Raw genomic sequence first — 404,450 nt, forward strand, 5'->3', positions numbered from 1 at the left:
GTCCTCGGGGGATGGGGACGGTCAGATGGGGGGTGGATCTACTCCAGCCTCCGGCCGGACCACCCGGATCCTAGATTAGCCGGTGCGCCGAGGGCGGGCTGGACGACATGGCTATCACCTTTGCAGTGCTGGCCCTACAGTAGGTGTGAACTGCAGCACGACAGGCGCTCCGGACGGGGTGCCCGAAGGGACGGCGCCGCCATGGCAGAAAACCCGGCCGAGAAGAACGCCGAACTCGAAACACCCAAGAAGTGGAAGGTCATCGGACCGGGGCTGATCGTGGCCGCCACCGGCGTGGGGGCCGCCGATATGGTCGCCACCCTGGTGGCCGGTTCCAAATTCGGTTATGGGCTGTTGTGGGCGCTGGTCGTCGGCGTCATCCTGAAGATCGTCCTGGTGGAGGGGGCCGGACGTTATTCCTTGGCCTCGGGCAAGACGATCTTCGAGGGCTGGCGTTCACTGGGGCGGTGGCCCGTCTGGTATTTCGGTCCCTACATCATCATTTGGGGATTCATCTATGGCGCCTCGGCCATGGCCTCAACGGCGCTGCCGTTGGCCGCGCTGTTCCCCGGAGTGCCACAAATCGTCTTCGCCATCGGCACCGGCCTGGCAGGTTTGCTCTTGGTGTGGTTCAACAGGTATTCGGTCTTCGAGAAGATCACTGCCGTCCTGGTCGGACTGATGTTCGTCACGATCGTCGGGCTGGCCATCATCGCGGTTCCAGACGTTCCGGCCATGCTCGCCGGGCTGGTTCCGCGTCTGCCCCCGGGGTCGGTGCTCTACACGCTCGCGCTCGCCGGTGGAGTCGGTGGCACGATCACCTTGGCGGCCTACGGTTACTGGTTGCGTGAGAAGGGCTGGGTCAAGCCCGGATGGATGCGGGTGATGCGGCTGGATAACACCATGGCCTATGTCATCACCGGGATTTTCGTGATCGCCATGATGATCGTCGGCGCCGAGGTCGTTGCTGCTGCAGGAGTGACCCTCGATGCCAATGACAAGGGCCTGCTGGACCTGAGCGATGTGCTCAAGGATAAGTACGGGGATTTCATCGGCGCCGCCTTCTTGGTGGGCTTTTTCGCAGCGGCCTTCTCCTCGGTCATGGGTGTCTGGAACGGCGTCTCACTGATGTTCGCCGATTTCTGGGGCAATATCCGCGGGAAGGGATCCGACCACCCCGATTCCCAAGCCCACGGAAAGTACTTCCGTTTCTACCTGTTGTGGCTGACCTTCCCGCCGATGCTCCTGCTGCTGATCGGCAAGCCGATCGCCCTGGTGCTGGCCTATGGTGTTCTGGGCTCGATGTTCATGCCCTTCCTGGCCATCACCTTGTTGCCGCTGCTGAACACCCACCGGGTGCCCAAGGAATGGCGCAACCGGTGGCACACCAACACCGCCCTGGTGATATGTGCCGTGCTGTTCATCTGGCTCGGCGGCTACCAATTGATCACCACGATCATGGACTTCTTCTAGGGTCTGGACCCGCAGGGACTCCCAGGCCATCCCAGCCAAAAAAGCAAGGCCTTATCAGCCGCGCCTCACGGGGGTAGGCTCTGGTCATGGGAGTGGATTGGACGGCTTTGGAAGAGGCAATCCGGCGATCGGCATTGCGACAGGCACGGGACGTGATCGAGCATCACCCGGACCACGTGTTCTATGCCCTAGCGCTTTCGGGGGTCTCCACCGATCCTGCCGAGCCCATCGAGCTGCCGGTGCTGGCCCTGAACTCCGAACAGGCGTTGGACCGCGACGGCGACTCCGTCGAGGAGGACTTCGGTGGCGGCGACGAGCCCGAGGAAGTGGAAGAGGACGGGGACGGTCCCGACCCCCTCAACATCGGCGATGACCCGTCCGACGACGCGCAGGATTCCACCGATGACTCGGAAGAGGATACCGAGAACGACGACGATGCCGACGGGTTCGACGTCGACGGGGAACTAGCCCAGCTTGAGGCGGAGGGCGAAGCCGCCGAATCCGGGGCCAGCTACTATTCGGCACGGTGGAATCCGCCCGAATGGCACTGGTGCTCGATGGAACTCTTTGACGAGTCAGCTGCCGAGCTATGGCGCGAGGCGCTGACCCGGGTCGCCGAATCAAACGGCTGGGAAGAGACGATCCGACGGTATTACGAGCTGCTGCTCGCGGTCATCGACGACCTGCGGGTGGAACTGGCCCACGGACCCAACGCCGATATCGTCGCCTACGTCGCCGATGACGATCATGCTGACGCGCTGCTGCGCAGGAGCCTGACGCCCGAGCAGCTTTCGCGTCATTTCCCCGACCTCGTCTCCTAAAGCCAGGCCGCGGGCCGGTAGGGTTGGAAGCGCCCCAACCCATGATTCCCGGGAGTTCCTTGTGAGCCAGACCGTCCTTGACCGTGTTCCTCTTCGCCGTGCACTGATTTCCGTCTACGACAAGACGGGACTCGAAGACCTCGCCCGTGGCCTCCATGCCGCGGGCGTTTCCCTCGTGTCCACCGGCTCGACCGCGAAGAAGATCGCTGCCGCCGGTGTCCCGGTGACGGAGGTATCGGAGGTCACCGGATTCCAGGAATGCTTGGACGGGCGGGTGAAGACCCTGCACCCACGGGTGCACGCAGGCATCCTGGCCGACCGCCGTCTGCCCGAGCATATGGATCAGCTGACCGATATGGGCATCGAACCCTTCGACCTGGTCGTGGTGAACCTCTACCCGTTCGTGGACACCGTCGCCTCCGGCGCCGGTCAGGACGACGTCGTGGAACAGATCGACATCGGTGGCCCCTCCATGGTCCGTGCCGCAGCGAAGAACCACCCCTCCGTCGCCGTCGTCGTGGATCCTTCGAGCTACGGAGACGTCGTCTCGGCAGCCCAAGGAGGAGGCTTCGACCTGAAAACCCGCCGGCGCCTGGCCGCACTGGCCTTCGCCCATACTGCCGCCTACGATAACGCCGTCGCCAGCTGGACGGCAGCCCAGTTTGGCGATGACGAAGCCCCGGCCAAATTCCCTCCCTACGCCGGAGTCGCCCTGGAACGGGCGGAGAGCCTGCGTTACGGGGAGAACCCCCACCAGGCTGCTGCCCTCTATGTCGACACGGCAGCCCCGGCCGGCATCGCCCAGGCAGAACAGCTGCACGGCAAGGCCATGAGCTACAACAACTTCACTGACGCCGACGCTGCCCTGCGGGCGGCCTTCGACTTCGCCGAGCCGGCGGTGGCCGTGGTCAAGCACGCCAACCCCTGCGGCGTCGCCGTGGCCTCCGCCAACGCCGCCGACCCGATCGCCGATGCGCATCGCAAGGCCCACTCCTGCGACCCGGTCTCCGCGTACGGGGGAGTCATCGCCGCGAACCGAACCGTCACGGCAGGGATGGCCCAAACCATCAAGTCCATTTTCACCGAGGTCGTTATTGCCCCCGGATTCGAGCCCGAAGCGTTGGAGATCCTCAGCGCCAAGAAGAACATCCGGCTGCTGCAGTTGCCGGCCGGGTACGAACGGGACGACGTCGAGTACCAGCAGATTTCGGGCGGCATGCTCCTGCAGGCCTCGGATCGGATCGACGCGGCCGGCGACGACCCGGCGAACTGGACACTGGCTGCCGGCCCCGCAGCCGACACGGCCACGCTGGCCGATCTGAACTTCGCCTGGAGAGCCATCCGCGCCGCGAAGTCCAACGCCATCCTGCTCGCCAGTGGCGGGGCCACCGTCGGTGTCGGCATGGGCCAGGTCAACCGGGTGGACTCCTGCAAGTTGGCCGTGGAACGCGCGAACACCCTGGGGGTGGCCGTCGAATCGGATGTCGATGCCGCCGGAGGTGCCTCGGGAACTGCCGCCGGCGCCCTGTCACCCGAACGGGCTCGCGGGGCCGTGGCCGCCTCCGACGCCTTCTTCCCCTTCGCCGATGGGTTGCAGATCCTGCTCGACGCCGGGGTCAAGGCAGTCGTTCATCCCGGCGGTTCAATCCGTGACGAGGAAGTCGTCGCTGCGGCCAATGCCGCGGGGATCACCATGTACTTCACCGGGGCCCGGCACTTCTTCCACTAGGAACCGCAGCAACACCGTCAGCAGATCGCCAGCGGCCGGCCCCTCGAGCCAGGGGACCGGCCGCTGCCGTATCCGGGGAGGTATCCCGCCCGAAATCATCCTCGATGGGGGTGCCCCGTTCGCTCCTGAGACGTACGCTGAAATGAACGCAGATCCGAAGGGGGCGTCATGTTCAGCATCACTGCAGCAGGATGAGCAGCAGCAGAAGCGAGCGGAAACGACACGGGCAATCTCATCGTCGGACTAGTGGTCGGGGCCATCATCGTCCTGTGCGCCGCCGGATGGTTTCTGCGACGCTACCTGGTGGCACGCCGCCCAGCAGCCAGCCGTGAAGAACACGAGAGGCTCCGTGAAATGAACGGGGTCCGCCCCGAACAGAAGGTCGTCAACGACCAGACGACCGTGCGGCCGGTCCGCCGCGGGGGCATCTAGCCAGGTCCGGAAGGGCCGGCGCAACAACAGCTGGGGGGAAGATGTTCATCACTATTGCCAGTGGCCTGCTGGCTGCTGCAGAAACCACCGGAGAAGAGTCAGCGAACTTGGCCCTGGGCCTGCTCATTGGTGCTGTGGGTCTGGTCGGCGGCATCTGGTGGGTCGTGCACCGTTTCCGGGCCGCACGGCGTCCTGCGGCCAGTCGTGCCGAGCACGAGATGCTGCGTGAGATCAACGCGGTGCGGCCGGAGCAAAGAGCCGTCCAGCGGGAGCGCCCCCGGGTACGCCTGCGCCGGAGCGGATTCTAGCTCCGGGCCGTCAACACCTGGTGCGCCAGCGCCGAATCCGGGGTGAGGAACGGCAGCAGTGCGGCCCCCTGAAGTGAGGTGGCCGCCGGCTCGCGCACCTGCAGATGCGGCCACAGCCCGGCCAGTCGGGAAATGAGTTGGCTGCGGACCCGTTCCCCCCGAAGGACCCCACCCAAAAAGCAGACGGCAGGGGACTCGGCCTGGTCCTCGCCCACCCGGCGCAGCCCGGTGGCCACCGCCAAGGCCAATTCCTGGGCCGCATCATCACAAATACGGCGGGCCACCGCGTCGCTCTCGGCCAGCCGGGCCACCGCGGCGGCGTAGGCGGCGGTGCGGCTGATGCGGTCCGGGTCGCGTTGGAGTTCAACGTAGGCCTGGGGCAGATCAGGGAAGTCGGCACGCACGACCTCGGTGAGTGCCGTGGCGGGGCCACGGCCGTCGAAGTCACGCATCACCGCGTCGAAGGCCGCTCGGCCCATCCAATACCCGCTTCCGGCGTCACCCATGATGTAGCCCCAACCATCGATGCGCACGACGTCGGTGGCGCCGACGGCCAAGGTGACGGCTCCGGTCCCGGAGGCGACGACGGCGCCGGGGGAGTCACCCAAAGCGCCGAGGTAGGAACTGACCGAGTCGTGGGTGATGTAGACCGAGGTCACACCGTATCCGGTGGTGGCTTCCAGCAGGGCCGGAGCCAGGCCTTCGCCATCGGTGAGCCCCGATAAACCTGCGGAGACCGTCAGGAAATCGTGGCCCGAGGCTTCATGGGCCCGGGCGACCACATCGGCGATTTGGGGGGCCAACGGCCGGTCGGTGAGGATGCCCCTGAATTCCAGAACCTGGTGGTCGGGACGGGCCATGCCATCTGCCTGGACTATTTGGGCACGGATGCCCGTTTGCCCGCCATCAATCGCCAATGCCGCCTCGGGCATGTATGCCGTCCTTCGTTCGTTGGTGCCTCGAAGAAGACCCGAGGACTGGAACATCATACCGACTGCTGTGAGCTCGGACACGGAGGAGTCGTGGAAACCGCGGAATGTGGCACATCCCACAACTGGTGGCCTGAGGCAACGGGATATGGTGGCGGTGACGGACGCCACGGCGCCCGTCGGCAACGACCATCACCACTTCTGGAGTCATCGCATATGAAGTTCCCCCACGTCCTGGGCGCCGGTATCGCCGTCGCTGCAGCTTCCCTGGCCTTGGCCGGCTGCGCCGCCGGTGAACCGGCAGCCGATTCGTCCTCCGCCGCCTCCTCGACCGAGGCGGCGATCCCGGCGCCGGAGACCAACGAGCAGATGAAGGCCGAAGGCGCCGACGGACTCTCGGCGACGACGTACTACTACTACGAGGCCATGTCCTACGCCCTGCAGACCGGCAAAACCGATGACATGCTCGCGGTCACGCAGGACTGCGCCGAATGCGAGAAGGCCGCCGGGGCCATCGCCCACGTCTACGACGACGAAGGCACGATCGAGGGCGGGCAGCCCAAGCCGCAGGACGTGGTCGCCGTGGGCAAGGCCGACCAGGACGGCCAGCTCAGCGCCGTGGTGCCCTATATGGAAGACGCCAAAAAGGTCCTGGACAAGGACGGCGAGGTCGTCGAAGAAACCGAATGGGATGCCGAAGGCACCACCTACACGGTGACCGGCACGTACGACGACGGCGCCTGGAAGATCACCTCGCTGAAGCACACCCCTGACGCGAGCGCACCAGAGGAAGAGTAGTACCCGGGCGGTCCGGTCCTTCCCGGACCGGGAACGGCGTCGCCACCCCGGTTGGAGCGGGATGCCGGCGCCGTCGTTCGCCTCCGAGGAATATGGGCTCACGGGCCCTCTCGGGTAAGTTGGATACGTTGAGATCATCACGTTGATCTCCCCAAACCGTTGACCTTCAGGGAGATGCCTCACCCATGGCAAAGATTATCTACACCCACACCGACGAAGCGCCGATGCTGGCCACCTATTCCTTCCTGCCCGTCGTCGAAGCCTTCGCCTCGACCGCCGGCGTCGAAATCGAAACCCGCGATATTTCGCTGGCCGGCCGCATCATCGCCCTCTTCGGTGACTTCCTGACCGAGGACCAGCGCCAAAGTGATGCGTTGGCCGAACTCGGTGCCTTGGCCCAGACGCCCGAGGCGAACATCATCAAGCTGCCCAATATCAGCGCCTCCATGCCGCAGCTCAAGGCGGCCATCGCCGAACTGCAGTCGCAGGGATACGCCCTGCCCGACTACCCGAACAACCCGTCCTCCGATGAGGAAACCGATATCCGTTCACGCTACGACCGCATCAAGGGTTCCGCGGTGAACCCGGTACTGCGTGAGGGCAACTCGGACCGCCGGGCCCCGCTGTCGGTGAAGAACTACGCCCGTAAATACCCGCACTCCATGGGCGCCTGGTCCGCGGAGTCGAAGACCAACGTCGCCACCATGGACGGCGGGGACTTCCGGGCCAACGAGAAATCGGTGGTCATGGAGGCCGACGACCAGATCGAGATCCGCTTCACCGCCGAAGACGGAACCGTGAAGGTCCTGAAGAAGGCCTTCGGAGTCCTCAAAGGCGAGGTCATCGACGGAACCTTCATGTCGGCAGCGCAACTCGATACCTTCCTGGCCGAGCAGGTAGCCCGCGCCAAGGAAGAAGGCGTGCTCTTCTCCGCCCACCTGAAGGCCACCATGATGAAGGTCTCCGACCCCATCATCTTCGGCCACGTCGTCAAGGCGTTCTTCCCCGACCTCTTCGCCACCTACGGTGAGGACCTCGAAGCGGCAGGCCTGAGCCCCAACAACGGCCTGGCAGCCATCCTCGGCGGACTCGACGACCTCTCCGAGACGGTGCGCGACGGCGTCAAGGCCGACATCGAGGACGGGCTGGCCAACGGTCCGGGAATCGCCATGGTCGATTCGACCCAGGGCATCACCAACCTGCACGTCCCCTCGGACGTCATCGTCGACGCCTCCATGCCGGCCATGATCCGCACCTCGGGCCATATGTGGGGAGCGGACGACGGCGAACACGACACCCTGGCAGTGCTCCCGGACAGCTCCTACGCCGGCGTCTACCAGACGGTCGTCGAGGATTGCCGTGCCAACGGCGCCTACGACCCGACCACCATGGGCACCGTCCCCAACGTCGGGCTCATGGCCCAGGCGGCCGAAGAATACGGCAGCCACGACAAGACCTTCGAAATCACCGGAGCCGGCACCGTGCAGGTCGTGAACTCCGCAGGCCGGGTCATCATCGAGCACCAGGTCGAACAGGGCGATATCTGGCGCGCCTGCCAGACCAAGGACCTCCCGATCCGCGACTGGGTCAAGCTGGCCGTCACGCGCGCCCGCGCCTCCGAGACCCCGGCGATCTTCTGGCTCGACGAGACCCGTGCCCACGACCGCAACCTCATCGCCAAGGTCAACGACTACCTGGCCGATCATGACACCGAGGGTCTGACGCTGAAGATCATGGCCCCGATCGAGGCCACCGCCTACACCCTGGAACGTTTGCGTCGGGGCGAGGACACCATTTCGGTGTCGGGCAACGTGTTGCGCGACTACCTGACCGACCTGTTCCCGATCCTCGAGCTGGGCACCAGTGCGAAAATGCTGTCGGTGGTCCCGCTCATCAACGGTGGCGGCCTGTTCGAAACCGGCGCCGGCGGCTCGGCACCCAAGCACGTGGTGCAGCTGCTGCAGGAAAACCACCTGCGCTGGGACTCGCTCGGAGAATTCCTGGCCCTGGCCGAATCCTTCGCCCACCTCTCCACCTCCACGTCCAACGCCCGCGCCCAGGTGCTGGCCGACACCCTGGACGCGGCCACCGGGACCTTCCTGCTCCAGGACAAGTCGCCCAAGCGCAAGGTCGGGGAACTCGACAACCGGGGCAGCCACTTCTACCTGGCCATGTACTGGGCCCAGGAACTGGCCCGGCAGGAAGAGGACGCCGAGCTGGCCGCGGCTTTCGCCGAGATCGCGAAGGACTTCGCGACCCACGAGGATGACATCAACGCCGAACTCCTCGGCGTCCAGGGCTCGCCCGTGGAACTGGGCGGCTACTACCGTCCTTCCGATGAGAAGGCCCAGACGGCCATGCGCCCCTCGGCCACGCTGAACCGGGTCCTGGAGTCACTGGTCTCCAAGCTCGGCTGACGCGGTCGCCACCGGCCCTGCCGATGGCCCCCGGCAAGACCACGACGGCGCGTGGCCCGATGCACATCATCGGGCCACGCGCCGTTTGTGGTGCCGGGGGCCCCGCGACTGCTGCCGAGGCCGACCGGGCAGCGGTGGCCTAGCTGGTGCGCAACGTGGGCGAGGCCGCCAAAAGGGCCCGCGTATAGGGGTCCTGCGGGTTGGCGAAGATCTCCTCGGTGCCCCCGGCTTCGACGATCCTGCCGTGATGCATCACCGCCAACCGGTCGCTGACATGCCTGACGACGGCCAAATCGTGGGAGATGAACAGATACCCCAGCCCGAACCTGGCCTGCAGGTCATCGAGCAGGTCAAGGATCCTGGCCTGCACCGAGACGTCCAAGGAGGACACCGGCTCATCGCAGATCAGTACCCGCGGCCCCGGAGCCAAGGCCCTGGCGATCGCGACGCGTTGGCGTTGCCCGCCGGAAAGCGTTCCCGGATGCCTTCGGGCCAGTGCCGGCTCAAGCCCGACCAGCTCCAGCAAGGAGGCCGGATCCTCGGCGCCCCAACCGACAGCGGCGGACCTGGCGGAGAGGGCATCGGCCAAGATGGCACCGACCTTGCGGCGTGGATCAAAGGAACTCAACGGGTCCTGGTACACGGCCCCGAGCAGCGGTCGACGGGGCCTGCGGCCGGCTTCCTTCCCCGGCACCCAGGGCTCACCGAAAAGCTCGACACTCCCGTCCTCGGGCTCCTCCAACCCCAACAGGATCCTCGCCGTCGTACTCTTGCCCGAACCGGAGGCGCCCACCAGCCCCAGCGTCCGCCCGGGCTCCACCCGCAGACTGATATCGTCGACGGCCCTGAACTTTTCGCCGCCCTTCAGGGTGAAGGATTTTGAAAGGTTCCGTGCCTCCAACACCGGTGGCAACACTGCCGGCACCTCCGGCGGCGACAGCTTCGTTGACGCGGTGGTGGCGGCCGGTTCCTCCACCGCCACCGAAAGCCGGGTGCCGCGGGGACGACCTGCGGGGACGGCGCGCAGGAGCATTTTGGTGTACTCGTGCTCCGGCTGGGAGAGGACCTTGGAGGTGGGCCCCTGCTCAACCATCCTGCCCTGACGCATGACGGCCACCCGGTCAGCCACCGAGGAGACCACCGCCAGATCGTGGCTGATCAGCAGCAGCGACGAACCCCCGGCCCGTAATCCGCCCAACACCTCAAGGACCTGGGCTTGGGATTCGGCGTCGAGGGCGGTGGTGGGTTCGTCGGCGATGAGCAGATCCGGATCCAACGCCATGGCTGAGGCCATGAGCGCGCGCTGGCGCATGCCGCCGGAGAGTTCCCCGGCCCGCCGCCCGGCATCGTCGGTGTGCAGCCCCATCGATTCCAATAATTCGGCGACCCGACGGCCCCGGGCCGCGACCGACAAGGAAGTGTGGAGGCGCAGGGAGTCGTCGATTTCCCGGCCGATCGTCCGCAAGGGGTCCAGCGAGACCAGCGCATCCTGCAGGACCAGCCCGATCCGGGGTCCGCGTAGGCGGCGCCACTGCCGGCTGTTGGCGGCGGGCAGTGCCGTGCCGTCGAACTCCATCCGGTGGGCTCTCACCCGGGAGGCGCCGCCGGTCAGGCCCAGCAGGGCCCGGGCGGTCACGGATTTCCCCGAACCTGATTCTCCCACCAGGGCCAGGCATTCGCCCCGCCGCACCTCCAGATCGACGTCGTGCACCACCTGTGTGCCGCCGAATCCGACCTGGAGTCCCTCGACCCGCAGGACTGGTGGCCCGCTCATGCGCCCACCGCCCGGCGTTGAAGGGATCTGCCCAGGACGGTGCTGGCCGCCGCCGTGGCGACAATGGCCAGGCCCGGGAAGAAGGTCATCCACCAGGCAGAGCCCAGGTAGGTGCGTCCGGCGGCGAGCATGGCCCCCCATTCGGGGGCAGGCGGTGCCTCACCGAGGCCGAGGAAGCTCAAGGCCGAAGCCCAGATCACCGCTTGGCCGACGCCCAAGGTGGCCAGCACCAGAACAGGCCCGAGCGCGTTGGGCAGCAGATGCCGCACCAGGATCCGGGCCGGATGGTGGCCCAGAACCCGGGCCGCCTCGATCATGGCCGAACCGCGCAGGGATCTGGCTTGGGAGCGGATGATGCGGGCATAGCCGGGAGCCGTGGTCAGTCCGACGGCGATGATCGTGGTGGACACTCCCGGCCCGGCGAGGGCGATGAACACCAGGGCCAGGAGCAGTCCGGGCAGGGCGAGCATCACCTCGACGATGCGCCCGATTCCTGCGTCGAGCCAGCGTCCGCCCAGACCCGAGGCCAGACCCAGCACCAGCGCCAACCCCAAGCCCAAACCGGTGGCTGCGGCCCCGATGAGCAGCGAGGGCCTGGCCCCGTGCACGATGCGCGAATAAATGTCCCGACCCGATTCGTCGGTGCCCAACCAGTGGGAGAGAGAGGGGCTGGAGAAGGCGGCACCCGGGTCGATGGCCAACGGGTCGGTGGGAGCCAACCACCAGGGCACGAGCGCGGCGAGGACCAGGAAGAACGCGGTGGCCGCGGCGATGACCGGCAGCAGGAGACCCGGGCGCAGCCCGCGGCGCAGGGCAGCACCCCGCGGGGTCGTGGTGGAGGACGGCATGGCGCTCACCTCGTCCGGATCCGCGGGTCGATGGCCCGTTCGGCCAGATCCGACAGGGCCATGACCACCACGTAGGCCAGTGCCGAAACCAAGGCGACCCCGGTGACCAGCGGGACATCGCGCAGGGTGACTGCCTCGAGCAGGGTGCGCCCCAACCCGGGGCGGGCGAAAATCGATTCCACCACGACGGCTCCGGAGACCAGGGACCCCAACGCCCAGCCGGAGAGCGCCACCCCGGGCAGCGCGGCATGGCGCAGGGCATGACGGAGGACGACGCCGGCCTCGGACTCTCCGCGGGCGCGGGCCGAGAGCGCGAAGGGGGAGTTCAGCGCGGTCGCCATCGACTCACGCATGACCTGGCCCAAAAAACCCGCCAGGGGCAGCGCCAGGGTGACGATCGGCATGATGAGCCCGGCGGCCGTACCGTTGCTGACCGGTGGCAGCCACCGCCACGCGCTGGAGAGGAGCAGCACCAGGACCGATCCGAGCCAGAAGTGAGGTACCGAGGCCGCAGCGATTTCCAGGGCCGAGCCGACGGCGGCCGCGCCCCGGCCGCCCAACCCCGAATAGAGGGCGAGCCCCAACGCGATGAGCCACGCCACGATCCAGGCGCCGGCGGCCAAGCCCAGCGTTCCGGGCAGTTGGGCGGTCAAAACGTCGATGACCGGGACCTTCAGCGAATACGAGGTCCCCAGGTTCCCGGTGGCCAGATGCCCCAAGAGGGTCAGGTATTGAACCCCCACGGGCCGGTCGAGTCCGTATTCGGTGCGGGCTGCTTCGAGGGCTTCGGCGGAGGCCTGCGAACCCGGCCCACCCATGATCGCCTCCGCCGAGTCGCCGGGGATGAGGCGGATGGCGACGAAGATCAGTGTGGCCACCGCCCAGAGCACGAAGACCGCTGAACCGGCACGGCGAGCCAGCCAGAGACCAGCGGGGCGCCACCAGGTCGCGGCGCCCCGGCTGGGGCGTCCGGCGAATGTGGAGTCCGCTATCATCTGCCCGGCCATCCTCCGGCGTCGTTCCTAGTTCGCTAACCAGGCGTCGTGGAACGTCGGGGAAGCCACCGCGGTCATCGCCCCGACGTCGTGCAGATCCGTGCTGTACAGGAAGTGGTTCTGCTGGTCATACAGGGGCAGGATGTAGTGGCCTTCCAGGACGATCTTTTGCGCTTCGGTGTACTTGGCCTGGCGCTGGTCGGCGTCGGTGGTGGCGCTGGCCTCCTCCAACAGGGCATCGAGCTGCTGGTCCTTGATCTGGGCATGGTTGGCGAAATAGCCCGACGGGGCAGGGACCGTATTGGAGGAATGGAAGAGGATGGACAGCACGTCGGGGCCGACCTTCGTATACGGGGCGCTGACCAGGTCGTAGTGATTTTCGCCCAGGACGTCGTACCAGCTGGAGAGGTCCAGCAGGTCGAGTTTGACCTCGAAGCCGACCTCCTTCGCCGTGGCCTGCAATTGCTGGAAAAGTGACTGTTCGGCCGGAACCGACTGGTTGGTGCTCACCGGGAAAGTCAGTGACAGGCGTTGGCCATCCTTGCTGCGGTACCCCTGCCCGTCGCGGTCGGTCCAGCCGGCCTCATCGAGCAGCCGGTTGGCGTGTTCGGGATCCTGCGTGAAGGCGGATTCATCCGAGTAGCCCATCGGTTCGACGCTGGACAGCGCCGAAAAGGAGCGCTCTGCCGTGTCAAAGAACAACGAGGAGAGCCCGTCCTCGACGTCCACCGCGCGGATGAAGGCCTCGCGAACCTTCTCGTCGTTGAACGGGGCCCGGGAAGAGTTCAGCTCGATGCGGTTCGAGGCGCCCGGGCGCGGGGCATCGAGGTGACCGATGGTATCGGCGTCCTCGGCGGCCTTGATGGTATCGGGCTGGGCATTGTCGATCATGTCCACCGTGCCCGATTGGAGGGCGGCATAACGGGTGGCGGCCTCGGGGATGAACTTCCAGGTGATGGCCTCCAGATGGGCTGGCCCCGCATGCTCGGCGGTATCCACCGGGACCTGGTAGTCCTCGTTGCGGGTCAGCTCGACGGAGTCCTGCTTGGTCCACTTCTTCACGGTGAAGGGACCGGTGCCCACGGGGGAGGCACAATTATCGGCCTGGCTGCGCTTCAGCGCCTTCCCGGATTCGATGGCGACCCAGGGCATGGAGAACGATTCCAACAGGGCCGAATCCGGGGCTGAAAGGTGCAACTTCAGGGTTGAGTCATCCACGACGTCCATGGTCTTGATTTTCGCCACCGCCAAATAACCGGTGGAGGAAGCGGTGTCGGGGTCCTGCAGATGTTCGATATTGGCCTTCACCGTGGCAGCGTCCAGTGCGGTCCCGTCGGTGAATTTGATGCCCTCGCGCAGTGAAAGAGTCCACGTCAGTCCGTCCTGGGAAGGTTCGGCCCCGGAGGCCAGCCACGGGACGATCTTTCCGTCGTCGTCCTTGGTGTAGAGGGTTTCGAGGTACTGGCCGGCCAATAAGGCCTGCGGATAGTTCCCACCCACATGCGGGTCCAGGCAGGTTGGTTCGGCGTCGCCCGAGGCATACACCAAGGTCCCACCCTCGACCGGGGTGTCATCGGCGGCCGAACCTCCGGGATCACCCGAACCGGCGCAACCGGTCAGGACGAGAAGGGTGGCGAGCAGGGACGCGGCGATCGATGCCGGCCGTGCGGGACGGGGGACTACGGGCATGGGTGGGACTTCCTCGACAGGTGCTGGGGCACCGGCACCCGGTGATGGCGGGAGCGCGGCGGACCACGCTGATGCGCGGGATGCCCCACCAGCCTAAAGCAGGGGAGCCCTGCCCTGCGGTGGCGTGGGACACACTGGCCACCCCAAGTCATAATTATCGGGCTCGGGAGGAGGTTTGGAACGATGGTTTCCATGTCAAGCACACCTGAAGGACCCCACGGGCCGCATGCACGGTCAACGACGACGATCGAGCCTGCGGGGACGGCGAACCCCGCCGAAGAACGCAGTGCCCGGATCGCGGTCACCCTGTTCCCCCTGTTGATTCTCGCGGGTGGGGCGGTGGCCCTGTTCTTCCCGGCCCCCTTCACCGGGCTGGCTCCGCTGATCAACCCGGGGCTGATGCTCATCATGTTCGGAATGGGCCTGACCCTGACCCTGCCCGACTTCTCCCTGGTGGTGCGCCAACCGTTGCCGGTGCTGTTGGGGGTGATCGCCCAATACGTGATCATGCCGCTACTCGGGCTGGGGGTCGCCACGCTGCTGGGGCTGCCGCCGGCGCTCGCGGCGGGGGTCATCCTGGTGGGTTGCGCCCCGGGAGGGACCTCGTCGAACGTGGTCACCTATCTCGCCAAGGGCGATGTTGCCCTATCGGTGACGATGACCAGCGTGTCGACGCTGATCGCCCCGATCTTCACCCCGCTGCTGACCCTCTGGCTGGCCGGACAGTACCTTCCCGTCGCCGCCGGGTCGATGGCCGTCTCGATCGTGCAGATCGTTTTGATCCCGGTGGTGCTGGGCCTGATCGTGCGCACCTTCGCCCCGCGGTGGGTGGCCGCCATCCTGCCGGCACTGCCCTGGGTCTCGGTCTTGGCGATCACCTTTGTGGTCATCGCCGTCGTCGCCGGTAGCGCGGAGGCCATCTTCAGCGCCGGGCTGCTCATCCTGGCGGCTGTCATCCTGCACAACGGGCTGGGCTACCTGGTCGGCTACGGCGCCGCACGGCTCTTCGGGTTGCCGATCCCTTCCCGCCGAACCATGGCCATCGAGGTGGGGATGCAGAACTCGGGGCTGGCCGCCGGCCTGGCCAAGACCTATTTCGCGCCCGAAGCAGCCCTGCCCGGCGCCGTGTTCTCCGTCTGGCATAACGTCTCGGGAGCGATCTTGGCGGCGATCTGGCGGCGCAGCAGCTCCCGTTCGCACTAGAGATCGCCCCAGCACCCCTTCAACAGGGGAAGGGAGGACGACGACGGGTGCCGTCGTCGTCCTCCCTGTGTTTCAGCGGGGGTCCGCTACTTCGTGAGCGGGCCCAGCACCGGATCGTTCACGTAGGCTTCCTTGACGTTCTTCTGGGTGACGATCTGCGGCTTGAGCAGGTACGCCGGGACGACCTTGGTCCCGTTGTCGTAGGAGTCGGGGTCGTTGACCTCGACCTCCTTGCCCTGCTGCAGGTCCTGGACCATGGTGACCGAATGCTCCACCAGGGCACGGGTGTCCTTGTTGATGGTGGAGTACTGCACGCCCTTCATGATGGACTTCACCGATTCGACCTCGGAGTCCTGCCCGGTCACCACGGGAACGTCCTTGCCGGCCGCCTTGACCGAGGTCAGGGCGGCGCGGGCCAGGGTGTCATTGGGGGAGAGGACCCCGTCGAGGGTCTTGGAGCCGGTGTAGGTGCCGGTGAGCAGGGTGTCCATGCGCTTCTGTGCGTTTTCCGCTTTCCAGCCCTGGGTCACTGCCTGCTCGAACTTCTGCTGCCCCGAGGCCACGGTGACCGTCTTGTCCTTGATGGCCGGCTTCAGCACGTCCATGGCACCGTCGAAGAAGACCTGGGCGTTGGCATCGTCGGGGGAGCCGGCGAGCAGCTCGATGTTGTAGGGGGCCTTGCCCTTCTTCTCCTTCAACCCGTCCAACAGGGCCTGGCCCTGCAGCTGGCCGACCTTGAAGTTGTCGTAGGCGACGTAGTAGTCGACGTCCTGGGTGTTCAGCAGCAACCGGTCGTAGGCGATGATGGTGGCCCCGGCTTCCTTGGCGGCCTTGAGCTGGTTGCCCAGCTGGGCTCCGTCGATGGCACCGACGATGATGACCTTCGCGCCCTTGGAGATCATGGCGTTGATCTGGTTCTGCTGTTCGGCGACGCCGCTGTTGGCGAACTGTACGTCGGGCTTGAAGCCCTTGTCCTTGAGGTCCTTATTGAACAGGTTCTCGGCCAGGACCCAGTTCTCACTGGTCTTCTGCGGCAGGGCGACACCGATGGTGGCTCCCTCGTCGAAGCCGGAGGCGGATTCCCCGGCGGCGTCGGCCCCGGCATCCTGCCGGCCGCAACCGGTCAATGCCAGCGCGGCGATCGCCGTCACCGCGGCGAACTTGGTTGCTTTGCCCATGATCTTCATTGGTTTCTCTTTCTGATGGTGCGGGTGGAGCCGGATGGAAGGTGTCAGGCAGAGGTCGAGACCTTCTCCGGAGTGGAGGGGAGCTCATCGTCCGCGGGACGGTTGCGGGAGGACAGCCCCCGGGTCAGCAGACCCGTGATGGAGGGCTTGCCCTGGGATTTGTTGTAGACATCGAAGGCGACGGCCGCCAGCAGCACCAGACCCTTGATGATCTGGGTGGCATCGGCGCCGACACCGAGCAGCTGCAGGCCGTTGTTCAGCACGGCCATGACCAGGCCGCCGATGATCGAACCGACCACGGTCCCGACACCGCCGGTCACTGCCGCACCGCCGATGAAGACCGCGGCGATCGCGTCCAGCTCCCACATGTTGCCATCCGAGGGACCCGAAGCGGTGGAGCGGGCGACGAAGATCATGCCGGCCAGACCGGCGAGGACCGCCATGTTCATCATGACCAGGAAGTTGACCTTCTTGGAGCGGACGCCGGAGAGCTCGGCTGCATGGCGGTTGCCGCCGACGGCGTAGATATGGCGGCCGAAGACCGTGCGTGAGGAGATGAAGCCGTAGATGATCACCAGGCCGATCAGGATGATGCCCGGAATCGGCAACGAGGTCCCCGGCCTGCCGGTGGCAAAGAGATACGTGGCGTAGAGGATGGCGGCGCTGATCAGGGTCAGCTTGGTGACCTGCACCCACAAGGGCGGCACCAGGGCGCCGAGTCGGAGGGCCTTGGCACGACCACGTAGCGACATGATGACGACCAGGGCGACGGTGGACAGGCCGAGGAGGAGGGTGAGGTTGTTATAGCCGGTGTTGGGCCCGATCTCCTTGAGGTAGCCGGCACCGATGTACTGGAAGTCTTCGGGGACAGGGATCGTGTTGGATTTGCCCACGAACTGGTTCAGCCCGCGGAAGAGCATCATGCCCGCCAGGGTCACGATGAAAGCGGGGATCCCGACATAGGCGACCCAGAAGCCCTGCCACGCCCCGATCACCACGCCCAGGGCCAGGCCCAACAGGATCCCTGCCCAGGCGGGAAGCCCCCAGTCGCGGATCGCTATGGCGACGGTGACGCCCACGAAGGCGGCGATCGAACCCACCGAGAGGTCGATGTGCCCGGCGATGATGACCAGCACCATGCCAATGGCCAGGATGAGGATATAGGCGTTGCCGTTGAGTAGGTTCATCAGGTTGCCGGAGGTCAGGGTCACGCCTTCGGTCATGATCTGGAAGAAGACCACCAGGGCCACCAGGGCAAAGATCATGCCGAATTGGCGGGTGTTTCCGCCAAAGAGCTGCTTGATCGCGTTCATGTTGTGTTCCTTGGTTCGCGGGTGCGGGTAAGTGAGGAGAAGGGGCGGAGGGATCAGGCCGGTTGACGGGCCGAGGTCATCAGGCGCATCAGGTTCTCGGGGGTGGCTTCCTCGCGGTCCACCACCCCGGTGATGGCTCCTTCGAAGATCGTGTAGATCCTGTCGGAGAGACCGAGTAGTTCGGGCAGTTCGGAGGAGATCACGATGACTCCCTTGCCGGCCTTCGCCAGTTGTTGGATGATCCCGTAGATCTCGAATTTGGCTCCCACATCGATGCCACGGGTGGGTTCGTCGAGGATGAGCAGGTCGGGCTCGGTGAACATCCATTTGGCCAGGACGACCTTTTGTTGGTTGCCGCCGGAGAGCTTGCTGACGCCTTCCTGCACCGAGGGGGTCTTGATGCGCAGGGCCTTGCGGTAGTACTCGGCGACCTCGAATTCCCGGTCCCGGTCCACCACCTGGTGCTTGCTGATCTTGGCCAGGTTCGCCGAGACGGTGGTTTCCTGGATGTCGTCCAGCAGGTTCAACCCGAGGCTCTTGCGGTCCTCGGTCACATAGCCGAGGCCCGCACGGATGGCCTGGGCGACAGTGCGCAATTCAAGGTGTTGGCCGTTCATCGTCAGGGTCCCGGATTGGTAGCGTCCGTAGGAACGACCGAAGATCGAGCGGGCCAGTTCGGTGCGCCCGGCACCCATGAGCCCGGCGAAACCGACGATCTCACCCCGCTTGACGAAGAAGCTGGAGTCCTTGCAGACCATCCGGTCCTGGATCTGGGGGTGGCCGACGTTCCAGTGGGAGACCTCAAAGAAGGTCTCCCCGACTTCTGCACTGTGCTCGGGGAACCGTGATTCCAGGGTCCGACCGACCATCCCCTTGATGATGCGGTCCTCGTTGACCCCGTCGGCCTGGACGTCCAGGGTTTCGATGGTGCGTCCATCACGAATGATCGTGATGGAATCAGCCACCTGTTCGATCTCGTTGAGCTTATGCGAAATGATGATCGAGGTGATGCCCCTGCCCTTGAGCCCGCGGATCAGATCCAGCAGGTGCTGGGAGTCGGATTCGTTCAACGCGGCCGTCGGCTCATCAAGGATGAGCAGTTTCACCGATTTATTCAGTGCCTTCGCGATCTCCACCAGTTGTTGTTTGCCGACGCCGATCTCCTTGATGGGGGTGTCGGGATCATCGCTCAATCCCACCCTGGCCAGCAGATCCATCGACCGCAGACGCGCCGCGGACCAGTCGATCATCCCGAAACGGGTGGGCTCGTTACCCAGGAAAATGTTCTCCATGATGCTCAGCTCGGGGATCAGGGCGAGTTCCTGGTGGATGATCACGATGCCGGCCTCTTCGCTGGCATTGATGGTGCGGAAGGCCTGGACTTTTCCCTGATAGTGGATGTCCCCGGTGTAGGTTCCGTGTGGGTAGACCCCGGAGAGGACCTTCATCAGCGTCGATTTCCCGGCGCCGTTCTCCCCACAGACCGCGTGGATCTCTCCGACGCGCACGTTCAGACTGACGGCGTCCAGGGCCTTGACGCCCGGGAACTCCTTGGTGATCGAACGCATTTCCAGCAGATTCGGGGCGTGCTGCCCGGCAGGTGGTGTGTGCATGGTGCCCAGGGGCCTTCCAGTGGATAGTCGAGAGGATTCTTTGAGGCTCGCCGGTCGCTGACCGCCGAGGAGTCCAGGGGGCGCGGATCCCCACATGCTGGAAGGCCAATGCCGCGGCTCCCAGGGATTCTGCCCGTTCACTCAGTGATGACATGACGACGGTGGTGCTGTCTCCGACGATCGGGACGGCGTGGCGGTGCAGACCGCGTCTGATCGGTTCCAGCAAGAGATCGCCCAGACCGGTCAAGGGGCCGCCCACGACGATGACTTCGGGGTTGAGCAGGTTGGCGATATTGGCCAGTTCCTGCCCGACCGCCATGCCGGCGTCGTCCAGGACGCGGAGAACCGCCGAACCGCCGCCGCGTCCCTGCGCGACGATGTCTTCGGCCGTCTGGGGGGGATGTTCGGCCCCGGCCAGCAGGGTCGACATGATGGTGGTGGAGGCGACGGTTTCCAAGCAGCCGCGGTTACCGCAACGGCAGATCGAGCCGTGTTGCTGCACGGTCGCATGGCCGATTTCCCCGGTGATGCCGATATTTCCGTAGTAGGGGGAGCCGTTGATGATCAAACCGGCGCCGATGCCTGAACCGATTTTGATGAAGACGAGGTTATCCACCCCGTTATGCGGACCCCAGGTCACTTCGGCCAAGGCCCCGAGGTTGGCGTCGTTATCGACGATGACGGGGACGTCGAGGACTTCTTCGATACGTTCCTGCAGGTTCAGTCCCACCCATTCGGGCAGGATGGCTCCCTGGGCGACCGTTCCGCTGCGGCGGTCGATGGGGCCGGGGATGCCCACGCCGGCACCGATCAGGGTGCTGCGGTGGAGGTTGTTCTCGGCCAGCAGTTCGGTGACGAGCCGAGCTGCTGCGGCGATGCCTTCTTCGCCCTGGTGCCCGAGGGGGAGAATGATCGTTCTCTCGGCGATGATGTGGTAATTCAGCGAGGCGAAGACCACGCGCAGGTGGCGACGGCCGAAGTCGATGCCGACCCCGATGGCCCCGTCGTTGAGGAGTCGCACGTTCAGGGCTCGGCGTCCCGAACTGGTGGTGGGCTCGGTGTCGACGAGGCCGGAGGCCTGCATGAACTTCACGATATTGGAGACGGTGGCCGTGGACAGCCCGGTCTGCCGGGAGAGTTCGGCCTGGGTGGCGGGGCCGGCGAGCAGGCAATCGATCAGACGTTGCTGGTTCAGATGGCGCAGCGCGGACTGCGACCCGGGACTCCTTCGACCCGCTTGTGATCCAGCTCTCGTTTCTTGCATGGAGAAAAGTCTGCAATACGGAATCGTTGCCGTCAAGAAGTAAACGCAAAAAATGGAAAACAGATCATCTGTGTACGGAGGGTTACGTCAAGAAGGGTGGGGCTACCCTTCCTTAAGGCAACGGCCATTCATGGACCGGACCCGAATGATGCATATGGTCCCAATACAGGCGGGTCATCTCCACCAGGGCATGGCGACGATCCAGTCCGCGCTCTTCGAGTCGTTCGAGGCTCTGTATCTGCCACAGTGCGCCGTTCTGCTCGGTACGGGCGCGTTCACGCAGCACGTCGAGATAGCGGGCCGCCACGGCATCCTCGACACCCAGATCTGCCAAGCCCTCGGCGGCCAGCGGGATGAGGTGGCGCACGATGAGTTCGGATACCGGGATCTCCCCGACCCCGGGCCAGTAGACGGTGGCATGGAGCCCATCGCGGGCGCAGGCCAGGAAGTTTTCCGTTGCCGTGCCAAAGGCCATCCGGGACCATAACGGGCGTTGGGAGGTGCGCAGTCGGCGCACCAACCCGAAGAAGAACGCGGCATTGGCCACCGTGTCCAGGACGGAAGGGCCTGCCGGGAGCAACCGATTTTCCAACCTGAGGTTAGGGATCTCGACACCCGGGTCGTAGATGGGGCGGTTCCAGCGGTAAACGGTCCCATTATGCAGTCTGAGCTCGTGCAGATAGGGGGCCCCGGCCTTCGTCTTTTGGGGACGGCGTCCAGCAAGTTCGGGCAGCAGCGCCGGAAAATAGCGCACATTTTCCTCGAAGAGGTCGAAGATCGAGGTGATCCACCGATCGCCGAACCAGACGCGGGGCCGGACGCCCTGGGCCCGCATTTCCGGGGCCCGGGTGTCGATCGACTGCTTGAATAATTCGATACGGGTCTCATGCCACAACACCCGTTCCAGGAACACCGGGGAGTTGGCGGCCAGGGCGATCTGCGGTCCGGCAATAATCTGGGCGGCATTCCACGCCGGAGCGAATTCGGCTGGGCTCAATTGGACATGCAATTGGACCGAGGTGCAGGCGGCCTCCGGGGCGATCGTGGGGGCATAGAACCTGAGGCGTTCTTGGCCGGAGATGTCAATCAGGACATCCTCACCACGGGCCTGCAGCACCGAGGTGTTCAGGGCGGCGTACCGTTTGCCGGTACTCATCCAGTCGGGGTCCTGCAACTGCTCCGGACGCAGGGTGGGCAGGATGCCGGTCATCAACAAATCTGCCCCGACCTCGTCGGCCCTCGCGTCGGCATGGTTGAGCTGGGCTCGGAGGCCTTCCTCCAGTTCGCGGAGTCCACGTCCGGACACATCCAAGGCCGGATGGTTCAGTTCGATGTTGAAGGCACCGATCTCGGTTTGGAAGGCCTCGTCGGCAATCGATTCCAACACCTGCGTGTTGCGCATGGCCGGGGTGAAATCCTCGTTGGCGAGGTTCAGTTCCAGTTCGACGCCGATGGTCCCCGAGGCGGCAAAATGCCCGTTCGAGAGGAAGTCCTCGAAGGTCTCGAGGTTTTCGTTCAGGCGTTCACGGTACCGGGTTCGTTGCGCCCGGGTGAAGGTCTTCTTCCTGACTTCTGCTCCCATGGCCTGAGCGTACTGGGGCATTGGTCATCTGTATACGGATGCATGCCTGCCCGCACGGACCCACTGCTGGTTGGCCTAGCGTCCACGGTCGTTGAGGTAGCTGACCCCCAGCTGGTTGCGCACCCCGTCGAAGAGGCGCAGGGTGTCCACCGAATCCGCCCAGCACATCGTCGGGCTCTCGGTCAGCCCCTGCTGGATGCAACGCGTGGCCTCACGGAGTTCATAGACGTAGTTGCCGCCCACCGTTTCGAAAGTCTCGGTCCGTGGCTCCGCGTCGAGGGGGTGGACCTCGAAAGAGGCTGGGTTGTTCAGCGGGCCGGCAATGCGCAGGAAACCCGTGCTGCCCGAGATGACCGCCTCGCGGGGACCGGCGCCGTTCAACGAACAGAGCAGTTGGGCCTGGGCGCCCGAACCATAGGTGAGGGTCAGCGACTCCTGGGTGTCCACCCCGTCGTCGTTCAGCGTCCCCACCGCCTGGACCGACTGGGGGAAGCCCAGGGCTCCGAGCGCCCAGGTCAGCGGATAGACCGCCAGATCCAGCAGCGCACCGCCACCTGCTTCCGGGTCGAACAGGCGCCATGTCTTGTCGTAGTTCGCCGGGAAGCCGAGGTCGGCGCGGATCCAGGCGATGTCTCCGATTTCGCCGGCGTCGATGAGGTCCAGGGCCCGGTGGACGGACGGCAGGAAGCGGGTCCACACAGCTTCCATCAGGAACAGGCCGCGGGTCCTGGCCAACGCCACCAACTCGGCGGCCTCCGAGGCGTTGATGGTCAGCGCCTTCTCGCACAGCACATGCTTGCCGGCCCGCAAGGCGTCCCGGGCGATGGCGAAGTGCTGGGCATGCGGGGTGGCGATATAGACGGCCTCAACGGCAGGGTCGGCGAACAGTCGTTCGTGGCCCGAGAGCCCGTCGTGGGGCCCATAGCCGTCCACGAAACCGTGCCGGGTGGCGAAAGCGGCAGCCTGGTCGCCATCACGGGAACTGACCGCCTGCAAGGTCGCGTCCTCCAGCAGGGCCAAATCGGCGACCACCGTCTCGGCGATCCGCCCCGTCGAGACCACCCCCCAGGAAATGGGGCGGCCCGTTGCCAGCAGCGGTGATCCGGCGTCGGGCTCTGCGCAGGGAGGGGTGGGGAAACGGTGGCTCATGCCACCAGCTTGGCATGATGCTCATGGCCCGGCAATCGGCTCATGCCACCAGCATCAGCCGGCGTTGGCAATACGGTGCTTCTCGGCCAGCACCAGGTAGTGCTCGGCGTTGGTGCGCAGCGAGTCGACCTCTTCGTCACTGAGTTCGCGGCGGACCTTGGCCGGAACTCCGGCCACCAAAGAACGCGGCGGAACGACGGTGCCCTCGAGCACCAGGGCGCCGGCAGCCACGAGGGACTGTTCACCGATGTGGGCGCCGTTCATGACGGTGGCACTCATGCCGACCAGACATCCGTTGTCGATCGTGCAGCCGTGGATGACGGCGGAGTGGCCGACGGAGACCCCGGTGCCCACCGTGGTGGGGAAACCCGTGTCGGCATGGACGACGACGTTGTCCTGCAGATTGGTGTCGTCTCCGATACGGATCGGCGCTGAATCCCCGCGCACCGAAACGCCGTAGAAGGCACTGGCGCGCTCGCCGAGGACCACGTCCCCGCTCAGTGTGGCCGTGGGGGCGGTGAAGGCCGTCGCGGAGACCTGGGGGGTGTTGGAATCAATCGTGATGATGTGTGTCATGGCCCGAGTCTACAAAGCCCGGGGCCGGCGCGCGCTAGTTGAAGACCACGGTTCGGCGCCCGTCGAGCAGGATCCGCCGTTGGGCGGCCCACTGCACGGCCTGCGTCAGCGTGCTTCCCTCGACGTTGCGTCCCATGGCAACGAATTGGCCGGGGGTCTGGGAATGGTTGACCCGGATGACCTGCTGTTCGATGATCGGCCCCTCGTCGAGGTCGGCGGTAACGAAGTGCGCCGTGGCCCCGATCATCTTCACGCCCCGGGCATGGGCCTGATGGTAGGGCCTGGCCCCCTTGAAGGAGGGCAGGAACGAATGGTGGATGTTGATCGCCCGTCCGGCCAACCCGCGGCACAGGTCATCGGAGAGGATCTGCATGTAACGGGCCAAAACCACCAATTCGATGTCGTGTTCGGCCACCAGCTCCAGCAACCGGGCTTCGGCCTCGGCCTTGGTGCCGGGGGTGACCGGCAGGTGGAGGAACCCCACCCCGTAGAACTCCGCCATCGGGGCCAGTTCCCGGTGGTTGGAGACGATGAGGGGGACCTCGATGGGCAGGGAGCCGGCGCGCTGCTGATACAGCAAGTCGTTCAAGGCGTGGCCCGCTGTAGAACACATGATCAGGGTGCGCAGCGGCTGGGCTTCGGGGTGGACGGAGAGTTCCATGGCGAAACGAGAGGCCACGGCGGCCAGGGGCGCCTTGACCTCGTCCAGCCCGGCACCGGTGGACACGGCAACGCGCATGAAGAAGGACCCCGATTCGGGGCTTTCGAATTGCTGGGATTCGGTGATGTTGCAGCCGGCCTCCAAGAGGGCGCCGGAAACGGCATGCACGATGCCCGGCTGGTCGGCGCAGGAGAGAGTCACGATGTATTGCTGGCTGGTCATCACCGAAGTTTATCGGTGCCCGATGACGCCAAGAAAACGTTGTCCCATCGACGTCATGGAACTCCCGAGGACAACAGGCTATGACTAGGGCATGGTGATTCTTCGTTTGTTGAGGCGGTACCCGCTAGCTGGGGCCACCATCGGGTTCGGATTGCTGACCGTCGGGCTGAACATCACAGGCCTCGATGGGCCGGCGCGCCTCGTCGCGTCCGTGTTCGCCCTGGTCGTGGCCGCAACGGTTTTCGTGGACATGGTCAAGGACCTGATGCGTGGACACTGGGGGATCGATGTGCTCGCCCTGACGGCGATCGTGGCCACCGTGAGCGTCGGTGAATACCACGCAGCACTGGTGATCTGCCTGATGTTGACCGGGGGAGAGGGGCTGGAGGACGCCGCCCAGCACCGCTCGCAACGCGAACTGACCGGTCTGCTGGACCGGGTACCGCGCACCGCCCAGCTACTGTCCCCCGACGGGACCGTCTCCGCTGTCCCCCTCGAGGACATCGCCGCCGGAGACGTGGTGCTGCTGCGCCCGTCCACCGTCGTTCCGGTGGACGGGACCCTGGTGGAGGGGGCCGCCGATTTCGACGAATCCGCGGTGACCGGCGAATCCCTGCCGGTGACCCGGGCAGCGGGTGAACCGGTGCCCTCGGGTGCCGTCAATGGCACGGTGGCGGTTGCACTGCGGGCCACCGCCACCGCCGCGGACTCGCAATACGCCCGGATCGTTGCCCTCGTCCAGGGGGCTGCGGAATCCCGGGCGCCCCTGGTACGTCTGGCCGACAGGTATGCGGTCCCCTTCACACTCTTTGCCTACCTGGTGGGCGGGCTGGCCTGGTGGCTTTCCGGAGATCCGGTGCGCTTCGCCGAGGTCCTGGTCGTGGCCACCCCCTGTCCGCTGTTGATCGCCGCCCCGGTGGCCCTGATGGGCGGGATGAGCCAGGCGGCGCGCCAGGGGGCGATCGTGAAGGACGGCGGCACCCTGGAACGCCTCGCCCGGGTGAAGACCGCTGCATTCGACAAGACCGGGACCCTGACCACCGGCACTCCGCGCCTGGTGCGCGTCGCCGTCGTACCGGATCTCGCATCGGGGCTCGACGCCGACCGGTTGCTGGAACTGGCGGCCTCGCTGGAGGCCTATTCCACCCACGCCTTCGCCCCGGCCATCACGCAGGCCGCCCGCCACCGGGGGATGGCCCTGCACCCGGTGCAGGACGCCACCGAAATGGCGACCGAAGGCATCAGCGGCACCGTCGCCGGACACCGGGTGCTGGTGGGAAAACCGCGGTGGATCGCCGAAAAGAGCACCGGATTCGCCCCCGGGGCCATCCACGCGGGAGAAGCTGGTGTCTATCTGGCCGTCGACGGCGTCCACGCCGGGATGCTCGTGATGAGCGACCCGTTGCGCCAGGAGGCAGCGCAGATGATGGTGCGGCTGGAACGGGCAGGAGTCACGGAGCGGGTCATGCTCACCGGCGACGTTGCCGCGACAGCGCAGGACGTGGCACGACGCGTGGGATTGACCGACGTTTGGGCCGAACTGCACCCGGGACAGAAAGTCGACCTTGTCGGGCAGCTACCGCACCGACCGGTGATGATGGTCGGCGACGGAATCAACGACGCCCCCGTCCTGGCTGCCGCCGACGTCGGGATCGCGATGGGTGTGAACGGGGCCACCGCTGCCTCCGAAAGCGCCGACGTCGTCATCATGATTGATGACGTCTCGGTCGCCGCCACGGCGGTGGAGATCGGCCAGCGCACCGTGAAGGTGGCACTGCAATCCATTTGGATCGGGATCCTGCTCTCCGTGGGACTGATGCTTTATGCCGCCACCGGTGCCCTTCCTGCCTTATTCGGGGCCCTGGCGCAGGAGGTCGTGGACGTGTTGGCCATCGCCAACGCCCTGCGGACACTGGGTGGTCCGGCCACGTCACGGCGGGACCGGAAAACTGCGGAGGCAGACTCCATCCAGTAGCATGAAAGACGTCGTGACTGGCGCTGGTGGATGACCACAAGGGAGCGGCAACAGCAGGAACCAAACGGATCGCGCGCCTGGGCCCGGGGGTCTCCGCAGTGGCGTCTGTCGCCGGGGTGGCCCTTTCGCAGACCATTCCCGCAGCAGGAGAAGATTTCGTGAGCACACCACATCCCGTCACCAACCAACCGCTGTCCGAAGTGGACCCGGAGATCGCCGCGGTGCTGACCGCCGAGCTCGGCCGTCAACGCAACACCCTGGAAATGATCGCCTCGGAGAACTTCGCGCCCCGCGCGGTCCTTCAGGCGCAGGGCTCGGTGCTGACCAATAAATACGCAGAAGGCTACCCGGGCCGCCGCTACTACGGAGGCTGCGAACACGTCGACGTGGCCGAGAACCTGGCGCGGGACCGCGTCAAGACGCTGTTCGGCGCGAAATACGCCAATGTCCAGCCGCATTCGGGGGCGACGGCCAACGCCGCGGCACTGGCGGCCATGATCAACCCAGGGGACAAGATCCTGGGGCTCTCGCTGGCCCACGGAGGACACCTGACCCATGGGATGAAGCTGAATTTCTCCGGCAAGCTATACGCGGTCGCCGCCTATGAGGTCGAGCCCGAGACCTTCACCATCGATATGGACAAGCTGCGTGCTCAAGCCATTGCCGAGAAGCCCCAGGTGATCATCGCCGGCTGGTCCGCCTACCCGCGCCAGCTGGACTTCGCAGCCTTCCGCTCGATCGCCGATGAGGTCGGCGCGCTCCTGTGGGTCGATATGGCCCACTTCGCTGGACTCGTCGCCGCCGGCCTGCACCCGAACCCCGTGGAATACGCAGACGTCGTGACCTCCACGGTGCATAAGACCCTGGCCGGGCCGCGCTCGGGATTGATCCTGACCAACGATCTGGAACTGTATAAGAAGATCAACTCCAACGTCTTCCCCGGCCAACAGGGTGGACCCCTGATGCATGCCATCGCCGGCAAGGCAGTGGCCTTCAAGATCGCTGCGGGGGAGGAATTCCGCGAACGTCAGGAGCGCACCCTCGAAGGGGCCCGCCTGCTCGCCGAACGGCTCACGGCAGAGGACGTCACATCCGCAGGAATCTCGGTGCTGACCGGGGGAACCGACGTCCACCTGGTCCTCGTGGATCTGCGGGACTCCGCCTTGGACGGCCAACAGGCAGAGGACCTGCTGCACTCCATCGGGATCACCGTGAACCGCAACGCGGTTCCCTTCGACCCCCGGCCACCCATGACCACCTCGGGGCTGCGCATCGGTACCCCCGCGTTGGCCACCCGCGGCTTCGGGAAAGCCGAATTCACCGAGGTCGCAGACATTATTGCCACCGCACTCCGCGAGGGGGAAGCGGCCGAGACCGCCAGCCTGATCGCCCGGGTGGAAAAACTGGCAGCCGACTTCCCCCTCTACGCCGAACTGGAGCAGTGGTGACCATGACACAGCGTGCACAAATCCTGGATGGCAAAGCCACAGCAAAAACGATCAAGGCAGAACTCACCGAACGGGTTGCTGCCCTGAAGGAGCGGGGCATCACCCCGGGACTCGGAACCATTCTGGTGGGGGATGACCCGGGATCGACGTGGTATGTCGGCGGCAAGCATAAGGACTGTGCCGAGGTGGGGATTACTTCGATCCGCGTCGACCTTCCCGCAGACACGAGCCAGGAGGACCTGCTGGCCGCCGTCCACGACCTGAACGACAACCCCGAATGCACCGGATACATCGTCCAGCTCCCCCTTCCTGACCATATTGATCAGGATGTCGTTCTGGAAGCCATGGATCCGGCCAAGGACGCCGATGGCCTGCACCCGATGAACTTGGGACGGCTCGTGGCCAACGTGAACCGACCGATGATTTCGCCGTTGCCCTGCACTCCCAAGGGCTGCGTCGAGCTGCTGGCCCGGCACGGTATTGATCTGAACGGCAAAAATGTCCTCGTCGTGGGCCGTGGTGTGACCATCGGGCGACCGATTGGCCTCCTGCTGACCCGGCGCCAGGTCAACGCCACGGTCACCCTGGCCCACACGGGCACCACCGATCTTGCCGCGCACCTCTCCCGCGCCGACGTCGTCATCGCCGCAGCCGGGAAGGCACATATGATCAAGGCCGCCGATCTCAAACCCGGGGCCATCGTTCTTGATGTCGGTGTCAGCCGGGTCGATGACGGTCACGGCAAGGCAGTCGTCACCGGAGACGTGGAACCGGCAGCCTACGAGGTCGCTTCCTGGATCTCTCCGAATCCCGGGGGAGTGGGGCCGATGACCCGCGCCATGCTCCTCGATAATGTCGTGGATAGCGCCGAACGCCAGACCGACTGATTCCGAAACGAACGGGTACCCGGGAACCTGAGGGGGCCCGGGTACCTGTGCGTGGCTCAACGGGGCGCGTCCTGATAGTTCCGGCGCTGAAATTTCGGGGCAAACATGCTTTGATCACGCGGAGTGGGATGGTAGACATGCGGTGTAAGGTCCCGAAGTTTTCCACCCAGCCAAGGGGTTTGATCGTATGGATACCTCACAGATCGTTTGGATTGTTGTCGCCGTTGTCGTGGTGCTGATCATCATCGGCGTCATCGCTCGTGTGGCCGGCCGGAAGAAGGCCGAGCGTAACCGGGAAGAAGCCGGTCGGATTCGTGCCGAAGAGCAGGAAAGCCAACTGCAGGCACGTGAACGGGCGAACGCCGCACAGCGGACGAAGGCCGACGCGGATGCCGCAGAACTGAAGTCGAAGGAACGGGAAATCGAAGCCCAGCGGCTGCAGGCCGAGGCCAAGGACGCCGAGATTGCCGCCGAACGCAAGCGCATGGATGCCGATCAGCAGGCCGCAGCGGCGAACGAGCAGCAGCAGGCCTCCGAAGCGCGGTTGCGCCATGCCGACCGGCTGGATCCGGACGCCGGCAAGGACGTCCCACGGGATGCCGGCAATGGTGGCACGGGGCGCCGTGCCGATGCTGCCGTAGCCGGAGGACCGGCGGAGACCGGGCATCGTCGGCATCCTGTGGACCCGGTGGACTCCGAGCGTCGTGAAGATGCTGCTCCGGTGGCGGGTGCAGCGCGTGCCGAGGATGGAGGCGACGCCCATCACGGCCGGAACCGCCAGGAGCGTGTCGGGGATCCGGCCGACGATCGCGGCCAGGATCACCGTCGTCAGCGTGCGGGAGCAGCCGGTGAGTCGGTTGCCGGAGACCAGAGTGATGTGCAGGGTGAGCGGAGTCGCGGGGAGCGTGTCGGGGATCCGGCGGAATCCGAGCGTCGGCAGGATGGGACTCCGGTGGTCGGCGACCCGCTGGCCACGGACCGTCCCGATGCCTATGGTGACGCCGCCGCGCAGCGAAAAGACCGCGGCGCAGGAGAGGACGACGATTTCCTGGACGATGTCGACGCTGCTGACCTCGACGCGAAGGACCGTGATCAGACGGGGCGTCACGGGGACGTCCCCAAGCATCGCGACTAGGGCTGAATAGCTCGGCCCTCCTCGCCCACCGCCCCGCCCCGCCGTTCAGGCGCGGCGGGGCGGCGTCGTTTGAGCCTGTTTCGTTGCGCCCGCTCAGCCGTTACACAGCCCACATGGGTATAGTGATGATTCAGGGATCATGAGGTTTTCAGTTCCTGCGGCCGAGAGGCCAGGAACTACACTCCGAAGGAGTGACCATGAGCGCTCAGACGCCCTCCATCCTGACCAAAGATTCGCCGGCGGTTGCCCCGAAACGGCGCAACGCCGGGGCCCGGAACTTCAGCCTGCTCAAGAATCGGGTTCTTGACGCGGGGCTGATGCGCCGGCGTCGAGGTTATTATCTCGGCGTCGTGATGCTGCTGTCGCTCCTGCTTGCCGCCGCAGTCACCGGGTTCACGTTGCTGGGGGACAGCTGGTTCCAGCTCTTCGTCGCCGCTGCCTTGGGAATCATCCTCACGCAGTTCGCTTTTCTGGCTCATGAGGCCTCCCACGGGCAGGTCCTGAAATCAGGTCCGGCCAATGACCGGGCCGGTCGGATCCTGGCCAATGCCGTCGTGGGCATGAGCTACGGCTGGTGGATGAATAAGCACACCCGTCACCACGCCAAGCCGAACACCATTGGCAAGGATCCTGACATCGAGCAGGACACCGTCTCGTTCCTTCCCGAGGACGCCGCGGCCCGCACCGGCTTCTTGGCCTGGCTGACCCGGCGGCAGGGATACCTGTTCTTCCCGCTTCTGACGATGGAGGGGTTCAACCTGCACTTCCACTCGTTCAGGTACCTCTTCTCGCGGCGGCCCGTGAAACAGCGCACCCGGGAGATTTCCATGGTCGCCCTGCGCCTGTCGATCTACCTGGCGGTCCTGTACATTTTCCTGCCCTGGGGAATTGCCAGCGCTTTCCTGGGCGTCCAGATGGCCGTCTTCGGCGTCTACATGGGTGCCTCATTCGCCCCGAACCACAAGGGCATGCCGCTCATCCCCAAGACCTCCACCATTGACTTCTTCAGCCGCCAGGTCCTGACCTCGCGCAATATCGTGGGACGGACGTCCTTCGGGACCCGCGTTCTCACCGCTGTTTACGGTGGCCTGAATTACCAGGTTGAACACCACCTGTTCCCCAGCATGCCGCGCCCGCACCTGCGCCAGGTCAGCGTCATGGTCCGCGAATACTGCCAGGAACTGAAGGTGCCCTACACGGTCGCTTCGGTCGGTGAATCCTACGGCCAGGTCGTGAAGTACCTGAACACGGTGGGGCTCAACGCCCGCGACCCGTTCGACTGCCCGATGGTGCAGGAATACCGCCCACACTAAGTAAAGATCATCTCGATGATTGGCTGGTGCCAATCACTCGTTCACAGTAGAGTGCGGTTGTGCCCCAGAACTCATCACGCCCTCCGGTGATCGTCGCCGACCAGCTGACCAAACGCTACGGTGACTTCACCGCTGTCGACGCGATTTCCTTCGAGGTCCCTGCCGGGGAGTCCTTCGGATTGCTGGGGCCCAATGGTGCCGGGAAATCCACCACCATGCGCATGATCGGCGGGGTGTCCCAGCGCAGCGGGGGGACCCTGAGCATCATGGGACTGGACCCGGAGCAGCAGGGGCCCGAGGTCAGGGCCCATTTGGGAGTCGTCCCGCAGGAGGACAACCTCGACCAGGAACTGAAGGTCAGAGACAACCTGATCATCTATGGGCGCTACTTCGGTCTGCCGCTGAGCTACCTGCGCCCCAAGGCCGACGAACTCCTGGACTTCGCCCAACTCACCGAGAAGGCCTCGGCCCGCGTCGATGACCTCTCAGGAGGCATGAAACGCCGGCTGACCATCGCCCGATCGCTCATCAACGATCCTCGCGTCCTGCTGTTGGACGAGCCAACGACCGGGCTGGACCCGCAGGCCCGCCATATCCTCTGGGACCGGCTGTTCCGGCTCAAGGAGCGTGGCGTCACGCTCATCCTCACCACCCACTACATGGACGAAGCCGAACAGCTCTGCGACCGGCTGATCGTGGTGGACCAGGGCCGGATCATGGCCGAGGGCTCCCCGTCGGCGCTCATCCGCGAATATTCCACCCGTGAAGTTCTAGAACTGCGTTTCGGCGCCGAGCGCAATGCCGGGGCAGCCGATGCCGTCGCGGGGATCGGGGAGCGGATCGAGGTCCTGCCCGATCGGTTGCTGATTTATGCCCACGACGGCGAAGCAGCGCTCGACGCCGTGTCAGCCCGGGGCCTGACCCCGCTGACCTCGCTGGTGCGCCGTTCATCATTGGAGGACGTGTTCCTCCGGCTGACCGGTCGGAGCCTCATTGAATAACCACGAAACGCCACCTGCGACCCGCGTCGGCCGCCGGGCGGTGTCGTTGTCGCCGCTGGTTCCGCATCCGCCGGCCACCAGCGCCCGCAAGGCGCGCAGCTTCGGCACCTGGTATGTCGCTGAGCAGTATCTGCGGGCGATGAAGGGCTACCTCGATATCGTCATCGCCTACTCCGTGGGCAACCCGCTGGTTTATCTGTTCGCCATGGGGGTCGGATTGGCCTCACTGGTTGATGCGAACTCCGGGGGAGCGGCCTTCGATGGTGCCAGCTACCTGCAGTTCATCGCCCCGGCACTGCTGGCTTCCGCGGCGATGATGACCGCATCGGGGGAGTTCACCTATGGGGTGATGTCCGGGTTCAAATGGTGGAAGACCTATTACGGGCCACTGGCGACCCCACTCACCCCGCAACAGATCTGCCAGGGGCATGCGTTGGCCGTGGCCATCCGCATTCTGGGCCAAAGCATCGTTTATCTGGTGATCGTGCTCTTCTTTGGTGCTGCCACCAGCGGATGGGCAGTCCTGTCGATCCTCACGGCCTCGCTGGCCGGTTTGGCCTTCGGGCTGCCGCTGATGGCGTATTCGGCCTCGGTCAAAGACGATAAGGGCCAATTCGCGCTCGTCGAGCGATTTATCGTCATGCCGCTCTTTTTGTTCTCCGGCACCTTGTTCCCGCTATCGACGCTGCCCTGGTTCCTGCAGTGGATCGGGTGGATCTCCCCGGTCTGGCATGCCACCGAAATCGGAAGGGTCCTCTCCTACGGGTATAGCGAACCACTTTGGCTCTCCATCGTGCACGTGCTTTACCTGCTGGCTCTGGTCTGCGGGGGACTGCTGCTCGCCCGTCGCGTCTACGCCCGACGATTGGACGGCTGATATGAGCCTGATCCGTGATGCCGACCTTGTCTTGATGCCCGACCGTCGCCCGTTCGCCGCACTCTATTCGCGCAATATCCGTGCCGTGATCGAACGCGGTCTCATGGCCACCAGGACCTCCAACGCAGCAATCATGATTTCCGGATTCGTTGAACCCGTGCTGTACCTGCTCTCGATGGGGATCGGACTCGGCGCCCTCATTGGTACCGTTCAGGGTCCCGCAGGCACCCCGATTAGTTACGCCGCCTACATTGCTCCGGCCCTGCTGACGGTGTCGGCGATGAACGGGGCGCTTTACGACTCAACCATCAATGTGTTCTTCAAGATGAACTACGGCAAGCTCTACCAGAACATGCTCTACACTTCGCTCGGGCCGCTGGACGTTGCCCTGGGTGAAATCTTCCTGGCCCTGCTCCGTGGATTCCTCTATGCCACCGGCTTCACGATCGTCATGGCTGCCATGGGCCTGATCACCACGTGGTGGGCCCTGCTGATGGTTCCGGCTTCGGTGCTGATCGCCTTCGGCTTCGCCTCGATCGGCATGGGGATCACCTCCTACATCCGCACGTTCCAACAGTTGGACTGGGTCACGTTCATCATGTTGCCGATGTTCTTGTTCTCGGCAACGTTCTACCCCTTGGACGTCTACCCGCAAGCCATTCAGTGGATGATTCAAATCTTGCCGCTCTGGCACGGCGTGGAGCTGCTGCGCCAGCTCTCGGTGGGAGCCTTCGGGATCATGACCGTGGTCCATGTCCTTTACTATGTCCTCATGATTGCCGGCGGAATGGCACTGACCACCAACCGCCTGAAGGCCTTGTTCCTGAAGTGAGATGGGTTTCAGGGGCGTCGTGCAGGTAGTCTAGTGCGGACCAGAACCCAAGGAGGCGCCGTGATCGGCAGTTGGCATGCGGTCGTCATCGACTGCGAAGACACGGAAATCATGGCAGATTTCTACGAGAAAGCTCTCGGCATGGTGCGAGTGCAGCACGACGACGACGGATGGATCACCATCGGGGATGCCCCCGACCGGCCCGCTATCGCCTTTCAGCGGGTGGAAAACTACCAGCCCCCCGAATGGCCGGGCCAGACCCACCCGCAGCAAGCCCACCTCGATATCCGCGTCGACGATTTGGACGTGGCCGAGGAGGCCGTGCTCAAACTCGGTGCCACGTCGATGAACACCGGCGGGCAGAACTACCGCGTCTACCTGGACCCCCAGCGCCACCCCTTCTGCCTCGTGTCCTGGTGACCCCGGCACCACAACAGGGCCAACGACGCCGTGCTGTCGTCCTCGGAGGTACCGGCCTGCTGGGACGGGCCACGGCCGCCCGCCTGGCTGCCGGCGGATGGCAGGTGGACGTCACCGGACGCAACCGGCACCACCTGCCGGCCGAACTCACCGACCTGGGAGTGCGGTTCCTCGCCGCTGATCGCTACGATGCGTCGGCCCTGGCAGCGGTCATCGGCCAGGGCGCCGACCTGATCGTGGACACGCTCAGCTACACCGCCGACCACGCGCGCAGCTTGCTCGCGCTGCGGCAGGACGTCGGACGCATGGTGATGCTCTCCAGCAAGGCCGTCTATGTCGACGCTGAGGGTCGCCATATGAATTCCGTCGAGCCACCGCACTTCGCCGGCCCGATCACCGAGCACCAGCCGACCTTGGCCCCCGGGAACATGCCGTTCGCCTCCGCCGAGGGGTACGGCCCCAATAAGGTGGCCGCCGAGCAGACCCTGCTGGACTCCGGTGCCGACGCCACGGTCATCCGTGCCTCAAAAGTCCACGGTGTCGGTGCCGCACCGCCCCGTGAATGGGCGTTCGTTCGCCGGATCCTTGACCACCGCCGAGTGCTGCTCCTGGCCGGACGGGGGGCCGGGGGTGACCATACGACGGCCGCAGCAAACACGGCTGCCCTGATCGAATGTGTCGCCGATACCCCCGCGGGCGCCCGGGTGCTCAACAGTGCCGACCCCGACGCGCCGAACGGCTTGGAGATCGCCCGTACCGTCGCCGCGCACTTCGGTCATGACTGGCAAGAGATCCTGCTGGACGAGGACGCCCCGCCGGGCCTGGGTGCCCACCCATGGGACGGCCGGCCCGCCATCATGCTGGACACCACCGCGTCCCGGGACCTGGGCTACACCCCGGTGGGAACCTATGCACAAACCGTCGCCGCCGAACTGGACTGGCTGGCAGGACTGCCGCGGGAGAGTTTCGATGACAACCCTCACTTCGGCAACTTTGCGCAGGACTACGCCGCCGAAGACCTGTATCTGGACCGGTTCCCCGGGCTCCTGAGACGCAGCTGAACCGTCGTCGGCGCCTTCGGTGCTGTTCGCCCACGGGAAACCTGTCCCGGACAGTGCCCCCGGTTTGGGATACTGGGGGTATGGAACCCATCGGCACGGACCGCCCCCGCTCGGAAAAGAAGATCACCCTTAAGGCCAGCACCCTGTCGCTGGCCGTCATGGTCACCGTCTTTTTAGTGGCGGTCGTCTTCGCCGCCAACCAAAACGATGTGATCGGTTGGATCGTCGCGGTGATCTCGCTGGGCTGGTTGCTCTTGGCAGCCTTCCTCGTTTTCGGCCTGCGCCGTGGCGCCCGCAAGGTCAGCAGCCAGTTGCAAAACGCCTCCGCCTCCATGGCAGCCCGCGCCCGCCAGCCGGAGGCCTCCGAAACCGTCGTGGTGGATGAGGGGTCGCGAACCCGTGACCTGAAACTGGAGCACTCGTTCAAAATCGTCCAGGTCCAAGCGGGAGTCATCAAGGAGCACCTGGATGCCAGCGGTGCCGAAGCCCGCGGCATGGTGGACCGGGCCGTGGAAACCATCGAAATCACCGCGCATAATGCACGCGAGATGATGAAGCCCGCAGGCGGAAGCGATCCACTCTCCGGAGAGGTCATCGACTAGGAATTCTTCGGTAAGCTGGATCAGGTGAGTACAGCAGAGGAACAAAACCAGGCCAAGAACCCGGGCGCCGTTCGCGTCGCCTCCGTCAATCTCAACGGCATCCGCGCCTCATACCGGCGCGGGATGGCTGATTGGCTGAAGGACCGGGACATCGACATCCTGACCATGCAGGAAGTGCGTGCACCGGACGAGATCGTGCGCGAACTGCTGGGGGATGACTGGCATATCCTGCACGCCGAGGCAGAAGCCAAGGGCCGCGCCGGGGTGGCCATCGCCTCACGGCAGGCCCCCCAGGCCACCCGCGAGCATATCGGCGAAGACTACTTCAAGACCTCCGGCCGCTGGGTCGAAGCCGACTTCGACATCAACGGGGAGCAAGTCACCGTCGTGAGCGCTTACGTTCACTCCGGGGAGGTCAACAGCCCCAAACAGGACGATAAATACCGTTTCCTTGAGGTGATGACCACCAAGCTGCCGGAACTGAAAGCGACGTCGAAGCATGTGCTGGTGACCGGCGACCTGAACGTCGGACACACCGAACGAGATATCAAGAACTGGAAGGGCAACGTCAAGAACTCTGGTTTCCTGCCGGAGGAGCGCGCCTACTTCGACCGCTTCTTCGGTGAAGAAATCGGGTTTAAGGATGTGGCCCGTGAACTGGCAGGCGACGTTGACGGCCCGTACACCTGGTGGTCCTACCGCGGGAAGGCCTTCGACAACGACACCGGTTGGCGTATCGACTACCAGATGGCGACCCCGGACCTTGCCGCACTGGCATCCAACGCCGTCGTCGACCGCGCGCCAACCTACGACACGCGCTTCTCCGACCATGCACCACTGGTCATCGACTACCAGTTCTAGGAAGACCTCACCATGACTGACAACGCTGTACCGGCCGACCGCCGACCGCGCGTCCTTTCGGGGATGCAACCCTCCGCCGACTCACTTCACCTCGGCAACTACCTCGGGGCACTCGTCAACTGGGTCAAGGCACTGGATGACTACGACGCCTTTTTCTTCGTCCCCGACATGCATGCGATCACCGTCGGACACGACCCGGCATCACTGCGTGAACGAACCCGGACCACCGCAGCCCAGTACATTGCCGGGGGCATCGATCAGGACGCGGCCACCTTGTTCGTCCAGTCCCACGTTCCCGAACACGCCCAACTGGCCTGGGTGCTCAACTGCATCACCGGGTTCGGCGAGGCCTCGCGGATGACCCAATTCAAGGACAAATCGGCCAAGGGTGGTCAGGATGCCGTCAGTGTTGGCCTGTTCACCTACCCGGTGCTCATGGCAGCGGATATTCTGCTCTACCAGCCGCACGCCATCCCGGTGGGTGACGACCAGCGCCAGCACGTGGAACTCGCCAGGGATCTGGCCCAGCGATTCAACCACCGCTTCGGGGAGACGTTCAGGGTTCCCGAAGCCATGATCCAGAAGGAAGGTGCCCGGATCTACGACCTGCAAGATCCGACGTCGAAGATGTCCAAGTCCGCGTCGAGCCCCAACGGTCTGATCAATATCCTTGATGACCCGAAGCTCATCACCAAGCGGATCAAATCAGCGGTCACCGATAATGACACCGTGATTGCCTTCGACCGGGCGGAAAAGCCGGGGGTATCCAACCTGCTGGAAATCCTTTCGACGATCACCGGCAAATCGGTGGACGGACTGGTCGAAGAGTACGACGGCAAAATGTATGGACACTTGAAGGTCGACGTGGCCGAGGCAGTCGTCTCCCGGGTCGAGCCGATCCGCCGCAAGACCCTGGAGCTGTTGGATGATTCGGCCGAACTGGATCGCCAGCTGGCCATCGGAGCGGCCCGGGCCCGCGAAGTCGCTTCCAACACCCTGGACGCTGTCTACTCGAACATCGGGTTCCTACCGGCGCGCGCGGAGACGCCGTTCGACGCCGCGGGAGCCGACGATGGTCAGAGCCTGCGATAAACGATGACCCTCCCTGAGTCGGGTACCGAGATCCCCGGGGCCACCGGCCCCGGGGAGGAGGGGGTCAGTGTGGGTATCGTCATCCCACTGCCCGAACCCTACCGCTCGGAGTTGAGGCAGCAACGGTTGTCCTTCGGGGACCCCGTAGCCCGCAGCATCCCGCCTCATATCACGCTGATCACCGGCGCCTGGGCCACCGACTGGATGGCAGCACTTGCCCATGTGCGGCGTGTCGCCGCGAACACGCAGCCCTTCCGCCTCAGACTCCGCGGGACCGCCACCTTCCGTCCCATCTCCCAGGTGGTCTTCCTAAAGGTCGCCGCCGGCTTCGAGGAATGCGTGTCGCTGAACCATGAACTGCAGTCCGGACCGCTGGAAACGCGCACCGAATTCCCCTTCCACCCACATCTGACCTTGGCCCACGACCTGACGGAAGAACAGATGGGGCGCGCGTTGACCGGCTTGGCAGACTACGATGTCACTTTCGCCGTGGATAGAATCGGGTTATTCGAATACGATGCCGGAGGCCTCTGGGCTCTGCAGGAGGAACTGACACTTGGCCAAGACGGCGCGCATCCCGATCCAGCGTAAGAAAGGCCGCCTTCCGGCCAGCGCCATCGTCTATAGCGACCCCGCCCGCTCCGAGACGGATCTCGGCACGCGCACCTCCCCGCTAGACCGGGCAGCCTTACATACCAACGCCATGCACCAGCGTGCTGCCCTGGGTCGTGCCCGCCGGGAAAAGGCCGGACTGCCCAAGATCGCCATCGCCGGTTTCGGTTCGCTCATGGCACGTCTGAATTCATGGAAACCCCTGCGCGTCTTCAGCCTCTACGGGCAGCGACATGGATCAGTCATGGCGGCAGGGGCCGCCTATAAGATGTTCTTCTCCATCGCAGCAATCCTGGTCGTCGGATTCTCTATCCTGGGCATCCTCGCCAGCGGAAATCAGCAACTTCAAGACCTTGTGGTTGAGGGCGTCGCCAAAACGACCCCCGGGCTGATCAATACCGGGGACGGGGGACTGGCAACTCCTCAACAGCTCTTCCACAGCCGGAGCTTCGGCTGGGCACTCGTGATTTCCACCGCCGTCTCCCTCCTGACCTCGCTCCGCTGGATCGCCGGCTTGCGAGAGGGCATGCGGGGGGTCTTCGGCCTGCTCAAAATGCAATCCAATATCGTGATGGCCAAGATCAAAGACCTGGGCGTGCTGCTTCTGCTGGGAATCAGCTTGATCCTCACGACGGGGCTGGGGGTCATCGCCAGCACGGCTCTCCACAGCATTATTGAATTCCTTGACCTGGAGTCCACCTTCTCGGTGATGCTCACCAGGGTGGCGAGTCTGGTGGTGATGCTCCTGCTGGATTCGGTGGTCGCGGTGATCCTCTTTCGGCTCGCATCGGGGATCACCATGCCCCGTGTGGCCTTGCTGGAATCCGCGTTCATCGCCGGGGCAGGATCCACGACCCTGCGCTACTTTTCTTCACTACTGCTCGGCAGCGCCAGCAGTAACCCGATCCTGGCGCCCTTCGCCGTGATCCTGGGGCTGTTTGTCTGGTTCTACCTGTTGAGCCAGATCTACCTTCTGGCAACCTCCTGGGGCGCGGTGACCACCGCCGATATCGTCGCCGCCGCACGACGGGGCAACCCGAAGGGCTTGCGGTCCCGATCCGCCCAGATGCGTGCCCCGGCGTCGACCGAGAGTGCACCGGTGAGCTGGCTGCAGGACAGGTCCTAGGCACGAAGAAGGCGTCTCCCCGCAGTTGTGGGGAGACGCCTTCTTCGTGCTTCGAGAGCGGTCGACTCTAGACCGAGCGGGCCAGAATGGCCTGCTTGACCTCGGAAATAGCCTTGGTGACCTGGATGCCACGGGGGCAGGCTTCGGTGCAGTTGAAGGTCGTACGGCAACGCCACACGCCTTCCTTGTCGTTGAGGATCTCGAGGCGCATATCGCCACCTTCGTCACGTGAGTCGAAGATGAAACGGTGTGCGTTCACGATCGCCGCCGGGCCGAAATACTGCCCATCGGTCCAGAAGACCGGGCACGAGGAGGTGCACGCAGCGCACAGGATGCACTTGGTGGTGTCGTCGTAGCGTTCGCGCTCTTCGGGGGACTGGTAGTGCTCAGCCGTCGGGGAATGTCCCTTGGTGATCATGAAGGGCATGATTTCACGGTAGGACTGGAAGAAGGGTTCCATGTCCACGATGAGGTCCTTCTCGACCGGCAGCCCCTTGATGGCCTCCACGGTGATGGGCTTCTCGGTGTCCAAGTCCTTCAACAGGGTCTTGCATGCCAGCCGGTTACGGCCGTTGATGCGCATGGCATCGGAGCCGCAGACGCCATGGGCGCAGGAACGGCGGAACGACAGCGAGCCGTCGATCTCCCATTTGACCTTATGCAGGGCGTCCAGCACACGGTCGGTGCCGAACATCGTCAACTGGAAATCCTCCCAGGTCACGTCTTCGGAGAATTCCGGTTGGTATCGGCGCACCCGCAGGGTGATGTCGAACTTCGGGATCTCCCCGCCGCCGCCGACACCGGGGGCCAGGTCGACCTTGGATGCTGGTTCGGGAATCTCGCTGCTCATTAGTACTTACGCTCCATCGGCTGGTAACGGGTGAAGATGACGGGCTTGGTGTCGAACCGGATGCCCTCGATGCCCTCCATCTGCGCGGTGTCGTCCTTGTAGACCATCGAGTGCTTCATGAAGTTCTCGTCGTCGCGGTCCGGGAAGTCCTCGCGGAAGTGGCCGCCACGGGATTCGTGACGGTGGAGTGCGGAAACGGACATGACCTCGGCCAAGTCCAGCAGGAAGCCCAGTTCCACGGCTTCGAGCAGATCCAGATTGAAGCGCTTGCCCTTGTCCTGGATGCTGATGTTTGCATAACGCTCACGGAAGCCCTTGACGTCGGCCAGGGCCTTCATGATGGTGTCCTTGGTGCGGAACACCTGCATGTTGGCGTCCATCGTGTCTTGGAGGTCCTTGCGGATGGCGGCGATCCGTTCGGTACCGGATGCCTGTCGGACCACGTCGAGCAGTGCCTCGGTGTCGGCGCCCGGGTTCTCCGGCAAGTCGACCCAATCGGCCGTCTTGGAGTATTCGGCGGCTGCGATACCCGCACGCTTGCCGAACACGTTGATGTCCAGCAGCGAGTTGGTGCCCAGGCGGTTTGAGCCGTGGACGGAGACACAGGCGACCTCACCGGCGGCGTAGAGGCCGGGGATGGTGAACTCGTTGTCCTGGAAGACTTCGCCCTTGATGTTGGTGGGGACCCCACCCATGACGTAGTGCGCGGTCGGGAAGACCGGCACCGGCTCCGTGTAGGGCTCCACACCGAGATAGGTACGGGCGAACTCGGTGATGTCCGGCAGCTTGGCATCGATATGTGCCGGCTCCAAGTGCGTCAGGTCCAGCAGGACGTAGTCCTTATTCGGCCCACAACCGCGGCCTTCACGAACCTCGTTGGCCATCGACCGGGCGACAATATCGCGCGGGGCCAGATCCTTGATGGTGGGTGCGTAGCGCTCCATGAACCGCTCGCCCTCGGAGTTGCGCAGGATGGCACCTTCACCGCGGGCGGCTTCGGAAAGGAGGATCCCCAACCCGGCCAGGCCGGTTGGGTGGAACTGCACGAACTCCATGTCCTCCAGCGGGATGCCCTTGCGGAAGGCGATGCCCATGCCGTCACCGGTCAGGGTGTGCGCGTTGGAGGTGGTCTTGAAGACCTTGCCGGCACCGCCGGTGGCGAAGATGACCGACTTGGCCTGGAAAACATGGATCTCGCCGGTGGCCAGGTCGTAGGAGACGACTCCGGCAACACGGGTCTGCAGGTAGGTGGTGCCATCCTCGCGGGTGGCTTCCTCCTGGACGGTGAGCAGGTCCAGGACGTAGTACTCGTTGTAGAACTCGACGTTGTGCTTCACGCAGTTCTGGTAGAGCGTCTGCAGGATCATGTGGCCGGTGCGGTCCGCCGCGTAGCAGGACCGGCGAACCGGGGCCTTGCCGTGATCGCGGGTGTGGCCCCCGAAGCGACGCTGGTCGATCTTGCCTTCGGGGGTGCGGTTGAACGGCAGACCCATCTTTTCCAGGTCCAGCACCGCCTCGATGGCTTCCTTGGCCATGACCTCGGCGGCATCCTGATCAACCAGATAGTCGCCACCCTTGACGGTGTCGAAGGTGTGCCACTCCCAGTTGTCTTCCTCGACGTTGGCCAGGGCGGCACACATGCCGCCCTGCGCGGCTCCCGTATGTGAACGGGTGGGGTAGAGCTTGGTCAACACAGCCGTATGGGCCTGCTGGCCGGATTCAATGGCAGCGCGCATGCCAGCGCCACCGGCGCCGACAATGACGACGTCGTACTTATGTACCTGCATACCGGATGTTCCCTCTTCTTTGAATCTTGGTTTCGGCGACGTGTGCCGGAACTACTGGCAGACCGCGAGCGTGGAGCCCGGGATGCACGGATCGAAGGTGAAGATCACCAGCGTGCCGAGAATGACGATGGCCGCCGAGCACAACACCAGGACCAGCTGGAGCCAGAACCGCGGACGGTTCTTTTCGACGTAGTCGTTGATGATGGTGCGAACGCCGTTGGTGCCGTGCAGCATGGCCAACCACAGCATGGTCAGGTCCCAGAACTGCCACAGCGGGTTGGCCCACTTGCCGGCGACAAAGCCGAAGTCGATGGCATGCACGCCGTCACCGACCAGCAGGTTAACGAAGAGGTGGCCGAAGATCAGGATGACCAGCAGGACGCCGGAGATACGCATGAAGAGCCACGCGAGCATCTCGAAGTTGCCGTTTTTGGACTTGCCACGCATGTACTTCGGATCAATCCGAGTCGAGCGCGGTGCAACGAATTCCGTGGGAGCCATGGCTTAGTAACCTCCGAAGGCGAGCGACAGGTGACGGATGGCGAAACCGATCATGACAACGACCCAGACGATCAGCACGCCCCAGAGCAGCTGACGGTGGTACTTGGGTCCGGACTTCCAGAAGTCAACCAGGACCAGACGCAGACCGTTGAAGGCGTGGAAGACGATCGCGGCGACGAGACCGAGCTCTCCGACGGCCATCAGCGGGTTCTTATACGTGCCGATCACGGCGTCGTAGGCGCCGGGGTCAACCCGGACCAGGGCCGTATCAAGCACGTGCACCAAAAGAAACAAGAAAATGACGACACCGGTGACCCGATGCCCTACCCAGGACCACATGCCTTCGTGGCCGCGGTAGAGGGTGCCTGACGATGTCTTCGACACTGAATTTACCTCCATGCATGCAAGGGCGTTCGTGTGGCGTGCACACAAAAGATTGGCGCCGGTGCGTAAGCGTTCCTAGCCTGATCCTAGACCACGGGGCCCGTCAGGCTTCGTCTCCACCCTACCTGTGTGGCGAGCCTCACGGCGACCGCCGTGACGAGGGGGAATACGCGGATTCACGCGGAAAATACGTGACATTTTCGTGTCCTAAATCGAGCCCGTCCTCCAGCGAAACGCTTCGGTGATCGCCTACTGTGGGATCCATGAATGAAGACCTCCTCGCGCGCTTCCACGGCGTCATCCCCGCCGGCGGCGTGGGAACGCGGTTGTGGCCGCTCTCCCGAGCGGCCGCCCCCAAGTTCCTGCACGACCTCACCGGATCGGGAACCACGTTGATCCGCGCGACCTATGAGCGGCTCGTTCCCCTGGCCGACCACCGCATCATGGTGGTCACCGGGCAGGCCCACCGCGAGGCCGTCCAATCGCAGTTGCCCGAATTGAGCGAAACGAACCTCGTGCTCGAATCCGAGCCGAAGGATTCCGCGGCGGCGATCGGCCTGGCGGCAGCCATCCTGCACCGCAGGAATCCGGACATCATCATGGGTTCCTTTGCCGCGGACCAGGTCATCGGGCCCGTCGAGGTCTTCCAGGAGGCGGTCCGCGAAGCCATCCTGACCGCGGCCACGGGAAAAATCGTCACCATCGGCATCAAGCCTGCTTCGCCGTCGACGGCTTTTGGCTACATCCGTGCCGGCGAAGCCCTCGCTGTTGAAGGGGCGCCCAGTGCGACGTCGGTGCTCGAATTCGTGGAGAAACCGGATGAGGAGGTGGCCCAGCGTTATGTCGCTAGCGGTGACTACCTGTGGAATGCCGGGATGTTCGTTGCCCCCGTGGCCCTGATGCTCGAGCACCTTGAACGCAACGAACCTGAACTGCACGCAGGGTTGATGGAGATCGCCGATGCCTGGGACACCGATGAGCGTGATGCCGTGAAAAAGCGTATTTGGCCGACCTTGCCGAAGATCGCGATCGATTATGCGGTGGCCGAACCGGCAGCTGAGCACGGCGACGTCGCGATGATCCCCGGCGAATTCACCTGGGATGACGTGGGCGACTTCGCGGCCATCGGCCGCTTGAACCCCGCCAGCGAGGCCACCAACCTCACCGTGCTGGGGGATGGGGCCCGGGTCTACGCCGACGATGCCTCCGGTGTCGTCGTCTCCGACACCAAACGGATGATCGCCCTGATCGGAATCAAGGACGTGGTCGTCGTCGACACCGGGGATGCCCTCCTGGTCACTACCAGCGACCACGCCCAGTCCGTGAAGAAGGCCGTTGAAGCCCTCAAGGCCTCGGGCGACCTCGACGTGCTCTAGCCAGGTCGGTGGCCGCCGGTAATGCGGGCGAAATGATGCGTTGCAAACTCGGTGGTTGCCCCGACTTCGTCGTAAGGTCGCTTCTGTGACTTACGATTCCTCAAGGCAGACGACCTACCCCGCGATCGGTCCCTGGGCCGAGCCGTTGCTGCCCCAACTGGTGGGCTTCCGCCGGGACCTGCATGCGAACCCCGAACTGTCCTTCGAGGAGACGCGGACGACGGCACGCATCCTGCAGGAACTCACGGATGCCGGACTGGAGCCGAAGGCCCTCGAGGGGACCGGGCTCTATGTGGACATCGGCGAGGGCGAAATTGCCCTGGGGCTACGTGCAGATATCGATGCCCTGCCGATCCTGGAAGAAACCGGGTTGGACTACGCCTCGAACCGCGAAGGCGTCTGCCATGCCTGCGGGCATGACATTCACACCACGGTCATGCTCGGAGTGGCCCTGACGCTGGCGCGCCTGCACGAAGCCGGCGAGCTGGGGGGAAGGATCCGGGTCATCTTCCAGCCGGCCGAGGAGACCATGCCCGGCGGGGCGCTATCGGTCATTGCCCAGGGAGTCCTCGAAGGGGTTCCGCGCATCCTGGCCCTGCATTGTGAACCTCGCGTCGACGCCGGAACGATCGGGACCCGCATCGGCGCGATCACCAGTGCCAGCGACACCATCAAGATCGAATTATCGGGCCGCGGCGGGCACACCTCACGGCCGCATCTGACCGAGGATCTGGTCTTCGCCCTCGCCGAGATCGCCGTCGGCGTCCCGGCGGTACTCAACCGGCGGATCGACGTGCGTAGCGCAGTGTCGGTGGTCTGGGGTCAAATCCATGCGGGCTCGGCCCCGAATGCCATTCCGGCGTCTGGCTATCTGGCCGGAACCATGCGCTGCCTGGACGGCGAGGCCTGGGAATCGGCGGGTGTCTTATTGGATGAGGTGGTCCGTCAGGTCGCCGTTCCCTACGGTGTCGACGTGAAGCTCGAACACACCCGGGGCGTCCCCCCGGTGGTTAACGCCGAAGCGGAAACGGATTTGATCGAGCGGGCGGCGCGCGCCGAGATCGGTTCGAAGTCCATCGTGCTCATCCCGCAATCCATGGGTGGGGAAGATTTTGCGTGGATGACCCACACCATTCCCGGAGCCATGATGCGTCTGGGGACGCGCACCCCGGGAGGGGAAACCTACGATCTGCACCGTGGCGACTACATTCCTGACGAGACGGCGATCGAAACCGGGATTCGGGTCATGGCCGCTGCCGCCCTGCGAGCCATTAATCCTGGACAAAGTGTCTGATCGTTCTACCAGTAGGTAACAAAAGGTCAACGATATTGTCTTGTCAACTATTTGTGGTGGCAGGTCGGTCTTCGTGGGGCATACTGTATTCTCCGTCACGTCTTCCTGCCATGGGAGGTCGGAGGCGGTCGGCACCCACACGGGACAGGTAGGTCACCTGGCCTGTTCTGTTATGGGGTGGCCCCGAAGCATCACTCGTCACTGGAGGAACCTTGAAGAAGTCACCGCGCACCCTGAAGCGCTCTACCGGCCAGCTTGCCGCCGTCCTGGGCGTTTCCGCCCTCGTTCTGACCGCCTGCGGGGCGGCACCGGATTCCGGTGGCGATGACTCGAACGCTTCGAGCCACCCCGGCGCCGCCGACTACACCGGCTGCATTGTTTCCGACTCCGGTGGCTTCGATGACCGGTCGTTCAACCAGTCCTCCTACGAGGGGCTCATGAAGGCCAAGAAGGATTTGGGCATCAAGACCAAGAAGGCCGAGTCGCAGGCGGCCACCGACTTCGAGCCCAACCTCAGCTCGATGGTCAAGGGCGGCTGCAATCTCACCGTCACCGTCGGCTTCCTGCTGGCGGACGCCACGAAGAAGATGGCCGAAGCCAACCCGGACTCCCACTTCGCGATCATCGATGATGATTCGATCAAGGCCGATAACGTCAAGCCGATCATCTATGACACGGCTCAGGCTGCCTTCCTGGCCGGTTACCTCGCCGCCGGGACAACGGAGACGGGCAAGGTCGCCACCTACGGCGGCATCAACCTGCCCACCGTCTCGATCTTCATGGACGGCTTCGATGAAGGCGTGAAGTACTTCAACGAGAAGAACGACAAGAAGGTCAAGGTTCTGGGCTGGAACTCCGATAAGCAGAACGGCACGTTCACCGGAGACTTCGAGAACCAGGGCAAGGGCAAGACCACCACGACGAACTTCATCAACGAAGGCGCTGATATCGTCATGCCCGTCGCCGGCCCGGTGGGACTGGGCACCATCGACGCCGTCAAGGAAGCCAACTCCAACGGTAAGGATGTCAAGGTCGTCTGGGTCGACTCCGACGGCTACAAGACCCTTCCCTCGGGCAAGGAATTCGTACTCACCTCGGTCATGAAGCTGATGGGCGAGGCAGTGGAGAACGTGGTGACCGAGGATCTCGACGAGAAGTTCGACAACGCCCCGTATGTCGGGACGCTGGAAAACAAGGGTGTCGGTCTGGCGCCGTTCCACGACTTCGACGCCGACGTCTCCGATGACATGAAGTCGCAGTTGGACGAGATCAAGGCAGATATCGTTTCGGGTGACATCAAGGTCAAGTCGCCTTCCAGCCCGAAGGAATAACCCACGGGCTGTCCCGAGCCATCCAGAGGATCGGCAGGGACCGCCAAGAACGGCACGCGCCGTCCGTAGTTCGGGGTCACCCCGTTCTCGGGCGGCGCGTGCTCGCTCACCACCACACGTTCGCGGCTACGCTAGGGTCGACGGCGCACGGGTCCCATGGCCACACCATGGCCCCGGCGCCGGATGAGAAGGGAACACGGTACAGCACGTGAAATTGGAACTTCGCGGAATCACGAAGAAATTCGGTTCATTCACGGCCAACGACAACATCGATGTCGTCGTCGAGGACGGGCAGGTCCACTCGCTGCTCGGGGAGAACGGCGCGGGCAAGTCCACCCTGATGAATGTCCTCTTCGGCCTGTACGAGGCAACGTCCGGCCAGGTGCTCATCGATGACCAGCCCGTCAGCTTCAGCGGCCCGGGCGATGCCATGAAGGCAGGCATCGGGATGGTCCACCAACACTTCATGCTCGTCCCCGTCTTCACCGTGGCCGAGAACGTGGCGCTCGGTGACGAAAACACCCGCGCTGCGGGTATCCTCGATCTGGACGCCACTCGTCGGAAGATCCGGGAGATCTCCGACCAGTTCGGTTTCCATGTGGACCCCGACGCCGTCATCGAGGACCTACCGGTCGGTGTCCAACAACGGGTGGAAATCATCAAGGCGCTCGTCCGTGACGCCAAGATCCTGATCCTTGACGAACCCACCGCGGTGCTCACCCCCCAGGAAACCGACGAGTTGCTGAACATCATCAGGCAACTGCGCGATACCGGAACCTCGATCGTCTTCATTTCGCATAAATTGCGTGAGGTCAAAGCGATTTCCGACGTCATCACCGTCATCCGCCGCGGCAAGGTCGTGGGCAACGCAGATCCCAGCGCCCCGGCGACCGAATTGGCCTCACTGATGGTCGGGCGCGCCGTGAACCTGGCTACCGATAAGGAACCGGCAAAGCCGGGCAAACCCACGTTCAGTGTGCAGAACCTGACGGTTCTTGCCCCCAGTGGGCAGGTCATGCTCGACGACGTCAGCTTCGAGATCTCCGAAGGCGAGATCCTCGCGGTCGCCGGTGTCCAAGGCAACGGCCAGACCGAATTGGCCGAGGCGATCATGGGGCTGGAAGACCACGCCACGGGAAAGATCATGTTGCAGGGGGAAAACCTGCTGGGCCGTACGGTGAAGTCCATCATCAACTCGGGTGTCGGATTCGTCCCCGAGGACCGCAGCACCGACGGACTGGTCTCCTCCTTCACGGTCGCGGAGAACCTCGTACTCAACCAGTACGACAGGCCTCCCTTCGCCCGCGGACTCAACATGCTCCCCACGGTGATCAACCGCAACGCCGACGAGAAGATCGAAGAGTACGACATCCGTACCCAGGGCGGGCAGTCCAACGCCGGAACACTCTCCGGAGGCAACCAACAGAAGGTCGTCATGGCCCGGGAACTCTCCCGGCCCCTGAAACTATTCATCGCCTCGCAACCCACCCGCGGCGTCGATGTGGGTTCCATCGAATTCCTGCACCGACGGATCGTCGCCGAACGCGATGGCGGAACACCGGTCATGATCATTTCCACCGAACTCGACGAAGTTGCCGAGCTCGCCGACAGAATTGCCGTCCTCTATAAGGGACGGCTGGTGGGCATCGTCCCGGGGGATACCCCGCGCGACGTGCTGGGCCTGATGATGGCCGGCGCCTCAGCCGACGACGCCGGCGCGACGACCCCGGGCAGCGCCCGGACCCCGAACCACGAAGAGGAGTCCGGGAATGAATGATCCCGCCGACCTGACACCCCAGGACCCCGCAGCAGGAGGTCCCCCCGCATCACCAGAGGGTGGCGGATCCGTTCCCGGAGGGGCCGCCGCAGGAAACACTCCCGCCCAGCTGGCCGAGGCCGGCCCACCGGAGCCCGGTGCCACGTTGCTGCAACGCATCACCCAGGGCAGCGGTCTGGTATCGGTGCTGGCGATCGTCCTGTCACTGATCGTCGGTGCCATCTTGATCGCCGCGACCGACGAGCGGGTCACCGAAGCGGCGAGCTACTTCTTCGCCCGCCCCCTCGACATGCTGACCGCCGTCTGGGCGTCGGTCTCCGAGGCCTACGGCGCACTGTTCCGCAGCTCGGTTTTCAACACGCAGGCCGACGGCTTCGCCAATGCGATCTATCCGCTGACCGAAACGTTGACCGTCTCCACACCATTGATCCTGGCGGGACTCGGCGTGGCCTTGGCCTTCCGGGTCGGCCTCTTCAACATCGGTGGTCAGGGACAGATCATCGTCGGCGCCATGCTGGCCGGCTGGGTCGGTTTCACCTTGGAGCTGCCGGCCGGTATCCACCTGCTGCTGGCCGTCGTCGCCGGAGTCATCGGTGGCGCCATCTGGGGCGGCATCGCCGGGATCCTGAAGGCCAGACGGGGCGCGCACGAGGTGATCGTGACGATCATGCTCAACTACATCGCTCTGTACCTGCTGCTCTATGTGCTGACCACCACCGCCTTCCAGCGCCCCGGATCCAATAACCCCATCAGCCCCGCAGTCCACGATTCGGCGACGTACCCGCTGATCTTTGGTTCGGGGTTCCGGCTGCACTACGGATTCGTGGTGGCCCTGCTGGCCGTCGGATTCGTCTGGTGGCTGCTGAACCGTTCGACCTCCGGATTCGAACTACGAGCCGTCGGCGCCAACCCCCTGGCCGCACGCACCGCGGGCATCAACGTCCCACGGGCCTACACCCTGGTGATGGTCATCGCCGGTGCCCTCGCGGGACTGGCAGGCACAGCACAGATCTCCGGCACCGAACACTCCTTATCGGGTGATATTGCCGCCAGCTTCGGCTTCGACGCCATCACGGTCGCCCTGCTGGGGCGTTCCAAACCGATCGGCACCTTCTTTGCCGGGCTCCTCTTCGGCGCCCTGCGGGCCGGTGGCGTCGGCATGCAAGCCAATACCGGCATCCCCATCGACATCGTGCTGGTGGTGCAGTCCTTCATCGTGCTGTTCATCGCCGCTCCGCCGCTGGTGCGCACGATCTTCGGGATCACCGCCGGCAAGAAAAAGAAGTCCACCCAGGCGGCATCCGCCGCCCAGGCCGGAGGAGCAGCGTGAGCACCGCAACCACCACACCCCCGTCCCGCGTGGCGGCCATGGCCCCGGCGATCCGCAACTGGGGCGCACCGGTCACCCTGGCCGTCCTGGCCCTGCTGGCGCTGGTCGGGTTCGCCATCGGCAGCCCACATGCCACCGCCCGCTTCCGGATCTCCGCCAAGGCCGACGCAATCCAGGTTCCCGACGTGCAACTAGGCACCACCCTCGTGGGGTGGGCCGCCGCCGTCGTCCTGCTGTTGCTAGCCGGATATGCCTTCAGGTCCACCGCCCGCGCCGAGGCCCTGCCCCGTTGGATCGTCCCGGTCTTCGCCTCGGTCTGGGTCATCGCTTTCCTGGTCTGGGTCATCGGCAGTGCGAACAACCCCAACGTCTACTTCTCCGGTCTGATCGCCGGATCGTTCACTCTCGCCATCCCACTGATCTTCGGTTCGCTCTCGGGGGTGCTGTGTGAACGTTCGGGCGTGATCAACATTGCCATCGAAGGTCAGCTGCTGGCCGGCGCCTTCGGTGCTGCCATCGTCGGTTCCATCACCCAGTCCCTGATCGCCGGCGTCCTGGCCGCCGTGGTGGCCAGCGTGATCGTCTCGATGGTGCTGGCGGTCTTCAGCATCAAGTACCTGGTCAACCAGGTCATCGTCGGCGTCGTGCTCAACGTCCTGGTCGCGGGGCTGACCAGTTTCCTGTTCTCCACGGTCATGAAGGAGAACTCGGCGCTGTTCAACTCCCCGCCGTCGTTCCACAACATCAGGATCCCCGGCCTGGCGGACATTCCCGTCTTCGGCCCGATCTTCTTCAACCAGACGATCCTGGGCTACGGCATGTACGTCGCCGTCTTCCTGGTCTGGTTCGGTCTGTTCAAGACCCGCTGGGGTCTGCGCGTACGGGCCGTGGGCGAGCACCCGAAGGCCGCCGATACGGTGGGCATCCGGGTCAACGCCATCCGCTTCTCCAATGTGGCCCTGGCCGGCGTGGTCGCCGGTGTCGGAGGTGCCTTCTTCACCCTGGTGACCTCCTCGTCCTTCAGCAAGGAAATGACCGCAGGACAAGGCTTCATCGCCCTGGCAGCCATGATCTTCGGACGCTGGAACCCCATTGGCGCCTTCTTCGCTTCCCTGCTGTTCGGCTTCTCGCTGAACCTCTCCTTCGTGCTGAGCATCCTGGGCACCCCGGTGCCCAACCAGTTCATGCAGATGCTGCCCTATATCGTGACGATCTTCGCCGTCGCCGGGCTGGCCGGGAAATCACGGCCTCCGGCCTCCAACGGCGTCCCATACGTGAAGGAGTAGGCGCGTGGCCGAGGAAACGACGACGCCGCTGGATGCCGCCGGTTGGGAGAGCCTGCGGGCCGCGGCGACCGCGGCGATGGAACACGCCTATGCCCCCTATTCGAAGTTCCCGGTCGGGGCGGCAGCCCTGACCGAGGACGGACGGATCATCAGCGGTTGCAATGTCGAGAACGCCGCCTACGGGGTGGTCCTCTGCGCCGAATGCACCATGATCGGACAACTCCATATGGGCGGGGGCGGCCGGCTACGAGCGTTCTACTGCGTCGATAGGAACGGCAACATCCTCATGCCCTGCGGGCGCTGCCGCCAACTGCTGCACGAACACCGTGGACCCGATATGGAACTGATGACCGTGCGTGGCATCGCCACCATGGAACAGGTCCTGCCTGACGCGTTCGGACCCGAAACCCTCCTGCACTAGCCCCGGCCGCCCGGCCGGGAACCGACGAAAGGCCCAGCATGAGCACCGAGAAATTCGACGCCGTCGACATCATCGGCATCAAACGCGATCGGGGGACGCTGAGTCCCGAACAGATCGACTGGACCATCGACGCCTATACCCGCGGGGTCATTGCCGAGGAGCAGATGGCCGCCCTGAACATGGCGATTCTGCTCAATGGGATGGACCGGGCAGAAATTTCCCGCTGGACGACGGCCATGATCAACTCGGGTGAACGCATGGACTTCTCGACACTGCGCAGCCCGTCGGGGGTGGCCAAGCCGACGGCGGATAAACACTCCACCGGTGGGGTGGGGGACAAGATCACCCTGCCGCTGGCCCCGCTGGTGGCCGTTTTCGGGGTAGCCGTACCCCAGCTGTCCGGCCGTGGCCTCGGACATACAGGTGGCACCCTGGATAAGCTCGAGTCCATCCCCGGATGGCAGGCCTCGCTATCCAACGAGGCGATGATGGACCAGCTTGCCGGCTGCGGGGCGGTCATCTGTGCGGCAGGAACCGGCTTGGCCCCTGCGGATAAAAAACTCTACGCCCTGCGTGACGTGACCGGAACGGTCGAAGCCATCCCCCTGATCGCCTCCTCGATCATGTCCAAGAAAATCGCTGAAGGGACCGGGACACTGGTCCTGGACGTCAAAGTCGGCTCCGGGGCGTTCATGAAGGACGAGGACGATGCCCGCGAACTGGCGCGGACCATGGTGGGGTTGGGCACCGACGCCGGAGTGAAAACGGTGGCCCTGCTGACCAATATGGCCACCCCGTTGGGGCTCACCGCCGGCAACGCGATCGAGGTCCAAGAATCCGTGGACGTTCTCGCCGGGGGCGGACCGGCAGATGTGGTGGACCTGACCGTGAAACTGGCCGAGGAAATGCTTGCCGGCGCCGGAGTGCACGACGCCGACCCTGCTGCCGCCCTGGCCGATGGTCGGGCCATGGACGTCTGGCGGCTGATGATCTCCGCCCAGGGAGGTGACCCCGCAGCCGCGCTGCCGGTCGCCCGCGAATCGGAGACCGTGTACGCCCAGGCCGATGGGGTGCTGACCGAACTCGATGCCCTCAGCGTGGGTATTGCCGCCTGGCGGTTGGGCGCCGGGCGGGCCCGCCGGGAGGATGAGGTTCAAGCCGGGGCAGGGGTGCGTTTGCACGCCAAACCCGGGGACGTGGTTCGCCGCGGTCAACCGCTCATGACCTTATTGACCGACACCCCCGAGAAGTTCGGCAGGGCGCTGGAGGCGCTGGAATCGGCAGCCACGATCAGCGCTGAAGGGAGCAGAAGCGGCCAACGCCTGATCCTGGATCGGATCGCCCAGTAGCGGCCCCGCTGGCCTCAGGGATGACCCGGATTGAACCCTGAATCATCCCTGGGAGGGACGGCAAGCCCGGTGTTCATGGACCAGACTGGAAGCATCGCCCGGCCCAGTCCGCCCGTGGCCGTCGTCGTCCACTCGACGATTGACTCATTCCAGCTGAGGGAACCTGCTTCATGGATGTCATCAACGAAGTGATCCTCTACGCTTCGACGGCGTGGTGGATCCTGCCGTTGCTGTTCCTGTTCTGCCTGATCGACGGTTTGCTGCCCGTGGTGCCCAGCGAATCGTTGATTGTGGCCCTGGCGAGCGTGGCCGTGGCCTCCGGCGCACCGCCGCTGCTCCTGCTCGGACTCGTGGGGGCCGCCGGGGCCATTGCCGGGGACCACTTCGCCTACCGGTTCGGGCGGCGCATCGGCCTGGATCGTTTCCGCTGGATGCGCCGACGGCGGGCGCGCAAGACTTTTGCCGTGGCCCGCCGCGAACTCGAACGACGTGGCGCCCTGCTGATCTTCACGGCCCGTTATATTCCCATCGGACGCGTGGCAGTGAACTTCACCGCGGGGGCCACCCGGTTCTCCCTCCGCCGCTTCACACTGCTCGACACCCTGGGCTGCCTGACCTGGAGCGCCTATTCCACCACCATCGGCGCGGTGGGCGGCCACTGGATGAAAGACAACCCGCTGCTGGGCATCGGACTGTCGATCTCGATCGCCATGGTGTTCGGCTTCATCGTGGACCGGGTTCTCAATGTTCTGCGTCGTCGACTGGGAATCGACCCGCAGTCCCCGGACGCGCAGCCAACCCCCCAACTGCTTGAAGTGCCCGCGGACCGGAGGCGCTGAGCCTCGGGCAACGAGGGGAGCCCATCCTCGAGCGGGAATGGTTCCGTTGCGTCGGCACGCCCAGTACGCTGGGGTGCGTGAGTGAAGAGCTGATCCATACCGCCTATGACCCCGAATTCGACTTCCGCAGCCTGCCGAAGGTCTCGCTGCACGACCACCTCGATGGTGGCCTGCGACCGTCCACCATCATTGAACTTGCCGCAGCGGCACACCATGAACTGCCGTCCACCGATGCGGTGGCCCTCGGCGAATGGTTCCGGCAATCGGCGAACTCCGGTTCGCTGCCCCGCTATCTGGAAACCTTCGAACATACCGTCGCGGTGATGCAGACCCACGAGAACCTGATCCGGGTTGCCCGCGAATTCGTGGAGGACCTCGCCGACGACGGCGTCGTCTACGGCGAAGTGCGCTGGGCACCCGAACAACATCTCGCCGGTGGACTGAGTCTGGACGAGGCCGTCCAAGCCGTCCAGCAAGGCCTGGACGAAGGGGTCGAAGCCGTGGCCGAGAGTGGAAGGCCCATCCAGGTCGGGCAGCTCATTACCGCGATGCGCCATGCCGACCGCGGCGTGGAAATCGCCGAATTGGCGTTGCGTCACCGTGGTAACGGTGCCGTCGGCTTCGACATCGCCGGCGCCGAGGACGGTTTCCCGCCCTCCCGGATGACCGAGGCCTTCGACCTGCTGGCCAAGAACTTCTTCCCCACCACCGTCCACGCTGGCGAAGCAGCGGGAGTGGACTCGATCGTCGACGCCCTCCTGACGGGGAGGGCCGAGCGGCTGGGCCACGGTGTGCGCATCGCCGAGGACATCGACATCCAGTTCGGAGGCACCGACGATGATGGCTCGGAGGTCGAGGAAGACACCGGGCTGGTCACCCTGGGGCCGGTCGCCAATTGGGTGCGCGATCGGGGTATTCCGCTGGAGATCTGCCCGTCCTCGAACCTGCAGACCGGGGCCACCACGGGCTTCGGTGAGGGCATCGAATCCCATCCCATCGACCTGCTCTACCAGACGGGCTTCACCGTCACCATCAGCCCGGACAACCGCCTGATGTCGGATACGAGCCTCTCGAGCGAATTCGAGTTGCTGGTCGAAGCCTTCGACTACGACCTCGATGACCTGCTCGAGCTCACGCTCAACGCCGCCGAGGCTGCCTTCCTGCCGTTGGAGGAACGCGAAGCCCTGGTCGAATACATCAACGCCGAATATGCCGGGCTGACCGGCGACGGCGATGACCAGGACGATGACCAGGTGTGAGCCGAGGATGAGTGAGGCCCGACCCGGGGGGAGCCTGGGTTCGGCGGGGGAGCCGCAACGCCTGTTGGGCATCATTGCGGACCTCCGCCGGCACTGCCGCTGGACCGCCGAACTGACCCACGCCTCGCTGGTGGAATACCTCGTCGAGGAGTCCTATGAACTGCTCGAGGCCATCGAAACCGGCCAGGATGATGACGAACTGCGCGGGGAACTGGCCGACGTGCTTCTGCAACTGGTTCTGCACGCCGAAATCGCCGCCGAACGCGGGGCCTTCGATTTTTCAGATATCGCCGCCCACCTGAGTGAAAAGATGATCCGCCGCAACACGCACGTCTTCCACCCGGATGGCAGCCTCCGCGGGAGCTACCCCGAGAGCATCCAGGAGATCATCGGGTCCTGGGATGCTGCCAAACGCGCCGAGGACCCCTCCCGCACCGACCCGTTCTCCTCGCTCCCGCGTCATCTTCCGGCCCTCGCCTTGGCGGATAAGACGATCGGCCGGGCCCGCCGTTGGGCCGGCGCCACCCCGGCGCCGGACACCCCGAAGGCCCCGGAATCCGTGGTGGTGGACACCGAAGACGAGCTGGGTGACCTGCTGCTGGGGATCGTCGCCGACGCGCATGAGCGTGGGCTGGACGCGGAACGCTCGCTGCGCACCGCCGTCGCACGTTACATGACTCATGCGCAACCAACTTCCTCCTCCACAGCCGGCACAGGCTAGGCTGGGAGGCGAGGCAACGTGCCCGCGTATCCAATGCTGTGTACGGCCCCCAAACCCACCCACGAAGGAGTACCTTCCATGGCCTTGATCGATGCCATCCACGCTCGCGAGATCCTCGATTCGCGTGGCAACCCGACCGTAGAAGCCGAAGTCCTGCTCTCCGATGGCTCATTGGGCCGCGCGGCAGTGCCCTCCGGCGCTTCCACCGGAGCCTTCGAAGCCGTTGAGCTGCGCGACGGTGATAAGTCCCGCTACCTGGGCAAGGGCGTCTCCAAGGCCGTTGACGCGGTCATCGACACGATCCAGCCGGCCCTCATCGGCCAGGACGCCACCGACCAGCGGGCCATCGACCAGATCATGATCGACCTGGACGGCACCGCCAATAAGTCGACCCTGGGCGCCAACGCCATCCTGGGTGTCTCGCTGGCCGTGGCCTCCGCCGCTGCCGAGTCCTCCAACCTGCCGCTCTACCGCTACCTGGGTGGCCCCAACGCCCACGTTCTACCGGTACCGCTGATGAACATCCTCAACGGGGGTTCACACGCAGACTCCGACGTCGACATCCAGGAGTTCATGGTCGTCCCCGTGGGCGCCTCCACCTTCTCCGAGGCACTGCGCTGGGGCGTCGAGGTCTACCACGCGCTGAAGTCGGTCCTGCAGGAACGCGGGCTGGCCACCGGGCTGGGGGACGAGGGCGGTTTTGCGCCGAACCTGGAAAGCAACCGTGCTGCCCTGGAACTGATCATCGAAGCCATCAAGAAGGCCGGTCTGATCCCCGGCGAGGACATCGCCCTGGCCCTGGACGTCGCCTCCTCCGAGTTCTTCGAGAACGGGACCTACCAGTTCGAAGGTGGCTCACGCACCGCCGCCGAGATGAGCGACTACTACGCCCAGCTCGTCGAGGACTTCCCGCTGGTTTCCCTCGAGGACCCGCTGGACGAAGACGACTGGGACGGGTGGAAGACCCTCACCGACGCCATCGGTTCGAAGGTCCAGATCGTCGGCGACGACCTCTTCGTCACCAACCCCGAGCGCCTGCAGAAGGGCATCGATTCGGCCACGGCGAACTCGCTGCTGGTCAAGGTGAACCAGATCGGCTCACTGACCGAGACCCTGGATGCCGTGTCGCTGGCCCAGCGGGCCGGTTACACCACCGTCACCTCGCACCGCTCCGGCGAAACCGAGGACACGACGATCGCCGATATCGCCGTCGCCACCAATGCCGGCCAGATCAAGACCGGTGCCCCGGCCCGCTCCGAGCGTGTCGCGAAGTACAACCAGTTGCTGCGGATCGAGGAAGAGCTCGGCGACGCCGCGTTCTACGCAGGAAAGGCGACCTTCCCGCGTTTCACCGCCTAACGTCGCACCGCAACGCGTAAAGTGCTGAGGGGAGCCGCCGGACACCGGTGGTTCCCCTCACGCCTTTGAAACGTGTGCCCAGCCCACCCCAGAGACCACCGAACAGACCGGTAGGAGACCCATGGCAACCCGACGTCCCAACATGCCTCGGGTCCGGCCTGCCGATCAGGGGCACGGTGCTACAGCAGCCAACGAGGGCGAAAACGCGGCAGCCCCTGCCGCGAACACCCCGGCGGCCCCCCGCACACCGACAGCGGTCAACCGGCAGAAAGTCGTCCCGATGGGTGCGGCCCCGGCGCACGAGGAGGCGCCCCGGGCCGCCTCTTCGCGTCCCGAAGCGGCCAGCGCATCGGCGGCAGGTAAACCGGCCACCAAGAAACCAGCTGCCAAGAAACCGGCCAGTCAACCAGCTGCCAAGAAACCGGCGGCAGGCAAACCGGCGGCCCGTACCTCCACGGCGAAGAAGCAGCCAGGCACACCGCCCACCAAAAAACCGAATCAGCCCGGTAAACGTCCCGGGCCCCGGCAGGGCGGCCCCCGGGAGAAGCGACTGCGCGAACGTGCAGAACTTTCCGGGGCGATCCGCTCCGGCAGTGGACACCGCAAGCCCGAGGCCGCACAGACTCCCGCGGAAGGTGGCGCGCCGGTCCCGGCCCGGGCCTTCTCCGGGCGCCTGCTGACCCTGGCGGTCATCTTGGCCGTGGTCACGGTCCTGCTGCTGCCCAGTGTGGGAACCTATATGGACCAGCGGGCCGAGGTCGCCGAAGTTCAGGCGTCGATCGCCCAGAAGCAGCAGGAACAGGACGAGCTCGTCACACAGATCTCCCGTTGGGACGACCCGGCCTACGTCAAGGCACAGGCCCGTAACCGGATCAACCTGGTGATGCCCGGCGAGAAGAAGTACATGGTGGTCGGAGCAACCGGTGAGGAATCCGCAGCCGGCCCACAAAGCGTGGGCGATGTCCGGACCGACCTGCCATGGGTCGACTCCCTCTGGGACACCGTTGTACGCTCGGCCACCGACTGATCATTTCCCGAAGGAGAACACGTGGAGCATCCCGCCACAGCACCGCGCCATGAAGCGCTGGACGCCGAACAGCGGGTCCCCACCCCTGAGGACCTGGACACGCTGAGCCGTCAGCTCGGCCGCCCGGCCCGCGATGTGGTGGAGATCGGGGCGCGTTGCCTCTGCGGCAACCCACTGGTGGCCACCACCGCCCCGCGGCTGGCCTCGGGCATCCCCTTCCCGACAACGTTCTACCTCACCCACCCCGTCATCACCTCGGCCGTTTCCCGGCTCGAGGCCGCCGGGCTGATGGCGACGATGACCGAACGGCTGGGACAGGATGAAGCCCTGGCCGCCACCTACACGGCGGCCCACCACGACTACCTCGCAGCCCGTGATGCCATCGGGCAACGTACCGGAATCGGTGCGGTCCCGGAAATCGACGGGGTCTCCGCCGGCGGGATGCCGACCCGGGTGAAATGCCTGCACGTGTTGGTGGGGCATTCGCTCTCAGCCGGCGCCGGGGTCAACCCGTTGGGAGACGAAGCCATCGCCGGTATTGCCGAATGGTGGACCGCTGAGCGCTGCCATTGCCACGGCGCGTGGGATACCGAGGCACCAGTGCCCGCACAAGACCGCAGCCGCCACGTCAAAACACAGGCCGAGGATCCTGCCGTGAAGAAGGCCCGGCGCAGTGCAGCCAGGCAGGCGCGCGAACACGCCGAAACGACCGGGCAGCAGCCCGAAGGACACGACACAGGAGACCAAGCATGAGGGTTGCCGCCATCGATTGCGGGACGAATTCCATCCGGTTGCTCATCGCCGACGTCATCGAGGACGAGGAAGGGCAGACCCGACTGCTCGACGTGTCCCGCCAGATGCGTATTGTGCGTTTGGGCCAAGGGGTCGACGCCACCGGAAACTTCGTGCCCGAGGCCCTGGAGCGCACCTTCACCGCCGTGGATGAATACGCCGCGCTCATCGGCAAGCATGGGGCCCAACACGTCAGGTTCGTCGCCACCTCGGCTACCCGCGACGCCGGCAACCGCAACGAATTCATGGAAGGAGTCCGCACCCGCTTGGGGGTCACCCCGGAGGTGATCGAGGGCTCGGAGGAAGCAGCTTTGAGCTTCGCTGGTGCAGTGTCCGTGAGGCCTCCAGCGGATACGGAGAATGTCCTGGTCGTTGATCTGGGCGGAGGATCCACGGAATTCGTGGTGGGTACCAGCGACGGCGTGCGGGCAGCAATCAGCATGGATATGGGGTGCGTGCGCTACGCCGAACGCTTCCTCACCGACGACCCGCCGACGGCCGAACAAATCGCAGCAGCGGAAGCAGAAGCCAACCGGCAGATCGACACGGTTCTTCAGACGGTTCCGCTACACGAGGTGGACCGGGTGGTCGGCGTGGCAGGGACCATCACCACCGTGACCGCCCATGTGCTGGATCTCCACAGCTACCAGCCCGAGAAGATCGACGGTTCCGAACTGCCCATCGGTGTCATCGAGGCAGCAGCCAGCGAATTCCTGGGTTTCTCACGCCGCCGCCGGGAACAACTTCCCTACATGCACCCGGGCCGCGTCGACGTGATCGCCGCCGGGGCACTGATCTATCGGACCATTCTGTTGAGGATGGCCGAGCTGACCGGAAACCGGGTGCGCACGGCGGTCGCCAGCGAACACGATATTCTGGACGGCATCGCCCTCGGGTTGGCACGCCAATAAGCTGTCCTCTCGCCGTCGTCCCCGACCTTGGAAGGAACCGCCCGTGAGGCCCCGTCCACTCCGTGCCACCGCCGGCCTTTTGGCGACCCTGTTAGCCGCGGCAACCCTGCTGGTGGCGGCCCCCGCCGCTCAGGCAGACCAAATCCGTGACAGCGAATATTGGCTCAAGGACTATGGCATCAAGCAGGCGTGGAAGGTCTCCAAGGGGGAAGGAGTCACCGTTGCGGTCATTGACACCGGCATCGCCGACTCGCACCCCGACCTGAGCGGAACCGTCGTCGGTGGCAGTGACTTCTCACAGGCAGGGAACAAGGACGGAACCAAGCCCCTGGGCGCCTTGCCCGAGCACGGAACGCTCGTGGGAACCCTGCTGGCCGGACACGGGAACAATGAAGAGGCCATCGCCAAGGCCACAGCGGAAGACGAAAAGCAGACCATTGCCTGGAAGCGTGCCGTCAAGGACGCGAAGAAGGACGACGAAGACCCGCCCAAGAAACCTGATCCGGTAAAAATCCCCAAATCCGGCCCCGGGCCGGACGGCGTCATCGGGGTCGCTCCCAAGGCCGAACTGCTCTCCGGTTCCCTGTGGTTGGGTTCGGAAAACCCCGGCGGGGTACCCATCAGCGAACAAGTCCCGCATGCGGTGAAATGGGCCGTCGACCAGGGGGCCGACGTGATCAATATGTCGCTGGGATCCACGACGCCGAGTTGGCCCACCAGCTGGGATGAGGCCTTCAAGTACGCCGAGGAGCACGACGTCGTCATCGTCGCCGCCGCCGGGAACCGTGCCGGGGGAATGGAACAAGTCGGGGCCCCGGCGACCATCCCCGGAGTGTTGACCGTGGCCGGTGTCGATAAGAAGGGCAAGGCCAGTTGGGATTCCTCGACGCAAGGAATCAGCATCGGCGTTGCCGCCCCCGCGGACCCGCTGGTGGGTGGGCTGCCCGATGGTGGTTACGCCGACTGGTCAGGAACCTCGGGCGCGGCCCCGTTGGTTTCCGGTGTCGCCGCACTCATCCGCTCGAAGTACCCGGATATGAAGGCCCACGATGTCATCCAACGGATTTTAGCCACGGCGGAGGACGCCGGGAAACCAGGCGTGGACAACCTGTACGGCTACGGATTATTGGATGCCGAGGCGGCGCTGACTACCGATGTTCCCTCGGTGGATAAGAACCCCCTGGGGACGATCGCCGAATGGATCCATGTGCATCGGCGGGGCCAAGTCGTCCGTCCCACCCCCTCCAAGCCCAAGGCCAAACCCCAACAGGAATCCTCCGTTCCGCCGGTGGCCGCCCCCCAGGCCATCGCCCCGGAAGATCCTGCCGGCGCACTGCCGGCAGTATTGGTCATCGGTTTCGGCGCGCTGACACTGATCATCATCGTGGGCGGGGGAGCGCACGTGGTCAACACCCGGCGCCGGAACCGGGCCACGTTGGCAGCGGAAGCAGGTACCGTGGCGGACGCCGAATGGACCGCTTCGGAAGCCGACCGGGACCCCTTCGACGATCTTCCGGAAAGTCGTTAGTGAAGACTTTCACATAGCCGATGTTCGCGTTAGGATGGGCCTATGGCAAACACTCCTGAACTTTCCGATCGCCCACGTATCCTCGTCGTTGGCGGTGGATACGTCGGCTTGTACGTCGCAATGAAGCTGCAGAATAAGGTCAAGGCCCACGGCGGCGTCGTCACGGTCGTTGATCCGCTGCCCTACATGACCTACCAGCCCTTCCTTCCCGAGGTCGCCGGTGGCAAAATCGAACCCCGCCACGTGACCGTCTCGCACCGCACCCACCTGGATAACGCGGAACTGATCACCGGACGAGTGAGCGCCGTGGATCACGCCAACCGCAAGGCAGTCGTCGTCCCGACCGACGGGGAGCCCTTCGAACTGGGCTACACCGACGTCGTCATGGCCGCCGGCTCCATCACCAAGACCTTCCCGATCCCCGGCCTCGCCGACGAGGGCATCGGACTCAAGTCCATCGAAGAGGCCGTTGCCCTGCGCAATAAGGTCCTCGAGCGGGTTGAGACCGCATCGATGATGAGCGATCCGGCAGCCCGGCGTCGTGCCCTGACCTTCGTGGTCGTCGGTGGCGGCTTCGCCGGCATCGAGACCATCACCGAACTCGAAGACCTGGTACGCGCCGCAGTGGCCAAGACCAGCCGTGTTGAGCAGGACGAGATCCGCTTTGTCATGGTCGAAGCCATGGGCCGCATCATGCCCGAGGTCACCGAAGAGCAGGCCGTCTGGGTCGTGGAGCACATGCGCTCACGCGGCATCGAGGTCCTGCTGAACACGTCGCTGGGCAAGGCCGAAAACGGCAAGCTTGAACTGACGAACATGCCGGAGAAGACCCCCGGCGAGACCTTCGAGACCGACACCTTGGTCTGGACTGCCGGTGTGCAGGCCAACCCGATGGTCCACTCCACCGATTTCCCGATCGAACCGCGTGGCCGCGTGCGCGTCGGAACCGACCTGCGCATCACCGGCGACGACGGACCCATTGAGGGCGCCTGGGCCGCCGGCGATGTCGCCGCCGTTCCGGACGTCACCGGTGGCCTGCCCGACGGAACCTGCGTACCCAACGCGCAGCACGCCGTCCGCCAGGCCAAGCTGCTGGCCTCGAACATCTACGCCACCCGTTACGGAGTCGGCCAGGTGGGCGAGTACGAGCACAAGAACTTGGGCGCCGTCGCCGGATTCGGTACCGGCAAGGGCGTGGCCAAGGTCCTCGGCGTGCAGCTCAAGGGCCTGCCGGCCTGGGTTGCCCACCGTGGGTACCACGGCATGGCCATGCCGACGTTCGAGCGCAAGTTCCGCGTGGCCGGCGACTGGTTCGCCAACCTGCTGTTCAAGCGCGACATCACTCAGATCGCCGATCTGGAGACCCCGCGCCGCGGGTTCGTGGAGGCAGCCACCCCGAAGCCCAAGGCCGCAGCCAAGTAGTCTTCGGTACCGCCGAAACCCGTAGCAGCCATGGCGCCGCGTCCACCCGGAATCCCGGGAGGACGCGGCGCCGTGTTGTGATCGCGGGACGGCGCACTCTTGTAGGATTTATGGATGGGCCCCCATAGCCCAATTGGTAGAGGCGGGAGACTTAAAATCTCTGTGTTGTCGGTTCGAATCCGACTGGGGGTACTGATGCCGGCGCTGAAGAGGCGCTACCTCGGCTGTTGCCCTCTGGCGAAACTGAAGGGCTCGCGGGACGAATCATCTGTCCAATCGCCGTCGGCTACTCGGTCTCGGCGGCGATCTCGGCTTCCGATGGGGCCGAAAAATCCATGTCCACCCAGGGCACGACCCTGCTTTTGGTGACCCAACGGTGGATGATCCAGAGCCCCAAGAAGAGGGGGATGCCGATATAGGAGGAGAGGACTTCCAGCCCTCGTCCGGCAACGACGGCCTCATAGTTTTGTCCGGCAATCACCAGCAGCAATACCGTGAAGGCCAATAGCGGACCGATGGGGAAGAAGGCAGCCCGATACGGCAGTTCGCTGACGTCATGGCCCTGGGCCAGAAAGCCGCGGCGGAATCGGTAGTGGGAGACGGCAATCCCCGTCCACACCAGAAAGCCGGAAAGGCCCGAGACATTCACCAACCAGGCGTAAGCCGAGCCCTGACCTAATAATGCGCTGAGGAAACCGAACAGGCCGACGGCTGCGGTGGCCAACAGCGCCGGGAGGGGAACGCCGCGTGTGTTCACCCTTCCGAAGATCGCCGGGGCCTGACCGTCTCGAGCCAGGGCGTAGAGCATGCGGGTCGAGGCATAGAGCCCCGAATTGCCGGCCGAGAGGATGGCGGTGAGGATGACGGCGTTCATCAAGGCCGCAGCGAAAGCGATCCCCGCTCTTTCGAAGACCAGGGTGAAAGGGGAGGCGGCCACATCGGCCTCCCCGGAGGCCAAGAGGCTCGGGTCGGTGAAGGGAATGAGGCAGCCGATGATGAAGATGGCTCCAATATAAAAGAGCATGATGCGCCAGAAGACCGAGCGGATGGCCCGGGGGATCTCCCGCCGTGGGTTCTTCGCCTCGCCGGCAGCCACCCCTACCAGTTCGGTGCCCTGGAAGGAGAACCCGGCGATCATGAAGACGGAAATGATCGACACCCAGCCGCCGTTGAAGACTTCGCCGGGGTTCTGCCAATGGCTCAGACCGGGGGAGTTCTGTCCCAATATGCCGAGGATCATGAAGACTCCGGCCACCAAAAAGATCACGACGGCCAGGACCTTGATCAGGGCCAGCCAAAATTCGCTTTCGCCAAAGGCCCGGGACGAGAGGGCGTTCAAACCCGTGAGTACTGTCAGGAAGAGGCCGGCCCAGACCCAGCCGGGAACGTCGGGCAGCCAGAAGGACATCACAATTCCTGCAGCAACCAGCTCGGCTGCCACGGTGATCGCCCAGTTGAACCAGTAGTTCCACCCGATGGCGAATCCGAATGAGGGCGAGACGAAACGGGTGGCGAAGGTTTGAAAAGAGCCGGCTACCGGAAGCTTGGCCGACATCTCCCCGAGCGACTGCATCAGCAGGAACACCATCAGGCCGACTGCTGCGTAGGCGACCAGCGCACCTCCCGGGCCGGCCTGGGCGATCGTACCGCCCGAGGCGACGAACAGCCCGGTGCCGATGGAACCGCCGATGGCGATCATCTGCAGGTGACGGCTGCTCAATCCGCGTTTGAGCTCGCGGTCGGGGGAGTACCCCGTGGCTGGCCCGGCCCCGGAACCATCCGGTGCTGGTTGCTGATCGGTCAGCACGGGATCCCGGCTCATGGGCGCACCGGACTCGGGTGCCGTCCTACCGGTGTCTGCTGGTGCACCGGGGCGGGTGCCGTCGGGTGGTCGGCCGCACCGGCCGAGACCGGATCGAGGCCGCAGAGATTCTGCTGCATGGGTGGCTTTCCTGCTGTGGGAGGTGCCGGGAATGAACCTGTCGTGGAGGCAGCGGCCCGGAGCTATGGAGCGCCGGGGAACCAGTCCGATCCGTGACGGAAGGGCAGTCCGTTCAAACGGCCAGATCCATTATGGCGCGTTCAGACGGTCTGGGGAGAATCGGTGATTTTGCGTGGTGGCCGGCGTTTCTTCTCGGGGCAGAGCCCCCAGGTCACGAAGCCCCACCCGGTGGGAGCGGCGCTGATAGGCTAGGCCGGTGACTTATGAGATTGAGATCGGCCGGGCAAAACGTGGCGTGCGCGCCTACTCACTGGATGACGTCGCCGTCGTCCCCACCCGCCGCACCCGTGATCCGCAGGACGTGTCAGTGAACTGGCAGATCGACGCCTACCAGTTCAGCAGCCCCATCATCGGTGCCCCGATGGACTCGGTGATGAGCCCGGCCATGGCCATCTCCCTGGGCAGGTTCGGCGGCCTCGGGGTCCTGAACCTCGAGGGGCTGTGGACCCGGTACGAGGATCCGGAACCGGTGTTGGAGGAGATTGCCTCGCTCGAGTCCAAGGTCGAGGACGATAGGACCCTGGGCGAACACGTCAACCCTGCCGTCACGGCCCGGCTGCAGGAGCTCTACCAGGCGCCGATCCAAGCCGAACTGATCACCTCGCGGCTGGCGGAAATCCGCGATGCCGGGGTCACGGTGGCCGGCTCCCTGACCCCGCAGCGGACCCAGGAGTACTACCGGACGGTGATCGACGCCGGGGTGGACATCTTCGTCATCCGCGGCACCACCGTCTCGGCCGAACACGTGTCGCAGAACCAAGAACCGCTGAACCTCAAACAGTTCATCTACGAGCTCGACGTCCCGGTCATCGTCGGCGGCGCCGCCGGATACACCCCGGCCCTGCACCTGATGCGTACCGGTGCCGCCGGCGTCCTGGTCGGTTTCGGGGGAGGGGCCACCGCCACGACCCGCCGGGCCCTGGGCATCCATGCTCCGATGGCCACCGCCATCTCCGATGTGGCCGCCGCACGCCGCGACTACCTGGACGAATCCGGGGGACGCTACGTCCATGTCATCGCCGATGGCGGCCTGGGGACCAGCGGCGATATCGTCAAGGCCATTGCCATGGGCGCCGACGCCGTCATGCTCGGCAGTGCGCTGGCCCGGGCCGAAGAGGCTCCGGGGCGTGGCTGGCATTGGGGAGTCGAAGCCCACCACGACAACAGCCCCCGCGGGGATAGGGTTCGCGTGGGAACCGTTGGGCCGCTCGAGGAAGTCCTGCTCGGGCCCTCGCGCCACACCAACGGCACCTCGAACCTGATTGGCGCCTTGCGTCGGGCCATGGCAACCACCGGGTATTCGGATCTGAAGGAATTCCAACGCGTTGACGTCGTCGTCTCCCCGTACGAAGCTGGGTAGCATGACACCACGGATGCAGCACGGAGAACCGGGCGCCACATCAACCCGGGGGGTTCTTGACCCGGCCTTCCGCGCCGCCTCACTCGAGACGATGCGGGCGACCAGTGCCGACCCCGAAGCCGAACTGGACCTGCTGATCATCGGTGGGGGAGTCGTCGGTGCCGGAGCCGCCCTCGATGCAGCAACCCGGGGGTTGAAGGTCGCCATCGTCGAGGCCCGCGACTGGGCCGCAGGGACCTCTTCGCGTTCTTCCAAGCTCATCCACGGTGGGCTGCGCTATCTGGAAATGTTGGACTTCGCGCTGGTGCGCGAGGCCCTGCAGGAGCGGGGACTCCTCATTGACCGGATCGCCCCGCATCTGGTCCGGCCCGTCCCGTTCCTCTACCCGCTGACCAAGCGCTTCATCGAACGTCCCTACGTCGGGGCGGGCATTGCCCTCTACGACGGGATGTCGCTGGCCTCCGGGCATAGCCGTGGGGTGCCCTTCCACCGGCACCTGAGCCGGAAGGCGACACTACGCAGCGCACCGAGCCTCAAGGACGAGGCCTTCGTCGGTTCGATCCGCTATTACGATGCACAGGTCGACGACGCGCGTCTGGTCATGGACCTGGTCCGAACGGCAGCAAATTACGGCGCTGTGGCGGCCAACCGGGTCAAGGTCGTGGACTTCGTCCGCGAGGCAGGACGTGTGGTCGGTGCCCAGCTCGCGGACCAGGAGAGCGGAGAAGATTTCACTGTCAGGGCCAAACAGATTGTCAACGCCACCGGCGTCTGGACCGACGAAACCCAGGATCTGGTGACCGATCGGGGACAGCTGCGGGTCAAGGCCTCGAAGGGCGTGCACCTGGTGGTCCCGCGCGACCGCTTCCAATCGACGGTCGGATTGATCCTGCGCACCGAAAAATCGGTACTCTTCGTCATCCCCTGGGGGCGGCATTGGATCATCGGGACCACCGATACCGCCTGGACCTTGGACAAGGCCCACCCGGCGGCGTCCAGCGAGGACATCGACTACATCCTCGACCATGTGAACAAGGTGCTGAAGCGTCCGTTGACCCGCGAGGACGTCGAAGGCGTGTATGCGGGGCTGCGCCCATTACTGGCCGGAGAATCCGATTCCACGGCCAAGCTCTCCCGTGAACACGTCGTGACCCACCCGGTCCCGGGGCTGGTGGTCGTGGCCGGGGGTAAATACACCACCTACCGGGTCATGGCCCGCGACGCGATCGACGAGGCGGTGCGTTCAATGGACCTGAACGCCCCGGTTTCCTGCACCGAAACGATTCCGTTGTTGGGGGCCGAGGGCTACCAGGCGGCATGGAACAGCCGGCATCGTCTGGCCAGAACCTCCGGACTGCATGTTTCCCGGATCGAACACCTGCTGGGCCGTTACGGTTCGCTGGCCCGTGATGTGCTGGCCCTGGCCACCTCAGACCCTGAGTTGGCCCGCCCGCTGCCCGGGGCCGACGACTACCTGGCCGCGGAAGTCGTTTATGCGACCACCCATGAAGGGGCACGGCACGTCGAAGACGTGTTGACGCGCCGGACCAGGGTCTCCATCGAGTCCTGGGACCGGGGAGTGGCTGCTGCCCCGGTCGTCGCCGGAATCATGGCTCCGCTGCTGGGCTGGAGCCAGGCACAATGCGAACGCGAAGTGGCGTTCTATGAAGCCCGGGTGGCTGCCGAACGCGCCAGCCAGGAACAACCCGACGACGAGTCCGCCGATGAAACACGACTGAATGTGGAAGACATTGTCCCCGTCCGCGATTGAACAGCACGATGAACTCACGACCCCTGAATTGGTGGTCCTCGAAATGGAGGCGGCCGATCGGCAGGAGGCCGTCCGGTTGCTGGCCGGCAAACTGTTCGACGCCGGTCGGATCGCTGACTTGGAGGGGTTCGTGGGGGAGGTCAACTCCCGCGAACACCAACTCGCTACCGGCCTGCCCGGGGGGATCGGCATGCCCCATGCCCGGACCGTTCACGCCGACAAGGTGTCCATTGCCGTGGGGATCACGGCCTTCGGGCACTCTTTGGACTTCGGTTCGGTGGACGGGCCGGCCACGGTCGTCCTGCTGCTGGCGACCCCCGCGGGAAGCTATTCACTGCATCTGCAGGTCTTGGCGACCCTGGCCCGCAGCCTGGTCAAGCCGTCCTTCCGCGAATCCCTGCGGCGCGCCTACGACGCCGAGGTCATTGCCGACCTGATCAATTCCACGGTCGACTTCACCGACGTCTAGTCGTTCCACGGTGCGGCAGTTGCTGCCGGCCAGGTTCAGCCCGCCGGCGGCGTGAACCCCGGATCGGTGATCAGCAGACCGGCGACCTTGCCGGAGCGGTCCACTGCCGCCCGCCCCTCGAGGAGGCCGTCGGCAAAGACCAGCGAACAGTGCACGAAGCGCGTGGAACCATTGCGCCGTACCGTGGCCGCAGTCAGGCGGTCGAAGGGACCCAGGGAGTCGACGGCATCGGCCCAGAGTGCCCTCACGGTGGATGGGGGGACCTGGGCCAGCATGCGCGGGGTGAATTCGGTGCCGATCCGATCGATGTCACCAGAATCGATGGCCGCGAAAAGCTCCCTGATCTGTTGGACGAGCTCGCGGTCTTCTCGCCGTCGTCCGTCGTCGGCCGAGCTACCGGAAGCGAATCGCTGATAAGCGGCCTGCCGCGAGATGCCCAGCTGGTTGCCGATGTCCTGCCAGCTCAGACCGGCATCATGGGCGCGGGATGCCGCGGCGGTCAGGAGGTCACCGGCCAGGTATTTCAACTCCTCGGCCTGCCGGAGGGCGGTCACGGCCCCGTCCGCTTCGAGAGGGTCCGCGAGCCGGGCCGCCAGCTTCTCAGCACGGCGAGCCCGAGCCGTCGTCTCGGCCGGGTCGTCAGCGGAGGAATCCATATGACACCACTACCAGAAGCGCGCCATTGATTACGAGCGACACGACGGTGCGGATCCTCCGTTCAGCGGCGCCGCTACGGACCAGGACCGGCCAGCGGACGCTGAGGGCAATGGCGCCCACGCCCACGGCCACAGCGGTGGGATACCAGGACCACAACGGGACGATGCCGGCCCGGAGGACCACCGCTCCCAAAGCTGCGAGGGCCGTCATGCCCGTCAACTGAGTGATGCGGTTCAGCGCCGGTTCCGCGTTCGTCGTGCGCAGCATTCGCAGGCACCAGGGGGTCGTCAAGGCCAGCAGGATGAAGGGAACCGCGTAGCTGATCACGGTGCTCATTGGCTGCCTCCGTTTAAGAGATCGAGTCCTGCTTCGTCCACGCCGAGGGCCGTGCCCGAGAGTACGACGACGGCGCGGTCCGCGTCTGGTTGCAGACCCAGGTAGGTGGCGAAGCCGCCGGTCATCCCGTTGTGCCAGATGACTTCGTGGTCATCCGATGATTGGCCGGTTCCGGAAGTGATCATCCAGGCCAGCCCCACCTTCCCGTCGGTTGCGTTGTCAGCAACCGGGTCCAGGCTCGTTCTGCCGGGGACGGTCCCATCGAGTACTGCTTGAGCCAACAGCACCAGGTCCTCTGCCGTGGAATGGATTCCGCCGGCCGGTGCGAACCCATCCATGGGCCAGGCGGCGGCAACATGTCCGGAAGCCAAATGCCCGGTGGCCATCGGCGTTGGCAACCGTGGTGCTGAGCCCTGCGTGGCAGAGCTGGTGCCGGCATCCACCGGCTGAACCCAGGTGCGGTCCATCCCCAGCGGACCGGTGATCCGCTCCTTGACGAGTTGGGGATAACTGGTTCCCGCGACCTGGGCCAGTGCCTGCCCCAGCAAGGCCGCTCCGAAGTTCGAATAGGCGAAGCCGGGATCCTCATCCGGGTGGGAGTTGCGTCCCAGCTTGATCACTTCGTCGACGGACTGGGCGCTGGAATTCGTGTTGGCGAACTGTGCAAGGAAGCCTCCGACGAAAAAGGGTACCGATCTCGGCATGCGGGGCAGGCCGGAGGTGTGGGTCGCGAGTTGTTGGAGGGTGATGGCCCCGGAACCGTCGGTGGGATAGCCGAAGACCTCTCCCAGCGTCGTGTTGGCGGTGACCTCTTCGCGGTCAATGGCATCGGCCAGCAGCATCCCGCCGAAGACCTTGCTGATCGAACCGACCTCGAAGGCCGTGTGCTCGTCGGCCCCGCGCCCGGCGAAGTCCACCGTGCCGTCGTGGATGACGGCGGCAGCAAAGTCTCCCGAAGGTGCCCCGGGGCCTTCGGTAATTCGGGTGGCCAACCCGTGGTCGCCGGTGGGTGCCTCCGCGGGCAGGGCGCGCGGTGCGGCGACCACCAACACGGCGATCGTGGCTGCCGCGATGACCCAGGGAATCCTCCGGTTCGTCTTCCGTGGGTGACGGTCGGTGGAGGGAGAAGAAAGCATGGCGTCAATATTTCCTTGACACTGACGTGGTGTCAATATGTTCTTGACATATTTTTTTGTGGGCTATGCCGCCGGTGCATTCGCTCTTCTACAAGCAATCGAAGTACGGTTGGGTGTGTGTTGAAGACTGCCCTGAAGCCCAAATGGATCCTCGCTCTGCTGGGGGCCCTTTTGTTGGCGAGCGGCTTCGTGCTGCTGAGCCAGTGGCAGTTCTCCAGATCCCAGGATGCGCCGCCGCCGCCGGTATCCACCACCGAATCATCGGTGCCGTTGACCGACCACTTCGAGCCCGAAACGGTGATGTTCGAATCGGTTGCTGACCAAGTCGTGACAGCCAAGGGGCGCTTTCTGAAGGATAAGGAAGTCCTGGTGAGAGGCCGCGTCCAAGACGGAACCCAGGGATTCTGGGTCGTCTCTGCCTTCGCCGTCGACGGTGTACCGGATAAGAACACGATCCCCGTTGTCCGGGGCTGGCAGCCCGAATCGACGACGCCGCCGGCCGCTCCGGCCGGCGAGCTGGAAGTCACCGGTCGGCTGCTTCCCACCGAAGCGCCGATCGACCAGAAGCCCGATGGCGATCCGGCATTGCGCTCCCTCTCGGTCGCCGAACTCATCAACATCTGGGACGTGCCTTCCTATAGCGGCTTCATCGTCGCCTCCCAGGTCACCGGCCCCGATGGGGCGGACGCTGGTGCGACGTCCGTCGGGTTGGACGAGGTCACTGTTGGACCCCAACCCCAAGAACAGCCGCTGAACTGGCTGAATATCTTCTACGGCATCGAATGGGTCGTCTTCGCAGGCTTTGCCGTCTTCCTCTGGTGGCGTCTGGTCGTCGACGACTACCGGCGTCAACAAGAAGACATCGAAGACGCTCTGGCCGAAGCCCAGGCAGCAACCAACCCCCCGACTCATGAGGACCAGCAGTGACCCAGCAACCCAGTCCAGCACCCCGCAAGCGCCGCTTCGCCGGAACGCCAGCACAAATCCGCACGGCAGCAACCTTCTATCGCGTGCTCGCCTACGCCACCGGCGTGATGTTGCTCTTGCTCTGCGTGGAGATGATCGCCAAATATGCCTTCAGCTTCGAGGCCTACCTCGGCTCGCTGAACCTCTCCACCACGGTGTTGATCGTCCACGGCTGGATGTACGTGATTTACCTGCTGGCCGATTTCAACCTGTGGTCCAAAATGCGCTGGCCCTTCAGCCGGTTCATCACGATCGCCCTGGGCGGGGTCGTGCCGTTGCTCTCGTTCTACATGGAAAAAAAGGTCCACGGGGAGGTCGAACGGGAGCTGCGTGAACACCCCGAGGCGGCCAAACGCTACTGAGGAAAAACGCGGTCCCGAGGGTGAAGGTGCGGTCGACGCCCGCTGGCGACTAAGCTGGAGCGCGTGAGCAACCCAGCACCCACCCCAGAGCACCAGCCGGTTCTGGTCGTCGACTACGGAGCCCAGTACGCGCAGCTGATCGCACGCCGCGTCCGTGAGGCCAATGTGTATTCGGAGATCGTTCCGCACACCTTTACGACCGAGCAGATCTTGGCCAAGAATCCAGCGGCCATCATCCTCTCCGGCGGGCCCTCCAGCGTTTACGCTGACGGTGCCCCGAGCGTCGGCTCAGACCTCTTCGAGGCCGGTGTGCCGGTCTTGGGCATCTGTTACGGCTTCCAAGCGATGGCCAACGCCCTGGGCGGAAAAGTCGCCCAGACCGGCCTGCGGGAATACGGGTCCACCGATGCCACCTCCACCGGGGTCTCACGCTCCCTGCTGGCCGGACTGCCGGAGGACCAGCAGGTCTGGATGAGCCACGGCGACTCGGTGCACGAAGCACCGGAAGGCTTCGACGTCCTGGCCTCCACCGAAGGCGCCCCCGTGGCGGCCTTCGCCAACGAAGACAAACGACTCTTCGGCGTCCAATGGCACCCCGAGGTCAAGCACTCGGTCTATGGGCAGCGGGTTCTGGAGAACTTCCTGTTCAACGGTGCCGGCCTGGAACCGAGCTGGAACACCGGGAACATCCTTGAGGAGCAGGTCGCCCGCATCCGCGGGCAGGTCGGTTCCGGCCGGGCGATCTGCGGTCTGTCCGGCGGTGTTGATTCGGCCGTCGCGGCAGCGCTGGTCCAGGAAGCCATCGGCGACCAACTGACCTGTGTTTTCGTCAACCACGGACTACTGCGCGAAGGCGAAGCCGAACAGGTTGAACGCGATTTCGTCGCGGCCACCGGCGCCAAGCTGCATGTCGCGGACGAACGTGAACGCTTCCTGAGCGCGTTGAAGGACGTCACCGACCCCGAAACCAAACGTAAGATCATCGGCCGCGAATTTATCCGCGCGTTCGAAGCCGCCGAGGCAGCGATCATGTCCGAAGCAGCAGATACCGGCGAACCGGTGCGCTTCCTGGTCCAAGGCACCCTCTACCCCGACGTCGTCGAATCCGGGGGCGGCGAAGGTGCTGCAAACATCAAGAGCCACCACAACGTCGGTGGTCTGCCCGAGGACCTGCAGTTCGAGCTCGTCGAACCACTCCGCGAACTGTTCAAGGATGAGGTTCGTGCCGTCGGAGCCCAATTGGGCCTGCCAGCCGAAATCGTGCAGCGTCAGCCCTTCCCCGGCCCGGGGCTGGGCATCCGCATCATCGGCTCGGTGGATGAGGAACGGCTGGAGCTGCTGCGCAAGGCCGATGCCATCGCCCGCGCGGAACTGACCAACGCCGGGCTTGATCAGGAGGTCTGGCAGATGCCCGTCGTCCTGTTGGCCGACGTGCGTTCGGTCGGCGTTCAAGGCGACGGCCGCACCTACGGGCATCCGATCGTTTTGCGTCCGGTGTCCTCCGAGGACGCCATGACCGCGGACTGGTCACGGCTGCCCTACGATCTGCTCGCGCGGATCTCCAACCGGATCACCAACGAGGTCGATGGGGTCAACCGGGTGGTCTTGGACGTCACCAGCAAGCCCCCGGGAACCATCGAATGGGAGTAGGCCCACGGCCCCGTCGGGGCCTGAGCTGAGGTGAAGGGAGGGCATCAGGCCCTCTCTTCGCTGGCTTAACCCGTCGTGGACGTGTTGCGATCAAGCACCGAGGTGCCGGGGTCGCGTACCTTAAGTAGTGGCGTGCGCTGAGGATTGCGTACTGGCCGATCTCCATCACCCCGCGCTGGGCGGGTTCTGACGGGGGACCAAATGTGAGGAAGGTGGTGTTCCGGTGGTAGGGACGCAACAAGGCGAGGCAGCATTGACCGATTGGCTAGAGAAGCTCGGTCCGGGTGCGGGAACCGATACCCTGCTGCGCTTTGCCGGTTCGACGTCCAACTGCATCGACATCACCCACGCCCACCCCTCGGGGTTGGCACAGTTCCTGGCCGGCCGGCGCACCCGCCTGTCCATGCTCCTGCGTGACGTCGACGCCTATAACCAGGGCCGCCGCACCGCACGGGCATTGCGCGCGAAGATCCGCGAACTCTCCGAGGACCGCGGCATCGATGTGGGATACCTCGCTTCCGGCGTGGCGACCTGGCGGGCTGTCCAAGATGGTCGTTCCGAACAGTTCAGCGCCCCGATCATGCTCGGGCGGATTTCGTTGACCCAGCGGGAAGGACAGGAAGAAGACGAAGTCCAGCTGGCCGGGCGAGCCCAGGTGAACCCGGCGCTGGTGCGCTACTTCCAGGAGCAGCAAGGACTGGACATCGACGTGGAGGCCCTCGAAGGCGCCGCGTATATGACCGCCCGGTTCGATCCGCGCCGCGCGTTGGACACCCTGCGGGAGCAGGTGGCTTCCCTGCCGGGAACCGTCATCGAACACCGTTTGCTCGTATCGACCTTCGCTGATTTGGCAGATCCCGCCGACCCCTCGCGCATCGACGTCACCCACCCGGTGATTTCCCGCCTGCTGGACGAGGACGCCGGCGAGGAAGTCGTCGTGCAGGAACCCGAGGTCACCGTCCTGAGCAGCGACGAACGTCATCCCGCGGACGAGGCCCTGGTCCTGGACGCGGATGCCAGCCAGCAGGAGGTCCTCGACCTGGTCGATGCCGGGGAATCCGTCGTCGTCTCCAGCCCACCCGGAACCGGGCAGACCCAAACGGCCGTCAACGCCGCGGCGATCTTGGCCGGCCAAGGCAAACGGGTGCTCATCGTGGCCGAACGCCGGGAAACCGCGCGGAGCCTGACCGAAAAATTGGCCGAACTTGATCTGGCGTCCATGGCCCTGCGCCTGTCGCCAGAGGTCGGGCCCGAGGAACTGCGCGACCAGCTAACCCAGGCGATCCTGCGGAACGAACGTGCCGCCGAACCACAGCTGGGTCAGCTCCACCAGCGTCTGACCGAGCACCGCCATGCCCTCCTGGACCACGTGAACTCCCTCCACGATGTGCGCAGCCGTTGGGGATGTTCGCCCTACCAGGCGATGCAGGAACTGGCCCGCCTCACCTCCATGGACCCGGCACCGGCCACCTCGGTTCGGCTCAAACGCTCCGTATTGGACAGCATCAGCGACCGCGAAGAAACAGCGGTGCGACTGCGCCGGGCTGCCGAAGTCGGCAGTTTCACCGCCTCCACCACGGCCAGCCCCTGGTACGGGGCGCGCCTACGCAATCGTCGGGAGACCGATGACGCCTTGGAGATTGCCAGCTCATTGGCAGAAGACCTGCCCAAACTGCACGCCCAGATGCTCAAGGTCGCCGAACACTCAGAAATCACCCTGGGGGAGACCTTCGTGGAATGGGGTGCCCAGCTGGACCTGCTGGTGGCTGTCCGCGGGTCCCTGGACAAATTCGAACCGGATATCTTCGACCGTTCGGTCGAGGACCTCATCAGCGCCACCGCCAGCTCCTCGTGGCGCCGAGAACGCGGTATCGAGATGAGCTCCATCACCCGTTCGCGGCTTCGCCGTGTGGCCAAGGAATACGTGCGCCCCGGTGTACATATCTCCGATCTGCACACCTCCATCATCGAGGTCCAGCAGCAGCGCGAAATGTGGAATAGCTATGCCACGAGCCAGCGGCATCCCAAGGTTCCCACCGGACTCATCGAACTGAATAAGGCCTACCTCGACGCCGCAGCGCGGATTGCCCGACTCGATGAGGCCCTGGCCCCCGTGGACGCCGATGACGAACTGCAGCACCTGCCGCTGGAGGAGCTGGTGACCCGGCTGAAGGACCTCGTTGACGACGAGAACGCCTTGCACGTCTTGCCCGAACGCACCCTGGTCCTGGAGCAACTGCGTGAACAGGGACTCGGTGAACTGCTCGAGGATCTGGCCGAACGCGAAGTCGACGCCGATGAGGTGGCTGCCGAGCTGGATCTGGCCTGGTGGCAGTCGGCCTTGGAGGCCATGATCTCCGGTGACGAATACCTGGCCATGTCCGACGGCGCGAGCCTGCGCCGACTTGAGGCCGAATACCGCCTGGCCGACAACGCCCATATCGCTTCGGGCGCCTCACGCCTGAGGTGGCAACTGGCCCAACGGTGGAAGGCAGCTTTGGCCGACCACCGGGCCGCCTCCCGTGAACTGCGTTCCCTGCTCAAGAACGGCGAGCCCACCTTGGAGGACGTCGCCGGTCTGGGGGTCGGACTGGTCAACGCCCTGGTCCCTGTCTGGATCGGTTCCCCGCTACTGATCCCCGCCGTCGTCCCCGAAGATGTCGAATTCGACGCAGTGATCCTGCTCGATGCTGATGCCCTGTCGCTCCGTTCGGCGGTGGGCTCCATCAGCCGTTCGGGACAGGTCATCGCCTTCGGCGACGCCATGCTGGGCAAACCGCGTGGCTTCAACGTCTCGGTCGATCCCACCGCCTCGGCCCGTGCACCCCACGAACCAGCCAGCACCTTCGAGGAACTCTCCACCGTGCTGCCCCTGCGGCGCTTGCGCACCGTGTACCGGGGCGTCGATGAGGGACTGACCGAAGCCTTGGGGCGTGCCTACTATTCGGGATCGCTGCACCGGCTGCCGGCCGCCCGGGCGATGTCCGGGGGAACCCCCTCGCTGTCGGTGGACTATGTTCCGGACGGAACAGGGATGCCCGGTTCGGGCGGGGAATCGGTGGAGACGACCGTCGCTGAAGTCAACCGGGTCGTGGATCTGGTCTTTAGCCATATCCGCCGCCGGCCGCACCGTTCCCTGGCAGTGATCGCCGCGAACCAGCGTCACGCCGCCAGGATCGCCGAGGCCATTTCCCTGCAGCTGCCCAACCATCCGGGGGCGCAGCCCTTCTTCAAGGAACGCGTGGAAGCCTTCCAGGTTTCTTCGGTGGAACGTGCCCACGGGTTGGTCCGTGATGCCGTGATCTTCTCGCTCGGCTACGGGCGGACCCCGCATGGCAAGAGCCTGCACGATTTCGGTGCACTGTCCTCGGAACGTGGCGACGAGCTCTTCGTGACCGGGGTGACACGTTCACGCGACCTGCTGCATCTGGTCAGCGCCGTGGCACCCGAGGACATGGATATGGACCGGGTGACCGGCGGGGCCCGACAATTCATCGAGTTGGTGGGCCGTGTGCTCTCCGGCGAATCAGGTGTCACCGGTGATGGGCACCCCTTGGAGGACCCGCTGGTAGCGGATCTGAAGGAGCGGCTCGAAGCCGCCGGGGCCATCGTGAAGGAACGCTACCGTGGTGTGCTGGATCTTGCCGCCCAGGCAGCGGATACGAGCGAAGGGGCCGAGCTGCCGTTGGCCGTCGTCTCCGATGGGACCGAAGAGTACCGGAACATGACCGTGCGTGAACGCAGCCGTCTGCGCCCGCAACTCCTGGAGACCATGGGATGGCGCTATATCCCCTTGTGGACGATCGACGTGTTCTCGGACCCGGCCAGCATCGCCTCCACTATGGCACGTTACCTGGGTCTGGGTGACCCGGCAGATACCCACCACCATCGGGAGGATGACATGGGAGCCGACGAGCAGGATCAGAGCCGGGCCGGCCAGGATGAAACGTCCACCGCCGGCCGTCACGCCGCCGATCTAGGTGCCGGTGCTCCAGCAGATCGCACCGCAGGACAGGGATCCGACCCGGTGCTCCCGACCCGGGCCGGTGACGATGACCCGCGGGGCTGGGGCGATAGCGAGGGAAACCACGACCAGTGGTTGCGCGAACAGCGTCCTCCGCACTGGGGCTAGGGGACACCGGGGCCGACGAGGACCAGGAAGATCCGTCCGCGGGCGGCAGCCCCCGCCAGTGCAGCCGAATCCTCTTGTGATGCGGCGACGACGACCATGCCCGCAGCCTGTCCCGAATCGAGCCAGGTGTCGGCCGAACCGGTGGGCACCCACAACACCGGGACCTTGCGGGCAATGACCTTGGAGTCAACGGCCCGTTCATAGCCATTGCCTTGGCTGAGGACGACGTCGACGAGTTGGCCGGGGGAGAGCAGCCCAATGGTTTCGGGATCGCTGGGCCTGACGGGGACGGCGACGGTCCCGGAAGCTGTTCCCGTCAGGAGCCCCGGTCCGACCAGCATGGCCGAAGCCACCGGAGAGCCCGAGGCCGCAGGAAAAGCCAATTGTTGCCCGAGAACGGCTTCGACGTCATCGAGGATGCCGGGCGGCAGGGCCTCACGCGCCAAATGGGCGACCCGTACCGACGAGGCATCCAGCACGGCTCCCGAGGGAAGATCCCGGGTAGCAACGACGACGGCAGACGTCTCGGTGTGCTCGGGGGCCACGGCCGAGAGGGCAACGGCCACCGTCAACGCGGCCAAGGCAGCAACCAGCGGGCGGCGATAACGGGCCAGTACTTCACGCCAGGAGCGCCGGTACCCGGTGCTTCGGCCGCTGGCTGCCATCCGGCGTTCTCTGCTTCTCATGCTTCCAGTGGAAGCTCAACGGGCCGTAGTGTCCGCCCAGTAGATGCCGGTTGTGGATGAGGGCGCCGCCGATGGAAGCCCAGTCCACCTGTGGGGTGCCGGTCAGGAGTTCGAGGAGACCTTTTGCCCCGCGGAGGAGGCGGAGGAGGAATCCGAGGACGCGGCCGCCGAGGAACTCGACGAGGAGCTGGAGGAAGAATCCGCGGTGGAGGAAGAATCCGATCCGCTGGTCTTGGACCCGGAGGATGACTCCGTGCTCGCCGGGGCGGAACCGTTGGAACTATTCCGTGAATCCGTCCGGTAGAAGCCCGACCCCTTGAAGACAACACCGACGCTGTTGAACTTCTTACGCAGCAATCCTTGGCACTCGGGGCATTCGGTCAGCGAATCCTCGCTGAAGGACTGCACGGTGTCGAAGGTGTGGCCGCAATCCTTGCAGGCGTAGGCATATGTAGGCATGATCTTCCTTCGTTGCACTGGTCTCGGCGGAGGGCCTGTGCGGTCCATCGAGGCCTTTTTGGCACTCACATCCGTCGAGTGCCAATTCTACCTCATACGGTGCGCTGAGGACCGATCCAGCTGATTCCCGCGGCGGTGATGACCCCGTCCACCGGTTGGTCCAGCTCTCCGACCTCGAAGCTCCCCTCCGGGACCAGCTCATGTTGGTAAACCATCGCCAAGAGCACCGGACGGGTCGGGCGGGTGGCCAGCGAAGCGATGAAGCGGTCGTAATACCCGCCGCCCTGGCCCAACCGCCCGCCAGCGGGATCCACGACCTGTGCGGGGACCAGGACGACATCGACGTCGTCCATCACCTCCACCCCGTGACGTTCCCCGACGGGTTCATCGATTGGTGCCACCGTAGCCCGGGCCATGGGAACCGCAGGGTACCAGTCGGCCCAGGAGAGCTGTCGCCCGGGCTCACAGATGGGGACCAGGATCCGGTGGCCAAGACCATGCAACGTCTCCAAAAGCGCTGCCGTGTCAGGTTCGGTGCCGAAAGACAAAACAGAGGTCAGGGTGCGCTTCCGCTCCTCACCCAACCAGCTGAGCAGAACCGAGGTGATGCCGAGAGCTTCCTGCCGGCGTCGTTCAGGATCCATTTCGGCACGCAGGGCCCTGAAATGCGTACGGGCCGCCGCCTTCGACATCGTCTCCACCCTTCGATGGTAAGGCAGTGGCTACACGAAGCCGAGGATGAAGCCGCTACCCGGCTGAAGTGACGCGGCGCCGCGGCCTCGGAACTGCGGTGCTGCGGATAAGCTAACAGCATGGGATTCGGGACCGGTTCGTGGCCGGTGGCATTGGAAAGCGGTGATCTGGTGTTGCGGCCGCTGCGCTACCGGGATAAGGCCGAATGGATGGCGCTGAAACGTCGCAATGCCGAATGGCTACAACCGTGGGAAGCCACCTCCCCGCGTCCCGAGGGGCCGTTGCCGAGCTACCGTGACATGGTTGCGTCACTGAACCGTCAGGCCCGGGCCGGTCTGACCCTTCCGTGGGCGATCGGCCTGCGTACCAGCGACCGACGTGAACCGACCATGGTCGGCCAGCTCACCGTATCGGGCATTCTTTGGGGATCGGCGCTGAGCGCATCGCTGGGGTATTGGGTGGATGGCCGCCGCGCTGGCCGGGGAATCACCCCGCATGCCGTCGCCTTGGCCACCGACTACTGTTTTTCGACGCTGGGGCTGCACCGGATGGAGATCAATATTCGGCCCGAAAACGCCTCCAGTCTGCGCGTGGTGCAGAAGCTGGGGTTCCGTGATGAAGGCCTGCGCGAACGCTTCCTGCATATTGACGGTGCCTGGAGCGACCACCGAGCCTTCGCGCTGACCGCCGAAGAGGTGCCCGAAGGATTGCTCCACCGCTGGCTCGGGGACGCCGCCACACACTGAACCGCAGGTCACCGCGGGGTCAAAGACCGACTTCAGGCCGGACACACCGGGGTCAATGCCGACACCTGCACGGTGGGCCACGTAACGTCGAGGTGTGGACATCCAAGTCGAAAGTTCAGTGGTTCTGGCGGCCATGATCGCCGTGCTGCTCGCCTTCATCGTCCCCTCACTCATCCGTCGCGGTCGGCGCACCGGCGAGCCCGCCCTCGTCCTCGCCTCGACCCTCGACGAAGCCTTCACATCAGCGCCCGGCCAAGCGGAGGAAACCGTGGAAAGGGTCGGCCCCGATCCGGCCGATCTGCAGCCGGCACCGGCCCCCAAGAACACCCGAACCCACGACACCGAACGTCCCCGGAGGAACACCATGGCAACGCCCGCACGGACCCGGTCCGCCGCACCGACCACGGCAGTCTTCCGGATCCGATACGGCCGACTGGCCATCGCCCTGACGGGCGTGCTGGCTGCGCTCGCCCTGGTCGTCGGGGGCCTGCTGGCCCCGTTCGGAATCCTCTCGGGATTCGTCCCGCTCGTCGGGCTGATCGTGCTCGTCGGATCCTTCATGGGGTTGAGGGCCCTCGCGGTGCGGGACCGTCGGCGGAAGGTTCTGGCCCGCATGGACGCGATCTTCCATGAAGCCATGGACACCCAGCCTGCCGAGCCAGTGATCCGGCGTCAGGCAACCAAGGTCTTCGACGCCCGTGAGCAGGAGACCGCAGCGGCCCAAGCCCCCGAAGCAAACGGGAGCGTCCGGCACCATGCCCCGCTGGCTGCCGCCACCGCCCCCGCAACATGGGAACCGGTCGCCGTACCGAAACCGACCTACGTTGGGGCCGCCAAGGCCGAACGCCCGGCCCCGGAGCCACTGCCGGCCGGCGAGGAAAAGAAGCCGCAGAAGGCCACCAGCATCCTGGCGCAGACCCGCATCGCCGAACAGGAAGCCCAACTGGCCGAACAGGCGGAACGGGCCGAGCGCGGCGAAGAGGTCCGGGCCGTCCCCGAAGCTCCGCGCCATCGCCCCACAGCGCAGAGCAGTGGCATGAATCTCGACGCCGTCCTGCAACGCCGCAGGGCCTGAACCGGCGGTAGCCGAAACAGCGGTCCCCACCCATGCAGCCCGGATGGTCCGACGCCGAACAGGCAGAGGCCCTGGGCCGCCACGCAGAAACACTGATGGCCCAGATCTGGGCGGACCGCTTCGAAGCCCGCGTGGTCGACACGGCCCGTCAGGTCCAGTTTCAGCTGCGTCCCGGCGCCGGAGCCAGCGGCGTCTACTCGCTTCGCCGCGGCACGACAGAACAGTTCGTGGGCCTGAGCACCGAACCGCTGGAAGCGACGCCCGGGCTGCGTCAATCCCACCTGCCAGCCCCCCAGGACACTGCCGAAGCCAAGAGTCCGCTTCGCATCTCCAGCTGGCTCCACCCGCAGGACCCCCGGTTGCCCGGACTGGCCCGGGCCGGGGTCGCTGCCGAAGCCCAGCGGCTCTGGGGTCAGGGCGATCGGCTGACGGGCCTGCGGACCATGACCTACCGTCCCTTGCGCCGGGCCGTTTTCCGCGCCGACTTCTCGACCCCCGGACCGGTGGTGGCAACCCGCAGGCTGTATCTGAAGGTTCTCCGTCCCGGCCAGGCAGAACCGTTGGCGCTGCGCCATCGGCTGCTCGCCGATGCCGGCCTGCCCGTGGCCGACGTCATCAGCCCGGTGGCCCACTCGGTCGTGGCCACGGCAGGGCTTCCCGGCGAACCGCTCGGTGCTGCACTGCGTCTGGACGGAGCAGGAGGCCTGGAGCCGGCCACACTGGTATCCCTGCTGGATCGACTCCCCGCGGCAGTGCTCGAGCTTCCCCGCCGCCCGTCCTGGACGGACCGGTTGGCCCGCTACGCCCACGCGGCCGGCTGCGCCCTGCCGGAGGACGTCCAGCAGATCGCCGCGTTATCCCGACACCTTCGAGAGGTGATCGACGCCCAGGACCCCGGGCCGGTCGTTCCGGTGCACGGTGACTTCTATGAAGCCAACGTCTTGATGGAGGGCCGAACGGTCAGTGGGCTGCTGGATCTGGACTCGGTGGGACCGGGACACCGGGTCGATGACCTCGCCTGCCTGCTGGGACACCTGGGCATGATTCCTGCGCTGGGGGGCCGAAACCGGCAGCGTGAGTCGGCCATCTGGTCCACGCTGGAAGTCTGGGGAGCCGAATTCTCCCGGGAGGTCGACGCCCGCTGCCTGTATGCACGGGCCGCTGCGGTGGCCGTTTCCCTGATTGCCGGCGCCAGAAGGCCGGGGATGCGGACCTGGGACCGGGAAGCGCGAGCCCGGCTGGAGGTGGCCCGCCGGCTGGCCGAGCTGGCCGGCTAGGCGCGGGCAGCTAACCCTGCTCCGGATCCTCAGGAAGGTTCTTTGGCTCGGCATCCTCGACGGGATCCGCTGGGTCGGCAGTCTCGGGCAGGGCTTCCTCGTTCTCCGGAGCTTCCCCCTCCGGGTCCTCATCGTCGCGGGCGTAGGTCTCCTGTGCCTCCACGAGAGCCCGGTTGGCTAGATCGGCCGCCTCCTTGGCCTGAACCGGCAATTCCATGGTGGTGAGTGCCTCGGAGAGACCACGTTGGGCCGCATAGAAGTGCGCTACGCTCTGGCGATGCTCGGCGGCGATCAGACGGTATAACTGGACGGCCTCATCCCCGCGGTCCGTCTGGGACAGCACATGGGCGGCAAAAAGTTCGGCATTGCCGGCCCCATCGGTGTCCTCGGCCACCCGGAACAGGTCGGCGGCCTCCAGCGCGGCGGCCACGGCCTCGGTGGGGTAGTTCAGGGCCCAGAGAGAGCGGGCGCGGGTATCCCGGAAATCGGCCTGATGCCAATCCGCCCCATCCTCGTCCGCGAGTTTGATCGCCTCGGCGAGGATCACCAGACCGGCAGGATCCCCGCTTTCGGAGAGGGCATGGCCGTAAGCATGCAGGGCGACCGGGAGCACGGTCGGATCATCTTCGCAAGCACGTGCCAGTTCGGTGGCCCGGGAGAAATGCCCCAGGCAGGCACCGGGATCCTCGGCGTCTGATAGGAGCGTGCCGGCGCTGAGATGGGCGCGGGCGGCATCCCCGGCCAGACCCGACGCCTCGAACCCGGCGGCGGCCTTTTCCCAGGCCTGCAGGGCATCGACCTCGCGGTCCTGGTGACGCAGGCAGTGCCCGAGGGACATCAACGTCCGGGCCGCGTCGTCTTCTCGCCCACGGGCCTGCAAGAGATGGGCGAGCGATTCGAGAACTTCTTCGGCGAGCAGGAACTCCTCGGCTTCCAATAACTGGTTGCCCAAGGCGAGGCGGATGGCCCAGGTTTCCTCGAATTCGCCGCGTTCGGCTTGTTCGACGGCGATCCGCCAGGCGGTGATCGCTGCGTCCTGGTCCAGATCCGCCGAGGCAAAATTGGCCACCAAGGCGGCGGCGGAGATCGCCCCGCGGCGGACCCCAGTCACCGAATACAGTTCCAACGCCTCAACGGCGCAGCCTTCGGCCTCCACCGGATGCCCCAGCTCGTGGTGGCAGGAGGCCTTGACCATCCAGATCGCTGCCCGCATCGCCAGGTTCGTCTGGAGGGCCAGTAAACGGTCGGCCGCTTCAATGGCTTCTGGCTGCCGACCGTGTTTGGCGAATCCGTGGGCTAGATACAGCAGGGCCCCTGCCTCACTTTCGGGGCGGCCGCCATCACGGTAGTCGTCGGCGCAACGCTGCAGTTCCTCCAACGCCGATTCGTCGCCTCCTTCGAAACGCACCACGGCCAGGGGCAGCCGGGCATCGGCTAGGACATCGGCGCTGGCGCCCGAAGCCGCATGGGTGGCCAGAGCGGCCTGCAGGATGGCGGTTTCCTCCGGGAGGGGTTCCCGGAAGAGGAGTCCTCCCAGATGTTCTTCGAGGTCTGCCTGATGGGTCCGTTGGGCCGCGCGCAACAGGACGATGCGACGGGCGGCGGCCTCTTCGGCATCGGAGAGGTTTCCGTCGAGCTGCTGGACCGAGGCCAGGACCCCGAGCAACGACAACGCCGTTTCGAGGGCGGGGGACTCGCCGGCGGGGATGGGGCCCACCTCGGGGGCAGGAGCCGCCGGGGAACCGGTCAACAGGGGGCGGAGGATGTCCAGTCCCGCGGCCGCCGCGCGCGCGGCACCGGGATGGTCTTCCGAGTAGGCGCGGTCGTAGGCCAGCTCAAGCCAGCCATGGGCCGTGGCGGGCGAGGCCAGTGGGTCCGGCTGCGGCATGCCGGAAATCTCCTGCAACCGCTGTGTCAATGCCGACAAGTACCTGATGCTCCCACGTTCTGCGTTGTCTTTGATCCCGGGTCCGGACGTCTTCCAGCTTAGTGCCTGCCGGCTCCCGCGAGGTGCCGCAGCAGCGGTTCGGCCCGGTAGGGAATATGTTCGCTCAAGGCCAGGGAGGTTTCCGTACGGATCACCCCACGCATGCGCAGGATCGAGCGCAGCAGGCTTTGAAGGTGGTGGGTGTCCCGGGCGACGACGCGGCACCACACGTCACCGCGCCCGGAGATCTCATGGACCTCCAGGACCTGTTCCTGGGTCCTCAGGGCAGCGATGACGGCGTCGAGTTCGCGGTGGGAGACCTCGATGGTGATGAACGCCAGCACGTCGAAACCCAGCGCCGCCACATCGACCTCTCGTCCGCCGTGGCGCAACACCCCGGTCCTATCGAGTCGCTTAAGTCGTGACTGCACGGTGTTCCGGGCCACCCCCAACGTGGTGGAGAGGTCCCCGATCTGCGCCCGGGGTTCTTCGAGCAGGGCGAGGACCAAACGCAATTCGAGTTCATCAAAAGTAGCCATGATGCATCCCAGTAGATCACATTCACGTCGAATTTTGATCGAAATCATCAATTAGTGCTCTCGAGGTGAAATATTTGGGGCCATCCTCACCCAGAATGATTACTCGAAGGTCAAAACGGGACATCCACCGTGGAGACCACCGCCGCCGAACCCCACCCTGCGAGGCCTTGTGACCGTCATCAGCGAACTGCGTATGCGCGCCCACCCCACGGCACCGAACCGCGGTTGGGATGCCTCGGTGAAGGCCCGCCTGTTGCTGACCTTCGCTGCCATGACGCTTCTGCTCATCGGCGCGAACCTGGCCACCCCGCTGTATCCGCTCCTGCAGGAGCAGCTCGGGTTGGGGCCGTTCGCCGTGACCCTGGCCTTCGCCTCCTATGTGTTGGCGCTGATCGCCGGGTTGGTGCTCTACGGTCATTGGTCCGATCACATCGGCCGCCGGGCCGCCCTGGTCCTCGCGGTCCTCGTGGGCCTGGCCGGAGCGGTGGTCTTCGGTCTGGCCACCGGGCTCGGGGGACTGATCTTCGGACGCATCCTGCAGGGGGCGGCCGTCGCCCTCTGCACGGGCGCCAGTAGCGCCGCCCTGCGTGAACTCCTGCCCCGCAACCCCGAGTGGGCCAGTCGGCTGACCCTGTTGGCTTCGGCGTCGGGGGTGGCTGCGGGCCCTCTGTTGGGCGGTGCGCTGGGCGTCCTGCCCCGGCCCGACCTGACCCCGTTCCTCCTGTTGGGCTTCGCCTTGCTACTCGTGTTGGTGCCGTTGTGGGTGCTGCACGCCCGCCCCGCCCTGGCCCCTGCCCCCGGAGCCGCTGCGGTGAAGGCCCTGCGGCCACGCCGGCTGGGCCCCGTAGCCGATGCCCGCGTGCAGTTCCGCCGGGCGGCTTCCATCGGGTTCCTCAGCTTCGCCCTCTTCGGATTCGGGCTCTCGCTGGCCCCGCGCTATTTCGCCGACCTGTTCGGGATCACCTCGATGCTGGGCATCGGAGCATTGGCCGCCCTGACCCTGATCGCTTCGGCCGCCGCCCAACTGCTGGGGCGTTCGCACCGCAAGCTGCTGCCGGTGGCACTGATGGTCATGGCCGCCGGGATCGTCCTGATTGCCGTGGCAGGGTCGGTACGCAGCCTGCCATTGCTCATCGCCGCCAGCCTGCTCGCCGGTGCCGGACAAGGCACCGCCTTCCGCACGGCCTTCAACGACGTCGCCCTGGCGGTGGAACCCGCCCGACACTCCCAGGTGATCAGCACCGTGTATGTGGTGACCTATCTGGGCAGCGCCGTCCCGGTCCTGTGCCTCGGCCTGGTCGCCGGAGTGATCGGCTTACCGTCAGCGGTGGCCTGGTTCGCCGGAGTGATTGCCGCAGGATGCCTGGCGGTGGCGATCAGCGTGCTGGCCCACCGGCAGCCCGACGCTGTCTAGGGGCATCAGCCAGCTCTTCAGAGCGGGCCGGCCTGGCCCTGGACGTGATCGAAGACCAGCGTCGTCTCGGTATGGCCGACGGCCTCATCGGTCGCCAGGTTGTCCAGCACCCAATCACGCAGTGCCTCCGTTGAAGGAACCGCCACATGGAGCAGGTAGTCGGTGCCGCCGGAGACATGGAACATCGACAGGACTTCGGGCAACTGCGGAACCCCACCGGTGAACCTGTCGATCTGAACGCGGTCGTGGATGCGCAACTTCACGGCAATCAACGCCTGGACGCTACGGCCGACCGCCGGTAGATGCAGTCGAGCGTGATAGCCCTCGATGATCCCGCGTTCGACCAACTGGCGGGTGCGCAGCAGGGCCGTCGACGGAGCGATCCCCGCCCGCTGGGCCAACGCGGCATTGCTGATGCGGGCATCGGCGAGCAGTTCGGAGATCAGCACACGGTCAACCTCGTCCAACGAGGTGCTTCCTGAGGGCTTCTTGGCGGCAGACATGCCAATATTCCACCACATGCGGCCCGGTTCGCGGAGCGGGAGGCCGACCGGCGCAGTACGCTGGGGCCATGAGCACTGCGCCCCGGGAGCCGGACACAGGTTTCGATACACGGCTGGCCGCCTATTGTGTGGTGGTCCGTCACTCCAAAATCTTGCTGGCCCTGTGGGACATGCGTTCCAGATGGCCGGGCTTCACCCCCCGATGGACGCTGCCCGGGGGAGGCGTTGAACTTGGAGAGGCCATCGAAGACGGAGCCGTCAGAGAGGTCTCGGAGGAAACCGGCTACGACGTGCGCCTGACAGGACTGTTGGACGTGGACGCCGGACATATACCTGCCGAATCCAGATTTCACCCGACCGATAAACCACTGCAAAACGTGGCGGTGCTCTACTCGGCAGAAATCACCGGTGGTGAGCTGGAATTCGAAGTTGACGGCACCACCTCACAGGCAGGTTGGTTCGACCTCGAGGAGCTGTCCCGGTTGGAGCGGACCTCACGGGTCGACTGGGCAGTGAAAGCACACCACCACCACGTTGACGGGGGCCGTCCATGATCCGCTTTGAGAACGTCAATAAACAGTACGACGGCGGTGCTCCGGCAGTCTCCGATCTCAACCTGGAGATCCCGGAGGGCTCCATCACCGTCTTCGTGGGTCCTTCCGGCTGCGGGAAGACCACCTCCTTGAGGATGATCAACCGCATGGTGGATCCGACCTCGGGCACCATCGAGGTCGATGGCCGCAATATCGCCGACGTCGCCCCCTATCAACTGCGCCGTTCCATGGGGTATGTCATGCAGGCCGGGGGCCTGATGCCGCACCGCACGATTGCCGAGAACATCGCGACGGTGCCCCGACTCATCGGTACCGCGAAGGCCGACTACCGTCGCCGGGTGAAGGAACTGCTCGACACGGTGGGGCTCGACGCAGAGCTCGCCGGCAGGTATCCGGCCCAACTCTCCGGAGGCCAGCAGCAACGTGTGGGGGTGGCCCGGGCCCTGGCCGCGGACCCCCCCGTGCTCCTCATGGACGAACCCTTCAGCGCCGTGGACCCGGTGGTCCGCGGAGAGCTGCAAAGCGAACTGCTGCGCCTGCAAGGCCAGCTCTCCAAGACGATCGTTTTCGTCACCCACGATATTGACGAGGCGGTTCTGCTGGGAGACCACGTCGCCGTGATGGGTAACGGGGGAGTGCTGCAACAGTTCAGCCCACCCGACGAACTACTCCGGGCCCCAGCCAATGACTTCGTCGCCCACTTCATCGGCCGCGACCGCGGTTTCAGGGCGCTGTCCTTCCGCCCCGCCACCGAGCTGCACTGGAAGCCGATGGCCGGGCATACCGACGACGATGTGGCACACGCCGTCCGGATCCCACGATCGTCCACCGTCCGTGCCGCCTTGGATGCCGCCCTGACGTCGCTCTCCGGGCTGGCGCTCGCCGTGGACGAGGACGGAACCGAAACCGGACTTCTGGACGCCGCGGAAATTGGCCGTCAGATCGGTGGGAGAGACCACGATGAAGTGGCTTGAAGGTCATTGGCAGGAGATCCTGAGCCTGGCCGGTAGCCACCTCATTCAATCCATCCTGCCGCTGCTGCTCGCTGCCCTGATCTCCATTCCCGTGGCCCGGCTGATCCGCATCAATGGAACCCGGCGCCGTCGTACCGTGAGGTGGGGCGTCGTCCAGCTCAGCGCCCTGCTCTACACGATTCCCTCACTGGCCTTATTCGTGGTGCTGCCGTCCATCCTGGGCACCCAGATCCTGGACCCGCTGAACATCATCGTCGCCTTGACCATGTATGCCATCGCCCTGCTGGTCCGTAGCGCGGCCGACGCCCTGGAATCGGTGGATCCCGCGGTACTACGTGCCGCCGATGCCATGGGCTACCGGCCCGTGCGTCGGTTCTTCTCGGTGGACTTGCCGTTATCGCTGCCGGTCCTCTTCCCCGCATTGCGCGTGGTATCGGTCAGCAACATCTCGTTGGTCAGCGTGGGGGCACTGATCGGCATCGACAACCTGGGAACCTTGTTCATGGACGGACTGCGGCGCAGCTTCACCTTCGAAGTCGGGGTGGGCATCGTCGCCACCCTGGTGCTGGCCCTGTTGATGGACCTGATCCTGGTGCTGGCCCAACGGATGCTCACCCCCTGGGAGCGCGCCCGGACGGCACCCCGACCGACACGGTGGGTGGCAGCATGAGTGCCTCCACTGCCGCGATCGCCCTGCTGCCCGCTGCCGTGCCCACTGCCAGCCCACTGGGCGGACTCGCCGAATGGTTTTCCCGCCCCGGGACGCTCTCGGGTCCCGGAGGCATACCGACCCGTCTGGTCGAGCATCTGGCCTATACGGGTCTCACCTTGGCCATCGCCTTGGTCATCGCCGTGCCGATCGGCCTCTACGTTGGGCACACGGGCCGGGGCCGGGTCGCCGTCATTGCCGGATCCGGCATGCTGCGTGCCCTGCCGACGTTGGGCATGGTCACCTTGTTCATCCTGCTCTCGGGGACCCTGGGGATCATGCCGCCGATCTGGGCGCTGGTGCTGTTGGCGGTGCCACCACTGCTGGCCGGCATCGCCGCCGGCATCTCGGCCGTCAACCCGGGAGTCGTCGATGGGGCCCGGGCCATGGGTCTGACGGAATCGCAGGTGCTTTTCACCGTCGAGGTCCCCAACGCGTTGCCCGTCCTCATGGGCGCCCTGCGTCTGGCTGTCTTGCAGGTTATTGCCACCGTCGCCATCGTTTCGATCATCAATCTCGGAGGTCTGGGCCGCTATCTCATTGACGGCATTGCCGTCCGTGACTACCCCCAGGTCTTCGGCGGGGCCGTCATCATTGCAGCATTGGCTATTGTGGTTGATGCGGTGCTGGCGATGGTCCAACGGATTGCCGTCTCGCCCGGCTTGAGAACCAACACAGGAGGCACCCCATGAACCACATCAACACCTCTGGAGCCCGTCCAGTCCGCCGCGTGCGGCTGATGGCAGCGCTCGGAATCGTCGCAGCCCTGGGCCTGTCGGCCTGTAGTGGCTCCGACCCGCTCGCCGGAGATAGCCCACAGGCTTCGGGATCGGCCTTGGATCGACCACTGGTCATCGGCAGCGCCGATTTCCCCGAATCCCAGATCATCGCCGAGCTCTATGCCGGAGCCTTGGAAGGCGCCGGCATCGAAGCCACCACCAAACCGGGCATCGGGGCCCGCGAGGCCTATGTCGGCGCCGTGAAGGACGGGTCGGCCGACGTCGTCCCCGACTATTCGGGAAACCTGCTGCTGTTCTTCGATAAGGACGCCAAGGCCGTCTCCGATACGGAGATTACCGAGGCGCTCAAGAAGGCCGTGCCCGAAGGGCTGGGCGTGCTCAAGGCCTCAGCGGCGGAAGACAAGGACTCGATGGTCGTCACCTCGGCGACGGCCGAGAAATATGACCTCAAGACCGTGTCGGATCTGGCGAAGGTCTGCGACAAACTCGTCCTGGGCGCTCCGCCGGAATTCAAAACGCGGGCCTACGGGCTGCCCGGACTGAAGAAGGCCTACGACTGTGTTCCCAAATCCTTCGAACCCATCGCCGATGGCGGAGGCCCGCTGACCGTCAAGGCGCTGATCTCCGATCAGGTCCAGATCGCGGACATCTTCACCACCAGCCCGGCGATCGAAGACAACGGACTGGTCTCCTTGGAGGACCCGAAGGACAACTTCATCGCCCAGCAGGTCCTTCCGCTGATCAACTCCGGCGTCGTCAGCCAGGACGCGGCTGCGGTGCTGAATAAGGTCTCCAGCGAATTGACTACCGATGACCTGGTTGAACTGAACCGTTCGGTCTCCGGCGACGCGAAACTGGACCCCGCCGATGCCGCAGCCGAGTGGCTGAAGGACAAGGGGCTGGACGGCAAGTAGGCCGGCACCCCACAGAACAGATGCCGCAGCGCCGGGTCGTCCTTCCACGACGACCCGGCGCTGCTGTCATATGCTGGGACAATGCCCGAGTTCAAGCAGTCCAATAAGCTCCACAACGTCCTGTACGACATCCGCGGCCCGCTCCTCGAGCACGCCCAACGGATGGAATCCGAGGGGCACAGGATTCTGAAGCTGAACATCGGCAACCCGGCACCCTTTGGTTTCGACGCCCCCGATTCGATTCTGGTGGATATCATCCGCAACCTGCCCCAGGCCCAGGGCTACTCGGATTCCCGCGGGATCTTTTCCGCCCGGACAGCCGTCTCGCAGTATTACCAGACCCGCGGCATCCAGACGATCGGCGTTGATGACGTCTACCTGGGCAACGGGGTTTCCGAACTGATCACCCTGAGCCTGAACGCCCTGTTGAATAACGGTGACGAAATCCTCATCCCGGCGCCGGACTACCCGCTGTGGACCGCATCGGTTTCACTGGCCGGGGGCACCCCGGTGCACTACCTCAATATCGAGGAGGAAGGGTGGCTACCGGATCTTGAGGACATCGAAGCGAAGATCACCCCGCGGACCAAGGGCCTGGTGATCATCAACCCGAACAACCCCACGGGCGCGGTCTACCCCAAGCACATCCTGGAGGGCATGCTCGAGCTGGCCCGCAAACATTCCTTGATCGTCTTCTCCGACGAGATCTACGAGAAGATCCTCTACGACGATGCCGTGCACTACAACACGGCGGCCCTGGCCGACGACGTGCTGATCATGACGTTCTCCGGGCTCTCCAAGGCCTACCGGGTCTGCGGTTTCCGGGCCGGCTGGATGGCGATCTCCGGGCCCCGGCATCAGGCTGCGGACTACATCGAGGGCATCAACCTGCTGACGAATATGCGTCTCTGCGCCAACGTCCCGGCGCAACACGCGATCCAGACGGCCCTGGGTGGATACCAATCGATCAACGACCTCCTGCTGCCCGGCGGCCGGCTCAAGGAGCAGCGGGACACCGCTTACCGGTTGCTCAACGATATCGACGGCGTTTCGGTCCAGCAGGCGCAGGGGGCGATGTACCTGTTCCCGAAACTGGACCGGGAGGTCTTCCGTTTCGATAACGATGAACAGTTCGCCCTGGACCTGCTCAAACAGCAGAAGATCCTCATCTCCCACGGGCGGGCCTTCAACTGGATCACCTCAGACCATTTCCGGTTGGTGACCCTGCCCTCGGTACCCGACCTGGAGGAAGCCATCGGACGGATCGCCGAGTTCCTGGACGATATCCGCCGCTGAACCATTCCCTTCCATCCGGGGACGCTCCGGCGCTATCGGGGGAGTGCCCCGGATGGCATAGTGGATCGCACGGTGGAGGTGCCGCCGGGCGAAGCAACGGCAAAGGGGCCTCAGATGGGCACAAAGCACAAGAAATCCCAGGACTTTCCCGGGGCATCCTTCGGAGTCACCCACCCGCTATCGTCCCTGTTGCGGGCCGGTCGGGGTTTCTCCTTGCAGGATGCCGACCCGGGAGCGAAGCCCGGCTTCCCCGGAGGCAAGAAGGACGGCAGGAAGGCGTTGGCTGCCGCCGACGAACGCCTCGATGACCTCCAGGAGCGCCTCTACGCGCAGGCGATCGGGGGCGACGCCACCGAAAGGGTGTTGTTGGTTCTGCAGGCCATGGACACCGCCGGCAAGGGAGGCATCGTGCGCCACGTCATCGGGTCCGTGGACCCGCAGGGGGTGGAGCTGCAATCGTTCAAGGCACCGACGACGGCCGAGAAGCGCCACGACTTCCTCTGGAGAGTCGAACGCCGTCTGCCGCATGCGGGCATGATCGGGGTCTTTGACAGATCGCATTACGAGGACGTGCTCATCGGCCGGGTGAGGTCTCTGGCCGCCGACCAGGAAATCGAACGACGCTACGGGGCGATCCGCGAGTTCGAGCAGCGCATCGCAGACGAAGGCACGCGCATCATCAAGGTCATGCTCCATATTTCCCCGCAGGAGCAGTATCAACGACTTTCCGAACGGCTGGATCGCAAGGACAAATACTGGAAGTTCGCCCCCGACGACATTGATGATCGGCTTCTCTGGGAGGAGTACATGCAGGCCTACCAGCGGGTCATCGAAGAAACCGACGCCGAGCACGCCCCATGGTACGTCGTCCCGGCCAACCGCAAATGGTATGCCCGGGTGGCCGTCCAGCATTTGCTGCTCGAAACCTTGACCGGGATCCACCCGCAATGGCCGGCCGCCCGGTTCGATGTGGAAGCCGAACGCCGCCGGCTCAAGGAAGCGAAGGACGTTGGCTGAACCGTTCAGCTGACCGGAGGATCCTCGGTGTCGCCGCGACCGGCACGGTTGCGTGCCGCATCCAGACGTTCCCGGGCTCCTTCGAGCCAGGCTTCGCAGCGGGCTGCCAGCGCCTCGCCACGTTCCCAGAGGGCCAGCGACTGCTCGAGACTGGCACCTCCTGCTTCGAGCTGGGCCACGACGGCCACGAGCTCCTCGCGGGCCTGCTCGTAGCTCAGCGCGGTGATATCTGCTGTGGAGTCCGTTTCGGTCATGCTGATGCCTTTCTATCGTGTGCTGCCTCGTGTGGGTCGTCATGCCCCGATAAGACGACGGCGGTGAGCTTTCCACGGGCCAGCCGGATGGCCAGCTCGGTATCGGTGGGGGCCTCGGCGGGGGAGCGGACCACCGTACCTTCGCTCGTTTGCACCACCGCATACCCCCGGTCCAGGGTCTGTTGTGGTGAAAGTGCCCGGACCTGGGCCCGCAGGTGCGCCACGGCGTCGTGCCCGCGACGGACCAACATATCGATGGACCGATGGGATCTCTCGCGCAGCCGCTCCAGGTCTTCGCTTCTGACCTGCACCATGCCTTCCGGATGGGCCAGGACTGGTCGAGTGCGCAGGGCGTCAAGTTGTTGGGAGGCACGGTCCAAGAAGAGGACCACCGAACGGTCCAGCCGCCGCCGGGCCTGGTCGATACCCTGCAGTTCCTCGGTGAGGTCAGGGACGATCCGCTTGGCGGCATCAGTGGGGGTGGAAGCCCGCACATCGGCCACGTCGTCCAGAATCGGCCGATCGGCTTCGTGGCCGATCGCGCTGACCACAGGTGTTTTAGCTGCGGCGACCGCACGTACGAGTTCCTCGGCGCTGAACGGCAGCAGGTCCTCCAGGGCGCCACCACCTCGGGCGATGACAATGAGATCGACCGTAGGATCGGCATCGAGCTCCCGGAGTGCGGCCATGACTTCCGGAACGGCATTGACCCCCTGCACTGCGGTACTACGGACCGCGAATTCCACCGCGGGCCAGCGCAGTGTGGCATTGCGGATGACGTCCTTTTCGGCGTCCGAGTCACGCCCGGTGATCAAACCAATGCGTTGCGGCAGGAGCGGAAGGCGAAGTTTCCGAGAAGGATCGAACAGCCCTTCCTCGGCCAGCGCATGGCGCAACCGTTCGAGCCGGGCGAGTAGATCACCGAGCCCCACCGGCCTCAAATCCGAGGCGATCATGGAGAGTCGGCCGGTCTTCAAATACAGGTTGGGTGCCACGCGGGCCACCACCCGGGAACCGACCTCTGGTTTGGTGTCCAGCCGACGCATCACCGAGGACCAGACGTTGACCGACAGCGAATATTCGACATCAACATCGCGCATGGTGAGGTAGGCGTGGCCGTTGCGGACATTGGCTTCGAGTAGTTGGCCTTCGATCCAGGCCGCCGGCGCCCTTTCGACATGCTGCTTGAGCTTTTCGGAGAAGACTCGGAGCGGCCAGGGGGAGTCGGGGCTCGTGTCACCGGCCATTGGTGGCAAGGTGGCCCCACCTTCGGGCTGTCGGCCCGCTGCGGCGGACGGGTTCGGGTTCTCCACGGCTCTTGCTCCCCGGTCTCGTTGCGGCTCCGGCAGTCGTCCGGGCCCATGTACATGCATACCAGTAGGCTGGGATAATTGGCGCACGCCCGGCCGGGCGTGCCGATGGAAACGACCCGTAAAGGGGAGGCCGTGCGCTCTATAGGACCCGTGGTGCTCATGATCTTGTCGGCGCTACTAGCCTGCGGGGCCGTGACGGGATCTTCTGTCGACCGTTTGGCGCACACCGCAGAACCCGCCCGCCAGATCGCTGGAGCGCTCCCCGCAGACCAGGATATTCGCGCCGAATTGCCCCAGGTCATGATCGATGGCATCCGCGATGCCCTCCCCGGCAGCATCGAATTGCCGGAGGCGTTGGCTGAGCCGTTGAACCGAGCCAGTGCACGGGCCGTGGATGTGGTGTTGGACAGTGACGGATTCCAACCGGCCTGGCTTGAAAGTATTGACGAATCCCGCGAAATCTTCGTGGATCGACTCTCGACTGTCAGGGATGGATCCGCCAAGACGGCGCCGGCCACCCTAGAACTTGGCCCGGTAGTGGACTTGGGGATCGGCGGGCTCAAGGATGCTAGCCCCGGAGTGGGCCTGGGGCTGGTCATCGATTCCCTGGGCCAGGACATCAAGACCTCCGTGCCCCTTGATCTACCGTCTTCCGATCCAGCGGTAGCGCAACGAGTCGCCACGACGGTCTGGTTGGCAGGCTTCTGGGGTTGGGTAGCCCTCGGCTCAGGGCTCTTGGCGCTGGGCGCCGTAGTCCTGGCTCGCCCGTGGTCGCGGGGAGGAGTGGTGGCCGTGGGAGGGATCGTCGTTTGCCTGTGGTCGGCAGCCCTGTTGGTCTTGGCGACGCGCATCGCCCCGGAAGGTGCTGTTCAGGCGTCCGCGGGGCTGGGCGCATTGGCGGGATCCAAGATCATGAACGGGCTATCGGAGCAGGTGCATGGCGTCGGGGTGTCCTCACTCGTTGGTGGGGCAGCGGTCCTGGTTGCCGGGGTTGTGATCCGGCTCCTCGTGGGGCGTCGCAGGAACGGATAGCATGGATGGCATGTCCATCAGTTCTGCCGCCCCGGTTTCCGTGCCCATGCCACAGGTGCCCCGTCGTCGTCGTTCGCCCGAGGAAGTAGCCGCCGTTGCCCCCGTGGCCGGACCCAAACGTGTCCTCTTGGCTGCCCCGCGAGGTTATTGCGCCGGTGTTGACCGCGCGGTGATTGCGGTGGAAAAGGCCTTGGAGCACTACGGGGCCCCGGTCTATGTCCGGAAGCAAATCGTGCACAACGTCCACGTCGTCTCCACGTTGGAGGAACGCGGAGCGATCTTCGTGGAGGAAACCGATGAGGTCCCCGAAGGCGCGCTCGTCGTCTTCTCGGCTCACGGGGTCAGTCCCGCCGTCGTCCAGTCAGCAGAAGATCGCAATTTGCGCACCATCGACGCGACCTGTCCCCTGGTCACGAAGGTGCACCGGGAAGCCGTGAGGTTTGCCAAGGCCAAGAATCACATCCTGCTCATTGGACACGCAGACCACGAAGAGGTCGAAGGCACCTACGGGGAAGCCCCGGAAAGCATCACGATCGTGAACAACCCCGCGGAGGCCCGCACCGTCGAGGTCGAGGATCCGGAGCACCTGATCTGGCTGTCACAGACCACGTTGTCGGTCGACGAGACGCTGGAAATGGTGGATATCCTGCGCGAACGGTTCCCGAAGCTTCAGGACCCGCCCAGTGACGATATTTGCTATGCCACCTCAAACCGCCAGACAGCGATCAAGAAGATTGCCCCCGAGGCGGAACTGGTGATCGTCGTTGGATCGTCGAACTCCTCCAACTCGGTGCGCCTGGTGGAGGTTGCCCTGGAATACGGGGCGAAGTACGCCCACAGAGTTGATTTCGCGCATGAGATCGACGAGACGTGGTTCGAAGGTATTTCCAGTGTGGGCGTGTCCTCGGGTGCCTCGGTTCCTGAAGTCCTCGTCTACGAGGTGTTGGAACTACTCGCCGATTACGGGTTCGGCCCGGTCGAAGAGATCGTCACCGCACAGGAGGACATTATCTTCTCGCTGCCCAAGGAACTGCGGGCCAAGCTCAAGGAAGCCGGCGATACGTCAACGGGGCTCGGCGGGCACGGAACAGCAAACTAGGCGCTCTCTCCGCTAGGCGGTTCCACCATCTGTTCTTGGGCCGGCATCTCCGCTTGCAGGAGCTCGCTGGCACTGAGAACCCGAGGCGTGGACTCCAGCGGTGGGACGGACAATCCCGCGCCATCGACGGAGGAGAGGTCATGTCCCGGATCCAAATTCTGGATCCTGCGTACCGAGGGCAGAACCCTGGACTCAAGGGTCCCCACGAACGAGTTATAACGTTCGACGCTTGATTTCAGCGACGAGCCCAATTTCGTCACATGGGATCCCAGCGTGCCCAAACGGCTGTATAACTCCTTGGACTCGTCGAAGAGGGCCCGGGCGTTATCCGTGAGCAGTTCTTGACGCCAAGCAAAGGACAAACCCTTGAGGATCGAGAGCAGCGTGGCCGGTGCCGCCAGGGCGACATTCCTCGAAAACGCATGGTCGAGGAGCTCCGGATCGCTGGTGACGGCTGCGGCGAGGAAGGACTCCGCCGGCAGGAAGCAGACCACCAACTCGGGACTAGCTGCCAGGGAATCCCAATAAGTCTTCGAACCCAGATCGTCGACATGCGCCCGCAGGGCCTTGGCGTGGGCTTCGAGCAACGTCCGTCGCTCGGCCTCCCGTGACGGCTCCGCCAGGAGGTCAATCTCTTGGGCCAACAGGTAGGAATTGAGCGGGACCTTCGAGTCGACGACGACGGATTTGCCGCCGGGCAGGGTGATGACCATGTCAGGACGCTTGCCGTTGGACGTGGTGACCTGTTCGTTGAAATCCACGCGGGACAGCATGCCCGCTGCTTCCACGACCCGCCGCAGCTGAACTTCACCCCAGGTGCCCCGTGCCGAGGTGTTCCGTAATGCTCCGGCGAGTGACGACGTCGTTCTCAGAATGGCAGCATCCTGTTCGGCCGCCATGTTCAACTGCTGGCTGAGTTGACCGTATTGCTCGACCCGGTCGCGTTCGAGGACCGTCACCTGCTGTTGGACCTGTTGGAGCTTCTCCGCCACGGGAGCCAACACCTGCAGGACCTTCCGATCGTCAGCGTCGCGTTGACGTTCAGCGTCTTGCCGGGACTGGAGGGAATCAACATGCTCCCGTGCCGCCGCCAGAGCAGATTCGGCGGTGGCGAGTTCCTGGGTGGTCCTTCGGTTCTCGTGGTTGAGCACGGAAAAGCGGTCCTTGAGTCCGAGCATCCAGAGACCGAAAGCCCCGAGAACCAAGCCCAATAACAACGTGAGAGTCGACACAACCCATGCAAAAGCGTCCATGGGTCCACTGTGCCAGTCCGCGCCGACACATTGCGGCAGGTAGAGTTGTCTCCCGTGGCACTTACTATCGGAATCGTCGGACTGCCCAATGTCGGCAAGTCAACCATGTTCAATGCACTGACCCGCGCGCAGGTTCTCGCGGCGAACTACCCGTTCGCCACGATCGAGCCCAACGTCGGCGTCGTTCCGCTACCGGATGAGCGGCTGAAGGTCCTGGCCGGGATCTTTGGATCCGAGCGAATCCTGCCGGCGACGGTGTCGTTCGTGGACATCGCAGGAATCGTCAAGGGTGCCTCCGAGGGGGAAGGGCTGGGCAATAAGTTCCTGGCCAATATCCGCGAAGCAGATGCCATCTGCCAGGTCACCCGGGCCTTTGCCGACCCAGACGTGGTCCACGTCAACGGAGAGATCGACCCCGCAGGTGACATCGACACCGTCGCCACTGAGCTGATCCTCGCCGACCTGCAGACGATCGAAAATCAGTTGCCGCGACTGGAGAAGGAAGTCAAGGCCAAGAAGGCCGACGCCTCGTTGCTGACAGCCATCAAGACGGCGCAGGAGGTCTTGGAAACGGGCACCACGCTGTACGCCGGTGCCGCAGCGGCCAAGCTCGACCTTGCCGAGATCGCTTCGTTGCAGCTCATGACCACCAAACCATTCATCTACGTCTTCAACATGGACGAAGAGGCCCTTGCCGATGAGGCCCTGCGCACCCGCCTGAGCGAGCTCGTGGCTCCGGCCGAGGCGATCTTCCTGGATGCCCAGTTCGAATCGGACCTCGTCGAACTCGAAGAGGACGAAGCCGCCGAGATGCTGGCCGACGCCGGCTATGAGGAGTCCGGTCTGGATCAGCTGGCCCGCGTCGGGTTCAACACCCTGGGGTTGCAGACTTATTTGACGGCCGGCCCGAAGGAATCACGTGCCTGGACGATCCCGCAGGGGGCAACCGCACCCCAGGCAGCCGGAGTCATCCACACCGACTTCCAGCGTGGATTCATCAAGGCGGAAATCATTGGTTTCGAAGACCTGGTTGCTGCCGGGTCAACCGCCGCTGCCAAGGCCGCCGGCAAGGCGCGCATCGAAGGCAAGGAATACATCATGAAGGACGGCGACGTCGTGGAGTTTAGGTTTTCAATCTAGCCTCTGGCGTGGGGACGAGCAATTTCATGTATCGGCAAGCAACCTGTCGAAGAAGTTGGAGCTGCTCACACCACCATTGTCCCCGGTGGGCTGTCAGACGGGCGAAGGCCAAGCAGGCCGCTCCTGAGACGGACAAGAACCTCGGCGGCATCGTTGCCAAGGTCTTGGCGACGGTGGGTGTTGGAGAGCGTCTCAGCGCGGTTGAATGATCACTGGTTGGCGATCCTTGGCGACGCAGACGTTGTTCTGGACGATGTACATCTCGACGTAGTGGCTCCCCACAAACGCCGTGCTCTCGTATCGGGTGTCCCCGCCCACTATGACGTCACCACGTGGCTGGCCTGCCTGGACAGCTTCCGAACCGTGGTTCTTCACTTTCCAATAGACCTCGTAAGGTCCTGTGACATCTAGGTCTCGCAATTCGAAGTCGATTGTTCGATCCTTCTGCACTCGGTCTTCGCGGCGGGGTAGGTCGTACGCTCGTACAACTCCGGCGCGGCGGACCCTTCCGAACAAGGTGACGCGATTCTCCAATCGGATCGGAATGCGGAGCATTGTGTCGATGAACTGCTCGGCGGGCAACGACTTCTGCGCAGCCTCGACAGCCGGCTTATTGAACGACGGTCCGAAGGCGTCCTGCCAGGCTGCCACGGAGTCGTTGATAGTCTCAGCGTCGTACGCCTCCCGCATCTTCGTGGCGTAGTGGAGAATCTGGGCCCGGAAGTTCGAGCATCCATCCTGGTCCCATCGTTCCCGGAAATCTCGGCCGGTGCTTGCCGGATCGTAAATCGACGGCATCGTCGGGTTGGACTGAAGGTAGTCGTTGAGGTCTTCGATGACGTGCACGAGCGCTGTCGCGATGTCGCCGTATTACTCCGGATCGTCCGCGGAGCGCCAGCTCTCGATGGAGTTACCGACTAGGATTGTGAGTAGCACGGACTTGATGGAGAACGTCGTTTTCGTATCGCGCAGGTACTTCAGTAGTCGCAGTGCTGCCTCAAGGCGACCTCCACCAACGATGCGGGGGCTGGCCTAGGGTGGGCGCCATGGCGAAGCCCCTCGCCCGCATCGCGGGCGACCTCCTCGACGAGCACGGCACCACCTACGCCCAGCAGGCCAGCATCGATCTGGCCGATCGCCCCGCGCCCCTCTTCCAGCTGCTCGTGCTCGCCAACCTCCTGGCCGCGCGGATCGGGGCGGACATCGCGGTGGCCGCAGCGCGTGAGCTGTGGGACGCCGGCCTCACCACCCCGCGCACATGCGCGCCTCGACGCACTGCCAGCGCGTCGCCGCGCCGGCTACCGCCGCTACGACGAGAGCACTGCCACCCGCCTGGGCCGCATGTCCGAGCAGCTGCTCGCGGACTACGGCGGTGACCTGCGCCGGCTGCGCGCAGCGGGGCACGCGGAGCCCGCGGCCCTGAGCCGCCTGCTGCGCCCCTTTCCCGAAATCGGGTCCGCCGGGGCGCAGATCTTCCTGGGCGAGGTCCAGGGGATCTGGTCCCTCCCGCCGGTCTTCGATTCTTCGATGCCAAGGCGCTCGAGGGCGCGCGCCGGGCGGGGCTGCCAGCCGAGCCCGAGGCGCTTGCCGGGCTGGTCGCGCCCGCCGACCGGGCGCGGTTCGCCGCCGCGCGCTGCGGAAGTAGCCCCGGACGCTAGGGGAGCGGGCGCCGGGCCGCGCCCTTGCCGAGCGCGGAAAAATGAGTACACTCAAAAATAGGCGCGCAGGTTGCGCGGCTGCCGCCCCCGGCGGCCCATCGAGGAGGAACACCATGAGCGACATCGCCCGCGTCACCGTGCTGGGCGCCGGAGTGCTCGGCGCCCAGATCGCCTACCAGACCGCCTACTCCGGCTTCGACGTCACCGTCTACGACATCGGCGACGAGGCCCTGAGCGCCGGCCGCAAGCGCCTGGACGCGCTCGTCACCGCCTACCGGGCTGAGGTCGAGGGCGCCACCGAGGCCAGCACACAGGCAGCGCTCGAGCGCCTGGCGATGACGACGGACCTCGCGCGGGCCGCGGGGAATGCCGATCTCATCATCGAGGCCGTCCCGGAGCGCCTCGACATCAAGCGCGAGACCTACGAGAAGCTCGCGGCGCTCGCCCCCGAGCACACGATCTTCGCGACGAACTCCTCGACCCTGCTGCCCAGCGACATGAAGGACTTCACCGGGCGGCCCGACCGCTTCCTCGCCCTGCACTTCGCCAACCAGATCTGGAAGTTCAACACCGCCGAGGTCATGGGCACGGCGGAGACGAGCCCCGCGGTCTTCGACACGGTCGTGGAGTTCGCCCGCGCCATCGGCATGGTGCCCATCCCCGTGCTCAAGGAGCGCCCCGGCTACGTGCTCAACTCGCTGCTCGTGCCCTTCCTCAATGCGGCCCTCGACCTGCCGGCGGGCGGCTACGCACAGCCAGAGGACGTCGACAACGTCTGGCGGATCGCCACGGGCGCGCCCATGGGACCGTTCCAGATCTACGACGTCGTGGGCCTCGGCACCGCCTACAACATCCTGTCGAGCGGCGATGAACACAGCCAGCGCCTCGCCGCCTGGCTCAAGGAGCACTACATCGACCGCGGCCGCATGGGCGCCGGCGCGGGCGGCGGCTTCTACGACGACCCGCAGGGCTGAGTCCCGCCCGCTCTGTGGTGGAGGTGGGCCGCGCTCGGTAGGCTCGACCTGCCGCGCCACGGTGCGGCGGGCGCGCCGCCGGGCGGCCCGGTCGCGAGGAGGTTCGTGTGGGTGCAGCGCTGAGGGACGGCGATACCGAGGCGGGCCCGGCCCGCCGGGAGACCGCCGCCGACCGCCGCGCATGGGCGGCCATGTGCCGCCACGCCCGCGTGCCCACTATGTGGGGCATCCCCCTGCGCCTCTTCCTGCTCGCCCTCGCACTCGGCGCCGTGCTGCTTGCCCCCGACCGCGCGCTCGCGCCGCCGCTTCACTACCCGCAGCTCGACGCGGGGGGCGTGGGCTCGCTGCTGGGCATCACCTTCGGGGCCATGGTCACCTTGGCCGGCCTCGTCTTCAGCGCGCTGACGGCCGCCATGAGCCTGGGCGTCACCGCCCTGTCGGTGCGCATCTCGCCGGTATTCCAGGCCGGTCGCGTCATGCAGTGGGGGCTGGGCTGCTTCGTGGGCACGTTCGCCTATGCGTTCCTCATCGCGCTCTCGATCGCGGTGGGCGGGGACGCCTATCGCCCCTGGGCCTCGACCGTCGGCGCGGTGGCCATCACCGTGGGCTGAGGCGTCATGTTCATCGCGGTCGCCGTGCGCGTGTGCCGGCTGCTCGACCCCGGCGCGCTGCTGCGCCACCTCGCCGCCGAGGGCCGCGATTCCACCCGCTACGACCCGGCCCGCTTCCACACCCGCGCCGCGGAGCTCGCCACCGGCACCGCCGCCGGCGGCCGCCCGGTTTGCCGGCGCCGCCGCGCCCCGCGGGGGAAGTCGTGCTCGCCGTCAACATCCCGCGCCTGCTCGACTGCGAGGACACGTGGGGCATGCGCATCAGCTGGGCGGCGCGCGCCGTGGTCCGTCCCACGAGGTTGGCGATCCCGATCCCGCGCTCGGCCAGCAGGCGCTCGTCGTCCGGGCTCAGCCCCCGCGAGGCATCGACGGTGCGGGGGAGGATGACGGCCGCAGCGAGCGAGGGCCAGAAGCGGTTGCCCGGGCGCGCGAAGGGGGCGTTGACCGCGGTCGTCCACGGGCTCGGGTTGATGCCCACGATGAGCAGGCGCACCAGGCCCGCGGACTCGGCATCGCCGGGCAGCGGCAGCACGTCGTCGCGAGCCGGGCCGTCCGCCGCCGCGGCGAGCTGGGCCGGCGTGGGCCGCGCACCGGCCAGCGGCGAGGGCCGGCGCCAGGGGCGCCAGGCGGCGGGCAGGCGGGATTCGGAGCCGAGGGGAGCGGTGGGCGACATGAGACCAGCCTAGGCGCGCCTCGGGACCGGGCCCGAGGCGCACCCGCGGTGGGCGGGGCTCAGATGAGGCCGTGCTCCTCGAGGAGCTGGCCGATCTCCCCGTGCTCGAGCCTGCCGCGCAGGTAGCCGCGCAGCGCGGCCGGGCCGGGCATCTCCACCTTCTTGCCGTCGCGCATGCGCGCCGAGGCCTCGAGCAGGTCGCGCACATCGTACGTGGAGCCCCAGGTCTCCGGCACGCCGCGCTCCACGTCGAGGAGTTCGTAGACGGCCTCCATGCCGGTGCGCACCGAGTACTCGGTCGTGAAGATCGTGTCGCGGCCGGTCTCCGCGAACTGCCCGAGGAACGCGAAGTTCGTCGCCCCCTCCGGCACGACCTGCGGCCGGTCACCCGCGCGGCGGGGCATGAAGAAGCTCGTCACGTAGGGCATCATGACCGGCACGCACCGGGCGCCGGTCGCCGCGAGCTCGGGGATCTCCTCGACGGGCACGCCCAGGTGGTAGAGCCACTCCTGGGTGATCTCCTCGCCGGTGCACTGCGCCAGGGGCTTCTTCACGTAGTCGCCGTCGACGTCGACGAACAGGCCGTAGACCCAGACGACGATTTGATCCTTCGGCTGCTTCTTGAAGTGCGGCTGGCGGTTGACCGTCCAGCTCAGCAGCCAGGAGGAGTCCTCGGCGGTGACGATGCCGCCAGTGACCACGCGGCCGCTGAACGGATCGCGCTGGGCGATGCGCTCGATATAGGCCGGGATGCGCTGATCGAGCGTGGTGACGGTGGCCGACTCCCACTTCGTCTCCTCGATCGAGGAGCAGAAGACCTCTGGACGCCCGAACGACGGGTCCTTCTTCGCGATGCGCTTCCACAGGTCCCAGGCCGGGGCCGGGGCCTCGTTGAGCACGGCGGCCGTGTGGTGGTCGCCGTCATCGGAGTTGTCCACCAGCGAGCCGATCGTCATCAGCGCGAGGTCGTGCTCACCGAGCTCGATGGTCTCCTCGGCGCCGTCGCGGCGGCAGTGGATCGCGGTGGCGCGGATCTCGCCGTTGCGGTGGGCGAAGTCCACATCGAGGACCTCGGTGCCGGAGCGGAAGACGACGCCGTGCTCGGTGAGGTAGTGCATGAGCGGCAGGACGAAGGACTCGTACTGGTTGTACTTCGTGAACTTCAGCGCCGTGAAGTCGGGCAGTCCGCCGATGTGATGGACGAACCTGTGGAGATAGAGCTTGAACTCAAGCGCGGAGTGCCACTCCTCGAAGGCGAACATCGTCCGCCAGTACATCCAGAACGGCGAGTCGAGGAACTCACGGCCCATCACCTCGTCGATGCGCTTGCCCTCCATCTCCGCACGCTCGGCGAGGAAGATCCTGAGCAGATCCTTCTGGGCCCGCTTCGGCAGGTCGAAGCGGCCCTCGTGGCCCGCATCCTCGCCCCGGCGCACGGTGGCCCGACGCAGCGAGTAGTTGGGGTCATCCTTGTTGAGCCAGTAGAACTCGTCGAGCACGGAGGCGCCCTCGAGCTCGAGGGAGGGGATGGAGCGCATCATGTCCCACAGGCACTCCATGTGGTTCTCCAGCTCCCGGCCGCCGCGGATGACGAAGCCCTTCTCCGGGACGTCGAGGCCGTCGAGCGCACCACCGGCGATGTCGTCCTTCTCGAGGATCGTAACGTTGGCACCGGGGACCCCGGCGTCGCGGATGAGGAAGACGGCCGCCGCGAGTCCGGCCAGCCCGCTGCCGACGATGTAGGCCTTCGTCTCCCGCGCGTGCTGTGCGGGGCGGGGACGCGCGAACGCCTCGTAGTTACCTGCCGTGTGCTGCATGATCCATCCTTCCTGAAGCGTGCCGGATGCCGATCACCCGGCGTCGATATTGAGTCTACTCAGAATTGAGTCGACTACAATGTCCGCATGGGAACTCGGGATGACACGGAGCTGGCGCCCTCGGCGATGCTGGGCAGGCGCGAGCGGGCGAAGGCGGAGAAGCGCGCCCGCATCCTCGCCGCGGCGCGCGCGCTGTTCGAGGAGCGCGGTTTTGAGCGGACCTCGATGAGCGAGGTCGCGCGCGCGGCAGATGTGGCCGAGGGCACTGTCTTCCAGCACGCGGCGACGAAGGTCGAACTGCTCATGATGGTCGTCGATGCGCTCTGGGGAGCCCACGAGCGCGCGACGACCACCACTTCGCTCTCTGCGTTCGCCGCGCCCGGCACCGCGACGGCGGGCGGGGAGACCGCGGAACGGATCGCGGAGCTGATCTCGCCGCTCGTCACCGCGATGCGGCGCTGGTCCGAGCTTGCGACGTGGGTCGCGCGCGAGATCCTCTTCGGTGCGGACATGCCGCATCGCCGGCGGGTCCTCGACCGCGTCGATCGCCTCGAAGAGCAGATCGCCGCGCGCCTGAAGGACGGCCGGGCCGACGCTTCCGGTGCGATCGGAGCTGCGCGGGACGGTGCGACAGGCACTGCCGTCGAGGAGCCCGGTGCGGCGGCCGGCGCCCGCCTCATCGTCGCCGGGGTGCTGGCCGAGCTCAACCGCTCCCGGCAGAGACGGATCGACGGCGAGGACGTCGATGTGGTGCTCCGCCGGCTCATCGACCTCGTGGTGGCGGGGGCGGGCGCCGCCCGGTGACCCGGAAGCCGTCCGGGCCGGTCGGGCAGCCGTTGGCACCGGCCGCCGCCGCCGCGATTGCCCACCGCGCGGCCGGCAGGCGCGTGCCCGCCCCCGGTCGTGTAGGCCCCCACGGTCAGGTCCTCGCCCAGCAGGGCGGGGGAGATGGCGCCATCGGAGAACTCCACTGCCGGAGATGTCGTTGTCCTCGTAGACCCCTGCTGGAGTCCATCCTCTAGCCTTGATGAGCGCCTCGGCGTCCTCCCTGTGGCGGTCCACACCCAGGCGACGGTTCTCGCGATCCTGAGAGATCCGCAGGTAGACGGCGGCCCGCCGAGGCTCAGCACTCATGGAGTCAATCTACGTCAAAGGTTATTCGGCTACCGAACGTGGTCGACTTCCGGTTTAACGTCTAGCGTTATTGACGCGACGCGTTATACACTGGACGTGTGATCAGGTCGTTCGGTAGCAAGGACACTGAGCGAATCTGGCACGAGCAGTTCGTCAAGGGCGTTGACCGCCGCGTGCAGCGGGCGACTCTGCGGAAGCTCGAGCTGATCCACGCCGCGAAGGACGTGGAGGATCTCCGGATCCCGCCGGGGAACCGCCTGGAGCGGCTCGTCGGTGATCGTCGAGGGCAGCACAGCATCCGCGCCAACGCGCAATGGCGTCTCTGCTTCGTCTGGAGAGAGGGAGGTGCGGATGATGTCGAACTCGTCGACTACCACTGAGAACGAGATGATCGAGCCGATCCACCCTGGGGAGATCCTCATGGAGGACTTCATCGAGGGCTTCGGGATCACACAGAACAAGCTCGCCGTGTCCATCGGTGTGCCGCCACGCCGGATCAACGAGATCGTGCACGGCAAGCGTCGCATCACGGCAGATACGGCGATCCGGCTCGCACGGTACTTCGGGACGTCCGAGGAGCTCTGGATGAGTCTGCAGTCCAACTACGAGCTGCGGCTCGAGCGGCGGGCGCTGCGAGACAAGGTTGCCGCGATCACGCCGCTGGCGGTCGCGTGACCGGTCGCCTCCTCGTGCTCTCCGGCCTCCCCGGGGTTGGAAAGACGAGCATCGCCGGGGTCGTCGCTGCGCGCACGGGGTCGGTCCACCTGTCCGTCGACGAGGTGGAAGAGTCGATCCTTGCCTGCGGTCTGCCACCAGGGTGGCAAGTCGGCGTTGCCGCTTATGAGGCAACGCGTGCGATGGCAGAACAGAATCTGCGGCTCGGTCACGATGTCGTTGTCGATGCTGTCAACGACAGTGAAGAGGCTCGGCAGACCTGGCGCACTGCGGCCTCGCGAACAGGTTCACATGTCGACTTCGTGTACCTCGGGATCTCCGATGTGCATGAGCACGAGCGGCGGCTCAGCGGCAGAGATCGCGGTCTCGCCCATGTCGGCGAGCCGTCTTGGTCGGACGTGCAGCGCCGGCGCGCTGACTATGCGGCGTGGTCTGATGCAGTCTTGGAGTTCGACACGACATCGCAGTCTGCGGACGAGGTTGCAGCCGCGATCACCGCGTGCCTCGACTCGACATGAGACGACGTCGTCGCTGATGGTTCTCCGTGCCGGAACTCGGTCGACTTCCGCTTCAACGTCTAGGTTCCGGTCTGCCTGAAACCTATGTTCTTGACGGCGGCCCCCTGCTTATTGCCACCCGTGTCACGACGAAATAATGCCGTGCTCATTGTGGGGCCTCACTTCCGGGGGACTCAGCTTGCGGAGCCAGTGGGGCGCCTTAGAAAAGGGGCCAAGGCACCGCAGACATCTCACCGCGTGGGGCCGGAAACCTGCCCTCTGAGAGCAGCTGTGTGCAACGTGTAGCGAGAGATGCGAGTTCCTCGACGCTGAGCAAGTCCGCCAGTTCTTGGCCCAGCCCGCCCTGAAGCCCCTCGCTGACGCAACCTATGCCGTCGCGTTCATCGTCGGTGAGGGCTTCTCCCAGCCACCCCCACAGCACCGTCCGCAGTTTGTGGTCGCTGTGGAAGGTGAGCCCATGGTCCACACCGTGTCGACGACCGCCAGCCATCGCAAGAATGTGGTCCCCTTTGCGGTCGGCATTGTTGACGATGATGTCGAATACCGCCATGCGCCTCAGCGCCGGCGAGTCTTCGTGAACGAGCGCGACCTTCCGTCCGTTTTCATCGCGCCCCTCAAGAACGTGTTTCCAGCCTGTCTCGGGAACCTCGTCCGTGGTGACCAGGTCGACAGCGTTTTGGGATCGGTCCCGCTCCTGCCAGAGCTGCACCATTCCTTCGCCCATCGGCCCATCGCGCAGCCAAGTGCGCGGCACGATGTCCCCGCCGAGAGCCTGCGAGACCAGATATGCGGCCACTTCCCGATGAGCCAAGAGCCCCTGCGGAAAATCCCAGAGCGGAGTTTCTCCAGCTATCGGCTTATAGACAACCACCACATCGCCGATGGTGCCGAGGAACGTAGCGTTGGACGCCGTCGTGATGCGACCGGTGAGAGTCAGCTCGGCTGTCGCGAGGTCCGGCGTCGCCATCAGACCTCGGGAGTGGGACAGCTGTGCCCGTCAGCGTCTACGGGATAACCACAGAACGGGCATATCGGACGACCAGCCCCCACGATCTCGCGGGTGCGCTTGGTGAACGCGCGGGCGGTGCCGACCGGCATTCGCACCCGAAGCATTTCCGGGTCGTCAGTGTCATCCTCGACAAGCCATTCACCGTTGCCATCAGCATCAGTGATGGGGTAAGCCTCCATGACGATTTGGGCCGTGGTCGGGTCCCAACCTAAGCCCACAGCTCCGGTACGAAACTGCTCCTGGACGGCCTCGAGCTGGTCATTGTCGACTAATTCAACGGGAGTGTTCGTGGGAACACTGAAGGGGTTGCCCTCGATGGTGATGAGCTGGTCGAGAATTTCGTCGATCTTCTCCGCGAGCAGAGCAGACTGCTGCTTCTCGAGGGCGATGCTGACGATCTGCGCTCCCGCGCGCACCTGCAGGTAGAAAGTACGCGCCCCCGGAAGGCCAAGGGTGCCAACGACGACCCGATCGGGCCAGTCGAACTCGTGAACACGTGTAGCCATGTCAGTATTCTAGGCGCATGTGGTTCATGGCGCCTTTTGTCCTGCACCGCCGCCCACCGGGGCATCGCCAGAAAGAGTGGTGGTAGTCAGCCACGATAGATCGCCCGCGTGGGTATTGGTCGCGTAGACGTTCGGCCGACTCGTCCCGTAGTGCACGATCGATACAGAGGCGGGGCCGACGTTAATACGCTGGAACAGGTCAAGGTGCATGCCAAGCGCATCGGCAAGGATTGACTTGATGATGTCACCGTGGCTGACAGCAACCCATACGGCTTCTGGGCCGTACTCGGCTTCGAATCCTGCATCATGACGTCGAATTGCTGCCACTGACCGGGCCTGCATCTCTGCCATTGATTCGCCGTCGGGGAAGACGACGGCGGACGGTTGGGTCTGTACCAACGGCCACAAATCCTCGGTCGCTAGATCGCTGAGTGCACGGCCCTGCCATTGGCCATAATCGCACTCTGTCAGGGCCGGATCGACCAATGTCTTCAGCGCGCCCGTCTGGCGCTCGAGGATGTACGCGGCTGTCTGCTGACAACGCTCAAGTGGGCTCGATACCACCCCGGCTATAGGCACGGGCGCGATCCGGTCCCCGGTCAGAGCGGCCTGGTCACGCCCGACCGAGTCCAGGCTGACACCGGCGGCTCGGCCGGCTAGCAGGCCAGTGGCATTAGCTGTGGTGCGGCCGTGCCGCACGAGAAGAACTGTCGCCATCCACCCAGCCTAGTCACCCGTTAGATGAGGGGTGTGAACCGGGCGGGGACACGAGTTGACAGTTCATGCGATGGACGGGATGACCAGAGGGGGTGGCCCGTGACGTATCGGGGTCGACTTCCTCCCTGGCGTCGGGCATACATTGGCTGACCTCGTACCGCAGTGGCGAGGAACCCAGGGCTTGTCATCTTCGGCCGGCCGTTGGAACTTTCCCTCGTTCTGTTGGATGGTTGGCTGAAGGGCCAATTTCAGGTCCATTCGACATTTATGAAGGAGCATCCAACCATGACTTTTTCCGTCTATCTTTCCGGTGAGATTCACTCCGACTGGCGTGACGAGATCCAGCGTGGTGCACAGGCTCTCGGGCTCGACGTGGAATTTACCTCGCCGGTGACCGACCACCCTGCCAGCGACGCCGCGGGTGACCACCTCGGGGAGACCTCCAGCCAGTTCTGGCGTGATCACCAGTCCTCCAAGGTCAACTCCATTCGTACGCGCACGTTGATTGAACAGAGTGATTTGGTGGTGGTGCGCTTCGGGGATAAGTACAAACAGTGGAATGCAGCCTTCGATGCCGGCTACTGCGCCGCGCTGGGTAAGCCATACATGACGTTGCACGACGAAGATATCGTCCATCCACTCAAGGAGGTCGACGCCGAAGCCCAGGCTTGGTGCAAGACCACCGATCAGGTGGTACAGACACTGCAGTACGTACTCAAGGCATAAGCCAGCGGTTGCTTGGTGCGGTAACGCGGTCGACTTCCAGCTTCAGCGTATCGCCGCGTTCCGGTTCAACCTTTGAAACTGGGCTGGCATCGGACCGTGATGCATGAACTTTGTGCTGCTGTTGCGTGCACGCCGGATCGACCGGGTTATTGGAGTGCTTCGAAGGCGTCGGCCAACGTGGCGATGGACTGACGCCCACAAAGCTCGCTGGTCGCGCCGCTCCGTAGCTGCGCTTCGACGTCCCTCATGTTCTGGCGCACCTCATCCTGCTGTGCACTCGTGCGCCGAAACGGGCTGTTCGTCCTCCTGGCGATACGTTCGATGAGAGCCTCGACCTGAGTACTCAGCAGCACCACGTGGTCGAACCGATCATAGAACCCACTCTGGTTCTCGACTCGTCCCAGATACTTCCCGGCAGCTGCCAGTTGTCCTAGTCCGTAGCACCGGTGAGGTGTCTCCGAATGGCAAGCGCTGCGAGCAACGTCGACTTCCCGGGCCCGGACATGCCCGGGGCCTGGACTCGAGGTCTGTAGCCCCCTGGGGCTTCTTCGGGCCGGATCCCGGACGACTTCCGCTTCAACGTCTAATTCGGGGAGGGCAGTCGGATGCATCCTCTGGCCGGCGGTGCGAGCCGTCAGGGCAGATCACCTCGGATGAGAGGAGTCGGTTTTGAAGATGCGGACGTTGTGGAAAGCACCTTTGAAGCTGCGGTCACAGTGCTGGTGCAGACCTTGCCAGCCGTGCGCTACTGCCCTAAAAACGGTACATATGCCGAGGGACGACGGCCGTCCTAGAGCCTTGTTGTAGCGTGGTCGATGTGGAGAATTCAAGGGCGTTCATTCGGGCACTGGAAGAGCTGCAGACCACTGAGGCAGTGACGATGGCGGGAAAGCCCGCCGGCTGGTCGACGGCGAGACGATGGTTGTTCTTGGTACTCATCGGGCTCGTGAGTCTGGTCGGCTTGGGTATGGCCATCGCTTTGGGCGTGGTTCTGCCTGCCGAGAGTCTCCGGGTCACGGGGATGACCATTTTCGGCATCATCTCGGTTTACGCCATGCTCTTCGGAGGGCTGGCCCTACTGATTACGACGTATCGGCGGCAACTCGAGTTCGCTGATCTTGAACGCGAAGAGGTCAGGCTTGAAGCTCGTGGAATGACGCTGCGCGGTATTGGTCCGATTCCCTGGCAGGATTTCGTGCCAGCCAGGAGCATGATGGTGCGCGCCGAACATAGCGGTAATTACACCCTTCGCGCCGTGATGCCGTTGACGCAGCCGGGATTCGTCAATGTGAATCAACGGATGCCTCGGCAATTGCGCGGGCGTATCTCACCAGCCGTGGGACCGTTCTGGAACCGCCGCCACCGCTGGATCTATGTCCCCGGAGTGGAAGGGATGTCAGAGGGAGCGGTGATGGAACTGATCAACACGGCACACTGGATGTTTGGCCAAGCTGTTCACGCTCAACCATGAGCTGGCAGCGGGTCAACGTAAGGCCGGATCCCGCGCGTTCTTCGGCATGCGTCCTGGTCTGTTCAATAGAGCCGGGTCGATTGCATGACGCTGCGATGAGCATAGCCGCGAATTAACAACCTCCGATGACATTCATAGGGAGGATCCGTCACTAGGTGCCATGGGCCGCACGCACCGGAGGAGGCGCGATGACTAACGATCTCGTGACGGGCATGCTTCCGGTGTTCGGAAGATCCTTGGAGCCAAGATTCAATGTCTTCGACGTGATGCATCACGGATTCCACGAGAAGCAGATCTCCAATGTGTCCAGGTGGCTTCTGGAACCTGACGGTTCGCACCGCCTCGGTGGCACCTTCATGAAGATCCTCATCGACGAGGTTAATTCTCAGAAGACCGGTGGAGAACCGCTTCCAGACAGCGGCTACTGGGTCCGGCACGAAGTGAACACCGCGGCGGTGGACGAGCCGGAGGACATTGCCGATCTGGTGCTCGAGAGCGATGCCACGGTGCTCGTTGTTGAGAACTACTTCACCTCCGATGGCCCTGGCCATAGCTACGATGGATACTTGGCCTACGGCCTACGGCCTACGGCCTACGGCCGACGCGACGGGCGTAGAGGCGTTGTCGTGCTCCTCTGCCGCGACGGTGATGAAGCGCTGCAGAGCAAGGCTGGGAGAACGCGCCAGTCCTCACTTACAGCGTGTTGATCGAGCGGCTTCGCGAAGTTATTGATCATGACACCGCATACCGGCGGCGAAGCCCGGACGCCTATTCGCTCATTGACCAAATGCATCAGAGGTTTTCGGTCGGGAGGGGACCCGTGGACGAGCAAGATGTGATCGGTTTCGTCGTCGCGATGTGCGCGACGGGCGAAGCGCGAAGATACCAGGCGAAACGGCAGGACGTCGCGGCAGAAAAGTTCGCGAACGACCTGGCTGTTCAAGCGCGTGAGCGTTTCGGTGAGAGTCCGCTGCAGCTCAAATTCGGCCCCTCTGCATGGTTTGCCAATGAGCAGGACCCAAACTGGAGGCAGACGGTACCTGAGGTGTCAGTCGACTACTCACATATTTTTGTCACTCGCGCGCAGACCCGTGAAGTTCGGCAGAGCAACGTCATCATCAGTGAGGTGCTCGACGGGCTTGAGAATTCCGATACGAGACGTCATGACGAGATTGTGAGTCTCAGGGGGAGCGATCAAAATCTGCCTTCCTCGCAGGAGTAATCGATGCCCGGGTGGACTCGGCGGCTACGTCGCAGTTTAGATTCGGGTGCCTGACACTTCCGGGATGTCCGGGCGGTTTCCCAGCTCGGGGCCCAGCGTTGTGCCTCGTTCTCGAACTGATACCAAATGTTGCTGGTCGGACATCGGAGAGATTGGTCTACTAGGAAACCTGGTGTTCCACCGTAGTGAATACACGTTTGGAGCGGAGAAATGAGCATGGTCCCGATTCCTCCCACAGCATTGGTTGCGGGCCTGAGCGGGCAATATCTACTGTCTCGTCACCGGAAGGTGTCGCCGATATCTGTGGTGTTCGCTGGTGCCGTTTCTCTGGCGTCGGGATCGCTCGCCGTGGGGAGTCTGCGCGAATTCCTGCGTCAGCGCACGAGCTTCGACCCGGTCGATGTCGAAGCCCCCACGTCCCTCATCGTGAGCGGCCCGAACCGGCTGAGTAGGAATCCTATGTACGTCGGCATGGCTGGTCTGCTGGTGTCCCAAGCGATCCTGCGTAGATCCACCATCGCTGTGCTGCCCGTGGCCGCTTTCGTTCTGGTGATCGATCGGTTGCAGATCCCCGCCGAAGAATCCGCGTTGGGCGCGAAGTTCGGGGCCGACTACAGCCGCTACCGTCGCTCGGTGCCCCGTTGGCTGGGCCGAAGTTCGTTGAAGGGGTTTGGGCGGGAGGCTTCCTGATCCGGGGGTCGGTCTGGTTATAGGTCTGAACCTAGCGCATGGCACGGTCACCGACCCGCCCGCCTACATACTCTCTCCGCACGGCTACTTCGCCACCTCTTCCTCGGCTGTCGGCTCTTCGGCAACGGCCGTGTCTTGACGGGAGGGCCAGAGGGACATTCGATGCAAGAGCTTGTCCCGCAGAACGAGGGTGTGGAGCAGGACGGCACACATATGGGCGGTGAAAGCTGCGAACAGCAGGTATGCCAGAATCGTGTGTGTCTGCCGCAGGATCGTAAACACCAGGGGGCTGTGCGGGGCCATCGCCGGCAACTGGAATTGCCCGAAGAGGACGATCGGATCCCCGGCGGCCGAGAGCATGGCCCAGCCCACGACGGGTTGGATGAGCAGCAGCGCATACATCAATAATTCGGAATACTTTGCCGCCTGGCGTTCCACGGGCCCCATGGAACTCATGAACGGAGGGGCCCGGTGCAAGATCCTGTAGACGAGGCGGATCAGCACCAGGGCCAGGATGGTGATGCCTAGCGGTTTATGGATGGCCAATAGGAGTGGTCGGTAGACGAGGGAAGCCATCATGACGGCGGCGATGAAGAGCTGGGCCACCACCAGGATGGCCATGGTCCAGTGAAGCAGCCGGGAGGGGAGGGCGAAACGTTCGGGTGGATAGTTTGTCTTAGTGCTCATCGAGGACCTCTTCCACCTTGATCTTGCTCGGCTGTTTCGACTCGCTGGTGCGTCGGGCGAAGGACCGCGCATAGACGGAGGAGCGTGCGTTGAGCAGGGGATCGTCTAGAGCCGTGATGCCCTCTGGCAGGATGAGTGGATCGAAATTGATGTCTCGGGCATTGCCCCGGTCTTCGGTCTGCACGGAGTCGAGGGTCAAGGTGCCCACATCTTTTGTTTTCCGGTCATCTGGCCAAGGTTTGGTCGCATCGTTTGTCTGGTCCTCGGGTTCGCCGATGGTGAGGATCAGACGCCATTGCAAGGGGGTGTCCGCCGTGGCACGGATGAGTGATTCGAAAAGGTAGTCCTGGCCCGATGGCTGCGGCGGGGTTGCTGGTTTCACGGGTTGTTCGGGCAGCATTTTCCACCGAACCGGAACCGTTTTGCCGGCCTCGTTGGTGAAACCGAAGGCGTTGAGTCCGTGGAACGTGCTGTTCTCGAACCCGGAAGTAGGTGGCTGCTGGTGGACGATCTTCATGGCAGCAACGGTTTCGGGGTGGTCTGACAAATACTCCTTCAGCTTCCGGGGGTCCGGTTTCCCGGTCTCCGGGTCGGGTTTGGAAACGAGGAGCCGATCGACGAAGTTTTGTGGGGTGCTGTCCAGGAACACGGGAATGTTGACCATGGCGGTACGCCATTGCTCACCGTTGGGAAGGCTGAAGAGCAGAGCCATTCCTCGGACGACGGCGTCGCCATCCGGTGCACAGGGTAGACCGCCGGAGAGTGAGAACCGACCGGTCACAGGAATTCTGCCGGGGCTGAAGACCGCCGCTGTGGACACGGCCGCGCCGGCTCCGTTGCTCGTGAAGTACCCGGAAGCGCTGAGTCCTTTCGCATGATTTCGCCGGAAACCGTCATGTTGACCGAACACCGTCTCGAACCGATCAGCAAAGCGTGAAGACGTCAGCTGTTGGGGCGTGAGTACACCGCGTGCGTAGCCGTATCCGCCGACCGTTACCGCACCGATCCCGCCAACCGCTGAAAGTCCTAGGAGGACCTGGCGGCGGCTAACGGCCCGGGATAAGGGAGAGTGGGTGGGACTTCGTTCATCGTTCATCGTTGATCTGCTCCATTCGTGACTTGGTCTAGCTGCGGCGCCTAATAGGCGGATTGGTGAACGCGAGCTCGCCGGGCGTCTGCGTAGAAAATGCTGATGAATCCGCTTTCCCAGTTGCGTGCCACGGCGTGGAGCACCCAGAGGGTGCCACCCAGGATGCGGGCGCCCAAATGATCGTCTGCGATCTGGATGAGCTGGTCCGGTGGGGAGGCGATAGGGGAGGGGCGGGTCAGCTTTAACTGTCGAGGCGGGCTGCCCGCAGATGGTTCTTCTTCCGGTCCGGCTCTGGGGGCGTCGGCCAGAACATTTCGGGGACGTGCGTGGTTGGGTAACCACCGTGGCGGTCGTCTGGGATGAAGGTCATTTGTCGATACGGGTGGCGGAGAGACAGCGGATTTCCTGAACCTCTGTGATGGTCAATGACCACAAAACGTAAGTGTCAATTACAGATCTTATTCTTGATTTGATTAAATTAAACTGTAATGTCAGAGAAGGAGGGTGTCAACGATCCGGCGTGGTGCAGCTGTCGGCCCGCTATGCGGAGGGGCGGTCCTCGAGCCGGGCCAGATAGTCTGCCAGCGCACGACTGGCTTCGCGTACATGCGCGCGGGTGGCGTTCTCGGCGTCCTGCGGCGATCCAGCTTTGAGGGCCTTGATGATGGCGGCATGTTCTTCGAGGGCGATTTGAACACGTCCGGGAACGCGGGAGGACACGTTGTTCCCGATGCGGACCTGGCCCAAAAGGTTTTCAGCCAAGGACAATAAGCGATGGTTCCCCGAGCTTTGCCAGATGGCTTTATGAAATGCCAGATCGAGGTCTCGATAGGCCGAGATGTCGCCCTCTGACACGGCGTGGCGTTGTTGTACCAGTAGTTCTTCCAACGCGGCGACGATATCGCTGCGGGATTCCAGCTCGGCGACGCGGCGGGAAGCCACGCTATCGATGACCTCCCGGATCTCGTAGATCTCGAGAATATCTTTACGTCCCAGCTTGGGGACGAAGTAGCCGCGGTGCTCCTGGGCAACCAAGAGTCCTTGCCGTTCGAGGGCGGCCAATGCAGTGCGAATCGGTGTGGGGGACAGGCCCAACGATTCGGTCAGCGGCTGGACGGTGACACGATTGCCGGGGGCCAGCTCGCCGGAGAGGATGAGTCGACGAAGGTGCTCGTAGGCAATCTCGACGTAGCTATTGCCGCGTACCGGCAACGCGTCCTCGATCACCATGGTCGATCTCCTCTGAATATTCCCTGAGGCCACGAGCGGCCCGAGGTGTTCTCGTACTCACACCGTAGGGAGATTGTATTAGAAATCTAAATCGGCTGGGTCTGTAACCGGTCATGGTCTTGCCCCGCCGCGGTTATGGCTGGCCCCTGGTTCCGCCCCGATCGCTATCTTCCGGGCGTTTCCCCACGGGGGATCAGGCATTGAGCCGCGTCGTCTGGTCCTACGCGGACGGGCGCTGCGCATATTCGACCGCATGACGCAGCGGCACTTGCTGGGACGAGCAACTTCGATCAGCCCGGCAGCCCTGAACATCTGCGCCGTGCCGACATGGAGGTCCACCGTGATGGCCTCAGCGGTGATCCGTGGGTAGGCCTCGATGGTTCTTGCCCCCCAACGTCGGGCGTGTGCCACGGCTGCAATGGCCAGCGAACTGGCAATACCCTGTTGGCGATATCCCGCCCGGGTCCAGAAGCAGCTGATTGCCCAGACGGAGGTGTCCTCAGGCTGTTCGTGACGGCCCCGCCACGCGGTGTGGTTGGGATTGCGCAGAAGAGCGGAATAGGAGGGGCGCGGGGCTACTGCGCACCAGCCCACGGGTTCCTGATTCATGAAGGCCAATAGACCTGGTGGTGGCTCCCTGTGGCTCTGGTCGTGTAGGCGAAGACAGAGCTCATCGGCAGGCACTGTGTCGAGGGACTCGCCGGGCTCGAGTTTGTAGCGTTGGCACTGGCAGCGCGAGGCCATGCCGCGATCCCCGAACACGGTTTGCACCTCGTCCCACGAAGCGACGTCGGTTGACATGATCCTCAACTCCACATTCAAAAGTCCAGGACTCCTGGCGCGTAGCGGATAGGGATGAAGGAATAACCAGAGGCTCAAGACGTTGTGCCCAGTGGAAGCCGCCACCGGACCCCGAACAGAGGCGCGGGTGGTGGACGCTCTCGGCGCCAAAGCGGCGCAATCGGAGGTACGTGTGTCTACAGCAGAAAAAGGCCGTGTCGTTATTCTGGGCGGTCATGGCAAGATCGCCCTTCTGGCAGCCCCCAAACTCAAGGACGCCGGCTACGCCGTTGAATCCGTGATCCGCTCAGAGGCTCAGTCCAGCGATATCGAAGCCGCTGGAGCCAGCCCGGTAGTTCTGGACCTGGAAAATGCCGACGCCGAGGCCCTGAAGCAGGCGTTTTCCGGTGCACAGGCAGTGGTCTTCTCGGCTGGGGCCGGCGGAGGCAGCCCGGAGCGGACCCGTTCCGTCGATTTTGAGGCCGCGGCGCGCACCATGGACGCTGCTGAAGCGGCCGGGGTCAAGCGATACGTCATGGTCTCCTATGCGGGCGCCGGCGTTGACGTCGACCGGCTCGACCCCGAGGACGCGTTCTATCCTTATGCGCAGGCAAAGCACGACGCCGATGCACATCTGAGGCAGTCAGGTCTCGATTTCACGATTCTTGGCCCCGGACGGCTCACCCTTGAGCCAGCCAGCGGCAAGATCGTGCTCGCAGATTTCGACGGCACCATGAGCGGCCATGCGCCCTCGGGCGACCAAGCAGTGACCTCACGGGAAAACGTCGCCGAGGTCCTGACACAGGTGCTGTCGGCCAACTCGGCAATCCGCCAGACGGTGAATTTCTACGATGGCGATACCCCTGTTCCTCAGGCCATCGGCTAAGCCCGACGGCTAAAGAAGCGGCGCCCGGCCCCGAGTTGGGCGCCGCCGGTTACCGGTATCCTCATCAGCATGGCCACCACGCGAGATCCACAATTGACGGGCTCGTCCTGGCACCTGGATTCCTTTGATATCGATGCCTACCTCTCCGCGGTCGGCGTCGAGCGGGAGAAGCCGGGACTGGAGTTCCTGGAACGGCTGATCTGCGCGCATCTGGAAACTTTCCCCTTCGCCAACATCGATATATTGCTTGGCAGCCATCCAGGCGTCGAACCGGTCAACGTCCAACGGCAAATCGTGGACCGTCGACGCGGAGGATACTGCTTTGAACACGCCCAAATATTTGCCGCCGTCGCCGCAGACCTCGGTTACCGCGTCCGCCGGCAACTGGGTCGGGTGCACTCGCCATACAACACGCGGACCCATATGACCGTGGCCGTCCTGACCGAAGAGGCCTGGTTCCTGACAGATCCCGGATTCGGCTTCAGCATCCGTGGGCCGCTTTCCTTGCAACACGGTGCACACAGGAACGACGGCGGACGCGTCTTCAGCATCAGCCATGATAGCCAAGACGGAGTGGATCGCTGGTCGCTCCACCGCGACGGCGGACTGCAGCACGTGACGGATGGTTTGAAGGTCCAACCGGCAGATGTGCGTTCCGGGCACCTTGTCACGTCGACCAGTACCACCGCCGGGCCATTCACCCGGGCATTGATCGCGTCCCGATTCACCGCCGACGGGCATGTCACGGTCACCTCCGGTACCCGGACCGTCCGACGCAACAGCCAGCCCACGCGCCAGGAAACGATCACTACCGCCGAAGCCGTGGACGGCGTCCGGGAGCTCGGGGTCTCATTAACCAGCGACGAACAAAACAGGCTGCTGCGGGTCCTTGAGGGGTGGGCACCATGAGAGGGGCTGCGGCACCGGATGCCGTGGAACCAGCACGTAGTGACGGGGCAATCACGAACCCGAAACCCTGGATCCAGCGTCGAGGCACCGGAACTCCGCTCGTGATAATTCACGGCAATGGGGTCGACCACCGGCTGCTTCTGCCACTGGATCCCTGCCTGGCTACACCGGGTGACTGGGAGAGGATCTACCTTGACCTCCCCGGATTCGGGAAAACAGCTGCGCTGGAAGAACCGGGAGGACTGCCCGAACTCCTCCACTGGCTCCGCGGGACGATCTCCGACCTGGTGGGTCATGAAGAATTCGCCCTCCTGGGGAATTCGCTCGGTGGACTTCTCGCCGGCCGCATCGCTTCGATGTTCGGGGGACAGGTGCTCGGATTGGCCTTGCTGGCTCCCGTGGTTCACCCTAGGCAGCGGGACCGCAGGGTGCCGCTGCGGAGCATCCTGCACCGTGATCCTGGGTTTCTGCAGTCGCTCGACCCGTCGGATGCCCATGAATTCGAACAGATGACGGTGTATCAATCCGCCGAATCGTGGGCGGCTTTCCGTGACACCGCACTGCCGGGAATCCGCACCGCAGACACAGCGGCGGGGATTCGCCTGGCCCGTGGATATCGGCTCGATGACGAGGTCGGGCCCGATACGCCGCCACTGACGTGTCCGACGCTGATCCTCACCGGACGCCAGGACCATATCGTGGGATTCGAAGACCAGATCGGCCTCCTGCAGAGATACCCCCACGCAACCTACATGGCCCTCGACGGCGCTGGACATAACGTGCATCTGGACCAGCCTGGCCCGGTCGACATCCTCCTCAAGGACTGGATCCGACGAATCCGTCAAGCGGCGTTCTAAGGGACTTCGCGCTTGGAGACTTATCTCCTAGATTTTTTCCGAGGAACGATCGGCTCGTCGAGACTCGTTGAGGCGGGACTGTACCGGTCGTGCAATGACCCGGTGTGCCGCCAGGAATATCCGGGCCGTTCCCAGAGTTGGGTGCCATATGCGAGCAATGACCTATAGCAAGTACGGAAGCAACGACGTTTTGGAGCTCACCGAACTGGACCTGCCCAAGGTCGGTCCCGGGGAGGTGCGCATCCGCGTGACTCACGCCTCGGTCAACCCTGTTGATTGGAAGATCATGTCAGGGGGCCTTGATGGACTCATGGATGCATATTTTCCTGTCATTCCCGGATGGGACGTGGCGGGAGTAGTCGACACCGTGGGACCCGACGTCCCGGAATTCACCAGCGGTGACCGGGTCGCCGCCTATGCGCGAAAGCAGGTGGTCTCCGGTGGAACCTTCGCTGAATACGTGACGGTCTTCGCCGCGGATGTTGCCGCGATCCCGGCAGGCGTGCCAAATGCTACTGCGGCCGCACTGCCCCTGGCGGGGCTCACGGCACAGCGGAGTCTCGAAGCGCTCGACCTACGCCCGGGTGAACGACTGTTGGTTCACGCAGCCTCCGGGGGCGTCGGTACCTTGGCGGCCCAACTGGCCATCTCCGCCGGGGCGGAAGTGGTCGGCACCGCATCCGCGGCGAACCATGAGAAGCTGTCCGCGCTGGGTGTCACCCCAGTTAGCTACGGAGACGGGTTGAGCCAGAGGCTGCGCGAAATGGCCCCCGAAGGTTTCGATAAGGTCGCCGACTATGCGGGAGGAGTCCTTGAAACGACGCTGTCGGTGCTGAAAGAAGGCGGCCGCCACGTGTCGATCGCCGATCCGACCGTCACCGAACATGGTGGTCGCTGGCTATGGGTCCGCCCCGACGGTCCACGGTTGGGTGAGCTGCTGGCCCGTGTGGCAGCAGGGACTCTCGACGTCGCGATCGGTGGGGTCTACGGACTCGAAGAGACCGCTGCTGCCTTTAGTGCCTCTCAACAAGGAACGGCCCGCGGGAAGCTCGTTCTGCACATCGCGGACTAATCCGGTCACACCCCGAAGCGAGGCCGCGTCCAGGGGCGCGGCCTCGCGTGGATTTCGCTTCCGGACCAGAGGGCTCGTATCACCGCACCACCGCTCATGCAAAGATTAAATTCGACGTCACCGATATGGGGTTCGGAGACCGACGATCGGGTGTCGCGTCAAATGGGCAGCGAGACACGCCGTCATTGATTGGGAAGCTTTACAAAATCTTCGAGGATCCGCTTGATGGCGGGGACAAGTAGTTGACAATCCCCAATCTGAAGCAGACCCTTGATTTCTCGCGGGAGGATCGATGTTGTCGCGACCCTTCGAATGAATGTGACCATCGTCTCGCAAAGTTGCGACTCCATAACAACAGAATCTGAAGCGAGATTTTTATATCCAAGGGGCCCCTCCGCAGTCTATGGTTTCTCTATGTGAGACAGGCCACTCCTCGTGGTCTGTCGCAGTCAAGTGGATCGCTCGGCTGGAGAACACACCTAACTCAAGGAGGCGGAATGCGTTTCACACGTATTTCCAAGGCAGTCGCGATTGGTGCGACCGCCGCCCTGGCGCTGAGCGCATGCGCGGCCAGCACGGGCAGCAACGACTCGTCGTCCGGGGCCGCTGAAGGCGAAGGCAACGGTGGCGAGATTCGTGTCGTCGAAGTGAACGCATTCAGCTCGTTCAACGACAACACAGCCAAGGGCAATGTGGATATCAACTCCAAGATTGCCTACACCACCCAGTCGCAGTTCAACTACATCGACAATGACCTGAAGGTGCAGAAGAACGAGAAGTTCGGCAAGTACGAGGTCGAGTCCGAGGATCCGCTGACCGTGAAGTACACCATCAACGAGGGTGTCAAGTGGTCGGATGGGGAGCCGGTGAACGCCGATGACATGATGTTGGCATGGGCCATCCAGTCGGGTCACTTCAATGATGCGAAGACCGACGACGCGGGCGAAGTCACCGCCGGGACCAACTACTTCGACTACGCCGGCGACACCTCCGGACTGGCGCTGACCGACGTCCCGGAAATCGGAGACGACAACCGGTCGATCACCTTGAAGTACTCCGAGCCCTTCGCCGACTGGGAAACCAGCTTCGGCATGATGGGCGCTGCTCATGTCGTAGCCGAAAAGTCCGGCATGAAGACCGAGGAACTCACGGATCTCATCAAGACCGCACCCAAGGGCGATCCGGCCAAACCCGCCAAGAAGCCGAATGCGAAGCTGAAGAAGGCCGCCGACTTCTGGAACACGGGCTTCGACACCAAGTCGCTGCCCTCCGACGAGTCGCTCTACCTCTCGGATGGTCCCTTCATCGTCGACAAGATCGTCGCTGACCAGTCCATGACGCTGGTACGGAATAAGGACTACGACTGGGGACCGGAGCCGAAGGTCGACTCGATCGTCGTCCGGTACATCGGTGAATCACCGGCCCAGGTCCAGGCGCTGAAAAACCAGGAAGTCGATATCATCGCTCCGCAGGCCTCGGCCGATACGTTGGAGTCGCTTGAGGCCCTGGGTGATCAGGTGGTCGTGGATAAGGGAGACCAGCTCTCCTATGACCACATCGACCTGAACTACAACGGCGTCTTCAAGGACGAGGACGTCCGCAAGGCGTTCATGCACACGATTCCGCGTGAGCAGATCGTCGACACGATCATCAAGAAGCTGAACCCGGATGCGAAGCCGCTGGACTCCCAGCTCTTCGTCCCCGATAACGACGGCTACGAGGAATCGGCGAAGAACAACGGTTCAGCCGACTACCAAGAAGCCGACATCGAGAAGGCCAAGAAGCTGCTTGACGGTAAGAAGCCGAAGGTCCGCATCATGTACAGCAAGGACAACCCGAACCGTGCTGATGCTTACTCGCTGATCGCCGCATCGGCGAAGAAGGCGGGCTTCAAGGTCGTCGATGGTGGTCTGGGAGCTTCCGAGTGGGGCAGTGCCCTGGGCGGTGGCACCTATGATGCCACCATCTTCGGCTGGATTTCATCGGGCGTCGGCGTCACCGGTGTCCCGCAGATCTTCGGCACGGGCTCGGCATCGAACTTCAACAAGTTCTCCAGCAAGGAAGCCGATTCGCTCATGGACAAGCTCATCGTCACCACCGATGAGAAGGAACAGACCGACCTGCAGGTCAAGATCGACAAGTTGATCTGGGACTCGGGATACGGGCTGCCGCTCTTCCAGTCGGTCGGCGTTGACGCCTATGACTCGAAGGTTGAAGGCGTGAAGTACATGTCCAACCAGACCGGTGTCTGGTGGAACTTCTGGGATTGGAACCTGAAGAAGTAGCTACGTCGGGTAACCGGATATAAGTGCCGCTGAGGCGCCGGGACCATGATTCACGGTCCCGGCGTCTCAGTGTGCCGCTACAAACTCCGGTGGAAGGGATTCCACCGATTGGTCGGGCAGATAGCCCGCCCCGTAGTTCCTTGACCGGGCCACGAGAAGTGATTGGGTTTTCCCTCCTTCCCGAGTGCTGTGAGGTGAACTACACTTCAGCAAAAGTACTGCCGGGTGATCCCCGGTATCTTCTACCAAGAGGCTATATTTCATGGTGACCTACATCATCCGGCGGCTCGTCACTGCCGTGCTCATCCTCCTGGGCGCCTCATTCGTCGTCTACCAACTCACGGCCGCGGCGGGCGACCCGTTGGGTGACCTGCGAGAGAGCAACGCGCCGAATAAGGACCAGCTGATCCAGCAACGCGTTGCCTTGCTGGACCTGGGCACGCCCGCCCCGTTGCGCTACTTCAAATGGCTCGGAGGGGCCGCCCAATGCGTGGTTCCCCTCGTCGGCAAATGCGATCTGGGTCAGGCCATCAACGGCGAACCCGTCGTGAATGCGCTCGGCCGCGCCGCCGGCCAAACGATCCTGCTGATCACCGCGGCGACCGTCCTGGCCATTGTCATCGGCATCGGCTTGGGCATCATCACCGCCCTGCGCCAGTACAGCACCCTTGACTACTCGGTGACGTTCATGGCGTTCCTGTTCTTCTCCCTGCCGATCTTCTGGATTGCCGTCCTGTTGAAGGAATTCGGCGCCATCGGGTTCAACGACTTCCTCAGGGACCCCGTCTTTAGTCCGATGTCGATCCTGATCACCTCCATATGTCTGGGCATCGTCGTCGTGTTGTTCATGAGTGGGAACTACTTGCAGCGGAGCATCGGCTTCGTCATCGGCGCCGCTGCCACCGCTGGCCTGATGTATGCCCTGTCGGTGACGGGTTGGTTCAGGTCCCCGGGTCTGGGGCCGATCCTGATCGCCCTCTTCGGGGTGGGCGTCGCCTACCTGGCAACCCAACTGACCGCCGGAGTGAAAAACCGCAAGGCGTTGTACTCCTCGTTGCTCATGGTCCTGGCCGGGTTGATCGCCTATTACGCGCTGAACCCGTTGTTCTCGGGTATTTCCGGTTGGGGCGTCCTGGGGCTCTTCGCCGCGACCATCGTGGTTGGTTGCGTCGTTGGCTGGTTCATGGGCGGATACGACCGCGGGCAGTCCATGCGCGCCGCCGCCCTGAGCGCCTTCTTCATTGCTGGGCTCGTGATGCTGGATCGCTTCATGGTGGAATGGCCGAGCTACTTTTCCAACGGCCGCGTCAGGGGACGTCCCATCGCCACCATCGGCTCCTCGACGCCAAACCTCGAGGGCAACTGGTGGATCCAGAACCTTGACCTCTTCACCCACTTGCTGCTGCCGACCGTGGCGTTGCTCCTCGTGTCGCTGGCCAGCTACTCGCGTTACTCCAGGGCGTCCATGCTCGAGATCATGCAGATGGACTACATCCGAACCGCCCGTGCCAAGGGTCTTCCGGAGCGGACAGTGGTCATGCGTCACGCCTTCCGCAACGCGTTGATCCCGTTGGCGACGTTGGTGGCTTTCGATATTGGTGGACTGATCGGCGGTGCGGTCATCACTGAACGGGTCTTCGCCTTCACCGGTATGGGCAACCTCTTCGTGGCTTCCCTCTTGCCGATACCCGACCCGAACCCGGTCATGGGCGTCTTCCTGGTGACCGGTCTCCTGGCTCTGGTCTTCAACTTGATCGCCGACCTGGCCTATTCCGTACTCGATCCGCGCGTAAGGGTAAAAGCATGAGCAGGCCGAATCCAGAAACCCCGTCAGGGCAGATGCCCGAGGACCTCGAGGCTCCTGTTGCGCCCGAAGAAGTCCAGGGACTGTCCCAGAACGCCATTGTCCGCAAACGGTTCATGGGAAATACGCCGGCCCTCGTATCGATCGTGGTCTTCGTGGCTATCGTCGTGATGGCCTTCTCATCCATTGGCTTCGTCGGTATCCCGGGCTGGTGGCATTACAACTACGAGCAATTCAGCACCCAGATCAACGGCGGTCGCCCGACCTTCGCGAACCTGCTCAATTGGGGGGACCACCCCTTCGGGCAGGACCGCATCGGGCGGGACTATTTCGCCATGACGATGCGCGGAACCCAGCAGTCGATCATGATCATGTTCGTCATCGGTGCCGTAGGCGGATTCATCGGCGTGGTCGTGGGGGCACTCTCCGGCTACTTCCGGGGATGGATCGAAGCGGTCCTCATGCGCATCGTGGATATCATCATCATCATTCCGCTGCTGATCCTGGCTGCAGTCCTCGGACGGATCTCCGGTTCGGCGGTCAGCGGGAACTTGGCCACCGTGGCCCTGGGCTTGTTCATCGGAGTCATCATCTGGACGGGGCTCTCCCGTCTGGTCCGCGGCGAATTCCTGACCTTGCGCGAACGTGAGTTCGTCGATGCCGCCCATATCGCCGGCGCATCCAATACGCGCATTATGTTCAAGCACATCCTGCCGAATGCGGTGGGTGTCATCATCGTGAACGTCACGTTGCTGATGGCCGCAGCGATCCTGCTCGAGACGGCGTTGTCGTATCTGGGACTCGGGGTGAAATCTCCCGATGTCTCGCTGGGTTCGTTGATTTCGGATAACCAGGAAGCGTTCAGTACACGCCCATGGCTGTTCTGGTTCCCCGGGTTGTTTATCGTGGCGATCTGCCTGTCGATCAACTTCATTGGTGACGGACTTCGCGACGCCTTCGACCCGCGGCAGCGGAAATTCAAAGCCAAGAAGGCCAAGGAACGTGGAGTCCACGGGTCGGCAGTGAATGATTCGGTTTCAGCAGCCGCCATCGCCCGAAGGACCGAGGGCGGGGAGGATTCGGGACGTCATGGAACTTCTGATCCCGATGATGATGGCCCGGCCCACCGGGCCTAGCCGGGGTCGTGTCGGGATGACAGATCCCGGCACGGTCTCAAGACATCACGGCAGGCAACGTCAGGCTCAGAACAACCAGGATCAGGAGGACAGCAAGATGGGTCCAATGGATGCTTCGTTGGGTCTTCAAGGATTCCGTCGACTCAACGTCGAGGGTTCCGTCCTCGGCCATGCGAGCCAGCCGGCGCCTGACGATGTTGGCGACGACACCGGAATCACTGGACCGCTGGTCACCCGGACGAATGCTCGTATAGCTGGCGCCGGACTGGTCGCGAGACTCCGACCTGGCCGAGCGTCGAGAGTCCCGCAGCGCAGACATGACGCCGGGCGCGGGAGCAGCCCACGCAGTGAAGCGCCCCTTGGGTGTCACCAGGGCGAGCGCGTATTTGGTATCCACCAAAATGATCGTCGCCCACGGGACCTCCAAGGTCTGCAGCGGATTAATCAAGGTGACACCGGCGTCGTTCACTTCCACCCGGGGCAACCAGAAGACGATCCATGCGGAATACCCCACCAGCAGCACGGGCAGGACGGCTGGCGCCGAATACCAGCTTCCCGTCACCAGGATCGCGATGGAACCGGCGGCAGCGAGCACGATGAGCGCCATCGCCAGGATGCGAGGCCCACGGGGCCTAAAGGTGAAGTCCCGGGTCGTGCTTTCAGCAGAAGTCATAACTCCCATAGTTTCAGGATTATCGGCAGCCATGTAATCGGCGCCACACAACACCCCCGGCCGCCAGCCCACCCGGGCCGCCGCCGGAAGGAAATGAGGACCAGATGAGCCAGCAGAACCCCTCCTATCCAGAGGAAACGCCGGGCGGCGAACAGCCCGTCCTGCAGGTCAGCCACCTCTCCGTGGACTTCGGAGTGGACAAGGAATGGGTACCAGCTGCCATTGACTTGAACTACCACGTGAACGCCGGTGAGGTGCTGGCTATCGTGGGGGAGTCCGGTTCAGGCAAGTCGGCCAGTTCGATGGCCTTGCTTGGACTGCTCCCAACGAACGCCAGGGTCCGTGGCGAAGTGAAGCTCAACGGGCAGTCGCTGCTCGGGCTCTCCGGTTCGAAGATGCGCCAGGTACGCGGCAATGACGTCGCGGTGATCTTCCAGGAGCCGATGACCGCCTTGAACCCGGTCTACACCATCGGATTCCAGATCATGGAGACGCTGCGACTCCATAACCCGATTTCCCCGGCGCAAGCCCAGAAGCGGGCCCTGGAAATGCTCGAACTCGTCGAACTTCCGGATCCGATGAAGGCGTTCAAGTCGTATTCGCACCAACTCTCCGGTGGCCAGCGTCAGCGTGCCATGATCGCCCAGTCCCTGTCCTGTGACCCGAAGCTGCTCCTCGCCGACGAACCGACCACAGCGCTGGACGTCACGGTTCAGGCCGAAATCCTGGACCTCATGCGCAACCTGCGCAATAAGTTGAATTCGGCCATCGTGCTGATCACCCACGACATGGGCGTGGTTGCCGACCTGGCAGACCGCATCGCCGTCATGCGGCAGGGGCGCATCGTCGAACACGGAACCGCCCATGAGATCTTCAACGAACCGCAGCACCCCTACACGCAGGCGCTACTTGCTGCCGTGCCGAAACTGGGGACCGGGGGTGACTCGCTCGGCAGCGTGGACGTCGATGCCGCCGTGGCGGCAGCTTCAGGAACCGAGCTGGATTCCGACACGGATGAGTCCTTGGAGATTCGTGAACGCAAACTCCTCGACGAGGCCCAGGAAGCCCGGCGCGGGGCTGCGAAGATCGAAGACCGTCCGGTAGTGCTTGAGCTCAAGGACGTCGCCATCGAGTACCCGAAACAGGGGCGCGTCCCTGCCTTCCGGGCCGTTGAGGACGCGAACCTCACCGTCCACCAGGGCCAGGTCGTCGGTCTGGTCGGCGAATCGGGTTCGGGAAAGACGACCATCGGACGGGCTGCGGTTGGTCTGCTGCCCGTGGCCGAGGGGTCCTTGAAGGTCAACGGGGCGGAACTCTTCGGGCTCAAGCCCACCTCCAAGGAACTGTTCAACATCCGCCGACAGATCGGCATGGTCTTCCAGGACCCGTCGAGTTCGCTGAACCCGCGTCTTCCGATCGGGGAGTCCATCGGGGAACCGATGCTGTTGGCCAAGGTCGCCAAGGGGGTCGAACTACAAAAGAAGATCGAGACCCTGCTGGACCAGGTGGAGCTTCCGCGCAACTACCGCAACAGGTACCCCCACGAACTCTCCGGCGGCCAGAAACAACGCGTGGGCATCGCCCGGGCCCTGAGCCTGGAACCTCAATTGATGGTCGCCGACGAACCGACGTCGGCCTTGGACGTATCGGTGCAAGCGAAGGTCTTGGAGCTGTTCCAGGATCTACAAGCCCAGATGGGGTTCGCCTGCCTCTTCGTCACGCACGACCTCGGGGTGATCGACGTTCTCGCCGACCACATCGTGGTGATGCGCAACGGGCAGATCGTTGAACAAGGAAGTCGCGACGATGTCCTGCGTCGGCCCAAGGACCTCTACACGCAGCGCCTCATGGCCGCCGTCCCGGTTCCTGATCCTGACGCCCAGCGAGAACGCCGCGAACTGCGCGCCCGCCTGCTGGCCGATTCCGAAGCCTCCTGACCTACCGGTAGGGCGCGAACTGTTCAGGCCCGCCGGCACCAGATGGTGTTGGCGGGCACCATCGGCAGATCTTCACTGTGATTTGCCTCTCAACTGCAGGCCGCGTAGCTCTAGGGATTTCCTGCCGAGCGGCCCCCGTGGTGGCGGCGCCCAGAACGCCGCCGGTTCGGGCAACTTTTCACGAAGGTCTAGACTGGTCTATTGGGTCAGCCGTGGCCCCACGTCTTCGACCCAAAAAACATCAACTTGAAGCGAGCCTTTACGCATGTCAGATCTTTCCCCGGGAACCACTAGCGCTACTCGCGAGGATCTTCGCAACGTCGCCATCGTCGCCCACGTCGACCATGGAAAGACCACGATGGTCGATGCCATGTTGTCGCAGACCGGCGCCTTCTCCTCGCATGGCGACACCACGGAACGCGTGATGGACTCCGGCGAGCTCGAACGCGAGAAGGGCATCACCATCTTGGCCAAGAACACCACGGTGTTCTACTCCGGCCCCGCCGCCAACGGCCACGACGTCACCATCAACGTGATCGACACCCCCGGCCACGCCGACTTCGGTGGCGAGGTCGAGCGTGGACTGTCCATGGTCGACGGTGTCGTCCTGCTCGTGGATGCCTCGGAAGGCCCGCTGCCCCAGACGCGTTTCGTGCTGCGTAAGGCCCTGACGGCAAAGCTTCCGGTCATCCTGGTCGTGAACAAGACCGACCGTCCCGACGCCCGGATCGACGGTGTCGTCTCCGACTCCATGGACCTGCTGCTGGGCCTGGCCTCGGACCTCGCTGAGGAAGTTCCGGATCTGGATCTCGACTCCGTGTTGAACGTGCCCGTCGTCTACGCCTCAGGCAAGGCAGGCCGTGCCTCGAAGATCCAGCCAGAAGACGGATCCTTGCCGGACAGCGAAGACCTCGAGCCGCTGTTCGCCACCATCATGGAACACGTTCCGGCCCCGACGTACACCCCCGGTGAAGTCCTGCAGGCCCACGTCACCAACCTCGACGCCTCGCCGTTCCTTGGACGTCTGGCCCTGATGCGCGTCTTCAACGGCACCTTGCGCAAGGGCGACCATGTTGCCTGGGCCCGCCAGGACGGCCAGCTGAAGACCGTGAAGATCACCGAACTGCTGGCCACCAAGGGCCTCGGCCGTGTGGCCGCAGCAGAAGCCGGACCGGGCGAGATCGTCGCCGTCGCCGGCATCGAGGACATCATGATCGGCGAGACGCTCACCGACGTGGAGAACCCCAAGCCGCTGCCGTTGATCACCATCGACGATCCCGCGATCTCCATGACCATCGGCATCAACACCTCGCCGTTGGCCGGAAAGGTCAAGGGGGCCAAGGTCACCGCCCGCCAGGTCAAGGACCGTCTGGATAAGGAACTCGTTGGCAACGTGTCGCTCAAGGTTCTGCCGACCGCACGTCCGGACTCCTGGGAGGTTCAGGGCCGTGGCGAACTCGCTCTGGCGATTCTGGTCGAGCAGATGCGCCGCGAAGGCTTCGAACTAACGGTTGGCAAGCCGCAGGTCGTCACTCGGACCGTGGATGGCAAGATCCACGAGCCGATGGAACTGATGACCATCGACGTCCCCGAGGAATACCTGGGCAACGTCACCCAGCTCCTGGCCGGCCGTAAGGGCCGCATGATCAACATGGCCAACCACGGAACCGGCTGGGTCCGGTTGGAATTCACCGTTCCCGCCCGTGGCCTGATCGGCTTCCGCACCCGGTTCATGACCGATACCCGTGGTGCAGGCATCGCCTCATCCATGGCCGACGGCTACGAGGCCTGGACCGGCGATATCGAATACCGGAACAACGGCTCGATGATCGCTGACCGTGCAGGCGTCGTGACCCCGTTCGCGATGATCAACTTGCAGGAGCGTGGCTCGTTCTTCGTCCAGCCGACCTCTGAGGTCTACGAAGGCATGATCGTCGGAGAGAACTCCCGCGCCGATGACATGGAGGTGAACATCACGAAGGAAAAGAAGCTCACCAATATGCGTGCCGCTTCCTCGGACTCCTTCGAAAACCTCACACCGCCACGCCACCTGACGCTGGAGGAGTCGCTCGAGTTCGCCCGCGAAGACGAGTGTGTTGAGGTCACCCCGGATGCCATCCGTATCCGCAAGGTCATCCTCAACTCCAGCGAGCGCGGTAAGGCTTCCCGCTCACGTGCCCGCGCCTGATCAAACGACACGCCGGTTCACGCCGGTGATCACCGGCACCCTCGTCGCCATTGTGGCGGGGGTGCTGGCTGCTGTCTTCGGCACGCTGCTGCACGGGCAGATCTACTATGCGGGGGAGACACCCCTGCCGTGGGGTGCTGTGCTGGCACTACTTCTGGCGGGAAGCCTCGCCACCGTTGCCGGACTGTATGCCGAAAAAATTTGGGCTGCAGCAGTCTGCGGGCTGATCACCTATGGGCTGGTTGCCTGGGCCAGTCTGGATGCACATAACCACCTGCTGATCGGGTGGTCCAGCCACGAAACGCTGCCAGGGCCTGCCCTGGCCGCAGCGATATGGACCTATGGGATCGCAGCCTCCACGGTGGTTGCGCTGCTGATCACCGCCGGCGGGCTGAGCGCCCGGCGTCGCTAGGCAGCCGGCGGGACACCGAGCTCGGGCCGCGGCATTGAATCAGTTGGCGGTCTGGTCCAAATGGTGGGCGACGAAGAGAGACGTCGCCACGCCCTCATCGTCGGAGGGGCGCAGCGCGTAATCGGAAATAACATCCTTGATCCGTGAGAGTAGCTCGCGCTGATCGGCCTCCGTCAATTTCAGCCCCACCCGCATCACCTGGATTTCGTCGGGAGCCAGGCCGTTGATCTCCTGGAGAAACGTCTCGAGGAGCACGGGAGCGGCGTCGGGCAATTTCGTGCCCCAAGACATCCGGGTGCTGCGATACGGCACTTCCTTTGCCCCGCGCTTGCCCCGACGGGGCTCTTCGGATTCGAGGAACCCGGTCCCCAACAACGTCCGCACATGGTGCAACGAGGTCGCCGGATTAATCTCCAAAAGGTCGGCGATTTCCTTATTCGTTCGGGACTTATGTAGACATAAACGCAGGATTCTCAGGCGGATCGGGGAGCTCAACGCCCTCGCCCGTGCTTGCAGCTCTTCATCTGATGCCATATGTTCAGCATACGATAAATAACTGCACTGATTGACATCATCAAATCACATAGCAAGGTTTTTATGACCTCTCCTGGGCCCCAGTCTCATTCGGCTCCGGACGGTAATCAACAGGCCAGTGGGGTGGCCGACCCGTCCAATATCCAACCTCCGCCACCGCCCCAGACGCCTTTGCGTCGGGAAGGGAACTTCTTGGTGTTCTGGCTCGGCCAGACATTGAGCCAGTTCGGCGCACAACTCGGCACGGTCGCCATGCCGGTGCTTGCCGTCACGCTGCTGCACGCTTCCGAATGGGAAGTCGGCGTCCTCAATGCGGCGAACACTGCCGCCTTCCTGATCGTTGGCCTCCCGGTCGGTGCCTGGGTCGACCGGTTCTTCAAACGACGGATCATGGTCCGCGCCGACCTCGTCCGGGCCGCTGCCATGCTGGCCATTCCACTGCTGTGGTACCCCGGACTGCTACATATCTGGCATCTGTGGGTCATTGCCGCAATCATCGGGATAGCCAACGTCTTCTTTGACGTTTCCTACCAGTCCTATATCCCGGCACTGGTCCACCGTGATCAGATCTCCGAGGCCAACGCCAAATTAGAGATCAGCGGTCAGATCTCCCGGTTGGCCGGCCCGGCGGCCGGAGGCGCTTTATTGGCAGTGCTGACCGCACCCCTGCTTTTCGTCGGACAAGCCATCGGTTATCTGGTGTCGGCGCTCTGCCTCTGGCGGGTCCGCGACGATGAACGGCCCGCGGTGCGCCACCCCGATGCCCGACTGGTCACCGAAATCAAGGAGGGCCTGGGCTATGTTGTCCGGCACCGGCTGATCGGCCCGATTGCCGCGACCACCGGGATCATGAACTTCTTCAGCACCATCATCTTTACGCTGCTGCCGATCCTGGTCCTGCGTACGTTGAGTCTGAACACGGTCGAGCTCGGGTTGATCTATTCGGCGGGTGCCGTTGGCGGGCTGCTGGCGGCTTCACTGACGCCCTGGGTGGCAGCCAAGGCGGGGGAGGGCCCGTCGCTTGTGATTGGTACGCTGCTGACGGCTGTGGGCATGTCGGGATTCCCGTTGTCCATTCTCGCCGGCGGCCTCCGCCCGTCGTTCGCGATCCTGGCCTGCTCGATGTTTGTTCTGACGGCCGGTGTGCTCGTCTATAACATCATTCAGGTCAGTATGCGGCAGAAGATTTGCCCACCACGCTTGCTGGGGCGTATGAACGCTTCGATCCGCTTCATCGTTTGGGGGATCATGCCGATTGCCTCGTTGCTGGCCGGCTTATTCGGTGAAGTACTCGGCATCTCGGCTGCCCTCTGGATCGGGGTTGGAGGCAGCGCCCTGGCCACCCTGCCGTTGGTGCTCTCCCCGCTGCCGCGCATGCGCCAACTGCCCGCCGAGCAGGAGGACGACGGCGTGCGTTAGACCCGCCGGCCGCCGCGGCGCTGAGGTGCCGGGGGAACGCGCTTGGCATGGGTGACCGTGGAATGTTCCACCGTGACCGGCCCGGTCCGGGTTCGTACGGTCAACCAACCGTCTTCCAGCGACACGAAGTCACCGATTGAGTCGCTGTGTTGCGGCCCGTCGGGGGTGGGGGCAGCGGCTGGGTCTTCGTCCGGCGAAGCGGCCCGCCCCGTGATCCGGTACCTGATGACGATGCGTTCACCAGGGGCCAAGGTGTCGAAAAAGTCGGCGGTCATGGCCTCATCGTAATCTCGAATGCTGGCCTCGCCTTCGATCCGAGAGGTCAGGGGGACTAAGCTGGAAGCCGGTGGTGCCTGCGGGCGCCCCGCGGAGTCGAGGCGAACAGCAAAGGAAGGCCCTAGGTACAGTGACCTACATCATCGCTCAGCCGTGTGTAGACGTGAAGGACAAAGCCTGCGTTGAGGAATGTCCAGTCGATTGCATCTACGAGGGGGAACGCTCGCTCTACATCCACCCGGATGAGTGTGTGGACTGTGGCGCCTGCGAACCGGTGTGTCCCGTGGAAGCGATCTACTACGAGGACGACACCCCGGAAGAATGGGCCGAGTATTACAAGGCCAACGTCGAATTTTTCGACGAGTTGGGGTCCCCGGGTGGAGCCGCCAAGGTCGGCAACACGCACACCGACCACCCCATCATCGCCGCCCTGCCCCCGCAGCCCGGTATCTGAACCCGTGCTGATCCTCCCTGACTACCCGTGGGACTCGCTGGCCCCCTACAAAGAGCGGGCTCTTCAGCACCCCGAAGGCATCGTGAACCTCTCGATCGGCACCCCGGTGGATCCCACCCCCGGGCTCGTCCAACAGGCGTTGGCCGAAGCCGCTGACGCTCCCGGGTATCCGACCACCCACGGAACCGAAGGCCTGCGTCAGGCGATCGCCGATTGGTATGCCCGGCGTCGGAACACCACCGGGCTGGACCCGTCCAACATCATGCCCACTGTCGGCTCCAAGGAACTGGTGGCTTGGCTGCCGCTGTTGTTGGGGCTGGGTGCGGGAGACGTCGTCGTCCGCCCCACCGTGGCTTACCCGACCTATGACATCGGTGCCCAGCTAGCTGGAGCCGAAGCCGTCACAGCCGATGACCTGGACACCTTGGACCCCGCGGTGCGCTCCCGGGTGAAGCTCGTCTGGGTGAACTCGCCCGGGAATCCGACGGGGATCGTGCGCAGCGTCGATTCGCTGGCCGGGTTGGTGGCCCAGGCCCGCGCCCTCGGCGCTGTCGTCGCTTCGGACGAGTGCTACGCGGAACTGGGGTGGGGAGCCTGGGACGGAATCTGCATCCCGGGCGTTCTCGACGACCGGGTCAGTGGCGGAGATCATCGCGGTTTGTTGTCGGTGTATTCGTTGTCTAAACAGTCCAACCTGGCTGGCTACCGGGCGGCTTTCGTCGCCGGTGCACCAGAACTCATGCCGCATCTGATCAACTCACGCAAACATGCCGGAATGATCGTGCCGCATCCGGTGCAGGAAGCGATGCGAGTTGCCCTCGGGGACGACGCCCATGTGGGCGAGCAAAAGGAGCGCTACCGTCACCGCCGGCAGCTTCTCGTGCCTGCTCTAGAGTCGTTCGGGTTGAGGATCGAGCACTCCGAAGCGGGACTCTACCTGTGGGGCACTGCGGGGCAGGACACCTGGACCACGATCGGACGACTGGCGGATCTGGGGATCCTCGCAGGACCCGGAACGTTCTACGGCGAAGCCGGCAACGGTTACGTGCGGATCGCGCTGACGGCCAGCGACGAGAGGGTCCGTGCCGCCGCAAACCGGCTGAACGCGGCCGCGGGTTCGCGCTCAGCCCCTCTTGATTAGTTTCCGGTACCTCCGGAGCGGTAGCGTGAGACCTGATTACTGCTTGTTAGTACAACTATGTACTCCGGTTAAGGAGAAACCATGACGGATAATAACTCCGCTCGCTTGGCGTTTGCCGGACATGACCTCGAGCTCCCGGTGGTGCCAGCCTCCGAGGGCAACGACGGATTCGATGTCGCCAAGCTCCTCAAGGACACCGGGAACGTCACCTATGATCCCGGTTTCATGAACACGGCGGCTACCAAGTCCGCCATCACCTACATTGACGGCGACGCGGGGATCTTGCGGTACCGCGGATACCCGATCGAGCAGCTCGCCCAGCAGTCCAGCTTCCTCGAGACGTCGTACCTGTTGATCTACGGCAACCTGCCCTCGGCCAGCGAGTTGGAAGAGTTCGACCAGAAAATCCGTCGCCATACGATGCTGCACGAGGAGCTCAAGGGCTTCTTTGGTGGTTTCCCCCGTGATGCCCACCCGATGCCGGTGCTCTCATCTGCCGTTTCAGCATTGTCGACCTGGTACCAGGATTCGCTGGACCCCTTTGACGAGGACCAGGTCGAGCTCTCCACCATCCGCCTGTTGGCCAAGGTCCCGGTCATCGCCGCGTACGCCCATAAGAAGTCGGTTGGCCAGGCGCTGTTGTACCCGGATAACTCCATGAACCTCGTGGAGAACTTCATGCGGCTGAACTTCGGCATCGCCGCCGAACCATACGATCTGGATCCTGACCTGGTCAAGGCGCTGGACCAGTTGCTGATCCTGCATGCCGACCACGAGCAGAACTGCTCGACCTCCACGGTCCGCCTGGTCGGGTCCTCGAACGCGAACATGTTCGCTTCCATCTCAGCCGGTATCAACGCCCTCTTCGGCCCGGCACATGGCGGGGCGAACGAGGCAGTGCTGAAGATGCTGCGTGGCATCCAGGCCGAGGGCATCAAGCCCGAGGACTACATGGAGAAGGTCAAGAACAAGGAAGACGGGGTCCGGCTGATGGGCTTCGGACACCGTGTCTACAAGAACTACGACCCGCGCGCGAAGATCATCAAGTCCACCGCACACGACATCCTGAACAAGCTCGGCGGCAACGACGAGCTCTTGGACATTGCGATGCGCTTGGAGGAGCGGGCCCTCGAAGACGACTACTTCATCGAGCGCAAGCTCTACCCGAACGTCGACTTCTACACGGGTCTGATCTACAAGGCCATGGGTTTCCCGGAGAAGATGTTCACCGTGCTCTTCGCGATCGGCCGGCTGCCCGGTTGGATCGCCCAGTGGCGCGAAATGATCCAGGAGCCAGGCCTGAAGATCGGGCGCCCGCGCCAGCTCTATGTGGGCGAAGGCGAGCGCAACTACCCGGCTTTCTAGCCCGGACAGTTCGAATCGTCGAGGCGGTCGCTTCCCTACTGGGGGAGCGGCCGCTTTTTGCTTCGGATGCTACCGGGAATCTTGACACAGGCCTATTCTGGAAGGGGGTTCGCTGAGTAAGGACGACCGGCATGTATGAGTACCGTGGGGACGGGTGGCAGGTCACGGCGCAAAGCCATGGGCAGATGCTGCTGGCCTTGTATTTTCGTGATTTGGCGGGCATCGAACACCCGGGCCCACCGGATATCGCTCCGCTGGCCCCTCGCGTCAAAGCCACAGCGGCAGCGGAGGTCTCCGGTCCGCCGGCAGCAGAGCTGCGGCAGGAATGGCATGACTGGTGGCGTCGGGTTCTTCTGCACGACCCGGATGACGACGAATTGTTTTGCCCACCACTGTTTCCAGGTTTCGCCGATTCCCCGACCCTTCAGCACCTGTTGCAGGCACACTATGGTGCCGCACTCAGCTGGAGCCGCGCCCGGATGGACGAATACCGCGAGGTCAGTTCCGATCATCATGCCAGCGGTCGCCGGAGCCTGTTGGAGGAAATGATCATCGACCGGGCGAGAAAACTACCACGACGGCCGAAGCCGATGGAGCTCAAACTGGTGGAACTACCCTTGTCAGAACAACGAGCCTGGTTCGTGGACCCGGACACCGTGATCCTCAACCAGGATCTGGCACGCGACGCCGAGCTCTACCGCAGTTTCCTGGAGCCGGTGATCCGTTTCCTGCTCTGAACCGATGAGGGGACGACAGCCTAGGGTGCGGCGTCGGCGAAGGTAATGACCACCTGTGATTTTCCGGTGGTGCCAGGAACCCATTGGTGTTCGGCGCGATTCCATAACAACCCCGAATTGCTGACCGAGATGATCTGGTGTTCAGAGGCGTTGGCGACCGCCCATTGGGCCACCGCCCAGCCGCGTTCCTGGGCGGCCGAAACAGTCAAACTATGGGCGCCTGCCGAGACGGGGAGGTCCCCGAAGGCTGCGGTGAGCTGCGCCGAAGTAGCCGCCACATCCCCTGCCGCGGTGGGGCGACGTAGAACGCAGTTCAACGCAGCGGGGGAATGCCCGGTCAGAGCCGAGGCGTAGGCCCTGCCCTCGGGCTCATGGTCGGCATAGGCTTGCGGAAAGGCACTGCGTTGGACCTTCTGTGCGGCCTCGGTCACCGGCAGCGAGCGATAATCGAACGTCTCCAGCTCCTGGTAGAACCGGTTAGCGGAGTAGAGCGGATCCATGATCTGTTCCTCGGTGCCCCAGCCCTGCGATGGGCGTTGTTGGAACAGCCCCCGTGAGTCGGGGCCTGCCTGGTCGCCGTAGTCGATATTGCGTAATTTCGATTCCTGAACCGACGTGGCAATACCGATGGTGGCGGCACGGGCCGGCATGCCGCGCCGTACGGCCACCGCGGAAATCAGTGCTGCATTACGGGCCTGTTCGGGGTCGAGCCGATGTTGGTCCGGCCCGACGGCTGCTGTGCAGTGTGGCCGAATCAGGGTTTCCTGTTGATCGAGGAAACGTGAGGCGACATAGACGCCTCCGGAGACCACACCGACCCCCAACACGATGGCCATGAAGGCGCGCAGCCCCCGATGACGACGCTGCTGGGGCCCGGAGCCCTTATGGGGCCCCGGGGACTGGGTGGACAGCGAGAAGACGCTGTCCGTGAGGTCAGTTGGCATGGAGCGCGGAATTCAATTCCACGCTCTGGCCTTCACGGGCCAGGACTTCGACCGCACCGCTGGTGGAATTACGGCGGAAAAGCAGGTTCGGAACGCCGGAGAGTTCGCGGGCCTTGACGTTCTTACCGTCCAGGAGCACCCGGGTGCCGGCGGTGACGTAGAGTCCGGCCTCGACGACGCAGTCGTCACCGACGGAAATCCCGACACCCGAGTTGGCGCCGAGGAGCACACGTTCTCCGATGGTGATCCTCTCCTTGCCGCCGCCGGAAAGGGTCCCCATGATGGAGGCGCCTCCTCCAACATCGGAGCCGTTGCCGACCACCACGGAGGCGGAAATGCGGCCCTCGACCATGGAGGAACCCAGGGTGCCGGCATTGAAGTTGACGAAACCCTCGTGCATGACCGTGGTTCCTTCGGCCAGGTGGGCCCCGAGACGGACTCGATCCGCGTCGGCAATCCGCACACCGGAGGGAAGGACGTAGTCCACCATGCGGGGGAACTTATCCACGCCCTGCACGATGACCGCCCCGCGGCGGCGCAGACGCAAGCGGATGCTCTCGAAGTCCTCCACCGGGCACGGGCCGAAGTTCGTCCACACAACGTTGGCCAGGAAGCCGAAGATCCCGTCCAGGTTGATGCTGTTCGGAGCTGCCAGACGGTGGGAGATCAGGTGCAGTCGCAACCACACATCGGCAGTATCGGCAGGAGCAACGTCGAGGTTGATCTCCAGTTCCACAACTTCCTGCCTGGTACCACGATCGGCGTCCTCGGTCGCCACGGCGGCCAGTTCCCCGGAGAGACGAGGTGCCTTCTCCAAAGCGGTCAAGGTGGGGGCGGGGAACCAAACGTCCAGCACGGTGCCGTCGGATGCGATGGTGGCTAGGCCTGACCCGGAAGCGATGCGTACCGGGGCGGCGGAGTCGTTCAGGGCAGAACCGGGCTGGGCCGTAGTAGAAGTCATGCCACCCATCGTAGCCGGGAGGACAGGCTATAGGCTGGATCCGTGAGTGAACATAACGCCGTGCCTGCCCCAGCAACCTCCTCCGCACCTTTGCCTGACGGCTCAGACGTGGCCCTGCTGACGCAGGCGCTGATGGACATCGAGTCCGTATCGGGAAATGAACGGGCGATCGCCGACGCCGTGGAAGATTACTTGCGCGCCCTGGGCCATCTCAGTGTCCACCGCGACGGGGACTCTCTTGTGGCCCGCACGGAGCTGGGCCGCGCCGAACGGGTCGTCCTGGCCGGACACCTGGATACCGTCCCGTTGCCCACCACACCGGGCTCCCGCGGAACGGTGCCTGCCCAATGGGACGGGAACATCTTGTTCGGACGTGGTGCCACCGATATGAAAGGTGGGGTGGCGGTCCAACTGGCGATCGCCGCACAACTGATCGAACCGAATCGGGACATTACCTTTATCTTCTACGACCATGAAGAGGTCGAAGCCTCCAAATCGGGGCTGGGTCGTCTGCTGCGAAATGCGCCGCACTTACTCGAAGCCGACTTCGCGATCCTGCTGGAACCGACGAACGGCACGGTGGAAGGCGGCTGCAACGGCACAACGCGTTTCCTCCTGCGCACCCGCGGCACCGCGGCCCATTCGGCGCGCGCGTGGATGGGGCATAACGCCATTCATGACCTCGCCGACGTGCTGTCCCGCTTGCAGGAGTACCAGCCGGCCACCGTGGACGTCGATGGGCTGGCCTTCCGCGAATCACTGAATGCGGTGAGGATCACCGGTGGTGTTGCGGGAAACGTTATCCCCGATGCCGCCGAAGTCGAGATCAACTATCGTTTCGCCCCGGATAAGGGCATCGCTGAGGCGGAAGCCCATGTCCGTGAACTCCTTGAGGGTTACGAAATCGAACGCACCGACGGCGCCCCGGGAGCCAAGCCCGGGTTGAACCATCCTGCCGCGGCCGCTTTCGTGGCCACCGTGGGTGCCGAACCGAAGCCGAAGTATGGGTGGACGGACGTCGCACGGTTCTCCGAATTGGGGATTCCAGCAGTGAACTTCGGGCCGGGCGACGCGCTGCTGGCCCATTCCGATGACGAACATGTCACCGGGCAAGCCATCCGCGACTGCCATGAGGCACTACTCCGGTGGCTGAGCTCCTAGATCTGCCGCGTAAAGGGCCGACGTTTTCCTCAAAGACGAACGGCCCCGGACACCAGTGAAGGTGTCCGGGGCCGTTCGTCTTTCGCCGCTTCCACGGCTATGAGGTCAGGGTTTGGTTGGCTTCGCCGCAGCGCCACCGGCCTCAACGTTCTCCAGCCCTGCCGGACCGCCGACCAGGGCCGTGGCTCCGGGCTTGGTCTTCGATTCGCCGCGGCTGGAGAGCCTGCGGGAAACGATCGTGGCGATCTTGGAAAGCGTGAAGTTGATGACGATGAAGACGGCAGCAACCACGATCAGGGCCTGGAGGACGTTGCCGTTGGGCGAGGAATAGGTCCTGCCGTAGAAGAGCAGCTCGTTGAAGCTGATGATGTAGCCCAGGGCGGAGTCCTTCAAGATGACCACGAACTGGCCGATCAGCGCCGGGAGCATGGCCACCAACGCCTGGGGGATCTCCACGATGCGCAGGCACTGTCCTGCCGTGAGGCCAATCGCGGTGCCGGCTTCACGCTGCCCCTTGGGCAGGTTGTGGACGCCGGAGCGGATCAGCTCGGCGACCACCGAACCGTTGTAGAACACCAGTGCCGCGACCACGGCCCACAGGGCGCTGTCATTCATCTGCAGGGTACGTGAGAAGAAGATGTTGAAGAACAGGATCATCAGCAGCACGGGAACCGCGCGGAAGAACTCCACGATAATGGAGCAGAACACATTGATCAGCGGGTTCTTCGAGATCCGTCCGATGCCAAAGAGTAGGCCGAAGACCACCGAACCGACGATCGCGAGGGCCGCTGCTTTCAGCGTGTTGGCCAGACCGGGAAGCAGATAGTCCATCCAGGTATTGGCTTCGAGGAAATCATCCCATTTATCGGGGGCCATCTGCCCCTTGGACGCCAGACCTGAAATCATCCACCACAGAAGCGCCAGGATGGCGAGGGCACCGATGATGTTGATGATGAGAATGTTGCGCCGAGACTTGGGGCCCGGCGCGTCGAACAGTACGGATGCGCTCATTGGGACACCGCCAGTTTCTTGGAGAGCCAGGTGGTTAGCAGGCCGACAGGGATCACGATGATCACGAAGCCGGCTGCGAAGGTCAGGAAGACCGGGATGACGATGTCGGCCCGGACGTCGAGGATGGCGTTCATGGTCGCGGAGGCCTCAATGGACACCGAACCGACGGCGGCGACGGTGGAGTTCTTGATCAGGGCAATCAACACGTTGCCCAAGGGGACAATTGCCCCGCGGAAGGCCTGCGGCAGGATGACCATACGGGCCGCGGGCATGAAGCCCAACCCGATGGCTCTGGCCGCCTCGGCCTGCCCCTGCGGGACGGTGTTCACGCCCGAGCGGATCGCCTCGCAGACGAAGGCTGCGTGGTAGATCGCCAGGCTCATGATCGCCAGGCGGAAGAAGTTCTCCTGGAACCCTCCACCGAGGTCAAGGCCCAGCTGCCCGTTCAGCGCCAAAACCCCGAACAGGATGATGATCGTCAGCGGGGTATTACGGATGACGTTGACATAGGAGGTGCCGATTGCCGCGAAGCTGGCCACGGGGGAGATCCGCATCATGGCCAGAAGGGTGCCCAGGATCAGGGAACCGATCGCTGCGAAGAAGGTCAACTCAATGTTGACCCACAGCGCGCCGGGGATGTTGTACTCCGTGAAAATTGAAAGGTAATTATCCACTGTCTGCCTCTATCTGGGTTGCCGCGGAGGTGCGGCACCGTGGGGCGGGCTACCGGGTGGGGCCGTGGGCCCCACCCGGTATGGGGGGATGTTCCGGTAGGAACCGGAAGGGTGTCCCCGGGAGCTGCTAGGAGCAGTGATCCGGCGTCGGCGGGTTCAGCTTGGCGTTGGGCTCGTAGCCGGTGCCCTCCGTGTTCGCATCCAGTGCCTTCTTCCAGTCACCGGAATCGATCATCTTGGAGATCGCCTTGTTGATGTCCTCGCACTTATCCGAACCCTTGGGGATGCCGACACCGTACTTCTCTTCGGTGAAGGGCTTACCCACGATTTCGAACTTGCCCTGGTACGCCGGCTGGGCGGCCAGGCCGGCGAGGATGATGTCATCGGTGGTCACCGCGTCGATCGTGCCGCCTTCCATCTGGGTCACGCATTCCGCGTAACCCGGAAGTTCCTGAAGGTTGACCTTCTTGGCGTACTTGTCTTTCACCTTCCGTGCCGAGGTGGATCCGGTGACAGAGCACAGGTTCTTGCCGTTGAGGTCTTCGGGGGAGGTGATCCCGCTGTCCTTCTTCACCAGCAGGTCCTGGCCGGCGATGAAGTACGGTCCCGCGAAGTCGACGACCTTCTCCCGCTCATCGGTGATGGAATAGGTGGCGACAATCATGTCGACCTGGTTGTTCTGCAGCATGGTTTCGCGGTTCGCCGAGGGTGCCGAGACGAACTCGATGTTCTTCTCGTCGTAGCCCAGCTCGTTGGCGACATACTTGGCGACATCGACGTCGAAGCCCTTGTAATCGTTGCCGTCCTTGAAGCCCAGACCCGGCTGGTCGAACTTGATGCCGATCTTGACCTTGTCGCCGTCTCCGCCGTCGTCTCCCGAGCCGCCGCCGCATGCGGTCAGGGTCAGGGCCGCTGCGGCGGCCATGGCGGCCATCGCGTAGTGGGTCTTGCGCATGTGCTTCTCCTTGTGTTGTGACCGGGGCAGTGATGTCCGATCGCGAGTGATCCGGTCCCCCTCGGGGCCGGGCTAGTTGTTGGTAATGAGCTTTCCGAGGAAATCCTTCGCCCGGTCGCTTTGCGGGTTGGTAAAGAATTCCGTGGGGGTGGCTTGTTCCACGATCTGTCCATCGGCCATGAAGACCACCCGATCGGCCGCCTTGCGGGCGAAGCCCATCTCGTGGGTCACCACGATCATGGTCATGCCCTCTTTAGCAAGGCCGACCATCGTGTCGAGCACCTCCTGGATCATTTCCGGGTCCAGCGCCGACGTCGGCTCATCAAAGAGCATGACCTTCGGACGCATGGCCAATGCCCGGGCAATCGCCACACGCTGCTGCTGTCCGCCCGAGAGCTGTGCCGGTAGCTTGTCCTTCTGGTTGGCCACCCCCACGCGTTCGAGAAGTTCCATGGCCCGGGTGACGGCTTCGGATTTCTTCATGCCCCTGACCTTGATCGGGCCCAGGGTGACGTTTTCTAGAATGGATTTATGGGCGAAGAGGTTGAAGGACTGAAAGACCATGCCGACGTCGGCGCGGAGCTGGGCCAGGGTCCTTCCCTCTTCGGGAAGCTTCTTGCCGTCGATGAAGATGGCGCCGTCGTCAATGGTCTCGAGTCGGTTGATGGTTCGGCAGAGCGTTGACTTGCCGGAACCGGAGGGGCCCAGGACGACCACGACCTCGCCGCGCGCGACTTCGAGATCGATGTCCTGCAGGACATGGAGGGCGCCATAGTGCTTATTGACCTGGTCGAGCCTGACGACCGGGGAGCTGGAGGCGGCCTCGGTGCCAGTGCGGGATGAATTGCTCATGCCATGACAGTAGCCGATGTAACGCAGCACACCATGGGTAGTCGCCACCTTGGTGACCGAATCTTTACAAAACTCACCGGCACTCGCCTGCCATCACGTATCGACGACGATAGGCTGGACCCATGCCAGACTCTTCAAACCCACGTCAGACGATCAATGCACTGCGGGAAATCGCTCGTCGAAAAGGGGCAGTGGTCTTGCGGCGAGACCAGGCCAACGTCGACCAATCCGACCGGATGCTGCTTGAATCCAAGCCGTCGGGGGAGGACTTCACCCATACCGATCCCTGGCGCGTTTTGCGCATCCAGAGTGAGTTCGTCGAAGGTTTCGGCACCTTGGCCCAACTCGGCCCGGCGATCAGTGTCTTCGGCTCGGCGCGCACACCGCGGGACTCGGAGCGATACCAGCAAGGTGTGGACGCGGGACGCCTGCTGGGAGAGGCGGGTTACGCCGTGATCACCGGGGGAGGCCCCGGGGCCATGGAGGCCGCCAATAAGGGGGCCTGTGAAGCCGGGGCTGTGTCCGTCGGCCTCGGGATCGAATTGCCGTTCGAGACCGGGATGAATGAATGGGTCGATCTGGGGGTGAACTTCAGGTACTTCTTCGTTCGCAAGACCATGTTCGTCAAATACTCGCAGGGGTTCGTCGTGCTTCCCGGTGGATTCGGGACCCTGGACGAACTCTTCGAAGCACTGACCCTGGTCCAGACACAAAAGGTGACCAGCTTCCCGATCGTGCTGGTCGGCACCGCCTACTGGGGCCCGCTGGTCGACTGGCTGCGCGACACCGTCGCCGAGGAAGGGGCCATCGGGGCCTCCGACCTGGACCTCATCCACCTGACAGACGACGTGGAAGACGCGGTTCGACGGGTCGTTGGCGGCGGACACCCGCCGGTAGGCAAGGCCTAGAGATGCAATATCTTCTGGTGTTCGTCGGTGTCCTCCTCATCGGAGCGACGATCTTCTTCACGGTGGGCACCCGGCGTGGATTGGCGGGGTCGGAACCGGCACGGACCGACGGGATCCTGGGGCTGACCGAACCGGTCCCATCCCTTCCACCGGTCCTGCTTCCCGATCGCCCCGGGCCGCAGGATATCGCCCGCATGCGGTTGGGGGTGGGGCTGCGCGGTTACCGGTGCGACCAGGTCGACGAGGTGATCGGAGTGCTCTCCGAGGAAATCGGTCGACTCCAGGAAGAACTCGATGCGACACGGCAGGGACCTGTGATTAGCGCCACGGGACAATCTCCTGAATAATATGAAATGCAGGTTGAACAAGAACGGGGTGGTGTTTGCCGTCCTCGTCAGAGACGATCCGCGGGCCCGGTGGGACCGTGACATGCAGGAAGGAAGTCAGCATTAATGGCTGCGATGAAACCGCGTACCGGGGATGGCCCCATGGAGGTTACCAAGGAGGGTCGTAGCCTCATCATGCGGGTTCCGATTGACGGCGGAGGACGCCTGGTAGTGGAACTCAATGCCGAGGAGGCTGCCGAACTGAAGGCCTGTCTCGTCGGTGTCACTGAGTAGTTCCCGCACGATACTTCCACCAGAAAGGCAGGAACGGCATGCGCCGTGTTCCTGCCTTTTTGCCGCCCTAGGACCTTTTTGTCGCCCCGGGGCCCCTGCCCGGTTCCATGGTTCCCGTTTAGCTGGTGCGCACGGCCAAAAGCAGTCCGCTACCGGTGGGGACGGTGCTGACCACCAGATGCTCGTTATCGCGGAGCATCCGCCCAACGTTCCGCGCTGCGACGGTGCTGCGGTCGCGCACGGCCGGCTGCGGGACACGGTCACCGTCGAGCGCGTCGTTGATGATCAGCATCCCGCCCGTACGCAATAGGCGGACCCCATGCTCGGCGTACTCCACAAGATTCTGCTTATCGGCATCGATGAACACCATATCGTAGGCGCCATCGGTCAGCCGGGGGAGTACATCGCGGGCCCGCCCTCCGATGGTGCGGGTCCGGTTGGCCGGGATACCTGCATCCAAATAAGCTTGGCGTGCCGCATTGAGATGGTCGACGTCGATGTCGATCGTGGTGAACACCGCCTGCGGGGAGAGCCCACGCAGCAGGCTGAGGCCCGAAACGCCGGCACCGGCTCCAACCTCGACGACCGTGCGGGCCTTCGAGTTGGCAGCCAGGACCTGCAACAAAGAGGCGATGCCGGGACCCACGGGATCCACCCCCAGTTCGTAGGCGCGTTCCCGGGCACGGGTGATCACGTCGTCCTCGACGGGCAGTGCTTCGGTATAGGACCAGCTACTGTGCTTGTCGGAGCTCATGGGGTGCGATGTTCCTCGGTTCGTGGTTGCGCGGCGGGGACCGGACGGCCCCGGACCATCTTAGCGCCGCCACCGGATCCATGTTGTGGTGGCATATGCTCAGAGCTTGTTCAGCCTGCTCACAGGATCATCGGGAAGAATTGACACCGTGATTGTCAAACGAAGCATAGAAGACGGAGCCTTAGCCTCGCGTGCCGAGCAGGAGTTGGAAGTGCCGTCGTGGGACGAAATAGTCCAGAACCACTCCGCTAAGGTCTTCCGGCTGGCTTACCGCCTGACGGGCAACCGGTTCGATGCCGAGGATCTCACCCAAGAGACGTTCGTGCGTGTCTTCCGCTCGCTGCACAACTTCACCCCCGGGACGATCGACGGATGGCTTCACCGGATCACCACCAACCTCTTCCTCGATCAGGCCCGTCGCCGGAACCGCATCCGTTTCGACGCCCTCGCCGAAGACGCCGAAACCCGGCTTCCGGGTCGGGACCCCGGCCCGGAGCGGACCTTCGAGTTCAACAACCTGGATGTCGACATTCACCTGGCCCTCGATGAGCTGGCCCCCGAATTCCGTGCCGCCGTCGTGCTGTGCGATCTGGAGGGGCTCTCCTATGAAGAGGTAGCCGAAACCTTGGGCATCAAACTGGGCACTGTCCGTTCACGAATCCACCGTGGCCGGTCGCAACTGCGCGTCAAGCTGGCTCACCGTGCCCCCACACCTGCCGCAACCCAGAACCGACCCAAGGTGGGGCCCGCGGTATCCGAGGCCAGCTGACGATGCACCGACACGCCAAACGCATCGACGGATATCTCGACGGGGAGCTCAACGAACGCCAGCGGGCGGCGTTGGAGCAACACGTTGGGCTCTGTGCCGACTGCCGGCTGCAGCTGGAGGATCGCCGCCGACTCAAACGTCGGCTGCAGTCGCTCAATACAGCGGCCGAGGAAACCATGCCCGACGCAGCGCTGATGGGGCGGTTGCGAGAGAGCCCGTGGGCAGCGGGGGGCCCGACGGGATTCGCCGAGGCCTCTCACGACGCCGACGGACACGGCTCGCGGCTGCGCGCCCTCGCCCCGGCATTGGCGGCGACTGCTGTGGCCGCCATGCTGACCGCTGTGGTGTGTGCCGCCTGGGTGCTCGGTGGGGCCGTCCAGAACGCGACCGACAGCCACGGACCGATAGCTGCCTCGTGGTCGGGGACAGAAACTGAATTGAGCCGGTCAGACCTCGGTGCGTTGCGGGCTGCGGGCTGGAATTGTCCGAATATGGCACCCGCGGGCCTGGAACTGGTGAAGGCCAGCGGCAGCCGGACCGGGATGATCGATCATGTGACGCTCGAGTTCTCCGGCACTCAGGGTGAAGTGGTCCTGACCGAGTCGCGGAACCGAAATACCGAACTGTTGAAATCATCGCTGTTCCAGCCAGCCGCCGCGCCGAAGCGGACCAGCACCCACGCCGCGGGTTCGGCAACATCCCACCTGCAGAGCATCGACGGTGAAACCGTCTCGGTGGTCACCGTTGATGGCGGGATGGAAATGGATATGCAGAATGCCACCTATGCGCTGCGATCCTCCATGGATGGGCCAAGCATCGACGCGGTGAAGCATCGGATCGTAGCCACCGAACATGCCCGCCTGGCCCCGCATGCCGAGGGGACCGAGAGAATGCTGACCCGGTTAGGTCGCGGAATGTCGCGGCTTCTGGTCCTGGATACCGATTACTGATGTCGTTCGTGAACGTCAACGTTGCGCCGCAACACCAGCAGACGGGGCCGTGGAGTTCGGGACAGCGGCTTCGACCGGGTAATCTCTAGACGTGTTCGGAATTAACGGTGGCGAGTTCCTCATTCTCGTGGTGTTGGCGGTCTTCGTGCTGGGCCCCGACAAACTCCCGGTTTATGCGCAACAGCTGGCGCGCCTGGTCAAGGAAGTGCGCAAGATGGCCACCGGCGCCAAAGAGCAGCTCCGGGAAGAAGTCGGTGATGAGATCGCCGATATTGACTGGCGCAAACTCGATCCCCGGCAGTACGATCCCCGCAAGATCATCAAGGATGCCTTGCTCGACGACGCAGATGACGTCGTGGCTGCCGCCCGCGAACCCCTACCCGCTGCCCGGCCCCACAAGGCTCTGGCAGCTTCCGGTCCCGAACGGACCGGCGGAGAAGACCTCCCAACCAACGAACCGGCCCCCTTCGACCTCGAGGCGACCTGAGCTCACGGCAGCTGCCGCCGCGACGGCCGGGGGCATAGCAGCCGCCCGCATCCGTTGTGCCACTTACCCCTCGCGCGGAGTGACATCCAGTTTCAAACCCGAAAGCCCCCGGGGGCGATGCGCCAGCTTCCGGGCAATGGCCGTCATCTCGCGGGCCGCAGCGGAATCCGGATCGGCCACGACGATGGGTGTCCCCGCATCGGCGGACTCGCGCAGACTCTGATCCAGCGGTACCTCGCCCAGCAAGGGAACTTCCGTTTCCAGCGATCCGGCGAGCCGTTCGGCCAACAGTTTGCCGCCGCCGGAGCCGAAAGGGTAAGCCCGGGTTCCATCGGGCAGTTCGAACCATGACATGTTTTCCACGACGCCGATGACCTGCTGACCGGTTTGGCTGGCCAGGGCGCCGGCCCGTTCGGCGATCGAAGCCGCCGAAGCCTGGGGCGTGGTGGTCACCAGGATCGAAGAACCGGGCAGCAGTTGGCCGACCGAAATCGCTACGTCTCCGGTGCCCGGAGGCAGGTCCAGGAGCAACACGTCCAGATCGCCGAAGTGCACGTCGGTGAGGAACTGTTCCAGGGCTCGGTGGAGCATGGGGCCACGCCAGATGACCGGCTGATTGCCCTCGATGAACATGCCGATGGAGATGACCTTCACCCCGTGCGCCACCGGTGGCAGGATCATCTCGTCCATCCGGGTCGGCGGCTGGGTAATACCCATGAGCCCCGGCACCGAAAAACCATGGACATCGGCATCGATGATCCCCACCCGTAGCCCGGCGGCCGCCATCGAGCAGGCGAGGTTCACGGTCAGACTCGATTTGCCGACCCCGCCCTTGCCGCTGGCCACCGCGATGACCCGGGTCAAGGACCCGGGTTCACTAAACGGGATGGTGTGACGTTTCAAACCGCTCTTCAAGGCGCCGCGCTGCTCGGGGGACATGACCCCCAATTCGACCTGTGCTTCGGTGATCCCCGGCACCGATCGGACCGCCTCCGCCGTGTCTTCCATGATCGTCTGGCGCAGGGGGCAGCCGGAGATGGTCAACAGGACGCGCACGTGGGCGGCGCCTGCCTCGTCGACCCGTACGGAGTCGACCATGCCAAGCTCGGTGATCGGACGACGAAGTTCGGGGTCCTGGACCCCGGCAAGAGCCTCGAGGACTGCTGCCTCTTGTGGACCTGTGGTGCTGGGTTGGGTCAAACTACTCGATGTTCCCTTCTCTGTCGCTCTCGACCTCGTCGGTGGACGTGCGCTCGGGACGCGGTCCCCGCACGCGCGGCAACGTGGTGGTTGCCTCGGAGACCTTTTCCTTGCGCTTGGGGGCCTTGCCCCGAAGGCGGATGTCTTCACCCTCGTTGGATTCCACAAGCTCTTCAAGCGCGGAACGCAATTCGCTGCGCACGTAGTCGCGGGTGGCCACATCCCGCAAGGCGATCCGCAGCGCTGCCAGCTCACGGGTGAGGTACTCGGTGTCGTAGAGGTTGCGTTCGGCCCGGTTGCGGTCCTCCGTCAGCGAGACCTTATCCCGGTCGTCCTGACGGTTCTGGGCCAACAGCAGCAGCGGGGCAGCATAGGAAGCCTGGAGGGAGAGCATCAGCGTCAGCGCGGTGAAGCCCAGGGCCGCGGAGTCGAAGCGCAAGGAATCCGGGCCCCACGTGTTCCAGGCCAACCAGACGATGCAGAAGATCGACATGTAGACCAGGAACGCCGGGGTGCCCATGAAGCGGGCAAAACCCTCGGTGGCCTTGCCGAAAGCATCGGGGTTCGGGGAGACCCGGGGCCAGAGCCTGGCCCGGGCGCCGAGAGGAGTGTCCAGTCCCGAACTGTTCTTGAGTTGTTCAGCCATGGCTGCTGACTCCCTTCGGCTGGATCTTCTCATCATGGGTGCGCCAGTCCTCGGGCAGGATATGGTCCAGCACGTCGTCGACGGTGACCGCCCCGACCAGCCGGCCTTCCCTGTTGACCACCGGCATCGAGGTCAGGTTGTAGGCGGCCAACATCCGGGAGACTTCGCTGACATCGGTGGTATCCAGGACCGGTTCCAGATCGTTGTCCAGGATGTTTCCCACCGGCTCCGGCGGTGGATAGCGCAAGAGCGCCTGGATATGGACCATACCCAAGTATTTGCCCGTCGGGGTTTCCAGGGGCGGGCGGCAGACATACACGCTCGAGGCGAGCGCCTGGCTGATCTCTTCCCGCCGGACATTGGCCAGGGCTTCGGCGACGGTGGCTTCGGGGGGCAACACGATCGGCACCGGGGTCATCATCGACCCAGCGGTGTTCTCCTCGTATTCCAGCAGGCGGCGCACATCGTCGGCCTCTTCGGGTTCCATCAGCTGCAGCAACGCCTCTTGCTGGACCTCCTCCAACTCATGGAGGAGGTCGGCGGCATCATCGGGGTCCATTTCCTCCAGCACGACGGCGGCCCGTTCCATATCGAGGGAGGAAAGGATCTGCACCTGCTCCTCATCGGGAAGTTCCTGGAGGACATCGGCCAACCGGTCGTCCTGTAGTTCGACGGCCACTTCAAGTCGGCGCTTCGTGCTCATCTCATGCAGGGCCTCGGCGAAGTCCGCCGGTTTGAGTTCCTCATGGGCCGCGACGAACTGGGTAGCAGCCTGGGGGTCGTCCCGGTTGCCGTGCAGGATCTCGTTCCAGGACACCAGCAGGCGGTGACCGCGGGAGAGTCGGCGCAGGGCACGGAACCCGCTGGCCGGATCCGAACCGCGGCGAACATAGTAGTCGGACAGGCCCCAATCGCCATTGCGCAGCTGCTGCAGCCCGATATCCTCCACCACGGCGGTACCCGAGCCGTCGGTGAAGGAGACCACCCGGTCGAAAAGTTCGGCGACCACCAGCGTTTCGGCGCCGCGTTGCTGGAAGCGGCGCAGGTTGACCAGTCCCGAACAGATGATCTGTTGGGACTCCATGGCCTGCACACGCGTCATCGGCACGAACACACGCTTCTTGCCCGGAACTTCCACGACGAGACCGACGCTCAAGACCTGTTTGCGGGGACCGCGATCGAGCACCACGACATCACGCAGCCGGCCCAGACGGTCACCCAGCGGGTCGAAGACATCGAGGCCGAGCAAGCGGGCAATGAATACCTTATTTGATGAGCTGCTCACCCTGCTAGGTTACCGGCTGGACCACCCGTACGTCAGGGAGCGGCCAGGATGCGACGCACCGGTTCACCGGGAGCGATAACACCCCACCAACGACCGTGGAGGGGGCAGAATGGAACCATGAGTCCACAAACCGGCGCCAACCGGAACGCCTCCGCCCAACTGGGACCTCCCCGCGGGGAGATTCTGGGCCGTTACGATTCCTATCTGGATGCCCAGAAGGTCGTCGATTACCTGGCCGACCACGACTTCCCCGTTGCCGGGGTGAGCATTATCGGCAACGACTTGATGACCGTCGAACGGGTCACCGCGAAACTGAGCTACCCGAAGGTGGCCCTGGCAGGGGCTGCACAAGGTGCCATGTTCGGGATCTTCGTGGGCCTGATTCTGAGTATTTTTGGCCCCGAAGGCGGACTGACCCAGATCCTGTCCTCGGTTGGACTAGGAATGGCCATCTGGATGATCGTCGGAGTGGTCAGCTATTCGTTCCGCAAGGGCAAGCGCGATTTCTCCTCCTCCAGCCAGGTGATGGCCACCAGCTACGACGTCGTCGTCGCGTTCGAGCATGCCGCGGCGGCCCGCCAACTGGCCGCGAAACTTCCGATGAGCCGGGTCGAGGCCCAACAGGTCACTCCCGCGTGGGCACCCCCACGCCAGCATGGTGCTGCCGGGAGCCCCGGACATGAAGCACCCTCCACCTCAGCGGGGGCGGCACCAGAGCCCACGGCCGGGGAACCCCGTCACGACGAGGGACACGGGACGCCGGAGACCGGGAAGGCGCCCGGCGCCGACGCGCCGACGCGCCCATCGTCGGCGTCATACTCAGATCTCCCGGACGGGCGCCCGCAATACGGTGTCCGGGTCACCCCGGAGCACGAACCGACTCCGGAGGCAGAGTCGACCGCGCAGGCCGACCAGCAGCCTGCCGAAGGCACCCGCCCTGGGGAGGGCGAAGAGCGGACCGGCGGGACGGACCCCCTGCCGTAGGCGACCGCCCGCGGCTCTGGCCAGTGCATCGGTCCGCGCCGGCCGAGAGGCAGCCACACATCAAAGAAGGCTGGTTCCTCCCCGAGGGGAGGAACCAGCCTTTTCTTTTCGGCTGGGGCGACTACTTGGTGTTCGCCGCGTAGATGCCGGCCATCCAGGATTCGATCTCCTCGGCGGTGCGCGGCAAGGCGGCACTGAGGTTCTCGCAACCATCGGCGGTCACCAGGACGTCGTCCTCGAGACGCACACCGATGCCCCGGTATTCGGCCGGCACGGCCAGGTCCTCGGACTTGAAGTACAGGCCGGGCTCGATGGTGAAGACCATGCCGGGCTCCAATACCGCATCCAGGTACAGGTCACGTTTGGCCTGGGCACAGTCGTGCACATCCAAGCCGAGGTGGTGGCTGGTGCCGTGCGGCATCCACCGGCGGTGGTGCTGGCCTTCGGGGGACAGGGCCTCCTCCAGCGACACCGGCAGCAGACCCCAGGCGTCCAGGTTTTCTGCCAGGACCTTCAGGGCGGCCTCATGCAGCTCACGGAATTTGCGGCCGGGGCGGGCCACCTCGAAGGCGGCGTCGGCGGCGTCAAGGACTGCCTGATAGATGCGGCGCTGCACGTCTGAGTACTTGCCGTTGACCGGCAGGGTCCGGGTGATATCCGCGGTGTAGAGCGAATCGGCCTCGACCCCGGCGTCGAGCAGCAGCAGATCCCCGGTATTGACCTGTCCGGAGTTGCGGATCCAGTGCAGGACCGTGGCGTTGTTGCCGGAGGCGGCAATGGTGTCGTAGCCCAGGTCGTTGCCTTCCTCCCGGGCCCGGGCGAAGAAGGCGCCCTCGACGACCCGCTCGCCACGCTTATGCTCGATGGCGCGCGGAAGTTCGCCGACGACATCGTGGAACCCGTTGACGGTGGCTTCCACGGCGGAGCGCATCTGCTCGATTTCCCAGTCGTCCTTGACCAGACGCAGTTCGGAGAGGGCTTCGGAAAGTTCCCCGTCGAGGCGGTCCGAAGCTTCCAGATCGACCCCGGTGTTGATCCGGGAGGTGTCCACCAGGGCGTCGCAGTTCAGATCCACATCGCGCAGCAGGCGGATCCGCATGCCACCGATTTCCGTGGCGCCAGCACCTGCGGTGATGGCTTCCTCCAGCTCGACATCAATATGGGCGGTGGGAATCTCCAGTCGGGCCTTCAAGACATCCAGGGTCGGACGGGTGCCGATCCAGAATTCACCGGAGCGGGCATCCGAGTAGAATTCCTCGCTATCCCGACCGGCCATGGGACGGAAATAGAGGGTCGCCAGGTGGTTTCCGCCGTCGTCCCCGGCACCCTCCTCGGTGGGTTCCAAAAGCAGGACGGCATCGGGTTCGTGGTCGACGCCCAGACCGGTGAGGTGGGCGAAGCCGGAGTGCGGGCGGAAACGGTAGTCGGTGTCGTTGGAACGGACCTTCAACGGTCCGGCCGGGATGACGAGGCGTTCGCCGGGGAATTTAGCTGAAAGGGCGCGGCGGCGGGCTGCAGCGTAGGGTGCAACGGCGTCGGGGCCGGGAGAGGTGGCTTCGGTGGAAGGGGCCCATTGGGAACCCATGAAGTCCTTGAAGGCCTGCGAGGACGGGCGCTGTGAACGGTTGTTCACGCGTTCCTCGAGGGGTTGATCGCTGCCGGGGGTGTTGTTCGCTTGAGTCATCACCGTCCCATGTTCTCAAAGCCGGGGCGATACACCAAGGCGCCGGTAGGCTGGGGGAATGCTGATCGACCTGCATGCGCACTCGAACGTCTCGGACGGGACCGAATCCCCGTCACAGTTGATGGCCGCTGCGGCCGCCGCCGGCCTGGACGTCGTGGCGCTGACCGACCATGACCAGACCTCCGGATGGGCCGAAGCCGCCACCGCAGCCCTCGAAACCGGTGTGGGGCTGGTTCCGGGAATGGAGATCTCCTGCAAGACGGCTCGCGGGGTGAGCGTGCACCTGTTGTCCTACCTGCATGACCCCACACAGCAGGCCCTGCTCGCGGAAATCGACAAGGCCCGCGACGCGCGGGTCCACCGGGCGCGGAAGATGGTTGAACTGATCTCCGAGGATTACCCGATCACCTGGGATTTGGTGGGCCAACAGTCAGCTCCCGGAGCGACGTTGGGCAGGCCGCATATTGCCGATGCGCTGGTGGCTGCCGGAGTGGTGTCCAGTCGCAGTGAAGCCTTCGCCACGGTCCTGACATCGCAGTCACGCTATTACGTGGGCCATTATGCGGTGGACCCCGTGAGCGCCGTGGAACTGGTGCGGGCCGCCGGTGGAGTTCCGGTCTTCGCCCACCCCATGGCGGAGCTGCGTGGCCGGGTGGTTGAGCCGGAGGTCTTCGATGACATGATCGAGGCCGGCCTGCTCGGGCTGGAAATCGACCATCGAGATAATTCGGCCAGCGGCCGCAGGTTCCTCCAGTCTTTAGCCAGCCGGCATGATCTGATCGTGACCGGCTCCAGTGACTACCACGGCACAGGAAAACCCAACCGGCTCGGCGAGAACTCCACGAGCGTGGAGATGCTTCGCCGCATCCTCGAGGCCGGGACTGGAACTGCTGCCGTGGGAGTACCCAAAATATAACCTGCCAGTAACTTAGATTTCCGCCTGCCGGGAAGATCCTCCGTCATCTGATAGTGTCGCCGACGTAGGGGGTTGCTTGAGGCAACTTGTCGAGCATTCATCCGATTGCCTGATCGACCCCTGGTTCCACCGGAGGTAGAACAAGAACCTCCACCGTTTGAGTGGCCATGACCCGAAAGCCGGGTAGCCGCACGCGCCGCGTCAACAGCGGCCCTGCAGGTCCGGTTGAGTCCGGGTGGAATGCGCGCCTTGAATGCGTCCGCACCGGACAATGCCCGCCTCACGGTGGCCTGGCAATAGCGCCCGAATTCCCGGGCCGGCGCGCTGCGACAAGGGGAGGCATCCGGTTGGCCGACCCGCGAGAAGAGGAGCAGCATGGCACCGAACGGTGTAGAGCTCCAGCAGTTGAGCGGATGGTTAGTCATCGGCCTGTTGGTGTTTTTTTACGGTGGGACATTCCTGATGACCCTCGGGATTGGTAAGAAGAAGGAAAACGCGGACGGCTACATGACCGCGGGCAACAACATCGGCTTCGGCATCTCCGCGGCGAGCATGACGGCAACGTGGATCTGGGCCTCGTCGATGTACGCCTCGGCAACCTCCGGCTACACCTACGGCATCTCCGGCCCCATCCACTACGGGCTCTGGGGCGCCTTGATGATCCTGTTCATCTACCCCTTCGGCAAACGCATCCGCTCCGTGGCCCCCCGGGCGCACACCCTGGCCGAAGTCATGCACGCCCGGCACGGCCGCGGCAGCCAGCTCATGCTCGCCGGCTCCAACGTGGTGGGCAGCCTGATTAGCCTGACCAGTAACTTCATCGCCGGCGGCGCACTGATCGGCCTGCTGTCGCCCTTCAGCTTCCAGCAGGGGATCCTCACCGTCGCGGCCGGCACCCTGCTGTACTCGCTGTGGTCGGGTTTCCGTGCCTCCGTGTTGACCGACTTCGCGCAGGTGCTGGCCATGCTCGGCGCCGTCGTGGTCATCATCCCGGTGGTGTTCTTCGCCGCGGGCGGGACGAACATGTTCGTCGAGGGGGTCTCGAACGTGACCCCCCAGCAGGCGAACTTCTTCTCCTCAGAGGCCTTCATGAACCAGGGCGCGCCGTACATCGCGGCGGTGCTGGCCTACGCCATCGGCAACCAGACCATTGCGCAGCGGCTCTTCGCCGTCCGTGAGGATCTGATCAAAAAGACGTTCGTCACCGCTACCGTTGGCTATGGGGCCACCATCATCGGCGTCGGCATGCTCGGCGTCATGGCCCTGTACCTGGGCATCACGCCCACCGGCGGGGACCTGAACAACCTGATCCCCGAAATGGCAGCCACCTACCTTGGACCGGTGTTGTTGTGCCTGTTCCTGGTGATGATCATCGGGGCGTTGTCCTCGACGGCCGACTCCGATCTCAGCGCCCTGTCCTCGATCATGATGGCCGATATCTACGGGCAGAACGTGGCCAAAAAGGGTGAAGTCAACCCGAAGACCATGCTCCTGGTCGGCCGTATCTCCATGGTCGTCGCCACCGGTGCCGGGCTCTACTTCGCCAGTGGGGCGCTGAACATCCTGGACCTCCTGGTCTTCGTCGGGGCCCTGTGGGGTTGCCTGGTCTTCCCCGTGATTTCCAGCTTCTACTGGAAGAAGGTCACTAATATGGCCTTCGTGACGTCGGTGATCGTCGCCCTGGCGATCTTCATCCCCGTACGTTTCTCCTGGATCCCCGTCGACGGGCTCTGGGGTTACACGGTCGACGTCTTGTCGATCGTCGGGGTCGGTGTGGTGCTCGGGCTGATGCTCTTCGGCTTCTTCGGTGGCCGGGTGGCACGGATCGGTGGCGTCATCGCGACCCTGGCCGTTGCGCCCTTCGCCTTCGGGCACCTGCATGACTACGCGGTCCTCAGCGGCTCCCTCGTCGCCTACGCGGTCTCCACGGTGCTGTGCTATGTGATGTCAGCCCGGTCCTCGATGGAATTCGACTTCGAGACCATCAAGGACAAGGTGGGCGATTTCGACCCCTCGGATCGCGCGACAGCAGCCCGGCCCGACACCGCAGAAACGCATTCCTGATCCTGTAGGAGGAGACAATATGGAACCGATGATCTTGACCGCATATGTGCTCATCTGGCCGGTGATCGTTGCCGGAACACTTTTCGTCATCACCCGGGCCTTCCTGCGTGAATGGCGCCAGGCGCGTCGGGACGAGCGCACGATGGTCTAATCGTCCGCGTGGACCGACCGCTCCGGCACCCTGCCAGGTGACGGAGCAGACGGCCGTTGCACCACCGGTTCGGTAGGGGTGCAACGGCCGTCTTGTCGTCAAGGAGGAGTGCCGGTGGGAAGAGAACGACGACGTTGTCCCCTGCCCACCGGCTGCCGTGCCGGCTGGACGGTCACCTGTGTTGGAAAACAGTATGCTCCGGAAGGCGCTCACGCATGGTCTCGATGGCTGCTGGATTCGCGTCCACGCAGACGAACCGCCGATCCAACTGGGTTGCGGCAGCGCCGGTAGTGCCTGAACCGGCGAAGAAGTCCAACACCCAGTCTCCCGGACGGCTGCTGGCGGCGATGATTCGACGCAGGATCCCTAGCGGTTTCTGCGTGGGATAGCCGGTCTTCTCCTTGCCGGTGGGCGAGACGATGGTATGCCACCAGACATCGGTGGGTAGCTTGCCACGGGCCGCCTTCTCGGCGGTGACCAGCCCGGGGGCCATATAGGGTTCCCGGTCGACTTCGACGGAATCGAAGTGGTAGGTGGACGGGTTCTTGACATACACCAGGATGTTGTCGTGTTTAGCCGGCCACCGGCTCTTGGACCGGGCACCGTAGTCATAGGACCAGATGATCTCGTTGAGGAAGCACTCCCGGCCGAAGATCGCGTCCAGCATCACTTTGGCGTAGTGGACCTCCCGGAAATCCAGGTGGAGGTATAACGTGCCGTCGTCAGCTAGCAGCCTCCACGCCTCCAGGAGGCGCGGCTCCAGGAAAGCCCAGTAGTCATCGAAGGCATCATCGTAGCTGTGCAGGGTTCCGCGGATGGTCGAGTAGCTGGCGCCCTTGAAACCTACCCGGTCACCTGAACCGTCGATATTGCGGACCATCGTCGTCGCCTGCCGCGATTGCTGGCGACCGGTGTTGAACGGCGGGTCGATGTAGACGAGAGTGAACGAACCATCGGGCAAGGTGGGCAGGAAATCGGCGTTATCGGCCTGGACGACGAGGTCGGGCCCATCGGGGGACCAGCTGTTCGCGGACCCCACCCGGGTGGGGACCCCGGCCGGGTGGCCGGGCTCCCCACCGGATGCCGGCATGGTTGCACCCACAGGTGCTACTCGGACTCGTTGCGGTTGACGACCTCGCCGTGGTGCCGGCGCGTCCGCGAGCGGCGACGACGTGCCGGACGAGCTGCCTCGTCGCTGGTGGGACCGGTCTCGGCGGGCTGGCGGTTCGCCTCGCCGGTTGCCTCGCGGTTGGGGCGATCGGATCGGCCGTGGCCGCGACCACGACGGCCGGCACCATCTCCGCCTGATTCCGAGTCGCGACCGCGTCCGCGACCTGCATCGCGCCCCGAACGGGACCCTGATCCACGGCCCTTCTCACGTTCGGCCGGACGCTTGCCGGTTTCGCCGAGATCCTCGAGCTTCTCGCCCGACAGGCCCTGGAGCTTGCGTTGGTTGCGCGGCAGCCGACCCTTGGTCCCGGCCGGGATATCCAGATCGGTGTAGAGATGGGGTGAGGAGGAATAGGTCTCCACCGGTTCTGCCTGATCCAGTCCCAGCGCCTTGTTGATCAGGCCCCAGCGGGGGACATCGGACCAGTCAACGAACGTGATCGCCGTACCCTTTTTCCCGGCACGACCGGTGCGACCGATCCGGTGAAGGTAGGTCTTCTCGTCCTCGGGGCACTGTAGGTTGATCACGTGGGTGACGTCCTCCACATCGATGCCGCGGGCGGCCACCTCGGTGGCGACCAACACGTCGACCTTGTGGTTGCGGAAGGCCCGCAGTGCCTGCTCACGGGCACCCTGACCGAGATCCCCGTGGATCGCACCGGCGGCGAATCCGCGGTCGATCAGTTCCTCGGACAGTTTGGCTGCCGAGCGCTTGGTCTTGGTGAAGATGATGGTGCGTCCGCGACCTTCGGCCTGCAGGACGCGGGCGACCACTTCGTCCTTATCCAGCTGGTGGGCTCGATAGACGACCTGGCGGATGTCCTTCTTCGTGATGCCGTCGTCCTCGGGGTCCGCGGCACGGATATGCGTGGGGCGGGACATGTAGCGGCGAGCCATCGACACGACGGCGCCGGGCATGGTGGCCGAGAACAGCATGGTCTGGTGCACGGCAGGAATCGCGGCGAGCAGGGTCTCGACGTCGGGCAGGAAACCCAGGTCGAGCATCTCGTCGGCTTCATCCAGGACCACGATGCGGATGTTCTTGAGGTTCAGGTGCTTCTGCTTATGCAGGTCGATCAGACGCCCCGGGGTGCCGACCACCAGTTCGACACCGGCCGTCAGCTGTTCGATCTGCGGCTCGTAGGCCCGGCCGCCGTAGATCGTGGCGATGCGTGCGTTGCGCTTGGTCGCTGCCTTCTGGATGTCGGCGGAGACCTGGTTGGCCAGTTCACGGGTCGGGGCCACGATGAGAGCCTGCGGGGCGCCGGGGCTGGGCAGCTTGTCATAGTCGGGATCATCCCGGCCGATGACGCGTTGCAGGGCAGGAATACCGAAACCGAAAGTTTTGCCGGTACCGGTTTTAGCCTGTCCGATGATGTCGTGGCCGGCCAGGGCGACCGGCAAGGTCATCGCCTGAATCGGGAAGGGGTGGATGATGCCGGCATCGGCCAGGGACTCAACGATGTCCTCCCGGACACCGAAATCGGCGAAGGTCTGTTCGGGCAGTTCGTGCGGGGCATCCTCGGAGGCGAGGAGACCGTCGACCGGAAGCTCGATGGTTCCGGTGTCGTCGGTCAGTTGTTGCTCAGTTTTCAATGAAATCTCATTCGTTTAGGCGCCGGGGCTCGGTGTGCTCGACGTCCTCTGAAAACGGAGAGCGGAGTCCACCGCAGCAGCGGCGCGTCCAGCGGAGCCGATCGCGGGCTAACCAGCGCGAATGAACGCGCAAAAGGTGCAGGTTCGCTGGGAATTCCTGCCAAGTAAATGCGTCTGGTACGACCGGGCATCCTTGTCTACCCCCTCAGTCTAACGTGCCGCGACATAAACACCGCCCCGGGACCTGGCCGCGCGTGGTGTGAGTTACGCTGGAGCCGAACCACGGGAGCCCGCAGACGGGCTGAGAGGGTGCTGCCGCCGTAGAACGGCTCCGAGCGCCGACCGAGAGACCTGATCCGGATCATGCCGGCGGAGGGAAGGTAGCGAAGCATGCATTGTGCCGTCATCGGTGCCGGGATCATCGGCTTGTCGATTGGCTGGGAACTGGCCCGCAGCGGATACCAGGTCACCGTGATCGACCCGGCCCCCGCAACGGGGGCCACCCACGCCGCGGCCGGAATGCTCGCCGCCGTCACCGAATTTCATTATCAGGAACGCGAATTGCTCCACCTCTCGGTTCCTGCTGCCGCAGCCTGGCCACAGTGGGCCCAAGCTGTGGAAGCAGCCAGCGGACGGTCCACCGGCTTCGAGGCCTGCGGCACGCTGGTGGTCGCCGCCGATGCGGCCGACCGTGCCGACCTTTCGGCGCTGGCCGAAGCCCAACACGCCGTCGGACTGGGAATCGGGGAGCTGGGAACTGCTGCGGCCCGCGAAATCGAGCCCCTGCTGGCCCCCCGGTTGGCCGGCGCCTTCCACGCCCCCGCGGATGCCAGGACCGACCCGCGTCGCACCGCCGAAGCCCTGGTGGCCGCCCTCGAGTCCGAACCCGGGGTGGCCTTTTACCGCCAGCGGGCGACCGCCGTCGTCCAGGGGGAGCGCGGGCCCACGGTGCAGACCGTCAGCGCCGACGGAGAACGGGCCGAAATCGAAGCCGATGAAGTCATCGTGGCCACCGGAACAGGAAGGATCGGCGAGCACGGGGCGCCGGGGGAGGGCCTGACCGGATTGCCAGCGATCCTGCGGCTTCCGGTCCGCCCGGTATTCGGCGACGTCCTCAGGTTGCGGCCCACCGCCACGGCCCCCCGTCCGGCAGGTTCCACGGTGCGTGCGCTGGTCTCCGGACAGCGGGTCTACATCCTGCCGCGTCGCGACGGTGAAGTCATCGTGGGCGCCACCGAACGCGAAGATGACCAGGCCGGAGTCAGCGTGGAGGGGGTGCACCGGTTGCTGCGTGATGCGCTGCGTGTCATGCCTGCCCTGGCCCACTACGAATTGGTGGAACTGACGGCTCGCGCCCGTCCCTCGACTCCCGATCACTTGCCGTTGCTCGGACGCATTGGCCCCGGATTGATCGCCGCCACGGGATTCCACCGCCATGGTGTCCTGCTCAGTGTGGCGGCTGCGGCGGCAGTCAGCATGCTGCTCGCCCCGGCGCCCGAGGCCACCGCGCCACGTTCTCCCCCGACCATCCTTGACCCGACCCATCTGGCATCCTTCGACCCCTGGAGATTCTCATGAACGACACCAAGGCCCCACTAATCCTCAACGGACAGGCCGAGGCCCATGCCGAACTCAGCGTGCTGGAGCTGATCCGGCGCGAGACCGGTCTGGCGCTGGGCGCCGATGGCCGCACCGCTGAGGGGACGAGTCCTGGTCTAGCGGCAGCGGTCAACGACGAGGTCGTCCCTCGCTCGGCGTGGGCCGGAACCCCGTTGCAGCCAGGCGATCGCATCGAGCTGCTCTCGGCGGTGCAAGGTGGCTGAAGTAGCCCACACCGATGACCTGGTCGTGGACGGAACCCGGTTCAGCTCACGATTGATTACCGGCACCGGCGGCGCCCCCGGCCAGGACGTCCTTGAAGCGGCACTGATTGCCGCAGGAACCGAACTCACCACGGTGTCGATGCGCCGCCATGCGGTGGTCCCGGGCCGCGAATCCATTTTCGCGTTGCTGAGCCGCCTGGGGATCCGCTTACTGCCCAATACGGCGGGATGCCATACGGCACGTGAAGCAATCCTGACCGCCAAAATGAGCCGCGAAGCGGTGGATACCGACTGGGTCAAACTCGAGGTCATCGCCGACGACGAATCATTGCTGCCCGATATTCCCGAACTGCTCAGCGCTACCGAGGAACTGGTCGCCGACGGTTTCAAGGTCTTCGCCTACACCAACGACGACCCGGTGGCAGCCCAGCGGCTCGAGGACCTGGGGTGCACGGCCGTGATGCCGTTGGGCGCGCCCATTGGCACCGGGCAGGGGATCCTGAACCCGCATAACATCGAATACATTGCCTCACGGTTGACGGTCCCCGTCGTGCTTGACGCCGGCATCGGTACCGCCTCTGACGCGGCCCTGGCCATGGAGCTGGGTTGCGACGCCGTCCTGTTGGCCACCGCCGTCACCCGGGCGCAAGAGCCGGCGTTGATGGCCGAGGCGTTCAGGCATGCGGTACGTGCCGGTCGACTGGCCCACCGGGGTGGACGAATCCCCCGCCGACCCATGGCCCACGCCTCATCGAGCATGCAGGGGCGGGCGGAGTTCCTCCTGGGCTGAGCGGCCCCTCACGGGAGCCGATGGCGGGATCAGGGAATCGTGAACAACACCGTGTGCTTTTCGATATCGGCCTGGACGAGTTCGGCCTGAACGCGCTCGCCGGCTTCGGCCCGGCCCAGGAACCGGGCATTGACCGCCGGGTCGAGGATCTGCAGACGCCCCCCAGGGGCGTCACCGTTCTCGTGGGCCTTGGCGGCTTGTTCGGGGGACGTGCCATTAAGCGTGATCGCTTCGAAGGTCTCCCCGATCCGGTCCGAGAGCAGGGCAGCCTCGACGGTATCGATGGCTGCCCGCTCGGCAGTTCCCGCCACCTGGTTGGAGGACTGCATCAGCTCCGGCAACAGCGGGAGCGCCCGACGGATCCCTTCGGGAACCTCGACGCCCCGGACCAGATGCTCGCAGACGACGAGACTGAAACGATCCACCAGCCGGCGCAACGGCGCCGTGGTGTGCGCATAGGGGGCCGCGATGGCCGCCTGGCTGCGTTCAGCGGGCAGTTCGCCATCGAAGGCCGTGTAGCCGGCACCGCGGAATAAAGAGGTGGCCGCATGCATGATGGCCAACTGACGTGGTTCGGTGACGTCGAGGGAGCGCAGGAACTCGCCGTAGGGTACCCCCTGCTGCCAGGGGGTACCCAGTGAGGCAGCCTCCCGCCGGAAGGCCCTGGAACCGTGCTCATCGGGGGCGGGCATGGTCCGCAGAATTCCGATCCCGCCCTCGAGCATGATCCGTGCCGCTTCCATCCCGGTGAGCAAGGAGATCTGTGCATTCCAGTCCTCCACGGGCAGGGCGGCCCGGGTCGCGAGGAAGGGGACCCCGTCGTCGTCCACCTCGACTTCCTGCTCGGGAATGCGCAGGCTCGCGCCACCGCGTTCACGTTCGGCTTCGATCCGTTTGAGCCCGACCTCCTTCAGCAGGGCCAGTGATTCGGAGGCGCTGCCGTCGTCGATGTCGGCTTGGACGCCGGCGTAGTCGAGCTTCTGTCGGCTACACACGGTGGCGCGGGTGAGGTCGGTGTCGATCACCAGCGCGTTGGCGTCAAGACGGAAGGTCCAGACGTAGGCGCCGCGGCGTTGGCCCGGCAACAGCGAGCCGGCATCCTCGCTGATGATCTCCGGATGCAGGGGCACCCGGTGGCCTGGCAAATATAGGGTCTGCCCGCGGCGCCTGGTCTCGGTGTCCAGGGCGCCGCCTTCTGTGATGAAGGCCGGCACATCGGCGATGGCATAGCTGACCACATAGCCGTCCCCCTCGCGGGCGAGATGGACTGCTTGGTCCAAATCGGTGGAAGCAGCCGGGTCGATGGTGACAAATTCGATGTCGGTAAGGTCGTGTTCGGGCAAAACCAAGGTATCGATCGCTGCTTGGGCCTCGGCCAGTGCTTCGGGCGGATACTGCCCGGGCAGCTCCATCGCGGACACCAACGACTCCAGTGCCGCCGCAAGCCGTGTCTGGCGGGCACCGGTTTTCAGGTCAATGAGTTTGCGCACCACAGGTTCAGCCTAACCACATCAGTGGGGGAAACGTGCGCCCGACCCGGGGAGGGAGCGGGGCCGGAGGTAAGCTGGCCTGCATGACCGAGCTGCCACCGCCGACCCTTGACGATGCGACCCGAAACCGGGCCGAACTGGCCCTGTGTGGGCTCATGGCCTACCGGGAACTGACCGCATTCGAACGACTATCCTCCGATGCACGGTTCTCTCCGACCATCATCGACCGGGTGGCACTGGCCCGACTGGCCGTCCATGAGTTCGGCCATTATGAGCGAGTGGTGGAAGTCATCACCGCCCGAGGGGCCGAGCCAGCGGATTCCATGGAACCTTTTGTGGCCTCCATCGATGCCCTGCACGATCGCACCCGCCCCGGGGACTGGTATGAATCCTTGATGAAGGCCCATGTCATCGACTCGGTCTCGGGGGATTTCTATGTCGCGATCTCCCGCGGTTTGGACCCCGATATCCGTCGACTCGTCCAAGAGGTACAGGCACTGGATGAGCAGAATAAATGGCTCCACGAACGCCTCCAAGAAGCCCTGCAGGAAGATCCTCGGCTGGCCTCCCGGTTGGCGCTGTGGGGCCGGCGCCTGCTGGGGGAGGCCCTCACCCAGGCCCGCAGGATCGCCGAAAGTGGTCTTTTCAACGATGCGCTGATCACCCCGGACGGGGAAGAACCCCTGAGCGTCCTGTTTTCCGAACTCGTGGAAAACCATTCGCGCCGGATGGCTGCCCTGGGGTTGACTGCCTGAGCCAACGGCACGAGCATGGGCCCAGGGAGCGAAAGGAGAGATCATGACCGATCCATCCACCGAACCGGCAGACACCGTGCTGACGGGGACCCGACTCAATGAAGCCCTGACCGGGCTGCCCGATTGGCGGTACCGTTTGGGCGCCCTCGTGACGGCCTACTCCTTCGCCAGCTCAGCGTCGGCCATCGACTTCATCGCCGGCGTGGGGGCGATTGCCGAGGACCTCAATCACCACCCAGACCTGGACTGGCGGTATGACACCGTCTTCTTGACGGTTTCCTCCCATGAGGCAGGAGGTGAGGTCACCGGTCAGGACATGGAATTCGCCGAGGCAGTGTCCAGGGTTGCGACGCGGGCCGGGGGGACCGCCGAACCGCGTCGTCACACCACCGTGGAGTTGGGCATCGATACCGAGGACCCCTCACGGATCGCCGAATTCTGGACCAGTGCACTGGGATATCAGTTGGCGGATAACGGCGATGTCGTCGATCCGGAAGGACGCAACCCGAATATCTGGTTCCAAGTGACCGATACGCCGGCGAACAACAGGATCCACCTGGACCGGCACGTTGCGCTGAGCACCCTGGAACTCGAGCGGGAAAATCTTCGCCCGGTGGCCGGTGAGGGAGACGGGACACGGCACCCTGCGTTCAGGGTCTATGCCGACCCCGACGGAAACCGGGTCTGCCTCTGCACCGAAATCGGCCATATGCCCGCCGACTGAGGTGGCCAGAGAAAAACTGCCGGCCCCGACACGTGGTTTCTGCGTGTCGGGGCCGGCAGTTTTCTGCGGGGTGTTTCGTTAGGCCTGGGCGGCGAAACCGACGCGGCGCTGTTCCTCGGCGCCAACCTCCACATAGCCGATGACACCGGCCGGGACGATGATCTGGCGGCCCTTGGAATCGCTGAGCACCAGATCGGTGGAGCCGCTGATGGCGTCGCGGACGGTCTGACTGACCTGTTCCGCGGTCTCGGCAGATTCGATGACAACCTCGCGGGCAACATTCTGGATTCCGATGCGCACGTCCATGGTGGCTCCTCTTAAGTCGGGGTGGGCGCCTCGAGCGACGCCCCTATGCTTCAGGGTCAAATCTACGTCAGGATTCCTTCGGGAACCGAGCAATTCCGCGCCAAGCTAAACGCGAGACCAGGTCGCTGGCCTCGTCGAGATCAACCTCGCCCTCCAGCTCGAGCCAGTAACGGGCCGCGACCTGGGCCATACCTGACATCGCCCGGCCCAAGAGCACCGCTTGGGCCTGGCTGAGACCGGTGTCCTCGGCGATCACCCCGGCAATGGCATCGGCGAAATTCGCGTTGAAGGCCTCCAGCCGGGAACTCACCGCCGCGTCATTCATCAGATCCGATTCAAAGACCAGGCGGTGGGCCTGACTGTCACCGGCGATGAAACCGAAGAACTCACGGATGGTGGCCCTGACCCGCTGCTTATTATCGGTGGTGGAGGCGATGGCCAGGAGCAGCCGGTGGGAGAGGGCCTCCAGATGTTCGTCGAGCAGCGCGAGGTAGAGCTCGCGTTTGCCCGGGAAATGCTGGTACAGCACCGGTTTACTGACCATCGCGACGTCGGCGATCTCGTCCATGGCAGCGCCATGGTAGCCATGGGCCACAAAGACCTGATGCGCGGCCTGCAGCAATTGCCGCCGCCGCTGGTCCCGCGGCATCCGAGGGGTCCGCTGAGAATTTTCTGGACTGCGCTCCACTGCCTGCCTCTCCTCCGTAACGTCGTCGTCGTTACAGATGGAGTCATTCTACCCATGGGTAATCCACGGCTGGGACTAAGCTGGGAAAATGCAGGATGCGATACGAACAGCCCCCGGCCCCCTCGTTGAACCAGCCGTCGAGCTGGGTCCGGAAGAACTGAAGCGCTATTCACGCCATATCATCATCCCCGAGGTCGGCCTGGAGGGGCAGCGGCGGCTGAAGAACTCCCGCGTTCTCGTGATGGGTGCCGGTGGGCTGGGTTCCCCGGCACTGCTCTACCTGGCTGCCGCCGGCGTCGGGAGAATCGGTATCGTCGAAGACGACACCGTGGAAGTCTCCAACCTGCAACGTCAGATCATCCATGGCATGTCCAATGTGGGGCAGGGCAAAGGTGAGTCGGCGCGGCAGAGCATTGCCGAGATCAACCCGTTCACCGACGTCGTCCTGCACGACGTGCACCTGGACAGCACCAACGCGTTGGAAATTTTCGCCGACTACGACCTCATCCTGGACGGGACCGATAACTTCGCCACCCGCTACCTCGTCAACGATGCGGCGGCGATCTTGAATAAACCCTATGTCTGGGGGTCGATCCTGCGCTTTGACGGCCAGGTCAGTGTCTTCTGGAACGGTCAGGGCCCCACCTATCGGGACCTGTACCCCGAGGCGCCGCCGGCCGGAAGCGTTCCCTCCTGCGCCGAGGGCGGCGTCTTTGGGGTGCTATGCGCACAGATTGGGGCAGTGATGGCCGCCGAGGCCATTAAGCTCATCACCGGGATCGGCGAATCCTTGCTGGGCCGGGTGCTCATCCTCGACGCACTGGCCATGAACTGGCGGGAAATCCGTTTGCGTCCCGACCCGGAAACGGTCCAACCGGCCGAATTGCTGGAAGACTACCCGGCGTTCTGCGGGATGACCCCTGCGGGAGAACCGGCCCAGGAACTACCGACCATCGATCCGCTGGGCCTGCGTGAGCTGTTGGCAGCACGTGCCGCCGGGCGCAAGGACTTTGTCCTGATCGATGTCAGGGAAGCGGGCGAGGCCGAGATCGTGTCCATCGACGGTGCCGAATTGGCTCCGCGCGCCCAAGTGCTGGGAGGGGACATCAGTCTGCCGCGGGATCGTGAGGTGGTCCTGCACTGCAAATCAGGTGGACGCTCCGGCGAGGTGCTCGAGTACCTGATCGACCAGGGCTATGACAACGTGCGGCATTTGGCCGGAGGCATCGCCGCCTGGGTCGAACAAATCGAACCCGAAAAATCAATGTACTAGGGGCTGTCAGCAGCGGGGTGGAGCACCGGCGTGCACGCTAGGATTCGCGGCGTTCGGGGCAGGGCGGGCCGTCGGTACCCGTAGCGGGCAACGCCGGCGGGCCGGTGGTTGGTTCCTCGGCGCGGATCCCGGGCGCGGCCTGGTGGCCGGTGGCTGCCGGGGATTCTTCGAGCTCGATGCCGAAGAGGGTGGTGAGGGCATCCTCGACATCGCCGTGCCGTCCTTCTGCGGCCAGATCCCTAGCCCTCACGGTGGGGACATGGAGGAGTTGGCGCATCATGCGGCGCATGGCGAATTCGACTTCTTCGGCAGCCGCGGTGCAACCATGCTGGGCCCTGACCCGCTGCACTTCGGTCTCGAGGACCTTCTGGGTGTGCTTGCGGAGCGCGACGATCGCGGTATCTGCGCTGCGCTGGCGCTGCTGCCCGGCGAATTTCTCGGCAGCGTCGGTGACGATGACCCGGGCCTGGGCCACGGCTTCTGACTGTTCGGCGGGAGCAGCCATGCGCACTGACTCCAGCGTGATCAATTCGACGCCGTCCAGATCCGAGACATCGGGGTCCACATCGTGGGTCAGTGCCAGGTCAATGGCCACCAGGGGCCGCCCGTTGCGGTCCAACGACTGCAATTCGGCGGCATCGATACGCACCCCGCCGCCGCTGCAACCGATCAGCACGTCGGCCTCACGCAAGACGGTCGGCAGAGCCTCATCGTCGATGGCCGTTCCGCCGCGGGACGCGACGAAGGCATCGGCCCGGCCCGAAGCCGAGTAGACGGAAACGTTGGCGGCCCCGCGTTCCTTCAGCCGGGCCATGGTGGCGCCGGCATAGGCGCCGGTACCGAAGATGACGACATTGAGCTCCGACCAGGACGCCGCGACCGAGAGGTCCTCGGAAAGATCGAGGGCCACCGAGACGATGGACAGGCCCCGGCCGCCCAACGCGGTGCGGGTCCCCACATCCTTGGCGGTCCGTGAGGCGCTCTGGAAAAGCCTCACGAGGGGACCGGAAGCCGTACCGGTGGCCTGCGCCTCGATGAGGGCCCGCTTCACCTGGCCAGCAATCTCACGTTCACCGATGACTGCCGAATCGAGTCCTGCCCCGACAGCGAAAAGGTGGGAGACGGCGTCGTCCGCTGTCTTGGTTTCCAAGGCCTGGGAGACCTGATCCTCGGCCAGCCCGGAGGCGGCAGAGATCTGTTCGATCACTGCCTGACGAGCCGCGGGTACCTCGGTCTCGCCGGGGGCTTCGCAATAGACCTCGTAGCGGTTGCACGTGGACAAGACGACAGCGCCGGAGACCGGGGTCGTGCCATCGAGCACGGCAGAAGCGACCCCGTCGGAAGCGGCGCTCAGCCGGGCCACCGTTTCAAGGTCGATATCAGAATGGGATGCGACAAGTGCTAGGAAAACCACAATGTCCAACATCGTACCGCTAGAGTGCCCATCGGGACATGCAGGCTGCCCTAACCTGAGGGCCTGGATCCCCCGGAATGACGGGCCAGAATAGGATTTTTACGAGACGTAGAACGTGTCGTTGGCCACGAAGGGTCTTCGCAGGTGGCAAGGATTAGCGGTTCAGTGGGTGGACTTGGCAGAATCGGAGCATGACCTTGAGCGCTAGCCACCCGTTGATGGATGGGCGTACGTCCTCATCCGATCTCATCACGACCTACCGAGGCGGGGTGCCCAACCGGCGCCCCGTATGGTTCATGCGCCAGGCAGGACGTTCGCTGCCTGAGTATCGCAAGCTCCGCGAAGGCGGAAACATGCTCGATTCCTGCCTGAACCCGGAGATGGCCTCGGAAATCACCTTGCAGCCGGTACGCCGTCACGGGGTGGACGCGGGAATCTTCTTCTCGGATATCGTCATCCCGCTCAAACTCGCAGGGGTCGGCGTGGACATCGTTCCCGGCGTCGGCCCGGTTCTGGACGAACCGGTACGCACGGCAGCCGATGTGGCCCGCTTGCCCGAACTCACCGATGCCTCACTGGACCCCATCCGTGAGGCGGTGGCCCTGACGGTCGCCGAACTCGGCAGCACTCCGCTGGTCGGCTTTGCCGGGGCCCCGTTCACCGTTGCCGCCTACATGGTCGAAGGCAAACCGTCCCGGGACCACCTGGGCCCGCGCCGGATGATGCACAACGACCCGGATACCTGGAACGCCCTGGCCGAATGGGCTGCCGAGGCCTCGGGTGCGTTCCTGCGCGCCCAGCTGGAAGCAGGTGCCAGTGCCGGCCAGCTCTTCGACTCCTGGGCCGGAAGCCTGTCGCTGGCCGATTACGAGCAGTTCGCCGCGCCGGCCTCCACCCTGGCCTTCTCCCGGGTCAAGGACCTGGGCGTGCCGCTCGTGCATTTCGGGACCGGGACCGGTGAACTCCTGACGGCGATGCGTGACTGCGGTGCCGACGTGGTGGGGGTGGATTACCGACTGGAGTTGGCCGAGGCCAACCGACGCCTCGGCGGACAGAGTGTCCTGCAAGGCAATATCGATCCGGCCTTGCTGACCGCCCCCTGGGAAGTCCTCGAGGCCCACGTCCGTGACGTCCTGGCCTCGGGCGCGCACGCTCCCGGCCATGTGGTCAACCTCGGACATGGGGTTCCCCCGGATACCGAACCCGAGGTCCTGACCCGGGTGGTGGAACTCATCCACTCGATCCCCCCGACCGCAGGCTGACATCTCGTGCACACCTGATCATCAGGACACGGGGCGATAATGGTGGGGACCCTTCGTGGGTCTCCAGCGCGGAAAGGACGTAGGGATGACGCAGGCCGAGAAGATCGTCGGCACTCCGGGCCATGCTTCGGCGCCCCGCGCGATCGTGGTCGGCGGAGGGATCGCCGGGCTCGTGGCGGCCCGCGAACTCTCGCTCACAGGACACCACGTTGACGTCTTTGACGCTTCCTCACGCTTCGGTGGAAGCGTGGCATCCCATGAGGTGGCTGGGCTGAAACTCGACGCGGGCGCCGAATCCTTCGCCGTCCGTTCCACCGCCGTCGCCGAGCTGGCCACCGAACTGGGCTTGGAGGCGTCGATCCAGACGCCGAATCCTGCAGGTTCCTGGCTGTACCACGCAGCCGATCACGCCAAACGGGGTGGCCCCCGGGCCCTCCGGATGCCGGCCACCGCCCTCCTGGGCATCCCCGCGGATCCTTGGGCCGAGGACGTTAAAGCGGTGATCGGTGCGGCAGGCTGTGTTCGGGCTGCCACCGATCTGGCCATGCCGGTGACCCGACGCCAGGCCAAGGAACCCATCAGTTTGGGCGAACTCGTTCAGGCCCGAATGGGCCAAGCAGTCCTGGACGGACTGGTGACCCCCATCGTTGCCGGAGTGCATTCGGCCGATCCGACCACCCTGGACGTCGATACGGTCGCCCCCGGGCTACGCGCCGCCATGGTGAAACACCATTCCTTGGCTCGAGGCGTCGCCGCACTGCGGGCTTCGGCCCCGGCAGGTTCGGCCGTCGCCGGGCTGGCCGGTGGCATGCACCGACTGATCGAGGCACTGCTGGACGAGCTGAAAACCGCGGGTACCGGACTGCAGGTGGGATCCACAGTCCTGTCCCTGGCTCGGAAGGCGCCCACCGAAGGATTTTCCGAGGGCGACTGGGAGGTCACCGTCGAAGGCCAGGCGGCCCCCGAAACCGCCGAACGGGTCATCATCGCCACCCCCGGGCCGGTCGCCGTGGATCTACTGGCCGGCCTCCTGCCCGATGCCGCCGCCCTGCGACCGAAGACCGGACACGGCATCGCGCTGGTGACGCTGGTCGTGGACCAGCCGGAGCTCGACGCGGCACCACGCGGCACCGGTCTGCTGGTTGCTCCCGGAACCCCCGGTGTCACGGCAAAGGCCCTGACCCATGCCACGGCCAAATGGGGGTGGCTCGCCGACGAGGCAGGACCGGGAACCCATGTGCTTCGGCTGTCCTACGGACGCCTCTCCGACGGCCCCGACACGATCCCCGCAGACGACTCCGTCCTGGGCGATATCGCCATCTCCGACGCTTCGACCCTGATGGGTGTCCGGCTCTCGGCAGCCGATGTGGTCGGGTGGGACGTGGTCCGCTATGACGCAGCCCTGCCTTTCGCCACCACCGGCCACCGGGACCGGGTCGATGCCTTCCGTGCCGCCCTGGCCGAACAACCGGGGCTCGACGTCGTCGGCGCCTGGCTGGCCGGCACCGGTTTGGCCTCGGTCGTCGCCGACACGAGGGCCCGCACCTCCATCACCGCCAGTTGACTGCGGCCAACCGGCCGCCAAGACCCCACCGAAATATCCAGCAGCAGAAAGTTGAGGCCACACCGTGAGCCAAGCACCTTCCACCACCGAAACCGGCACGTCCGAGGCCCCGGAGGAAGAGCTCTTCTATACCCTGTGGACCGTGTTCAAACGCGATTCCGACCTGGACCGCAGCGAAGGCGTCGCAGCCTTTGACGCCCTGGTCACCGAGCTGGCCACGGCCGGCGTCGTCCTGCGCGGCACCTACGACGTCTCGGGGATGCGTAACGACGCCGACATCATGGTGTGGTTGCATGGCCCGAAACCCGATGGCCTGCAGGAGGCCGTGCGCAAGATCCGGCGCACTTACCTCTTTGCCGAAACCACCCTGGTCTTCTCCGCCATGGGAGTACACCGGGATGCGGAATTCACCAGGAACCATTCACCATCCTTCGCCCTGGGCAAGGAACCGCAGAAGTGGCTGTGCTTCTACCCCTTCGTCCGCTCCTACGAGTGGTACCTGCTCGAGGGTGAACAGCGCGGCAAGATGCTGCGGGACCACGGCATGCTCGGCAAGGATTTCCCCCAGGTCCAGGCCAATACCGTCGCCTCGTTCGCGCTCGGCGACTGGGAGTGGCTGCTGGGCCTGGAAGCCCCCGAACTGATCGATCTCGTCGACCTCATGCGCCACCTGCGCTACACCGAGGCACGGAACCATGTCCGCGAGGAGATCCCCTTCTACACCGGCAAACGCATCAGCACCGCCGAGGTTGCCGAGGTGCTGCGATGAGCCAGCCCGAGCAGTCCTTCGACCCGCGGACCGGCTACGACGACGCAGGGCGGATGGAACCCAAACCCTATGACGCCATCCTGCTCGCCTCCTTCGGCGGCCCCGAAGGCCAGGAAGACGTCATCCCGTTCCTGCGCAACGTCACGCGCGGCCGCGGTATCCCCGATGAGCGTCTCGAAGAGGTCGCCACCCACTACCGGGCCAACGGTGGCATCAGCCCGATCAACGCCCAGAACCGGGCGCTGAAATCGGCGATGGAAGCCGAACTGGCCTCCCGCGGGATCGACATCCCCGTCTACTGGGGCAACCGCAACTGGGACCCCTACATCCCCGAGACGCTCAAGGCCCTGCACGAGGACGGCCACCGGAAGGTGCTGATGTTCTCCACCAGCGCCTACTCCTGCTACTCCAGCTGCCGCCAGTACCGCGAAGACCTGGGCGTGGCCCTGCGCGAAACCGGGCTCGAGGGCATCCTCGAGGTCGATAAGGTCCGCCAGTACTTCGACCACCCGGGCTTCGTGGACCCCTTCGCTGAAGGTGTGGCCGCCGGTTTGGCCGACGTGCGCTCCCAGCTCGCCGCTGCCGGCACGCCCGAGGCGCCGGTACGGATTGTCTTCGTCACCCACTCCATCCCGCTCTCCGACGCCGAAGCCGCCGGCCCACGGGATCTGGCGCCCACACTGGACACCGATGTGTACTCGGCCCAGCACCTGGCCGTCGGCGAGGCTATCCTGGCCCAGGTTCCCGAGGCCACGGGCCTCGAACACTCACTGGTCTTCCAGTCCCGTTCGGGTTCCCCGGCCACCCCGTGGTTGGAACCGGATATCAACGACGCGCTGGCCGACTATCACGCGTCGGGCACCGGAGGCGTGGTCGTGGTACCGATCGGCTTCGTCTCGGATCATATGGAGGTCCTCTGGGACCTGGATACCGAAGCCAAGGAGACCTGCGAGGAACTGGGATTGGCCTTCAACCGGGCAGCCACCCCGGGCACGCACGAAAAGTTTGTCCGCGGCATCGTGGACCTGGTCTCCGAACGGATCGCCGGACCCGACGGTTCGGCACTGCTTGCAGGCCGGCAGAGCGAGGTCGAGCTCGGCCCCTGGTTCGATGTCTGCCGTCCCAACTGCTGCTCCAAGATCATGCGTGACGGCACGATCAAGCCGACCATCGCCGCCGTGGACTCCGAGGTGGGGGTGCCCGCATCATGAGCGAGGAAATGACCGGACAGGGAACGACGACGGAGCCCGGCTTCCGTGTGGGGACGCGTGGTTCGGCGCTGGCCATGACCCAGACAACCACGGTGGCCGAAGCCCTGAGCGCGGCTTCCGGGCAGGGGCATGAGCTCATCCGGGTCAAAACCGAGGGCGACGTCACCTCCGGCCCGTTATCCCAGCTCGGCGGCACCGGGGTGTTCGCCGCCGCGCTGCGGATGTCGCTGCTTGAGGGCGGCTGCGATGTGGCGATCCATTCGCTCAAGGACCTGCCCACGGCCCAACCAGAAGACCTCGTCATTGCGGCCACGCCGGTCCGGGTCGACGTCCGTGATGCGCTCTGCGCCCGGGACGGGCTGAGGCTGGATCAGCTTCCACCGGGCTCCAGAATCGGCACCGGATCCCCGCGCCGGGGCGCCCAACTGAAGGCTGCCCGGCCCGATCTGCAGATCGTGGGCATCCGCGGGAACGTCGGTACCCGGCTGGGCCGGGTCGCCGGTTCGGCCACACCGGAGGACGACGGCGGGGTGGGCCGCGGTGTCCAGGGTGACTTGGACGCCGTCGTGCTGGCCGCTGCAGGACTCGAACGGTTGGGCCTGGGCGAACACATCACCGAGTACCTGGATCCCGAGATCATGCTCCCGGCGCCCGGGCAGGGGTCGTTGGCCGTGGAGGTCCGTGCCGGTGGCACCGGCAACTCCGAGGTCGACGCAGCACTGAAGGTCCTGGATGACCCCGAAACCCGGATGACCATCACCGCAGAGCGGGCCCTGCTGGGCCGACTCGAGGCCGGTTGCTCGGCACCGATCGGCGCCCTGGCGAGGATCGTCGACGGTGAATTGCGGTTAGACAGCGTTGCCTGCGCCCCGGATGGTAGTGACTGGATCCGACGTAGCGCCACCACCGAACGCCTCGACATCGAGGGCGCCCAGGCCGTGGGGATCGCTCTGGCCGAGGAACTACTCGACGCCGGGGCCGCCCGGATGGCGGGCCTTTAGGTGCCCGATCGCCGATGGTTGGCCGGACGGTCGGCGCTGCTCTTGCGCAGCGCTGACCGGTCCGCTCCCACCGTGGCCGAACTGGCAGCCCGTGGCGCGACAACCCTGCTGTGCCCGCTGATCGACTTTGAACTCCCGGAGGACACCACCGGGATCGACGACGGGATCCGTCGCCTGGCCGACGGCGGATTCGACTGGCTCCTGCTCACCTCGCGCACCACGGTGCTGGCCTTGCAGCAGCGCTCCGCCGCACTGGGCGTGGTTGGAGCGGGATCGGCTGGCAGAGAACCCAGCGGAATCCCGGCCACCGGAAGCGGGATACCCGTTCCGGAACCGACCCGAATCGCCGTTGTCGGCGAGGCAACGGCCCGGGCGGCCACGGCAGCTGGCCTGCCCGTGGAATTTGCTCCGGAGACCGACCACTCGGCGCGTGGCATGTTGGCCGAATGGCCCGCCATCTCCCGCCCGGGGCCCGGCAGCACCGTCTTCATGCCCCAAGCCGATATCGCCTCTTCCACACTGGCCGACGGCATGCGCCACTGGGGTGCCGACGCCTTCGTCGTCACCGCCTACCGCACCGTTGATGCCCCCGCCGAACCATCGCGTCGTCTGCGCGCACCGGAAGCCGAACCGGCACCTGCCCCCCTGGTGGAACCCGCAGTGTTGACCCGGAACGGAGGTGTCCCGGAGTCAGTGGACGCCGTGTTCTTCACCTCCCCGAGCATCGTCAGGCGCTACCTGGCCCTGGTCGGCACGCCACCGGACACGGTAGCTGCCATCGCCATCGGCGACTCCACCGCCGAGGAGTTGCGCCGCAACGGCTGGGAACCTGCTGCCATCGCCTCCACGCCCACCCCGGCCGGGCTGGCCGACGCTTGGGAGTTCGCGGTGCACGATCCGTCGCCACCGGGTGAACCCGCCACCACCGACCACCCAGACTGAACCCACGAACCCCCGACCACGAACGCCCCGCATGCCACCCGGGGCAGAGAGCTGAAGGCCACGATGTCTTTCCCCGCCCACCGGCCCCGCCGGCTGCGTACCACCCCCGCCATGCGTCGGCTTGTCGCCGAAGTCGATCTGGCCCCGCGCCAGCTCATCCTTCCCACGTTCATCCGTGAGGACCTCACCGAACCACAACCGATCACCTCCATGCCCGGCGTCGTGCAACACACCACCGATTCGCTCAAACGCGCAGCCGTCGAGGCCGTGGAACTGGGGCTCGGTGGGTTCATGATGTTCGGTATCCCGGCCCACCGTGATGCCACCGGCAGCGCCGGGATCGACCCCGAGGGGGTGCTGAACCGGGCCATCGCCGACGTCAGGGCAGAAGTCGGCGACGATATTGTCATCATGTCCGACCTCTGCCTGGATGAATTCACCGACCACGGGCACTGCGGAGTCCTGGACGAGGAGGGCCGCGTGGATAACGACGCCACCCTGGCGATCTACGCGCAAATGGCCGTCGTCCAGGCCGAGGCGGGCGCCCATATGGTCGCCCCCTCGGGGATGATGGACGGCCAGGTCGCCGTCATCCGGCAGGCCCTGGATGCCGCCGGGCTGGCCGACACGTCGGTGCTGGCCTACGCCGCGAAATACGCCTCCGCGTTCTACGGGCCCTTCCGTGAGGCCGTGGATTCGCAGCTGAGCGGGGACCGGCGCACCTACCAGATGGATGCCTCCAACCGCCGCGAGGCCATCCATGAGGTTGAACTGGATCTGGCCGAGGGAGCGGATCTGGTCATGGTCAAACCGGCCATGAGCTACCTGGACGTCCTGGCCGACGTTGCCGCCATGTCACCGGTCCCGGTCTCGGCCTACCAGATCTCCGGTGAGTACGCGATGATCGAAGCCGCCGCAGCCAACGGGTGGATCGACCGCCGCGCCGCCGTCACCGAATCCGTGCTGTCCATCCGCCGTGCCGGCGCCGACACCGTCTTGACCTACTGGGCCGCCGAACTCGCGGGCTGGCTGAAGGAAGGAAAATAACCATGACCACCTCACAGGAACTTTTCGACACCGCCCGGACCCTGATGCCCGGGGGAGTGAACTCGCCGGTCCGCGCCTTTGGCTCGGTCGGCGGCGTGCCCCCGTTCATGGTGGCCGCCGATGGTGCCCACCTCACCGACGCCGACGGGAACGACTACGTCGACCTGGTCTGCTCCTGGGGTCCGGCGCTGCTGGGCCATCGGCACCCGGCAGTCCAGGAAGCCGTTCACGCCGCGGTGGACCGTGGGTTGTCCTTCGGAGCCTCGACCCCCGATGAGGCCGGGCTGGCCCGACTCGTGAGCGACCGGGTTCCGGCCGTTGAACGCCTGCGCATGGTTTCCACCGGCACCGAGGCCACGATGACCGCCGTGAGGCTGGCCCGTGGATATACCGGACGCGACCTGATCGTGAAGTTCGCTGGTTGCTACCACGGACACCTGGACGGACTGTTGGCAGCAGCCGGTTCCGGTCTGGCCACGTTGGCCCTGCCCGGATCCGCAGGGGTCACCGCGGCCACCGCCGCCGAAACACTGGTGCTGCCGTATAACGACGTCGCAGCCGTCGAGGCTGCCTTCGCCGAACACGGCGAGCGGATCGCCGCCGTGATCACCGAGGCCGCCCCGGCCAATATGGGGGTCGTGACCCCGGCCGAGGGATTCAATGCAGCCCTCTCGCGGATCACCACAGCCCACGGTTCGTTGCTGATCCTGGACGAGGTCCTCACCGGGTTCCGCACCGGGCCCGGCGGCTACTGGGGCCTCACCGGGGCCTCCGACGGTTGGACGCCCGACCTGTTCACCTTCGGCAAGGTCATTGGCGGCGGCTTGCCGACCGCAGCCTTGGGTGGCCGCGCCGAGGTCATGGACTACCTGTCCCCACTGGGACCCGTCTACCAGGCAGGAACCCTCTCGGGGAACCCGGTGGCCATGGCCGCCGGCATCGCAACGTTGACCCACGCGACCGAGGAGGTCTACGCCCACGTGGATGCCCGCAGTAGGGAACTGCAGGCCGCCGTGCGGCAGGCCTTCGATGGCGCCGGGCTGGACTACTCCATCCAAACCGCCGGGAACCTCTTTTCCGTGGCCTTCGGAACCTCCGAGCACGGGGTGCACGATTACGAGCAGGCGCAGGGCCAGCAGGTCTACCGCTATGCCCCGTTCTTCCACTCCATGCTGGACTCCGGGGTCTACTTGCCCCCGAGCGTCTTCGAGGCGTGGTTCCTCTCGGCGGCGCACGACGATTCTGCCATGGAACGCATCATCGGAGCCTTGCCGGCTGCCGCCCGTGCAGCAGCCGCAGCGGTGCCGCAGGCCTAGCGGCGCAGCAGCTACTGGCTGCGCTGGCGCTGTGGGCTGCGCTGCCGGAAACAGGAACAGGCGGCGTTCGATTCCCCCAGCGGGGGAAAGATCGCCGCCTGTTCTGCGCCGGTAGTGATCAGCGGTGCATCATGCGCTTGGCCAGATGGTTGCCCAGCAGTTGGGCGAGCTGAACGATCACGACGATCACTCCCACGGCCAGCAGGGTGACCGCGTAGTTGAACTGTTGGTAGCCGTAGGTGATGGCCAAATCGCCCAAGCCGCCGCCACCGATGTACCCGGCCACGGCAGACATGTCCACGACACCGATGAAGATGAACGTATAGCCCAGCACCAGTGGCGCGATCGACTCGCGGAGGACGACGTCGAAAAGCACCCGGCTGCGGCTGGAACCCATGGCGCGGGCTGCTTCAACGACCCCGGGATCGACGCCGACGAGGTTCTGTTCCACGATCCGCCCCAAAACGACCGCTGTCATCAGCGTCATCGGGAAGATGGCGGCATTGGTGCCGATGGAGGTGCCGATGACCTGCAAGGTCCACGGGCCGACGAGCGAGATGAAGATGATGAACGGGATCGGCCGGACGAGGTTGATCACGAAGTTCAGCACATTGAACACCACGGTATTAGCCAAGATGTTGCCGGGCCGGGTGGCATAGAGCAGCATGCCGATCAGCAGCCCGAGGATCCCCCCGAGGATCATCGTGATGATGACCATGTAGAGGGTCTGTTCGATGGATGAGAACAGCAACGGGCCCATCGTGGTCCAGTCGATCATGGCTTCGCTCCTTCGACGTCGGAACCGGCAGCTGCCATCGGGGGCCATTGCTGCACGGTGGTGATCTTCGCCAGCCCCTCGATGACGGCGTCGACGTCGGCTTCGGGGCCTTCGAGGACGTAGGTGAGCGAGCCGAAGGGGCGTTGGGCGATTTCGGTGACGGAACCGTAGACCACCGAATCGTGGACCGCCGGGTAGGACGCCAGCAGCGACGAGATTTCCCGCTGATTGGTTCCGGCCCGGGCCCCGGGCGCTTCGGAGATCGTCATGCTGACCAACCGGCCCGGATGCAGGACCTGCAGGCGGGCCACGGTATCGGCGCTCGGCCGATCGGCGATGGTGCTGCTGATGAATTTCTGGGTCGCAGGGTTCTGCGGGAAGGCGAAGACGTCGTAGACGGGGCCGTGTTCGAGCAAGGCGCCCTGCTCCATCACAGCCACGTGATCGCAGATCGATCGCACGACGTGCATTTCGTGGGTAATCACCACGATCGTGGTCCCAAACGCCTGATTGACCCGCTTCAGCAGTGCCAGCACCTCGGTCGTCGTCTCGGGGTCCAGGGCGCTGGTGGCCTCGTCAGCCAGCAGGATTTCGGGGTTCGTCGCGAGGGCGCGGGCAATACCCACCCGTTGCTTTTGGCCGCCGGAAAGTTGGCTGGGGAACTGCTTGGCCTTTTCGGAGATCCCCACGAAATCCAACAACTCGGCGACACGGGCAGCCCGCTGATCTTTCGTCCAGCCGGCGACGATGAGCGGGTACTCGACATTTTTGGCCACCGAGCGCGAATTGAAGAGGTTGAACTGCTGGAAGATCATGCCGATACCACCACGCAACCCCCGCAGGTCCTTCTCGCCCATTCCGGTGAGCTCGGATCCATTGACGGTCAGGCTGCCTGCCGTGGGTAGTTCGAGAGCGTTGATCAGGCGGACCAGGGTGCTCTTGCCGGCCCCGGAGTAGCCGATGACCCCGGTGATGGAGCCCTTCTGGATGTCGAAGGTGACGTCTCGGAGCGCATGTACGGGGGTGCCCTTGGTGGCTCCGCGGCCCGGATAGGCCTTGGAGATTTTGCGGAAACTGACGATGGATGTCACCGCAGGTCCTTTCTCGCGACGGAAGATGAATGGCCCATGAAAGCCGCTATGGCTCCGGCTCCGGGGTGTCCGGTGCAGGAGCCACAGCAGGTTTCGGTGGCGGGGCCCCGGGGTATTACTTGGAGCCGGCCTTCATGTTCTCTTCAATGGTCGACAGGGCTGACTGGAGGTCCTCGGCACTGTTCTCCTTGAAGACGCCCCCGGTGCCTAGATCCTTCTTGATCGCTTTGACGACCTCGGGGTCGTGGTACAGCTTGGCGATCTTGATCAGGGTGGGATTCGACTTATCGGCATCACGGGCGACGAAGGCGTTGATGTACGGTTTCGTCGAATCCGCCTCGGGATCGTCCTGGGCGATGATGTCGTCGTCGCTCAGGTCCGCAGCCGTGGCGAAGTTGTTGTTCACGATGGCACCGGCGAGTGAATCCAGGTTCTGGGCGGTCATCTTGGCGTCCACGGTCACCACCTTGACCTTCGAAGCGGCGGTGTCCACGTCGGCCGGGGTCGACGTGGAATCGGCGCCGCCATTGATCTCCACCAGTCCTGCCGACTCCAACACGATCAGCGAACGCGCCAAATTCGTCGGGTCATTGGGGATGGCAATCTCTGACCCTTGGGGGATCTCTTCGGCCGAAGAATATTTGGTGGAGTACAGCGGCAACGGGTAGACCGCCGTGCCCGCGATGGGCTGCAGATCCTTGTCGTTCTTCGTGTTGTAGGTGGCCAGGTACTGCAGGTGCTGGAACTCATTGAGATCAAGTTGCTTCTGGTCCAGGGCCGGGTTGGGCTGGTTGTAGTCGGAGAAGTTCTTGAAGGAGACGTCGACGCCCGTCTCCTCCTTCACCACCTTCTTATAGACCTGCCAGTACGACTCGGCGCCGTCGGCAACGCCGATGGTCACCGACGTCATGTCCTCGGGAAGGGCGGAAGATGCTTCGGAGCTCCCGCCGCAGGCGCTGAGACCCAGGGTGGTCACCGCCGCAAGCGCTGCGAACTTGGCAAAGGACAACTGGAGTTTTGACATACTGGGGTTCTTTCCGGCTGGAAGTGAACGGTGCCTCAAAGTGGACACCAATAATCGAATGAATCCATTTGATCAACCACAATGGACTTCACGAAATCGAATTCACGTGCCGAAATGTCGAGTCCGGACGAATAATCTTCGTAACGAAGAAGTTGCCGGCCGCCCGCTGTGCGATGCCGCCCCGGGGCGCCCTAAGAACGCGCCCATTCGGGGGATCATCACTGAGCGCAAGAAGCTACGTGACATGTCTCACGTTTGACGGTTTCGCGGGATACCCAGCCGTCGATTCGATCAGCGGACCGGCCAGGTGCCGTCCACGACCGCCGTCGGATCCTTGCGACGGAAGAACTCCTGCAGGCTTGCCGCCTGCTCGGCAGCCCAACTGATCTGCAAACGGTGGAGTTCGGCAGGATCCACGGCCAGGACCTGTGCGTACTTTGCGACCTGGGCATCGGCCACCCCGACGGTCGCTGCCGCATCCGCGGCAGAAGAGTGGGCATTATTCAGCGGGATGCCATAGTGCTCGCACATTGCCGTCAGCGTGCGCTTGCCCCGACGGTACTTGTCCACGTGCTTATCGATGATGAACGGGTCGATCACCGGGACCGGTTCCAGGGCAGGAACCCCGTGGCGTTCCGACTCCCGGGCCAGGACGGTGAAGTCATATCCGGCGTTGAAAGCCAGGACCGGCATGGTGTGGAACAAATCGCGCAAATGAGCGGAAATCTCGGCGACGGCAGTGGCGGGATCCTGCCCGGAGGCGACCGCCTGCTCGGTGCTGACCCCATGCACGGCGGCGGCTTCCTCGGGGATCGGTACCCCGGGGTTCACGAGCCACTCCCGGTGGTTGATGATTTCCTGCCGGCCATTGACGATCACGACGGAGGCGGTCACGATGCGGGCCTCCTGCGGATCCTTGCCGGTGGTCTCGAGGTCGAATGCTGCGCGGGGGAGCTCATGCCAGTTATCCATGCCCCCACGGTATCGTCAGCTGCCGACGATATGGCGCCGGCCCGCCTAAACTGGAACCATGTCAGCCGATTATGCCCTGGCCGTCCATCGGCTGGCCCGCCACATCCCTGCGGGGTCGGTGCTGACCTACGGGGACATCGCCGAACTTTTGGGCCTCGGTGGCCCCCGTCAGGTCGGTGCCGCGATGGCGCGATCGGACGGCGCGCTGCCCTGGTGGCGTGTGCTGCGCGCCGACGGAACCCTGCCGGCCGATCTGCAGGCCCGGGCCACCCCGCATTGGGTCGAAGAATCGATACCGCTCCGTCACGGCCGCGTCAGGGTCCCGGCGGCCCGCTGGCAGCCCGACGAGGAGGCCTTCGCAATCCTCGACGAGCTCGCCTCGACCCTGGCCTCCCCGGTGGTCGTCGAGGAGACCGCACCAAAACGACGGGGGCGCATGCTCTGATGGAATCCATGGAAACCGTTGAGGACACCGCTGGAAGCTCCGGGGCACGTCTCCGTGAGCTGGGCCCCGGCCACGGCCCGGTGCTCGTCCTGGGAGCACCGGGGACCGGGAAGAGCGCGGCGTTGCTCGACGTCGTCGTGCATCGGCTCGCCGGCGGGCACCGGCCCGAACAATTACTGGTCATCGCCCCGTCCCGGACAGCGGCAGCCGATCTACGTGATCGACTCTCCGCGTCGACCGACACGACTTTTTCGGAACCTGCCGTACGCACCTGGGCGGCTTACGCCTTCGATCTCATCCGCAGGGCCCGGCTGCTCGGTTTCCTGCCCGCCGTCGAGCGCCCGCCCCGGCTGCTTTCCGGCCCCGAACAGGACACCCTGATCGCCCAGCTGCTGGCGGGGCATGCCGACGGCATCACCGCGGGACCAGCCTGGCCGGACTCTTTGGGGGAAGCCATCGGGACCCGCGGATTCCGCAAGGAGATCCGTGAGCTCTTCGACCGGCTGTCCGAGTACGGGGTGGAAGCAGGAGACCTGGAGGAACTGGGGGAGCGTTGCCTGCGGCCCGAATGGACCGCCTCGGCGGCGCTCTACCAGGAATACCGTGACCTGCTCGATCTCGGTTCCAGCGAAGCATTCGACCCCGCTGGGCTGATCACTGCCGCCGCTGATCTACTCGAGGACCATGAGGAGCTCCTCGAGGAAGAATGCCAGCGGCTGTCCTTGGTCATCGTCGACGACCTCCAAGAAGCCAACCCTGCCCAGCACCGATTGCTGCGCCTGCTGGCCTCCGGCCGCGACCTGCTGGCCTTCGCAGCCCCCGATAACGCCGTTTTGGGTTTCCGAGGTGCGCGCCCCGATCTGCTGGGCAGGTTCGAAGAGTATTACGGAACCGACAGGAACCCGGCAACGCTCCTCGAGCTGGAGACCTCGTGGCGGATGAACCCGAGGATTGCCGAAGCCTGGACCCGGGTGGCAGGTCGCATCCCGGTCACCACGGGCCACTCGGGACGCCGACTCGTGGAGCGCCCGCAGGCGCCGACCGGCGACGACGTGGCGGAACCGGTGGAAGTGCATCTGGTCGAATCTCCCATCCATGAGCTTCGGCTGGTGACCCAGCGGCTCTTGGAAGAGCACCTGATGCGCGGAAGAGGCTTCGACTCGATGGCCGTCATCGTTCGCAATGGTGGACTGGTGGCCGAACTATCCCGCCATCTGGCGGGTCAGGGTATTGCCGTGGACGTCCCGCAGGCCGAGGTGCCGCTGCGTGATGAGCCGGCGGTACGCCCGTTGCTGACCCTCATGCGGCTGGCCTTGGATACTCCGGCGGATCCTGCCGGGGGAGCGGGGACCGAGGCGCACGACCAGGAACCGGCGGCGCACCTTCCGGAGGCAGGAGCCGTCGAGGCCCTGCTCTCCTCGCGCTACGGGGCCTCTACGGCCTTGGATATCCGCAGACTCCGGCAGGTCCTGCGCCGCCGCGAACGTGTTGCCGGAGGACGTCGCTCCAGCACCGAACTGCTTCGTGGCATCTTCAACGACTCTGGGTCGTTTGGCGGGCTGGGGCGGGAGGGACGGGGCGCCGAACGTCTCGGACGTATGCTCACCGCGCTATCCACCGAACTTGCCGTGCCGACGGCCAATGCCGAAACCGCTTTGTGGGCACTCTGGTCGGCCTCCGGCATGGAAACCAGCTGGCGTCAGGCAGCCCTGGAGGGTGGCGCCGCGGGGGCACGGGCCGATCATGACCTCGATGCCCTGATGGCCTTGTTCCAAGCGGCGGAACGCTTCGTGGACCAGCTTCCCGGGTCGACAGTCAGCCAGTTCGCCGATCATGTGCTCAGCCAGGAATTGCCGATGGATACGCTCGCCTCCCGCGGAGGCCATGCTGCCTCCGTGGCGGTGACCACTCCTGCCGGTGCTGTCGGCCACGAATGGGATCTGGTGTTGGTACCAGGAATGCAGGAGGGGATCTGGCCTAATACGCGCCTTCGCGGGGAACTGCTGGGCAGCAGCGCACTGGCCGACGTTATCGAACACGGCCCCGTGATCCTGCGCCACCGTGACCCTGCCACCCGGCTGAAGGCCACCCGGGCCGATGAGCTACGCACCTTTGCCAGTGCGATCTCCCGCGCCCGTGAACGCCTCGTGTGCATCGGGGTTGCCTCCGAGGACCAGCAACCGTCCCAGTTCCTGGATGTGGTCCTGCCCTGGACCGACCAGGAGACCCCGCGACCGATCACCGCGGTGCCGCGTGAACGCACGTTGGCTTCCCTGGTGGCCCTGCTGCGTCAGCGCATTGAAGCCGGCAGCACGGAGCCGGAAGGCGGACAGACGGCCGTCGATGCGGCGGCCGTGCTGGCACGTTTGGCAGATCAACCCGAGCACGTGCGGGGAGCTGCCCCGGCCGAATGGTGGGGGCTTTTGCCGGCCAGTACCGACGGGCCGGTGAACCCCGAAGGGGAGCCGGTTCGGGTTTCACCCTCGCGGGTCCAAGCCGCCCTGGAATCGCCTCTTGACTGGTTCGTCCAGGCGGCGGGTGGGGAGCCCGCGACGGATCTGGCCCGCAGTCTGGGGACCCTGGTGCATGCCATCGCCGAGGACCTGCCGGCAGCCACCGGGAACGAATATCTGGAGGAACTGGATCGGCGGTGGCCTGACCTTGATCTGCCGTCGAACTGGGAAACCGCCAAGGACCATGAGCGCGCCGAAACGATGCTGCGCAAATTGGCCCAATACGCGATTCTCATGCGTAGCCACGACCGCACACTTCTGGCCAGGGAACAAGCCTTTGACGTCGAAATAACCGATGCAGACATCACGGTCAGACTGCGCGGGGTCATCGACCGGCTGGAAATCGACGCGGCGGGCCGTGCGTATGTGATCGACCTTAAGACCGGAAAATCGGCGCCGACGAAGGCCGACGTTGAACGCAACCCCCAGCTGGGCAGCTACCAGGCAGCCGTGCTGGCGGGGGGACTGGGAGCAGATCTGCCGCAGCAGCCCGGAGGCGCAGCGCTCGTCCAATTGGGTACCACGACGAAGAGCCCCGGAGAGCAGGCCCAGGAACCCGTCGGCGACGAGGACTGGGCCACACCGCTGGTGCTGACCGCTGCCCGATTGATGGCCGGCAACGAATTCCACACTCGGCATGATCCCTCGAAGGCAGGTCGCAGTGGCAGCGGCTGCCGGTTGCCGTCGGTGTGCCCCTTATGCGCTGAAGGACGGCAGGTGACCGAATGAACCACGAGCACGAACCGGCATATCCGGAGGAGAGCTCCGTTGTGGATCACCGCTACACACCGGAGGAGCTGGCCGATCTGCTGGGCCAGCACCAGCCCACCGCTGAGCAGTCGGCCATCATTTCCTCAGAGCTGGCACCCATGCTCGTCATTGCCGGCGCCGGATCGGGTAAAACGGCCACCATGGCCGACCGGGTGGTCTGGCTCGTAGCCAACGGTCAGGTCAGACCAGATCAGATCCTCGGGGTCACCTTCACCCGCAAGGCTGCCGGTGAGCTGGCGCAACGCATCCGGGCGCAGTTGGTCCGCCTGGCCGAAAGCGGGATCCTTCCCGAGGGCGAAGACGACGCCCTGCTGGAACCTGAGGTCTCGACCTACCATTCCTATGCCAACACGCTGGTGCAAGATCATGGTTTGCGGATTGGCGTCGAATCGGACACCACCTTGCTCGGTAGCGCCCAGGCCTGGCAGCTGTCCTTGAAGGTCGTTCAGGAATACGACGGCGAATACGAGCATCTGCGGGTGGCTAAGTCCACGCTGGTGGACGCCGTCGTGCAGTTCGCCGGCGAATGCGCCGAACACCTCGTGGACCCCCTCGAAGCCCGCGAGCATGTGCTCGCCGAAGTCGAACACTTTTCCGCGCTGCCCTACCGGGTGGGCAAGGAGGCCAAACCCTCGCAACCTGCGCTCAAGCTCGTGGATAAGCTCAGGACCCGGGCGACGGTGGCCGACCTTGCCGTGCGCTACGCCCGGGCGAAGGCCGAACGCAATGTGCTCGATTACGGAGACCTGGTGGCCCTGGCAGCCCGCATCGCCAGAACCGTGCCCACTGCCGGGGAGATCGAACGTGAACGGTTCAAGGTGGTGTTGCTTGACGAATTCCAGGACACCTCCCACGCCCAGATGGTCCTCTTTTCCCAACTATTCGCCGGGGGCCATGCGGTGACGGCGGTCGGGGACCCCAACCAGTCCATCTACGGTTTCCGGGGGGCCTCGGCCGGCCAACTCTTCCGTTTCCCCCAGGAGTTCCCGGCCACCGGCCCCGACGGCGGGCTCACTCCCTCGGCCGTCGCGTTCCTGACCACCGCCTGGCGCAACTCGGTCAATGTTCTCGAAGCCGCCAATGCCGTCTCGGCGCCCCTGAATCGCGAGGACCCGAACCGGGCCTCCCCTTCGATAGCCGTCCCTGCTCTGGTCCACAGTCCCTTCGCAGGAACCGGCAGGGTTGAACTCGCCCGCTTCGCCACCAGCGCCGACGAAGCGGCAGCCCTCGCCAACAGGCTGCTGACCGAACGCGGGGCCTTCACCTCCGCCCAGGGGCGGCATCCGACCATGGCGGTACTCTGCCGAACCCGCGCCGCACTCGCGGGCATCGCCGAGGCCTTGGCCCACCGCAATATCCCCTACGAGATTGTCGGGTTGGGCGGGTTGCTGGCCATGCCAGAGGTCGTCGACCTCGTGTCGACCCTCCGCGTCCTGGTCGACCCGCTGCGCTCCGATGCCCTGTTGCGGTTGCTGGCCGGTGCCCGGTGGAGGCTGGGCCCGGCTGATCTGATGGCCTTCGCTGACTGGTCCCGGTTCCTGGCCCGACGTCGTGAAGCAGCCATCCGCCAGGCCCGTGAGATTGATACCGTCACCGCAGACAGCGCTGCGGTGGACAGCCAGACCGAGGCACGCAGCGAGCTGGCAGAGGAGGCCAGCCTCATCGAAGCACTGGACCGGCTGCCCCCACCCGAGTGGACGTCTTCGGCCGGCAGGACGCTGACCACCACCGCTTTGAATCGCCTGTACGCGCTCCAAGCAGAGATCCGTTATTTGCGCAGCTTCGCCGACGACGACTTGCCGACCCTGCTCCACGAGGTTGAACGCACGTTGTTGCTCGACATCGAAGTCGCCGCGAAACCCGGGGTCGGCATCCACACGGCCCGGCGGCACCTTGACGCTTTTGCCGACGTCGCCGCCGGATACTCCGATACCGACCTCGGTGCCGATCTGGCTGGATTCCTGGTCTGGCTGGATGCCGCGGCGGCCAAGGAAGGCGGGCTGGAGATCGTCCAGCAGGAAGCCAGCAGCGAAGCCGTCCAACTGTTGACCATCCACGCTTCCAAGGGCCTGGAATGGGATGTCGTGGCGATACCGGGGATGAACGAGGGGATCTTCCCCTCGTCGACGGATTCCCGCTGGACCAAGGAAGACGGCTCCCTGCCCTGGCCGCTGCGGGGAGACCGAAACGACCTGCCCCAGTGGGATACCGATCAGCCCAGCCTCTTCGAGGCCGTCGCCGCCGAGGGGACCTTTCGCGATGACGTTCTAGCGCACGGGGAAAACGAGGAACGACGATTGGCCTATGTCGCCCTGACCCGGGCGAAGGATCTGCTGTTGTGCTCGGCCACGGTGTGGACCGGATCGCGGTCCAAACCGACCCAACCCTCGGTGTTCCTGAACGAACTGCTCCCCTTGGCCCAGGGGCCGACCCCGCGAGCTACCAGGATCGACTGGTGCGAGGACGACCAGGCGCCCGAGGCAAACCCCTTCCGGGAGGAACCACTCGAATCCAGCTGGCCCTACGACCCGCTCGAAGGCCCCGAGGTGTTCCGGGCCGGGGAGGCCCAAGCTAAATCACCGGGCCGCCGCGGGCCGCTCGAGGCAGCAGCGGCGCGAGTCCTTGAACAGCTCGAACTCCGGGGCGGGATCGGGCATGACGACGATGCCCCGGTGACCACCGACGTCGGCCAGGCATGGAACCACGAAGCCTCGTTATTGTTGGCAGCACGTCGAGAACGTGAGGCATCGCGGGAGGCCGCGGCGGTCCCCGAACACGTCCGTGCCTCGCTTTTCGTGGATCTGGCCACCGATGCCGGACAGGTCTTGGGCCAATTGCGCCGACCGGTCCCGCGGCGTCCCGGCGTTGCCGCTCGAAAGGGCACCGCTTTCCACGCCTGGGTCGAGGAGCATTACGGCTCCACCGGGATGCTTGATTTGGGGGAGTTCCCGGGGGCAGCCGATGCCTATGTGGAGGACATGTACGGGCTGGAGGACATGAAGGCCGAATTCCTGGCCTCCGAATGGGCTTCCCGACAGCCGGCCTTCGTTGAGGTCCCGTTGGAGACCCGGGTCGGACCGGTGAGCGTCCGCGGGCGGATCGACGCGGTGTTCAAGGACACCAACGCCGACGGGCGAACCGTGTGGACGCTGGTGGATTGGAAGACCGGGCGAGTGCCCACCGGAAGGGATCTGGAGGTCAAGTCCCTCCAGCTGGCGGTCTACCGTTTGGGATGGTCTCGACTGCATGATCTGCCCTTGGAAGATGTCGAGGCGGCGTTCTACTATGTCGGCCAGGGACGGACGATCCGGCCCGCAAGGTTGGCCGATGCCGACGAGCTCGAAGAACTGATCACGACCTCCATGGCCGGACCAGGCTCGAACTGAGAATTACTTCGACTCCCCGGAAGGCCCTGCCTCGTCCAAGGACTCGATGACGATCATCGGCATCGCATCGGTCTCGGGGCCGGAGGCCAAGGAGCCCGACGGCGACCCGTCCTCCGCCCCGGCGGCTGAGCCGTCGGTCCCGGATGATTGCTCATCGTCGAAGTCACTGTCGCGCAGGAAAGCCGGTTCCTCATCATCGGCTGCCGCTGAACCCTCATTCTCTGCTGCTTCGTGGGGATCAGCACCGGGTACGGTGTCGGAATCCTCGGGGTCCATGGCGTCCGTGGTGGACGATGCCTCCCCGTCCGCGGTCGCGGCGTCGTCGGCGTCTTCGTCGCCGGTCGGCCTCCCCGGCGATACGGGGGCGACCTGTGGCTTCGGCGGCACTACCGGGTGGGGAGGTGCATCCGCGACACGCTCTTCGGAGGCTGTTTGCGAATGATCTCCGAGATTTTCGTCGTGGCCGGGCTCTGCAACTTCCGACGCATCGGTCGCCGCTGGGGCTTCGTCGTCCGTGGGGACCGGCTGCCCATGGATATCCATGCGGGGAGGTTCCACGATGCTGATCGGCTGGCCCCCGTACTCGGAGATGTCCTCGTCGAGGTCGCGGAGCATCTGCTCGCCTTCGGCAATGCGTTCGGCGTCGTTGGTCGCCAGGCCGCGCGAAAGCCACTGGGCCAGCGCGAATTCCGCGGCCAGGGCGGCACGGCGCATGATGTGCGGGTCGGCCAACTCTCCGCGTGCAGCGGTATAAGCCTCGATCACCGTGTCGGTGAAGGACTGCTCGTGGGCGGCAGCGAGCCAAGCGAAATCGTCGGCCGGGTCACCGATACGGACATCGGTCCACCCAATGACCGCTGCCACCTTGCCATGTTCGATCAGCAGGTTCTCCTCATGAAGATCACCATGCACCACGCGGGGGTTGAACCGCCACAGGGCCACATCCTCCAAGGCATGCTCCCAACGACGCAGCAGACGCGGAGGAATGCGGCCCGTCATGGCCGCCTGATCCAGCTCGTTGAGTTTCCGCTGGCGGAATTCGTCGGCCGTGTAGACGGGCAGGTCGGCTCGATCGACCAGTTCCTCGGGCAGCGCATGGATGGCGGCGATGATGCGACCGATATCGGCCGCAGTGGAACCACCGGCGGCCACCAGTTCGTCGAGGTCCATCACCTGCCCGGGGAGGTGGTTGTAGACGAAGGTACGCAGGCTGCCCTGACGAACGGTCCCGGCCACGGAGGGCAGCCGGAAGGGCAGGGATGCGCGAATGCCGGGAGTGAAGGACCGCAGCGCTGTCAGCTCGGTTTCCAGCCGCATGCTGGATTCCTCGTGCCGAGGAGAACGCACTCTCCAGCGGTTCTTTTGTGCGTCGATGATCAACGCGGAATCAAAATCATCGGGATCATCCGGGATGCCGGCGACGCGAGCAGGGGTCAACCCGGGCACCGCTGCGGTCGCGATGGCGGCCAGTTCCATGGGAGATCGTTTCACGTACACAACCGTATGCCGCGAAGTGCCTTGCGGCCACGCCTCCCGGGCGGCGAGTCGCCCGAATGACGGGCAGTGCACAGGTAATACACAACCAATGTGCAGGCGCAGGGTTCGGGGTGCCCTCCGTTCGACTCCCGGAGGGAGCAGGACGTCCACAGGGGTGACCTGCGGATATGCGGGCCGGGGGTCAACCTCAGTACGGTAGGAGCATGACTTCTTCCCCGGATCCCGTTGCCGCTGCCGCTACTGATCTCCCGCTCCTGGGTCGCCTGCCCTTGGCCCGGACCGAGGTGGACCGGGGATGCGAGCGTCGACAGGACGAGGGATGGCTTGCTTCCCTGCTGGGCGACGTCGAAACCCGGGTCCTGCTGCTGGTGAAGGGGCGTACTCCTGTCCGTGACGGTGAGTTGGCCCTCGTCGGGACCGATGGGCTGCCGGCTGACTGCCGCTTGGTGTATCTGGGACGCTCGGGCGAACGTGAGATCGTGTTGGCCGACCTCGCCACAGCTCCTGAGAAGGGGCTCGCGGAGGGCGACTGGCTGGGACTGCGCGACGTCGCAGCCGGGCTGGGCGCCCGGGACGCCGGTTTATTCGTCGAGGCGGTCGCCATTGCCAACTGGCATGCCAGCCACACGCATTGCCCGCGGTGTGGAACGCCGACCGACGTCGTGCACAGCGGGTGGGTCAGGGTGTGCCCGAAGGATGGGTCTCAACACTTTCCGCGCACCGATCCTGCGGTGATCGTGGCCATTACCGATGCCGAGGACCGGCTGCTCCTCGGTGCCAACGCCCAATGGGGTGGGCGGCGGTACTCGACTCTGGCTGGTTTTGTGGAGCCGGGGGAGTCCCTGGAGGAAGCGGTCGAACGCGAGATCGGGGAGGAGGCCGACGTGAGGGTTCATTCCATCCGTTACGCCGGGTCGCAACCTTGGCCGTTCCCGTGTTCGCTCATGCTCGGCTTTACGGCGAAAGCGGAAACCCCCCAGGTAGCCCCCGACGGCGAAGAGATCATTGATCTGCGCTGGTTCACCCGGGAGGAATTGGCCCGAGAAGTCACCGACGGCACGATCGGCGTCCCCTCGGGAGTTTCGATCTCCAGCGCCCTCATCGAACATTGGTACGGTGGGCCGCTGCCCGAACCGCGCCGGATGGAGAACTAAACGCATGCCCACCTTGGAAGAGCGGATCCTCGCTGGCCTCGACGAGGAGCAGCGGACCGTGGCCACCACGCTCAACGGGCCTCTCTGTGTCCTGGCCGGTGCCGGAACGGGCAAGACCCGCGCCATCACCCACCGCATCGCCTACGGTGTGCACACCTCCGTGTATAAACCCAACCAGGTTCTGGCCGTGACCTTCACGTCCCGGGCTGCCAGTGAAATGCGCACCCGGCTGCGTGATCTGGAGGCCGGTGGCGTCCAGGCACGCACGTTCCACGCGGCGGCCTTGCGCCAACTACAGTACTTTTGGCCGCAGGCCATCGGCGGACAGCTGCCCTCGATTGTGGGGCACAAAGCCCAACTCGTCGCCGAGGCAGCCCGCCGACTGCGGATCTCCACCGACCGGGCCTCCATCCGGGATATGGCAGCCGAAATCGAATGGGCCAAAGTCTCGATGCACACCCCTGAGGGGTATGTTGCGGCGGCCTCGGGCCGAGCCGAAGCGGCCGGGCTGGACCCCCGGACCGTGGCCCGGCTCTTCCAGTCCTATGAGGACGTGAAATCCGATCGCCACGTGATCGACTTCGAGGACGTGCTGCTGTTGACCGTGGGCATCCTGGACGAGGACCCTCGGGTGGCTGCATCGGTACGCGAGCAATACCGGCATTTCGTCGTCGATGAGTACCAGGACGTCTCCCCGCTGCAACAGCGGCTGCTCAAACTCTGGCTCGGCGGACGTGACGAACTCTGTGTGGTCGGAGACGCCAGCCAGACCATCTACTCATTCACCGGCGCCACCCCGGCCCATCTGCTCGACTTCACCCTCGAATATCCACAAGCCCCCGTGGTCCGCCTGATCCGCGATTACCGCTCCACCCCCCAGGTCGTGAGCCTGGCCAACAACCTCCTCGCTTCGCGCCGCCTCGAACAGGGTGTCGCCGGTCGCGACGTGCAGTGGGCTGCACCCCTCGAGCTGCTCGCCCAGCGTGATCCGGGGCCCGAACCCGACTTCACCGAATGCAGCGATGACGAGGCGGAGGCCGCCCATGTGGCCCGAAGCATCGGCACACTGATCCAGGAGGGGGTGGAACCGGCACAGATCGCTGTGCTCTTCCGGACGAATGGACAATCCGAGGCCTTCGAGCAGGCCCTCTCGGGCGCGGGAATCGGCTACCAGTTGCGCGGTGGGGAACGCTTCTTCCAACGCCGCGAAGTCCGTGACGCAGTCCTGGCCCTGCGGGCTGCCTCCCGTCAGCCGGCGGACGACGCCGTCCCGCAGCTGTGCCGCGATGTCCTCGCCTCCTTGGGCTACTCTGCGCAAGCCCCCACCAGTGGAGGGGCGGTGCGTGAACGTTGGGAATCCCTCTCGGCCCTCGTGGCGCTCGCCGACGAACTCTCCGCAGCACGGGCCGACCGGGAAACACCGTTCACGTTGCTGGAATTCGTGGCCGAACTCGACGAGCGGGCGTCCACCCAACATGCACCGACGGTCCAAGGCGTCACCCTGGCTTCTTTGCACTCGGCTAAGGGGCTGGAATGGGACGCAGTGTTCCTGGTCGGGCTCAGTGAAGGTCTGATGCCCATCTCCTTCGCCGAGGACCAGGGAGACTACGACGAGGAACGCCGGTTGCTCTATGTGGGGATCACCCGGGCCCGAAAGCATTTGTCGCTGACCTGGTCCACGGCGCGGACGCCGGGTGGCCGCGCCAGCCGGCGGCCCTCACGCTTCCTGGACGGATTGCGTCCGGCCTCGTCCTCGCGGACCACGGCCCGGCCCGCGGGCGGCAGTTCCAAACGGCGCAAGGCCGCCACCCCGCCAACCTGCCGGGTGTGTGGAACCCTGCTGGGCAGTCCCGCCGAACGTAAACTCGGTCGTTGCCTCGACTGCCCCTCAAGCTATGACGAAGCCGTCTATGAGGCTTTGCGTGAATGGAGGCTGAAAACCTCCAAGGAGGCAGAAGTGCCGGCGTTCGTTGTCTTTACCGACGCAACACTGATGGCCATTGCCGAAGCCATGCCGGGAGACCCTTCGGCCTTGTCGAAAGTCTCCGGCGTCGGTTCGGCCAAGCTGGAACGCTACGGGCAGGACGTCCTGGACATCCTGGGCGCCGGCACGGCCCCGGCCTGAGCGAACCCGTCAGGCGGCGGGAACCATGCACGTGCAGTCCGATCGCGGCTGGACCGGGACCCGCCGCACACCACCGGTCGCCAAGTCGATCATCAGCACGGCATCGGCGGTGGAGGGCACGTTGATACCGTCGAGCAGCATCAAGATTTGTACGGTGGCCAGCCCGGCAGCTGCACAGGAGAGAGCCAGCTCGGCGGTCGAGCTGTCCGGCCGGGGTGTGCCCACGGCGCGGGGGCCTTCTCTCGGGGCACCTGGAGGCGGTTGAGCACAATCCAGGCAGGTCGTCAGGCCCGGGATGACCAGCGGGCCGACGCGCGCCCAGGCAGGCCCGAACACCACCGGTAGGTGAGGCATGCGGCTTCCCGCCAGGCGGGCGGCCCACGCTTCGGACAGGGCATCGCAAGCGGTGACGACGGTCAGTTGGGCTCCGACCCCGGAGGCGTCGGTGCCGGGCGTCCACCCGGAGAGGCGCGTACGCGGCCATTGCTGACCCAGCCGGTGGGCCAGGGCCACCGTCCGGGATTTGCCCAGATCAGCCATCCGTAGCGGGCCGGTACCGACATCTCCGGCATGGACCGGATGCTGATCGTTCAGGTACAGGGCGCCGATTCCGCTGGCTGCGAGCAGGGAGGCGATCATCTGACCGCAACGCCCTAGCCCATGGATTCTCACGGAAGAACGGGAGCGGTTGCGGATCAGCGGGCCGGCAGACGAGGTGTAGGCCACCGAATAGGCGTTGACGTCGGGGACCAGGCTCGCCCCCAGGGCGCCGGGCAGCCGAGAGGAGTCCTCCAAAACCGGTGCCAGCAACCCGAAGAGTTCTCGGCGTCGACGCGGACCAGGATCGGCGCTGGCTGAATCTGGCGGTGGGGCCGCGAGGGTGGTCCCTTCTTCGGTGGCGAGCCACTGGATGTACTTCTGGTCGGCAGCGGTCAACCCGTCCATCCACAGGCCGCTGCCGGGGGGTCCAATGCGTAGCGATGTCTCGGTTAAGCTGACGATCTGAAGTCCGGGAATGATGTGCATCTTTGCCTCCAGCGATTCCTCCGGAAGGGTTCCGGTGGGGATATCCTGACAGGTCCGATGAGCTGGAATCCGGGTTTCCACAGCTTCCGGTGGGCGAGTGCCCTTCGTGATGTACGACGACGAGGAATGAGGAACCACCATGGTCCAGCGACCTTCCGAACGCGAACTCGTCACCGACGATGGGGTGAATGTGCGTGTGCTGCGCTCGGTGCGACGACGCCGGACGGTCTCTGGCGTCTGGAAGGACGGGGCCGCGGTGATTTCCGTACCGGCGACCATGAGCCTGCGTCAGGAAAACGAATGGGTCGACCGGATGGTCCCCGATATCTTGGCTCGTCGGGCCAAGGCTCTGGGACGGTATGGCGAAAACGCTGACTCGGAACTGATGCAACGAGCCCTCCGGCTGAATCGGAAGTACTTCGATTCACGGGCGGAACCGTTGTCGGTGAAATGGGTGAGAAACCAGAGGACCAGATGGGGATCCACCTCGACCGGGTCAGGGGCGATTCGGCTGAATCATCGGTTGCAGCAGATGCCCTCCTGGGTTCAGGACTACATTCTTGTCCACGAACTGGCCCATCTGATCGCCGAGGACGGCCATGGCCCTCAGTTCAAGGCCCTTGAAGACCGATTTGAGCGCAAGGCCGAGGCCAAGGCCTACCTTTCGGGCGTCAGTTTCGGCATGGGGCAGGGGTCGGAAGATACCGGGTGGTGGGACGAGGACCCGGCCGATGGCTGGACCGACTAAAACGGCCGGTGGCACCCGCAGGTGTCACCGGCCGTTTAAGTCTGCCTCTGCCGCGGACCGCGAGCCCGGGGGAGTGGTAGTGGAGGAAGGGAGGAAACTCAGCGAGGCGCGTCGGGGCCCTCGTCGGGATCAGCGCCGTCATCGGAGGGATCTTGCTTTCCGTCGTCGGACTCTCCATCGGCGGGGGCATTCTCATCGGTGGACGTGACGTCCTCGTCTGGTTCGTCATATCCGCCATCGAGCAGACGGTTCAGCGCCTCGTCCATTTCACCTTCGGAGGCCTCGGCGAGGGCTCGACGTGAAGAGAAGCCCTCGGGGTCATCGAGGTCCTCGGCGGCCGGCATCAGATCCGGATGTTGCCAAACGGCGTCCCGGCCTTCCAGACCGCGTTCCTCCTTGAGGATCGACCACAGCTTGGCGGCATCGCGGAGCCGGCGGGGGCGCAACTCGAGACCAACCAGGGAGGCAAAAGCCTGCTCGGCTGGTCCACCAGTCGCCCGGCGGCGCCTCACCGTTTCACGTAATGCGGCTGCCGAAGGAAGGTTGGCGGCCGCTTCGGCCACGACCTCATCGACCCAGCCCTCGATCAGTGCCAGCGCCGTTTCGAGCTTGGCCAGCGCCGTTTCCTGGGCACCGGTGCGTTGGGGCATGAAGAGCCCCTCGGTGACGGCACCTTGGATGGATTCGGGATTTGAGGGGTCGATGTCGCGGAGGGCTTCCTCGATCCGGGACATATCGATATGGATGCCGCGGGCATAATCTTCGATGGCGCCCAGTACATGGGCCTGCAACCACGGGACCCGCTGGAAGAGGCGGGCATGGGCGGATTCGCGGAGCGCGGCAAAGAGCATGACCTCTTGTTCGGGGATGTCTAGCCCCTCGCCGAAGGCCGCAACGTTGGCGGGGACCAGAGCTGGTGCATCCGTGGTCAGCGGAATGCCGATATCGGTGGATCCGAGCACGTCCTTGGCGAGACCGCCGACGGCGGTCCCGAGCTGCATGCCGAACATGGCGCCGCCGAGATTCTGGAACATGCCTTGGGCGGAGCCGAGCATGGATTTCATTTCTTCAGGTACCTGGTCGCGCATGGCGGTGCTGATGGCCTGCGAAACGCTGATCGCTACCGGCTCGGTGAGCTTCTTCCACCGCGGCAGCGTCTTCTCGACCCATTGGGCCCGTGAGTAGGAGGAGAAGCCCGAGGCGGAGGACTCGAAGGTGGTGGCCTGGTCAAGCCATAAGTCGGCGAGCCGCCCTGCCTCGGTGATGGCCGCGGCGCGTGCAGTGGTCACGCTGGGGTCGTCCCCGGAGGCCGCCTGGCGGGCGGTGTCTTGAGCTAATTTCCAGTTCACGGGGCTTCCATCCCCGGAAGACATGGCGCCCATCATGGCCTGCATCTGGGCCATCATGGCCTGCATGGCGGCCGGATCCGAGGGCATGCCCATGGCGCCGAACTGCTTTTGCAGGTCTGCGGGGTCCATACCTGGGGGGAGTTGACCACCGAAAAGGTTGGAGAGCATCTCCGAGAATGGGTCGTTGCTTCCGGAATCGTCCGGGTCGTCGGAGCCGTCGGGGCGGTTGTTCGGGGGGTTCTCAGCCATGCATCCACGCTACCCCCGCACCGGGGAAGGCCACGAGGGATGAAACGGGAGGTTCGCTGTCGGCACAGCGGAAACAAGGACTCAGCTTGTACCCTAGGGGAGATCTAATGCGCACCGGCCTGCGGGTCGGCGAAAAGCCGGAAGGAAAGACAACCACGGTGACCCAGCCGCAGGACCCCCAGGAGCGCCCCGCCCACGAGCCGGCCTCTGACAACGAATCGTCGTCCCTTCGCCCGCGCCGGACCCAGCGGAGGCTGATCACGGCGACGTGTATCGCCGTCGTGCTCGCGTTTGTCGCGCTGGCTCTGCCCACGCCGTATGTGGTGGAGGCGCCAGGTCCTGCCATCAACACGTTGGGCAAGGACAGCGGAAAACAACTCATCGAAGTGACCGGCCATAAGACCTACCCAACCCGGGGCTCCCTGGACATGACGACCGTCTTCGTCTTGGGAGGGGCCCAGGGCAAGATCTCGTTCTTTAGGGTGCTTCAGGCGTGGGCGGACCCGCATGAGGACGTCTACCCGGAAGAGGCCATGTATCCGCGCACCGCCACGAGCGAGCAGATCAGTGATACGAACGCCGCCGAAATGGACGATTCTCAGCAAAGTTCAGTCGCTGCGGCTTTGGGAGACCTGGGTATCGACTACCAGCAGGAACTCACCGTCGCCGGGCTGGCGAACGACACGAATAAAGGTCTGCTGCAGACCGACGACGTTCTGCGGCAGATCGACGGGAAACCCATTAGCGATGTGGAGATGCTCCGGTCTGCACTGCAGGAGAGCACCGACGGGAAACCGCGGATGAAACTCGAACGCGCGGGTCAGGAAAAGCAGATCACCGCAAAAACCACGCTCTCCAAAGAAGGTAAGCATCAGCTCGGCGTCTATCTCGGAACCCGGTATACCTTTCCGTTCGACGTGAAGTTCACGCTGTCAGATGTCGGTGGTCCGAGTGCCGGCATGATGTTTGCTCTGGGAATCATCGACACGCTGACCCCCGGGGACCTCACCGGAGGTAAAAACATTGCAGGAACAGGAACCATCGACGCCGACGGGAAAGTTGGTCCCATCGGCGGTATCGCCCAGAAGCTCGTGGGCGCCCGGCGTGGAGGCGCCGACTATTTTCTGGCCCCGGCGGATAACTGTGACGATGTAGTCGGGCGCGTCCCCGAGGGACTGACCGTGATCAAGGTCGCGACCCTTGAACAGGCCCGCCAGGCTGTTGAACAGGTGGCCTCGGGGACGGACCCGAAAACGCTAGCTGGCTGTGGATCATGAATGATTCTGCTGTGAAACCCACGCAACACCGCACGGGGGTTAGCGACTTCACCTGACTCAAGGCAGAATGGCAGAGTGTGCTCCTGCCTACTGTGGGTGCGCGGTAGCTCGTACCAACGATGAGGTTCAATAAGTGAGTTTTGGTCCTGACAACCCGTTCGGCCGACGACCCCAGGGTTCCGGCGATGACGAAGGCGGTGGCCAACAGCGCCCCGCGCCCACCAATAAAAAGCCATCCCCGCTGGTGCCCACCATCGTGGCCATCGGGATTTTGGTGGCCGCATTCATTTTCTTCGCGAATATTTATGCGGATGTCCTCTGGTATAACCAGACAGGATATGGGCAGGTCTTCTGGACCGAACTGCTCACGAAGGTGGCCATTTTCATCGTCGCCTTCCTGATCATGGCCGCAGCCATCAGGGCCAGCCTGCAGGTTGCTTTCAAGACGCGTCCGGTCTACGCCCCGGATATGCAGATGCAAGACAATATCTCGCGCTATCAGGCGCAGCTGGAACCGATCCGCCGGCTCCTGATGTGGGGGATCCCGCTGGTCATCGGTGCCTTTGCGGCGACGGCGCTCGCCTCGCAGTGGCAGACCGTGCTGCTGTATATCAACCAGGTCCCGTACGGGGAGGTGGACCCGCAGTTCAACCGGGACCTTTCGTTCTACATGAACTCGCTGCCCTTCTACGGGCTACTGGTCGGCTTCTTGATCAGTGTTGTGCTGATCGCCGGAATTGCCGGCTTGCTGACCCACTACCTCTACGGCGGCATTCGCATCCAGGAGCGCGGCGGGGTGACCATCTCCCGTCCGGCTCGGCTGCATGTGAGTATCGCCGCGGCCTTGTTCCTCTTGCTCCAAGGAGCCAACTTCTGGCTTGACCGGTACGCCACCTTGGAGAATCAGGGTGGACGCGTCGCCGGTGCCCTCTACACCGATGTGCATGCCGTCATTCCGACCAAGACGATTCTCGTCGTCGCCGCTGTCCTGGTGGCCGTGCTGTTCGTGGTCGGGGCCATCATGGGGCGGTGGAAGCTGCCGCTGATTGGTACGGCGATGCTCGTGGTGACCGCATTGGTTGCCGGTGGTGTGTACCCGATGCTGGTTCAGCAATTCCAGGTCGTTCCCTCCGAGAAGACCCTTGAACAGCCTTACATCAAGAAGAACATCGAGATGACCCGCAAGGCCTACGGCCTGGACGCTGTCCAAGCGACGCCCTATAAGGCGACCATCGACACGGCCAAGAACGCGCTGTCAAAGGACAAGGCCACCACCACCAACATTCGTTTGTTGGACCCGGACCTGGTGTCCGATTCCTTTGCTCAGCTCCAACAGTTCCGTACGTACTACAAATTTGCGCCCACCTTGAATGTCGACCGCTATCAAGTGGACGGAAAGACGGAAGACACCGTCATCGCTGTCCGCGAGCTTGATGTGGATCCCAGCGATAGCTGGGTCAACCAGCACGTGACGTATACCCACGGCTACGGTGCCGTGGCGGCCTACGGTGCCAAGGTCGCCGCCGGTGGACGTCCCGACTTCATGCTCGAAGGCATCCCCACTTCAGGGGTGCTTGGCAATGACTCCACGTATGAGCCACGGATCTACTTCGGCGAGTACTCCCCGGAGTACTCGGTGGTCGGGGGGCCCGAGGACTGGGATCCCCGCGAACTGGACCACCCCTCGGATAAGTCAGGAGAGGGAGATGCCAAGACCACGTTTGAAGGTGATGGCGGTCCCATCGTCGGTAACTTCTTCAACCGTCTCGTCTACTCGTTGAAGTTCAGTTCAACCGACCTGTTGCTCTCGGATGCCATCAACGAAGAGTCACAGATCCTCTACGACCGTGCTCCGAAGGATCGCGTGCAGAAGGTCGCTCCGTACCTGACCACTGACTCCAACGCGTACCCGGCCATCGTGGATGGTCGCGTGAAATGGATCGTTGACGCCTACACCACCAATAGTTCGTTCCCTTACTCCACCGAACAGCAGCTCGACACGGCCGTCCGGGATTCGCTGACCGGCGAAAACCGCACTGCCGCGCTGTCCGGGAAGGTGAACTACATCCGTAACTCGGTCAAGGCCACCGTTGATGCTTACGACGGCACGGTCGACCTGTATGCCTGGGATCCCGACGAGCCGCTGCTGAAGGCCTGGCAGAAGGTCTTCCCGTCTACGGTGAAGCCGATTTCGGAGATCTCCGGTGACCTGATGAGCCATGTGAGGTACCCGGAGGACCTGTTCAAGGTGCAGCGGACGCTCCTGGGCAATTACCACGTGACCGACCCGGATGACTTCTACGAATCCAACGATGCCTGGTCGGTCCCCAACGACCCGACCAGTCCGGATACCCCGGTTCCGCAGCCGCCGTACTACCTGTCGCTGCGCATGCCGGATCAGAAGAAGGAGACCTTCTCCCTGACGGGCACGTTCATCCCCAAGACCAGCGAAGGCGGCCAACAGCGCAACGTACTGTACGGGTTCCTCGCGGCGGAGGCAGATGCCGGGAGCAAGGCAGGGAAGAAATCCGATGGCTACGGGACACTGCGGCTGCTGGAGTTGCCGCGTTCCACCGTTGTTCCCGGCCCGGGCCAGGCACAGCAGAACTTCGACTCCAACACCACGGTCTCGACCCAGCTGAACCTGCTGCGCTCCGGTGCCTCGAAGGTCATCAACGGCAACCTGCTCTCGCTGCCTGTCGGTGGTGGCGTGCTGTACGTGCAGCCGGTCTACGTCCAGTCCACCGGTGAGACCTCATACCCGACGCTGCGTAAGGTGCTGGTTTCCTTCGGCGATAAGGTCGGCTACGCCGATACCTTGTCGGAGGCTCTTGACCAGCTCTTCGATGGCTCCTCAGGGGCCGAGACAAGTGAGGGTGACGGCAGCAAGTCGCCGGACGATGAAGGCGGAAAGGGCGACGAATCGGCACCGGCCAGCGAGCAGCAGCAGCTGAAGGAAGCGTTGGCGGACGCCAGCGCGGCCATCAAGGCCGGTCAGAACGCCCTGGGCGACGGCGACTTCGCCAAGTACGGCAATGAGCAGAAGAAGCTCAACGATGCCCTGGACAAGGCCCTTGAACTCGAAGGCAAGATCTCGGGCGAGCCGGTCAAGTCCGAAAAGGATAAGTCCTCGGACAACCCGATTCCGGGCCAGGATGAGTCGGCACCGGCTGACGAGTCGAAAGGCTAGTCGGTTTAGCCGGGCATTGGTGAACCGAAAGTTCGGCCACTGATAGCCCGACCTCACCGAAGGCGGTGGTGGCGCGTAGTGATCTACGTGACACCACCGCCTTTCGATTTGAGGTTTAGGGGCCGAAGATGGGATGCTTAAAGCACGCCGCGGGGTGGAGCAGTTCGGTAGCTCGCCGGGCTCATAACCCGGAGGTCGCAAGTTCAAATCTTGCCCCCGCAACGGACTAAAGGTCCCGGTCGATGGAAACATCGTCCGGGACCTTTTTTGTGTGTCCTAAAACCCACAAAAATGCTTTGACCTCCTACTAAATAGTTGCAAGACCTAGTATCATCGAGTCCAGCAAACCGCGCCGAGAGGATTAATTGGTGAATCAGGAAGCCCGCACATCTTCAGCCGTGACCCGAAACCGATGGGGGCGCTTCGGTATCTATGCCGGGGGGGCCATCGTCTTCTTGGCGCTGATCGTCTTGGGGGCCAGGTGGTTGACCGGCACCGGACCGGTTTCTGACTTCATGACCGACTACCCGGGGCAGGTTCCGCTGCCGGCTGTGGCACCCGTGGGGCTGCCGGCCTGGCTGGGGTGGCAGCATTTCCTCAACGCCTTCTTCATCGTCTTGTTGGTCTTGACCGGATGGAGGGTTCGGACCACTCAACGGCCCGCAGCCCATTGGGTGCGGAATAACAAGGGGCTGATCAAGACCAAGAAGGCTCCCAAGCGCATCAGTCTGGACCTCTGGATGCACCTGAGTCTGGACGTGTTGTGGATCCTCAATGGCATCGTCTTCATCGTGTTGCTCTTTTCGACCGGCCAGTGGAGGCGCATCGTCCCCACGAGCTGGGATATCATCCCCAATGCCCTCTCGGCCGGCCTGCAATACGTTTCACTGAACTGGCCGTTGGACGACGGGTGGGTGAACTACAACAGCCTGCAACTGTTGACCTACTTCCTGACGGTCTTCGTCGCTGCTCCGTTGGCCATCATCACCGGTCTGCGGATGTCGTCCATCTGGCCGACGCAGGCGAAGAAACTCAGTCGCCTCTATCCGATCGAAGCGGCCCGGGCGCTGCACTTCCCGGTCATGCTCTACTTCGTGCTGTTCGTCGTCGTGCACGTGACCCTGGTGTTGAGCACCGGGGCACTGCGCAACCTGAACCATATGTTCGCTGCACGTGACGACGGAGGCTGGCTCGGATTCATTTTCTTCGCCATTTCACTCGTCGTTATTATTGGCGCAGCGCTACTGGCGCGACCGATCTTCATCGGCCCGATTGCCTCACTGATGGGCAAGGTAAGCCGCTGACCACCCGGCCGGCGCCGGTAGCGCCGGACGACTCCATCTGGCCTACTGGCCGAAAGGATAATCATGTTCGAGCTCAATGATGAGCAGCAGGCAATGGTCGAAATGGTGCGCGACTTCGCGACCGAACAGATCGCACCGTACGCCGATACCTGGGACCAGGAACACCACTTTCCCGTCGACGTCCTGCGACAAGCTGGGGACCTGGGCATGGGCGCCATCTATGCCGATGAGGAGTACGGCGGATCGGGGCTCACCCGTAGCGATGCCGTACTGATCTTCGAAGAACTGGCCCGCGCCTGCCCGACCATCTCCGCCTACATCTCCATTCACAATATGGTGGCGTGGATGATCGATCAGTTCGGAACTGCCGAACAACGGGCCGCGTGGATCCCCGGCATGGCGACGATGGAAGAACTCGGCAGCTACTGCTTGACCGAACCCGGCGCAGGATCGGACGCCGCTGCCTTGCGGACCAGCGCCGTCCGCGACGGGGATGAATATGTCCTCAACGGGGTCAAGCAGTTCATCTCCGGCGCCGGGGCTGCGACCTATTATCTGGTGATGGCCCGCACCGCTGATACCGGGAGCCGGGGGATCTCAGCGATCGTTGTTCCCGCCGAAACCGAGGGGCTGGGGTTCGGCGCGCTGGAGAAGAAGATGGGCTGGAATGCCCAACCGACTCGCCAAGTCATTTTTAATAATGTCAGGGTTCCGGTGGGCAACAGGCTGGGAGAGGAAGGCGACGGGTTCGGCATCGCGATGAAGGGCCTCAACGGAGGCCGGCTCAATATCGGTGCGTGCTCGCTGGGCGGGGGACAGGCGGCGCTGGAGAAGTCGGCAGCATATCTGAAGGAACGGCAGGCGTTCGGCGGACCGCTGATCAAACAGCAAGCACTGCTGTTTGAACTGGCCGATATGGAAACGAAGATCTTCACCGCCAGGACCTTGCTGTGGCGTGCAGCCGCGGCATTGGACGCTGGCGCCGACGATGCGCTGAAACTCTGTGCGATGGCCAAGCGCGTTGCCACGGATGCCGGTTTCGAAACTGCGAACGCCGCCATTCAACTCCATGGTGGATACGGCTACCTGAGTGAATATGGTCTGGAGAAAATCGCTCGTGACTTGCGCGTTCATCAGATCCTTGAGGGGAGCAACGAGATAATGCGTCTGATTATCGGTCGGATGATCGCGGAAAAATAGGTCCTCCGGCACCCGATTTTGGGTGGTCTCCATTTTCGTGTAGAGTCATATCTCGCAGCGCGGGGTGGAGCAGTTCGGTAGCTCGCCGGGCTCATAACCCGGAGGTCGCAAGTTCAAATCTTGCCCCCGCAACAAAAAGAAGAACCCCGATCCAGCAACACACTGGATCGGGGTTCTTTTCTTGTTGGTGGTGGTCCGTGACCGACCGGCCACGGACCACCATCTGGGTCGGCAGTTACTGCTGACCTCCTCTCGCGCCTAGTTCAACTCGGGCGAGGTGCTGCCACCGGCCTTCAAGGCAGCCAACCGTGCCTCCACCTCGGTCTGCTCGCCGAGATCCTCCAGGGATTCGAACTGCGCGTCGAGGCTGGAAGCGGAAAGCTCGGCGGCCCCCTGGACGCGGGCTTCCTCGCGCCTGACCTTTTCCTCGAAGCGCGAGACCTCGCTGTTGGGGTCCATGATGTCGATGCTCTTCAGGGCATCCTGGACCTGGGATTGGGCCTGCGTGGACTTCGCCCGGGCGACGAGCGAATCGCGTTTGGCAACCAATTCCTGACGTTTGGTATTCATTGCATTCAGGCCACTTTTGAGCTTCTCGACGATCTCTTCCTGCGAAGCGATGGTCGGCTCGACAGATTTTGCTTCGTCCTCGGACTGCATCTGACGCTGGATCGCGACCTTGGCCAAATTGTCGAACTTCTTCGCATTCTCGTCCTTGCCGGCAGCCCGGAACTCATCGGCCTTCCGCGAGGCAGCCAGAGCCTTATTGCCCCAGTCGCGGGCATTCTCCTGGTCCTCCTGATGATCTTGCTGGAGCATACGGAGGTTGCCGATGGTCTGGGCCACAGCCGTCTCCGCCTCGGCAATGTTGTTGGTGTAGTCACGCACCATCTGGTCCAGCATCTTCTGCGGGTCCTCGGCCGAATCGATCATGGAATTGATATTGGCCTTGGCCAGTTGGGCGATGCGCCCAAAGATTGACTGCTTGATCACGATGTCACCTTCCACTGGGGTTTTAACTGGTCTGGTCCTACAACCGGCGGTCGAACCGCCGGAATCCTGTCGGATATTCTCGCGTCGGCTCAGAAGTTACCTCCGCCGCCTCCACCGCCGAAGCCGCCTCCTCCGAAGCCACCCCCACCGCCTCCGCCGCCGAATCCGCCGCCTCCGAACATGCCGCCGCCACCGCGGCCACCGCCTCCGCCGCGGAGGATCGAATCGATGAGGATGCCACCGAGGATGGCCCCGCCCATGCCGTTGCCGCGACCGTAACCACCGCGCCCGCCACCGAAACCGCCGCCGAAACCATCGACGTCGGACTCTGCCTGGCGAGCCGCTTGATCTGCAAGCGAGGAGGCTTGCTGGGCGCTTTGTAGCGCCTTGACGGGATCCTGCTCGGCCAATTGGAGGGCCTCATTGAGATAGCGCTGGGCCTCTGCCAGTCGGGTCCTTGCCGTGGAGCCGACGCCTCCCCGGCGGGCACGGATGAAATCGTCGGTGCCGTCGATCTTTCCGCGTGCTGTCTGCAGTGCCGACTGCAACGAGGCCACCGCCCGTTGGGTTTGTTGCCGACGGTCCCGTATAGCGCCCAGCGGGGCGTCCAGTCCTTCACGGGCTCGGGCCAGCTGAGAGAGCAAAGCGCCAGGATCGACCCGGCTATTTTGGCGAGCCTGCTCAATCCGACCGACCACATCGTGCAAAACGGCGGTGGGGGCAGCCAGCTCCGGGTGCTGCCCTGCGGCAGCGAGCGATTCGGCCTGAGTCAGGTCCTGGTGTGCTTCGGCCAGTTGTGAATCTACGTCAGCGCTGGTCTGGCCCAGTACGGTGGCCGTCTTGCCGATGGCTGCGATGAGGACACGGGTCTGGTCCACGGCTTCCTCCCCGGCACGGACTGCCACGGCTGCTTCGGCGTCCGAGGAATCCCCGGAGGCATCGGCAGCGGTCTTCAGGGAGTCCTCGATGAAATCAATACGTTCGTCGGCTTGTTCGACATTGTCCCTGACCTGGACCAACGCCGAATCCTCGTACCGCTCCGCTAGGCCAGTCAACGAGGACTTCGCTGTTTCGAGCTCCATCCGCAATCCTGCCAGCTGACTCTGCAAGGCAGCCGACGCCTTCGGGAGATTGCGTTCGAGCTCCCGCAGGGAGGCGAAGTCTTCACGGTGTTCCTCGAGGGAATCGTTGACTGCCTGACACCGACGGATAATTTGTCCCAACCACTTGCGCTGATCGGCTTCGGAATCGGGGATTGAATCGTCGAGTTGCTGCTGCAGCTTAAAGGACTCGCGCAAATGTTCTTTGGCCTTGGCTAGATCCGCGGAGAACGGCTTGATGGCTTCCTCACCGAATTCTGCCATCGCGAAATTCAATTCCTGCTCACTGGAACGGATCGCGTCATCAGCGGCGATGAGTAGTGGGCCAGCCTGCTGCCGGAGCTCTTCGACGCTCAGTGAGGCCAAGGGGTCCTCGGGGCCCGCTCCGGCCGGACGGGGGAGAGACCTGTTGGATGGCGGACCGGACTTCTTCCGTCGTCCCAGGATCCAGAGGGTGCCGCCGCCGATCACGATGACTCCACCGATGATCCATGGCGCGGCCGAGCTGCCGGATGAGGCGGGCTGCCCGCTCCCTGACGTGTTGCCGAGTTCACCTGAGGCCGCGGCTTCAATGCCGGTGACGGCGTTTTCGGCAGCAGATGCCCAGTCATCGGCGGTGAGGGTACTTGAGCGCAACTCAGGGGTGATGTAGTCGGTCACGATATCGGCATCGTGAGCCGCGATCTTACCGCTGTCATTGGATTTCAAACGCAGCTGCCTGTCGCCGGTGGCGATGGCCAGGACGCTGTCCGTGGTGCCCATGCCCTTCTTCTCGGCCACAGCTTGGACCCAGCCGTCCATATCGGAGGGGTCGGTGAACTTGTCGACATAGATGACATAAAGGTTCAGTCCCTCGCTGTCCTGCAGCTGGGTGACTGCTTCGTCCACACGGCCAGCTTCCGAGCCCAGCACTCCTGCTTCGTCCACCACGTATTGGCCCGGCGGGATCGTCACCGGTGGTTCGGCGGACGCTGGGCCTGCCAAAAGCAGGATGGACAACAGCGCAAATCCGGCGGCCGCCGGAACGCGTCTGGAAATGGATCGCATGGATCACCCTTCGACGTCGGTGACGGCCGGCCAGTACCTTGGGGCGTGCCGGAAGGTTGCTCCCGGTGAACGATGACCTTCGACCGTCGCCTTTGAGTCTATTGGTATGATTTGGGACCGTCCACAGGGACGCGGCGGCGATGGAAGGCTCACGGGAACCCGTCCGCGTTCTCACAGGTATCGCTCAGGTAAAGCTTCACCTGGACACAGCGCACGTTGTCATAGTTGGAGTCAAGGAACCCCCAGAAAGGACCCCACGTCATGAGCGAGGAACGGAACACCTTCTCCCAAGGAGCGGCAGGCGAGCCCGAGGACGGAACCGGAGTGTCCAGCGGCAACCCAGTTGTCCCACCTCGCCCGCAGACCCCGCCTCAGGTGGCGGGGGAGCCCAGCACCGAGCAGCACCGCCCAGTGGACGGTGGCCCCCGGACCGCGACGTTCCCGGCAGCCGGAACCAACGGGGCTGCGCCTCCACCCACCGGTGGTGGCTACTACCCCCCGGGATCCGCCTTTTCCCCCGCGCCGCGTCGGCAACCAAAACGTTTCGGAACCGCAACCCTGATTTCCGGGATGGTCATTGCCGCACTCATCGGAGGTGGTAGCGCCGTGGGCGCCAACTACCTCATCAACGGTTCGGAGCAACCGGCGGCCTCCTCCTCGCAGAAGAGCGACGCCGTGGTCATCAACAACCCGGAGAACGTCACCGCCGTCAGCGCCGCGGCGGCCAAGGCTTCACCCAGCGTCGTCACCATCGAGGTAGATGGACAGAAGCAGGGAGGCTCCGGATCGGGCATCATCTTGGACACCAAAGGGCATATCCTGACCAACACCCACGTGGTCACGCTCGGCGGAACCGTTTCGGATCCTAAGATTACTGTCCGGACCAGCGACGGTCAGGTCCATCGGGCCACCGTGGTTGGCACCGATCCCATGTCGGATCTTGCGGTGATCAAGGTCGAGGCCAAAGGTCTGCAGCCGGCGAAGCTCGGCGAGTCCTCGAAATTGAATGTCGGTGATTCGGCGATCGCCATCGGCGCCCCGCTGGGCTTGAGTGGCACGGTCACCGATGGCATCATCTCCACACTCAATCGGACCATCAGTGTGGCGTCGTCGGCAGTGCCCGATAACTCCGAGCAGAAGGACTCTTCCGATGAGGGGAACCAGTTCAACTTCGAATTCCCCGGGGAAAAGCAGCAGCAGAGCTCGGGGAGCGGATCGATCTACGTCAACGTCATCCAAACGGATGCGGCCATCAACCATGGCAACTCTGGTGGCGCCCTGGTGAACACCAAGGGAGAAATCGTCGGCGTGAACGTCGCGATCGCCTCGGCTGGTGGTTCGGGAACCACAGGAAGTGACGATAGTGGGTCGATCGGTGTCGGATTCGCCATCCCGATGGACTACGCCCACCGGATCGCCAACGACATCATCGACAACGGCAGCGCCACCCATGGTCTGCTAGGTGTCACCGTCAAAGCCAAGCAAGCCGATTCGGGAACCCAATTCAGTGTCGGAGCCGAAGTCCAGGAGGTGACCTCCGGGTCGCCCGCTGAAAAGGCCGGGCTGAAATCTGGTGATGTCATCACCCGGGTGGGCGAACGCCAGATTTCCGATAGCCAATCCCTGACAGCAGCCATCCGCGAATACGCCAAGGGGACCACGGCGAAGATCTCCTTCTCCCGCGGCGACAGCGAAAAAACTGTAGACGCCAACGTCGGCGCACTGCCCGCCGAATAATCGCAGCCAAAACGGTCACTGCCGCCTGCGGTCCTCTCACAAGGGCCGGAGGCGGCACTGGGCGTTGAGGGCAGGGTTACGCTGGTAGCCGGGCCGAGTCGTCACCTGCTGGCGGCACGGCCCCTGTGACGATACTCTTTGTTAATACCCATTAACTGGAATTCGCGGGTTGTTCCCGTGAAATCGACGGTACCGGCCGCCTTCGGCCGGACGAGTCAAGCGAAAGGCAATCATGAGCGTGACAAGCGGGGCACCACTGAAGGTGCTCGTCCTGGTCAAGCACGTCCCGGACGCGCAGTTCGACCGCCACCTGACCGGTTCCGACCATGTCATTGACCGGTCTGAGAGCATCCTGTCCGAGCTGGACGAATACGCCATCGAATCAGCATTGCAGTTGGTGGAGGCCCGGGGAGGCGTCAAGGCCGGTCACACCGTGACGGCGCTGACGATGGGGCCGGAGCGGGCGTCGGGCGCCGTGAAGAAATCCCTGCAGATGGGCGCCACCGACGGCGTGCACATCAACGATCCGGCACTGGCCGGTTCCGATGCTGCTGCCACCTCACTGGTCCTGGCCTCAGCGGTGAACCATCTGGGCGGCTTCGACGTCATCATCACCGGCATGGCCTCCACCGACGGTGAAACCTCCATCGTCCCGGCACAGTTGGCCGAACGCCTCGGACTGCCACAACTGACGATGGTCTCCTCGTTGGAACTGGGGGAAGACGGCGTGCTGACCGCTCGTCGAGATTCCGACACGACCTCCAAGACCCTGCAGGCCGCGGCCCCGGCACTGGTGTCGGTGACCGACCAGGGCGAGGAAGCGCGCTACCCGAACTTCAAGGGGATTATGGGCGCCAAAAAGAAAAAGACGGTGTCCCTGTCCCTCTCCGATCTCGGGCTCGAAGCCTCACAGGTCGGTTTCACCGGGTCCTGGACGAAGGTCGACGACGCCAGCCCACGTCCGCCGCGGGAAGCTGGAACGATGATCACCGACTCCGGTAACGCCGGCGTTGAACTGGTCGACTTCCTGGCAGACAAGAAACTTCTTTAGGAGCAGAGGCGAACAGATGACTAATATTCTCGTTTTCATCGATACACCCACAGCGCAGCCGGGCAAGGCCCAGCGCGAACTGCTCACCTTGGGCCATCGGCTCGGTGAGCCGGTGGTTGCCCTCGGCGCACCGGCCAGCGACGAAACCGTCGCCGCGTACGCACACCTGGGAGCAACCGCCGTCTACGCCCCAGCAGGTGCACTGGATGGCACCCTCATCGCTGGTGAAGCGGCTTTCGTGGCTGAGGCATCCCAAGCCTGCTCGGCAGCTGCGGTCCTGCTTCCCAACTCGGCAGATGGCAAAGAAATCGCCGCTCGGGTGGGTATCAAGCTCTCCGCCGGTGTTATCACCGACGCGGTGGACGTCACCGCCGACCTGTCCGTGACCAAGTCGGTACTGGCCGGCGGCTACACCGTGACTGCCCGGGCCAACCAAGGCAGCCCGGTCATCACCGTCAAACCCAATAGCGTCGAGCCCACCGAAGCGATCCCGACGAGCCCGGAAGTCACGACCCTCGAGGTAACCGACGCCGGTCCTGCCGCCAGGGTCACGAACACCGTCGAGAAAGCAGTCTCGGCACGGCCCGAGCTCCAAGATGCACGCATCGTGGTCTCCGGAGGACGCGGACTCGATGGTGACTTCACCCCGGTGGAACAGCTGGCCGATGCCCTCGGAGCCGCGGTAGGTGCTTCCCGTGCGGCCACCGACGCCGGCTGGATCGAGCACTCCTACCAGGTCGGCCAGACCGGCAAGACGATTTCCCCGCAGCTCTACATCTGTGCCGGCATCTCCGGAGCCATCCAGCACAAGGCGGGGATGCAGACCTCCCAGGTCATTGTCGCGATCAACAGCGACGAAGATGCGCCGATCTTCGAGATCGCCGACTTCGGCATCGTCGGCGACGCAACGACCGTCCTGCCACAGGCTGCCGCAGAGATCCAGCGTCGGAAGGGCTGAGACCACCATGTTCGACTCCGGACGTGAGACCGTCCGCCGAGTCCTGTGCTTCGGCGCGCATCCGGACGACCTCGACTTCGGGGCGTCCGGATCCGTCGCGGCCTGGACGAACTCCGGCGTCGAGGTCCATTACTGCATCATGACCGACGGCGATGCCGGAGGCTTCGACCCGGCCCACCGCGAGGAGATCGTGGCCATGCGTCATGCCGAACAGCAAGAGGCTGCCCGCAGCGTCGGCGTCCACGACGTGCACTTTTTAGGTGAAGCCGACGGATTCCTCGAGCCCTCGTTCGCAGTGCAACGCAAGATCGTCGAGATCACGCGCACCGTCCGCCCCGACGTCGTGCTGGCCCAACACCCCGAACGGGATTTCACGCGTCTACAGCGATCCCATCCCGATCACCTGGCCTGCGGTGAAGCGGTCACCCGTGCCATGTACCCGGCGGTGGAGAACCCCTATGCCTTCCCGGAATTACAGGCAGCAGGGCTGGAAGCGTTCAAGCTGCGCTGGCTGTGGCTCTATGGGGGCCCCGAAGCCCGCGAGAATCATGCCGTGGATATCACCGAGACCTTCGAAACGAAACTTCAGGCGCTGAGGGCTCACCTGAGCCAGCACCCCGACGTGTCGAAGATGGAGCGGTTCGTCCGGGCCAACGGAGAGTTGTTAGCCGAACGCCACGGGCTCGGCGAAGGCCGGATCGCTGAGGGATTCCACGTGGTGGAGGTCAACGCTGCAGATACCATCGCCGGATTCTGACCCTGCGGCCCCGCATCGGGCCACCAGCTCGTCAGATCAGTGCGGCAGGTCGATCTCGAGGACCTTGGCATCGCTGGGTTCGTTGGAACCATCGACGGGTTCGGTGGTGACCAGAACGGATTCGATGTCGTCCAGGGACTTGAAACCGACGGTTGCCTTGGTTTTTTTGGGGTCCAAGACCTCCAGGGAACTCACCGATTCGCCACCGATGGACTCCACCCAGACCTGGTAGGTCTGCTGGGCGGGCGCTCCGGGCAGATCATTGAGCTCCAGTGAACCCGCATCCAGGGACGTCGAAAGGCGAAGGACCGCCTGACCGCCTCCGTCGACGTCAACCGTTTTCTCGGTGACATCCGGGGCATCGGCGACCTCGCCGGCAACATTACGGGGCATCAAGGCGATCACCAGGGCGGTGATGCCGATGATGACCACGAGGGCGGCTCCGACGACGAGCATCCACTTCTTGACCGGCGCCGTCCGAGGACGCACCGTCTCCTGCGAGGCGTCGTCGACCAGTCCCAGGCCAAGATCATCCGTGGCGTCTTCGGGCTTCCCATAACGGAAATCCTCGGGCTCTTCGTGCTGCATGATCCTCATCCCTGGATGGTCTGACGTTTTCTCCCCTCCCAGCTTAGGGCAGGTATTTGCCGGGCTCCGGGATGGCAACGCTGGCAGGGCGCGTCAGGAGCCTGCGAAGCCCTGTTGGCGCCACGCCTCATACAGGACGATTGACGCCGAATTGGCGAGGTTCAGTGAGCGTCGGGACGCCAACATGGGCAGCCGGACCCGGGCCGTGACATGGGGGTCGGTCTTGACCTCGGCGGGCAGCCCCACGGATTCGCGACCAAACATCAGGACGTCTGAGGGACGGAATTCAAGGTCGGTGTAGGTCACCTCGCCTTCCGCCGTGAAGGCGAAAACCCGATCGGGTGCCAAGGCCTCCCACGCCGAGTCGAGATCGGGGTGGATATGGACGTCGGCGAGGTCGTGGTAATCGAGGCCCGCCCGGCGAAGCTTTGCATCCGAAAGATCGAAACCGAGGGGTTCGACCAGGTGGAGCTCGGCGCCGGTGACGGCGGCCAGGCGGATGGCGTTGCCGGTATTGCCGGGGATTTCTGGGGTGACGAAGAGTATGCGAAACACCGTTAGATCCTATGCCCGGTCGAGGGTGGAGAAGTACAGGTCAGTACATTCCGCCGATGAGTCGGGCCAGTAACGGAACATCGACGACATTCGGACTGGGGCCAGTGCCCAGGAACATCTTGAGTTCTCTGACCAGGTTCGCGGCATTGACGATATGCGTCAGCGAGGCGGAGGCAGGGTCGGTGCCGCGGGCGTAGTCGATGACCGGTTCGTGGAGGTTGTCGTCGGGGGAATGGACCACCGTCCAGCCGGTGACGTTCAGCTCCGGGAAGGCCTCCTGCATTCCACGGACCAGGTGTTCCATCCGTGGTGGGTCGATCGCCTTCCCAGCATGGCGCAATGCCGTGCCGTCCCATCGGTAGACACCGCGTGGCAGCACCATGGAATTGATGAGCGCTAATCGGTAGCCGGAGAGCACCACGTGGTCGATGAACCCTCGGTCCGCCGGAGAATGCAGGCCGTTGACCAGCCGGGCCGCCGGAAGGTGAGGCAGGATCTTGCTCGAGATCAATCTGACGGTCGCTGCTTCGCGGGCCAGCCGTGATTGCGGGGTGAACAAACCGCGTTTACGTGGTGCCCCCTGGATTTGCCGAGAGGCCACGGTCTCGGTGAGGACCGGGTTGGAGGTTGCTGAGAACGGCGGAACGTAACGTAAGGGATCGGTGGGGGTCGGCCGGCGACCACCAGCAGGTTCCGCTCTGGTCGCGGTTCGCCCGGCGGCCCGGTCATCGGCGGTGGAGGGCTGGTACGCCGAGGTCGTGCCGTAGCTGCGATCGTAGGCGGCACGCGCGACGGGGTCACGTAGGGTCTGGTAGGCCAGTGAGACGACCCGGAAGGATGCCGCGTCTCCTCCCTGATCGGGGTGCGTCGTGCGGGCCGCCCGACGATAGGCGGTCTTCACCTCGGCCAATGAAGCATCGCGGTTGATGCCCAGGACCTCATAGTGGGTTCTTGCCGGGGACACGCCTGACCTTTCCGTGGGCGCCGACTGGCTGCCTGATGGGTGTATCTGTTGTGCCGAACGAACGGCAGCTGGAGCTGGTTCCGGACGAACCAGCCGGGTCACTCGTTGCCGTGAGCGGGAACCCTCCGGTATTCGGTGAACAACGCTCCGGCTTCCTCCAGCAGAAGGGCCAGTTCGACCGGCTGGTTTCCGGAGGTGGGACCGGTGGCGATGCGTTGGCCTTCGCCGCCGGCCAACACCGGAGAGACGGTCAGGCAGAGACTGTCGACCGCGTCGGCCCGTTGGAAGGAAGCAAAGAGGGTGGGGCCACCCTCGGCATGCACCATCTGGTGACCACGCTCGCGTAATTCCGACAGGATCCGCCGGGGTTCGGCGTCGTCCTGGCCCGCGTTGATGACCTCGGCCACCGCGGCGAGAGCCTGCCGCCGGGCCGGATCCGCGGAGCTGGTCGTGAACACCAAAACCGGCACCGGGGCCGTGGTGAAGAAATCGGATTGTGGGTCCAAATTCAAGGACCCCGAGACGACGGCGATAACCGGATGGGTCGTCATGCCGCGCTCGCGACGCCAGGACTGGGCGTCTGCGTCAATGAGTTCACCGGCGTAGCCCTCGGCGCGGATGGTTCCTGCACCGACCAAGACGACGTCGGCGTGGCGACGTTGTAGGGCGAAGATGCGCTGATCGGCGGCTGTGCCCAGCCCGCCCGAGGTGCCTGCGGTGGTGGCCGCCCCGTCGGCGGAAGCTACGAAGTTGAAACGCACCACGGCATCGGCTGCCGGCGCATAGAGCCCCAGAAGCTGCTCATCGGTCAGATCGGAGGCGCCGTCACCGGGGTGCGGAGGAATCAGTTGCTGGACCATGGGACCAATCTATCGTCCCGGCAGGTGTGCTGGCTCGTTGACGTCTGCCATGTTGTGTCGCAAATAGGCCGGTTCGCGCCAACCGGCAGTGGCTTCGAAGAGTCGGGCCGCCGAGACGGCCTCGGGAATGTTGTGCATGCGCAGGACCCGGGCGCCGTTCATCAGGCAGATCACTGCCGCGCTCAGGGATCCGGCCAGTCGTTCGGATTTGGGCTGGTCCAAGGTCTCACCAATGAAGTCCTTATTCGATACCGCTGCCAGCAGTGGATAGCCCAATGCCGCCACCTCATCCAGCCTGCGGGTCACTTCCAAAGTGTGTCGGGTGTTCTTATTCAGATCGTGTCCGGGATCGATGATGATCTTTTCCCCGGGGACGCCCAAACTCCGGGCCAACTCGACCTTGCGCTGCAAAAAACCGGTGATATCGCCGACCACGTCCTCATAATGGGGGCGCGGGTAGACAGTGCGCGGTTTGGCCAGTGAATGCGTGATGACCAGATGCACCCCGGCGTTGGCGACCACCCGGGCCAGATCCGGGTTGGAGATCCCGGTGGTGTCGTTGATAACGTCGGCGCCGGCGGCAATGGCCGCCTCGGCGACCCGCGGTTGGAAAGTGTCGGCGGAGATGATCGCATCGGTTCGCTCGCGGATGGACCTGATGACCGGGACCACCCGTTCGGCCTCTTCCTGCCAGTGAAGTTCCGGCCCCGGAGCAAACGGCACCCCGCCGATATCCAGCCACTGCGCTCCAGTGTGAACGGCAGCCAGCGACGCATCGACAGCGGCGTCGAGGGCAAAGGTCGCCCCGCCGTCGTAGAAACTATCGGGGGTCCGGTTGATGATCGCCATCACCGCGACCTGCTGCGAAAAGTCGATTCGACGATGCGCGAAGTCGTGGACTGGATGAACGAGATGGGGTAGATACATGCTCACGGGGTCAGGCTCCTCGGGACGGGTCCCCTCAGTTCTACCAGCCCCCGGACTTGTAGGGTGGAGGCATGGCCATGACGTTCGCCGGGGCAGAGCCCGGACAGTGGATCGCCCACGCACTCCAAAAGGTCCTCTCGACCCGACCGCCGGCGACAACGGTAGCCGCGCAGATCCCCGCAGGATTCGACGCCTATGCCCGGATCTTCCACCCGGCTGCCGATGAGGACGGAAACCCTGTGCGCTGGTCCGATATCGCCCTCCAACGCGGAACCGTTCTGCATGCGGGCGCCCAGTTCTCCGCGGTCTCCGGCATCGACGACACCGGGATGGCCTGGACCGAAGACGCTTGGGACGGTGAAGCGCCCACCGGTGACGGCCTGCCGGTCGCCGACCTGGCCGCGGTGGCCGAGCTCATTTCCCGTCATGCGGGGCCCGAGGCTTATCTGGGGTTGTGGGACGGCTATGCCTTCATCCGTGGTGGGGACGCTGTCGAGGTGCTCGGCACCGACGAGCCGCCGACGGACCCCGACATAGCCCAGCGCGAGGCACTGCTCCGTGAACAGCTCAAACGCCCGGCCTTCTCCGCCGACGTGCTTGAGGGCGGGAAACTCGAGATCGGGCCCGAGGGCTACCGCTCCTATTACCTCTTCTTCGGCAGCCTCGAGGATGTGGCCTCCCCGCTGTGGAAAGCGGGGCAGGGCTTTGCCGAACGGCAGGCACCAAACCTGGCGTGGGGGACCGACCGCTCCTGGATGTTCTCCACCGAGCTCTACGAGGACTCGACCATCGTCGGTGGCCCAGCGGATCTCATCCACGAGCTCTGCCACGACCAGCGTCTCGAAGCCCGCGCCATCACCCTCGACACCGATTTGGGGATCAATGGTGACCGGATCAACCCTGCTCCGGAGCATGACGGGTACTGACATCCGCCGCTCCGGCGGTAGAATCGAGCGGTGTCCGCCACCCAGCCCGTGTATTTCGATCACGCGGCGACCACGCCCATGACGGCGTCCGCGCTCGCCGTGCTGACCCAGGAATTGAGCCGTACAGGGAACCCATCCTCCCTGCACGGTGCAGGTCGTCGTGCCCATACCGTTGTCGAGGAAGCCCGCGAGAGCCTTGCCGCGGCCGCCGGGGCACATTCCTCGGAGGTCATCTTTACCTCCGGTGGTACGGAATCGGACAACCTGGCGGTCAAGGGGCTCTACTGGGCCCGTACCGCGGCAGAACCGGCACGCCGGAGAATCCTGTGTAGCACCGTGGAACACCATGCCGTGCTGGACACCGTGGAATGGCTGGCCGCCCATGAAGGGGCAGAAATACGTTGGATCGGCGTCGATGAGACAGGGCGGATCCGGCTCGATGAATTCGAGGCCGAAATTGCCCGGGACCCCGGCACGGTGGCGCTGGCGACCCTGATGTGGGCGAACAACGAAGTCGGTACCGTCCAGCCGGTCGCCGAAGCGGCCTCCATCGCGGCGGCCTACGGCATTCCGCTGCACTCCGACGCCGTCCAGGCGTTTACTTCCCTCGAGGTGAATTTCCGGGCCTCCGGCCTGGCCACGATGGCCATCAGCGCCCATAAGATCGGCGGCCCCGTCGGCATCGGGGCACTGCTGGTCCGTCGCGATATTGTCCTCACCGCAGTACAACACGGCGGCGGCCACGAAAGAGCCTTGCGCTCGGGGACCTTGAATACTGCCGCAGCGGCCTCCTTTGCCGCGGCAGCCAGCGAGGCAGTCGGCCATCTCGCGGCCGAATCCCAACGGCTGGCGGGACTGCGGGACTCCCTGATTGCCGGCGTCCGCCAGGCGGTACCCGATGCCGAACTCTCCGGGCCAGCCGTTGAAGGCGCCACCGGGGACCGGTTGCCGGGCAACGCCCATTTCACCTTTCCCGGCTGCGAAGGGGACTCGTTGCTCTTCGTGCTGGACATGCTCGGCGTGCAATCCTCCACCGGCTCTGCCTGCACGGCAGGGGTACCACGGCCCAGCCACGTGTTGCTGGCCATGGGGCGCACGGAGGAGGCGGCCCGTGGGGCCCAACGGTTCACGATCGGGCACACCACCACGGCCGCCGACGTCCAAGCCCTGGTCGCGGCCCTGCCCGAAGCGCATCAGCGGGCGAAACAGGCAGGAATGGCTGCCAAGAAAAGCAGGATCCAAACAGCAGGAACAGGATTAAAAGTATGAAGGTATTGGCAGCAATGAGCGGCGGGGTCGACTCCGCAGTGGCGGCGGCGCGTGCCGTGGACGCCGGGCACGACGTCGTGGGCGTGCACCTGGCGCTGTCCCGTATGCCGGGAACCCTGCGCACCGGCAGCCGGGGCTGCTGCACCGTGGAGGATTCCAATGACGCCTGGCGGGCTTGTGACAAGCTGGACATCCCCTACTACGTCTGGGACTTCTCTGAGCGCTTCAAGGAAGACGTCGTCGACGATTTCATCGCCGAATACGCGGCAGGACGCACCCCCAACCCGTGCATGCGCTGCAACGAACGCATCAAGTTCGCAGCCCTGCTCGAGAAGGCGCTCGCCCTGGGCTTCGACGCCGTGTGCACCGGCCATTACGCCAAGGTCATCACCGATGCCGAGGGAAACCCGGAACTACACCGCGCAGCCGATTGGGCCAAGGACCAGTCCTACGTGCTCGGGGTGTTGACCCATGAGCAGCTCGGCCACTCACTGTTTCCGTTGGCTGACACACCCTCCAAGGCCGAGGTGCGCGCCGAAGCCGAGCAGCGCGGCCTATCGGTCGCCAAAAAGCCGGACAGCCACGACATTTGCTTCATCCCCGATGGTGACACCCGTGGCTGGCTCGAGGAACGCATCGAACTCAAGGAGGGGGAGATCCTGGATCATGAAGGCAACTCCGTGGGCAGCCATCCTGGAGCCAACGCCTTCACCGTCGGCCAGCGCAAGGGGCTGAAGATCGGCCGTCCCGCTTCCGACGGGAAACCGCGCTTCGTGTTGGAGATCCGCCCCAAGGACAACCAGGTCGTGGTCGGCCCCAAGGAGCTGCTCTCGGTCGATCGACTGCGGGGAATCAAAGTCAGTTGGGCGGGCCTGCCGCTGAAGGAAGCGATGGCCGGGGAACGCTTCGACTGCATGGTCCAGGTGCGTGCCCACGCCGACCCCGTCGAAGCCATTGGTTGGCTTGAGGAAGCAACGGGGGAGGACGGCGAATCGGTTCGCGAACTCGTCGTCGATGTCAGCGACCCGCTCCAGGGAGTCTCACCGGGACAGACCATGGTGATCTACCAGGGCACACGCGTGCTCGGTCAGGCGACCATCGACACGGCACGCAGCCTGTCCTGGGACCCTGCCAGCATTTCCTCGTAGAAGATCCTGGCGGGGTGCGGCAGGGAATTAGCTGGCGGCCTCGTCGACGACCCCGGTCAGCCGGCCAGCGACCTGCTCGTACTCACAGCGCACGCGTCCGGCAGGGACCGCGGACAGTTCGCTGGGGGAATGGGTGTCACAGAACACGAAATCAAAGTCGGGCCACCACTTCTTCGGGCGGGCCGCCTCGGCACGCCCGCAGACCGTGCAGACCAGATGAACCCAGACGGGGCGCTTCCCCTGCCGGTTCTGCCGTGACTGGATGAGCCATTGCGGCGGGTCGGCCTGCAGCGCGGCGAGGTGGGATTCTTCGAGCCGGCTGGGGATCCCATGTCGGGTGGCCATCTCGAGGGGGATGTCCAGGGCAATCGCGGCGTCTCGTCTAGTCATCATGGCCCTTCCACTCTAGGCCATCGGCGCCCGGACCCCCGCGCTGGCATTAGGGTGGAACCGGCCTTCCCATCGACCTCCGAGGTGCTCGCCCATGCGATCGATCAGACTGAAACCCATCGTCTACTATGTCGTGATCGCCTATGCGTTGGCGTGGCTCGTGGCACTGCCGCTCTGGCTCGGAGGCCAGGGGCTGGGGGACCCGCTTTTCACGCTCTACGCCTTGGTCATGATGCTCACCCCGACCGTGGCGGCCCTCGTGGTCACCCGCTTCGCCGAACCGACGGACCAGCGCCCCGGTGGCCCCGGAATCGCCCGGAGCCTGGGTCTGTGGCCGCTCAAACCCGTGGGGCCATTGCTCGCCTTTGTGGCCGCCGGATGGCTGCTGCCGATGCTCTTGGTCATGGGAGGGCTGCTGCTGGGGGCCGTTCTGGGCCTCTACCCGGCAGATTTCGCCCAGTTGCCGGTGCTGCGGGGGCTGATGGCCCAGCAGGCCCCGCAAGCGGCCGAGCAGATCATGTCCATGCCAGCCGCGCTGCTCATTGCCTCGCAGCTGTTCAACGTCCTGCTCGGTTCGATCATCAATCTGGTTCCGGCACTGGGCGAAGAGATCGGTTGGCGTGGCTGGCTGGTTTCCCGGCTGGAACCGTGCGGAAAAACGGCGACCGTGCTCATCTCCGGCATCATCTGGGGGCTCTGGCATGCCCCGTTGATCCTGCTGGGCTACAACTATCCGGGTGTTCCTGGCTGGTTGAGCTTGCTGGCCATGTGCGGGATGACGATCAGCTTCGGTGCCGTATTCGCCTGGTTGCGCCTGGCATCCCGAAGCGTCTGGCCGGCAGCCCTGGCCCATGGTTCCCTCAACGCTGCTGCCGGGCTGTTTTTGGTTTTCGCATCCACCTCGGATCTTGACATGCTCGTCATTGCACCGCTGGGCTGGACCGGATGGATCCTCCCGCTGATCCTGGCCGGCCTGCTGCTGTGGAAACTGCCGGTGAAGCGGCAGCGCACCGCGTAATACCACCGGGTATCGGGCCCGCTCCCAACTAGGATGGGAACCATGAGCAATGAGCCGCACGCCCAGCCCGCCACGGGTGAGGACTACGACCCCACCGCCTCCTCCCTGGCCGGGAGCGTGGACCCCGAAGTCATGGAGGAATTATTGTCCGTGCGCGGAAGCATCGACAATATCGACGCCACCTTGATCTATTTGCTGGCCGAGCGTTTCAAGGCCACGCAAAAGGTCGGTCATCTCAAGGCGGAGCACCAGCTGCCTCCTGCGGATCCGAACCGCGAGGTCGCCCAGATCGCCCGGTTACGCAGGTTGGCGTCCGAAGCACATCTGGACCCTGCCTTTGCCGAAAAGTTCCTGAATTTCGTGATCGACGAGGTTATCCGCCATCACCAGGCCATTTCGGCCTCGCGGGCCCCCGAGGGAGGCGAAGAGAGCTGAGCAGTGTCCGCGCTACCGGTCAGGGGCCGTTGCCCGGGACCGACCCGCTCGAATCCACCCGCATCATCCGTGGTGAGCTCGGCGCACCCCATCTTCCGCATCTGATCCAGTTGCCCGATCGGGGGGTCGGATCAGATGCCCTGGGCCGCACCGCCAGCCTTTTGACCGAGCTGTACGTCGACGTCCAACCCCATGGTTGGCGTCTAACCGACCGGCCCGGCCGGGACTACCGTCGCGCCGTATCGGCCCTGGGCACCGATCTGGGCGTATTGGGCGATGTCATTGGAACCGCAGGAAACGCTCCGGGCGCCCTGAAGGTCCAGCTGCGGGGTCCCCTCTCCCTCTCCGCGGGAATCTCTTTGCACCACGGGGAAAAAATCCTTTCCGACGTCGGCGCCCGACGAGACCTGGCCGATTCCTTGGCCGACGGGGCAGTAAAACATGTCCATGACGTCCAGCGGGTCACCGGTGCCACCCCGCTGACCGTGGTCGTGGAAGAGCCGGAAGCCGCCGCGGTCCTCGGCGGTGCGGTCCCCACCGCCAGCGGGTATAGGAACCTGCGGGCCGTGGACCGGCAGGAAGCAGCCAAACACTGGAAGGGCCTCGTCCAAGGACTGCGCGAGGCCGGGGCGGAAACCGTGGTCCTGGCCCCGGGGACCGGATTCCCCGCGGGAGGCCCCTCCTGGCCCGAACTGATCACCGACTCCCTCGCCGCGGGTTTTGACACCGTCTGCCTCGACGGGCAACGCGCCGAGCTGGCCGCCTGGGAACGCTGCGCGGAACTCGTGGACCAGGGCGGCCAGCTCTGGCTCGAAACCCTGAACCCTGAGCAGGAACTGCTGGGAGTGAAGGCAGCAGTGCAGGCGGTCCACCGACGCTTCCGCATGCTGGGACTGCCGGATGCCCTGCTCGGCGCGGTGACCCTCATGCCGGCGCCCGGCTTGGAAACGACCACTCCCGAGACCACCCGGCGGGTGCTGCGCCGGATCACGCAGACGGCCGAGGCCCTGGACCAGGTCCGGCTGGGCGGTTGAGCCCCACAGGTGAAGGAAAGCGTGGACACCGGATGCTAGCGAGCCTCAGCCTTCCGAGCACTCTTCGGGCCCCCGGGGGCGTCCTGACCCTACGCCGCGCGCAGATGGAAGATGTACCGGCTCTCATGGAGCTCTTGGCCGATGACGGGCTCAGCGCCTCCCGGGGTGATGGGGGCCGCGGCCACGACCCGACGCCCTACAGGGTGGCGTTGCAGGCCATCATGGAGGACCCCGGCAACGACGTCATCCTCGCCGAGGACCCGGAGGGCAGTGCCGTGGCAACCATGCAGCTCACCCGGACCCCGGGCCTGGCCCGCCGCGGCAGCACCCGGCTGCTCGTGGAGGCGGTGCGGGTGGACAGCGGGCATCGGTCCGCGGGTATCGGTTCCGCGATGATGCACTGGGTCATCGAGACGGCCGCTCCCGCCCTGGGTGCCTCCCTGGTCCAGTTGACCTCAGACGCCTCCCGGGCAGAAGCCCACCGGTTCTATGAACGGTTGGGATTCGTCGGTTCGCATATCGGTTTCAAATACCGGCTGTCCTAGGCCTGATCGTGGCTGCCGAACCTCAGGGCCAGCAGTTCCAGCGTCTGGAGGGCACAGAGCTGTTGGTGGCTGCGCAGGTTCGGGCTGGTGGGCAGTGGCTCACGGGTGCCCGTGGCCGCGTAGTAGATGAACAGAGCGGATAACCACGTGTCGAGGTCAGCGGCGTCGGCTGTGGACGTCAGCTCCCAGGAGGCGATCTCCTGAAGGTCCATACCGCCGTCGTGCATCTGGGGCCAGAGGACCACCCAATCGGCCCAGCCCGGGCCGCTGGCCAGGAAGTTCCAATCACAAATCCACGCGGTGCCCGCGGGGAAACCGCAGGACGGTGCACTGGAGATGAGCACGTTATCGGCGCGCAGGTCGTTGTTCAGCGGGACGGGACCGTGCAGTGCGGTCTCGATGCGGGAGGCGGCCTGCAGGATGGACCTGGCCAGTTCGTCACCGGATGGCCCAGTGAACCAGGAGGGCAGATAGTCGGGGCGCCTGCCGATATCCAGGACCAGATGACCCCCGTCTAGTTCGGAGATTCCGGCGGCCCATTGCTCTTCGAGGAGTTCAAGGGCGGGCAACGCTCCGGCAGCGTTCTCCAGCAGCCGGTTGGTGAGCAGACAACTGTCATGGATGGCCCGGGCATCGGAGAGGGTCCACGGTGCGCCGGGCATCCACCCGTCCAGAGCCGTGGTGGCGAAAACCCGCCACCCGGCCAGGACATCATCTTCGACGAGCTGCGGGATCGGGGCCCCCGGGGGGAGTGCCGCCAGCACCTCGACCTCGCGGGCATAGGCCGGGGCGATGTGCGGATCATCCACCGGGATGGCCTTCGCGAAGAGCGGACGCGGGCCACGCAGTACGGCGGCAAACCCGTGGGTGAAACCACCGCCAGCGATTTCGACGGCATCGATGCGTCCACCGACCCAGTCGCTCAGCAAGTCCCTGACGGGAGCGGGAAGGTCCAGCCAGCCGGGACGGCGGGCCGTAGAGGTGTAATCCAGCCCCGCTGCCGGGGCGGAAACCTTGTCATTGCGCATCCATTCCACCATTCTGGGATCGGGTCCACGGGCCCGCCGACACACCGTATACCGCTTCGGGAGGCACCACCATGGCCGACGTCGTTCTATTCCACCACGCATTGGGGCTGACCCCCGGCATCGAGGGGTTCGCCGAACTCCTGCGGGCCGGGGGACATACAGTACACACCCCGGACCTCTTCGACGGACACAGCTTTGACACCATCGACGAGGGAGTGGCCCACGCTTCGAAGATCGGCTTCGGGGAACTGGTGGGCCGCGGTACCCGGGCGGCGGAGGAGCTCGGACCCGAACTGGTCTACGCGGGATTCTCCTGGGGTGTCCTCCCGGCCCAGAAACTAGCGCAGACGCGTCCCGGGGCGGCCGGGGCTCTCTTCTTCTCCTCCTGTGTACCCGTCACCGAGTTCTCGCCCAGCTGGCCCGCAGCGGTCCCGGTACAAATCCATGCCGCAGAAGAGGACCCGTATTTCATCGACGGCGGCGATCTCGAAGCAGCCCGCGACCTGCTCGCCCACGCTCCGGTAGCCGAGATGTTCCTCTACCCGGGAGGTGGCCACCTGTTCACCGACTCCTCCACTGCCGAGTACGACGCCGGGGCGACGGATACGCTGCTGGCCCGGGTCTTGCAGTTCCTTGGCTCCCACTGATCCCGGAGGCTGTTGTGGCCCCACCGGCCCACCCGATACCGGCCGGGTGGTTCAAAGTCGCCCGGTGGCCTTGAGCCGGATGTAGGTGTCGGCCAGCAGGGGAGGGAGTTCCCACGGGGTGGCGTCAACGATTTCGGCGCCCACGGCACGCAGCTGGGTTTTCAACGCCTCCCGCTGCTGCAGGGTCCTGGCCGCGGCGGCCGCCCGGTAGACGGCACCAGCATCCGAGACATCGGCGGAACGTTCGTCCAGCACCGGGTCGCGCACGGCGGCGATCACCACCACATGTTGGGAGGTGAGCGCCGGCAAAACGGGCAGCAGTCCCTCCTCCACGGCCCCGGAGTCCAACGCGGTCAGCAACACCAGTAGCGAGCGGTGCGTGGAGATGGCCCGAACTTGTGCCGGCAGACCAGAAAAATCGGCTTCGATGAGTTCTGGCTCCAAGGGGGCCATCGCCTCGACCAACTGGTTGAGCATGACGGCCTTGGAGGCCGATTCGACCCTGGCCCGTGGCCTGCGGTCATAGGCCAGGAAGTCGACCCGGTCCCCACCGCGTTCGGCCAGCACTGCCAACAGGAGGGAAGCCTCGATTCCGGTGTCCAGACGTGGCTCGTCGGCCACCCGGGCCGCCGAGGTGCGGGAGGTATCCAGAACGATGACCACCCGACGGTCCCGTTCGGGACGCCACGTCCGCACCACGACGTTCTGCCGGCGCGCGGTGGCCCGCCAGTCGATGGAGCGCACGTCGTCGCCGCGGACGTAGTCGCGAAGCGAATCGAATTCGGTGCCGGCACCCCTGACCTGGATGGCCGCTCGCCCATCCAATTCGCGCAGGCGCTGGAGTTTGGAGGGCAAATGGCGTTTGGCGTGGAAGGGAGGCAACACCCGCAGGGTGCCTTCGCTGGAATGGGTGAGCTGACGGGCCGCCAGACCCATCGGCCCCGAGGACCTGACGGTGGTGTGGTGCACCGACAGATCGCCGCGGCGTACCGGTTGCAGGCCGATCGCGAAGGCCCGGCGCTCGCCGGCCGGCAAATCAACAACACGCCGGGTGTTCCTGGCCCCGGCGGAGGGCTGCCAGCCGTCGCGGACGAAACCCCGCAAGCGGCGTGCTCCGGCATTGCGCAGAAAGAGCTGGGCGGTGGCCGGCTCACCCAGGCGCACACTGCGCGGGATGGCCCGCTCAATGATCACCGACCGGGGTGAGGCGGCCAGCGAGATATCGAGTCCGGCCAGTGCCACCAGCACGCACAGGGTCACCACGATCGTCAGGACTCCGGGCCAGAGGATGACGGGCACCAACCCCGCCAGGGCCAGCCACACGAAACGGCGGTATAGGGCCATGCCGTGCCCTAGCGGGGGACCGGCACGGTGGCCAGGATGGACTGCAGGACATCATCCGCTCCGACACCGTCCATCTGGGCCTCGGGCCGCAGGGAGACCCGGTGACGCAGGCAGGGAAGGGTGAGGACCTTGACGTCGTCGGGGGCCACGAAATCACGGCCGGAGAGCCAGGCCCAGGCCCGCGAGGTGTTCAACAGGGCGGTCGCCCCACGCGGGGAGACGCCCAGCTGGAAGCTGGGGGCATTGCGGGTAGCCCGGGCGATATCGACGATATAGCCGATGACCTCCGGTGACACCGTCACCTGCGCCACGGCCCGGCGGGCTGCCGCCAGATCATCGGCACTGGCCACCGCACGGACCCCGGCTGCCGCCAGATCACGGGGGTCGAAACCGGCGCCGTGACGGCGGATGATCTCAATTTCGTCCTCGCGTTCGGGAAGATCCATGGTCAGTTTGAGCAGGAACCGGTCCAACTGGGCCTCGGGAAGCGGGTAGGTGCCCTCGTATTCGACGGGGTTCTGCGTCGCCGCCACAATAAACGGCTCGGGCAACAGGCGGCTGATCCCGTCCACGCTGACTTGACGCTCTTCCATGGCCTCCAGCAACGAGGCCTGCGTCTTGGGCGGGGTCCTGTTGATCTCGTCCGCGAGCATGATGTTGGTGAACACCGGGCCTTCGCGGAAGCTGAAATCGGCGGTGTTCGCGTCGTAGACCAGCGAACCGGTGACATCGCCAGGCATCAAATCGGGTGTGAACTGCACCCGTTTGGTATCCAGGTCGAGTGCTGCCGAGAGGGTGCGCACCATCAGGGTCTTCGCGACGCCGGGAACCCCTTCCAGGAGCACATGGCCCTGGGCCAGCAGGGCGATGAGGAGCCCGGTGACCGTGGCATCTTGTCCCACGACGGCCTTGGACACCTCGTGACGTACGTCCAATAGTGCTTGGCGGACCGTATCTGCCTCTTTGACTTGTTCGCTCACGGGATCCCGATCTCCTTTTCGACGGTATGCAATTCTTGGGCCCATTCGACCAGGCCGGCGTCGCCGGTGATCCGATCGGGGAAGTAGAGGCGGCGCAGGCGGGAGCCGGGGATCCCCGATTCCTTGGCGGCCGTGGCGACGATGTCATCGGCGCTGGAGACGTGTCCAAGCCGTAGATACCCGGCCAGGCGGTCCAAGGAGGCGGAACGCAGGGCGGCGACGGCAGCGTCGATGGCCTGCCCGTCCCGGTAGAGGCGCGCCCTGCCCTCGGCGGTCTCCGAAGCAGGGACGACGACGGGAAGCGGCTCGGTCACCAGTGGCCCGTCGCGGCGGGCCCTCCAGAGGATCGCGATGACTCCCACGAGCATCAGCCATCCGGTGGCAGGGGTGACCCAACCGGGCAGTAGTTCGAAGGGGTTTGCTGCCGGACCGGTGAACACCTGATCGGCAGCTGTGGGCTGATACCAGATCAGGTTCGGCTCGGCACCCAGGGTGCGCAAAGCCAGCGGGGCATGGCCGAAGTCCAGCACATGGCCGTTGTCCAGAACAGCGGGATTCCCCAGAACCGTCGTCGTACCCTCCACGACGTAACCATAAGCATCCTGGCCGGAGGTCCCGTAGGAGAAGCACCCGTGGGCGGCCCGGTACATTTTCCCGCCGGCGGCGGCCTCACGGGTTTCGTCGGCGGCCGGCACGGCACAGTGCGTGGCCACCGGAGAGTCGGTATCGGTCGGGACGACCCCTGCGGGCCGGACCGACGGGGCAAAGACACGAAGCTCCGCGAAACCCGGTTCCACCAGCACCGCCTTCCCGGCGGCCTCATCCAGTTCGGTGAGCTGCTCCTGATTCAGGAACCCGCCCGCGTCGTGGAGTAACAACGTGGAAGCCCCGTCCCCTGCCCGTAAGGCTGCCAGGGCGTCATCGAATCCTTCTGGTTGTTCCACGGTGATGTCATGGTTCGCCAGGACTCGTGCCACGGCCTTCCCGCCGTCGGGTGCTGCATTTTGCGGACTCAGGACACGGGTGTCGTTCGGTCCATTGGCCACGGCATAGTAGATGGCCGCGAGCACGGCGAGGAGGGCAATGACGATCCAGAGTCGCCAGGTCCGCCAGCGGCCCAGCCACACCGAACGGGCGGACTCCGGGCGCGGGGCCGTCAAGAGGCGTTCGCCGTCGTTCATTCGCGTCATCGTGGCACCACCAACCCCGGCGTTGTCGGGGCGGCACCGGGGGTGGCGGTGGAGAGCTGCTCCTCGAGTTCGGCCAGCCAGCGGACGTCTTCGGCGGTGGGCTCATGATGGCCGTAATGCACCGTGTTGAAGAGCGTCGCTGCCGCGTGCAGCGCCGATGCCATCTCGCCGAAGGCCAGCCCGAGTGACGTGGAGACCTCGCTGGCGGTGCGTCCGGGTTGGGGGTCCAGCAGGGTGCGTTCCTCGGCCCGGGCCAGCAGGGCGCGGAAGCGTTCGAGTACGGCGGTGGCATAGTCGGCAGCGAGGAAGGCACGATCTGCCCGACGCCGGTAGTCCTGGGCGCTGAGCGAAGCATCCAGGTCCACGGCTGCACCTGCCGTTTGCGCCCGACGGGCCCGGCGTTGCAGGCGGGGACGGGCGAAGAGGATGATCAGCGTGATGACGATCGCCAGGGCGAGCAGGACCACCAGCCACCCCAGATTCGGGGTCAGCGCATTCAACGACTCCACCCATTGGAGGAAGTCGCCCCACACCTGTTTCAGGAAGACCACGATGGGGTTCGGCAACGCCCGGGCATACTCCTGCCGGGCCAGCTCCTGGATCAGGTCGCCGGTGGCTTCGTCCCGATCAGGAAAATAGGTCAGGGCCTGCAGGTGGCTGGGGAGTAGCGGGGACATCGGGTCAGTTGCCCGCCGGGTATCCGGGGTTATATCCGCTTGTGGCGACGCTCGGCAGCCCGGGGATCGGGGCATCGACGCCGCTATCGAATTCCCGCAGCAAGGTCATATCGAAGCCGTGACGACGGATCCGCAGATCGGTGTAGAGCAGCGTGGTGACCGAACATTCGTAGGCGAAGCCCAGCCCCGTGGCGATGGCCGTGAGAATCGTGGTGACGAAGCTGATCTTCACCAATAGGCCGACAGCCGCCGCAGGATCGTCGGGGGCCAGGAATCCTCCCAGCATCCCGGCGATCATGCTCAGCGGGGAGGTGATGAGGCTGGCGATGATCCCCACGATGATGCCGGTCAGCAGCAGGATCCCCAAGCACCTCCACCAGGAGGACTTCACGAGGCTGAAGGATCTGGCCATGGCCGCCAGGGGCCGCAGATCCTCCGCCACGAGGGCATGGACGGTGAACGTCAGCTTGATCGACACCCAGATCGCCGTGGGGATGGCCACGACCAGAACGATGGCGGCGGTGGTGAAGGTGGCTGCCGTGCTGGCATTGAAAGCCACCACGGCGACGATGCCGGCGCAGAGGGCCAGGGCAGCGATTCCGGCGATCAGGAACAGCAGGGCGACGAGCAGGATCCTGCCGATGGAGGGGCGCAAGATCCTGAGGGCCTGACCAAACCGGGTCTTGCGGTTCAGCGTTGCGCGCAGCACGGGAATGGTGATCGCACCTTGGACAATGAGCAGGAGGAAAACCGAGAGGAGTCCAGCCGCCAAACTGCCGCCGACCATGGTGACCAATGACCCCGTCAGTGCGGTGAAATCGGGTTCGGCACTTTCCACGAAGGAGGGGTCGGCGATGGCGGAGAACAGCGGAATGGCCACGAGTGCGCTGATGGTCCCGACGAAGAGTTGAACGATCACCGATAAGCCCAAGGTGGATCCTGCATTACGGCGGATGGCCTGGAAAGCGCCGTCGAGCATGTCCCCAAAGCCGAGCGGGCGTAGCGGGACGACCCCCGGTTTCGGCGGGGGGACATAACCGTACGGGCCCGCCGGAGGCATTCCTTGTCCGGGCGGGGGCATCCCCGGACCGGGGGCCGCTTGGCCTCCCCAGGAACCGGTAGCCGATCCGCCCCACCCCTGGCCTGGAGGGGCACCCCAACCCTGTCGTGGCGGGTTCTGCCAGCTGGGAGCCACCGGCGGTTCGAAACCCCCGGGGGCCGCGGGATGGGCGGCAGCATCCGGTTCTCCCGCGTCGCGACCGGTCTCGGAACCGGGGCGCTCGTCGGGATTGGGTGGGTTTTCAGTCATGGCGTTGGTGCCCCTAGCATCGCGTCAGTGTCGGGACCAGCCTAACGGGATGCGGTGCGCCGCTGCAGGGGGCGCACCGCTGACCCCTATAGTGGGGGGCAGGTTCAAAGAGACACCAGTGAGACGTTCAGACGGAAAAGGGGTGCCATGAAGGCCCGAGTTTTAGTGGTCGACGATGACGAGGCGCTGGCCGAGATGATCGGTATTGTGCTGCGCAACGACGACTTCGACCCGGTCTTCTGTTATGACGGGGCGCAAGCATTGGACACGTTCAGAGAGGTCAAACCGGACCTGGTCCTGCTGGATCTGATGTTGCCCGGGATGGATGGCATCGAGGTCTGCCGGTTGATCCGTGCCGAAGCCGATGTCCCGATCGTCATGCTGACCGCGAAATCCGATACGGCCGACGTTGTCCGTGGACTGGAATCGGGGGCTGACGACTACGTTCCGAAACCCTTCAAACCGGCAGAGCTCATTGCCCGGGTGCGGGCACGGATGCGCCCGGGGGAGAAGCACGCCCCGGAGACACTGAAAATCGCGGACTTGGTCATCGACGTGGCCGGCCACTCGGTGACCCGGGCCGGGGAACCGATCTCCTTGACGCCGCTGGAATTTGATTTGCTGGTGGCGTTGGCGAGGAAGCCGTGGCAGGTCTTCACCCGTGAACTGCTCCTCGAGCAGGTCTGGGGCTACCGGCATGCCGCCGATACCCGGTTGGTCAATGTCCATGTACAGCGTTTGCGTTCCAAGGTCGAAACCGATCCGGAGAACCCGGAAGTCGTCCTGACCGTGCGCGGGGTCGGATATAAGGCCGGACAGGGCTGAGCATGGACACTTCCGCCGCGGACACCCCGGCGGCGGAACCCGGCGACGGGGAACCGCCGGTCTCCCAGGCTTTTTTCCGGCGCCCGCGGGCCACCCTTGAAGGCTCCCGGTGGAAACGCATGGTCACCGCGTGGCGACGTTCGCTGCAGTTGCGGGCCGTGGCCACCACCGTGCTGCTCTCTGCCCTGGCCATGCTCGGGGCCGGCATTTTCCTGTCGAACCAGATCGCCGACGGCCTGTTCCAGGAACGCTTCAACCAGGTCCAGGAAGAATCGGTCCGTGGCCTGAACCAGGTCAAATCCAATTTTGAATCCGCAGCCACCACCGACCGGTCCAGCACCGTCGCCTTCGTCAACGACACGTTGAAACTGGTCGAAGGTGATGGTGCCAGCGTCCAACGTGACTTCATCCTGACCCCGCTACCCAGTTCGGAAAACATCTATGTCACCAATACGGCCAGTGGCGGACTGACCACTGCCGTCATTCCCGACACCCTGGCCTCGACGGTCAAGGACAGCCCCGGGGTTTATTGGGAATCGATTAGTTTCCCGCACGCCAGCTACGACACCCCTGGTCTGGCGTTCGGGACGACGGTCCAGTTGCCGCCGGGACGCGACTACGCCCTGTATCTGGTGTACGACCTCGATTCGGTCCAGCAGACCCTGGACTTCATCCACCGGGTGCTGGCCATCGGCGGGGTTCTGCTGCTCTTCGTCACCGGCGGGATCGCCTGGTACACCACGCGTCTGGTCGTTCGCCCGGTCTCCACAGCAGCCTTGGCTTCGGAGAAACTGGCTGCCGGTCAGCTGCAGGAACGTCTAGAGGTCCACGGTGAAGATGAAATCGCCCGGCTGGGGACCTCCTTCAACCGGATGGCTACCAACCTGCAGGACCAGATCACCCAGTTGGCCACGCTGTCGCAGATGCAACAGCGCTTCGTCTCGGACGTCTCTCACGAATTGCGGACCCCACTGACGACGGTCCGCATGGCCGCCGAAGTACTTCACGACGCCCGCGAGGACTTCGACCCGATCAACCGGCGCTCCGCCGAACTGCTGTACAACCAAGTCGAGCGCTTCCAGACCCTGCTCAACGATCTCTTGGAAATTTCCCGGTTCGATGCCGGTGCCGCACTGCTGGATGCGGAGGTCCTTGACCTGGTACCGGTGGTTCGCCGGGTCGTGGATACCGCGAGCCTGCATGCCGAGAACCTCGGATCCGAATTACGGGTCCACCTCCCCGAGGAGGGGTGCGCCGTGGAAATGGACCCACGCCGCATCGAAAGGATCATCCGCAACCTGGTGATGAACGCCGTCGAACACGGCGAAGGAAATCCCATCGACATCACGGTAGGCCAGGACGAATACGCGGTCGCCGTCACCGTGCGCGACCATGGCATCGGCATGGACCCCGAGGAAGCCTCGCGGGTGTTCGACAGGTTCTGGCGGGGTGATCCGGCCCGGGCCCGAACCACGGGAGGCAGCGGGCTGGGACTATCCATCGCCACCGAAGACACCCGACTGCACGGCGGTTGGTTGCAGGCCTGGGGCGAAAAGGGTGAAGGAGCCTGCTTCCGGCTGACCCTGCCCCGGCATCTGGGTGACCTGCTCGGATCCTCCCCGCTGCCACTGATGCCCCATACCCAACTAGCGCTGGGCCAATCGCTGGGCACGGGGGAGTCAGCCCCCTATACGGCGTCCTTGCCCACCCTTCCCACGGGGAATCTTGCGTTGCCCGGCTCCATCCTTCGGGCCGTCCCGCCCTCCGAACGGGCCACACACGAACCCCCTGCCCCGGAAGCCGCCCGGGCCGATGGCCGGGTTTCTTCTGCGGGCCGTGAGGACGATGATTCGGACGATCTTGCCGATGATGAACCAGACACAGGAAGACCGGGAGGACCCCATGCGTAGGCACGGGACCAGATACGACGGGCGGGCCCGGGCCTCTATGGTGCTCAGCGCCCTCGTCGCCGTCCTGCTGGTGCTCACCGGATGTGCCTCGATTCCTACGTCCGGGCCCGTCGGAACGAGCGCGCCCGAAGCTGCCGGACAGTCCGACTTCGACTACGCCTTCGACCCTCCAGGACCAACGGAGGATGCTTCCCCACAGCAGATCATCGAAGGTTTCCTGCGGGCAGGCATTGCCCCACAAGACGACTACAGTGTGGCCCGCGAATACCTGGCCGCTGAACTCTCGAGGGAGTGGCGGGCAGCAGACCAGACAACCGTCTACGCTTCGGAACCCAATATCGTGGAGAACGTCGAAAAGGGTAGCTACACGGTAGAGGTCTCCGAAACCTCAAGTATCGACGAATACGGCCTGCTCACCCGCAAGGAGAAACAGACCACGAAGTCCGTGGATTTCGAGCTGACCAAGGAAGACGGCCAATGGAGGCTCTCCAAGGTGCCCAACGGCACGATGATGGAGGAGGGAAGCTTCGCGATCGTGTTCTCGGCGTACCCGCTGTACTTCTATGATTCCACCAATACGTATGCCGTGGCCGACTACCGGTGGTTCGCCACACGTCAGGGCCTGTCCGCCACCGTGACGGCAGCCCTGCTCGCTGGCCCTGCCCCGTACCTGCGCAATGCCGTCGGCAGTGCCTTCCCCGAAGGCAGCGAACTGGCGCGCGCCTCGGTCCCGGTGGAATCCAAACGAGCCACGGTGGACCTGAACGAGGCGACGTTCACCGACGCGACCGAGCTGCAGCGCCAACTGATGCAACAGCAGATCCAGCTGACACTGAGCCAGATCCAGAACGTCAACACGGTCACGATGACCGTCGCCCAGCGGGCCGTCAGCCTGGGCAGCGTAGCCGAGGGGTTCACGAAAGCCATCGTCGATGCTTCGGTCCCGAACACCCAGATCGCGATCGCCAATAAATCCTTGGTCTTCTACCAGGGCAACGGGGTCGTGCGGGTGGGAGGGGTCCAAGACATCTCCGCCTATAAGCCCCGCGACCCCGCCATGTCCCCGGCGGATAACCGCTTCGCCTTCCTGAACGGCAAACGCACCCAACTTTTCACTGTTGATGAATCAGGGGTGGCCCACGAGGCGACGAGCGGCCAGAATCTCCTGCGTCCGAGCATCGATGTGCACGGCTGGACCTGGACGGTCGGCAACGACGGACGAACCCGGGTGCGGGCGACGCCGTCGGATACCAAAAAGGACGGACCTTCCCGCCAAGTCAACGCCGGGTGGATGTCCAACGCCGATGTGACCTCCCTCCGGGTTTCACCCGATGGGGCCCGAGCGCTCGTGATCGCTAAAATCAAGGGGAAGACGGGGGTCTACATCACCGGCATCATCCGCGACAGCGAAGGGGTGCCTCGCGGGTTCACCGACCCGCTGGAGCTCGACGCCTCGGTCCCGGCAGAACAGGGAGTATGGAACTCCTCGAATTCCGTGGTCGTGATGAAACCCAGCAAAACCAAGGCAGTCCAAGCCGAGGAGATCTCCTTGGACGGAACCACCAAGGAATTGGAGCCGCTGTTGGGGATGACCAATATTTCCGCGGGCCCCGGGGATCAACGAACGGTTTACGCCGAGACACCCGACGGGGTCTACTCGCAGGTGTTTTCCACCTGGAAGAAGCGTGAAGGCAAGGCCAGCCAGCTCGCCTACCCGGGATAACACGGAGGCCGTCCACAACCGACCTGCCGGGACTTCCCCCGCGGTGGCTCCGCAGGGAGCATGGCGGCATGGAATACCCGCAGCTACCCGAATCCTGGGCCCGCGGACTGGACTCGCTGGTCTTCTCCGCAACGGTCCAGGGGCCGCTGACGGCGTTGGCTGAGCTCGGTTCGGTGGCCGCGCCCAGCGACTGCGTTTACTGCCGCAGCCCCGACGCCGTGATGTGCCGAACCTGCCGAGGGGCGTTCCGCGCAGCGACCGTGCGCCCCTTTGAAGCGCAGGAAGGAGCCGAATCCTTGCCACTGGACCCGGGGGGAGAGCCTTTGCCCGTGATGGCCGCCGGGATCTATTCTCGCGAAGTCTCAGCCGCCGTTCTGGCGTTCAAGAACCGTCAACGAGTGTCCCTGGCAGGGGTTTTGGGGCCAGCCCTGGCAGGGGCCCTCCGGCTGGCAGTAGATCGTTTCGATAGTAGCGTTCTGCTCGTCCCGATCCCCTCGACCCGCCTCGCACGAGCCCACCGTGGATACGCTCCGGTGGATGTGCTGCTGGCCTGGATCCAGCGACGGGCCCTGCTGCCGCCGTCCACCACCAGCGCCCGGCTCCTGCGGGTCCGCCCCGGGCCGCCGTGGGCGGGGGCAGCACAGAAGAGTAAGGGACGCAGGGCCCGCGCGGGCAGTGCCGTGAAAATGGTCCTGCTCCCGCATCCACGAATCCCCGACCGCCCGGTGCTTCTGGTGGACGATGTCCTCACCACCGGTGCGACGCTGGCCCGCGCGCATCACCAACTCCAGGCTGCAGGGGTCCGGGTGGAGGGTGCCGTCGTCGTGGCGGCCACCGCGGCACCGCGACACCACGAAGGCTCCGACCTCGATGAACCTGGCCCCATAGGCGCCGACACGCCAGCCGGTGGACGAGCCGCAGACCCGGCATTTCATGATTTCCCACCACTTGCGTGACACGGATCACGAAATGAAGGGTGGGAAGGCTTGATTAACCAGCGCCCTGGATTACGGTTGAGTATGGGCACCTCACCAAGAGGAGAAGAACCCATCTTCAGCGGTTGAAAGGAGAGACTTTCAGCCGCTGTCGTGTCACCCGAGGTCAGTAGGAGGACACCATGGAGATGAACATCACCGGGCGCAACGTGACGGTATCCGACCGATTCCGCGAGTACGCGGACGAGAAGACGGACAAGATCGAGCAGTTGGCCAGCAAGGTCCAGCGCCTCGATGTGAAAGTCACCAAGGAACCCAACGCCCGGCAGGCCGAAGCCCAGCTGACAGTGGAAATCAGTGTCGTGGGCAGCGGACCGGCCATCCGTGCCGAGGCCAAGGCCGCCGATAAGTTCGCGGCCTTCGATACCGCCTTCGCCAAATTGCTCGAGCGGTTGCGTCGGGCTCGCGATCGGAGGAAAGTTCACCACGGTCGCCAGACACCGAAGGCCGTATTCCAGGCGACGTCGACACTGGAACCGGTCAGCAGCACCATGCCCCTGCATGAACAAACCCGCCAGGAACAAGACCAGGAGCGAGAAGCAGCCGAAGCTGCCGCGGAAAGCCCCGTCGAAATCCGCCGCAAGGTCTTCCCTTCCGAGACCATGAGCGTGGACGATGCCGTGGACCGCATGGAACTCGTCGGTCACCCGTTCTACCTCTTCGTGGATGCCGAAACCGGTGTCAGCTCGGTGGTATACCGCCGGCGGCAATGGAACTACGGGGTCATCACCCTCGATGACAACCACTCCGACGAGGAGACCGTGGAAACGCGGAAGTACCGTGGTTCACAGGGTGCCGCCGTCTGATGACGGTGCCTGAGCCCGGTAGGGCTCGATGACCCGATCGATGACCTTGGCCCAAGCCCGGCGCATTGCGCTGGCAGCCCAGGGACTTCATCAGGAACGGCCCACCGGCCCGGCAACCGCCCGGCAGGTGGGCCGCACCTTCGAACGCCTGCAACTGCTCCAGATTGATTCGGTCAATGTTCTGACCCGGGCGCACTACCTTCCGCTTTTTGCTCGTTTGGGGCCCTACGCTCCGGCCCTGGTGGACCGGATGTCCTCACGGTCACCGCGCCGCATGGTGGAGTACTGGGCTCATGAAGCCAGCTTTATTCGCCCCGAACACCATGCCGACCTGTTGCTCTGGCAACGGCGGACCTGGATGGGCAGCTTCAGCTCTGATCGTCCGTGGCTGCGTGAACTGGCCGACCGGATTGTGGAGTTGCTGGCTTCCTCGCGCCCCCTGACTGCCCGTGAAGTGGCCGCCCGGTTGGGGCATCACGAGAAGATCGACCGCTCCGGCTGGGGATGGAACCGGTCCACGGTCAAGGAGGCGTTGGAGGCGCTCTTCGCCGTCGGAGAGGTCGGCGTTGCCAGTCGAAACGCCCAGTTTGAACGCCGCTATGCCCTGATCTCCCAGGTTCTTCCCCCGCACGCGCGGGACGCGGGCCCCCTCGCGCCGGTCCCGTTAGGTTCGGGGGCCGAACGTGAATCCTCGGCCCATCGACTGGTTGAAGCGGCAGCCAGGGCCCATGGCATCGGCACGGTGCGCTGCTTAGCCGATTACTTCAGGTTGCCTGTTCGCGTCGCGGCAGTTGCCGTGGAGCGGCTTGTCGAGGAAGGGGTACTTGAGCCGGTTGACGTCCTGGGGTGGCCCGGACGCCAATTCCTCCACAACAGCGCGCTCAAACCCCGCACGGCGCGGGCGCGAGCACTGCTGAGCCCCTTCGATTCGTTGGTCTTCGAACGCCGACGGCTCGAGCAACTCTTTGGGTTCCACTACCGGCTCGAGATCTATACCCCAGCAGCCAAACGACGTTATGGCTACTACGTGCTCCCGTTCCTGCTGGGTGAGCAGATCGTGGCCCGGGTCGACCTCAAGGCCGATCGTGCCCGAGGCGCGCTCATCGTCAGATCCAGCCACCCAGAACCCGCAGCGCCCACCGAAACTGCCGCTGAACTCGCGTCAGAGCTTTTCCTGATGGCTGAATGGCTCGGTTTGGAATCGGTGCAGGTCCAACTGGAGGGTAGCCTTTCCCTAGAACTGGCCGCTACGGTGGGGACGCGAAGCACGGGAACTTGAACGGGCTGTCGATCGTGTCTCCCGTAGACTGGTCAAGCCAGAATTCCTGTGCCTGAGATTTGGAGCTACCACGTGGCATCACTGCTAGAACGCGTCCTGCGGACCGGCGACAAGAAGACCCTGAAGCGACTGCGCGGATACGCGGAGGCCATCAACCTGCTTGAGGACGAGTTCCGGGCCATGTCGGATGCGGATCTGCGGGCCGAAACCGAGGGCTTCAAGAAGCGCTTCCAAGAAGGCGCTTCACTGGACTCGCTGCTACCCGAGGCCTTTGCCGCAGTACGCGAGGCGTCGGACCGCACCCTGGGCATGCGTCACTTCGACGTCCAGCTCATGGGCGGGGCCGCCTTGCACTTGGGTGATATTGCCGAGATGAAGACCGGTGAAGGTAAGACTCTGGTCGCCACCGGGCCCGCCTACCTGAATGCCATCTCCGGCAAGGGCGTCCACGTCATTACGACCAACGACTACCTCGCCGAGTACCAATCGGACCTGATGGGGCGCGTCTTCCGGTTCCTCGGCATGACAACGGGCTGCATCCTGTCCAACCAGGATCCTTCCGTGCGTCGCCAGCAGTACGAAGCAGATATCACCTACGGAACGAATAACGAGTTCGGTTTCGACTATCTGCGCGACAACATGGCCTGGAGCAAGGACGAGCTGGTCCAGCGCGGCCACAACTTCGCCATCGTCGATGAGGTCGACTCCATTCTCATCGATGAGGCCAGGACCCCGTTGATCATTTCGGGTCAAGCCCAAGGCGACGTGAACCGCTGGTTCAGCGAATTCGCCCGACTCGTGACCCGGCTGGAGATCGACACCGACTATGAGGTCGATGAAAAGAAGCGCACCGTGGGCGTGCTGGAGGCAGGGATCGAGAAGGTCGAAGACCATCTGGGCATCCACAACCTCTACGAAGAGGCCAATACCCCGCTGATTGGTTTCCTGAACAACGCCATCAAGGCCAAGGAATTGTTCAAGAAGGACAAGGACTACGTCGTGATCAAGGGCGAAGTCATGATCGTCGACGAACATACCGGCCGTACCCTGGCCGGGCGCCGCTATAACGAAGGCATGCACCAGGCGATCGAGGCGAAGGAAAACGTCGAGATCAAGGCCGAGAACCAGACCATGGCCACGGTCACCCTGCAGAACTATTTCCGCCTCTACGCGAAGCTTTCCGGCATGACCGGCACCGCGCAGACCGAGGCAGCAGAGTTCATGGGCACCTACAGCATCGGTGTCGTGGAGATCCCCACGAATAAACCGATGGTGCGTAAGGACCAGTCGGACCTGATCTACAAGAACGAGATCGCCAAATTCGACGCCGTTGCCCAGGACATCGTTGAACGCCACGCTGCCGGACAACCGGTCTTGATCGGCACCACGAGCGTCGAAAAGAGCGAATACCTTTCCCGCAAGCTCGCCCAGGAGGGCGTCCGCCACGAGGTGCTCAACGCCAAGCAACACGCCCGTGAGGCTGCCGTGATCGCCCAGGCCGGCAAGAAGGGCGCTGTCACCGTGGCAACCAATATGGCTGGCCGCGGTACCGACATCATGCTCGGCGGCAACGCCGAGTTCCTGGCGGTTGCTGATATGGAACGCCGTGGGCTGGATCCCGAACGCGATTCGGAGGAATACGAGCGGGTCTGGGATGAGGTCTTCGCCGCGGCCCGGGAGAGCGTGAAGGCCGAGGCCGACGAGGTCCGCGGGCTGGGCGGGCTCTACGTCCTGGGTACCGAACGCCACGAATCCCGCCGTATCGACAACCAGCTCCGTGGCCGTTCCGGACGTCAGGGGGATCCGGGGGAGTCCCGTTTCTACCTGTCCATGACCGATGAGCTGATGCGCCGCTTCAACGCCAACGCGGCCCAACGGATCATGAACAACCCCTCGATGCCCGAGGACATGGCACTGGAATCGAAGATCGTTTCGCGGGCCATCGAAACCGCCCAGGGCCAGGTCGAGTCGACCAACGCCGAACAGCGCAAGAACGTCCTGAAGTACGACGACGTCATGAACCGCCAGCGTGAGGCCATCTACGGCGACCGCCGTCGCATCCTCGAAGGCGGCGACCTGCAGGAGCAGGTCCAGCATTTCTTGGAGGACGCGATCAAGGCCATGGTGGCCGAGACGACGAGCGTGGGGCACGGTGACGACTGGGACTTCAAGCAATTGTGGACCAACCTGGGGCAGTTGTACCCGATGGGGTTGACCATTGACGAAGTCCTGGAAGAAGGTGGTGGCCCCGGCCGCATCACCCCGGAGTTCCTCCACGAGGAGATCCTCTCCGACGCGCGCGTTCAGTACGAAGAACGCGAACGGGCCATTGGGTCGGAAAATCTGCGTGAACTCGAACGCCGCGTCGTCTTGAGCGTGATCGGACGCAAATGGCAGGAACACCTCTACGAGATGGACTACCTCAAGGAGGGCATCGGGCTGCGGGCGATGGCCCAGCGTGACCCGCTGGTCGAATACCAGCGCGAAGGTTTCGTGATGTTCCAGACGATGATGGAGGCCATCCGCGAGGAAAGCGTCGGTTTCCTCTTCAACCTCGAGGTCGAGGTTGCCGCGCCGACACCGGTATCCCTGCCCGGGGTGACCGACGGGCGTTCGAACACCACGACGCCGGTACTGAACACCCCTGGCCTGGACGCGCCGGCCCGTCCGTCGACGTTGCAGTACACCTCACCCAGTGAAGATGGCGACCCGGAATCCCATGTGGAGCGTTCCGCCTCGACTGAAAACAAAACAAAGGGCAAGGCCAACCGGGCCGAGCGTCGTTCCAAGAAGTCCAAGCGCAGCTAACCCAACTGCAGGTCGACAACGGTCCAGTGTCCGTGTCGCCGCTCCACCCGGAGAGCGGCGGCACGGACACGGTTGTTTTCGGCGACCACCAGGCTGGCCTCGTAAGCGCCGGTCGCCACCGGGCAGAGCCGGGTGCGACGGATGCTGGTGTTGCGGTGGGATCGGGATCCGTCGTCGGGTTGCGTGGCATTGATCAGGGCGACTCGGCAACGAAGTTTCTCGTACTGGCTGGCTTCAAGCCAACGGGCCAGCTGGTGGACCGGTCTGACCCCCGACATCGATTCGAACGCGGCGAGGGCGACCAGGCGCACGATCGTCTGCACGTGGGCGACTTCTTCGCGCCGGGCTGCTTCCCCCGCTTCGTGCCGCGCACCCGAAGCCGGGCGGCCCGGCGTGGTCCTGTCGGTGGTCTTGGCGGGATACCGATAGGTGGAAGCCGGGAGTAGGTCAGCGAATTTGCGCACTGGCAGGGGGCGGATCATTGCCTCCGGTGATCCTGCGGAAAACCCGATCCCGGGACCGGCAATACTATTTGGTGGCGGGGGATCGGGTTGTGCTGGGTGGCTCATGGCTCCTACTTTCCGTTCTGGTCCAGCTCGGCTCGTGGCCGGGTCAAGACGGTTCCGATCTGCAATAGATCCGGGTCTGGGCCGATGGCTTCCCGGTTGGCTTGGTACCAGCGAGGCCAGTCGTGGGCAATTTGTGCATCACTTGCCCCGGGCCCGGCCATCCGGGCGGCGATCAACCAGAGTGAATCTCCGGTACCGACCACTACCGTGTTCCCCGGGCTGGCTGCTTCGCCTGGTTGGCCCATCAGTCGGTCCATGGGCGCGGCCGGCTGCTCGGCATTCCATTGAGGTGTTGGTAGCGGAGGTTCGGCCAGGGAAGCAGTAGGTACCCTCGCTTCCGGTGCGGGGACCGTGAGATCGGGGCGGGGAAGGCTGAAGGGAACAGTTTCAGCCGAGATGGCTGGGGCGGGAACGGGAGCGAGGGCGTGGGCGGTCGGCACCACCAGGAGCTGGGAGCCGAGCAGGGCTGCAGCCAAGCGGCGCATAAAGGCCGGTGAAAGGCGGGCCGTGTGCTGGGCTGCTGCCGCCCGTCCGCAGCGGCGCAGGATTTCACTGAGGAGCGCGGCCAGGAAACTGAAGAGCCATCCGATGATCACCGCCAATCCCAGAACGACACAGGTGAGCGCCGCGTTGCGGTCCCAACCGACGGGGGAGTACCTCGAAGGCCCGCCTCCTGGAATGCCGTGGTGGAGCCAGACGGCGCCACAGAGCACCAGCAGGATCCCACAGAGCACGATTAACACCCCGGTGATGACCGACGTCGTCTGCTCAGGGTCATCCAACCCTTGTCTACTCACGATCATCACCCTCTTGTTTGATGTCATTTAATATCATTTGTTGGTGTCTGAGGTTGATCATTGCACTTGTCGTCGTTGCTGTCCAGAGGCTTCAGTTATCCATGGGAATAGGGTGGGCCCATGCGTTGGGAGTCTTTATTCGCCGATCTGGAGTCCCAACTGAATGCTGCCCGGGCGCGGGAGCGCACCGTGGAGATCCAGGAGATGGTCCGGATCGAACGGTCTCAGCTGCGGCTCTGGGACCATCTGGCTGGTCAAACCGGAGGGCACATAGCTCTTGACCTGCTCTCCGGTCAGCGGTTGCGCGGCGTACTGGTTCATGTGGGGGTGAATTGGTTATCGCTGCTCGAGGGCACTGCCGAATATCTGGTGCTGGCCGCAGGGGTCAGGTCGATAGAGGTGGCCGCTCAGCGTGCCGCGGTCGTGGAGGACGCCATCGTTCGACGCCGGGTGAGCCAAGGCGCTGCCTTGCGTTCGCTCGTGCGCGACCGGGCCCGGGTGACGGTGTGGGCCGTCGATGGTGTTTTGCTGGGGAGCGGGACCTTGGACCATGCCGGAGCCGACCATATTCGTCTGGCCCGACATCCTGCCGACGGGTACCGCCGCAGCGCAGACGTGAAATCCGTGGTCTTGCTTCCCTTTGGCTCGATCGCTGTCCTGCGGCATGAGGCCTGAAAACCGCCGAATATCCACAGATCGCCTCAGACCCTTGGGTGTTAAGGGTTGAGTCATTAGTGTTGACGTTCAGGGAGGGACCATCCACCGGCACTTCTCCTACCAACGCAGACTGTGTCATCGCAGTGGGCGGGAAGCTGAGGCAGCGTGGCAACCGATGTGCAGCACAGTGAGCCGGCGCGCAGATTGCGCAAACCCGGGTGGAGGGACCCGCGGCTGATTGTTGGCATCCTTTTGGTCGTCGTCGCGGTGGCGGGGGTCTTGACCCTGCTGTCGGTGCAGAACAAAACGGTTCCGGTCTACGTAGCCAACCAGGACATCAGCATGGGGGAGAAGGTGGAATCCACCGGGCTGGACATCGTCGACGTACGCCTAGATTCCGTCCAAGACCACTACCTCACCGCCCAAGAGGCCCTTGCCGAAGGTCTGCAGGCCAATACGCTGATCCGCAGTGGTGAGCTGGTGCCCTTGGCCTCCCTGGGGGGAAGCGACCCGCAGGGACGTAAACCTCTATCAGTTGAGCTATCCAAAGACTTGCCCGTCGCAGTGGCAGTCGGCACGAGAGTTGATGTGTGGGCTGCCGAGCGGGGAGCGAACTCCACCACCTTTGAGGACCCGAAGAAGCTGCTGGAAACCGTGGAGGTCAGTGCCATCCATGAGCTTGATTCCGGTTTCGGAGGAACCTCAGGGCAGGTGGTTGAACTTCTGGTGAGCGATGAGGATCTGCCCGATATGATTTCTGCGCTGGCCAATGAAGCGCAATTGACAGTGGTCTTCGCCGCTGGAGGGCCCACCGAATGAGTATCGCCGTCGTCGTCTGGGGCTGGGGCGGAGATTTGGCGGACCGTCTTGAACGGCTGCGCGGAATGGTCACCATCGTGCGGCACTGTGAGGAACTGAGTGAAGTCGTTGCCTTGGCCGAATCCGGTTTGGCCGATGCCGCGCTACTGATGGGCCCGCCGATGGACATCGACGCGGAGTTCGCCGACGAATTGTCCTTCCACGGCGTACCTGCGGTGGTCATCACCGACGAAACCTCGGATGCCGCTCGGCTCTCCGAGCTGGGCCTCGGCGTGGAACCCACGACCGCAACAGAACAATCGATCTCCGACTTGCTCGAACTGTTGGTTGCCGGCGTCCACCGACCGCCACCGCGCGGTGCGCGTCGTGCGCAGGCCTCCGAGAGGGAAGAACCCATCGCGCAGCCCGAACCCTGCCCAGTCCTGGCCGTCTGGGGTCCGGTGGGTTCGACTGGGAAGACCCTGATCGCCGTGAACCTGGCTGCCGAAGCTGCCATGGACGGCCGGCGGGTGTTGCTGGTCGATGCCGACACCTACGGCGCCAGCGTCGCCGTCCACCTGGGGCTGCTCGACGAGTCGGCGGGGCTGGCGCAACTATGTCGGCTCTCCGATCAGGGCATGCTCGACCAGTCCGGATTCGAACGTTCCTGTGCCGCCGTCGCCGTCGGTGGGACGACGATCCGGGTGGCCACAGGGTTGTCGAGGCCGCAACGCTGGCCCGAAGTACGGGCCGGGGCCTTGAACCGGGTGCTGGACTTCGTCCGCCGTCGCGCCGATGTGGTGGTCGTGGACGTCGCTTCCTTCCTTGAACGCGACGAAGACCTGACCTACGACACGTCTGCCCCGCAACGCAACGGTGCCGCCCTCACCGTCTTGGAAGCCGCAGCAGAGGTCATTGCCGTCGGGTCCGCCGACAGCGTCGGGGTGCCCCGGATGATCAAAGGCCTCGAGGAACTGCGGGACATCCTGCCCGAGACGACACCACGCGTGGTCTTCAACCGGGTGCGTCGTTCGGCAGTGGGGCCCTCGCCCGAACGGGCGCTGCTGGAGAGTTGGGAGCGCTTTGGGCCAGGGGGCGGGATCGACGCGATGCTGCCCTGGGACCCGGACGCAGCGGACCGGGCCTTGCTGCAGGGCAGTGTGTTGGCCGAGTCGGCCCCCGACAGTATTTTGCGGGGCAAGATCGCAGCCCTCGTTTCGGTGGAAATCCGCCGTCGTACGGGGTTCTTCAACCGTTGATACGGCCCATTGGGAGCTAACCGGTCCTCGGGTTAGTCTTGAAGTGTTCGAGACCGCAAAGGCGCGGTCCTCATCCTTTTACGGAGGCGTTAATAGATGTCGTCGGAGTCGGGCAGTCCTACAGGATTCATTGCCGAGACCAACACCCCCCAGTTCGCCGAGGCCTACTACGGGCATCTCTCACCGGAGGACGCGACAACGTATCCACCGGAGAAGCTCAGCCACCGCATCGGGGTGCATTTGGGCGTCGGGCACCAGCGCGAGCATGGCCGGGCGAAGGTCGCGGTCGACCTGGAGGAAGATCGTGCCGTCGCCTATGTCGTCACCGATGACATGCCCTTCCTGGTTGACTCGGTCACCGCGGAGATCGTCCGACAGGAACAAGGCATCACTCTGGTTGTTCACCCGACGTGCCTGGTCCGTCGCGACGAACAGGGGATCGCGACCACCGTTGAACCGGTGAACACCGCCGAGGCCACCTCATCCGGGGACACCGCCGCCTTGCCGAATCTTGCCGGCTTCATGAATCAGGTCGGGACATCAACCGTCGAATCCTGGATCGCCATCGAAATCGCCGGGACGCCGGACCAGGAACGGGTCACGGCACTGGTCGAGGGCCTGGAGCAGGTCCTCTCCGATGTGCGTGACGCTGTGGAGGATTGGGCGCCGATGCGCGCCAAGGCCCACGAGATCGCCGATTCACTTGCTGACGTGAATTCCGAGATCCCCGACAGGGAAAGCGCTGCCGAGCTATTGCGCTGGCTCGACGACGGCAACTTCACGTTCCTGGGATATCGCGAATACGACCTGGCCGTTGAAGACGGTCAGGACGTCCTGCACGTCCGCCCCGAGAGCGGGCTGGGCCTGATGCGCAGGTCCGGCACCACCATGCTCCGGCAGGAACTGACCAAATTGGGGCGGGACAAGGCCCGTGAGAAACGTCCGCTGGTGATCACCAAGGCCAACTCGCGGTCCACGGTCCACCGCGCGGTCTATCTGGACTACATCGGGGTCAAGAGCTTCGATGCCCAAGGCAACGTCACGGGCGAACAGCGCTTCATCGGCCTCTTCGCCACGAGCGCCTATACCCGTCCGGTCCGGTCCGTCCCGGTGGCCCGCGAAAACGTTGAACGCGTGCTCAAGGCCTCGGGTTTCGCCCCGGACTCGCATTCAGGCAAGGACCTGCTGACGATCCTGGAGAGCTACCCGCGGGATGAGCTGTTCCAGATCGAACCCGAGGACCTCCTGCGTATCGTCACCGGAATTCTCCGGTTGCAGGAGCGCCGTCGCACGAGTCTGTTCCTCAGGCCCGATATTTACGGTCGGTTTATGTCGGCACTGGTCTTCCTTCCCCGCGACCGGTACACCACTGCCGTCCGGTTGCGCATCGAGAATGAACTGAAGAAGGCCTACTGCTCGGATTCCACCGAATTCGAGGTGCAGATGAACGAATCTGCCCTCGTCCGCCTGTTTTACCGAGTTCGGCTACCCCTGGGCGAGCAGACGCCCACGGTCTCCCGCGAGGAGCTGGAACAGCGGTTGGTGCGGGCCGTCAGATCCTGGGCCGAAGGTGTGGACGAAGAGGTGCGCAGCCGCTTCGAACGCTCCGAAGCCACTGAATTGTCCCGGCTTTGGGCCGATGCGTTCCCGCAGGCATACCGGGTGAACTTCGAAGTCGAGGACGCCCTCGAGGATATCGAACGCTTCTCCACCTACGATGATCCGGAACATGAAGGCCCCGTGCTGCAAGTCTATGTCCCCTCAAATGTCGAGGACCAGCAGGGTGTCGACGCGCGGCTGAACCTGTATTTGACCGAACCGCTGTCGTTGAGCCGGATTCTTCCGGTGCTTTCCCATCAGGGACTGGAAGTCGTTGATGAGAAGCCGTTCGCCATCGAACGACGTGACGGCAAGAAGTTCTACCTCTACGACCTGGGTCTGAAATACCCGGAGGGCATCGATCCGCTGGAAACCAGCGACCTGCTGACCGAGGCCTACCGTGCGGTCTTCGTCGGACGGGCCGAGTCCGATGCCTTCGACCGTCTGATCCTGACCCAGGGACTTTCCTGGCGGGAGACCGCTGTTCTGCGGGCCTACGCGAAGTACCTGGGCCAGCTCGGCGCCTCGAACTCCTACGGCTTCATTGCCGACACGATGCTGGCCAACCCGGAAGTCACCGAGGCGCTGGTCGACCTGTTCGAGGGCACCTTCGATCCGGATCTCGACGAAGGCCAACGGAAGGTCCGCACCGAAACGGCCCGCGCCGCTTTGGATGCTGGCCTCGAACATGTGGCCACCCTTGACGCTGACCGACTCCTGCGCCGCTTCGTCAACGTCATCGACGCCACCACACGCACGAACTACTACCAAGACACCATCCACCTCTCGTTCAAGCTCGAACCGGGCCGGATCGACAGCGCTCCCTTCCCCCGCCCGCAATACGAAATCTGGGTCTATTCGCCACGGGTCGAAGGAGTGCACCTGCGCTACGGCAAGGTCGCCCGCGGTGGTCTGCGCTGGTCGGATCGCCGCGAGGACTTCAGAACCGAAGTCCTGGGGCTGGTCAAGGCACAAATGGTGAAGAACGCCGTGATCGTCCCCACCGGGGCCAAGGGTGGGTTCTTTGCCAAGAACCTGCCGGACCCGACGGTTGATCGCAATGCCTGGATCGAGGAAGGCAAGGCCGCTTACCGCATCTTCATTTCGGCCTTGCTGGACATCACCGACAACCTGGTGAGGGACGGCGACACGGAGAAGGTGGTCGTGCCGGATCGTGTGGTCCGTCTGGACGACGACGACACCTACCTGGTCGTTGCCGCCGATAAGGGGACGGCCAGTTTCTCCGATACCGCCAACGAGATCTCGTTGGCCCGTGGTCACTGGCTCGGTGACGCCTTCGCCTCCGGTGGTTCGGTGGGCTACGACCACAAGGCCATGGGTATCACCGCGCGCGGGGCGTGGGAATCGGTCAAACGGCACTTCTTCGAGCTGGGTGTCGACACCCAGACCGAAGAATTCACCGTGGCCGGGATCGGGGATATGAGCGGAGACGTCTTCGGCAACGGGCTCCAGCGTTCCGAACACGCCAAATTGGTGGCCGCCTTCGACCACCGGCATATCTTCCTGGACCCGAACCCCGATCCGAAGCCGGCCTACGCAGAGCGCCAACGTCTGTATGAACTACCCCGCTCCAGCTGGGGAGACTACGACACGTCGCTGATCAGCGAAGGCGGTGGCGTCTATCCCCGTCAGTCCAAGTCCATCCCGGTCTCCGACCAAGTCAGAGAGGTTCTCGGCTTGCCGGACGGGACGACGTCGATGTCTCCTCCGGATCTGCTGCGGGCCGTACTGTCGGCTCCCGTGGACCTGGTCTACAACGGGGGCATCGGCACCTACGTGAAGTCTTCCTCGGAATCCCACGCGGATGTCGGGGATCGTGCCAATGACGCCATCCGGGTCGATGGCAACGATTTGCGTGCTCGCGTCGTCGGCGAGGGTGGAAACCTGGGAATGACCCAGCGTGGACGGATCGAAGCCGCGCTCAACGGGGTCATCCTCAACACCGACGCCATCGACAATTCCGCCGGAGTGGACTGCTCCGACCACGAGGTCAACATCAAGATCCTGATCGACCGCATGGTCACCGCAGGAAAACTGCCCGAGGACGAGCGGGCAGAGTTCCTGCATTCGATGACCGACGAGGTCGCCCGGCTGGTCCTGCGCACGAACGTCGACCAGAACATCCTGTTGGTCAACGACAAGCAGCACCTTTCCGAATGGAGCCCGAGCTTCGAACGCCTCATGGACTGGCTGGAGGAGAACGCGGACCTCGACCGCGAGCTCGAGTTCCTGCCCAGTACCGAAGAACTGGAGGAACGACTAGCCGGAGGTAAATCGCTGACCGCTCCCGAGCTAGCTGTCTTGGTGGCCTATTCCAAGATTCAGCTGGCCACCGCGTTGGCGCAGACCAAACTCGCCGACGACCCATATTTCGATCAGACCATGCGCGAGTACTTCCCGGTACAGCTATCCGAGAAGTTCCCCCAGGACGTCCTGACCCACCCGTTGCGTCGGGAAATCGTCAGTACTGTCGTGGCCAACGACATCGTCAATATGGGTGGCATCACCTATGCCTTCCGCGTTCTGGAAGAGACCAGCGCTACCGAGGAGTCGGTGGCTCGCTCGTTCGTGGCGCTGCGCGAAATCTATGCGCTGGATGAGTTCGTTGACGCAGTGACCGATTTGCCGGCAAGCGTTCCCGTCGAACATTGGTGCCGTATCCAGCTGGATATGCGCCGGCTGCTGGACCGGGCGACGCGTTGGTTCATCTCCCATGTGGGATCCGGTACGAGCGTCCAGCAGGACATCGACGCCTTCGAACCGACGGTCACCGCCTTGCAGGCCGAGCTCGGGGACCTGCTGCGCGGAGCCGACGCCGAGCGCGTCGCCGAATGGAAGGCCAACGGCCTCCGGTGGGGACTGCCCGAGGGATTGGCTTCCCGGTGGGCTCTGCAGTTCGAGGGTTTTGCCTTGCTGGATATCGCCCAGGCTGCCCACGTGCAGGGACTGCCGGCCCGAGAGGTCGCCGCCGTCTACTACGTGGTCTTCGAACGCTTCGGTATCGACGGATTGCTCGAACGCATTACGCGGCTCCCACGCGGAGACCGGTGGCAGGCGTTGGCCCGCGCGGCGCTGCGCGACGATTTGTATTCCACGGCGGTGGATATCACCGAGGCGGCACTGAAAGCCGCACCGGAGGTGCTCGCCCCCGAGGCGCGAGTCGTTGCATGGGAAGAGCAGAATGCCGACAACCTGGCACGAGCGAAGAGCATGTTCGATGAGGTCAATAGCCTCGAACGCGACGATATGGCTTCACTGTCGGTGGCACTGCGTCTCCTGCGTTCGATCGTCCGGCGGTAGCTCTTGGCGACGTTCACCGATCCGATCCGGGCCGAAGCCGACTTTAGGCCTGGGGACGAGGAATGGCTCCACCTGCTGGTGGGGGATTGGCAGATGGTCGCGGACCTGGCCTTCGCTGACTTGGTTCTGTGGCATCCCTCGGCAGGAGGGACGTATGTGGCCTTGGCGCATGTACGTCCCTCCACCAGCCACACCGTCTTCCATAGTGACTTCGTCGGTGAGCGGATCCGCAAGGACCTGCGCCCACTGGTCCAGCAAGCCTGGACCAGTGGCGAATCCCAGCGCGCCGGCGAGGAGCACTGGACACAGGAATCGGCCATGCGTATCGAGGCGTTCCCGATGGTGCGCAACGGTAGGACGCTGGCAGTAGTCACGAGTCATCAGGACCTGTCCAATTCGCGGATGGCCTCCCGGTTGGAACAGACCTATAAGCAGTGTGCAACTGATCTGTTGCGCATGGGCATGCAGGGCCTGTGGCCGGACTTTGCCACCCCTACAGGGTCCCGGCGTGGCGCTCCTCGCGTCGGTGACGGGCTGATTCGTCTTGATGCCGAAGGCATCGTGCAATACGCCAGTCCCAACGGGGTCTCTGCTTACCGTCGTCTGGGTGGCGTGGATTCCTTGGAGAGCCGTTCACTGGCTGAAGTGACGACGGGGCTCCTCAGAGACCACCGTCTCGTGGACGAATCCTTGGCATTGGTGGTCACCGGCAAAATGCCGTGGCGTACCGAAGTCGAGTCCAACGGGGTCAGTTTGTCCCTGCGCGCCATCCCCTTGCGTGACGGCAAGAAGAGATACGGGGCCCTGGTGCTCTGCCGTGATGTCACGGAGCTACGGCGTCGGGAGATGGAACTGGTGTCGAAGGACGCCACCATCCGTGAGATTCACCATCGGGTGAAGAACAACTTGCAGACCGTAGCGGCCCTCTTGCGCATGCAGTCACGCCGCATGGTCAGTGAAGATGGAAAGCAGGGACTAGAACAAGCCATGCGCAGGGTGGCAACGATCGCGTTGGTGCACGAGACCCTATCCCAGGGGCTGAGTCAGAACGTTGACTTCGATGAACTGATTGACCGCCAGTTCAGGTTGGCTGCCGAAGTCGCCTCACCGGGTCAGGTGGTTCATACAGAACGTTCGGGATCCTTCGGCGGACTGCCCAGCGAGTTGGCAACCCCGCTGTCACTCGTCGTCAACGAACTGGTTTCCAACGCCGTCGAACACGGTTTGGGGGAGCGAGACGGTACGGTCAGCCTCCATGCAGTGCGTCGAACGATCGCCGACGGCAGCGAACGGTTGCGCGTGGTGGTCTCCGACGACGGCCGTGGTCTGGGTTCCGAACCCCGCAAAGACGGGCTTGGACTGCAGATCGTGCGCACCTTGGTGACCAGCGAACTGGCCGGAACCATCGAATGGGAGCCCGGAGCCCATAGCGGCACCGATGTCATTCTGGATCTTCCGCTGCGCAGCTGAAGGACCAAAGAAGACAGGATCACATAACGCAGGCCGGCCCCCGAAGGGACCGGCCTGCGTTGTGGTGGCTCAGCCGTTGATCAGTTGAACTTCTTCTGGTGTGCCTTGACGGACTTCACATAGGTCTTGGTGTCGCTGTACATGCCATTGCGTTTCACCGAGCCCTGCCCCTGGTAGTACGAGGCGATGCCTTCTTCGACGCTGCGGCTGGTGCGCTGCAGCGAACGAATGATCGCCACGCCAGCAGTGGCGTTGTCGTAGGGGTTCAACAGGTCCAGCTTCCGGCCGACCAACTGGGAGGCCCAGTCACCCGAGGTCGGAATGACCTGCATGGCACCGATGGCGTTGGCGGGGGAGACCGCTCCCATGTTGAATCCGGACTCCTGGTAAGCATGTGCCAGAGCCAGCGAGGGGTCGACGCCCATCTTGCGTGCCGTACTGGCGATGATTGACTGCATTTCCGAACGCGAGGGAAGGTTGCGCGACAGCAACGTGTACTTGTTGTCGTTCGCGGACTTCACCGTGCTGGCCGGGTACTTATAGTGCAGGAAGGTATCGGGAACCAGCTGCTTGCGGGGCGACGACGTCGAGGAAACCGTGGATCCGCCGGAGAGTTTGAGCTTCTGCCCGGGGTAGATGACCGAGGAGTTGCTCATGTTGTTGGCGGCCAGCAGCTTGGACAAGCCCATACCTGCCTTGCCGGCGATACCCGAAAGGGTGTCTCCTGACTTGACCGTATAGGTGCTCGTGGTCGTCTTCTTCGAAGAGCTCGAAGATCCGGAGGAACTCGAGCTGGATTTGGAGGAGGTCGACCCGCCGGAGAGCTTGAGCTTCTTCCCCGGGTAGATGACGGTGGACATGGTCATGTTGTTCGCTGCCAGGAGCTTGGACAGGCCCATGCCTGCGTTCTGGGCGATCCCGGAAAGGGTGTCGCCTGACTTGACCGTGTAGGTCGAGGCGGAGCCGCTGGAACTTTTCTTGGATGAGCTCGAGCTGGATTTGGAGGAGGTCGACCCGCCGGAGAGCTTGAGCTTCTTCCCCGGGTAGATGACGGTGGACATGCTCATGTCGTTCGCTGCCAGGAGCTTGGACAGGCCCATGCCTGCAGTCTGGGCGATCCCGGAAAGAGTGTCGCCCGACTTGACCGTGTAGGTCGAGGCCGAACCGCTGGAACTCTTCTTGGATGAGCTCGAGCTGGATTTGGAGGAGGTCGATCCGCCGGAGAGCTTGAGCTTCTGACCGGGGAAGATCAGATCGCTGGCCTTGAGCTTATTGGCCTTGAGGAGCTTCGACAGCGGAACGTGGTGGTGGTGGGCGATTCCCGAGAGCGTGTCTCCGGATTTCACGGTCACCTTCTTGGCGGGCGAAGCGGCCACGGTGAGGCGGGTGGGAACCTGCGAAGCCACCAGATGAGCGGCAATGCGCTGCTGTGCGGCGGCGATGTTCGCGGGTGTCGCGGCCTTCGGCGTGAGAAGGGCTGTGGAGGTGGGAGCCTCGACGGCGGCTGCTGGTGCGGCTGCTGCCATACCTGACAGAACGACGGCGGGAATCGCCGCGGCTGCGACGGCTCCGGAAATGGAACGGTTGCGGGATCCCTGAACGAAGACGTTCGAGGAACGCGCGCCGCTGGTGCGGTGCTCGGGCATGTAGACATCCTCTGATCGCGACGGCCTTGGCCGAAGAGGTCACCGTCGAGATGAAGCCAGGCAGGGCTTCGCGATACTCGTGTGACCTATGTTGCAAGTGTGACTCAAGTGAATTTACACCATGTGATGCGTTCCTAAAAGTCTTAAGTGGCTCGTCACGTACGTATTGGGACTCGAGGGCCCCGGATTGTGGCATTCTTATATGGTGAGCTCTCTTAATAAACTCGTGACCGAATGGTTGTCATTGCCTGACCTTGCGGAGGCACTGGGCGTCTCCATCAAGGACGTGCACCGCCTATTGGACGATCGCGCGATCGTCGAATTGCGGGTCGGCCAGCGTAAGGTTCGTTCCGTTCCGGCGGCCTTCGTCCTGGATGGACGGATCATCGATAGCCTCAAGGGCACCATCACAGTGCTCGGCGACTCCGGCTTCACCGACGAGGAGCTGATCACTTGGCTCTTCACTGCGGACGAATCGCTGCCAGGCACGCCGATCGAGGCCCTGCGCCAAGGGCGCAAGACGGAGATCCGCCGGCGGGCACAGGCCCTCGGCTGGTAGCAACGACGCCCGCTGTCGCCCGAAAAATAGGCAGCGGCCGGCCAATCATGACGGTCACCTGAGGTCCCCGTAGGGAAGCGCCCTTTAAAGGACTCGAGCAGATGTCCTCAGGCCGTGCGTTCGGTGACGGCTTTCCCCAGCGAACGCAGCTGTTCGCGGATCTCCTCGGTGACGTCGAGAACCTCGAGTGCGGAGAAGGCCCTCGAGGAGAGATCGGCAATGGTCCTCTCGGTAGCATCCAGTGCCCCGCAGTCGGTGAGCACCGCCATCATGCGATCAATCTCAGCCGTGGAGAGATCATCAACTCCCAGACGATTCTGGATGAAGCCTCGATCCGCCTCCGGCGCCAATAAGAGGGCATGGGCGATCATCTCGGTACGCTTTCCTTCGCGCAGATCATCACCTGCTGGCTTCCCGGTGATGTCGGGGTCCCCGAATACTCCGAGGACGTCATCACGAAGTTGGAAGGCTTCGCCGATCGGGAGAGCGAAGGCGGAGTAGCCCGCCAGTAGCGCGCTGTCCGCGCCGGCCAGGGCCCCACCCAGGAGGAGGGGATTCTCGGTCGAATACTTGGCCGATTTATATCGCAGAATCGTCCGAGCCCGTTCGAGCACGTCCGTATCGGATGAGGAAGGACCGGCCGACTCCTCCAGGACATCGAGATACTGTCCGGCCATGACCTGGGTGCGCATGTCATCAAAAATCTTCCGTGCCGGCGATCCTGCGGTCGCTGCCGTTGCGAAGAGCTGTTCGCTGAAGGACAGGCAGAGATCGCCGGCCAAGATGGCTGCCGCTTCGCCGAATCGTGCGCCGTCCCGAGCCCATCCGAGTCGTGAATGGGTGGCTTCGAAGGATTTGTGGACGCTGGGCCGTCCGCGTCGAGTCGCCGACCTATCGATCACATCGTCGTGGATCAAGGCGGCTGCCTGAAAGAGTTCCAGGGCGGCTGCCGCCCTGATAATTGCCTCGCTGGCGAGGTCGCCGCCGGCCCCGGCATAGCCCCACCAGGCGAAACGCGGGCGCAGTCGCTTACCGCCTTTGATGAGGGTCTCCACCGAATCGACAAGATCGACGGCCGCGGGGGAAATTTTGGCCACGATATCCCGCTGTTCCGCCAAGAACGTCGCCAAAGTCGAGTCGAGCCGTTTGATGAAGGAGGTGTCCTCGGCGCGATGAGGCAGGGAGAAGGGCCCGGTGGCTTCGTTGGGGTTCATGACATCCGTTGTGTGGGGTGATCTGGGAACTACCTCATTCTATCTGTCGGGGGAGTTCCGTAGAATTGGTGACATGGTCGAAGCCCCCACGCCGAGAACGGTCTTCCATGTCGACATGGATGCCTTCTATGTCTCCGTTGAGCTCCTGACCCGCCCGGAGCTGAAGGGGCATCAGGTCATTGTTGGAAACCCCGGTGGACGATCGGTGGTCCTGTCAGCCTCCTACGAATGTCGTCGTTTGGGTGTCCGGTCGGCCATGCCGATGAGCACTGCCATGCGGTTGGCCCCCAAGGCCACCATCATTGAGCCGAGCATGGCCTCCTATCGCCTCTTCTCCGAACGGATCATGTCTGTCTTTTCGGATATCACCCCGTTGGTCGAGCAGGTCAGTGTGGACGAGGCCTTCCTTGACGTCACGGGTAGCCTGCGCCGACTCGGTGAACCGCTGGAGATCGGTCGGATGATCCGGGCACGGTTTCGCGATGAACTGGGCCTTCCAGCGAGCGTGGGGATCGCCCGGAACAAATATGTGGCCAAGGTGGCGTCGACGCGTGCCAAACCCGACGGTCTACTGCGTATCGCCCCGGAGGACACGGTGGCCTACCTGCATACCCTTCCCGTCGAAGCCCTGTGGGGTGTCGGAGCGAAAACAGGTGAAGTGCTGGCCCGTGCCGGTATTTCCCTGGTGAGTGAATTGGCCCAGACCCCACTGGCCACGTTGGAACGCTTGCTCGGCTCCAATGGGCTTCACCTGCATGCGCTGGCCTGGGGCAGGGACGACCGGGCCGTGGAACCGGTCAGAGTGGAAAAAAGCATCGGGGCCGAGGAAACCTTCGCTGTGGACGTCCACGAGGATGCCCCGCTGAAACGCGAACTACTGCGACTGGCGTATCGTGTGGCCCAAAGGCTCCGCCACGCCTCGCGCCAAGGCCAGACGGTAGCCCTGAAGCTCAGATACTCAGATTTCACGACGATGACGCGCAGCCGCCGGTTGGCACAGCCAACAAATTCTGCCCAGGCGCTGCTCGCTGCCGCGGAAGGACTGCTGGCCGGGATCGGCCCACGAGCGCAAGCCGTTCGGCTCATCGGCATCCGTGTGGAACAACTCTCCGACGCCGACGGCGGCATCCAATTGAGCTTCGAACGCAGCGACGGAAATTGGCGGCAGGCAGAGGAAACCATGGACCGCATACGGCAGCGATTCCCCGCAGGATCACTGCAGCCAGCAACCTTGATGCCCCCACCGGAGAGCTCGGCCGAGGCTGAAACATAACTCGACTTCCCGGAGGTGGAAATGCAGACTATCCTTGAAGAAGCGCAGGTATTAACAAGCGCATCAGATGCACTTGCGACAGCGGGAACAATGCAGTTGTGAGAACCGTTGACATCTATATAGGGGTTCTCCGCAGGGAGACCGACGGACACGAGGGATTGGGGAAGGGATCATGCCACTTTCCGAACACGAGCAGCACTTGCTCGAGCAGCTGGAAAAGCAACTGCACGAGGATCACAAGTTTGCCTCCTCGATGAAGTCAAGCGCCTCACCCGGCGGGTATTCCACACGAAACATCGCCATCGGCGCCATTATCGGCATCATGGGTATCATCGCCCTGTTGCTGGGCGTCTCGAGCCAATGGATTCCAGTGGGCGTCTTGGGCTTCGCGTTGATGTGTGGTGGCGTCTATGTCGCCTTTTCCAAGAATGCTCTGGGCAAGGTTGGCAAGGGCAAAGCCAAGTCAGGGACGCAGAAGAGTTCCTTCATGGCTGACCTTGAATCCAAATGGGAAGCCCGCCATCGGGACGAACACTAAAGCTCACTAACTCGTCGTCGGGCCTGGCCACCAGGCCCGAAGAGGCAGCAACAGATACCGCAGAGCGCGGGCCATGATGGCCGGCGCTCTTTTTTGTGCCCGGTGAACGACGCCCCGGGCAACGTGGTGATCCCCACATGCCCGGGGTTCGATATTGCTCCAGGTGTCTCCCGAAGACCCTCCACTTCTCACCACCGGGTTCCTCCACTTTGCCCCACCACAGTTCCGGGGCGAGCAAAAAACGTATGATTCCGCAGATTTGCACCCGAATCGTCATCCAGCGCGCCGTTTTGCTCCAAAATCCCTCCACTCTTCCCCACACCCCTGCTTCCCAGTGATTGCAAGGAAAAGAATTTGCCCGATTGGTGGGAAAACTACCGTGTGTCGTTGACAGTGGGGCATTGTGGAGTAAAGTGGGGGACTGTAGAGGTGATTGGGGATGACGGGGTGGATGTAGCTCCTTGAAGACGGGAAGGCGGTGCGTATGTTCCTCGGGACGTACACGCCGCGTCTTGACGAAAAGGGGCGCATTATTCTTCCTGCCAAATACCGCGATGAACTGGCTAACGGGCTGGTTTTGACCCGGGGGCAGGAACGCTGCGTCTACGTCTTCAGCCAGCGGGAATTTGAGAACGTGCATGAGCAGATGCGTCAAGCACCGTTGTCCTCGCGGCAGGCACGGGATTACATCCGTGTTTTCCTCTCCGGCGCCTCTGATGAGATGCCGGATAAGCAGGGCAGGGTCACCATCCCGGGGGCACTGCGCAGCTACGCCGGACTGGACCGTGAGGTCACCGTCATCGGTGCGGGGTCTCGAGCCGAGATCTGGGATACCCAGGCTTGGAACGAATACCTCGAAGAACAGGAGAACACGTTCTCCGAAACAGATGAAGAAGTACTGCCGGGCATTTTCTAGAACCGACTAGAAGCGCTCGGTGGGGTTGGACCAGATCTCCAGCCGCCCGTCAGCATCGTCCTGGCTCCACTTCCCCGGAGCCAGGCGGATGAGGATCGGAGCGGAGGGGGATCTGGCCCAATCCCTACACCACGATTGCAAGCTGTGACACGCTGAAAGGGGACAGGGTATGACCGACGACATCACACCCCGTCCCACATCCGAGCGGCACGTACCAGTGCTGCTCGAACGTTGTGTAGGGCTGTTGGCGCCGTCGATCCAGGCAGGGATCGACCAGCGCGAACGGGCCGTCGTCGTTGATTGCACGCTCGGCATGGGCGGGCATTCGGAGGCGCTGTTGCGTCGTTTCGACCAGCTACACCTGATCGGGCTGGATCGCGACGAGCAGGCACTTGCTTTGGCGGGGGAGCGGCTGGCGCCGTTCTCCCACAGGACGGATCTGGTCCACGCCGTCTACGACGAAATCGATGACGTGGTCGAAGACCTCGGTTTCGACGGCGTGGATGGTGTGCTGTTCGACCTGGGTGTTTCTTCGCTTCAGCTCGATGAACGCGAACGCGGTTTCGCCTACTCCTTCGACGCTCCGCTGGATATGCGCATGGACACCTCAACCGGTCCGACAGCGGCGGATGTGGTCAACAGCTACTCCGAAACAGACCTGGTCCGGGTGATCCGCACCTGGGGCGAGGAGAAATTCGCGGGCAGGATCGCTTCGACCATCGTCCGTGACCGGGGGGAACGCCCTTTCGCCACCACCGGCCAGCTGGTGGAGAGCATCCGTAGTGTCGTGCCGGCGGCCGCCGCCCGGACCGGGGGCCATCCCGCCAAAAGGACCTTCCAAGCCCTGCGCATCGAAGTTAACGAAGAACTCGATGTGCTGGACCGGGCACTGCCCGCCTCCATGGATGTACTGAACATCGGTGGTCGTGTGGTCGTGATGAGTTACCACTCCCTGGAGGACAAGCTGGCGAAGAAGCATTTCGCGGCAGCCTCCAAATCCTCGGCACCTCTCGGGTTTCCGGTCGAGCTTGAGGAACATAAGGCCCGGTTCCGGAGCCTGACCAAGGGAACCGAGAAGCCGAATGACACTGAAATTGACGAGAATCCCCGCGCGGCATCAGCCAAGCTCCGTGCGGTGGAACGAATCCTGAAGAGGAGCTGAACATGAGCACCGCAACCCAGACGCGTGCAGTTCACGCAGGACAGAGCGCCGCAGGCAGCACCGTCGGTGCCAATGCCCGCGCACTGGCTCCAACGTCCCTCCCTCGTTCGGAACCCAAGCAGCGCACCCCGCTGTCCCTGGTTCCGGCCACGAAGCGCAACCGGCGCGCCGGATTCGCTGTTTTCTGCTTCGCCTTATTGCTGGCCGCACTGGTCGGTGTCCTGGTGATCAACGTCAATGTGGCCAACTCCCAGTACGACATTGTGAGCCTGCGTGGTCAGGAGCAGGCCTTGAGCCAGGAGAACGAAGCGCTGACACAGGAACTTCAAAACCTTCAGGCTCCCCAGAATGTGGCAGTCAAGGCGGCAGAATTGGGTATGGTCACCCCGGGAACGGTGGCTTCGATCAATCTGGACACCCAGAAGATCACCGGAAAGGCCACCGCAGCGCAAAAGGGAGAGCTTCCTTCCACGCATGTGCCGGCCCCGGCGGTCCCTGAAGACCAGGCTAAAAACCAGACGGTAGCGGACACCACGTCCGAAGCCGCGGAGCAGAAGAGCAATATCGCCCCCGAGGGCAAGGCTGTCACCGACGGCGCCTCGACGGACGAGAGCACGGCACAACAGAACACCGAGGAATCTTCGAGCACCGACCTGAACGGCGGAACCATTCCGGCTCCGGCGCAGCAGGGCTCCGGACAGTAGGGCAGCGAGTCCTGTTCGGTACCGATCTCGAGAAGAACCGATCAGCAACCCAAGGAATCAACTATGGCCAGGCCGCCCGCCAGGAAATCAAAGCCCACCGAGCCGCGCCGTCTGCGGATCGGTTTAGCGCTGGCCATGGTGATGCTGGTCCTGCTCGGTGGTCGACTGTTCTTGGTGCAAGGATTGGACCCGACGGCGGCAGCCGAGGCGGCTACCGGCCAGCGGATCCGAGAAACTGCTCAGCAGCCTGTCCGAGGGAAAATCCTGGACTCCTCCGGGAAGATTCTGGCGGCCAGCTTCGAACGCTACGATTTGGTGGTCGATCAACGTCAGGTCAAGGAATCCTTTAAACGCAAGAACGATCAAGGCGGGCGTGACGTCGTACAGACCACTGACGCGGTCAAGGAACTCTCGGATACCCTCGACATCGATCAGGACACCCTGAAAACCTCGATTATCGGCGATGACGGGGCCAAGAAAAAGGGTTACTCTGTCGTGGCCAAGGGAGTCACCCCCGAAACGCGGAATAAGGTTCTGAAGATCGGGCTGCCATGGATCACCAGCCAGGAACGCTTCGAACGCGAGTACCCCAACGGCACCGTCGCCGGCTCGGTGTTGGGTTTCCTGCGTTCGAGCGAAGACGGGACCTCCCAGACCGGAGCCGAAGGCCTTGAGCTGAGCCAAAACCGGGCGTTGGCCGGTGAAGCTGGAACCAAGACCTTCGAAATTGCCGCGGATGGCGTCAGAATTCCGATGGCCACGCTCAAGGAAAAGCCTGCGGTTGACGGCAAGGACGTCAAGCTCACCATCAACAGCGATATCCAATGGGCTGCCCAAGAGGCGGTCATGGCCAAGCAGAAGCAATTCAACGCCGAATGGGTCAACGCCGTGGTCGTCGAGGTCGGGACCGGCAAGATCAGGGCTCTGGCCGACTCGACGACCGTGGACCCGGCAGATCCCGGGGCAACGGATGCCGAATTCCGCCGTTCAACCACGGTGTCTCAGGCCTACGAACCCGGCTCGACCGGCAAGGCCGCGACCTTCGCCGCAGCCCTGGAAGAAGGGGTCGTCAAGCCCAAGGACCATTTCACAGTCGGGCACGAATACACGGTTGGCAAGGAGACCATCCACGACTCGCTGAAACACCAGACCTTCAACATGACCGCGGCAGGGATCTTCGCCCGCTCCTACAACACCGGCACCACGATGGTCGGCAATAAGCTCAGCAACCAACAGCGCTACGACTGGATGAAAAAATTCGGGATCGGGCAGGGCTTCGACATCGGCGTTCCGGTCAATAAGGGCATCTTCGCTCCGCCGGAGAGCTGGGATCGCCGCCAGCAGTACACGACGATGTTTGGCCAGGGCTACAGCCTGACCTCCTTGCACACGGCCCGGGTCTTCCAGGCCATCGCCAACCAGGGGGTGCAGGTCGAGCCATCGCTGATTGAGTCCTACACCGACCCCGACGGTACGGAGCATGAACGCAAGAAGGTCAAGAGTCAGCGGATCATCTCCAAGAAGACGTCTCAGGAAATGCGGCGGATGATGGAGACCGTGGTGACCGACGGAACCGGTTATGCGATGGACATCGACGGCTACCGTGTCGGAGGCAAAACGGGAACCGGGCAGGCGGCAGGCCCGACGGGTAAGCTCGACGGCTACACTAGCTCCTTCGCTGGAATGGCACCGATCGATGACCCGAAGTACCTGGTCGTGGTGACCATGCAGCGCCCCAAAGGCAACTGGGAGAGCTTCAGCGTGGCTGACACCTTCAAGTCGATCATGTCCCAGACCTTGAACAGCTACAACGTCCCGCCCAGCACCGATAAGCCCAATCCATACAAGGTCTTCGTCGGCAAGAAGCAGAAATACGGATGGTAAACACAGTGCCCCCCACGCCCCAGGATGCCGAACGGGCGTTCCGCCCCGAGCAGGCCCCTCGTCTGAGCTTGAACGAGCTCGTCAGCCGTCTGACCGAACGAGGCATGAGTGTCCGGCTCGAGGGTGATGGCGATACGGTCATCCATGGAGTGAGTCTGGACTCGCGAGCCGTGTTGGCCGGGGACCTCTATGCGGCGGTTCCCGGCGCGCATAGCCACGGTGCCGACTACTGCGTGGGAGCTTCCTCCTCGGGCGCCAGCGCGATCCTCGCGGACGAAACCGGCGAAGGCCGTGCGGTGGCTGCCGGCCTTCCGGTCGTGGTCGTGGAGTCAGTCCGGAGCGCCGTCGGCCCCGTGGCTGCCATCCTCTACGGCTCCGACGAGCCCGGTCTCGGGCTGCTCGGCGTGACCGGAACCAACGGCAAGACCACGACCACCTACTTCATCACCTCGCTGCTGCGTGCCCTGGGCCAGCGGACGGGCCTCATCGGAACCATCGAGATCCTGGCTGACGGGACACAGATCCCCAGCGTCCTGACCACGCCCGAGGCCCCACAGTTGCACGCGCTCCTCGCCCGGATGCGAGGGGCAGGGGTCGACACGGTAGCGATGGAGGTCTCCTCGCACTCCATTGACTACGAACGTGTCGGGGGCATGGCCTTCGGCGTCGCAGGATTCACCAATCTGACCCAGGACCATCTGGACCTGCACGGCAGCATGGAAGCCTATTTCGAAGCCAAGGCCCGCCTTTTTACCGCCGAACGCAGTGCTCGCGCGGTCATCACCGTCGACGATGAATGGGGCCGCCGCATGGCGCGCTCCACCTCTGCCGACCTGTTCACCCTCCGGACCATTCCCCGTGACGAGGTCGGTTCCGAGGAAGAGCTCCCCGGCAGTTCCTGGAGCGTTCAGGGCATCGCTCAGCAGGGGCTCGGCCACGAATTCGAACTGCACGGTCCGCAGGGGGAGCGGCTGCGTGCCCACACGGGTCTTCCGGGGCTCTTCAACGTCTCCAATGCCGCGCTGGCCCTGCTGATGGTCCACGTCTCCGGCACCCCGCTGAAAGATCTCCAACGTGTTCTTGACGCTTCCGACCCACTGACCATCGCGGTTCCGGGGCGGATGCAGGTCGTCTGCGATTCCCCGGCCGCCGTCGTTGACTTCGCCCACAACTCCGATGCCCTCGAACGGGCCATCGAGGGGGTCCGAGGACAACATCCGGACTCACGGGTCATCGTTGTCTTTGGTGCCACAGGGGACCGCGACTCCACCAAACGCCCCACGATGGGTGCCGTGGCAGCCCGACACGCCGATGTAGTGATCATCACGGATGACGATCCTCATAACGAGGAGGCCGGTGGAATCCGCCGCGATGTCCTGAACGGGGCACTGGAAGCGATCGAGGCCGAAGGCTTGGGCAGTCAGGCCGCCGAGATCTTCCCACGGGCCGACGCGATCGTGGCAGCAGTAGCGATGGCCCGGGCAGGCGACACCATTCTCGTGGCCGGCCGCGGGCACGAAGTCTGGCAGGAAGTCAACGGCGTCAACGTGGCCTTGGACGACCGTGTGGAACTGCGTCAGGCGCTGGAGGCCGCGGGGTACAGCCCGCGCCCCGCCGAGCCCGGTGCCACCGAGTCGGCGGCCAACGGGTAAAGTCAAAGAGCCATGATTGAACTGAACACAGCCGACATTGCGTCCATAACCGGTGGGCGCATCACGGCCACCACAGATCCCGGGAGCACCGTCAGCGGTGTGGCCACCGACTCACGCGAATGTGCCTCGGGGTTCCTTTTCGTCGCCAAACCCGGCGAGGTCTCTGACGGGCACCACTTCATCGACCGTGCCTTCGCCGCCGGCGCCATCCTGGCCTTGTCCGAACACGAAACGCTGGATTCCGGCGGCACCGTGCACCCGGCGGTCATCGTCGACGACGCCGTGGTCGCGATGGGCGCCCTGGCGGCCCATATGGTGGAGCTGCTGCGCTCCGGAGGTACCCGGGTCATCGGCATCACCGGTTCCGCAGGCAAGACCACGACCAAGGACCTGCTGGCAGCGATTCTGGAGACCTCGGGTCCCACGGTCGCGCCCATCGGCTCCTATAACGGCGAAGTCGGCGTTCCGCTGACCGTCTTCAACGCCACCGCTGAAACCCGGTATCTGGTGATTGAAATGGGTGCCACGGGTATCGGGCACATCACCTACTTGACGGATATGGTCCACCCGGACACCGGGGTCGTACTCTGTGTGGGCACCGCCCACGCCGGGGAATTCGGTGGGGTAGAGAACATCGCCCGGGCCAAGGGCGAACTGGTCGAGGCGCTACCCGGCGACGGGACGGCCATCCTGAACCTCGACGACCCGCGGGTCGCCGCCATGGCTGCCCGCACCGAAGCCAATATCCTCGGTTTCGCGATGGACGACGGCGGAAGCCGGGCGCCGGTGATGGCCTCGGACATCGTCATCGCCGAGGGCGGATACCCCGAATTCACGCTTAATCTCCCCGACGGTGGAAGCCATCGGGTGCGCAGCGGGCTCATCGGCCGGCACCACGTTAGCAACCTTCTGGCTGCCGCAGCCGCTGCTTACAGCGTGGGCATCGATGGTTCAACCATCGCCGCGACCCTGCAAGATCGCGGGCCGGCGAGCCGGTGGCGTATGGAGCGCACCGAACGCCCGGATGGCGTGAGCATCGTCAACGACGCCTATAACGCGAACCCCGAATCCATGCGTGCCGCACTCCGTACCCTGGCCGAGCTCGGCCTGCCCACGGAAGCTGGTGTGGCCCGCCGTACCTGGGCTGTCCTGGGCGAGATGCTCGAGCTCGGTAGCGAATCAATCCACGAACACGACCTCGTCGGCCGCCTCGCGGTTCGGCTCAACATCAAGAAGCTGGTGGTGGTTGGCCCAGGAGCCAAGGCCGCCTACAACTCGGCAGTACTCGAAGGCAGTTGGGGGGACGAGGCGTACTACGTCGAGACCCCGGAAGACGCCGAGGCATTGCTCGCTGACCAGCTGGAACCCGGAGACATCGTCTTGTTCAAGTCCTCCAACTCTGCAGGTCTGCGCCACCTGGGTGACCGGGTGGCCTCCAGTCCCTGCTCGAACGGTGCCTCCAGCGTGTCCGAAACGGAGGATCCCCAGTGATCTCACTCATCATGGGCGCAGCGATCGCCCTGGTCCTTTCCTTTGCGGGCACCCCGGTCTTCATCAAGGTCCTGACCAAACGCAGCTACGGCCAGTTCGTCCGCGACGACGGCCCGACCTCGCATCACACCAAACGTGGCACACCGACCATGGGCGGTGCCGTCATCGTCGGGGCCGTCTTCGTGGCTTATTTCGGGACACACGGAATTCTGAGCCTGGTCGCCGATCATGCCCCCGGCCCGTCGGCCAGTGGCCTGGTGCTGCTGTTCCTGATGGCGGGGATGGGCTTCGTCGGGTTCCTTGACGACTACATCAAGATTTCCAAACAACGCAGTCTGGGGCTCAGGGCCTGGCAGAAACTCGTCCTGCAGGCGATCGTCGGGATTGCCTTCGCCGTCCTGGCGCTGCAGTTCCCCAATAACAAGGACCTGACTCCGGCCTCAACACATATTTCGTTCACCCGGGACACCGCACTGGATCTGGCGTTCTTCGGTCCGCTCATCGGGGCCATCCTGTTCATCATCTGGGCGAATGTGATCGTCACCGCGGCCACGAACGGGGTGAACCTCACCGACGGCCTGGACGGGCTGGCGACGGGTGCTTCGATCATGGTCTTCAGCGCGTATACGCTGATCGGCATCTGGCAGTTCAACCAGGCCTGCGGTTCCTCACGGTCGATCGGTTCGGTCTGTTATGAAGTGCGCGACCCGATGGATCTTGCCCTGCTCGCGGCGATCCTTTCCGGGGCGTTGATCGGCTTCCTGTGGTGGAACACCTCCCCGGCCCAGATCTTCATGGGCGATACCGGCTCCTTGGCCATCGGTGGTGCCGTGGCGGCCTTCGCACTGCTCTCGCGGACCGAGGTCCTGCTGATCATCCTGGCCGGGCTGTTCGTGATCATCTCGTTGTCGGTGATCATCCAAGTGGGGTTCTTCAAACTCTCCGGCGGCAAGCGTGTCTTCCTGATGGCGCCGCTGCAACATCACTTCGAACTCAAGGGCTGGGCCGAAGTCACCGTCGTGGTGCGCTTCTGGATCATTTGCGGACTCTGCGTCGCCGTCGCCCTGGGTCTCTTCTACGGCGAATGGGTATTGGGACTGTGAACGCGCGTTTGGACGAACTGACCAGCTGGGACGCCGACTGGGCAGGTCTTCGGGTCGTGGTGGCCGGGCTGGGGCTGACGGGTTTCTCCGCCGCGGACACCCTCATCGAACTCGGGGCCACCGTTGTTGTCGTTGATACCGGTTCCGGAGCGGAAAGCGCCCAACGGGCCGACACGTTGAAGATCGTCGGTGCCCATGATGTGCTGCTCGGCCCCGAACATACCCAGGGCCTGCCCACGATCGAGGGGCGGGTCGCCGACCTGGTCATCGCCTCACCGGGGTGGCCACCGCACCATCCGTTGCTGCGGGCGGCAGCCGACGCATCGGTCCCGGTGTGGGGCGACGTGGAACTCGCCTGGCGGCTGAACCGGCGCGAGGGCCGCAAGACGGCCGAATGGCTGGTCATCACCGGCACGAACGGTAAGACCACCACCGTGGGGATGACCGAGGCCATGCTGCAGGCCGGCGGGTTGCGGGCCATCGCCGCAGGAAATGTCGGCACCCCCATCCTCGACGCGATCCGCGACCCCGAAGGCTACGACGTGATCGCCGTCGAACTTTCCAGCTTTCAGCTGCACTACACCCATACGTTGTCCCCCTGGGCCTCGGTGGTCCTGAACATCGCCCAGGACCATGTGGACTGGCATGGGTCCTTCGAGCAATACCAGGCCGATAAAGCGAAGATCTACGAACGCACCCAGGTCGCAGCCGTGTACAACGTCGAGGCACCGATCACCGAAAAAATGGTGGAGAATGCCGATGTCGTCGAGGGCTGCCGCGCGATCGGCTTCACCACTGGGGTGCCCTCGCGCAGCATGCTCGGGGTCGTCGATGACCTCCTGGTGGACCGCGCCTATATCGAAGAACGCCGGGATTCTGCAGCCGAATTGGCATCGCTGGAGGACTTCGGGGGAGTGGCGCCTCGGCATATGGTGGCCAACGCGTTGGCCGCCGCCGCCCTGGTTCGTGCCTACGGCGTCGCACCGGAAGCCGTGCGCAAGGGTCTGAACGCCTACGAAGGCGGCGACCACCGCATCCAGGCCGTCGCCCGGCGTGACGACATCTTGTGGATCAACGATTCCAAGGCCACCAACCCGCACGCCGCCGCAGCATCGCTGGGCTCCTTCGGCTCGGTCGTCTGGATTGCCGGTGGACTGTCCAAGGGCGTGGACTACTCGGATCTCGTGACACGATTTGCCGATAAACTGCGCGCCGTGGTGCTCATCGGAATCGACACCACAACGCTCCAGGAGGCATTGCGGCGACACGCGCCCACGGTGCAGGTGATCAAGGCGCCGGTAAGCGAAACTGGTACACAGACAGCAGGCGGTTCGGGCCAGCAGGAACGCGAAACGGCAGTCATGGAAGCGGCCGTCCAGGCAGCCGCGGCGATCGCCGAGGCGGGGGACACGGTGCTCATGGCACCGGCGGCGGCGTCCATGGACCAATTCACGTCCTACGCCCACCGCGGTAACGCCTTCATCGAAGCGGTCGGCCGATTCATGGAGGACAAAGAAAACTAAGGAGTATGCGTGGAACCCCCCACAACACGCCCACCCGGTGGATCGGGCCGCAAGCCCCGGATCCGCAGGGCGGGCCACAACGGGGGGACCGCAGGCTCTGCAGAACAGGGGCCGGGCAACCGGTCTTCCAACGATGCCGGCACCGGCGCGAGGAAGTCCACGTCAAGCGGTAGTGGGCAAGGCAACGGCCAGAAATCGTCGTCCACGCGGAAGAAGGGCCCCCAGGCTCCCGACAGGTCGCGGGGCATCATTACCCGTACCCCGGCCAACGAGAACTCTGCGGCGGCGCGGGGCAAGGCCCGGGAGAAATCCACCACCTCACCGGTGTCACGTTTTTGGAGCTGGGTTGAAGGGGACCCGCGCAAGGACGGACGCACCGGCTACTACCTGATCCTCGGCAGCACCCTGGCCCTGACCGTGATCGGCCTGATGATGGTCCTCTCCTCCTCTTCCGTCGAGGCGATCAGCAAGAACCCCGACGCTTCCTCCTACGATCAGGTCATCAAACAGGGGATCTGGGCCGTTCTGGGGATCGTGATGATGTTGGTCATCTCCCGGTTCTCACTGCCGACGTTCAAGAAGCTGGCCTGGCCTGCGCTGCTGATCAGCGGCATCCTCCTCCTGCTGGTCCTGACACCACTGGGCCTGGAGATCTACGGCAATAAGAACTGGATCAAGATCGGTTCGCTCACGTTCCAACCCTCAGAAGCCGCGAAACTGGCCCTGGCGGTCTGGGCGGCCTCCGTACTGAGCAAGAAATCCAAGCTCGTCGACCAGACCTCTCACGCCTTGATTCCCGTGCTCTTTCCCGGCGGCGCCGTGCTCCTGGGCCTGGTGTTGGTCGGACGGGATCTGGGGACCGCGCTGGTCATCGGGCTGGTCCTGGTGGCCGCCTTGTTCCTGGGGGGCGTCCGACTGAAGCTCTTCGCCATGGCCGGGGTGGTTGGTGCCGCCGCAGCCGTGGTCATGGTCCTGGTCTCCGGCAACCGCATGACCCGCATCTACGCCTGGCTTGGACTGAACTGCGATACCCAGCCCGGCGCCTGCTACCAGTCCACCCAGGGGATCTACGCCCTGGCATCGGGCGGTTGGTGGGGTGTGGGCCTGGGCCAGTCGCGGCAAAAATGGAACTATATTCCCGAAGCCTCCAACGACTTCATCTTCACCATCCTCGGTGAGGAACTCGGCCTCTTGGGCACGCTCGTCGTCGTCGTCCTCTTCGCGATCCTCGCCGTCGCGATGTACCGGGTAGCGGCCAGGCACCAGGACTCCTTCGTCAGGATCGCCACCGGCGGCATCATGGCTTGGCTCATCGGACAGGCTTTCCTGAACATCGGTATGGTGACCGGACTCCTACCGGTGATCGGTGTTCCCCTGCCCTTCATCTCCTCGGGCGGTTCGGCGCTGCTGCTCTCGCTGATGGCGGTCGGCGTCGTTTTGTGCTTTGCCCGTTCCCGACCCGACGCCAGCTCCGAACTACCCTCTGAGACCACCTCCTCGGTCGGCACCGCACGCAACGCCAGGAAGGCCAAACCATGAACCATGTCCCCTCGGTGGTGATGGCCGGCGGAGGAACCGCCGGTCACATCTCACCCCTGCTCGCCATCGCCGACGCCCTGCGGGAGACCGACCCCCAGCCCAGCATCCGGCTGGTGGGGACCCCCTCCGGTATGGAGACCCGACTGGTGCCGGCTGCCGGCTATGAGTTGGAGACCATCGCCCGGGTACCGATGCCGCGCCGTCCCTCGCTGGACCTGTTGAAGCTGCCCTTCCGTTTCGTCGCGGCAGTGCGCGGAGCCAAGGACATCCTGCGTCGCGCAGAGGCCGACGTGGTTGTCGGGGTCGGCGGTTACGTCTGCACCCCGGTCTACCTGGCGGCCCGCAGTCTACGGATCCCGGTGGTCGTTCATGAGGCCAACGCCAAGGCTGGTCTGGCCAACCGGGTGGGGGCCCGCTTCGCCGCCGCCGTGGGAACCGTCTTCGAGGGGACCGGCCTACCCGGTGCCGAGTTGGTCGGCATGCCGATGCGCCGGCAGATCGCCGAGCTGGACCGGGTTGCGGCCCGGGCCGAGGCCCGCAGCGCACTGGGTCTGGAGGCGCAGCTGCCCACCCTGGTGGTGACCGGTGGCTCCTCCGGTGCCCTCTCGGTGAATACCGCTCTCATCGGTGGCCTCCGTCGCCTCGCCGAGATTTCCGGCCCCGGACACCCCGGATTCCAGGTCTTGCACGTCACGGGTAGTGGAAAAGCCATGGTGGACGACGCCGGTGTGCCACTTTCGCTGCCGGGCTACCATCAGGTCGAATACGTGGACGGGATGGAACAGGCCTACGCCGCAGCAGATCTGATCATTGCCCGGGCAGGTGCCGGCACGGTCTGCGAGCTGGCTGCCGTCGGGCTGCCCTCGATTCTGGTCCCGCTGCCGATCGGCAATGGCGAGCAGGCACAAAATGCGAACGACCTGAAGGCCACAGGAGGCGCCATCGTGGTGCCCAATGACGAGTTCACGGCCGACTACGTGACGCGGATCGTCCCGCAGCTGCTGGGCGATTCCGCACGTCTGGCCACGATGTCCGCAGCGGCCCGGGCGCTGGGGCGTCGCGATGCCGCCGAGCAGATGGCCCGCCGGGTGCTCAACGCGGCCGCCGGGCAGCAGGGCGCCCGGGAGCAGAAGAGGGGACACTAGGGGAATGCAACAACGTCATACGCTGGCCGAGCTCGGCCGAGTCCATCTGATGGGAATCGGCGGGGTCGGTGTATCGGCCGTCGCCCGACTGATGCTGGCCCAGGGCGTCGCCGTCACCGGGAGCGACGCCAAGGACCTGCCGGTCCTGGATGAGTTACGCGCCTTGGGGGCCCGGATCCACGTCGGCTACTGCGCCGAGGAGCTACCGGAGGCCGATACCGTCGTCGTGTCCTCGGTGATTAAAGCGGGCAACCCCGAATACGATGCAGCCCGTGACCGCGGAATGCGGATCCTCCACCGCTCCGAGGGCCTCGCGGCCACGATGGATGGGCATCATGTCGTCGCCGTCTGCGGCACCCATGGCAAGACGACGACCACCTCGCTGATCGCCGTGATGCTGCGCGAGGCAGGAGTTTCGCCGTCCTTCGCGATCGGTGCGAACGTGGCGGGGCTCGGGGTCAACGCAGAACATGGTTCGGGTCGGATCTTCGTGGCCGAAGCGGACGAATCGGATGCCTCGTTCCTGAACTACCGTCCCGATACGATCGTGGTGACGAATATCGAGGCCGACCACCTGGACCATTACGGCACCGATGCCGCAGTCCACGAGAGCTTCCACCAGTTCGCCTCATTGCTGCCCGACGGCGGGTTGCTGATCGCCTGCGCCGACGACCCCGGGGCCCTGGCCCTGGCCCGGCGGCTGCGGGCGGAACGGCCCCTGGTGCGGGTGCAGACCTATGGTTTCTCCGACGCAGCTGACCGCCGCCTGAGCAACTCCGCGCCCGAAGCCGGACGGTTCGCCTGCGACCTCGACTGGGGCAGCGGCGAGTCCAGAAGGCTCTCGCTCGCCGCCCCCGGGGACCACAACCTTCTGAATGCGGCGGCCGCCTTCGCCGTCGGTCTGGACTGCGGGCTCGATCCTGATCTGGCTATTGACGGGCTGGCGGCCTTCACCGGTGCCGCCCGGCGTTTCGAATTCCGGGGCCAGGCCCACGGCGTCACGGTGTATGACGATTACGCCCACCACCCGACGGAGGTCCTGGCGGCACTGCGTGCTGGTCGGGCCGTCGCCGGGGAGCACGGCAAGGTCCATGTGGTCTTCCAACCGCATCTGTACAGCCGGACCCGCGAATTCTGGGCCGAGTTCGCTGATGCCCTGTCGCTGGCCGACACGGCCCTGGTGTTGGCGATCTACGCTGCCCGTGAGCAACCCCTGCCGGGGATCCAGGCCAGCCTCATTGCCGAGGCGCTGAACACCGCGGGGGGGCTGGCTGACCGCGATGACGTGGCAGCCCGGATTGCGGAGGTGGCCCGTAGCGGCGACGTGGTGATGACTATTGGCGCAGGAGATGTCACCGAACTCGGGTCGGTCATCGTTTCGATGTTGGAATCGGGCGCATGAAGGACAGCGCGTCCGGAGGTCCCAATGTCTTCACGCTGCCCGAATCCCCCTCCCGACGCCTGCGTCGGCGGATCCTGTGGATCGGCGGTTCGGTCCTGGCCGTGATCGTGGTCCTGATGCTGGTTCTGCTGTATTCGCCGTTGTTGGCCGTGAAGACCATTACCGTCGAGGGTAATAAACTGGTCCCCACCGCACAGATCGCCACCGCCCTGGAACCCTTGGAAGGGACCCCGTTGCCGCGAATCGGCCCGGGACGGGTCAAGGATCTGTTGGAGGATCAGGTGGCCATTGATGACGTCGTCGTCCAGGCCCATGCCCCCGGGACCCTCGAAGTGCGGATCGTCGAATACGTTCCGGTGGCGATCGTGAAGAACGACTCGAAATCCTACGACCTCGTCGGAAAGGATGGCAGGAAGCTGTCCAGCGTCAAAAAACGGGACGGTGTCAAGCTTCCGGTCATTGATGGGAAGGCCTCCGAACAGGATCCGAAGGTTTTTTCCGCATTGACCAGTGTTTTGGCTGCCTTGCCCTCTTCGACACTGAAAAAGCTTGATCACGCCAGCGCGCAGACCGTCGACTCGGTCGAACTCTCCCTCACCAACGGCCAGACGGTCCTTTGGGGGAGCGACGAACGCAGCGGTGACAAGGCACGGGTGCTCACGGCCTTCCTCAAGGACAAGAAGCAGACGGGCGTTAAGATCTTCGACGTCAGCACCCCTGACCACCCGGTCACCCGGTAGGAACAGGGGCATGACGAAAGAACCACCTCACGGTAATGGTGCGACACGCCTAGGCGGTCGTTGCATGCCGGGGATGCAAAACATAGCGTCTTAGTAGCAGGTACTTGACATAACTATAACCCTCAACCTGAGGGTTAACGTTAGTCCGGTTGAAGCTTCCTAAGACTCAGCAGCACATCGAACAAGGGAAACAGGACGTGGCAGCTCCACAGAACTACCTCGCCGTCATCAAGGTCGTCGGAATCGGCGGTGGCGGCGTCAACGCCGTGAACCGCATGATTGAGGTCGGCCTTCGCGGCGTCGAATTCATTGCGATCAACACCGACGCGCAGGCGCTCCTCATGAGTGACGCCGACGTGAAGCTCGACGTGGGGCGCGAACTGACCCGTGGCCTCGGCGCGGGCGCCAACCCGGAGGTCGGCCGCCAGGCGGCGGAAGACCATGCCGAAGAAATCGAAGAGGTCATGCGCGGCGCCGATATGGTCTTCGTGACCGCCGGCGAAGGCGGCGGAACCGGCACCGGCGGTGCGCCCGTTGTGGCCCGCATCGCCCGTTCGCTCGGGGCTCTGACGATTGGCGTGGTCACCCGTCCGTTCACCTTCGAGGGCCGCCGTCGGGCAACCTCGGCAGAGTCTGGCATCGACGCCCTGCGCGACGAGGTCGACACCCTGATCGTGATTCCGAACGACCGACTGCTCTCCATCAGCGATCGGAACGTCTCGGTTCTCGATGCCTTCCGGTCCGCCGACCAGGTGCTGCTGTCCGGCGTCCAAGGCATCACCGACCTGATCACTACCCCCGGGTTGATCAACCTTGACTTCGCCGACGTGAAGTCGGTGATGCAGGGAGCCGGTTCAGCCCTGATGGGCATCGGCTCGGCCCGTGGTGAGGACCGTGCGGTCCAGGCCGCGGAACTGGCCATCGCCTCGCCGCTGCTCGAGGCATCCATTGACGGCGCCCACGGCGTGCTGCTCTCCATCCAAGGCGGTTCGGATCTCGGACTGTTCGAGATCAATGAGGCGGCACGACTGGTCCAGGAGGTCGCCCACCCGGAGGCCAACATCATCTTCGGCGCCGTCATCGACGACGCCCTGGGTGACGAGGCACGCGTGACGGTCATTGCCGCAGGCTTCGACCAGGTCGACGTCACCAGCGCCCCGGCCCAGCCGCGCCAGCAGCAGGGAGGACCGGCACTGCCGCAGCAGGCTCCTGCCACGACGGTTCCCGGAACCATCCCACTGGCACCTTCCGAAGGCGCCGCCTCGGCACAGTCGATGCCGGGCACTTCGGGGCAGTCGGCAGCTTCGGCTCCCGAGGCCGCCCCGGCCGCGTCCCAGGGCTACGACGAATTGCCCCACGTGGTCGAGCAGGACCTTTCGTCCTCCTCGCACGACGAACTGGATGTCCCCGACTTCCTGAAGTAATTCTCGACAAGGGCCCCTCAGGGCCCGACGGCGCGTGGCCCGGTATCCTTCCGGGCGGCGCGCCGTTGTCTGATTTTAAGGTGGTTGTCTTGCTTCGCTTTGAATTCCCCGGTGCGACGCCGGCGCATGTGGCCTTTACCTCCACCGCCGACGGCAATCTGGCATTGCATGTGGGCGACCGGCAGCAGGAGGTCCTGCAGCGCCGTCGGAGCCTGGAAAACCGTCTCGGACTGGCCGCAGGAGCCCTGCGCTTCATGAACCAGACGCATTCGGTGACGGTCCACTCGGTCGACTCCTCGGAACAAGAAACCAGTGACGGTCCAACCTGGGGCCCAGACGCCGACGCCCTGCTGTCCCCGGACGGCTCGACCCCCCTGGCGGTGATGGTCGCCGACTGCTTGCCGGTCGTGTTCATTGCCTCAGGGGGCGATGGCGGGCTGGTTACGGCAGTAGCCCACGCCGGCCGTCACGGATTGCTCGGCGGCATCCTGCAGAACACCGTGACGGCCATCCGGGAAGCGGCGGGTGAGTCGATCCATGCATGGATCGGTCCTTCCGTATGCGGTTCCTGCTATGAGGTCCCCGCAGAGATGGCTGCAGCTGCCGCTGAGGTGATGCCGGGAATCGAGTCCCACACGTCCTGGGGAACTCCCTCACTGGACTTGCCCGGGGCTGCCGCCATGCTTCTGGAGGGCCTTGGCGTGGACGTCACGGCCACCGGTGTGTGTACGGTCGAAGATCGGAACTACTACTCCTACCGGCGTGATGCACGAACCGGCCGTCTGGCCGGAGTCGTCTGGCCGGCCCCGCTGTTGGAGAGGAACAGATGACCAGCACCCCAGTCCCGGCCCCGAACGAGGCCCCACGCCGCGCTGACCTTGAGCAACGCCTCGAGGCGGTCCGTGAGCGCATTGCCGTCGCCACGCGTGCCGCCGGCCGTGAGCGGGCCCCCGAACTCGTTGTCGTGACCAAGTTCTTTCCCGCCTCGGACGTCCGGCTGTTGCATGAGCTCGGGGTGCGCGAGGTCGGGGAGAACCGTGACCAAGAAGCCTCGGTCAAGGCCATGGAGGTGCAGGATTTGGACCTGAACTGGCATTTCATCGGCCAGCTCCAAAGCAATAAAGCCAAGTCGATCGTCAGATATGCCGCGGCCTTGCATTCACTGGACCGGGCCTCCCTGGCCAAGGCGCTGGGCAAGGCCATGGGCCGTGAGGCGGAACGTCGGGCCGATGAGGGGGTGGCAGCCCGGGAGGATCTCTCCACGCTGATCCAGATCGACCTCCGTTCCGCAGAACAGCGATCCGGGGACCAGGGGGGTATCGGACGCGGTGGGGCCGAACCCGAAGACGTCCAGCAGCTCGCCGACCTCGTGGCACAGACCGAGGGCCTGTCCCTCGCCGGAGTGATGGCCGTGGCGCCGCTCGGGGACGATCCGTCACCGGCCTTCGAACGACTGGCTGGAATCTCGGCCGCGTTACGCGGGAACCATCCCACGGCGGACTGGATATCGGCGGGCATGAGCCACGATCTGGAACAGGCGGTGGCCGCCGGAGCGACACACCTCCGTGTCGGCTCCGATGTGCTCGGTCCGCGTCCACCGGTGCTGTAGCGTCGTTTGCAGCGGAGACTCAAGCGGGAGAAGACCCCTCGCCGCGTACGATCATAAGGAGAAGACCATGGCTGGCGCCCTGCGCAAGACGATGATCTACCTGGGACTCGCCGACGGTGACGAGCACTACGAGGACGAACAGTCCGAGATGCCCGAGCAGCAGCAGTTGCAGCAGCGTCCGGAGCCCTCCCGTGTCGAGCACGAACGGGCTCCCATGGCCGTCGCCGCTGAACCGGAGACGGAATACCGGGCACCGGTCACCCCCATTAAGCGCGCGCCTTCATCCAGGGACGAGGATTCTTCATTGCGGCAAATCACGACGGTTCACCCCCGTTCATATAACGACGCCAAAATCATCGGAGAAAGCTTCCGAGACGGCATCCCGGTCATCATGAATGTCACCGATATGGGTGAAGGTGACGCCAAACGCCTGGTGGACTTCTCCGCGGGACTCGTTTTCGGCTTGCACGGCAGCATCGAACGCGTCACCAATAAGGTGTTCTTGCTCTCACCGGCGAGCGTTGAAATCCTGGGCGAGGACAAAAAGTCCTCCGAGGACACCGCAACGTTCTTCAACCAGAGCTAGCGGCCGCTTCATACCGTGGGAATTCTCTTCGGACTGATCTATGCGGCCCTGACGGTCGTTCAGGTCATGCTCATGCTCAGGATTGTGTATGACATCGTGCAGATGTTTGCCCGTGGCTGGCGGCCACGCGGTGCGGCGCTGATCCTGGCCAGTTTCGTCTACCGCATCACCGATCCGCCCATGCGCTGGCTTCGTTCCAAAATCAAGCCATTGGACCTGGGCGGGATGCGTTTGGACTTGGCATTCCTGATCCTTTATTTCGCCATCATCATCGCCAAGGTCGTCGTTCTACAGATCGGGCGATAGGCTCTTGGCTCCCGACCGACGGCGAAGGTTCGTCTTCGGTGCGGGAAACGTTATAGTCTTGAAACAGGAAGCATGCTGCGGCAGTTATTGCAGTTTGCTCACATAACCGGTGTAATCGCCCTCGGGTCGCAATCAGGCGGCCGGGGAGAGAACTAAGTATCGAGGTGACCAGATGGCGCTCACGCCAGAAGATGTAGTCAACAAGCGTTTCCAGCCAACGAAGTTCCGGGAGGGCTACGATCAGGACGAAGTTGACGACTTCCTGGACGAGATCGTCGTGGAACTCCGTCGACTGACCCAGGAGAACGAGCAGCTGCGCCAGCGCGTTAGCGAGCTGGGTGGCACCGACGTTGAGACCGGTAGCGTTCCGGCTCCCGTCGCCGCGGCTCCGGCCACCGAAACCGCTGCCGCCCCGGCAGCTGAAACGACTCCGGTGACCGGTAGCGTTGACGAAGCCGCCGAGGAAGCAACTCCTGAGGTCGCGGAAGCCCCTGCTACCGAGCAGACGCCGACGACGCCCGAGGCACCTGTTGCTGCCGCGGCCCCCAGTGCAGAGATGGCTGCGGCAGGATCCGGTTCTGCCGAATCTGCAGCCGGCGTGCTGGCCATGGCTCAGCGCCTCCACGACGAATACGTCGGTGCGGGTGTCGAGCAGCGCGATAAGATCATCGCCGACGCCCAGATGCAGGCCAATAAGCTGGTCTCCGAGGCCGAGGAGAAGAGCACCAAGACGCTCAACTCGCTGGAGGACCAGAAGTCGGTGCTGGAGCGCAAGCTCGATCAGCTGCGCGGCTTCGAGCGCGACTACCGCGCCCGCTTGAAGTCCTACATCGAAGGCCAGTTGCAGGATCTCGAGTCGCAGGGCCCCATCGCGACGCCGGATTCCAAGGACAACGCCTAATCATTTGTTGAGGAGGGGACGCTTCGGTGTCCCCTCCACGACCATGTCTGTCGGCGGCCGGTCACCCGGCCGCCGACATCACGTTAAGGACCCCGATGGATCAGGACCCCGCAGCCCGCGCAGAACATGATGCCCGGACACCCCCACCCCGGGGTGCCCATCGTGTCCTGGTTGCCCTCTCGCTGGGTATTGCCCTCCTCGGAGCGGGCCTGGACCAGCTCACGAAGGCAGTGGTCCAGGACACGATGGAACTGGGCCAGACCATCGACGTGATCGGCTCGGCCCTGCAATGGCATTACATCCTGAATTCGGGGGCTGCCTTCTCCATCGGCACCTCGGTGACTTGGCTGTTCACCATCATCATGGCCGTCGTCGTGATCTACGTTGTGACGCTCCTGCGCAAGGTGCGTTCGGTGTGGTGGGCCATTGCCCTCGGCGGCCTGCTGGCCGGCGCTACCGGGAACCTCATCGACCGGCTGTTCCGCGATCCTTCGTTCGGCATGGGGCACGTCGTGGACTTCATTGCCGTCCCGCATTTCGCGATCTTCAACGTGGCCGACTCCTTTGTGGTCTGTTCCATGATCGGTATCTGCGTGCTGCTTTTCCGTGGCATCGGCCTCGACGGATTACCAACCCAGGAGAAGGAATCCCCTCCGGCGGAGGAAGCCGGCGACGCATGAATTCGAACACCTTCACCATCGGCCCCGAGGAGGCGGGGCGTCGCCTCGACGCCCTCCTGCCCCCACGGCTGGATATCACCCGCAGTGTCGCCGCCAGGTGGTGCGCCGACGGGCATGTGCAGCTGAACGGTAACCGGGTCGCGAAATCCCGCAAGGTGGAGGTCGGTGACGTCATCACCGTCGATCCACCCGCCGAAACAGATCCGTTGGAAGTGAGGGTCGAATACGTGGAAGCCATGAAAATCCTGGCCGAGGACGACGACTACGTGGTCATCGATAAACCTGTTGGTGTGGCAGCGCATCCTTCCCCCGGATGGGTAGGGCCAACGGTCGTCGGCGCATTGCTCGCCGCCGGATACCGTATCTCCACCTCCGGAGCCTCCGAACGCCAGGGGATCGTGCACAGATTGGATGTGGGCACCTCGGGGGCCATGGTGGTGGCCAAAACCGAACGTGCCTATACGGCGCTCAAACGCGCCTTCAAGGAACGTACCCCCTCGAAGACCTATCACGCCCTGGTCCAGGGGTTGCCCGACCCGCTGGCCGGGACCATCGACGCGCCCATTGGCCGGCATCCTGGTCACGACTGGAGATTCGCGGTCCTCGAGGGCGGCAGGGACTCGGTCACGCATTACGAAGTCCTGGAAGCATTCGGCCGGGCCAGCCTGGTGGAAGTGCAATTGGAAACCGGCCGTACCCACCAGATCCGCGTCCACTTCTCGGCGCTGCGCCACCCCTGCGTCGGGGACCAGACTTACGGCGCCGACCCCCGCTTGGCAGCCGACCTGGGGATGACCCGGCAGTGGCTGCACGCCTACCAGCTGGGATTCCCGCATCCGGTCTCGGGGGAGTGGGTCCAGGTCGAATGCGGCTACCCGCATGACCTCTCCCACGCTTTGGAAATTCTGCGCGACGGAGACCTGGGCTACTAATTCCCCGCCCCACCACCACGTCGGCGACGGTCCGGATCGGAGCCCCGCAGGGGACACGCCAGTCGCCGCGCCGCCGACTTCGGTAGCGTGCCACCCGGGCCTAGAATGGATCGGTGGCCAGCTCAAACCGGGACGGATTCGTCCACCTTCATACGCATACCGAATACTCGATGCTCGACGGCGCCGCGCGCCTGACGGACCTCTTCGAAGAGACCAAGCGCCTGGGCATGCCGGCTCTGGCCACGACCGACCACGGCTATCTATTTGGCGCCTTCGACTTCTGGAATAAGGCGACCAGCGCGGGCATCAAACCCATTATCGGTGTGGAAGCCTACGTCACCCCGGGGACCTCCCGTAAGGACAAGACGCGCGTGCGCTGGGGCGAAGCCCATCAGAAACGTGACGACGTCTCGGGTGGTGGCGCATATACCCATATGACGTTGCTCAGCCGCAACAACGAAGGCATGCGCAACCTGTTCAGGGCCTCGTCGATCGGCTCGCTGGATTCGGTCTTTGGCAAATGGCCGCGACTGGACCGGGAACTGCTCGAACAGTACAGCTCTGGACTCATCGCCACCACCGGCTGCCCGTCCAGTGAAATCCAGACTCGCTTGCGGCTGGGCCAATACGAGGAAGCCAAACAGGCTGCTGGTGAATACCAGGACCTCTTCGGCAAGGAGAACTACTACTGCGAGCTGATGGACCACGGGCTGGACATCGAGCGGAGGGTCACGAAGGACCTGCTCCGGCTGGCCAAGGAACTGAACCTGCCGCTGGTGGCGACCAACGACCTGCACTACACGCACGAACATGATGCCAAGGCTCACGAGGCGCTGCTGGCCCTCCAGTCCGGCTCCACGCTCCTGGAGCCCACGTATGACCAGGGTGGATCACGGTTCGCGTTCTCGGGGACCAGCTTCTACCTGAAGTCCCCCCAGGAGATGCGCGCCCTGTTCGCCGAGTTCCCCGAAGCCTGCGACAACACCTTGGAGATCGCCGAGCGCTGCGAGGTCTCCTTCAATACCGACGCGAACTACATGCCCAAGTTCCCCTGCCCGCCGGGGGAAGACGAAACCAGCTGGTTGGTCAAGGAAGTTGAATCCGGTCTGCGGTACCGCTACCCCAACGGTGTTCCCGAGGCCTCGCGTCGGCAAGCGGATTATGAACTGGACATCATCACCAAGATGGGGTTCCCCGGCTACTTCCTCGTCGTGGCCGACTTCATCAACTGGTCCAAGGACAACGGCATTCGTGTTGGTCCCGGACGTGGTTCCGGCGCCGGTTCCATGGTCGCCTACGCCATGCGCATCACCGACCTGGACCCACTGCAGCACGGGTTGATCTTCGAACGCTTCCTCAACCCGGAACGTGTCTCCATGCCCGACTTCGACGTCGACTTCGATGATCGTCGCCGCGGCGAGGTCATTAATTATGTGACCGATAAGTACGGCGACGAACGCGTGTCGATGATTGTGACCTACGGGTCGATCAAGACGAAACAGGCCTTGAAGGACTCGGCCCGAGTCATGGGGCACCCCTTCAGCATGGGTGAAACACTGACCAAGGCCCTGCCACCGGCAGTGATGGCCAAGGACATCCCGCTGGCCGATATCGAGGATAAATCTGCCCAGCGTTACTCCGAAGCAGCAGATTTCCGCCAAATGCTGGCCGCAGATCCGGAGGCCGCCAAGGTCTTCGAAACGGCGAAGGGCATTGAGGGCCTGAAGCGTCAATGGGGTGTCCATGCGGCAGGGGTGATCATGTCCTCGGACCCGATTATCGACGTCGTACCGATCATGCGTCGTTTCCAGGACGGCCAAGTCATCACCCAGTTCGACTACCCGACCTGTGAAACCCTCGGGCTGATCAAGATGGACTTCCTGGGTCTGCGGAACCTGACGATCATTTCCGACGCCATCGAGAACATCAAGATCAACCGCGGCGTGGACCTGGATCTCGAACAACTCGAGGTGGATGACCGGGCCGCCTACGAACTCCTCGCCCGCGGCGATACCCTGGGCGTCTTCCAGCTCGACGGCGGTCCCATGCGTTCGCTGCTGCGTCTGATGCGCCCCGATAACTTCGAAGACATTTCCGCAGTCATCGCGCTCTACCGTCCGGGACCCATGGGCGCGAACTCGCATAATAACTATGCGTTGCGCAAGAACGGCCTGCAGGAGATCACTCCGATCCACCCGGAACTCGAGGAACCCTTGCGGGAGATCCTCGATACGACCTATGGCCTGATCGTGTATCAGGAGCAGGTCATGGCCATCGCGCAGAAGGTGGCCGGCTTCTCGCTCGGCCAGGCAGACATTCTGCGCCGGGCCATGGGCAAAAAGAAGAAGGCGGAACTCGATAAGCAGTACGCAGGCTTCCACCAGGGCATGCTCGACAGCGGATTCTCCGAGGCAGCAGTCAAGGCACTCTGGGAGATTCTGCTGCCCTTCTCCGACTACGCCTTCAATAAGGCCCACTCGGCAGCCTACGGACTCGTCTCCTACTGGACCGCCTATCTCAAGGCACACTATCCAGCCGAATACATGGCTGCCCTGCTGACCAGTGTTGGCGACGACAAGGACAAATCTGCCCTCTACCTCAACGAATGCCGACATATGGGCATCACCGTGCTGCCCCCGGACGTGAATGAATCCCAGCTGAACTTCACCCCGGTCGATACCGATATCCGCTTCGGTATGGGAGCCATCCGTAACGTTGGTTCGAATGTGGTCAACGCGCTGGTCGAGGCCCGGCAGGAGAAGGGCGCCTTCGAAACGTTCACCGACTTCCTGCAGAAAGTTCCCGCGGTGGTCTGCAATAAGCGCACCATCGAATCCCTCGTGAAGGCCGGGGCCTACGATTCAATGGGCCACCCACGGCGGGCCCTGGCCATGATCCACGAGGAAGCCGTCGACTCGGTGATCGTGCTCAAACGCAATGAGGCGGCCAACCAGTTCGACCTCTTCAGTGCCCTGGACGACCCCTCGGCAGGATCCGGACTAGCCATCGACGTCCCCGATCTTCCCGAATGGGAGAAGAAGGACAAACTGTCCTTCGAACGCGACATGCTCGGGCTCTACGTCTCGGACCACCCTTTGCAGGGACTGGGGAACCTGCTGGAACAGCATGCCGACCTCTCCATCACCCAGGTGCTCTCCGAGGACGGGCCGCGGGACGGGCAGATCGTCACGATCTCGGGGATGATCACCTCGCTGCAGCGGCGTATCGCCAAGAATAGTGGAAACCCTTATGCCCGGACGGAGATCGAAGACCTGGGCGGCTCGATGGAGGTCATGTTCTTCGGCCAAGCCTATGGGCCGATCGCCAGCGTACTGGCCGAGGACCTCATCGTCGTGATCCGCGGTCGCCTGCAACGACGCGACGACGGGGCGGTGTCTTTGAATGCCCAGGAACTGACCATTCCCGAGATCAGCGAGGACGGTTTGGCCGGGCCGGTGGTCATCTCGATGCCCAGCCATAAAGCCAACGAATCGGTGGTCTCCCAGCTCGGAGAGGTCCTGCGCACCCATCAGGGCAACACCGAGGTGCGGGTGAAACTCGCCGGAACCCGCAGTGTCGAACTGATGCGTCTGGGCATCGAATTCCGGGTCAACCCCAACCCAGCGCTTTTCGGCGATCTCAAGGTCCTGCTGGGCCCCACCTGCCTCGACATCTAACGCCCCTGCCCGCCGTAGCACTCGGCGGGCAGGGCCTCGACGGCGTAAACTGGTGCGGTGACGAATTCAACCGAAAACCCGGGGTCCTTCCCCGCCCTGCGGACCATCGACTTACGCGGGACCGCGCTGGACCATGCGGCGCTGAAGGCTTCCTTGCCCCGACCGGAGAACGACTTCGCCTCGGCCTCCGAGACCGTTGAGCAGATCATTGCCGATGTCCGGGCCCACGGCTACGCCACGCTCTCCGAGCTGGCTCGACGCTTCGACCATGTGGAGCAACAGAGCACCGCGGTTCCTGCAGCAGCCCGCAGTCAGGCCCTCGAAGAACTCGACCCTGCCGTCAGGGAGGCGCTGGAGGAGTCCATCCGCCGGGCCCGCCTCTTCGCCGCAGCACAGATTCCTGCCCCGGCCAGCGTGGACTTCGGACAGGGAGCCACCGTCACCCAGCGTTGGGAGCCGGTGCGCAGGGTGGGCCTGTATGTCCCGGGAGGGTTGGCCGTTTACCCGAGTTCGGTGGTGATGAACGTCGTTCCGGCCCAAGCCGCAGGTGTGGGCTCCATCGCCTTGGCGTCGCCGCCGCAACAGGAATTCGGGGGGTTGCCCCACCCGACCATCCTCGCTGCGGCCGAACTTCTGGGCATCACCGAAATCCACGCCATGGGAGGCGCCCAGGCCATTGCCGCCTTCGCCTACGGGGTCGACGCAGCTACCTCCCCCACGGACACCGAGGGAATTGAACCCGTCGACGTCATCACCGGTCCAGGGAACGTCTTCGTCGCCACCGCGAAACGCCTGGTCAAGGGCGTTGTGGGCATCGATGCGGAGGCCGGACCCACCGAAATCGCGATCCTCGCAGACGCAAACGCCACGCCCCGCTATGTGGCCGCCGACATGATCAGCCAGGCCGAGCACGACCCCAACGCGGCGGCGGTACTGGTGAGCGAATCCACCGAGTTGGTGGCAGCTGTTCGGGAGGAACTCGAAGTCCAGGTCGCTGGCACCCAACATGTCGACAGGGTGCGGGCCGCGCTGGGGGGCCGCCAATCGGCAGTTATTCTGGTCGACGACCTCGAGGCCGCGTTGCGCGTCTGCAATGCCTACGCCGCCGAGCACTTGGAGATTCTGACCTCAGATTCCACCGCGGTGGCCGACCGGGTGACCGCTGCCGGAGCCGTTTTCGTGGGGGAGTACAGTCCGGTCAGTCTGGGCGACTACAGTGCCGGGTCAAACCATGTTCTTCCGACCAGCGGGACCGCGGCATTTGCCTCGGGACTGAACGTGCTGACGTTCCTGAAGGCCATCCAGGTCATCGACTATCCTGCCGCTGCGCTGCATGAGGTCGGTGAGCACGTCGTGGCCCTGGCCCGGGCCGAGGACCTCCCGGCGCACGGCGACGCCGTGATTCAGCGTATCGGAGGGTGACTAGGGACGACGGCGATGCCCGCCACTGACGTCGCTGGTTGGCGGCTCGGCGGGTGCTGTTGTCGCAGCGAACACGGCGGATCATCTCAGCCATGACATGATGGTGCTGCCGTGAACATGTTTTTGATCACGTCGCCGGTACAGTTCTCCGGCCCATGACCCCAGGAAAGGTGGAGTGGATGCGTTGCCCATTTTGTAGGAACTCAGACTCCAGGGTCGTTGACAGCCGGCTGACCGAGGACGGTTCGGCCATCCGCCGGCGTCGTCTGTGCAGCTCTTGCGAACGACGATTCACGACCTTGGAAACGACAAGTCTCAATGTCGTCAAACGTTCCGGCGTCGCCGAACCCTTCGACCGCGCGAAAGTCATTTCCGGGGTCGGTAAGGCCTGCCAGGGCAGGCCCGTCACCGATGACGATCTGGCGTTGCTCGCCCAGGAAGTCGAAGAAAGCGTCAGGGCTTCAGGAGCAGCGGAAATCAACGCCAACGACGTCGGACTGGCCATTCTGGGGCCGTTGCAGAAACTCGACCAGGTGGCCTACCTGCGTTTCGCCAGCGTCTACCAGGGCTTCGACTCGCTCGAGGATTTCGAAAGCGCGATCGCCAAATTACGCAGCGAAGGCCAGCCGCCGTTGGACGCTGCCCAACAACGGCCGCTGACCGCCGAGTAGGGAGCGCCTCCCTTCCGGGTCACGACGGCTTCTTGCCGCCGGCCCGGATCGTTGACGGGCGAGCGCTAGTCGTGCAAACCGTGGTGGATGGCTGACTGCAGGGCGCCGCCGACGATACCGGCATTATTTTTCAGATGCGCCGGTTCGATCGGTGTGCGGAGGTCGAGTTGAGGCAGGAAGTCCTGCGATCGTTTCGAAATTCCGCCGCCGACCACGAAGAGCCGCGGTGAAAAGAGGAATTCCACGTGCGAGAAATAGCGCTGCAGCCGCACGGCATACTCTTCCCAGGACAAATCATCTCGTTCCCGGGCCGAGGCTGAGGCCTGCGTTTCGGCGTCGTGCCCGTCGATTTCCAGATGGCCGAGCTCCAAGTTGGGCACCAGGACGCCGTTATGAACCAGACCAGAGCCGATGCCGGTGCCCAAGGTGATGAGCATGACCGAGCCCTTGACTCCCGCCCCCGCCCCGTACCTGGCCTCGGCCAGTCCGGCGGCGTCGGCGTCGTTCATGACCTGGACCGGACGTTTCAGCACGTCGGTGAACAACGTGTCGACATCCGTGTCGATCCACGATGTGTCGACGTTGGCTGCCGAGAGCGCCACGCCTTCGTGGATGATCGCCGGGAAGGTGATGCCTACCGGGGCGTCGCCGGCCGGGGACTGATCCCGGGTGCCGAGTTCCTCGACGATTTGCCGGACGACCTCGGCCACGGCCTCCGGGGTGGAAGGAGTCGGCGTATCGATGCGGAAACGCGAGCCGATGAGCTTGCCCTTCTTCAGGTCGACGATGCCGCCCTTGATCCCGGTACCGCCGATATCCACACCGATGGCGGTGGAGACGGTGTTCTTCTTGTTTTTCTCGTCCTTCGACATGGTGCTCCTCAGCGGGGGTAGGAGGGCCGGGTCAGGCCACGGTCAGGATTTCGGCGCCCTGGTCGGTCACCAGGAGGGTGTGTTCGAACTGGGCGGTGCGTTTGCGGTCGCGGGTCACAGCCGTCCAACCGTCGTCCCACATGTCCCACTCGACCTTCCCGAGCGTGAGCATCGGTTCGATGGTGAACACCATCCCGGTCTCGATGAGCCGTGAGTAGGCGGGAGCGGCGTCGTAGTGCGGGATGATCAGCCCGGTGTGGAAGGCCTCACCCACGCCGTGACCGGTGAAGTCACGGACGACGCCGTAGCCGAAACGCTTCGCGTAGGCAGAAATGGTCCGCCCGATCACGTTGATCTCGCGTCCGGGCATCACCGCTTTAATGGCCCGGCGGAGAGACTCTTCCGTCCGTTCAACCAGCAGACGTGAATCCTCGTCGACGTCCCCGGCGAGGAAGGTGGCGTTGGTATCGCCGTGGACACCGTTGATGAAGGCGGTGATGTCGATGTTCACGATGTCCCCTTCCTGCACCATCGTGGTATCGGGAATGCCGTGGCAAATGACTTCGTTGATCGACGCACATAATGATTTGCTGAAACCGCGGTAGCCCAACGTGGAAGGGTAGGCCCCGTTTTCGATCAGGTAGTCGTGACCGATGCGGTCCAGCTCATCGGTGGTCACTCCGGGGACGACTGCCTTCCCGACCAGTTGCAGGGCTTCGGCGGCGATCTTCGAGGCGTGGCGGATCCGTTCAATGGTTTCGGCGGACTTCACCTCGGAACCCTCGAACTTGGCCGGTGCCGGTTTGCCGACATATTCGGGACGGGTGATTGAGGCCGGAACATGACGTTGAGGCGTCGGGGTACCGGGGACGAGATTTCCAAGGGGTGCTGTGGACGTACGTGGCATGTTCTCGATCCTATCGCCAAGTTCGAGGCCCGGAGTATGGTGGGCTCCCCAGATGAGCCCGGACGTGAGCCGGGGAACCGCAGGAAAGAGGTACGGCATGAGTGACGGCAGTGAAACCACGGGCGGCAATTTCTGGTTCAACGTCAACACCAAGCAGGTTGAAGCCGGTCCGCAATCGGACTGGTCGCAACTGCTGGGCCCCTATGACACCCGTGAGGAAGCCCAAGGCGCACTGTCCCAAGTGGCCCGGAACAACGAGGCCTGGGACGACGACGAGGACTAGCTAGAAGCCGTGTTCCTCCGCTGGGAAGGTCCCTTCGAGAACGTCACGGTGGTACGCGGAGGCTGCCTCGCCCATGACCTGGCGGAGGTCGGCATATTTCTTCACAAAGCGGGGCAACTTACCGGGGTTCAACCCCAACATGTCCTGCCAGACCAGGACCTGTCCGGTGGTGCCGGCACCGGCGCCGATGCCGATGGTGGGAACCGAAACCGCGGCGTCGACGGCGGCGGCGACCTCGGAGGGCACCATCTCCATGAGGACGCAGAACGCGCCGGCTTCCTGGAGGGCCGTGGCATCGTCGATGAGCTGTTGGGCGGCCCCACCGCGACCTTGGACCTTATAGCCACCGAGGGCGTGTTCGGCCTGCGGGGTGAAACCGATATGGGCCATGACCGGGATTCCTGCGTCGACCACCGCACGGACGTGCTCCGCGCGTCGGGCGGTGCCTTCCATCTTCACCGCATGGATCCCCGTCTCCTTCATCAGTCGTACCGATGATTCGACGGCAAGCTGGGGGGAGGCCTCGAAGCTGCCGAAGGGCAGATCGCAGACGACCAGACTGTGCCGCGCGCCGGCGGTGACGGAGCGGGCGAAGACGCTCATCTCGTCGAGGGTGATGGGCAGGGTGGTCGAATATCCCATGACGTTATTTGCGGCAGAGTCACCCACGAGCAGGACCTCGATGCCGGACTCGTCGAAGATGGACGCAGCATACTGGTCGTAGGCGGTCAACATGGCAAAGCGTCGGCCCTCTGCCTTGGCGCGGGCTAGATGCCCGATGCGGACCCTGCCGCTGACTGGGGGCGCGGGAGTGGACTGACCGGAGTCGTAGGGGGAGGGCTGTTCGTGCGACATGGCTATCACGATACGTCACCTGTGCGCCGGGACACTCGGTCGTGCACGGATTCCGAGTAGGGTTAAGCGCGGTGGAACGGCCCGAAACCACCGCAGCATTCGCCGGATCAGACGAGGAGCGACGCATATGGACCGCCAGCAGGAATTGGTGCTCAGGACCATTGAGGAGCGCGACGTGCGTTTCGTACGCATGTGGTTCACCGATGTGGTCGGATCACTGAAGTCGGTGGCCTTGGCCCCGGCGGAGGTCGAGGGTGCGTTCGAGGAAGGGCTCGGGTTCGATGGTTCTTCCATCGAGGGCCTGTCGCGGATCTACGAATCCGACATGCTCGCTCAACCGGATCCCTCCACCTTCCAGATCCTCCCGTGGCGCGGGGAGATCGAACCGACCTCACGCATGTTCTGCGACATCCTGACCCCCGAAGGCGAACCGTCCCCGGCGGATCCCCGGCATGTGCTCAAACGCCAGTTGGCGGCAGCAGCGGAACAGGGATTCACCTGCTATACCCACCCGGAGGTGGAGTTCTACCTGTTGAAGTCCGATGACTTGGGCGATAACGGTGAACCAATCCCCGTGGACTACGGCGGCTACTTCGACCATGTGACCGGCGGCGTGGGGCAGGATTTCCGTCGTCGTGCGGTGACCATGCTCGAGGCGGTGGGCATCTCCGTGGAGTTCAGCCACCACGAGACCGGACCCGGACAGAACGAAATCGATCTGCGCTACGCGGACGCACTGCAGACGGCGGATAACATCATGACGTTCCGGACCGTCATCAAGGAGGTGGCGCTGCAGCAGGGGATCTACGCAACCTTCATGCCCAAGCCCTTCTCCAGCCATCCGGGATCGGGCATGCACACCCACTTTTCCCTCTTTGAAGGCGATACCAACGCGTTCTTCGAAGCAGGGCAGGAGTATCAGCTCTCGCAGACCGCCCGGCAATTCATCGCCGGCATCCTGCACCACGCCCCCGAGTTCACCGCCATCACCAACCAGTTCGTGAACTCCTATAAGCGGCTCTGGGGCGGGGGAGAGGCGCCCAGCCACTTATCCTGGGGCCACAACAACCGTTCCGCCCTGGTGCGTGTGCCGTTGTATAAACCGAATAAGGGCCAGTCGGCACGGGTGGAATACCGGGGCATAGACTCTGCCGCCAACCCGTACCTGGCCTACGCGGTCATCCTCGGTGCCGGCCTGAAGGGGATCGAAGAGGGGTACGAGCTCGCACCGGCAACCGACGACGACGTCTGGGGTCTCAGTGCCGCCGAACGCCGGGCCATGGGCCACGCCCCGCTCCCCGGATCGCTGCATGACGCCATCCGTTCCATGGAGGACTCCGAACTGGTGGCCGGTATCCTCGGCGAACAGGTTTTCGATTCCTTCCTCCGCAATAAGCAGGACGAATGGAACGAATACCGGCAATACGTCAGCCCCTTCGAAACCTCCCGCTACCTCGGCATTCTCTAGGCGGTTTCCGTGAGCCTGACGCGACAGCTGATTTCCGCCGGGTTCGACGACGTCGAGCGGGCCAAACGGTTCCTCGGCGACGAGGTCCTCGCCGGAGCCGACGAGGCTGCACTGCTGGCTGGTCTGCGCGCGGCAGCCGATCCGGATCAGGCCCTGTTGCTGGTCCTGCGCCTGGCCGAGCGGGCCCCCGGGATCCTGGACCGACTGCACGACGTCGAGGCGGCGATCCCGGTATTGCGCCTGCTGGGTGCCTCGGAAGCTCTGGGAGATTTCCTGGTCAGGCATCCGGAACAACTGCGCATCTTCGCCCCGGAGGACCAGCCCGCCAGTGAAGACCCCCAGGAGAAGGATTCCGTCGGGGACGCCGCCCCGGGGGCAGATCCCTCCACGACCGAATCCGGTGCTTTCGAGGACGGTGCCGATACCGCACTCGTGTCCGAAGTGCCCGAGGGGTGGCGTCAGATACCCTACCGGACGTTGCGCCAGCGCATGCTGCAGGCGGTAGGCGCAGACCCGGACCACCACGTGCCGGTAGCCATCCACGAGGGAAAGAACGGCTACGCCCTGTTGCGTGTCGCCTACCGGGCAGGACTCGCCCAGCTGGCGCTCCGTGATGTTGGTGCGGAGGATCCCTCGGCCGTCATGCCTGCCGTGGCAGCGGAACTGGCTGATCTGGCAGGGGCAGCCATTGATGGCGCCCTGGCCATCGCCCGGCTCGAAGCCGCCGAAAGGTTCGCCTCCGAAGACGTCGCCGCAGTGCATTTGGCAGTCATCGGGATGGGGAAGTGCGGGGCCTGGGAACTGAACTATATTTCGGACGTCGACGTCATCTACGTCCACGGGGCCGAAGACCTGGACGATGATCGTGCCGCCGAGATCGCGGCGACCCTGGCCATCGGCATCTCCCGAGTCATCAATTCCCCCGGCCCGGAGCCGGCCCTGTGGGAAGTCGACGCGAACCTGCGGCCAGAAGGCAAGGATGGGGCGCTTTCAAGGACGTTGTCCTCACATGTGGCCTACTACGAGCGGTGGGCCAAAAGCTGGGAGTTCCAGGCCTTGTTGAAGGCACGGTGTATTGCCGGGGACATTGAACTGGGGCGCCGCTATGAGGAAGCCGTCGCTCCGATGATCTGGAATTCCTCGGAGCGGGACGGTTTCGTGGAATCGGTCCAGGGGATGCGTAAACGGGTGCTGGAGAATATCTCACCCGATGAACTCTCCCGTCAGATCAAGCTGGGCCCGGGCGGATTGCGCGATGTCGAATTCACCGTCCAGCTCCTGCAACTGGTTCACGGCCGCGTCGACGAGACCCTTAGGGTGCGGGATACGACGTCGGCCATCACCGCTTTGAGCGTGGGCGGCTACATCGGGCGTGCCGATGCCGCAGATTTCGATCAGGCCTATCGGTACTTGCGGGTTCTGGAGCATCGCCTCCAATTGGTGAACATGCGTCGTACCCACCTCATGCCGGTGAAGGAGGCCGCCCTGCGCGTCTTGTTCAGGGCCTCGGGCGGGAAGGCCATCAGCGGGCGCAAACCTGCCGACGAACTCACCCGCCAATGGCAGAACACCAAGCGTTCGGTCCGGCGTTTGCACGAATCGATTTTTTACCGGCCACTCTTGGCTTCGGCCTCAAACCTTTCCACCGATGAGGTCAGGCTCTCACCCGCCGCAGCACAGGCACGATTGGCCGCGTTGGGCTACCTTGACCCCAAGGGGGCCATGCGCCATATAGAGGCACTCACCACTGGTGTGCGGCGTCGTGCCGCTTTACAGCGTCAGCTCCTGCCGGTGCTGCTCGAATGGCTGGCCGAGGGGGTGGATCCAGATGCTGGTCTGTTGGGTTTCCGCCGGCTGAGCGAGGCGCTGGGGGAATCGCATTGGTATCTGGGCATGCTGCGTGACTCCAAGGCAGCCGCCGAACGGCTCTGCCATGTGTTGTCGGGTTCGCGTTTCATCACCGACCTCCTGGAAGTTTCCCCCGAGTCGGCGTCCTGGCTCGGAGATGACCGAGAATTGCGGCCCCTGCCCTTCGAGCAGCTCTGGCAGGAGAATGCATCCAAGCTCAAACGGCATGGCAACCCGGAGTCGGCCATGCGCCTGGTGCGTCTGAACCGGCGACGTGAGTTGCTCCGGATTGCCTTAGCCGATTCGGCCGATCTGCTGAGCATCGATGAGATGGGGTGGGCCCTGTCTGATGTGGATCGGGCGGCAGTCTTGGCTGCTTTACGGGTGGCCGAGAGCCACGAGTTCGAGACGACCCAGCGGTTAACCGACTTGCTCGTGGTGGCGATGGGGCGCCAGGGCGGCCGGGAGATCGGCTACGGCTCGGATGCGGATGTGATCTATGTTCACCGACCGCTGGAAGGGGCTGATCCGCAAAGCGCACAGCAGCAGGCACTGCGGATCTTTGCCCATGTGGGAAAGCTGCTCACTCAGCCGCTGAAACCGGCAGTGCTCGCCGAACCCAAGCTGGTGGTCGACGCTGCCTTGCGGCCCGAAGGGAAGAACGGTCCGCTGGCCCGTTCCCTGGAGTCCTATCGTGGTTACTACGACCGCTGGGCCCTGGTATGGGAGCGTCAGGCGCTCCTGCGCGCCCGCCCGATGGCTGGTTCCGATAGCTTGGCCGCCGAATTTATGACCCTGGTCGACGGCGTACGATACGGCCGTGGAGCCAGCCCCGACGAACTGCGTGAGATTCGCAGGGTCAAGGCCCGGGTGGAAGCAGAACGGCTGCCGCGTGGCGCGGACTCCACTCGACATGTGAAGTTGGGGCGCGGCGGTTTGAGCGACGTCGAATGGCTCGTTCAACTCCTGCAGCTCGAACATGCCAAGGACCATCCTGAATTACGGACCACTTCCACGCGCGAGGCACTGGCCACGTTGGCTGACCTCGAGCTGCTGCCCCGCGGCGACGTCGAACTATTGGACCGGGCGTGGCTGCTGGCGACCCAAATCCGTGGTGCCTCGGTGGCCTGTACCGGGCGTGCCTCGGATGTCCTGCCCCGGTCGTGGCGTGACATGGAAGCCGTCGCGCGGTGGTGCGGGTATCCGGCAGGAAACGCTTCCGAGCTGGAAAATGACTACCGGCGTGTGACACGCAGGGCCCGCAGCGTCTTCGAGAGACACTTCTACGGATTCGAGGAAAATGGCCATGACTAACTGGGCTGCCTCACTCGCAGGGCACAATGGAACGCAGGAGACCACGACGCTGCCATCGGTACCGTCTGGTCCAGTCCCTGAACAACGAAAGTGGGAAACATGCATGTGAGTAAAGCCGATCTCGACGAACTGGTCGCCCAGCACCTGGAGAAGGCCAAGACCGCCCCGCATGGGCGCAGCGCCACTGCCGTACTGAAGGACGGTAAGTTGCGTCAGACGCTGCTGGCACTGGACGCCGGATCCGAGATGGCAGATCACAGCAAGCCGGAGTCGGCCACCCTGCTGGTCCTGCAGGGGACGGTCACCGTTCGTTGGGCTGATGGCGAGCAGGTGATCAGCCACGGTGGGCTCTACGTGATCCCCGATGTCATTCACAACGTCTTGGCCTCCGAACCGTCAGCTTTCCTGCTGACCACGATCGCCGGCTAGAACTACTGTAGATCTTCGTCTCTCCGGCAACCTGCCCCCGAGCTTTTGAAGCCCGTCGTGTGGAATGTGCGTCCTTTTGCCGAGGTGTTTCATCGGATACAGGACGGCTACTGACCAACTTCTCGGCTCGTTTGAATGGCCTCTTTCCCATCACAAACCCCGCCTAGGCCCTGTTCTCCACACCCCGGGACCACACGCCCTATCTGTCGGTGGCAACTGGCACAGTGGGGTTATGGACCAGGACAACGAAGCGCAGACGGTCACCGGGTGGACGCTCACCCGCCTCGGCCCAACGCCCGTTGATGGTTCGAGCCGTTTCAAAGCAGCCGAAGCACTTTCCCGCTTCGCTGAAGCCGAAAAATTCCGTGCCGCTGCCATGCTCCACGACGAAGCCCAACAAGCCATCGACCCCCGCCTGGAAGCACTGACCAGCCGACCCGGGATGCGAATCTCGCTACGGACCGGTCGGATCATTTCCTACGCAGCCACCGATAGCGCTGCCCTGGAAATCGCCCTGATCGCCGGACTCTCCCCGGGCCAGGGACACCGGGTCCTGGATCAGGCCGAGACCCTGGTGATGGATACCCCCGAAGTCCTCGAGTCCCTGGCACTGGGCCGTATCGGTGCCAGCCATGTCCAACGGATCCTGGAACATACCCAACACATCACCGCTGAACCAGTAGTTCTGCCGGCCCGGGACGCGGATGAGGCCAGCAAGGAAGAGTTTGAACGGCAGGCCGCGGCCAGTGCTGCCCGGGCCAGAGCCGATCGGCGCGACTTCGGGGCCGATATGCTCGCGATCGCCCCGGGCAAGTCGCCTTCCCAACTTCGAGCTCGGGGCCGGCAGGTCATGGAGAGGTATTACGGGTTCTCTTTCACCAAACGCTCCCGGGCCGCGCTGCGGGACCGCAGGATCAGTTTGGAAGAGGGCCGCGACGGGATGACCTGGTTCTCCGGTTACCTCCCCTCGGCCAGTTGCCAGGCGATCTTCTCCAAGATCGATGCCATGGCCCGGTTGCTGAAAACAGCCCCCGAAACCGCCGTAGCGGTCAGCGACGCCGCAACACAAGCAGCCCAAGGCCCCGGCACCGAGGAGCGCACGGGCAGCGGGACGGACCTGCTCGAATCCGCTGGTGACGACCCGGATGCCTCCTTGCCGACTGATGACCCCGGTGAGTTCCGGACCTTGGATCAGTTACGTGCCGATGTCTTCACCGATTTCATGCTCAACGGTCCCCGTGGCCAGGGGCTGGAGACCGTGGACGCCCAGGTCTTCGTGACGATTCCAGCGACCATGCTGCCCGGAACCGCCGGAGGACCCACCAATATTGATGACACCCCCATCAACGGCCCCGAGCCTGACACGGGGACGGCGGGCGGGGCAAACGTTCGAGAAGGCATCCCCGCGGCCACTCCTGTCTCGGACCATGATCAGGCCGGCTTGGATGTTCCCGGTGGATTGGCGGTCGCAGAACTCACCCCCGGAGCGCCGCTGCCCACGATCCTGGGTGGTGGGCCCATTGATCAACAATCAGCGGCCCGGTTGATGGTCGCAGCGAAGTCCTGGTGGCGGGTGATCACCGATCCACTGACCGGGGCGGTGGTGAAGTTCGGGCAACGCAGGTATCGGCCCACAGCGGCCCAGAGAGCGATCCTGCAATTTCGGGACGGTTCCTGTACCACCCCGGGATGCACCGGGTCAGGCAGGACGTGCGAAATCGACCACACCCAGGAATGGCAACATGGTGGTGGTACCGATATCGCGAATCTGCGCCTGGGGTGCAAACGGTGTCATCGGTTGAAGTCCTTAGGCTTACTCGAAGTCGAGCAACGAGCCGGAGGCACGATCCTGGTCACGAGTCTGTTCGGGACGCGTCGGGTTGGCTACCCGGCAGCGCCTTGGGCCGTGGCAGACCCCTGGCAAACCTCTCAAGCCACCGGCTCGGGTGGTGAGGGGCCGCCAGTCGATCCCGATGCGGTGATACCACCGGTGGTACCGCTACCGGTAGTCCGGCCGAAAGCGTTCACGATCGAGTCGAGCACGATCGAACGTGAGTATGAGAAGTATCTGGATTTGCAGATCCGTTTATGGGGTCGGATCCAAGAGGTACCGGATTCTTCTTGCGAGGCTCCCCAGCGTGGACGTTACGCGCTGACGACTCATGCCAAAGCGGCTCGGAAGCGGCGTTTGAAACGCAATGCTGGTGAGTATGGGCCACCGGCGATCCATCGCCCTGATGACCGAGGCAATCCGCTACATCCAGAACCCGGGACACCCGATAAACCCCCAGGAAAACCACCCTTCTAAGGCAGTGTCCGGGAGATATTGTGCAGCCACAGAATGGTCCAGCCTTTAGGGCACGAGCTTGTGCCAGCCCTCTGCCTCGGTATAGATGGCAACGATTCGACCTTCACCAGGTCCACTGTCCGCAGAATCGTCTTCCATGAGGCGTGCGAATTCGACCCCGTCTGCAGTCAGGGGGTCGATGGTCGTCTGGAGAGCTTCATCAAGACTGCTCCCGAATGCATCCGTGCGCGAGTCAACACTGCCGCGTGAGAGTCTTTCGAGGTGGTAGGCCATACAGCGATTCTAAGGAAGACCCCATTCTCTGACCAGCGCTTGTGAAGATGTGCGGGGTGAATGAAACGTGGGATTCTTCGAAAGGGAGAATCACGAGTCAAAGACGGGGCCAGAAGTGCCGAGCTGTGGGTGCACGGCAGCCGCCGAGAAGTTCGTCAAGGGCCGGTACACAGGCAAAAAAGTCCGCACCAGCAACCGGCACCGAAGTGCTGGCCGCTCGTGCGGACTTTTTTCAGACTCAACGCCGCCTAGCGCAGGAAACTAACTAGCAGCCGTAGTAGAGCTCGAACTCGTAGGGGTTCGGGCGCAGCGACAGTGGCTTGATCTCGGTTTCGCGCTTGAGGTCGATCCATGTCCGGATCAGGTCTTCGGTGAACACGTCACCGGCGAGCAGGAACTCGAAGTCATCCTCCAAGGCCGACAGGGCCTCCTCGAGTGAACCTGGTGCGATCTGGATGTCCTTGGCCTCTTCGGCAGGAAGCTCATAGAGGTCCTTGTCGATGGGGTCTGCTGGTTCAATGCGGTTGCGGATCCCATCGAGGCCTGCCATGAGCTGAGCAGCGAAGGCAAGGTACGGGTTGCCCGAAGCATCGGGCGCACGGAACTCGATGCGCTTGGCCTTCGGATTAGAGCCCGTGATCGGGATGCGGATGCCGGCCGAGCGGTTGCCCTGCGAATACACCATGTTCACCGGGGCTTCGAAGCCCTTGACCAACCGCTTATAGGAGTTCACGGTCGGGTTGGTGAAGGCCAGGACAGCTGAGGCGTGCTTGAGCAGTCCACCGATGTACCAGCGGGCGGTGTCCGAAAGGCCTGCGTAGCCCTTCTCGTCGTAGAACAGGGGCACCCCGTCAGTCCACAAGGACTGGTGGCAGTGCATCCCCGAACCGTTATCACCGAAGACCGGCTTCGGCATGAACGTGGCGGACTTGCCCCAGGCATCGGCCAAGTTCTTGACGATGTACTTGAACTTCAAGATGTCATCGGCCGAGTGGGTCAGCGTATTGAACTTGTAGTTGATCTCGGCCTGGCCGGCAGCACCTACCTCGTGGTGTGAACGTTCGACCTCAAGGCCGGCAGCTTCAAGCTCGAGGCAGATGGCGTCACGCAAATCGGCCTGTTTATCGGTGGGAGCCACCGGGAAGTAGCCGCCCTTGAACGGAGTCTTATACGCCTGGTTGCCGCCTTCTTCCTTCTTGCCCGTGTTCCACGGAGCTTCGACGGAATCGATTTTGTAGAAGGAACCCTGTGGCTTCGACTCCCACTGCATGTTGTCGAAGATAAAGAACTCCGCCTCGGGAGCGAAGAAGGCCGTGTCGGCAATGCCCGTGGACTCCAGGTAGGCCTCTGCGCGCTCGGCTACACCACGCGGGTCACGGTGGTACGGCTCGCCGGTCCGGGGACTGACGATCGAGAAGTTGAAGGCCAAGGTTTTTTCAATCCGGAATGGATCGAGGAAGCCGGAGGTCACATCCGGAATCAACTGCATATCCGAATCGGCGATGCCTTGGAAGCCCTTGATCGAGGAAGCGTCGAAAAGCTGCCCATCAACAAAGAAGTCCGCGTCAACCGTTTTGGCTGGGACGTTGAAGTGCTGCTGCACCCCCGGGAGGTCCGTGAATCGGATGTCGACGAATTTAACGTCCTCGTCGGCAATGTACTTGAGGACTTCGTCAGGGTTTTTGAACATCTGCTACTGCTCCTATGAGGTTTGCTCAGGCCAGGGAAGCACGCGGCCTTTGCGCGTGTCGGCCCCTCGCTGTCTCTCTACTCTAACGAATTTTGGATTCTTGATCGTGACACATTTGCTTCAACTACGTTACAGAGTGCTGTGGAGGCGAAAATAAACGATTTCTGGGAACCTCATTCATCATTTTTCGTCTCATGCTCTGGGCGTATTCGTGCGGAGGTAAGGATGTCACTGCACTCGGGAGAGCCCACGATAGACTGGAGGGGTGGAACGTAAAGATGTCAGTTCATGGCTTGAGGGCCCGCCGCAACTCAACTCTGAAGCGTGGCCGGGGCAGCGGCTCGGAAGGCCCGCGAGTGGACCAGGGTCGGTGGCGCGCATGGGCCGGCGAGTTGGTGCCTTATTCATCGACTGGGCCTTGGCGATGATTCCATCGTTCATCTTCTTCCACGGCAGTTCTTACGCCAATTTAGCGTTCTTCGCGGCCATGCAGATCATCTTCGTCGGACTGACGGGCCATTCCATTGGCCACCGGACCCTCGGTATGCAGGTCCAAGGCATGGACGGCTCGCCCGTGCGACCGATTCAAGGTCTCATCCGTGGCATCCTGGTGTGTTTGGTCGTGCCACCACTGGTGACTGATTCGGATCAGCGTGGCCTCCACGACCGGGCGATCAAAACCATCCTGGTCCGTACCTGATGCGTTAGAGAAAGCCGCATACCGTCTCCACCGGTTGTGTCACCTGAGATGAAAAGTGCCGGCTCCCTCGTGGGGAAGCCGGCACTTTTGCGTTCTTTGTTTCTAACGTCCACGCATGGAACGGCGGTCAGGCCGGGCCTTATTCGGGTCGATGCCCTTAGGAATGGGAAGTTTCGCGCTACCCAACGTGGAAAGCCGCATGTCCACGGCGTGGACCTCCTGCTTATTGAGCGTTTTGGGGAACTTCTTCATCTTCTTGGAAACATTTCCCAGACCGGTCTGTCCATCATGGGAACCAGCGTTGATCACGTGGATCGGCACGTTCGGCAGAACACGGTTCATCCGCTTCCGCTCGGCATCAACCAGTGGGCGGACCCGGTGGGTCGGTCCTTCGGTTACCAATACGACGCCACAGCGACCAATACCGCGGAAGACAAGGTCCTGGGTCTTGGGGCTGACTGCTACGGGCTGCTCCGTGAGAATCCAGCCACGCTTCAAGACGGACATGGAAGCACCAGCGGCACCGGGGCGGCCTTCAAGTTGCTTGAAAGCAGCCCTCTCGGCGCGACGCGACAAGATGAGCAGTGCTGCCAGCAAGCCCAAAGGAATGGAGACGAGCAGCGTGGTGATCCAGTTGTTGATCACCAAGCCGATGATCAGGCCGACGGCAACGATGCCGAGGAAGGCCAAGACCATCCACCAGACGGCATTGGGGTCGTTACGCCGGGTCATCTGGAAGACCTGGCCGAGCTGCTTTAGGCGGCCCGGTTCTTTGGCGGCCTTCTCGGCTTTGGGCTTGCGGGAAAACAACGAACGCTTCGGCTTGGCGCCGTCGTCTGCGGGGGAGTTAGAAGTTCTGGCCATAGTGGTCCAATTCTACGTGATCGGAGAGCTACTGTTGGGCAGCGAGGAGGGTGGCCGCCTCTTGCTTGGTTGTTCCGGAGCTCTCGATATGAGCCATGTCCTCGGGAATGGGCAGGCCCTTCTTACGCATGGCCCCGGCCCAGAGCCTTCCAGCGCGGTAGGAGGAGCGTACGAGCGGCCCCGCCATCACACCGAGGTACCCGATTTCTTCGGCTAGTTTTTGCAGCTCGACGAACTCCTGGGGCTTCACCCAGCGGTCCACGGGAGCGTGCCGCTCGGAGGGACGCAGGTACTGGTTGATGGTCAACAAGTCGCAGCCGGCTTCGTGCAGATCCTTCATGGCATCCACGACTTCCTCGGGGTTTTCGCCCATGCCGAGAATGAAGTTCGATTTCGTGATCATCCCGTTCTCGTGACCATGGCGGATCACGTCGAGTGAGCGTTCGTAGCGGAAGGCCGGACGAATGGACTTGAACAGCCGAGGCACGGTTTCAACGTTATGGGCATAGACCTCGGGGGCCGATGCACAGATCGCATCCAAGTATTCCTTTTTACCGGAGAAATCGGGGATCAAGAGTTCGACGCCGGTGCCGGGGTTGAACTGATGGATTCGCCGGACGGTTTCGGCGTAGAGCCAGGATCCTTCGTCATCGAGGTCGTCGCGGGCCACACCGGTCACCGTGGCATAGCGAAGACCCATCTGCTTCACGGACTGGGCGACCTTGAAAGGTTCAGAACGGTCCAGAGCAGCCGGCTTGCCGGTGTCGATCTGGCAGAAGTCACAGCGACGGGTGCATTCAGAACCTCCAATGAGGAAGGTTGCTTCGCGGTCTTCCCAGCATTCGAAAATATTCGGGCAACCGGCCTCTTCACACACCGTGTTCAGGCCCTTGTCCTTGACGAGCTTCTTCATCTCGACGTATTCGGGGCCGATTTCAACCTTGGCTTTGATCCACTCGGGCTTGCGTTCCACGGGGGTGGCCGAGTTGCGCTGTTCAATGCGCAACATGCGGCGTCCTTCGGGGGCGAGGCTCACAGTAGGGCTCCTTCATCGGCGATCGGTGTGTTCGTTTTGATGGCTGGTTCGAGCAGGCGCGTCAGCTCGTCCTGCACCCGGTCGAGTACGTCGACGGGGCGGACTCGTCTGCCGCTTTCTTCGGTGATGCTTGTGGTGGAGGCGTCGGCGATTCCGCACGGGATGATCCGGGAGAATGCGGAGTCGTCATTATCGCAGTTCAGTGCGAAACCATGCATGGTGACTCCGTGGTCCACGCGGATGCCGATAGCGGCGATTTTACGGTCCTGAGCGTCGTCGGTGCCGACGACCCAGACTCCTGGACGGCCCTCGACACGCTGTGCCGTGATGCCGTAGTCGGAGACGACGTTGATCAGCATCTCCTCGAGGCGATGCACATAGTCGCGGATGCCGGCATGGTTGGACAGCTCGACGATCGGGTAGCCCATAAGCTGCCCGGGGCCATGCCAAGTGATCTTGCCGCCGCGGTCCACGGAGACAACGGGAGTTCCATCGATGGGCAGGTCTTGAGGTTCGGTGCGTTTGCCAGCCGTGTAGACGGCGGCATGTTCAAGCAGGAGGACTTCTGGTCCGTGCGTTCGGGCAGCCACTTCATCGTGGATCCGGCGTTGCAGGTCCCAAGCCTCCTGGTAATCAACGTAGTCCGGGGCAAGGCCCAGCCGCTGGAAGGAGATGGTCATGCGCCATACGCTACTCGCCGCAGGTGGCAGGTTCGAATTGGGGACGACAGGGTGGTCTGTGGATAACTTCTGCAGACTGGCGACCAAATCGGTAGAACTGGAGGATGGATGCACCGAATGAGTGGAAACGTCGACCAGAGCTGAAGGACTGGGCGCTTGAACACGAGCTCGGCAGGGGAACAAGTGGCACGGTTTATGTCGTCAGGCAACGTCATACTGGAGATCGTGCTGCCCTGAAGCTTGGTGTTTCTGAAACCTCCGCGAACGGTGCCTACTCCCAAGAAGTCCAGGCACTGGCTGCCATGAAGCATCAGCACATCGTCGAGTTGATCGGGGCCGTCTCCACCGATCAAGGCGAAGGCATCTTGATGGAATACCTTCCGGGAGGTTCCGTGGCGGATCTGATCTCGGCCCGTGGACCATTGACCCTGGGGGAGACCGTCACGGTTATTGCCCCCTTGGCCGGAGCGTTGGCGTTCCTGCATGAGCACGGCGCCGTCCACGGTGATATTTCGCCAGGTAATGTCCTGTTCACCGCGGAAGGGAAACCGAAACTGGCGGACCTCGGATTGGCGGTGCTGGTGGGTGGCCGCCAAGAGGAATCGGGAACCCCGGGGTTCAAGGCTCCCAGCACGGATGTGGATGAACTCGGAGGCAGACGGCTACAACCGGCCCGGGATGTCTATTCTTTGGCGGCGTTGGCCTGGTATATGGTGACCGGTCGTGTTGCCGGGCCCACTCAACACCGGCCCCCCTTATCCAGCCTGCTGGGAGGGGTTCCCTCGGAACTCGTGGAACTGCTGGAATCCGCATTATCCGAAGACGAGGACGACCGGCCTGGCGCTCAGGAATTTGGGCGCCGAATCTTCCACATAGCCAAGCCGCAACCAGTGAACCTTCGGCAAGCTGTGAGGACCGAGGCGCTCGGGCAGATGGTGACCGATGTCGTGGCGGATCCCGCCAGGCAACGGGCCGGTCGTCGTCCGGCAGCATGGATCCGCAGGGCCCTCCCGCTCAGGCGAAACCGGAATCGGCGACAGGGTAGGAGCATGTCTGTGCCAGGGCTCTCCCGACGTATCGAGGGTCGTGGACGAGGCGATGGCCGTCGGCGAGGATCCAGAGCTGAGCGCGGCACACGACGGGGCGTGAGGATGGCGGCCTTCTCGGCAGCTACGGTGCTGCTCTGTCTGCTCGTCGCTGGATTGGTGCTTGCTAGCGTGGATGGCCGAGACCCGGACTCCGCCCCCGCGGCCCAGTCGGCGGTGACCACCCTTCAGCCCACCGCTGCTCCCGTATCGGAGCAGGGGGTGGCTGGCGAGCCGCCGGCGGCAGCTGCCACGTCGGAGTCGTCGTCGGGTCCACGCCTCACGAAGGTGCTGGAAACGCCAGTTTTCTCAGCCCCCGTGCCGGATGACCCGGTGAAGGCGGCACGGGTGCTCACAGCCCGCAGAGATCTCGCCTTGGCGGAAGCCGATCCTGCTGCCTTACGGCAGGTCCACGCGACCGGAGGTAACTCCTTGGGTCCGGATCTCGCGATTTCCAGTCAGCTACGGGCTCGGGGATTGCACTATCGCGGGTTGGAAACACTGTTAACGCATGCCACGGTCAACAAGGGTTCGGAGGACGCCCGGGTCGAAGTGGCCGCCACCAGCATCATGAGCGCCTATCAAATTGTCGGAGCAGATGGTGCAATGATCCAGAGCGTCTCGGAGCCCGAGGAACAGGACATTATTTTGATCTTGGAGCGTGTCGATGGTGGGTGGTTGATCGACTCTGTTGTGGATGCTTCGGGGTCTCCGGGGATCCATGGATGAATCTTCGGCGGTGACGCCACCGATATCGGTCGGTAGGATCGCATCATGAGTTTGAGTTCCTACCTTCGCTACCCGCACGTCTCCGCCGAATTCGTGACCTTCGTCGCCGAGGACGATGTCTGGCTTGTCCCACTGGCTGGGGGCCGTGCCTGGCGCCTTTCAGCGCAGGGCTTGCCGGCACGTAACCCCCGGTTCTCCGCCGACGGGCAGACGATCACCTGGACCATTCGTAGCGGGGGCAGCCAGGAGATCGTGGCGGCATCCGTCGACGGTGGCGACTACCGACAACTCACCTTTTGGGGTCACCCGTCGACGAAAAACCGCGGATATACCCCCGATGGCCACGTTCTAGCTATTACTTCCAAGGATCAGGCGGATTCGCGTTTGACCTGGGCCCGAACTGTTGCACTCGACGGCTCTTCAGGCCGGGGGCTGGATTTTGGGCCCGTTGATTCCCTGGCATGGGGGCCGTCGGTGGGAGACGAACGCCCGTTGGTGATCGGTAGTGCTCTGAGTCGTGAACCAGCCTGGTGGAAGCGTTATCGCGGTGGAACCGCCGGCAAACTCTGGATCGATCGGGATGGTGGCGGGGAATTCGAGCGCCTGATTCCCGAGCTGGACGGAAACTTATGTGACCCGGTGTGGGTCGACCAACGTGTTGCCTTCCTCTCGGATCACGAGGGATACGGCAACATCTACTCCGTCAGCCCCGATGGCGGTGACCTACGGCGGCATACTGACCATGAGAGCTACTACGTCAGGCATTTGGCCTCCGACGGACAGCGCCTCGTCTTTGAGTCTGCCGGCGAACTGTGGGTCCTGGACGGGCTGGACGCAGAACCTAGGAAACTGGAGATCACACTCGGATCTGCCGGACACGGCAGACAGCCAACCAGGCTGGACGTCGCCGGTCATTTGGTCCGGGCCACCCCCGACCAGAGCGGGAACGCCAGCATCATCGAAAGCCACGGAACACTACATCTCCTGCCCCACCGTCGTGGGCCGGCCCGGGCGATCGAATCGGCCCCCGGTGTCAGGGCACGGTTGGGCAGCCTGTTCGGTTCTGACCGAGTGCTCTACGTTTCCGACGTGCAGGGTGAGGAAACGATCCACCTTCAAGAACTGGATGCCTTCGAACGGCGCTATCCCGCGGGAGCAGGCAGCGCCGGAGCCGGTAGCGAGCGGACCCCGGCCGAGGGGCGTTTTGGCGCCGGTTCGGGCCCGGGAGATGGCCCGACGAATGGGGAAACCGGTGACACGGATGAAGAAGCCGGGGATCTTCCACAGCCGGTCAGCGCAGCCGGAAGTGCCGGACTGCCGACACCTATCGCGGCGACCGGGAAGGGACGCGATGCCGTCGCTGCTTCGGCCACAGGCGATGATTCATCAGCCGATACTCCTCCGGAGCAAGATGCGGGGGACAATGCGGGGGCTGAACAAGGGACGCGTGACTTCGAACTGCCGGGCGGTCACCGAGTCCGCAGTCTCATCCCCAGCCCCGATGCCCGCTGGATAGCCGTCTCCACAGAAGCCGGCCACACCTATTTACTGGAACCGGAAGCCTCGACGTGGCATGAGATCAGCGCCGGAGGCCAAGGAGCCGCCGAAGGGCTCGCGTTCTCTCCTGACGGACGATGGCTGGCCTTCACCGAGCCGGTCGCCACTTTCGGGTCGCGCACCCGCATGCTCCTGGTGTCCACCGACGAGCCGACCGAGGCGCCGATCGAAGCAACTGACGGTCGATTCCGTGACCATGCACCGTCGTTTACCCCCGACGGGAAATATCTGGCCTTCCTTTCCGACCGAAGTTTCGATCCGCTCTACGACACCCACGGCTTCGACCTGGCTTTCCCCGCATCGACGAAGCCGTTCCTTTTGGCCTTGGACGATCGGACTCCTTCGCTCTACGGTCCCCGGGTTTATGGGGCCGAAACAAGCGTCGAAGAGGTCAGAAAGGACGCCGGAACCGACAGCAACGGGACGCCAGCGCCCCTTCCGGAGACGAACGTGGTGCGTGAGGGGCTTCCCTCACGCCTGTTCGCCGTTCCCGTTGCACAGGGTCGCTACGAATCGTTGGTCGCCGTCGACGGAGGGCTGCTGTGGCTAACCGATGTCTCCACCGGAGTCACCGGCGATGGCCGTGCCCCCGACGCCGAGGCTGAATCCCAACGGCTGGAACGGTTCGACCATGAAACGCAGCGGCTCACCACCCTTTTGGAGGCCGCGGAGGCGTTCCTCGTCAGTGATGACCGCAAGCGGCTGGTAGCCGTCCAGAACGGCACCGTACGGGCCGTACCAACGGATAAGCCAGCCGAGTCGGACTCGGCCGACAGTCAGGACATCGACCTGAACCGTATTCGAGTGAGCCTGGACCCCGCGAAGGTCTGGGCCCATGCCTTCGACGAAGCCTGGCGGCTCCAGCGTGATTTCTTCTGGGTCGAGGATATGGCCGGCCGTGACTGGGCAGCGGTGGCTGAGACCTACCGTCCGCTCCTTGAGCGCTTGGGCAGCCACGACGACCTCGTGGACCTGCTGTGGGAACTACACGGGGAACTGGGCACCTCCCATGCCTACGTCACCCCGAAACCTATTCAAGGTGCCGACAATCAAGGCTTGCTCGGTGCGGATCTGGCACGGGTCGATGGCCAATGGCGCGTTGAAAACGTGCTGGTGGGGGAGTCATCCGACCCCCAGGCCTATGCGCCACTGGCTGCGCCCGGTGTGGGCGTCCGGGCCGGGGACGAGCTACTGGCGATCAACGGGGTAGACATCCCCGCATCCGGTCCAGCGGCCCTGCTGCAGGGCACCGGCGGTCAACCCATTGAACTCACCGTCCGTGGCGGTGCATCATCACGGAACCCGGGCGAGATCCGACGCGTCGGGATCGTTCCGGTTAGCAATGAAGAGCGGCTGCGTTACCACCAGTGGGTGTCGCGTAACCGTCGGGACGTCAGAGAAGCTTCCCAAGGCGCATTCGGATATTTGCATATCCCCGACATGATGCCGCTGGGGTGGGCCCAACTGTTCAGGGATCTGGATCAGGAAGCGTCGCGAGACGCGTTGCTCATCGACGTACGTCGGAACCGTGGCGGCCATACGTCCCAACTTGTGGCAGAGGTGATTGCCCGGAAGGTCACTGCCTGGTCGGTGGCCCGCGAACAGGAGCCGTCGACATACCCCGTTAGTGCACCACGTGGGCCGGTGGTCATCCTGACCGATGAATGGGCAGGATCCGACGGGGACATCATCACGCAGGTCAGCAAACTGCGAGCCATTGGGCCCGTGGTCGGGGTGAGGACCTGGGGCGGGGTCATCGGCATCGACGGCGAATTCGATCTGGCCGACGGTACCGGCGTGACCCAGCCACGTTATGCCACCTGGTTCACCGGAGGCGTGGGCTGGGGCGTGGAGAACCGGGGTGTCGACCCGGATATTGACGTGCCCTTCCCGCCGCACGCCCATCTGGCAGGAACGGACCCGCAGCTGGAGCACGGGATCATGGTGCTTAAGGAAATGCTCCATGAGATCCCGACGCAGAGGCCTCCGGAACGAGAAGGTTACCCCTCCCGCGAACCCGGGCCGCTTCCTGCCCGTCCGCAGGACTCCTCGGCGGACTGATCCTCTGGAGACAGAACAACGAGGGAGGGCGTCGGAACCATGCATGGTTCCGACGCCCTCCCTCGTTGGGTGAGCTGAAAGCTAGGAGACCAAGGTTGCGTCGAGCTTGATGCTCGGCACCGAGGCCAGGGCCTTCGAGACCGGGCAGCCTTCCTTGGCGCCCTGGGCTGCCGCCTTGAAGGTGGCTTCGTCAATGCCGGGGACCGTTGCCTTCAGGGTCAAGCGGATCTCGCTGATCAGCGGACCGTTGGTCGTGTCGAAATCAACTTCGGCACTGGTCTCGATCGAGTCAGCGGTGAAGCCTGCGTCCTTCAACGCGCCGCCGAGGGCCATCGAGTAGCAGGAAGCGTGCGCTGCGGCGATCAGTTCCTCGGGGCTGGTCTTGCCCTCGGACTGGTCCGAACGGGCCTTCCAGGTGATGTCGTAGGTGCCGATACCTGACGTTTCGAAAGACGTCTGACCGCTTCCGGAGAAAAGATCGCCGTTCCAAACGGTGCGGGCGGTACGAGTTGTAGCCATGGTGACTCCTCCACATCTGAGCTGGGCGACCGGTTCCGGGCGCCATCTCCATCCTATGGCTCCCGGCGATCGGGGCAAGAAGATGACTCCGAACAGCAAAAGACCCCCGGTAAAAACCGGGGGTCCATGGTCGATGCCTACACCCAGAGCACCGCAATGGCGATATTGATCAAAGCCAGGCCGCCAACACCGTGGGCGATGCCGGTGGGCACCACCTCATGATTCTTGACCTTCTTACGGCCGATCCATGCCGCGACGAGGATGCCCAGGGCAATGATGAGCTTAACGCCCAGCTTGATCCTGTTCGGTTCCCCGTCTCCCATCTCCAGCAGGCCGAACATCAAGATGCCGGTCACCACCTGGGTGATGGCGCCGATCCACTGCCAAAGGCCGACCGTAGGGGTTTTGAAGGAGGCGAGCCAACCGCCGAAGATCGCGGCAGCACCCAGAATGTGCACAAAAATGAGCAAGGTGAGAATGAAGTTCATAGGGCCATTCTAGGGGTGGTTTCGACAGCGTGTCGAAACCGTGTCCAGTCGAAGAAACGACGACGGCCGGTGACCCTCTACAGAAGGGTTCACCAGCCGTCGTCGTTCACCATCGGACCAGGTCAGATGGTCCGGCGGGGCTTGCTACAGGCCGAGGTCGGCCTCGAAAGCGCCTTCTTCCAGACGTGCACGCAAGGTCTGTAGGAAACGTCCGGCATCCGCGCCGTCGACCAGCCGGTGGTCGTAGGTCAGTGACAGGTACATCATGTGGCGGATGGCGATCGTGTCATCGCCATCGGTGCCCGCCACGACCATGGGACGCTTGACGATCGCTCCGGTGCCGAGGATGGCCACCTGCGGCTGGTTGATGATCGGTGTATCGAACAGTGCGCCGACCGACCCGATGTTGGTGATCGAGAACGTGCCACCGGAGAGCTCATCCGGGCCGATCTTGTTGTCGCGGGTGCGCTTGGCAACATCATCGATGCGGCTGGCGACGCCTGCGAGGTTCAAATCACCGGCGTTGTTGATGACCGGAACGAGCAGACCCTTATCGGTATCCACCGCGATCGCCAGGTGTTCGGCGTCGTGGTAGGTGATCTCCTGCTTTTCCTCGTCGTACTCGGCGTTGAGCTTCGGGTGCTGCTTCAGCGCTTCGGCAACGGCCTTGGCGATGAACGGCAGGTAGGTCAGCTTGGTGCCGTTGACGGCCTGGAACTGTGCCTTGGCCGAGGTGCGCAGCTTGGCCACGCGTGTCATGTCGACCTCGTGGACCTGGGTGAGCTGCGTTGAGGTCTCCAGCGACTCGCGCATCCGCTTGGCGATGACCTGGCGGATCCGGGGTGCCTTCTCCGTCTTCCCACGCAGGGAGGACGGGACGACGGCGGCGGGAGCCTTCGGGGCCGACCCCGAGCCGTTAGCCGGTGCTGCCGGGGCAGCTGACTTCTTGGCCTCGACGGCGTCCAGGACATCCTGCTTGCGGATGCGGCCGCCGACACCGGTGCCGGTGACCGTCGACAGGTCGATTTCGTTCTGCGAAGCCAGACGACGAACCAGCGGCGTCACATAGCCGTCGTTGCCTCCTGCCGGGGCAGGAGTCGAAACGGGCTTGGGGGCCTCAGCCTTGGGAGCCTCCTGCTTCGGAGCTTCCTGCTGGGGTGCTTCGGCCTTGGCAGCTTCCTGCTTGGGAGCTTCTTCCTGAGGCGCTTCGGCCTCGGGAGCTTCCTGCTTGGGAGCTTCTTCCTGGGGCGCTTCGGCCTTCGGGGCTTCCGCCGCCGGGGCTGCACCGGAACCGATAACGGCCAGGACGGATCCGACCTCAGCGGTGTCGTCCTCGTTCACCTTGATCTCCAGCAGTGTGCCGGCGACGGGCGAAGGGATCTCAGTGTCGACCTTATCGGTGGAAACCTCGAGCAGCGGCTCGTCGACCTCGACGTCATCGCCGACCTGCTTGAGCCAGCGCGTCACAGTGCCTTCGGTGACGCTTTCGCCCAAGGCCGGAAGCGTGACATCGGCACGTTCGCCGGAATCGCCGGAATCGCTGGAAGCCGCGGGGGCCTCGTCGGAGGAGGAATCCTCGGCTGCGGGAGCTGACTCCTCGGCGGGAGCTTCTTCTGCCGGTGCTTCTTCGGCCGGTGCCTCCTCGGAGGAACCGGATCCCGAGCCGTCGCCGATACGCACCAGCGGTGCGCCGACATCTGCCGTCTCATCCTCGGGAACGAGGATTTCTTCGATCACACCAGCGACCGGCGAGGGGACCTCGGTGTCGACCTTATCGGTGGAAACCTCCAGTAGCGGCTCGTCGACCTCGACGCTATCGCCGACCTGCTTGAGCCAGCGCGTCACAGTGCCTTCGGTGACACTCTCACCGAGTGCGGGCAAGTTCACGGTTTCAGACATGGTGTCCCCGTTCTCCTAAAGCTATATCTCTTGACTTGGACGGCCGGCAACGAGGGCGAAGCGGCCGGTGTTCGGCTTGCGTCGAGCTTAGTGCACCGTGGGCCGACCTGCGTAAGATCGGCCCACGGTGCACGTCATACCCGTGCTTAACCGTGAAGCGGCTTCCCGGCCATGGCCAGGGCGGTTTCGCCCATGGCCTCGTTCTGCGTCGGGTGGGCATGGACCAGCTGGGCCACATCCTCGGGGTAGGCCTCCCAGTTAACGATGAGCTGTGCTTCGCCGACCTGCTCGCCGATCCTGCTGCCGATACCGTGTACGCCGACGATCGGGCCGTCCTTGACGCGCACCATCTTGATGATGCCGGCGGTCCCCAAAATGGAGGACTTGCCGTTGCCGGCGAGGTTGTATTCCTGGATTTCGACCTGGTCCTCGCCGAACTTTTCCTTGGCCTTCGGTTCCGTGTAGCCCACGGAGGCGATTTCCGGTTCGCAGTAGGTGACCTTGGGGATGTTGATGTCCTCGACGATGACCGGGTTTTTACCGGCGATCTCCTCGGCGACAAAGATTCCGTGCTGGTAACCGCGGTGGGCCAACTGCAGACCCGGCACGATATCGCCGATGGCGTAGATGTTGCCGACGCCGGTGTGCTGGCGTTCGTCGGTGATGACGAAGCCGCGGTCCATGTTCAGGCCCTGCTCCTCGAAGCCGAGTCCCTCGGTGACCGGTCCACGGCCTACGGCCACCAGAACGATATCCGCCTCCAGGACACTGCCGTCGGCGAGCGAGACCTTCACCCCGTCGTCGTCCTGCTCGACCTTCTCGAAGAAAATGCCGGTCTTGGACTTGATGCCGCGCTTCTTGAAGGCACGCTCTAGGCCCTTGACGATGGACGGGTCCTCGTTCGGGACCAGCGACGGCAGGCCCTCCACGATGGTGACGTCGACGCCGAAGGACTTCCAGACGGAAGCGAACTCCACGCCGATGACGCCGCCACCGAGCACGATGGCGCTCTGCGGCAAAGTCTCCATGGCCAGTGCCTCGGTGCTGGTCAGCACGCGGCCGCCAATTTCCAGACCCATGGTCTTGGTCGTGGAGCCGGTGGCGAGGATGATGTTCTTGCCCTTATAGGCCACCCCGTCCACGTCGATGGTGTCCTGGGACACCAGACGGCCGTTGCCCTCGATGACGTTGACCTTCTTCATCTTCAGCAGGCCGGCCAGTCCCTTGTACTTGCCGGCGACGATGCCGTCCTTGTACTGGCGGACGGCGCCCATGTCGATGGAGTCCAACGTGGTGTTGATCCCGTACTTGGCACCCTCGCGGGCGTTGTCGGCCAGTTCGGCCGAGTGCAGGTATGCCTTTGTCGGGATGCAGCCGGTGTGCAGGCAGGTGCCACCCAGTTTTGCTTTTTCCACCAGTCCAACGGTGAAACCGAGCTGGACGGCGCGCAACGCTGCCGAGTAGCCGGCGCTGCCGCCACCAAGGATGAGTACATCGAATTCTTGCGTTGTTGCCGATTCGGCCACGTTAACGCTCCCTCGCGAGTGAGATGAGGCCCCCGCGTAGTTGGGGGCTCGTTCCATGTGTTCTGCCTGTTCGACCTCGTGGCCGGGCAGGCACTGCCTACTATTCTTTCAGCATTCACCTTAGCGCGGACCATGGCCGATCATCCACATCCCGTGACCGGCGGATCGTGGGTCGGTGATCAGTCTCATGGGCCGCTGCCAGGAAAATTACTGTGCTGCCAGCTCTTCTGCGTAGGTCAGGAGCGTGCGCAGACCCGATCCGGTGCCGTTCTTGGGCACGTAACCATAGGGTGCGACGTCGTTATACGAGGGGCCGGCAATGTCGATATGTGCCCAGGGGATCTTCTGGCCATCGACTTCACCAACGAACTCCTGCAAGAACGCTGCGGCGGTCATCATCCCGCCGTTGCGTTCGCCGGCGTTGGCCAGATCGGCGACGGTCGAGTCCAGGGAAGCCCTGAGTTCCTCGGGCATCGGCATGCCCCAGGCGGATTCACCGGAGGTTCCTGCGGCACCGACGAGCGCATCGCGAACCCCGGTGTCGCCCATGATGCCGCTGGTACGGCGGCCCAATGAGATCAGCTGGGCGCCGGTCAACGTGGCGATGTCGATGATGACGTCGGGCTTTTCGGCGCTGGCAGCGACGAGACCGTCTGCCATGACCAATCGGCCTTCAGCGTCGGTGTTCAGGTTTTCAACGGTCTTGCCACCGAACATGGTGAAGACGTCGCCGGGACGGGCAGCGTGGCCGCCGGGCATGTTCTCGGCCAGGCAAAGCCATGCGGTCGCGCGCAGCGGCAGCCCGAGTTCCGCGATGGCGAGCATGGTTCCCAGTACGGTGGCCGCACCAGCCATATCCGACTTCATGAAGTGCATGTTTGCCGCCGGCTTCAACGAGATACCGCCGGTGTCGAAAGTGATGCCCTTGCCGACGAGGGCGAGGTGGCGGCGGGCCTTGGCCGGGGAGTATTCCAGTTTGACCAGGCGCGGCTGACGGGAAGAACCCTTGCCGACGCCCATGATTCCGCCGTAGCCGTCCTTTTCCAGGCGCTTCTCGTCGTAAACGGTGACCTTGATCGGCAGCGATTTCACGGCGGTGCGTGATTCCGCGGCGAAGGACTCGGGGAAGAGGTCGGCAGGGGAGGTATTGACCAGGTCGCGCACCCCGCGCACGGAGCGGCCAAGGATGGCGGCACGACGCAAGGCGGCGGGCAGGGCCTTGTGGGCCGACGCAGCGGTGGCGATGATGCCCTCGATCAAGGGCGTCTTCTCCGGGGCCTTCGAGAGGTGGTTGGAGAAAGCATAGGCGCCCAAGGCCACGCCTTCGGCAACGGCTGTGGCCGATTCGACGGTGGGAGCCGGCAGGGCGAAGACGACCTTGGGGAGTCCCTTGAGTTGGCGGGCTGCAGCACCGGCGGCACGACGCAGTGCCTCGGTTTCAGGGGCCTCGCCGGCGACGGCGCCGAGACCGGTGAGGACCAGGACGTCGGCCTTGAGCGAAGCCGGGGCGGGCAGTCGGAGGATTTCATCCGCCGCACCGGTGGCGCCCAGGGCGGGCAGTGAGTCCTGCAGGGCCGAGGATTCTGCCTTCGGAAGGGGGGAATCGAGCAGTCGAGGGCCGTCTTTGCCCTTGGCGACGGCGATGACGACGGCGTTGGCCGTCACCCGCCGTACGTCGGGGGAGACGGCGGTCAGCTTCAGTTCGCTGGCGTTGATCACGGGTCCGGATCCTTAATGCAGCCGCCCACCCGGGGCCGCGGTTGATGTGTGAAGTAGATGTTGCGTTACCTCCGATCGTATCGCTGACCGGCAGTGGTTGGTGTCCATTGACGTCTTACTGGGCCGAGCCTGCGGGTCCAACCGATAGAATGGTCAGTGGGTCGGGAAGGAATCCGACCCCACGCGTGTTGAACCCGAAGGTGCATGCCCGAGTCCCTGGAAGGAGACACCATGCTTGATCCCTTGTCCCTCGTCAGGCTCGACGACGAGGTCGTCGATGAAGTGCGCCTCCAAGGACTGGGAATGCTGGTCTCTCTCGCCGGCCATGCTGATGCCGGGCAGCTCAGCCAACAGATCCGCAGGGAACTGCTGGGCCACCTTGACTCGGAACTCATCGCCTCCTTCGACGCCGACCAACTGGTCAATTACCGTGAACGACGCCCGCAGATTTCGCTGGCCGCCGACCACTTCACCGACTACGCGGCCCCCGTGATCGAATTGCACCGGCTCACCGATGGGCTGGGAACCGACTTCCTCTTTCTGACCGGCTCGGAACCGGATTTCCAATGGGAACGATTCGCTGCTGCAGTCGTCTTGCTGGCCCGGGGCCTGAACGTCTCGTTGACCGCTGGGATCGGTGCTGCCCCCTTGCCGGTTCCGCACACCCGACGTATCGGGGTCACGGTACACGGCAACCGGCCGGACCTGAGGGAAGGCATTTCGACGTGGAACCCCTCAGCGCAGATCCCCGCAGCGGCAGCCCATCTGGTGGAAATGCGACTGGACGCGGACGGTCGCGACGTCGTGGGCTACGACCTTCACGTTCCTCACTATCTAGCTGATTCGGAGTACCCGCAGGTCGCCGTGGCTGCGATGGAGTTCTTGGGTGCCGCCCTGGGCTTGGGGCTGCCTTCTGACCATCTGCGTGAAGCGGCCCGGAAGGTCGAAGGGCAAATCGCCGAACAGGTTGCCGATGCCCCGGATGTCCAGCGAATGGTCGCTAATTTCGAAAAGCGTTTCGACGCCCACGAGCCCGAAGCCGAACGGCGTTCACTCCTCCTCACGGCCGACGAGGTGGTTCCCGATGGAGAGGATTTGGGGATGGCTGCTGAAGCCTTCCTGTCCTCGCAAGCAGCCAAGGCCGACCCTGAAGAAAACGGTCAGTGACCTCTCTGAGGGGTCGGTTCGCCTCCGGATCTGCTTGGTGGGTCTGGGGAATCGGCGTCTTCGCCTACATGGTTGCTGTCACCCAGCGGACCAGCTTCGGTGTTGCCGGGTTGGAGGCCACGTCCCGATTCGACGCTAGCGCCTCCATTTTGGGAATGTTCAGCGTGGTCCAGCTCGTGGTCTACGCCGGTTTGCAGATCCCCGTCGGCATGCTGATCGATAAGTTTGGTTCTCGACGGCTGATCATCTTCGGTGCCCTGCTGATGGGGCTCGGGCAGATGTTGCTGGCCCTGGCCACGTCGGTTCCGGCCGGACTCGTGGGACGGTTCTTCGTCGGTGCCGGCGATGCCATGACCTTCGTATCGGTGATCCGCCTGATTTCTGCGTGGTTTCCGGGGTACCGCGTCCCGATGCTCACCCAGTTCACCGGCATGGTCGGCCAGCTGGGACAGTTACTCAGCCTGGTGCCGTTCGTGGCCCTTTTGCATTGGGCCGGATGGACGACGTCGTTCCTGTCCTTGGCTGCGTTATGTGTGCTGGCATTCGTGCTTTCCCTGGCCGTGGTGCGCGACCAGCCGCCCGGAAGTGCGCCGTTGCCCTCCGGCCCACCACCTAAATCGTTGGCCGTCCTGCGCGAAGCATGGCGCCAGCCAGGAACTCGGCTGGGTTTTTGGACCCATTTCGGTCTGCAATTCACGTCCAACGTCTTCCTGTTGGCCTGGGGTTACCCCTTCCTCGTTTCCGGCCAGGGACTGGACCCGACTGCGGCTTCTGGTTTGATGACGATCTTCGTTCTCGTCTCGCTGGTCTTTGGACCACTCTTCGGAGCGATCGTCGCGCGGCACCCCCTGCGACGGTCGACCTTGGCACTGGGAATCATCGCGCTGATCTCGGCGTCCTGGGCTGCCGTTTTGTTGTGGCCGGGGCCCGCACCGCTGGCCCTGCTGGTCGTGTTGCTGATCCTGTTGGCCATCGGTGGCCCGGGGTCCATGATCGGCTTTGATTTCGCAAGGACCTTCAACACCCCTCAGAGCATGGGAACCGCGACGGGGATCGTCAACGTCGGCGGGTTCACCGCCGCGTTGATCAGCGTATATTTCATCGGACTGATTCTTGACCTGCAGTTTGCGGCTGCGGGCGGTCAGGGAGATCTATATAACCTCGATGCCTTCCGTTGGGCCATGGCCTTCCAGTTCCTCCCCCTGGCGGCGGGTGCCGTCGGCATCATCACCACCCGGCACAAGACGCGAAGCGACCTGGCCCACGACGGTGTGGTGATTGTTCCTCTCCGGCAGGCTCTGGCGGAACGTCGGTGGCGCCGAGGCCGTCGGCCCCGCAACTGACCTTTGAATACCAAATAAAGAGTCACTGGCCCCTCACCGTGGCCCCTCGGGTGCCAGTGGGGCCCCACGTTCCACAGGGAGCTAGCCGGGACCTGAAAACGGCGAGCCACCGGAACACGGTGGAGGGATGAATAGTTCACCGGGACAACTCTCCGTCAGCGATGCCGAAGGCGTCATCTCCCTCGTGCCCCACCTGCTCGGATTTCATCCGCGCGAAAGCCTGGTGGTCCTGATCATGCGGGAAAAAGCCCTGGAAGCCACGCTGAGGGTGGATCTTCCGGCCCCGGGAACAGGCCTGATGGGGGCCCGAAGGTTCACCCGGCAGCTGGTCGACTATTTGCGGGCGGCCCCCGAAGCAGATGGAGCCTGCTTGGTCCTGTATTCAGAACTGGCCCATGCTGAAGGACATCTCCTCCCGTATCGGGATTTCACCGATGCCGTAACCAGCCAGCTTCAACGGTGCGGCTACCAGGTGCCCGATGCCTGGCTCGTTGGTTGCGGACGTTGGTGGTCTTACTTTTGTGGCGGTCCAACCTGCTGCCCGACCTCCGGCCGGCCGATCGAGTCGGTGCTGCTTTCGGAAGCACATTTGAACATGGTCTTGCGGGGGAGTAGCCCGATGGCAGAACCCTGGGACGGGACGGGCGCAGAAACCTGGCCTGGGGTTGAAGCCGTTCGTGAGGTGGTGGATGAACACCAACGCGCCGGCGGAGGGTGGAGGGAATCGATTCGCGGGCTGGAGCGATGGTGTGCCGCCCTGGACCAAGAGCCGCAGGAGCTCGTGACGAAACTACGCTCAAACCCCTCGGACACTGGTGCTTTGCTGGCTTCTCTGCGCACTGACTTAGTTCGGGACGCCTTGCCCTTCGCCGCGGGAAGCTCGGGGGCCGGGGCCCGAAGCGCTTTGGTCGGCAGACTGCGCAATGCCGATGCCAACGCAGAGTTGCGCGAATTGGGCGAGTTCATGTTGGGCAACTCGGACCAGGCTCCTCATTGGGGGACCCTCGAAAAACTCTGGGAAGTGGGTCGGGGGATCCTGCCGGCGGCACGCGGAAGGGACCGCTGTGCGTTGCTGTGTATCTTGGGCTGGGTTGAGTGGGCCAAAGGTCACAGCAGCGGCGCCCACGCCCTGATCGCCACCTGCCGTTCCGAGGCGCCCGAATACCGCTTGGCCGCGCTGCTGGGGGCCTTTCTTGCCCGGGGGCGGCTGCCCCGGTGGGCCACCAACCGGGAAACCGCATGGGCCGGCAGTCTTGAGCCTGGCCAATGACAAGCGTGGGCTCGAAACGTGAGAGACTATTAACCGCAGACCCGGTTGGGTCCGTGTCCTTGGGGACGGTAGCCACTGTCCCGCCCCGTGATCCACTTTCGGATTCGGGAACAAAAGGCCGAATGTAGGCGTTGCAACCACTGGACCCTTCATTCGGATTCGCCTCTATGGCGGAACTCGGACTTGACAGGGTCATAGTGGTGTTACCCGTCAGGTGGCGCCGCGGTCGATCCGTGAGAAAGGTTATTCGTGCCAGCTTCCAAATCAAGCTCTCAGGCCACCACCAGCCGGGGCAAGAAGCCCGCAGCCGCAGCGGGCGCAGTGGATACAGCCGATGAGACGGATGAGTTGACGCCTCAGCAGAAGGCCGCTCAGACGCGCGCCAAGAACAAAGCCAAGAAGGCGGCCGAAGTAGCAGCCGAACCTACCGAGCCGGCAGCAGGAGCCGAGCCCGAGGCAGATGAAGAGGGCGAAGCAGCAGCCAAGCCCGAGAGCGAAAAGTCGGGTGCACCGGCCGATCCGGCGGCTCGCGAAGACGAGGCGCGCGGGTTCATCATTACCAGTGATGATGACGACGCCCCACAGCAGCAGGTGTTGGTCGCCGGTGCGACCGCCGACCCGGTGAAGGATTACCTGAAGCAAATCGGCAAGGTTGCCCTGCTCAATGCCGAACAGGAAGTTGATCTCGCCCTGCGGATCGAGGCCGGGCTCTTCGCCACCGAGAAGCTCAAGGCGGGCGACGACGTTCCCAAGCGGCTGCGTTGGGACCTGGAGCAGGTGGTCCATGACGGCAAGATCGCCAAGAATCACTTGCTCGAAGCCAACCTCCGGTTGGTCGTCTCCCTAGCCAAGCGGTACACCGGCCGCGGGATGCTCTTCTTGGACCTGATCCAGGAAGGGAACCTGGGCCTGATCCGTGCGGTCGAGAAGTTCGACTACACCAAGGGCTTCAAGTTCTCCACGTACGCGACCTGGTGGATCCGTCAGGCCATCACCCGGGCCATGGCCGACCAGGCCCGGACCATCCGTATCCCGGTCCACATGGTCGAGGTCATCAACAAGTTGGCCCGTGTCCAGCGACAGATGCTGCAGGACCTGGGTCGCGAACCGACCCCTGATGAGCTGGCCAAGGAACTCGACATGACACCCGAAAAGGTGGTCGAGGTACAGAAGTACGGTCGTGAACCGATTTCTCTGCACACACCATTGGGCGAAGACGGCGACTCCGAGTTCGGCGACCTCATCGAGGACTCCGAAGCCGTGGTACCAGCCGATGCCGTGAGCTTCACGCTGCTGCAGGAACAGTTGCACTCCGTTCTGGACACACTCTCCGAACGCGAAGCAGGTGTTGTGGCGATGCGCTTCGGCCTGACCGATGGTCAGCCGAAGACGTTGGACGAAATCGGCAAGGTCTATGGGGTCACCCGTGAGCGGATCCGTCAGATCGAGTCCAAGACGATGTCCAAGCTGCGCCACCCGTCACGGTCGCAGGTATTGCGCGACTACTTGGACTAAATCAGCGCGTCGGAGAACCGATCCGAAAGCACAGGCCGGCACCCCTGCACAGGGGTGCCGGCCTGTGCTTTTCCACCATGGTGGGTGCGCCTCGGTGGCGGACCCGGTCCGGTGGTCAACGAGTGCGGACAAAAAAGCGGGAACCGTGTGTTCACGGTTCCCGCTTCAGCAGTCTTGAGCCCGGGGGCTCTTCGACGGAGGATCAGTCCTCGTCGTCGTAGACCGGCTTCTCATGAAGTTTGTCGGTTTCGTCCTGCCATTCGGCGGTCATGGGCCGCAGCTTGGCCTCGACGTCGCGTGCGTGGTGGCCGCAGAAGAGCAGCTCTCCACCAGAGGTCTGAAGAACCGCCCGCACATAGGCCTGTGCTCCGCAGCGGTCGCAGCGATCAAGTGCGGACAGTCCGCGTGTTGCCACTGATGTTGGCGTCATGATGACCTCCTTGGATCTCGTGTACTCAATACAACCAGCTACGGCGATAAATCATCCCGTCATGACTCGACTTTCGCTCACCGCGTAGCGTTCCGCAGGCATTATCGGCATGGGCGTGTCGTGCGCCACGCCTGATTTTCCGTTGAAAAGCTGTAACGGCGCGGGAACCGTGAGATGTCGGATGCGGGGACTATCGTGGAAGTGGTCCGAAATTCCATCGTCAACAAGGAGCACGTCCCCCGTGGCACCGAGTTCTGAGTACAACGCACGCCACCTCTCCGTGCTGGAAGGCCTGGAAGCGGTCCGCAAACGCCCGGGCATGTATGTCGGTTCCACCGATTCGCGCGGACTCATGCACTGCCTCTGGGAGATTATCGACAACTCGGTGGACGAGGCCCTCGGCGGCTTCGGGCAAAGCATCACCATCGTGCTGCACTCGGACGGGTCGGTAGAAATTCACGACGATGGCCGCGGCATTCCCGTGGACGTCGAACCTAAAACCGGGCTGACCGGCGTTGAAGTCGTTTTCACCAAACTTCACGCCGGCGGGAAATTTGGTGGCGGTTCATATACGGCCTCCGGCGGCCTCCACGGCGTGGGTGCCAGTGTGGTCAACGCCCTGTCGGGGCGCCTCGATGTCCAGGTGGACCGGGGCGGCAAGACCTACCAGATGCAATTCCGGCGGGGAGAGCCGGGGCGCTTCAAGGACACCGGTAAGCCCAAACCCGAGGCACCTTTCGAGCCGTTCGTGGAAAACTCTGAACTCGACATCGTTGGCAAGGCCAAGCGTGGGGTCACCGGAACCCGCATCCGCTACTGGGCCGACGAACAGATCTTTATCGCCGATGCCAAATTCTCCTACGAGGAACTCGAAGCACGCGCCCGGCAGACCGCATTCCTCGTGCCGGGCCTCCGGCTGACCTTGCGTGATGAACGCAAGCTGCCGGGAACCGCTGGCGCGGACGGGCCGATCGAAGAGATCTTCCACCATGATGGCGGGATCTCGGAATTCGTCGACTACCTGGCCCATGATCCGGCCGTCACCGACATCTGGCGCATCCAGGGGACAGGAGCCTTCAAGGAATCCGTACCCGTCCTCGACGACTCCGGGCACAGCAAGGTGATGGAGGTCGAACGTTCCTGCGAGGTCGATGTTGCCTTGCGGTGGGGTGTCGGCTATGACACCACCGTGCGTTCCTTCGTGAACATCATCGCCACGCCCAAGGGCGGTACGCACCAGACAGGTTTCGAGCAAGCACTTCTGAAGACCTTCCGTAAGGTGATCGAGTCCAACGCCCGCAAGTTGAAGGCCGGCAACGACAAGATCGAGAAGGATGACGTCACCGCCGGCATGACGGCGGTCCTGACCGTCCGCCTGGCCGAACCCCAATTCGAGGGCCAGACCAAGGAGATCCTCGGGACGTCGGCAGTGCGCCAGATCGTTTCCCGGGTGGTGGAGAAGCAACTTGCTGCCCGCCTGACCTCCTCCGCGCGAGCGGATAAACAGCAGGCCGGGGCCGTGCTGGAAAAGGTCGTCAACGAGATGAAGTCCCGGATCTCGGCTCGGGTTCATAAGGAGACGCAGCGGCGCAAAAGTGCGCTGGAAACCTCATCGTTGCCGACGAAATTAGCTGACTGCCGAAGCGATAACGTCGAACGTTCAGAACTGTTCATCGTGGAGGGCGATTCGGCGCTCGGAACCGCGAAGCTGGCCCGTTCCTCCGATTTCCAGGCGCTGCTGCCGATCCGTGGCAAGATCTTGAACGTCCAGAAAGCCTCGGTGGGGGACATGCTCTCCAACGCCGAATGTGCTGCCCTCATCCAAGTCGTTGGCGCCGGCTCCGGGAGAAGCTTTGATATTTCTGCCGCCCGCTACGGCAAGGTCGTCCTGATGACCGATGCCGATGTCGACGGGGCCCATATCCGCACGCTTCTGCTGACCCTCTTCTTCCGCTACATGCGACCGATGGTCGAGCACGGCCGGGTCTATGCTGCGGTGCCGCCCCTGCATCGAGTGGAGGTTATCCATTCGGGGGCCAAGCCCAATGAAATGGTCTATACCTACTCGGAGAACGAATTACATACCGTGCTTGCCGAACTTGGGGCGAAGGGCAAAAAATACAAGGAGCCCATCCAACGCTATAAAGGTCTGGGCGAAATGGACGCCGAGCAGTTGGCCGAAACAACGATGGATCCGCGCCACCGCATGTTGCGCCGGGTGAACATTGCCGATGCTGAGCGGGCCGAGCAGGTCTTCGATTTGTTGATGGGCAGCGATGTCGCTCCGCGTAAGGAATTCATTATCGCTGGTGCTGAACGTTTGGATATGGAGAACATCGACGCCTGATCGAGGCGCGTCAGTTCAAGAGGCCCGGTGCCACCAAGGCCAAGGTCGGGACGAGCACCAAGAGAACGGCAGTAGCCATGACGGCCGACCGTCCGGCCAGGGGGAGTTCTTCGACCGGGCTGAGTAGACGGCGGAGCCTGAGTGACGACAGCTGGCTGGCCGGTACTGCTGCGGCTCGCCCCGGCCCGGCCGCAGGAGCCACGGCCTCCGCTCCCCGGGCTCTCGCAGCGTCCTCGCCCAGCAGAGTCTGGACGTCCCCGCCGGTGGCCGGTGCCATACCCGAAGCCACGGCCACCAGAGAACGCAGCAGATCCTCACGGGAGACCTGTTCGAGGGCGGCGTCGTCGGCGAGCATCTCGATCAACTCCTGGACCGCAAGACGCGCCAGCCGTGAGGTCGGCAGCCAGGGAAGGGCCTGGTTCCATGATTCGAAGGCCAGAATCAACAAGTCATGGCGTTGGTCCAGATGCGCACGTTCGTGGGCGACGACGCCACGGAGGCCCTCCTCATCCAGAGAGTCCAAGAGACCGCGGGAGAGCACCGTGAGGGAACCGTTGAATCCGGGCAAACAGTAGGCCACCGGAGCCTGGTGCTCGACCACGACGGCTCCGGGGATCGACGAAGAAGGCCCGCTGAGCAGGGCCAGTAGTCGGCGATGACGTGTCCGCTGCCGGGTGACCTTATACGCGGTGAGCAGCAAGGTGAAGATGAGGTGGGCGCCGAGCAGCAAGGCGGTACTGAGGGCAAAGACATGGACGACCGTGAGGAGCGAGGCGCCAGGTTCCCCCAGCACAATGCGCCTGAATCCTGACAGCGCCGAAAGGAGGTTGTCGCCCAACGGAGACAGACCCCATACCAGGAAGGCCCCGATCATCGACAGGCCACCGGCGAGGGCGATCGCCTGCCAGAGCAACAGGGCAGTGAAGGGGGATCGCGAGGTCCAATGGGCCCGTGAGAGCACTATCGGAGCAGGCCACGCCAAGATGATGGCGAGGCCGAGCAGCAGGTAGGAGGCTGTCAGCATCGTGGCCGGAAAGCGGCGGCGGCGCCGCTAGGCGTTGGCCCCGTCATCCAGAATGCGTCGCAGGGAGGCCAATTCCACGGGGGAGATGCCGCCAATGAACCGGGCGAGGACGGCCTCGCGGTCCATCACGTTGCCCATGGCCTCGTTCATGAGGCCCACCGTGTGTTCTTCACGGCTGGTGACTGCGCGGTAGCGGTGCGGACGTGTATCGCGTTCGCGGGTGACCAGCTGCTTTTTCTCCAGCCGTGCCAACACGGTCAAGACCGTGGTCACCGCCAGTTCCTTACCGTCGTTGCCGTGAGCCTGCGCCAGCTTGTCACGAAGGTCGTTGGCCGTCTGTGCTTCGGCGCCGTCCCACAACAGATCCATCACCGAGCGTTCGAGGTCGCCGAGAGTTGCCAATGATCTTCCTTGTCTAGCTTCAGTAGGTCAACGCAGGGATCTCAACCGGTGGAGTCTCTTCATCCTCCGGGTCACTGCGTTGGTACCAATCTACCCTGATTTCGGCTCAGGTTCTACACGGCGTAGAAAATCGGGTATTCTACAGAGCGTAGAAAAGGTGTCGGGGGTCGTCCCGATACTTCCGCAGGGTTTGGAAGGTTGTTCATGGACCCCCTTGAAATTGCCCGCTGGCAATTCGGCATCACCACGGTCTACCACTTCCTGATGGTGCCACTGACCATCGGGTTGGGCATCCTGGTGGCGGTCCTTCAGACCATGTGGGTGCGGACAGGCCGTGAGGAATACCTCCGGATGACGAAGTTCTGGGGCAAGCTCTTCCTGATCAACTTCATCATGGGTGTGGCCACCGGCCTGGTCCAAGAGTTCCAATTTGGCATGGCCTGGAGTGAATACTCCCGTTTCGTCGGTGATGTCTTCGGTGCCCCGTTGGCCATGGAATCCCTGCTGGCCTTCTTCGTCGAATCCACCTTCCTGGGGCTATGGATCTTCGGTTGGCAACGATTACCGAAACTTCTGCACCTAGGCTGTATCTGGATGGCCACCCTGGCCTCGGTCCTGTCGGCCTACTTCATTCTGGTGGCCAACTCGTGGATGCAACATCCGGTCGGCGTCGAGATGATTGATGGACGCCCGGTCATGACCGACGCCTGGGCCGTCTTCACGAACAACACCGCTCTGGTCACCTTCCCGCACACCATCTTCGGTGCCTTCGCCGTGGCCGGTGGATTCCTCATCGGCATTGCCTGGTTCCACCTCTACCGCCGCCGCAAGGCGGGAATCGACACCGTCGATGCCCAGGGTCACGTGATGGTCGGCGAAGACACCTCCCAGGGGGCGGGCCGCGACAAACTCGACCACACCGTGTGGCTGAAATCCTTGCGCATCGGTGCCGTGGTCGCCATGGTGGCCTTTGCCGGGGTCGCCTTCTCCGGCCATGCCCAGGCTCAGTTGATGTTCAAGCAGCAGCCCATGAAGATGGCCGCAGCCGAAGCCGCCTGCCACGATGGAACGGGCTTCTCCGTGTTGACCATCGGTAACCTCGGTGGCGGCGGGGCCACCACCTGTGACGACGTGGTGGCGGTCTTCGAACTGCCGGGCCTGCTCTCCTTCCTGGCCAACGACAACTTCACCACCGAGATCCCCGGCGTGAACACGCTGCTGCCGCAATACCAAGAAAAATACGGGACCCACCTGCCCGACGACCCGATGTACGGGGAGCGGGCCGGACAGGAAATCAACTATCTGCCGCTGATGGAAGTCACCTACTGGGGCTTCCGGCTCATGATCACCTTTGGTGGGATCGCGGCCTTCGCAGCGCTGGTGGCCCTCTGGGTGGTGCGTAAGGGGACGGTACCGGAGAACAAATGGATCTCCCGGCTGGCAGTGTTCGGCATCCTGGCACCCTTCGGCGCCAACTCGGCAGGCTGGATCTTCACCGAAATGGGCCGCCAGCCCTTCGTCGTCGCCCCCAACCCGACGATGGACGGTTCGGTAGACCAGGTCTTCATGTACACCGCAGCCGCCGTCTCACCGGGGGTCTCCGCCGCCGAAATGCTTTTCTCGCTCATCGCCCTCACGGCAGTTTATGGGGTCCTGGCCGTCGTCGAAGTCAAGATGATCGTGCGGTATGTGCGCGGCGGCGTTCCCTCCGCCATGCCCGAACTGACGGCCTCGCCACCGGGTGAAGACGACGATGACACCCCAGCCGGCGACGGCGACGTCCTCGCCTTCGCCTACTGATCCTGCCCGCGGAAACGATCTAAGGATTGATGATGGAATTCCTCCCGACACTCTGGTTCGTGATCATCGCCGTGTTCTGGGCCGGTTACCTCTTCCTCGAGGGTTTCGACCTCGGGGTGGGGATGCTGATGAAGCTCCTGGCCCGCGATGAACGCCAACGACGCGTTCTGCTGAACACCGTCGGACCCGTATGGGACGGCAACGAGGTATGGCTGATCACCGCCGGGGCTGCCACTTTTGCTGCTTTCCCGATGTGGTATGCCTCGCTGTTCTCCGCACTCTACGTGCCGTTGGTGCTGGTGCTGGTCGCCCTGATCTTCCGTGCGGTGGCCTTTGAATATCGCGGTAAAGCCCACCGGCAGTCCAGCCGCAACGCTTGGGACTGGGCGATCAGCCTCGGCTCCTTCACCGCTGCCTTCGGCGTCGGGGCGATGCTGGCCCTGACGACGACGGGGCTTCCCTTGGATGCCAATGGTGACCGGGTGGGAGGGGCTTTCGCCTGGCTCACCGGCTACGCGGTCCTCGGCGGGCTGGCCGTCGTCGCCTTCTCGCTGATTCATGCCCTGGCCTTCGTCGGACTCAAAACCGAGGGGGAGTTACGCGAACGGGCCCGCAGCCTCATCGGCCGGTGGCTGCCGGTGGCGCTGGCGCCGATGGCGCTTTGGGCGATCCTCGTCGTGGTGCCGACCGGAAAGGTGATCCCCCTGGTTCTTGTGGTCCTCGCCGTCGTCGGTGGCCTCGCCGGATGGCTGGCCAACCGGCGGGGAGCCGAAGGCTGGTCCTTTGCCTACTCGGGAGCCTTCCTCATGGCAGGAGTGTCCGCCATCTTCGTGGCGGTCTTCCCCGTGGTCCTGCCCTCGACGATCGATGCGGCCTTCAACCTGACCGTCGCCAATGCCTCCTCCAGTGAGTACACCCTGGGGCTGATGAGTGTTATCGCTGCCTTCGGCATCCCGCTGGTGTTGCTCTACCAAGGGTGGTCCTACTGGGTGTTCCGTCAACGGGTTTCCGAAAGCCATATTCCGGCAGCCCATACCGTGACCCCGGTGGTCTAGGACCGAGATGACCCCGATGAAGACGACTGCCGCCGGCCCCCATCAAGGGCTGCGTGAGGTTCCACGCTCACAGCTGGCACTGTTGGCTGCCTTGGCCGCGGTGAAAGCCGTGGGGTTGATCCTGTTGGGGCAGGCGTTGGCCACGGGGATCACCGTGGTGGCCGACGGAACCGTCGGTTCCCCGTCGGGGACCGGAGGGGAGCTCACCGGCGCGTTGGCGCCCCTGTGCCTGATCGGTGCCGTCGGAGTCCTGCTGCGAGCCGCAGCGGCGTGGGGTATGACCCAAGCCTCGCAACGGACCGCTTGGGGCACGAAGGAACGTCTGCGCCACCGACTGGTCGCCGCCGAGCTGAGCGGAAAGACTCGACAGGGAAGCGCGGATTCACCGAACGGGCGCGGCGCCGTGGCGGCCCTGGCCTCGCGCGGGCTCGACGGCCTGGACGAGTACTACTCGACCTTCCTGCCCGCCTTGGTCAGCGCCGCCGTCGTACCGCTGTTCATTGGAGCCCGTATCCTCGCGGCGGACTGGGTTAGCGCGCTCATCCTGGTGCTGACCGTGCCCCTGGTCCCGGTCTTTATGTCACTGATCGGACTGCATACTAGGGACCGGGTAGCCCAGGCGGCTGCGGGACTGGATGCCTTGTCGAACCAGCTCGCCGAGCTGGCGCAGGGACTACCGGCCCTGATCGGACTACGGCGTTCGGCCGAACGCCGGCAGGGGCTCACCGCTGTCTCACGGCGCTACCGCGAAACCACGATGTCCACGTTGCGTACCGCCTTCCTGTCCGGGTTCGCGCTGGAACTGATCGCGATGATCTCCGTGGCCGTCGTCGCCGTGTTCATCGGAGTCCGGCTCGTCTATGGGCAGATGGGTCTCGAGGTGGGCCTGTTGGCCCTCATCCTGGCCCCGGAAGTCTTCCTGCCGCTCCGCAGCGTTGGGGCGGCGTTCCACGCCTCCGAAGATGGTTTGGAGGCCCTACGGCGGGCCGAGGACCTTCTGGGGGATGGCCACGAAGGCCCCCTGGCCGGGGCAGCTGAGCTGGGCGAGCGTGACGCGCGGCCAGACGCCGCAGGGATCGGCGTGCAGCGCCTGCGCGTCCAGTACGCGGGATCGGCAGCGCCCGCCGTGTCCATCGCCGAGCTCACGGTCTCACGGGGCGAACGAGTCGTCCTGGACGGGCCTTCAGGGAGCGGAAAAACCACCCTGCTCCATGCCCTCGCGGGGCTGCTTCCCCCCGAGACGACCATCGACGGCGTCATCGACGTCCCCGATTCGTCAGATACCGCCTGGATCGGGCAACACCCCCAATTCACCGAGCCCACGGCCACCGAGGAACTACTGCTCTACGCCCCGAACGCCGAGCTCACGGATCTCACCCACGTGCTGGAAGACGTTCGGGCGGGACATCTGGCTGCTCTGCCGCTGGACGGACTCAGCCCCGGGGAGCTCCGCCGGATCGCGGTGGCCCGGGCGCTGCTCCGGATCCGGTGCGCGGGCGCCTCCCTCCTGTTAGCCGACGAGCCGACAGCCCATCTGGATGCCGTGAGCGCTGGAGCCGTCAGGTCCGCCCTCGCTTGCCTCGCCCAGGACGTGACCCTGATCGTGGCCACGCACGACCGCCAACTGTCCGACCTGCTCCGGCAGGGTGGAACCGTCGGGCAACCCGTGCCGATGATTGAACCCCGTCACGACCGGCAAACGGGCACCGAACCGCTTCCCTCCCAGCCGGCCGGGCCCACCGCGGCGGACGAGACCTCCGTGCGCACTTCCAGCCGGTCAGCCCGCTGGTCCCTGCTGCGATCAATGAGGTGGTGGCGTTCAGGGATGGGAGGTGGCGTCCTCCTCGCGACGGCCTCCGTGCTGTCCGGGGCGGCGCTGACCGCCGTCTCGGGCTGGCTGATCGTCAATGCCAGTACCCGTCCACCCATGATGGTGCTCATGGTCGCGATCGTGGGCGTGCGATTCTTCGGACTGGGTCGGGCCGTCCTACGGTACGCCCAACAACTAGCGGTGCACCGGGCGGTCCTTGACTGGGCGACCGCGCTGCGCACCCGGTTATGGGATGCCCTGTCCAACCGCCCCGCCGGATGGGGGAAACTGACTCGTTCGGGGGATGCGCTCACCCATCTGGTGGCCGACGTCGACGAATTGCGCGACGCAGCACCACGGGTCCTGGTTCCCCTTCCGGCAGCGATCCTTGCCTGGGCAGGTTCCCTCATCACCGCAGCATTGCTCTTCCCGGCGACCCAGGGCATCTTCTGGATCGCCGGGGCACTGGGCTTCCTGCTGGGGCCCTGGCTGGCTGTTCGTGTCGAACGAGGTTCCGCAGCCCAGGCGGCACGACACCGCAGTTGGGCCACCGGCCGGATTTCCACGCTCTTCGCCGCCGCCGGGGATCTGCGGGCCAACGGGGTCGCGCCACGGGCTGCCGCAGACTTCAACCAGCACGACCAACTGGCCTCCCGGACAACACTGCGAGCCGCTTCGGGCGCCGGACTCGGTGAGGCCATCGCCGTCATCGCTTCCGGGCTGGCAGCGATCGGTTGCCTGCTGGTCGCCGGCGCTACCGGAGCATCGGGAGCCGAAACGGCGGCACTTCTGGCAGTGGTCGCCTTGCTGGCTTTGAGCCTGAACGAACCCTTGGCCAATGCCTCAGATGCCGCAGCGAAACTCCCGCTCTTCGGCGACCGGCTCGACGCCATCGCCCGGGTGCTGAGCAGCAACGACGCCCCGGCGCCGCTTCCCGCTGATGCTGCGGAAAACGGAGCCCACGCTGCCGGGCAGGACGGCCGGCCGACACGGTTGACGTCATTGGAACTTGAGCAGGTGTCGGTGACGTGGACGGGGAACACGCCGGTGGTGGAGCATATTTCTGCGCGGGTGGAACGTGGCGGCTGGTTGGCGATCATTGGCCCATCGGGGTCTGGAAAATCCAGCCTGCTCGCCGTACTGCTGGGACTGGTCCGCCCCTCGGAGGGCGCCTTCCGCCTGGGCGACGATGTCGGTATGCTGATCGAACCCTGGGCCGAGCCGCAGAAGGCGGCACCCCTGCTGGGGCGGATCACATGGTGCCCGCAGGAAGCCCATCTCTTCGATTCCAGCCTGCGCAACAACCTATCGCTCGGCCGCTCCGCCCACGACCCGGCAGACGACCCCGAATTGCATGCCGCCCTTGACGCGGTAGGACTAGGCCACTGGTTCGACCAGCAAAGCGGGGGACTCGACACCCGCATCGGCAGTGGGGGGCACCGGCTCTCGGGGGGGCAACGTCAACGCCTGGCGGTGGCCAGGGCACTCGTGGCCAGGGCGGACGCCGTCCTGCTGGACGAGCCGACGGCTCACCTCGGCCAGGACGAGGCCGCGGAATTGATCGCCGACCTGCGAGAAGCCCTGGCGGGGATGGCCGTGGTGATGGTCACCCATGACGCGCAAATGGCCGGCGACGCCGATACGGTTTTGGATCTGAGCACGGGGGCCCTGTCGCCTCCGGTTCGAGCCTGAAGGGCGACGCGGCCCTCATGCCAGCCGGAGCAGAGCCCTTCAAGTCGGACCTAGGGCCCTACCGGCGTCGTACCGCGTCCTTCGACTTCCACCACCGCTGAATCGGCGAAGGGGACGCTGTCCTCCTCCGGCGCAGCGAGGGGGGCGCGTCGGGGCTCCTCAGCGTCGAAGCCGGGCAAAAAATCGCCCACCGGCTCGTCGGGGACCTTTTTTCCGCCGCGTCCTGCAGCAGGGCGTGAGGCCGCGGCCGTGCGTCGGCGCGGTGCCCCGGTGTCTGCCTGCTCTGCCTCGCTGCCACCGGAGACGGGTTCGGGGGAGCGGTCGATGGGCGGGGCGGGTTCGCCCACGGCATCGGGGGCGACAGGAGCCCCGCCGAGCGCGTCGACCTTACTCGACAACGGAACGCCCGAACCATCCCGCCGTCCATGTTCCAGGGGCAGCGCACGGGAGACTCCGGCAGCCGAAGCAGCCCGGGCAGGGCCATGACCGGCCCAGGCCAGGGCCAGGACCTCTTCGCCCTTGAGGAAGCGGTGGGCCCGCACCCCACCGGTACCGCGGCCCTTGGCCGGATATTCGGAGAGCGGGGTGACCTTCACGGTGCCGGCCTCGGTGCCGGGCAACGTCGCACCCGCGGCGGCAATAGTGACCACCACCGCTGATTCGTCCTCGGGATGTGCCGAACCAAAGAAGATGGCCTGGTCACCGTCGACGAGCTTGATTCCTGCCATTCCGCCGGCCGTGCGGCCCTGGGGGCGAACAGTGGATGCCGGATAGCGCAGCAGACGGGCTTGGCCCGAAACGAAGATCAGATCATCGTTTTCACCCGGAACACAGACCCCGATGACCCGATCGCCGGGTTTGAGCGACAGCGCCTCGAACTCGTCACGGTTCAACGGGTAGTCGGGGGTGACTCGTTTGACCACCCCGCGGGCGGTCCCCACGGCCAGCACCTCATTCAGCGGCACCAGACCGATCACGGTTTCACCCTTGGCCAGCGAAATGAACTCGGCGACCGGAACCCCGTCGGTCAGAGGAGGGAACGAGGAGGTGGCCGGCAGGACCGGGATGTCCAAGACCTGCAGGCGCAACATGCGTCCGGTTGAGGTCACGGCGCCGATCTCCCCCCGGGCCGTCGCCGGCAGGAGGGAGGCCAGCACGTCATGCTTCACCCGGTTGCCGTCGGTGGGCAGCGGCTCACGGGTGGTGGTGCGAGCCAGCCGGCCCGAGGCGGAGAGGATGGCCCAGCAGGGATCATCGGCGATTTCGAGCGTCAACGGTGCTTTGGCGCTGGTGGAAGCCGGGGCAGGCATGGTGGTGCCCTTCAAGGGGGCCGCCGTTGCCGACTTCAACAGGCGGGTACGGCGCGGTGTGGCATAACGTTCGGAGACCTCGGCCAGCTCACTGGAGACCAGACCGCGCAGCAGCTCGTCCGAGGCCAGGATGGCGCTGAGACGTTCGATTTCCCGTTGAAGTTCGTCGCGCTCTTTCTCGAGCTCAATCTGCGAATATTTGGTCAGCTGACGCAGCCGCAGCTCCAGGATGTGGTTGGCCTGGATCTCCGAGAGGTCATACACGGTCATCAGCCGTTGGCGGGCCACCGCAGTTTCGTCCGAGTTGCGGATGATCTGGATGACCTCGTCGATGTCGACGATGGCAATGAGGAGACCTTCGACCAGATGCAGTCGATCCTTCTTCTTGGCCAGCCGGTAGGCCGTCCGACGCGTGACCACCGAGAGGCGGTGCCCGATGTAGACCTGAAGCAGTTCCCGCAACCCCAACGTCCTGGGTTGTCCGTCGACCAGGGCCACGTTGTTGATGCCGAAGGAGTCCTCCATCGGTGTGTACTTATACAGCTGTTGGAGGACGGCATTGGGGTTGAAGCCATTCTTCAGCTCGATGACCAGCCGCATACCGTTCTTGCGGTCGGTCAGGTCGATGACATCGGAGACCCCGACGAGCTTTTTGGCGGTGACGGCATCCTTGATCTTCTGGATGACCTTCTCCGGACCGACCATGTAGGGAAGCTCGGTGACGATCAGACCACTGCGTCGCGCGCTGATCTGTTCGAGCACGACCTTGGCCCGGGTTTTGAACGAGCCACGCCCGTTCGTGTAGGCGTCGTGGATGCCCTCCAGTCCGATGATCTCTCCGCCGCTGGGTAGATCCGGGCCGGGGACGAATTTCATCAGCTCGGCCAGGGGCGCTTCGGGATTTTCCACCAGGTGACGGGCCGCGGCAATGACCTCGCCGAGGTTATGCGGGGCCATGTTCGTGGCCATCCCGACGGCGATGCCGGTGGTTCCGTTGACCAGCAGGTTCGGGAAGGCTGCCGGGAGGACCTCCGGTTGAAGCAACTGGTTGTCGTAGTTGGGGATGAAGTCCACGACGTCTTCGTCAAGGTGGTCGGTCATGGCCACCGCCGGGGAATCCAGCCTGGCCTCCGTGTACCGCGGTGCGGCAGGACCGTCGTCCAGCGAACCGAAGTTCCCGTGACCGTCGATCAGTGGCAGCCGCAACGCGAAGTGTTGGGCCATGCGCACCATGGCATCGTAGATGGCGGTATCACCGTGGGGGTGCAGTTTGCCCATGACCTCACCGACGACTCGGGCGCTCTTGACGTGGCCCTTCTCGGGGCGCAGACCCATCTGCGTCATCATGAACAGGATGCGGCGTTGGACCGGCTTGAGGCCGTCACGGGCGTCGGGCAGGGCACGCGAGTAGATCACCGAGTAGGCGTACTCCAGGAACGACCCCTCCATCTCCGAGGTCACGTCGATGTCGACGATGTTCTCGATGAAGTCCTGCGGTGGTTCCGGTGTCTGCCTGCGGGCCATAAAAGTGATTCCTCGAATCGGTGCTGATGTTGGTCCTGCGCGATAGGACGGTGCCGCACTGAGGGGCAGTCTCGTCCTTGTATTTCGGATCACGACGGATCCGTGTGCGAAGGCCTTAGGCTAAGCCTATGGTGCACGAGGTGGAAAATGCTGAATATCCGGCTCATTGGGAAGCCGATGTCGTTCTACGCGACGGGACGACGGCCCATTTGCGGCCCATTGGTCCCTCGGATGCCGCTGCTTTGCAACGCTTCCATGCCGGACAATCCGAAACGTCGATCTACTTGCGGTTTTTCACGTTCAAGTCCAAGCTCACCGACCGCGAGCTGACCCGCTTTACCCAGGTTGACCACGTGAACCGGGTGGCGATGATCGTCCTCCGTGGCTCTCAGATCATCGGGGTGGGACGCTACGACCGACTCGATGATCCGCTGGAGGCCGAGGTGGCGTTCAACATCGCCGACAACACCCAGGGCAAGGGGGCCGGTTCGATCCTGCTCGAGCACTTGGCTGCCGCGGCCCGGGAGAACGGCATCGAACGTTTCAGCGCCGAAGTGCTGCCGGAAAACCGCAAAATGCTCACGGTTTTCGCCGACGCAGGCTACGAGGTCAAACGCCGGTTCGACGACGGGGTGGTGATGCTGGAATTTCCGATCGACCCGACCGAGAAGTCTCGGGCCGTGATGGAATCACGCGAACACCGGGCCGAAGCCCAGTCGTTGGCCGGTCTGCTGGCCCCCCGATCGGTGGCCGTGATCGGGGCCAGCCGGCAGTGGGGAACCGTCGGGTACACGCTGCTGGAAAACATTATCGAAGGCGGTTTCACCGGGCCGGTCTATGCGGTGAATCCTGACGCTTTGGAAATCGCCGGGATGATCTCCTACGGCGCTCTCGCAGAGATCCCCGGCACCGTGGACCTGGCGGTGGTTGCCGTTCCGGTAGCTGAACTGGAGTCCGTCGTTGCCGAATGCGGGGCCCACGGTGTGCGGGGGCTACTCGTGGTCACCGAGACCTTCCCGGGCGACCAGGCAGAGGCCCTGCAACGTCAGGGGGACCTGGTGCGGTTGGCGCGGAGCAACGGGATGCGGCTGATCGGTCCGGCATCGTTGGGTCTGGTCAATACGGCACCGGCGGTCAGCTTCAACGCCTCCATGGCCCCGGGCATGCCCCGGCGGGGAGGACTCGGCCTGTTCAGTCATTCCGCAGCGATCGGCGTGCTCATCTACTCGGCGGCCAGCCGCCGCGGGATCGGTGTCTCCAGCATCGTCTCGGCAGGGAACCGGGCCGACGTCTCCGGCAACGACGCCATGCAATTTTGGGAAGACGACCCCGCAACGACAGCCGTCGCCTTATTCTTGGAAAGCTTCGGGAACCCCCGGAAATTTTCGCGTATCGCCCGCCGACTGGCCCGAAAGAAGCCGGTCATCGTGGCCAAATCAGATGTCATGGGCTTGAGGCTGCCGCCCGGGCACGCCGTACGGACCACCCAGGCGCCGCTGGGTGCCGTGGATGCGATGCTCCACCAGTCGGGGGCCATTCGCGTGGCATCCAACGAATTGTTGATGGACCTGGCGCAGCTCTTCGCCACCCAGCCACTACCCGCCGGCAACGGGCTGGCCATTGTCGCCAATTCTCGGGCGCTGTCCCGCGTGGTGGAGGATAACGCCGAACAGCACGACCTTGACGTTGTCGCCAGTGAACGCGATCTGGTGCTGACCGACGGCGCCTCCCGCGCGTTGCCGCGGCTCCGGAAGACGTTGCAGGCACTGCTGGCCCAACCCGCGGTGCACTGCCTGATCCTCGCGGTGTTGCCGGCCCCGGGCATCGACCACCACCAGCTGGCTCAGATCCTGTTCGAAACGGGGCGGGAAGCCGGCAAACCAGTGTTGGCATCCTTCACCGGGATCATGGATCCGAAGGAACCCGCCGTCGGCCTGATCCAGACCAGCCCGGCCCCCGGCACAGCCGCCCCCGCCTCAGGTGAAGACGAAGGCGGCACCCAGACGGTGACCGTCCGGCAGGACGCCGTCCCCACCTATGCTTCTCCCGGAACCGCCATCGGGGCCCTGGCGGAAATGGTCGGGTACGTGGACTGGCGTGGCCGTGAATTTGGTGAATACGTCGAATCCTCGGGAATCGATAGGGAACGCGCCGATGAGCTGCTCGCCGGGTACATGCAACGCGTGGAAGGAACCGATTTGCTGGCTCTTTCGGCGCAGGACGCCGTCGAGCTGTTGGGCTGTTACGGGGTGAACGTGCTGGAATCGGTGCGGTTCAGCGATGAGCAGGAAGCCGTGGAGGCAGCACATCGCATCGGGTGGCCGGTGGCCTTGAAGGCCACCGACCAGTACCTGCGCCACCGACTCGATTTGGGTGGGGTGCGGTTGAATATCACCGACGAAACCGCGCTGCGGCAGAACATCAGACATATGCAGCAGACGTTGCGCCAATACGGGGCCGATGACCTCGAAGTCCAGACCATGGCTGCTTCAGGTCAGGGTTGCGTGGTGCGTGCACTCGAGGACCCGTTGCTGGGACCACTGATCTCCTACGGGCTGGCCGGGGATGCAGTGAACCTGCTCGACGATTGGGCGCACGCCATCCCGCCACTGACCAATACCGACCTCGCCGATTTTGTCCGCACGCCCAGGGCCTCCCAGAAGCTCTTCGGCTATCAGGGCTTCCCCTCCGTGGACGTGCCGGGGCTGGAGGACTTCCTCAACCGGGTGGCCACCCTGAAGGATGACCACCCGGAGGTGGCGCTGATGGAGTTCAACCCGGTACTGGTCTCCGAAGGATCGGTGACCGTGCTCGCCGCCGACCTACGGATCGGCAACCCCGCGCAGCGCACCGACAGCGCCCGGCGGGCGATGCGCTAGGCAGGGGAGGGGGCGCCAGTCCCCAGCCGCCGTCATGATCGGCCCGACGGCGGCACATACACCGGTAGACTGGGTGGATGTTCTCCCGTACTTCGGCCCCCGGCCGTGATTTGCACAGTGCCTTGGAACGCGCAGGGTTCTACCCCAAGCTCGTTGCTGACGTCGTCGAAGACGCCCTGGATGGGATGGAGCCGCTGGCACATCTGGTCCAGCTGGAAACCCATATCGAGCACACCGAGGTCCACCGGCATGTCACCGTGCTGGTCCTGACGTCCGACGTGATGGTCATCGTCCACGTGGACGACCAACAGCTGGACATGGCTGGGGACCAGGTCATGGCCCAGGTCTCCACGGAGACCGTGCCGATCGGCAGGATCTCTTCGGTGGTGCTCAGCTTCGTCTACCACCAGCCGCAGAACTACCGCAGCAGCGATAAGAGCCGCGAACTGACCCTGGCGATCTCCTGGTCCGGCGGACAACGCGTTGACTTGGCTCCGGCAGGCTGTGCCGACCCGCAATGCGAAGCCGACCACGGCTACACCGGAACGCTGCAGAGGGAGGATGTGTTGCTCCGCGTCAGTGCCGAAGCCGACGGCCTCCAGGCCGTCGAAGATGCCAGGTCCTTCGCCCGGGCCCTGCGGCAAGCCACCACGACCACCGCCTTGGATACCCGACCGGTTCCTGCTGCCGAATCGCGGGCCCCACGCCCCGCAGGCCGGTTCGTTCGCGGCCACCACCAGGGCTGAATCTTGTGAGCACCACCCGCACACCCCGACTCGAGCCCGCCGAACCGCTGCCGGCCCCGCCACGTTACGGCACCGCGGACCTCTCGGTGGTGATGACAAGCGCCGCTGCCGTCTTGGGGGTTCCCGGGTTCAGCAATGTCCTGTCACTACCCCAGGCCCGCAAGGTGTGCGTGGTGATGGCCGACGGGCTGGGCAAGTCACTGCTCAAGGCACGTTCCGGGCATGCCCCGTTCCTGCGCTCGAAAATGGAGAATTCACGCACGCTGGACGCTGCGTTCCCCACGACGACGGCTGCCTCGTTGTCGAGCCTGGGCACCGGTGTGTCGCCCGGCCAGCATGGCATCGTCGGGTACGACGTCGTCGATCCTGCGGTCCCGCGGGTGGTGAACATGCTCGGTAACTGGCCCGAGGACCTGGACCCGAAGGTGTGGCAGCCGTATCCGACGGTGATGGCCCAGGCGGCGGAGCATATCCACGTGGCCACGGCGAGCCTGCCACGCTTCAGCGATTCGGCATTGACCCGTGCCTCGTTGCAGGGCGGCGAATTCCTCGCAGCGGGCACCCCCCAGGCCCGTGTCCGGGCCGCTACCGAGGCGTTGGCCGCATCTGATCGGTCGTTGGTGTACTGCTACTGGAACGAACTCGATAAGGCAGGACATAAATTTGGTAGCGATTCGTCTCAATGGCTCAGTGAGCTGGAGGAACTCGACGCAAATATGCGCACCCTGGCCGGACGCGTCCCGGCAGGGACCTTGCTGTTGCTCGTCGCGGACCACGGCATGGTCGATGTGCGTCCCGAAGCACGGATCGATTACTCGCAGTACCCCGAACTCCTGGACGGAATCGCCCTGACGGCGGGGGAGCCGCGGGCGGTGCAGCTGCACTTCAGCAGCGAGGCCACCGCAGCGACCCGCGCCGCGCTCATCCGGAACTGGAAGGAGGCCTTCGGAGCGAAGGCTTGGGTGATCACGCGGGAGGAAGCCATCGAGCACGGCTACTTCGGCGATGTAGACGAACGGGTCAAGAACAGAATCGGTGACGTACTGATCCTGGCCAGCGGCGAACTCGCCCTCTTTGACGGACGCCGCGTCTCACCCGGGGCCCTGAACATGATCGGCCAGCACGGTTCGATGACCCGAGCCGAGAAGGAAGTCCCGCTCCTGACCCTGGCCACCCCGAAGTAATTCGAGGCAGCGCTGCGCTAGTCGCGCTTCTTCCCCTTGCCGAAGACGATCTCATCCCAGCTGGGCACCGAGGACCGCTTGGCCTTCTTGCGTCCATGACCGCCGTCGTCTTCTGCCTCTTCATGACGGGTCACCGTCTCGTCGGCCTGCCGAAAGTCTGCGGCCGAGAGGCCCGGTACGACGGTGTATTCGCTGGTGTTCGTGCTGACACCGTCTGGCAGGTGCGGCAGCTCATCGTCATCGTCGTCGTCATGCGGCGGAACGATTCCCAGTCGGCGGGCTTCACCTTCATCGGCGAAATCCTCGTCCCGTGGGTGCGCTGCGGGGATGGAACCCTTGGAGAGCATCACGGCGAGGGCATCGTCGCCCTCCTCGTCCACTCCAAGGCGTTGTCCACGGCGGGCACGCAGCACGTCGAGCAGTTCTTCGGCGTCGGGGTCTCCGGGAGAAGCCGGACCAGTGTCGGAACCGTGCGTTTCATGGCCGGCGTCGGATTCGAAATCAAAGGGGCGGTCGGCTACTGCCGTGAGTCGACGGTTGGTGAAGGCATTCTCCACCGGTTCCAGTTCACTCAGGACCTGAGCCCACCGGTTGGCGTTCTGCAACGATTTTCGGGCCGGATGGAACACCCACATGGCCGGCGGCTCCTCGCCGATACTGGCATCTGTTTCGGAACCCGAGGCGTCGAATTCGGCCGAGATGTTCCAGGCCCCGTCACTACGACGCCAAGCATCCCACTGCAACGACGAGGCGCTGACGCCGAGGGCGTTGAGCCGGACGTCGACCATCTCACCGAGGGAGGCCGGTTCATCGCCGAAGGCCGAACGGTAGGTGTCGTGGGCCTGGGGTGCGGAGACCTCCACGCCACGAGCTTGCTGGGCAACGTAGTCGCGTTCGGCGCGAACGGGGCCCTCGTAGCGCAGCACACGGTCCAACGGGAAGCCCGATTCCTCGGCAACCTCTTCGGCGGTGGCACCATTGCGGATCCGGGTTTGGATCTCCCGCGGGGAGAATGTTGCCGGTGCCTGCTCGGCGCCGGACGCGGCGGGGCGACCGATGGGGCGGGCAGTGGCGGCGCGTAGCGCCTCGTCGATGCGCAGCACAAAGCTGGACCCATCGTCGCTGCTCAACAGCAGGTGCTCGCCATCCTCTTGGACACCTACGAGCCGAAGTTGCTGCATACTTTCCCTCCACGGACGCTCACGTACGGATACGACTCTGCCACCGGGGGAGGGGAAAAGTCAGTATTTGCCGTGGTGTGGCGCGGTTAGTTTGGTCTCAGGTGGGCCCGGGAACCCCGGTCGAGCCGCCCACGGGAAGAGGCGGGGAACCCTGCTGGGTCGATGCCGTCCTGCGGTCGCCGTCCACGGGGCCACGGACATTGGCTTTTTGCTCCCCGATGGTGAACAATCTGTGCGTCACGGGCACAAAATGTGTCCTCGTGGCGTTGTATCTTGAGGGTCGGGAACGCCGGACCAACCCAGAACATACCAGCACGACATCTCGGCGCGACGCCGCTAGAGCAACGGTGCCGGGGGCCTATCCGGCCCCAACCCAGCAATGACCGGAGCGTGATGGAGAAACTATGGCGACAGACTACGACGCGCCACGGAAGAATGACGACGAAGCCAACCAGGAGTCCCTCGAAGAACTGAAGGGACGCGGCAAGGACCATCAGTCACCGGTGGTCGACGAGGATGAGACCGAGCTGGCCGACGGCTATGAGCTGCCCGGCGCCGATCTCTCCGGAGAAGAACTCCTCGTCCGAGTGCTCCCGGCACAAACGGACGAATTTACCTGTGCTTCCTGTTTCCTGGTCCGGCACCGTTCCCAGGTCGCCAAGGAAAAGGGCGGACTGCTGTACTGCAAGGACTGCGAAGGCTGAAGGCCGCGGCGGGTCCCACTGCCGCTCCTCTAGGCGCGCGCGGTCTGCTGGAGGGCTCGGAGCAGCTCCTCCGGGCGGCGGGTCGATGCCAGCCAGTATGGGGTGGCATCGAGTGGATCAACGATTTCGAGTTTGACGACCGGGTCGATCCAGCCGCGCAGGCAAAGGTAGGCGGTCCCGTTCAGGGCAGGACCACGTTCAAAGGTGGCGTCGTCGCCTCGATGGGCGGAAACCTCGCCGATATAGCGGCATTCGATGCTGGCCCGGCCAACTTTAAACCAGTCCTGGGTCAAACTGATGGTCGGCGTCAGGGTCAATAAGGCGATGCCGACGGCAAAGAACACGACGATGCCCACGACGATGGAAACGTTCAAATTGATGGGAAGGACCATGGCTGTACCGGCGAAACCGGTTCCCACCACGAGGATCCACATCCACCAGGCCGGCCACAATTTTTCACGGAAGATCTCAGAGGACGCTGCAGAGGGGGTCGAATCAGGCATACCACCAGCTTAGTTCGCCCAGAGCCTCTCGTGGACGCATTGGGGCTGGACGGCAATCGGGCTAGAGTGAACACGGTCATGACCCTCAACGCCCTGGAGAATCCGGCTACGATGCCCGAGCAGCCCACCACCACCCTTGACGTCCAGCTAAAGATGCTCGACCCCGGCTTGGAGCCGCCGTCGTACGCCCACCCCGGAGACGCGGGGGCCGATCTGCGTACCCGCGAAGATGTGGTCCTGGAACCGGGGGAGCGGAAGCTGGTTCCCACAGGAGTGGCCATCGCCTTGCCGATCGGCTTCGTCGCGTTGGTCCATCCGCGTTCCGGACTGGCCACGAAAAAGGGACTCACCATCGTCAACGCCCCGGGAACCGTCGACGCCGGCTATCGCGGGGAGTTATGCGTGACCCTGCTGAACACCGACACGCGGACGCCGATCGAACTGAACCGTGGTGACCGGATCGCCCAACTGGTCATCCAACGCGTGGAGCATGCGGCGTTCATTCCCGTCGCCGAACTGCCCGATTCGGTGCGCGGAGCCGGGGGCTTCGGCTCGACCGGAGGATTCGCCGACACGGCAGCCCGCTGAGCCCACCCCACCTACTTCACCACCTGCGGCCCCACGGGCCGGGAGGAGCAACGATGATTTTCAAACGCCGCACCAATTCAACGAACGACGACGCAGCCACCACGCCCGAGGACGAGCAGCTCCCGGATGCCGACGTGGTCGCGGCCGGCAACGAACAGGGTCCCTTCGATATCGACGAGGCACCGGACCACGGGCACTACATCGACCTCGGAGCCCTGAAGATCGAACCGATCGAGGGCATGCAGCTGCGCCTCGAGGTCGAGGAGGGATCCCAGCGGGTCATCGCCGCGGCCCTTGAACTCGACGGTTCACGCCTGCAGCTCCAGGTCTTTGCCGCACCGAAATCCAGCGGCCTGTGGGATGGCATCTCAGCCCAGATCGAAGAAAGCATCGGCGAACAGAACGGCAAAATCGATCGGGTCGAAGGACGCTTTGGCACCGAATTGGTGGCCCGTGTCCCCGCCGACGGCCCCGATGGCGAGCAAGGATTCATGGTAGCCCGTTTCATCGGCATCGACGGCGGACGCTGGTTCCTGCGCGCAGTGGTGGGTGGACCGGCGACCCTGGACCGCGCCCAGGCCGAACGCCTCGAGGACCGACTGGCCCGGGTCGTCGTCGAACGCGGCAACCAGCCCATGCCTCCCCAGGAATTGCTCCCATTGACGATGCCGGCCGGCGCCGTCACCCGCTCGGCGAACGACGCCGAGGAAACCGAGGACACCACGGACAGCAGCAACGAACGTGGTCTGCAGGGCAGGCCGGAACGCGGACCGGAGATCACCGAAATTGGCTGAGCGTGGCGTCGCAGCCCGACGCCGCGGCCTGGCCTCCCGTTCGGGCGGATACACCGGGCCCGACCGGGCCGAGCGCTGTTACACCCTGGACCAGCTTCCCGAACGGGGCAGGGTGCTCGCCCGCGGCTTCGTGGAGAACATCAGGATCCTGCCCAGCGCCCAGGCACCGGTGTTTACCGCAGGCGTCGTTGACGCCCCGGCTCCGCCCGGTGGGCGACGGACCCCGGTGGCACGCATCGTGCTGGTCTGGAACGGCCAACGCCGCGTGCCCGGCATCGAAGCGGGCACCCGACTGCGTTTCGAGGGGATGATCGCCCGCGTCGACGGCGTGCCAACGATCTACAACCCCCGATACGAGATCTTGCCCGAGGACGAACATGACGTAGAGGACGAGGTATGAGCCAAAGCCCCGAGGGGGAGCCGACCCCGGATGAAGGTCACGACCAGGCAGAGGACCTCGGCCGTCGAATAGCCGAAGGATCGGGGATCCACCGGACCGCTGCCGGGCAGGTCGACGTCCTGAAAACCGTCGGGGGTGTCCGTGGCCTGATCGAGGCGCTGCTGCCGGGGATCGTCTTCCTGGTGGTCTTCATGATCCTGCGGGAGCTGAACCCGGCGCTGATTTCTTCCCTCGCCATTGCGGCCATCTTCACCGTCGCCCGATTGGTCCGCAAAACTGGGCTGACCCAGGCACTGACCGGCCTCTTCGGTGTCCTCATCTGTGCGGTCTTTGCCCGCACCACCGGCAATGCGCGTGACTTCTACGTCCCTGGCTTCTACACCAACGGTGCCTACCTGCTGGGCTTCGTGATCTCCATCGTGGTCCGTTGGCCGCTGATGGGCCTGGTCTTCGGCTTCATCCGCGGTGAGGGCGTTGATTGGCGGACCGATCGGGCCCGTCGCTTCTCCTATGCGGTGGCCACCTGGATCATCGCCGGGGTGATGGGGGCCCGACTCCTGGTTCAGCTGCCCCTCTATGCTGCGGACAACATCGAAGCACTCGGCGCGGCCCGCATCGTGATGGGCATCCCGCTCTACGCGATGGGACTCTGGCTGGCGTGGCTGGTTTCCCGGCCGGCCACCGGCGGCCAAACCCAACCAGAAGCCCCATCAGCCGCGCAGGACTGATTCCTGCGGGCCCACCCGGCAGGACTGGCCCGGCAGGGCCGCTGCCCCGCGGGTGGGGCACGCGTTTCAATCGCGGAAAGCGTCCGAAGCATCCTCTGATTCGGCGTCGTTCCGCGACCTGGTGTCCAAACGCAGAACCGCACGCAGATCGTTTTCGGCCGCAATCGCGGTAATGAAGAACAGCTCGTCGCCGCCTTCGATCACGTCATCGGGGCTCGGGGTGATCGCCAAATCATCACGCAGGATCGCCACTACTGCAGTGTCCTGCGGCCAGGGGACCTCGCCCAGTGTGGAGCCGATCAGCGCCGCATCGGTGGGGACCGTGAATTCAACCATGGACGTCACCCCGGTCTGCAGGGTGAGCAACCGCACCACATCCCCGACCTCGACGGCCTCCTCCACGAGGGCGGTCATCATGCGCGGGGTGCTGACGGCCACGTCGACGCCCCAAGCGTCGTCGAAGAGCCAATCGTTCTTCGGGTTATTCACCCGCCCCACGGTCCGGCCGACCCCGAATTCGCTTTTGGCCAGCAGGGAGACCACCAGGTTGACCTTGTCGTCACCGGTGGCCGAAACCACCACGTCGACGTCGGCAAGTTGGGCATCCTTGAGCGTGGTCAGCTCGCAGGCGTCCCCGAACAGCCACGTAGCACCCTGGACGCCACTGCGACCGACAACCTCAGGCTTCTCATCGATCAACAGGACATCGTGTCCGTGGGAGAGGAGCTCTTTGGCGATGGAGGAGCCGACGCTGCCGGCCCCAGCGATAACGATCTTCACAGGTTCTCCTCCTCGTCGGGTTCCTGGGTGGTGGGTGCCTTGGAGAGGATCCTGTCGATTTCCCCCATGGAAGCCACGGCCATCATGGCGTGCAGGATATCGCCCTGCTGCAGCCGGGCGTCGGGGCGGGGGATCTGACCTTCACCAAACCGGGTCAGGTAGGCGACCCGGATCCCTGACACCTCTTCGATTTCGGCCAGACTGCGCCCGTACCACCCATCATGGAGGGCGACCTCTCCGAGGATCAGCCGGCCCGAGGCCTCACGGAAGTCCCCGTTGATGCCTTGTTCGGGCAGAACCCGGCGGAGGACCTGATCGGCACTCCAGCGCACCGCTGCCACGGTGGGGATCCCCAGCCGCTGGTAGATCTCGGCCCGACCCGGGTCATAGATCCGGGCCACCACATGCGGGACATGGTAGTTTTCGCGGGCCACCCGGGTGGCCAGGATATTCGAATTGTCACCGCTGGAGACCGCCGCGAAGGCATAGGCATTGGCGATATCCGCCCGTTCCAGGGTTTCCCTGTCGAAGCCGACACCGCTGACCTTCTGGCCGGTGAAACCGCGGCGAAGGCGTCGGAACGCCCGGTCATCCTGGTCGATGATCGCCACGGTGTGTCCGGCGTCGTCCAAGGTATGGGCCAGCGTGACGCCGACGCGCCCGCACCCCATGATGACGAAATGGGCCATGCCTTGCTCCCCGTGGTTGTCGTACTGACGGCAGGGCCTGCGAAACCCCGTTGATGGCTTCCAGTCTCCCACGTCGGATCGCCCGCGCGCCCGGTGGCGGTGCGGCGTGTATGACAGATATGCCGTCCACGGGCTAACTTTGACTGGTGCTGACGTTTCTTGACGCGCTAAAACGGATCCTGGTTGGCAGACCATTCCGCACCGAACGGCTGAAACAGGCGCCACTGCGCCGCCGGCTCGCGCTTCCGCTGCTGTCCTCCAACGCGCTATCTTCCGTGGCCTACGCTCCCGATGAAGTGCTCATGACGCTGGCCATCGCCGGGCTCTCGGCGATCTACTTCTCGCCGCTGATCGGCATCGCCATCATGGCGGTGATGATGGTGATCATCGCTTCCTACCGGCAATCGGTGAAGGCCTACCCCTCGGGGCGTGGTGACTACGAGATCGCCAGCGTCAACCTCGGGGCCCGCGCCGGCACCACGGTGGCCTCGGCCCTCCTGGTTGATTTCGTGTTGACCGTTGCCGTCTCCATGTCAGCGGCGGCCCACTATGTGGTCGCGGCCTTCCCGTCCTTGAACGGGCACCAGGCGTTACTGGCCGGCGCCGGCGTCGTGCTCCTCGCCGTGCTGAACCTGCGGGGCCTGGGCCGTTCGCGACTGGGCAATGCGCTGCCCACCTATCTGTTCATCGGAGCCATGCTGGTGATGATCCTCGTCGGATCGATCAGCGCTGCCCTGGGCCGGCTGGGTTCGGCGCCCAGTGCGGGGTTCGATATCGTGCCGCAGGAGGGCTACGACCCGGCCCTGACCGGGATGCTGGGCGCCGTACTGGTTCTGCGCGCCTTCTCCACCGGCTCGGCAGCGCTGACGGGCATCGAAGCGCCCATCAGCAACGTCCAGAACCTCGCCCGGCCCCGGGCCCGGAATGCGGCATCGATTCTGTTGCTCCTGGGCCTGATTGCCACCGTCCTGACCCTGGGAACCATGTTCCTGGCCCGGGCGGCCCGAGTGCATATGGTTGAAAGTCCGCAACAGAATCTGAGCGCCGACGGCGGACCCATCCCGGGGGGCTACATCCAGAACCCGGTGCTCAGCCAACTGGCCCACGCGGTCTTTGGTGGGGGGAGCATCGGTTTCTACGTCATCCTGGCGGTCACCGTCGCCGTCTTGGGTATGGCAGGACATTCGGCATTCAGCTCCTTCCCCAACCTCGCCTCGCATCTGGCCACCGACGGCTTCCTGCCGCGGCAACTCCGGACCCGGGGAGACCGGCTGGGCTTCAGCAACGGCATTATCGCCTTGGGTGTCGGGGCCCTGGTGCTCGTTCTGGTCTTCGGTGCCCATGTAGCCACCCTGATCCAGCTCTACGTCGTCGGCGTTTTTGTCTCCTTCACGCTCAGTCAGCTCGGCATGGTCAAGCACTGGACCCGGCAGCTGGCGAGCACCGCCAACCAACGCGTGCGTCACCGAATCATGCGTTCTCGCCTGCTGAACCTCGTCGGATTCGTGCTGACCGCCGCCGTGCTGGTCATCGTGCTGGTCACCAAATTCATTTTCGGTGCCTGGCTGGCCGTGGTGGCCATCATGGCGATGTTCATGATCATGTCCTCGATCCATGCGCACTACGCCGCGGTCGACCGTGAACTGGCGGTCGATGAGCAGGGAACCACCAAGGCCCTCCCGGCCCGGGTCCATGCCCTGATCCTCGTCTCGACGCTGCGCAAACCGGTGTTGCGGGCCGTGGCCTTCGCCCGGGCCGGCCGCCCCTCCAAACTTGATGCCATCATCGTGGACATCGACCAGGAAGCCACGGCACGGACCGTCGCCGAATGGGAACGGCTGCAGATCCCGGTGCCCATCACCGTCCTGGCCTCGCCCTACCGGGAGACGGCGGCACCGATCATCGACTACATCAAGGGCATCAAATCCAATTCACCCCGTGACCTGGTGGTCGTCTACATCCCCGAATACGTCGTGGGGCGCTGGTGGGAACAACTGGTGCACAACCAGACGGCGCTTCGCATCAAGACCCGGCTGCATTTCGTCCCCGGGGTCGTGGTGGCCAGTGTCCCCTGGCAGTTATCCGAAGAAACCCATGGCAGAGCCCTCTTCGAACACGAACGCGGGATCACCGGGACCGACGAGGACACACGAGCGCACGACGGCGGGAGCACCAGTTGAGCCAGCGGGAAGAACCAGCGACGGGCGATCTGATCGACGTCGAGATCGGCGCCCCGGCCCATGGCGGCCATTTTGTCGCCAGACACCAGGGCAGGGTCGTCTTCGTCCGCCATGCCCTGCCCGGCGAACGGGTGCAGGCTCGGCTGACCGATGCCGGCGAGGGAGCCCGTTTCTGGCGGGCCGACGCCGTGGAGATCCTGCAGGGCTCCGAACACCGGGTGCCGCATTTCTGGCCCGAAGCCGATGCCCTGGCTCGGCATGCGGCGGGGGAGCTGCCGGTCGGCGGCGCCGAATTCGGGCATGCGGAGCTCGGCTACCAGCGGGAACTGAAATCCGCGATTGTCCGCGAACAACTTGAACGCCTGGCCGGCCTGGACGCGGCAGCCGTGGGTTTCACCGGCGTCGAGGAGGCGCCGGGGGAACGCGCCGACGGGCTGGGATGGAGGACCCGGGCGGCATTTAGCGTCGATACGGCGGGACGCTTGGCGATGAACGCCCACCATTCCGATCGGCTCGTTCCCATCCGCCGGCTGCCGCTGGCCGTCGAGGCGATCAATGACCTTTCACTGGCGGATTTGCCGTTGCACGGACTCGAACGGATCGAAGTCGCGGCACCTTCCGGTGGGGGAAGCCCGCTGGTGCTGCTCGTCGAACGCCCCGGCGCCAAACCGGGAGCCGCGACCCGCCTGGCCAAGGCCTTGCCGGAAGGCACCAACGCCGCGTTGATCACCCAGCACGGCGGTTCGGCAGCCGACGGGGCGGGAACCCTGCACCGGCTGCGTGGCAGGACCTGGGTGGCCGAACAGGCTGCGGGGGAGACCTACCGGGTCACCGGGGAGGGATTCTGGCAGATCCACCGCAGCGCACCCGAGGCTCTGAACGACGCCGTCCAAGCGATCCTGGACCCGCAACCGGGTCAGGTCTTCGCCGACCTCTATGCTGGCGCCGGACTCTTCACCGTGCCGTTGGCCTGGGCCGTCGGGGCCGAGGGGATCGTCCTGTCCATCGAGGGGGCCCCGGGAACCAGCAAAGATGCCCGCCGCAACATCCAGGGGCTAGATCAGGTCCTGATCCGCCAGGGCCGGGTCGAAAAGATCCTGCGCAGCGAGGCGGCCCGGTTGCCCCGGGGCCTGGACGGTGTGGTGCTGGATCCGCCACGCACCGGCGTCGGACGGGCCGGTGTGGCCGCGGTGAGCACCGCCAGACCGGGGAGGATCGCCTACGTTTCCTGCGATCCGGCGTCGTTCTCTCGGGATCTTCGCGACTTTGCCGCGAAGGGCTACGTCACCGAATCGGTACGGGCCCTGGATCTCTACCCGCAGACCCACCACGTGGAGTGCGTGGCGGCGCTGGTCCCGGCCGCCACCAGATAGACTGGGCCCGAGCTCTGCCGCAATCCCAACGTGCCTCCCGGCCGGTTAGGTTCGCCTTACTGGCGGGATGCCCGTGCGTGCAACAAAGATGAAAGTCTGGCGAGAGGAGTCCCAGTGAGTAATGTGGACAGCTTTGGTGCCAAGGGCGTATTGGACGTCCAAGGCAACGAATATGAAATTTTCCGGCTGAACGCGGTCGAGGGCAGCGACAGCCTTCCGTACAGCCTTAAGATCCTTCTGGAGAACCTGCTTCGGACCGAGGACGGCAAGAACATCACTGCCGACCACGTTCGTGCGCTGGCCCAATGGGATCAGAACGCCCAGCCGAGCACGGAGATCCAGTTCACTCCGGCCCGCGTGCTGATGCAGGACTTCACCGGCGTGCCGTGTGTTGTCGACCTGGCCACCATGCGTGAAGCCGTCGAGGACCTGGGCGGTGACCCGACCCGGGTGAACCCGCTGGCTCCCGCGGAAATGGTGATCGACCACTCCGTCCAGATCGACGTGTTCGGTAATAAGGACGCCATCGAACGCAATATGGAGATCGAGTACCAGCGCAATGGCGAGCGGTACCAGTTCCTGCGTTGGGGCCAGACGGCGTTCGATGACTTCAAGGTCGTCCCCCCGGGCACCGGCATCGTGCACCAGGTCAATATCGAGTACCTGGCCCGCACGGTCATGACCCGCGAAGTCGATGGCAAGCTGCGCGCCTACCCCGACTCCTGTGTCGGCACCGACTCGCACACCACCATGGTCAATGGCCTGGGTGTGCTGGGCTGGGGCGTCGGCGGCATCGAGGCCGAGGCGGCCATGCTCGGCCAGCCCGTCTCCATGCTGATCCCGCGGGTGGTGGGCTTCAAGCTCGCCGGCTCCATCCCCGCAGGTGCCACCGCGACCGACGTCGTTCTCACGATCACCGAACAGCTGCGCCAGCACGGCGTGGTCGGCAAATTCGTCGAGTTCTACGGCGAAGGCGTCGCCCAGGTGCCGCTGGCCAACCGCGCCACGATCGGCAACATGTCCCCGGAGTTCGGCTCCACCGCAGCCATGTTCCCCATCGACGATGTGACCCTGGACTACCTGCGCCTGACCGGCCGCTCCGAAGAGAACGTCGCCCTCGTGGAGGCGTACACCAAGGAACAGGGCCTCTGGCACGACCCGTCGAAGGAACTGCGTTTCTCCGAGTACCTCGAGCTGGACCTGTCCACCGTGGTTCCCTCCATCGCCGGCCCGAAGCGTCCTCAGGATCGCATCGAGCTGACCAGCGCGAAGGAGCAGTTCCGCAAGGACATCCACAACTACGCCGCCGGTGACGCCGACGATCGCAACGTGGGCCGTCCCTCGAAGTCCGTGGACGTGAAGACCGCCGATGGCCGCGAATTCTCGCTGGACCACGGCATCGTCTCCATCGCCTCCATCACCTCGTGCACCAACACGTCCAACCCCTCGGTGATGCTCGCAGCAGCCCTGCTGGCCCGCAACGCCGTGGACAAGGGCCTGGCCTCGAAGCCGTGGGTCAAGACCTCCGTCGCCCCCGGCTCCAAGGTCGTCACCGACTACTACGAGAAGTCCGGCCTGAGCCCGTACCTGGAGAAGCTCGGCTTCTACATCGTCGGCTACGGCTGCACGACCTGCATCGGCAACTCAGGCCCATTGGAAGCGGAGATCTCCGAGGCCATCCAGGCCAACGACCTCTCCGTCACCTCGGTCCTGTCGGGTAACCGCAACTTCGAGGGCCGGATCAACCCGGACGTGAAGATGAACTACCTGGCCTCCCCGCCGCTGGTCATCGCCTACGCCCTGGCCGGGACCATGGACTTCGACTTCGAGGCCGAACCCCTGGGCCAGGACGATGCCGGAACCGACGTCTTCCTCAAGGACATCTGGCCGAACCCCGTCGAGGTCCAGCAGGTCATGGACGCCTCCATCGACAAGGACATGTTCGCCAAGGGCTACGAGGGTGTCTTCGACGGAGACGACCGCTGGAAGGCGCTGGATACCCCGGCTGGCAACACCTTCGAGTGGGCCGAGGATTCCACCTACGTGCGCAAGCCCCCATACTTCGATGGCATGAAGGCACAGCCGGAGCCGGTCTCCGACATCGACGGTGCCCGCGTGCTGCTGAAGCTGGGCGATTCGGTCACCACCGACCACATCTCCCCGGCCGGCTCGTTCAAGTCCGATTCCCCGGCGGGACAGTACCTGCTGGCCAATGGCGTGGATCGTAAGGACTTCAACTCCTACGGCTCCCGTCGTGGCAACCACGAGGTCATGATCCGCGGTACGTTCGCGAACATCCGCATCCGCAACCAGCTCCTGGACAACATCGAGGGTGGCTTCACCCGCGACTTCACCCAGGACGGCGGACCACAGAACACGGTCTTCGACGCGGCGACGAACTACGAAGCCGAAGGGACCCCGCTGGTCGTGCTGGCCGGCAAGGAATACGGTTCAGGCTCCTCACGTGACTGGGCCGCCAAGGGCACCGCACTGTTGGGCGTCAAGGCCGTCCTGGCCGAGAGCTACGAGCGGATCCACCGCTCGAACCTCATCGGGATGGGCGTGCTGCCGCTTCAGTTCCCCGAGGGCGAGTCCACCTCGACCCTGGGGCTGGACGGCACCGAGTCCTTCTCGATCGCCGGGGTGACCGAACTCAACGAGGGGACCACCCCCTCCACGCTGAAGGTCACCGCCACCGCGCAAGACGGCTCCACCCAGTCCTTCGATGCCGTGCTGCGCATCGATACCCCCGGTGAGGCCGACTACTACCGCAACGGCGGCATCCTGCAGTACGTGCTGCGTCAGATCTCCGGCAGCTAACGGCAGATCCACCGCAGACGGGGCGGGCCATCCGGGATACCGGGTGGCCCGCCCTTTTGCGTGCCCGGGCCCGGCTGGCGCGGCGGGGGTTATAGGATTTGGAGATGGACGCACTGACCGACTCGTGGCCGCTCTTCGGCCTGCACCTGTCCACTCCGCGCCTGGAGCTGCGGGCGGTCACCGACGAGGACCTGCCGGCCTTCCAAGCTGCCGGGCTCAGCGGCATCCACGAGCCCGGGCGCAGCCCCTTCTCCCATCCCTGGACCGACGTCCCCGATGCCGAGCTGCCGGCGAACATGGCCCGCCATGTGTGGCGGACCCGCGCCCAGACGCAGCCCGGGGACTGGACGCTGTCCTTCGGGGTCTGGCATGAAGGCGAACTGGTGGGGATGCAGGATCTGCTGGGGCAGGATTTCGCCCGGATGCGACTGGTCACCACCGGCTCCTGGTTGACTCGTTCGGCCCAAGGACGGGGCATCGGTACGGAGATGCGCACCGCCGTCGTGCTCTATGCCTTCGACCACCTCGGTGCCCAGGTGGCCGAATCCGACGCCGCCAGCTGGAACCTCTCCTCGTTGGGGGTCTCCCGCGCGGTGGGCTATGAGGACAACGGGGTGACCCGGCGGATGTGGGGCGACTCCGCCCAGGAGGTACAACGAGTGCGGCTGACCTCCGAGCTGCTGCGGCGGCCCGACTGGTCGCTGCAGGTCACCGGGCATGACGCCGCCGCCACTTTCCTCGGTTTGCCTGAGTCCGCGCAAGCGGTGCCGGGTCGAGAACCCGTCGCCGTGCGCAGTACGATGGAATGATGTTTCCGGCTGCGAAAGGACGAACCGGCATGGGATTGCTCGAGACCATCCATGAGCCGCGCGATTTGCGTGGTCTGGGTGCGCAACAGCTTCAGCAATTGGCGGAGGAGATCCGGGCCTTCCTGATTGCCAACGTCTCCCGTACCGGAGGACATCTGGGCCCGAATCTGGGGGTCGTGGAGCTCACGTTGGGGATCCACCGGGTCTTCGATTCCCCGCGTGATTCCATCGTTTTCGATACAGGACACCAGTCCTACGTTCATAAGCTGCTGACCGGGCGGCAGGACTTCTCCACGCTGCGCCAACAGGACGGGCTCGCCGGCTACCCCGAACGCTCCGAATCGGTCCACGACATCGTCGAGTCCTCGCATGCCTCCAGTTCGCTATCCTGGGCCGAGGGCATCTCCCGGGCCCGGAAGCTTTCCGGGGAAGGGGACCGCTACGTCGTCGCCGTCGTCGGGGACGGAGCCCTGACCGGCGGCATGGCCTGGGAGGCCGTGAACAACATCGCCGCCGATAAGGATCGCCGGGTCGTGATCGTGGTCAACGATAATGGCCGGTCCTACGCCCCCACCGTCGGCGGTCTGGCCGACCAGTTGGGCGCCCTGCGCCAACGCACCCTGGATAAGGTCAGGACCCACCCCGTCTACGAAGACACCCTGAACTGGTGGAAGGACCGACTCCAGCAAGGCGGCGCCGTGAGCCGTTTTGCCTATAAGTCGCTGCACGCCACCAAGAAGGGCATGAAGGACTGGTGGGCCCCGCAGGGGCTGTTCGAGGATCTGGGCATGAAGTACATCGGCCCGATCGACGGACACAACCAGGAGGCCGTGGAAGAGGCCCTGCAGCAGGCTCGGCAGTACGAGGGCCCGGTGATCGTGCATACGCTCACCGAGAAGGGGCGTGGCTACGGTCCCGCCCTGGCCGACCCGAACGACCAGATGCATTCGGTGGGGGTCATCGACCCCGAAACCGGCGAACCCGTCTCCCGGCCCGGAGCCCAGTCCTGGACCTCGGTCTTCGGCGAAGAGATTGCCGAGATCGCCGACGAACGCCGAGACATCGTCGCCGTCACCGGAGCCATGCTCATCCCGGTCGGGCTGTCCACGATGGCCGCCCGCCACCCCGAACGGGTCATCGACGTCGGTATCGCCGAACAGCATGCGTTGACCAGCGCCGCCGGCATGGCCTTCGGTGGACTGCACCCCGTCGTGGCGCTATACGCGACGTTCCTGAACCGGGCCTTCGACCAGCTGCTCATGGACGTTGCCCTGCACCGCGCCGGAGTGACCGTCGTGCTGGACCGGGCAGGAGTCACCGGCCCCGACGGGCCCAGCCACCATGGCATGTGGGATATGGCACTGCTGCAATCGGTTCCCGGACTCTCCTTGGCGGCGCCCCGGGACGCCACCCGGCTGCGCGAGGAATTGCGCGAAGCCGTAGCCATCAACGATGCCCCGACCGTCCTGCGCTTCTCCAAGGGCAGTGTCGGTCAGGAACTGGAAGCCATTGAACGTCTCGACGACGGCGTGGACGTGCTGGCGCGGCACGGCGAAGGAGAGCGGGATGTCCTCGTCGTCGCCGTCGGTTCCATGGCCGGATTGAGCCTGGAAGTCGCAGAACGGCTCGAGGCCCAGGGGGTGAGTTCCACGGTGGTGGATCCGCGTTGGGTCCTTCCGGTCGCCCGATCCATCATCTCCTTGGCGGCGCGCCACCGGATCGTGGTCTGCATCGAGGACGGCGTGAAGGCCGGCGCCGTCGGCTCGCGGATCCGCCAGGAAATGCGTGCCGCAGGGGTCGATACGGCACTGAACGAAGTGGGCCTGCCGACGCAGTTCCTCAAACACGGTTCTCGGAACCAGATCCTGGAGCGGGTTGGCCTGACCGCCAACCAGATCACCCAGGACACCCTGGCCCAGGTGCTGGGAACCAAGGTCCCCTTCGCCCGGCCGCTACCCGGCCAGGATGCCCCCACCGGCCAGATACCCCGCCTATGAGGCGGCTAGAATCGTTGGCTGCAGCCCCCGGTGACATTTCCGTAGGTGACGTGGTGATCGCCCGGGCGTGGAAACATGATGGCTGGCCGCATTGGGTCGTCCCCGGCAGGTACCTGGGGGCCGACGAACACGGGCACTGGGTCATCCAACCGGCAGGTTCGCTGGTGGCCCGACCCGGCGCTGCCTTCGCCGCGGAGTCGGATGCCATTTGCCTGTTTCCCCACGCAGCCGATTGGGTCGCCACGTTTTACGACGACTCCCATCCCGGTCACTTCCGGCTCTATATCGATGTCTCCCGGAATCTGGGCTGGCAAGCGCTGAAGCCCGTCGGGTGGGAATTCAACTCCATTGATATGGACTTGGACGTGGTCCGTTCCACGCGCCGGGGCATCTACCTCGACGACGAGGACGAATTCGAGGAGCATGCCCTGTCCATGGGCTACCCCGAAGAACTGGCAGAGCGGATGCGTGCCGCCGCCCAGGAGTTGCTGGTGGGCGTGAAGACCCTGAAGGAACCGTTCGGGGTGTGCGCCGACGCCTGGTTCGAGCGCGGACGCCGGCTGCTGGCACAGGCAGTAGGCTAGATGCGTCGACGCGCCGCCACCGAAGCGGGGGCGCCGAACCACAGCATGAGCACAGGCCCGAACCGAGGAGAATCGCATGCCGATCCAGCGCACCTACCGCCGCGACGACGACGGGGTCCTGCAATTCCGTGAGGCCTGGTTCGAGCAGGGCGAGGGCGAGGAAGCCGGCCAGTTCGTGGTCAACCACGGCACCGTCGGAAATTTGTCCACCACCAAGGAAGCCGTCGACGTCGATGCCGAACGGGGGGCGGGTCTGATGGAGGCCTTCGCCGACCAGTGCGCCACGGACGGGTTTGCTCAACTGACCGGGGCCGACCAGTCGTGGGTGATTGCCCAATATGCGTTGAAGACCACCGAAGGAACCCAGCGCGACGAATACTTGCGCGATAAGGCGATGGAAGCGCTGCGCGGCCATCTGGCCTGGCGCGGTCTGGGCACGGTGGAGTCGAGCGACTTTGCCCCTCGTAAACTCAATATCCGCATCCTCTCCCCGGAGCCAGGCAAGGCGGTCACCGCGATCACCACGTGCATTCGGCAGGCCAAACTCGACTTCACCAAACTTTCCATCGGTGTGGCACCCCACGACGCCCCGGAGGCGGCCAAACAGAAGTATCCGATGCCGCCCAAGATTCCGTTCTCCGTGGCCTGATCCGGCCCAGTCCCGACCCGTCTTTTGAAAGGACGTACCCCGTGAGCTCCTCCGGCAATTCGACCCGTACCGCGACCGCCGAAACACCTCCAGATATGGAATACCGCCGTCTGGGCCGCTCGGGGCTGAGCGTCTCCGTCGTGGGCTTGGGGTGTAATAATCTGGGCCGCAGCGGTACCGCCACGGAATCACAGGAGGGGACCAACGCGATCGTTCACGCGGCGTTGGACGCCGGGATCACCCTGTTCGACACCGCCGACACGTACGGGCGTGAACCCGGACTCTCGGAGACCCGCCTGGGCAAGGCCCTGGGCAGACGGCGGGAAGACGTGGTGGTGGCCACGAAGTTCGGCATGGACGCCGGGGGAGCCAACGGACGGGATTTCGGTGCCCGCGGTTCCCGCAAGTACATCATGCAGTCGGTGGAGGCCTCGCTGGGCCGGCTGGGGACCGATTACATCGACCTCTACCAGTTCCACACCCCCGACGACCTGACCCCGATCGATGAGACGTTGGCCGCCCTCGATGACCTCGTGGCCTCCGGAAAAGTCCGCTACATCGGTCACTCCAACCGGGCCGGTTGGCAGATCGCCGAAGCCGAATTCACCGCCCGCGCCGGCGGCTACACCCGATTCATTTCCAGCCAGAACCACTACAACTTATTGGACCGTCGGGCCGAACTCGAGGTCCTCCCGGCCTCAAACGCCTACGGGTTGGGTGTGTTGCCCTACTTCCCGTTGGCCAACGGTCTACTGACCGGCAAGTACACGACCGGACAGGCGCCCACGGGCAGCCGGCTGAGCCACTCGCGGCAAAACCTGTTGGAGAGGGCCGATTTCGACCAGCTGGCCGAACTCGCCGATTTTGCTGCGGCCCGGCACCTGACACCGGTGCAGGTGGCCTTCTCCTGGCTGGCAGCCCAGGCACCGGTTTCCAGCGTCATTGCCGGAGCCACCCGGGTGGAACAAGTCCGCCAGAATGCCGCAGCAGCAGCCTGGAAGCCCACCGCCGACGACCTGATCGAACTGGACCGTATTTTCCCTCGTGAGCCGAAAGTCGCTCTCTTCTAGGAGGGGACCTCATGAGCGAATCAGCAGAGGAACTGAACACACTGCCGGACTTCGAGCGCTGGGAAACGTTCTGGGTGGGCGGCCAACGCGTCGGTGCCCTGCATCGCGTCTGGCAAGATTCGGTGCTGTTGACCCGCATCGCCATCGAGGACGAATCGGGGGACTATCTGGCCGAGTCACGGATCCGCTTCGTGCCCGGCCCCGACTGGGATCTGAGCTGGTTCCATTCCAGTGGGATGGATGAACCGGTCCTGTTGCATAATCCGGCCAACTGGACCCACACCGGCAGCCTGCCGGTGGTCACAGCAGAATCTCTGACCGCCCTCGACGGGCGTGAACTGCCCACGGGAGTGAGCCGGCAAGCCCCGGCGGGCACGGTCCCGGGGTACGGGGAGTTCCTCGTCTTGCAGAACCTCATCGGACGCGGCCTGTTGGAGGCGTCATGGCGGAGCATCCACGACGATGACGGGCAGGTGCAGCAAACGAAGATGGTGGCCGTCGCGGACCAGCAGCCACCTGAATACGTATCGGCACCTCTTACCGGCGGACCGACGCTGCGGTATGACCGTTTCGACGATGACCAACGCGCGGCCAGCCATTGGTTGGTCGACGGGGCGATTCTGGCCAGCGAATGGGGAGGAGCGTATTCGCTTCGGGTCGCGGATGAGGCCGGATCCGCGGCCTGGGAGTCCATCGCCGGGCTACAAGAATCCACCGCCCGCTTCCTGCTCCACGGTACCCGCCCCTGACCACGGGACCGGGGTGGACTAGAGGTAGATCAGGACGTCCTTGCCCTTGATCTCCGCGGCAAAACGGGCCAGCGGTTTAGAGGCGGGGCCGACCACTGCCGATCCGTCATCATGGGAGAATTCCGAGCCATGGCAGGGGCACTTGAAGTCCTTTTTCGTCACGCCCACCGTGCACCCCTGATGGGTACAAACCGCCGTATAGGCCAGAACCGTGGTCTCGTCCTTGCGCCAGAGCAAGTACGTGTCACCGCTGACGGCCACCGAGGCGCTCTCGCCGACGGCCAACTCGTCGGTGGTCGTCGCTTTCGTGGCTTCGCCGCTGGGTTCGGGGACTTCCTCAACGGAGGAGCCGCCGCCGCAGGCCGCCAAGGCGGCGCCGGTCCCCAGAACCAATGAACCTCCCAGAACGGTCCGACGTCCGGTGGTCTGCGCTGTGAACTGTTCCATGAATCCATTGTGGCACCTGGGCGAATCGGCAGGAAACCCCCGGGCGGACTAGGGGTAGAGCACGATCTTTCCATCGGTGATTTCTGCCGCATAACGGGTCAGTGCCTCGCGGGCGGGGCCACCGGTGGCCGTACCGTCATCTGGGTTGAAATGCGATTCGTGGCAGGGACAGATGAAATCGGCCTCGCCCGGACCCACCCGGCACCCGGCATGTGTGCAGACGGCGGTATAGGCCAGAACCGTCTCATCGTCCTTGCGGTAGAGCAGATACGTTTCGCCGGTGGCTTCGGCATCGACGTTCACCATGGCACCCACGGGAAGGTCCGCGACAGGAGCGACCGTCAGTGGGGTACCGGTAGGTTCCGGCACAGGCTGTGAGGTGTTCTGGGGCGCCGCTGAGGACCCGTCCCCGCAGGCGGCGAGCGTCGTGCCCGCCCCGAGGGCAAGCGTGGATCCCAGGACCAGACGGCGACACGGTTGTGCTGAGGTGCTCATACCGTGATTCTTTCATGACCACGCAGGACGGCGATGCCCCGGGAAGGGGGCATCGCCGTCATGTCGGGCAACTCACATGAAGTGGTGGATCACTCCGCGTGGAAGCGGGCGCCCCGCATCCGTTCGGAGGCTCCGACACGGTCCAGATACGGGGTGATGCCGCCCAGATGCATCGGCCATCCGGCACCCAGGATCATGCACAGGTCGATATCCTCGGGGCCGGCAACGACGCCCTCGTCGAGCATCAGACCGATCTCTTCGGCCAGCGCGTCCTGGGTGCGCACCAACAACTCCTGCGAGGTGCTCGGCGTCGACCCGAAGCTGAGCAGCTCGAGAGTCGACTCCGGGATGGACCGGCTTCCGTCCTCGTTCTGGACCCAGACCGACTTCAGCCCGTTGTCGATCAGCGCCTGCTGGTTTGCCGAGACGCGGAATCGGTCGCCGAAGGCCTCATGCAGGGACTCCATGACGTGCTGGGCGACGGGGATCCCGACCATGGCCAGGAGCGTGAAGGGGCTCATGGGCAGGCCCAGGGGGCGCAACGCGTTGTCTGCGACCTCGGCGGGGGTGCCGTCGTCGAAAGCATTGGAGACCTCGCCCATGAGACGCAGCAGGACGCGGTTGACCACGAAGGCCGCCGCATCCTTGACCAGGACCGCCGTCTTGCGCAGATCCTTGGCCACGGCGAAGGCGGTGGCCAGAACGACGTCGTCGGTTTTGGGGGCCCTGACGATCTCGATCAGCGGCATCGCTGCCACCGGGTTGAAGAAGTGGAAGCCAACCACCCGTTCGGGGTGCAACAGGTCCGCCGCCATCTCCGTCACCGATAAGGAGGAGGTGTTGGTGGCCAGGATGCATTCGGAGGAGACGACGGCCTCCACCTCGGCGAAGACCTGCTTCTTGACCTGAAGCTCCTCGAAGACGGCCTCGATGACCAGATCGGCGTCGGCGAAGGCCTCCTTGGAAACCGAACCGGTGACCAGACCCTTCGTGCGATTGGCCGCATCTGCGGAGATCCGCTTCTTGGCCAGCAGCTTATCGACCTCGCCGTGGATATAGGACAGGCCCTTGTCCACCCGACCCTGATCGATATCGGTGATCACGACCGGGACCTTCAGCATTCTGGCGAAGAGCAGCGCGAACTGTCCAGCCATGAGCCCGGCACCAACGACACCGATCTTGGTGACCGGGCGGGCGAGCTTGCGGTCGGGGGCGCCTGCCGGGCGTTTGGCCCGTTTCTGCACCAGATCCAAGAAGGAGTAGACGGTGTCGTGGAACTGCGGGGTCTGCATCAGTTCGACGAGGGCAGCGCATTCGAGTCGTGCCGATTCGGCCTGGCTGATCGTCTTGCCGGCCTCGAAGACATCCAGGACCTTGCCCGGCGCCGGGGCGGCACCGGCGGTCTTGGCTTCGACGAAGGCTCGGCCCTTGGCGACCGCAGCATCCCAACGTTCTGCCACGGCCGGGTCGGTGGCCGGATCCACGGCGTTCGGCCGAGAAACCTCGGCACCTGTCAGGACGGTATCCGCCCAGGCCAGGGACTGCTCGACGAAATCGGCCGGCTCGAACAGGGCATCGGCGATGCCCAGCTTGAAGGCGGCGGGGCCGGCCAACGAACGGTTGTTGTTCAACGGGTTCTCGATCATCACCGTCGTGGCGGCTTCCGGGCCGATCAGACGCGGCAGGCGGTAGACGCCGCCCCAGCCGGGGACCAGACCGATGAAGGCCTCCGGCAGACCCAGGCCGTTGGCACCGGAGGAGACGGTGCGGTAGTTCGCGGCCAGCGCGACTTCCAAGCCTCCGCCGAGGGCGACGCCGTTGATGAAGGCGAAGGTCGGCACCCCGAGATCGGCCAGCAGATCGTAGGCGGCATGACCGAGCTCGGCCATCAGCGCCCCGCTGGAGGACTTCTTCAGGGTTTTCACCGTCGTCAGATCCGCGCCGGCGACGAGGAAATGGGGTTTGCCGGTGACGGCGAGGGCCTGGATCTGCCCGGCAGCGGCTCGTTCGTGTTGGCGGTTGAGTTCGCGCCCGAATTCGATGAGGGTACTCGGGCCCAACGTGGTCGGTTTGCTGTGGTCCAGCCCGTTGTCCAGGGTCAGCAGCGCGAGTTTTGCTCCCGACGCTAGCGTGACGTCTGAGACCAGGGTGTGGGTGATGATTTCGTCGGGGACCTGCGCGGCAAGTTCCTCGAAGCGGTCAAAATCCTGGGTAGCCATGTCTTAGGCGTCCTTCCCGTAGTCGGCGTGGTGGGGGTTTTCCCAGATGACGGTGCCGCCCATGCCCAACCCGACGCACATGGTGGTCAGGCCGTAACGCACGGAAGGGTCGGCCTCGAATTGCCGGGCGAGCTGGTTCATCAGACGAACACCCGAGGAAGCCAGTGGGTGTCCGACAGCGATGGCCCCACCATAACGGTTGACCCGGGGATCGTCGTCGGCGATGCCGTAATGGTCCAAGAAGGACAGGACCTGAACGGCGAAGGCCTCATTGATCTCAAAGAGTCCGATGTCCTCGATGGACAGACCTGCCTGGGCCAGGGCCTTTTCCGTGGCGGGCACGGGGCCGATGCCCATCACCTGCGGCTCGACGCCGGCGAAGGCGTAACCAACCAGGCGCATCTTGGGGTCCAGCCCCAATTCCTCGGCTGCCTCGGAGGAGGTCAGCAGGGCGGCGGTGGCGCCGTCGTTCAGTCCCGCTGCGTTGCCTGCGGTGACGTGACCGTGGGCGCGGAAGGGGGTGCGCAGGGATTCGAGATCCTCGAGCGTGGTGCCGGGGCGCGGTGGTTCGTCGGTCGTGTTCAGGGCCCAGCCTTCACCCGGACGGCGTGCGGCCACGGGGACCAGATCGGGTTGGATGTTTCCGGCTTCATACGCGGCAGCCAGTTTGGTCTGGCTGGCCAGGGCGTATCGGTCGGCACGCTCCTTGGTGATGGCTGGGAAGCGGTCGTGTAGATTCTCGGCCGTGTTGCCCATGTTCAGTGCCGCAGGGTCCACGAGGCGCTCGGAAACGAAACGGGGGTTCGGGTCGGCGTCGGCGCCCATGGGGTGGTTGCCCATATGTTCGACACCACCGGCGACGACGACGTCATAGGCGCCGAAGGCGATGGAAGAAGCGGTAGTGGTCACCGCGGTCATCGCACCGGCACACATCCTGTCGATGGCGAAGCCGGGCACGGATTGCGGCAGCCCGGCCAGCAAGGCGGCGGTGCGCCCGATGGTGAGGCCCTGGTCGCCGGTCTGGGTGGTTGCGGCGATAGCGACCTCGTCGATACGCTCCGCGGGAACCTCGGGGTTGCGGCGCAGAAGGTCGCGGATGCACTTGACCACCAAGTCATCGGCGCGGGTGCCGTGGTAAATACCCTTCTCTCCGGCCTTGCCGAAGGGGGTGCGGACGCCGTCGACGAACACGACGTCGCGGACCTGCCGGTTGCGCGGCAGCGCGCGTGCGGTTGTTGGGCTCACTGGGGGTGACTCCTTGCGTGGAATGAATGTGATCCACTCCATATGTTACCGGTGAGTAACTAGAGGTGCAAGACGTCGGGGGACCGCTGTGTCGCCGGGGCGAGGTACCTATCGTCGGAGAGCTCTCGCTCAGGTCACGCTGGCTTGGATGTCCGCTTCTCAGGCAGCGGTTCAGGGTCCAGGAACGCAACCGTGATGATCGGGGCGGTTTCGCGGATCTGCCAGGGGCGGGCTCCGAGGTCGGCCAGCGCGGTCGCGACGGTTTCCGGGGTGACTTCTTCCGGTGGACGCCAGGCCACTCGACGCAGCGTATCGGGGGTGAGCAGGTTCTCGGTGGGCATCTGCAGCTGCTCGGCTCGCCGGGCGACCCGGGGCTTGGCGGTGTTCAACCGGCGGGCCGCGGCCTCGTCCTTCTCCGGCCAGGTGCGGGCCGGCGGCGGCGCCGATGTGGGGATGTGCATGGGAGGCAGTTCCTCGGCCTGGCGGGCTGACTGCAGGCAACGCAGCCAACGGGGCGCCTCCTTGCTCGCCGCCCGGCCGTGGAAGCCGGGGGTCTTGAGCATTTGCGGGACGGTGGTCGGCATGGCCTTGGCCGCGGCGATCAGGGCGGCATCGGGAATCAGCCGCCCGGGGGCGACATCTCGGTTCTCCGCGAGCGATTCCCGCTCGTACCACAGGGCCTGAACGGCGGCGAGTTGACGGCGATCGCGTAATTGATGCAGTCCCGAGGTGCGGCGCCACGGGTCGACGCGGGGCGCGGGCGTCGGAGCCGTGCGGATGGCCTCGAACTCCTCGGCGGCGAAGCCGAGTTTGCCCGATTCCTGCAGCAGTTCGGCCAACGCAATACGCAGCTCGTCGAGAACTTCGACGTCGAGGGCCGCATACCTGAGCCACGGCTCGGGCAGCGGCCGGGTCGACCAGTCGGCTGCTGAATGTTCCTTGGCCAACCTCAGTCCGAGCAGGGACTCCACGACCGGTCCGAGACCGACGCGGGGCAGGCCGGCGATGCGCCCAGCCAGTTCCGTATCGAAGAGGGCATCCGGGTGCATGCCGAGTTCGCCCAAACATGGCAGGTCCTGGGTGGCAGCATGCAGAATCCACTCCACACCGTGCAGGGCCTCATTGATGGGGAGCAGGTCGTTGAACGGGACCGGGTCGATCAACCATGTGCCAGCCCCGCGGCGGCGGAGCTGAACCAGGAAGGCGCGTTGACCGTAGCGGAAACCCGAAGCCCGTTCGGCGTCCACGGCCACCGGTCCGCTGCCGGCAGCCAGGGTGCGTGCGGCACGCAGTAAACCGGCGTCGGTGTTGACGACCGGGGGAACTCCCTCGCGGGGCTCCGTCAGCGGAGTGGGTTCAGGCGCCGGGGGCGTCGAGTCCTCGGCGTCAGTGGGTGAGGGTGTGCTGTCGGTGCGCGAAGTGGTCATGATGAAACCAATTCTAGTGGATTCAACTCCGTCGGCGGCGTGGCAGAGCTGTGACACCCTCGGGCAAGGGCGGCAAACCCGCAAAAGTACAGACCATATCGCTCCACGCCTCTAGATGGGACTGGAGGTCAGCACCTTGCGGCGTCCATGAAGCACGCAATTCGATATCAATGGTTTCGGGACGTTCTTCCAGGCTGCCAAAACTCTGGGAAAGCATCCGGGTCGCGGTGCCCCCGGCGTGGGCGTAGACCGCGTTGTTCTCGTGGAGGGCGTCGAGGAGCCAGGTCCACGCCACGGAGCCGAGCATCTGGTCGTTGCCCATCTCGGCATCGAGTTGGGCCCTGATGTAGGTGACAATGCGGAAGGTGCCGTTCCACAGGTCAGAACCCTCCGGGTCGTGTAGCAGGATGAACCGTCCGGTGGCTAATTCATTGTCATCCTCCGGGCTGCGAGCCTCCGCTAGCGCGGCCGCCGCGGGCCCATGGAGTGAACTCCGAACTCGGGGCGGGGACTCTAGAACCTCCGCGGAGAGCGCCACTGCGTACGGGGCCAGCCGTGCGGGGGCCGGGATCTCGGCCAAGTGCATTTCGGCACGGCAATCGGCCTGACGGAGTCCTGAGAGAGCCGTCATGAAGTCTGGGGGAACCTGTGCCAGGTCGCCAAGAGCGGTCACGAAACCGAGTCTAGAGTCATCGGTCCGGGGTACCCGGAAGGCTCGCCGTTGTCGTGCGCTCTGTGGCCTGCCCATGCTACCGGGGTGGCCCCTGACAGCGGGGCGACGCCTAGGACCGGGCTCGGTGCACTACGGTCGTTCGGGGTGATGTGTTCGGCACCACGGGCCGTTGACGTTCAAGGAACCAGGAGGTGGATCATGTTGGCAGTCGCAGCTGCTGTTCCGATCCTGCTCGCGGGCGTGCTGTTCTTCCTGGGCGTCAAGGCCACCCGGATTTCCCTCTGGTCCTTGGCGGCCGGCATCGTGATGGCTCTCATCTTTTTCCCGACCCCTTGGTTGGTGGTCGGGAGCTCATTGGCTGCCTTCGCCCCGACGATCATCGAAATTCTGTTGATCCTCTACGCAGGGGTCTTGCTGAGCAGGATCATGTCCAACACCGGAGCGATGGCCTCGATTTCTGGCTGGCTGCGTTCGAGTGCCCCCTCACGCCGCACCGGAACGTTGCTGGTGGTCTTCGGAATCGTCCCCTTCGCAGAATCCGTCACGGGCTTCGGTATTGGTGTCACCGTGGGCGTGCCGATCCTGCGCTTAATAGGGCATTCGGTGCCGCGATCAACGATCTTTTCGCTCCTCGGGCTGCTCGCCGTTCCCTGGGGTGCGCTCGGCCCCGGGACGCTGCTGGCCTCGGAACTCTCGGGCACCTCGTTAGTGGAGGTGGGGATCCGTTCGGCGGTTCTATCCCTTCCGGTGATGCTCGGAGTGGCCCTCCTGGTGACTTTCCTGCTGCGCCATGACGGTTCCGTGGGCAGGCTTTTCGGCGGTGCGGTGGCTAGTTCCTTGCTGCTCTGGTCGGGAATCCTGGGAGCCAACATCCTGTTGGGAACGCCCCTGGCTGGCGTCATGGGCTCATTGGTTCCGACCGCGGCTCACCTGCTGGTGTATCGCTGGCGCGGCTCCCTCATCGCCGCCGGCTGGGTGGTGGCGCGGGCCTCTTTGCCCTATGCCGTGATGGCTGCCGGCCTTCTGGCTACCCGCGCCGTCACGTCCAATGGGGAACCCCAACTCAGCTTGCGGGCGATCAGTAGCCCCGCCACGTGGCTCGTCGTCGCCTGCCTGGTGGCCCATTTCGGGCCGGGGCAGCGTTGGGCGAGCGACCAGCCCGAGGCACGGCTGGGGCACCGGGCCGTCTCGGCCTGGAGGACATGGCTCCCGGTGGGCGTGGTGACGTTCTGCTTCACCGTGCTGGGATCCGTCCTGGCGGCGACCGGAATGGGGGCCGAGCTGGGCACCGCCTTGGCGGCCATGGGCGGAAGCTATTTGGCGATCGCCCCGGCGGTGAATGCCCTCGCCGGATTCATCACCGGTTCGAATACGGCAGCCAACGCGATGCTGACTGCCACCCAGACTCAGGTGGCCACGGAGTTGGGCAGTTCTGTCCTGCAAATGGTGGCAGCCACCAACGTCACTGCTTCGATGGCGACCATGGCTGCTCCTTCACGCCTGCTGTTGGCCTACGAGCTGGCCGTGGCAACCCCGGTGGGCATCCCGGGAGGTGAGGGCCTCGGGGAATCCTCAGCAGATCCTCAGGCCTCGGAATCAGCGGTCAACCGTTGGGTACTGCCGCGGATTTTCGCGCTGCTGGCCATCGTTTCGGCCATCCTGGGACTGGTCACCTGGCTGCTCTTCTAGGCCGGCGCCGTCGGAGGAACCCGGCTGGGTGTGCACCGGCTCTGGCCCTTCAGGCGGGTAGACCCAGGTGACCAACACGACCGAGATGATCATGAGCAACAGCCAGGACCCGAGCTTATTGATGGAAACGAATTGCCAGCCGTCGAGCTGATCCGGATAGGCCCAGGCATTGGACCAGGTGGCGATGTTTTCGGCGAACCAGATGAACAGGGCAACCAGCAGGAACGAGAGGACCAAGGGCATCCGCAACCGAACCCGGAAGACCCTGAAATGCATCCAACTGCGGCCAAAGACCACGAGCACCGCCGCCAAGAGGAACCAGCGCAGGTCAAGGATGTAGTGGTGGGAGAAGAAGTTCAGGTAGATGGCAGCTGCCAGCACGGCGGTGGCCCACCTGCGGGGATAGTGGGTGAAACGCAGGTCGAAGAGCCGGAAGACGCGGACCATATAGGAACCGACCGCCGCATACATGAACCCGCTGTAGAGCGGCACGTTTCCCAGATGGAGGAGTCCCTCGCCCGAGTAGATCCAGGACCCGACACTGGTCTTGAACAGTTCCATGCCGGTTCCCACGATATGGAACAACACGATGACCCGAAGTTCGCGCAACGTCTCCAACCGGAAAACGACCATGAGTACCTGGATGAGAACCGCCGCGAGCGTCACCGCGTCGTTACGGGCCAAGGACATGTCATCGGGATACCACAGCCGTGTAGCCAACAGGACGGCCAGCATCGCCGCGCCGAAGACGCAAGCCCACGCCTGCTTGGCAGTGAAGACCGCGAATTCGACCAGGACCTTGGTTGCCCTGTTGTCGGAAAACCGGCTAATGAGGCGATGGGCCACGGCCTCGAGACGCTGCTCGAGCGTGGTGGAATTCCCGTGGGTGCTAGCCAGCGGCTACCTCAGCCCGGATGGCCGCGGCGAAGCGGTCGATGTCGTCCTCGGTCGTATCGAAGCCACACATCCAACGAACCTCGCCGGTGGCTTCGTCCCAGTCATAGAAGCGGAAGTCCTCGCGGACCCGGTCGGCGGCAGCGGCGGGCAGCTTCGCGAACACGGCGTTGGACTCGGTCGGCTGAGTGATTTCCAAACCGTCGATGTCCTCAACTGCAGTGCGCAGGCGCTGAGCCATGGCGTTGGCGTGGGAAGCCGAACGCTGCCAGAGGTCACCTTCGTACAGGGCGATCAGCTGGGCTGAAATGAAGCGCATCTTCGAACCGAGCTGCATGTTCATCTTCCGCAGGTACTTCAGCCCGGTAGCGGCCTCCGGATCCAGGACGACGATGGCTTCGCCGTACATCATTCCGTTCTTCGTGCCACCCATGCTCAGGATATCGATCCCTGCATCGCGGGTGAAGGCTCGCAGAGGCGCGTCCAAGGCAGCGGCGGCATTGGAGAGGCGGGCCCCATCCATATGAACCTTCATCCCCAGTTCGTGGGCATGGGAGGTGATCGCCTTGAGCTCCTTGATCGTGTACAAGGTGCCGAGCTCGGTGGACTGGGTCAAGGAAACCGCCAACGGCTGGGCGCGGTGCTCATCGCCCCACCCCCAGGCCTCCCGATCGATCAATTCGGGTGTCAGTTTGCCGTCCGAGGTCGGTACCGTCAGCAGTTTCATGCCGCCGGTCCGCTCGGGGGCACCATTCTCGTCGACGTGGATATGCGCCGTATCGGCACAGACCACGGCGCCCCAGCGCGGCAGCAACGACTGCAAAGCCGTCACATTGGCGCCGGTGCCGTTGAAGACCGGGAAAGCCTCGGTGGCCGGTCCGAAATGGGACAGGATGACGTGTCCGAGCCGTTCGGTGTATTCATCTTCGCCGTAGGCGATCTGGTGGCCGCCGTTGGCGGCGATCAGTGCCTCGATGATCTCTGGATGAACACCCGAATAGTTATCCGATGCGAAGCCGCGGACCATGGTGTCGTGCAGGGAAGTGCTCACGTTTATCCTCAGAAGTTGCTGGTGGGAAGTCGTCTTTAGTCTATGCCTGCGGCACCAGGGACAGGCGGGTGCCGTTCAAGCTTGCGGCATCGGCATCGAACAGGCCGGCGACCGCACTGCCGAAATCAACGACGTCGGTGAATCCCACAAATTCCTTGCCAGGTTCCTGCTCGCGCGCCGCAGCGTCGACGAAGGCCTTGATGACCAGGACGACGGCGGCGGAATGCTGGGGGACAGGGTTCTGCCGGTGCCCAGATTGGGCGGCACGGAGGCCCCCTGCCGTAGCCATCGTCCATGCCTCGGCAGCGGCCTTGACGGAGATGTAGTTCGCGCCGGAAGCGCTGGGGCGTTGGACGGCCGTGGAGGAGACCACCGCGAGCCGTCCGACGGGGGAGTCGGCAATATCCGGGTAGAAGACTCGCGAGGTATTGCGCAAGGTGGTCACCACGTTGCGGTGCAGGAAGTCGTAGTCCTCATCCGACTGTCCGGCCAGCCCCTTGCCGCCCCGCCAACCGCCGACCAGATGGATCAGTCCATCGATGGACCCGACCTCGGTGTGGATCCGTTCCGCCAAGGCCGCCGTGGCGGCGTAGTCAGACAGATCGGTGGCGTAGCGCGCCGAGGCGAACCCCAGACGTTCCTCCAGTCGTGCCGCGTTGGTGCCGACCACCAGGACCCTCGCCCCGGAATCATGCAGCGCCCGCGCGGCAGCCACCCCGGAGGAGGAGGTGGCACCGGCAATGAGGACTGTGGGTATATGCGGTGTGCTCATGTGGCCAGTCTAGGCCGATGCCGGGACATCGCCAGCGGTGATGCCGACCGTGGATTCGATGACCGGCTTCATTTTTTTGCTCAACGCCTCGTAGAACATCGACAGCGGGAATTCGTCGTCGAGGACCTGATTCGTCATTTCCTTCAGAGGCTCCATCAGCGGTAGGGCTTCCTTGCCCTTCGCCCAGACCGATGCCGGATGGGGGGTGACCGTGGAGGAAACCAAATCATAGGCGGCCAGCCAGTGGGCCAACTTCGGCCGATCGATGGAGTGCCAGTAGAGATCGTCGATGGCATCACCCAAGGCGCTGACGACCTGGGCGATGGCATCCCAGTCGATGGTCAGTTTGGTATCGGTCCAGTGCAAAACGTGGTGCTGGTGCATCCAGGCGAAGAGCAACTGTCCGCCGAGCCCGTCGTAGTTACGCACGCGGCTTCCGGTGATGGCAAAGCGGAAGATCCGGTCGAAGATCACCGTGTACTGCACCAGGCGGGCATGCCGGGCGGTCTCGGGATCCGAAGCGGTGGAGGCGGCAATCTTGACGCATTCGCGGAAGGCGGTGAGGTCGCAGCGTAGTTCCTCCAGGGAGTACAGGAAGAAGGGCATCCGCTGCTTGATCATGAAGGGGTCGAACGGCAGGTCCCCGCGCATGTGGGTGCGGTCGTGGATCATGTCCCACATGATGAACGTCTCTTCGGTCAGTTTCTGGTCGGCGAGGAGTTCGGCTGCCTCGGCCGGCAGATCGAGATTGGTGATCTCGGCCGCGGCGGCAACGACTCGACGGTAACGGGCGGCCTCCCGGTCCTGGAAAATCGCACCCCAGGTAAAGGCCGGGGTCTCGCGCATGGCGACCGATTCAGGGAAGAGCACCGCAGCATTGGTGTCATAGCCGGGGGTGAAGTCCAAAAAGCGCAGCGGAACAAACAGCCGGTTCGAATAGTCTCCGGCTTCCAGCTCGGCGATGAACTCGGGCCAGATCACCTCGACGAGCACCGCTTCAACGAAACGGTTGGTTGAACCGTTCTGTGTGTACATGGGGAACACCACGAGGTGGCGTAGCCCGTCGACGCGGTCCAGTTGCGGCTGGAACGCCTGTAGGGAGTCCAGGAAATCGGGGACGCCGAACCCTCCTGCCGCCCAGGACTTGAAGTCCGCGACCACCTGGTCCAAATAGCTTCCGTCGTGTTCAAAAAGAGGGCGCAACTCCGTCACCGCAGCGGTGATCGTGGTAGTCAGTTCGGCGGCGCGGACCCGGTCGGTCGCTTCGGGGACCGAACCGTCTTTGACCTGCAACTGTTGGAAAGCGGTCGCCGCAGCCTTCAATTCCAGCCACACGGGATCTTGAGCGAGATCCTCGCCGTGTCCGCTGGTGGTGTCATGCGTCATGGTTGCCTGGGACATCGGTCCTGCACCTCGAATCATCTCCGGGGCCGCGCTGGTTGCGCCGGCCTGCTGCCGTGGTGATCCCAGCCTAGAAAAGATCAAGCAGCACTGGCGTGAAGAAAGCCTAAGGCTAAGAAGTGCTCATGCATGTGATCAAGATGACCCTCCGCAGACCCAGCGCGGGGCATGCTGGCGACGACGGGACTAGGCGTCGGTGGGGCGCAGGCTCAACGAAACCGAGTTGATGCAGAAGCGTTGGTCGGTGGGGATATCTAGCCCCTCGCCCTCGAACACGTGCCCCAGATGCGAATCACAGGAGGCGCAACGAACCTCGATGCGCTCCATGCCCAGGGACCTGTCATGCAGATAGCGCACGGACCCCTCTGCCAACGGGGCGAAGAAGGAGGGCCAGCCACAATCCGAGCCGAATTTTTCCTTGCTGGTGAACAGTTCGGCCCCACAGGCACGGCAGGCGTAGACACCTTCGGTGGTGCTATCCCAGTACTCGCCGGTGAACGGGCGTTCCGTTCCTGCTTGTCGAAGGACCTGGAATTCCTCGGTGCTGAGTTCTTCCTTCCACTGCTCGTCGGTCTTGGTGACAGGAAAGGACTGGGCGTTCGAATCAGAAAATGTACTCACACTGCCTCCAACGTCTGGGGAGGCCCAGCCATTCCCGCGGCCTGCCGGGCACGCTCCATCGTGACCGAGGGAGCCTGCGGGGACTTGGCGCACCCGGCTTGACTTGCCATGATGGGTACATGCGCGAGTACACACGGACCGCCGACCCTGCGACCCCCCAGGCCCCCATGATGCGGTGGGCCGTCCTCGGAGCCGGAGTCGGCGTCGCCGCCGGTTCACTGCTGGCCGCCAGTGCTTCGGCGCTGGCAGGATATTTTGCCCGGCAGGTGGTGCTTCCGGTGCGCAAGACCGAAGACCTGGCGATCCTCGCCGTCGTGCGCGGAGACGAGGGACTGGAAGTCATCCTTCCCGCGACCGCCGAAACCACGGATCCCGGTACGTACTCGTTGTACTTCGATGCCGGCCGAGGTCACGCTCGGATCGGCGAGATTCTCTCTTTCACCCCTGCTGAGGGCACCATTGCCCGCCGGGTGGAGCGCGTGTATTCCGGCAACCTGGAAACGGCGGTCCGTGGCTGGTGGTCAGGAGCTGTCTATGCAACACCTGAAGACGCCGGATTCGCTGCCGAGAGCGTGGACATCCCGACAGCGGTGGGCGCTGCCCCTGCGTGGCTGGTTCCTGGTACGGATCGGGCCGACACGTGGGCGATTATGGTGCACGGCCGGGGAGCCGCACGCACCGAGGGCCTGCGGGCGCTGTCAACCACCGCCGGGCTGGGGATGAGTTCGTTGCTCCTGTCCTACCGCAATGACGGGGTGGCCCCGTTTGCCTCGGATCAACGCTACGGGCTGGGCAGCACCGAATGGGAAGACGTTGAAGCCGGCATCGACTTCGCCCTTCAGAACGGGGCGCACAACGTGATTCTGATGGGGTGGTCCATGGGTGGGGCCATCAGCCTTCAGGTGGCCGATAAATCACGATATAAGCGGCATATCCAGGCCCTCGTGCTCGATGGCCCGGTGGTGAATTGGATTGACGTGCTCCGTCACCATGCCAAGGTCAACCGCATTCCCGAAGCCGTCGGTCGGTTGGGGCAATGGATGCTGTCCAACCGTGCCGGCCGGACGATCACCGGTTTGGCGGCTCCGCTGGATTTGAAGGAACTGAACTGGATTGCCAAGGCAGACCAGCTCCGGGTACCCACCTTGATCTTGCATAGCGAGGACGACGATTTCGTGCCGGTGGGTGCCTCCGCCCAGCTGGCGGAACTGAACCCCGAAATGGTCACCTTCGAACGCTTCACGGTTGCAGCGCATACGCGCGAATGGAATGTTGATCCCGAACGGTGGGAGCAGGTGGTCACCAGCTGGCTGGCGAGGATCATCGTGGCACCGAAACCCGGTGGAGGGCGTCGCAGTCGGTAGCGCTGCAGTCTCGGGTGCTACGGTCCGGCCACGGCTGCCGGGTGCGCGTCGGTGAGTCGGATCAGGTCCTGCGGAGCCACTTCGATCTCCAGGCCACGCCGCCCACCCGAGACGTAGATCGTCGACCAGGTCGTCGCAGAGTCCTCAATCACCGTCGGTGAATGGTGGCGTTGGCCCAGTGGGGAGATCCCACCCAAGACGTAGCCGGTCCGGCGTTGCGCGTCATCGGCCTGTGCCAGCTGGACCTTCTTCACCCGCAGGGCAACGGCAGCTGCTTTGAGGTCCAGAGAACCGGTCACCGGGACGATCGCCACCGCCAGGGCCGCGCCACCCGAGCGACCGGTATCGACCATGAGGGTCTTGAAGACCCGTGCCGGGTCGACCCCCAAGGCCTCCGCCGCCTCCGTTCCGTAGGATGCCGCCTGCGGATCATGAACGTACGTATGAGTCGTATAGCTGGCGCCGTCGGCGTCCAACAGCACGGTGGCGGGTGTGCCACCAGCGTCCTGAGGGCCCTTCTTCCTGGACATCATCGCAACCGACTACGCGGCCACGCCTTCGGCGACTTTACGCTTGATGCGTCCCAGCAGCGACGACATACCGCGCATGCGTAGCGGGGTGATCGCCCGGGTGAGGCCGAGTCGCTCGGGCATATCGTTGGGTACAGCGAGGATCTCGGCGGCCGGTAGGCCATCGAGCCCCTCCGCCAAGACGCCCGCGAAACCCCGTGAGGTGGGTGCTTCCGGCGGCGCCGAAAAGAACAAGCTGACCTCCCGGGCGTCGGTAGCGGCGATCTCTACGGTCAGGAACAGCGGGGTCTGGCATTCCACGACCCGTTCCAAGAGCTCTGGGTGTTCGGCGAACCGCTCCGGCAGGGCGGGTAACTCGTCGGAAAATTCCAACAGCAATTCCAAGCGCTCACGCTCGGTGACGGCGTTGAAATCATCGATGATCTCCGCCAAGGCGGAGGGAATGGCGGTATCACTCATGGGTGCATGCTCCTTGGGGACGGTGGGTACCTAGCTGCGGGCCGAGGAAGCCGGGGCTTCGCCGCGTTCGCTGCCGACGGCGATCGGAACACGGACCGCATTGCCCCATTCGGTCCATGAACCATCGTAGTTGCGGACGGATTCGAAACCGAGCAGGTGCTTGAGCACGAACCATGTGTGGCTGGACCGCTCGCCGATGCGGCAGTAGGCAATGACGTCATCCCCGGGGGTGAGGCCCGCCTCGTCCAGGTACAGGGCTTCCAGTTCGGGCCGGCTCCGGAAGGTGCCGTCTTCATTGGCAGCCTTGCTCCACGGGACCGACGCAGCGGTGGGGATATGGCCGCCGCGCAACGTGCCTTCTTGTGGGTAGTCAGGCATATGGGTGCGCTCACCGGTGTATTCCTCGAAGGAGCGGACATCGATCAACGGTTTGCCGAAGTGGGGGATGACATCCTCGCGGAAGGCGCGAATGGGGTCGTCATTGCGCGGGACCACCGGGTAGTCGGTGGTTTCCGGGCTCGGCTTCTCCCGGGTCGTTGCGCGCCCTTCGGCCAGCCATTTATCGCGGCCGCCGTCGAGCAGGCGGACATCCTCGTGGCCGAACAGCGTGAAAACCCAGAGGGCGTAGGCGGCCCACCAGTTGCTCTTATCCCCATAGATCACCACGGTGGTGTCGCGGGTGATGCCCTTGGCGGCCATGAGCCGGGCGAATGCCTCACCGTCAACGTAGTCGCGAGTGACTTCGTCGTTGAGATCGGTATGCCAGTCGATGTTCACGGCACCGTGGATATGACCGGTGGAGTACAACAGGATGTCCTCGTTGGATTCCACGACCACCAGGTCGTCATCTTCAAGATGCTCGGCCAACCAATCGGTGGAGACCAAGCGTTCGGGATGGGCGTAGGCGGAGAACTTGGTATTGGTATCGGCGGCAAGGCCCATGGGGATTCCTCGTTTCACACGGCGGCTAGGGATCTTCCTCCAGCCTACGTCTTTGGGTGCCGGGCCGCTGGGTCGGGGGTCACGTGCGGGTGCCTTTGCGCGCGGGGCGTAAAGTTGGACGCGGTGCGCCCCGCGCGCCGGCCCGTCCCCGCACAAAGGAACTGACCCCGCCCGTGGCACATATCGAACACCTGACCGAACGCATCCCCCAGGTCTCACCTGACGAACTGCTCGCCGGATTCCATCCGTCGTACCGATTCGGCGTCGTGTCCTTCGACACCTTCCGTCCGGACCCGGCGCAGCCATCGCAGACCGAGGCGGTGGAGGCTTTGCGTGCCTTCGCCGAGGGGATCGGTCACTCGAAGAAGTCCCTCCTTGGGCGGATTTTCGGAGCGAAGAGCCCACAGGCCAAGGCCGGCATTTACCTCGACGGCGGCTTCGGTGTGGGCAAGACCCACTTGCTGGCTTCCCTCTGGCATGCGGTTCCCGGCCCCAAGGCCTTTGGCACGTTCGTCGAGTACACCAACCTGGTCGGTGCCCTGTCGTTCAGGAAAACGGTCGAGGTCCTCAGCGGCTACAACCTGGTGTGTATCGACGAGTTCGAACTTGATGATCCCGGTGACACGGTGCTGATGTCGCGGTTGATGCGCGAATTATCCGATGCCGGGGTGAAACTCGCGGCGACTTCGAACACCCTGCCTGGTTCCTTGGGGGAGGGCCGTTTTGCCGCCGTGGACTTCCAACGCGAAATCCAAGTGTTGGCCGACCAATTCGATGTCCTGCGCATCGATGGTGATGACTTCCGCCACCGTGGCCTACCCGAGGCACCGCGGCCCGTGGATGACGACGTTCTCGAGTCCACCGCCACCGAGCTCTACGCAGATAAGGTCCTGGCCAGCGATGACTTCGGCGAACTGGTCAAGCATCTGTCCAAGGTTCACCCGAGCCGCTACCGGCAGTTGGTCGAGGATATCGACATTCTGGTCCTGCACCAGGTGCGGACCATCACCGAGCAGTCGCTTGCCTTGCGTTTCGTCGTCCTCGCCGACCGGCTCTACGACAAGGACGTCCCCGTCGTGGCCAGTGGCCAGCCGTTCAACGAGCTCTTCACCGAGGAGATGATGGCAGGTGGGTACCAGAAGAAGTACTCGCGTGCGGTGTCGCGGCTGACGGCTCTGGCGCGTGAAGGGCAGCAGGCAGAAGTGTCGATCTAGCAGCGGTTCACGGGGGCAGCCGATGCCCCCGTGGCGGCCAGCACGATGAGCAAACGGTGCTCCGCAGCTACCGGATCGCCCTCCCACGTACCTTTGAGCTCGACGTTCTCGAAGCCCGCGGCGTCCAACGCTTCGATCAGCTCGGTTTCGGTACGGAAGTACAGGGTGCTGGTGAAGATCCTGTCGCTTCCGTCAGCGAAGAGGTTATGGCTGTCAAAGACGACGACGCCGCGGCTCACCGAGGTGACCTCCAACCATTCGGTGAAGGTCCCGAACGCTGCCCAGCGGTGACTCGTTGTTTTTTCCGGAGTCCAGTTTTTCCATTCGCGGTAAGCCGGGTTGCGCGTTTCGAAGGCCAGGACTCCGCCCGGTGTGAGGTTGCGGCGGAGATGGTCGAGCGTTGCGACGAGCTCCTTTGTCGCGAGGTGCATGAAGGCGTTCCCGGTACAGAGCACCAGATCTGCAGGGGCCGAGGGATCCAGGACGTGGGCGTCCCCGTCGATCCATCGCACCGCATCCGCCCCGGGCTGTCGGCGGGCGTATCCGAGCATCGTGGGGCTCGGGTCCACACCGATGACCTCGCGACCGGGGCCCGTGAGGGTTCGGGTGAGTAGCCCTGTGCCGCACCCCAGATCGATGATCTTTCCGGCACCGAGCCTGTCGGCAAGGGACCGGTAATACTCGTGATCCCGCCCGGCTGGGTTATCGGTTTCGTAGAGGGCGACGAGGTCTTCGTCGCCATAGAGATCCGTCATGGGCCCAGCCTAATGCTGGCCCGGGCGTTCGACCGCCCATCTGACCAGCAACCCTCCGGCCAGTCCCCAGAAAGCGGAGCCCACCCCCAGGAAGGCGACGCCGGAGGCGGTAATCATGAACGTGGTCAGGGCGCCGAAGCGGGAGCGGGGATCTTCCAGCGCCGAGGACGCCGCGGCCCCCAAGGTGCCGAAGAGCGCCAAGCCGGCAGCCGCGGTGAGCAGCCCCTCGGGAGCCGTGACGGCCACCGCCCCCACAGCCGTGGCTCCCAGGCCGAGGAGGAAGTAGAAGCCGCCGGCAGAAACTGCGGCGATCCAGCGCCGCGAACGGTCGGGACCCGCTTCCTCACCCGCCGCGAGGGCAGCCGAAATGGCAGCGAGGTTGATGGCGTGCCCGCCGAAGAAGGCTGCTCCGAGGCCAGCCGCCCCGGTGCCGAGCATGGAAGCGGTCCAGGGCGTCCTATAGCCGAAGCCGGACAGCACGGCCATGCCGGGGATGTTCTGCGAGGCCATGGTCACGATGTACAGCGGTATCGCGACGCCCGTCGCCCCGGCCCACGTAAAGGCGGGCATCGTGAACTCCAGCCGAGGCCATAGGTTGCTGGGTAGGGCCGTTCCGGCATGCGTCGCGTTGAGCATGACGATCAGCAAGGTGGCGGCCATGGCTGCCGGCACGGCCCAACGTGGTGCCCAGCGCATGCACACGAGCCAGACCAGGATGATCGAGCCTGCCATGAGCGGGACGTTGGCCAGGGCATGGAACGGGGCCAGGCAGAGTTCGAACAGGACCCCGGCGAGCATCGCCTGAGCCAGCGGTGCCGGAAGCCTTCCGAGCAGACGGCCGATGGCCGGTACGGCGCCGGTGAGAAAAATTAGCAGGGCACACATCACGAAACCGCCGACAGCCTCGTTCCAGCCCAGCCCCAGACCTCCAGCGGCAGCTAGCAAGGCGGCACCGGGGGTCGACCAGGCAAAGGTCACCGGACGCCGGGTGGTCACCGCGATGGCAACCGTGCACAGGGAAAAGGCGATGGTCAGCGCCAGTAGACCGGAGGCCGCCTGCCCCGGACTGGCGCCTACGGCGCTGAGGCCGGCCAAAACGACAGTGAAGGAAGAAGTGAAGCCCACCAGAGCCGTGACCAGGCCAGCGGTGACGGGGCGCACGAAATCTCGAGAGGCGGTGGGAACTGGGGTATGCGGCATGACCTCGACTGACGGTGGTTCTGTTTACGGAACGCCTCTCAGCGTAGTCTGGGTCCATGTCCGCCGCAATCGATCCCCGCATGCTTCACGTCGGCAACCGGATCCGCACCCATCGGCAAGAAGCGGGTCTTTCACTGACCGGTCTGGCCACGGCGGCGGGCATCGGCAAGGGGACGCTCTCCGAACTCGAGCACGGTCAACGCAATCCAACCCTGGAGACTCTTTACGCCGTCGCCGGAGTCCTCGGGGTCCCGTTGGCCGGCTTTGTCTCCACTGATGATGCGGACCAGCAGCCGCAGCATGCTGGCGTCGGGGGAGTCGCGGGCACCATCGTGGGCGGGGAGATCTCTGTCGGCGGAGGGCCGGTGTCAGCCAGGCTGCTAGAGGCCCGTCGAATCACCGACGGGTCCTTGATCGAAGTGTATTGGCTTTCGATCGGCCCGGGGTGTCGGGTCTCCCCGGCCCATGGCCGGGGTGTGACGGAGCAGTTGGTCCTGGTCGAGGGGGAAGCCCTGGTGGGGCCTGAAGGTCAAGCCCGAGCAATCGGTGCCGGGCAGGCCCTATCCTGGGAGTCCTCTGGTCGACATGTCTACTCATCCGAAGCAGGGGCCGAGGGTGTGTTGACCATTATCAATCCGCCGACCGGCGGGACGATGTTGCATTAACGAGCAGGTGCCGGTCCCGCCTCACGGCGGTACCGGCACCTGTTTGCCGTGCTCGCGGGCCGGCAGGCGTCCCCGGAGGGGTGCGCGGAATTCTAGGTGGGGGGATTCGAATCGTTGCCAGCTGCCTTGTCGAGAAGGTTGTTGGCAGATTCCTGAAGGTTGTCCACCTTGTCGGAATACTTGCCACCGGTTTTCTCATCAACAAAGTTGCCGACACCGTCTACGGTCCCACGGAGCTTTTCGGCTCCGCTTCCGGCCACTTCAGTGGCCTTGTCCTTGAGTCCCTCGGCCTTGCCCTTGAGCTCGTCAAAAAAAGCCAAGCGACACCTCCTCTCCTCCGGGAAGCCTTCCAAGCCTCCGTGTGATGACCATCATAGTGGGGTGGCTTGAGGGAATTCGAGAGGAAGGGCCCCTGGTTTTCTGCGCTCTGGGTGAAATAGGCGGCCCTGGTTCGTGCCGCTTCACGTGCCGGGCATGAAAAAACCGCCTGATCGGCAGGGGAGCCGTCCGGCGGTTCGTGGAGCGGACAACGAGATTCGAACTCGCGACCTCCACCTTGGCAAGGTGGCGCTCTAGCCAACTGAGCTATGTCCGCATAAAAAAGCTCCGCCGTGGCGGAGCCTTTTCAGTGGGCGATACTGGGATCGAACCAGTGACCTCTTCCGTGTCAGGGAAGCGCGCTACCGCTGCGCTAATCGCCCTCTTCAGGGTGCAACATTACCGTATGCGAGGTGGGGACGGGATTCGAACCCGCGTATACGGCTTTGCAGGCCGCTGCCTAGCCACTCGGCCACCCCACCGTGTCCTGAACTGGTTTCCCAGCCCCGGCTAGATCGACGAATCGATCCTTACAGTGACTTGCGAGCGGACAACGAGATTCGAACTCGCGACCTCCACCTTGGCAAGGTGGCGCTCTAGCCAACTGAGCTATGTCCGCATGTCAGAGAACTGCTCCGTTTCGGTCGCTTTGAGCTTTCCGAAGCGGTGCGTTCCAACGAGTAAAAACTCTATACGACGATTCACCGAAGTTCCAAATCGTCTCCGTCACCCGGGAGTCGAACTGCGGAATCGCGGTGAACCTACTGGCCTCGGAGCGTCAGCGCGACACCCAATACGTCGGGTTGGCATGCCAGAATCGTGGTCATGACTTCACCTGCCCTGGCCCACCAGACCACGTATGGCCGCATGTACTCCCGCAAGATCAACGGGCTGCCGGAGGTCCCCTCCATCACCACGGTGATCGGCCAGGCCTCCATGTCCCTGGACGGCTGGATCGGGCATATGGCCGCCACGGCGGTCACCCAAGACGATCGGTTGAGCGCAGCCGTGGGCAATAAAGCCAAGTTGCGCACCGTCGCGCGGGACGCCTCCAATGCCGCAGAGACCTACCGCAATGAGGCCGCCGCCCGCGGAGATCGCGTCCACAACTATTGCGAGCAGGTGGCTCTGCGGGCGCTGGGCCGCCCGCACGTCGCCGCCGAAGCGCGGGAGGTTCTTCTGGAAAAGGGAGAAGGGGGATTCGCTTCCCGCTTTGATGACTGGTGGGACGAATACCGTGTCGAGCCGATCGCTGCCGAGGTCACCGTCTGGAACCATACTGTGGGCTATGCGGGAACGCTGGACCTGGTGGCGCGGATCGGTGGACGACTGTGCTTGATTGACTATAAGACCAAGGGCACCGACCGGGACGGGCGCGTCAAAGCGTTGGATCCCAAGGTCGTCATGCAATTGGCCGCCGGCTATAAGGCCGAGGAGGTTGTCGTCGACGCGGCTGCCGGAACGTGGGAACCCTGGCCGTATGGGGAGGACCCGATGCTGTTCGGGGTTGCCGTGGGAGAGACCGAAGTGCGCACACTCATGGCCCCTCCCGAAGTCCTGCCGGCGTATTGGAGTCGGTTCTTCGCACTACGGAGAGTCTGGGAATCCGGTGTCAAGGTCTCCGAAGCTGGAACCGCCTTGCGGGCCGTGGGCCCGCCCCCGGCCCAGTAGACTGGTCCATGCGTACCGGCACCGCCGCCCACCGGGCCGACCGGACGACTTTCCACAGCACATTGCCGGGCACTCGGCGTCAGGAGCATGCAGTCATGACGATTCTGGAAATCCGCATCGTGGGGGATCCCGTCCTGCGAACCCCCGCGGACGAGGTATCCGAGTTCGGCCCCGAGCTGGCCCGACTGGTACAAGATATGACCGAAACCATGGACGCGGTCTCCGGTGTCGGGCTTGCAGCACCCCAAATCGGCGTCGGATTGCGGGTCTTCACCTACCGTGTCGACGACCAAGTTGGCCATGTCGTCAACCCGGTCCTGGAAATCGGTGGCGTCGAAGAAGCCGAAGCCACCGAGGGCTGCCTGTCGGTCCCCGGACTGGGATACCGACTGCCCCGGCCCAGCTGGGCCCGCGTGAGCGGAAGCGATATGACCGGGGCACCACTCGTCGTCGAGGGCGAGGGTGTCCTTGCCCGCTGCCTGCAACACGAAACCGACCACCTCAACGGCCGCCTCTACGTCGACCGGCTGCGCGGAGCCGACAAAAAGGATGCCCTCGCCCGGATCCGGGACGCCGGCTACGAAGACGTCGCTGCCGGAGTCCGCGGAAGCCGCGCCACTGAGGTGGGCTCAAGCTTCGGCGGCGGAACGTTCGGAGCAGCCCGATGAGAGTCATCTTCGCCGGCACGCCGCAGATCGCTGTGCCCTGCCTGGACCGACTGTTCTCCGATGGTTTGGACGTGGTAGCCGTGCTCACTCGAGAAGATGCCCCGCTCGGACGAAAACGCGTCCTCACGCCCTCGCCCGTCGCCGCACGTGCCGTCGAATTGGGTGTGCCGGTGATCAAGGCCAATCAGATCGACGACGACGTCGTGTCAGCTCTTTCCGCGACCGAAGCCGACATCGCGGCCATCGTCGCCTACGGGGGCCTGGTGCCACCAGAAGCTCTCGAAGTACCCCGGCACGGCTGGGTCAACCTGCACTTTTCACTGCTGCCGGCCTGGCGTGGGGCTGCACCAGTCCAGCACTCGATCATTCACGGTGACGACGTCACCGGTGCGGTGACCTTCCGGCTCGAGGAAGGCCTCGACACCGGCCCGGTGTACGGGACACTGACTGAGGACATCGCCCCGGACGATACCGCGGGAGCCCTCCTGGGCAGGCTCTCCGAAAGTGGTGCCGTCCTGCTGTCGCAAACCCTGCACGGCATCGACGCCGGCCGCTTATCGCCGATACCCCAGAGCGGACCGGTGACCCTGGCCCCCAAACTCGGGATCGAGGACGGCCATATCGACTGGACGGAACCGGCCCTGGCGATCCGGCGGCGCATCAACGGCACCACCCCCGAACCCGGGCCCTGGACCGTGTTGGACGGCAAGCGTTTCAAACTCGGTGCCGTCGCCCTGGAACCGTCGGTGACGGAGCTGGAACCAGCAGTGCTGCGCGTCCTCCCTGGCCGCGCACCCCGCGTTCTGGTGGGAACCGGCTCACATGCCCTGGAACTGCATGAAGTCCAGCCAGCCGGCAAGAAGATGATGAAGGCCTCCGACTGGGCCCGCGGGCTGGATATCGACGAACAAGGCGCAACAGGGAAGCAGGTCTCCTTTTCATGAGCAACGACTCACGCGGTGAACGCCGCAACGACGCCGGACGCCAACGCAACCGCGGCGGTTCGGGGCAACGGAACTTCAGCGCCTCTGCCCCCTCCCAACGCCGCCGTATCGCCGACCCTGCCCGGCTGGTCGCCTACGAGGTCCTGCGTGCCGTCGCCGAGCAGGACGCCTACGCCAACCTCGTCCTGCCCGGACGTCTCCGTGAACACGGGCTCAGCGGTCGTGACGCAGGATTCGCCACCGAACTGGCCTACGGCGCCCTCCGCGGACGGGGATTCTACGATGCCGTCCTCTCCCGCTGTGTGGACCGTCCACTGGGAAAACTAGATCCGGCCATTTTGGATGCCCTCCGATTGGGCGCCCACCAGCTACTGGCCATGCGTGTACCCCACCATGCGGCACTGGATGAAACCGTTGGCCTGGCCCGTGCCGTCATCGGCGCCGGCCCCTCCGGACTCGTCAATGCCGTCTTGCGGAAGGTCTCACGGAACGACGCCGAAGCCTGGACGGCGCTGGTCCTGGACGGTGTCGAAAACGAGGTCTCCCGGCTGGGCCTGGAATACAGCCACCCCGAATGGGTCGTCAGGGCTCTGCGCCAGGGACTGGTTGCCCACGGGCGGGATGCCGCCGAAATCACCGAGCTGCTCGCGGCAGATAACCTGGCGCCGGTCGTCAACCTCGTTGCCCTTCCGGGGATCGGATCCCTCGATGAAGCCCTGGAACATGGTGCGACGCCGGGAGAATTGTCCCCCGATTCGGCGTACTACAGTGGGGGAGACCTCTCCAAGCTCTCCTCCATCCACAAGGGAACCACGCGGGTCCAAGATGCTGGTTCACAATTATTGGCCCGCGCCCTGGCCACCGTGGAAATCGAAGGACGCGATACCGACTGGCTGGATCTTTGTGCCGGCCCGGGCGGGAAAGCAGCCCTCCTGGCCAGCCTGGCCGCGCAGCGCGGCGCCGAATTGACCGCTAATGAACCTGCCGAACACCGTGCCGAGTTGGTGCGCAAGGCGCTGCGTCCGGTGGATCGGGACGCCTGGAACGTCGTGGTCGGTGATGGACGGCGCTATCTGGGGATCCCCGCAGATCAGCGTTTCGACCGGATCATCGTTGATGCACCGTGCAGCGGGCTGGGAGCATTACGGCGCCGCCCCGAAGCCCGCTGGCGTAAAACCCCTGCCGACGTGGCCGAGCTGACCACCTTGCAGGATGAGCTGATCGACGCGGCACTCAAGGCCTTGCGCCCCGGCGGAGTCCTGGCCTATGCGACCTGCTCACCCCATCCCGCCGAATCGCTGGCAGTGCTCGACGACGCCCTACGCCGCACACCGCACGCACGGCTCCTCGATACCGCGGCCGCGGTCAACACCGTCTCGCTCGAGGGCGGCATCGAAGGTACCGACCACGCTTCGGGCGGAAACACCGTGCAGCTCTGGCCGCATCTACACTCCACCGACGCCATGTTCCTGGCACTGATCACCCTCGACGCCGACGCCGAGCAGGCCGAACCGATCGAGCAGACGAAAGGCTGACCCATGTCTCATTGCCGGATCCATCCCAGCATCCTCTCCGCCGACTTCGCCAACCTCGAAGCCGAACTGCACCGCATCGAAACCGCCGATGCCGTGCATGTCGATGTCATGGACAACCACTTCGTCCCGAACCTGACACTCGGCCTGCCGGTGGTCAAACGCATTGCAGAAGTCAGCAGCCTCCCGGTGGACGTGCACCTGATGATCGAAAACGCTGACCGGTGGGCTCCCGATTACGCAGATCTCGGGGTGGAGTCGGTGACCTTCCACGCCGAGGCCTCGGCGGCACCGGTCCGGCTGGCCAGGGAACTGCGGGCCCGGGGATCGAAGGCCGCGATGGCCTTGCGCCCGGCCACCGCGGTGGAACCGTATCTGGACATGTTCGAGGAACTGGATATGTTACTGCTGATGACCGTCGAACCCGGCTTCGGTGGTCAATCCTTCCTGGACATCATCCTGCCCAAGATCCGTAGGGCGCGGGCCGCCATCGAGGGGGCCGGATTACCGTTGATGCTGCAGGTCGATGGGGGGATCACCCGCGACACCATCCTGCGTGCCGCGGAAGCCGGAGCCGATGTCTTCGTGGCCGGTTCGAGCGTCTACGGCACCGAGGAACCCGCCGAGGCCATCGACGTATTGCGACATGTCGTCGAACACACCGGGTCGGGGCTATAGTTTAGGAACATAATTAAACACACGTGCTCCGGGGTCGGTGTAAGTCCGAACCGGCGGTTATAGTCCGCGACCCGAGGTGCCTCACGGCGCCGAGGTTGAACTGGTGGAATTCCAGTACCGACAGTTAAAGTCTGGATGGGAGAAGCACGTACAGGGCTGGTCTGGTGACCGGTGGCGTCCTCGACGCGCCGTCCGCCGATGCCTCAACTGTCGTTCCCCCGGAGCCGCCGCGGCTCATAAGGAGGAATGATGGAATCCCTGCGGTGGCTCATTGATATTTTCAACGCCAATATTCCTGTCGGCAACAGCTCGCTTCTGGTGAGGGAAGTCGTCGGCAACATCTTCGGTCTGGCCAGCGCCGTCGGCGGCATGCGCCGCAAAGTCTGGGCCTGGCCGGTCGGCATCGTGGGCAACCTGTTGCTGCTCACGGTCTTCGTCGGCAGCGTCTTCGACACCGGCCACGCCGCCAACCTCCTGGGCCAGGCAGGCCGTCAGATCATGTTCATCGCCGTCTCGGTCTACGGCTACCGCCGCTGGAAACAAGCCAGCGGTGATGGAACGGGCACCGCAGTCTCTCCTCGCTGGGCCACCGGTCGCGAACGCTGGACACTCGGGGTGATCATGATCGTGGGAACGATCGCGTTGACCCCACTGTTCCGCATTCTGGGTTCCTACGAACCGGTCTGGGCCGATGCCTGGACCTTCGTCGGGTCACTTCTGGCCACCTGGGGCATGGCCAAGGGATGGGTCGAGTTCTGGCTTCTCTGGGTCATCGTCGACGTGGTCGGGGTCCCCTTGCTCTTCAGCGCCGGATACTACGCCAGTGCGTTCATGTACCTCTTCTATGGTGGCTTCACCCTGGCCGGCTTCTTCATCTGGTGGCGGGCCAGGAACCGGGAACAAGCACTCGTGGAGACAGCCATGCCCGATCCCATCACCAGGACCTCGGCATGAGCGGGCAGACTCAGCCAGTCCTGAACCACCCGGTGGAACATGAGGGCATGGAACGAGCCCTCGACCTGGCCGCCCAGGGGGTCCGCGGCGCGAATCCCCTGGTCGGTGCGGTCATCCTGGACGAATCCGGGCGCCTCGTGGCCAGCGGCTGGCATCGTGGCGCAGGTACCGCCCATGCCGAAGCCGCGGCACTGAGCGACCTCGGCCCCGTTGATTCGGAGCACGCCGCGCGCCTGACGATGCTGGCGACCTTGGAACCGTGTTCCCATCGGGGTCGGACCGGATCTTGTGCCGAGGCCATTACTCGCAGCGGAATCGGTCGGGTCGTGTACGCGGCCAGCGACGGTACGGCACGAGCAGGCGGCGGGGCAGGGATCCTAGTCGCCGCCGGTGTCGATGTCGCTTCCGGATTATTGGGTCAGAAGGCCCGCAGATTGAACCATCGCTGGTTTAGCGCCCGGGCAGCGGATCGGCCCTTCACCAGTCTGCATCTGGCGCAAAGCCTCGACGGCAGGATCGCCGCCGCCGACGGAACCAGCCAGTGGATCACCGGTACCGGCGCTCGTGAGCACTCCCACCTGATCAGGGCGCGTTGCGAAGCTATTATCGCCGGGACGGGGACGATCATCGCCGATGATCCTCGGCTCACCGCCAGGAATCCAGCCGGCCAGAGGCCCGCCCACCAACCATTGCGCGTCATCATGGGCCACCGCGACCTGCCCCCCGGTGCGGCGGTCGCCGCCGATGACAACTATCTACAGATCCACACCCACGATCCGGCGGCCGTCCTGGAGACGCTGGCGGCACGGGGCATCGACCACGCCATGATCGAGGGCGGTGCCTCCATCGCCACGGCCTTCCTCGCCGCCGACCTGGTCGACGAGATCTGGTTGTACCAGGCGCCGATCATTTTGGGGGCCGGACGGCACGCCGTGGGCGAACTGGGGATCGGAACCCTGTCCGACGCCGGACACTGGCGATTTGATGAAGCCGGAGGTCCAGCACACCAATTGCTGGGCTCCGACATCGTCCTCCATCTCGAACCACAACCAGGGCCCGCCTACCGGGCCTCCGAACACGAAGGGACCCGCTGATGTTCACGGGAATCATTACCGGATTAGGTCATGTTGAAGAAATGTCCGAGGTCTCGGGACAGGACGCAGCGATCCTGCGCATCAGCGCCCCAGGACATGCCGCCGATCTGGGCATCGGCGGGTCGCTGGCCGTGAACGGCGTCTGCCTGACGGCCACGGCCATCAACGGCGACGAGGTGGACCTGGATGTGATGGGCGAATCCCTCCGGCTGACCACCACCGGTGGGCTGGCCGTCGGGCAGAAGGTCAATCTGGAACGCTGCGTTCCCGCCGGCGGTCGTCTCGATGGGCATGTGGTCCAAGGCCACGTCGATGGCACCGGAACCGTCCTGGAACGCGAGGATGAAGGCAATTGGGTGCGCCTACGATTCGGGTTGGAGCGTGAGCTGGCCCGCTATGTGGCCCGTAAAGGGTCGATTGCCGTGGACGGGGTGTCATTGACCGTGACCACCGTTTCCGATGCCGCGGAAGACGAACAATACTTCGAGGTCGGGGTCATCCCGACCACGCTGAGAGAAACCGTCCTGGGACAGCGACAACCCGGTGACGCAGTGAATCTGGAGGTCGACGTGATGGCCAAATATGCCGAGCGGCTTGCCGCGTTCTCCGACGGAGGCCGACGGTGAGCCCCCGGGAGGCAGGGGAGTCCCTGCTCGACCCGGTGGATGCCGCCGTTGCGGCCATGGCTGCCGGGCGCCCCGTCGTCGTGGTCGATGACGAGGACCGCGAAAACGAAGGCGACATCATCTTCGCCGCGGAGTTCGCCACCCCCGAACTCCTGGGCTGGACCATCAGGTACTCTTCGGGTGTGCTCTGTGTCCCGCTGACCGGGGGCCGGGCCGACCAGTTGGGGTTGCCGCCGATGGTGGAGGACAACCAGGATGCCAAAGGCACCGCCTACACGGTCTCCTGTGACGCTGCTGCGGGAATCACCACCGGTATTAGCGGTGCGGATCGTGCCTTGACCGCCCGTCTGCTGGCCGATCCTGCCAGTGACGGGTCAATGATCAACCGTCCCGGACATATGTTCCCGCTACGGGCCGTCGACGGCGGTGTCCTGAAACGACGTGGACACACCGAAGCCAGCGTTGACCTGTGCCGATTGGCAGGGGTGCAGCCGGTAGGCGTGATCGCTGAGCTGATCCACGACGACGGTTCGATGATGCGTCTACCGGCCCTCCGTGTCTTTGCCGATGAATTCTCGATCCCGCTGATTAGTATCGAGGATCTTGCCGCCCGTCTCTCAGAACAGCAGGACGCCGAACCGGAACCGTCCACCCCTTCCGCGGTGCTCGGGGGACCGGTTGTTGCCGTTCCCACCGAGCACGGAACCTTCGCCGCCCAGGCCTGGACCGAACGACAGACGGGGCTGGAACATCTGACGTTGACGGCACCGACCCCACAGCATGCCAGCACCGATATCCCGCTGGTGCGGCTACATTCGGAGTGCCTGACCGGTGATGTTTTCGGCTCCTATCGCTGTGATTGCGGTGAGCAGCTCGACGCCGCCTTGGCAGCCATCGCCGTTGACGGCGGAACCATTGTCTATCTACGCGGTCATGAGGGCCGCGGGATCGGTCTGGCCAATAAGATCCGCGCCTACTCGCTGCAGGACGGAGGGGCGGATACCGTTCAAGCCAACGAGCAGCTGGGGCTGCCCGTGGACGCCCGCCGTTACGATGCGGCCGCCGCGATCCTGCATAGTATGGGCGTGGAGCGGGTCAGGCTGATCACGAACAACCCCCTCAAAGCCCAATGGCTGCGCGATTCAGGTGTTGACGTCGCCGAGTTGATCCCCAGCACGATCGTCGCTCGCCCCGAAAACACGCGGTACCTCCAGACCAAACGCGAACGCATGTCCCACCGCATCTTGGCCGAGGCCTTCGCCTCGACGGATCCTGCGGCACCGAACACACCCACGACCAAGGAGCACCACTGATGAGCGGACACGGAGCACCCGAGACCGGAACCGAGGAACTCAAGGCAGCAGGAACAGCAGGACTACGTGCTGTCGTCATTGCCGCCAGCTGGCACCAGCAGGTGATGGACGGACTGGTTGACGGTGCCTTGCGCGCCGCGACCGAGGCCGGCATTGCCGCCCCTCGACTCGTGAGGGTTCCCGGCACCTTCGAACTGCCCGTCGCCGCGGCCCGCCTCGCTCCGGACTATGACGTCGTTGTCGCCCTGGGCGTCGTCATTCGCGGTGGAACACCGCATTTTGACTTCGTCTGTCAGGGGGCGACGGCCGGTCTGACCAATGTCTCGATCAATACCGGGGTTCCGGTGGGCTTCGGCGTGCTGACCTGTGACACCGAACAGCAGGCCCTCGACCGGGCCGGGCTGGCCGGGTCGGTGGAAGATAAAGGGCACGAAGCCATGTCGGCAGCGCTGCTGACGGCCGTGGCCCTCTCCGGAACGTAGCGGTCCACGCAGCCGCTCCGAATCGTCGGTTTCGTCACATTGAAACCTCGGAGTCGGGGCGGCGCGTGGCCAACGGCTAGGCTTGAAGGGTGAAAACCTTTGACACCCTCTTTGCCGAACTGGCCGAAAAGGCACAAACCCGTCCCGCGGGTTCCCGCACCATCGCGGAGCTAGATTCGGGTGTCCACGGCATTGGTAAGAAGATCGTGGAAGAAGCAGCCGAAGTCTGGATGGCCGCCGAATACGAGACCGACGAGGAAGCAGCCGAAGAAATCTCGCAGCTGCTGTACCACCTGCAGGTCATGATGCTGGCCAAGGGACTGTCGCTGGAAGACGTCTATAAGCATCTCTAGCCGCCCAACCCCGCCCAGGGTGGGGTCGGCGGCCAGGAGAGCGCAGACCACCGAACAGCAGCACAGAAAAGAGCACCGCCATGTTGCGAGTAGCCGTACCAAATAAGGGCGCCCTCTCGGAGGCCGCCACCGCCATGCTCAACGAATCCGGGTACCGCCAGCGGCGCGACAACCGCGAACTGGTGATGGTCGACCCGGATAACGACATCGAGTTCTTCTACCTCCGACCACGCGACATTGCCGTCTACGTCGGACGGGGCATCCTCGACGTGGGGATCACCGGACGTGATCTGTTCATCGACGCCGGAGTCAACGGCGATGCCGAAGAGCTCCTGCCACTGGGACTGGGCGCCTCGACCTTCCGCTTCGCCGGACCCGTGGGAGATTTCTCCGGCGTTGAACAGCTCGAAGGCAAGCGGGTAGCGACCAGTTACGACGTCCTGCTCAAGAGCTACCTCGAAGAGCAGGGGATCAACGCGGCGGTGGTCCGCCTGGATGGCGCCGTTGAATCCTCGGTTCGTCTGGGTGTGGCCGACGCGATCGCCGACGTTGTCGAGACGGGCAGCACCCTGCGCGCGGCCGGGATGGAAACCTTTGGCGAAGCCATCCTGGAATCCGAAGCCGTGCTCATTGGGCGTACCGGTGAACACCCGCATGGACTGGAAATCCTCACCCGTCGCCTCCAAGGCGTCCTGGTGGCCCGTCGCTACGCGATGCTGGACTACGACATCCGCAAGGATCTCGTGGCCCAGGCCTGCGCACTGACCCCGGGATTGGAATCGCCCACGGTCTCACCATTGCACGACGGCGACTGGGTGGCCGTGCGTTCGATGGTGAAGCAGGCCCAAGCCAATAAGATCATGGACGAACTCTATGAGCTGGGCGCCCGCGCCATCCTCGTGACCAACATCCACGCCATTCGTATTTAGGGGACCCAACCCGTGACTGTAGCCATCCGTGTCATTCCCTGTCTTGACGTCGATGCGGGACGCGTTGTTAAGGGAGTGAACTTTGAAGGCCTGCGCGATGCCGGCGACCCCGTGGAACTAGCCAAACGTTATAACGCGGCAGGAGCCGACGAACTAACGTTCTTGGACGTGACCGCCACCTCCGGGGACCGGGAAACGACGTTCGACGTCGTCCGCACCACGGCCGAAGAAGTCTTCATCCCCTTGACCGTTGGCGGTGGGGTGCGCTCGGTCGAGGATGTCGACCGCCTGCTGCGGGCCGGAGCCGATAAGGCCTCGATCAACACGGCTGCCGTGAAGCGCCCCGAGGTGATCCGGGAGATCACCCAACGCTTCGGTTCCCAGGTGCTGGTCTTATCGGTGGACGCCAAACGCAGCAGCGACCCCTCCCTCCCCTCGGGATTCGAAGTCACCACTCATGGTGGACGCACCGGGACCGGGATCGATGCCGTGGTCTGGGCCCGTGAGGCCGCCGACGGCGGGGTCGGGGAGATCCTGCTGAACTCGATCGACGCGGACGGGACCAAGAACGGCTTCGATCTGGAAATGATTTCTGCCGTCCGTGCTGCCGTGAACGTGCCGATCATCGCTTCCGGCGGTGCCGGCTCGCCCGGGGACTTCCCGGCGGCAGTCGCTGCTGGAGCCGACGCGGTTCTGGCGGCTTCGATCTTTCACTTCGGTCCGGTCGACATGATTGCCCGGGTCAAACACGCCATTAAGGAGGCAGGTTATCCTGTTCGCTGAACCAGAAGAGCTAGACCGGCTGATGGATGCCGCGTGGCCTGCTCTTGAAAAGAGTGCCGTCGGAGGGTGGACCTTACGTTTCTCGGCCGGAATCAGCCAGCGCGCCAACTCCGTGCTCCCGGTTGGCGCACCCAATGATCTCGACGCCGCGCTCGAGGAAGTCGAAACGCGCAGTGCCGCGCGTTGGCTGAACTCGACCTTCCAGATTTCCCCGGCGGCACAACCCGCTGACCTCGACGCCTATTTGGCGGCCCGCGGTTACACCGTCGGAACACCCACCCTGGTTCAGGTGATGGACGGCTGGGAACTGGACCGCTTCGCCGAGATCGTCCCCGACACCCGCATCGAATTTACCGATGAGCCCCCGCAGGACTGGCTCGAACTGTTTTGGTATCAGGATGGACCTGCTGCAGAGGATGATCGGGACGTTTCGCGGCGCATCCTGACGGGCACACCGGCCAGCTATGTCTCGTTGCGGGTGGATGGGCGGATCGAGTCGATCGCGCGTCTGGCCACGGTGGAGGAGTACGCGGGCATCTACTGCGTGACCACCCGTCCTGAGGCCCGCCGTCAGGGCTACTCACGTCTGGTGATGGAAGCGGTCTTGCACGAGGCCCACCGCCGCGAATTGGCGGGCGTCTGGTTACAGGTTCGGGAGTCCAATGTGGGGGCGATCGTGCTCTACAACGCCTTGGGCTTCAGCACCGCATCCACCTACCACTACCGGACGCGCGCGCTCTAAGCCACCCGACTGCTGTATCGGGGCAACGATTCGTTGTACCTTTCGGTCCATCCGCACGCACGATGGCCAACCACCGTTCCCGCAGCTCGGGACCTGTGAACGCCAGACAGGCGTTGGGGTCCGGGGCGATGTAAGTGGCCGCCCCTCGGCTCCGTGCTAGTTTCAGGGAATGCCACCGTCGAGAGAGAATGTTTCAGATGTGGAGATCATCGAGCTGCTCGAAGATCTGAGCTCACCCGATCCAACCGTGAGGGACGGCGAATCGCTGGGCAGGCTCTGCGAGCTGGTGGATAGAGGTCACGTTTCCGAAGCACAGTTGGCTTTCCTGGGGGCGACGTTGGTGGAAAGGCTGTCCCACGACCGCGTGGAAGCCAGAAGTTTCGCGGCGCTGGCACTCGTCCCGCTGATTCTCCGCGATGTCTGTTCACCAGGTTGGTTCCCGCACTTCGCGAGCTGGTATGCCAGCGAAGCAGACATCACCGGCTACGATATGACCCGTGGATGGCTCCACGCCGTGGCACACGGAGCCGACGTTCTCGGCGCCATCGGTTGGAAGGCCACGGAATCGCCACGACCCGTCCTTGACCTTGCGGTCCGCAGGATGCTGCATCAGGGGCCGGGGATCTGGCGTGATCAGGAAGATGACCGGCTGGGATTTTCCATCGCCATCACGCTGGCTAATCGGCACCTGAACCCAGCCGACGCCCTCGAATGGGTGGAACCCGTCGAAAAGGCATTCCTGCGGGGAGAACCGGGCCCCGTACCCGCCTTCGTCTCAAACTCGATCCGGACCCTGCGCGTGGTTGCCCTGCTGGTGGGCGAACAGATGACCTACGAAGGCCACACGCTTCGTGTCCAATACCACACGGCGCTCAGGCAGAGGCTCCGAGAAGTCCTCCACCACGCTTCCCCCTGGATGTGGAATCTCCAAGGACCGGCCGGCCGCGCTGGACCTCCTGCCGTGTGAGCCGCCGCAGTGGCGTCACGGCAGCACGGAGCACAGGCTGCCCTCCGAATGATCTTCCCCCTCGGTGGCCTCGACGGTAGCCTGCAGGAATGGCAACTAGACCGGAGACGCTCGATTGGCTTCTGGACTCGGATCCTGCCTTGCGTTGGCAAGTCGAGAGGGATCTTGCCGAGGCGAAGCCTGCGGTGTGGAAGACAACGAGAGCGCAGGTTGCGACGACTGGCTACGGCGCCGATCTGCTCTCCCGGCAGGGAGTCGACGGGCAGTGGGCCGGTGGGGCTTTCTTTCCTGCAGGATTCTTTGGTAGCGCTGAAGCCGATCAACCGGGCCAGCCGTGGACGGCAACCACCTGGGTCCTGAAGGACCTGCGTGAATGGGGTCTTAATGCTGAGGCGCTGGCAGGAACAGCCGAAAAACTCGCCAGCAACAGTACGTGGGAGTACGAAGACCTGCCGTATTGGGGTGGAGAAGTCGATGTCTGCATCAACTCTTTCACGCTGGCGACCGGGGCGTGGCTCGGCGCGGATGTCTCACGACTCATCGACTGGTTTCCAGCCCATCGACTGGCCGACGGAGGATGGAATTGTGAAGCCGAAGAAGGGGACTCGAAGCGTTCGTCATTCCACTCGACCCTCAACGCGGTTCGCGGCATGCTCTCCTATGAGCAGATCACCGGCGATACCTCACTACGTGTTGCCCGCCACGGCGGTGAAGAATACCTATTGAAACGACGACTGCTCTACCGGCAGACGACCGGAGAACTCGTCGGAGAGTTCGCCTGGCAACTCGTCTACCCGAATCGCCACCGATACAGTGCCCTCGCCGCACTGGAACATTTTCGGGATGCTGCGCTCCTGGAGGGCACTCCGCCAGATGCCCGACTGTCAGCGGCGATTGGGATGATCCGTGCAGCCCGGGCCCCAGACGGCACGTGGCAGCAGCAGGCGCGGCTGCCGGGGCAGACGTGGTTTGACGTCGATGTTCCGCCCGGTGAACCGTCGAAATGGCTCACCTTGTGGGGCCTCCGGGTACTTCAGTGGTGGGACTCCGAAGCATCAGCGTTACGGTGACGGGCATTCGCCCCGGGCTTCACCCGGGGTATGCTCCGAGAAAAGCCATCCGAGGAGGGGCAATGTCGTTGAATGTGTGGGTCCGGCGAGTCCAAGAAGAGCCCAGCCACAATGACGGAACACGGGTCCTCGTGGACAGGATCTGGCCGCGGGGAATCAAGAAGACCGATGCTGCGCTCGACGACTGGAATAAAGACGTGGCTCCGTCGACCGAATTACGTCAATGGTATGGCCACGATCCGGAAAAGTTCGAGGAATTCGCCAAAAAATACCGTTCGGAACTCGACACCGAAACCGGTCGGGCTGCGCTGCAGAAACTCAAGGATTGCGTGCGCGGCAAACGGCTGACGTTGTTATCCGCAACCAAGGATATCGATCACAGCCAGGCCGCTGTTCTGGCGAAGATTCTCGAAGAATCCTAGAAGCTACCCTTCGGAGCTCGAGAACAAGGCCAGGGCGTCGGGGGAGCCTTCAAACGTCACCAGTGCATGATTGCGCCGTCCGAGCGCGTGCATCAGCAGTTCTCCGGGATCCCCGGTGATGGCCACCGAAGTGGAGGCCTTGCGGACCACATGGCGTTGGCCCTCTGGACGGCGCAGGATGATGCCCACGTCGGTACCCCGGTAGAAAACTGCAGCTTGACGGATCAAGGCAGCCCACAGAACATCCGCATAGTCCGTGTCCAGGACGCGCGGTGCCCACCGATCCACCGCCCTGCGGACGTCTTCGGTATGAACAAAAAATTCGACGAGATTCGCGGCATGGCCCACGGCAGGAAGAGAAAACGGTGACAGGGCAGAAGGCCCTCGAAGAAAGCGGTCCACCAGCTCGGCATAGTGTCCGGGGTCCTCGGCCCGACGCGCCGCCTGCTGCAACCGCCGTTCCATGGGGGAGCGAAGCGCCCCAACGGCGATCCCCGCGGCCCAAAGACTGTGCTCGCGGAGGACCAGATGTGCCGCCAAGTGCTGGGTCTTCCAACCGGCGCACAAGGTCGGCTCGCCGGGCCCGGCTGCCAGCAGGACCTCGGCGAGGACTTCACGTGACGGGTGTACGTATCGCATTCCCCTGAAGCTAGCACGTTCTGGGGCCTACGGCCCGGTACCCGAGTCACCGACTGCGTGGCGCGTGTCCGAGGCCAGTAGACTAGAGACGATGCCGCACAACCCAGCCCCCCAGCGTCCGGACACCGCACTCGACCCAGAGATCGCTGCGGGACTTAAACGCGATGCCGATGGACTGGTGGCCGCCATCATCCAACAGCATGACACCGGTGAGGTGCTGATGCTCGGGTGGATGGACGATGAGGCCCTGCGACGGACTCTCACCAGCGGCAGGGTCACCTTCTGGTCCAGGTCACGTCAGACCTACTGGCGCAAGGGGGACACCTCGGGCCACCAGCAACTGGTGCGTTCGGCCGCACGGGATTGTGACGGGGATGCGCTACTGATCCAGGTCCACCAGGTGGGGGCCGCCTGCCATACCGGCACACGGACCTGCTTCGACGGTCGGGCTCTTCCCGTCGTCGAAGGACCGGCTCCGGCCGACGCATAGAGCTTCCAACAACGCAAGGAAAACCAGTACAACATGCATGAATTCGGGGTCGTTTCCCCCACTCTCGAGGAATTCCGTGAACTGGCGCGGAGCCGCAGTGTCATCCCCGTGAACCTGCGCGTTCTGGCCGACACCGTGACACCCATTGCCGTCTACGAACGACTCGCGGGAGGCCGCCCGGGAACCTTCCTGATGGAAAGTGCCGCGGCGGGTGGCGTCTGGAGCCGCTATTCCTTCATCGGCTGCGGATCCTCGGCGACGCTGACCACACGGGACGGCAAGGCCCACTGGATCGGGACACCACCGGCAGGAGTACCGACCCAGGGCACACCGGTGGAGGTCCTGCGCGATACGGTGGCCCGGTTGCGCACCGAACCCCTTGACGGTCTGCCCCCATTTACCTCAGGCATGGTCGGCTTCATCGGTTGGGACAGTGTGCGTCACTGGGAGAAACTGCCCAACCCCCCACGAGACGACCTCGGTCTGCCCGAGTTGGCCATGAACCTCGTGGGGGACATGGCGGTACTGGATAACCGTGATTCCACGGTCACGCTGATTGCCAATGCGCTCAACCAGGATGGCGCCGACACGGGGGTTGATGAGGCCTATGCCGACGCCGTGTCCCGCCTGCACGTCATGCTGAAGTCACTGACCGAAACCACCCCGGGGACGGCCTCCGTCTTCTCCGGGACGCAGATCCCCACCAGCGAGCTCATGGCGGCAGTCACGGAAAGCTGGGATGAAGCTGGCTATCGCCAGGCGATCCTGCGTGGCAAGGAAGCCATCGTCGATGGAGAAGTCTTCCAAGTCGTGGTCTCCCGACGGTTCGAACTCGAATGCACCGCCGACCCGTTGGATGTCTATCGGATTCTGCGCACGACCAACCCGAGCCCGTATATGTACCTGTACAACCTCGAAGACGCTGACGGCGCCACCTACGCCGTCGTCGGTTCCTCACCCGAAGCGCTGGTCACCGTCAACGAACGCCACGTCGTCACCCACCCCATCGCCGGCTCACGGCCCCGCGGGGAAACCTACGAAGACGATGCCCTGCATGAGAAGGACTTGCTCTCCGATGAGAAGGAGCGGGCCGAACACCTCATGTTGGTCGATCTGAGCCGCAATGATCTCTCGAAGGTCTGCGAACCAGGAAGCGTCGAGGTCACCCAGTTCATGGAGGTCGAACGCTTCAGCCACATCATGCACTTGGTTTCCAACGTCGTCGGACGTTTGGAATCACAGGCCACCGCCTACGACGTGCTGGCAGCAACTTTCCCGGCAGGAACCCTTTCGGGGGCCCCGAAGCCTCGTGCCCTTCGGCTGCTCGATGAGTTTGAGCCGCACCGTCGCGGCGTCTACGGCGGCGTGGTGGGGTACCTGGATTTTGCCGGAGACATGGACCTGGCCATCGCGATCCGCTCGGCCCTGTTGAAAGACGGCAGGGCCTACGTGCAAGCCGGTGGCGGGATCGTCGCAGATTCCGACCCCGACGCCGAATCATTGGAAAGCATCAACAAGGCCGCAGCACCGCTGCGGGCCGTCTGGGCGGCACGGACCCTGCGTCCGGCCGCACCCAAGGAGGACGTATGAGTCCGACCACCGACCCCGCCAACGACAAGACCCCTGAACGACAGGCCGGGGGGCGCTGGATGTCCAAACGCATGGTTGTCTCCGCCGGAGTGATCGGCGCCATCGCCGCCCTGACGATGAGCACCAGGACCTGGATCCATGTCATTCCTTCCAGCGGGGCCATCAACGTGCAACCCTTCACCGTATCCGGTGACGATGCAGCCACCGCTGTGGCGGCCCTAGCCGTCGTCGTACTGGCCGGATCGGTCGCCGCCGCGATCGCCGGGCGGCTGGCGCGGTGGGTCATTGCCGTGCTGATCCTCCTGTCGGGGTTGGGTATCACCGCCTCGGCGATCAGCGCGCTGTCCGACCCGGTCTCAGCAGCAGTTTCGACGGTGGGAGAGGCCGCGGGAACCCTGAAGGTCCAGGGAGACTATGACGTGACGTTCTGGCCGTGGCTGACAGTGGTCATCGGCATCTGGATCATGGCCACTGCCGTGTGGTTGGCCGTGGCCGGCCACCGCTGGAAGGCCAGCCGGAAGTACACCCCGGCACCTGCCGTCCAGAGCGCCCCGGCCCCGGGGGCGGACCCCTCGAGCACTGACGACGCAGCGGCGACGGAACCGGGGCCAGCGTCGGCGGGCCTGGCCGTCACGCCGGCGGCCCCCGAGGGCGAGGATTCGATGGACGAAATTGACGGTTGGGACAGCTTGTCCCGCGGTGAAGACCCCACGGGTTAGCCACGCCCGGCTGTCTCGGGCGCAACATGGCCTCACGGCCACCAAAAGAATGGCAGAATAGAACACAGTTTGGCCCCGAATAAGACCGGGGATACTTGAGGCACTGAGGAGTAGATCAGATCATGGCAAGCAACGCGACCGTCCAGACCGAGCACGGCCCGGACCCGGTACTCACCGAGCCCGTCGGACACGGAAACAGCATCGCTGCCTGGACGGGCGTCGGCATCATCTTCCTGGGCTTCCTCGTCGGCTGCATCTCCTTCGCCCTGCACGCCGAAGTCGGCGTCTACATCGGCATCGTCATCATCATCCTCGGGCTCATCGCCGGCTTCGTCATGCGCATGATTGGCTTCGGCGTCGGAGGACACCGGTCGAATAACGACGGACACTAATCGTGAGCGTTCTCGAGGACATCATTTCCGGAGTTCGCGAGGACCTGCACGAACGTCGGCTGCGGGTCGGCGATGCAGCCATCCGGGCTCGGGCGCAGGCGGCCCCACCAGCCCGTGACGCCTTCGCCGCCCTGGGCGGCCACAACGATCAGGCCCAACGCGATCAGGTGCTCCATGTGATCTCCGAGGTCAAACGGCGCAGCCCCTCGAAGGGGGCTCTGGCCGATATTCCCGAACCCGCGGTCCTGGCTCGCCAATACCGCGATGGGGGAGCATCGGTGATCTCCGTGCTCACCGAGCAGCGCCGCTTCGGCGGGTCTCTGGCAGATTTCGACGCCGTGCGTGCAGCAGTGGAAACCCCGCTGCTGCGCAAGGATTTTACCGTTGATCCTTACCAGATCTACGAAGCCCGTGCTCACGGAGCCGATCTTGTCCTGCTCATTGTCGCCGCTTTGGACGATGAGCAGTTGGGTTCGTTCTTGGACCTCACCCACGATCTGGGGATGAACGCCCTCGTGGAGACCCATACCCCCGGGGAAGTCGAGCGTGCCCTGCGCGTCGGCGCCCGGATCATCGGGGTTAACGTCCGCAACCTCAAAACCCTTGATGTGGACCGGGAGACTTTCGCCCGGCTGTCCGGGAACATTCCGGACTCCGTGGTCATGGTCGCCGAGTCGGGCATCCGCAGCAGCGAAGACGTCGGACTCTACGGCTCTCAGGGTGCAGACGCGGTGCTGGTCGGCGAAGCACTCGTCAAGGACAACGATCCACTCACCGCCCTGCGCTCGTTCATCGAGGCCGGCAGTGCGGCCAAGCCCCCGCGTGGACGCTGACCCCTTACTGACAGCCCTCCACCACGCCCGAACGAAGGAAGGCCCCGCATGAGCCAGATACCAGAAGATCCCGCGGTTTCCGCAGAACACCCCGCCGACGCGTTCCTGGCCGAAGGCAGGAGCCTGCGCCACGCCCCGGGCCCGTATTTCGGTGAATTCGGTGGCCGATGGATGCCTGAGTCGCTGATTGCCGCCTTGGACGAACTCAATGACACGTTCGAAAAAGCCAAAGCCGACCCGGACTTCATCGACGAAGTCAAAGAACTCAACCGCAACTATTCCGGGCGTCCCTCGCTGCTGACCGAGGCTAAACGTTTTTCCGAGCATGCCGGGGGTGTCCGGGTTTTCCTCAAACGCGAAGATCTCAACCACACCGGAAGCCATAAGATCAACAACGTCATCGGCCAGGCGCTGTTGGCCAAACGTATGGGAAAGTCCCGCATCATCGCCGAAACGGGAGCCGGACAGCACGGAGTCGCCAGTGCGACCGCTGCAGCACTCATGGGCATGGAATGCGTGGTGTACATGGGAGCCGAAGACACGCGTCGGCAATCACTGAACGTGGCCCGAATGCGTCTGCTGGGTGCCGAGGTCATCCCGGTCACCGCCGGATCGCAAACCTTGAAGGACGCGATCAACGAGGCCTTGCGAGATTGGGTCGCCAATGTCGACAACACCCACTACCTGCTGGGGACCGCTGCCGGTGCCCACCCGTTCCCGGCCATGGTCCGCTACTTCCACGAGGTCATTGGCGAGGAGGCCCGCGAACAGATCCTGGCCCAGACCGGCCGATTGCCCGACGCCGTCTGCGCCTGCATCGGCGGAGGCTCCAATGCCATCGGGATCTTCCACGGTTTCCTCGACGACCCCTCCGTGGCCATCTACGGTTTCGAAGCAGGAGGCGACGGCGTCGACACCGACCGCCATGCCGCCACCATCACCTTGGGACGGCCCGGGGTGCTGCACGGGGCACGGAGCTATCTCATGCAGGACGAGGATGGGCAAACCATCGAATCGCACTCCATCTCAGCGGGGCTCGACTACCCGGGCGTCGGCCCTGAACACTCCTACCTGCACGACATCGGACGGGTCACCTACGAACCGGTGACCGATACCGAGGCCATGGATGCTTTCAGCTTGCTCTCACGGACCGAAGGCATCATCCCGGCCATCGAGTCGGCGCATGCTCTGGCCGGGGCTCTGCGCGTCGGCCGAAAACTGGCTGAGGCCGGGGGAGACCCACAGGAAAAGACGATCATCGTGAACCTTTCGGGCCGCGGTGATAAGGATGTGGGGACCGCTGCCGAATGGTTCCACCTCATCGACACGGACGAAGGGGCAGCAGAATGACCCGTATGACTTCAGAAGCAGCCATTGAGCGGGCCCGCAGCCAGGGCCGTCCGGCACTGATTGCCTACCTGCCCGCCGGCTTCCCCGATATCCAGACCACCATCGACGCAGCGGTAGCCGTCGCCGAAAACGGCGCCGACATCATCGAGGTGGGCATCCCCTACTCTGATCCGGTCATGGACGGGGCGGTCATCCAGGCAGCCACCGTGCAATCGCTGGCCCAGGGATTCCGCGTCGCCCAGGTCTTCGACATCGTCCGCGGTATTACCGAGCGTTGCGATGCCGCTGTGATGGTCATGACCTATTGGAACCCGGTACTACGCCTCGGTGTTGACGAGTTCTCTCGACGTCTGGCAGAAGCAGGTGGTGCGGGACTGATCACCCCTGACCTCGTGCCCGACGAAGCCTCCGAATGGTTCGAGGCCTCCGATCAATACGGTCTCGACCGGGTCTTCCTCGTTGCCCCGAGTTCCACGCCCGAACGCATGCGCGCCACGGTGGAAGCCAGTCGCGGCTTCGTCTACTGCGTATCGATCATGGGGGTCACCGGAGCCCGGACTTCGGTCTCCTCCGCCGCCCAGGCCGTCGTTGATGCCGCGCACGAGGCGGGAGCGCCACGGGCTTGCGTCGGACTCGGGGTCTCCAAAGCCGAGCATGTCCGTGAAATAGGTGCCTACGCAGACGGCGTCATCGTCGGCACCGCTCTGGTAGCCGCCCTGCGCGACGGTGGGGTCAAAGCCGTGGCCGCGCTGGCCGCCGAATTGAGTGGACGCACCGCTCCTGCGGATTCCTGACGAGCGGGACGACGGCGGAGCCCAGCTGTCGTCCCGCGCCCCGGCCTTCCCGAGACCGGACGCGCCCTACGAAAAAAAATCAGTCGGCCCCTGCTCCGTCAGCCGAACTACTGCTACTCTAAAAAAACGGTTTTCCTCCGACGGGCCAGCACCCGTTCGCGGAGAAGATGCGGATGCAGCCTCACCGTCACCACGAGTCGACGCGGCCACACTTCACGACGATGTGAGCCACCGATACGACGCCGAACCGGATCCCCAGGTTTTCTGCGACGCTCGGTCGAAGGCCCTGATGCCCCTCACCCCCGGTACACCGTCCTTCGAACACCTGTACCTGCGGTAAGGCCTGTCGTGTTGACGGCGGGTCCCGCCGAGTCGGCACGAGAGGAACACCATGAACCTGACCGGAGACCAGCAAAATGCCCCCCGGGGCCAGGGCGAGGACACGTCCTCGCCCTTCACCCGCTTCTCAGTTCTACCCCGGGCCCAGGGGCTCTACCAGCCCGACCAGGAAAAAGACGCCTGCGGCCTGGCGATGGTCGCCAATCTGCACGGAAAACCCACTCATCAGATCGTGGACAACGCACTTCGAGCCCTGCGTAACCTCGAACACCGCGGCGCCGTCGGCGCCGACGAGGGGTCTGGAGACGGAGCCGGAATTCTCACCCAGCTGCCCGATGAATTCTTCCGGGAAGTCGTCGACTTCGAGCTGCCCGCCCCCGGCCGCTACGCCGCCGGAATGGCCTTCCTCCCCGATGACGACGCCGGCGAAGCCGCGGCCCGGGCCGGGATCGAGGAACTGGCGGTCGGCGAGGACCTGCAGGTCCTGGGCTGGCGCAGGGTTCCGACAGCGATGTCCTTGATCGGGGCCCTGGCCCGCTCGTGCATGCCCCGAATGGTCCAGCTCTTCATCGTCGAAGCCGACCCGGGCGAGGCCTGCGATCCGCTGCGGCTGGATGGCCGCGCCTTCCGTCTGCGCAAACGTGCGCAAAACAAATATGGAGTCTACTTCCCCTCGCTCTCCTCGCGCACCCTGGTCTACAAGGGGATGCTGACCACCGCACAACTCGAACCGTTCTACCCGGATCTATCGGATCCGCGCTATACCAGCGTGCTGGCCATCGTCCATTCGCGGTTCTCCACCAACACGTTCCCGTCCTGGCCTCTAGCCCAGCCGTTCCGCGCCATCGCCCATAATGGCGAGATCAACACGGTGCGCGGGAACCGCAACTGGATGCGGGCCCGCCAGTCCCAGCTCGCCTCACCCCTGTTGGGGGAGGACCCGGATGACCTGTTCCCGATCTGCACGCCGGGGGCCTCCGATTCGGCCTCCTTCGACGAGGTGGCCGAACTCCTGATGCTCTCGGGTCGGCCCATCACCCACGCCATCATGATGATGATCCCTGAAGCGTGGGAAAACCACACCGAGATGGGCGAGGACCTGCGGGCTTTCTACCAGTATCATTCCATGCTCATGGAACCGTGGGACGGACCGGCGGCGGTCGCCTTCACCGATGGAAGCCTGGTCGGCGCCGTGCTGGACCGCAATGGCCTGCGCCCGGCCCGCTACTGGGTCAGCGACGAGGGCTTGGTCGTGTTGGCCTCCGAGGTCGGTGTGCTGGACATCCCGGAGGATCGTATCGTGCGCAAGGGGCGCGTCGCCCCGGGCCGGATGTTCCTGATTGACACCGAGGCCGGGCGGATCATCGAAGACGAGGAAATCAAGGCCGACGTCGCCGCCGCCCAGCCGTGGCGTGAATGGGTGGGGGAGAACCTGATGTCCCTGGACGATCTGCCCGACCGCGAACACGTTTCGCATAACCCGGCCTCGGTCCAATTGCGGCAGCGCACCTTCGGCTACACCGAAGAGGAAAAACGCATCCTCTTGGCTCCGATGGCCCGCAACGGCGCCGAACCGCTGGGCGCGATGGGCAGCGATACCCCGATCGCCGTCCTCTCCGAGCGCCCGAGGCTGCTGTTCGACTATTTTGTGCAGTCCTTCGCCCAGGTCACCAACCCGCCGTTGGATTCGATCCGGGAAGAAGTGGTGACCAGCATGACCACCTCGATCGGCCCCGACGGCAACTTGCTGGATCCGGCGCAGGTGGGAACCCGCCATGTGTCCTTGGATTTCCCGGTCATCACCAACGACGAGCTGGCCAAGATCGCCAATATCCGCGATGAAACCGGGGGGAAGTCCTCGTTGAAGGTGCGCGGCCTGTACCGGGTCGGCGGGGGAGCGGGCGAACTGAAAAACCGGTTGCAGGAGATTTGCGAGCAAGTGTCCGCAGGACTCAACCGCGGGGTGAAGTACGTGGTGCTCTCGGACCGCGACTCCAACGCCCAGTGGGCTCCGATCCCCTCCCTGCTGCTGACCTCGGCGGTGCACCACCACCTGCTGCGCAGCGCGAACCGCACCAAGACCTCACTGGTGATCGAGGCCGGCGACGTCCGCGAGGTCCATCATGTGGCCGTGCTGATCGGTTTCGGGGCCTCGGCGATCAACCCGTATCTGGCCTTGGAGACCGTGGAGGAGATGTCCGACGCCGGACATTTGGGCGACGTGGCGGTTGCGACCGCCCACCACCACCTGATCAAGGCGCTGGGCAAGGGGGTGCTGAAGATCATGTCCAAGATGGGGATCTCGACGGTGGCCTCCTACTGCGGCGCCCAGACCTTCGATGCGCTCGGGCTCTCCGCGCAGTTCATTGACCAGTACTTCACTGGCACGCATTCCCCGTTGGGCGGTGTCGGCCTGGACGTCATCGCCGCCGAAACGGCGTCCCGGCATGCCTTCGCCTACCTGCCCGACGGCGTCGAGGAACCCCATAAGCGATTGCAGACCGGCGGCGAATACCAATACCGTCGCGGCGGTCCGCCCCACCTGTTCAACCCCGAAACGGTGTTCCGGCTGCAACATTCCACCCGGGAGCGCCGCTACGACATCTTCAAGGCCTATACCCGGGGCATTGACGACCAGTCGCGGGAGCTGATGACCCTACGCGGCCTGCTGCGGTTCAAAACCGGGGACCGGCAACCGGTCCCGATCGACGATGTGGAACCCGTGTCGGAGATCGTCAAGCGTTTCGCTACCGGGGCGATGAGCTACGGCTCCATCTCACAGGAAGCCCATGAGACGTTGGCGATCGCGATGAACCGGCTCGGCGGCAAATCCAACACCGGTGAGGGGGGCGAAGATATCGACCGGCTGCTGGATCCCGAACGGCGTTCGGCGGTGAAGCAGATCGCCTCGGGTCGTTTCGGGGTAACCAGCCTGTACCTGACGCAGGCAGAGGATATCCAGATCAAGATGGCCCAGGGCGCGAAACCCGGTGAGGGCGGGCAGCTGATGAGCCAGAAGGTCTACCCGTGGATCGCCCGGACCCGGCACTCCACCCCGGGGGTGGGCCTGATATCCCCTCCACCACACCACGACATCTACTCCATCGAAGATCTCGCGCAACTGATTCACGACGCCAAACGGGCCAATCCTCGGGCCAGGATCCACGTCAAACTGGTCTCGGGCATTGGTATTGGCACCGTGGCCGCCGGGGTGACCAAGGCACGCGCCGACGTCGTACTCATTTCAGGGCACGACGGCGGAACGGGGGCCTCGCCGTTGAACTCCCTCAAACATGCTGGCGCCCCGTGGGAGCTCGGCCTGGCCGAGGCGCAACAGACGTTGCGACTGAACGGGCTGCGTGAGCGCGTGGTGGTGCAGGTGGACGGTCAGCTCAAAACAGGTCGGGACGTCGTCATCGCCGCCCTGCTGGGCGCCGAGGAGTTCGGCTTCGCGACGGCCCCTCTCGTGGTCTCGGGTTGTGTGATGATGCGGGTCTGCCATCTGGATACCTGCCCCGTGGGGGTGGCGACCCAGAACCCGCTGCTGCGGTCGCGTTTCACCGGAAAACCCGAATTCGTGGTGAACTTCTTCGAATTTTTGGCCCAGGAGGTCCGCGAACTGCTGGCCGAACTCGGATTGCGCAGCCTGGAGGAGGCCATCGGGCAGGCCGGGTTGCTGGACACCAGCGAGGCGGTTCGGCATTGGAAGACCGAGGGCCTGGACCTGCGTCCCGTGCTGGATGATGCGGTCGGCGGGGACTCGCCGGTGCGCAACCTCATCGGCCAGGACCACCAGCTCGAGCGACATTTCGACAACCAGCTCATCGAACTGAGCGCGGAGGCGTTCGAGACCCGGGAGCCGGTGCGCATTGCGCTGGACGTGGCGAACACCGATCGTTCGGTGGGCACCCTGCTTGGCCACGAGGTGACCCGGCGGTTCGGCATCGAAGAACTGGCCATCGACACCATCGACGTGACCCTGACGGGGCCTGCCGGACAGTCGCTGGGGGCCTTCCTCCCGGCGGGCATCACCCTGCGGCTGTTGGGTGACGCCAACGACTATGTCGGCAAGGGTCTTTCCGGCGGACGGATCATTCTCCGTCCCGGTCGCGGCAGCACCCTGGTGGCCGAACGGAACGTCATTGCCGGAAATGTCGTTGGCTACGGGGCCACCAGTGGTGAGATGTTCCTGCGCGGGCTGGCCGGCGAACGCTTCCTGGTCCGCAACTCCGGCGCCACGGCGGTGGCCGAAGGCATCGGGGACCACGGCTGCGAATACATGACCGGTGGCACCGCCCTGGTCCTGGGCCGGACGGGAAGGAATTTCGGGGCTGGCATGTCGGGCGGCATCGCCTATCTCCTCGATGCCGACCGGGGAGTCTTCAACCGGCAGGCGATCGAGACGGGGGAATTGGTGTTGCGTCCGCTGGAAACCGCGGAACGCGACCTCGTGAAGGCGTTATTGACCCGTCATGCCGAGGAAACCGGCTCCACGCTCGCCGCAGGGCTGCTCTTCGATTTCCCGGCAACCGCGGCACGTATCACCGCCGTCGTTCCCCGGAACTACGCGGCAGTCACGGCCACCCTGCGCCAGGCCGAACGTGAAGGACTCGACCCCGACGGCGTCACTGTCTGGACCCGAATTTTGGAGGCTAATCATGGCTGATCCCCGCGGATTCCTGACCGTCACCGAACGGGTTCCCGCGCCGAGCCGCCCCGTGCGGGTGCGCATCATGGATTATCGGGAGGTCCACGAACGCCAGGAGGAGGGTGTGCTGCGTGAACAAGCCTCGCGCTGCATGGATTGCGGTATTCCGTTTTGCCATCAGGGTTGCCCGCTGGGCAACCTGATCCCGGAATGGAATGACTTGACCTGGCAGGGACGTCGTGCCGAAGCAAGCGAGCGGCTTCATGAGACGAACAACTTCCCGGAGTTCACCGGGCGGCTCTGCCCGGCACCGTGCGAGAGTTCCTGCGTTTTGGGTATCAACCAACCGGCGGTGACCATCAAAGAGATCGAGGTATCGATCGCCGAGCAGGCCTTCGAGGATGGGTCCATCGTCCCGGTCATGGCCGAACGCCATACCGACCAGACGATTGCCGTGGTCGGCTCCGGGCCCACCGGTCTGGCTGTGGCGCAACAGTTGACCCGTGCCGGTCATACGGTGGCGGTCTATGAACGTGACGACGACATCGGTGGTTTGTTGCGGTACGGGATCCCGGACTTCAAGATGGAAAAACGGGTGCTGGAACGACGCGTTGAACAGATGCGGGCCGAGGGCACCCGCTTTCGGTGCAATATCGAGGTGGGACATGACATTACTTGGGACGAATTACGTCGACGATACGACGCCGTCGTGGTCGCCACTGGGGCCACCGTACCGCGAGATCTGCCCCTGCCTGGTCGGGAATTGGACGGGGTCGAATTCGCGATGGACTACTTGGTTCCCTCCAACCGTTGGGTGGCCGGGCACCCGGAGCCACGGCCGATGAGCGCCGAAGGGCTGCGCGTGGTGGTCCTCGGGGGTGGCGATACTGGATCCGACTGTATCGGCACCACGCATCGCCAGGGGGCCGTCTCGGTCACCTCGTTGGCCATCGGCCGTCAGCCTCCGCGGGAACGCTCGCCCCACCAGCCCTGGCCGATGAGCCCGACTCTTTTCGAAGTGGCTTCGTCACATGAGGAAGGCGGTGACCGGACCTATCTGGCATCTACGGTAGAGTTCGTAGGAGAGGACGGTCGTGTGACCGGCGTCATGGTTTCGGAAACGGAATACATCGACGGCGCCCGACGGCCAAAGGCCGGAACACAACATGTGATTCCCGCCGACCTCGTGATTCTGGCCTTGGGCTTCACCGGGCCGGAACCCGCCGGTCTGAATGAGCAGGCCGGGATCGATTTTGATGACCGGGGCAATGTCGCCCGAGACGGTTACTACATGACCAACACGCCAGGCGTGTTTGCTGCCGGTGACGCCGGACGCGGACAGTCGCTGATCGTGTGGGCCATTGCGGAAGGGCGCTCTTGTGCCGCCGCAGTGGACAAGTACCTGATGGGTGAGACGCGGTTGCCCGCCCCCGTGGCACCGAGCGATCGACCCATCGACATGATGTGAGGGTCGCGGATTCGTCCGCTTCCCCGTTTTCGGACGACTTTAAGGCGGATAGGCTTTCGGTATGAGACGCGCAAAGATTGTGGCCACTTTCGGGCCGGCCATAGGAACCTTCGAGAAGACGCTCCAGGCGATCCAGGCCGGAGTGGATGTGGCCCGGCTGAACATGAGCCACGGCGAGTATTCAACTCACGCCGAGAACCTGGCCAATGTCCGTCAGGCTTCGGAGAAACTCGGTCGCCCGGTCGGCGTGTTCGCTGACCTCCAGGGCCCGAAGATTCGGCTCGGCCGGTTCTCCAATGGCCCGCATATGTTGGAAGTTGGTGACCGTTTCACCGTCACCATTGATGACATCGAGGGCACGAAGGACATCTGCTCCACGACGTTCAAGGGCCTGCCCCAGGATGTTGAAGTCGGGGACCGCCTGTTGGTCAATGACGGGAAGGTCGCGCTGCGTGCGGTCGAGGTCGATGACCGCAAGGTCGTCACCGAGGTCATCACCGGGGGAGAGGTGTCCAATAACAAGGGCATCAACCTCCCCGGCGTCGCGGTCAACGTCCCTGCTTTGAGCGAGAAGGACGAAGACGACCTGCGCTGGGCCCTGCGGGCCGGCGTGGACATGATCGCCTTGTCGTTCGTCCGCAACGCCTCGGATATCGAACGCGTCCACGAAATCATGGACGAGGAAGGCCGCCGTCTGCCGGTGATCGCCAAGATCGAAAAGCCGCAGGCCGTGGATGCCCTCGAAGAGATCATTGACGCCTTCGACTCGATCATGGTGGCCCGTGGCGACCTGGGGGTGGAACTGCCGCTGGAACAGGTTCCGCTGGTACAGAAGCGTGCCGTGGAATTGGCCCGCCGCTGGGCCAAGCCGGTGATCGTTGCTACCCAGGTGCTCGAATCGATGATCGAGTCACCCACACCGACTCGCGCCGAGGCTTCGGACTGTGCCAACGCTGTTCTGGACGGGGCGGATGCCGTCATGCTCTCGGGGGAAACCTCGGTAGGGCAGTACCCGATCGAGACCATCGAGACGATGGCCCGGATCATCTCTGCCACCGAGGACCACGGCCTGGAACGCATCCCGGCGCTCGGCACCCTGCCACGCACCCGGGGTGGGGCCATCACCCGCGCCGCCGTGGAAATCGCCGACCAGCTCGATGCCAAGTTCATCGTCGCCTTCACCCAATCAGGTGATTCGGCACGCCGCCTATCGCGTCTGCGCCCCTCGAAGCCAGTGCTTGGGTTTACCCCGTTGAAGCATACGTACAACATCCTGACGCTGGTCTGGGGCGTGCAGCCACGCCTCGTCGACTACGCCGACCACACGGACAAGATGACGGCCCAGGTCGACCAGTCGCTGCAGGCCGAGGGGCTGGCCGAGGTCAACGACATGGTCGTGATCGCAGCCGGCTCACCTCCCGGGCAGGCAGGTTCCACGAATTCGCTGCGGATCCACCGGGTTGGGGACATCGCCGACGCCGGCCAGCTGCTGGAAGGCAGCAGGAACCAGGCACCCTTCCGAGAGAAGGTCGGCCCGTGGCGGACCAAGGCCCAGGCGGCCGAAGGCCAGCCGGCCAACCCGCCGAGGCCCGACGGCGACTAGGTCCCGGGGCCACAGACAACTGACGTCCGACGGCGGTCGGCCCACCTCGGTGGGCCGACCGCCGT

Annotated in this window: 360 protein-coding genes, 7 tRNA genes, 3 pseudogenes and 2 riboswitches; of the genes and pseudogenes, 241 read left to right on the forward strand and 129 right to left on the reverse strand. The window is 64.4% G+C overall.

Annotated features, from left to right (window positions below; all coding sequences use genetic code 11):
* The first annotated feature begins 201 nt into the window (after window positions 1–201).
* The 5 genes from FM101_RS10475 to FM101_RS10495 all read left to right on the forward strand — a co-directional run bounded on the left by FM101_RS10475 (window position 202) and on the right by FM101_RS10495 (window position 4,763).
* On the forward strand, window positions 202–1,473 hold the full coding sequence (locus tag FM101_RS10475; protein ID WP_086999391.1) for an Nramp family divalent metal transporter: 1,272 nt from the start codon (window positions 202–204) through the stop codon (window positions 1,471–1,473).
* A gap of 152 nt (window positions 1,474–1,625) precedes the next feature.
* Complete coding sequence (locus FM101_RS10480) at window positions 1,626–2,294, forward strand: DUF4303 domain-containing protein (RefSeq protein WP_158225961.1); 669 nt, start codon at window positions 1,626–1,628, stop codon at window positions 2,292–2,294.
* Window positions 2,295–2,355: 61 nt separating this feature from the next.
* Entirely contained in the window at window positions 2,356–4,023 is a 1,668-nt protein-coding gene (gene purH / locus FM101_RS10485) for a bifunctional phosphoribosylaminoimidazolecarboxamide formyltransferase/IMP cyclohydrolase (protein WP_086999395.1), read from the forward strand.
* Between the two features lie 246 nt (window positions 4,024–4,269).
* A complete protein-coding gene (locus FM101_RS10490) occupies window positions 4,270–4,455 on the forward strand; it encodes a hypothetical protein (RefSeq protein ID WP_086999397.1) in 186 nt (61 codons plus the stop codon).
* Window positions 4,456–4,496: 41 nt separating this feature from the next.
* Complete coding sequence (locus FM101_RS10495) at window positions 4,497–4,763, forward strand: hypothetical protein (RefSeq protein ID WP_086999398.1); 267 nt, start codon at window positions 4,497–4,499, stop codon at window positions 4,761–4,763.
* On the opposite strand, the gene FM101_RS10500 is transcribed toward FM101_RS10495, so the two are convergent.
* Complete coding sequence (locus FM101_RS10500) at window positions 4,760–5,695, reverse strand: N-acetylglucosamine kinase (protein ID WP_179204304.1); 936 nt, start codon at window positions 5,693–5,695, stop codon at window positions 4,760–4,762. The genes FM101_RS10495 and FM101_RS10500 overlap by 4 nt on opposite strands.
* Window positions 5,696–5,908: 213 nt before the next feature.
* Here FM101_RS10500 and FM101_RS10505 point away from each other — a divergent pair, with 213 nt between their 5' ends.
* Both FM101_RS10505 and FM101_RS10510 read left to right on the forward strand, forming a co-directional pair.
* The gene (locus tag FM101_RS10505; RefSeq protein WP_086999402.1) at window positions 5,909–6,490 is read left to right on the forward strand and encodes a DUF6318 family protein; all 582 of its coding nucleotides are present in this window, start codon (window positions 5,909–5,911) and stop codon (window positions 6,488–6,490) included.
* A gap of 185 nt (window positions 6,491–6,675) precedes the next feature.
* The gene (locus FM101_RS10510; protein ID WP_086999404.1) at window positions 6,676–8,907 is read left to right on the forward strand and encodes an NADP-dependent isocitrate dehydrogenase; all 2,232 of its coding nucleotides are present in this window, start codon (window positions 6,676–6,678) and stop codon (window positions 8,905–8,907) included.
* Between the two features lie 139 nt (window positions 8,908–9,046).
* On the opposite strand, the gene FM101_RS10515 is transcribed toward FM101_RS10510, so the two are convergent.
* Genes FM101_RS10515 through FM101_RS10530 form a run of 4 tightly spaced genes read right to left on the reverse strand, consistent with a single transcriptional unit; the run spans window position 9,047 to window position 14,213 of the window.
* The gene (locus tag FM101_RS10515; RefSeq protein WP_086999406.1) at window positions 9,047–10,681 is read right to left on the reverse strand and encodes a dipeptide ABC transporter ATP-binding protein; all 1,635 of its coding nucleotides are present in this window, start codon (window positions 10,679–10,681) and stop codon (window positions 9,047–9,049) included.
* Window positions 10,678–11,529 (reverse strand): ABC transporter permease, encoded by an 852-nt coding sequence (locus FM101_RS10520; protein WP_086999408.1) that lies wholly within the window; start codon window positions 11,527–11,529, stop codon window positions 10,678–10,680. The genes FM101_RS10515 and FM101_RS10520 overlap by 4 nt, the downstream gene beginning before the upstream one ends.
* Before the next feature lie 5 nt (window positions 11,530–11,534).
* Window positions 11,535–12,536: an ABC transporter permease gene (locus tag FM101_RS10525; RefSeq protein WP_245806686.1), complete on the reverse strand. Its 1,002-nt coding sequence runs from the start codon at window positions 12,534–12,536 to the stop codon at window positions 11,535–11,537.
* Window positions 12,537–12,551: 15 nt separating this feature from the next.
* A complete protein-coding gene (locus FM101_RS10530) occupies window positions 12,552–14,213 on the reverse strand; it encodes an ABC transporter substrate-binding protein (protein WP_086999410.1) in 1,662 nt (553 codons plus the stop codon).
* Window positions 14,214–14,405: 192 nt separating this feature from the next.
* Between FM101_RS10530 and FM101_RS10535 the strand changes: the two genes are divergently transcribed.
* Window positions 14,406–15,416, forward strand: coding sequence for a bile acid:sodium symporter family protein (locus tag FM101_RS10535; protein WP_086999994.1), 1,011 nt, complete (start codon window positions 14,406–14,408; stop codon window positions 15,414–15,416).
* 86 nt (window positions 15,417–15,502) lie between these two features.
* On the opposite strand, the gene FM101_RS10540 is transcribed toward FM101_RS10535, so the two are convergent.
* The 8 genes and pseudogenes from FM101_RS10540 to purU all read right to left on the reverse strand — a co-directional run bounded on the left by FM101_RS10540 (window position 15,503) and on the right by purU (window position 24,983).
* A complete protein-coding gene (locus FM101_RS10540; protein ID WP_086999412.1) occupies window positions 15,503–16,603 on the reverse strand; it encodes a sugar-binding protein in 1,101 nt (366 codons plus the stop codon).
* A 44-nt stretch (window positions 16,604–16,647) separates the two neighbouring features.
* On the reverse strand, window positions 16,648–17,916 hold the full coding sequence (gene mmsB / locus FM101_RS10545; RefSeq protein WP_086999414.1) for a multiple monosaccharide ABC transporter permease: 1,269 nt from the start codon (window positions 17,914–17,916) through the stop codon (window positions 16,648–16,650).
* Window positions 17,917–17,969: 53 nt separating this feature from the next.
* A complete protein-coding gene (gene mmsA / locus FM101_RS10550) occupies window positions 17,970–19,529 on the reverse strand; it encodes a multiple monosaccharide ABC transporter ATP-binding protein (RefSeq protein WP_086999416.1) in 1,560 nt (519 codons plus the stop codon).
* A gap of 82 nt (window positions 19,530–19,611) precedes the next feature.
* A pseudogene (locus tag FM101_RS10555) lies at window positions 19,612–20,793 on the reverse strand (ROK family transcriptional regulator); the annotation flags it as partial.
* A gap of 112 nt (window positions 20,794–20,905) precedes the next feature.
* The gene (locus tag FM101_RS10560; RefSeq protein WP_342744383.1) at window positions 20,906–22,396 is read right to left on the reverse strand and encodes a glutamate--cysteine ligase; all 1,491 of its coding nucleotides are present in this window, start codon (window positions 22,394–22,396) and stop codon (window positions 20,906–20,908) included.
* Between the two features lie 54 nt (window positions 22,397–22,450).
* Entirely contained in the window at window positions 22,451–23,524 is a 1,074-nt protein-coding gene (locus FM101_RS10565; RefSeq protein WP_086999418.1) for a Gfo/Idh/MocA family protein, read from the reverse strand.
* A gap of 54 nt (window positions 23,525–23,578) precedes the next feature.
* On the reverse strand, window positions 23,579–24,100 hold the full coding sequence (locus tag FM101_RS10570) for a gamma carbonic anhydrase family protein (RefSeq protein ID WP_086999420.1): 522 nt from the start codon (window positions 24,098–24,100) through the stop codon (window positions 23,579–23,581).
* Between the two features lie 34 nt (window positions 24,101–24,134).
* On the reverse strand, window positions 24,135–24,983 hold the full coding sequence (gene purU / locus FM101_RS10575; protein ID WP_086999422.1) for a formyltetrahydrofolate deformylase: 849 nt from the start codon (window positions 24,981–24,983) through the stop codon (window positions 24,135–24,137).
* A 91-nt stretch (window positions 24,984–25,074) separates the two neighbouring features.
* On the opposite strand from purU, the gene FM101_RS10580 reads away from it, so the two are divergent.
* The 15 genes from FM101_RS10580 (at window position 25,075) to FM101_RS10650 (ending at window position 40,225) form a co-directional block, all read left to right on the forward strand.
* Entirely contained in the window at window positions 25,075–26,958 is a 1,884-nt protein-coding gene (locus tag FM101_RS10580) for a heavy metal translocating P-type ATPase (protein ID WP_086999424.1), read from the forward strand.
* A gap of 3 nt (window positions 26,959–26,961) precedes the next feature.
* A riboswitch (ZMP/ZTP riboswitch) is annotated at window positions 26,962–27,048 on the forward strand.
* Window positions 27,049–27,116: 68 nt separating this feature from the next.
* Window positions 27,117–28,406: a serine hydroxymethyltransferase gene (gene glyA / locus FM101_RS10585; protein ID WP_086999998.1), complete on the forward strand. Its 1,290-nt coding sequence runs from the start codon at window positions 27,117–27,119 to the stop codon at window positions 28,404–28,406.
* Between the two features lie 2 nt (window positions 28,407–28,408).
* Window positions 28,409–29,293 (forward strand): bifunctional methylenetetrahydrofolate dehydrogenase/methenyltetrahydrofolate cyclohydrolase, encoded by an 885-nt coding sequence (locus FM101_RS10590; RefSeq protein WP_086999999.1) that lies wholly within the window; start codon window positions 28,409–28,411, stop codon window positions 29,291–29,293.
* A gap of 187 nt (window positions 29,294–29,480) precedes the next feature.
* Window positions 29,481–30,428 (forward strand): hypothetical protein, encoded by a 948-nt coding sequence (locus FM101_RS10595; RefSeq protein WP_086999425.1) that lies wholly within the window; start codon window positions 29,481–29,483, stop codon window positions 30,426–30,428.
* Window positions 30,429–30,625: 197 nt separating this feature from the next.
* On the forward strand, window positions 30,626–31,741 hold the full coding sequence (locus tag FM101_RS10600; protein ID WP_086999427.1) for a fatty acid desaturase family protein: 1,116 nt from the start codon (window positions 30,626–30,628) through the stop codon (window positions 31,739–31,741).
* A 59-nt stretch (window positions 31,742–31,800) separates the two neighbouring features.
* Entirely contained in the window at window positions 31,801–32,742 is a 942-nt protein-coding gene (locus tag FM101_RS10605) for an ABC transporter ATP-binding protein (RefSeq protein WP_086999429.1), read from the forward strand.
* Window positions 32,735–33,619: an ABC transporter permease gene (locus FM101_RS10610; RefSeq protein ID WP_428844157.1), complete on the forward strand. Its 885-nt coding sequence runs from the start codon at window positions 32,735–32,737 to the stop codon at window positions 33,617–33,619. Before FM101_RS10605 ends, FM101_RS10610 begins: the two co-directional genes overlap by 8 nt.
* A 1-nt stretch (window position 33,620) precedes the next feature.
* A complete protein-coding gene (locus tag FM101_RS10615; protein WP_086999431.1) occupies window positions 33,621–34,451 on the forward strand; it encodes an ABC transporter permease in 831 nt (276 codons plus the stop codon).
* 60 nt (window positions 34,452–34,511) lie between these two features.
* On the forward strand, window positions 34,512–34,871 hold the full coding sequence (locus tag FM101_RS10620; RefSeq protein WP_086999433.1) for a VOC family protein: 360 nt from the start codon (window positions 34,512–34,514) through the stop codon (window positions 34,869–34,871).
* Window positions 34,868–35,932 (forward strand): NAD-dependent epimerase/dehydratase family protein, encoded by a 1,065-nt coding sequence (locus tag FM101_RS10625; protein ID WP_143269272.1) that lies wholly within the window; start codon window positions 34,868–34,870, stop codon window positions 35,930–35,932. Before FM101_RS10620 ends, FM101_RS10625 begins: the two co-directional genes overlap by 4 nt.
* An 80-nt stretch (window positions 35,933–36,012) precedes the next feature.
* A complete protein-coding gene (locus FM101_RS10630; protein ID WP_086999435.1) occupies window positions 36,013–36,534 on the forward strand; it encodes a hypothetical protein in 522 nt (173 codons plus the stop codon).
* Between the two features lie 24 nt (window positions 36,535–36,558).
* Window positions 36,559–37,395 (forward strand): exodeoxyribonuclease III, encoded by an 837-nt coding sequence (locus FM101_RS10635; protein WP_428844158.1) that lies wholly within the window; start codon window positions 36,559–36,561, stop codon window positions 37,393–37,395.
* A gap of 12 nt (window positions 37,396–37,407) precedes the next feature.
* Entirely contained in the window at window positions 37,408–38,487 is a 1,080-nt protein-coding gene (gene trpS, locus FM101_RS10640) for a tryptophan--tRNA ligase (RefSeq protein ID WP_086999439.1), read from the forward strand.
* Window positions 38,488–38,490: 3 nt separating this feature from the next.
* Window positions 38,491–39,078, forward strand: coding sequence for a 2'-5' RNA ligase family protein (locus FM101_RS10645; protein ID WP_086999441.1), 588 nt, complete (start codon window positions 38,491–38,493; stop codon window positions 39,076–39,078).
* Entirely contained in the window at window positions 39,044–40,225 is a 1,182-nt protein-coding gene (locus FM101_RS10650; RefSeq protein ID WP_086999442.1) for a YihY/virulence factor BrkB family protein, read from the forward strand. Before FM101_RS10645 ends, FM101_RS10650 begins: the two co-directional genes overlap by 35 nt.
* Window positions 40,226–40,292: 67 nt before the next feature.
* Here the strand turns inward: FM101_RS10650 and FM101_RS10655 are convergent, their stop codons facing one another.
* The 4 genes from FM101_RS10655 to sdhC are packed head-to-tail and all read right to left on the reverse strand — an operon-like array spanning window position 40,293 to window position 43,747.
* Window positions 40,293–41,075, reverse strand: coding sequence for a succinate dehydrogenase iron-sulfur subunit (locus FM101_RS10655; RefSeq protein WP_086999444.1), 783 nt, complete (start codon window positions 41,073–41,075; stop codon window positions 40,293–40,295).
* Window positions 41,075–42,862: a succinate dehydrogenase flavoprotein subunit gene (gene sdhA / locus FM101_RS10660; protein WP_086999446.1), complete on the reverse strand. Its 1,788-nt coding sequence runs from the start codon at window positions 42,860–42,862 to the stop codon at window positions 41,075–41,077. Before sdhA ends, FM101_RS10655 begins: the two co-directional genes overlap by 1 nt.
* 51 nt (window positions 42,863–42,913) lie before the next feature.
* Window positions 42,914–43,363, reverse strand: coding sequence for a succinate dehydrogenase hydrophobic membrane anchor subunit (locus tag FM101_RS10665; RefSeq protein ID WP_086999448.1), 450 nt, complete (start codon window positions 43,361–43,363; stop codon window positions 42,914–42,916).
* Between the two features lie 3 nt (window positions 43,364–43,366).
* Window positions 43,367–43,747: a succinate dehydrogenase, cytochrome b556 subunit gene (gene sdhC / locus FM101_RS10670; protein ID WP_086999449.1), complete on the reverse strand. Its 381-nt coding sequence runs from the start codon at window positions 43,745–43,747 to the stop codon at window positions 43,367–43,369.
* A 263-nt stretch (window positions 43,748–44,010) separates the two neighbouring features.
* On the opposite strand from sdhC, the gene FM101_RS10675 reads away from it, so the two are divergent.
* The 18 genes from FM101_RS10675 (at window position 44,011) to FM101_RS10760 (ending at window position 63,961) form a co-directional block, all read left to right on the forward strand.
* Window positions 44,011–45,123 (forward strand): mannose-1-phosphate guanylyltransferase, encoded by a 1,113-nt coding sequence (locus FM101_RS10675; RefSeq protein ID WP_086999451.1) that lies wholly within the window; start codon window positions 44,011–44,013, stop codon window positions 45,121–45,123.
* An 85-nt stretch (window positions 45,124–45,208) separates the two neighbouring features.
* A complete protein-coding gene (locus FM101_RS10680) occupies window positions 45,209–46,417 on the forward strand; it encodes an amidohydrolase (protein WP_241895420.1) in 1,209 nt (402 codons plus the stop codon).
* A 212-nt stretch (window positions 46,418–46,629) separates the two neighbouring features.
* A complete protein-coding gene (locus tag FM101_RS10685; RefSeq protein ID WP_241895421.1) occupies window positions 46,630–47,748 on the forward strand; it encodes a BMP family lipoprotein in 1,119 nt (372 codons plus the stop codon).
* Window positions 47,749–47,956: 208 nt separating this feature from the next.
* Window positions 47,957–49,525, forward strand: coding sequence for an ABC transporter ATP-binding protein (locus tag FM101_RS10690; protein WP_086999454.1), 1,569 nt, complete (start codon window positions 47,957–47,959; stop codon window positions 49,523–49,525).
* A complete protein-coding gene (locus tag FM101_RS10695; RefSeq protein ID WP_086999456.1) occupies window positions 49,518–50,855 on the forward strand; it encodes an ABC transporter permease in 1,338 nt (445 codons plus the stop codon). The genes FM101_RS10690 and FM101_RS10695 overlap by 8 nt, the downstream gene beginning before the upstream one ends.
* Window positions 50,852–52,141, forward strand: a complete 1,290-nt coding sequence (locus FM101_RS10700; protein WP_428844159.1) for an ABC transporter permease — start codon at window positions 50,852–50,854, stop codon at window positions 52,139–52,141. Before FM101_RS10695 ends, FM101_RS10700 begins: the two co-directional genes overlap by 4 nt.
* 4 nt (window positions 52,142–52,145) lie before the next feature.
* A complete protein-coding gene (locus FM101_RS10705; RefSeq protein WP_086999458.1) occupies window positions 52,146–52,562 on the forward strand; it encodes a cytidine deaminase in 417 nt (138 codons plus the stop codon).
* 38 nt (window positions 52,563–52,600) lie between these two features.
* Window positions 52,601–53,911: a thymidine phosphorylase gene (locus tag FM101_RS10710; protein ID WP_086999460.1), complete on the forward strand. Its 1,311-nt coding sequence runs from the start codon at window positions 52,601–52,603 to the stop codon at window positions 53,909–53,911.
* A gap of 170 nt (window positions 53,912–54,081) precedes the next feature.
* Window positions 54,082–54,750 (forward strand): DedA family protein, encoded by a 669-nt coding sequence (locus FM101_RS10715; RefSeq protein WP_086999463.1) that lies wholly within the window; start codon window positions 54,082–54,084, stop codon window positions 54,748–54,750.
* 77 nt (window positions 54,751–54,827) lie between these two features.
* The gene (locus FM101_RS10720) at window positions 54,828–56,009 is read left to right on the forward strand and encodes an adenosine deaminase (protein ID WP_086999465.1); all 1,182 of its coding nucleotides are present in this window, start codon (window positions 54,828–54,830) and stop codon (window positions 56,007–56,009) included.
* 7 nt (window positions 56,010–56,016) lie between these two features.
* Complete coding sequence (locus FM101_RS10725) at window positions 56,017–56,730, forward strand: MazG nucleotide pyrophosphohydrolase domain-containing protein (RefSeq protein WP_086999467.1); 714 nt, start codon at window positions 56,017–56,019, stop codon at window positions 56,728–56,730.
* 78 nt (window positions 56,731–56,808) lie between these two features.
* Window positions 56,809–58,089, forward strand: a complete 1,281-nt coding sequence (gene eno / locus FM101_RS10730; RefSeq protein ID WP_086999469.1) for a phosphopyruvate hydratase — start codon at window positions 56,809–56,811, stop codon at window positions 58,087–58,089.
* Window positions 58,090–58,210: 121 nt separating this feature from the next.
* On the forward strand, window positions 58,211–59,116 hold the full coding sequence (locus FM101_RS10735; RefSeq protein WP_241895422.1) for an FtsB family cell division protein: 906 nt from the start codon (window positions 58,211–58,213) through the stop codon (window positions 59,114–59,116).
* A gap of 21 nt (window positions 59,117–59,137) precedes the next feature.
* Complete coding sequence (locus tag FM101_RS10740) at window positions 59,138–59,869, forward strand: DUF501 domain-containing protein (protein WP_428844160.1); 732 nt, start codon at window positions 59,138–59,140, stop codon at window positions 59,867–59,869.
* Window positions 59,866–60,819, forward strand: a complete 954-nt coding sequence (locus tag FM101_RS10745) for a Ppx/GppA phosphatase family protein (RefSeq protein WP_086999471.1) — start codon at window positions 59,866–59,868, stop codon at window positions 60,817–60,819. The genes FM101_RS10740 and FM101_RS10745 overlap by 4 nt, the downstream gene beginning before the upstream one ends.
* Before the next feature lie 43 nt (window positions 60,820–60,862).
* The gene (locus FM101_RS10750) at window positions 60,863–62,347 is read left to right on the forward strand and encodes a S8 family serine peptidase (RefSeq protein ID WP_241895423.1); all 1,485 of its coding nucleotides are present in this window, start codon (window positions 60,863–60,865) and stop codon (window positions 62,345–62,347) included.
* A gap of 42 nt (window positions 62,348–62,389) precedes the next feature.
* Window positions 62,390–63,769, forward strand: coding sequence for an NAD(P)/FAD-dependent oxidoreductase (locus tag FM101_RS10755; protein ID WP_086999473.1), 1,380 nt, complete (start codon window positions 62,390–62,392; stop codon window positions 63,767–63,769).
* 118 nt (window positions 63,770–63,887) lie between these two features.
* Window positions 63,888–63,961, forward strand: a tRNA-Leu gene (locus FM101_RS10760).
* A gap of 94 nt (window positions 63,962–64,055) precedes the next feature.
* On the opposite strand, the gene FM101_RS10765 is transcribed toward FM101_RS10760, so the two are convergent.
* A complete protein-coding gene (locus FM101_RS10765) occupies window positions 64,056–65,591 on the reverse strand; it encodes an amino acid permease (RefSeq protein WP_096224350.1) in 1,536 nt (511 codons plus the stop codon).
* A gap of 376 nt (window positions 65,592–65,967) precedes the next feature.
* Here FM101_RS10765 and FM101_RS10770 point away from each other — a divergent pair, with 376 nt between their 5' ends.
* Genes FM101_RS10770 through FM101_RS10780 form a run of 3 tightly spaced genes read left to right on the forward strand, consistent with a single transcriptional unit; the run spans window position 65,968 to window position 69,371 of the window.
* Window positions 65,968–67,131 carry a GuaB3 family IMP dehydrogenase-related protein gene (locus FM101_RS10770; protein WP_086999474.1) on the forward strand — a complete coding sequence of 388 codons (1,164 nt, stop codon included), beginning with the start codon at window positions 65,968–65,970 and terminating at the stop codon, window positions 67,129–67,131.
* A 13-nt stretch (window positions 67,132–67,144) separates the two neighbouring features.
* Window positions 67,145–68,902: a glycerol-3-phosphate dehydrogenase/oxidase gene (locus FM101_RS10775; protein ID WP_087000019.1), complete on the forward strand. Its 1,758-nt coding sequence runs from the start codon at window positions 67,145–67,147 to the stop codon at window positions 68,900–68,902.
* A complete protein-coding gene (locus FM101_RS10780; protein ID WP_086999476.1) occupies window positions 68,871–69,371 on the forward strand; it encodes a PTS sugar transporter subunit IIA in 501 nt (166 codons plus the stop codon). The genes FM101_RS10775 and FM101_RS10780 overlap by 32 nt, the downstream gene beginning before the upstream one ends.
* A gap of 35 nt (window positions 69,372–69,406) precedes the next feature.
* On the opposite strand, the gene FM101_RS10785 is transcribed toward FM101_RS10780, so the two are convergent.
* Genes FM101_RS10785 through FM101_RS10795 form a run of 3 tightly spaced genes read right to left on the reverse strand, consistent with a single transcriptional unit; the run spans window position 69,407 to window position 71,500 of the window.
* Entirely contained in the window at window positions 69,407–70,027 is a 621-nt protein-coding gene (locus FM101_RS10785) for a hypothetical protein (protein ID WP_086999478.1), read from the reverse strand.
* On the reverse strand, window positions 70,011–70,364 hold the full coding sequence (locus tag FM101_RS10790; RefSeq protein ID WP_086999480.1) for a hypothetical protein: 354 nt from the start codon (window positions 70,362–70,364) through the stop codon (window positions 70,011–70,013). The genes FM101_RS10785 and FM101_RS10790 overlap by 17 nt, the downstream gene beginning before the upstream one ends.
* Window positions 70,361–71,500: a serine hydrolase domain-containing protein gene (locus tag FM101_RS10795; RefSeq protein ID WP_086999482.1), complete on the reverse strand. Its 1,140-nt coding sequence runs from the start codon at window positions 71,498–71,500 to the stop codon at window positions 70,361–70,363. The genes FM101_RS10790 and FM101_RS10795 overlap by 4 nt, the downstream gene beginning before the upstream one ends.
* 117 nt (window positions 71,501–71,617) lie before the next feature.
* On the opposite strand from FM101_RS10795, the gene FM101_RS10800 reads away from it, so the two are divergent.
* From FM101_RS10800 to FM101_RS10815, 4 genes are all read left to right on the forward strand, one after another.
* Window positions 71,618–72,427 (forward strand): SURF1 family protein, encoded by an 810-nt coding sequence (locus FM101_RS10800; RefSeq protein ID WP_086999484.1) that lies wholly within the window; start codon window positions 71,618–71,620, stop codon window positions 72,425–72,427.
* The gene (locus FM101_RS10805; RefSeq protein WP_086999486.1) at window positions 72,424–72,828 is read left to right on the forward strand and encodes a DUF3817 domain-containing protein; all 405 of its coding nucleotides are present in this window, start codon (window positions 72,424–72,426) and stop codon (window positions 72,826–72,828) included. The genes FM101_RS10800 and FM101_RS10805 overlap by 4 nt, the downstream gene beginning before the upstream one ends.
* A gap of 63 nt (window positions 72,829–72,891) precedes the next feature.
* Complete coding sequence (gene guaA / locus FM101_RS10810; RefSeq protein WP_086999488.1) at window positions 72,892–74,478, forward strand: glutamine-hydrolyzing GMP synthase; 1,587 nt, start codon at window positions 72,892–72,894, stop codon at window positions 74,476–74,478.
* Between the two features lie 253 nt (window positions 74,479–74,731).
* Complete coding sequence (locus tag FM101_RS10815; protein ID WP_143269273.1) at window positions 74,732–78,610, forward strand: DUF4011 domain-containing protein; 3,879 nt, start codon at window positions 74,732–74,734, stop codon at window positions 78,608–78,610.
* Here the strand turns inward: FM101_RS10815 and cpaB are convergent.
* Window positions 78,607–79,296, reverse strand: coding sequence for a Flp pilus assembly protein CpaB (gene cpaB, locus FM101_RS10820; protein ID WP_086999492.1), 690 nt, complete (start codon window positions 79,294–79,296; stop codon window positions 78,607–78,609). The genes FM101_RS10815 and cpaB overlap by 4 nt on opposite strands.
* A gap of 43 nt (window positions 79,297–79,339) precedes the next feature.
* Here cpaB and FM101_RS16130 point away from each other — a divergent pair, with 43 nt between their 5' ends.
* On the forward strand, window positions 79,340–79,600 hold the full coding sequence (locus FM101_RS16130; protein WP_342744392.1) for a hypothetical protein: 261 nt from the start codon (window positions 79,340–79,342) through the stop codon (window positions 79,598–79,600).
* Window positions 79,601–79,614: 14 nt separating this feature from the next.
* Here FM101_RS16130 and FM101_RS16135 read toward each other — a convergent pair.
* Window positions 79,615–79,803, reverse strand: a pseudogene (locus FM101_RS16135) (FmdB family zinc ribbon protein); the annotation flags it as partial.
* 44 nt (window positions 79,804–79,847) lie between these two features.
* Window positions 79,848–80,447: a 5-formyltetrahydrofolate cyclo-ligase gene (locus FM101_RS10830; protein WP_086999496.1), complete on the reverse strand. Its 600-nt coding sequence runs from the start codon at window positions 80,445–80,447 to the stop codon at window positions 79,848–79,850.
* A gap of 120 nt (window positions 80,448–80,567) precedes the next feature.
* Between FM101_RS10830 and FM101_RS10835 the strand changes: the two genes are divergently transcribed.
* The 3 genes from FM101_RS10835 (at window position 80,568) to FM101_RS10845 (ending at window position 83,546) form a co-directional block, all read left to right on the forward strand.
* The gene (locus FM101_RS10835; RefSeq protein WP_086999498.1) at window positions 80,568–81,194 is read left to right on the forward strand and encodes a GNAT family N-acetyltransferase; all 627 of its coding nucleotides are present in this window, start codon (window positions 80,568–80,570) and stop codon (window positions 81,192–81,194) included.
* Between the two features lie 94 nt (window positions 81,195–81,288).
* A complete protein-coding gene (locus FM101_RS10840) occupies window positions 81,289–82,269 on the forward strand; it encodes a hypothetical protein (protein ID WP_086999500.1) in 981 nt (326 codons plus the stop codon).
* Between the two features lie 32 nt (window positions 82,270–82,301).
* Entirely contained in the window at window positions 82,302–83,546 is a 1,245-nt protein-coding gene (locus FM101_RS10845) for an aminoglycoside phosphotransferase family protein (protein ID WP_086999502.1), read from the forward strand.
* Window positions 83,547–83,556: 10 nt separating this feature from the next.
* Here FM101_RS10845 and FM101_RS10850 read toward each other — a convergent pair whose 3' ends face one another.
* Both FM101_RS10850 and FM101_RS10855 read right to left on the reverse strand, forming a co-directional pair.
* The gene (locus tag FM101_RS10850; protein ID WP_086999504.1) at window positions 83,557–85,434 is read right to left on the reverse strand and encodes a hypothetical protein; all 1,878 of its coding nucleotides are present in this window, start codon (window positions 85,432–85,434) and stop codon (window positions 83,557–83,559) included.
* Window positions 85,435–85,532: 98 nt separating this feature from the next.
* Complete coding sequence (locus FM101_RS10855; RefSeq protein ID WP_087000021.1) at window positions 85,533–86,012, reverse strand: Lrp/AsnC family transcriptional regulator; 480 nt, start codon at window positions 86,010–86,012, stop codon at window positions 85,533–85,535.
* Window positions 86,013–86,181: 169 nt separating this feature from the next.
* Here FM101_RS10855 and FM101_RS10860 point away from each other — a divergent pair, with 169 nt between their 5' ends.
* A complete protein-coding gene (locus tag FM101_RS10860; RefSeq protein WP_086999506.1) occupies window positions 86,182–87,426 on the forward strand; it encodes an MFS transporter in 1,245 nt (414 codons plus the stop codon).
* 17 nt (window positions 87,427–87,443) lie between these two features.
* Here the strand turns inward: FM101_RS10860 and FM101_RS10865 are convergent, their stop codons facing one another.
* Complete coding sequence (locus tag FM101_RS10865) at window positions 87,444–87,929, reverse strand: Lrp/AsnC family transcriptional regulator (RefSeq protein ID WP_086999508.1); 486 nt, start codon at window positions 87,927–87,929, stop codon at window positions 87,444–87,446.
* Window positions 87,930–87,997: 68 nt separating this feature from the next.
* Here FM101_RS10865 and FM101_RS10870 point away from each other — a divergent pair, with 68 nt between their 5' ends.
* The 7 genes from FM101_RS10870 to FM101_RS10900 all read left to right on the forward strand — a co-directional run bounded on the left by FM101_RS10870 (window position 87,998) and on the right by FM101_RS10900 (window position 94,133).
* On the forward strand, window positions 87,998–88,483 hold the full coding sequence (locus FM101_RS10870; RefSeq protein WP_086999510.1) for an NUDIX hydrolase: 486 nt from the start codon (window positions 87,998–88,000) through the stop codon (window positions 88,481–88,483).
* Window positions 88,480–89,457 carry an ABC transporter ATP-binding protein gene (locus FM101_RS10875; RefSeq protein ID WP_086999512.1) on the forward strand — a complete coding sequence of 326 codons (978 nt, stop codon included), beginning with the start codon at window positions 88,480–88,482 and terminating at the stop codon, window positions 89,455–89,457. The genes FM101_RS10870 and FM101_RS10875 overlap by 4 nt, the downstream gene beginning before the upstream one ends.
* Window positions 89,444–90,127, forward strand: a complete 684-nt coding sequence (locus tag FM101_RS10880) for an ABC transporter permease (protein WP_086999514.1) — start codon at window positions 89,444–89,446, stop codon at window positions 90,125–90,127. The genes FM101_RS10875 and FM101_RS10880 overlap by 14 nt, the downstream gene beginning before the upstream one ends.
* Window positions 90,124–90,858 (forward strand): ABC transporter permease, encoded by a 735-nt coding sequence (locus FM101_RS10885; RefSeq protein ID WP_086999516.1) that lies wholly within the window; start codon window positions 90,124–90,126, stop codon window positions 90,856–90,858. Before FM101_RS10880 ends, FM101_RS10885 begins: the two co-directional genes overlap by 4 nt.
* On the forward strand, window positions 90,855–91,820 hold the full coding sequence (locus tag FM101_RS10890) for an ABC transporter substrate-binding protein (RefSeq protein WP_086999518.1): 966 nt from the start codon (window positions 90,855–90,857) through the stop codon (window positions 91,818–91,820). Before FM101_RS10885 ends, FM101_RS10890 begins: the two co-directional genes overlap by 4 nt.
* Window positions 91,821–91,901: 81 nt before the next feature.
* Window positions 91,902–93,116, forward strand: coding sequence for a pyridoxal phosphate-dependent aminotransferase (locus tag FM101_RS10895; RefSeq protein ID WP_086999520.1), 1,215 nt, complete (start codon window positions 91,902–91,904; stop codon window positions 93,114–93,116).
* Between the two features lie 114 nt (window positions 93,117–93,230).
* On the forward strand, window positions 93,231–94,133 hold the full coding sequence (locus tag FM101_RS10900) for a PPK2 family polyphosphate kinase (protein ID WP_086999523.1): 903 nt from the start codon (window positions 93,231–93,233) through the stop codon (window positions 94,131–94,133).
* Window positions 94,134–94,138: 5 nt separating this feature from the next.
* Here FM101_RS10900 and FM101_RS10905 read toward each other — a convergent pair whose 3' ends face one another.
* Window positions 94,139–94,387 (reverse strand): exodeoxyribonuclease VII small subunit, encoded by a 249-nt coding sequence (locus tag FM101_RS10905; protein WP_086999525.1) that lies wholly within the window; start codon window positions 94,385–94,387, stop codon window positions 94,139–94,141.
* On the reverse strand, window positions 94,384–95,634 hold the full coding sequence (xseA, locus tag FM101_RS10910; protein WP_086999527.1) for an exodeoxyribonuclease VII large subunit: 1,251 nt from the start codon (window positions 95,632–95,634) through the stop codon (window positions 94,384–94,386). The genes FM101_RS10905 and xseA overlap by 4 nt, the downstream gene beginning before the upstream one ends.
* Window positions 95,635–95,892: 258 nt before the next feature.
* On the opposite strand from xseA, the gene FM101_RS10915 reads away from it, so the two are divergent.
* Together FM101_RS10915 and FM101_RS10920 are read left to right on the forward strand one after the other, a co-directional pair.
* Window positions 95,893–96,732, forward strand: a complete 840-nt coding sequence (locus tag FM101_RS10915) for a hypothetical protein (protein WP_143269275.1) — start codon at window positions 95,893–95,895, stop codon at window positions 96,730–96,732.
* A 10-nt stretch (window positions 96,733–96,742) separates the two neighbouring features.
* Window positions 96,743–97,831, forward strand: coding sequence for a 4-hydroxy-3-methylbut-2-enyl diphosphate reductase (locus FM101_RS10920; RefSeq protein ID WP_087000023.1), 1,089 nt, complete (start codon window positions 96,743–96,745; stop codon window positions 97,829–97,831).
* Here the strand turns inward: FM101_RS10920 and FM101_RS10925 are convergent.
* Window positions 97,828–99,084, reverse strand: coding sequence for a DNA recombination protein RmuC (locus tag FM101_RS10925; protein ID WP_086999530.1), 1,257 nt, complete (start codon window positions 99,082–99,084; stop codon window positions 97,828–97,830). The two genes, FM101_RS10920 and FM101_RS10925, sit on opposite strands and share 4 nt — an antisense overlap.
* A gap of 54 nt (window positions 99,085–99,138) precedes the next feature.
* Between FM101_RS10925 and ychF the strand changes: the two genes are divergently transcribed.
* The gene (ychF, locus tag FM101_RS10930; protein ID WP_086999532.1) at window positions 99,139–100,224 is read left to right on the forward strand and encodes a redox-regulated ATPase YchF; all 1,086 of its coding nucleotides are present in this window, start codon (window positions 99,139–99,141) and stop codon (window positions 100,222–100,224) included.
* A gap of 192 nt (window positions 100,225–100,416) precedes the next feature.
* On the opposite strand, the gene FM101_RS10935 is transcribed toward ychF, so the two are convergent.
* Entirely contained in the window at window positions 100,417–101,070 is a 654-nt protein-coding gene (locus tag FM101_RS10935) for a nucleotide-binding domain-containing protein (RefSeq protein WP_086999534.1), read from the reverse strand.
* A gap of 200 nt (window positions 101,071–101,270) precedes the next feature.
* Between FM101_RS10935 and FM101_RS15875 the strand changes: the two genes are divergently transcribed.
* From FM101_RS15875 to FM101_RS10950, 3 genes are all read left to right on the forward strand, one after another.
* The gene (locus FM101_RS15875) at window positions 101,271–101,600 is read left to right on the forward strand and encodes a hypothetical protein (protein ID WP_218778279.1); all 330 of its coding nucleotides are present in this window, start codon (window positions 101,271–101,273) and stop codon (window positions 101,598–101,600) included.
* Window positions 101,601–101,995: 395 nt separating this feature from the next.
* Window positions 101,996–102,856: a 3-hydroxyacyl-CoA dehydrogenase gene (locus FM101_RS10945; RefSeq protein ID WP_086999536.1), complete on the forward strand. Its 861-nt coding sequence runs from the start codon at window positions 101,996–101,998 to the stop codon at window positions 102,854–102,856.
* Between the two features lie 107 nt (window positions 102,857–102,963).
* A complete protein-coding gene (locus FM101_RS10950; protein WP_086999538.1) occupies window positions 102,964–103,467 on the forward strand; it encodes a DUF2254 family protein in 504 nt (167 codons plus the stop codon).
* 10 nt (window positions 103,468–103,477) lie between these two features.
* Here the strand turns inward: FM101_RS10950 and FM101_RS16140 are convergent, their stop codons facing one another.
* Window positions 103,478–104,140 carry a uracil-DNA glycosylase family protein gene (locus FM101_RS16140; RefSeq protein WP_086999540.1) on the reverse strand — a complete coding sequence of 221 codons (663 nt, stop codon included), beginning with the start codon at window positions 104,138–104,140 and terminating at the stop codon, window positions 103,478–103,480.
* Window positions 104,141–104,199: 59 nt separating this feature from the next.
* Complete coding sequence (locus FM101_RS10960) at window positions 104,200–105,957, reverse strand: oleate hydratase (RefSeq protein ID WP_086999542.1); 1,758 nt, start codon at window positions 105,955–105,957, stop codon at window positions 104,200–104,202.
* Window positions 105,958–106,044: 87 nt separating this feature from the next.
* Here FM101_RS10960 and FM101_RS10965 point away from each other — a divergent pair, with 87 nt between their 5' ends.
* The 4 genes from FM101_RS10965 (at window position 106,045) to FM101_RS10985 (ending at window position 108,284) form a co-directional block, all read left to right on the forward strand.
* The gene (locus FM101_RS10965) at window positions 106,045–106,761 is read left to right on the forward strand and encodes a TetR/AcrR family transcriptional regulator (RefSeq protein ID WP_218778280.1); all 717 of its coding nucleotides are present in this window, start codon (window positions 106,045–106,047) and stop codon (window positions 106,759–106,761) included.
* Between the two features lie 428 nt (window positions 106,762–107,189).
* Window positions 107,190–107,471, forward strand: coding sequence for a type II toxin-antitoxin system RelE/ParE family toxin (locus FM101_RS10975; RefSeq protein WP_086999544.1), 282 nt, complete (start codon window positions 107,190–107,192; stop codon window positions 107,469–107,471).
* Window positions 107,446–107,766: a HigA family addiction module antitoxin gene (locus FM101_RS10980; RefSeq protein WP_087000027.1), complete on the forward strand. Its 321-nt coding sequence runs from the start codon at window positions 107,446–107,448 to the stop codon at window positions 107,764–107,766. The genes FM101_RS10975 and FM101_RS10980 overlap by 26 nt, the downstream gene beginning before the upstream one ends.
* Window positions 107,763–108,284, forward strand: coding sequence for an AAA family ATPase (locus tag FM101_RS10985; protein WP_179204306.1), 522 nt, complete (start codon window positions 107,763–107,765; stop codon window positions 108,282–108,284). The genes FM101_RS10980 and FM101_RS10985 overlap by 4 nt, the downstream gene beginning before the upstream one ends.
* A gap of 199 nt (window positions 108,285–108,483) precedes the next feature.
* On the opposite strand, the gene FM101_RS10990 is transcribed toward FM101_RS10985, so the two are convergent.
* Genes FM101_RS10990 through FM101_RS11000 form a run of 3 tightly spaced genes read right to left on the reverse strand, consistent with a single transcriptional unit; the run spans window position 108,484 to window position 110,516 of the window.
* Window positions 108,484–109,251 carry an SCO1664 family protein gene (locus FM101_RS10990; RefSeq protein ID WP_086999548.1) on the reverse strand — a complete coding sequence of 256 codons (768 nt, stop codon included), beginning with the start codon at window positions 109,249–109,251 and terminating at the stop codon, window positions 108,484–108,486.
* Window positions 109,251–109,799 carry a DUF3090 domain-containing protein gene (locus tag FM101_RS10995; protein ID WP_086999550.1) on the reverse strand — a complete coding sequence of 183 codons (549 nt, stop codon included), beginning with the start codon at window positions 109,797–109,799 and terminating at the stop codon, window positions 109,251–109,253. The genes FM101_RS10990 and FM101_RS10995 overlap by 1 nt, the downstream gene beginning before the upstream one ends.
* A gap of 24 nt (window positions 109,800–109,823) precedes the next feature.
* On the reverse strand, window positions 109,824–110,516 hold the full coding sequence (locus FM101_RS11000; protein WP_086999552.1) for a histidine phosphatase family protein: 693 nt from the start codon (window positions 110,514–110,516) through the stop codon (window positions 109,824–109,826).
* Window positions 110,517–110,801: 285 nt separating this feature from the next.
* Between FM101_RS11000 and FM101_RS11005 the strand changes: the two genes are divergently transcribed.
* The 5 genes from FM101_RS11005 to FM101_RS11030 all read left to right on the forward strand — a co-directional run bounded on the left by FM101_RS11005 (window position 110,802) and on the right by FM101_RS11030 (window position 114,625).
* Window positions 110,802–111,242, forward strand: a complete 441-nt coding sequence (locus FM101_RS11005; RefSeq protein ID WP_086999554.1) for a YtoQ family protein — start codon at window positions 110,802–110,804, stop codon at window positions 111,240–111,242.
* 808 nt (window positions 111,243–112,050) lie between these two features.
* Window positions 112,051–112,713: a hypothetical protein gene (locus FM101_RS11015; protein ID WP_086999556.1), complete on the forward strand. Its 663-nt coding sequence runs from the start codon at window positions 112,051–112,053 to the stop codon at window positions 112,711–112,713.
* Window positions 112,714–112,901: 188 nt separating this feature from the next.
* Complete coding sequence (locus FM101_RS11020) at window positions 112,902–113,420, forward strand: PD-(D/E)XK nuclease family protein (protein WP_086999558.1); 519 nt, start codon at window positions 112,902–112,904, stop codon at window positions 113,418–113,420.
* Window positions 113,421–113,533: 113 nt separating this feature from the next.
* Window positions 113,534–113,935 (forward strand): hypothetical protein, encoded by a 402-nt coding sequence (locus FM101_RS11025; protein WP_143269276.1) that lies wholly within the window; start codon window positions 113,534–113,536, stop codon window positions 113,933–113,935.
* 288 nt (window positions 113,936–114,223) lie between these two features.
* Window positions 114,224–114,625 (forward strand): methyltransferase family protein, encoded by a 402-nt coding sequence (locus FM101_RS11030; RefSeq protein ID WP_218778281.1) that lies wholly within the window; start codon window positions 114,224–114,226, stop codon window positions 114,623–114,625.
* Window positions 114,626–114,709: 84 nt separating this feature from the next.
* Here FM101_RS11030 and FM101_RS11035 read toward each other — a convergent pair whose 3' ends face one another.
* The 4 genes and pseudogenes from FM101_RS11035 to FM101_RS16220 form a co-directional block, all read right to left on the reverse strand.
* The gene (locus tag FM101_RS11035) at window positions 114,710–115,312 is read right to left on the reverse strand and encodes a cytochrome b (protein WP_086999564.1); all 603 of its coding nucleotides are present in this window, start codon (window positions 115,310–115,312) and stop codon (window positions 114,710–114,712) included.
* Window positions 115,302–116,408 (reverse strand): catalase family peroxidase, encoded by a 1,107-nt coding sequence (locus FM101_RS11040; RefSeq protein WP_086999566.1) that lies wholly within the window; start codon window positions 116,406–116,408, stop codon window positions 115,302–115,304. Before FM101_RS11040 ends, FM101_RS11035 begins: the two co-directional genes overlap by 11 nt.
* Window positions 116,409–116,942: 534 nt before the next feature.
* A complete protein-coding gene (locus FM101_RS11045) occupies window positions 116,943–117,632 on the reverse strand; it encodes a GntR family transcriptional regulator (RefSeq protein ID WP_086999568.1) in 690 nt (229 codons plus the stop codon).
* 381 nt (window positions 117,633–118,013) lie between these two features.
* Window positions 118,014–118,433 (reverse strand): annotated as a pseudogene (locus FM101_RS16220) (GNAT family N-acetyltransferase); the annotation flags it as partial.
* Window positions 118,434–118,605: 172 nt separating this feature from the next.
* Here FM101_RS16220 and FM101_RS11055 point away from each other — a divergent pair.
* The 7 genes from FM101_RS11055 (at window position 118,606) to FM101_RS11085 (ending at window position 127,361) form a co-directional block, all read left to right on the forward strand.
* Complete coding sequence (locus FM101_RS11055; protein WP_087000029.1) at window positions 118,606–119,298, forward strand: SDR family oxidoreductase; 693 nt, start codon at window positions 118,606–118,608, stop codon at window positions 119,296–119,298.
* 69 nt (window positions 119,299–119,367) lie between these two features.
* On the forward strand, window positions 119,368–120,207 hold the full coding sequence (locus FM101_RS11060; RefSeq protein WP_086999571.1) for an arylamine N-acetyltransferase family protein: 840 nt from the start codon (window positions 119,368–119,370) through the stop codon (window positions 120,205–120,207).
* Complete coding sequence (locus FM101_RS11065; protein ID WP_086999573.1) at window positions 120,204–121,064, forward strand: alpha/beta fold hydrolase; 861 nt, start codon at window positions 120,204–120,206, stop codon at window positions 121,062–121,064. The genes FM101_RS11060 and FM101_RS11065 overlap by 4 nt, the downstream gene beginning before the upstream one ends.
* Before the next feature lie 157 nt (window positions 121,065–121,221).
* Window positions 121,222–122,136, forward strand: a complete 915-nt coding sequence (locus tag FM101_RS11070; protein WP_342744384.1) for an NADP-dependent oxidoreductase — start codon at window positions 121,222–121,224, stop codon at window positions 122,134–122,136.
* Between the two features lie 497 nt (window positions 122,137–122,633).
* Window positions 122,634–124,421 carry an ABC transporter family substrate-binding protein gene (locus tag FM101_RS11075; protein ID WP_086999577.1) on the forward strand — a complete coding sequence of 596 codons (1,788 nt, stop codon included), beginning with the start codon at window positions 122,634–122,636 and terminating at the stop codon, window positions 124,419–124,421.
* A 262-nt stretch (window positions 124,422–124,683) separates the two neighbouring features.
* The gene (locus FM101_RS11080; RefSeq protein WP_086999579.1) at window positions 124,684–126,228 is read left to right on the forward strand and encodes an ABC transporter permease; all 1,545 of its coding nucleotides are present in this window, start codon (window positions 124,684–124,686) and stop codon (window positions 126,226–126,228) included.
* Complete coding sequence (locus FM101_RS11085) at window positions 126,225–127,361, forward strand: ABC transporter permease (RefSeq protein WP_086999581.1); 1,137 nt, start codon at window positions 126,225–126,227, stop codon at window positions 127,359–127,361. The genes FM101_RS11080 and FM101_RS11085 overlap by 4 nt, the downstream gene beginning before the upstream one ends.
* A 37-nt stretch (window positions 127,362–127,398) precedes the next feature.
* On the opposite strand, the gene FM101_RS11090 is transcribed toward FM101_RS11085, so the two are convergent.
* Window positions 127,399–128,034 carry a PH domain-containing protein gene (locus tag FM101_RS11090; RefSeq protein WP_158225966.1) on the reverse strand — a complete coding sequence of 212 codons (636 nt, stop codon included), beginning with the start codon at window positions 128,032–128,034 and terminating at the stop codon, window positions 127,399–127,401.
* Between the two features lie 104 nt (window positions 128,035–128,138).
* Between FM101_RS11090 and FM101_RS11095 the strand changes: the two genes are divergently transcribed.
* The 3 genes from FM101_RS11095 (at window position 128,139) to FM101_RS11105 (ending at window position 132,571) form a co-directional block, all read left to right on the forward strand.
* Window positions 128,139–129,971 (forward strand): ABC transporter ATP-binding protein, encoded by a 1,833-nt coding sequence (locus tag FM101_RS11095; RefSeq protein WP_086999585.1) that lies wholly within the window; start codon window positions 128,139–128,141, stop codon window positions 129,969–129,971.
* Between the two features lie 265 nt (window positions 129,972–130,236).
* Entirely contained in the window at window positions 130,237–132,159 is a 1,923-nt protein-coding gene (typA, locus tag FM101_RS11100; protein WP_086999587.1) for a translational GTPase TypA, read from the forward strand.
* Window positions 132,146–132,571: a hypothetical protein gene (locus tag FM101_RS11105; protein WP_086999589.1), complete on the forward strand. Its 426-nt coding sequence runs from the start codon at window positions 132,146–132,148 to the stop codon at window positions 132,569–132,571. The genes typA and FM101_RS11105 overlap by 14 nt, the downstream gene beginning before the upstream one ends.
* A gap of 39 nt (window positions 132,572–132,610) precedes the next feature.
* Here FM101_RS11105 and FM101_RS11110 read toward each other — a convergent pair whose 3' ends face one another.
* Complete coding sequence (locus tag FM101_RS11110; RefSeq protein WP_086999590.1) at window positions 132,611–133,105, reverse strand: ArsR/SmtB family transcription factor; 495 nt, start codon at window positions 133,103–133,105, stop codon at window positions 132,611–132,613.
* Between the two features lie 123 nt (window positions 133,106–133,228).
* On the opposite strand from FM101_RS11110, the gene FM101_RS11115 reads away from it, so the two are divergent.
* Entirely contained in the window at window positions 133,229–134,524 is a 1,296-nt protein-coding gene (locus tag FM101_RS11115; RefSeq protein ID WP_256382357.1) for an MFS transporter, read from the forward strand.
* Here the strand turns inward: FM101_RS11115 and FM101_RS11120 are convergent.
* Window positions 134,521–134,799, reverse strand: coding sequence for a hypothetical protein (locus tag FM101_RS11120; RefSeq protein WP_086999594.1), 279 nt, complete (start codon window positions 134,797–134,799; stop codon window positions 134,521–134,523). The genes FM101_RS11115 and FM101_RS11120 overlap by 4 nt on opposite strands.
* A 131-nt stretch (window positions 134,800–134,930) precedes the next feature.
* Here FM101_RS11120 and fdxA point away from each other — a divergent pair, with 131 nt between their 5' ends.
* The 4 genes from fdxA (at window position 134,931) to FM101_RS11135 (ending at window position 138,497) form a co-directional block, all read left to right on the forward strand.
* Window positions 134,931–135,254, forward strand: a complete 324-nt coding sequence (fdxA, locus tag FM101_RS15760; protein ID WP_179204307.1) for a ferredoxin — start codon at window positions 134,931–134,933, stop codon at window positions 135,252–135,254.
* Between the two features lie 4 nt (window positions 135,255–135,258).
* Entirely contained in the window at window positions 135,259–136,395 is a 1,137-nt protein-coding gene (dapC, locus tag FM101_RS11125; protein ID WP_179204308.1) for a succinyldiaminopimelate transaminase, read from the forward strand.
* An 81-nt stretch (window positions 136,396–136,476) separates the two neighbouring features.
* Window positions 136,477–137,760 (forward strand): citrate synthase, encoded by a 1,284-nt coding sequence (locus FM101_RS11130; protein ID WP_086999596.1) that lies wholly within the window; start codon window positions 136,477–136,479, stop codon window positions 137,758–137,760.
* Window positions 137,761–137,891: 131 nt separating this feature from the next.
* A complete protein-coding gene (locus tag FM101_RS11135) occupies window positions 137,892–138,497 on the forward strand; it encodes a hypothetical protein (RefSeq protein ID WP_086999598.1) in 606 nt (201 codons plus the stop codon).
* Window positions 138,498–138,517: 20 nt separating this feature from the next.
* Here FM101_RS11135 and FM101_RS11140 read toward each other — a convergent pair whose 3' ends face one another.
* Window positions 138,518–139,333 carry a hypothetical protein gene (locus FM101_RS11140; RefSeq protein ID WP_087000031.1) on the reverse strand — a complete coding sequence of 272 codons (816 nt, stop codon included), beginning with the start codon at window positions 139,331–139,333 and terminating at the stop codon, window positions 138,518–138,520.
* Window positions 139,334–139,430: 97 nt separating this feature from the next.
* Window positions 139,431–140,402 (reverse strand): 2,3,4,5-tetrahydropyridine-2,6-dicarboxylate N-succinyltransferase, encoded by a 972-nt coding sequence (dapD, locus tag FM101_RS11145; protein WP_087000033.1) that lies wholly within the window; start codon window positions 140,400–140,402, stop codon window positions 139,431–139,433.
* A 42-nt stretch (window positions 140,403–140,444) separates the two neighbouring features.
* Here dapD and dapE point away from each other — a divergent pair, with 42 nt between their 5' ends.
* On the forward strand, window positions 140,445–141,563 hold the full coding sequence (gene dapE, locus FM101_RS11150; RefSeq protein WP_428844161.1) for a succinyl-diaminopimelate desuccinylase: 1,119 nt from the start codon (window positions 140,445–140,447) through the stop codon (window positions 141,561–141,563).
* A 105-nt stretch (window positions 141,564–141,668) separates the two neighbouring features.
* Here dapE and FM101_RS11155 read toward each other — a convergent pair whose 3' ends face one another.
* From FM101_RS11155 to FM101_RS11170, 4 genes are all read right to left on the reverse strand, one after another.
* Complete coding sequence (locus tag FM101_RS11155; RefSeq protein WP_086999600.1) at window positions 141,669–142,574, reverse strand: amino acid ABC transporter permease; 906 nt, start codon at window positions 142,572–142,574, stop codon at window positions 141,669–141,671.
* Window positions 142,571–143,248, reverse strand: a complete 678-nt coding sequence (locus FM101_RS11160; RefSeq protein WP_086999601.1) for an amino acid ABC transporter permease — start codon at window positions 143,246–143,248, stop codon at window positions 142,571–142,573. The genes FM101_RS11155 and FM101_RS11160 overlap by 4 nt, the downstream gene beginning before the upstream one ends.
* A gap of 127 nt (window positions 143,249–143,375) precedes the next feature.
* Window positions 143,376–144,203 carry a glutamate ABC transporter substrate-binding protein gene (locus FM101_RS11165; protein WP_086999603.1) on the reverse strand — a complete coding sequence of 276 codons (828 nt, stop codon included), beginning with the start codon at window positions 144,201–144,203 and terminating at the stop codon, window positions 143,376–143,378.
* A 72-nt stretch (window positions 144,204–144,275) separates the two neighbouring features.
* Window positions 144,276–145,055, reverse strand: coding sequence for an amino acid ABC transporter ATP-binding protein (locus FM101_RS11170; RefSeq protein ID WP_086999605.1), 780 nt, complete (start codon window positions 145,053–145,055; stop codon window positions 144,276–144,278).
* 122 nt (window positions 145,056–145,177) lie between these two features.
* Here FM101_RS11170 and FM101_RS11175 point away from each other — a divergent pair, with 122 nt between their 5' ends.
* From FM101_RS11175 to FM101_RS11185, 3 genes are all read left to right on the forward strand, one after another.
* On the forward strand, window positions 145,178–145,963 hold the full coding sequence (locus tag FM101_RS11175) for a TIGR00730 family Rossman fold protein (RefSeq protein WP_086999607.1): 786 nt from the start codon (window positions 145,178–145,180) through the stop codon (window positions 145,961–145,963).
* Window positions 145,964–145,965: 2 nt separating this feature from the next.
* Entirely contained in the window at window positions 145,966–146,310 is a 345-nt protein-coding gene (locus FM101_RS11180; protein WP_086999609.1) for a hypothetical protein, read from the forward strand.
* 105 nt (window positions 146,311–146,415) lie between these two features.
* Window positions 146,416–146,583, forward strand: a complete 168-nt coding sequence (locus FM101_RS11185) for a DUF3117 domain-containing protein (RefSeq protein WP_086999611.1) — start codon at window positions 146,416–146,418, stop codon at window positions 146,581–146,583.
* Window positions 146,584–146,701: 118 nt separating this feature from the next.
* On the opposite strand, the gene FM101_RS11190 is transcribed toward FM101_RS11185, so the two are convergent.
* The gene (locus FM101_RS11190; protein ID WP_086999613.1) at window positions 146,702–147,337 is read right to left on the reverse strand and encodes an O-methyltransferase; all 636 of its coding nucleotides are present in this window, start codon (window positions 147,335–147,337) and stop codon (window positions 146,702–146,704) included.
* A 166-nt stretch (window positions 147,338–147,503) separates the two neighbouring features.
* Here FM101_RS11190 and sigE point away from each other — a divergent pair, with 166 nt between their 5' ends.
* From sigE to FM101_RS11205, 3 genes are all read left to right on the forward strand, one after another.
* The gene (gene sigE / locus FM101_RS11195) at window positions 147,504–148,106 is read left to right on the forward strand and encodes an RNA polymerase sigma factor SigE (RefSeq protein WP_241895444.1); all 603 of its coding nucleotides are present in this window, start codon (window positions 147,504–147,506) and stop codon (window positions 148,104–148,106) included.
* 2 nt (window positions 148,107–148,108) lie between these two features.
* Entirely contained in the window at window positions 148,109–149,056 is a 948-nt protein-coding gene (locus tag FM101_RS11200) for an anti-sigma factor family protein (protein ID WP_086999615.1), read from the forward strand.
* Between the two features lie 91 nt (window positions 149,057–149,147).
* The gene (locus tag FM101_RS11205; protein ID WP_086999617.1) at window positions 149,148–149,543 is read left to right on the forward strand and encodes a sec-independent translocase; all 396 of its coding nucleotides are present in this window, start codon (window positions 149,148–149,150) and stop codon (window positions 149,541–149,543) included.
* Between the two features lie 63 nt (window positions 149,544–149,606).
* Here the strand turns inward: FM101_RS11205 and FM101_RS11210 are convergent, their stop codons facing one another.
* The 3 genes from FM101_RS11210 to FM101_RS11220 are packed head-to-tail and all read right to left on the reverse strand — an operon-like array spanning window position 149,607 to window position 152,674.
* Window positions 149,607–150,743: an Mrp/NBP35 family ATP-binding protein gene (locus tag FM101_RS11210; protein ID WP_241895425.1), complete on the reverse strand. Its 1,137-nt coding sequence runs from the start codon at window positions 150,741–150,743 to the stop codon at window positions 149,607–149,609.
* Between the two features lies 1 nt (window position 150,744).
* The gene (locus tag FM101_RS11215) at window positions 150,745–151,389 is read right to left on the reverse strand and encodes a DUF1003 domain-containing protein (RefSeq protein ID WP_086999618.1); all 645 of its coding nucleotides are present in this window, start codon (window positions 151,387–151,389) and stop codon (window positions 150,745–150,747) included.
* Window positions 151,382–152,674 carry a magnesium transporter MgtE N-terminal domain-containing protein gene (locus FM101_RS11220; protein ID WP_086999620.1) on the reverse strand — a complete coding sequence of 431 codons (1,293 nt, stop codon included), beginning with the start codon at window positions 152,672–152,674 and terminating at the stop codon, window positions 151,382–151,384. Before FM101_RS11220 ends, FM101_RS11215 begins: the two co-directional genes overlap by 8 nt.
* Window positions 152,675–152,791: 117 nt before the next feature.
* Between FM101_RS11220 and FM101_RS11225 the strand changes: the two genes are divergently transcribed.
* Complete coding sequence (locus tag FM101_RS11225) at window positions 152,792–153,658, forward strand: general stress protein (RefSeq protein ID WP_086999622.1); 867 nt, start codon at window positions 152,792–152,794, stop codon at window positions 153,656–153,658.
* A 121-nt stretch (window positions 153,659–153,779) separates the two neighbouring features.
* Here FM101_RS11225 and FM101_RS11230 read toward each other — a convergent pair whose 3' ends face one another.
* On the reverse strand, window positions 153,780–155,342 hold the full coding sequence (locus FM101_RS11230) for an aminopeptidase P family protein (protein WP_086999624.1): 1,563 nt from the start codon (window positions 155,340–155,342) through the stop codon (window positions 153,780–153,782).
* 58 nt (window positions 155,343–155,400) lie between these two features.
* Here FM101_RS11230 and FM101_RS11235 point away from each other — a divergent pair, with 58 nt between their 5' ends.
* The 3 genes from FM101_RS11235 to FM101_RS15880 all read left to right on the forward strand — a co-directional run bounded on the left by FM101_RS11235 (window position 155,401) and on the right by FM101_RS15880 (window position 158,473).
* Window positions 155,401–156,258: a PHP domain-containing protein gene (locus FM101_RS11235; RefSeq protein ID WP_086999626.1), complete on the forward strand. Its 858-nt coding sequence runs from the start codon at window positions 155,401–155,403 to the stop codon at window positions 156,256–156,258.
* Window positions 156,259–156,633: 375 nt separating this feature from the next.
* Window positions 156,634–158,322 (forward strand): sodium:solute symporter family protein, encoded by a 1,689-nt coding sequence (locus FM101_RS11240; protein WP_086999628.1) that lies wholly within the window; start codon window positions 156,634–156,636, stop codon window positions 158,320–158,322.
* A gap of 28 nt (window positions 158,323–158,350) precedes the next feature.
* Complete coding sequence (locus FM101_RS15880; RefSeq protein ID WP_241895426.1) at window positions 158,351–158,473, forward strand: putative transporter small subunit; 123 nt, start codon at window positions 158,351–158,353, stop codon at window positions 158,471–158,473.
* Between the two features lie 172 nt (window positions 158,474–158,645).
* On the opposite strand, the gene FM101_RS11245 is transcribed toward FM101_RS15880, so the two are convergent.
* Together FM101_RS11245 and FM101_RS11250 are read right to left on the reverse strand one after the other, a co-directional pair.
* A complete protein-coding gene (locus tag FM101_RS11245; RefSeq protein WP_086999631.1) occupies window positions 158,646–159,563 on the reverse strand; it encodes a DNA-methyltransferase in 918 nt (305 codons plus the stop codon).
* Between the two features lie 17 nt (window positions 159,564–159,580).
* Window positions 159,581–161,239, reverse strand: coding sequence for a DEAD/DEAH box helicase (locus FM101_RS11250; RefSeq protein ID WP_241895427.1), 1,659 nt, complete (start codon window positions 161,237–161,239; stop codon window positions 159,581–159,583).
* Window positions 161,240–161,629: 390 nt separating this feature from the next.
* On the opposite strand from FM101_RS11250, the gene thiO reads away from it, so the two are divergent.
* From thiO to FM101_RS11265, 3 genes are read left to right on the forward strand one after another with little or no spacing between them, the layout of a single operon-like run.
* Entirely contained in the window at window positions 161,630–162,817 is a 1,188-nt protein-coding gene (gene thiO, locus FM101_RS11255) for a glycine oxidase ThiO (RefSeq protein WP_086999634.1), read from the forward strand.
* Window positions 162,814–163,062, forward strand: coding sequence for a sulfur carrier protein ThiS (gene thiS / locus FM101_RS11260; protein ID WP_086999636.1), 249 nt, complete (start codon window positions 162,814–162,816; stop codon window positions 163,060–163,062). Before thiO ends, thiS begins: the two co-directional genes overlap by 4 nt.
* Entirely contained in the window at window positions 163,055–163,852 is a 798-nt protein-coding gene (locus tag FM101_RS11265; protein WP_086999638.1) for a thiazole synthase, read from the forward strand. Before thiS ends, FM101_RS11265 begins: the two co-directional genes overlap by 8 nt.
* A gap of 29 nt (window positions 163,853–163,881) precedes the next feature.
* Here the strand turns inward: FM101_RS11265 and FM101_RS11270 are convergent, their stop codons facing one another.
* Window positions 163,882–165,345 carry an RNB domain-containing ribonuclease gene (locus tag FM101_RS11270; RefSeq protein WP_245806687.1) on the reverse strand — a complete coding sequence of 488 codons (1,464 nt, stop codon included), beginning with the start codon at window positions 165,343–165,345 and terminating at the stop codon, window positions 163,882–163,884.
* Window positions 165,346–165,425: 80 nt separating this feature from the next.
* On the opposite strand from FM101_RS11270, the gene FM101_RS11275 reads away from it, so the two are divergent.
* Window positions 165,426–166,097, forward strand: coding sequence for a ferritin-like fold-containing protein (locus FM101_RS11275; protein ID WP_086999640.1), 672 nt, complete (start codon window positions 165,426–165,428; stop codon window positions 166,095–166,097).
* Between the two features lie 43 nt (window positions 166,098–166,140).
* Window positions 166,141–166,821, forward strand: a complete 681-nt coding sequence (locus FM101_RS11280; RefSeq protein ID WP_086999641.1) for a 4a-hydroxytetrahydrobiopterin dehydratase — start codon at window positions 166,141–166,143, stop codon at window positions 166,819–166,821.
* A 78-nt stretch (window positions 166,822–166,899) separates the two neighbouring features.
* Here FM101_RS11280 and FM101_RS11285 read toward each other — a convergent pair whose 3' ends face one another.
* Window positions 166,900–167,127: a DUF3107 domain-containing protein gene (locus tag FM101_RS11285; RefSeq protein ID WP_086999643.1), complete on the reverse strand. Its 228-nt coding sequence runs from the start codon at window positions 167,125–167,127 to the stop codon at window positions 166,900–166,902.
* A gap of 67 nt (window positions 167,128–167,194) precedes the next feature.
* A complete protein-coding gene (locus tag FM101_RS11290) occupies window positions 167,195–167,776 on the reverse strand; it encodes a TetR/AcrR family transcriptional regulator (RefSeq protein ID WP_086999645.1) in 582 nt (193 codons plus the stop codon).
* Window positions 167,777–167,903: 127 nt separating this feature from the next.
* Between FM101_RS11290 and moeB the strand changes: the two genes are divergently transcribed.
* Window positions 167,904–169,088 carry a molybdopterin-synthase adenylyltransferase MoeB gene (gene moeB / locus FM101_RS11295; RefSeq protein ID WP_086999647.1) on the forward strand — a complete coding sequence of 395 codons (1,185 nt, stop codon included), beginning with the start codon at window positions 167,904–167,906 and terminating at the stop codon, window positions 169,086–169,088.
* 37 nt (window positions 169,089–169,125) lie between these two features.
* On the opposite strand, the gene FM101_RS11300 is transcribed toward moeB, so the two are convergent.
* Window positions 169,126–170,502, reverse strand: a complete 1,377-nt coding sequence (locus FM101_RS11300) for a glutamyl-tRNA reductase (RefSeq protein WP_087000041.1) — start codon at window positions 170,500–170,502, stop codon at window positions 169,126–169,128.
* Between the two features lie 191 nt (window positions 170,503–170,693).
* On the opposite strand from FM101_RS11300, the gene hemE reads away from it, so the two are divergent.
* The 8 genes from hemE (at window position 170,694) to hemL (ending at window position 179,614) form a co-directional block, all read left to right on the forward strand.
* Window positions 170,694–171,764 (forward strand): uroporphyrinogen decarboxylase, encoded by a 1,071-nt coding sequence (gene hemE, locus FM101_RS11305; protein WP_086999649.1) that lies wholly within the window; start codon window positions 170,694–170,696, stop codon window positions 171,762–171,764.
* Between the two features lie 85 nt (window positions 171,765–171,849).
* Window positions 171,850–173,328 (forward strand): protoporphyrinogen oxidase, encoded by a 1,479-nt coding sequence (gene hemG / locus FM101_RS11310; RefSeq protein ID WP_086999651.1) that lies wholly within the window; start codon window positions 171,850–171,852, stop codon window positions 173,326–173,328.
* Between the two features lie 64 nt (window positions 173,329–173,392).
* Window positions 173,393–174,097: a hydrogen peroxide-dependent heme synthase gene (hemQ, locus tag FM101_RS11315; RefSeq protein WP_086999653.1), complete on the forward strand. Its 705-nt coding sequence runs from the start codon at window positions 173,393–173,395 to the stop codon at window positions 174,095–174,097.
* Window positions 174,094–175,308, forward strand: coding sequence for a ferrochelatase (locus tag FM101_RS11320; RefSeq protein ID WP_086999656.1), 1,215 nt, complete (start codon window positions 174,094–174,096; stop codon window positions 175,306–175,308). The genes hemQ and FM101_RS11320 overlap by 4 nt, the downstream gene beginning before the upstream one ends.
* Window positions 175,305–176,309, forward strand: a complete 1,005-nt coding sequence (gene hemC, locus FM101_RS11325) for a hydroxymethylbilane synthase (protein ID WP_241895429.1) — start codon at window positions 175,305–175,307, stop codon at window positions 176,307–176,309. The genes FM101_RS11320 and hemC overlap by 4 nt, the downstream gene beginning before the upstream one ends.
* Window positions 176,310–177,251, forward strand: a complete 942-nt coding sequence (locus tag FM101_RS11330) for a uroporphyrinogen-III synthase (RefSeq protein ID WP_086999660.1) — start codon at window positions 176,310–176,312, stop codon at window positions 177,249–177,251. It abuts the gene before it with no gap.
* 63 nt (window positions 177,252–177,314) lie between these two features.
* The gene (gene hemB, locus FM101_RS11335) at window positions 177,315–178,298 is read left to right on the forward strand and encodes a porphobilinogen synthase (RefSeq protein ID WP_086999662.1); all 984 of its coding nucleotides are present in this window, start codon (window positions 177,315–177,317) and stop codon (window positions 178,296–178,298) included.
* Between the two features lie 2 nt (window positions 178,299–178,300).
* Window positions 178,301–179,614 (forward strand): glutamate-1-semialdehyde 2,1-aminomutase, encoded by a 1,314-nt coding sequence (gene hemL, locus FM101_RS11340; protein WP_086999663.1) that lies wholly within the window; start codon window positions 178,301–178,303, stop codon window positions 179,612–179,614.
* 118 nt (window positions 179,615–179,732) lie between these two features.
* Here hemL and FM101_RS11345 read toward each other — a convergent pair whose 3' ends face one another.
* From FM101_RS11345 to FM101_RS11360, 4 genes are all read right to left on the reverse strand, one after another.
* Entirely contained in the window at window positions 179,733–180,392 is a 660-nt protein-coding gene (locus FM101_RS11345) for a methionine ABC transporter permease (RefSeq protein ID WP_086999665.1), read from the reverse strand.
* Window positions 180,389–181,483, reverse strand: a complete 1,095-nt coding sequence (locus FM101_RS11350; RefSeq protein ID WP_086999667.1) for a methionine ABC transporter ATP-binding protein — start codon at window positions 181,481–181,483, stop codon at window positions 180,389–180,391. Before FM101_RS11350 ends, FM101_RS11345 begins: the two co-directional genes overlap by 4 nt.
* 115 nt (window positions 181,484–181,598) lie before the next feature.
* Window positions 181,599–182,507, reverse strand: a complete 909-nt coding sequence (locus tag FM101_RS11355; protein ID WP_086999669.1) for a MetQ/NlpA family ABC transporter substrate-binding protein — start codon at window positions 182,505–182,507, stop codon at window positions 181,599–181,601.
* A gap of 291 nt (window positions 182,508–182,798) precedes the next feature.
* On the reverse strand, window positions 182,799–183,479 hold the full coding sequence (locus FM101_RS11360) for a 3'-5' exonuclease (RefSeq protein WP_086999671.1): 681 nt from the start codon (window positions 183,477–183,479) through the stop codon (window positions 182,799–182,801).
* 58 nt (window positions 183,480–183,537) lie between these two features.
* Here FM101_RS11360 and FM101_RS11365 point away from each other — a divergent pair, with 58 nt between their 5' ends.
* From FM101_RS11365 to FM101_RS11375, 3 genes are read left to right on the forward strand one after another with little or no spacing between them, the layout of a single operon-like run.
* Window positions 183,538–183,924 (forward strand): MGMT family protein, encoded by a 387-nt coding sequence (locus FM101_RS11365; protein ID WP_086999673.1) that lies wholly within the window; start codon window positions 183,538–183,540, stop codon window positions 183,922–183,924.
* A gap of 8 nt (window positions 183,925–183,932) precedes the next feature.
* Window positions 183,933–187,166 (forward strand): ATP-dependent helicase, encoded by a 3,234-nt coding sequence (locus tag FM101_RS11370; RefSeq protein WP_245806688.1) that lies wholly within the window; start codon window positions 183,933–183,935, stop codon window positions 187,164–187,166.
* Window positions 187,163–190,594, forward strand: coding sequence for an ATP-dependent DNA helicase (locus FM101_RS11375; protein WP_086999677.1), 3,432 nt, complete (start codon window positions 187,163–187,165; stop codon window positions 190,592–190,594). The genes FM101_RS11370 and FM101_RS11375 overlap by 4 nt, the downstream gene beginning before the upstream one ends.
* A gap of 3 nt (window positions 190,595–190,597) precedes the next feature.
* Here the strand turns inward: FM101_RS11375 and FM101_RS16145 are convergent, their stop codons facing one another.
* Window positions 190,598–192,085 (reverse strand): phosphotransferase, encoded by a 1,488-nt coding sequence (locus tag FM101_RS16145; protein ID WP_087000042.1) that lies wholly within the window; start codon window positions 192,083–192,085, stop codon window positions 190,598–190,600.
* A 209-nt stretch (window positions 192,086–192,294) separates the two neighbouring features.
* Between FM101_RS16145 and nudC the strand changes: the two genes are divergently transcribed.
* Together nudC and FM101_RS11390 are read left to right on the forward strand one after the other, a co-directional pair.
* Window positions 192,295–193,245 carry an NAD(+) diphosphatase gene (gene nudC / locus FM101_RS11385; protein ID WP_086999679.1) on the forward strand — a complete coding sequence of 317 codons (951 nt, stop codon included), beginning with the start codon at window positions 192,295–192,297 and terminating at the stop codon, window positions 193,243–193,245.
* A gap of 4 nt (window positions 193,246–193,249) precedes the next feature.
* Window positions 193,250–195,370, forward strand: coding sequence for an ATP-dependent DNA helicase UvrD2 (locus FM101_RS11390; protein ID WP_086999681.1), 2,121 nt, complete (start codon window positions 193,250–193,252; stop codon window positions 195,368–195,370).
* 9 nt (window positions 195,371–195,379) lie between these two features.
* On the opposite strand, the gene FM101_RS11395 is transcribed toward FM101_RS11390, so the two are convergent.
* Window positions 195,380–196,315, reverse strand: coding sequence for a ThiF family adenylyltransferase (locus tag FM101_RS11395; RefSeq protein ID WP_179204309.1), 936 nt, complete (start codon window positions 196,313–196,315; stop codon window positions 195,380–195,382).
* Window positions 196,316–196,535: 220 nt separating this feature from the next.
* Between FM101_RS11395 and FM101_RS11400 the strand changes: the two genes are divergently transcribed.
* Window positions 196,536–197,144, forward strand: coding sequence for a M48 metallopeptidase family protein (locus FM101_RS11400; protein WP_087000044.1), 609 nt, complete (start codon window positions 196,536–196,538; stop codon window positions 197,142–197,144).
* A gap of 98 nt (window positions 197,145–197,242) precedes the next feature.
* On the opposite strand, the gene FM101_RS11405 is transcribed toward FM101_RS11400, so the two are convergent.
* Window positions 197,243–198,742, reverse strand: a complete 1,500-nt coding sequence (locus FM101_RS11405) for a zinc-dependent metalloprotease (protein ID WP_086999685.1) — start codon at window positions 198,740–198,742, stop codon at window positions 197,243–197,245.
* A gap of 107 nt (window positions 198,743–198,849) precedes the next feature.
* Between FM101_RS11405 and FM101_RS11410 the strand changes: the two genes are divergently transcribed.
* The 6 genes from FM101_RS11410 to FM101_RS11435 all read left to right on the forward strand — a co-directional run bounded on the left by FM101_RS11410 (window position 198,850) and on the right by FM101_RS11435 (window position 205,845).
* Complete coding sequence (locus FM101_RS11410) at window positions 198,850–200,019, forward strand: YlbL family protein (RefSeq protein WP_086999687.1); 1,170 nt, start codon at window positions 198,850–198,852, stop codon at window positions 200,017–200,019.
* Between the two features lie 244 nt (window positions 200,020–200,263).
* Window positions 200,264–203,209, forward strand: a complete 2,946-nt coding sequence (locus FM101_RS11415; protein WP_428844163.1) for a UPF0182 family protein — start codon at window positions 200,264–200,266, stop codon at window positions 203,207–203,209.
* A 148-nt stretch (window positions 203,210–203,357) separates the two neighbouring features.
* Window positions 203,358–203,431 (forward strand) — tRNA-Met (locus FM101_RS11420).
* A 176-nt stretch (window positions 203,432–203,607) separates the two neighbouring features.
* A complete protein-coding gene (locus FM101_RS11425; RefSeq protein WP_245806689.1) occupies window positions 203,608–204,513 on the forward strand; it encodes a cytochrome b/b6 domain-containing protein in 906 nt (301 codons plus the stop codon).
* Window positions 204,514–204,576: 63 nt separating this feature from the next.
* On the forward strand, window positions 204,577–205,713 hold the full coding sequence (locus FM101_RS11430; protein ID WP_086999691.1) for an acyl-CoA dehydrogenase family protein: 1,137 nt from the start codon (window positions 204,577–204,579) through the stop codon (window positions 205,711–205,713).
* A 58-nt stretch (window positions 205,714–205,771) separates the two neighbouring features.
* Window positions 205,772–205,845 (forward strand) — tRNA-Met (locus FM101_RS11435).
* A 126-nt stretch (window positions 205,846–205,971) separates the two neighbouring features.
* On the opposite strand, the gene FM101_RS11440 is transcribed toward FM101_RS11435, so the two are convergent.
* Complete coding sequence (locus FM101_RS11440; protein WP_087000048.1) at window positions 205,972–206,706, reverse strand: PspA/IM30 family protein; 735 nt, start codon at window positions 206,704–206,706, stop codon at window positions 205,972–205,974.
* Window positions 206,707–206,795: 89 nt separating this feature from the next.
* Entirely contained in the window at window positions 206,796–208,853 is a 2,058-nt protein-coding gene (locus FM101_RS16070) for a TPM domain-containing protein (protein ID WP_086999693.1), read from the reverse strand.
* Window positions 208,854–209,114: 261 nt separating this feature from the next.
* Here FM101_RS16070 and FM101_RS11450 point away from each other — a divergent pair, with 261 nt between their 5' ends.
* From FM101_RS11450 to FM101_RS11465, 4 genes are all read left to right on the forward strand, one after another.
* Window positions 209,115–210,590: a trypsin-like peptidase domain-containing protein gene (locus tag FM101_RS11450; protein WP_086999695.1), complete on the forward strand. Its 1,476-nt coding sequence runs from the start codon at window positions 209,115–209,117 to the stop codon at window positions 210,588–210,590.
* 232 nt (window positions 210,591–210,822) lie between these two features.
* Window positions 210,823–211,641, forward strand: coding sequence for an electron transfer flavoprotein subunit beta/FixA family protein (locus FM101_RS11455; protein WP_179204310.1), 819 nt, complete (start codon window positions 210,823–210,825; stop codon window positions 211,639–211,641).
* A 16-nt stretch (window positions 211,642–211,657) separates the two neighbouring features.
* Entirely contained in the window at window positions 211,658–212,599 is a 942-nt protein-coding gene (locus FM101_RS11460; RefSeq protein ID WP_086999697.1) for an electron transfer flavoprotein subunit alpha/FixB family protein, read from the forward strand.
* A 7-nt stretch (window positions 212,600–212,606) separates the two neighbouring features.
* Window positions 212,607–213,356 (forward strand): PIG-L deacetylase family protein, encoded by a 750-nt coding sequence (locus FM101_RS11465; protein ID WP_086999699.1) that lies wholly within the window; start codon window positions 212,607–212,609, stop codon window positions 213,354–213,356.
* Between the two features lie 36 nt (window positions 213,357–213,392).
* Here the strand turns inward: FM101_RS11465 and FM101_RS11470 are convergent, their stop codons facing one another.
* From FM101_RS11470 to folP, 5 genes are all read right to left on the reverse strand, one after another.
* The gene (locus FM101_RS11470) at window positions 213,393–213,944 is read right to left on the reverse strand and encodes an anti-sigma factor (RefSeq protein WP_179204311.1); all 552 of its coding nucleotides are present in this window, start codon (window positions 213,942–213,944) and stop codon (window positions 213,393–213,395) included.
* Window positions 213,945–214,037: 93 nt separating this feature from the next.
* On the reverse strand, window positions 214,038–214,499 hold the full coding sequence (locus FM101_RS11475; RefSeq protein WP_086999703.1) for a tRNA (cytidine(34)-2'-O)-methyltransferase: 462 nt from the start codon (window positions 214,497–214,499) through the stop codon (window positions 214,038–214,040).
* Between the two features lie 40 nt (window positions 214,500–214,539).
* A complete protein-coding gene (locus FM101_RS11480; protein ID WP_086999705.1) occupies window positions 214,540–215,463 on the reverse strand; it encodes a J domain-containing protein in 924 nt (307 codons plus the stop codon).
* Between the two features lie 98 nt (window positions 215,464–215,561).
* Entirely contained in the window at window positions 215,562–216,323 is a 762-nt protein-coding gene (locus FM101_RS11485) for a pyrimidine reductase family protein (protein WP_086999707.1), read from the reverse strand.
* A 9-nt stretch (window positions 216,324–216,332) separates the two neighbouring features.
* Window positions 216,333–217,250: a dihydropteroate synthase gene (folP, locus tag FM101_RS11490; RefSeq protein ID WP_086999709.1), complete on the reverse strand. Its 918-nt coding sequence runs from the start codon at window positions 217,248–217,250 to the stop codon at window positions 216,333–216,335.
* Between the two features lie 71 nt (window positions 217,251–217,321).
* Here folP and FM101_RS11495 point away from each other — a divergent pair, with 71 nt between their 5' ends.
* The 3 genes from FM101_RS11495 to mnmA are packed head-to-tail and all read left to right on the forward strand — an operon-like array spanning window position 217,322 to window position 220,593.
* The gene (locus FM101_RS11495; protein ID WP_086999711.1) at window positions 217,322–218,176 is read left to right on the forward strand and encodes a hypothetical protein; all 855 of its coding nucleotides are present in this window, start codon (window positions 217,322–217,324) and stop codon (window positions 218,174–218,176) included.
* Between the two features lie 30 nt (window positions 218,177–218,206).
* Window positions 218,207–219,445 carry a cysteine desulfurase family protein gene (locus FM101_RS11500; protein WP_281255517.1) on the forward strand — a complete coding sequence of 413 codons (1,239 nt, stop codon included), beginning with the start codon at window positions 218,207–218,209 and terminating at the stop codon, window positions 219,443–219,445.
* Window positions 219,442–220,593: a tRNA 2-thiouridine(34) synthase MnmA gene (gene mnmA, locus FM101_RS11505; RefSeq protein ID WP_086999713.1), complete on the forward strand. Its 1,152-nt coding sequence runs from the start codon at window positions 219,442–219,444 to the stop codon at window positions 220,591–220,593. Before FM101_RS11500 ends, mnmA begins: the two co-directional genes overlap by 4 nt.
* A 27-nt stretch (window positions 220,594–220,620) precedes the next feature.
* Here mnmA and FM101_RS11510 read toward each other — a convergent pair whose 3' ends face one another.
* Window positions 220,621–220,986 (reverse strand): hypothetical protein, encoded by a 366-nt coding sequence (locus tag FM101_RS11510; protein ID WP_086999715.1) that lies wholly within the window; start codon window positions 220,984–220,986, stop codon window positions 220,621–220,623.
* Between the two features lie 91 nt (window positions 220,987–221,077).
* On the opposite strand from FM101_RS11510, the gene FM101_RS11515 reads away from it, so the two are divergent.
* From FM101_RS11515 to FM101_RS11530, 4 genes are all read left to right on the forward strand, one after another.
* The gene (locus tag FM101_RS11515; protein ID WP_086999717.1) at window positions 221,078–222,001 is read left to right on the forward strand and encodes a CPBP family intramembrane glutamic endopeptidase; all 924 of its coding nucleotides are present in this window, start codon (window positions 221,078–221,080) and stop codon (window positions 221,999–222,001) included.
* Between the two features lie 42 nt (window positions 222,002–222,043).
* The gene (locus FM101_RS11520) at window positions 222,044–222,436 is read left to right on the forward strand and encodes a chorismate mutase (protein WP_086999719.1); all 393 of its coding nucleotides are present in this window, start codon (window positions 222,044–222,046) and stop codon (window positions 222,434–222,436) included.
* Window positions 222,437–222,465: 29 nt separating this feature from the next.
* Entirely contained in the window at window positions 222,466–223,470 is a 1,005-nt protein-coding gene (locus tag FM101_RS11525; protein WP_245806690.1) for a hypothetical protein, read from the forward strand.
* 104 nt (window positions 223,471–223,574) lie between these two features.
* Window positions 223,575–224,015 (forward strand): GNAT family N-acetyltransferase, encoded by a 441-nt coding sequence (locus tag FM101_RS11530; RefSeq protein WP_342744388.1) that lies wholly within the window; start codon window positions 223,575–223,577, stop codon window positions 224,013–224,015.
* On the opposite strand, the gene FM101_RS11535 is transcribed toward FM101_RS11530, so the two are convergent.
* The gene (locus FM101_RS11535; RefSeq protein ID WP_143269279.1) at window positions 224,012–225,043 is read right to left on the reverse strand and encodes a hypothetical protein; all 1,032 of its coding nucleotides are present in this window, start codon (window positions 225,041–225,043) and stop codon (window positions 224,012–224,014) included. The genes FM101_RS11530 and FM101_RS11535 overlap by 4 nt on opposite strands.
* A gap of 71 nt (window positions 225,044–225,114) precedes the next feature.
* Here FM101_RS11535 and FM101_RS11540 point away from each other — a divergent pair, with 71 nt between their 5' ends.
* Window positions 225,115–225,690 carry a dienelactone hydrolase family protein gene (locus tag FM101_RS11540; protein ID WP_086999727.1) on the forward strand — a complete coding sequence of 192 codons (576 nt, stop codon included), beginning with the start codon at window positions 225,115–225,117 and terminating at the stop codon, window positions 225,688–225,690.
* A gap of 51 nt (window positions 225,691–225,741) precedes the next feature.
* Here the strand turns inward: FM101_RS11540 and FM101_RS11545 are convergent, their stop codons facing one another.
* Genes FM101_RS11545 through FM101_RS11565 form a run of 5 tightly spaced genes read right to left on the reverse strand, consistent with a single transcriptional unit; the run spans window position 225,742 to window position 231,190 of the window.
* On the reverse strand, window positions 225,742–227,034 hold the full coding sequence (locus FM101_RS11545) for a DUF58 domain-containing protein (RefSeq protein WP_086999729.1): 1,293 nt from the start codon (window positions 227,032–227,034) through the stop codon (window positions 225,742–225,744).
* 8 nt (window positions 227,035–227,042) lie between these two features.
* Window positions 227,043–228,014, reverse strand: coding sequence for an AAA family ATPase (locus tag FM101_RS11550; RefSeq protein WP_241895433.1), 972 nt, complete (start codon window positions 228,012–228,014; stop codon window positions 227,043–227,045).
* The gene (locus FM101_RS11555; protein WP_143269280.1) at window positions 228,011–229,204 is read right to left on the reverse strand and encodes a DUF4350 domain-containing protein; all 1,194 of its coding nucleotides are present in this window, start codon (window positions 229,202–229,204) and stop codon (window positions 228,011–228,013) included. Before FM101_RS11555 ends, FM101_RS11550 begins: the two co-directional genes overlap by 4 nt.
* Window positions 229,201–229,881 carry a DUF4129 domain-containing protein gene (locus tag FM101_RS11560; protein WP_179204312.1) on the reverse strand — a complete coding sequence of 227 codons (681 nt, stop codon included), beginning with the start codon at window positions 229,879–229,881 and terminating at the stop codon, window positions 229,201–229,203. The genes FM101_RS11555 and FM101_RS11560 overlap by 4 nt, the downstream gene beginning before the upstream one ends.
* 4 nt (window positions 229,882–229,885) lie before the next feature.
* Window positions 229,886–231,190 (reverse strand): glycerophosphoryl diester phosphodiesterase membrane domain-containing protein, encoded by a 1,305-nt coding sequence (locus tag FM101_RS11565; RefSeq protein ID WP_143269281.1) that lies wholly within the window; start codon window positions 231,188–231,190, stop codon window positions 229,886–229,888.
* Window positions 231,191–231,337: 147 nt separating this feature from the next.
* On the opposite strand from FM101_RS11565, the gene mtrA reads away from it, so the two are divergent.
* The 7 genes from mtrA (at window position 231,338) to secA (ending at window position 241,536) form a co-directional block, all read left to right on the forward strand.
* Window positions 231,338–232,015 (forward strand): MtrAB system response regulator MtrA, encoded by a 678-nt coding sequence (gene mtrA, locus FM101_RS11570; RefSeq protein ID WP_086999738.1) that lies wholly within the window; start codon window positions 231,338–231,340, stop codon window positions 232,013–232,015.
* 2 nt (window positions 232,016–232,017) lie between these two features.
* Window positions 232,018–233,925 carry an MtrAB system histidine kinase MtrB gene (gene mtrB / locus FM101_RS11575; protein ID WP_086999740.1) on the forward strand — a complete coding sequence of 636 codons (1,908 nt, stop codon included), beginning with the start codon at window positions 232,018–232,020 and terminating at the stop codon, window positions 233,923–233,925.
* Window positions 233,882–235,648, forward strand: a complete 1,767-nt coding sequence (locus FM101_RS11580) for an LpqB family beta-propeller domain-containing protein (protein WP_179204313.1) — start codon at window positions 233,882–233,884, stop codon at window positions 235,646–235,648. The genes mtrB and FM101_RS11580 overlap by 44 nt, the downstream gene beginning before the upstream one ends.
* Window positions 235,649–235,716: 68 nt before the next feature.
* Window positions 235,717–236,604, forward strand: coding sequence for a ComF family protein (locus tag FM101_RS11585; RefSeq protein WP_086999745.1), 888 nt, complete (start codon window positions 235,717–235,719; stop codon window positions 236,602–236,604).
* Between the two features lie 161 nt (window positions 236,605–236,765).
* Window positions 236,766–237,449 (forward strand): ribosome hibernation-promoting factor, HPF/YfiA family, encoded by a 684-nt coding sequence (gene hpf / locus FM101_RS11590; RefSeq protein ID WP_086999747.1) that lies wholly within the window; start codon window positions 236,766–236,768, stop codon window positions 237,447–237,449.
* A gap of 28 nt (window positions 237,450–237,477) precedes the next feature.
* Window positions 237,478–238,728 carry a winged helix-turn-helix domain-containing protein gene (locus tag FM101_RS11595; RefSeq protein ID WP_143269282.1) on the forward strand — a complete coding sequence of 417 codons (1,251 nt, stop codon included), beginning with the start codon at window positions 237,478–237,480 and terminating at the stop codon, window positions 238,726–238,728.
* A 72-nt stretch (window positions 238,729–238,800) separates the two neighbouring features.
* The gene (secA, locus tag FM101_RS11600; protein ID WP_086999749.1) at window positions 238,801–241,536 is read left to right on the forward strand and encodes a preprotein translocase subunit SecA; all 2,736 of its coding nucleotides are present in this window, start codon (window positions 238,801–238,803) and stop codon (window positions 241,534–241,536) included.
* On the opposite strand, the gene FM101_RS11605 is transcribed toward secA, so the two are convergent.
* Window positions 241,533–242,105: an Rv3235 family protein gene (locus FM101_RS11605; protein WP_143269283.1), complete on the reverse strand. Its 573-nt coding sequence runs from the start codon at window positions 242,103–242,105 to the stop codon at window positions 241,533–241,535. The genes secA and FM101_RS11605 overlap by 4 nt on opposite strands.
* Window positions 242,106–242,110: 5 nt before the next feature.
* Window positions 242,111–242,902: a LysM peptidoglycan-binding domain-containing protein gene (locus FM101_RS11610; protein WP_143269284.1), complete on the reverse strand. Its 792-nt coding sequence runs from the start codon at window positions 242,900–242,902 to the stop codon at window positions 242,111–242,113.
* A gap of 120 nt (window positions 242,903–243,022) precedes the next feature.
* Here FM101_RS11610 and FM101_RS11615 point away from each other — a divergent pair, with 120 nt between their 5' ends.
* From FM101_RS11615 to FM101_RS11635, 5 genes are all read left to right on the forward strand, one after another.
* Window positions 243,023–243,577, forward strand: a complete 555-nt coding sequence (locus FM101_RS11615; RefSeq protein ID WP_086999754.1) for a hypothetical protein — start codon at window positions 243,023–243,025, stop codon at window positions 243,575–243,577.
* A 147-nt stretch (window positions 243,578–243,724) separates the two neighbouring features.
* Window positions 243,725–244,378, forward strand: a complete 654-nt coding sequence (locus FM101_RS11620; protein ID WP_143269285.1) for a hypothetical protein — start codon at window positions 243,725–243,727, stop codon at window positions 244,376–244,378.
* A complete protein-coding gene (locus FM101_RS11625) occupies window positions 244,375–245,616 on the forward strand; it encodes an AAA family ATPase (protein ID WP_086999758.1) in 1,242 nt (413 codons plus the stop codon). Before FM101_RS11620 ends, FM101_RS11625 begins: the two co-directional genes overlap by 4 nt.
* 96 nt (window positions 245,617–245,712) lie before the next feature.
* Complete coding sequence (locus FM101_RS11630; protein ID WP_086999760.1) at window positions 245,713–250,536, forward strand: NAD-glutamate dehydrogenase; 4,824 nt, start codon at window positions 245,713–245,715, stop codon at window positions 250,534–250,536.
* Between the two features lie 3 nt (window positions 250,537–250,539).
* The gene (locus FM101_RS11635; protein ID WP_086999762.1) at window positions 250,540–252,006 is read left to right on the forward strand and encodes a sensor histidine kinase; all 1,467 of its coding nucleotides are present in this window, start codon (window positions 250,540–250,542) and stop codon (window positions 252,004–252,006) included.
* An 80-nt stretch (window positions 252,007–252,086) separates the two neighbouring features.
* Here the strand turns inward: FM101_RS11635 and FM101_RS11640 are convergent, their stop codons facing one another.
* The gene (locus FM101_RS11640) at window positions 252,087–253,652 is read right to left on the reverse strand and encodes a lytic transglycosylase domain-containing protein (RefSeq protein ID WP_086999764.1); all 1,566 of its coding nucleotides are present in this window, start codon (window positions 253,650–253,652) and stop codon (window positions 252,087–252,089) included.
* A gap of 202 nt (window positions 253,653–253,854) precedes the next feature.
* On the opposite strand from FM101_RS11640, the gene FM101_RS11645 reads away from it, so the two are divergent.
* Window positions 253,855–254,211, forward strand: coding sequence for an Rv2175c family DNA-binding protein (locus tag FM101_RS11645; RefSeq protein ID WP_179204314.1), 357 nt, complete (start codon window positions 253,855–253,857; stop codon window positions 254,209–254,211).
* A gap of 107 nt (window positions 254,212–254,318) precedes the next feature.
* On the opposite strand, the gene FM101_RS11650 is transcribed toward FM101_RS11645, so the two are convergent.
* Window positions 254,319–255,425, reverse strand: a complete 1,107-nt coding sequence (locus FM101_RS11650; protein ID WP_086999766.1) for a polyprenyl synthetase family protein — start codon at window positions 255,423–255,425, stop codon at window positions 254,319–254,321.
* Between the two features lie 73 nt (window positions 255,426–255,498).
* Here FM101_RS11650 and dinB point away from each other — a divergent pair, with 73 nt between their 5' ends.
* The 25 genes from dinB to nrdR all read left to right on the forward strand — a co-directional run bounded on the left by dinB (window position 255,499) and on the right by nrdR (window position 284,705).
* On the forward strand, window positions 255,499–256,698 hold the full coding sequence (gene dinB / locus FM101_RS11655) for a DNA polymerase IV (protein ID WP_086999768.1): 1,200 nt from the start codon (window positions 255,499–255,501) through the stop codon (window positions 256,696–256,698).
* 172 nt (window positions 256,699–256,870) lie between these two features.
* On the forward strand, window positions 256,871–257,236 hold the full coding sequence (locus tag FM101_RS11660; protein ID WP_086999770.1) for a DUF3040 domain-containing protein: 366 nt from the start codon (window positions 256,871–256,873) through the stop codon (window positions 257,234–257,236).
* A gap of 484 nt (window positions 257,237–257,720) precedes the next feature.
* Window positions 257,721–258,152 carry a division/cell wall cluster transcriptional repressor MraZ gene (mraZ, locus tag FM101_RS11665; RefSeq protein ID WP_086999772.1) on the forward strand — a complete coding sequence of 144 codons (432 nt, stop codon included), beginning with the start codon at window positions 257,721–257,723 and terminating at the stop codon, window positions 258,150–258,152.
* 169 nt (window positions 258,153–258,321) lie between these two features.
* Window positions 258,322–259,314: a 16S rRNA (cytosine(1402)-N(4))-methyltransferase RsmH gene (gene rsmH / locus FM101_RS11670; RefSeq protein ID WP_086999773.1), complete on the forward strand. Its 993-nt coding sequence runs from the start codon at window positions 258,322–258,324 to the stop codon at window positions 259,312–259,314.
* 2 nt (window positions 259,315–259,316) lie between these two features.
* On the forward strand, window positions 259,317–260,018 hold the full coding sequence (locus FM101_RS11675) for a hypothetical protein (protein ID WP_086999775.1): 702 nt from the start codon (window positions 259,317–259,319) through the stop codon (window positions 260,016–260,018).
* Window positions 260,019–260,081: 63 nt separating this feature from the next.
* Window positions 260,082–261,902 carry a peptidoglycan D,D-transpeptidase FtsI family protein gene (locus FM101_RS11680; RefSeq protein WP_086999777.1) on the forward strand — a complete coding sequence of 607 codons (1,821 nt, stop codon included), beginning with the start codon at window positions 260,082–260,084 and terminating at the stop codon, window positions 261,900–261,902.
* A complete protein-coding gene (locus FM101_RS11685) occupies window positions 261,896–263,554 on the forward strand; it encodes a UDP-N-acetylmuramoyl-L-alanyl-D-glutamate--2,6-diaminopimelate ligase (RefSeq protein WP_086999779.1) in 1,659 nt (552 codons plus the stop codon). Before FM101_RS11680 ends, FM101_RS11685 begins: the two co-directional genes overlap by 7 nt.
* Before the next feature lie 12 nt (window positions 263,555–263,566).
* Window positions 263,567–265,045, forward strand: coding sequence for a UDP-N-acetylmuramoyl-tripeptide--D-alanyl-D-alanine ligase (locus FM101_RS11690; RefSeq protein WP_086999781.1), 1,479 nt, complete (start codon window positions 263,567–263,569; stop codon window positions 265,043–265,045).
* Window positions 265,042–266,148 carry a phospho-N-acetylmuramoyl-pentapeptide-transferase gene (gene mraY, locus FM101_RS11695; RefSeq protein ID WP_086999783.1) on the forward strand — a complete coding sequence of 369 codons (1,107 nt, stop codon included), beginning with the start codon at window positions 265,042–265,044 and terminating at the stop codon, window positions 266,146–266,148. Before FM101_RS11690 ends, mraY begins: the two co-directional genes overlap by 4 nt.
* Window positions 266,130–267,671, forward strand: coding sequence for a UDP-N-acetylmuramoyl-L-alanine--D-glutamate ligase (gene murD, locus FM101_RS11700; protein WP_086999785.1), 1,542 nt, complete (start codon window positions 266,130–266,132; stop codon window positions 267,669–267,671). Before mraY ends, murD begins: the two co-directional genes overlap by 19 nt.
* 9 nt (window positions 267,672–267,680) lie before the next feature.
* Window positions 267,681–269,210, forward strand: a complete 1,530-nt coding sequence (gene ftsW / locus FM101_RS11705) for a putative lipid II flippase FtsW (RefSeq protein ID WP_241895286.1) — start codon at window positions 267,681–267,683, stop codon at window positions 269,208–269,210.
* Complete coding sequence (gene murG / locus FM101_RS11710; protein WP_086999789.1) at window positions 269,207–270,355, forward strand: undecaprenyldiphospho-muramoylpentapeptide beta-N-acetylglucosaminyltransferase; 1,149 nt, start codon at window positions 269,207–269,209, stop codon at window positions 270,353–270,355. Before ftsW ends, murG begins: the two co-directional genes overlap by 4 nt.
* 4 nt (window positions 270,356–270,359) lie before the next feature.
* Window positions 270,360–271,757: a UDP-N-acetylmuramate--L-alanine ligase gene (gene murC / locus FM101_RS11715; RefSeq protein WP_086999791.1), complete on the forward strand. Its 1,398-nt coding sequence runs from the start codon at window positions 270,360–270,362 to the stop codon at window positions 271,755–271,757.
* Window positions 271,754–272,497 (forward strand): cell division protein FtsQ/DivIB, encoded by a 744-nt coding sequence (locus FM101_RS11720; protein WP_086999793.1) that lies wholly within the window; start codon window positions 271,754–271,756, stop codon window positions 272,495–272,497. The genes murC and FM101_RS11720 overlap by 4 nt, the downstream gene beginning before the upstream one ends.
* 197 nt (window positions 272,498–272,694) lie before the next feature.
* Window positions 272,695–273,921, forward strand: a complete 1,227-nt coding sequence (gene ftsZ, locus FM101_RS11725) for a cell division protein FtsZ (RefSeq protein ID WP_086999795.1) — start codon at window positions 272,695–272,697, stop codon at window positions 273,919–273,921.
* 80 nt (window positions 273,922–274,001) lie between these two features.
* The gene (locus tag FM101_RS11730; protein ID WP_428844162.1) at window positions 274,002–274,751 is read left to right on the forward strand and encodes a polyphenol oxidase family protein; all 750 of its coding nucleotides are present in this window, start codon (window positions 274,002–274,004) and stop codon (window positions 274,749–274,751) included.
* The gene (locus FM101_RS11735) at window positions 274,748–275,530 is read left to right on the forward strand and encodes a YggS family pyridoxal phosphate-dependent enzyme (RefSeq protein WP_086999799.1); all 783 of its coding nucleotides are present in this window, start codon (window positions 274,748–274,750) and stop codon (window positions 275,528–275,530) included. The genes FM101_RS11730 and FM101_RS11735 overlap by 4 nt, the downstream gene beginning before the upstream one ends.
* 67 nt (window positions 275,531–275,597) lie before the next feature.
* Entirely contained in the window at window positions 275,598–276,116 is a 519-nt protein-coding gene (locus FM101_RS11740) for a cell division protein SepF (RefSeq protein WP_086999801.1), read from the forward strand.
* Between the two features lie 15 nt (window positions 276,117–276,131).
* Window positions 276,132–276,422: a YggT family protein gene (locus FM101_RS11745; RefSeq protein WP_086999803.1), complete on the forward strand. Its 291-nt coding sequence runs from the start codon at window positions 276,132–276,134 to the stop codon at window positions 276,420–276,422.
* 172 nt (window positions 276,423–276,594) lie between these two features.
* Window positions 276,595–277,323, forward strand: coding sequence for a DivIVA domain-containing protein (locus FM101_RS11750; protein ID WP_086999805.1), 729 nt, complete (start codon window positions 276,595–276,597; stop codon window positions 277,321–277,323).
* A gap of 95 nt (window positions 277,324–277,418) precedes the next feature.
* Window positions 277,419–278,003, forward strand: a complete 585-nt coding sequence (lspA, locus tag FM101_RS11755; protein WP_086999807.1) for a signal peptidase II — start codon at window positions 277,419–277,421, stop codon at window positions 278,001–278,003.
* Complete coding sequence (locus tag FM101_RS11760) at window positions 278,000–278,935, forward strand: RluA family pseudouridine synthase (RefSeq protein WP_086999809.1); 936 nt, start codon at window positions 278,000–278,002, stop codon at window positions 278,933–278,935. Before lspA ends, FM101_RS11760 begins: the two co-directional genes overlap by 4 nt.
* Before the next feature lie 113 nt (window positions 278,936–279,048).
* Window positions 279,049–282,612: a DNA polymerase III subunit alpha gene (gene dnaE / locus FM101_RS11765; RefSeq protein WP_086999811.1), complete on the forward strand. Its 3,564-nt coding sequence runs from the start codon at window positions 279,049–279,051 to the stop codon at window positions 282,610–282,612.
* A gap of 57 nt (window positions 282,613–282,669) precedes the next feature.
* Window positions 282,670–284,034, forward strand: coding sequence for a histidinol dehydrogenase (hisD, locus tag FM101_RS11770; protein ID WP_086999813.1), 1,365 nt, complete (start codon window positions 282,670–282,672; stop codon window positions 284,032–284,034).
* A 179-nt stretch (window positions 284,035–284,213) separates the two neighbouring features.
* The gene (nrdR, locus tag FM101_RS11775) at window positions 284,214–284,705 is read left to right on the forward strand and encodes a transcriptional regulator NrdR (protein WP_086999815.1); all 492 of its coding nucleotides are present in this window, start codon (window positions 284,214–284,216) and stop codon (window positions 284,703–284,705) included.
* A gap of 65 nt (window positions 284,706–284,770) precedes the next feature.
* On the opposite strand, the gene ppgK is transcribed toward nrdR, so the two are convergent.
* Entirely contained in the window at window positions 284,771–285,577 is an 807-nt protein-coding gene (gene ppgK / locus FM101_RS11780; protein WP_086999817.1) for a polyphosphate--glucose phosphotransferase, read from the reverse strand.
* Between the two features lie 31 nt (window positions 285,578–285,608).
* The gene (gene map, locus FM101_RS11785) at window positions 285,609–286,484 is read right to left on the reverse strand and encodes a type I methionyl aminopeptidase (protein WP_087000056.1); all 876 of its coding nucleotides are present in this window, start codon (window positions 286,482–286,484) and stop codon (window positions 285,609–285,611) included.
* A 97-nt stretch (window positions 286,485–286,581) separates the two neighbouring features.
* On the opposite strand from map, the gene FM101_RS11790 reads away from it, so the two are divergent.
* Entirely contained in the window at window positions 286,582–286,767 is a 186-nt protein-coding gene (locus FM101_RS11790) for a hypothetical protein (RefSeq protein WP_086999819.1), read from the forward strand.
* On the opposite strand, the gene panB is transcribed toward FM101_RS11790, so the two are convergent.
* On the reverse strand, window positions 286,768–287,622 hold the full coding sequence (gene panB, locus FM101_RS11795) for a 3-methyl-2-oxobutanoate hydroxymethyltransferase (protein WP_086999820.1): 855 nt from the start codon (window positions 287,620–287,622) through the stop codon (window positions 286,768–286,770).
* A gap of 127 nt (window positions 287,623–287,749) precedes the next feature.
* Between panB and glnA (FM101_RS11800) the strand changes: the two genes are divergently transcribed.
* The 4 genes from glnA (FM101_RS11800) to FM101_RS11815 all read left to right on the forward strand — a co-directional run bounded on the left by glnA (FM101_RS11800) (window position 287,750) and on the right by FM101_RS11815 (window position 294,989).
* A complete protein-coding gene (gene glnA / locus FM101_RS11800; RefSeq protein WP_086999822.1) occupies window positions 287,750–289,090 on the forward strand; it encodes a type I glutamate--ammonia ligase in 1,341 nt (446 codons plus the stop codon).
* Between the two features lie 9 nt (window positions 289,091–289,099).
* The gene (locus tag FM101_RS11805; RefSeq protein WP_241895285.1) at window positions 289,100–292,252 is read left to right on the forward strand and encodes a bifunctional [glutamine synthetase] adenylyltransferase/[glutamine synthetase]-adenylyl-L-tyrosine phosphorylase; all 3,153 of its coding nucleotides are present in this window, start codon (window positions 289,100–289,102) and stop codon (window positions 292,250–292,252) included.
* 99 nt (window positions 292,253–292,351) lie between these two features.
* Window positions 292,352–292,681, forward strand: a complete 330-nt coding sequence (locus FM101_RS11810) for a hypothetical protein (protein WP_086999824.1) — start codon at window positions 292,352–292,354, stop codon at window positions 292,679–292,681.
* 232 nt (window positions 292,682–292,913) lie between these two features.
* Window positions 292,914–294,989 carry an HNH endonuclease signature motif containing protein gene (locus tag FM101_RS11815; protein ID WP_158225890.1) on the forward strand — a complete coding sequence of 692 codons (2,076 nt, stop codon included), beginning with the start codon at window positions 292,914–292,916 and terminating at the stop codon, window positions 294,987–294,989.
* Window positions 294,990–295,034: 45 nt separating this feature from the next.
* On the opposite strand, the gene FM101_RS11820 is transcribed toward FM101_RS11815, so the two are convergent.
* Entirely contained in the window at window positions 295,035–295,262 is a 228-nt protein-coding gene (locus tag FM101_RS11820) for a hypothetical protein (protein ID WP_086999829.1), read from the reverse strand.
* A gap of 265 nt (window positions 295,263–295,527) precedes the next feature.
* Window positions 295,528–296,952 (reverse strand): type I glutamate--ammonia ligase, encoded by a 1,425-nt coding sequence (gene glnA / locus FM101_RS11825; RefSeq protein WP_086999831.1) that lies wholly within the window; start codon window positions 296,950–296,952, stop codon window positions 295,528–295,530.
* Window positions 296,953–297,331: 379 nt separating this feature from the next.
* Between glnA (FM101_RS11825) and FM101_RS11830 the strand changes: the two genes are divergently transcribed.
* On the forward strand, window positions 297,332–297,652 hold the full coding sequence (locus tag FM101_RS11830) for an RDD family protein (protein WP_342744390.1): 321 nt from the start codon (window positions 297,332–297,334) through the stop codon (window positions 297,650–297,652).
* A gap of 102 nt (window positions 297,653–297,754) precedes the next feature.
* Here FM101_RS11830 and FM101_RS11835 read toward each other — a convergent pair whose 3' ends face one another.
* From FM101_RS11835 to lipB, 3 genes are read right to left on the reverse strand one after another with little or no spacing between them, the layout of a single operon-like run.
* Window positions 297,755–298,516, reverse strand: coding sequence for a DUF4191 domain-containing protein (locus tag FM101_RS11835; protein ID WP_086999836.1), 762 nt, complete (start codon window positions 298,514–298,516; stop codon window positions 297,755–297,757).
* A 28-nt stretch (window positions 298,517–298,544) separates the two neighbouring features.
* A complete protein-coding gene (gene lipA, locus FM101_RS11840; protein ID WP_086999837.1) occupies window positions 298,545–299,552 on the reverse strand; it encodes a lipoyl synthase in 1,008 nt (335 codons plus the stop codon).
* On the reverse strand, window positions 299,549–300,232 hold the full coding sequence (gene lipB / locus FM101_RS11845; protein ID WP_086999839.1) for a lipoyl(octanoyl) transferase LipB: 684 nt from the start codon (window positions 300,230–300,232) through the stop codon (window positions 299,549–299,551). The genes lipA and lipB overlap by 4 nt, the downstream gene beginning before the upstream one ends.
* Window positions 300,233–300,336: 104 nt before the next feature.
* Between lipB and FM101_RS11850 the strand changes: the two genes are divergently transcribed.
* Both FM101_RS11850 and FM101_RS11855 read left to right on the forward strand, forming a co-directional pair.
* Window positions 300,337–302,046: a serine/threonine protein kinase gene (locus FM101_RS11850; RefSeq protein WP_086999841.1), complete on the forward strand. Its 1,710-nt coding sequence runs from the start codon at window positions 300,337–300,339 to the stop codon at window positions 302,044–302,046.
* Window positions 302,047–302,091: 45 nt separating this feature from the next.
* On the forward strand, window positions 302,092–305,664 hold the full coding sequence (locus FM101_RS11855; RefSeq protein WP_086999843.1) for a S41 family peptidase: 3,573 nt from the start codon (window positions 302,092–302,094) through the stop codon (window positions 305,662–305,664).
* Between the two features lie 81 nt (window positions 305,665–305,745).
* Here FM101_RS11855 and FM101_RS11860 read toward each other — a convergent pair whose 3' ends face one another.
* From FM101_RS11860 to FM101_RS11880, 5 genes are all read right to left on the reverse strand, one after another.
* Complete coding sequence (locus FM101_RS11860) at window positions 305,746–306,183, reverse strand: OsmC family peroxiredoxin (protein WP_086999845.1); 438 nt, start codon at window positions 306,181–306,183, stop codon at window positions 305,746–305,748.
* Between the two features lie 137 nt (window positions 306,184–306,320).
* Window positions 306,321–306,671, reverse strand: a complete 351-nt coding sequence (locus FM101_RS11865; protein WP_086999847.1) for a hypothetical protein — start codon at window positions 306,669–306,671, stop codon at window positions 306,321–306,323.
* A 144-nt stretch (window positions 306,672–306,815) separates the two neighbouring features.
* On the reverse strand, window positions 306,816–308,570 hold the full coding sequence (gene sucB / locus FM101_RS11870; RefSeq protein WP_086999849.1) for a 2-oxoglutarate dehydrogenase, E2 component, dihydrolipoamide succinyltransferase: 1,755 nt from the start codon (window positions 308,568–308,570) through the stop codon (window positions 306,816–306,818).
* A 146-nt stretch (window positions 308,571–308,716) separates the two neighbouring features.
* A complete protein-coding gene (gene lpdA, locus FM101_RS11875; RefSeq protein WP_086999851.1) occupies window positions 308,717–310,096 on the reverse strand; it encodes a dihydrolipoyl dehydrogenase in 1,380 nt (459 codons plus the stop codon).
* A gap of 207 nt (window positions 310,097–310,303) precedes the next feature.
* Window positions 310,304–311,815 (reverse strand): leucyl aminopeptidase, encoded by a 1,512-nt coding sequence (locus FM101_RS11880; RefSeq protein ID WP_086999853.1) that lies wholly within the window; start codon window positions 311,813–311,815, stop codon window positions 310,304–310,306.
* A gap of 231 nt (window positions 311,816–312,046) precedes the next feature.
* On the opposite strand from FM101_RS11880, the gene FM101_RS11885 reads away from it, so the two are divergent.
* The 4 genes from FM101_RS11885 (at window position 312,047) to FM101_RS11900 (ending at window position 317,110) form a co-directional block, all read left to right on the forward strand.
* Window positions 312,047–312,982 (forward strand): proteasome assembly chaperone family protein, encoded by a 936-nt coding sequence (locus FM101_RS11885; protein WP_241895284.1) that lies wholly within the window; start codon window positions 312,047–312,049, stop codon window positions 312,980–312,982.
* 68 nt (window positions 312,983–313,050) lie between these two features.
* Complete coding sequence (locus FM101_RS11890) at window positions 313,051–314,325, forward strand: MFS transporter (protein ID WP_087000060.1); 1,275 nt, start codon at window positions 313,051–313,053, stop codon at window positions 314,323–314,325.
* Window positions 314,326–314,452: 127 nt separating this feature from the next.
* The gene (locus FM101_RS11895) at window positions 314,453–315,595 is read left to right on the forward strand and encodes a DUF4192 domain-containing protein (RefSeq protein WP_086999856.1); all 1,143 of its coding nucleotides are present in this window, start codon (window positions 314,453–314,455) and stop codon (window positions 315,593–315,595) included.
* A 249-nt stretch (window positions 315,596–315,844) separates the two neighbouring features.
* Window positions 315,845–317,110, forward strand: a complete 1,266-nt coding sequence (locus FM101_RS11900; protein WP_086999858.1) for an RNA polymerase sigma factor — start codon at window positions 315,845–315,847, stop codon at window positions 317,108–317,110.
* Window positions 317,111–317,312: 202 nt separating this feature from the next.
* Here the strand turns inward: FM101_RS11900 and FM101_RS11905 are convergent, their stop codons facing one another.
* Window positions 317,313–317,540 carry a DUF7455 domain-containing protein gene (locus tag FM101_RS11905; protein ID WP_086999860.1) on the reverse strand — a complete coding sequence of 76 codons (228 nt, stop codon included), beginning with the start codon at window positions 317,538–317,540 and terminating at the stop codon, window positions 317,313–317,315.
* Window positions 317,541–317,781: 241 nt separating this feature from the next.
* Here FM101_RS11905 and FM101_RS11910 point away from each other — a divergent pair, with 241 nt between their 5' ends.
* Window positions 317,782–319,887, forward strand: a complete 2,106-nt coding sequence (locus FM101_RS11910; RefSeq protein ID WP_086999862.1) for a DNA gyrase/topoisomerase IV subunit B — start codon at window positions 317,782–317,784, stop codon at window positions 319,885–319,887.
* A gap of 10 nt (window positions 319,888–319,897) precedes the next feature.
* On the opposite strand, the gene FM101_RS11915 is transcribed toward FM101_RS11910, so the two are convergent.
* Window positions 319,898–320,911: a M56 family metallopeptidase gene (locus FM101_RS11915; RefSeq protein ID WP_086999864.1), complete on the reverse strand. Its 1,014-nt coding sequence runs from the start codon at window positions 320,909–320,911 to the stop codon at window positions 319,898–319,900.
* Window positions 320,912–320,938: 27 nt separating this feature from the next.
* Window positions 320,939–321,313 (reverse strand): BlaI/MecI/CopY family transcriptional regulator, encoded by a 375-nt coding sequence (locus FM101_RS11920; protein WP_086999866.1) that lies wholly within the window; start codon window positions 321,311–321,313, stop codon window positions 320,939–320,941.
* A 204-nt stretch (window positions 321,314–321,517) separates the two neighbouring features.
* On the opposite strand from FM101_RS11920, the gene FM101_RS11925 reads away from it, so the two are divergent.
* From FM101_RS11925 to cydC, 3 genes are read left to right on the forward strand one after another with little or no spacing between them, the layout of a single operon-like run.
* The gene (locus FM101_RS11925; protein ID WP_086999868.1) at window positions 321,518–323,113 is read left to right on the forward strand and encodes a cytochrome ubiquinol oxidase subunit I; all 1,596 of its coding nucleotides are present in this window, start codon (window positions 321,518–321,520) and stop codon (window positions 323,111–323,113) included.
* A 32-nt stretch (window positions 323,114–323,145) separates the two neighbouring features.
* Window positions 323,146–324,168: a cytochrome d ubiquinol oxidase subunit II gene (gene cydB, locus FM101_RS11930; protein ID WP_086999870.1), complete on the forward strand. Its 1,023-nt coding sequence runs from the start codon at window positions 323,146–323,148 to the stop codon at window positions 324,166–324,168.
* A 7-nt stretch (window positions 324,169–324,175) separates the two neighbouring features.
* On the forward strand, window positions 324,176–327,670 hold the full coding sequence (gene cydC / locus FM101_RS11935) for a thiol reductant ABC exporter subunit CydC (protein ID WP_086999872.1): 3,495 nt from the start codon (window positions 324,176–324,178) through the stop codon (window positions 327,668–327,670).
* Between the two features lie 50 nt (window positions 327,671–327,720).
* Here cydC and FM101_RS11940 read toward each other — a convergent pair whose 3' ends face one another.
* Window positions 327,721–330,504: a DNA topoisomerase IV subunit A gene (locus tag FM101_RS11940; protein ID WP_086999874.1), complete on the reverse strand. Its 2,784-nt coding sequence runs from the start codon at window positions 330,502–330,504 to the stop codon at window positions 327,721–327,723.
* A gap of 128 nt (window positions 330,505–330,632) precedes the next feature.
* On the opposite strand from FM101_RS11940, the gene FM101_RS11945 reads away from it, so the two are divergent.
* From FM101_RS11945 to FM101_RS11955, 3 genes are all read left to right on the forward strand, one after another.
* Window positions 330,633–333,383: a GNAT family N-acetyltransferase gene (locus tag FM101_RS11945; RefSeq protein ID WP_086999876.1), complete on the forward strand. Its 2,751-nt coding sequence runs from the start codon at window positions 330,633–330,635 to the stop codon at window positions 333,381–333,383.
* Between the two features lie 77 nt (window positions 333,384–333,460).
* Complete coding sequence (locus FM101_RS11950) at window positions 333,461–334,129, forward strand: DUF5998 family protein (protein WP_086999878.1); 669 nt, start codon at window positions 333,461–333,463, stop codon at window positions 334,127–334,129.
* A 5-nt stretch (window positions 334,130–334,134) separates the two neighbouring features.
* Complete coding sequence (locus FM101_RS11955; RefSeq protein WP_241895282.1) at window positions 334,135–335,313, forward strand: alkaline phosphatase family protein; 1,179 nt, start codon at window positions 334,135–334,137, stop codon at window positions 335,311–335,313.
* A 17-nt stretch (window positions 335,314–335,330) separates the two neighbouring features.
* On the opposite strand, the gene sepH is transcribed toward FM101_RS11955, so the two are convergent.
* Together sepH and FM101_RS15765 are read right to left on the reverse strand one after the other, a co-directional pair.
* On the reverse strand, window positions 335,331–336,494 hold the full coding sequence (gene sepH, locus FM101_RS11960; RefSeq protein WP_086999880.1) for a septation protein SepH: 1,164 nt from the start codon (window positions 336,492–336,494) through the stop codon (window positions 335,331–335,333).
* Between the two features lie 97 nt (window positions 336,495–336,591).
* Window positions 336,592–336,735: a hypothetical protein gene (locus FM101_RS15765; RefSeq protein WP_158225889.1), complete on the reverse strand. Its 144-nt coding sequence runs from the start codon at window positions 336,733–336,735 to the stop codon at window positions 336,592–336,594.
* Window positions 336,736–336,898: 163 nt separating this feature from the next.
* Here FM101_RS15765 and FM101_RS11965 point away from each other — a divergent pair, with 163 nt between their 5' ends.
* A complete protein-coding gene (locus FM101_RS11965) occupies window positions 336,899–337,198 on the forward strand; it encodes a DUF4193 domain-containing protein (RefSeq protein ID WP_086999882.1) in 300 nt (99 codons plus the stop codon).
* Window positions 337,199–337,227: 29 nt separating this feature from the next.
* Here the strand turns inward: FM101_RS11965 and FM101_RS11970 are convergent, their stop codons facing one another.
* Window positions 337,228–337,701, reverse strand: a complete 474-nt coding sequence (locus tag FM101_RS11970) for a DUF3093 domain-containing protein (protein ID WP_086999884.1) — start codon at window positions 337,699–337,701, stop codon at window positions 337,228–337,230.
* A 78-nt stretch (window positions 337,702–337,779) separates the two neighbouring features.
* On the opposite strand from FM101_RS11970, the gene dut reads away from it, so the two are divergent.
* From dut to FM101_RS11990, 4 genes are read left to right on the forward strand one after another with little or no spacing between them, the layout of a single operon-like run.
* On the forward strand, window positions 337,780–338,289 hold the full coding sequence (dut, locus tag FM101_RS11975) for a dUTP diphosphatase (RefSeq protein ID WP_086999886.1): 510 nt from the start codon (window positions 337,780–337,782) through the stop codon (window positions 338,287–338,289).
* A 53-nt stretch (window positions 338,290–338,342) separates the two neighbouring features.
* Window positions 338,343–339,083: a DUF3710 domain-containing protein gene (locus FM101_RS11980; RefSeq protein WP_086999888.1), complete on the forward strand. Its 741-nt coding sequence runs from the start codon at window positions 338,343–338,345 to the stop codon at window positions 339,081–339,083.
* Complete coding sequence (locus tag FM101_RS11985) at window positions 339,076–339,483, forward strand: hypothetical protein (RefSeq protein WP_342744391.1); 408 nt, start codon at window positions 339,076–339,078, stop codon at window positions 339,481–339,483. Before FM101_RS11980 ends, FM101_RS11985 begins: the two co-directional genes overlap by 8 nt.
* The gene (locus FM101_RS11990) at window positions 339,480–340,211 is read left to right on the forward strand and encodes a DUF3159 domain-containing protein (RefSeq protein ID WP_086999890.1); all 732 of its coding nucleotides are present in this window, start codon (window positions 339,480–339,482) and stop codon (window positions 340,209–340,211) included. The genes FM101_RS11985 and FM101_RS11990 overlap by 4 nt, the downstream gene beginning before the upstream one ends.
* A gap of 66 nt (window positions 340,212–340,277) precedes the next feature.
* Here the strand turns inward: FM101_RS11990 and FM101_RS11995 are convergent, their stop codons facing one another.
* Window positions 340,278–340,991 carry a potassium channel family protein gene (locus tag FM101_RS11995; protein ID WP_086999892.1) on the reverse strand — a complete coding sequence of 238 codons (714 nt, stop codon included), beginning with the start codon at window positions 340,989–340,991 and terminating at the stop codon, window positions 340,278–340,280.
* Window positions 340,988–341,680: a potassium channel family protein gene (locus FM101_RS12000; RefSeq protein WP_086999894.1), complete on the reverse strand. Its 693-nt coding sequence runs from the start codon at window positions 341,678–341,680 to the stop codon at window positions 340,988–340,990. The genes FM101_RS11995 and FM101_RS12000 overlap by 4 nt, the downstream gene beginning before the upstream one ends.
* Window positions 341,681–341,826: 146 nt before the next feature.
* On the opposite strand from FM101_RS12000, the gene FM101_RS12005 reads away from it, so the two are divergent.
* The 9 genes from FM101_RS12005 to FM101_RS12045 all read left to right on the forward strand — a co-directional run bounded on the left by FM101_RS12005 (window position 341,827) and on the right by FM101_RS12045 (window position 353,911).
* Entirely contained in the window at window positions 341,827–343,860 is a 2,034-nt protein-coding gene (locus FM101_RS12005; protein WP_086999897.1) for an APC family permease, read from the forward strand.
* The gene (locus tag FM101_RS12010) at window positions 343,857–345,233 is read left to right on the forward strand and encodes a class I SAM-dependent RNA methyltransferase (protein WP_086999899.1); all 1,377 of its coding nucleotides are present in this window, start codon (window positions 343,857–343,859) and stop codon (window positions 345,231–345,233) included. The genes FM101_RS12005 and FM101_RS12010 overlap by 4 nt, the downstream gene beginning before the upstream one ends.
* A 114-nt stretch (window positions 345,234–345,347) precedes the next feature.
* Complete coding sequence (acnA, locus tag FM101_RS12015) at window positions 345,348–348,053, forward strand: aconitate hydratase AcnA (RefSeq protein ID WP_086999901.1); 2,706 nt, start codon at window positions 345,348–345,350, stop codon at window positions 348,051–348,053.
* 104 nt (window positions 348,054–348,157) lie between these two features.
* Complete coding sequence (locus FM101_RS12020) at window positions 348,158–348,862, forward strand: GNAT family N-acetyltransferase (RefSeq protein WP_086999903.1); 705 nt, start codon at window positions 348,158–348,160, stop codon at window positions 348,860–348,862.
* A 29-nt stretch (window positions 348,863–348,891) separates the two neighbouring features.
* Complete coding sequence (gene dxs / locus FM101_RS12025; protein ID WP_087000066.1) at window positions 348,892–350,859, forward strand: 1-deoxy-D-xylulose-5-phosphate synthase; 1,968 nt, start codon at window positions 348,892–348,894, stop codon at window positions 350,857–350,859.
* Window positions 350,856–351,443 (forward strand): DUF402 domain-containing protein, encoded by a 588-nt coding sequence (locus tag FM101_RS12030; RefSeq protein WP_086999905.1) that lies wholly within the window; start codon window positions 350,856–350,858, stop codon window positions 351,441–351,443. The genes dxs and FM101_RS12030 overlap by 4 nt, the downstream gene beginning before the upstream one ends.
* Before the next feature lie 76 nt (window positions 351,444–351,519).
* Window positions 351,520–352,092, forward strand: a complete 573-nt coding sequence (locus tag FM101_RS12035; RefSeq protein ID WP_086999907.1) for a hypothetical protein — start codon at window positions 351,520–351,522, stop codon at window positions 352,090–352,092.
* Window positions 352,093–352,187: 95 nt separating this feature from the next.
* Window positions 352,188–353,162 (forward strand): aldo/keto reductase, encoded by a 975-nt coding sequence (locus FM101_RS12040; RefSeq protein WP_087000068.1) that lies wholly within the window; start codon window positions 352,188–352,190, stop codon window positions 353,160–353,162.
* 11 nt (window positions 353,163–353,173) lie between these two features.
* Entirely contained in the window at window positions 353,174–353,911 is a 738-nt protein-coding gene (locus tag FM101_RS12045) for a hypothetical protein (RefSeq protein ID WP_086999909.1), read from the forward strand.
* Between the two features lie 18 nt (window positions 353,912–353,929).
* Here FM101_RS12045 and FM101_RS12050 read toward each other — a convergent pair whose 3' ends face one another.
* The 6 genes from FM101_RS12050 to FM101_RS12075 all read right to left on the reverse strand — a co-directional run bounded on the left by FM101_RS12050 (window position 353,930) and on the right by FM101_RS12075 (window position 360,375).
* Window positions 353,930–354,358, reverse strand: a complete 429-nt coding sequence (locus FM101_RS12050; RefSeq protein ID WP_086999911.1) for a Rieske (2Fe-2S) protein — start codon at window positions 354,356–354,358, stop codon at window positions 353,930–353,932.
* Window positions 354,359–354,406: 48 nt separating this feature from the next.
* Window positions 354,407–354,853: a Rieske (2Fe-2S) protein gene (locus FM101_RS12055; protein ID WP_086999913.1), complete on the reverse strand. Its 447-nt coding sequence runs from the start codon at window positions 354,851–354,853 to the stop codon at window positions 354,407–354,409.
* Between the two features lie 89 nt (window positions 354,854–354,942).
* Window positions 354,943–357,072 carry a 3-hydroxyacyl-CoA dehydrogenase NAD-binding domain-containing protein gene (locus FM101_RS12060; protein ID WP_086999915.1) on the reverse strand — a complete coding sequence of 710 codons (2,130 nt, stop codon included), beginning with the start codon at window positions 357,070–357,072 and terminating at the stop codon, window positions 354,943–354,945.
* Between the two features lie 3 nt (window positions 357,073–357,075).
* Window positions 357,076–358,317 (reverse strand): thiolase family protein, encoded by a 1,242-nt coding sequence (locus FM101_RS12065; RefSeq protein WP_086999917.1) that lies wholly within the window; start codon window positions 358,315–358,317, stop codon window positions 357,076–357,078.
* 134 nt (window positions 358,318–358,451) lie between these two features.
* Window positions 358,452–359,744 (reverse strand): HRDC domain-containing protein, encoded by a 1,293-nt coding sequence (locus tag FM101_RS12070; protein ID WP_086999919.1) that lies wholly within the window; start codon window positions 359,742–359,744, stop codon window positions 358,452–358,454.
* Between the two features lie 22 nt (window positions 359,745–359,766).
* Window positions 359,767–360,375 (reverse strand): DUF3000 domain-containing protein, encoded by a 609-nt coding sequence (locus FM101_RS12075; protein ID WP_241895288.1) that lies wholly within the window; start codon window positions 360,373–360,375, stop codon window positions 359,767–359,769.
* Window positions 360,376–360,615: 240 nt separating this feature from the next.
* Between FM101_RS12075 and FM101_RS12080 the strand changes: the two genes are divergently transcribed.
* Window positions 360,616–362,106 carry an L-lactate permease gene (locus FM101_RS12080; RefSeq protein ID WP_158225888.1) on the forward strand — a complete coding sequence of 497 codons (1,491 nt, stop codon included), beginning with the start codon at window positions 360,616–360,618 and terminating at the stop codon, window positions 362,104–362,106.
* On the opposite strand, the gene FM101_RS12085 is transcribed toward FM101_RS12080, so the two are convergent.
* From FM101_RS12085 to msrB, 5 genes are all read right to left on the reverse strand, one after another.
* Complete coding sequence (locus FM101_RS12085; protein ID WP_241895280.1) at window positions 362,014–362,952, reverse strand: DUF817 domain-containing protein; 939 nt, start codon at window positions 362,950–362,952, stop codon at window positions 362,014–362,016. The two genes, FM101_RS12080 and FM101_RS12085, sit on opposite strands and share 93 nt — an antisense overlap.
* 43 nt (window positions 362,953–362,995) lie before the next feature.
* On the reverse strand, window positions 362,996–364,027 hold the full coding sequence (locus FM101_RS12090; protein WP_087000070.1) for a threonine aldolase family protein: 1,032 nt from the start codon (window positions 364,025–364,027) through the stop codon (window positions 362,996–362,998).
* A 64-nt stretch (window positions 364,028–364,091) separates the two neighbouring features.
* Complete coding sequence (locus FM101_RS12095) at window positions 364,092–364,823, reverse strand: SDR family NAD(P)-dependent oxidoreductase (RefSeq protein ID WP_086999927.1); 732 nt, start codon at window positions 364,821–364,823, stop codon at window positions 364,092–364,094.
* Between the two features lie 9 nt (window positions 364,824–364,832).
* The gene (locus tag FM101_RS12100; protein WP_087000072.1) at window positions 364,833–366,209 is read right to left on the reverse strand and encodes a DUF6421 family protein; all 1,377 of its coding nucleotides are present in this window, start codon (window positions 366,207–366,209) and stop codon (window positions 364,833–364,835) included.
* 201 nt (window positions 366,210–366,410) lie between these two features.
* Window positions 366,411–366,845 carry a peptide-methionine (R)-S-oxide reductase MsrB gene (gene msrB, locus FM101_RS12105; protein ID WP_086999929.1) on the reverse strand — a complete coding sequence of 145 codons (435 nt, stop codon included), beginning with the start codon at window positions 366,843–366,845 and terminating at the stop codon, window positions 366,411–366,413.
* Between the two features lie 119 nt (window positions 366,846–366,964).
* Between msrB and FM101_RS12110 the strand changes: the two genes are divergently transcribed.
* Window positions 366,965–368,209, forward strand: a complete 1,245-nt coding sequence (locus tag FM101_RS12110) for an alpha/beta hydrolase family protein (RefSeq protein ID WP_086999931.1) — start codon at window positions 366,965–366,967, stop codon at window positions 368,207–368,209.
* A gap of 17 nt (window positions 368,210–368,226) precedes the next feature.
* On the opposite strand, the gene ybaK is transcribed toward FM101_RS12110, so the two are convergent.
* From ybaK to FM101_RS12125, 3 genes are read right to left on the reverse strand one after another with little or no spacing between them, the layout of a single operon-like run.
* Entirely contained in the window at window positions 368,227–368,739 is a 513-nt protein-coding gene (ybaK, locus tag FM101_RS12115; protein WP_086999933.1) for a Cys-tRNA(Pro) deacylase, read from the reverse strand.
* A 12-nt stretch (window positions 368,740–368,751) separates the two neighbouring features.
* Window positions 368,752–369,198 (reverse strand): SufE family protein, encoded by a 447-nt coding sequence (locus tag FM101_RS12120; RefSeq protein WP_086999935.1) that lies wholly within the window; start codon window positions 369,196–369,198, stop codon window positions 368,752–368,754.
* A gap of 30 nt (window positions 369,199–369,228) precedes the next feature.
* Window positions 369,229–370,140 carry a sulfurtransferase gene (locus tag FM101_RS12125; protein ID WP_086999937.1) on the reverse strand — a complete coding sequence of 304 codons (912 nt, stop codon included), beginning with the start codon at window positions 370,138–370,140 and terminating at the stop codon, window positions 369,229–369,231.
* Window positions 370,141–370,313: 173 nt separating this feature from the next.
* On the opposite strand from FM101_RS12125, the gene zapE reads away from it, so the two are divergent.
* On the forward strand, window positions 370,314–371,354 hold the full coding sequence (gene zapE / locus FM101_RS12130; RefSeq protein ID WP_086999939.1) for a cell division protein ZapE: 1,041 nt from the start codon (window positions 370,314–370,316) through the stop codon (window positions 371,352–371,354).
* On the opposite strand, the gene FM101_RS12135 is transcribed toward zapE, so the two are convergent.
* Both FM101_RS12135 and FM101_RS12140 read right to left on the reverse strand, forming a co-directional pair.
* Window positions 371,351–372,109 carry a class I SAM-dependent methyltransferase gene (locus FM101_RS12135; protein WP_086999941.1) on the reverse strand — a complete coding sequence of 253 codons (759 nt, stop codon included), beginning with the start codon at window positions 372,107–372,109 and terminating at the stop codon, window positions 371,351–371,353. The genes zapE and FM101_RS12135 overlap by 4 nt on opposite strands.
* Window positions 372,110–372,118: 9 nt before the next feature.
* On the reverse strand, window positions 372,119–373,309 hold the full coding sequence (locus tag FM101_RS12140; RefSeq protein ID WP_086999943.1) for a benzoate/H(+) symporter BenE family transporter: 1,191 nt from the start codon (window positions 373,307–373,309) through the stop codon (window positions 372,119–372,121).
* 56 nt (window positions 373,310–373,365) lie between these two features.
* Here FM101_RS12140 and FM101_RS12145 point away from each other — a divergent pair, with 56 nt between their 5' ends.
* Complete coding sequence (locus tag FM101_RS12145; protein ID WP_179204316.1) at window positions 373,366–373,974, forward strand: helix-turn-helix domain-containing protein; 609 nt, start codon at window positions 373,366–373,368, stop codon at window positions 373,972–373,974.
* 92 nt (window positions 373,975–374,066) lie between these two features.
* On the opposite strand, the gene FM101_RS12150 is transcribed toward FM101_RS12145, so the two are convergent.
* The 5 genes from FM101_RS12150 to FM101_RS12170 all read right to left on the reverse strand — a co-directional run bounded on the left by FM101_RS12150 (window position 374,067) and on the right by FM101_RS12170 (window position 374,911).
* The gene (locus FM101_RS12150; protein ID WP_086999944.1) at window positions 374,067–374,294 is read right to left on the reverse strand and encodes an antitoxin; all 228 of its coding nucleotides are present in this window, start codon (window positions 374,292–374,294) and stop codon (window positions 374,067–374,069) included.
* Window positions 374,295–374,492: 198 nt separating this feature from the next.
* Window positions 374,493–374,569 (reverse strand) — tRNA-Gly (locus FM101_RS12155).
* A 34-nt stretch (window positions 374,570–374,603) separates the two neighbouring features.
* Window positions 374,604–374,675: transfer RNA gene (locus FM101_RS12160), tRNA-Val, on the reverse strand.
* Window positions 374,676–374,703: 28 nt separating this feature from the next.
* A tRNA-Cys gene (locus FM101_RS12165) sits at window positions 374,704–374,774 on the reverse strand.
* Between the two features lie 63 nt (window positions 374,775–374,837).
* Window positions 374,838–374,911 (reverse strand) — tRNA-Gly (locus FM101_RS12170).
* A gap of 206 nt (window positions 374,912–375,117) precedes the next feature.
* On the opposite strand from FM101_RS12170, the gene FM101_RS12175 reads away from it, so the two are divergent.
* From FM101_RS12175 to FM101_RS12255, 17 genes are all read left to right on the forward strand, one after another.
* Window positions 375,118–375,963: a cytochrome gene (locus FM101_RS12175; RefSeq protein ID WP_086999946.1), complete on the forward strand. Its 846-nt coding sequence runs from the start codon at window positions 375,118–375,120 to the stop codon at window positions 375,961–375,963.
* A gap of 95 nt (window positions 375,964–376,058) precedes the next feature.
* Window positions 376,059–376,631, forward strand: a complete 573-nt coding sequence (gene def, locus FM101_RS12180) for a peptide deformylase (protein ID WP_086999948.1) — start codon at window positions 376,059–376,061, stop codon at window positions 376,629–376,631.
* Window positions 376,628–377,575 (forward strand): methionyl-tRNA formyltransferase, encoded by a 948-nt coding sequence (fmt, locus tag FM101_RS12185; RefSeq protein ID WP_086999950.1) that lies wholly within the window; start codon window positions 376,628–376,630, stop codon window positions 377,573–377,575. Before def ends, fmt begins: the two co-directional genes overlap by 4 nt.
* Window positions 377,572–379,110 carry an RsmB/NOP family class I SAM-dependent RNA methyltransferase gene (locus FM101_RS12190; protein ID WP_086999952.1) on the forward strand — a complete coding sequence of 513 codons (1,539 nt, stop codon included), beginning with the start codon at window positions 377,572–377,574 and terminating at the stop codon, window positions 379,108–379,110. The genes fmt and FM101_RS12190 overlap by 4 nt, the downstream gene beginning before the upstream one ends.
* 3 nt (window positions 379,111–379,113) lie before the next feature.
* Window positions 379,114–379,785 carry a ribulose-phosphate 3-epimerase gene (rpe, locus tag FM101_RS12195; RefSeq protein WP_086999953.1) on the forward strand — a complete coding sequence of 224 codons (672 nt, stop codon included), beginning with the start codon at window positions 379,114–379,116 and terminating at the stop codon, window positions 379,783–379,785.
* 19 nt (window positions 379,786–379,804) lie between these two features.
* A riboswitch (FMN riboswitch) is annotated at window positions 379,805–379,937 on the forward strand.
* 97 nt (window positions 379,938–380,034) lie between these two features.
* Entirely contained in the window at window positions 380,035–380,739 is a 705-nt protein-coding gene (pnuC, locus tag FM101_RS12200; protein ID WP_087000076.1) for a nicotinamide riboside transporter PnuC, read from the forward strand.
* Window positions 380,736–381,833 (forward strand): bifunctional diaminohydroxyphosphoribosylaminopyrimidine deaminase/5-amino-6-(5-phosphoribosylamino)uracil reductase RibD, encoded by a 1,098-nt coding sequence (ribD, locus tag FM101_RS12205; RefSeq protein ID WP_241895278.1) that lies wholly within the window; start codon window positions 380,736–380,738, stop codon window positions 381,831–381,833. The genes pnuC and ribD overlap by 4 nt, the downstream gene beginning before the upstream one ends.
* Window positions 381,833–382,459: a riboflavin synthase gene (locus tag FM101_RS12210; RefSeq protein WP_086999955.1), complete on the forward strand. Its 627-nt coding sequence runs from the start codon at window positions 381,833–381,835 to the stop codon at window positions 382,457–382,459. The genes ribD and FM101_RS12210 overlap by 1 nt, the downstream gene beginning before the upstream one ends.
* Before the next feature lie 56 nt (window positions 382,460–382,515).
* Window positions 382,516–383,772, forward strand: a complete 1,257-nt coding sequence (gene ribB / locus FM101_RS12215; protein ID WP_087000080.1) for a 3,4-dihydroxy-2-butanone-4-phosphate synthase — start codon at window positions 382,516–382,518, stop codon at window positions 383,770–383,772.
* Window positions 383,772–384,254, forward strand: coding sequence for a 6,7-dimethyl-8-ribityllumazine synthase (gene ribH, locus FM101_RS12220; RefSeq protein WP_086999957.1), 483 nt, complete (start codon window positions 383,772–383,774; stop codon window positions 384,252–384,254). Before ribB ends, ribH begins: the two co-directional genes overlap by 1 nt.
* Window positions 384,255–384,343: 89 nt before the next feature.
* Complete coding sequence (locus FM101_RS12225; protein WP_086999960.1) at window positions 384,344–384,607, forward strand: phosphoribosyl-ATP diphosphatase; 264 nt, start codon at window positions 384,344–384,346, stop codon at window positions 384,605–384,607.
* An 80-nt stretch (window positions 384,608–384,687) separates the two neighbouring features.
* A complete protein-coding gene (gene hisG, locus FM101_RS12230; RefSeq protein ID WP_086999962.1) occupies window positions 384,688–385,536 on the forward strand; it encodes an ATP phosphoribosyltransferase in 849 nt (282 codons plus the stop codon).
* A 12-nt stretch (window positions 385,537–385,548) separates the two neighbouring features.
* Complete coding sequence (gene hisF, locus FM101_RS12235) at window positions 385,549–386,319, forward strand: imidazole glycerol phosphate synthase subunit HisF (protein ID WP_086999964.1); 771 nt, start codon at window positions 385,549–385,551, stop codon at window positions 386,317–386,319.
* A 22-nt stretch (window positions 386,320–386,341) separates the two neighbouring features.
* Window positions 386,342–387,061, forward strand: coding sequence for a GNAT family N-acetyltransferase (locus tag FM101_RS12240; RefSeq protein WP_086999967.1), 720 nt, complete (start codon window positions 386,342–386,344; stop codon window positions 387,059–387,061).
* A 169-nt stretch (window positions 387,062–387,230) separates the two neighbouring features.
* On the forward strand, window positions 387,231–388,028 hold the full coding sequence (locus FM101_RS12245; RefSeq protein ID WP_086999969.1) for a DUF2785 domain-containing protein: 798 nt from the start codon (window positions 387,231–387,233) through the stop codon (window positions 388,026–388,028).
* 89 nt (window positions 388,029–388,117) lie between these two features.
* Window positions 388,118–389,098 (forward strand): squalene cyclase, encoded by a 981-nt coding sequence (locus FM101_RS12250; protein ID WP_086999971.1) that lies wholly within the window; start codon window positions 388,118–388,120, stop codon window positions 389,096–389,098.
* Window positions 389,099–389,160: 62 nt separating this feature from the next.
* The gene (locus tag FM101_RS12255) at window positions 389,161–389,520 is read left to right on the forward strand and encodes a DUF488 domain-containing protein (RefSeq protein WP_086999973.1); all 360 of its coding nucleotides are present in this window, start codon (window positions 389,161–389,163) and stop codon (window positions 389,518–389,520) included.
* A gap of 3 nt (window positions 389,521–389,523) precedes the next feature.
* Here FM101_RS12255 and FM101_RS12260 read toward each other — a convergent pair whose 3' ends face one another.
* Entirely contained in the window at window positions 389,524–390,159 is a 636-nt protein-coding gene (locus tag FM101_RS12260) for a TIGR03085 family metal-binding protein (RefSeq protein ID WP_086999975.1), read from the reverse strand.
* A gap of 91 nt (window positions 390,160–390,250) precedes the next feature.
* Between FM101_RS12260 and hisI the strand changes: the two genes are divergently transcribed.
* From hisI to pyk, 10 genes are all read left to right on the forward strand, one after another.
* Window positions 390,251–390,649 (forward strand): phosphoribosyl-AMP cyclohydrolase, encoded by a 399-nt coding sequence (hisI, locus tag FM101_RS12265; RefSeq protein ID WP_086999977.1) that lies wholly within the window; start codon window positions 390,251–390,253, stop codon window positions 390,647–390,649.
* A 33-nt stretch (window positions 390,650–390,682) separates the two neighbouring features.
* A complete protein-coding gene (locus FM101_RS12270) occupies window positions 390,683–392,239 on the forward strand; it encodes an anthranilate synthase component I (protein WP_086999979.1) in 1,557 nt (518 codons plus the stop codon).
* Window positions 392,236–392,958 carry a Trp biosynthesis-associated membrane protein gene (locus FM101_RS12275; protein WP_086999981.1) on the forward strand — a complete coding sequence of 241 codons (723 nt, stop codon included), beginning with the start codon at window positions 392,236–392,238 and terminating at the stop codon, window positions 392,956–392,958. Before FM101_RS12270 ends, FM101_RS12275 begins: the two co-directional genes overlap by 4 nt.
* 122 nt (window positions 392,959–393,080) lie before the next feature.
* Complete coding sequence (locus FM101_RS12280; RefSeq protein WP_241895276.1) at window positions 393,081–393,350, forward strand: HGxxPAAW family protein; 270 nt, start codon at window positions 393,081–393,083, stop codon at window positions 393,348–393,350.
* 2 nt (window positions 393,351–393,352) lie between these two features.
* On the forward strand, window positions 393,353–394,183 hold the full coding sequence (gene trpC, locus FM101_RS12285) for an indole-3-glycerol phosphate synthase TrpC (RefSeq protein ID WP_086999983.1): 831 nt from the start codon (window positions 393,353–393,355) through the stop codon (window positions 394,181–394,183).
* Between the two features lie 48 nt (window positions 394,184–394,231).
* Window positions 394,232–395,533: a tryptophan synthase subunit beta gene (trpB, locus tag FM101_RS12290; RefSeq protein ID WP_179204317.1), complete on the forward strand. Its 1,302-nt coding sequence runs from the start codon at window positions 394,232–394,234 to the stop codon at window positions 395,531–395,533.
* Window positions 395,530–396,327 (forward strand): tryptophan synthase subunit alpha, encoded by a 798-nt coding sequence (trpA, locus tag FM101_RS12295; RefSeq protein WP_086999985.1) that lies wholly within the window; start codon window positions 395,530–395,532, stop codon window positions 396,325–396,327. The genes trpB and trpA overlap by 4 nt, the downstream gene beginning before the upstream one ends.
* Window positions 396,328–396,718: 391 nt before the next feature.
* Entirely contained in the window at window positions 396,719–401,332 is a 4,614-nt protein-coding gene (gltB, locus tag FM101_RS12300; RefSeq protein WP_086999987.1) for a glutamate synthase large subunit, read from the forward strand.
* Window positions 401,325–402,782: a glutamate synthase subunit beta gene (locus FM101_RS12305; RefSeq protein ID WP_086999989.1), complete on the forward strand. Its 1,458-nt coding sequence runs from the start codon at window positions 401,325–401,327 to the stop codon at window positions 402,780–402,782. The genes gltB and FM101_RS12305 overlap by 8 nt, the downstream gene beginning before the upstream one ends.
* Window positions 402,783–402,843: 61 nt before the next feature.
* A complete protein-coding gene (pyk, locus tag FM101_RS12310) occupies window positions 402,844–404,385 on the forward strand; it encodes a pyruvate kinase (RefSeq protein ID WP_086999991.1) in 1,542 nt (513 codons plus the stop codon).
* The last annotated feature ends 65 nt before the right edge of the window (window positions 404,386–404,450 follow it).

Origin of the sequence: Arthrobacter rhombi (assembly GCF_900163545.1) — a bacterium.
Classification (GTDB): domain Bacteria; phylum Actinomycetota; class Actinomycetes; order Actinomycetales; family Micrococcaceae; genus Arthrobacter_H; species Arthrobacter_H rhombi_A.

Coding starts and splice junctions, on each gene's coding strand:
- murC (WP_086999791.1), top strand. CDS start 270,360: ATGCAACAACGTCATACGCTGGCCGAGCTCGGCCGAGTCCATCTGATG.
- FM101_RS12305 (WP_086999989.1), top strand. CDS start 401,325: ATGGCTGATCCCCGCGGATTCCTGACCGTCACCGAACGGGTTCCCGCG.
- FM101_RS11915 (WP_086999864.1), bottom strand. CDS start 320,911: ATGCTGACAGCCTCCTACCTGCTGCTCGGCCTCGCCATCATCTTGGCG.
- FM101_RS12175 (WP_086999946.1), top strand. CDS start 375,118: ATGACTTCACCTGCCCTGGCCCACCAGACCACGTATGGCCGCATGTAC.
- thiS (WP_086999636.1), top strand. CDS start 162,814: ATGAACGACACCAAGGCCCCACTAATCCTCAACGGACAGGCCGAGGCC.
- FM101_RS10710 (WP_086999460.1), top strand. CDS start 52,601: ATGAGCACCGAGAAATTCGACGCCGTCGACATCATCGGCATCAAACGC.
- mnmA (WP_086999713.1), top strand. CDS start 219,442: ATGAAGGTATTGGCAGCAATGAGCGGCGGGGTCGACTCCGCAGTGGCG.
- FM101_RS10475 (WP_086999391.1), top strand. CDS start 202: ATGGCAGAAAACCCGGCCGAGAAGAACGCCGAACTCGAAACACCCAAG.
- FM101_RS10515 (WP_086999406.1), bottom strand. CDS start 10,681: ATGAGCGGGCCACCAGTCCTGCGGGTCGAGGGACTCCAGGTCGGATTC.
- FM101_RS11235 (WP_086999626.1), top strand. CDS start 155,401: ATGCTGATCGACCTGCATGCGCACTCGAACGTCTCGGACGGGACCGAA.
- FM101_RS12035 (WP_086999907.1), top strand. CDS start 351,520: ATGCCGATCCAGCGCACCTACCGCCGCGACGACGACGGGGTCCTGCAA.
- FM101_RS11950 (WP_086999878.1), top strand. CDS start 333,461: ATGTTCTCCCGTACTTCGGCCCCCGGCCGTGATTTGCACAGTGCCTTG.
- FM101_RS12060 (WP_086999915.1), bottom strand. CDS start 357,072: ATGGCTACCCAGGATTTTGACCGCTTCGAGGAACTTGCCGCGCAGGTC.
- FM101_RS11630 (WP_086999760.1), top strand. CDS start 245,713: ATGTCGTCGGAGTCGGGCAGTCCTACAGGATTCATTGCCGAGACCAAC.
- pnuC (WP_087000076.1), top strand. CDS start 380,035: ATGGAATCCCTGCGGTGGCTCATTGATATTTTCAACGCCAATATTCCT.
- FM101_RS11940 (WP_086999874.1), bottom strand. CDS start 330,504: ATGGCCCGCAGGCAGACACCGGAACCACCGCAGGACTTCATCGAGAAC.
- FM101_RS10510 (WP_086999404.1), top strand. CDS start 6,676: ATGGCAAAGATTATCTACACCCACACCGACGAAGCGCCGATGCTGGCC.
- FM101_RS11680 (WP_086999777.1), top strand. CDS start 260,082: ATGGCCAGGCCGCCCGCCAGGAAATCAAAGCCCACCGAGCCGCGCCGT.
- nudC (WP_086999679.1), top strand. CDS start 192,295: ATGACTTCTTCCCCGGATCCCGTTGCCGCTGCCGCTACTGATCTCCCG.
- FM101_RS10725 (WP_086999467.1), top strand. CDS start 56,017: ATGAGTGAGGCCCGACCCGGGGGGAGCCTGGGTTCGGCGGGGGAGCCG.
- FM101_RS10675 (WP_086999451.1), top strand. CDS start 44,011: ATGAATGAAGACCTCCTCGCGCGCTTCCACGGCGTCATCCCCGCCGGC.
- FM101_RS11580 (WP_179204313.1), top strand. CDS start 233,882: ATGATGAACCAGACACAGGAAGACCGGGAGGACCCCATGCGTAGGCAC.
- sdhA (WP_086999446.1), bottom strand. CDS start 42,862: ATGCAGGTACATAAGTACGACGTCGTCATTGTCGGCGCCGGTGGCGCT.
- FM101_RS11410 (WP_086999687.1), top strand. CDS start 198,850: ATGCGCACCGGCCTGCGGGTCGGCGAAAAGCCGGAAGGAAAGACAACC.
- sepH (WP_086999880.1), bottom strand. CDS start 336,494: ATGCAGCAACTTCGGCTCGTAGGTGTCCAAGAGGATGGCGAGCACCTG.
- lspA (WP_086999807.1), top strand. CDS start 277,419: ATGGATCAGGACCCCGCAGCCCGCGCAGAACATGATGCCCGGACACCC.
- FM101_RS11180 (WP_086999609.1), top strand. CDS start 145,966: ATGCAATATCTTCTGGTGTTCGTCGGTGTCCTCCTCATCGGAGCGACG.
- FM101_RS11355 (WP_086999669.1), bottom strand. CDS start 182,507: ATGTCAAAACTCCAGTTGTCCTTTGCCAAGTTCGCAGCGCTTGCGGCG.
- FM101_RS11470 (WP_179204311.1), bottom strand. CDS start 213,944: ATGCAGCACGAAGAGCCCGAGGATTTCCGTTATGGGAAGCCCGAAGAC.
- FM101_RS12145 (WP_179204316.1), top strand. CDS start 373,366: ATGTCCGCCGCAATCGATCCCCGCATGCTTCACGTCGGCAACCGGATC.
- FM101_RS11290 (WP_086999645.1), bottom strand. CDS start 167,776: ATGCCGCGGGACCAGCGGCGGCGGCAATTGCTGCAGGCCGCGCATCAG.
- FM101_RS11230 (WP_086999624.1), bottom strand. CDS start 155,342: ATGACTCAAGCGAACAACACCCCCGGCAGCGATCAACCCCTCGAGGAA.
- FM101_RS12255 (WP_086999973.1), top strand. CDS start 389,161: ATGTCGTTGAATGTGTGGGTCCGGCGAGTCCAAGAAGAGCCCAGCCAC.
- FM101_RS10495 (WP_086999398.1), top strand. CDS start 4,497: ATGTTCATCACTATTGCCAGTGGCCTGCTGGCTGCTGCAGAAACCACC.
- FM101_RS12070 (WP_086999919.1), bottom strand. CDS start 359,744: ATGACCACTTCGCGCACCGACAGCACACCCTCACCCACTGACGCCGAG.
- FM101_RS10990 (WP_086999548.1), bottom strand. CDS start 109,251: ATGGCGACGCCGGACCTCGCGACAGCCGAGCTGACTCTCACCGGTCGC.
- FM101_RS11365 (WP_086999673.1), top strand. CDS start 183,538: ATGTCAGCCGATTATGCCCTGGCCGTCCATCGGCTGGCCCGCCACATC.
- FM101_RS11085 (WP_086999581.1), top strand. CDS start 126,225: ATGAGCAGGCCGAATCCAGAAACCCCGTCAGGGCAGATGCCCGAGGAC.
- hisI (WP_086999977.1), top strand. CDS start 390,251: ATGCCGCACAACCCAGCCCCCCAGCGTCCGGACACCGCACTCGACCCA.
- FM101_RS16140 (WP_086999540.1), bottom strand. CDS start 104,140: ATGTCGCCCACCGCTCCCCTCGGCTCCGAATCCCGCCTGCCCGCCGCC.
- FM101_RS11855 (WP_086999843.1), top strand. CDS start 302,092: ATGAGTTTGAGTTCCTACCTTCGCTACCCGCACGTCTCCGCCGAATTC.
- FM101_RS10540 (WP_086999412.1), bottom strand. CDS start 16,603: ATGAAGATCATGGGCAAAGCAACCAAGTTCGCCGCGGTGACGGCGATC.
- hemB (WP_086999662.1), top strand. CDS start 177,315: ATGTCTTTCCCCGCCCACCGGCCCCGCCGGCTGCGTACCACCCCCGCC.
- FM101_RS10895 (WP_086999520.1), top strand. CDS start 91,902: ATGCCCGAGTTCAAGCAGTCCAATAAGCTCCACAACGTCCTGTACGAC.
- xseA (WP_086999527.1), bottom strand. CDS start 95,634: ATGGCCGGTGACACGAGCCCCGACTCCCCCTGGCCGCTCCGAGTCTTC.
- gltB (WP_086999987.1), top strand. CDS start 396,719: ATGAACCTGACCGGAGACCAGCAAAATGCCCCCCGGGGCCAGGGCGAG.
- FM101_RS10865 (WP_086999508.1), bottom strand. CDS start 87,929: ATGTCTGCCGCCAAGAAGCCCTCAGGAAGCACCTCGTTGGACGAGGTT.
- FM101_RS11465 (WP_086999699.1), top strand. CDS start 212,607: ATGTTCGACTCCGGACGTGAGACCGTCCGCCGAGTCCTGTGCTTCGGC.
- FM101_RS11750 (WP_086999805.1), top strand. CDS start 276,595: ATGGCGCTCACGCCAGAAGATGTAGTCAACAAGCGTTTCCAGCCAACG.
- eno (WP_086999469.1), top strand. CDS start 56,809: ATGGCCTTGATCGATGCCATCCACGCTCGCGAGATCCTCGATTCGCGT.
- FM101_RS11075 (WP_086999577.1), top strand. CDS start 122,634: ATGCGTTTCACACGTATTTCCAAGGCAGTCGCGATTGGTGCGACCGCC.
- FM101_RS11390 (WP_086999681.1), top strand. CDS start 193,250: ATGCCCACCTTGGAAGAGCGGATCCTCGCTGGCCTCGACGAGGAGCAG.
- FM101_RS10570 (WP_086999420.1), bottom strand. CDS start 24,100: ATGACACACATCATCACGATTGATTCCAACACCCCCCAGGTCTCCGCG.
- FM101_RS10500 (WP_179204304.1), bottom strand. CDS start 5,695: ATGCCCGAGGCGGCATTGGCGATTGATGGCGGGCAAACGGGCATCCGT.
- FM101_RS11000 (WP_086999552.1), bottom strand. CDS start 110,516: ATGGCGACAGTTCTTCTCGTGCGGCACGGCCGCACCACAGCTAATGCC.
- FM101_RS11760 (WP_086999809.1), top strand. CDS start 278,000: ATGAATTCGAACACCTTCACCATCGGCCCCGAGGAGGCGGGGCGTCGC.
- FM101_RS12110 (WP_086999931.1), top strand. CDS start 366,965: ATGCGCGAGTACACACGGACCGCCGACCCTGCGACCCCCCAGGCCCCC.
- FM101_RS12135 (WP_086999941.1), bottom strand. CDS start 372,109: ATGACGGATCTCTATGGCGACGAAGACCTCGTCGCCCTCTACGAAACC.
- trpB (WP_179204317.1), top strand. CDS start 394,232: ATGAGCCAGATACCAGAAGATCCCGCGGTTTCCGCAGAACACCCCGCC.
- cpaB (WP_086999492.1), bottom strand. CDS start 79,296: ATGAGAAGCAGAGAACGCCGGATGGCAGCCAGCGGCCGAAGCACCGGG.
- FM101_RS11080 (WP_086999579.1), top strand. CDS start 124,684: ATGGTGACCTACATCATCCGGCGGCTCGTCACTGCCGTGCTCATCCTC.
- folP (WP_086999709.1), bottom strand. CDS start 217,250: ATGTATCTACCCCATCTCGTTCATCCAGTCCACGACTTCGCGCATCGT.
- glnA (WP_086999831.1), bottom strand. CDS start 296,952: ATGTTCAAAAACCCTGACGAAGTCCTCAAGTACATTGCCGACGAGGAC.
- FM101_RS10580 (WP_086999424.1), top strand. CDS start 25,075: ATGGTGATTCTTCGTTTGTTGAGGCGGTACCCGCTAGCTGGGGCCACC.
- FM101_RS11615 (WP_086999754.1), top strand. CDS start 243,023: ATGCGTTGGGAGTCTTTATTCGCCGATCTGGAGTCCCAACTGAATGCT.
- FM101_RS12270 (WP_086999979.1), top strand. CDS start 390,683: ATGCATGAATTCGGGGTCGTTTCCCCCACTCTCGAGGAATTCCGTGAA.
- FM101_RS12080 (WP_158225888.1), top strand. CDS start 360,616: ATGTTGGCAGTCGCAGCTGCTGTTCCGATCCTGCTCGCGGGCGTGCTG.
- FM101_RS11990 (WP_086999890.1), top strand. CDS start 339,480: ATGAGCCAAAGCCCCGAGGGGGAGCCGACCCCGGATGAAGGTCACGAC.
- FM101_RS11860 (WP_086999845.1), bottom strand. CDS start 306,183: ATGGCTACAACTCGTACCGCCCGCACCGTTTGGAACGGCGATCTTTTC.
- FM101_RS10535 (WP_086999994.1), top strand. CDS start 14,406: ATGTCAAGCACACCTGAAGGACCCCACGGGCCGCATGCACGGTCAACG.
- ribH (WP_086999957.1), top strand. CDS start 383,772: ATGAGCGGACACGGAGCACCCGAGACCGGAACCGAGGAACTCAAGGCA.
- FM101_RS11135 (WP_086999598.1), top strand. CDS start 137,892: ATGTATGAGTACCGTGGGGACGGGTGGCAGGTCACGGCGCAAAGCCAT.
- FM101_RS15880 (WP_241895426.1), top strand. CDS start 158,351: ATGATCTTGACCGCATATGTGCTCATCTGGCCGGTGATCGTTGCCGGA.
- FM101_RS11850 (WP_086999841.1), top strand. CDS start 300,337: ATGGATGCACCGAATGAGTGGAAACGTCGACCAGAGCTGAAGGACTGG.
- ppgK (WP_086999817.1), bottom strand. CDS start 285,577: ATGTCGAAGGACGAGAAAAACAAGAAGAACACCGTCTCCACCGCCATC.
- FM101_RS10715 (WP_086999463.1), top strand. CDS start 54,082: ATGGATGTCATCAACGAAGTGATCCTCTACGCTTCGACGGCGTGGTGG.
- hisG (WP_086999962.1), top strand. CDS start 384,688: ATGTTGCGAGTAGCCGTACCAAATAAGGGCGCCCTCTCGGAGGCCGCC.
- FM101_RS10920 (WP_087000023.1), top strand. CDS start 96,743: ATGTCCATCAGTTCTGCCGCCCCGGTTTCCGTGCCCATGCCACAGGTG.
- FM101_RS10665 (WP_086999448.1), bottom strand. CDS start 43,363: ATGGCTCCCACGGAATTCGTTGCACCGCGCTCGACTCGGATTGATCCG.
- FM101_RS11200 (WP_086999615.1), top strand. CDS start 148,109: ATGCACCGACACGCCAAACGCATCGACGGATATCTCGACGGGGAGCTC.
- FM101_RS11405 (WP_086999685.1), bottom strand. CDS start 198,742: ATGGCTGAGAACCCCCCGAACAACCGCCCCGACGGCTCCGACGACCCG.
- cydB (WP_086999870.1), top strand. CDS start 323,146: ATGGAATTCCTCCCGACACTCTGGTTCGTGATCATCGCCGTGTTCTGG.
- FM101_RS11190 (WP_086999613.1), bottom strand. CDS start 147,337: ATGAGCTCCGACAAGCACAGTAGCTGGTCCTATACCGAAGCACTGCCC.
- hemC (WP_241895429.1), top strand. CDS start 175,305: ATGAGCGAGGAAATGACCGGACAGGGAACGACGACGGAGCCCGGCTTC.
- FM101_RS10505 (WP_086999402.1), top strand. CDS start 5,909: ATGAAGTTCCCCCACGTCCTGGGCGCCGGTATCGCCGTCGCTGCAGCT.
- nrdR (WP_086999815.1), top strand. CDS start 284,214: ATGCGTTGCCCATTTTGTAGGAACTCAGACTCCAGGGTCGTTGACAGC.
- ybaK (WP_086999933.1), bottom strand. CDS start 368,739: ATGTCCAGGAAGAAGGGCCCTCAGGACGCTGGTGGCACACCCGCCACC.
- FM101_RS11625 (WP_086999758.1), top strand. CDS start 244,375: ATGAGTATCGCCGTCGTCGTCTGGGGCTGGGGCGGAGATTTGGCGGAC.
- dapD (WP_087000033.1), bottom strand. CDS start 140,402: ATGACTTCTACTACGGCCCAGCCCGGTTCTGCCCTGAACGACTCCGCC.
- thiO (WP_086999634.1), top strand. CDS start 161,630: ATGCATTGTGCCGTCATCGGTGCCGGGATCATCGGCTTGTCGATTGGC.
- FM101_RS10765 (WP_096224350.1), bottom strand. CDS start 65,591: ATGAGCCGGGATCCCGTGCTGACCGATCAGCAACCAGCACCGGATGGT.
- FM101_RS11035 (WP_086999564.1), bottom strand. CDS start 115,312: ATGAGCACTAAGACAAACTATCCACCCGAACGTTTCGCCCTCCCCTCC.
- FM101_RS11865 (WP_086999847.1), bottom strand. CDS start 306,671: ATGAACTTCATTCTCACCTTGCTCATTTTTGTGCACATTCTGGGTGCT.
- hemL (WP_086999663.1), top strand. CDS start 178,301: ATGACCACCTCACAGGAACTTTTCGACACCGCCCGGACCCTGATGCCC.
- FM101_RS12040 (WP_087000068.1), top strand. CDS start 352,188: ATGGAATACCGCCGTCTGGGCCGCTCGGGGCTGAGCGTCTCCGTCGTG.
- FM101_RS10965 (WP_218778280.1), top strand. CDS start 106,045: ATGGGAACTCGGGATGACACGGAGCTGGCGCCCTCGGCGATGCTGGGC.
- FM101_RS11395 (WP_179204309.1), bottom strand. CDS start 196,315: ATGGACGGGTTGACCGCTGCCGACCAGAAGTACATCCAGTGGCTCGCC.
- FM101_RS10890 (WP_086999518.1), top strand. CDS start 90,855: ATGAACCACATCAACACCTCTGGAGCCCGTCCAGTCCGCCGCGTGCGG.
- FM101_RS11515 (WP_086999717.1), top strand. CDS start 221,078: ATGCGATCGATCAGACTGAAACCCATCGTCTACTATGTCGTGATCGCC.
- glnA (WP_086999822.1), top strand. CDS start 287,750: ATGGACCGCCAGCAGGAATTGGTGCTCAGGACCATTGAGGAGCGCGAC.
- panB (WP_086999820.1), bottom strand. CDS start 287,622: ATGTCGCACGAACAGCCCTCCCCCTACGACTCCGGTCAGTCCACTCCC.
- FM101_RS12075 (WP_241895288.1), bottom strand. CDS start 360,375: ATGACGGCTCTCTCAGGACTCCGTCAGGCCGATTGCCGTGCCGAAATG.
- FM101_RS11545 (WP_086999729.1), bottom strand. CDS start 227,034: ATGGCCCTATACCGCCGTTTCGTGTGGCTGGCCCTGGCGGGGTTGGTG.
- FM101_RS10530 (WP_086999410.1), bottom strand. CDS start 14,213: ATGCCCGTAGTCCCCCGTCCCGCACGGCCGGCATCGATCGCCGCGTCC.
- FM101_RS11815 (WP_158225890.1), top strand. CDS start 292,914: ATGGACCAGGACAACGAAGCGCAGACGGTCACCGGGTGGACGCTCACC.
- FM101_RS10925 (WP_086999530.1), bottom strand. CDS start 99,084: ATGGACGCTTTTGCATGGGTTGTGTCGACTCTCACGTTGTTATTGGGC.
- FM101_RS11660 (WP_086999770.1), top strand. CDS start 256,871: ATGCCACTTTCCGAACACGAGCAGCACTTGCTCGAGCAGCTGGAAAAG.
- FM101_RS10875 (WP_086999512.1), top strand. CDS start 88,480: ATGATCCGCTTTGAGAACGTCAATAAACAGTACGACGGCGGTGCTCCG.
- FM101_RS10900 (WP_086999523.1), top strand. CDS start 93,231: ATGGGCACAAAGCACAAGAAATCCCAGGACTTTCCCGGGGCATCCTTC.
- FM101_RS10850 (WP_086999504.1), bottom strand. CDS start 85,434: ATGCCGCAGCCGGACCCACTGGCCTCGCCCGCCACGGCCCATGGCTGG.
- FM101_RS11905 (WP_086999860.1), bottom strand. CDS start 317,540: ATGACGCCAACATCAGTGGCAACACGCGGACTGTCCGCACTTGATCGC.
- FM101_RS11980 (WP_086999888.1), top strand. CDS start 338,343: ATGATTTTCAAACGCCGCACCAATTCAACGAACGACGACGCAGCCACC.
- FM101_RS11285 (WP_086999643.1), bottom strand. CDS start 167,127: ATGGACGTGCGCATCGGAATCCAGAATGTTGCCCGCGAGGTTGTCATC.
- FM101_RS11110 (WP_086999590.1), bottom strand. CDS start 133,105: ATGGCATCAGATGAAGAGCTGCAAGCACGGGCGAGGGCGTTGAGCTCC.
- mmsA (WP_086999416.1), bottom strand. CDS start 19,529: ATGCACACACCACCTGCCGGGCAGCACGCCCCGAATCTGCTGGAAATG.
- FM101_RS11690 (WP_086999781.1), top strand. CDS start 263,567: ATGATTGAACTGAACACAGCCGACATTGCGTCCATAACCGGTGGGCGC.
- FM101_RS11970 (WP_086999884.1), bottom strand. CDS start 337,701: ATGCCTGATTCGACCCCCTCTGCAGCGTCCTCTGAGATCTTCCGTGAA.
- FM101_RS11650 (WP_086999766.1), bottom strand. CDS start 255,425: ATGAACCCCAACGAAGCCACCGGGCCCTTCTCCCTGCCTCATCGCGCC.
- FM101_RS11165 (WP_086999603.1), bottom strand. CDS start 144,203: ATGCGCAAGACCCACTACGCGATGGCCGCCATGGCCGCCGCAGCGGCC.
- FM101_RS10645 (WP_086999441.1), top strand. CDS start 38,491: ATGACCCTCCCTGAGTCGGGTACCGAGATCCCCGGGGCCACCGGCCCC.
- FM101_RS11820 (WP_086999829.1), bottom strand. CDS start 295,262: ATGGCCTACCACCTCGAAAGACTCTCACGCGGCAGTGTTGACTCGCGC.
- FM101_RS11020 (WP_086999558.1), top strand. CDS start 112,902: ATGACTAACGATCTCGTGACGGGCATGCTTCCGGTGTTCGGAAGATCC.
- FM101_RS11400 (WP_087000044.1), top strand. CDS start 196,536: ATGGTCCAGCGACCTTCCGAACGCGAACTCGTCACCGACGATGGGGTG.
- FM101_RS10525 (WP_245806686.1), bottom strand. CDS start 12,536: ATGGCCGGGCAGATGATAGCGGACTCCACATTCGCCGGACGCCCCAGC.
- dxs (WP_087000066.1), top strand. CDS start 348,892: ATGGGATTGCTCGAGACCATCCATGAGCCGCGCGATTTGCGTGGTCTG.
- FM101_RS11460 (WP_086999697.1), top strand. CDS start 211,658: ATGACTAATATTCTCGTTTTCATCGATACACCCACAGCGCAGCCGGGC.
- sucB (WP_086999849.1), bottom strand. CDS start 308,570: ATGTCTGAAACCGTGAACTTGCCCGCACTCGGTGAGAGTGTCACCGAA.
- FM101_RS11455 (WP_179204310.1), top strand. CDS start 210,823: ATGAGCGTGACAAGCGGGGCACCACTGAAGGTGCTCGTCCTGGTCAAG.
- FM101_RS11155 (WP_086999600.1), bottom strand. CDS start 142,574: ATGAGCGCATCCGTACTGTTCGACGCGCCGGGCCCCAAGTCTCGGCGC.
- FM101_RS11450 (WP_086999695.1), top strand. CDS start 209,115: ATGAGCGAGGAACGGAACACCTTCTCCCAAGGAGCGGCAGGCGAGCCC.
- FM101_RS11065 (WP_086999573.1), top strand. CDS start 120,204: ATGAGAGGGGCTGCGGCACCGGATGCCGTGGAACCAGCACGTAGTGAC.
- FM101_RS11120 (WP_086999594.1), bottom strand. CDS start 134,799: ATGACCGCCGACTTTTTCGACACCTTGGCCCCTGGTGAACGCATCGTC.
- FM101_RS11945 (WP_086999876.1), top strand. CDS start 330,633: ATGGTGCACGAGGTGGAAAATGCTGAATATCCGGCTCATTGGGAAGCC.
- FM101_RS10995 (WP_086999550.1), bottom strand. CDS start 109,799: ATGGCTACACGTGTTCACGAGTTCGACTGGCCCGATCGGGTCGTCGTT.
- FM101_RS11885 (WP_241895284.1), top strand. CDS start 312,047: ATGCTTGATCCCTTGTCCCTCGTCAGGCTCGACGACGAGGTCGTCGAT.
- FM101_RS12140 (WP_086999943.1), bottom strand. CDS start 373,309: ATGCCGCATACCCCAGTTCCCACCGCCTCTCGAGATTTCGTGCGCCCC.
- purU (WP_086999422.1), bottom strand. CDS start 24,983: ATGACCAGCCAGCAATACATCGTGACTCTCTCCTGCGCCGACCAGCCG.
- FM101_RS10905 (WP_086999525.1), bottom strand. CDS start 94,387: ATGACCGAAACGGACTCCACAGCAGATATCACCGCGCTGAGCTACGAG.
- hemG (WP_086999651.1), top strand. CDS start 171,850: ATGACGCAGGCCGAGAAGATCGTCGGCACTCCGGGCCATGCTTCGGCG.
- fmt (WP_086999950.1), top strand. CDS start 376,628: ATGAGAGTCATCTTCGCCGGCACGCCGCAGATCGCTGTGCCCTGCCTG.
- FM101_RS12275 (WP_086999981.1), top strand. CDS start 392,236: ATGAGTCCGACCACCGACCCCGCCAACGACAAGACCCCTGAACGACAG.
- FM101_RS12240 (WP_086999967.1), top strand. CDS start 386,342: ATGGATGCCGCGTGGCCTGCTCTTGAAAAGAGTGCCGTCGGAGGGTGG.
- FM101_RS12125 (WP_086999937.1), bottom strand. CDS start 370,140: ATGGGCCTTGCCGCCGATACCAATACCAAGTTCTCCGCCTACGCCCAT.
- FM101_RS10775 (WP_087000019.1), top strand. CDS start 67,145: ATGCAGCACGGAGAACCGGGCGCCACATCAACCCGGGGGGTTCTTGAC.
- murD (WP_086999785.1), top strand. CDS start 266,130: ATGGGTATTGGGACTGTGAACGCGCGTTTGGACGAACTGACCAGCTGG.
- FM101_RS11585 (WP_086999745.1), top strand. CDS start 235,717: ATGGAATACCCGCAGCTACCCGAATCCTGGGCCCGCGGACTGGACTCG.
- FM101_RS12050 (WP_086999911.1), bottom strand. CDS start 354,358: ATGGAACAGTTCACAGCGCAGACCACCGGACGTCGGACCGTTCTGGGA.
- FM101_RS11140 (WP_087000031.1), bottom strand. CDS start 139,333: ATGGCCATCGTGTTGGGGGTCGGTGTGGTCTCCGGAGGCGTCTATGTC.
- FM101_RS11605 (WP_143269283.1), bottom strand. CDS start 242,105: ATGAGCCACCCAGCACAACCCGATCCCCCGCCACCAAATAGTATTGCC.
- mraZ (WP_086999772.1), top strand. CDS start 257,721: ATGTTCCTCGGGACGTACACGCCGCGTCTTGACGAAAAGGGGCGCATT.
- dinB (WP_086999768.1), top strand. CDS start 255,499: ATGGTCGAAGCCCCCACGCCGAGAACGGTCTTCCATGTCGACATGGAT.
- FM101_RS11320 (WP_086999656.1), top strand. CDS start 174,094: ATGAGCCAGCCCGAGCAGTCCTTCGACCCGCGGACCGGCTACGACGAC.
- FM101_RS10520 (WP_086999408.1), bottom strand. CDS start 11,529: ATGCCGTCCTCCACCACGACCCCGCGGGGTGCTGCCCTGCGCCGCGGG.
- FM101_RS11720 (WP_086999793.1), top strand. CDS start 271,754: ATGAAGGACAGCGCGTCCGGAGGTCCCAATGTCTTCACGCTGCCCGAA.
- FM101_RS11245 (WP_086999631.1), bottom strand. CDS start 159,563: ATGCCGGCATCCGGTGGGGAGCCCGGCCACCCGGCCGGGGTCCCCACC.
- FM101_RS10830 (WP_086999496.1), bottom strand. CDS start 80,447: ATGTCGAAGGCGGCGGCCCGTACGCATTTCAGGGCCCTGCGTGCCGAA.
- trpA (WP_086999985.1), top strand. CDS start 395,530: ATGACCCGTATGACTTCAGAAGCAGCCATTGAGCGGGCCCGCAGCCAG.
- rpe (WP_086999953.1), top strand. CDS start 379,114: ATGTCTCATTGCCGGATCCATCCCAGCATCCTCTCCGCCGACTTCGCC.
- FM101_RS10855 (WP_087000021.1), bottom strand. CDS start 86,012: ATGGCTACTTTTGATGAACTCGAATTGCGTTTGGTCCTCGCCCTGCTC.
- lipB (WP_086999839.1), bottom strand. CDS start 300,232: ATGACCATCTCCTTCCAGCGGCTGGGCCTTGCCCCGGACTACGTTGAT.
- FM101_RS12090 (WP_087000070.1), bottom strand. CDS start 364,027: ATGGTCCGCGGCTTCGCATCGGATAACTATTCGGGTGTTCATCCAGAG.
- dut (WP_086999886.1), top strand. CDS start 337,780: ATGACCCTCAACGCCCTGGAGAATCCGGCTACGATGCCCGAGCAGCCC.
- FM101_RS11565 (WP_143269281.1), bottom strand. CDS start 231,190: ATGACTGAAAACCCACCCAATCCCGACGAGCGCCCCGGTTCCGAGACC.
- FM101_RS12020 (WP_086999903.1), top strand. CDS start 348,158: ATGGACGCACTGACCGACTCGTGGCCGCTCTTCGGCCTGCACCTGTCC.
- FM101_RS11430 (WP_086999691.1), top strand. CDS start 204,577: ATGTTCGAGCTCAATGATGAGCAGCAGGCAATGGTCGAAATGGTGCGC.
- FM101_RS10945 (WP_086999536.1), top strand. CDS start 101,996: ATGAGCGACATCGCCCGCGTCACCGTGCTGGGCGCCGGAGTGCTCGGC.
- FM101_RS11130 (WP_086999596.1), top strand. CDS start 136,477: ATGACGGATAATAACTCCGCTCGCTTGGCGTTTGCCGGACATGACCTC.
- FM101_RS11090 (WP_158225966.1), bottom strand. CDS start 128,034: ATGACTTCTGCTGAAAGCACGACCCGGGACTTCACCTTTAGGCCCCGT.
- FM101_RS12030 (WP_086999905.1), top strand. CDS start 350,856: ATGAGGCGGCTAGAATCGTTGGCTGCAGCCCCCGGTGACATTTCCGTA.
- FM101_RS11890 (WP_087000060.1), top strand. CDS start 313,051: ATGGTTGCTGTCACCCAGCGGACCAGCTTCGGTGTTGCCGGGTTGGAG.
- FM101_RS16130 (WP_342744392.1), top strand. CDS start 79,340: ATGCCGGTTGTGGATGAGGGCGCCGCCGATGGAAGCCCAGTCCACCTG.
- FM101_RS11060 (WP_086999571.1), top strand. CDS start 119,368: ATGGCCACCACGCGAGATCCACAATTGACGGGCTCGTCCTGGCACCTG.
- FM101_RS10845 (WP_086999502.1), top strand. CDS start 82,302: ATGCAGCCCGGATGGTCCGACGCCGAACAGGCAGAGGCCCTGGGCCGC.
- FM101_RS11925 (WP_086999868.1), top strand. CDS start 321,518: ATGGACCCCCTTGAAATTGCCCGCTGGCAATTCGGCATCACCACGGTC.
- FM101_RS10980 (WP_087000027.1), top strand. CDS start 107,446: ATGTCGAACTCGTCGACTACCACTGAGAACGAGATGATCGAGCCGATC.
- FM101_RS11735 (WP_086999799.1), top strand. CDS start 274,748: ATGACCAGCACCCCAGTCCCGGCCCCGAACGAGGCCCCACGCCGCGCT.
- FM101_RS11640 (WP_086999764.1), bottom strand. CDS start 253,652: ATGCCCGAGCACCGCACCAGCGGCGCGCGTTCCTCGAACGTCTTCGTT.
- FM101_RS11360 (WP_086999671.1), bottom strand. CDS start 183,479: ATGGATAACTGGCATGAGCTCCCCCGCGCAGCATTCGACCTCGAGACC.
- FM101_RS10790 (WP_086999480.1), bottom strand. CDS start 70,364: ATGAGCACCGTGATCAGCTACGCGGTTCCCTTCATCCTGCTGGCCTTG.
- FM101_RS11510 (WP_086999715.1), bottom strand. CDS start 220,986: ATGATGACTAGACGAGACGCCGCGATTGCCCTGGACATCCCCCTCGAG.
- FM101_RS11830 (WP_342744390.1), top strand. CDS start 297,332: ATGGGCCGGCGAGTTGGTGCCTTATTCATCGACTGGGCCTTGGCGATG.
- FM101_RS11495 (WP_086999711.1), top strand. CDS start 217,322: ATGGCCATGACGTTCGCCGGGGCAGAGCCCGGACAGTGGATCGCCCAC.
- FM101_RS11645 (WP_179204314.1), top strand. CDS start 253,855: ATGGTGAGCTCTCTTAATAAACTCGTGACCGAATGGTTGTCATTGCCT.
- FM101_RS12210 (WP_086999955.1), top strand. CDS start 381,833: ATGTTCACGGGAATCATTACCGGATTAGGTCATGTTGAAGAAATGTCC.
- pyk (WP_086999991.1), top strand. CDS start 402,844: ATGAGACGCGCAAAGATTGTGGCCACTTTCGGGCCGGCCATAGGAACC.
- FM101_RS10880 (WP_086999514.1), top strand. CDS start 89,444: ATGAAGTGGCTTGAAGGTCATTGGCAGGAGATCCTGAGCCTGGCCGGT.
- murG (WP_086999789.1), top strand. CDS start 269,207: ATGAACCATGTCCCCTCGGTGGTGATGGCCGGCGGAGGAACCGCCGGT.
- FM101_RS11555 (WP_143269280.1), bottom strand. CDS start 229,204: ATGACGCGAATGAACGACGGCGAACGCCTCTTGACGGCCCCGCGCCCG.
- FM101_RS11345 (WP_086999665.1), bottom strand. CDS start 180,392: ATGATCGACTGGACCACGATGGGCCCGTTGCTGTTCTCATCCATCGAA.
- FM101_RS11810 (WP_086999824.1), top strand. CDS start 292,352: ATGCATGTGAGTAAAGCCGATCTCGACGAACTGGTCGCCCAGCACCTG.
- FM101_RS12280 (WP_241895276.1), top strand. CDS start 393,081: ATGGCAAGCAACGCGACCGTCCAGACCGAGCACGGCCCGGACCCGGTA.
- FM101_RS12100 (WP_087000072.1), bottom strand. CDS start 366,209: ATGACGCATGACACCACCAGCGGACACGGCGAGGATCTCGCTCAAGAT.
- hpf (WP_086999747.1), top strand. CDS start 236,766: ATGGAGATGAACATCACCGGGCGCAACGTGACGGTATCCGACCGATTC.
- FM101_RS11595 (WP_143269282.1), top strand. CDS start 237,478: ATGACCCGATCGATGACCTTGGCCCAAGCCCGGCGCATTGCGCTGGCA.
- mmsB (WP_086999414.1), bottom strand. CDS start 17,916: ATGAACGCGATCAAGCAGCTCTTTGGCGGAAACACCCGCCAATTCGGC.
- FM101_RS10735 (WP_241895422.1), top strand. CDS start 58,211: ATGGCAACCCGACGTCCCAACATGCCTCGGGTCCGGCCTGCCGATCAG.
- FM101_RS12190 (WP_086999952.1), top strand. CDS start 377,572: ATGAGCAACGACTCACGCGGTGAACGCCGCAACGACGCCGGACGCCAA.
- FM101_RS12245 (WP_086999969.1), top strand. CDS start 387,231: ATGCCACCGTCGAGAGAGAATGTTTCAGATGTGGAGATCATCGAGCTG.
- FM101_RS12000 (WP_086999894.1), bottom strand. CDS start 341,680: ATGGCCCATTTCGTCATCATGGGGTGCGGGCGCGTCGGCGTCACGCTG.
- FM101_RS10755 (WP_086999473.1), top strand. CDS start 62,390: ATGGCAAACACTCCTGAACTTTCCGATCGCCCACGTATCCTCGTCGTT.
- FM101_RS11045 (WP_086999568.1), bottom strand. CDS start 117,632: ATGGTGATCGAGGACGCGTTGCCGGTACGCGGCAATAGCTACGTCGAG.
- FM101_RS11370 (WP_245806688.1), top strand. CDS start 183,933: ATGGAAACCGTTGAGGACACCGCTGGAAGCTCCGGGGCACGTCTCCGT.
- map (WP_087000056.1), bottom strand. CDS start 286,484: ATGCCACGTACGTCCACAGCACCCCTTGGAAATCTCGTCCCCGGTACC.
- ribD (WP_241895278.1), top strand. CDS start 380,736: ATGAGCGGGCAGACTCAGCCAGTCCTGAACCACCCGGTGGAACATGAG.
- FM101_RS11040 (WP_086999566.1), bottom strand. CDS start 116,408: ATGAACGATGAACGAAGTCCCACCCACTCTCCCTTATCCCGGGCCGTT.
- ribB (WP_087000080.1), top strand. CDS start 382,516: ATGGCTGCCGGGCGCCCCGTCGTCGTGGTCGATGACGAGGACCGCGAA.
- FM101_RS15875 (WP_218778279.1), top strand. CDS start 101,271: ATGGCGAAGCCCCTCGCCCGCATCGCGGGCGACCTCCTCGACGAGCAC.
- FM101_RS10785 (WP_086999478.1), bottom strand. CDS start 70,027: ATGGATTCCTCCGCTGACGACCCGGCCGAGACGACGGCTCGGGCTCGC.
- trpS (WP_086999439.1), top strand. CDS start 37,408: ATGACTGACAACGCTGTACCGGCCGACCGCCGACCGCGCGTCCTTTCG.
- FM101_RS11675 (WP_086999775.1), top strand. CDS start 259,317: ATGAGCACCGCAACCCAGACGCGTGCAGTTCACGCAGGACAGAGCGCC.
- FM101_RS12045 (WP_086999909.1), top strand. CDS start 353,174: ATGAGCGAATCAGCAGAGGAACTGAACACACTGCCGGACTTCGAGCGC.
- FM101_RS10600 (WP_086999427.1), top strand. CDS start 30,626: ATGAGCGCTCAGACGCCCTCCATCCTGACCAAAGATTCGCCGGCGGTT.
- FM101_RS11375 (WP_086999677.1), top strand. CDS start 187,163: ATGAACCACGAGCACGAACCGGCATATCCGGAGGAGAGCTCCGTTGTG.
- FM101_RS11280 (WP_086999641.1), top strand. CDS start 166,141: ATGACCGATCCATCCACCGAACCGGCAGACACCGTGCTGACGGGGACC.
- FM101_RS10655 (WP_086999444.1), bottom strand. CDS start 41,075: ATGAGCAGCGAGATTCCCGAACCAGCATCCAAGGTCGACCTGGCCCCC.
- rsmH (WP_086999773.1), top strand. CDS start 258,322: ATGACCGACGACATCACACCCCGTCCCACATCCGAGCGGCACGTACCA.
- hemE (WP_086999649.1), top strand. CDS start 170,694: ATGACCTTGAGCGCTAGCCACCCGTTGATGGATGGGCGTACGTCCTCA.
- FM101_RS10590 (WP_086999999.1), top strand. CDS start 28,409: ATGACACAGCGTGCACAAATCCTGGATGGCAAAGCCACAGCAAAAACG.
- FM101_RS11070 (WP_342744384.1), top strand. CDS start 121,222: ATGACCTATAGCAAGTACGGAAGCAACGACGTTTTGGAGCTCACCGAA.
- FM101_RS10695 (WP_086999456.1), top strand. CDS start 49,518: ATGAATGATCCCGCCGACCTGACACCCCAGGACCCCGCAGCAGGAGGT.
- typA (WP_086999587.1), top strand. CDS start 130,237: ATGTCAGATCTTTCCCCGGGAACCACTAGCGCTACTCGCGAGGATCTT.
- FM101_RS10630 (WP_086999435.1), top strand. CDS start 36,013: ATGGAACCCATCGGCACGGACCGCCCCCGCTCGGAAAAGAAGATCACC.
- FM101_RS10780 (WP_086999476.1), top strand. CDS start 68,871: ATGTGGAAGACATTGTCCCCGTCCGCGATTGAACAGCACGATGAACTC.
- FM101_RS11240 (WP_086999628.1), top strand. CDS start 156,634: ATGGCACCGAACGGTGTAGAGCTCCAGCAGTTGAGCGGATGGTTAGTC.
- FM101_RS11965 (WP_086999882.1), top strand. CDS start 336,899: ATGGCGACAGACTACGACGCGCCACGGAAGAATGACGACGAAGCCAAC.
- FM101_RS10960 (WP_086999542.1), bottom strand. CDS start 105,957: ATGCAGCACACGGCAGGTAACTACGAGGCGTTCGCGCGTCCCCGCCCC.
- FM101_RS10560 (WP_342744383.1), bottom strand. CDS start 22,396: ATGCCCCAGTACGCTCAGGCCATGGGAGCAGAAGTCAGGAAGAAGACC.
- FM101_RS11835 (WP_086999836.1), bottom strand. CDS start 298,516: ATGGCCAGAACTTCTAACTCCCCCGCAGACGACGGCGCCAAGCCGAAG.
- FM101_RS11170 (WP_086999605.1), bottom strand. CDS start 145,055: ATGAGCAATTCATCCCGCACTGGCACCGAGGCCGCCTCCAGCTCCCCG.
- mtrB (WP_086999740.1), top strand. CDS start 232,018: ATGGACACTTCCGCCGCGGACACCCCGGCGGCGGAACCCGGCGACGGG.
- FM101_RS10615 (WP_086999431.1), top strand. CDS start 33,621: ATGAGCCTGATCCGTGATGCCGACCTTGTCTTGATGCCCGACCGTCGC.
- FM101_RS11175 (WP_086999607.1), top strand. CDS start 145,178: ATGCCAGACTCTTCAAACCCACGTCAGACGATCAATGCACTGCGGGAA.
- FM101_RS10835 (WP_086999498.1), top strand. CDS start 80,568: ATGGGATTCGGGACCGGTTCGTGGCCGGTGGCATTGGAAAGCGGTGAT.
- FM101_RS11740 (WP_086999801.1), top strand. CDS start 275,598: ATGGCTGGCGCCCTGCGCAAGACGATGATCTACCTGGGACTCGCCGAC.
- FM101_RS10745 (WP_086999471.1), top strand. CDS start 59,866: ATGAGGGTTGCCGCCATCGATTGCGGGACGAATTCCATCCGGTTGCTC.
- FM101_RS11485 (WP_086999707.1), bottom strand. CDS start 216,323: ATGGTCCAGCAACTGATTCCTCCGCACCCCGGTGACGGCGCCTCCGAT.
- FM101_RS11540 (WP_086999727.1), top strand. CDS start 225,115: ATGGCCGACGTCGTTCTATTCCACCACGCATTGGGGCTGACCCCCGGC.
- FM101_RS12095 (WP_086999927.1), bottom strand. CDS start 364,823: ATGAGCACACCGCATATACCCACAGTCCTCATTGCCGGTGCCACCTCC.
- FM101_RS11530 (WP_342744388.1), top strand. CDS start 223,575: ATGGAAGATGTACCGGCTCTCATGGAGCTCTTGGCCGATGACGGGCTC.
- FM101_RS12120 (WP_086999935.1), bottom strand. CDS start 369,198: ATGAGTGATACCGCCATTCCCTCCGCCTTGGCGGAGATCATCGATGAT.
- mtrA (WP_086999738.1), top strand. CDS start 231,338: ATGAAGGCCCGAGTTTTAGTGGTCGACGATGACGAGGCGCTGGCCGAG.
- FM101_RS11535 (WP_143269279.1), bottom strand. CDS start 225,043: ATGCGCAATGACAAGGTTTCCGCCCCGGCAGCGGGGCTGGATTACACC.
- FM101_RS10595 (WP_086999425.1), top strand. CDS start 29,481: ATGGATACCTCACAGATCGTTTGGATTGTTGTCGCCGTTGTCGTGGTG.
- FM101_RS11895 (WP_086999856.1), top strand. CDS start 314,453: ATGAATAGTTCACCGGGACAACTCTCCGTCAGCGATGCCGAAGGCGTC.
- FM101_RS11275 (WP_086999640.1), top strand. CDS start 165,426: ATGACCGAGCTGCCACCGCCGACCCTTGACGATGCGACCCGAAACCGG.
- cydC (WP_086999872.1), top strand. CDS start 324,176: ATGACCCCGATGAAGACGACTGCCGCCGGCCCCCATCAAGGGCTGCGT.
- FM101_RS10870 (WP_086999510.1), top strand. CDS start 87,998: ATGAGCACTGCGCCCCGGGAGCCGGACACAGGTTTCGATACACGGCTG.
- FM101_RS12260 (WP_086999975.1), bottom strand. CDS start 390,159: ATGCGATACGTACACCCGTCACGTGAAGTCCTCGCCGAGGTCCTGCTG.
- FM101_RS12250 (WP_086999971.1), top strand. CDS start 388,118: ATGGCAACTAGACCGGAGACGCTCGATTGGCTTCTGGACTCGGATCCT.
- FM101_RS11005 (WP_086999554.1), top strand. CDS start 110,802: ATGACTTTTTCCGTCTATCTTTCCGGTGAGATTCACTCCGACTGGCGT.
- FM101_RS11215 (WP_086999618.1), bottom strand. CDS start 151,389: ATGGCTGAACAACTCAAGAACAGTTCGGGACTGGACACTCCTCTCGGC.
- FM101_RS16070 (WP_086999693.1), bottom strand. CDS start 208,853: ATGCGATCCATTTCCAGACGCGTTCCGGCGGCCGCCGGATTTGCGCTG.
- FM101_RS10795 (WP_086999482.1), bottom strand. CDS start 71,500: ATGCTTTCTTCTCCCTCCACCGACCGTCACCCACGGAAGACGAACCGG.
- FM101_RS10565 (WP_086999418.1), bottom strand. CDS start 23,524: ATGAGCCACCGTTTCCCCACCCCTCCCTGCGCAGAGCCCGACGCCGGA.
- moeB (WP_086999647.1), top strand. CDS start 167,904: ATGCAGGATGCGATACGAACAGCCCCCGGCCCCCTCGTTGAACCAGCC.
- def (WP_086999948.1), top strand. CDS start 376,059: ATGACGATTCTGGAAATCCGCATCGTGGGGGATCCCGTCCTGCGAACC.
- FM101_RS11560 (WP_179204312.1), bottom strand. CDS start 229,881: ATGTCCCCGCTACTCCCCAGCCACCTGCAGGCCCTGACCTATTTTCCT.
- FM101_RS11520 (WP_086999719.1), top strand. CDS start 222,044: ATGAGCAATGAGCCGCACGCCCAGCCCGCCACGGGTGAGGACTACGAC.
- FM101_RS12055 (WP_086999913.1), bottom strand. CDS start 354,853: ATGAGCACCTCAGCACAACCGTGTCGCCGTCTGGTCCTGGGATCCACG.
- FM101_RS11685 (WP_086999779.1), top strand. CDS start 261,896: ATGGTAAACACAGTGCCCCCCACGCCCCAGGATGCCGAACGGGCGTTC.
- FM101_RS11095 (WP_086999585.1), top strand. CDS start 128,139: ATGAGCCAGCAGAACCCCTCCTATCCAGAGGAAACGCCGGGCGGCGAA.
- FM101_RS11790 (WP_086999819.1), top strand. CDS start 286,582: ATGAGTGACGGCAGTGAAACCACGGGCGGCAATTTCTGGTTCAACGTC.
- FM101_RS11225 (WP_086999622.1), top strand. CDS start 152,792: ATGAGTCCACAAACCGGCGCCAACCGGAACGCCTCCGCCCAACTGGGA.
- FM101_RS10885 (WP_086999516.1), top strand. CDS start 90,124: ATGAGTGCCTCCACTGCCGCGATCGCCCTGCTGCCCGCTGCCGTGCCC.
- FM101_RS11185 (WP_086999611.1), top strand. CDS start 146,416: ATGGCTGCGATGAAACCGCGTACCGGGGATGGCCCCATGGAGGTTACC.